Source organism: Sphingosinicella rhizophila (assembly GCF_032378825.1).
Classification (GTDB): Bacteria; Pseudomonadota; Alphaproteobacteria; order Sphingomonadales; family Sphingomonadaceae; genus Allosphingosinicella; species Allosphingosinicella rhizophila.
In genome coordinates this window covers 169,885-622,547 of sequence record NZ_JAVUPU010000001.1, presented here as the reverse complement: position 1 = coordinate 622,547, position 452,663 = coordinate 169,885, and the positions used below count along the sequence as shown (strand labels likewise).

At 62.7% G+C, this 452,663-nt stretch carries 423 protein-coding genes, 11 tRNA genes, 2 other RNA genes, 3 pseudogenes and 1 riboswitch (2 of these 440 only partly in view); of the genes and pseudogenes, 224 read left to right on the top strand and 215 right to left on the bottom strand.

Translation table 11 applies throughout. From position 1 onward, the window contains the following. Both RQX22_RS02960 and RQX22_RS02955 read left to right on the top strand, forming a co-directional pair. Positions 1 to 1,484 carry the 3' portion of a valine--tRNA ligase gene (locus tag RQX22_RS02960; protein WP_315723458.1) on the top strand. The gene continues 1,159 nt to the left of window position 1, outside the view, so only the last 1,484 of its 2,643 coding nucleotides appear in the window; its start codon lies beyond the left edge, outside the window; the stop codon is at positions 1,482 to 1,484. Then, a complete protein-coding gene (locus RQX22_RS02955; protein WP_410001588.1) occupies positions 1,481 to 2,953 on the top strand; it encodes an MATE family efflux transporter in 1,473 nt (490 codons plus the stop codon). The genes RQX22_RS02960 and RQX22_RS02955 overlap by 4 nt, the downstream gene beginning before the upstream one ends. Before the next feature lie 7 nt (positions 2,954 to 2,960). Here RQX22_RS02955 and RQX22_RS02950 read toward each other — a convergent pair whose 3' ends face one another. Further along, positions 2,961 to 3,854 carry a YegS/Rv2252/BmrU family lipid kinase gene (locus RQX22_RS02950; RefSeq protein ID WP_315723454.1) on the bottom strand — a complete coding sequence of 298 codons (894 nt, stop codon included), beginning with the start codon at positions 3,852 to 3,854 and terminating at the stop codon, positions 2,961 to 2,963. A 78-nt stretch (positions 3,855 to 3,932) separates the two neighbouring features. Between RQX22_RS02950 and hemB the strand changes: the two genes are divergently transcribed. The 4 genes from hemB to RQX22_RS02930 are packed head-to-tail and all read left to right on the top strand — an operon-like array spanning position 3,933 to position 8,240. Continuing rightward, the gene (gene hemB / locus RQX22_RS02945) at positions 3,933 to 4,928 is read left to right on the top strand and encodes a porphobilinogen synthase (protein WP_315723452.1); all 996 of its coding nucleotides are present in this window, start codon (positions 3,933 to 3,935) and stop codon (positions 4,926 to 4,928) included. Continuing rightward, complete coding sequence (locus tag RQX22_RS02940) at positions 4,925 to 7,153, top strand: spermidine synthase (protein WP_315723450.1); 2,229 nt, start codon at positions 4,925 to 4,927, stop codon at positions 7,151 to 7,153. The genes hemB and RQX22_RS02940 overlap by 4 nt, the downstream gene beginning before the upstream one ends. Further along, on the top strand, positions 7,150 to 7,689 hold the full coding sequence (locus RQX22_RS02935) for a GNAT family N-acetyltransferase (RefSeq protein ID WP_315723448.1): 540 nt from the start codon (positions 7,150 to 7,152) through the stop codon (positions 7,687 to 7,689). The genes RQX22_RS02940 and RQX22_RS02935 overlap by 4 nt, the downstream gene beginning before the upstream one ends. Beyond that, complete coding sequence (locus tag RQX22_RS02930) at positions 7,686 to 8,240, top strand: gamma carbonic anhydrase family protein (protein ID WP_315723446.1); 555 nt, start codon at positions 7,686 to 7,688, stop codon at positions 8,238 to 8,240. The genes RQX22_RS02935 and RQX22_RS02930 overlap by 4 nt, the downstream gene beginning before the upstream one ends. On the opposite strand, the gene RQX22_RS02925 is transcribed toward RQX22_RS02930, so the two are convergent. Beyond that, complete coding sequence (locus RQX22_RS02925; RefSeq protein ID WP_315723444.1) at positions 8,215 to 8,724, bottom strand: hypothetical protein; 510 nt, start codon at positions 8,722 to 8,724, stop codon at positions 8,215 to 8,217. The genes RQX22_RS02930 and RQX22_RS02925 overlap by 26 nt on opposite strands. A 79-nt stretch (positions 8,725 to 8,803) precedes the next feature. Here RQX22_RS02925 and RQX22_RS02920 point away from each other — a divergent pair. After that, positions 8,804 to 8,880, top strand: a tRNA-Arg gene (locus RQX22_RS02920). 129 nt (positions 8,881 to 9,009) lie between these two features. Beyond that, complete coding sequence (locus tag RQX22_RS02915) at positions 9,010 to 9,540, top strand: dihydrofolate reductase family protein (protein WP_315723443.1); 531 nt, start codon at positions 9,010 to 9,012, stop codon at positions 9,538 to 9,540. A gap of 74 nt (positions 9,541 to 9,614) precedes the next feature. On the opposite strand, the gene RQX22_RS02910 is transcribed toward RQX22_RS02915, so the two are convergent. Next, entirely contained in the window at positions 9,615 to 9,794 is a 180-nt protein-coding gene (locus tag RQX22_RS02910; protein WP_315723441.1) for a DUF3008 family protein, read from the bottom strand. Positions 9,795 to 9,878: 84 nt separating this feature from the next. Between RQX22_RS02910 and RQX22_RS02905 the strand changes: the two genes are divergently transcribed. Then, positions 9,879 to 10,592: a 6-phosphogluconolactonase gene (locus tag RQX22_RS02905; protein WP_315723439.1), complete on the top strand. Its 714-nt coding sequence runs from the start codon at positions 9,879 to 9,881 to the stop codon at positions 10,590 to 10,592. Between the two features lie 6 nt (positions 10,593 to 10,598). Here RQX22_RS02905 and RQX22_RS02900 read toward each other — a convergent pair whose 3' ends face one another. Genes RQX22_RS02900 through RQX22_RS02885 form a run of 4 tightly spaced genes read right to left on the bottom strand, consistent with a single transcriptional unit; the run spans position 10,599 to position 14,609 of the window. Beyond that, positions 10,599 to 11,858 (bottom strand): N-succinylarginine dihydrolase, encoded by a 1,260-nt coding sequence (locus RQX22_RS02900; protein WP_315723437.1) that lies wholly within the window; start codon positions 11,856 to 11,858, stop codon positions 10,599 to 10,601. Between the two features lies 1 nt (position 11,859). Then, positions 11,860 to 12,879 carry an arginine N-succinyltransferase gene (locus RQX22_RS02895; RefSeq protein WP_315723434.1) on the bottom strand — a complete coding sequence of 340 codons (1,020 nt, stop codon included), beginning with the start codon at positions 12,877 to 12,879 and terminating at the stop codon, positions 11,860 to 11,862. After that, positions 12,876 to 14,087: a hydrolase gene (locus tag RQX22_RS02890; RefSeq protein WP_315723432.1), complete on the bottom strand. Its 1,212-nt coding sequence runs from the start codon at positions 14,085 to 14,087 to the stop codon at positions 12,876 to 12,878. The genes RQX22_RS02895 and RQX22_RS02890 overlap by 4 nt, the downstream gene beginning before the upstream one ends. 45 nt (positions 14,088 to 14,132) lie before the next feature. Further along, a complete protein-coding gene (locus RQX22_RS02885) occupies positions 14,133 to 14,609 on the bottom strand; it encodes an RNA pyrophosphohydrolase (protein WP_315723430.1) in 477 nt (158 codons plus the stop codon). 191 nt (positions 14,610 to 14,800) lie between these two features. On the opposite strand from RQX22_RS02885, the gene RQX22_RS02880 reads away from it, so the two are divergent. From RQX22_RS02880 to RQX22_RS02870, 3 genes are all read left to right on the top strand, one after another. Next, positions 14,801 to 16,681 carry a 2-oxoacid:acceptor oxidoreductase subunit alpha gene (locus RQX22_RS02880; protein ID WP_315723428.1) on the top strand — a complete coding sequence of 627 codons (1,881 nt, stop codon included), beginning with the start codon at positions 14,801 to 14,803 and terminating at the stop codon, positions 16,679 to 16,681. Positions 16,682 to 16,761: 80 nt separating this feature from the next. Beyond that, complete coding sequence (locus RQX22_RS02875) at positions 16,762 to 17,787, top strand: 2-oxoacid:ferredoxin oxidoreductase subunit beta (RefSeq protein WP_315723426.1); 1,026 nt, start codon at positions 16,762 to 16,764, stop codon at positions 17,785 to 17,787. 30 nt (positions 17,788 to 17,817) lie between these two features. Further along, positions 17,818 to 19,086 (top strand): cyclopropane-fatty-acyl-phospholipid synthase family protein, encoded by a 1,269-nt coding sequence (locus tag RQX22_RS02870; protein ID WP_315723423.1) that lies wholly within the window; start codon positions 17,818 to 17,820, stop codon positions 19,084 to 19,086. A 54-nt stretch (positions 19,087 to 19,140) separates the two neighbouring features. Here RQX22_RS02870 and RQX22_RS02865 read toward each other — a convergent pair whose 3' ends face one another. Together RQX22_RS02865 and purF are read right to left on the bottom strand one after the other, a co-directional pair. Beyond that, on the bottom strand, positions 19,141 to 19,851 hold the full coding sequence (locus RQX22_RS02865; RefSeq protein WP_315723421.1) for an SDR family NAD(P)-dependent oxidoreductase: 711 nt from the start codon (positions 19,849 to 19,851) through the stop codon (positions 19,141 to 19,143). Further along, positions 19,851 to 21,308 (bottom strand): amidophosphoribosyltransferase, encoded by a 1,458-nt coding sequence (purF, locus tag RQX22_RS02860; protein ID WP_315723419.1) that lies wholly within the window; start codon positions 21,306 to 21,308, stop codon positions 19,851 to 19,853. The genes RQX22_RS02865 and purF overlap by 1 nt, the downstream gene beginning before the upstream one ends. Positions 21,309 to 21,476: 168 nt before the next feature. Between purF and RQX22_RS02855 the strand changes: the two genes are divergently transcribed. The 3 genes from RQX22_RS02855 to RQX22_RS02845 all read left to right on the top strand — a co-directional run bounded on the left by RQX22_RS02855 (position 21,477) and on the right by RQX22_RS02845 (position 24,334). Next, a complete protein-coding gene (locus RQX22_RS02855) occupies positions 21,477 to 21,989 on the top strand; it encodes a hypothetical protein (protein ID WP_315723417.1) in 513 nt (170 codons plus the stop codon). A 68-nt stretch (positions 21,990 to 22,057) separates the two neighbouring features. Then, on the top strand, positions 22,058 to 22,483 hold the full coding sequence (locus RQX22_RS02850) for a MerR family transcriptional regulator (protein WP_315723416.1): 426 nt from the start codon (positions 22,058 to 22,060) through the stop codon (positions 22,481 to 22,483). Between the two features lie 54 nt (positions 22,484 to 22,537). Continuing rightward, on the top strand, positions 22,538 to 24,334 hold the full coding sequence (locus RQX22_RS02845) for an acyl-CoA dehydrogenase C-terminal domain-containing protein (protein ID WP_315723414.1): 1,797 nt from the start codon (positions 22,538 to 22,540) through the stop codon (positions 24,332 to 24,334). 195 nt (positions 24,335 to 24,529) lie between these two features. On the opposite strand, the gene RQX22_RS02840 is transcribed toward RQX22_RS02845, so the two are convergent. The 9 genes from RQX22_RS02840 to RQX22_RS02800 form a co-directional block, all read right to left on the bottom strand. Further along, positions 24,530 to 24,835, bottom strand: a complete 306-nt coding sequence (locus tag RQX22_RS02840) for a hypothetical protein (protein ID WP_315723412.1) — start codon at positions 24,833 to 24,835, stop codon at positions 24,530 to 24,532. A 101-nt stretch (positions 24,836 to 24,936) separates the two neighbouring features. Then, the gene (locus RQX22_RS02835) at positions 24,937 to 25,134 is read right to left on the bottom strand and encodes a hypothetical protein (RefSeq protein WP_315723410.1); all 198 of its coding nucleotides are present in this window, start codon (positions 25,132 to 25,134) and stop codon (positions 24,937 to 24,939) included. Between the two features lie 140 nt (positions 25,135 to 25,274). Next, positions 25,275 to 26,195: a cysteine synthase A gene (gene cysK, locus RQX22_RS02830; RefSeq protein WP_315723408.1), complete on the bottom strand. Its 921-nt coding sequence runs from the start codon at positions 26,193 to 26,195 to the stop codon at positions 25,275 to 25,277. Positions 26,196 to 26,385: 190 nt separating this feature from the next. Next, on the bottom strand, positions 26,386 to 28,419 hold the full coding sequence (locus RQX22_RS02825; RefSeq protein WP_315723406.1) for a serine hydrolase domain-containing protein: 2,034 nt from the start codon (positions 28,417 to 28,419) through the stop codon (positions 26,386 to 26,388). Positions 28,420 to 28,491: 72 nt separating this feature from the next. Next, entirely contained in the window at positions 28,492 to 30,108 is a 1,617-nt protein-coding gene (locus RQX22_RS02820) for an N-acyl-D-amino-acid deacylase family protein (protein ID WP_315723404.1), read from the bottom strand. Positions 30,109 to 30,333: 225 nt separating this feature from the next. Continuing rightward, positions 30,334 to 31,605 carry an MFS transporter gene (locus RQX22_RS02815; RefSeq protein ID WP_315723403.1) on the bottom strand — a complete coding sequence of 424 codons (1,272 nt, stop codon included), beginning with the start codon at positions 31,603 to 31,605 and terminating at the stop codon, positions 30,334 to 30,336. 75 nt (positions 31,606 to 31,680) lie between these two features. Then, the gene (locus RQX22_RS02810; RefSeq protein WP_315723401.1) at positions 31,681 to 33,954 is read right to left on the bottom strand and encodes an ATP-dependent helicase; all 2,274 of its coding nucleotides are present in this window, start codon (positions 33,952 to 33,954) and stop codon (positions 31,681 to 31,683) included. Positions 33,955 to 33,992: 38 nt separating this feature from the next. Beyond that, the gene (rsmD, locus tag RQX22_RS02805; protein ID WP_315723399.1) at positions 33,993 to 34,535 is read right to left on the bottom strand and encodes a 16S rRNA (guanine(966)-N(2))-methyltransferase RsmD; all 543 of its coding nucleotides are present in this window, start codon (positions 34,533 to 34,535) and stop codon (positions 33,993 to 33,995) included. Continuing rightward, positions 34,532 to 35,272 (bottom strand): pseudouridine synthase, encoded by a 741-nt coding sequence (locus tag RQX22_RS02800; protein WP_315723397.1) that lies wholly within the window; start codon positions 35,270 to 35,272, stop codon positions 34,532 to 34,534. The genes rsmD and RQX22_RS02800 overlap by 4 nt, the downstream gene beginning before the upstream one ends. Before the next feature lie 172 nt (positions 35,273 to 35,444). Between RQX22_RS02800 and RQX22_RS02795 the strand changes: the two genes are divergently transcribed. Next, positions 35,445 to 35,834 (top strand): response regulator, encoded by a 390-nt coding sequence (locus tag RQX22_RS02795; protein ID WP_315723395.1) that lies wholly within the window; start codon positions 35,445 to 35,447, stop codon positions 35,832 to 35,834. On the opposite strand, the gene RQX22_RS02790 is transcribed toward RQX22_RS02795, so the two are convergent. Then, a complete protein-coding gene (locus tag RQX22_RS02790; RefSeq protein ID WP_315723394.1) occupies positions 35,819 to 36,967 on the bottom strand; it encodes an aromatic ring-hydroxylating oxygenase subunit alpha in 1,149 nt (382 codons plus the stop codon). The two genes, RQX22_RS02795 and RQX22_RS02790, sit on opposite strands and share 16 nt — an antisense overlap. A 114-nt stretch (positions 36,968 to 37,081) precedes the next feature. Between RQX22_RS02790 and RQX22_RS02785 the strand changes: the two genes are divergently transcribed. After that, positions 37,082 to 38,443 carry an AmpG family muropeptide MFS transporter gene (locus RQX22_RS02785; RefSeq protein ID WP_315723392.1) on the top strand — a complete coding sequence of 454 codons (1,362 nt, stop codon included), beginning with the start codon at positions 37,082 to 37,084 and terminating at the stop codon, positions 38,441 to 38,443. On the opposite strand, the gene RQX22_RS02780 is transcribed toward RQX22_RS02785, so the two are convergent. The 5 genes from RQX22_RS02780 to RQX22_RS02760 form a co-directional block, all read right to left on the bottom strand. Beyond that, a complete protein-coding gene (locus RQX22_RS02780; RefSeq protein WP_315723391.1) occupies positions 38,428 to 39,756 on the bottom strand; it encodes a bifunctional folylpolyglutamate synthase/dihydrofolate synthase in 1,329 nt (442 codons plus the stop codon). The two genes, RQX22_RS02785 and RQX22_RS02780, sit on opposite strands and share 16 nt — an antisense overlap. A 33-nt stretch (positions 39,757 to 39,789) precedes the next feature. After that, a complete protein-coding gene (gene accD, locus RQX22_RS02775) occupies positions 39,790 to 40,641 on the bottom strand; it encodes an acetyl-CoA carboxylase, carboxyltransferase subunit beta (protein WP_315723389.1) in 852 nt (283 codons plus the stop codon). Positions 40,642 to 40,721: 80 nt separating this feature from the next. Next, positions 40,722 to 41,396, bottom strand: coding sequence for an orotidine-5'-phosphate decarboxylase (pyrF, locus tag RQX22_RS02770; RefSeq protein WP_315723387.1), 675 nt, complete (start codon positions 41,394 to 41,396; stop codon positions 40,722 to 40,724). Then, positions 41,393 to 41,725, bottom strand: a complete 333-nt coding sequence (locus RQX22_RS02765) for a LapA family protein (protein ID WP_315723385.1) — start codon at positions 41,723 to 41,725, stop codon at positions 41,393 to 41,395. The genes pyrF and RQX22_RS02765 overlap by 4 nt, the downstream gene beginning before the upstream one ends. A gap of 69 nt (positions 41,726 to 41,794) precedes the next feature. Continuing rightward, positions 41,795 to 44,101, bottom strand: coding sequence for a patatin-like protein (locus RQX22_RS02760; protein WP_315723561.1), 2,307 nt, complete (start codon positions 44,099 to 44,101; stop codon positions 41,795 to 41,797). A 166-nt stretch (positions 44,102 to 44,267) separates the two neighbouring features. On the opposite strand from RQX22_RS02760, the gene RQX22_RS02755 reads away from it, so the two are divergent. Beyond that, the gene (locus RQX22_RS02755; RefSeq protein ID WP_315723384.1) at positions 44,268 to 44,783 is read left to right on the top strand and encodes a septal ring lytic transglycosylase RlpA family protein; all 516 of its coding nucleotides are present in this window, start codon (positions 44,268 to 44,270) and stop codon (positions 44,781 to 44,783) included. Positions 44,784 to 44,889: 106 nt separating this feature from the next. Next, positions 44,890 to 46,191, top strand: coding sequence for a serine hydrolase domain-containing protein (locus tag RQX22_RS02750; RefSeq protein ID WP_315723382.1), 1,302 nt, complete (start codon positions 44,890 to 44,892; stop codon positions 46,189 to 46,191). A gap of 65 nt (positions 46,192 to 46,256) precedes the next feature. On the opposite strand, the gene RQX22_RS02745 is transcribed toward RQX22_RS02750, so the two are convergent. Together RQX22_RS02745 and RQX22_RS02740 are read right to left on the bottom strand one after the other, a co-directional pair. Next, a complete protein-coding gene (locus tag RQX22_RS02745) occupies positions 46,257 to 46,952 on the bottom strand; it encodes an endonuclease/exonuclease/phosphatase family protein (protein WP_315723380.1) in 696 nt (231 codons plus the stop codon). A gap of 58 nt (positions 46,953 to 47,010) precedes the next feature. Next, positions 47,011 to 47,334 carry an HPF/RaiA family ribosome-associated protein gene (locus RQX22_RS02740; RefSeq protein WP_315723378.1) on the bottom strand — a complete coding sequence of 108 codons (324 nt, stop codon included), beginning with the start codon at positions 47,332 to 47,334 and terminating at the stop codon, positions 47,011 to 47,013. A 129-nt stretch (positions 47,335 to 47,463) separates the two neighbouring features. On the opposite strand from RQX22_RS02740, the gene radA reads away from it, so the two are divergent. Genes radA through RQX22_RS02715 form a run of 5 tightly spaced genes read left to right on the top strand, consistent with a single transcriptional unit; the run spans position 47,464 to position 52,962 of the window. Continuing rightward, the gene (gene radA, locus RQX22_RS02735) at positions 47,464 to 48,837 is read left to right on the top strand and encodes a DNA repair protein RadA (RefSeq protein WP_315723376.1); all 1,374 of its coding nucleotides are present in this window, start codon (positions 47,464 to 47,466) and stop codon (positions 48,835 to 48,837) included. A gap of 10 nt (positions 48,838 to 48,847) precedes the next feature. Next, a complete protein-coding gene (locus tag RQX22_RS02730) occupies positions 48,848 to 49,399 on the top strand; it encodes a CvpA family protein (RefSeq protein WP_315723374.1) in 552 nt (183 codons plus the stop codon). Then, a complete protein-coding gene (cysS, locus tag RQX22_RS02725) occupies positions 49,396 to 50,712 on the top strand; it encodes a cysteine--tRNA ligase (protein WP_315723372.1) in 1,317 nt (438 codons plus the stop codon). Before RQX22_RS02730 ends, cysS begins: the two co-directional genes overlap by 4 nt. Positions 50,713 to 50,758: 46 nt before the next feature. Beyond that, on the top strand, positions 50,759 to 51,184 hold the full coding sequence (locus RQX22_RS02720; RefSeq protein WP_315723559.1) for an iron-sulfur cluster assembly scaffold protein: 426 nt from the start codon (positions 50,759 to 50,761) through the stop codon (positions 51,182 to 51,184). Continuing rightward, positions 51,184 to 52,962 (top strand): monovalent cation:proton antiporter-2 (CPA2) family protein, encoded by a 1,779-nt coding sequence (locus RQX22_RS02715; protein WP_315723371.1) that lies wholly within the window; start codon positions 51,184 to 51,186, stop codon positions 52,960 to 52,962. The genes RQX22_RS02720 and RQX22_RS02715 overlap by 1 nt, the downstream gene beginning before the upstream one ends. Positions 52,963 to 52,987: 25 nt before the next feature. On the opposite strand, the gene RQX22_RS02710 is transcribed toward RQX22_RS02715, so the two are convergent. Continuing rightward, positions 52,988 to 53,530 (bottom strand): shikimate kinase, encoded by a 543-nt coding sequence (locus RQX22_RS02710; RefSeq protein WP_315723369.1) that lies wholly within the window; start codon positions 53,528 to 53,530, stop codon positions 52,988 to 52,990. A 47-nt stretch (positions 53,531 to 53,577) separates the two neighbouring features. Between RQX22_RS02710 and RQX22_RS02705 the strand changes: the two genes are divergently transcribed. Genes RQX22_RS02705 through RQX22_RS02690 form a run of 4 tightly spaced genes read left to right on the top strand, consistent with a single transcriptional unit; the run spans position 53,578 to position 57,404 of the window. After that, complete coding sequence (locus tag RQX22_RS02705) at positions 53,578 to 53,757, top strand: hypothetical protein (RefSeq protein ID WP_315723367.1); 180 nt, start codon at positions 53,578 to 53,580, stop codon at positions 53,755 to 53,757. Continuing rightward, positions 53,738 to 55,543, top strand: a complete 1,806-nt coding sequence (locus tag RQX22_RS02700; RefSeq protein ID WP_315723365.1) for a hypothetical protein — start codon at positions 53,738 to 53,740, stop codon at positions 55,541 to 55,543. Before RQX22_RS02705 ends, RQX22_RS02700 begins: the two co-directional genes overlap by 20 nt. Next, positions 55,540 to 56,451, top strand: coding sequence for a tyrosine recombinase (locus RQX22_RS02695; RefSeq protein WP_315723363.1), 912 nt, complete (start codon positions 55,540 to 55,542; stop codon positions 56,449 to 56,451). Before RQX22_RS02700 ends, RQX22_RS02695 begins: the two co-directional genes overlap by 4 nt. A gap of 11 nt (positions 56,452 to 56,462) precedes the next feature. After that, positions 56,463 to 57,404, top strand: coding sequence for an acetyl-CoA carboxylase carboxyltransferase subunit alpha (locus tag RQX22_RS02690; RefSeq protein ID WP_315723362.1), 942 nt, complete (start codon positions 56,463 to 56,465; stop codon positions 57,402 to 57,404). Positions 57,405 to 57,581: 177 nt separating this feature from the next. Here RQX22_RS02690 and RQX22_RS02685 read toward each other — a convergent pair whose 3' ends face one another. Together RQX22_RS02685 and RQX22_RS02680 are read right to left on the bottom strand one after the other, a co-directional pair. Then, the gene (locus RQX22_RS02685; RefSeq protein WP_315723361.1) at positions 57,582 to 57,746 is read right to left on the bottom strand and encodes a Flp family type IVb pilin; all 165 of its coding nucleotides are present in this window, start codon (positions 57,744 to 57,746) and stop codon (positions 57,582 to 57,584) included. A 137-nt stretch (positions 57,747 to 57,883) separates the two neighbouring features. Next, positions 57,884 to 58,051, bottom strand: a complete 168-nt coding sequence (locus RQX22_RS02680) for a Flp family type IVb pilin (RefSeq protein ID WP_315723359.1) — start codon at positions 58,049 to 58,051, stop codon at positions 57,884 to 57,886. A 111-nt stretch (positions 58,052 to 58,162) separates the two neighbouring features. Between RQX22_RS02680 and RQX22_RS02675 the strand changes: the two genes are divergently transcribed. Further along, positions 58,163 to 58,549, top strand: a complete 387-nt coding sequence (locus tag RQX22_RS02675; RefSeq protein ID WP_315723557.1) for a (deoxy)nucleoside triphosphate pyrophosphohydrolase — start codon at positions 58,163 to 58,165, stop codon at positions 58,547 to 58,549. On the opposite strand, the gene RQX22_RS02670 is transcribed toward RQX22_RS02675, so the two are convergent. Further along, complete coding sequence (locus tag RQX22_RS02670; protein WP_315723357.1) at positions 58,542 to 59,399, bottom strand: methyltransferase domain-containing protein; 858 nt, start codon at positions 59,397 to 59,399, stop codon at positions 58,542 to 58,544. The two genes, RQX22_RS02675 and RQX22_RS02670, sit on opposite strands and share 8 nt — an antisense overlap. A gap of 73 nt (positions 59,400 to 59,472) precedes the next feature. Between RQX22_RS02670 and RQX22_RS02665 the strand changes: the two genes are divergently transcribed. From RQX22_RS02665 to RQX22_RS02635, 7 genes are all read left to right on the top strand, one after another. Beyond that, positions 59,473 to 60,216, top strand: coding sequence for a ComF family protein (locus RQX22_RS02665; RefSeq protein WP_315723355.1), 744 nt, complete (start codon positions 59,473 to 59,475; stop codon positions 60,214 to 60,216). Between the two features lie 50 nt (positions 60,217 to 60,266). Further along, a complete protein-coding gene (gene grxC, locus RQX22_RS02660; protein ID WP_315723353.1) occupies positions 60,267 to 60,524 on the top strand; it encodes a glutaredoxin 3 in 258 nt (85 codons plus the stop codon). Beyond that, the gene (locus tag RQX22_RS02655) at positions 60,524 to 61,345 is read left to right on the top strand and encodes a carbon-nitrogen hydrolase family protein (protein ID WP_315723351.1); all 822 of its coding nucleotides are present in this window, start codon (positions 60,524 to 60,526) and stop codon (positions 61,343 to 61,345) included. Before grxC ends, RQX22_RS02655 begins: the two co-directional genes overlap by 1 nt. Then, positions 61,342 to 61,785 (top strand): DUF1178 family protein, encoded by a 444-nt coding sequence (locus RQX22_RS02650; RefSeq protein WP_315723350.1) that lies wholly within the window; start codon positions 61,342 to 61,344, stop codon positions 61,783 to 61,785. The genes RQX22_RS02655 and RQX22_RS02650 overlap by 4 nt, the downstream gene beginning before the upstream one ends. Positions 61,786 to 61,821: 36 nt before the next feature. Then, positions 61,822 to 61,898 (top strand) — tRNA-Arg (locus tag RQX22_RS02645). Between the two features lie 26 nt (positions 61,899 to 61,924). Then, positions 61,925 to 62,542, top strand: a complete 618-nt coding sequence (gene folE / locus RQX22_RS02640; protein ID WP_315723348.1) for a GTP cyclohydrolase I FolE — start codon at positions 61,925 to 61,927, stop codon at positions 62,540 to 62,542. 28 nt (positions 62,543 to 62,570) lie between these two features. Then, positions 62,571 to 63,740 carry a hypothetical protein gene (locus RQX22_RS02635; RefSeq protein ID WP_315723346.1) on the top strand — a complete coding sequence of 390 codons (1,170 nt, stop codon included), beginning with the start codon at positions 62,571 to 62,573 and terminating at the stop codon, positions 63,738 to 63,740. 214 nt (positions 63,741 to 63,954) lie between these two features. On the opposite strand, the gene rplI is transcribed toward RQX22_RS02635, so the two are convergent. Genes rplI through rpsF form a run of 3 tightly spaced genes read right to left on the bottom strand, consistent with a single transcriptional unit; the run spans position 63,955 to position 65,237 of the window. Further along, positions 63,955 to 64,572 carry a 50S ribosomal protein L9 gene (rplI, locus tag RQX22_RS02630; protein WP_315723344.1) on the bottom strand — a complete coding sequence of 206 codons (618 nt, stop codon included), beginning with the start codon at positions 64,570 to 64,572 and terminating at the stop codon, positions 63,955 to 63,957. Between the two features lie 12 nt (positions 64,573 to 64,584). After that, entirely contained in the window at positions 64,585 to 64,809 is a 225-nt protein-coding gene (gene rpsR / locus RQX22_RS02625) for a 30S ribosomal protein S18 (protein WP_315723342.1), read from the bottom strand. Between the two features lie 17 nt (positions 64,810 to 64,826). Then, positions 64,827 to 65,237 (bottom strand): 30S ribosomal protein S6, encoded by a 411-nt coding sequence (gene rpsF, locus RQX22_RS02620; protein ID WP_315723555.1) that lies wholly within the window; start codon positions 65,235 to 65,237, stop codon positions 64,827 to 64,829. Positions 65,238 to 65,460: 223 nt separating this feature from the next. Between rpsF and fabD the strand changes: the two genes are divergently transcribed. From fabD to mltG, 5 genes are all read left to right on the top strand, one after another. Beyond that, positions 65,461 to 66,396 (top strand): ACP S-malonyltransferase, encoded by a 936-nt coding sequence (gene fabD, locus RQX22_RS02615; protein WP_315723340.1) that lies wholly within the window; start codon positions 65,461 to 65,463, stop codon positions 66,394 to 66,396. A 2-nt stretch (positions 66,397 to 66,398) separates the two neighbouring features. Then, positions 66,399 to 67,136: a 3-oxoacyl-[acyl-carrier-protein] reductase gene (gene fabG / locus RQX22_RS02610; protein ID WP_315723338.1), complete on the top strand. Its 738-nt coding sequence runs from the start codon at positions 66,399 to 66,401 to the stop codon at positions 67,134 to 67,136. Positions 67,137 to 67,231: 95 nt separating this feature from the next. Next, positions 67,232 to 67,468 carry an acyl carrier protein gene (locus RQX22_RS02605; protein WP_315723336.1) on the top strand — a complete coding sequence of 79 codons (237 nt, stop codon included), beginning with the start codon at positions 67,232 to 67,234 and terminating at the stop codon, positions 67,466 to 67,468. Positions 67,469 to 67,568: 100 nt separating this feature from the next. After that, on the top strand, positions 67,569 to 68,828 hold the full coding sequence (fabF, locus tag RQX22_RS02600; protein WP_315723334.1) for a beta-ketoacyl-ACP synthase II: 1,260 nt from the start codon (positions 67,569 to 67,571) through the stop codon (positions 68,826 to 68,828). 11 nt (positions 68,829 to 68,839) lie between these two features. Continuing rightward, a complete protein-coding gene (gene mltG, locus RQX22_RS02595; protein ID WP_315723332.1) occupies positions 68,840 to 69,808 on the top strand; it encodes an endolytic transglycosylase MltG in 969 nt (322 codons plus the stop codon). 13 nt (positions 69,809 to 69,821) lie between these two features. Here mltG and RQX22_RS02590 read toward each other — a convergent pair whose 3' ends face one another. The 6 genes from RQX22_RS02590 to surE all read right to left on the bottom strand — a co-directional run bounded on the left by RQX22_RS02590 (position 69,822) and on the right by surE (position 75,839). Further along, the gene (locus RQX22_RS02590) at positions 69,822 to 70,655 is read right to left on the bottom strand and encodes a C40 family peptidase (protein WP_315723330.1); all 834 of its coding nucleotides are present in this window, start codon (positions 70,653 to 70,655) and stop codon (positions 69,822 to 69,824) included. Positions 70,656 to 70,665: 10 nt separating this feature from the next. Beyond that, positions 70,666 to 71,010 (bottom strand): MarR family transcriptional regulator, encoded by a 345-nt coding sequence (locus RQX22_RS02585; protein WP_315723328.1) that lies wholly within the window; start codon positions 71,008 to 71,010, stop codon positions 70,666 to 70,668. 126 nt (positions 71,011 to 71,136) lie between these two features. Then, a complete protein-coding gene (locus tag RQX22_RS02580; RefSeq protein WP_315723326.1) occupies positions 71,137 to 72,534 on the bottom strand; it encodes a leucyl aminopeptidase family protein in 1,398 nt (465 codons plus the stop codon). Beyond that, positions 72,531 to 73,859 (bottom strand): 30S ribosomal protein S12 methylthiotransferase RimO, encoded by a 1,329-nt coding sequence (gene rimO / locus RQX22_RS02575; protein ID WP_315723324.1) that lies wholly within the window; start codon positions 73,857 to 73,859, stop codon positions 72,531 to 72,533. Before rimO ends, RQX22_RS02580 begins: the two co-directional genes overlap by 4 nt. Positions 73,860 to 74,031: 172 nt before the next feature. Next, positions 74,032 to 75,075, bottom strand: coding sequence for a potassium channel family protein (locus RQX22_RS02570; RefSeq protein ID WP_315723322.1), 1,044 nt, complete (start codon positions 75,073 to 75,075; stop codon positions 74,032 to 74,034). Next, positions 75,072 to 75,839: a 5'/3'-nucleotidase SurE gene (surE, locus tag RQX22_RS02565; RefSeq protein ID WP_315723320.1), complete on the bottom strand. Its 768-nt coding sequence runs from the start codon at positions 75,837 to 75,839 to the stop codon at positions 75,072 to 75,074. The genes RQX22_RS02570 and surE overlap by 4 nt, the downstream gene beginning before the upstream one ends. Positions 75,840 to 75,940: 101 nt before the next feature. Here surE and RQX22_RS02560 point away from each other — a divergent pair, with 101 nt between their 5' ends. From RQX22_RS02560 to dksA, 4 genes are all read left to right on the top strand, one after another. After that, on the top strand, positions 75,941 to 76,381 hold the full coding sequence (locus RQX22_RS02560; RefSeq protein WP_315723553.1) for a host attachment family protein: 441 nt from the start codon (positions 75,941 to 75,943) through the stop codon (positions 76,379 to 76,381). Between the two features lie 234 nt (positions 76,382 to 76,615). Further along, complete coding sequence (locus RQX22_RS02555; protein WP_315723318.1) at positions 76,616 to 76,915, top strand: hypothetical protein; 300 nt, start codon at positions 76,616 to 76,618, stop codon at positions 76,913 to 76,915. Positions 76,916 to 76,984: 69 nt separating this feature from the next. Next, positions 76,985 to 77,386: a hypothetical protein gene (locus RQX22_RS02550; RefSeq protein ID WP_315723316.1), complete on the top strand. Its 402-nt coding sequence runs from the start codon at positions 76,985 to 76,987 to the stop codon at positions 77,384 to 77,386. A 735-nt stretch (positions 77,387 to 78,121) separates the two neighbouring features. Continuing rightward, positions 78,122 to 78,583 carry an RNA polymerase-binding protein DksA gene (dksA, locus tag RQX22_RS02545; RefSeq protein ID WP_410001584.1) on the top strand — a complete coding sequence of 154 codons (462 nt, stop codon included), beginning with the start codon at positions 78,122 to 78,124 and terminating at the stop codon, positions 78,581 to 78,583. Between the two features lie 59 nt (positions 78,584 to 78,642). Here dksA and RQX22_RS02540 read toward each other — a convergent pair whose 3' ends face one another. Then, positions 78,643 to 78,801: a DUF465 domain-containing protein gene (locus tag RQX22_RS02540; protein ID WP_315723315.1), complete on the bottom strand. Its 159-nt coding sequence runs from the start codon at positions 78,799 to 78,801 to the stop codon at positions 78,643 to 78,645. A gap of 158 nt (positions 78,802 to 78,959) precedes the next feature. Here RQX22_RS02540 and RQX22_RS02535 point away from each other — a divergent pair, with 158 nt between their 5' ends. The 4 genes from RQX22_RS02535 (at position 78,960) to RQX22_RS02520 (ending at position 81,322) form a co-directional block, all read left to right on the top strand. Then, positions 78,960 to 79,166, top strand: coding sequence for a YdcH family protein (locus RQX22_RS02535; RefSeq protein ID WP_315723313.1), 207 nt, complete (start codon positions 78,960 to 78,962; stop codon positions 79,164 to 79,166). Between the two features lie 61 nt (positions 79,167 to 79,227). Continuing rightward, complete coding sequence (locus tag RQX22_RS02530) at positions 79,228 to 79,683, top strand: DUF1465 family protein (protein ID WP_315723311.1); 456 nt, start codon at positions 79,228 to 79,230, stop codon at positions 79,681 to 79,683. A 50-nt stretch (positions 79,684 to 79,733) separates the two neighbouring features. Next, the gene (locus RQX22_RS02525) at positions 79,734 to 80,873 is read left to right on the top strand and encodes an iron-containing alcohol dehydrogenase (RefSeq protein WP_315723309.1); all 1,140 of its coding nucleotides are present in this window, start codon (positions 79,734 to 79,736) and stop codon (positions 80,871 to 80,873) included. Further along, entirely contained in the window at positions 80,870 to 81,322 is a 453-nt protein-coding gene (locus RQX22_RS02520) for an acyl-CoA thioesterase (protein WP_315723307.1), read from the top strand. The genes RQX22_RS02525 and RQX22_RS02520 overlap by 4 nt, the downstream gene beginning before the upstream one ends. On the opposite strand, the gene RQX22_RS02515 is transcribed toward RQX22_RS02520, so the two are convergent. Further along, entirely contained in the window at positions 81,306 to 82,277 is a 972-nt protein-coding gene (locus RQX22_RS02515; RefSeq protein WP_315723305.1) for an NAD(P)H-dependent flavin oxidoreductase, read from the bottom strand. The genes RQX22_RS02520 and RQX22_RS02515 overlap by 17 nt on opposite strands. Positions 82,278 to 82,487: 210 nt before the next feature. On the opposite strand from RQX22_RS02515, the gene RQX22_RS02510 reads away from it, so the two are divergent. Further along, the gene (locus RQX22_RS02510; RefSeq protein WP_315723303.1) at positions 82,488 to 83,450 is read left to right on the top strand and encodes a threonine ammonia-lyase; all 963 of its coding nucleotides are present in this window, start codon (positions 82,488 to 82,490) and stop codon (positions 83,448 to 83,450) included. 101 nt (positions 83,451 to 83,551) lie between these two features. On the opposite strand, the gene RQX22_RS02505 is transcribed toward RQX22_RS02510, so the two are convergent. Next, positions 83,552 to 83,627 (bottom strand) — tRNA-Lys (locus RQX22_RS02505). Positions 83,628 to 83,699: 72 nt separating this feature from the next. Next, the gene (locus RQX22_RS02500) at positions 83,700 to 85,352 is read right to left on the bottom strand and encodes a ShlB/FhaC/HecB family hemolysin secretion/activation protein (protein WP_315723301.1); all 1,653 of its coding nucleotides are present in this window, start codon (positions 85,350 to 85,352) and stop codon (positions 83,700 to 83,702) included. A 180-nt stretch (positions 85,353 to 85,532) separates the two neighbouring features. On the opposite strand from RQX22_RS02500, the gene RQX22_RS02495 reads away from it, so the two are divergent. Both RQX22_RS02495 and RQX22_RS02490 read left to right on the top strand, forming a co-directional pair. Continuing rightward, positions 85,533 to 87,419, top strand: coding sequence for a FecR family protein (locus RQX22_RS02495; protein ID WP_315723300.1), 1,887 nt, complete (start codon positions 85,533 to 85,535; stop codon positions 87,417 to 87,419). A 79-nt stretch (positions 87,420 to 87,498) separates the two neighbouring features. Beyond that, complete coding sequence (locus RQX22_RS02490) at positions 87,499 to 89,778, top strand: putative bifunctional diguanylate cyclase/phosphodiesterase (RefSeq protein ID WP_315723299.1); 2,280 nt, start codon at positions 87,499 to 87,501, stop codon at positions 89,776 to 89,778. Positions 89,779 to 89,820: 42 nt separating this feature from the next. On the opposite strand, the gene rodA is transcribed toward RQX22_RS02490, so the two are convergent. The 5 genes from rodA to RQX22_RS02465 are packed head-to-tail and all read right to left on the bottom strand — an operon-like array spanning position 89,821 to position 95,308. Next, positions 89,821 to 90,924 (bottom strand): rod shape-determining protein RodA, encoded by a 1,104-nt coding sequence (rodA, locus tag RQX22_RS02485; RefSeq protein WP_315723549.1) that lies wholly within the window; start codon positions 90,922 to 90,924, stop codon positions 89,821 to 89,823. A gap of 5 nt (positions 90,925 to 90,929) precedes the next feature. Beyond that, positions 90,930 to 92,843, bottom strand: coding sequence for a penicillin-binding protein 2 (gene mrdA, locus RQX22_RS02480; RefSeq protein WP_315723547.1), 1,914 nt, complete (start codon positions 92,841 to 92,843; stop codon positions 90,930 to 90,932). Beyond that, positions 92,843 to 93,358, bottom strand: coding sequence for a rod shape-determining protein MreD (gene mreD / locus RQX22_RS02475; RefSeq protein WP_315723298.1), 516 nt, complete (start codon positions 93,356 to 93,358; stop codon positions 92,843 to 92,845). Before mreD ends, mrdA begins: the two co-directional genes overlap by 1 nt. Continuing rightward, positions 93,355 to 94,251, bottom strand: coding sequence for a rod shape-determining protein MreC (gene mreC, locus RQX22_RS02470; RefSeq protein ID WP_315723296.1), 897 nt, complete (start codon positions 94,249 to 94,251; stop codon positions 93,355 to 93,357). The genes mreD and mreC overlap by 4 nt, the downstream gene beginning before the upstream one ends. 16 nt (positions 94,252 to 94,267) lie before the next feature. After that, a complete protein-coding gene (locus RQX22_RS02465) occupies positions 94,268 to 95,308 on the bottom strand; it encodes a rod shape-determining protein (RefSeq protein WP_315723294.1) in 1,041 nt (346 codons plus the stop codon). A 141-nt stretch (positions 95,309 to 95,449) separates the two neighbouring features. Here RQX22_RS02465 and mutL point away from each other — a divergent pair, with 141 nt between their 5' ends. Beyond that, a complete protein-coding gene (gene mutL, locus RQX22_RS02460; RefSeq protein ID WP_315723292.1) occupies positions 95,450 to 97,216 on the top strand; it encodes a DNA mismatch repair endonuclease MutL in 1,767 nt (588 codons plus the stop codon). Positions 97,217 to 97,237: 21 nt separating this feature from the next. Here mutL and ilvC read toward each other — a convergent pair whose 3' ends face one another. Together ilvC and miaA are read right to left on the bottom strand one after the other, a co-directional pair. After that, on the bottom strand, positions 97,238 to 98,221 hold the full coding sequence (gene ilvC / locus RQX22_RS02455) for a ketol-acid reductoisomerase (RefSeq protein ID WP_315723544.1): 984 nt from the start codon (positions 98,219 to 98,221) through the stop codon (positions 97,238 to 97,240). After that, complete coding sequence (gene miaA / locus RQX22_RS02450) at positions 98,221 to 99,177, bottom strand: tRNA (adenosine(37)-N6)-dimethylallyltransferase MiaA (RefSeq protein ID WP_315723291.1); 957 nt, start codon at positions 99,175 to 99,177, stop codon at positions 98,221 to 98,223. Before miaA ends, ilvC begins: the two co-directional genes overlap by 1 nt. Here miaA and serB point away from each other — a divergent pair. Further along, complete coding sequence (serB, locus tag RQX22_RS02445) at positions 99,170 to 100,051, top strand: phosphoserine phosphatase SerB (RefSeq protein ID WP_315723289.1); 882 nt, start codon at positions 99,170 to 99,172, stop codon at positions 100,049 to 100,051. The genes miaA and serB overlap by 8 nt on opposite strands. Before the next feature lie 79 nt (positions 100,052 to 100,130). Here serB and RQX22_RS02440 read toward each other — a convergent pair whose 3' ends face one another. Both RQX22_RS02440 and RQX22_RS02435 read right to left on the bottom strand, forming a co-directional pair. Further along, positions 100,131 to 100,451 (bottom strand): hypothetical protein, encoded by a 321-nt coding sequence (locus RQX22_RS02440; RefSeq protein ID WP_315723287.1) that lies wholly within the window; start codon positions 100,449 to 100,451, stop codon positions 100,131 to 100,133. An 84-nt stretch (positions 100,452 to 100,535) separates the two neighbouring features. Next, on the bottom strand, positions 100,536 to 101,435 hold the full coding sequence (locus RQX22_RS02435; protein WP_315723285.1) for an SPOR domain-containing protein: 900 nt from the start codon (positions 101,433 to 101,435) through the stop codon (positions 100,536 to 100,538). A 184-nt stretch (positions 101,436 to 101,619) separates the two neighbouring features. Between RQX22_RS02435 and RQX22_RS02430 the strand changes: the two genes are divergently transcribed. From RQX22_RS02430 to RQX22_RS02420, 3 genes are read left to right on the top strand one after another with little or no spacing between them, the layout of a single operon-like run. Beyond that, entirely contained in the window at positions 101,620 to 102,339 is a 720-nt protein-coding gene (locus tag RQX22_RS02430) for a ParA family protein (protein WP_315723283.1), read from the top strand. 14 nt (positions 102,340 to 102,353) lie between these two features. After that, positions 102,354 to 102,938 (top strand): hypothetical protein, encoded by a 585-nt coding sequence (locus RQX22_RS02425; protein WP_315723281.1) that lies wholly within the window; start codon positions 102,354 to 102,356, stop codon positions 102,936 to 102,938. A gap of 14 nt (positions 102,939 to 102,952) precedes the next feature. Beyond that, positions 102,953 to 104,311, top strand: a complete 1,359-nt coding sequence (locus RQX22_RS02420; RefSeq protein ID WP_315723279.1) for an SPOR domain-containing protein — start codon at positions 102,953 to 102,955, stop codon at positions 104,309 to 104,311. Between the two features lie 94 nt (positions 104,312 to 104,405). On the opposite strand, the gene RQX22_RS02415 is transcribed toward RQX22_RS02420, so the two are convergent. From RQX22_RS02415 to RQX22_RS02405, 3 genes are read right to left on the bottom strand one after another with little or no spacing between them, the layout of a single operon-like run. Further along, positions 104,406 to 105,344: an aspartate carbamoyltransferase catalytic subunit gene (locus RQX22_RS02415; protein WP_315723278.1), complete on the bottom strand. Its 939-nt coding sequence runs from the start codon at positions 105,342 to 105,344 to the stop codon at positions 104,406 to 104,408. A gap of 9 nt (positions 105,345 to 105,353) precedes the next feature. Further along, positions 105,354 to 105,827, bottom strand: coding sequence for a Holliday junction resolvase RuvX (gene ruvX, locus RQX22_RS02410; RefSeq protein ID WP_315723277.1), 474 nt, complete (start codon positions 105,825 to 105,827; stop codon positions 105,354 to 105,356). Continuing rightward, positions 105,824 to 106,939 (bottom strand): DUF3089 domain-containing protein, encoded by a 1,116-nt coding sequence (locus tag RQX22_RS02405; protein WP_315723542.1) that lies wholly within the window; start codon positions 106,937 to 106,939, stop codon positions 105,824 to 105,826. Before RQX22_RS02405 ends, ruvX begins: the two co-directional genes overlap by 4 nt. Positions 106,940 to 107,081: 142 nt before the next feature. Between RQX22_RS02405 and gatC the strand changes: the two genes are divergently transcribed. From gatC to clpX, 8 genes are all read left to right on the top strand, one after another. Then, a complete protein-coding gene (gene gatC, locus RQX22_RS02400; RefSeq protein WP_315723275.1) occupies positions 107,082 to 107,369 on the top strand; it encodes an Asp-tRNA(Asn)/Glu-tRNA(Gln) amidotransferase subunit GatC in 288 nt (95 codons plus the stop codon). Beyond that, positions 107,366 to 108,844: an Asp-tRNA(Asn)/Glu-tRNA(Gln) amidotransferase subunit GatA gene (gene gatA, locus RQX22_RS02395; RefSeq protein WP_315723273.1), complete on the top strand. Its 1,479-nt coding sequence runs from the start codon at positions 107,366 to 107,368 to the stop codon at positions 108,842 to 108,844. Before gatC ends, gatA begins: the two co-directional genes overlap by 4 nt. After that, on the top strand, positions 108,835 to 110,334 hold the full coding sequence (gatB, locus tag RQX22_RS02390) for an Asp-tRNA(Asn)/Glu-tRNA(Gln) amidotransferase subunit GatB (protein ID WP_315723540.1): 1,500 nt from the start codon (positions 108,835 to 108,837) through the stop codon (positions 110,332 to 110,334). Before gatA ends, gatB begins: the two co-directional genes overlap by 10 nt. Before the next feature lie 226 nt (positions 110,335 to 110,560). Then, positions 110,561 to 110,645: transfer RNA gene (locus RQX22_RS02385), tRNA-Leu, on the top strand. A gap of 66 nt (positions 110,646 to 110,711) precedes the next feature. Then, a complete protein-coding gene (gene tig, locus RQX22_RS02380; RefSeq protein ID WP_315723271.1) occupies positions 110,712 to 112,325 on the top strand; it encodes a trigger factor in 1,614 nt (537 codons plus the stop codon). Between the two features lie 89 nt (positions 112,326 to 112,414). Then, positions 112,415 to 113,371 (top strand): glycosyltransferase family 2 protein, encoded by a 957-nt coding sequence (locus RQX22_RS02375; RefSeq protein WP_315723270.1) that lies wholly within the window; start codon positions 112,415 to 112,417, stop codon positions 113,369 to 113,371. A 106-nt stretch (positions 113,372 to 113,477) separates the two neighbouring features. Then, positions 113,478 to 114,122: an ATP-dependent Clp endopeptidase proteolytic subunit ClpP gene (clpP, locus tag RQX22_RS02370; protein WP_315723268.1), complete on the top strand. Its 645-nt coding sequence runs from the start codon at positions 113,478 to 113,480 to the stop codon at positions 114,120 to 114,122. Between the two features lie 102 nt (positions 114,123 to 114,224). After that, positions 114,225 to 115,487 carry an ATP-dependent Clp protease ATP-binding subunit ClpX gene (gene clpX / locus RQX22_RS02365; protein WP_315723266.1) on the top strand — a complete coding sequence of 421 codons (1,263 nt, stop codon included), beginning with the start codon at positions 114,225 to 114,227 and terminating at the stop codon, positions 115,485 to 115,487. A 107-nt stretch (positions 115,488 to 115,594) separates the two neighbouring features. Here the strand turns inward: clpX and RQX22_RS02360 are convergent, their stop codons facing one another. Then, on the bottom strand, positions 115,595 to 116,305 hold the full coding sequence (locus RQX22_RS02360) for a COG3904 family protein (protein ID WP_315723264.1): 711 nt from the start codon (positions 116,303 to 116,305) through the stop codon (positions 115,595 to 115,597). Then, complete coding sequence (locus RQX22_RS02355) at positions 116,302 to 116,811, bottom strand: hypothetical protein (RefSeq protein ID WP_315723262.1); 510 nt, start codon at positions 116,809 to 116,811, stop codon at positions 116,302 to 116,304. Before RQX22_RS02355 ends, RQX22_RS02360 begins: the two co-directional genes overlap by 4 nt. A 330-nt stretch (positions 116,812 to 117,141) precedes the next feature. Between RQX22_RS02355 and lon the strand changes: the two genes are divergently transcribed. From lon to RQX22_RS02335, 4 genes are all read left to right on the top strand, one after another. Then, complete coding sequence (gene lon / locus RQX22_RS02350; protein ID WP_315723538.1) at positions 117,142 to 119,550, top strand: endopeptidase La; 2,409 nt, start codon at positions 117,142 to 117,144, stop codon at positions 119,548 to 119,550. Between the two features lie 142 nt (positions 119,551 to 119,692). Beyond that, complete coding sequence (locus RQX22_RS02345; RefSeq protein WP_315723261.1) at positions 119,693 to 119,968, top strand: HU family DNA-binding protein; 276 nt, start codon at positions 119,693 to 119,695, stop codon at positions 119,966 to 119,968. A gap of 91 nt (positions 119,969 to 120,059) precedes the next feature. Next, a tRNA-Val gene (locus RQX22_RS02340) sits at positions 120,060 to 120,134 on the top strand. Positions 120,135 to 120,152: 18 nt separating this feature from the next. Next, the gene (locus RQX22_RS02335; protein WP_315723260.1) at positions 120,153 to 120,500 is read left to right on the top strand and encodes a DUF167 domain-containing protein; all 348 of its coding nucleotides are present in this window, start codon (positions 120,153 to 120,155) and stop codon (positions 120,498 to 120,500) included. A gap of 87 nt (positions 120,501 to 120,587) precedes the next feature. On the opposite strand, the gene RQX22_RS02330 is transcribed toward RQX22_RS02335, so the two are convergent. Beyond that, positions 120,588 to 121,574, bottom strand: a complete 987-nt coding sequence (locus tag RQX22_RS02330; protein WP_315723536.1) for an LLM class flavin-dependent oxidoreductase — start codon at positions 121,572 to 121,574, stop codon at positions 120,588 to 120,590. Between the two features lie 94 nt (positions 121,575 to 121,668). On the opposite strand from RQX22_RS02330, the gene RQX22_RS02325 reads away from it, so the two are divergent. Then, positions 121,669 to 123,051 carry an MATE family efflux transporter gene (locus RQX22_RS02325; protein WP_315723258.1) on the top strand — a complete coding sequence of 461 codons (1,383 nt, stop codon included), beginning with the start codon at positions 121,669 to 121,671 and terminating at the stop codon, positions 123,049 to 123,051. 83 nt (positions 123,052 to 123,134) lie between these two features. Then, a tRNA-His gene (locus RQX22_RS02320) sits at positions 123,135 to 123,211 on the top strand. Between the two features lie 28 nt (positions 123,212 to 123,239). On the opposite strand, the gene RQX22_RS02315 is transcribed toward RQX22_RS02320, so the two are convergent. After that, positions 123,240 to 124,148, bottom strand: a complete 909-nt coding sequence (locus RQX22_RS02315; RefSeq protein ID WP_315723256.1) for a DMT family transporter — start codon at positions 124,146 to 124,148, stop codon at positions 123,240 to 123,242. 94 nt (positions 124,149 to 124,242) lie between these two features. Between RQX22_RS02315 and ccmC the strand changes: the two genes are divergently transcribed. Genes ccmC through RQX22_RS02280 form a run of 7 tightly spaced genes read left to right on the top strand, consistent with a single transcriptional unit; the run spans position 124,243 to position 129,000 of the window. Beyond that, positions 124,243 to 124,956, top strand: a complete 714-nt coding sequence (gene ccmC, locus RQX22_RS02310; protein ID WP_315723255.1) for a heme ABC transporter permease CcmC — start codon at positions 124,243 to 124,245, stop codon at positions 124,954 to 124,956. After that, positions 124,953 to 125,084 (top strand): hypothetical protein, encoded by a 132-nt coding sequence (locus RQX22_RS02305; RefSeq protein WP_315723253.1) that lies wholly within the window; start codon positions 124,953 to 124,955, stop codon positions 125,082 to 125,084. Before ccmC ends, RQX22_RS02305 begins: the two co-directional genes overlap by 4 nt. Beyond that, positions 125,081 to 125,515, top strand: a complete 435-nt coding sequence (gene ccmE, locus RQX22_RS02300; protein ID WP_315723251.1) for a cytochrome c maturation protein CcmE — start codon at positions 125,081 to 125,083, stop codon at positions 125,513 to 125,515. The genes RQX22_RS02305 and ccmE overlap by 4 nt, the downstream gene beginning before the upstream one ends. Next, complete coding sequence (locus RQX22_RS02295) at positions 125,512 to 127,434, top strand: heme lyase CcmF/NrfE family subunit (RefSeq protein WP_315723249.1); 1,923 nt, start codon at positions 125,512 to 125,514, stop codon at positions 127,432 to 127,434. Before ccmE ends, RQX22_RS02295 begins: the two co-directional genes overlap by 4 nt. Then, entirely contained in the window at positions 127,431 to 127,958 is a 528-nt protein-coding gene (locus RQX22_RS02290; RefSeq protein WP_315723247.1) for a DsbE family thiol:disulfide interchange protein, read from the top strand. The genes RQX22_RS02295 and RQX22_RS02290 overlap by 4 nt, the downstream gene beginning before the upstream one ends. Beyond that, on the top strand, positions 127,955 to 128,368 hold the full coding sequence (locus RQX22_RS02285) for a cytochrome c-type biogenesis protein (protein WP_315723245.1): 414 nt from the start codon (positions 127,955 to 127,957) through the stop codon (positions 128,366 to 128,368). The genes RQX22_RS02290 and RQX22_RS02285 overlap by 4 nt, the downstream gene beginning before the upstream one ends. After that, positions 128,368 to 129,000 carry a tetratricopeptide repeat protein gene (locus RQX22_RS02280; RefSeq protein ID WP_315723244.1) on the top strand — a complete coding sequence of 211 codons (633 nt, stop codon included), beginning with the start codon at positions 128,368 to 128,370 and terminating at the stop codon, positions 128,998 to 129,000. The genes RQX22_RS02285 and RQX22_RS02280 overlap by 1 nt, the downstream gene beginning before the upstream one ends. A 10-nt stretch (positions 129,001 to 129,010) precedes the next feature. Here RQX22_RS02280 and RQX22_RS02275 read toward each other — a convergent pair whose 3' ends face one another. Continuing rightward, positions 129,011 to 129,223: a DUF3072 domain-containing protein gene (locus tag RQX22_RS02275; protein WP_315723243.1), complete on the bottom strand. Its 213-nt coding sequence runs from the start codon at positions 129,221 to 129,223 to the stop codon at positions 129,011 to 129,013. 63 nt (positions 129,224 to 129,286) lie between these two features. Continuing rightward, on the bottom strand, positions 129,287 to 130,390 hold the full coding sequence (gene ald, locus RQX22_RS02270; RefSeq protein WP_315723241.1) for an alanine dehydrogenase: 1,104 nt from the start codon (positions 130,388 to 130,390) through the stop codon (positions 129,287 to 129,289). A 134-nt stretch (positions 130,391 to 130,524) separates the two neighbouring features. On the opposite strand from ald, the gene RQX22_RS02265 reads away from it, so the two are divergent. From RQX22_RS02265 to RQX22_RS02255, 3 genes are all read left to right on the top strand, one after another. Then, positions 130,525 to 130,965 carry an Lrp/AsnC family transcriptional regulator gene (locus tag RQX22_RS02265; RefSeq protein ID WP_315723240.1) on the top strand — a complete coding sequence of 147 codons (441 nt, stop codon included), beginning with the start codon at positions 130,525 to 130,527 and terminating at the stop codon, positions 130,963 to 130,965. A 119-nt stretch (positions 130,966 to 131,084) separates the two neighbouring features. Next, positions 131,085 to 133,031 (top strand): potassium transporter Kup, encoded by a 1,947-nt coding sequence (locus RQX22_RS02260; protein ID WP_315723238.1) that lies wholly within the window; start codon positions 131,085 to 131,087, stop codon positions 133,029 to 133,031. 14 nt (positions 133,032 to 133,045) lie between these two features. Continuing rightward, a complete protein-coding gene (locus RQX22_RS02255) occupies positions 133,046 to 133,552 on the top strand; it encodes a 2'-5' RNA ligase family protein (RefSeq protein WP_315723236.1) in 507 nt (168 codons plus the stop codon). A gap of 6 nt (positions 133,553 to 133,558) precedes the next feature. Here RQX22_RS02255 and RQX22_RS02250 read toward each other — a convergent pair whose 3' ends face one another. After that, a complete protein-coding gene (locus tag RQX22_RS02250) occupies positions 133,559 to 133,984 on the bottom strand; it encodes a DUF3775 domain-containing protein (protein WP_315723235.1) in 426 nt (141 codons plus the stop codon). A gap of 180 nt (positions 133,985 to 134,164) precedes the next feature. Between RQX22_RS02250 and RQX22_RS02245 the strand changes: the two genes are divergently transcribed. From RQX22_RS02245 to trxB, 4 genes are all read left to right on the top strand, one after another. Further along, a tRNA-Met gene (locus RQX22_RS02245) sits at positions 134,165 to 134,241 on the top strand. A gap of 234 nt (positions 134,242 to 134,475) precedes the next feature. Then, positions 134,476 to 135,027 carry a TIGR00645 family protein gene (locus RQX22_RS02240; protein WP_315723233.1) on the top strand — a complete coding sequence of 184 codons (552 nt, stop codon included), beginning with the start codon at positions 134,476 to 134,478 and terminating at the stop codon, positions 135,025 to 135,027. A 124-nt stretch (positions 135,028 to 135,151) separates the two neighbouring features. After that, positions 135,152 to 136,192 carry an alpha/beta fold hydrolase gene (locus RQX22_RS02235; protein WP_315723231.1) on the top strand — a complete coding sequence of 347 codons (1,041 nt, stop codon included), beginning with the start codon at positions 135,152 to 135,154 and terminating at the stop codon, positions 136,190 to 136,192. Between the two features lie 177 nt (positions 136,193 to 136,369). Further along, positions 136,370 to 137,335: a thioredoxin-disulfide reductase gene (gene trxB, locus RQX22_RS02230; protein ID WP_315723229.1), complete on the top strand. Its 966-nt coding sequence runs from the start codon at positions 136,370 to 136,372 to the stop codon at positions 137,333 to 137,335. Here trxB and RQX22_RS02225 read toward each other — a convergent pair. From RQX22_RS02225 to RQX22_RS02210, 4 genes are read right to left on the bottom strand one after another with little or no spacing between them, the layout of a single operon-like run. Next, positions 137,321 to 138,127 carry a hydrolase 1, exosortase A system-associated gene (locus tag RQX22_RS02225; protein WP_315723228.1) on the bottom strand — a complete coding sequence of 269 codons (807 nt, stop codon included), beginning with the start codon at positions 138,125 to 138,127 and terminating at the stop codon, positions 137,321 to 137,323. The two genes, trxB and RQX22_RS02225, sit on opposite strands and share 15 nt — an antisense overlap. After that, positions 138,127 to 138,789, bottom strand: coding sequence for an alpha/beta hydrolase family protein (locus RQX22_RS02220; RefSeq protein WP_315723226.1), 663 nt, complete (start codon positions 138,787 to 138,789; stop codon positions 138,127 to 138,129). Before RQX22_RS02220 ends, RQX22_RS02225 begins: the two co-directional genes overlap by 1 nt. Continuing rightward, on the bottom strand, positions 138,786 to 139,064 hold the full coding sequence (locus RQX22_RS02215; RefSeq protein WP_315723224.1) for an acyl carrier protein: 279 nt from the start codon (positions 139,062 to 139,064) through the stop codon (positions 138,786 to 138,788). Before RQX22_RS02215 ends, RQX22_RS02220 begins: the two co-directional genes overlap by 4 nt. Positions 139,065 to 139,091: 27 nt before the next feature. After that, entirely contained in the window at positions 139,092 to 140,090 is a 999-nt protein-coding gene (locus RQX22_RS02210; RefSeq protein ID WP_315723222.1) for a GNAT family N-acetyltransferase, read from the bottom strand. Positions 140,091 to 140,143: 53 nt separating this feature from the next. On the opposite strand from RQX22_RS02210, the gene RQX22_RS02205 reads away from it, so the two are divergent. The 12 genes from RQX22_RS02205 to RQX22_RS02150 all read left to right on the top strand — a co-directional run bounded on the left by RQX22_RS02205 (position 140,144) and on the right by RQX22_RS02150 (position 155,593). After that, a complete protein-coding gene (locus tag RQX22_RS02205; RefSeq protein WP_410001582.1) occupies positions 140,144 to 141,664 on the top strand; it encodes an acyl-CoA ligase (AMP-forming), exosortase A system-associated in 1,521 nt (506 codons plus the stop codon). Between the two features lie 8 nt (positions 141,665 to 141,672). Next, positions 141,673 to 142,899, top strand: coding sequence for a pyridoxal-dependent decarboxylase, exosortase A system-associated (locus RQX22_RS02200; RefSeq protein WP_315723532.1), 1,227 nt, complete (start codon positions 141,673 to 141,675; stop codon positions 142,897 to 142,899). Positions 142,900 to 143,049: 150 nt separating this feature from the next. Beyond that, positions 143,050 to 143,700 (top strand): XrtA/PEP-CTERM system exopolysaccharide export protein, encoded by a 651-nt coding sequence (locus RQX22_RS02195; RefSeq protein ID WP_315723220.1) that lies wholly within the window; start codon positions 143,050 to 143,052, stop codon positions 143,698 to 143,700. A gap of 44 nt (positions 143,701 to 143,744) precedes the next feature. Further along, complete coding sequence (locus RQX22_RS02190) at positions 143,745 to 145,292, top strand: XrtA system polysaccharide chain length determinant (RefSeq protein ID WP_315723218.1); 1,548 nt, start codon at positions 143,745 to 143,747, stop codon at positions 145,290 to 145,292. Positions 145,293 to 145,301: 9 nt separating this feature from the next. Next, positions 145,302 to 146,279 carry a P-loop NTPase family protein gene (locus RQX22_RS02185; RefSeq protein ID WP_315723216.1) on the top strand — a complete coding sequence of 326 codons (978 nt, stop codon included), beginning with the start codon at positions 145,302 to 145,304 and terminating at the stop codon, positions 146,277 to 146,279. Further along, positions 146,276 to 147,913: a porin family protein gene (locus RQX22_RS02180; protein WP_315723214.1), complete on the top strand. Its 1,638-nt coding sequence runs from the start codon at positions 146,276 to 146,278 to the stop codon at positions 147,911 to 147,913. Before RQX22_RS02185 ends, RQX22_RS02180 begins: the two co-directional genes overlap by 4 nt. A 20-nt stretch (positions 147,914 to 147,933) precedes the next feature. Continuing rightward, positions 147,934 to 148,995, top strand: coding sequence for an XrtA/PEP-CTERM system-associated ATPase (locus RQX22_RS02175; RefSeq protein WP_315723212.1), 1,062 nt, complete (start codon positions 147,934 to 147,936; stop codon positions 148,993 to 148,995). A 20-nt stretch (positions 148,996 to 149,015) separates the two neighbouring features. Then, complete coding sequence (locus RQX22_RS02170; RefSeq protein WP_315723211.1) at positions 149,016 to 149,861, top strand: XrtA system polysaccharide deacetylase; 846 nt, start codon at positions 149,016 to 149,018, stop codon at positions 149,859 to 149,861. Continuing rightward, positions 149,858 to 150,895, top strand: coding sequence for a FemAB family XrtA/PEP-CTERM system-associated protein (locus tag RQX22_RS02165; protein ID WP_315723209.1), 1,038 nt, complete (start codon positions 149,858 to 149,860; stop codon positions 150,893 to 150,895). The genes RQX22_RS02170 and RQX22_RS02165 overlap by 4 nt, the downstream gene beginning before the upstream one ends. Further along, a complete protein-coding gene (locus RQX22_RS02160) occupies positions 150,892 to 152,121 on the top strand; it encodes a TIGR03087 family PEP-CTERM/XrtA system glycosyltransferase (RefSeq protein ID WP_315723207.1) in 1,230 nt (409 codons plus the stop codon). Before RQX22_RS02165 ends, RQX22_RS02160 begins: the two co-directional genes overlap by 4 nt. Further along, entirely contained in the window at positions 152,118 to 153,668 is a 1,551-nt protein-coding gene (xrtA, locus tag RQX22_RS02155; protein WP_315723205.1) for an exosortase A, read from the top strand. Before RQX22_RS02160 ends, xrtA begins: the two co-directional genes overlap by 4 nt. Further along, entirely contained in the window at positions 153,668 to 155,593 is a 1,926-nt protein-coding gene (locus RQX22_RS02150) for an XrtA/PEP-CTERM system amidotransferase (RefSeq protein WP_315723203.1), read from the top strand. The genes xrtA and RQX22_RS02150 overlap by 1 nt, the downstream gene beginning before the upstream one ends. On the opposite strand, the gene truA is transcribed toward RQX22_RS02150, so the two are convergent. Together truA and fmt are read right to left on the bottom strand one after the other, a co-directional pair. Beyond that, entirely contained in the window at positions 155,539 to 156,306 is a 768-nt protein-coding gene (gene truA / locus RQX22_RS02145; protein ID WP_315723201.1) for a tRNA pseudouridine(38-40) synthase TruA, read from the bottom strand. The genes RQX22_RS02150 and truA overlap by 55 nt on opposite strands. After that, complete coding sequence (gene fmt, locus RQX22_RS02140) at positions 156,303 to 157,208, bottom strand: methionyl-tRNA formyltransferase (RefSeq protein ID WP_315723530.1); 906 nt, start codon at positions 157,206 to 157,208, stop codon at positions 156,303 to 156,305. The genes truA and fmt overlap by 4 nt, the downstream gene beginning before the upstream one ends. A 155-nt stretch (positions 157,209 to 157,363) precedes the next feature. Here fmt and recR point away from each other — a divergent pair, with 155 nt between their 5' ends. Both recR and def read left to right on the top strand, forming a co-directional pair. After that, the gene (gene recR / locus RQX22_RS02135; protein ID WP_315723199.1) at positions 157,364 to 157,960 is read left to right on the top strand and encodes a recombination mediator RecR; all 597 of its coding nucleotides are present in this window, start codon (positions 157,364 to 157,366) and stop codon (positions 157,958 to 157,960) included. A 37-nt stretch (positions 157,961 to 157,997) separates the two neighbouring features. Continuing rightward, a complete protein-coding gene (gene def, locus RQX22_RS02130) occupies positions 157,998 to 158,537 on the top strand; it encodes a peptide deformylase (RefSeq protein WP_315723197.1) in 540 nt (179 codons plus the stop codon). 84 nt (positions 158,538 to 158,621) lie between these two features. Here the strand turns inward: def and RQX22_RS02125 are convergent, their stop codons facing one another. Further along, a complete protein-coding gene (locus RQX22_RS02125) occupies positions 158,622 to 158,864 on the bottom strand; it encodes a four-helix bundle copper-binding protein (protein WP_315723528.1) in 243 nt (80 codons plus the stop codon). A 270-nt stretch (positions 158,865 to 159,134) separates the two neighbouring features. Between RQX22_RS02125 and rmuC the strand changes: the two genes are divergently transcribed. After that, entirely contained in the window at positions 159,135 to 160,481 is a 1,347-nt protein-coding gene (gene rmuC, locus RQX22_RS02120) for a DNA recombination protein RmuC (RefSeq protein ID WP_410001587.1), read from the top strand. 22 nt (positions 160,482 to 160,503) lie between these two features. On the opposite strand, the gene RQX22_RS02115 is transcribed toward rmuC, so the two are convergent. Genes RQX22_RS02115 through RQX22_RS02085 form a run of 7 tightly spaced genes read right to left on the bottom strand, consistent with a single transcriptional unit; the run spans position 160,504 to position 165,651 of the window. Further along, positions 160,504 to 161,301: a TrmH family RNA methyltransferase gene (locus tag RQX22_RS02115; RefSeq protein ID WP_315723527.1), complete on the bottom strand. Its 798-nt coding sequence runs from the start codon at positions 161,299 to 161,301 to the stop codon at positions 160,504 to 160,506. A gap of 40 nt (positions 161,302 to 161,341) precedes the next feature. Next, positions 161,342 to 161,626, bottom strand: a complete 285-nt coding sequence (locus RQX22_RS02110) for an HPr family phosphocarrier protein (protein ID WP_410001581.1) — start codon at positions 161,624 to 161,626, stop codon at positions 161,342 to 161,344. Then, positions 161,623 to 162,027, bottom strand: coding sequence for a PTS sugar transporter subunit IIA (locus tag RQX22_RS02105; protein ID WP_315723194.1), 405 nt, complete (start codon positions 162,025 to 162,027; stop codon positions 161,623 to 161,625). Before RQX22_RS02105 ends, RQX22_RS02110 begins: the two co-directional genes overlap by 4 nt. Before the next feature lie 4 nt (positions 162,028 to 162,031). Further along, the gene (rapZ, locus tag RQX22_RS02100) at positions 162,032 to 162,967 is read right to left on the bottom strand and encodes an RNase adapter RapZ (RefSeq protein WP_315723192.1); all 936 of its coding nucleotides are present in this window, start codon (positions 162,965 to 162,967) and stop codon (positions 162,032 to 162,034) included. Continuing rightward, on the bottom strand, positions 162,964 to 163,401 hold the full coding sequence (locus RQX22_RS02095; protein ID WP_315723190.1) for an HPr kinase/phosphorylase: 438 nt from the start codon (positions 163,399 to 163,401) through the stop codon (positions 162,964 to 162,966). Before RQX22_RS02095 ends, rapZ begins: the two co-directional genes overlap by 4 nt. Further along, positions 163,398 to 164,972, bottom strand: a complete 1,575-nt coding sequence (locus RQX22_RS02090; protein ID WP_315723188.1) for a sensor histidine kinase — start codon at positions 164,970 to 164,972, stop codon at positions 163,398 to 163,400. Before RQX22_RS02090 ends, RQX22_RS02095 begins: the two co-directional genes overlap by 4 nt. Then, positions 164,941 to 165,651, bottom strand: coding sequence for a response regulator transcription factor (locus RQX22_RS02085; protein ID WP_315723186.1), 711 nt, complete (start codon positions 165,649 to 165,651; stop codon positions 164,941 to 164,943). Before RQX22_RS02085 ends, RQX22_RS02090 begins: the two co-directional genes overlap by 32 nt. A gap of 197 nt (positions 165,652 to 165,848) precedes the next feature. Between RQX22_RS02085 and RQX22_RS02080 the strand changes: the two genes are divergently transcribed. Beyond that, positions 165,849 to 167,459, top strand: a complete 1,611-nt coding sequence (locus tag RQX22_RS02080) for a phosphoenolpyruvate carboxykinase (protein WP_410001580.1) — start codon at positions 165,849 to 165,851, stop codon at positions 167,457 to 167,459. Positions 167,460 to 167,547: 88 nt separating this feature from the next. Continuing rightward, entirely contained in the window at positions 167,548 to 168,006 is a 459-nt protein-coding gene (locus tag RQX22_RS02075) for a hypothetical protein (RefSeq protein ID WP_315723182.1), read from the top strand. Here RQX22_RS02075 and RQX22_RS02070 read toward each other — a convergent pair. From RQX22_RS02070 to RQX22_RS02060, 3 genes are read right to left on the bottom strand one after another with little or no spacing between them, the layout of a single operon-like run. Further along, a complete protein-coding gene (locus tag RQX22_RS02070) occupies positions 167,982 to 169,826 on the bottom strand; it encodes a DUF885 domain-containing protein (protein WP_315723181.1) in 1,845 nt (614 codons plus the stop codon). The two genes, RQX22_RS02075 and RQX22_RS02070, sit on opposite strands and share 25 nt — an antisense overlap. Before the next feature lie 10 nt (positions 169,827 to 169,836). Beyond that, the gene (locus RQX22_RS02065) at positions 169,837 to 170,313 is read right to left on the bottom strand and encodes an NfeD family protein (protein WP_315723179.1); all 477 of its coding nucleotides are present in this window, start codon (positions 170,311 to 170,313) and stop codon (positions 169,837 to 169,839) included. Next, positions 170,310 to 171,296, bottom strand: a complete 987-nt coding sequence (locus RQX22_RS02060) for an SPFH domain-containing protein (RefSeq protein WP_315723177.1) — start codon at positions 171,294 to 171,296, stop codon at positions 170,310 to 170,312. Before RQX22_RS02060 ends, RQX22_RS02065 begins: the two co-directional genes overlap by 4 nt. Positions 171,297 to 171,367: 71 nt before the next feature. Between RQX22_RS02060 and RQX22_RS02055 the strand changes: the two genes are divergently transcribed. The 4 genes from RQX22_RS02055 (at position 171,368) to RQX22_RS02040 (ending at position 175,421) form a co-directional block, all read left to right on the top strand. Further along, positions 171,368 to 172,174 carry an HpcH/HpaI aldolase/citrate lyase family protein gene (locus RQX22_RS02055; protein WP_315723175.1) on the top strand — a complete coding sequence of 269 codons (807 nt, stop codon included), beginning with the start codon at positions 171,368 to 171,370 and terminating at the stop codon, positions 172,172 to 172,174. Between the two features lie 66 nt (positions 172,175 to 172,240). Beyond that, positions 172,241 to 173,695: an IMP dehydrogenase gene (gene guaB / locus RQX22_RS02050; RefSeq protein WP_315723524.1), complete on the top strand. Its 1,455-nt coding sequence runs from the start codon at positions 172,241 to 172,243 to the stop codon at positions 173,693 to 173,695. A 3-nt stretch (positions 173,696 to 173,698) separates the two neighbouring features. Further along, positions 173,699 to 174,883, top strand: a complete 1,185-nt coding sequence (locus RQX22_RS02045; RefSeq protein WP_315723173.1) for an RsmB/NOP family class I SAM-dependent RNA methyltransferase — start codon at positions 173,699 to 173,701, stop codon at positions 174,881 to 174,883. Between the two features lie 28 nt (positions 174,884 to 174,911). Then, positions 174,912 to 175,421, top strand: coding sequence for a tetratricopeptide repeat protein (locus RQX22_RS02040; protein ID WP_315723171.1), 510 nt, complete (start codon positions 174,912 to 174,914; stop codon positions 175,419 to 175,421). 58 nt (positions 175,422 to 175,479) lie between these two features. Here RQX22_RS02040 and rsmA read toward each other — a convergent pair whose 3' ends face one another. The 4 genes from rsmA to RQX22_RS02020 are packed head-to-tail and all read right to left on the bottom strand — an operon-like array spanning position 175,480 to position 180,932. Then, positions 175,480 to 176,301 carry a 16S rRNA (adenine(1518)-N(6)/adenine(1519)-N(6))-dimethyltransferase RsmA gene (rsmA, locus tag RQX22_RS02035; RefSeq protein WP_315723169.1) on the bottom strand — a complete coding sequence of 274 codons (822 nt, stop codon included), beginning with the start codon at positions 176,299 to 176,301 and terminating at the stop codon, positions 175,480 to 175,482. Between the two features lie 23 nt (positions 176,302 to 176,324). Further along, the gene (pdxA, locus tag RQX22_RS02030; protein WP_315723167.1) at positions 176,325 to 177,314 is read right to left on the bottom strand and encodes a 4-hydroxythreonine-4-phosphate dehydrogenase PdxA; all 990 of its coding nucleotides are present in this window, start codon (positions 177,312 to 177,314) and stop codon (positions 176,325 to 176,327) included. A gap of 11 nt (positions 177,315 to 177,325) precedes the next feature. After that, positions 177,326 to 178,660, bottom strand: coding sequence for a peptidylprolyl isomerase (locus RQX22_RS02025; RefSeq protein ID WP_315723165.1), 1,335 nt, complete (start codon positions 178,658 to 178,660; stop codon positions 177,326 to 177,328). 52 nt (positions 178,661 to 178,712) lie between these two features. Continuing rightward, positions 178,713 to 180,932: an LPS-assembly protein LptD gene (locus tag RQX22_RS02020; RefSeq protein ID WP_315723163.1), complete on the bottom strand. Its 2,220-nt coding sequence runs from the start codon at positions 180,930 to 180,932 to the stop codon at positions 178,713 to 178,715. Positions 180,933 to 181,138: 206 nt separating this feature from the next. Between RQX22_RS02020 and RQX22_RS02015 the strand changes: the two genes are divergently transcribed. From RQX22_RS02015 to ndk, 3 genes are all read left to right on the top strand, one after another. Next, positions 181,139 to 182,617 carry a leucyl aminopeptidase gene (locus RQX22_RS02015; protein WP_315723161.1) on the top strand — a complete coding sequence of 493 codons (1,479 nt, stop codon included), beginning with the start codon at positions 181,139 to 181,141 and terminating at the stop codon, positions 182,615 to 182,617. Positions 182,618 to 182,626: 9 nt separating this feature from the next. Continuing rightward, the gene (locus tag RQX22_RS02010) at positions 182,627 to 183,058 is read left to right on the top strand and encodes a DNA polymerase III subunit chi (protein WP_315723159.1); all 432 of its coding nucleotides are present in this window, start codon (positions 182,627 to 182,629) and stop codon (positions 183,056 to 183,058) included. A gap of 182 nt (positions 183,059 to 183,240) precedes the next feature. Continuing rightward, complete coding sequence (gene ndk, locus RQX22_RS02005) at positions 183,241 to 183,663, top strand: nucleoside-diphosphate kinase (RefSeq protein ID WP_315723157.1); 423 nt, start codon at positions 183,241 to 183,243, stop codon at positions 183,661 to 183,663. Between the two features lie 42 nt (positions 183,664 to 183,705). Here ndk and RQX22_RS02000 read toward each other — a convergent pair whose 3' ends face one another. The 3 genes from RQX22_RS02000 to purM are packed head-to-tail and all read right to left on the bottom strand — an operon-like array spanning position 183,706 to position 186,075. Next, a complete protein-coding gene (locus tag RQX22_RS02000) occupies positions 183,706 to 184,368 on the bottom strand; it encodes a hypothetical protein (RefSeq protein WP_315723155.1) in 663 nt (220 codons plus the stop codon). Then, positions 184,365 to 184,988, bottom strand: coding sequence for a phosphoribosylglycinamide formyltransferase (gene purN / locus RQX22_RS01995; protein ID WP_315723153.1), 624 nt, complete (start codon positions 184,986 to 184,988; stop codon positions 184,365 to 184,367). The genes RQX22_RS02000 and purN overlap by 4 nt, the downstream gene beginning before the upstream one ends. Then, complete coding sequence (gene purM, locus RQX22_RS01990; protein ID WP_315723151.1) at positions 184,981 to 186,075, bottom strand: phosphoribosylformylglycinamidine cyclo-ligase; 1,095 nt, start codon at positions 186,073 to 186,075, stop codon at positions 184,981 to 184,983. The genes purN and purM overlap by 8 nt, the downstream gene beginning before the upstream one ends. 106 nt (positions 186,076 to 186,181) lie before the next feature. Between purM and RQX22_RS01985 the strand changes: the two genes are divergently transcribed. The 4 genes from RQX22_RS01985 to RQX22_RS01970 are packed head-to-tail and all read left to right on the top strand — an operon-like array spanning position 186,182 to position 191,682. Continuing rightward, positions 186,182 to 187,414 (top strand): heavy-metal-associated domain-containing protein, encoded by a 1,233-nt coding sequence (locus RQX22_RS01985; RefSeq protein ID WP_315723149.1) that lies wholly within the window; start codon positions 186,182 to 186,184, stop codon positions 187,412 to 187,414. Continuing rightward, entirely contained in the window at positions 187,414 to 188,028 is a 615-nt protein-coding gene (locus RQX22_RS01980) for an HdaA/DnaA family protein (protein WP_315723147.1), read from the top strand. The genes RQX22_RS01985 and RQX22_RS01980 overlap by 1 nt, the downstream gene beginning before the upstream one ends. Before the next feature lie 5 nt (positions 188,029 to 188,033). After that, entirely contained in the window at positions 188,034 to 190,199 is a 2,166-nt protein-coding gene (locus RQX22_RS01975) for an RNA degradosome polyphosphate kinase (RefSeq protein WP_315723145.1), read from the top strand. Positions 190,200 to 190,209: 10 nt separating this feature from the next. Further along, entirely contained in the window at positions 190,210 to 191,682 is a 1,473-nt protein-coding gene (locus RQX22_RS01970; RefSeq protein ID WP_315723143.1) for a Ppx/GppA family phosphatase, read from the top strand. Positions 191,683 to 191,741: 59 nt separating this feature from the next. Here the strand turns inward: RQX22_RS01970 and RQX22_RS01965 are convergent, their stop codons facing one another. Next, a complete protein-coding gene (locus RQX22_RS01965; protein ID WP_315723141.1) occupies positions 191,742 to 192,041 on the bottom strand; it encodes an I78 family peptidase inhibitor in 300 nt (99 codons plus the stop codon). Further along, positions 192,038 to 193,213 (bottom strand): ribonuclease D, encoded by a 1,176-nt coding sequence (gene rnd, locus RQX22_RS01960; protein WP_315723522.1) that lies wholly within the window; start codon positions 193,211 to 193,213, stop codon positions 192,038 to 192,040. Before rnd ends, RQX22_RS01965 begins: the two co-directional genes overlap by 4 nt. A 103-nt stretch (positions 193,214 to 193,316) precedes the next feature. On the opposite strand from rnd, the gene aspS reads away from it, so the two are divergent. The 3 genes from aspS to RQX22_RS01945 all read left to right on the top strand — a co-directional run bounded on the left by aspS (position 193,317) and on the right by RQX22_RS01945 (position 196,374). Further along, entirely contained in the window at positions 193,317 to 195,095 is a 1,779-nt protein-coding gene (aspS, locus tag RQX22_RS01955; protein WP_315723139.1) for an aspartate--tRNA ligase, read from the top strand. A gap of 14 nt (positions 195,096 to 195,109) precedes the next feature. Beyond that, positions 195,110 to 195,889, top strand: coding sequence for a polyphosphate kinase 2 family protein (locus RQX22_RS01950; protein WP_315723137.1), 780 nt, complete (start codon positions 195,110 to 195,112; stop codon positions 195,887 to 195,889). Between the two features lie 68 nt (positions 195,890 to 195,957). Then, on the top strand, positions 195,958 to 196,374 hold the full coding sequence (locus RQX22_RS01945) for a hypothetical protein (RefSeq protein ID WP_315723135.1): 417 nt from the start codon (positions 195,958 to 195,960) through the stop codon (positions 196,372 to 196,374). Positions 196,375 to 196,379: 5 nt separating this feature from the next. Here RQX22_RS01945 and greB read toward each other — a convergent pair whose 3' ends face one another. Beyond that, a complete protein-coding gene (gene greB, locus RQX22_RS01940) occupies positions 196,380 to 196,856 on the bottom strand; it encodes a transcription elongation factor GreB (RefSeq protein WP_315723133.1) in 477 nt (158 codons plus the stop codon). 9 nt (positions 196,857 to 196,865) lie between these two features. Further along, positions 196,866 to 198,896 carry a lytic transglycosylase domain-containing protein gene (locus tag RQX22_RS01935; RefSeq protein WP_315723131.1) on the bottom strand — a complete coding sequence of 677 codons (2,031 nt, stop codon included), beginning with the start codon at positions 198,894 to 198,896 and terminating at the stop codon, positions 196,866 to 196,868. A gap of 95 nt (positions 198,897 to 198,991) precedes the next feature. Here RQX22_RS01935 and dapA point away from each other — a divergent pair, with 95 nt between their 5' ends. The 6 genes from dapA to recA all read left to right on the top strand — a co-directional run bounded on the left by dapA (position 198,992) and on the right by recA (position 205,154). After that, positions 198,992 to 199,867 carry a 4-hydroxy-tetrahydrodipicolinate synthase gene (dapA, locus tag RQX22_RS01930; RefSeq protein WP_315723130.1) on the top strand — a complete coding sequence of 292 codons (876 nt, stop codon included), beginning with the start codon at positions 198,992 to 198,994 and terminating at the stop codon, positions 199,865 to 199,867. Then, positions 199,867 to 200,349 (top strand): SsrA-binding protein SmpB, encoded by a 483-nt coding sequence (gene smpB / locus RQX22_RS01925; RefSeq protein WP_315723128.1) that lies wholly within the window; start codon positions 199,867 to 199,869, stop codon positions 200,347 to 200,349. Before dapA ends, smpB begins: the two co-directional genes overlap by 1 nt. A 140-nt stretch (positions 200,350 to 200,489) precedes the next feature. After that, entirely contained in the window at positions 200,490 to 201,059 is a 570-nt protein-coding gene (locus RQX22_RS01920) for a DUF2062 domain-containing protein (protein WP_315723126.1), read from the top strand. A 124-nt stretch (positions 201,060 to 201,183) separates the two neighbouring features. After that, the gene (locus RQX22_RS01915) at positions 201,184 to 203,562 is read left to right on the top strand and encodes a hybrid sensor histidine kinase/response regulator (protein ID WP_315723124.1); all 2,379 of its coding nucleotides are present in this window, start codon (positions 201,184 to 201,186) and stop codon (positions 203,560 to 203,562) included. Positions 203,563 to 203,600: 38 nt separating this feature from the next. Next, on the top strand, positions 203,601 to 203,960 hold the full coding sequence (locus tag RQX22_RS01910) for a response regulator (RefSeq protein WP_315723123.1): 360 nt from the start codon (positions 203,601 to 203,603) through the stop codon (positions 203,958 to 203,960). Positions 203,961 to 204,128: 168 nt separating this feature from the next. Continuing rightward, on the top strand, positions 204,129 to 205,154 hold the full coding sequence (recA, locus tag RQX22_RS01905; protein ID WP_315723121.1) for a recombinase RecA: 1,026 nt from the start codon (positions 204,129 to 204,131) through the stop codon (positions 205,152 to 205,154). A 54-nt stretch (positions 205,155 to 205,208) separates the two neighbouring features. Here recA and RQX22_RS01900 read toward each other — a convergent pair whose 3' ends face one another. Continuing rightward, the gene (locus tag RQX22_RS01900) at positions 205,209 to 206,417 is read right to left on the bottom strand and encodes a multidrug effflux MFS transporter (protein ID WP_315723118.1); all 1,209 of its coding nucleotides are present in this window, start codon (positions 206,415 to 206,417) and stop codon (positions 205,209 to 205,211) included. A gap of 162 nt (positions 206,418 to 206,579) precedes the next feature. Between RQX22_RS01900 and RQX22_RS01895 the strand changes: the two genes are divergently transcribed. Then, positions 206,580 to 207,203, top strand: coding sequence for a glutathione S-transferase family protein (locus RQX22_RS01895; RefSeq protein ID WP_315723520.1), 624 nt, complete (start codon positions 206,580 to 206,582; stop codon positions 207,201 to 207,203). 123 nt (positions 207,204 to 207,326) lie between these two features. Beyond that, a complete protein-coding gene (locus RQX22_RS01890) occupies positions 207,327 to 208,601 on the top strand; it encodes a dicarboxylate/amino acid:cation symporter (protein WP_315723518.1) in 1,275 nt (424 codons plus the stop codon). Between the two features lie 3 nt (positions 208,602 to 208,604). Here RQX22_RS01890 and RQX22_RS01885 read toward each other — a convergent pair whose 3' ends face one another. Continuing rightward, positions 208,605 to 210,632 carry an elongation factor G gene (locus tag RQX22_RS01885; protein ID WP_315723117.1) on the bottom strand — a complete coding sequence of 676 codons (2,028 nt, stop codon included), beginning with the start codon at positions 210,630 to 210,632 and terminating at the stop codon, positions 208,605 to 208,607. 226 nt (positions 210,633 to 210,858) lie between these two features. On the opposite strand from RQX22_RS01885, the gene RQX22_RS01880 reads away from it, so the two are divergent. Both RQX22_RS01880 and alaS read left to right on the top strand, forming a co-directional pair. Beyond that, entirely contained in the window at positions 210,859 to 211,404 is a 546-nt protein-coding gene (locus tag RQX22_RS01880) for a hypothetical protein (RefSeq protein ID WP_315723115.1), read from the top strand. 65 nt (positions 211,405 to 211,469) lie between these two features. After that, positions 211,470 to 214,130, top strand: a complete 2,661-nt coding sequence (gene alaS / locus RQX22_RS01875) for an alanine--tRNA ligase (RefSeq protein ID WP_315723113.1) — start codon at positions 211,470 to 211,472, stop codon at positions 214,128 to 214,130. A 52-nt stretch (positions 214,131 to 214,182) separates the two neighbouring features. On the opposite strand, the gene RQX22_RS01870 is transcribed toward alaS, so the two are convergent. Together RQX22_RS01870 and RQX22_RS01865 are read right to left on the bottom strand one after the other, a co-directional pair. Next, the gene (locus RQX22_RS01870; protein WP_315723111.1) at positions 214,183 to 215,979 is read right to left on the bottom strand and encodes a cation:proton antiporter domain-containing protein; all 1,797 of its coding nucleotides are present in this window, start codon (positions 215,977 to 215,979) and stop codon (positions 214,183 to 214,185) included. Positions 215,980 to 216,053: 74 nt separating this feature from the next. After that, positions 216,054 to 217,271, bottom strand: coding sequence for an NADP-dependent isocitrate dehydrogenase (locus RQX22_RS01865; RefSeq protein WP_315723109.1), 1,218 nt, complete (start codon positions 217,269 to 217,271; stop codon positions 216,054 to 216,056). A 162-nt stretch (positions 217,272 to 217,433) separates the two neighbouring features. Here RQX22_RS01865 and RQX22_RS01860 point away from each other — a divergent pair, with 162 nt between their 5' ends. The 13 genes from RQX22_RS01860 to fabZ all read left to right on the top strand — a co-directional run bounded on the left by RQX22_RS01860 (position 217,434) and on the right by fabZ (position 230,322). Continuing rightward, positions 217,434 to 218,168, top strand: a complete 735-nt coding sequence (locus RQX22_RS01860) for a phosphatidylserine decarboxylase (RefSeq protein WP_315723108.1) — start codon at positions 217,434 to 217,436, stop codon at positions 218,166 to 218,168. Next, positions 218,165 to 218,971: a CDP-alcohol phosphatidyltransferase family protein gene (locus RQX22_RS01855; RefSeq protein WP_315723106.1), complete on the top strand. Its 807-nt coding sequence runs from the start codon at positions 218,165 to 218,167 to the stop codon at positions 218,969 to 218,971. Before RQX22_RS01860 ends, RQX22_RS01855 begins: the two co-directional genes overlap by 4 nt. Positions 218,972 to 219,342: 371 nt before the next feature. After that, complete coding sequence (gene rpsB / locus RQX22_RS01850; protein WP_315723104.1) at positions 219,343 to 220,101, top strand: 30S ribosomal protein S2; 759 nt, start codon at positions 219,343 to 219,345, stop codon at positions 220,099 to 220,101. Between the two features lie 84 nt (positions 220,102 to 220,185). Beyond that, entirely contained in the window at positions 220,186 to 221,112 is a 927-nt protein-coding gene (gene tsf, locus RQX22_RS01845) for a translation elongation factor Ts (RefSeq protein ID WP_315723103.1), read from the top strand. Between the two features lie 112 nt (positions 221,113 to 221,224). After that, on the top strand, positions 221,225 to 221,947 hold the full coding sequence (pyrH, locus tag RQX22_RS01840; RefSeq protein ID WP_315723101.1) for a UMP kinase: 723 nt from the start codon (positions 221,225 to 221,227) through the stop codon (positions 221,945 to 221,947). A 3-nt stretch (positions 221,948 to 221,950) separates the two neighbouring features. Continuing rightward, entirely contained in the window at positions 221,951 to 222,508 is a 558-nt protein-coding gene (frr, locus tag RQX22_RS01835) for a ribosome recycling factor (protein WP_315723099.1), read from the top strand. Further along, positions 222,505 to 223,260 (top strand): isoprenyl transferase, encoded by a 756-nt coding sequence (locus tag RQX22_RS01830; protein ID WP_315723097.1) that lies wholly within the window; start codon positions 222,505 to 222,507, stop codon positions 223,258 to 223,260. Before frr ends, RQX22_RS01830 begins: the two co-directional genes overlap by 4 nt. Next, positions 223,257 to 224,141, top strand: coding sequence for a phosphatidate cytidylyltransferase (locus RQX22_RS01825; protein WP_315723095.1), 885 nt, complete (start codon positions 223,257 to 223,259; stop codon positions 224,139 to 224,141). Before RQX22_RS01830 ends, RQX22_RS01825 begins: the two co-directional genes overlap by 4 nt. Beyond that, positions 224,138 to 225,307, top strand: a complete 1,170-nt coding sequence (locus tag RQX22_RS01820) for a 1-deoxy-D-xylulose-5-phosphate reductoisomerase (RefSeq protein WP_315723093.1) — start codon at positions 224,138 to 224,140, stop codon at positions 225,305 to 225,307. The genes RQX22_RS01825 and RQX22_RS01820 overlap by 4 nt, the downstream gene beginning before the upstream one ends. After that, positions 225,307 to 226,440 (top strand): RIP metalloprotease RseP, encoded by a 1,134-nt coding sequence (rseP, locus tag RQX22_RS01815; protein WP_315723516.1) that lies wholly within the window; start codon positions 225,307 to 225,309, stop codon positions 226,438 to 226,440. Before RQX22_RS01820 ends, rseP begins: the two co-directional genes overlap by 1 nt. A gap of 77 nt (positions 226,441 to 226,517) precedes the next feature. Beyond that, the gene (bamA, locus tag RQX22_RS01810; RefSeq protein ID WP_410001579.1) at positions 226,518 to 229,217 is read left to right on the top strand and encodes an outer membrane protein assembly factor BamA; all 2,700 of its coding nucleotides are present in this window, start codon (positions 226,518 to 226,520) and stop codon (positions 229,215 to 229,217) included. Then, the gene (locus RQX22_RS01805; RefSeq protein WP_315723092.1) at positions 229,217 to 229,834 is read left to right on the top strand and encodes an OmpH/Skp family outer membrane protein; all 618 of its coding nucleotides are present in this window, start codon (positions 229,217 to 229,219) and stop codon (positions 229,832 to 229,834) included. Before bamA ends, RQX22_RS01805 begins: the two co-directional genes overlap by 1 nt. Next, positions 229,831 to 230,322 (top strand): 3-hydroxyacyl-ACP dehydratase FabZ, encoded by a 492-nt coding sequence (fabZ, locus tag RQX22_RS01800; RefSeq protein WP_315723091.1) that lies wholly within the window; start codon positions 229,831 to 229,833, stop codon positions 230,320 to 230,322. Before RQX22_RS01805 ends, fabZ begins: the two co-directional genes overlap by 4 nt. 22 nt (positions 230,323 to 230,344) lie before the next feature. Here fabZ and RQX22_RS01795 read toward each other — a convergent pair whose 3' ends face one another. Genes RQX22_RS01795 through RQX22_RS01780 form a run of 4 tightly spaced genes read right to left on the bottom strand, consistent with a single transcriptional unit; the run spans position 230,345 to position 234,708 of the window. Beyond that, on the bottom strand, positions 230,345 to 231,109 hold the full coding sequence (locus RQX22_RS01795) for an ABC transporter ATP-binding protein (RefSeq protein ID WP_315723089.1): 765 nt from the start codon (positions 231,107 to 231,109) through the stop codon (positions 230,345 to 230,347). Next, on the bottom strand, positions 231,106 to 232,074 hold the full coding sequence (locus tag RQX22_RS01790; RefSeq protein WP_315723087.1) for a FecCD family ABC transporter permease: 969 nt from the start codon (positions 232,072 to 232,074) through the stop codon (positions 231,106 to 231,108). Before RQX22_RS01790 ends, RQX22_RS01795 begins: the two co-directional genes overlap by 4 nt. Further along, the gene (locus tag RQX22_RS01785) at positions 232,071 to 232,853 is read right to left on the bottom strand and encodes an ABC transporter substrate-binding protein (RefSeq protein WP_315723085.1); all 783 of its coding nucleotides are present in this window, start codon (positions 232,851 to 232,853) and stop codon (positions 232,071 to 232,073) included. The genes RQX22_RS01790 and RQX22_RS01785 overlap by 4 nt, the downstream gene beginning before the upstream one ends. Continuing rightward, complete coding sequence (locus tag RQX22_RS01780; RefSeq protein WP_315723083.1) at positions 232,822 to 234,708, bottom strand: TonB-dependent receptor plug domain-containing protein; 1,887 nt, start codon at positions 234,706 to 234,708, stop codon at positions 232,822 to 232,824. The genes RQX22_RS01785 and RQX22_RS01780 overlap by 32 nt, the downstream gene beginning before the upstream one ends. Positions 234,709 to 234,800: 92 nt before the next feature. Beyond that, a riboswitch (cobalamin riboswitch) is annotated at positions 234,801 to 234,968 on the bottom strand. A gap of 103 nt (positions 234,969 to 235,071) precedes the next feature. On the opposite strand from RQX22_RS01780, the gene rpmE reads away from it, so the two are divergent. Both rpmE and RQX22_RS01770 read left to right on the top strand, forming a co-directional pair. Further along, a complete protein-coding gene (gene rpmE, locus RQX22_RS01775; RefSeq protein WP_315723081.1) occupies positions 235,072 to 235,302 on the top strand; it encodes a 50S ribosomal protein L31 in 231 nt (76 codons plus the stop codon). Positions 235,303 to 235,314: 12 nt separating this feature from the next. Beyond that, a complete protein-coding gene (locus tag RQX22_RS01770; RefSeq protein WP_315723080.1) occupies positions 235,315 to 235,875 on the top strand; it encodes a GNAT family N-acetyltransferase in 561 nt (186 codons plus the stop codon). Here RQX22_RS01770 and RQX22_RS01765 read toward each other — a convergent pair. From RQX22_RS01765 to RQX22_RS01755, 3 genes are all read right to left on the bottom strand, one after another. Continuing rightward, entirely contained in the window at positions 235,834 to 237,750 is a 1,917-nt protein-coding gene (locus tag RQX22_RS01765; RefSeq protein ID WP_315723078.1) for a DUF2207 domain-containing protein, read from the bottom strand. The genes RQX22_RS01770 and RQX22_RS01765 overlap by 42 nt on opposite strands. A gap of 2 nt (positions 237,751 to 237,752) precedes the next feature. Beyond that, positions 237,753 to 238,316, bottom strand: a complete 564-nt coding sequence (locus tag RQX22_RS01760) for a LemA family protein (RefSeq protein ID WP_315723076.1) — start codon at positions 238,314 to 238,316, stop codon at positions 237,753 to 237,755. 168 nt (positions 238,317 to 238,484) lie between these two features. Continuing rightward, the gene (locus RQX22_RS01755; RefSeq protein ID WP_315723512.1) at positions 238,485 to 239,675 is read right to left on the bottom strand and encodes an acyl-CoA dehydrogenase; all 1,191 of its coding nucleotides are present in this window, start codon (positions 239,673 to 239,675) and stop codon (positions 238,485 to 238,487) included. Between the two features lie 148 nt (positions 239,676 to 239,823). On the opposite strand from RQX22_RS01755, the gene RQX22_RS01750 reads away from it, so the two are divergent. Continuing rightward, the gene (locus tag RQX22_RS01750) at positions 239,824 to 241,092 is read left to right on the top strand and encodes an O-antigen ligase family protein (RefSeq protein WP_315723074.1); all 1,269 of its coding nucleotides are present in this window, start codon (positions 239,824 to 239,826) and stop codon (positions 241,090 to 241,092) included. Here RQX22_RS01750 and RQX22_RS01745 read toward each other — a convergent pair whose 3' ends face one another. After that, positions 241,093 to 242,205, bottom strand: a complete 1,113-nt coding sequence (locus RQX22_RS01745; protein ID WP_315723072.1) for a phytase — start codon at positions 242,203 to 242,205, stop codon at positions 241,093 to 241,095. A 117-nt stretch (positions 242,206 to 242,322) separates the two neighbouring features. On the opposite strand from RQX22_RS01745, the gene RQX22_RS01740 reads away from it, so the two are divergent. Together RQX22_RS01740 and RQX22_RS01735 are read left to right on the top strand one after the other, a co-directional pair. Further along, positions 242,323 to 244,542 (top strand): TonB-dependent receptor plug domain-containing protein, encoded by a 2,220-nt coding sequence (locus RQX22_RS01740; RefSeq protein ID WP_315723070.1) that lies wholly within the window; start codon positions 242,323 to 242,325, stop codon positions 244,540 to 244,542. A 180-nt stretch (positions 244,543 to 244,722) separates the two neighbouring features. Next, positions 244,723 to 247,503: a M14 family metallopeptidase gene (locus RQX22_RS01735; RefSeq protein WP_315723068.1), complete on the top strand. Its 2,781-nt coding sequence runs from the start codon at positions 244,723 to 244,725 to the stop codon at positions 247,501 to 247,503. Positions 247,504 to 247,619: 116 nt separating this feature from the next. Here RQX22_RS01735 and RQX22_RS01730 read toward each other — a convergent pair whose 3' ends face one another. Together RQX22_RS01730 and RQX22_RS01725 are read right to left on the bottom strand one after the other, a co-directional pair. After that, positions 247,620 to 248,546, bottom strand: coding sequence for a DUF808 domain-containing protein (locus RQX22_RS01730; RefSeq protein ID WP_315723066.1), 927 nt, complete (start codon positions 248,544 to 248,546; stop codon positions 247,620 to 247,622). Positions 248,547 to 248,599: 53 nt separating this feature from the next. Next, a tRNA-Ser gene (locus RQX22_RS01725) sits at positions 248,600 to 248,689 on the bottom strand. A gap of 166 nt (positions 248,690 to 248,855) precedes the next feature. Between RQX22_RS01725 and RQX22_RS01720 the strand changes: the two genes are divergently transcribed. The 8 genes from RQX22_RS01720 (at position 248,856) to RQX22_RS01685 (ending at position 256,438) form a co-directional block, all read left to right on the top strand. Beyond that, a complete protein-coding gene (locus tag RQX22_RS01720; protein WP_315723064.1) occupies positions 248,856 to 249,914 on the top strand; it encodes a lytic murein transglycosylase in 1,059 nt (352 codons plus the stop codon). Between the two features lie 76 nt (positions 249,915 to 249,990). Beyond that, a complete protein-coding gene (locus RQX22_RS01715) occupies positions 249,991 to 251,160 on the top strand; it encodes a D-alanyl-D-alanine carboxypeptidase family protein (protein WP_315723062.1) in 1,170 nt (389 codons plus the stop codon). Positions 251,161 to 251,170: 10 nt separating this feature from the next. Continuing rightward, entirely contained in the window at positions 251,171 to 251,794 is a 624-nt protein-coding gene (gene tmk / locus RQX22_RS01710) for a dTMP kinase (RefSeq protein WP_315723061.1), read from the top strand. After that, on the top strand, positions 251,791 to 252,759 hold the full coding sequence (locus RQX22_RS01705; RefSeq protein ID WP_315723059.1) for an AAA family ATPase: 969 nt from the start codon (positions 251,791 to 251,793) through the stop codon (positions 252,757 to 252,759). The genes tmk and RQX22_RS01705 overlap by 4 nt, the downstream gene beginning before the upstream one ends. Further along, positions 252,752 to 254,305 carry a methionine--tRNA ligase gene (gene metG, locus RQX22_RS01700; protein ID WP_315723057.1) on the top strand — a complete coding sequence of 518 codons (1,554 nt, stop codon included), beginning with the start codon at positions 252,752 to 252,754 and terminating at the stop codon, positions 254,303 to 254,305. The genes RQX22_RS01705 and metG overlap by 8 nt, the downstream gene beginning before the upstream one ends. Next, entirely contained in the window at positions 254,305 to 255,078 is a 774-nt protein-coding gene (locus RQX22_RS01695; RefSeq protein WP_315723055.1) for a TatD family hydrolase, read from the top strand. The genes metG and RQX22_RS01695 overlap by 1 nt, the downstream gene beginning before the upstream one ends. Continuing rightward, a complete protein-coding gene (locus RQX22_RS01690) occupies positions 255,078 to 255,842 on the top strand; it encodes an MBL fold metallo-hydrolase (protein ID WP_315723053.1) in 765 nt (254 codons plus the stop codon). The genes RQX22_RS01695 and RQX22_RS01690 overlap by 1 nt, the downstream gene beginning before the upstream one ends. After that, complete coding sequence (locus RQX22_RS01685) at positions 255,839 to 256,438, top strand: retropepsin-like aspartic protease family protein (RefSeq protein ID WP_315723051.1); 600 nt, start codon at positions 255,839 to 255,841, stop codon at positions 256,436 to 256,438. The genes RQX22_RS01690 and RQX22_RS01685 overlap by 4 nt, the downstream gene beginning before the upstream one ends. Positions 256,439 to 256,799: 361 nt before the next feature. Here the strand turns inward: RQX22_RS01685 and RQX22_RS01680 are convergent, their stop codons facing one another. Together RQX22_RS01680 and RQX22_RS01675 are read right to left on the bottom strand one after the other, a co-directional pair. Beyond that, the gene (locus RQX22_RS01680) at positions 256,800 to 257,807 is read right to left on the bottom strand and encodes a hypothetical protein (RefSeq protein ID WP_315723050.1); all 1,008 of its coding nucleotides are present in this window, start codon (positions 257,805 to 257,807) and stop codon (positions 256,800 to 256,802) included. 22 nt (positions 257,808 to 257,829) lie between these two features. After that, positions 257,830 to 258,735 (bottom strand): rolling circle replication-associated protein, encoded by a 906-nt coding sequence (locus RQX22_RS01675; RefSeq protein ID WP_315723048.1) that lies wholly within the window; start codon positions 258,733 to 258,735, stop codon positions 257,830 to 257,832. A gap of 554 nt (positions 258,736 to 259,289) precedes the next feature. Between RQX22_RS01675 and RQX22_RS01670 the strand changes: the two genes are divergently transcribed. Continuing rightward, on the top strand, positions 259,290 to 259,697 hold the full coding sequence (locus RQX22_RS01670) for a D-Ala-D-Ala carboxypeptidase family metallohydrolase (RefSeq protein ID WP_315723046.1): 408 nt from the start codon (positions 259,290 to 259,292) through the stop codon (positions 259,695 to 259,697). Positions 259,698 to 259,741: 44 nt separating this feature from the next. On the opposite strand, the gene RQX22_RS01665 is transcribed toward RQX22_RS01670, so the two are convergent. Both RQX22_RS01665 and RQX22_RS01660 read right to left on the bottom strand, forming a co-directional pair. Beyond that, positions 259,742 to 259,921 carry a hypothetical protein gene (locus RQX22_RS01665; RefSeq protein WP_315723044.1) on the bottom strand — a complete coding sequence of 60 codons (180 nt, stop codon included), beginning with the start codon at positions 259,919 to 259,921 and terminating at the stop codon, positions 259,742 to 259,744. Then, the gene (locus tag RQX22_RS01660; RefSeq protein WP_315723043.1) at positions 259,918 to 261,045 is read right to left on the bottom strand and encodes a hypothetical protein; all 1,128 of its coding nucleotides are present in this window, start codon (positions 261,043 to 261,045) and stop codon (positions 259,918 to 259,920) included. The genes RQX22_RS01665 and RQX22_RS01660 overlap by 4 nt, the downstream gene beginning before the upstream one ends. 182 nt (positions 261,046 to 261,227) lie before the next feature. On the opposite strand from RQX22_RS01660, the gene mazG reads away from it, so the two are divergent. Beyond that, positions 261,228 to 262,052 carry a nucleoside triphosphate pyrophosphohydrolase gene (gene mazG / locus RQX22_RS01655; protein ID WP_315723041.1) on the top strand — a complete coding sequence of 275 codons (825 nt, stop codon included), beginning with the start codon at positions 261,228 to 261,230 and terminating at the stop codon, positions 262,050 to 262,052. 56 nt (positions 262,053 to 262,108) lie between these two features. Here the strand turns inward: mazG and hflX are convergent, their stop codons facing one another. From hflX to dusB, 5 genes are all read right to left on the bottom strand, one after another. Continuing rightward, entirely contained in the window at positions 262,109 to 263,419 is a 1,311-nt protein-coding gene (gene hflX, locus RQX22_RS01650) for a GTPase HflX (protein WP_315723510.1), read from the bottom strand. Beyond that, positions 263,416 to 263,907, bottom strand: a complete 492-nt coding sequence (hfq, locus tag RQX22_RS01645) for an RNA chaperone Hfq (protein ID WP_315723039.1) — start codon at positions 263,905 to 263,907, stop codon at positions 263,416 to 263,418. Before hfq ends, hflX begins: the two co-directional genes overlap by 4 nt. 175 nt (positions 263,908 to 264,082) lie before the next feature. Further along, positions 264,083 to 265,471 carry a nitrogen assimilation response regulator NtrX gene (gene ntrX, locus RQX22_RS01640; protein WP_315723038.1) on the bottom strand — a complete coding sequence of 463 codons (1,389 nt, stop codon included), beginning with the start codon at positions 265,469 to 265,471 and terminating at the stop codon, positions 264,083 to 264,085. A 2-nt stretch (positions 265,472 to 265,473) separates the two neighbouring features. Next, positions 265,474 to 267,723: a sensor histidine kinase gene (locus tag RQX22_RS01635; protein ID WP_315723036.1), complete on the bottom strand. Its 2,250-nt coding sequence runs from the start codon at positions 267,721 to 267,723 to the stop codon at positions 265,474 to 265,476. 91 nt (positions 267,724 to 267,814) lie between these two features. Further along, positions 267,815 to 268,813, bottom strand: a complete 999-nt coding sequence (dusB, locus tag RQX22_RS01630; protein WP_315723034.1) for a tRNA dihydrouridine synthase DusB — start codon at positions 268,811 to 268,813, stop codon at positions 267,815 to 267,817. Positions 268,814 to 268,930: 117 nt separating this feature from the next. Between dusB and RQX22_RS01625 the strand changes: the two genes are divergently transcribed. Together RQX22_RS01625 and RQX22_RS01620 are read left to right on the top strand one after the other, a co-directional pair. Next, on the top strand, positions 268,931 to 270,094 hold the full coding sequence (locus RQX22_RS01625; RefSeq protein ID WP_315723032.1) for a bifunctional 2-C-methyl-D-erythritol 4-phosphate cytidylyltransferase/2-C-methyl-D-erythritol 2,4-cyclodiphosphate synthase: 1,164 nt from the start codon (positions 268,931 to 268,933) through the stop codon (positions 270,092 to 270,094). Continuing rightward, positions 270,091 to 270,639: a CinA family protein gene (locus RQX22_RS01620; protein WP_315723030.1), complete on the top strand. Its 549-nt coding sequence runs from the start codon at positions 270,091 to 270,093 to the stop codon at positions 270,637 to 270,639. The genes RQX22_RS01625 and RQX22_RS01620 overlap by 4 nt, the downstream gene beginning before the upstream one ends. Here RQX22_RS01620 and RQX22_RS01615 read toward each other — a convergent pair. After that, the gene (locus RQX22_RS01615) at positions 270,564 to 271,061 is read right to left on the bottom strand and encodes a type II toxin-antitoxin system RatA family toxin (RefSeq protein ID WP_315723028.1); all 498 of its coding nucleotides are present in this window, start codon (positions 271,059 to 271,061) and stop codon (positions 270,564 to 270,566) included. The genes RQX22_RS01620 and RQX22_RS01615 overlap by 76 nt on opposite strands. An 8-nt stretch (positions 271,062 to 271,069) precedes the next feature. Then, positions 271,070 to 272,017 carry a lipoyl synthase gene (gene lipA / locus RQX22_RS01610; protein WP_315723508.1) on the bottom strand — a complete coding sequence of 316 codons (948 nt, stop codon included), beginning with the start codon at positions 272,015 to 272,017 and terminating at the stop codon, positions 271,070 to 271,072. A gap of 78 nt (positions 272,018 to 272,095) precedes the next feature. On the opposite strand from lipA, the gene RQX22_RS01605 reads away from it, so the two are divergent. Further along, a complete protein-coding gene (locus RQX22_RS01605) occupies positions 272,096 to 272,734 on the top strand; it encodes a carbonic anhydrase (protein WP_315723026.1) in 639 nt (212 codons plus the stop codon). A gap of 108 nt (positions 272,735 to 272,842) precedes the next feature. Here the strand turns inward: RQX22_RS01605 and RQX22_RS01600 are convergent, their stop codons facing one another. Both RQX22_RS01600 and ettA read right to left on the bottom strand, forming a co-directional pair. After that, a complete protein-coding gene (locus RQX22_RS01600; RefSeq protein WP_315723024.1) occupies positions 272,843 to 273,769 on the bottom strand; it encodes a cell wall hydrolase in 927 nt (308 codons plus the stop codon). A gap of 91 nt (positions 273,770 to 273,860) precedes the next feature. Then, positions 273,861 to 275,540 (bottom strand): energy-dependent translational throttle protein EttA, encoded by a 1,680-nt coding sequence (gene ettA, locus RQX22_RS01595; protein WP_315723022.1) that lies wholly within the window; start codon positions 275,538 to 275,540, stop codon positions 273,861 to 273,863. Positions 275,541 to 275,657: 117 nt separating this feature from the next. Between ettA and RQX22_RS01590 the strand changes: the two genes are divergently transcribed. Both RQX22_RS01590 and RQX22_RS01585 read left to right on the top strand, forming a co-directional pair. Then, positions 275,658 to 277,040, top strand: coding sequence for a M20/M25/M40 family metallo-hydrolase (locus tag RQX22_RS01590; RefSeq protein ID WP_315723020.1), 1,383 nt, complete (start codon positions 275,658 to 275,660; stop codon positions 277,038 to 277,040). Between the two features lie 145 nt (positions 277,041 to 277,185). Then, on the top strand, positions 277,186 to 278,415 hold the full coding sequence (locus RQX22_RS01585) for a dipeptidase (protein WP_315723018.1): 1,230 nt from the start codon (positions 277,186 to 277,188) through the stop codon (positions 278,413 to 278,415). 22 nt (positions 278,416 to 278,437) lie between these two features. On the opposite strand, the gene RQX22_RS01580 is transcribed toward RQX22_RS01585, so the two are convergent. From RQX22_RS01580 to RQX22_RS01565, 4 genes are all read right to left on the bottom strand, one after another. Then, positions 278,438 to 278,514, bottom strand: a tRNA-Pro gene (locus tag RQX22_RS01580). A gap of 62 nt (positions 278,515 to 278,576) precedes the next feature. Next, a tRNA-Ile gene (locus tag RQX22_RS01575) sits at positions 278,577 to 278,651 on the bottom strand. 69 nt (positions 278,652 to 278,720) lie between these two features. After that, a complete protein-coding gene (locus tag RQX22_RS01570; protein ID WP_315723017.1) occupies positions 278,721 to 280,403 on the bottom strand; it encodes a sensor histidine kinase in 1,683 nt (560 codons plus the stop codon). Between the two features lie 197 nt (positions 280,404 to 280,600). Then, on the bottom strand, positions 280,601 to 281,833 hold the full coding sequence (locus RQX22_RS01565) for a tetratricopeptide repeat protein (protein ID WP_315723016.1): 1,233 nt from the start codon (positions 281,831 to 281,833) through the stop codon (positions 280,601 to 280,603). Positions 281,834 to 282,031: 198 nt separating this feature from the next. On the opposite strand from RQX22_RS01565, the gene yaaA reads away from it, so the two are divergent. From yaaA to trmFO, 3 genes are all read left to right on the top strand, one after another. Then, a complete protein-coding gene (gene yaaA, locus RQX22_RS01560; protein ID WP_315723014.1) occupies positions 282,032 to 282,787 on the top strand; it encodes a peroxide stress protein YaaA in 756 nt (251 codons plus the stop codon). Positions 282,788 to 282,920: 133 nt separating this feature from the next. Continuing rightward, the gene (gyrA, locus tag RQX22_RS01555) at positions 282,921 to 285,725 is read left to right on the top strand and encodes a DNA gyrase subunit A (protein WP_315723010.1); all 2,805 of its coding nucleotides are present in this window, start codon (positions 282,921 to 282,923) and stop codon (positions 285,723 to 285,725) included. Between the two features lie 44 nt (positions 285,726 to 285,769). Further along, the gene (trmFO, locus tag RQX22_RS01550) at positions 285,770 to 287,128 is read left to right on the top strand and encodes a methylenetetrahydrofolate--tRNA-(uracil(54)-C(5))-methyltransferase (FADH(2)-oxidizing) TrmFO (protein WP_315723009.1); all 1,359 of its coding nucleotides are present in this window, start codon (positions 285,770 to 285,772) and stop codon (positions 287,126 to 287,128) included. A gap of 82 nt (positions 287,129 to 287,210) precedes the next feature. Here trmFO and RQX22_RS01545 read toward each other — a convergent pair whose 3' ends face one another. The 6 genes from RQX22_RS01545 to eno form a co-directional block, all read right to left on the bottom strand. Beyond that, positions 287,211 to 287,642 (bottom strand): EF-hand domain-containing protein, encoded by a 432-nt coding sequence (locus RQX22_RS01545; protein ID WP_315723008.1) that lies wholly within the window; start codon positions 287,640 to 287,642, stop codon positions 287,211 to 287,213. Positions 287,643 to 287,698: 56 nt separating this feature from the next. Then, on the bottom strand, positions 287,699 to 288,364 hold the full coding sequence (locus RQX22_RS01540) for a squalene/phytoene synthase family protein (protein WP_315723006.1): 666 nt from the start codon (positions 288,362 to 288,364) through the stop codon (positions 287,699 to 287,701). Positions 288,365 to 288,374: 10 nt separating this feature from the next. Continuing rightward, positions 288,375 to 289,784: a pyruvate dehydrogenase complex E1 component subunit beta gene (locus tag RQX22_RS01535; protein ID WP_315723004.1), complete on the bottom strand. Its 1,410-nt coding sequence runs from the start codon at positions 289,782 to 289,784 to the stop codon at positions 288,375 to 288,377. Further along, positions 289,784 to 290,857, bottom strand: a complete 1,074-nt coding sequence (pdhA, locus tag RQX22_RS01530) for a pyruvate dehydrogenase (acetyl-transferring) E1 component subunit alpha (protein WP_315723002.1) — start codon at positions 290,855 to 290,857, stop codon at positions 289,784 to 289,786. The genes RQX22_RS01535 and pdhA overlap by 1 nt, the downstream gene beginning before the upstream one ends. Before the next feature lie 105 nt (positions 290,858 to 290,962). Beyond that, positions 290,963 to 291,277: an FtsB family cell division protein gene (locus tag RQX22_RS01525; RefSeq protein WP_315723001.1), complete on the bottom strand. Its 315-nt coding sequence runs from the start codon at positions 291,275 to 291,277 to the stop codon at positions 290,963 to 290,965. A gap of 35 nt (positions 291,278 to 291,312) precedes the next feature. Beyond that, a complete protein-coding gene (gene eno / locus RQX22_RS01520) occupies positions 291,313 to 292,599 on the bottom strand; it encodes a phosphopyruvate hydratase (RefSeq protein WP_315722999.1) in 1,287 nt (428 codons plus the stop codon). Between eno and RQX22_RS01515 the strand changes: the two genes are divergently transcribed. From RQX22_RS01515 to RQX22_RS01495, 5 genes are read left to right on the top strand one after another with little or no spacing between them, the layout of a single operon-like run. After that, positions 292,576 to 293,328, top strand: coding sequence for a hypothetical protein (locus RQX22_RS01515; protein WP_315722998.1), 753 nt, complete (start codon positions 292,576 to 292,578; stop codon positions 293,326 to 293,328). The two genes, eno and RQX22_RS01515, sit on opposite strands and share 24 nt — an antisense overlap. A gap of 14 nt (positions 293,329 to 293,342) precedes the next feature. Beyond that, the gene (locus tag RQX22_RS01510) at positions 293,343 to 293,726 is read left to right on the top strand and encodes a phage holin family protein (RefSeq protein WP_315722996.1); all 384 of its coding nucleotides are present in this window, start codon (positions 293,343 to 293,345) and stop codon (positions 293,724 to 293,726) included. Beyond that, positions 293,723 to 294,097, top strand: a complete 375-nt coding sequence (locus RQX22_RS01505) for a hypothetical protein (protein ID WP_315722994.1) — start codon at positions 293,723 to 293,725, stop codon at positions 294,095 to 294,097. The genes RQX22_RS01510 and RQX22_RS01505 overlap by 4 nt, the downstream gene beginning before the upstream one ends. A 4-nt stretch (positions 294,098 to 294,101) precedes the next feature. Beyond that, positions 294,102 to 294,614, top strand: coding sequence for a hypothetical protein (locus tag RQX22_RS01500; protein WP_315722992.1), 513 nt, complete (start codon positions 294,102 to 294,104; stop codon positions 294,612 to 294,614). A gap of 59 nt (positions 294,615 to 294,673) precedes the next feature. Continuing rightward, the gene (locus RQX22_RS01495) at positions 294,674 to 294,898 is read left to right on the top strand and encodes a DUF4170 domain-containing protein (RefSeq protein ID WP_315722990.1); all 225 of its coding nucleotides are present in this window, start codon (positions 294,674 to 294,676) and stop codon (positions 294,896 to 294,898) included. On the opposite strand, the gene RQX22_RS01490 is transcribed toward RQX22_RS01495, so the two are convergent. From RQX22_RS01490 to carA, 4 genes are all read right to left on the bottom strand, one after another. Continuing rightward, positions 294,883 to 295,491 (bottom strand): rhomboid family intramembrane serine protease, encoded by a 609-nt coding sequence (locus tag RQX22_RS01490; RefSeq protein ID WP_315722988.1) that lies wholly within the window; start codon positions 295,489 to 295,491, stop codon positions 294,883 to 294,885. The two genes, RQX22_RS01495 and RQX22_RS01490, sit on opposite strands and share 16 nt — an antisense overlap. 140 nt (positions 295,492 to 295,631) lie before the next feature. Then, complete coding sequence (greA, locus tag RQX22_RS01485) at positions 295,632 to 296,111, bottom strand: transcription elongation factor GreA (RefSeq protein WP_315723506.1); 480 nt, start codon at positions 296,109 to 296,111, stop codon at positions 295,632 to 295,634. A 74-nt stretch (positions 296,112 to 296,185) separates the two neighbouring features. After that, positions 296,186 to 299,521, bottom strand: coding sequence for a carbamoyl-phosphate synthase large subunit (carB, locus tag RQX22_RS01480; RefSeq protein WP_315722986.1), 3,336 nt, complete (start codon positions 299,519 to 299,521; stop codon positions 296,186 to 296,188). 70 nt (positions 299,522 to 299,591) lie between these two features. Further along, positions 299,592 to 300,764, bottom strand: a complete 1,173-nt coding sequence (carA, locus tag RQX22_RS01475) for a glutamine-hydrolyzing carbamoyl-phosphate synthase small subunit (protein ID WP_315722984.1) — start codon at positions 300,762 to 300,764, stop codon at positions 299,592 to 299,594. 148 nt (positions 300,765 to 300,912) lie between these two features. On the opposite strand from carA, the gene RQX22_RS01470 reads away from it, so the two are divergent. From RQX22_RS01470 to RQX22_RS01445, 6 genes are all read left to right on the top strand, one after another. After that, positions 300,913 to 301,365: a GatB/YqeY domain-containing protein gene (locus RQX22_RS01470; protein ID WP_315722982.1), complete on the top strand. Its 453-nt coding sequence runs from the start codon at positions 300,913 to 300,915 to the stop codon at positions 301,363 to 301,365. Positions 301,366 to 301,403: 38 nt separating this feature from the next. Then, positions 301,404 to 301,790 carry a DUF559 domain-containing protein gene (locus RQX22_RS01465; RefSeq protein ID WP_315722980.1) on the top strand — a complete coding sequence of 129 codons (387 nt, stop codon included), beginning with the start codon at positions 301,404 to 301,406 and terminating at the stop codon, positions 301,788 to 301,790. Between the two features lie 3 nt (positions 301,791 to 301,793). Next, positions 301,794 to 303,653, top strand: coding sequence for a DNA primase (gene dnaG, locus RQX22_RS01460; RefSeq protein ID WP_315722978.1), 1,860 nt, complete (start codon positions 301,794 to 301,796; stop codon positions 303,651 to 303,653). A gap of 9 nt (positions 303,654 to 303,662) precedes the next feature. Beyond that, positions 303,663 to 305,690, top strand: coding sequence for an RNA polymerase sigma factor RpoD (gene rpoD / locus RQX22_RS01455; protein WP_315722976.1), 2,028 nt, complete (start codon positions 303,663 to 303,665; stop codon positions 305,688 to 305,690). Positions 305,691 to 305,856: 166 nt separating this feature from the next. Beyond that, positions 305,857 to 306,525, top strand: coding sequence for a DUF6975 family protein (locus RQX22_RS01450; protein WP_315722974.1), 669 nt, complete (start codon positions 305,857 to 305,859; stop codon positions 306,523 to 306,525). Positions 306,526 to 306,636: 111 nt separating this feature from the next. Continuing rightward, on the top strand, positions 306,637 to 307,479 hold the full coding sequence (locus tag RQX22_RS01445) for an AAA family ATPase (RefSeq protein ID WP_315722972.1): 843 nt from the start codon (positions 306,637 to 306,639) through the stop codon (positions 307,477 to 307,479). On the opposite strand, the gene RQX22_RS01440 is transcribed toward RQX22_RS01445, so the two are convergent. After that, positions 307,480 to 308,889, bottom strand: a complete 1,410-nt coding sequence (locus RQX22_RS01440; protein ID WP_315722970.1) for a methyl-accepting chemotaxis protein — start codon at positions 308,887 to 308,889, stop codon at positions 307,480 to 307,482. Between the two features lie 105 nt (positions 308,890 to 308,994). Here RQX22_RS01440 and RQX22_RS01435 point away from each other — a divergent pair, with 105 nt between their 5' ends. Then, complete coding sequence (locus tag RQX22_RS01435; protein WP_315722968.1) at positions 308,995 to 310,173, top strand: vWA domain-containing protein; 1,179 nt, start codon at positions 308,995 to 308,997, stop codon at positions 310,171 to 310,173. Positions 310,174 to 310,182: 9 nt separating this feature from the next. On the opposite strand, the gene RQX22_RS01430 is transcribed toward RQX22_RS01435, so the two are convergent. Together RQX22_RS01430 and RQX22_RS01425 are read right to left on the bottom strand one after the other, a co-directional pair. After that, positions 310,183 to 311,382 (bottom strand): exo-beta-N-acetylmuramidase NamZ family protein, encoded by a 1,200-nt coding sequence (locus RQX22_RS01430; protein WP_315722967.1) that lies wholly within the window; start codon positions 311,380 to 311,382, stop codon positions 310,183 to 310,185. Further along, a complete protein-coding gene (locus tag RQX22_RS01425) occupies positions 311,379 to 311,927 on the bottom strand; it encodes a DOMON-like domain-containing protein (protein ID WP_315722965.1) in 549 nt (182 codons plus the stop codon). The genes RQX22_RS01430 and RQX22_RS01425 overlap by 4 nt, the downstream gene beginning before the upstream one ends. 60 nt (positions 311,928 to 311,987) lie before the next feature. On the opposite strand from RQX22_RS01425, the gene tyrS reads away from it, so the two are divergent. Continuing rightward, positions 311,988 to 313,208: a tyrosine--tRNA ligase gene (tyrS, locus tag RQX22_RS01420; RefSeq protein ID WP_315722963.1), complete on the top strand. Its 1,221-nt coding sequence runs from the start codon at positions 311,988 to 311,990 to the stop codon at positions 313,206 to 313,208. On the opposite strand, the gene recG is transcribed toward tyrS, so the two are convergent. Next, complete coding sequence (recG, locus tag RQX22_RS01415; RefSeq protein WP_315722962.1) at positions 313,194 to 315,251, bottom strand: ATP-dependent DNA helicase RecG; 2,058 nt, start codon at positions 315,249 to 315,251, stop codon at positions 313,194 to 313,196. The two genes, tyrS and recG, sit on opposite strands and share 15 nt — an antisense overlap. Before the next feature lie 119 nt (positions 315,252 to 315,370). Here recG and RQX22_RS01410 point away from each other — a divergent pair, with 119 nt between their 5' ends. Together RQX22_RS01410 and mfd are read left to right on the top strand one after the other, a co-directional pair. Further along, positions 315,371 to 315,637 (top strand): FAD assembly factor SdhE, encoded by a 267-nt coding sequence (locus RQX22_RS01410; protein WP_315722960.1) that lies wholly within the window; start codon positions 315,371 to 315,373, stop codon positions 315,635 to 315,637. Next, a complete protein-coding gene (gene mfd / locus RQX22_RS01405; RefSeq protein WP_315722958.1) occupies positions 315,638 to 319,102 on the top strand; it encodes a transcription-repair coupling factor in 3,465 nt (1,154 codons plus the stop codon). Here mfd and RQX22_RS01400 read toward each other — a convergent pair. Next, the gene (locus RQX22_RS01400; RefSeq protein ID WP_315722957.1) at positions 319,099 to 321,132 is read right to left on the bottom strand and encodes a putative bifunctional diguanylate cyclase/phosphodiesterase; all 2,034 of its coding nucleotides are present in this window, start codon (positions 321,130 to 321,132) and stop codon (positions 319,099 to 319,101) included. The two genes, mfd and RQX22_RS01400, sit on opposite strands and share 4 nt — an antisense overlap. A gap of 193 nt (positions 321,133 to 321,325) precedes the next feature. Between RQX22_RS01400 and RQX22_RS01395 the strand changes: the two genes are divergently transcribed. From RQX22_RS01395 to RQX22_RS01385, 3 genes are all read left to right on the top strand, one after another. After that, positions 321,326 to 322,108 carry an NAD kinase gene (locus RQX22_RS01395; RefSeq protein ID WP_315722955.1) on the top strand — a complete coding sequence of 261 codons (783 nt, stop codon included), beginning with the start codon at positions 321,326 to 321,328 and terminating at the stop codon, positions 322,106 to 322,108. A 104-nt stretch (positions 322,109 to 322,212) separates the two neighbouring features. Further along, positions 322,213 to 322,287, top strand: a tRNA-Asn gene (locus RQX22_RS01390). A gap of 256 nt (positions 322,288 to 322,543) precedes the next feature. Next, a complete protein-coding gene (locus RQX22_RS01385; RefSeq protein WP_315722953.1) occupies positions 322,544 to 323,179 on the top strand; it encodes a hemerythrin domain-containing protein in 636 nt (211 codons plus the stop codon). A 68-nt stretch (positions 323,180 to 323,247) separates the two neighbouring features. Here RQX22_RS01385 and secA read toward each other — a convergent pair whose 3' ends face one another. Then, positions 323,248 to 325,989 (bottom strand): preprotein translocase subunit SecA, encoded by a 2,742-nt coding sequence (gene secA / locus RQX22_RS01380; protein WP_315722951.1) that lies wholly within the window; start codon positions 325,987 to 325,989, stop codon positions 323,248 to 323,250. Between the two features lie 178 nt (positions 325,990 to 326,167). Here secA and RQX22_RS19390 point away from each other — a divergent pair. Then, positions 326,168 to 326,278 (top strand): annotated as a pseudogene (locus tag RQX22_RS19390) (GFA family protein); the annotation flags it as partial. A gap of 62 nt (positions 326,279 to 326,340) precedes the next feature. On the opposite strand, the gene trxA reads toward RQX22_RS19390, so the two are convergent. The 6 genes from trxA to RQX22_RS01350 form a co-directional block, all read right to left on the bottom strand. Then, on the bottom strand, positions 326,341 to 326,691 hold the full coding sequence (gene trxA / locus RQX22_RS01375; RefSeq protein ID WP_315722950.1) for a thioredoxin TrxA: 351 nt from the start codon (positions 326,689 to 326,691) through the stop codon (positions 326,341 to 326,343). Positions 326,692 to 326,742: 51 nt separating this feature from the next. Then, complete coding sequence (addA, locus tag RQX22_RS01370) at positions 326,743 to 330,135, bottom strand: double-strand break repair helicase AddA (protein WP_315722949.1); 3,393 nt, start codon at positions 330,133 to 330,135, stop codon at positions 326,743 to 326,745. Between the two features lie 159 nt (positions 330,136 to 330,294). Further along, complete coding sequence (locus RQX22_RS01365) at positions 330,295 to 332,301, bottom strand: hybrid sensor histidine kinase/response regulator (protein ID WP_315722947.1); 2,007 nt, start codon at positions 332,299 to 332,301, stop codon at positions 330,295 to 330,297. Beyond that, a complete protein-coding gene (locus RQX22_RS01360; RefSeq protein WP_315722946.1) occupies positions 332,298 to 333,794 on the bottom strand; it encodes an ATPase domain-containing protein in 1,497 nt (498 codons plus the stop codon). The genes RQX22_RS01365 and RQX22_RS01360 overlap by 4 nt, the downstream gene beginning before the upstream one ends. Positions 333,795 to 333,855: 61 nt before the next feature. After that, entirely contained in the window at positions 333,856 to 334,860 is a 1,005-nt protein-coding gene (locus RQX22_RS01355) for an inorganic phosphate transporter (RefSeq protein ID WP_315722945.1), read from the bottom strand. Between the two features lie 4 nt (positions 334,861 to 334,864). Then, positions 334,865 to 336,028: a DUF47 family protein gene (locus tag RQX22_RS01350; RefSeq protein WP_410001586.1), complete on the bottom strand. Its 1,164-nt coding sequence runs from the start codon at positions 336,026 to 336,028 to the stop codon at positions 334,865 to 334,867. Between the two features lie 128 nt (positions 336,029 to 336,156). Here RQX22_RS01350 and RQX22_RS01345 point away from each other — a divergent pair, with 128 nt between their 5' ends. Beyond that, positions 336,157 to 336,399, top strand: coding sequence for a hypothetical protein (locus RQX22_RS01345; RefSeq protein WP_315722943.1), 243 nt, complete (start codon positions 336,157 to 336,159; stop codon positions 336,397 to 336,399). Positions 336,400 to 336,461: 62 nt separating this feature from the next. Here the strand turns inward: RQX22_RS01345 and addB are convergent, their stop codons facing one another. The 8 genes from addB to RQX22_RS01305 all read right to left on the bottom strand — a co-directional run bounded on the left by addB (position 336,462) and on the right by RQX22_RS01305 (position 349,691). After that, positions 336,462 to 339,410 carry a double-strand break repair protein AddB gene (addB, locus tag RQX22_RS01340; RefSeq protein ID WP_315722942.1) on the bottom strand — a complete coding sequence of 983 codons (2,949 nt, stop codon included), beginning with the start codon at positions 339,408 to 339,410 and terminating at the stop codon, positions 336,462 to 336,464. A gap of 16 nt (positions 339,411 to 339,426) precedes the next feature. Beyond that, positions 339,427 to 340,191 carry a nucleotidyltransferase family protein gene (locus RQX22_RS01335; protein ID WP_315722941.1) on the bottom strand — a complete coding sequence of 255 codons (765 nt, stop codon included), beginning with the start codon at positions 340,189 to 340,191 and terminating at the stop codon, positions 339,427 to 339,429. Next, positions 340,188 to 341,192 (bottom strand): aminoglycoside phosphotransferase family protein, encoded by a 1,005-nt coding sequence (locus tag RQX22_RS01330; RefSeq protein ID WP_315722939.1) that lies wholly within the window; start codon positions 341,190 to 341,192, stop codon positions 340,188 to 340,190. Before RQX22_RS01330 ends, RQX22_RS01335 begins: the two co-directional genes overlap by 4 nt. Then, complete coding sequence (gene tsaE, locus RQX22_RS01325) at positions 341,177 to 341,614, bottom strand: tRNA (adenosine(37)-N6)-threonylcarbamoyltransferase complex ATPase subunit type 1 TsaE (protein ID WP_315722938.1); 438 nt, start codon at positions 341,612 to 341,614, stop codon at positions 341,177 to 341,179. Before tsaE ends, RQX22_RS01330 begins: the two co-directional genes overlap by 16 nt. After that, positions 341,614 to 343,944: a sensor histidine kinase gene (locus RQX22_RS01320; protein WP_315722936.1), complete on the bottom strand. Its 2,331-nt coding sequence runs from the start codon at positions 343,942 to 343,944 to the stop codon at positions 341,614 to 341,616. Before RQX22_RS01320 ends, tsaE begins: the two co-directional genes overlap by 1 nt. Positions 343,945 to 344,143: 199 nt before the next feature. Next, positions 344,144 to 347,317: a TonB-dependent receptor domain-containing protein gene (locus RQX22_RS01315; RefSeq protein WP_315722934.1), complete on the bottom strand. Its 3,174-nt coding sequence runs from the start codon at positions 347,315 to 347,317 to the stop codon at positions 344,144 to 344,146. Positions 347,318 to 347,523: 206 nt separating this feature from the next. Next, on the bottom strand, positions 347,524 to 348,942 hold the full coding sequence (gene ahcY / locus RQX22_RS01310; RefSeq protein WP_315722932.1) for an adenosylhomocysteinase: 1,419 nt from the start codon (positions 348,940 to 348,942) through the stop codon (positions 347,524 to 347,526). A 188-nt stretch (positions 348,943 to 349,130) separates the two neighbouring features. Then, positions 349,131 to 349,691 (bottom strand): YqgE/AlgH family protein, encoded by a 561-nt coding sequence (locus RQX22_RS01305; protein WP_315722931.1) that lies wholly within the window; start codon positions 349,689 to 349,691, stop codon positions 349,131 to 349,133. 131 nt (positions 349,692 to 349,822) lie between these two features. On the opposite strand from RQX22_RS01305, the gene RQX22_RS01300 reads away from it, so the two are divergent. Continuing rightward, positions 349,823 to 350,305: a peroxiredoxin gene (locus tag RQX22_RS01300; protein ID WP_315722929.1), complete on the top strand. Its 483-nt coding sequence runs from the start codon at positions 349,823 to 349,825 to the stop codon at positions 350,303 to 350,305. Between the two features lie 100 nt (positions 350,306 to 350,405). Beyond that, entirely contained in the window at positions 350,406 to 350,663 is a 258-nt protein-coding gene (locus tag RQX22_RS01295) for a hypothetical protein (protein ID WP_315722927.1), read from the top strand. A gap of 161 nt (positions 350,664 to 350,824) precedes the next feature. Here RQX22_RS01295 and RQX22_RS01290 read toward each other — a convergent pair whose 3' ends face one another. The 8 genes from RQX22_RS01290 to trmD all read right to left on the bottom strand — a co-directional run bounded on the left by RQX22_RS01290 (position 350,825) and on the right by trmD (position 359,029). Continuing rightward, the gene (locus RQX22_RS01290) at positions 350,825 to 351,337 is read right to left on the bottom strand and encodes a YbjN domain-containing protein (RefSeq protein WP_315722925.1); all 513 of its coding nucleotides are present in this window, start codon (positions 351,335 to 351,337) and stop codon (positions 350,825 to 350,827) included. 56 nt (positions 351,338 to 351,393) lie between these two features. Next, positions 351,394 to 353,223 (bottom strand): M2 family metallopeptidase, encoded by a 1,830-nt coding sequence (locus tag RQX22_RS01285; protein ID WP_315722923.1) that lies wholly within the window; start codon positions 353,221 to 353,223, stop codon positions 351,394 to 351,396. 59 nt (positions 353,224 to 353,282) lie between these two features. Then, positions 353,283 to 354,041, bottom strand: coding sequence for an alpha/beta fold hydrolase (locus RQX22_RS01280; protein WP_315722921.1), 759 nt, complete (start codon positions 354,039 to 354,041; stop codon positions 353,283 to 353,285). Further along, positions 354,022 to 354,465 (bottom strand): GFA family protein, encoded by a 444-nt coding sequence (locus RQX22_RS01275; protein ID WP_315722919.1) that lies wholly within the window; start codon positions 354,463 to 354,465, stop codon positions 354,022 to 354,024. The genes RQX22_RS01280 and RQX22_RS01275 overlap by 20 nt, the downstream gene beginning before the upstream one ends. Next, positions 354,465 to 355,493, bottom strand: coding sequence for an aspartate-semialdehyde dehydrogenase (locus RQX22_RS01270; protein WP_315722917.1), 1,029 nt, complete (start codon positions 355,491 to 355,493; stop codon positions 354,465 to 354,467). The genes RQX22_RS01275 and RQX22_RS01270 overlap by 1 nt, the downstream gene beginning before the upstream one ends. An 86-nt stretch (positions 355,494 to 355,579) precedes the next feature. Further along, positions 355,580 to 357,781, bottom strand: a complete 2,202-nt coding sequence (locus RQX22_RS01265) for a S9 family peptidase (protein ID WP_315722915.1) — start codon at positions 357,779 to 357,781, stop codon at positions 355,580 to 355,582. An 85-nt stretch (positions 357,782 to 357,866) separates the two neighbouring features. Further along, the gene (gene rplS / locus RQX22_RS01260) at positions 357,867 to 358,286 is read right to left on the bottom strand and encodes a 50S ribosomal protein L19 (RefSeq protein ID WP_315722913.1); all 420 of its coding nucleotides are present in this window, start codon (positions 358,284 to 358,286) and stop codon (positions 357,867 to 357,869) included. Next, entirely contained in the window at positions 358,283 to 359,029 is a 747-nt protein-coding gene (gene trmD, locus RQX22_RS01255; protein WP_315722911.1) for a tRNA (guanosine(37)-N1)-methyltransferase TrmD, read from the bottom strand. The genes rplS and trmD overlap by 4 nt, the downstream gene beginning before the upstream one ends. A gap of 35 nt (positions 359,030 to 359,064) precedes the next feature. Here trmD and RQX22_RS01250 point away from each other — a divergent pair, with 35 nt between their 5' ends. Then, positions 359,065 to 360,006, top strand: a complete 942-nt coding sequence (locus RQX22_RS01250; RefSeq protein ID WP_315722910.1) for an NAD(P)/FAD-dependent oxidoreductase — start codon at positions 359,065 to 359,067, stop codon at positions 360,004 to 360,006. An 11-nt stretch (positions 360,007 to 360,017) separates the two neighbouring features. On the opposite strand, the gene rimM is transcribed toward RQX22_RS01250, so the two are convergent. The 4 genes and pseudogenes from rimM to RQX22_RS01230 all read right to left on the bottom strand — a co-directional run bounded on the left by rimM (position 360,018) and on the right by RQX22_RS01230 (position 364,093). Then, positions 360,018 to 360,503 carry a ribosome maturation factor RimM gene (gene rimM, locus RQX22_RS01245; RefSeq protein WP_315722908.1) on the bottom strand — a complete coding sequence of 162 codons (486 nt, stop codon included), beginning with the start codon at positions 360,501 to 360,503 and terminating at the stop codon, positions 360,018 to 360,020. 188 nt (positions 360,504 to 360,691) lie between these two features. Beyond that, positions 360,692 to 361,159 (bottom strand): annotated as a pseudogene (gene rpsP / locus RQX22_RS01240) (30S ribosomal protein S16); the annotation flags it as partial. A gap of 26 nt (positions 361,160 to 361,185) precedes the next feature. After that, a complete protein-coding gene (gene ffh / locus RQX22_RS01235; RefSeq protein ID WP_315722904.1) occupies positions 361,186 to 362,652 on the bottom strand; it encodes a signal recognition particle protein in 1,467 nt (488 codons plus the stop codon). Positions 362,653 to 362,866: 214 nt separating this feature from the next. Continuing rightward, positions 362,867 to 364,093: a hypothetical protein gene (locus tag RQX22_RS01230; RefSeq protein WP_315722902.1), complete on the bottom strand. Its 1,227-nt coding sequence runs from the start codon at positions 364,091 to 364,093 to the stop codon at positions 362,867 to 362,869. A 211-nt stretch (positions 364,094 to 364,304) separates the two neighbouring features. Here RQX22_RS01230 and dapF point away from each other — a divergent pair, with 211 nt between their 5' ends. Genes dapF through RQX22_RS01200 form a run of 6 tightly spaced genes read left to right on the top strand, consistent with a single transcriptional unit; the run spans position 364,305 to position 369,588 of the window. Then, a complete protein-coding gene (gene dapF, locus RQX22_RS01225) occupies positions 364,305 to 365,108 on the top strand; it encodes a diaminopimelate epimerase (RefSeq protein WP_315722900.1) in 804 nt (267 codons plus the stop codon). Further along, entirely contained in the window at positions 365,105 to 366,340 is a 1,236-nt protein-coding gene (mtaB, locus tag RQX22_RS01220) for a tRNA (N(6)-L-threonylcarbamoyladenosine(37)-C(2))-methylthiotransferase MtaB (protein ID WP_315722897.1), read from the top strand. The genes dapF and mtaB overlap by 4 nt, the downstream gene beginning before the upstream one ends. Continuing rightward, complete coding sequence (gene ftsY / locus RQX22_RS01215) at positions 366,337 to 367,263, top strand: signal recognition particle-docking protein FtsY (protein WP_315722895.1); 927 nt, start codon at positions 366,337 to 366,339, stop codon at positions 367,261 to 367,263. The genes mtaB and ftsY overlap by 4 nt, the downstream gene beginning before the upstream one ends. 8 nt (positions 367,264 to 367,271) lie before the next feature. Then, complete coding sequence (locus RQX22_RS01210; protein WP_315722894.1) at positions 367,272 to 367,874, top strand: septation protein A; 603 nt, start codon at positions 367,272 to 367,274, stop codon at positions 367,872 to 367,874. 8 nt (positions 367,875 to 367,882) lie between these two features. Then, positions 367,883 to 368,815, top strand: coding sequence for an ABC transporter ATP-binding protein (locus tag RQX22_RS01205; RefSeq protein ID WP_315722892.1), 933 nt, complete (start codon positions 367,883 to 367,885; stop codon positions 368,813 to 368,815). Beyond that, positions 368,812 to 369,588: an ABC transporter permease gene (locus tag RQX22_RS01200; RefSeq protein WP_315722890.1), complete on the top strand. Its 777-nt coding sequence runs from the start codon at positions 368,812 to 368,814 to the stop codon at positions 369,586 to 369,588. The genes RQX22_RS01205 and RQX22_RS01200 overlap by 4 nt, the downstream gene beginning before the upstream one ends. A 61-nt stretch (positions 369,589 to 369,649) precedes the next feature. Here the strand turns inward: RQX22_RS01200 and RQX22_RS01195 are convergent, their stop codons facing one another. Next, a complete protein-coding gene (locus RQX22_RS01195) occupies positions 369,650 to 370,276 on the bottom strand; it encodes a superoxide dismutase (protein WP_315722888.1) in 627 nt (208 codons plus the stop codon). Between the two features lie 83 nt (positions 370,277 to 370,359). Next, entirely contained in the window at positions 370,360 to 371,382 is a 1,023-nt protein-coding gene (gene pspF, locus RQX22_RS01190) for a phage shock protein operon transcriptional activator (protein ID WP_315722886.1), read from the bottom strand. 147 nt (positions 371,383 to 371,529) lie between these two features. On the opposite strand from pspF, the gene RQX22_RS01185 reads away from it, so the two are divergent. From RQX22_RS01185 to RQX22_RS01140, 10 genes are all read left to right on the top strand, one after another. Continuing rightward, positions 371,530 to 371,712 (top strand): hypothetical protein, encoded by a 183-nt coding sequence (locus tag RQX22_RS01185; protein WP_315722884.1) that lies wholly within the window; start codon positions 371,530 to 371,532, stop codon positions 371,710 to 371,712. Positions 371,713 to 371,782: 70 nt separating this feature from the next. Beyond that, complete coding sequence (gene pspA / locus RQX22_RS01180) at positions 371,783 to 372,457, top strand: phage shock protein PspA (RefSeq protein ID WP_315722883.1); 675 nt, start codon at positions 371,783 to 371,785, stop codon at positions 372,455 to 372,457. Between the two features lie 4 nt (positions 372,458 to 372,461). Next, entirely contained in the window at positions 372,462 to 372,773 is a 312-nt protein-coding gene (gene pspB / locus RQX22_RS01175) for an envelope stress response membrane protein PspB (RefSeq protein WP_315722882.1), read from the top strand. Further along, on the top strand, positions 372,770 to 373,150 hold the full coding sequence (gene pspC, locus RQX22_RS01170; RefSeq protein ID WP_315722880.1) for an envelope stress response membrane protein PspC: 381 nt from the start codon (positions 372,770 to 372,772) through the stop codon (positions 373,148 to 373,150). Before pspB ends, pspC begins: the two co-directional genes overlap by 4 nt. Positions 373,151 to 373,192: 42 nt before the next feature. Next, positions 373,193 to 373,501: a hypothetical protein gene (locus RQX22_RS01165; protein WP_315722878.1), complete on the top strand. Its 309-nt coding sequence runs from the start codon at positions 373,193 to 373,195 to the stop codon at positions 373,499 to 373,501. A 153-nt stretch (positions 373,502 to 373,654) separates the two neighbouring features. Further along, a complete protein-coding gene (locus tag RQX22_RS01160) occupies positions 373,655 to 373,954 on the top strand; it encodes a hypothetical protein (protein ID WP_315723504.1) in 300 nt (99 codons plus the stop codon). 45 nt (positions 373,955 to 373,999) lie between these two features. Then, a complete protein-coding gene (locus RQX22_RS01155) occupies positions 374,000 to 374,233 on the top strand; it encodes a hypothetical protein (protein ID WP_315722876.1) in 234 nt (77 codons plus the stop codon). Positions 374,234 to 374,244: 11 nt separating this feature from the next. Continuing rightward, positions 374,245 to 374,469: a hypothetical protein gene (locus tag RQX22_RS01150; protein WP_315722874.1), complete on the top strand. Its 225-nt coding sequence runs from the start codon at positions 374,245 to 374,247 to the stop codon at positions 374,467 to 374,469. A 113-nt stretch (positions 374,470 to 374,582) separates the two neighbouring features. Further along, a complete protein-coding gene (locus RQX22_RS01145) occupies positions 374,583 to 374,996 on the top strand; it encodes a SufE family protein (RefSeq protein WP_315722872.1) in 414 nt (137 codons plus the stop codon). Beyond that, positions 374,993 to 375,442, top strand: a complete 450-nt coding sequence (locus tag RQX22_RS01140) for a PaaI family thioesterase (protein WP_315722871.1) — start codon at positions 374,993 to 374,995, stop codon at positions 375,440 to 375,442. The genes RQX22_RS01145 and RQX22_RS01140 overlap by 4 nt, the downstream gene beginning before the upstream one ends. Before the next feature lie 42 nt (positions 375,443 to 375,484). Here RQX22_RS01140 and RQX22_RS01135 read toward each other — a convergent pair whose 3' ends face one another. The 9 genes from RQX22_RS01135 to RQX22_RS01095 form a co-directional block, all read right to left on the bottom strand. Continuing rightward, on the bottom strand, positions 375,485 to 376,021 hold the full coding sequence (locus RQX22_RS01135; protein WP_315722869.1) for a J domain-containing protein: 537 nt from the start codon (positions 376,019 to 376,021) through the stop codon (positions 375,485 to 375,487). 44 nt (positions 376,022 to 376,065) lie between these two features. Next, an RNA gene (gene rnpB, locus RQX22_RS01130) (RNase P RNA component class A) lies at positions 376,066 to 376,460 on the bottom strand. A gap of 10 nt (positions 376,461 to 376,470) precedes the next feature. Further along, entirely contained in the window at positions 376,471 to 377,160 is a 690-nt protein-coding gene (locus RQX22_RS01125; RefSeq protein WP_315722867.1) for an N-acetylmuramoyl-L-alanine amidase, read from the bottom strand. A gap of 176 nt (positions 377,161 to 377,336) precedes the next feature. Then, entirely contained in the window at positions 377,337 to 378,185 is an 849-nt protein-coding gene (locus tag RQX22_RS01120) for a CheR family methyltransferase (protein ID WP_315722866.1), read from the bottom strand. After that, on the bottom strand, positions 378,176 to 379,300 hold the full coding sequence (cheB, locus tag RQX22_RS01115; RefSeq protein WP_315722864.1) for a chemotaxis-specific protein-glutamate methyltransferase CheB: 1,125 nt from the start codon (positions 379,298 to 379,300) through the stop codon (positions 378,176 to 378,178). The genes RQX22_RS01120 and cheB overlap by 10 nt, the downstream gene beginning before the upstream one ends. Continuing rightward, on the bottom strand, positions 379,300 to 379,665 hold the full coding sequence (locus tag RQX22_RS01110) for a response regulator (protein WP_315722862.1): 366 nt from the start codon (positions 379,663 to 379,665) through the stop codon (positions 379,300 to 379,302). The genes cheB and RQX22_RS01110 overlap by 1 nt, the downstream gene beginning before the upstream one ends. 86 nt (positions 379,666 to 379,751) lie before the next feature. Next, the gene (locus RQX22_RS01105; protein WP_315722861.1) at positions 379,752 to 380,192 is read right to left on the bottom strand and encodes a chemotaxis protein CheW; all 441 of its coding nucleotides are present in this window, start codon (positions 380,190 to 380,192) and stop codon (positions 379,752 to 379,754) included. Then, entirely contained in the window at positions 380,189 to 382,537 is a 2,349-nt protein-coding gene (locus RQX22_RS01100) for a chemotaxis protein CheA (RefSeq protein ID WP_315722860.1), read from the bottom strand. The genes RQX22_RS01105 and RQX22_RS01100 overlap by 4 nt, the downstream gene beginning before the upstream one ends. Before the next feature lie 59 nt (positions 382,538 to 382,596). After that, the gene (locus tag RQX22_RS01095) at positions 382,597 to 383,232 is read right to left on the bottom strand and encodes a histidine phosphotransferase family protein (protein WP_315722859.1); all 636 of its coding nucleotides are present in this window, start codon (positions 383,230 to 383,232) and stop codon (positions 382,597 to 382,599) included. A 167-nt stretch (positions 383,233 to 383,399) separates the two neighbouring features. On the opposite strand from RQX22_RS01095, the gene RQX22_RS01090 reads away from it, so the two are divergent. The 3 genes and pseudogenes from RQX22_RS01090 to mtgA all read left to right on the top strand — a co-directional run. After that, the gene (locus RQX22_RS01090; protein ID WP_315722857.1) at positions 383,400 to 384,353 is read left to right on the top strand and encodes an RluA family pseudouridine synthase; all 954 of its coding nucleotides are present in this window, start codon (positions 383,400 to 383,402) and stop codon (positions 384,351 to 384,353) included. Positions 384,354 to 384,413: 60 nt separating this feature from the next. Continuing rightward, positions 384,414 to 385,319: an RNA polymerase sigma factor RpoH gene (gene rpoH, locus RQX22_RS01085; protein WP_315722855.1), complete on the top strand. Its 906-nt coding sequence runs from the start codon at positions 384,414 to 384,416 to the stop codon at positions 385,317 to 385,319. A 43-nt stretch (positions 385,320 to 385,362) separates the two neighbouring features. Then, positions 385,363 to 386,079: pseudogene (gene mtgA / locus RQX22_RS01080) on the top strand (monofunctional biosynthetic peptidoglycan transglycosylase); the annotation flags it as partial. A 239-nt stretch (positions 386,080 to 386,318) separates the two neighbouring features. Here mtgA and RQX22_RS01075 read toward each other — a convergent pair. The 6 genes from RQX22_RS01075 to RQX22_RS01050 all read right to left on the bottom strand — a co-directional run bounded on the left by RQX22_RS01075 (position 386,319) and on the right by RQX22_RS01050 (position 391,048). After that, positions 386,319 to 386,642 carry a YbaB/EbfC family nucleoid-associated protein gene (locus RQX22_RS01075; RefSeq protein ID WP_315722854.1) on the bottom strand — a complete coding sequence of 108 codons (324 nt, stop codon included), beginning with the start codon at positions 386,640 to 386,642 and terminating at the stop codon, positions 386,319 to 386,321. A 2-nt stretch (positions 386,643 to 386,644) separates the two neighbouring features. Next, complete coding sequence (locus RQX22_RS01070; protein ID WP_315722853.1) at positions 386,645 to 388,240, bottom strand: DNA polymerase III subunit gamma/tau; 1,596 nt, start codon at positions 388,238 to 388,240, stop codon at positions 386,645 to 386,647. 127 nt (positions 388,241 to 388,367) lie between these two features. Continuing rightward, positions 388,368 to 388,467: signal recognition particle sRNA small type (gene ffs, locus RQX22_RS01065), an RNA gene on the bottom strand. A gap of 51 nt (positions 388,468 to 388,518) precedes the next feature. Continuing rightward, on the bottom strand, positions 388,519 to 388,854 hold the full coding sequence (locus tag RQX22_RS01060; protein WP_315722851.1) for a 2Fe-2S iron-sulfur cluster-binding protein: 336 nt from the start codon (positions 388,852 to 388,854) through the stop codon (positions 388,519 to 388,521). After that, positions 388,851 to 389,987: a cysteine desulfurase family protein gene (locus RQX22_RS01055; RefSeq protein WP_315722850.1), complete on the bottom strand. Its 1,137-nt coding sequence runs from the start codon at positions 389,985 to 389,987 to the stop codon at positions 388,851 to 388,853. Before RQX22_RS01055 ends, RQX22_RS01060 begins: the two co-directional genes overlap by 4 nt. Then, entirely contained in the window at positions 389,984 to 391,048 is a 1,065-nt protein-coding gene (locus tag RQX22_RS01050) for a cysteine desulfurase family protein (protein ID WP_315722848.1), read from the bottom strand. The genes RQX22_RS01055 and RQX22_RS01050 overlap by 4 nt, the downstream gene beginning before the upstream one ends. A gap of 105 nt (positions 391,049 to 391,153) precedes the next feature. Here RQX22_RS01050 and RQX22_RS01045 point away from each other — a divergent pair, with 105 nt between their 5' ends. Then, the gene (locus RQX22_RS01045) at positions 391,154 to 391,810 is read left to right on the top strand and encodes an alpha/beta hydrolase (protein ID WP_315722846.1); all 657 of its coding nucleotides are present in this window, start codon (positions 391,154 to 391,156) and stop codon (positions 391,808 to 391,810) included. 97 nt (positions 391,811 to 391,907) lie between these two features. Here the strand turns inward: RQX22_RS01045 and RQX22_RS01040 are convergent, their stop codons facing one another. After that, a complete protein-coding gene (locus tag RQX22_RS01040; protein ID WP_315722844.1) occupies positions 391,908 to 392,093 on the bottom strand; it encodes a hypothetical protein in 186 nt (61 codons plus the stop codon). 572 nt (positions 392,094 to 392,665) lie between these two features. Between RQX22_RS01040 and RQX22_RS01035 the strand changes: the two genes are divergently transcribed. From RQX22_RS01035 to RQX22_RS01025, 3 genes are all read left to right on the top strand, one after another. Next, a complete protein-coding gene (locus tag RQX22_RS01035; RefSeq protein ID WP_315722842.1) occupies positions 392,666 to 393,850 on the top strand; it encodes a type III PLP-dependent enzyme in 1,185 nt (394 codons plus the stop codon). Positions 393,851 to 393,976: 126 nt separating this feature from the next. Continuing rightward, complete coding sequence (locus tag RQX22_RS01030) at positions 393,977 to 395,029, top strand: 1,9-bis(guanidino)-5-aza-nonane synthase (RefSeq protein ID WP_315722840.1); 1,053 nt, start codon at positions 393,977 to 393,979, stop codon at positions 395,027 to 395,029. Positions 395,030 to 395,152: 123 nt separating this feature from the next. Beyond that, positions 395,153 to 395,590 carry an MAPEG family protein gene (locus RQX22_RS01025; protein ID WP_315722838.1) on the top strand — a complete coding sequence of 146 codons (438 nt, stop codon included), beginning with the start codon at positions 395,153 to 395,155 and terminating at the stop codon, positions 395,588 to 395,590. An 11-nt stretch (positions 395,591 to 395,601) separates the two neighbouring features. Here the strand turns inward: RQX22_RS01025 and RQX22_RS01020 are convergent, their stop codons facing one another. From RQX22_RS01020 to RQX22_RS00990, 7 genes are all read right to left on the bottom strand, one after another. Beyond that, on the bottom strand, positions 395,602 to 396,804 hold the full coding sequence (locus RQX22_RS01020; protein WP_315722836.1) for a class I SAM-dependent RNA methyltransferase: 1,203 nt from the start codon (positions 396,802 to 396,804) through the stop codon (positions 395,602 to 395,604). Then, entirely contained in the window at positions 396,795 to 398,183 is a 1,389-nt protein-coding gene (locus tag RQX22_RS01015; RefSeq protein ID WP_315722835.1) for an NAD(P)H-hydrate dehydratase, read from the bottom strand. Before RQX22_RS01015 ends, RQX22_RS01020 begins: the two co-directional genes overlap by 10 nt. Next, positions 398,180 to 398,548, bottom strand: a complete 369-nt coding sequence (locus tag RQX22_RS01010; RefSeq protein WP_315722833.1) for a hypothetical protein — start codon at positions 398,546 to 398,548, stop codon at positions 398,180 to 398,182. The genes RQX22_RS01015 and RQX22_RS01010 overlap by 4 nt, the downstream gene beginning before the upstream one ends. A 45-nt stretch (positions 398,549 to 398,593) precedes the next feature. Then, complete coding sequence (locus tag RQX22_RS01005) at positions 398,594 to 399,343, bottom strand: enoyl-CoA hydratase/isomerase family protein (RefSeq protein ID WP_315722831.1); 750 nt, start codon at positions 399,341 to 399,343, stop codon at positions 398,594 to 398,596. A gap of 255 nt (positions 399,344 to 399,598) precedes the next feature. Next, positions 399,599 to 400,423, bottom strand: a complete 825-nt coding sequence (locus RQX22_RS01000) for a 4-(cytidine 5'-diphospho)-2-C-methyl-D-erythritol kinase (RefSeq protein WP_315723502.1) — start codon at positions 400,421 to 400,423, stop codon at positions 399,599 to 399,601. After that, complete coding sequence (locus RQX22_RS00995) at positions 400,423 to 402,078, bottom strand: tetratricopeptide repeat protein (RefSeq protein ID WP_315722829.1); 1,656 nt, start codon at positions 402,076 to 402,078, stop codon at positions 400,423 to 400,425. Before RQX22_RS00995 ends, RQX22_RS01000 begins: the two co-directional genes overlap by 1 nt. 13 nt (positions 402,079 to 402,091) lie before the next feature. Next, on the bottom strand, positions 402,092 to 403,741 hold the full coding sequence (locus tag RQX22_RS00990; RefSeq protein ID WP_315722827.1) for an electron transfer flavoprotein-ubiquinone oxidoreductase: 1,650 nt from the start codon (positions 403,739 to 403,741) through the stop codon (positions 402,092 to 402,094). Between the two features lie 128 nt (positions 403,742 to 403,869). On the opposite strand from RQX22_RS00990, the gene RQX22_RS00985 reads away from it, so the two are divergent. Genes RQX22_RS00985 through RQX22_RS00975 form a run of 3 tightly spaced genes read left to right on the top strand, consistent with a single transcriptional unit; the run spans position 403,870 to position 407,496 of the window. After that, entirely contained in the window at positions 403,870 to 404,619 is a 750-nt protein-coding gene (locus RQX22_RS00985; RefSeq protein WP_315722825.1) for a uracil-DNA glycosylase, read from the top strand. Continuing rightward, positions 404,616 to 406,364, top strand: a complete 1,749-nt coding sequence (locus RQX22_RS00980) for a lytic transglycosylase domain-containing protein (protein ID WP_315722824.1) — start codon at positions 404,616 to 404,618, stop codon at positions 406,362 to 406,364. The genes RQX22_RS00985 and RQX22_RS00980 overlap by 4 nt, the downstream gene beginning before the upstream one ends. A gap of 58 nt (positions 406,365 to 406,422) precedes the next feature. Beyond that, positions 406,423 to 407,496 (top strand): PA0069 family radical SAM protein, encoded by a 1,074-nt coding sequence (locus tag RQX22_RS00975; RefSeq protein ID WP_315722822.1) that lies wholly within the window; start codon positions 406,423 to 406,425, stop codon positions 407,494 to 407,496. A gap of 69 nt (positions 407,497 to 407,565) precedes the next feature. Here RQX22_RS00975 and RQX22_RS00970 read toward each other — a convergent pair whose 3' ends face one another. From RQX22_RS00970 to proS, 6 genes are all read right to left on the bottom strand, one after another. Continuing rightward, on the bottom strand, positions 407,566 to 409,170 hold the full coding sequence (locus RQX22_RS00970) for a long-chain fatty acid--CoA ligase (RefSeq protein WP_315722820.1): 1,605 nt from the start codon (positions 409,168 to 409,170) through the stop codon (positions 407,566 to 407,568). 24 nt (positions 409,171 to 409,194) lie between these two features. Beyond that, complete coding sequence (dnaE, locus tag RQX22_RS00965; RefSeq protein WP_315722818.1) at positions 409,195 to 412,668, bottom strand: DNA polymerase III subunit alpha; 3,474 nt, start codon at positions 412,666 to 412,668, stop codon at positions 409,195 to 409,197. 103 nt (positions 412,669 to 412,771) lie between these two features. Next, positions 412,772 to 413,698, bottom strand: a complete 927-nt coding sequence (locus RQX22_RS00960; RefSeq protein ID WP_315722816.1) for a lysozyme inhibitor LprI family protein — start codon at positions 413,696 to 413,698, stop codon at positions 412,772 to 412,774. Positions 413,699 to 413,726: 28 nt separating this feature from the next. Then, positions 413,727 to 414,398: an ABC transporter ATP-binding protein gene (locus RQX22_RS00955; protein WP_315722814.1), complete on the bottom strand. Its 672-nt coding sequence runs from the start codon at positions 414,396 to 414,398 to the stop codon at positions 413,727 to 413,729. Next, complete coding sequence (locus RQX22_RS00950) at positions 414,391 to 415,635, bottom strand: lipoprotein-releasing ABC transporter permease subunit (protein WP_315722812.1); 1,245 nt, start codon at positions 415,633 to 415,635, stop codon at positions 414,391 to 414,393. Before RQX22_RS00950 ends, RQX22_RS00955 begins: the two co-directional genes overlap by 8 nt. Further along, complete coding sequence (proS, locus tag RQX22_RS00945; protein WP_315722810.1) at positions 415,632 to 416,939, bottom strand: proline--tRNA ligase; 1,308 nt, start codon at positions 416,937 to 416,939, stop codon at positions 415,632 to 415,634. The genes RQX22_RS00950 and proS overlap by 4 nt, the downstream gene beginning before the upstream one ends. 683 nt (positions 416,940 to 417,622) lie before the next feature. On the opposite strand from proS, the gene RQX22_RS00940 reads away from it, so the two are divergent. From RQX22_RS00940 to RQX22_RS00910, 7 genes are all read left to right on the top strand, one after another. Further along, on the top strand, positions 417,623 to 417,829 hold the full coding sequence (locus RQX22_RS00940; protein ID WP_315722808.1) for a cold-shock protein: 207 nt from the start codon (positions 417,623 to 417,625) through the stop codon (positions 417,827 to 417,829). 2 nt (positions 417,830 to 417,831) lie between these two features. After that, a complete protein-coding gene (gene infA, locus RQX22_RS00935; protein ID WP_315722806.1) occupies positions 417,832 to 418,095 on the top strand; it encodes a translation initiation factor IF-1 in 264 nt (87 codons plus the stop codon). A 255-nt stretch (positions 418,096 to 418,350) separates the two neighbouring features. Further along, positions 418,351 to 418,560 (top strand): hypothetical protein, encoded by a 210-nt coding sequence (locus tag RQX22_RS00930; protein ID WP_315722804.1) that lies wholly within the window; start codon positions 418,351 to 418,353, stop codon positions 418,558 to 418,560. A 100-nt stretch (positions 418,561 to 418,660) separates the two neighbouring features. Then, positions 418,661 to 419,764 carry an NADH:flavin oxidoreductase/NADH oxidase gene (locus RQX22_RS00925; RefSeq protein ID WP_315722802.1) on the top strand — a complete coding sequence of 368 codons (1,104 nt, stop codon included), beginning with the start codon at positions 418,661 to 418,663 and terminating at the stop codon, positions 419,762 to 419,764. A gap of 58 nt (positions 419,765 to 419,822) precedes the next feature. After that, entirely contained in the window at positions 419,823 to 420,242 is a 420-nt protein-coding gene (locus RQX22_RS00920; RefSeq protein ID WP_315722800.1) for a secondary thiamine-phosphate synthase enzyme YjbQ, read from the top strand. A 7-nt stretch (positions 420,243 to 420,249) separates the two neighbouring features. Next, positions 420,250 to 420,717, top strand: a complete 468-nt coding sequence (locus RQX22_RS00915) for a YbaK/EbsC family protein (protein ID WP_315722798.1) — start codon at positions 420,250 to 420,252, stop codon at positions 420,715 to 420,717. A 277-nt stretch (positions 420,718 to 420,994) separates the two neighbouring features. Further along, positions 420,995 to 421,444: a hypothetical protein gene (locus RQX22_RS00910; protein WP_315722796.1), complete on the top strand. Its 450-nt coding sequence runs from the start codon at positions 420,995 to 420,997 to the stop codon at positions 421,442 to 421,444. A 59-nt stretch (positions 421,445 to 421,503) separates the two neighbouring features. Here the strand turns inward: RQX22_RS00910 and RQX22_RS00905 are convergent, their stop codons facing one another. The 3 genes from RQX22_RS00905 to tpiA form a co-directional block, all read right to left on the bottom strand. Beyond that, positions 421,504 to 423,135: a CTP synthase gene (locus tag RQX22_RS00905; RefSeq protein ID WP_315722794.1), complete on the bottom strand. Its 1,632-nt coding sequence runs from the start codon at positions 423,133 to 423,135 to the stop codon at positions 421,504 to 421,506. Between the two features lie 79 nt (positions 423,136 to 423,214). After that, on the bottom strand, positions 423,215 to 423,649 hold the full coding sequence (gene secG / locus RQX22_RS00900; RefSeq protein WP_315723500.1) for a preprotein translocase subunit SecG: 435 nt from the start codon (positions 423,647 to 423,649) through the stop codon (positions 423,215 to 423,217). Between the two features lie 83 nt (positions 423,650 to 423,732). After that, positions 423,733 to 424,482 (bottom strand): triose-phosphate isomerase, encoded by a 750-nt coding sequence (gene tpiA, locus RQX22_RS00895; RefSeq protein ID WP_315722792.1) that lies wholly within the window; start codon positions 424,480 to 424,482, stop codon positions 423,733 to 423,735. Between the two features lie 143 nt (positions 424,483 to 424,625). On the opposite strand from tpiA, the gene RQX22_RS00890 reads away from it, so the two are divergent. After that, the gene (locus RQX22_RS00890; RefSeq protein ID WP_315722791.1) at positions 424,626 to 426,572 is read left to right on the top strand and encodes a peptidylprolyl isomerase; all 1,947 of its coding nucleotides are present in this window, start codon (positions 424,626 to 424,628) and stop codon (positions 426,570 to 426,572) included. Positions 426,573 to 426,579: 7 nt separating this feature from the next. Then, positions 426,580 to 427,188 carry an anthranilate synthase component II gene (locus RQX22_RS00885; RefSeq protein ID WP_315722790.1) on the top strand — a complete coding sequence of 203 codons (609 nt, stop codon included), beginning with the start codon at positions 426,580 to 426,582 and terminating at the stop codon, positions 427,186 to 427,188. On the opposite strand, the gene RQX22_RS00880 is transcribed toward RQX22_RS00885, so the two are convergent. Then, positions 427,164 to 428,828 (bottom strand): MFS transporter, encoded by a 1,665-nt coding sequence (locus RQX22_RS00880; RefSeq protein WP_315722789.1) that lies wholly within the window; start codon positions 428,826 to 428,828, stop codon positions 427,164 to 427,166. The two genes, RQX22_RS00885 and RQX22_RS00880, sit on opposite strands and share 25 nt — an antisense overlap. Positions 428,829 to 428,991: 163 nt before the next feature. Between RQX22_RS00880 and lexA the strand changes: the two genes are divergently transcribed. After that, entirely contained in the window at positions 428,992 to 429,657 is a 666-nt protein-coding gene (gene lexA, locus RQX22_RS00875) for a transcriptional repressor LexA (protein ID WP_315722788.1), read from the top strand. Here the strand turns inward: lexA and bla are convergent. Then, positions 429,651 to 430,517: a subclass B3 metallo-beta-lactamase gene (gene bla / locus RQX22_RS00870; protein WP_315722786.1), complete on the bottom strand. Its 867-nt coding sequence runs from the start codon at positions 430,515 to 430,517 to the stop codon at positions 429,651 to 429,653. The genes lexA and bla overlap by 7 nt on opposite strands. Before the next feature lie 109 nt (positions 430,518 to 430,626). Next, on the bottom strand, positions 430,627 to 432,858 hold the full coding sequence (locus RQX22_RS00865) for a ComEC/Rec2 family competence protein (protein WP_315722784.1): 2,232 nt from the start codon (positions 432,856 to 432,858) through the stop codon (positions 430,627 to 430,629). A 26-nt stretch (positions 432,859 to 432,884) separates the two neighbouring features. Between RQX22_RS00865 and gltX the strand changes: the two genes are divergently transcribed. Together gltX and RQX22_RS00855 are read left to right on the top strand one after the other, a co-directional pair. Beyond that, positions 432,885 to 434,318 (top strand): glutamate--tRNA ligase, encoded by a 1,434-nt coding sequence (gltX, locus tag RQX22_RS00860; RefSeq protein ID WP_315722782.1) that lies wholly within the window; start codon positions 432,885 to 432,887, stop codon positions 434,316 to 434,318. Beyond that, positions 434,318 to 435,604 (top strand): citrate synthase, encoded by a 1,287-nt coding sequence (locus tag RQX22_RS00855; RefSeq protein WP_315722780.1) that lies wholly within the window; start codon positions 434,318 to 434,320, stop codon positions 435,602 to 435,604. Before gltX ends, RQX22_RS00855 begins: the two co-directional genes overlap by 1 nt. Positions 435,605 to 435,667: 63 nt before the next feature. Here the strand turns inward: RQX22_RS00855 and RQX22_RS00850 are convergent, their stop codons facing one another. The 4 genes from RQX22_RS00850 to RQX22_RS00835 all read right to left on the bottom strand — a co-directional run bounded on the left by RQX22_RS00850 (position 435,668) and on the right by RQX22_RS00835 (position 439,725). Further along, positions 435,668 to 437,065, bottom strand: a complete 1,398-nt coding sequence (locus RQX22_RS00850) for a sensor histidine kinase (protein WP_315722778.1) — start codon at positions 437,063 to 437,065, stop codon at positions 435,668 to 435,670. Then, positions 437,062 to 438,033, bottom strand: a complete 972-nt coding sequence (locus RQX22_RS00845) for a DUF2336 domain-containing protein (RefSeq protein ID WP_315722776.1) — start codon at positions 438,031 to 438,033, stop codon at positions 437,062 to 437,064. The genes RQX22_RS00850 and RQX22_RS00845 overlap by 4 nt, the downstream gene beginning before the upstream one ends. Before the next feature lie 108 nt (positions 438,034 to 438,141). Continuing rightward, positions 438,142 to 439,368, bottom strand: a complete 1,227-nt coding sequence (locus RQX22_RS00840) for a hypothetical protein (protein ID WP_315722774.1) — start codon at positions 439,366 to 439,368, stop codon at positions 438,142 to 438,144. A 54-nt stretch (positions 439,369 to 439,422) separates the two neighbouring features. Next, positions 439,423 to 439,725: an Hpt domain-containing protein gene (locus tag RQX22_RS00835; RefSeq protein ID WP_315722773.1), complete on the bottom strand. Its 303-nt coding sequence runs from the start codon at positions 439,723 to 439,725 to the stop codon at positions 439,423 to 439,425. 79 nt (positions 439,726 to 439,804) lie between these two features. Here RQX22_RS00835 and RQX22_RS00830 point away from each other — a divergent pair, with 79 nt between their 5' ends. After that, positions 439,805 to 442,090 (top strand): coiled-coil domain-containing protein, encoded by a 2,286-nt coding sequence (locus tag RQX22_RS00830; protein ID WP_315722771.1) that lies wholly within the window; start codon positions 439,805 to 439,807, stop codon positions 442,088 to 442,090. A gap of 113 nt (positions 442,091 to 442,203) precedes the next feature. On the opposite strand, the gene RQX22_RS00825 is transcribed toward RQX22_RS00830, so the two are convergent. The 11 genes from RQX22_RS00825 to nuoH form a co-directional block, all read right to left on the bottom strand. Then, positions 442,204 to 442,476, bottom strand: a complete 273-nt coding sequence (locus RQX22_RS00825) for a DUF1467 family protein (RefSeq protein WP_315722768.1) — start codon at positions 442,474 to 442,476, stop codon at positions 442,204 to 442,206. A 1-nt stretch (position 442,477) separates the two neighbouring features. Beyond that, positions 442,478 to 444,121 (bottom strand): ribonuclease J, encoded by a 1,644-nt coding sequence (locus RQX22_RS00820; protein ID WP_315722766.1) that lies wholly within the window; start codon positions 444,119 to 444,121, stop codon positions 442,478 to 442,480. A 13-nt stretch (positions 444,122 to 444,134) separates the two neighbouring features. Beyond that, positions 444,135 to 444,917, bottom strand: coding sequence for a type III pantothenate kinase (locus RQX22_RS00815; RefSeq protein WP_315722764.1), 783 nt, complete (start codon positions 444,915 to 444,917; stop codon positions 444,135 to 444,137). A gap of 11 nt (positions 444,918 to 444,928) precedes the next feature. Beyond that, entirely contained in the window at positions 444,929 to 445,633 is a 705-nt protein-coding gene (locus RQX22_RS00810) for a biotin--[acetyl-CoA-carboxylase] ligase (protein ID WP_315723498.1), read from the bottom strand. Continuing rightward, positions 445,630 to 447,066 carry an NADH-quinone oxidoreductase subunit NuoN gene (nuoN, locus tag RQX22_RS00805; RefSeq protein ID WP_315722763.1) on the bottom strand — a complete coding sequence of 479 codons (1,437 nt, stop codon included), beginning with the start codon at positions 447,064 to 447,066 and terminating at the stop codon, positions 445,630 to 445,632. The genes RQX22_RS00810 and nuoN overlap by 4 nt, the downstream gene beginning before the upstream one ends. Continuing rightward, positions 447,066 to 448,613 carry an NADH-quinone oxidoreductase subunit M gene (locus RQX22_RS00800; protein ID WP_315722761.1) on the bottom strand — a complete coding sequence of 516 codons (1,548 nt, stop codon included), beginning with the start codon at positions 448,611 to 448,613 and terminating at the stop codon, positions 447,066 to 447,068. The genes nuoN and RQX22_RS00800 overlap by 1 nt, the downstream gene beginning before the upstream one ends. Beyond that, entirely contained in the window at positions 448,610 to 450,676 is a 2,067-nt protein-coding gene (gene nuoL, locus RQX22_RS00795; RefSeq protein WP_315722759.1) for an NADH-quinone oxidoreductase subunit L, read from the bottom strand. Before nuoL ends, RQX22_RS00800 begins: the two co-directional genes overlap by 4 nt. A gap of 16 nt (positions 450,677 to 450,692) precedes the next feature. Further along, positions 450,693 to 450,998: an NADH-quinone oxidoreductase subunit NuoK gene (gene nuoK, locus RQX22_RS00790; protein WP_315722757.1), complete on the bottom strand. Its 306-nt coding sequence runs from the start codon at positions 450,996 to 450,998 to the stop codon at positions 450,693 to 450,695. A gap of 136 nt (positions 450,999 to 451,134) precedes the next feature. Beyond that, positions 451,135 to 451,746, bottom strand: a complete 612-nt coding sequence (locus RQX22_RS00785; RefSeq protein WP_315722755.1) for an NADH-quinone oxidoreductase subunit J — start codon at positions 451,744 to 451,746, stop codon at positions 451,135 to 451,137. Positions 451,747 to 451,779: 33 nt separating this feature from the next. Further along, positions 451,780 to 452,262, bottom strand: a complete 483-nt coding sequence (gene nuoI, locus RQX22_RS00780) for an NADH-quinone oxidoreductase subunit NuoI (RefSeq protein ID WP_315722753.1) — start codon at positions 452,260 to 452,262, stop codon at positions 451,780 to 451,782. Beyond that, positions 452,259 to 452,663 carry the end of an NADH-quinone oxidoreductase subunit NuoH gene (nuoH, locus tag RQX22_RS00775; RefSeq protein ID WP_315722751.1) on the bottom strand. 642 nt of this gene lie beyond the right edge of the window, so 405 of the gene's 1,047 nt are visible here — the last part of the coding sequence; the start codon falls outside the window, past its right edge; the stop codon is at positions 452,259 to 452,261. The genes nuoI and nuoH overlap by 4 nt, the downstream gene beginning before the upstream one ends.

The following is a 452,663-nucleotide window of genomic DNA, read 5'->3' as shown; positions in this document are numbered from 1 at the left end:
TCAAGGTGGTCCCCAAGACCTGGGAGAAGACCTGGTTCAACTGGCTCGAGAATATCCAGCCCTGGTGCGTGTCGCGTCAGCTCTGGTGGGGCCATCAGATCCCGGCCTGGTATGACGACAAGGGCAATGTCTTCGTCGCCGAAACCGAGCGGGAAGCCCAGGCGGAAGCGGGGGAGGGCGTCGTCCTGCGTCGGGATCCGGACGTGCTCGACACCTGGTTCTCCTCCGCCTTGTGGCCGTTCGCGACGCTGGGCTGGCCGGAGCCGACCGAAAAATTGCGGCGCCATTACCCCAATGACGTGGTCATTTCCGGATTCGACATCATCTTCTTCTGGGATGCGAGGATGGCGATGCAGGGCATTCATTTCATGGGGGAAGTCCCGTGGAAGACGCTCTACCTCCACGGCCTGGTGCGCGACGCCAAGGGCCAGAAGATGTCGAAATCGAAGGGGAATACGGTCGATCCGCTCGGGCTGATCGACCGCTACGGTGCGGATGCCCTGCGCTTCACCCTGGCGGCGATGGAAAGCCAGGGTCGCGACATCAAGCTCGATGAGAAGAGGATCGAGGGCTATCGCAATTTCGCGACGAAGCTCTGGAACGCTGCCCGTTTCTGCCAGGCCAACGGAATCGGCGGTTCGAACCGGCTCGAACCGCCCGAGGCGAAGCTTCCGGTCAATCGCTGGATCATCGGCGAGACGGTGGCGCTGGTGCAGGCGCTCGATCTTGCCATGGCCGACTATCGCTTCGACGAAAGCGCCAATCTTCTCTATCACTTCACCTGGGACCGGTTCTGCGACTGGTATCTCGAGCTGATCAAGCCGCTCCTGGCCGGGGAAGGAGCCGATGAGGTCCGAAGCGTCGCGTCCTGGGTGCTCGACCAGATCCTGGTCATGCTCCACCCGTTCATGCCCTTCATCACCGAGGAATTGTGGCATGCGATGGGCGATCGGCCGACGGAAATCATCCTCGCCAGATGGCCGATGCCGGACGCCCGCGCGCTCGATCCTGCAGCCGGCGAGGAGATCGACTGGCTGATCCGCGTGGTCAACGGCATCCGTACGGCCCGCGTCGAACTCAACATCAATCCGGCGGCCAAGCTGGATCTCGTCGTCCGCGATGCCGATCCGCGAACCGGGGAGCGCCTGCGACGCAACGACGCCGCGCTGAAAAGACTGGCGCGGATCGACGCGATCACCAGCGATTCCGGACAAGCGGTCGGCGGCGCCGCCCAGATCATCGTCGACGAGGCGACCTTCATCCTGCCGCTGGAGGGGGTGATCGATCTTGCCGCGGAACGCGCGCGGCTCGCCAAGGCGCTGGAGGCCGCCGAGAAGGAAAGGGATATGCTGGCCAAACGGCTCGGCAATCCCAGCTTTGTCGAGCGGGCCAAGCCGGAGGCGGTCGCCAAGGCGCGCGCCGACCATGAGGAAAAGGCTTCGGACGCGGAGAAATACCGGAGCGCGCTTGCCCGGCTGGGCTGATACGAGTGGCTGAGGCCGCATTGCACCGTCGCGGCCAACGGGACTTCCTTACCGGCCCGATCGGCAGCACCTTGCTGCTGTTCGCGTTGCCGACTTTGGGCTCCGGCATACTCCAGTCGCTGAACGGTTCGGTGAACGCCATATGGGTGGGCCGTTTCCTCGGCGAGGATGCGCTTGCGGCGACCTCGAACGGCAATCTCGTCATGTTCCTGTTGCTGGCTTTCGTGTTCGGCTTCGGCATGGCCGCCACCATCCTCGTCGGCCAGGCATTCGGCCGCCGCGACGTGGACGGCGCCCGCCGGGTGGTCGGTACCGCCCTTTCTTCCTTTGTCCTGGCCGCAGTGGCGGTCGCCCTGCTCGGCTGGATCCTGGCGCCCGCGATCCTGGAGATGTTGGCGACGCCGGCCGACGTGGTCCCGCTGGCTCTGGCCTATTTGCGCATCATCTTCCTGTCCATGCCGGGTTTGCTCATGATGAGCATGATCATGATGGCGTTGCGCGGGAGCGGCGATGCAATGACGCCCTTGTGGTTCATGTTGCTGGCGGTCCTGCTGGACGGAGGTCTCAATCCGGTCTTCATCCTCGGCCTCGGTCCGGTGCCGCGCTTCGGGATCGCCGGATCGGCAATCGCCAGCGCCATAGCCAATTATGTCAGCCTGGCCGCGCTCCTGATCTACATCTATGCACGCGATCTGCCGCTGCGGCTGCGTGGCCGCGAATATGCCTATCTGCGCCCCGATCCGGCGATATTGCGGACCCTGCTCGCCAAGGGTCTGCCGATGGGACTGCAGATGATCGTCATTTCCTCGTCGGCACTTGCCATGCTCGGCCTCGTCAACCGGGAAGGCGTGGTGACCACCGCCGCTTACGGCGTGACCCAGCAGCTCTGGACCTATGTGCAGATGCCGGCGATGGCGCTCGGGGCTGCGGTGAGCGCCATGGTCGCCCAGAATATCGGCGCCGGCAATTGGGATCGGGTGTCGCGGATCACGCGGTCCGGAATCATCTACAATATCCTCCTTACCGGCGGTCTCGTTATCCTGCTCACGATGGTCGATCGGCCAGCGCTCGCTCTTTTCCTCGGCCCCGATAGCCCGGCCTTGCCGGTGGCGCGGCATATCCAGCTGGTGGCGACCTGGGGATTCGTCGCCTTCGGTGTCTGCCTGGTGCTGTTCGGCACCGTGCGGGCGAACGGCCAGGTGATCTGGCCGCTCATCATCCTGTTCATCTCCATGTATCCGGTGCGGCTCGGCATCGCCTTGGGCGCCTATGACTGGATGGGCGCCGATGCTCTCTGGCTGAGCTTCCCGATGGGCATGGTCGCCACGATGGTCATGGCGATCGCATATTATCTGCACGGAGGATGGAGGCAGAGCCGGATGACGGCCGGCCCGATCGACGAGAATGAGTGCGTCGAGCAGGCGGAGGCCAACCGCGAGCCGGGCGGGTCCTTCAACCCGACGGGTTAGCGCCCGATCAAGGTCTGGGCGCGACGACGTCGATGGCCCGCTTCGCCACCTCGACCACGGCGGGCGTCCGCGCGGTCACTTCGCCGTCGATCGAGATGCGCTGCCGCGGGCGGGTGTCGATCAGCAGCCGCGGCCCACGAAATTCGACGGTCATCGCCTCGCGAGAGGGCAGTTTGAGATATCGCGAGAACCAGTCCCAGAACAAGGCGAAGAGGCTGCGGCCGATCACTGCCTGGACGACCATCACGCCGTTATCCACCGAGGCATTTTCGATCAGTTCGACCCCGCCATGATAAGTGCCGTTGGCGATGCGGGCTTCGCTTGCCCAGATCGTGCGCTTCTCCCGGCCATCATCGACGCTGAGCCTGAACGGCCGGAAACGGAACAGGCACCAAATGGCCCACAGCAGATAGCCGAAGCGTCCGAAATAGCGCTTCAGGTTATGCGGCACGCTGGACCCGATCAGCGGCGAAAGGCCCATGGCCGCGCAATTCGCGAAATAATCGCCGTTGACGACGCCAAGATCGATGCGGCGCCGGCGCCCGGTGACAATGGTGTCGATCGCGCCGTCGAGGTCGAGCGGTATTCCCAAGGTGCGGGCGAAGCTGTTGGCGGTCCCCAACGGCAGCAGGGCGAAGACGCAGTCCTTGCCGACCAGATCGTCTACCGCCCCTGACAGCGAGCCGTCCCCTCCGCCCACGATCACCATCGGCGCACCGTCGGCGATCGCCTTGCGGACGGTTTGGGTGAGCTTCGAAGGATCGCGGATAGCGTGGGCGGCGATCAAGGTGATCCCTGCCGCCTCCAATTTCTGTCTTGCCTCCCGGAAAAGGTCCTGTCCCTTGCGCGAATGGGCATTGACCACAAGGACGGCTTGGCGAGGGACGGGAAGAGATTCCACGGCGGACCAACTCACGAAAGATGCGCCAGGGTCCAAGTGGCTTTGCGCGGGGACGCGGCCACGCTAGGAGGAAAGTGCATGTCAGCGCCATCCTTTCCTTCGAGCCGCCTTCGCCGCACCCGCATTTCGGCCTGGAGCCGGGCGCTCGTCGCCGAGACGAACCTGGCGCCCACCGATCTCATCTGGCCGATCTTCGTCACCAGCGGAAAGGACGTGGAAGAGCCCATCGCGAGCTTGCCCGGCGTGTCACGCTGGTCGGTCGACAGGCTGGCCGCGAAGGCCCGTGAAGCGCGGGACCTCGGAATACCCTGCATCGCCTTGTTTCCCAACACACCATCCGACCTTCGCAGCGCGGACGGGAGGGAGGCTCTCAACCCCGACAATCTCATCTGTCGTGCGATACGGACGTTGAAGGATGCGGTGCCTGAGGTCGGCATCCTCACCGACGTCGCCCTCGATCCTTATACGGCCGATGGCCATGACGGGATCACCGATGCCGATGGCTATGTCCTCAATGACGAGACGAGCAGCATTCTTGTCGAACAGGCTCTCGTGCAGGCGGGCGCGGGAGCGGATATCGTCGCACCGTCAGACATGATGGACGGGCGGGTCGGCGCGATCCGTCGGGCGTTGGAGACCGGGGGGCACGTAAACGTCCAGATCATGGCCTATGCGGCTAAATATGCGAGCGCCTTTTATGGTCCGTTTCGAGATGCGGTGGGATCGCGGGGACTGCTCAAAGGGGACAAGAAGAGCTATCAGATGGATCCGGCCAATAGCGTCGAGGCGCTTCGCGAGGTCGCACTCGACATTGCCGAAGGCGCGGATCACGTGATGGTGAAGCCAGGGCTTCCCTATCTCGACATCATCCGGCGCGTGAAGGAGAGGTTCGACATCCCCGTCTTCGCTTATCAGGTGTCGGGCGAATATGCGATGATCGAGGCAGCCGCAGCCATCGGCGCAGGGGAGCGGGATCCGCTGATCCTGGAAACATTGATGGCCTTAAAGCGCGCCGGTTGCGCCGGCATCCTCACCTATCATGCGCCTGTCGCCGCGCGCCTCCTCACGCGGTGACGATCGCGCAACCCGGATCCCCAGCGTCGGGAAGACGCGAGCTTCACGTCAAGCCCCTGTTTCTCGCGACCATCCTGACAGGCTCCTTCCTGCTCTTCCTCACCCAGCCGATGATTGCGCGCATGGCGCTGCCGCGGCTGGGCGGTGCGCCGGCGGTCTGGAACAGCGCCATGCTGGTCTATCAGGCGCTGTTGCTGGCCGGCTACGCTTATGCCCATTTCCTCTCGCGGCTGCGGCCGCGACGCCAGGCCGGGCTTCACCTGGCGATGTTCGCATTGGCGGCCCTGTGGCTTCCCATCGGCCTCGGCACCGCCTTGCCGCCACGGGACGTTGCGCCGGCCATTTGGGCGCCATGGTTCCTGCTGAGCTCGATCGGGCCGCTCTTCTTCATCATCTCGGCCCAGGCGCCGTTGATGCAGCGCTGGTACGCGCTGGAGAGCAGGCGCGGCGAGCCTTACGCCCTCTATGCGGCGTCCAATCTGGGCAGCTTTGCCGGACTGGTCTCCTACCCATTGCTGGTGGAGCCGCTGCTGACGCTCGAGCAACAGGCCATGGCATGGACCATGGGATTTGGCCTCCTGGTCCTGCTGGTGGCGGGTTGCGCCTTCACCATGCCGCGCGAATCGGCGGAGGAGGCTCCTCCCGAGGTCAGCCCGGCCCCCCGGGCAAAGACGATAATATACTGGATGGCCCTGGCCGCGATTCCTTCGGGCCTGATGCTCTCGACCACCACCCATCTTACGACGGATATCGTGGCCGTGCCCTTGTTGTGGGTGGTGCCATTGGGCCTCTATCTGCTCAGTTTCGTGATCGCTTTCGCCGTCCGCAGGGGTGCGGCCGATCTGGTCACGGCGATCGCTCCGGTGGTGCTGCTGATCGCCGGCGGCTTTGCCTTCAGCGACGGCACGTCGCGGCCGCTTCTTTCGGCCGCGATGGGCCTGTCCTTGCTGTTCGTGGTCGCCATTGCCCTCCATGCCGAAATGTACAGGCTGCGGCCCCCGCCGGATCATCTCACCGGTTTCTACCTCGCCATGGCGGCCGGCGGCGTCGCAGGCGGTCTCTTTTGCGCGCTGATCGCGCCCAGTCTTTTCGATTGGGCCTATGAGCATCCCCTGCTGGTGATCGCCGCGGCGATGCTGGTGCCTCAGACGGGGTTGCTGAACTGGGTGTCACGGATAAGCCCGCCGTTGCGCTGGGCGCTTCCGGTCCTCGCCCTGCTAGCCTCGCTGGCGGCGGACAAGCGCATCTGGCCCGGACTTTCCGAAACGGGCACCATCCTGATCAGCATCGGCATCGCCCTTCTCGGCATTCTCTATATCGGGCATCGCTATCTGTTCGCGCTCTGTCTGGCGGCCTTGATGATGGGTTATGGCGGCTGGCGCATCACGGAGCTCTCCTTCGGAGACGCGCGCACCCGGAGCTATTTCGGCATCTATACGGTAAGCGATCGTAGTGACGGCAGCGCACGCGTGCTGACCCATGGCACCACGCTGCACGGCATCCAGAATCTGGTTCCGGGCGAAGAAGCCAATCCCACCACTTATTATTCGCCCGGCTCCGGGGTCGGGCTGGCCATGCGCGCGGCCGAAAATCTGTTCGGCCCGCGTGCCCATATCGGGGTCATCGGGCTCGGCACCGGAACCCTGGCCTGTTATGCACTGCCCGGGCAGGACTGGCGTTTCTTCGAGATCGATCCCGGTATCGAGCGGATCGCCCGGTCCGAGGGCCGCTTCACCTTCCTTTCCCGTTGCGCCCCACAGGCCAGGGTCATCATCGGCGATGCCAGGCTGAGCCTTGCTCGGGAACCGCCGGGCAAGCTCCACATCCTCGCGGTCGACGCATTTTCGTCCGACTCGGTGCCGATCCACCTGCTGACGCGCGAGGCCTTCGGCGTCTATGGACGGGCGATGCGGCCGGATGGCCTGCTGCTCGTCCATATCTCCAATCGCTATCTCGATCTCAGGCCGGTCGTCGCGGCGGCCGCGGCCGCGGAGGGATGGACGGCGCTTCTGGTGGAACATCATCCGAGCGGCCTGGCGGACGAGCGCAACGCCAGCGTCTCGGTCTGGGTGGCTCTTTCCAGGAATCGGCAGACCCTTGATGCCCTGGTCGACGCGAGCGATCGCACCACCATGTGGCAGGGTCTGCGGGCGCGCCGCGGCTTTGCCGGCTGGAGCGACGATTATGCGAGCATCCTGCCGCTCCTCAAGTTTTGGCCGCGATGAACGACATCGTCATCGAGACCGAGCGGCTGCGGCTCCGCAACTGGAGGTCGGGCGATGACCTCCTGTTGGACCGCCATTGCAATACCGAGGGAGTGATGCGCTGGCTCGGCGGCGTGGCGAGCCGAGAGGCGATCGCAGAGGCCGTGGCACGCTGCATCGATTGGCAAACGCGCCTGGGTTATACCTATTGGGTCGTCGAACGGACGTCGGATCGTGAATTTCTCGGCTTTTGCGGCTTGAGGCCGCCTGACTGCCAGATCGCCGGCGGCGACGACCTGGAAATAGGATGGCGCCTGCGCGAAGATAGCTGGGGCATGGGCTATGCGCGGGAAGCCGCCGCCGCTTGCCTCCGATTCGCTTTCGATCGGATCGGGACCAAGCGGGTCATTGCGCTCACCTGCGAGGCGAATGTCGCGAGCTGGCGCCTCATGGAAGGATTGGGGATGCGGCGGCGGGCGGACCTCGATTATTGGGACGAAGGCTCGCCGGCGGAAATGAATCCGTTCATCGTTTATGAATTAGAGGAGCAGAGGTGACTATCTTCAGTTTTGGCGGGCAAAGTCCGCGGATCGATCCAACGGCCTTCATCGCGCCCGGGGCGAGGCTGATCGGCAATATCGAGGTCGGCCCCGAGGCAAGCATCTGGTACAATTGCGTCATCCGGGGCGACGTCAACAGCATTCGCATCGGTGCCCGTTCCAACGTCCAGGACGGCAGCGTCGTGCATTGCGAGTCGGTTCGCCCCGGAAGCGATTCGGGCCATGCCACGATCATTGGAGACGATGTTCTGATCGGCCACCTGGCAGTCGTGCACGGCTGCGTCCTGCGCGACGGCGCGCTTGTCGGCATGGGGGCGATCGTCATGAACGGATGCGAGATGGAGGAGAATGCCATGCTCGCGGCCGGGGCGATGCTGACGCCCGGACGGCGCATCCCGGCGGGGCAATTATGGGCCGGGCGTCCAGCCAAATTTGTCCGCGACCTCGGCGAGTCGGAGCTCGCCGACATGCGTTACGGAGTCTCCCATTATGTCGCTCTGGCCAAGGCGCACCGCGAGATGATCAGCCAGGCGCAAGCGACGACCTGAACGCCGAGATCCGCTCCTGCTGACTGGCGACGATCTCCTGGACCGCGGCGATCGCCGCCTGGATGCGACCGAGATCGGTGGCGCTCACAGGTGCCGCCGCCTGGACGCGTTGGAGTGCGAACGCGTCCAGATCCCCCAACGCCTTGACGGTCCGGGCGCGGGCGGATTCCAGGCGCGACAGGGACTGTTGTGCTTCCACCCAGGAATCACTTCCTGCAGGGCCGGCCGACCGGATCGTCCGGCCGGCGGCATTCGACGCTGCCTCGAAGTTCCTCTGACCCTCGCGCGCCTCCGCCAGCAGCGTGTCCACCCTGGCAGCGACGGCGGGATCGTCGGGCACGACGATCGCAGCCTGCTCCGCTTCGTCCAGAGCCGCCAATTCCTTCTCCACCGCGCGTGGCGCAAGTGAAGGGAAGGGGCCGCGCGCGGCGCAGCCGGCAAGGGGAACGAGCAGCATCAGGGCTGCGAATGAGGGCGGGCGCATCCCTGTCTCCTATGCCCGCCAGCCTTTGTCCGCAACGGGCTTGCACGACCTGCGCCTTCCTCCTATGTCGCACCGTCTCGCGCCCGTAGCTCAGCTGGATAGAGCACCAGACTACGAATCTGGGGGCCGGAGGTTCGAATCCTTCCGGGCGCGCCAAATACCGCCGGGTCCATAATGGACAGATCGATTGCGGTTTGTTTCCGAAAGACACTCCTCCTGCCTGCAGGTGATTGCGCAAGGCACTCAGGGCGACGCATTATGCCGCGCGGGTGCAGGGAGGTGGGTATGGCAAAGCTCGTGTTTGGAATGAATCAGTCACTGGATGGCTATGTCGATCACATGGCGTTTGGGCCGGGGCCCACGCTTTTCCGCCACTTCATCGAGGAGGTTCGGGGGCAGGCGGGCTGTGTATATGGCCGCGAAATGTACGAGATCATGCGCTACTGGGACGACGATAATCCTGAATGGAATGCGGACGAGCAAGCCTTCGCGGCAGCGTGGCGGGGGCAGCCGAAATGGGTCGTCTCGCGCTCGTTGAAGACGGTCGGTCCCAACGCCCGACTCGTCGGGCAGGATATCGAAAGCGAAATCCGCGCGCTGAAAGCCGAGCGCGAGGGCGAGATCGAAGTTGCCGGGCCGGACCTGGCGCGAAGCCTGACCGAACTCGGCCTGATCGATGAATATCGAATCTATCTGCACCCTGTCGTGCTCGGTCACGGCAAGCCCTATTTTGCCGGAGCGCGCCCGCCGCTCCGCCTCAAGGCGCACGACCGGATCGATGAGGACGTGATCAGATTGTCCTACATTCCTGTTTGATCTCGCGACTTGCCTCTCTGGGGTCGGCGTGGCGCGCCTTCGATCGCGGTCAATCCGCCGTGACCGCCGATGGGTCAGGCATGCTCCGGTTTGCCTTTTCTCTTGGTTGCGGCGAATTCCTCGAGCTGCTTTTCGCTCATGGATTCGGCCATGGATTTCGACGCTCCCTTAAGCTTGCTTTTGGGCGTTTCGCCGCGCTTGGCCGACAAAGCGGCCCCAGCCGCCTTTTGCTGCGCCTTTGATTTTGCAGGCATGGCTTGTCTCCTCTACAGGCTGCGCGAATGGAACCGACCACGGAGGGCGCGGTTCCGCAGACACCAATCAGGGAGACAAGCGGCATGGACGAAATCGAATGGTGGGAGTTCGATTCCCCGGCCGAGATGGCGGAGCAGGTGGCCGGCGATATCGGCTTCGTGATCGAAAGCGCGATCGAAGCGCATGACGGCGCCAGGATCGCCTTGCCGGGCGCTACCATACCGGACGAAGTCTATGCTGCCTTGGCGAAGCGTTCCGACCTCGATTGGTCGAAGGTCACCATCCTTCCCGTTGCCGACCGGCTGGTGGCGCTGGACGATGCGGCCAGCACCTTCAGCAAGCTCGACGGAATTTTCGGATCCAAGGGCGCCAAGCTGGTCTCCCTAGTCGACGAATCGGCGCTGGGCGACTATCGCGAGGCCGGTCGCCTCGCCGACGCACGGCTGGCGCTGATCGATTGGCCGCTCGATCTGGTCTGTCTGGGCGTGGACGACGACGGTCATACTGCCGGCCTGCTGCCCGGACCCGATTTCGACCGTGCCGTGGCCGGTCCCCGCGAGCGCCGCGCGGTCGGCGTCCGCCCGGACCCTATGCCGAATGACAATCCCGGCGAACGCATCACCTTGACTGCCGCCGCCATCTCGTCGGCCCGCGCAGTGATGATCGTACTGGCCGGCACTCAGAGGCGGGAGCGGTTGGAGCAGGCGATCAAGGAAGGACCGCTTTCATCGCTCGCGATCGGCCGCGTGATCGGCGAGCTGGACGCCGCGATCGACATATTCTGGAGCGCCGAATAAACGGTCCTATTCGACGGTCAGCTCTTCCAGGTCGAGCATGTGGAGCAGGGCCGTTCGCGCCTCCTCCATGTGCACCCAATGTTCGGGCTTGAGGAGGTCGTCCGGTGCGATCTCCTCGGGCCAATGGTCTGCGATCAAGGCTTCGATCCGGTCGAGCTTTACCGCGTCGACCAGGAAGCGGGGATCGATCGTCTCCGCCGCGGCGACGACGCGAAGCCTGAGGCAGGCTGGTCCGCCGCCATTGGCCATGGATTCACGGACGTCGACGAAGAATATCTCCCGGATCGGCCCATTTCCCGCCACCATTTGCAGAAGCCAGGCGTGGACGGAGGGCAGCTCGCGTGCTTCTTCCGGCAGGATGAGCGCCATTGCGCCCGTCGGCAGTGTCACGAGCTGGCCGTTGAACAAATAGCTGCTGATCGCCTCGCCCAGGCTGACAGCGGCTGCCGGCACCTCGACGATTTCCAGGTCCGGTACCCGGCGGCGGAGCTCTTCGAAGAGGGCGGCCCGGCCGGCAAAGGCCTGTTCGTGGGCGAAGAGGACATTTTCGTTCGCGACCGCGACCACGTCGTTGTGAAAGGCCCCGGCCGCGATCGCCTCCTCGGCCTGGCAGACGAACATGGTACGATCGGGGTCGAGACAATGGAGACGGGCGATGGCCTGCGATGCTTCCTCATGCTGGCGCACCGGATAGGCCCCCCCGCGTTCGCCATAGACGAACAATTCGACAGCAGCCGCGCCATGGCTCGATCCGATCCGCATATGATTGGCGGCGCCTTCGTCGCCGAAGGTGCCGGGGACGGGCGGATGCACCACGAAATGGCGGTCGTCCGCAAAGGCGAGGCGAAGCTGGGCCAGGGTTGCCGGCCATTCATGGCTGCGATGCGGCATCGTGCGAAGATTGGCCACGGTGAGGTGGCAGCGACCGTCCCCGCAATCCGGCGCGGGCGAGACCGTCGCCGCGTTGGCGGCCCACATAGCCGAAGCGGAAAAGGCGGCCGGGCGCAAAGAGGCGGGTACAGTCTCGACATCGGTGCCAAGCTCGACGAGCCATTTCCGATCGGGGCGGGGGTGGGGCAGGAGCACGCCTTGCGGCAGACCGAGGCGGATATTGTGCCGCATCTTCGCTACACCCTGCAACGCGGCAGCCCGAGGACGGGAAATAATGCCCCTGCTGTTCGACGAAGCGATGTTGCCGTGGCTCAAGCCCGCATAATTGTGACTGGGCCCGATGATCCCGTCGAAATTGATCTCCGTCGCTTCCATGTCAGCGGCTCATCGCCAGGAAGGTCGCGCCGGGTTCGATGCCGAGCAGGCCGGCTGCGTCGCGGTTAAGCTTCGCAGAGCCGTCACCGAGATCCTCGATCTGGCCGTAACAAGCGGCGAAGCTCGTCCGTTCGCCCGATGCGACCATCATCTTGGGACCTGCGAGATCCTCGACGACATCCGCCAGCTGGAACTTCCGTGATTCCCGGATCGTCCGAATCTGGTCGATCGCTGCCGTCATGGTGGGCCCGCCGTCGAAGATGTCGATATAGCATTCGAAGCGGAAGCCCTCGCTTTCCAGCATCTTCATCGCAGCGCGGCCCGACGGATGGGGAACGCCCATCACGGTCTTGGCGCTTTCGGGAAGCAGCGAGGTGTAGATCGGAGTCTTGGGCATCAGATCGGCAATGAACTGGGTACCGTGCGTGGCATTGAATTGGTCGGCCTCCTGGAAGCTCATTCCGAAAAAGCGCCCGGCGATCGCTTCCCAGAAGGGCGCATTGCCGCCTTCGTCGATCACGCCGCGAAGTTCCGCCAGGATCCTGTCGGGAAAGCGTTCCCGGTGAAGGCCCATGAAGAGATAGCGGCTGCGCGCCAGCAGCATGCCGAGACCGCCGGCGCGTTCCCCCGGATGGAGGAAGAGACCGCCTACTTCCGCGCAGCCTTCAAGGTCGGTCACGAGCGTCAGCGCTTCGTTGCGGAACGTCTTTCCCAGCGCCTTCGAGGTCTGGGTCAGCGTGCTCATCCGATAGGAGTAGAAGGGATGTTCGATGCCGACCATGCCGAATACCTGGCAGGTGCCGCGAATCTGCCGGGTTTCGATATTCTCGAGCACGAACAGGAACATTTCGTCGCTCGGCTTGTCCGCTGCCCGCGCCAGCGCCGTCTCCGACCTGGTCAGCTTGGCCAGCAAGGTGGTCCTGTCCGGCGGCAGATTCGTGAAGCCGCCTCCGGTCAGCTTGGCCATTTCGTAAATAGCCTGAAGATCGTCGCTGGAGGCCGGGCGGACACGGAAGCTCACAAATAGTCTCCCTGGACGAGGCGGAGGATGGTCAAGGCCGACAATTGGGCGCGCTCGACCAGGCTTTCGACGATCAAATATTCCTCCTCCGAATGAATGCCTCCGCCGCGGACGCCCATCGTATCGACGACGGGAACCCCGCAGGCGGCGATGTTATTGCCGTCACAGACGCCGCCAGTAGCTTGCCAATCTATATGCTGCCCAAGCGCCGCGCCGCATTTCTTGACGAGAGCGAACAGCCTCTCGGCCGCGGCGTCCATGGGCTTGGGCGGGCGTCCGAATCCCCCATGGACGTGCATTTGGACTTCGTGTGCGCCCGCGACCATGGCCACGGCCGCATCCAGTTCGGCCTGGGCGCGCCGCTGGTCGGCAGGGCCGGCGGGCCGCATGTTGACGCGGAGCACGGCGCGGTCCGGCACCACATTGTTGGGGCCGCCGCCCTCGATCCGCGCGGGATTGACGGACAGTCCCGGACCCTCAATGCGGGCCAGTCGAAGGGCGAGATCCGCGGCCGCGAGTATGGCGTTGCGGCCATCGTCAGGGTTGCGCCCGGCATGGGCGCTGCGGCCCGACACGAAGATCGAGAAATTGCCGCTGCCCGGGCGGGCGCCGGCGAGGGTCCCGTCGGGCAGGGCGGCGGGCTCGTAGGTCAGGGCAGCCAGCTTGCCCTGGGCCGCGGAGGCGATCAGGCCGGCGGAGCCCGGAGAGCCGATCTCCTCATCGCTATTGATCACCACTTCATAGCCGAACCGGTCGGCGATGGGACTGCCTTCCACAGCCTTTAGCGCCGCAAGCATCACGGCGATTCCGCCCTTCATGTCGGCGACGCCTGGGCCGCCGAGCACCCCCTCCTTGCGCCAGAATACGGACTGGAAGGGGTGGTCGAGACCGAACACCGTGTCCATGTGGCCGGTGAAGAGCAGTTGCACCGGTGCTTTCGGCCGCACCCGCAGGTGGAGATTCTGACCGTGTCGAGTCTCCCGCAGCGACCCGTCTGCGGCCATCACGTCGCTGGGATCGGGTTCGAGCAGGTTTGGGGTGCCTGGCAGAGCGGCAAAGGCGTCGCGATAGACCATCGCCATCTTCGCCAGCCCGTCCAGGTTGGCGGAGCCGCTATTGATTTCGGCCCATTGCCGGACCTGATCGAGCAGCGGCTCGTCGACGCATCGTTCGACGACGTTTCTCTCATAATCTTCGAGGCCCCGCATCCGAAATCCTTAGTGTTCCCGCACAGCCCCGGCAACACCGCCGGTTCAAAGCCAGTCGGCAAATGCTTTCAGGATATTCGCGTAGAGGTCGCGCTTGAAGGGAACGATCATCGCCGGCAGATCGGAGGGATCCGCCCACTTCCAGGCGCGGAACTCCGGCTCGGCGGTCTCCAGGTTCACATCTTCATCGCTGCCGGTAAAGCGCATCAGGAACCAGGTCTGACGCTGTCCGCGCCACCGGCCCTTCCACATCTTGCCGACCAGATCATCGGGCAGGTCATAATAGAGATCGATCGGGCAGCGCTGAATCAGATCGACCTTGTCCGGGGCGATTCCGGTCTCCTCCTCAAGCTCGCGCAACGCTCCGGCATGAGCATCCTCTCCTTCGTCGAGGCCGCCTTGCGGCATCTGCCATGCCTCCAGCGTGCTATCGAGACGTTGCGCGACGAACACCTTGCCATGGGGATTGAGCAGCATCACGCCTGCGGCCGGGCGATAAGGAAGACTATTCTTGTCGATCATGCGAAGCGATCCCGGCTGCGAGAAAAAAATTTAAACCTAAAACACTCTGGCGAATGGTCTTTGCGAAGCGATTCGGACACACCATTTAGGGTGCGGACCGGCATTTCATAATGAATGCTGGCGATGCTGCCACTGGTTGTGACAGGGGTGTTGCAGGGCTAATCAGCCCTTGGATAGCGAAGGAAACTCACTTGGCCACGGCCAGTCATTATCTCACTCCCGAAGAGGCCGGAGCGGATATCGCGCCGGAAGCGATCGTCGTCCGCTTCGCGGGCGACAGCGGCGACGGCATGCAGCTTACCGGGGGGCAATTCACCTTATCGACGGCACTGGCCGGAAACGACCTCGCCACCTTCCCGGATTTCCCCGCCGAGATTCGCGCGCCGCAGGGTACGACTTTCGGGGTTTCAGCCTTCCAGATCAATTTCGGCTCGGCCGCGATCGAGACGGCAGGCGACGCCCCGGACGTGCTGATCGCGATGAATCCGGCGGCGCTCAAGGTCAATGTGGCCGACCTGAAGGCTGGCGGCCTCATCATTGCCGACGAAGGCGAATTCGGGGCAAGGAACCTCGCCAAGGCCGGCTACGAGGTCAATCCGCTGGAGGATGACTCGCTCGCCCGATGGCAATTGATCCGGTTCAACATCAGCCAGCTGACGCTCGATGCCGTCAAGCCGTTCGGGCTCGGGAACAAGGAAGCCCTGCGCTGCAAGAATATGTGGACCCTGGGTCTGGCCCTTTGGATGTTCGATCGCGACCGCGGTCCGATCGAGCAATGGCTTAGAACCAAATTCGCCAAGGCGCCCGAGCTTGCGGAAGCCAATATCGCGGCCTTGAATGCCGGGCATGCTTATGGCGAGACGGCCGAGATCGGCGGGCAGATCCGCCAGCATCATATCGATCCCGCCCCGGCCGAGCCCGGCCTCTACCGAACGGTCACCGGCGCCGAGGCGATCTCGATCGGTCTGGTGGCCGGCGCCAGGCTCGCCGGTCTGCCGATGTTCTTCGGCGGCTATCCGATCACGCCGGCATCGGCGATCCTCCATCATTTATCGCGGCTTAAGGAATATGGCGTCACCACCTTCCAGGCGGAAGATGAGATCGCCGCGATCGGCAGCGCGATCGGCGCCAGCTATGCAGGATCGCTCGGCGTCACCTCCTCGTCGGGACCGGGCATCGCCCTGAAGGGGGAGGCGATGGGTCTCGCCATCATGACCGAGCTGCCCCTGGTCATCATCAACTCGCAGCGCGGCGGGCCTTCGACGGGCCTTCCGACCAAGACCGAGCAATCCGACCTCTACCAGGCTGTCTACGGCCGCAACGGCGACGCGCCGATGCCGGTGATCGCCGCCCGCTCGCCCGCCGACGCATTCGACTGCGCGATCGAGGCGTGCCGCATCGCCACCCAATATATGACGCCGGTGATGCTGCTTACGGACGGCTATATCGCGAATGCCGCCGAGCCCTGGAAAGTGCCGGACATGGCAGAATATATGCCCTTTCCCGTCCGGTTTCATGATCAGGCCCCGTCCGAGGGAGAGGCCGTAAACCCCTATGTGAGAGACGAGAAGCTGGCGCGTGTCTGGATCAAGCCGGGGACGCCGGGTTTGACGCACCGGATCGGCGGCATCGAGAAGAATTTCGGCAGCGGCCACATCGATTATGCGCCGGCCAACCACCAGCTGATGACCGACACACGCTTCGCGAAGGTCGATGGCGTGGCCGATTCCATCCCCGATCAGGATGTCTGCCTCGGTTCGGAAGGTGCACGGCTTGCAGTGGTCGGATGGGGTTCCACCTTCGGTCCGATCCACCAGGCGGTGCGGCGGGTGCGATCGAGGGGACTCGATGTCGCCCATATCCATCTGCGCCATATCTGGCCGAATCCGCGAAACCTGGGTGACCTGCTCCGATCCTTCGACAAGGTCATCGTGCCGGAAATGAACAAGGGCCAGCTCAAGACCTTGCTGCGCGATCAATATCTGATCGATGCGCGACCGGTGAACAAGGTTTCCGGCCAACCCTTCAAGATTGCCGAGATCGAAGCTGCGATCGAGGAGGCCCTGGCATGACCCAGCGGCCGCTGCCGTTGCTCATGATGTTGATATTCGTCGTGCTTCTGATCGTCTATCTGACCCGTGGATTTTAGCTGATGAACGAACTCGTCAAACTCACGCCCAAGGATTTCGCTACCGACCAGGAGGTGCGCTGGTGTCCGGGCTGCGGCGATTACGCCGTGTTGAAGGCCGTGCAGAGGACGATGCCGGAACTGGGCGTGCGCCCGGAAAATATCGTCTTCGTCTCCGGGATCGGCTGTTCGTCCCGTTTCCCTTATTATATGGAGACTTACGGGTTCCACACCATTCACGGACGGGCGCCGGCCATCGCCACAGGGGTCAAGCTCGCCAATCCGGAACTCGATGTCTGGATCATCACGGGCGACGGTGATGCGCTGTCGATCGGCGGCAACCACACGATGCATGTGCTGCGCCGGAACCTGGACTGCCAGATCCTCCTGTTCAACAACGAGATTTACGGCCTGACCAAAGGGCAATATTCGCCGACCAGCCGGGTCGGCACCCGCTCGCCCTCGACGCCGTTCGGGTCGGTCGACCGGCCGGTCAGTCCCTCTGCCTTCGCCTTGGGTTCCGGTGCGCGCTTCGTTGCGCGCGGGATCGACGTGAACAAAAATCTTCCCGATGTCCTCAAGGCCGCGCACAGCCACAAGGGCGCTTCCTTCGTGGAGATCTTCCAGAATTGCATCGTCTATAATGACGACGTTTTCGCGCCCTTTACCGCCAAGGAATTCGCAGCCGACAAGCAGCTTTGGCTGAAGGCGGGCGAACCGATGCTGTTCGCCAACGGCGCGAAGGGCCTGACCCTTGATCGAGAATCGCTCCGTGTGAAGGTCGTCGACGTCGTGGACGGGGAGTGGCAGAGCGCCGGCGTGATCGTGCACGAGCCCGCTAACAAGATGATCGCCCATATGCTGGTCGATATGCCGTTCGGAGCCTTCCCGATGGCGCTCGGCGTGATCTACGAGCATCCCGCGCCCAGCTTCGAAGACGCTGTCGTCGAGCAGAATGCGCAGGCCAGCACGGGGAAGGTCCCGGACCTCCAGGCCTTGGTCTCCCGCGGCCAGAGCTGGGAAGTCACCAAGGAGCCTCACGTCATCTAAGGACCCCAGGGCGCGCTCGGAGGGGCAAGAATGAACCAGCGGCCGAGAGGCAATCATCTCGTTTCCGCCGATCGCGGTTTCGCGACCGGCGGCGGAATGCTCGCACGTCTGTTCGGCGGCGGCTTCAATCCCATCCTGGACCGGGTGGACAGGGGACTTTCCCAGGGCGCGATCGAAGCCATTCTGCCTGACGGCAGCCGTCGCACGCTCGGCGGCCGCGCGGCCGGCCCGATCGCCATCGTCCATCTTCGCAGCTGGCGGCCGCTGGTGCGCCTCGCCACATCCGGGTCGGTCGGTTGGTACAAGGCCTGGGAGCAGGGTGAATGGACGAGTCCCGACCCGGTGCCGCTGTTCGGTCTCTTCATGCGCAATGGCGAGCGGCTTGGGGACACGGGCCGGGCCAAAGGCCTGTTCCGCCTGGTGAACAGGCTATCCCATCGTTTCCGCGACAATGACAAGGAAGGCGCCCGGCGGAACATCTCGCACCATTATGACCTCGGCAATGATTTCTACGCCGCCTGGCTGGACGAAAGCCTGACCTATTCGAGCGCGATCTTCGCCGAGCCCATCACGAGCAGTGAATCCCTGGAGGATGCGCAGGCCCGCAAATTACGCCTGCTGCTGGATCGTTTGGCTTTGAAGCCAGGTCAGCGGCTGCTGGAAATCGGATGCGGCTGGGGCTCCCTCGCCGAGGCGGCTGTGCGGGATCATCAGGTGGATGTCGTCGGGCTGACGCTTTCGAAGGAGCAGAAGGACCTTGCCGACCAGCGGCTCGCCGAAGCGCGCTGCGGTGATCGGGTTTCGATTGAACTCAAGGATTATCGCGATGCCGACGGCGTTTTCGATGCCGTGGCAAGCGTCGAGATGGTGGAGGCCGTGGGCCAGGATTATTGGCCTTCCTACCTGCGAAGCATTGCTCGGGTCCTGAAGCCGGGCGGGCGGGCCGCGCTCCAGCTGATAGCGATCAAGGAGAGCCTGTTCGAAGGTTATGCGTCCAATGCGGACTTCATCCAGACCTATATCTTCCCGGGCGGGATGCTGATCAGCGAGGAGAGATTCCGTGCGATCGCACAAGATTGCCGCCTCGAATGGCGGGATCGTCGCGGCTACGGTCTTCACTATGCCGAGACGTTGAAACGCTGGCGCGAGCGTTATGATCGAGCGGTGGCCGAGCGCCGCCTGCCACCGGAGTTCGACGAGCAATTCCACAAATTGTGGCGCTATTATCTGATGTATTGCGAAGGCGGGTTTCGCGGCGGCGGCATCGATGTCGCGCAGGTGACCTTGGTCAAGCGGTGAAGGGCCGACTTTCCGCCTGCTCCCGCCATGCGCCGGTGGGAGGATATGAAAGGATCAGCCCGGTATCTTGAGACTTCGGCCGGTCTCAAAGTCCTGGCCCAGCAGTTCGACGATCGCCGCGGCGACGGCGGCTGGCGGCTTCAGGGTCGAGGAATCTTCCCCGGGAAAGGCACGTGCACGCATCGCCGTCGCGGTGGCGCCGGGATCGACGATCGCCACCTTGATCGGCGAGAGGTTGCGCACCTCCTCGGCATAGCTCAGCGCCAGATTCTCCAGCGCCGCCTTCGATGCCCCATAAGCCCCCCAATAAGCGCGGGGCGTCTGTCCGACGCTCGAAGTGATGGCGATGAGTCGGCCGGCCGCGCTCTTGCGGAGCAACGGGTCGAAGGCGGCGATCATCGCCTGCTGCGCGAGCAGGTTGAGAGTCAGGACCCTGGAAAATTCCTTGGCGTCTATCTGCGATACCGGTGAGAGCGAGCCGAGCATGGCGGCATTGAGAATGAGGATGTCGAGCGACTTCCAGCGTTCGCCCACGGCGGCGGCCAGGCGCGCGATGCTCTCATTTTCGGTGAGATCGAGCGGAGCGATGGTGGCGTTGCCGCCATCGGCATGAATCTTTTCCTCGACCTCTTCGAGCTCCGCGGTCGTCCGCGCCGTCAGGATGACGTGGGCCCCTTCGGCGGCAAGCGCGATGGCTGTCGCCGCGCCAATGCCCCGGCTTGCGCCCGTGACCAGGGCGAGCCTTGCCTCCAGCGATCCGCTCATCAGGCGTAGCGTTCGGCCAGCAGCGCCAACTGATCCGTCGGCTCATGCTCTTCCTGGTCGGTAAGACGGGTCGGATAATCGCCCGTGAAACAGGCGTCGCAATATTGCGGCTGCCCTTCGTCACGCATGTCCTCGCTCAACGCGCGGTAGAGCCCGTCGATCGAGACGAAAGCGAGGCTGTCCGCATTGATATAATCGGCCATCTCGACGACATTCATCTGGGCCGCCAGCAGTTTGGCCCTTTCGGGCGTGTCGACGCCGTAAAAGCAGCTATGGCGGGTCGGCGGGCTGGCGATCCGCATATGCACCTCGCGCGCGCCGGCGTCGCGAAGCATCTGGACGATCTTCAGGCTGGTCGTGCCGCGGACGATCGAATCGTCGATGAGGACGATACTCTTGCCCTGAATGAGTGCGCTGTTGGCATTGTGCTTCAGCTTGACGCCGAGGTGCCGGACCTGATCGCCCGGCTGGATGAAGGTCCGGCCGACATAATGCGAGCGGATGATGCCAAGCTCGAACGGGATTCCAGATTGCTGGGCATAGCCGATCGCCGCCGGCACGCCGCTGTCAGGCACCGGTACGACATAATCGGCCGCCACCGGATTCTCGATCGCCAGCTCCGCGCCGATCCGCTTCCGGACCGAATAGACCGAAGACCCGTCGACGATGCTGTCGGGACGCGAGAAATAGACGTGCTCGAATATGCACGGGCGGGGCCGGACCGGCGCGAACGGGCGGATCGACTTCAGTCCGCGTTCGGAAACGATGATGAGCTCGCCCGGCTCCACCGACCGGATATAGGTCGCGCCGACCACGTCCAGCGCGACCGTCTCGGATGCAAAAATATAAGCGTCGCCAAGCCTGCCCATCACCAGCGGCCGGATGCCCAGCGGATCGCGGCAGGCGATAATTCCTTCATTGGTCAGGCAGACGAGAGAATAAGCGCCCTCGACCTGCTTCAGCGCGTCGATGAAACGATCGAGCAGGGTTCGATAATTCGATGTCGCCACCAGATGGATGATGACTTCGGTGTCGGAGGTAGACTGGAAGATCGAACCGCGCCTGTTCAGTTCCTTCCTGAGCTTTGCCGCGTTGGAGAGGTTGCCGTTATGGGCGATGGCAAAGCCGCCGCCGCTCAATTCCGCGAACAAGGGCTGGACGTTGCGAAGGGCGGTCTCGCCGGTTGTGGAATAGCGGACATGCCCGATCGCGGCTTCGCCGGCGAGGCTGCGGATGATATCGTCGCGGTCGAAATTGCCGGCTACGTGACCCTGGGCGCGGTGCGCATGGAAGGCGCGGCCGTCCCAGCTGGTGATCCCCGCAGCTTCCTGCCCGCGATGCTGCAGCGCGTGGAGACCCAATGCGACGATGGCGGACGCAGTTTCGGCGCCCCATATACCGAAGACGCCGCATTCCTCACGCAGCTTGTCGTCATCGAATGGATGAGTGGTCAGCATCGCTTTAGGTTCCGACCCTTGTGCGTGATTGCCCGTTGCCGGCCATATAGGAAGTGCGGACGGCTTTGTCGCCCCTCCTCGGTCATAGAATTGCAATGATCGGTCTACTCGCCCTGCGAGCTTGTCCGAATCCCGCCCTGCTGCCAGGGTTTGCCGAGGAGTAAGGCCATGAAAAAGTCCCTGATCGCTCTGATAATGCTGGCGGGTTGCGGATCGTCCGAGCAGCCGTCGAACAACTTCTCCGCCGCTGCAGGCGGCGTTGGCGCGGAAAATCGAATCGTTGCCGACCTCGGTCTGACCGGCCTCTACGAAAGCGGCTCGGTCAAGCAGCCCAACCAGCTTTGCATCGTCGACACGGACAAAGGTCCCGCCCAGTTCGGCCTCGTCGTCTGGGGAGGCAATCTCCACAATTGTTCCGGCGCCGGTGAAGCTGTCCGAGACGGGCAAAGATTACGCCTGACCATGGCCGGAGACCAGGCCTGCGAGATCGAGGCGACGATGAAGCACGGTGCCATCACTTTGTCGGATACCATCCCGGACGGCTGTTCTTATTATTGCGGCGCGCGTGCCCGGATGGACGGCGCGACTTTCATGAAGAAGGGCGGAACGGTCGAGGATGCGATGAAGGCGAAGGATCTGGTCGGCGAGCCGCTCTGCGCGGGGCTCTCGGAGAACGGGTGAAGAGGTCCGCAAGCCGGCTGTGCCCGCTTTTTCTTGACGTTGACGTGAACGTAAAGTAACGGACCGACATGCTCGATACCGCTCTCCATTCCGACTTTCGCGGGCCGGAAGGCCATGCGAAAATTTATTCGATCACCGATCTGTGCGACGAATTCGGCGTCACGGCCCGCGCGCTTCGATTTTACGAGGACGAAGGGCTGATCGCGCCCCATCGCCATGGTCTGGCGCGAATCTATTCCTGGCGGGATCGGGCACGTCTCGCCTGGATTCTTCGTGGCAAGAGGGTCGGGTTCAGCCTGGCCGACATCCGCGAGATGATCGATCTTTACGACATCGGCGACAATCGCGAGTCGCAGCGTCGGGTGACGATCCGCAAGTGTCTCGAGAGGGTCGACCTCCTGAAGAAGCAGCGGGTCGACATCGATGCGACGATCGCGGAACTTGAACAATTCGTTGCCACGATCGAGGTGCTCGACCTTTCGGGATCGTCCTGAAGCCATCCGACAATCCCGGTCCCAGGCGGGCCGTCTATCGAGGAGTCCTTTCGAATGCCGAGCTATTCCGCCCCCGTCCGCGAAACACGCTATATTTTCGATCATGTGCTCGGCCTCGAACGCTATTCCAACATGCCGGGCTTCGAAAATGCGACGCCCGATCTGATCGAAGCGATCCTGACGGAAGGCGCACGCTTTTCGGAAGAAGTGCTCGCGCCGTTGAATCGCGTCGGTGACGAGCACGGCTGCGTCCGTCACGACGATGGATCGGTCACGACGCCCCCGGGCTTCAAGGAAGCTTATGATCAGTTCGTTGCGGGCGGCTGGACCACGCTCTCGGCGCCGGAGGAGTTTGGCGGGCAGGGGCTTCCCCAGATTCTGGCGACCGCAATCAGCGAATATCTGCTCTCGGCCAACCAGGCTTTCGAAATGTATCACGGCCTGACCCAGGGCGCGATCGCTTCGATCCTGGTCAAGGGCAGCGACGAGCAGAAGCTCAAATATCTGCCGAACATGGTGTCCGGCCGCTGGACCGGAACGATGAATCTGACCGAGCCGCATTGCGGCACGGACCTCGGCCTGCTTCGCACCAAGGCGGAACCGCAGCCTGACGGCAGTTACAAGATCTCGGGAACCAAGATCTTCATTTCCTCGGGCGAGCATGATCTGGCCGAAAACATCATCCACCTGGTCCTGGCGAAGATCAGCGGCGCCCCGGATACCGTCAAAGGCATTTCTCTTTTCATCGTCCCCAAATTTCTGGTGAACGAGGATGGCTCGCTGGGCGAGCGCAATGGCGTCCTTTGCGGCTCCATCGAGGAAAAGATGGGGATCCACGGCAACTCGACCTGCCTGCTCAATTATGACGGGGCCACAGGCTATCTGGTCGGAGAGCCGGAAAAGGGCCTCGCGGCGATGTTCATCATGATGAATGCGGCGCGGCTGGGCGTAGGTCTTCAGGGGCTGGCACAAGGCGAGGTCGCGTATCAGAACGCGGTACAATATGCGAAGGACCGCCGGCAAGGCAGGGCGCTTGTCGCGGAGCAGCGCGAGGAAGGTGCAAAGGCCGATCCGATCATCGTCCATCCGGACGTCCGCCGCCTGCTGATGGAGGCCAAGGCCTTCAACGAAGCGGCCCGGGCGCTCATCCTCTGGGGCGCGCTGCAGGTCGACATCAGCCGCAAGGCCCAGACCGAGGAAGAACGAGAATCGGCGATGGACCTGATCTCGCTGCTCACGCCGGTCATCAAGGGCTATCTGACCGACAAAGGCTTCGACGCCGCGGTCAATGCCCAGCAAGTCTATGGCGGGCACGGCTATATCCGCGAATGGGGAATGGAGCAGTTCGTGCGCGATGCCCGCATCGCCCAGATCTACGAAGGAACGAACGGCATCCAGGCGCTCGATCTGGTCGGCCGCAAACTTGGCCAGAATGGCGGCCGCGCGGTGCAGGCCTTCTTTCGTCTGGTGATGGAGGAGGTGGCCGAAGCCAAAGGCGACGACAGGAACGCCGCGCTTGCAGCCGGTCTGGAACGCGCCGCGGGCGATCTGCAGACCGCGACGATGTGGCTGATGCAGAACGGCCCTGCCAATCCCAACAATGCGGGTGCGGCGGCCTACCCCTATATGACCATGATGGGGATCGTCTCGCTTGGCCTGATGTGGCTGCGCATGGCCAAGGCGAGCGCCAAATTGCTGACCGAGGGCACGGAAGACAAGGATTTCCACGAGGCCAAGCTGATGACGGCGCGCTTCTTCGCCGATCGTATCCTTCCGGAAACCAATGCGCTTCGCCGGAAGATCGAGTCGGGGTCCGAGAGCCTGATGGCGCTCCCGGCGGAAGCCTTTTGATCGACGGTCCAGCCAAGCTTTGCTGAGGAAGCCGGAATGGTAGAGGCCGGCGCTCATGGAGCGCCGGCCCCTCCCTCGTTACGCAACCCGAGGGGCCGGCCTCAGCCGACAAGCTGGCTTATGCTTTGATTCGCTTGATGAATTGCTGAATGAATCCGTCAGCCGCCGTTCACCGATAAGATCTGGAACCGGGCTTCAGCCTTTGTTCTCCGACGGCTCGTTATTCACATCTATGTCGACGTCCGGAACTTTCAGGTCGACGTCGGGCAGTTTCAGTTCGGGTGCTTCGACATTGACGTTGATGTCTCCCTTGTCGGCACCGCCCGTCAGATCGCCGCCGAACAGGAAGAAGAGCAGGGCGAGGACGGCGATCAGGAGGATGATGGCGATCATGATACCGCCGCCGCCGCGACCGCGGTCCGTCTGGATCACTGTGGTTCGCTCGGTTTCACGAATCGGCTCCGGCCTTACCGGTTCCCGGTCTCGGTCTTGGTCGCTCATCACTCACTCCACGCTGTGATAGTTACAGAGGCGAAACGCTGAGTGGATAAACAGGGTTCCCTACAGCGGTCGTGCCGGCTCCTCGCAAGCAATCAAATCGCCTATTGAGTGGGTGTCGCCGGAGTCTCCACCTTCACGTTCACGTCGCTTGCATCGCCGCCGCCCAGAAGCTGACCGCCGAAGAGATAGAAAAGCAGCGCCAGCACGGCGAGAAGCAGAATGACCGCGATCAGGACACCGCCCCCTCCACGTTCGCGGGTCTCGATAATGGTCGTTTCACGTTCCCTATTATCGCTCATGGCCAATCCTCCCTTTTTGTTTCGGGAGCTTAACGCAAGGCGTGTCAGCGCGGTTCCTCACCTTGGCAGGGACAGACCAGGCCGGCCGGTCCTTCCGCAAAGGGGAGGACCTGGCCTTGCGACAGGTTTAATGTTCGCCGTCACTCTTCCGGAAGGAAATCCGGTACCGACAGATAACGCTCGCCAGTATCGTAGTTGAAGCTCAGCACCCGGCTGCCCTGGGGCAATTCCTTCAGCTTCTGCGATACGGCGGCAAGGCTTGCGCCCGAACTGATGCCCACCAGGACACCCTCCTCGCGGGCGGCGCGGCGCGCCCATTCCTTGGCATCGGCAGGATCGACCTGGATCGTGCCGTCGAGAAGGTCGGTGTGCAGGTTCTTCGGCACGAAACCGGCACCAATGCCCTGGATCGGGTGGGGGCCGGGCTGGCCGCCGGAAATGACCGGCGACAGTGTCGGCTCCACCGCGAACACCTTGAGGCTGGGCCATTCCTTCTTCAACAGCTGCGCGCAACCGGTGATATGACCGCCCGTGCCGACACCCGTGATCAGCACGTCGATCGGATTGTCGCGGAAATCGTTCAATATTTCCTGTGCGGTCGTGCGGACATGGACATCGATATTCGCCTGGTTTTCGAATTGTTGCGGGATCCAGCCGCCCTCGGTCGTTGAGAGCAGTTCCTGAGCGCGCTCGATGGCGCCCTTCATGCCCTTCTCCCGGGGCGTGAGATCGAAGCTCGCGCCATAGGCAAGCATCAGCCTGCGCCTTTCCAGACTCATGCTCTCCGGCATGACCAGGACCAACCGATAGCCCTTGACCGCGGCCACCATGGCAAGTCCGATTCCGGTATTGCCGGATGTCGGTTCGATGATCGTACCACCGGGCTTCAGGGCACCCGACCGTTCGGCATCTTCGATCATCGCCAGCGCGATCCTGTCCTTGATCGAACCCCCGGGGTTGGACCGTTCGGACTTGATCCAGACTTCCGCCGATCCGAACAGACGATTCACCCGAATATGGGGGGTGTTGCCGATCGTCTCCAGGATGCTTGCCGCTCTCATATCGATTTCTCCTGTGCTCTGTGTCTGGCCCTGTTTCGAGCCGTTCGAAGCCGTGCGGTCGTCCGCTTGGGCCAAGCGCTAGATCAAGGGTTCTCGCAGCGCAAGCGGACGAGAGCCGCTGCGCAGCCACCTCGGTGCGGCTTTTGCATTCGAACAGGCCCCGCTGGTCAGTTGACGACGAAGAGGGAGGTCAAGCCCAGGGGCTGAGGCCACCCCGCATTCCGACGATCAAGGCGAGAAACAGAAACAGGAGGATCGCGAGGGTCTGACGAACATAGGCGCTGACCGTCCAGCCGGCTTCCGCACGGCCCGTACCGCGTCTGGGCAGAACCATCATTATGAACGCGACGATCGTGGCCAGGGTCGCCGCAAGCGCCAGGATCGAACCCAATAGCAATGGCGTGGCCGGCCAATTGTACATCGAACGGCCCGGACCGCCGAACATCGGGAACCAGGAACAGGCCGAGATGATCGACGCGATCCACAAGGCGGCCGCGCCAAGCAAGGAGTAATGCGAGAGCCTCTGGTTGCGGATCGGCGAGGTAGCGGCCCGACGAGCGAGGAATGCCACCCACAGGCCGAAGCCCGTCAGCAACACCAGCAGAGCGGCCAGGTTGAGCATGTTCGTGCCCATCAGCGGCGTGGACCGCTCATAGGCATTGGTGCCGGAGGATTGATACATGGTTGTCGGCCGGCCGTTCTTGTCCAGGACGAAGTTCAGAAGATCCTCTCCGTCGGCGGCCACGAATTGCCCCGGCGTTCCTGAAGGCACCCAGCTCTGTGGCGAGCCTGCGCCGGCGGTTACGAGATAGCCGCTCGGGGTGACCGAAACGTCCATCACCCCACTGGTGAGGCCAACGAATTTCTCGAGACCTGAATAAGCGCGCCGCGTCAGCACCCAGGTCCCCGCATAATCATCACCCTGCTCGGCGAAGGCCGGATCGCCCGCCCGCTGCACGGGCGGCGTCCCGGCATAGAAACGGTCGACGATGGCCGCAGCGAAGGGCCCGCTGACCGCATTTGCGCCGATCGTGTTGGTGCTGATGAAGATGCCGAGATCAAGTTCAGGCACCAGGACCATGGAGGTGAAGAAGGCCGTGGTGCCGCCACCATGGCCATAGCCGGTGAAGCCGCCGGGCAGCCGCGACGTGACGAGGCCATGCGCCCATCCGTTGACACCCTCCGGCACCTTCATGATCGGCGTGCGGAATAAACGCGCCGATTCCGGTCCGAAGATCCTGGTCCCTTCGAGTGTGCCGTTGCGCAGATGCAGGCGCATATAGCGGGTCATGTCTTCGGCCGTCGTCGAGATGGAGCCGGCAGAGGCCACGGACGTGATGAAATCGAATCCGACCGGCTGGAAGCGCCCGCCCGACCAGCGGAAGCCGCTTGAAACGTCCGGCTGCAGAGCTGCGGACATGGGCTGCGGAAGTCCGGCACGTGGCTCATAAGGCTCCCGGAAGGTCGACCGGCGCATCTGCAATGGGCCGAATATCTCGCGATCGGCGACCGTGACGAAATCGGTGCCATTCAGCCGGGCGACTATCTCGCCGGCCAAGGCCACGCCGTAATTGGAGTAAGTGGAAAGCGCTCCGGCTTCCCGAACCCGATCCGGGCGATATTTCTCCAGATAATCGGCGGGAGGCACGAGCCGCTCCGACGTGTCGAAGAACAAATGACCGAGAGCGCGGTCTTCCATGCCTGGCGCATGGGCCATCAGGTCGACCACCCTGATCGGGCGCTTGAAACCCTGGTCGGGGATCTGAAGCTCGGGCGGAAGATATTTGTTCGCGGGATCGTCGAGCTTGACCCGACCCTTTTCCACTTCGCGGAGCAAGGCGATCCAGGTCATCGTCTTGGACACCGATCCGATGCGGAACAGGCTCTTGCGCGGGTCCACCGGACGCACCGGATCCACGCCGGCAATACCATAGCCCTTGAGGAGGATCGGCCGATCGTTTTGGACGATACCCACGGTGACCCCGGCGACATGACTGGCCGCCATGCCTTGCCGGACATAACCGTCGACGAAGGCCTCCAGCTGGTCGGCGGGGATCGGCGTGCCCCGCGCGAGCGGTTTGGTCGTGTCCAGCGAGGGCGCAAGCGCTGTGCCGGCCGCTTCCGGCGTAGCCTGAGGCGCATTTGGCAGAGATACCTGGGCACCGATGGCAGCGGCGGCCGTCAACAGGATGAGACCCAGCATGGGCTTGGCACCGATCATCATCACCTCCCTTTGTCCTTATTCAGCGCGTGTCCGTCTCATCCGTTCTTTGAGCAGGGCTGCCAGCCGCGAAACTCAACCCGGGCAGGAATGGCGCAGAACCTGGCCCGCCAGAGCGCCGGTGTGCTTCTTGCCATCGAAGGTCAGCTTTCCGTTGACCAGGACCGCTTCGATTCCGGTCGGGCTTGAGACGGGCTTTTCCCAGGAGGCGACATCGTCCAGTTTGTCATAATCGAACACGACCACGTCGGCACGCATTCCTTCGCGGACGAGCCCGCGGTCGGAAAGCCCCATGCGCTGCGCGGGCCAGCTCGTCATCTTCCGGACCGCTTCCGGGAGGCTGAGCACGGGCCTGCGTTTGACATATTCGGCGATCACGCGCGGTGCGGTGCCGTAGGAGCGCGGATGAGGCAGACCGAGCATGTCGATTTCGCCGAACTTGACCGAAGCGCCTGCATCGCTGCCGATGCTGGTCCAATCCTGACGGAGCGCGGTTTCTATATCCTGCTCGCTCATCATGAAGAACAGGGCCATCGGTCGCTTCGGGGCCTCGAGCAATATGTCCCAGGAGACATCGGCCGGGTCCTTGCCGAGCGCTTCGCCGATTTCCTGGAAATTCTTGCCGTGGAAGCGGGCATATTTTTCCAGATGGCTGTTGGCCAGGACGATATTCTTCCAACCGCCAGAGGCCTCGACCAGATTGGACCAACCGGGCTGCGATCCTTCCGCGAGTTCGCGCTTCATGCGGGCGCGCATCGCCGGATCGCGAAGTCGCTCTATGCCCTTGGCGCGGCCTTCGGACCACACCCAGCTTGGTACCGTGATGTCGAGTCCGGTACCGCCGGCGGTATAGGGGTAGAGATCTGCGGCAATGTCGACGCCGCGAGCCCGTGCGGCCGTGATAGCCGCCACGGCTTGAGGCATCAGCTTGCCCCAGAGTGGGGCGAAAGCCGCCTTCAAATGGAAGATCTCCACCTTCACGCCGCCTTTCTCGCCAATCTCGATCGCCTCGTTGATCGCTTTCAGAAGGTCGGCGCTTTCGTCGCGCATATGGGTGGCGTAGAAACCGTTGCACCGGCCGGCAACCTTGGCAAGGGCGATCAGATCGGCTGTCGTCTGGAAGCTGTTGGGCGCATAGATCAAGGCGCTGCTGATACCGAAGACACCCGCGCGCATCGCCGTGTCGACTTCCTCTTGCATCGCCTTCATCTGGGCGGGCGTGGGCCTGCCTTCGCCATCGCCGATGATTTTACCGCGCGCCTGCGCGGACGAATAATAAGTCCCGAAATTGACGGAAATGCCCTGTTGCTCGAGCTGGCGGAAATAATCGGTGATCTTCGCGGCCTCGACCGGTGTGCCGCCTTCGCCGGCGATGACAGTGGTGACGCCCTGCCGGATCTTGTTCTCGGCGAGGCCGCTTTGCAGCAAAGCTCGGCCGGACTGATCCATCATGTCGATGAAGCCCGGCGCGACATATCGGCCCTTCGCGTCGATTTCCTGTGCACCTTTACCGGTGACCGTGCCGACTTGAACGATGCGGCCGTCCTTGATGGCCACATCGGCCCTCACCCAGGGATTGCCGCCGCCGTCGAGGACGCGCCCCCCGCGAATGACGATGTCATAAGGGTCAGCAGGAGGATTGGCCGCGCCCATCAAGAGGATTGCAGCCAGAGTCGCCAGGGCCCGCTTCATTCAAACTCCTTTTCCGGGATCACCGAGACAAAGCAGCCGCCGAGGCACGGTCCACGCCAATTCACGTAGCCGGCCATGTCCGGTAACCACTTCGACGGCGTCCCCCTTTATGATCTTGTTGGCAGCGCGCGCTGCCTCATCAGGTCATTCTTTTGCAGAATGGACAACAATGTTCCAATCGCGCCAAGTGATGTCAAGGCCCGATCCAAAAGAGGGCCGATTCAATCATCTTTCAGGAGCGGATGCCTGGCTGCCTTCCGCGGGTGGATCGAAGCTTCGTGCGAGGCGGAGTTCCGGAAACCATCTGGCCCAGAGCAATGTCACGGCGATCGCCCCGAATCCGCCTGCCACAACGGCCGTGACCGGGCCGATCAGGGCGGCGAGGAAGCCCGACTCGGCCTCGCCGAGTTCGTTCGAGGCGGAAATGAAAAGGGATGAAACGGCAGAGACACGGCCGCGCATCGGATCCGGCGTGTAGAGCTGGATGAGCGACTGGCGCACATATGCGGACAACATGTCGGCCGAACCCAGCAGCGCCAGGCAGAACAGGGACAATGGCATGGAGCGGGAAAGGCCGAAGAGGATCGTCGCCGCTCCGAACACGCCCACTGCGCCGAGCATCTTGGCGCCAACATTATTCTTCAGCGGGTAGAAGGAAAACCAGAGCGCCGTCAGCGTCGCACCCACGGCGGGGGCGGCTCGCAAATGACCGAGGCCGGTCGGGCCCGCCTGCAGGATATCCCGCGCGAAGATCGGCAGCATGGCGGTGGCGCCGCCAAGCAGCACGGCAAAAAGATCGAGGGAGATCGCGCCCAGGACGAGACGGTGGTGGCGGACATAATGGAGCCCGTCGACCATCTGCCGCCAGGGATTGCGAGATCCTTCGATGGCCCGTCGCGTTACGGGCCGGACCAGAAACATGCACAACAGGGACAATGCGAACAGTCCGGCACTGACGGCATAGGGCATGACCGGAGCCCAGGCGTAAAGATAGCCGCCCAAAGCAGGCCCCGCGACGGCGCCCGATTGCCAGGCGATGGAACTCATCGCGATCGCCTTGGGCAGGATTGCGCGCGGAACCAAATTGGGGGCAAGCGCGCCGAGAGCCGGCCCGGCAAATGCGCGGGCGACGCCCAGGAAACCGGCTATGACGAACAGGTCGGTAAGCGTGGTCGTACCGGTATAAGCCAGCCAGCCGAGCGCGGCGGCGCATGCCAGTTCGAGCGCGATCGATCCCCGGGCGACGATCCGCCGGTCGACGCGGTCGGCAAGCCAGCCGGTCACCAGGGTCAGCGCGAACAGGGGTATGAACTGGACCAGGCCTACCAGGCCCAGCTGCAGCGCCGCCTCGCGCGTGTCCATGGTCAGGCGGGCAATGTCGTAAACCTGCCACCCGATCACGATCACCATGCACATCTGCGCGATCGTGGAGCCGAGCCTGGCGATCCAGTAGAAGCGGAAATCGCGATAGGCGAAGGGGGTGGCGGAGCCTGCCATCGGCGCGGCTCTACGGTCGATGACAGGAGGCCGCAATGGCCCGATCATTGCCTCCGGCAGACATCGGACCGAGCGTCAGGCGGGATTGACGAAACTGTCCAGGACACGCTTGCGCCCGGCATGTTCGAAGTCGATCTCCAACTTGTTGCCCTCGATTTCCGCCACCTTTCCGTAACCGAACTTGCTGTGAAAGACGCGGACACCGATTTCGATGTCGGACCGGCCCGGATTCCCCAGGCTGACGGCACTCGCCTTGGCCTCGATCACGCGCGGGGGAACCCGCTCGAAACCTCCGCTCACCGCGCGTCGCCAGCCGGGACCCCGACCTGTGCCGCGAGCGACATCGGCGAAGGGATCGGCATATTCAGACCAATTGGCCCGCCAAAGGCTTTCGCCGCCGCTCATGCTGTTTTCCTGCGTGACATGGGCGTCCGGAAGCTCGGTTACGAAGCGGGACGGGATGGACGAGGTCCACTGACCGTAGATGCGGCGATTGGCCGCATGCATGATGAAGCATTTTCGCCGCGCCCGGGTGATGGCGACATAAGCGAGCCGCCGCTCTTCTTCCAGGCTGGCATTGCCGCCTTCGTCCAGCGCCCGCTGCGATGGGAAGACGCCTTCCTCCCAGCCGGCGAGGAAGACGGTATCGAATTCGAGTCCCTTGGCGGCATGGATGGTCATGATGGTGACCTTCTCCGCGTCGCGGTCCGCATCATTGTCCATCACCAGGCTGACATGCTCGAGGAAGGCACCGAGCGTTTCATATTCCTCCATCGCCCGGGTCAGTTCGGTGAGATTCTCCAGCCGTCCGGCGCTGTCGGCCGACCGGTCCGCCTGGAGCATGGCCGTGTAGCCGGATTCGTCGAGCACCAGCCGCGCGAGCTCGGGATGGGGCAGTTCGTCGAGACGGGCGCGCCAGCGGGCAAAATCGCCGACCAGATTGGCGAGCGCGCGGCGCGCCTGCGGGGTCAATTCGTCACTGTCGAGGATTTGCGCCGCCGCCGCCAGAAGCGGCAGCCCCGCGGCCCGTCCCAGCGCATGGATCTTGGCGACCGCCTTGTCCCCCAGACCACGCTTCGGCGTGTTGACGATCCGTTCGAAGGCAAGATCGTCCGAGGGCTGCGCGATCACCCGCAGATAGGCAAGCGCATCCCTGATCTCCGCGCGTTCGTAAAAGCGGAAGCCGCCGACGATCCGATAGGGGAGGCCGATGGCGATGAACCGATCCTCGAACTCGCGGGTCTGGAACTGGGCGCGGACCAGGATCGCGACATCGTCGAGGCGGGTTCCACGGCGCTGGGCCGCCTCGATTTCCTCGCCGACCCTCCGGGCTTCTTCCGGACCATCCCATATGCCGACGACCTGCACTTTTTCGCCTTCGCCATGCTCGGTCCACAAAGTCTTGCCCAGACGGCCGCCATTATGAGCGATCAGGCCCGAAGCAGTGGCGAGGATATGGGGGGTCGACCGGTAATTCTGCTCCAGCCGGATGATCGTGGCCCCCGGGAAATCCTTCTCGAACCGAAGGATGTTCGCCACCTCGGCGCCACGCCAGCTATAGATGGACTGATCGTCATCACCGACGCAGCAGATATTCTTCCGCTCCTGCGCCAGCAGCCGCAGCCACAGATATTGGGACTGGTTGGTATCCTGATATTCGTCGACGAGGATGTATTTGAACCGCTGCTGGTAATGTTCCAGCACGTCGCGGTGGGTGCGCAATATCGTCAACATGTGCAGCAGCAGGTCGCCGAAGTCGCAAGCGTTGAGGGTCTTCAACCGTTCCTGGTAGCGGGCGTAGAGCTCGGCACCCTTGCCGTTGGCATATCCCTCGCTCTCCGCCGCGTCGACTTGCGCCGGGGTCCATCCTCTGTTCTTCCAGCGATCGATCAGGCCCGCCAGAAGGCGGGCGGGCCATCTCTTTTCGTCGAGATCGGCGGCGAGGATGAGCTGTTTGAGCAGACGCAGTTGATCGTCCGTGTCGAGAATGGTGAAGTTCGACTGCAGTCCGACCAGCTCGGCATGGCGCCTTAGCATGCGCGCGCCGATCGCATGGAAGGTTCCGAGCCACGGCATGCCTTCCACGGCTTCGCCGATGATGCGGCCGACCCGTTCCTTCATTTCCCGCGCCGCTTTGTTGGTGAAAGTGACGGCGAGGATTTCCGACGGCCAGGCGCGGCGGGTCGCGACCAGGTGCGCCAGCCGCGCCGTCAAGGCCGCCGTCTTGCCTGTACCTGCCCCGGCGAGCACAAGAACGGGACCTTCCGTGGTCAGCACGGCCTGGCGCTGCGGCGCATTGAGCCCCCGCAAATAGGGCGGTTCGGGCGAGGCGGAAACGGGCTGGGTCACGTCGAACAGTTAGTGAACAGAAGCGATCGGCACAACAGTCAGGAATGACGGCGAAGCAAATGGACACGGGCCTTGCCGAAGCGCCGCTCGGTCGCCACGTCGAAAAAAGAGGGCACGATCAGGGATCCGTCACTCTCCACGCTGATGAGGCCGGACGGGGCCATCCAGGCCGGATCGCGAAGCCGTTCCAGCGCCATTTCCGCCAAGCCTGTGGCGTAAGGCGGGTCGAGGAAGACGAGATCGCACGGGCGGGAAGGGGGTGCAACATGCTCGACGCTTTGGCTCATGACGTCCGCCTGTTCGGCTGCGCCCAATCGATCGACGTTCCGACGGATCGCATCCACCGCATTCCGATCATTCTCCACGAACCTGCAATGGGCTGCGCCGCGCGACAGGGCTTCCAGGCCCAGGGCGCCGGTGCCGGCGAACAGATCCGCGACATGCAGTCCTTCGAAGGTGCCGATGCGGCTGGTCAATATCGAGAACAAGCCTTCGCGTGCCCGGTCGCTGGTCGGACGCGTGGCTCCGCCCTCCGGGGCGGCCAGCGGCCGTCCGCGCCATGCGCCCGCGATGATCCTCACCGCAACGTCTTTCGAAACGCGGCCAAGTCATGCTGGTGGATCTCATCCACCGCTCCGGCCGGAAGATCGCCCAGCACGAATGGCCCGTAGGACGTGCGGATCAGACGGGAGACCTTGAGGCCGAGATGTTCCAGGACCCGTCGGACTTCGCGATTCTTGCCTTCCTTGAGCTTCATCTCCACCCAGCCGTTCCTGCCGGTCCGCCGCTCCAGATTGGCGTCGATCGAGCCATAACGCACGCCTTCTATCTCGACGCCCCCGATCAGTTCCTCCAACTGCGCCTGGCTGACGTCGCCGAACACACGGGCGCGATAGCTTCGCTCGACACCGCTCGACGGCAGCTCCAATTCTCGCTTCAGGCCCCCGTCGGTGGTGAGAAGAAGGAGGCCTTCGGTGTTGAGGTCGAGCCGTCCGACAGGCATCAGGCGGGGCAGGCCGCTTGGCAGACGATCATAGATCGTCGGGCGCCCTTTCGGATCGTGCGCGGTGGTGATGAAACCGGTGGGCTTGTGGAACCGGAACAATCGGGCCGCGAATGGCGCCTTGACAGGCTTGCCGTCGACGGTGACGCCCTGCAGCGACGTCAACAGGGTTGCGGGCTTTTCGACAGCAACACCGTTTATGGCGACCCGACGATCCTCGATCATTCGTTCGACCTCGCGACGCGAAGCGATGCCGGCGCGTGCCAGGAGTTTTGCGATGCGCTGCGGTTCGTTGGACAGGCGGGGCGGCGGCAAGGCGATCCTCCAAAGGGCTTGAGTCGGACGGCCGGAAATCGATTTGCGTCAGGCGACCGGTGACGGCTGGCACCGATGTCGTCGTCGCTCGTTACGCAAACAGATCGACCACCGGAGGGCAAGCGCGCTTATAATGTTGTTCGGCAAACGGGAAAGGACAATCCGACGGATCGTGATCGTCGAGGATGAGGTGCTGGTGGCGTTCGACAACGAGCATCTCCTTCAGGAGGACGGTTATGAGGTCGTCGCAACTGTCGACAGTCTGGCGGATGCCCTGCGAGTGCTGGAAGAGGAAGAAATCCACCTCGTCCTGAGCGACATCAAGCTTAGCGGCGATGGCGACGGCCTGGACGTTGCCCGGGCGGCGAGAGCCAGAAACGTTCCTGTGCTCTTCGTGAGCGGCAATTGCCCCGTCGAGGCGCGAAGCCTTGCGCTGGGTTGTCTCACCAAGCCCTACACCGACAAGATATTGAAGGCCGCGCTGGACGCTCTCGACGCTCGGCTTCGCGGCAGGCCGGTCAAGAAGCTCCCGCCCGGACTTAGTCTCTACGACGACGTTTGAAGCAAGGCCTGTTCCACCGCCCGGTGGAAATGATGAATGCCGGTTTCCAGCGTGCCCAGCGTCAGTTGACGGACCGCGCCCGAAGACAGTCCTTCCTGGCCGAGTGCCGCGGCGCGGAAATCCTCCGCCGCGAACGTCCCTTCATCGAGCAGGATCCAGCTCTTTTCCCAATGCCTTTCTTCCTCGGGCGATGAAGGCGGCTTGGGGATCAGCATGAAATCCTCGACCAAGGTACGGTCCGGTGCCTGCGGCATCAGCACCATCAGGTTCACATAGTCGGGGCTTACGACCAGGATCGTCGCCGGAAAAAGCTGATAGGCGAAGGTGATCGCTCCCCTCAAGGCGGTCCAGTCGCTATGATCGACGCGGGCGAGATAGTCGGCGCGGCCCACTGCCGATCGCTGGTGAACGCCGATCCGGTCGGCGGCGGTAATCCCGTCAGCGAAGAACTTGCCGATGCTCGACGCGTGCAGTCGCTGGACGTGGTAGCTTTCGAGGAATGCGTCCATGATCAGTTTCCAGTTCGACGCGACATCGTGGACCCGCCGACGGTACAGATGATGGACGGCAAGGCCGAAGGCGTCGAACTCCGGCGCGAGGGCGTCCGCATCGGAAAAGTCCGCGTCTTCCCTGGCGAACCAGATCAGGCCGCCGGCTTCCCGGCACGGCAATTCGGCGAGACCAAAATCCTTCCGGTCGAGGCCCGGGAAGCAATCGGATCTGGGCAGAGCGGCAAGCGTGCCGTCGAGACCATAGGACCAGGCATGATAGGGGCAGACCAGCCTGGATGCGCTGACCGGCGCCGAACCTTCCACCAGCCGGGTTCCGCGATGGCGGCAGACATTGAAGAAGACATGGGCCACACCCTCTCTGTCCCGACTGAGCAGCAAGGGCGGGCCGAACCCGTCATGCGGAACGGCCATATTCGCGCGGGCCAGGAGCGCCGACGGTGCGATCACCTGCGGCAGCCGGGCGAACAGCGTTCCCATCTCCGCGTCGAAGCGTGCAGGAGAGGTGTAGACCGAGGCGTCGACCGAAGTGATGCCCTCGCCACGCGTGCTTTCGCCGCGGGCAATGCTTTCGGCGAGCGCAAGCTGCCCGCCCGTGGGACGATTGCCGGTCGACACATTCATTTGTGAGACTGCTTTTGGGGCATTTGTGGAGACTGCTTTTGTGGCGGTGAGAAGGCAAGCAAGAAGACTGGCGAAGAGGGCTGGCCGAACGTTGGCAGTTCGTTACAAAGACGCATGAGCGAAGCCAGTCAAAGCGCCCCGCAAGGCTGGCGCAGCCGCCTTCCCGAAGGCATCCGCCCCTATACCGAAGCAGGCCCGATCGCCGCCTTCTTCCTTGGCGTGTCCTCGGGCTTTCCCTACGCGATGATAGGCGCGACGCTGACCACCCGCCTTGCCCAGGATGGACTCGACAAGAAGAGCATCACCGCCTTCAGCCTCGCTTTCTTGGTCTACAATCTGAAATTCCTATGGGCGTGGGTCGTCGACGGCGTTCGGATTCCAATTCTCGGGCGTCTGGGCCAGCGCGTGTCGTGGCTGATCCTTGCCGGCGTTTTTGCCATGGCCGCCGTCGTCAATCTCGCTTTGGTCGATCCGTCGGCGAGCTTGCTCTACACCGCTTATGCGGCCGTGCTCGTCGGCGTCGCCGGAGCCACGTTCGACATCGTCATCGACGCCTATCGGATCGAGACGCTGCAGCCGCAGCAACTCGGCGTGGGTTCCGGCATGAGCCAATATGGATGGCGGATCGGATCGGTCGGCGCAGCCTCGCTGGCTCTCGTGGTCGCGGCCCGTTTCGGTTGGGAAATGGCCTATCTGGCCTGTGCGGGCTTCGCGCTACCCGCGATGCTGACGGGCCTGATACTCGGCGAACCCGCCCGTCACCGCGAGCCCAAGGAGCGACGTGGCATGATCGCCGCTGCAAGGGCGGTCTATGGCCCGTTCACGGAATTCTTTCAGCGGAGCGGAGCTTTGCTCGTCCTCCTGTTCATCCTGCTGCACAAGATCGGCGATACGCTCGGCCAACTCACGCTTCGGCTGCTTCTCGATGATTCCGGGTTCACGAATGACGAAATCGCCATCTACGACGTCGGCGTCGGTTTCTGGGCCTATCTGATAGGCATCTTCATCGGCGGGATCATGTATTCGAAGATCGGGATGAAGCGTTCGGTGCTGATCAGCCTCATCCTCATGGGCGTGTCGAATTTCACCTTCGCTTTGCTTGCCCAGGCGGGGCACAGCAATATCGGACTGGCGGGTGCGATCCTGTTCGAAAATATCGCGAGCGGGATTGGTGGCGTCACCGTCGTCGCTTATTTCTCGGCGCTCACCGATCTGCGATTCACAGCGTCACAATATGCGCTGATCTCGGCCGCGGCGAGCGTGGTGGGACGGTTTCTAACCGGAACCACTGCCGGCGCCTTGGTCGAATCCATGGGTTATGTGAATTTCTACCTTCTCACCACCGCCGCCGCCTTGCCGGGAATTCTGCTCTTCTGGCTGATGATGAGATCCGGTCTCATCGATGCCTCGATCGGTAGCGCAGGTGTGGAAGGTGAAGGAGACGCGAGGAAAGACGCCGCTCAAACCGGCGGTTGATCGTTCTTCCGCAGGACTTCGCCGGCAAGGTAGAGCGACCCCAGGATCAGCACGATCGGCGGGTGCGCGCGATCGCTGTGGCGGGCGATCCATCCGAGCGCAGCTTCGACATTGTCGGCGACCAAGGCGCCGTGGCCCGCAGCTTTCGCGGCGGCGGCGAGGTCCGATGGCGGATGATGGGGGTGCGATGCCACCGGCACCGCGTGGAGTGTGATCGAACGGTTGGCGAAGGGCTTCAGTACGCCGGCAGCGTCCTTGTTGGCGAGCAGGCCGAAGACGATGTGGAACGGCCGTTCGGCCGGGACATGAGCCCGGAAGAAATCGGCCACCGCCCGGGCGGCGGCGGGATTATGAGCGCCGTCGAGCCAGAGCTCCGAACCGTGGGGCAGCAGGTTGGCGAGCGGCCCTGCTTCCAGACGCTGGAGTCGCGCCGGCCAGTCGGCCCATCCCATCGCTGCGCGCAAGGCGGACTCGCGCACGGGCAAGCGATCCTGGTGGCGCAGCATCGCGATCGCCAGCGCCGCGTTCGTCGCCTGATGCGCGCCCCGCAGGCGGGGCAGGGGAAGATCGAGCTTTCCCCGCTCGTCGCGATAATGAAGCCGCTGCCGATAGACGGTGGCATCCCATTCGCCGCCGCGTGGCAGCCAGATCGCGCCGGCCGCGACAGCCGTCTCGCCGATCCGGGCGGCGAGGCTGTCGGGATAATATTGGGTGACGAGGCGAACCCCAGGCTTGGCGATGCCCGCTTTTTCTGCCGCAATATCTTCCAAGCGGCTGCCGAGAAAGGCCTGGTGGTCGATGCCCAGCTGGGCGATGCCGCAAATGAGCGGTGCCGGGATGATGTTGGTGGCGTCGAGCCTGCCGCCGAGACCGACCTCGACGATACAGGCGTCGGCGGGCGTACGAGCGAAGGCGAGGAAGGCGGCGGCCGTGGTGATTTCGAAGAAGCTCGCGCCGATCCCGTCGGCGGCATCCAGGACTTCCGCGAGCAAGGCGGCCAGCAAATCATCTTCGATCAGCTGTCCCGCAATCCTGACCCGCTCGTTGAACCGCACCAGATGGGGACTGGTGTAGACATGGGCCTTGAGGCCCGACGCCTCGATCCCGGCCCGCAAAAAGGCGCAGGTGGATCCCTTGCCGTTGGTTCCCGCAACATGGAGGACGGGTGGCAGGCGCCGCTCGGGATGGTCCAGCCGATCCATCAGCGCACCGATCCGCTCCAGGCCCAATATATCGGCGCCCGGCGACAGTGCGGCCAGCCGCTCGAGCTGGTGGCGAACTCCGGGATGGTCGGAAACGGCGTGGTCGGCCATTTTGATTTTCTCCCTTCCGCAGGAGAAGGAAGATCAGGCGGCCGCCCGGTCGGGCGTCAGATAGGCGATCAGCCGGCCGAGAGTCGGGCGAAGATCCTCGCGATGCACGACCATGTCGACCATGCCATGTTCAAGCAGATATTCGGCGCGCTGGAATCCTTCCGGCAATTTCTCCCGGATCGTCGATTCGATGACGCGCTGCCCTGCAAAGCCGATCAGCGCACCCGGTTCGGCGATCTGGACGTCGCCCAGCATCGCATAGGAGGCCGTGACCCCGCCCGTCGTCGGATCGGTCAGCACCACGATGTACGGAAGCCCGGCTTCCTTGAGTTCGGCGATAGCCACCGTGGTGCGCGGCATCTGCATCAGCGACAATATGCCCTCCTGCATCCGGGCGCCCCCAGCGGCGGTGAAGATGATATAGGGGCAGCGTTCGGCGATCGCCGTCCGCGCGCCGGCGATGAAGGCGGCACCGACGCCAAGCCCCATCGATCCGCCCATGAAGGCGAAATCCTGAACGCCGACCACCGCGCGGCGCCCCTCCACGGTCCCGGAGGCGTTGACCAGGGCATCGCTTTCGGCCGTCTGCGCTCGCGCGCCCTTCAATCGATCGGCATAGCGCTTGCTGTCGCGAAACTTTAGCGGGTCTTCGCGGACGGACGGTTGCGGCAGGATCGCATAGCCGGGATCGAACAGACAGTCGAAACGGGCCTTGGGGCCGATCCGGTCGTGATGATCACAGCGGGGGCAGACGAAATCATTCTCCGCCCACTCCTTGGTGAAGATCATCGCGTCGCAATGGCGGCATTTGTGCCAGAGATTATCGGGCGTTTCCCGCTTGGGCAGGAACGGAATGCTCTGGCGAACGCGGTTGAGCCAGCTCATGCGGCTTCTCCTTCCGCGCGTCCGATAGGCCGCTGGGCAAGCCTTTGTCTACGGGGATGGAAAGAGACTTCCTTCGGGGCCTAAAGCGTCGCCTCGATCGACCGCGCGGCCAAATCGGGATCTTCGGCCTGGGTGATCGGGCGACCGATGACGAGGATCGACGCGCCGCTGTCCAGCGCTTTCCTTGGTGTCATCACGCGCTTCTGGTCGCCGGAATTGCTGTCGGCGGGACGAACACCGGGCACGACAAAGAAGCCGCCTGCCCATAATTTCTTGGCGGCGGCGACTTCGTTGCCCGAGCAGACGACGCCGTCCAACCCCGCTTCCCTGGCGAGAGCCGTCAGCCGCTCGACTTGCCCGTGCGGATTCGGCTCCAGTCCGATCGAGGATAAGTCGCTACTGTCCAGGCTGGTCAGGACGGTGACCGCGACAACCTTGGTGCCGGTGGGCGCGGCCGCCTTTGCATCTTCCATCATTGCCCGCCCTCCGGCGGCGTGAACGGTGAGAATGGCCGGTTCGAGCGGCCGCAATGCCTGGATCGCCTTGCCGACGGTGTTGGGAATGTCGTGGAACTTGAGGTCGAGAAATATCGGAAGGCCGAGCTCGGCCATTTCCTTTATGCCGTGGCGGCCATTGGCGGAAAAGAATTCGAGCCCGAGCTTGATGCCGCCGACATGGTTGCGAACACGCGCAGCAATCGCCCTGGCCCGATCGAGATCCGGCGTGTCGATTGCGACGAAGATCGGACTGGTCATGTCGTGGGCCATGCCTTGCTGTCGGTCGCCACCCGTTCCGCCTTGATGCCGGCGCTTTCGTTCGACGTCGCCATCGGCTGGGGCGGCGCCACCGAGACGTGGCGCTCCGCCGGTTCCATCCGCCGCTTGAGTGACCAGAGCCTGGCGCGATGAATGATGAGCATCGGAAGGAAACCGAGCAGAAAGGCGGCGAACACGAGCACCGGCAATTTCACGTCGGCCTGCATCCCGCCCCACAGATTGATCGTCACCGCATTCCAGTTGCGGGTGGCGAACAGCACCAGCATCACCGCCAGCACCACCCAGAATAGGGTTTTCAAAAACTGCATGTCCGTCGCCTCCCAGGCATCATGCTTGCTTATGTGCGCGCAACCGGCGTGGCAAGCGATCGTCCGCCTTCAACCAATCTCCTTATCCAGCACCTCGAACAAGGCGGCAATATTGGTCAGTCTCGGTCTTTCTTCGTCGACTATCAGGCGGAAGGCATCGCGCTTCAGAGTCGCCACCGTTCCTGCGGGCAGATGACTGCCTTCGGGCAAGGTGGATACGACGATGTCGATCAGCCGGTCAGCGCCGTGAAGCCGCCCCCAAAGATAGTCATTCTCCCGATAGGCACGGCTGAAGAAAGCCCCGAAACTGTTCAGCTGAATTCCCTTGAGCGTGGCCGCGGCGCCGCCTTGCCGGATGGCGACGGCATCGTCGGGCGAAATGCGATCGACCTTGATCGGATCATATTCGTCCAGACCCTCACCCTGAAGAAGCGGCAGCGTCGCGATGTCGTAGAAGGGGAAGCCGAGATAGGTGAGCATCATCGCGCGCCGCTCCACCTTCGGAAAGGAGGCGAGTGCTTCGCTGAGCCTCTCATCGGCCTGCTCGTCGAGGGGTCTAAGACCCCACATCTCGGCGAGCGCCGTCATCGCCGGGGCGGCATCGTCGCCGGCGGACCGAAAGGTTTCGGGCGACGACGATTTGCCCGCCGTCGCCGCGAGGGCCGCGCCATAATGGCCGACCAGGTCGTAAATGGTCCCGCGCGCACGATCGATCGCGTCGCGCGGCGCCCCACTGCGCTCCTCGATCTCGCCCATGCGGCGGGCCAGGAATCGCAGGCGCCGCACCCGGTAGCTGAGGTCGAACTTGCGCAGGAAGAGTACCAGCTCCGGACATGCTCCTGCCGCCGTAATGGCATCGTCTGCGTTGAGCCTTTGCTGGCGGATGACCGCCCACACTGCCTGGCGCACCCGTTCATGCTTCTGCTTCCCGCCGCCGCCGCCGAGGTCGAATATCCGGTCCGCAATTTCTTCGACCACTTCGGAAAGCTTCAGATGCACATAAGCCGCGAAGGTATAGCCGGCATCCCGGGCTGCGACCTTCTGGGCACGAATCCGCCAGCCGGCCAGCCTTTTCGGGGTTGGACGACCGAGCAGCAGGACCGATCCGAAACTATTCTCGATAGCGGCTTCCACCTGCGGGCGCATCGCGCTGACGATCCGCTGCATGCGCCTGATCTGCGACGAGCGATTATCGATCGCCTCCAGATTGTCTCGAATCGGCTGCTCTCTCGGGATATCGGAAAGGGCGCCGAAGATGGTCGCGAAGAAGCCGGGAGGCTCGCTGGCGCCGGATCCGGTCAGCCGAACGGAGCGGATCCCTGGCTTTGGATCGATATAGACGAAGCGGCGATCCACTTCGCGGCGGGTCGGGCGGTTCTGCAAAGCGTGTATTGCTGGATGGAAGGGGGCGTTCGCCAGCACCGATCCGTCGATGAGCACGACATTGTCGATGTCGCCGATGGCGGCGTGGCGGGGCAGGGTATGTTCCAGGAAGGCGTCGCGCCCAGCCCAGACCTGTCCCCGCTTTGCCAGCGCGGCATCCAGTTCGCCCACCTGAAAGGGCGGAAAGGCGCCAGGGAAACTCGCTGTCGCCCTTGCCGCGAAAACGAGTTCTGCGGGTTCGGCAAGTTGCCGGTCCGGCCCGCCCGGGTCGCGGAACGACAGGGTCAGGCGATGCTCGCGCTCCGGGACCTCCGCAGGACTATTGAGTCGGAGCCGCTCCGGATGGCCATGAAAATCGGTAACGGTGACAAAAAGGTCGAGCGGCTGGTAGTAAGGAAGCAGGGCTGGACCAGCCGCTTCCTTGGTCATCGCGTCAAAGGCCGACAGCAGCAAATTGGTGAAGCCAGACCCGCTAAAGGGCGGCGCAAACCATCGCGCCCGGACAAAGTTGGCGAGCTTGGTGCGGATTTCCTCGCGATGCTCGGGCTCGACGGTCTGCTCGACTCCGCCACGGCTGCGGGAAAGCGCCCAGGCGAAGGGCACCGCGGCCGTTTTCGCCATGCGGGAAAGGGGGTTCACTTCGGGGTCGATAAGCCGATCGACATCGGCCGTTTCCAGCCATAATTCCGTCAGTGGATCGAGCGATCGTCCGGCGGAGATCGCCTCCGCAAGGAAGATGGCGTTGATACCTCCGGCGCTGGCGCCGGTGAGGATGTCGACAAGCACGCGCAGGTCGATTCCGCATTCGGCGGCGATGCTTTCGAGCAGGCGGCGATAGACCTGCTCGCTGCCCTGCGAATCCGGCCCCCCGCCATGATGGGCCTGGCTTGCGCGAACGAGATGCCAGATCTCCTTGCTGATGCCGTGCATGTAAACAGCAAGGCTGATTCCGCCGTAGCAGATCAGCGCCAGCCGCAATTCCTTCTCCCGCATCGGAAGACCGATGACAGGCCCGGCTGCCATTGTCGAGTATCGCGCGGGTTCCCCCCGTTTCGGGTCCGTTCGCCGCACTTTTGGGACACACCGCCGTAACGATGGCGACTCGATCAAGCGCCACGGCTAAGCCCATTTTAGTGGAAGAGCTGAGGGGCTTTGCAAAATGGTGGAGCAATTGCGCCGGAGCGGCATGCGTTGCGTGGTGGCATTGGCGGCCGCCGGCCTGATGACGTCGGGGCCTGTCCAAGCGGTGCAGATCGACCAGGCCAAGGCCGCCGAGGTCCTGCTCCAATCGGAAGCGCTGCCTCAGGCCGAAGAACCGCTCGTGGATGTGGCCGAGATCGTTGCCGACCTCGTCGATCCGCCGGAGGCTGAGCCGAGCTATCTTCATCTCGCCGACGGCGAAGCCAGTTATTATGGCCGCGAGCTTGCCGGCAACCGGACGGCGAGCGGGGAGCGGTTCGACCCGCATGCGCTGACGGCAGCGCATCGGACGCTCCCGATGGGTACCAAGTTGCGCGTCACGAACAAGTCCAATGGCAAGAGCGTCATCGTCCGCATCAATGATCGCGGCCCGTTCACCCGCGGCCGCATCATCGATGTTTCCCTGGCGGCAGCGCGCGAAATTCAAATGATCAGGTCCGGCAAGGCGATGGTAAGGCTCGAGCAGCTGATGTAAGGCATGATCAATTACCGAGCCGAAACAGCTGTAAAGTAAGAGAGAATCCGTTGAACCTAAGCCGAGTCGGCGGCGCCGGCTTCCCAAATTGCGATCCGGGACAAAAATGCTGAGCCGCCGAATCCTTCAATTCGCAGCCGCCGCGATGCTCCTCACGCTGGGCGTCTGGGCGGCCACCAGTATCGGCTTCAGCTCGGACGAGCCCTCCGGGAACCGGCACCAATTGACGGCCATCGGCAAAGGCAAAGACCCGCCGCCGAGTCTGATCGACTATTCGCGCCTAGATCGCCGGCTCCAGTCCCTGATGGAGGAAAATTCCATGATCGGACTTGGCGTCGCGATCGTGGAGAATGGTGAAATCCGATTCCTCAAGGGTTATGGGGAGACGGTTGCGGGCAGCGGTCAGCCGGTCACCCCCAACACCGTCTTTCGCTGGGCTTCCCTGTCCAAGGGCGTGGCGGCTGACATGATCGCCTTGCTGGCCGCTCAGGACAGGCTGTCGCTTTACGAGCCGGTGGCCAAATATTCCGCGACCTTGAGGTTGCCGGGTGGCAACGAACATAAGGCCACGATCTCCGACCTGCTGTCCCATCGCCTGGGCCTCTTTTCGCATGCCAATGATTCGAAGCTCGAGGACGATATGGATCCGCGCATGCTGCGAATGTCGCTGGCAGAGCTCAATGCCATCTGTCCGCCCGGCACCTGCCATTCCTATCAGAATGTCGCCTATGACGCGGCCTCCGAGATCGTCGAGAAAGTTACGGGCGAGCGTTACGAGGATGCCGTGCGCCGACGCCTGTTCAGGCCGTTGGGCATGACGTCGGCATCGATCAGCAGGGACGGGCTGGTCACCGCTCCAAGCTGGGCGCGGCCCCATGTGGGCGGCAAGAATTCAAAGCCGGTGGAGGTCGTGGAATCCTATTATCGCGTTCCCGCTGCCGGCGGGGTCAACAGCTCGATCAAGGATCTGGCGCTGTGGATGAAGGCGCAGATGGGCGAGAATTCCAGCGTGCTACCGGCACAAGCGCTTCAGGCGGTGCAGTCGGCGCGGGCCACCACGCCTGGAGAGATGGGCCGGATGCGCAAGTTCAGGGAGCGGATCGCCAAAGCAAGTTACGGCCTTGGCTGGCGCATCTATGATTATGCAGGCCACCGCGTCATCGGCCATCGCGGCGGCGTCCGCGGCTACCGATCGCTCGTCATGTTCGACCCCGAACGCAAGAGTGGAGTCGTGGCGCTCTGGAACTCGTCGACCAATCAGCCCGGCGGTCTGGAGTTCGAAGTGATGGATATGCTTTACAGACTGCCCCAGCGCGACTGGCTTGGGGTCGACGATCGTCCGACTCCGGACCAGCCCACACCTGAGGAAGCGGGCAATGTCATCATCGGCGGAGGCGGGAGCCGCTGAACTATCCGCACCGCGTGCCGGTCTTTTCTAGACAATAGAATCAGGCCCGCGGTCTTCCAGTGCAGTTATTCCCGTCTGAGCTGCGCCCAGATCGGCAGATGATCGGATGCGCGGCGTGCGGTGGCGCTTTCATGGGACCCGCTGGCCATGATCTCCAGTCCGGGCGTCACCATGATCCGGTCGAGACGGGCGATCGGCCGGCGGGCATGGAAGCTTCGCCCGCAATCGGCGAATCGGCAATGATGGGCAAAGTCTCGTAGGCAGCCCCCGCGCGCGCTCCATTCGTTGAGATCGCCCATCAGCACGGTCGGCGGATCGCCATCGCGCGCATGAAGGTGCGCCAATATGGCGTGGGCCTGTCGCCGCCGCCAAAGGCCCGACAAATCGAGATGCATGCCGACCACGCGCAACAAGGTGTCGTCGATGCGCAGGTCGGCCAGAACCGCGCCGCGCGGCTCCAGCGACGGGAGATGGATCAGCTCCCGGTCGACCAGCTCGATCCCCTTTTTTACCAATATGGCATTGCCGTGCCAGCCGAGACTGCCGCTTCGCGCATCGAACGGCACCGGCTTATAATCGCTATGCTCCTCGATCATGTGAAGCGGGAGCGCGCTGGCACGCGCCCCGAAGCGGCGGTCCGCCTCCTGCAGGGCGATCACATCGGCGCCCAGCTCGTTCAGGACCTCGATCGTGCGCTCCGGCCGCCTTCGCCGGTCGGTGCCGATGGCCTTGCGCATATTGTAGCTGGCAACGAGGATCATCTCATCCCGTCATGAAGACGAAGGTGGCGGCGCGCAAGCCGGCAGCGACCTGGAATGATCAGCCGGTCCGTCGCCCCTCGAGCTTGCCCAATTGATGATCGAGCGCACGCGCCGCTTTCTTGGCGGCGCCCAGCACAGCGCGGTCCACACTTGTGCCTTCCTCATGCACGGCAACCGGATGAAGGCCGGTCATCCGTGCCTCGAGCGTGCAGCGCAGCTCGCCATTACCCCCCTCCCTGCCCTGGGGGTCCGACACATGAACCTCGACGTCGGTGATCCTCTCCTCGAACCGCGCCAGCCGCTGCCGGATTTGCTCCTCGAGCCTGGCGTCGCGGATGTTGTCGCTATCGACCTGATTGTCGGTACTGATTTGGATGAACACGGAAAACTCTCCTGTACTGTGCTGGCTGAATGCGGGGGAGGCCAAGCTGTTCCCGAATCACGAGGCGGATTGTCGATCCGACCGCCCAAACCATTGCGAGGAGGAGCCGCCGGCCCTAGCTTCGAGAAGATGGCGAAACCCAAAAAGCGATATGTGTGCCAATCCTGCGGCTCGGTCAGCAGTCGCTGGCAGGGCCAATGTCCCGATTGTTCGGAATGGAACAGCCTGGTCGAGGATGCGGGTGCGGTGGTGACGCCCTTTTCAGCCCGGCACAATCTGCGCTCGGGCGGGCGGCCGTTCGAGCTGGTCGGTCTCGATTCCGAACTGGCGCTGCCCGAACGGATGAGCACCGGCATCCAGGAACTGGATCGTGCGCTCGGCGGCGGCCTGGTGGCGGGCTCGGCCACGTTGATCGGCGGCGATCCGGGCATTGGCAAATCGACCCTGTTGCTCCAGGCGGCGGCGCGGATCGCAGCACGAGGATTGGCTGTCGCCTATATCTCCGGCGAAGAGGCGACCGACCAGGTGAGGCTTCGCGCGCGCCGGCTCGGATTGGGCCGTGCGCCCGTGCAGCTTGCCGCAGCCACCTCCGTCCGCGACATTCTAACCACCTTGAGCGATGCCGGGGCGCCCGCCCTCGTTGTGATCGATTCGATCCAGACGATGCACAGCGACCTCATTGAAGGGGCGCCAGGCACGGTCAGCCAGGTCCGTGCCTCGGCGGGGGAGTTGATCCGTTTTGCCAAGGAGACCGGCAGCGCGATCGTCCTTGTCGGCCACGTGACGAAAGACGGTACGATCGCCGGCCCGCGCGTGCTCGAGCACATGGTCGACACCGTGCTCAGCTTCGAAGGCGAGCGGAGCCACCAGTATCGAATACTCCGCGCGATCAAGAACCGATTCGGCGGTACCGACGAGATAGGCGTCTTCGCCATGGCGGAGGAGGGTTTGAGCGAAGTCGGCAATCCGTCGGCATTGTTCCTTACCCACCGGGGCGAGGCAGTTTCCGGGGCAGTCGTCTTTCCCGCGCTGGAGGGGACGCGGCCTGTGCTGGTCGAAATCCAGGCGCTCACCGTCCGGCTTGCCAGTGGCGCCACGCCCCGGCGCGCCGTCGTCGGCTGGGATTCGGGCCGTCTGGCGATGATCCTTGCCGTGCTGGAGGCACGTTGCGGACTGAGCTTCTCCACCGCCGAAGTCTATCTCAACGTTGCCGGCGGCTATCGTCTGAGCGACCCGGCCGCCGACCTTGCCGTGGCCGCGGCGCTGGTCTCGGCACTGTCGGAGCGAGCCATTCCCGCCGAAACGATTGCGTTCGGGGAGGTTGCCTTGTCCGGTGAATTGCGGCCGGTTGCCCACGGCGCCTTGAGGCTCAAGGAGGCGGCCAAACTGGGTTTCGAGCGGGCATTGGTGCCGGCATCACTGGCGGCGGGTAAGGACGGCGTTCAACTCGTGGGTTTCAAGACCCTCGGCGAACTCGTTGACCATCTGCTGGAGCGCCGGTAGCCAGTCTTACATGACCGCGCTCGACATCATCGTTCTGCTGTTGCTGGGCGGCGGTCTGATCCGCGGTTCGATGCGCGGTTTCGTCGGAGAGGTTCTGTCGCTCCTCGCCTGGGTGGCGGCGGTGATCGCGCTCAAACTGATGCACGAGCCGGTGACCCAGGCGCTGGCGGGGACGGTGGGAACCTATGCCGGCGCGGCTGTCCTTGCCTTCGCCCTCGTCTTCGGCCTGGTTTTCCTGTGCGGCCGGCTGCTTGCCCGCCGGATCGGCCAGGCGACGCGAACGTCGGTGGTGGGGCCGATCGACCGTATCCTTGGCGCGGGTTTCGGCGTCTTGAAGGGATTGCTTGTCGCGACCTTGCTCTATCTAGCAGCCAATCTTTTTTACGATACCTTCTACGGCCGTGCGGCCGAGCGGCCCGACTGGATGGCACGATCGCGCACTTATCCTTTGCTTCATGCCAGCGGCCGCGCCATCGTCGATTTCGTCGAGACGAGAAGAGCCCAAATGCCTGAGCCTCCGCCATCCGATGAGGCGGACAACAAGCTTCAGAACCAATTATGAACAGCCTCAGACTCTATGACACGATGGCGCGGGAGAAGCGCGTCTTCACCCCTGCCGATCCCGCACGCATCACCATGTATGTCTGCGGCCCCACCGTCTATAATCGGGCCCATATCGGCAATGCGCGGCCCGCCGTCATTTTCGACGTCCTGGCCCGGTTTCTCCGTCACCTTCATGGCGAAGACAGCCTGGTATATGCGCGGAACGTCACCGACGTGGACGACAAAATCATCGAGGCTGCTCGTGCCGCGGGTATCGATCCATCCGCGATCGCTTTGCGTTTCGAGCAATATTATCTGGACGATATGGGTGCCCTGGGGGTCCAACCGCCAACCCTGGCGCCGCGGGCCACCGAGAATATCGAAGCCATGATCGCGATGATCGGCCGGCTCCTCGTCCGCGGCAACGCCTATGAGGCGGACGGTCATGTGCTGTTCCATGTGCCGTCCGATCCGGATTATGGCGCGCTAGGCCGCCGCGACCGGGAGGCGATGATCGCCGGCGCGAGGGTCGAAACCGCCTCCTATAAAAAGGACCCGGCCGACTTCGTGCTCTGGAAACCATCGCCGTCCGGCATGATCGGCTGGGACAGTCCATGGGGACGAGGACGGCCAGGCTGGCATATCGAATGTTCGGCGATGATCGAGGCCCATCTCGGCGAGACGATCGACCTGCATGGTGGCGGCCTCGACCTTATTTTCCCGCATCACGAGAATGAGATTGCCCAGAGCCGCTGCGCTCATCGGGGCGCCCCGCTCGCCCGCTACTGGCTCCACAATGGCTTCCTGGCGATGGCCGGCACCGAGAAGATGTCGAAGTCGCTCGGCAATGTCGTCACCGTGGCCGATCTGCTCGACGCAGGCCATAAGGGGGAGACGCTCCGTTTCGCCTTGCTCTCCGCACATTATCGCCAGCCGCTCGAATGGTCGTCCCAGCTCATCGCCCAGAGCAAGGCCACGCTAGACCGCCTCTATCGCGTCACGGGCGATGCAGAAGCGGGCGAAATCGATGCCGGCGTGGCCGAGGCCCTTGCCGACGATCTCAACACGCCGCTCGCTCTTTCCCGCCTTTCCGCCATCGAAGATGCCCATTGCCTGCGGGCCTCCGCCGCATTGCTTGGGTTGCTCCAGGCCGGGACTGCGGGTTGGTTCCAGGGGCAAGGGGATGCGCGCATCGACGCGCTTGTGGCCGCGCGCATCGAGGCCAAGAAGCGTAGGGACTTCGATACCGCCGACCGCATCCGAGACGCGCTCGCGGCTGAGGGGGTCGTGCTCGAGGATGGTGCCGCCGGCACCAGCTGGCGACGTGCCTGATCAACCAGCGGTGGGAATCGGACCCGATCGGCCCTAAGTGGAAGCCGTGACCCTGCCTCTCTACAATCGCGATATCCTTCGCCTTGCCGCGTCGATCCCGCACCATCGTCGCATCGCCCGGCCGCAGGCGAGCGTGGAGAAAAGATCGCCGGTTTGCGGTAGCCGGGTCGTTGTCGATGTGGTGCTCGATGACGGAGGCAAAGTCGTTGAGCTTGGTCAGGAGGTGCACGCCTGTGCGCTAGGCCAGGCGTCCGCCGCGTTGATGGGCCAGCATGTCCTGGGCCGCGGCGAAGCCGAACTGGCCGATGCCCGCGATACCCTCGCGGCCTTTCTGGCGGGGACTCGCGAAGATCCGGGCGATTGGCCCGGACTCGACATTTTCCGCACGGCACGCCCCTATGTCGCCCGCCACAGATCGATACTTCTCGCCTTCGAGGCGGTCGCCGAGGCGGCTGCGCAGGCGAAAAGCTGATGGAAGCGGAGACCACGGCGGCCGCATCGCTCATGCTTCGCGATGTCGTCGTCATGCTTGGCGCGGCCCTGCTCTTCGTGATGCTGTTCCGGAGGCTCGGTCTCGGTGCCGTGCTCGGCTATCTCGTCGCAGGAGCCTTGGTCGGACCCGATGGCCTCGGTCTCGTCAAGGCGCCGGAAGAAATGCTTCACGTCGCCGATTTCGGCATCGTCCTGCTGCTCTTCCTGGTCGGGCTGGAACTTCATCCCGAGCGTCTGCTCAGGCTCAAGAGCGACATATTCGGACTCGGCCTGCTGCAGGTCGCGCTCAGCGGGGTCGCTATCACGGTCCTGATCCATTTCGCTGTCGGCTTCAGCTGGCCGGCCTCGCTTGCGATCGGGCTTCCGCTGGCACTTTCATCGACTGCACAGGTGCTTCCGAGCCTTCGTGCTTCCGGGGATATCAACACCAAGCCCGGCGAACGCGCTTTCTCGATCCTGCTGTTCCAGGATCTGTCGATCGTCCCCCTGATCACGATCATTGCCGCCCTTTCACGCGCGCCGGCGGATCCGACCGCACCGCCGGGATGGCAGCTCGCACTTTATACGGTGGCGGCCATTATCGGCCTCGTGCTGGCCGGACGCTTCCTTATCAATCCGCTGTTCCGGCTGGTCGGCCGGATCAGCGAGCGCGAATTGTTTATCGTAGCCGGCCTTTTCGTCGTGCTGGCCAGCGCCGGAATCATGGAGGCGCTGCACCTGTCGACGGCGCTGGGCGCATTCATCGCCGGCGTGATGCTCGCCGATTCGCCGTACCGGCACGAGCTGGAAGCCGACATCGACCCGTTCCGGTCGATCCTCCTCGGCCTGTTCTTCGTCGCCATCGGCATGATGCTCGATCTCGACACGATCAAGGATCGGCCCATGTTCGTGATCGGCATGGCAGCGGCTCTTATCGTCGTGAAGGTCTTCATATTATCCGGGCTGGCGCGGCTGTTCGGGATGAACGGCCGCAAGGCGCTGAAGCTGGGTCTGCTGCTCAGCCAGGGGGGCGAGTTCGGCTTCGTTCTATTCGCAGCCGCGCAGAATGCGCTGCTGATCGAACCCGAGGCAGCGAGCCTGTTCGGCGCCATCGTCACCTTGTCCATGGCGACGACGCCTTTCCTGATGATGCTCAACGACTGGCTGGACCGGCGCAGTTCCCGTCGCGACGCGGACGGTCTGGAGGGACCCGAAAGCTCCGGGGCCGCCAAGGCGATCGTGGTCGGCTATGGCCGGTTCGGACAGACGGTCGCACAGATGCTGATGGCCAAGGAGATCAGCGTCACCCTGATCGATTCGAAGCCGAGCCAGATCGAGATCAGCGGCAGTTTCGGATCCAAGGTCTATTATGGCGACGGCACCCGCATGGACCTGCTGCGACTTGCCGGCGCCGCCGAGGCCCAGGCGATCCTCTTCTGCATAGACGAGGGTGCTCCGACCGCACGCAAGCTTGAACCCATTCTCGAGGCTTTCCCCCAGGCGGCCGTGTTCGTGCGCGCCTTCGATCGCCTCCATCTGATGGACCTCCAAGCGGTCGATCTGGCCGGCAGGTTTCGTGAAGTGTTCGAGTCGGCGGTGTGCATGGGTCGCGAGGCGTTGGGCGCCTTCGGCATCGATGCGGACGAAGCGGCGCGGGTGGAAGAGGATTATCGCCGGCGCGACATCGAACGATTGGAACGTCAAAGCCAATCAGGCGATCTGCACGCACTTCAGGAGCGAATGTTCGGGCCTAACAGTCAAATGTCCCGACCCGACTGATCGGTCGGCGCGCGCGCGTGGTCCGTCAGGAGGTTCCCCTCCAGCCGGCGAGCGCCTCGACGATGCGATCGACGGTCTGCTCCTGGGGGAGGGAATGACTTTTTATATGAAGGTGCGCCTCGGCATAATAAGGGTTTCGTGCGATCGCCAGTTCGCGAAGGACGGCCGCCGCATCCTTGCCGCGCAGGAGCGGCCGGTGGTCGCTGCGCGCGACGCGCCGGGCGAGGGTCTCGACGTCCGCATCGAGCCAGATGACGATGCAATGCTCCAGGAGCAGGGCTCGCGTCTGCTCGTTCAGAAAGGCGCCGCCGCCCGTGGCGACGACCCTTGGAGCGCCTCCCACAAGCCGCGCGATCACCCTTCGTTCGCCGTCGCGAAAGCCCGCTTCGCCGAAACGATCGAATATTTCCGAAATCTTGTGCCGAGCCGCCACTTCAATCTCGTCGTCGGAATCGACGAAATCCATGCCGAGACGCCGTGCCAGCCTTTTGCCCATGGTCGATTTTCCCGCACCCATCAACCCGACGAGCACGATCGATCGGTCGAGGCGGGGCAGCTTGTTCGTCATGCGGCGGGGGCTATACATGGGGCAGGGTCGTGGGGCAAAAGGCCGCCATGCGTAGAAACTATACTTCCCTGAGCCCCGTCCGGCGCAAGAAGTCGCCCTTGCCGTTGATCTTCCTGCTTCTGCTGCTGGTGCTGATCGGATTCCTCATCTGGCTCGGCACCGTTGACACCGAAGTGCCGACCCAGCGCATCGAGCAGGATGTCACCAATGAAGCCCTGGCGCGTTAAGCTCCTCCTGCTGGCCGGCGTGGCGGCGGTCGCGGGGTCGATCCCGGCGATCAGCCAGGAAGCGCCCGAATCGCTGCTCCCTCCGGGATTCGACGATCCGGCTACCCTGCCGGCGCCGGCCGAGACCCCGCAACAGCCAAAGGCGGCGCCTCAGGCTGTGGACACACCATCGGTTGCGCCGTCGCCGGGATCGATCGTGACGATCGAAAATGCAGCCCAGGATGACATGGAGACTCTCGGCCTGGTGGCGCGCGTCCAGGCCGAATTACCGGCTTCGTCGCGCCGGCGGACCGATTTCGTGGGTCCGCTTGGCCCCTCCAATTGGGGACTTGGTGAAAATGCGTTCGGCGGCGCGAACGGCCGTTTTCTGAGCATGTTGATGCGGCGGCTCGACGCGCCATTACCCTCCCGTTGGACGTCAATTCTGCTCCGCCGCGCGTTGCTGTCGCAAGTGCGTACGCCCTCTCAGGTCTCGGATGTCGACTGGATCGCCGAGCGTGCATGGCTGTTGCTGCGCATGGGAGAGGCGGATGGCGCCCGCATGCTGGTCCAGTCGGTCGACGTCGAAAATTTCACCCCCCGCATGTTCACGGTCGCCGTTCAGACAGCGCTGGCAACCGCTGATCCGGCGGCTTTGTGTCCGTTGGTCGGGCCCGGCCGGAAGAACTCCGACGAACCGGTCTGGCCGCTGGCCGATGCCATGTGCGCCGCTTTGGAGGGGGAACCTTCGCGGGCCGGCGCCCTGATCGATCAGGCGCGGCGGCGAAGCGGCGCCGGCGGCATCGACATATTGCTTGCCGAGAAGGTCATCGGGGCCGGCACTGATACGCGCCGGGCCGTCACCATCCAATGGGATGGCGTGGACACGCTCAATGCGTGGCGTTTCGGCCTGGCCAGCGCCACGGGCCTGGAAATTCCCGACGCCTTGATGAGCGGGGCCGGCGCCCATGTCCGCGCCTGGCAGGCACGGGCGCCGATGGTTCCGCTGGATCAGCGCATCTCGGCGGCCCAGACGGCTGCTTCCCTCGGTGTCTTCTCGAACGCGGCGCTGGTGGACACGTTCAGCCTGATCGCCGATGCGACCGATCCTTCCGAGATCCAGGACAGTATCGGAGGGCGTCTGCGACGAGCCTTCGTCGGAGGAGATATGGACCGGCGGATGTCGGCCATTAAAGGCCTCTGGGACGACGCCAAGACGCCGCAGGATCGCCATGCCCGCCTTATCCTGACCGCCACCGCAGCAGCTTTGATACCGCCGTCGGATGATCGTCAGGCGGATGCGGCCGACCTGATTGCATCGATGCTTTCCGCGGGGCTCGATCGCCAGGCTGCCCGTTGGTCACCGATCATCGGGTCCATGGGCGAAGATGGCGACCGTGCATGGGCATTGCTCGCCATCGCGTCGCCCCGGCCGGCGGTGGATACCAGTGGGGGACGGGTGTCCGCTTTCATCGACCGTGACGAAAGCCTTCGGGGACAGCGCGGCCGGATGCTGTTTGCCGCCCTTGCCGGCCTTGGCCGGCTCGACAGTGGCACTGCCCAGGATCTGGCAGGCGATCTCGGCATCAGTTTGCAGCCCGACGACAGGTGGAGCCGCATGCTCGCCGCCGCCGCGCGCGCACGGCAGCCCGGGACCGTCGCCCTGCTCGCCGGGGTTGGCATGCAGACCGGGGACTGGCGCGGCGTGCCACCCCAACATCTCTTCCAGATCGTCGATGCCCTTCGGCAGGTCGGGCTCGAATATGAGGCGAGGATGATCGCCGCCGAGGCACTGGCCCGACTGTGACGTCCGGCGCGGGCGAGGACCGGCGCCTGATCGCGGCCTTTCTCGAAATGATGGCGGCCGAAGCGGGCGCGGCCCACAACACCTTGTTGGCCTATGAAAGGGATTTGCGGGGCGCGTCGGAATTGCTGGATGGCGGTCTTGGAGCGGCGTCGCCCGAGACCCTTAAGGGCCTTGCCGACGCCTGGATGCCCCTCAAACGGGCGACCGTCGCGCGCAAGGCAGCGGCGCTCCGCCGGTTTTTTCAGTTTCTGCACGAAGAGAAGCTGCGCCTGGACGATCCGTCGGCGGCGCTGCCGCGTCCCGCGGGCGAGCGGCCGCTGCCCAAGATTCTCGACCATGGTTCCGTCGATGCATTGTTCGCGGAGCTCGAGCGGCGAACGGGCGAGGCGCACGGCAAGCCAAAGGCGCTGAGAATGGCGGCACTGGTGGAGCTTCTCTATGGTTCGGGTTTGAGGGCGACCGAATTGGTATCTCTGCCAAGGAACGCCGTTTCGCCCGACAAGCCCTTCCTGATCCTCCGTGGCAAGGGCGGGCGCGAACGCCTGGTGCCAATCTCCGACCGCGCCCGCGCGGCCGTCGCGTCATGGTCGTTGCTGGTGCCCAGGGATTCGCTTTGGCTGTTTCCGTCGGGACGAAATCACCTCAGCCGCGTCAGGCTTTACCAGCTTCTCAAGGAACTGGCGGCCGCTTCCGGAATCCCGCCCCAAAGAGTCAGTCCACACGTGCTTCGCCATGCCTTCGCGACCCATCTCCTGGAGGGTGGCGCCGACCTGCGCGCGCTCCAATTGCTATTGGGTCATGCGGACATTGCCACGACCCAAATCTACACCCATGTCGATAGCCGCCGCCTCATCGAACTGGTCAATAGCCGGCACCCGCTCGTTGACGCGAAGCCGAAGCAGGCTTAACCGCCGCGCCAATGCCGACCTTTCTCGATTTCGAAAAGCCGATCGCGGAACTTGAGGCGCGGGTCCAAGACCTGCGCGAGACCGCGCAAGCGGGCGCGCTCAACATCGATGCCGAAATCGAGAAGCTCGAAGCGAAATCGCAAAAGATGCTTCGAGACATTTATGGCAAGCTGACACCCTGGCAGAAGACTCAGGTCGCGCGCCATCCGGAGCGTCCGCATTTCAAGGATTATGTCACTGCCCTGATCGAGGATTTCATACCGCTCGCGGGGGACCGGTCCTTTGGCGAAGACCAAGCGATCGTCGGGGGGCTCGGCCGCCTTGGCGGACGCAAGATCATGCTGATCGGCCATGAAAAAGGCGACGATACGGCGAGCCGCCTGCGTCACAATTTTGGAATGGCCAAGCCCGAAGGCTATCGCAAGGCCATTCGGCTGATGGCCCTTGCCGATCGCTTCGGCCTGCCGGTGGTGACCCTGGTCGACACGCCCGGCGCCTTTCCCGGCGTGCAGGCGGAAGAAAGGGGACAGGCGGAAGCGATCGCACGCTCCACGGAGCAATGCTTATCCTTGTCGGTGCCTCTCGTGACGGTGATCGTGGGCGAGGGGGGATCCGGCGGCGCGATCGCCTTGGCCGCTGCAAGCCGCGTGCTGATGCTCGAACATGCGGTCTATGCCGTGATCTCGCCGGAAGGCTGCGCCTCGATCCTGTGGCGCACGGCCGACAAGGCGGCCGAAGCGGCCGAAGCGATGCGGATCACGGCCGGCGATCTCCAGCAGCTTGGTGTCGTCGACGGTATCATTCCAGAGCCGGTCGGCGGCGCGCAGCGCGACCCGGCTGGTGCCATTGCAGCCGTGGGCGGAGCGATCCAAGCCGAGCTGGACACCCTTTCCGGCTTTTCACCGGATCAGATTCGCGCGGGCCGTCGCGCCAAATTCCTGTCCATAGGATAGAAGCGGACGCCGGCAGAAACTGAAGACGGGAAAGCGCAAGGCTCGCCGCGCCGAAAAGATCCCGGCCGTGCCGATCTTCCCGCGAAACGCAGGCGATTATTTCTATCGCCTTTCACAGATACGAAAAGGGCGGCGGAACCGAAGTTCCGCCGCCCCAATCTTTAGCCAGAGGACTTATTAGCCCTGCATGGCCGTCGAAACGTTGGTGAAGGTCTGGTTCAGGCTCGAACCCAGGCCCTGCATCGCGGCGATAGCAGCGACGGCGATAAGAGCGGCGATCAGGCCATATTCGATGGCCGTGGCACCCTTTTCGTTCTTAAGAAATTTGCGAATGATCTTCATTTCCGGTCTCCTGTTCCAAAGCTTTGGAAGTCCACACTTCCTGCCACCCCCCACACTATATTTCCGGGTTGGCTGATCTCGCATTTAGGTCGACTAGGTTTCCAAATATTTAATGCCGACAGCGATTTTTTTCGGCTTCAAACCGTCGAAACGGCTTCGGCGACGTTGTTCCACATGCCGATCGTCGTATCGGCGAATAGGGTCAGGCCGGCCATCATGGCGAGCACGATCATCGCGATGATGAGGCCGTATTCCACCGCGGTGGCGGCCCGTTCGTCACGGATGAACTTTGCAATTCGCTTCATCGCCCCTATCCCCGAACGGAACCAACACGCCTAGTCTCGACGGTCCATATCCAAGGCGTCGTTAACGAATTCCTAGCAAGGGCCTCTTCTTTGGAAAAAAATCCGACAGTCATGGTGGTGGCGGCGGCATTGGTGGACGATCAGGGACGGATCCTCCTCCAGCAGCGGCCGCCCGGCCGTCCCATGGCCGGACTTTGGGAGTTTCCCGGCGGGAAGATCGAACCGGGGGAGCGGCCGGAGGCCGCGCTGATCCGGGAATTGGAGGAGGAGCTGGACATAAGCGCCGACACGGCCTGTCTTTCACCCGCAACCTTTGCGAGCGCCGACCTGGAGGAGCGCCATCTCCTTCTCCTCCTTTATGTCTGCCGCCGCTGGAGAGGCGAGCCCAGGCCACTCCATGCCACCGGCTTGCAATGGGTGCGTCCGGATCAGATGCACGATTTGCCAATGCCGCCTGCCGACCGGCCGCTGATCGGCCTGCTGGACGCCCTTATTTAGGCCGAAGCGCTTCGGCCAGGGACGCCGAGCCGCTGCCGCGCCGGGCGGGCTGCGGCTGGTTGGGAGCGGGGCCCCAGCCAATCAGTGAGACGATCTCGATATATTCGGTGGTCCGGCCGTCTTCTTCCACTTGGGCGGCGAAATCGGCGGTAGCCGCGGCAAAACCCAGCCGGCCCAATGCTCGGCCCGAGCGCAGCGACAGGATATTGGTACCCCCGATGGCGCGAAGGTCCCCGATCAGCTGAGAAAGGCTTTCGAAGCGGATCGCCAATCGGTGCGAGTCCGCCACCGGCAAGGCGAATCCGGCGCGCGCGAGCAGGTCTCCGGCGGTCCGGACATCGATCTGCGGGTGGAGGCGAGGGGAGGTGCCTTTGCCGTCGGCCGCGTCTGCGGCCAGCATCGCGCTGCGCAAGGCCGGAAGACTGCCCGCCCCGGCGAAGGAGGCGAGAAACAGGCCGTCGGGCTTTAGCACGCGGCGGATCAAAGCGAGCGCTCCCGGCAGATCATTGACTCCGTCCAGCGCCCCCGCGGAGACGATCAGATCGAAGGTCGCGTCCGCGAACGGGAGCCTGTCTTCATCGCACTGTACTCCGCCTGCCATGCGGGCGAAGGAAAAGCCGGAATCGGCGGCAACCACGTCTATCCCGCGCGCGCGGAGCCGGCCGGACAGATAGCCGGCGCCGCAGCCAAGATCGAGTGCCTGGCGGAAGTCCCTGGTGACGAGGTCGAGCCGGTCGAGCAGCTCGTCTCCCATCAGTTTCGACAGATAATCGCCATCCCCGACGCTCGCAGCGCTGCGGTCCCGGCGCTGCCGCCGCAACCGTCGATCGAAAGGCAGGTCCGTGCTCATGGGAGGGCTTGTGCAATGCCGGAGGCTTGGCGACAAGGTGGCGCCATGGCCTGGGCAGCATCGGGGTACGAACATGTTAGGTTTTGCCCCTAGAAAGGCGCTCAGCCAGATTGTCGATTTCGCGCTGCCGCCGCGCTGCCCCGGCTGCGGCACGATCACGGCCCAGGATCATCTCTTCTGCCTGTGCTGCTGGCAATCGCTCCATTTCCTCGGAGACCCTTGCTGCGCGCGTTGCGGGCTTCCGTTCGAATATGAGTCCGGCGAGGGTGCCGAATGCGGCGCTTGCCTCGCAGATCCTCCTTTTTTCAACAGACTCCGGGCAGCGGTGGCTTATGGCGACATTGCCCGGCACGTTGCCTTGAAGCTCAAATATGGGGGAAGGCCGGGGGTCGCACGAACCTTGGCCCACTTCATGGCGCGCCACCTTGCGGAAAATGACCCGGACGCCATCCTCGCACCGGTACCCCTCCACCGATGGAGGATCTGGACGCGCGGCTACAATCAGTCCGCGCTGATCGCTTCCGCTCTTGGCGATCGCACCGGCCTGAAAGCGGATCTCGGGTTGCTGAAGCGGGTGAAGGCAACGCCGCCGCTCAGGAATATGAGCCGCCGGGAACGGGCGCTCGCGGTTCGGGGCGCGTTCGCCGTCGGCGCGGGCCGCAAGCCCGGCATCGCAGGCCGGACGATCGTGCTGGTCGACGATGTCTTTACCAGCGGCGCGACCGCCAATGCCTGCGCACGAACGCTGAAGCAGGCGGGAGCGGCAGCCGTGAACATTATCTGCTGGGCGCGGGTTGTCACCACGCAGGAAAATTGACAGGCGGAAGCGGAAGACCCACTTCCCCTCCAAGCAGGAGTGATATCGAAATGGCGCGCGTGGAAATCTATACCAAATTTGGCTGTCCCTATTGCTCGCGCGCCAAATATATCCTGAATTCAAAGGACGTGGACTATGAGGAATATGACCTCAATTCCCAGGTCGGCAAGCGCGAGGAAATGATGCAGCGGTCCAATGGCCGTCATACCGTGCCGCAGGTCTTCATCGACGGTCGCCATATCGGCGGGTGCGACGACCTTATCGAGGCGGATCGCTCCGGCAGGCTCGATCCGCTGTTGGCGCGCTGATGCGCATTGCGCTTTACCAGGCACGGACCGGGATCGATCCGGGACGCAATGCCGGGCACCTCCAGGAGGCTGTGCGGGAGGCTTCGCGCCTGGGCGCCGAGATGCTGTTCACACCGGAGATGAGTGGCCTTCTCGACCGGGACCGCGAGCGGGGTGGAGAGAATCTGAAGCTGGAAGCGGACGATCCGGTGCTGGCCGCGGTGCGTGAGGAGGCCGAACGGACGGGCCTTTGGGTGCATCTTGGTTCGCTGGCATTGAAGCGAGACGACGGCATGCTTGCCAATCGCGGCTTCGTCATCGACGACCAGGGCCGGATTCGGGCGCGCTACGACAAGATCCATCTGTTCGATGTCGATCTGCCTACCGGAGAAAGCTGGCGAGAATCCTCCACTTATGCGCCGGGCGAGACTTCCGTCCTGGTATCGACGCCGATCGGACTGCTCGGTCTCTCGATCTGCTACGACCTGCGATTCCCCGACCTTTATCGGAGCCTAACCGATGCCGGTGCCGCCGCGCTGGCCATCCCCGCAGCCTTTACGGTCCCGACCGGCCAGGCGCATTGGCATATCCTGATGCGCGCCCGGGCGATCGAAGCCGGGGTGTTCGTGATCGCCGCGGCGCAAGAAGGACGGCATGAGGACGGCCGGGAGACCTATGGACATTCGCTGGTCGTGAATCCCTGGGGCGAGGTCCTGCTGGATATGGGCGAGGGAACGGGCGTGGCCGCAGTGGATCTGGATCTTGGCCAGGTCGAAGAAGTCCGCCACCGGATTCCGGCCATCCGGCATCGCCGCCCTGTCCCGGCGCCAATTTCCGCATGATCGTCTTCGATCTCAAATGTCCCAGCGAGCATGTCTTCGAGTCGTGGTTCGGATCGACCGAGGATTATGAGCAGCAGCGGCAGCGCGGGCTGGTGGAATGTCCGCTCTGCGGCGCCCGGGACCTGGTGAAGGCGGCTATGGCACCTCATCTTCCGGCCAAGGCGAACAGCCGGGCGAGCTCGGACATGGCATCCGCACATCCGGAGGCCGTCAAGGCGATGCTGGCAGCCATGGCGAAAGCCCAGAAGAAGATGCTCGAATCCTCCCATTTCGTCGGCGATCGCTTCGCCGACGAAGCGCGCGCCATCCATATCGGCGACGCCGAAGCACGCGCCATTCACGGCAAGGCGACACGCGACGAGGCCGATAGCCTGATCCAGGAGGGCATTCCCGTTGCTCCGCTGCCATTTCCGGTCGTCGAGCCGAGCGAGGAGAATTGACCGGGGCGGGCCGCGCGCCTAACCCGGCCCTGGAATGGCCCCGTAGCTCAGCAGGATAGAGCATCTGATTCCTAATCAGAGGGTCACAGGTTCGAATCCTGTCGGGGTCACCAGGAAATCCGGGTCAGCGGGGAGCTAGATGGACGAGTTCGATAGCGCGGAGGACGGCGATCTGGTCGCCCAGCCCCCCAAGATCGACGTGCCCGAAGACGTGCAGGCGGCGGTTCGGACGCTGATCCGGTGGGCAGGGGACGATCCCTGCCGCGAAGGGCTGCTCGATACGCCGCTTCGCGTGGCGCGCGCGTGGAAGGAATATGCGAAGGGCTATGAGGAAGATCCTTCTCATCACCTCAGCCGGACCTTCGAAGAAGTGGGCGGCTATGACGAGATCGTGCTGTTGAAGGACATTCCCTTTCAATCCCATTGCGAGCATCATCTCGCTCCGATCATCGGCAAGGCCTCGATCGCTTATCTTCCCGGCGAGCGGGTTGTCGGCATTTCCAAGCTCGCGCGCGTTCTTCATGGTTTCGCGCGCCGGCTGCAGGTGCAGGAAAGGCTTACCGCCCAGGTCGCCGATTGCGTCTGGGAGAATCTCAATCCGGAAGGGGTCGCGGTGGTGGTAGAGGCGAGCCATGCCTGCATGACGGCGCGAGGGGTCAACACCCCGGGCGTTTTGATGACCACGAGCCGGATGATGGGCGTATTTCGCACCGACGAACGAAGCCGGCGTGAAGTCCTTGCGCTCATGGGATATTAAGGTCCAAACAAGCAGGCCAAGGATTCAGATGTCACGATCGCGCCTTCTTTCCATTGCAGCCTTGCTGGGGTTGGTTCTCCCGGCTGCTGGCGCTTGGGCGCAGGACGCCGACACGGTGGGACCGCCCGCTCTTCGGAATTTCAGCATCAGCGGCGAGCAGACCAATGCGCCGGCGCCGGCCGAAGAACCGGCGGCCGTAACGCCTCCACCCGTCGTGGAGATTCCGCCGGTGAGGATCGCACCGGAACCGACGCAGCCTGCAGCGTCGGCGGAAACGAATGCCTCGTCGCCGGCGGCCTCGCCTGCCGACGAAAGAAGTGCCGGCACGCGTGACAATGCACCTGCCGATCGGGCAGCGGCCGCGCCAGTGCCCGAACCGACCATGCCCGTCGAGGAAACGCGCTCGTTCGGTCCGAGCGAAGTGCCGGTCATCGTGTCGCCAGAGCTGAGAGAGCCAGCCCAGGCCCCATCGGCTGCGGAAGGGCGCTTCCCCTGGCTCTACGCCGTGGCCGCGGGGATCGCGGGATTGGCGCTCCTCGCTTTCCTCCTCTTGCGAAGGCGCGAGGATCAGGGCGAAGAGGAGCTGGAGCTGGCAAATGTGCTCATGCCCGAGGCCGAGCCTCTCCCAGCGCCGCTGGCGCGAGAGCCGGAGCCGGAGCCACGGGCAGCGGCCGTGACACCGCCGGCGCAACCGCGGAGGCCCCGGCTGGAGCTGGAATTCAAGCCAGGCAAAGCAGCGGCGACCGATGCGCAGGCTTCGGTCGAATATGAGCTGAAGATAGCCAATGTGGGCGATGCCGAGGCGAGAAGGGTGCGGATCGAGGCACGCCTTTTCAACGCGCAGCAGGATGCCGAGATCGGCGCCTTCTTCTCCGCCCCCGATCCCGCGCTGGCCACTTTGGCGCCGCGCGCCATTCCTCCGCAAAGCGGCGCATTGTTCAAGAGCGTCGTCGCCTTGCCGAAGGAACAGGTCCGCGAAGTCGTAATCCAGGGCCGTCGCCTGTTCATTCCGATGATCGCCTTCAATGTCCTCTATGAATGGGGCGAGGGCGAGGCGGGCCAGACATCCATGTCGTATCTCGTCGGCCGCGAAACGGAGCCGCCCGCAGAGAAGATGGCACCGTTCAGGCTCGATCTGGGGCCGCGCATCTATCGTTCGGTCGGCTTCCGCCCGAGCAAGTTGGCGCTGACCGTCTAAAGTTGTTTCACGGCAGATAAATCATCTGGCCATTCGGAAATAACGGAAATCGAAGAGAAAAAGGCGCTTGAACGGAGCCTGATCCATGTCGTCGGCGGAAGCGCGAAGCGATTCCACTTCAAACGATCAGGCTCCAAAGGAAGTTGATCGTCAAAAAGAAGAGGCCGCCCGCTCGGTGGAGCGGACGGCCTCGATTGTTCGCGCGTGTCGAAGCTCAGGCTTCGCCCTGCTCCTCGCTTGCCGGTTCGGCAGCTCTCGCCTGCTCCACGGGAGCGGCGATCTCGCCTGGTTCGGCATTGGGATCATAATCCTCCGTGAAGCCGGCGCTGTCCTTTTCGAACATCTCCGCCATCACGTCGACACCCTTCGCCTGCAGCTCGGCTTCCTCGGGCGAACGGGCGACGTTGACGTGGATGAGGACCGAAACTTCGGGGTGAAGCGCGACCTTGACGTCCTGCAGACCAATGGCCTTGATCGGACGATCGAGCACGATCTGGTTCTTGGCGACTTTATGGCCCTCGGCCTCGAGGGCCTCGGCAATATCGCGCGCTGAGACTGAACCGTAGAGCTGGCCTGTATTGGAGGCCTGCCGGATGAGCTGGATCTTGACGCCGTCGATCGTCTTCGAGTCCTTTTCGGCCTCGCTGCGACGTTCGGCATTGCTCGCCTCGATCTTCTCCCGGTTGGCTTCGAACACCTTGCGGTTGGATTCGTTGGCGCGAAGTGCCTTGCCGTTGGGGAGAAGGAAGTTGCGGGCATAGCCGTTCTTCACTTTCACCACGTCGCCGATGGCACCGAGCTTCTCGATTCGTTCGAGCAGAATGACATCCATGTTCGCTGCTCCTTATTTCACGACATAGGGAAGAAGGCCGAGATGCCGGGCGCGCTTGATCGCCTTGGCCAGCTCGCGTTGCTTCTTCGCGGAGACCGCGGTGATGCGGCTCGGGACGATCTTGCCCCGTTCGGACACGAAGCCCTGAAGGAGACGGATGTCCTTATAATCGATGGTGGGAGCATCCTTGCCCGAAAAGGGGCAGCTCTTGCGGCGGCGGAAAAATGGACGTGCCATGTCTGAGCTCCTGCTCCTTAAGCTTCGAACTGGTCGCGGCGCGGGCCACGATCGCTGCGGCTCATGCGATCACGATCGCCACCGCGCTCGCCCCGCTCACTCCGCTCGTTGCGACGCATCATCGCCGACGGACCCTGTTCGTGGGCGTCCACGCGTATGGTCATATAGCGGATGACGTCTTCGTTGATCTGCGTCTGCCGCTCCAGTTCCGCCACGACGGGCGCGGGAGCATCGACGTCCAGCAACACGTAATGAGCCTTGCGGTTCTTCTGGATCCGATAGGCGAGGCTGCGGAGACCCCAGGTCTCGGTCTTGACGACCTTGCCGCCATTATCCTCGATGATCTTGGTGGCGTTTTCCGCCAGCGCATCGACCTGGGCCTGGGCCAGGTCCTGACGCGCGAGAAAGACATGCTCGTAAAGCGGCATGTTGCGCATTCCTTGTCTTTGGCCGATCGCTGACGCCGCCCAATGCGGACGCCCCTCCGGCTGTCGTCTGAAATTAAACCGGGGCGGGAAGGCGCTCGCCCTCCGCCCCGGACGTGCGCCTGATGACGGAAATGCTGCCGAAAAGCAACCCCGCTGGCCCAGATCGAGTATGGACCCGGTTGGCGGGCTCGCTTACCAGCCGCGCCAACAGGAGGAAATGGCGATGCGTGCATTCATTTTTCCCGGCCAGGGAAGCCAGTCAGTAGGGATGGGAAAGGCTTTGTCCGAAGCGAGCGCGACCGCTCGCGCCTTGTTCGAGGAAGTGGACGACGCGCTCGGACAGTCGCTCGCTCGGCTGATGGCCGAAGGGCCGCAGGATGAACTCACCCTCACCGAAAACGCCCAACCGGCAATCATGGCCAATGCTCTTGCAACGCTGCGCGTGCTGGAGCGCGAAGGCGGGCTCAACCTTTCGGACAAGGCTGCTTTTGTCGCCGGGCATAGCCTGGGCGAATATAGCGCTTTGGCAGCGGCCGAAGCGCTGGACGTGGCGACGACCGCCCGCCTGCTCAAGCTGCGCGGCCAGGCCATGCAGGCAGCGGTCCCGGTCGGCGAAGGCGCCATGGCAGCATTGCTGGGCATCGACCTTGCGACGGCCGAGGCGGTCGCTGCGGAAGCCGCGCAGGGCGAGATTTGCGCTGTCGCCAATGACAATGATCCGGGGCAGATCGTCATCTCGGGGCACAGGCAGGCGGTCGAGCGCGGACTGGAAATCGCCAAGGCGAAGGGTGCCAAGCGCGCATTATTGCTGCCGGTCTCCGCGCCCTTTCATTCGCCGCTGATGGAACCGGCCGCAAAGCGTATGGAAGCGGCTTTGGCCGCGGCCGCCCTCCGGCCGCCGTCGGTACCTCTCTACGCCAATATAAGTGCGTCCCCAGTGGGTGATCCGGCGGAGATCCGGCGCCTGCTCGTCGATCAGGTGACTGGAATGGTGCGGTGGCGGGAAAGCGTGGCTGCCATGGCCGAGGCCGGAGTCACGCATTTCGTAGAATTCGGGGGCAAGGTGTTGGCTTCGATGGTTCGCCGCATCGTACCCGACGCGCAAGCGACAAGCGTGGTTTCGATGGCCGATATCGAAGCCCTGGCCAAGGAGATTTGATCATGTTCGACCTCAGCGGAATGACGGCGCTGGTAACCGGCGCATCGGGCGGGATCGGATCCGCGATCGCCGGGGCGCTGGCGGCGCAGGGCGCGCGAGTCGCCCTGTCGGGGACACGGCAAGAGGCCTTGAACGAAGTCGCGGCCGGCCTGGGCGGGGATCCCGTGATCCTGCCTGCCAATCTCGGCGATCCCAACGAGGTGGATGGCTTGGTTCCCCGGGCCATCGAGGCGCTGGGGCAACTCGACATCCTGATCAACAATGCCGGCGTGACCCGCGACAATCTGGCGATGCGGATGAAGGACGAGGAATGGTCCGAGGTGCTCCGGATCAATCTGGAAGCCGCCTTTCGCCTGGCCCGCGCTGCGCTGAAGCCGATGATGCGCGCCCGCCACGGCCGGATCATCTCGATCACCTCCGTGGTCGGGGTCACCGGCAATCCGGGCCAAGCCAATTATGCTGCTTCGAAGGCCGGCCTGATCGGTATGTCCAAGGCTTTGGCCCAGGAAGTCGCCAGCCGCGGCATCACCGTCAATTGCATCGCGCCGGGCTTCATCGCCTCGGCAATGACCGATGCCCTGCCGGATGGGCAGAAAGAGGCGCTGCTGGGCCGTATCCCGGTCGGCAAGCTGGGCGAAGGGAATGACGTTGCTGCCGCGGCGGTCTATCTGGCCAGCCGCGAGGCGGCCTATGTCACCGGCCAGACGCTGCATGTTAACGGCGGCATGGCAATGATGTGAAGCATGGCCGGCTTCCGATTCGGCGCCGGCCACTTGCCAGCCCCGGCCGCGACGGGCTAGGGCTGGCGCAAAGCAAAGCTAGGGAAGGCTAGAATATGAGCGAGACCTCCGATCGGGTTAAGAAAATCGTCGTTGAGCATCTCGGGGTCGAATCCGAGAAGGTCACCGAGGAAGCGAGCTTTATCGATGATCTGGGCGCGGACAGCCTCGACATCGTCGAGCTCGTAATGGCGTTCGAGGAAGAATTCGGGGTGGAGATCCCTGACGATGCCGCCGAGAAGATCGGAACGGTCAAGGACGCGATCGACTATATCGAGGCCAACAAGGCCTGAGGTTCGGCTCGAGCCCCAGCGATTTGAGTCGCTTGTTCAAAACGGCTTCCCGTCCTAGGTCGGGGGGCCGTTTTGCTTATCTGCTGCAAGGAGTTTGCGCATGCGCCGCGTAGTCGTGACCGGTCTCGGGATGGTTTCCCCCCTGGGTGCCGATGTGGAGACCAGCTGGAAGAATATTCTGGCTTCGAAGAGCGGCGCAGCGCGCATTACCCGCTTCGACCCCACCGACTATGCCTGCCAGATCGCCTGTGAGGTGAAGGCGCCCGAGCATGAATATGGCTTCGATCCCAACAAAAGGGTCGATCACAAGATCCAGCGTCAGGTCGATCCGTTCATCATCTATGGTCTCGATGCCGCCGGACAGGCGCTCGAAGATGCGGGCCTCACCGACATGAGCGAGGAGGATCGCTACCGGGCCGGCGTGTCGATCGGGTCGGGCATCGGCGGTCTCCCCGGTATCGAAAAGGAGTCGCTTGTCCTTCATGAAAAGGGTCCCCGGCGCGTCTCTCCGCATTTCGTCCATGGGCGGCTTATCAACCTCATCTCCGGCCAGGTTTCGATCAAATATGGCCTGATGGGTCCCAATCATGCGGTGGTGACGGCCTGCTCGACTGGCGCCCATTCGATCGGCGATGCCGCCCGGATGATCCAGATGGAGGATGCCGACGTGATGCTGGCGGGCGGCGCGGAAAGCGCGCTTTGCCCGCTCGGTATCGCCGGTTTCGCCCAGGCGCGGGCTTTATCCACGCAGTTCAACGAGCAGCCCGAAAAGGCCAGCCGCCCCTATGACAAGGATCGCGACGGCTTCGTGATGGGCGAGGGCGCCGGAGTCGTCGTTCTCGAAGAATATGAGCGGGCCAAGGCGCGCGGTGCCAAAATCTATGCCGAGATCATCGGCTATGGCATGTCCGGCGATGCCTATCACGTCACCGCGCCGCACCCGGAAGGGGCCGGCGGCTATCGCGCAATGGAAGTGGCGATGCGGCGCTCCGGCCTCGATCTCGACGACATCGATTATATCAATGCGCATGGCACATCGACCCCGCTCGGCGACGAGTTGGAGCTTGGTGCGGTGCGCAAGCTGTTCGGCAATGCCGTCGGCAAGCTTTCGATGAGCTCGACGAAATCCGCGATCGGCCACCTGCTGGGTGGCGCGGGTGCCGTCGAAGCGATTTTCTGCATCCTCGCGATCCGGGATCAAATCGTGCCGCCGACCCTCAATCTCGACAATCCGAGCGAAGGGACGGCCGGCGTGGATCTTGTTCCCCACGTGGCGAAGGAGCGGAAGGTGAAGGCGGCGCTCAACAACAGCTTCGGCTTCGGCGGGACCAACGCCAGCCTGGTGATGCGCGCGGTCTAGGGCCGAGACCGATGAAGAAGCTGGCCGCCTTCGTCCTCCTGCTGGCGCTTGCGGCCTTCATCGCCGGCGGCCTGGTGATCGGCAGCTGGAAGGCGGCGGGACCGGCGAACAAGGCGATCCCGGTCGTCGTTGCGCAGGGCTCCAGCCTCAGGAAGGCCGCGGAGACGCTCGAGGTAGCTGGCGCGCTGGAATCGGCCGACAATTTTCTTCTCCTGGCGAGGATTTTCGGCGGCGATGGTACGATCCATGCCGGCGAATATGAGATACCGGCTCGCGCAAGCCCTGCGGACATTCTTGCTCTTCTTCAAAGCGGCAAGACGCTGCAGCGTTTCATCACGGTCCCGGAAGGCCTGCCTTCGATCATGGTCCACGAGCGGCTGATGGCGGCGCCGACGCTTGCCGGCACTGTTCCGGTGCCGGAGGAGGGGTCGGTCCTTCCCGACAGCTATTCATACCAGCGCGGGGAAAGCCGGGCGGCGGTTCTCAAGCGCATGCAGGACGCGATGACGAAGGAGCTCGACGCCTTATGGGCGAAGCGGCAGCCGCAGAGCGTCGCCAAGAGCAAGCGTGAGGCGATCATTCTTGCCTCGGTGGTCGAAAAGGAGACCGGCAAGCCTTCGGAGCGCCGAATGGTGGCGGGGGTCTATAGCAATCGTGTCCGACTGGGCATGAAGCTGGATGCCGATCCGACCGTCATCTATCCGATTACCAAGGGCAAGCCGCTGGGCCGCCGCATTCGCCGTTCCGAACTGAACGACGACAATGGGTACAACACTTATGCGCGGCCGGGCTTGCCGGCCGGACCGATCGCGAATCCCGGCCGGGAGTCGATCGCCGCAGTCTTGAACCCAGCCGACACGCAGGCGCTTTACTTCGTCGCCGACGGCACTGGCGGACATGTGTTCGCCAACAGCCTGTCCGAACATAATGCCAATGTTGCCAAATGGTATGCCATCCGCCGCGCGCGGGGGGAGATGTAGGACAGAAGGCCGTTCAGGTGCGGATCCGCCGGCGGTCGAGCTTGTGCGGACAATGGGCCTGCGCATCCCGCAGCGGCTCCACCGCCACTTTTCCGCTGACCGGGCTGACATGGATCACCATCCGATCGTCGATCATCATGCCGACATGCTGCTCGCAGAAAACCAGGTCGCCACGCACGAGCGAGACGCCGTCGGGAAGCGGATCGCCCAGCGTTCGCTGCTGGTCGACGTCACGGGGGGCCGGAACCCCGCACAGCGCCAGCGCGAGCTGGACCAGGCCGGAGCAGTCAATGCCGTGGAGGGTGCGGCCACCGTCGGCATAGGGTGCGCCGAGCAGTCTTTGGCATATGGCGGCGGGATCATCCTCATGTTCGTCGATGCGGCGCAGATGGGAGAGGGGCACAAAGCCTCCCTCGATGGCCAGCATCGCGCCCTTTTCCGTTCCGCGAAGGCGCGAACCCATCGGCAAGGCTGCAATGGTAGGGGAAAGCAGATCGATCGAGGCTTCGACGGGCGCGGTCGCTTCCACCACGATGTGGGTGGGGACGAAGGGGTCGGCCAATGCGATCGCCTCGACATAGCCGACCTTATGGTCGGCCCGACAATAGCCCCAGGCCCAATGACCGGTAACGTCCACCACGGCGAATTCCTCGCCCGGCAGAAGCTCGGAAATCGTCTCTGCGGTGTCAGAGGGTGACGCCCGAAGCGGCGCCGGCAGCAGGCCGCAGCTCCGTGTCATCGGCCTGGCATAATGGGGCGCGAAAAGCTGTCCTGCCAGGGCGATGTCGGCAATGTCCTTGCGATAGGCATGGATGCGCGGGTCCAGGATCAGGGAGGGGCCGCTCAACTGAAATCGCTCAGCCGTGCTGGAACAGCATGCTTCGTTCCCTGCTCGGCCGCTCACCTGCCCCTTCCTGTTGTTCGATATTATGTTCGAAGCGTTCAAGGAACTCTTGCCCTATATTGGTCTTAGCAACGAACACATTGCGGCGATCCGCTTCGTCGCGGACGCGCCGGAGATAGCCGAGCGTACCCAAAGTATTCAAGGCGCGCGTGATCACCGGCTTCGACACTCCGAGCAGATGCGCGAGGCCACGGACGGTGTGCGGCCCCGGGGTGAGATAGACCAGAAGGAGAAGGGCCATTTGGCGGTTGGTGAGATCGGGCTGCCCGGATCTCACATAGCTCACAAGCGTCTGCATCCAGCTCTTCAACGAGCGCTCTGACACTGTTTTTACTCCGAATTCGGATGAATGACGTTACGGAGCTACAACCAGTCAAAGCGGTTTTCGTTTCGTTATCTATCGAGAATAGGACAGAAAAGGCCTTTAATCGGACAAAGCGTAACGGTCGCTCAGCAGGCGCCAGGCGGCGCGAAGACCCAGGGCGTCGCCCCCTTTGGGACGGCCGGGGCGGGCGGAGGCACGCCAGGCGAATGTATCGAAATGCGCCCAAAGAATGTTCTCGGGAACGAATTTCTGAAGAAACAGGGCCGCCGTGATCGAACCGGCCATGCCGCCTTCGGCAGCATTGCCGATGTCGGCGATGTCCGACGCAAGCATGTCCGCATAATCCGTCCACAGGGGCATGGGCCAAAGCGGATCGGAAAGCGCCTTCCCGGCTTCGGCCAAAGCTTCGGCCAGCCCGTCCTCATTGGCGAACAAAGCAGGGAGATCCGGTCCCAGGGCAATTCGCGCCGCACCGGTGAGGGTCGCGAAATCCAGGATGAGCTCGGCCTTGTCCTCAACCGCCTTGGCCAAGGCATCGGCTAAAACCAGCCGTCCTTCGGCGTCGGTATTGCCGATTTCGACGGTAATCCCTTTCCGGCTCTTCACGACATCGCCAGGTCGCAGTGCCGCCCCCGAAACAGCATTTTCGACGGCCGGAACGAGGAGGTGGAGTCTGACGGGAAGACGGGTCTTCATGACCAGCCTGGCAAGGCCGAGCACATGTGCGGCACCGCCCATATCCTTCTTCATCAACCGCATCCCGGCCGAATTCTTGATATCGAGACCGCCGGAATCGAAACAGACCCCCTTGCCGACCAAGGCGATACGCGGATGGGCCGGATTGCCCCATTCGAGCTCGATCAGCCTCGGGCTTCGATCCGTTGTGGCGGCAGCGCCGACAGCAGCGATCAGGGGGAAGGCCTTTTCTAGATCTCGGCCGGACGTGACCGTGACGGCGGCTCCGCAATCGGCTGCAAGGCTGCGGGCGACGGCCTCCAGATCGGCGGGTCCCATATGGTTGGCAGGCAGGTTGACGAGGTCGCGCACCAGCGTGATCGCTTCGGCGAGCAGGAGCGTCTCGTCGATCTGCGCGGGCTCTGGGGTCAGCAGCGTCCGCGGCCCTTTCGGGGCCGGATTCGCCTTGAAGCGATCGAAGCCATATTGGGCAAGCAGCCAGCCGAGGGCGGCGGGGCCGGGGCCTCGGCCCTCGACCCGGTAAAGACCTTCCGGCAGGACCTCGGCAGCTTTGGCAAGGCACCAGGGGCTGAGCGCGTCGACATTGGCGACCCCGAGCACCGCCGACCAATCGGCTTTCTCGCCTGGCAATATGGCCATCTGATAGCCATCGCCCCTGAAGCTCTGGGCGTTCACAGCCTCCCGGATCCGCTCCGGCTGGGCAGCCAGCCAGCCGTCAAAGCCGTTCTTGTCGACGAGTTGCAATAAGGTGGCCGGCTGTTCCTTGTCAGGCTGGAGGAGGGTCTTGAGATCGGCCTTCACTGTACCGGCACGCCGTAAAGATCGTGGTCGTCGGCCTCCTCGATCAGCACGGTGACGATGTCGCCCGGCTGGACCATGGCGTCGCGAAGATGAACTTCCCCATCGATTTCAGGCGCATCAGCCTTGGACCGTCCGGTCGCACCGCCGGCACCGTCGGCAAGGTCGACGATGACGTCGAGCGTCTTTCCGACCTTCGCCTGGAGCTTTGCGGCTGAAATGGCCGCGGTCCTTTCCATCAATCGGGCGTAGCGCTCTTCCTTCAGTTCCTCGGGCACCGCGCCCGGCAGGTCATTTGCGGCGGCTCCCTGGACGGGTTCGAATCGAAAGGCGCCAACACGGTCGAGGCGGGCCTCATCGAGCCATTGGAGCAGATAATCGAAATCGGCCTCCGTTTCGCCGGGAAACCCGACTACGAACGTGGAACGGATGGCGATATCTGGACAGATTTCACGCCAGCCGCGGATCCGTTCGAGGACCTTCGCTTCGTTGGCAGGCCGCTTCATCGCCTTCAGGACCGATGGCGCGGCATGTTGAAATGGAATGTCCAGATAGGGGAGGACGAGACCCTCCGCCATGAGCGGAATGACCCGATCCACGTGCGGATAGGGATAGACATAATGGAGCCGCACCCAGGCGCCGAGCTTCCCGAGCTCGCGGGCCAGGTCGGTCATATGTGCCCGGACTTCAGCCCCCTTCCAGGGCCATGCGGCGTGGCGAAGGTCCACCCCGTAGGCGGACGTGTCCTGGCTGATGACCAGCAACTCCCGGGTGCCGGCCGCGACCAGTTTTTCGGCCTCGCGGAGGATCGCGTCGGGGCGGCGGCTGACGAGATCGCCGCGGATCGACGGTATGATGCAGAAGCTGCAGCGATGGTTGCAGCCTTCCGAGATCTTCAGATACGAATAATGACGCGGCGTCAGCTTCAGGCCGCTTTCGGGCACCAGGTTGAGATAGGCCGATGGCGGGATCGGGGCAGCGACATGGACCGCGCCGACCACCTCTTCATATTGGTGCGGGCCGGAAATGGCGAGTACGTCCGGAAAGCGCTCGCGGATCAGCTCGGCTTCGCGTCCCATGCAGCCGGTGACGATGACCCGGCCATTTTCCGCAATCGCTTCGCCGATGGCGGCCAGGCTCTCCTCCTTGGCGCTGTCGAGGAAGCCGCAGGTGTTGACCAGGACGACGTCTGCCTCATCGTAATCGGCGCTCAGCTGATAGCCGTCCGAGCGCAGCTTGGTCAGGATCCGTTCGGAATCGACGAGCGCCTTCGGGCAGCCGAGCGAAACCATGCCGACCTTGGGCGGGGAGGGGAGTATGGTTGCCATGAGAGGCGCCCACATAGTGGCAAAGTGCGGATTTTCCTAGGGTCCGGACCGCGGAAACTGAAATCGAGCGGGCGCACGATACCGGGTGCCTGGCGGTGGTGCCGGAGGCCTGACATGCCGTGAGCAATTGCGACCTTTCCGAACGATGCTCATGACCGGCCAGGGCCGCTATTCAATCGAGCTCCCGTTCGGACGCGGCGGTTGGAAGGATTTCGACGATGATATCGCCGGGCTTCAGTGCGGCGGCCTCCGGCTCCCAGAATCCATAGGGCCGCCCGTCCCGATAGAAACGTACGCCCAGGCCCTTGGCTATCGCCGAAAGCGGGGAGCCGCATTCTTCCGGATCGACCTCGCGCTCGGCCAGCTGGACCCGTCCGTGGCTGGAGGCGAGATCGGCCATATAGTCGGAGATGTGCGCGCCGTGGGTAGAACCCGCCAGCAGCAGCCCGGCGAAACTGACCGGGTTTATTACCGTGGTGGCGCCCGCCTGCCGGGCGAGCAGCTCATTATCTGCGTTACGGACGGCGATGCTGATCGAAATATCGGGCGAGAGATGGCGGGCCGTGAGCGTGATCAGAATCGAGGTGTCGTCGCGGCCTGCGGAGACGATGATGGCCTTGGCCGCCTTGATCCTGACCGCCTCCAGCGTCTTGTCACGCGTCGCATCCGCTTCCATGACGGCGCACCCCAGCGAATGGGCCCGATCCAGGGCCTCGGCGCTGGGATCGATCACGACGATCCGCTCGGGGGGTGCACCCCGTGTGATCAATTCGTCGACGGCTTCGGATCCGCTGGTCCCGAAGCCGGCAACGATGATGTGATCGCATAGATTTCGCTGAATAGTCTGCATGCGCCATTTTTCCCATGTGCGGCGGAAAACGAATGTATAGGCCGTGCCGATGAAGATCAGCACGAAGAAGATCCTGATCGGCGTGACGACGAGCGCGTCGAACAGACGTGCCTCGGTGCTGATCGGCACGATGTCGCCATAGCCGGTGGTAGTGATGCTGATCATCGTGAAATAAATGACGTCCAGGAAGCTGACATGGCCGTCATACGAATCCCGGAGGCCATCGCGCTCGAACCAGTGGACGAGGATGGCAAGCGCGAGCAATCCGATCACCAGGCCACCGCGCCAGGCGATCTGCAGCCAGACCGGGACGGGGCTCTCTCGGCGCAGCGTGACGTAATCCGGTCCGCGGTGGCGCGGAGTCATCGGTTGTACAGATCCTGCAATCGCGGCAGAGACGGCCCGTGGGTCAAGTCCAGATGCAGCGGAGTGACCGCCACATATCCATCTGCCACCGCTTCGAGGTCCGTAGAATGGCCCGGCGTTTCGATCATCGGACCGAGTCCGAACCAGAAATAATCATAGCCGCGTGTGTCGGTGCGCTGAACGATCCGAAGCCTCCCATAATCGCGTAGCCCCTGCTGGACTACGCGAATGCCCTTGACCTGGTCCGGCGCCAGCGCAGGGAAGTTGATATTGACCAATGTTCGCCTTTCCATCGGCGCCGCCAGCAACGGGCCGAGGACCTCGCCGGCCCATGCTTCCGCGGCGGCGAAGGGGACGCTGTCTCCCATACCCTCCCGTGCATAGCTTTGGCTCAGTGCGATCGACGGGATCCCCGCAAGCGCACCCTCCATCGCGGCCGAGACGGTTCCCGAATAGGTGACGTCCTCGCCCAGATTGGCCCCGCGGTTGACACCGGAAAGGACGAGCTCGGGCGGATCATCCTTCATGATGTGAGCGATCGCCATCATCACCGCGTCGGTCGGTGTACCGGTGACGCAGAAGCGCCGCTCGCCAAGCTGGCGAAGGCGTACCGGCTGGGCGAGGGTGAGCGAATGGCCGGCCCCTGACTGTTCCTCAGTCGGGGCGACGATCCAGATATCGTCGGAAAACGAACGCGCGATCTTCTCGAGCACCTTGAGCCCGGTTGCGTTCACGCCGTCGTCGTTGGTGAGCAGGATCCGCATCGGCGCAAGCTATGGCGGGGCCATCGGTGGGAGGCAAGTGGATCGCCCCGCAACTATCGCCCGGATTGCGGCGTTGGTCGGGAAGGCAGAAGGAGAAAATGATGCACATCCCAAACAAAGCTTTCGTGGTCGTGGCCGACGGCGAGAAGATGCTGTTCTTCCGCAACGAAGGAGATGGCGAATATCCAAGGCTGGCGGTCGAGCGGAAGCGGGAACAGGACAATCCGGCAGATCGAAACCAGAAAACCGATGCTCCCGGCAGGGCATTCGATTCGTCCAGCAGCGGACGAAGCGCCTATGAGGAAACGGATTTCCATCAACTGGAGGAGGATCGCTTCGCGGCGGAAACGGCCGATCTGCTCAAGCAAAGGGCCCTCAGAAACGATTATGACCGCCTGATCGTGGTCGCACCGCCGCGAACGCTCGGGGAACTGCGCAAACATTATCACAAGGAAGTCGAGAAGAGGCTGGCGGGAGAGATCGCCAAGGACCTGACCGGCCACCCAGTGGAGGAAATCGAACGAATCCTGATGGCCCAGTAGCGAAAGGGATCTGGCACAAAAAGGCCGCGCCAAGGAGGAAGCGCGGCCTTTGGCTGTCCGTGGCGGACAGCCTGGACATCGCATAGAGCCAGGATCACGTCATCGGTGGAAGCGTAAAGCGCTTCCACGTCAATCGTTCAGACTCTGCTTTCCGATCTGCCGATCCGGCGACGCGCCACCAGGGCAGCAGCCGCCGCTCCGAAGAGGAGGATCATCGGAGGCGCCGGAACCTTCGTGCCGCCGGTGGAGCTGCTCGAACCACCGCTTGAAGTCGACGAACTGGTACTGGAGCTGGTGCTCGCGCTCGTGCTCGCACTTGTGCTCGTGCTGCCGCCGAAGCTGCTGGAGCCGCCTGTCGAGCTGCTGGTCGAACCGGAGCTGGCCGACGAGCTGGAGCTTGCCGAGGAACTTGAGCTCGCCGAGGAGCCGGAGCTGCCCGAAGAACCGCTGCTGCCCGAGCTTCCCGAGGATCCGCTGCTTCCGGAGCTTCCCGAGGAGCCATGGCTGCTCGAGCCGTGGCTGCTGGAGCCGTAACTGCTCGACCCGTGACTGCTGGATCCATGGCTGCTGGACCCGTAGCTGCTCGATCCGCCATGGGGTGGCTTGGGTGGCTTGCCGCCGGTCGAACCGCCGGAGGAACTGCTCGAGCTGGAACTGCTGGATGCGCTGCTGGCGCTGCTCGACGAGGAGGATGAACTGCTCGATCCACCGCTCGAAGTCGATGTGGAGCCACCGCTGGTGCTCGTGGAACCGCCGCTCGTGCTCGACGAGCTGCCGCCCGTACTCGTGGAGCTGCCGCCGCTGCCGCCGGACGATGTCGACGTCGAGGCAGTGAAGATCGTGTTGCCGCTGCTGCCGCCGAAAAAGGCGCCGCTGAAGAATCCGCCCCCGAATCCGAAGCCCCCGCTGCCACCGACCGCGACGAGGCCGCCGCTGCCGCCGCTGCTACCGACGAAGCCCGTTTCCGCGGGTGGTAGAGGCGGGAGCGGTAGGGGAGCCGGATAGGCATAGGTCCGAGTGGTCACCGTGGTGCCCGCTTCCTTCACCACGCAATCGTTGCGGGCGATGCGCCGGACCTTGGCCCGCGGCCGATGGGTCTTGGCGGGCCTGACCTTCGCCTTGGCCTGCTTGACGATGGCAGGTCGCGCGGGCGGGTTCTCGGAGACATGGACGGCCCCGCCGCCAATGATGGCGCCGCCGCAAGTGCAAGCGCACAATTTTGCCAAGGCCATTCTTACCGACATAATAGCACCCTGTTCCAAGCTCTTTAAGCGGGACGGAGAAGGACCGTATCAATAGTCCACAACCGAAATCAGCTGAGCCGACAGATGACGAAGATAAGCGCAAGTGCAAGCGCGTTAACTATATTGTGCCCCTTCAGAGGCCCTAATCGGGGTCCTGGCAAAGCTTCCGTCCCATTTCTAGACAAAGTGCGGGGAGGGGTGAACGAGGCTTTTCCCGTTGCGCGCAGGAACATGGTTAATCAAAGGACCGGCGATTCGACAGGATCGAGATCTGGATCGCCGCCGATCCAATCGGTCTGGCGAATGCCCGGTTTCCCCGATCTGACGGGGGCTGAAAAGGCGGGAGGTTTTGAACGCTTTTAGAGTGACTTGTGCTCCTACTCCACCATGCGTATAGGGCGCCCTGGGGCAGGCACCGACAATTCCGGAACGAATCGGAAGCGGTGGCGATAGTCGGCGGACCGGCAGTTTCCGTTCCGCCAAAAGTGGAGGGGTTATGGCGACGGCTCTCAACGAAATTTACAATCCAGGGTTTCAAGCGACCATGGGGGCGATACCGGACGCTTATCGTCCAACCGCGAACGAGGAGTTCATGAACCCCGTTCAGCTCGCATATTTCCGGCAGAAACTACTCAGCTGGAAGGATGAGATCGTCCGGGAATCACGCGACACGATGGTCCAGCTCAAGAGCGGCCCGATCCGCGAAGCGGATGTCACGGATCGCGCCTCGAGCGAGACCGACTGGTCGATCGAGCTTCGGACCCGCGACCGGCAGCGCAAGCTGATTGCCAAGATCGATGCCGCGCTGCGACGCATCGAGGAAGGTGAATATGGCTTTTGCGAAGTGACCGGCGAGCCGATCTCGCTGGCACGTCTGGAAGCCCGGCCGATCGCAACCATGACCGTGGAGGCGCAGGAGCGTCACGAGCGTCAGGAACGGATTTCCCGGGACGATTGAGAGGGCGATCCGGCCGCCCCGGCAGGCGCGGCCGAATTGCAGTCCGGTAATTCGGCCGGTTAATGCAGGCCGGCGATTGCTTCCTTGACCTTCAGCTTTTCCTTTTTGAGGCGGGAGATGGTGGTCATATCCGGCAGCGGCCGCTGATTTTCTTCCGTGATGCGGGCTTCGATGTCAGCGTGCCTGGTTTCCAGTGCCGAAAGATGCGCTTGTTGCATTCCCGTCTCCTTTGTTGGTTGCTGATGGATAATCCGCGAATCGCGACATTGTCTCCTCGGATCGGACGGCCGCCCGGAAATTCAGGACGGTCCGTTGTTCAGGGACATCCGCTTGTATATCCGAGATCGTCGCGGTTGAGTAGCGGCCCTGGAGTCAAATGACGGCAAGCGAGGACATGCTGGACGTTTCGCGGTTGTCGATGCTGCGCATGCTGCACCGCGACCTCGATGCGGCGATCGATGCCCTTCGCCTCGCGCCATCGTCCGACCAACTGCAACTCGCCCGGCTCAAGAAGCGCAAATTGCTTCTCAAGGACGAGATCGCGCAGCTGGAAGACCAGATGATCCCCGACATCATCGCCTGACCAAAATGGATTCACTCTCTTTCCCGTTTGCCCGCGCCGCACTCTGTGGCAGACGGTTTCGATGGAAAGGGACGACAGTCTTCGTTTGACGTCCAAACTGGTGGATTCGCTCTATACGGAGGCGATGCTGCTCGCTGACGAGGCGCGCGCCTATTTCGACCGACACGGGCGGGAGGACAGGGAGGGGCTGGATCCGATAGTTCGAGTCGGCTTTTCCTGCGAATCGCTGAAGGTCACTACGCGGCTGATGCACATCATTGCCTGGCTATTGACCCAGCGGGCCGTTCATGCCGGGGAACTGACGCCGGTTCAGGCGCGTACTCCGGCGCGCCGGCTGGGTGATGCCCAGGAAAGCGATCCGGCCCTGCTTGGGCAATTGCCGAAGGCCGCGCTTGCCATCGTAACCGCGAGCCAGGAGCTATATGCGCGGGTGCAGCGCCTTGAGGAGAGCAGCGATGCGACGCCGCATCCGAGCCCTGCCCGTGGCCTGCTGAGCCGCCTCGAACGCTCCTTCTGAAATTTCCGCCGCCGGTTCATCGCCGGAACTGAGCGAAATGGAGTGGTCCGATGACGTCGTATCGATTTTCTTATGGTCCGAGGCTGATCGCGGGAGCCGGGTCCAGTCGGGACCTAGCCGAACTTCTGCCGCCGGGACCCTGCCTGTTCGTCACCGATGTCCAGATACGCGATCTGGGTCTGGCCGACACGGCGCTTGCTTCGCTCCAGGCCGCGGGGATCGCACCGGCCGTTTTCGATGCCGTGGAATCCGACCCGTCCCGAGATACGCTCATGAAGGCGGTGCAGATGGGCAAGGGCTGCGCGTCGGTGGTCGGCTTCGGCGGCGGCAGCCCGATGGATGTGGCGAAGCTCGCCGCCTATCTGGTCGGCAGCGGCGACGATCTCGACGCCCTCTGGGGCGTCGGCAAGGCGGTCGGCGTCCGTTTGCCGCTGGTATTGATCCCGACGACGGCCGGTACAGGATCGGAAGCGACGCCGGTGACGATCATCACGGTCGGAAAGCATGAGAAACGAGGCGTGAGCAGTATTGCCCTCATCGCCGATTGGGCCATTCTGGATCCCGCGCTTACGACCGGACTGCCGCGCGCCGTCACGGCGGCGACGGCGATCGACGCCATGGTCCACGCCATCGAAGCCTATACTTCGGCGCGACTCAAGAATCCGATGTCGGACCTGCTTGCAAGGCAGGCGCTTGGTTTGCTGGCGGAGAATCTCGGTTCGGTCCTGGACGAACCCGGTGATCTGGAGCGGCGGGGCAGGATGCTGCTTGGCGCGCACCTTGCCGGTGTCGCGTTCGCCAACGCTCCGGTGGCCGGCGTCCATGCACTTGCCTATCCGCTCGGCGGCCATTTCCACGTGCCGCACGGCCTTGCCAATGCGATGATGCTTGCGCCGGTGCTCGGCCATAACATGCCGGTGTCGATGCCCCATTATGCCGAGCTTGGACGGTTGCTGGATCCGTCCCTGGAGGCGCTGGGGGCTCAGGCCCAGGCGCAGGCATTCGTCGAGCGCATGTCGGCTCTCTGCCGTTCGACCGGGCTGCCTTCGAGGCTGGCGGAACTCGGAATCGGGGCCGGCGACGTCGCTTTGCTGGCCGGCGAAGCGATGAAGCAGGAGCGGTTGCTGATCAACAATCCCCGTCCGATCACCGAAGCGGATGCCCGCCGGCTCTATGAGGCGGTGCTGTGAGCGGAGGAGCCGACCGGGAAATGTTCAAGGGGCGCGAGATCTATCGGGTGTGGCGTGACGTCACCACGCGCTGGGCGGACAATGACGCTTATGGTCATGTGAACAACGTGGTTCACTACGGCTGGTTCGACACGGCCGTGAACGGCTGGCTGATCGATGAGGGCCTGCTCGATGTGGCGGCCGGCGATCCGATCGGCCTGGTGGTCGAGACAGGCTGCCGCTACGCTCGGCCGCTCTCCTATCCGGAGCCGGTCGAGATTGGTCTCGCCGTGGAGCATATTGGCACGTCCAGCGTCCGGTATCGGATAGGCATATTCGCCAAAGGGAGCGAACAAGCGGCCGCCGAAGGGCATTTCGTCCATGTCTATGTTGGACGCGAAGGGCGGCGGCCGGTTGCGCTACCGTCTGTCTGGCGCGAGCGTTTCGAATCGATCAAAAGCCCGCTTTGACGCGCAGTTCGGCCTTGGCTTCTTCATATTGCGCGCTGAGCCGGGCGATATAATCCGCCGCGGGCAGCACCTTCTCTATCTCACCGATGCCCTGGCCACAGCCCCAGATGTCCCGCCAAACCTTGGCATCGCTCCCGCCGCCCGACGCGAAGTTCATGCTACTGATATCGCCTTCCGGCAGATTGTCGGGATCATAGCCGGCGGCCTCTATCGACTGGCGCAGATAATTGCCGTGGACGCCCGTGAACAGGTTCGAATAGATGATGTCCGCGGCACGTCCTTCGATGATTCCCTTTTTATATTCACTGCTTGCATGTGCTTCTTCAGTCGCAATGAAAGCGGATCCGATATAGGCCAGATCGGCGCCCACGGCCTGCGCCCCCAGGATCGACCGGCCATTGGCGATGGCGCCGGACAGGATCAATGGTCCGTCGAACCATTGCCTGATCTCATGGATCAAGGCGAACGGAGACAGGCGTCCGGCATGGCCGCCGGCACCGGCCGCGACCGCAATCAGGCCGTCCGCGCCCTTTTCGATGGCCTTATGTGCGAAGCGATCGTTGATGATGTCGTGGAGGGTGATCCCGCCCCAGCCATGAACCGCCTCGTTCACCTCCACCAGCGCGCCGAGCGAGGTGATGACGATCGGAACCTTCCACTTGGCGCAGGTCGCCATATCCTCCTGCATGCGGTTGTTGGAGCGGTGGACGATCTGATTGACTGCGAAGGGCGCGGAAGGCCGATCGGGATTGGCCCTGTCCCAGGCAGCAAGCTCCTCCGTGATCCGGTGCAGCCATTCGTCGAGCAGCGATTGCGGCCGGGCGTTGAGGGCCGGGAAGGAGCCGACGATTCCCGCCTTGCACTGCGCGATCACAAGATCCGGATTGGAGATGATGAAGAGGGGGGCGCCGATCACCGGAAGGCGGAGGCGGTCGAACAGGGGCGGAAGGCTCATTACACGTCCTTAACGGCAATCCGGGCGGCGAGAAATCGGGATTATGGCTGCATCGAGCGGGCGACCGCATTCCTTTCTCTCCGCATAGCTGCCCGAAGACATAATAGGTGAATCCTGCGCCGAAGCGGCTATCAGAGGGCAGGGCAGTGGCGGGCTGACACCGGCATCAAGCCGCGCGGGACATTTCCGACCAGAAAGAGCGAGGACGACATGGCGTTTCTTACACTTCGGGATTTCCAAGCGGCGAGAAAGCATATCGAGCCGCATGTCCACCGCACGCCGACGATCGGCTCGGAAACGCTGAGCCGGATGACCGGCTTCGATGTCGTGCTGAAGGCGGAGCTTTTACAGAAGGCCGGCTCCTACAAGGTGCGCGGCCCTCTCAACGTACTGGCCAACATGTCGGAGGAAGCGAAGGCGCGCGGACTGATAACATCGTCGGCGGGCAACCATGCCCAGGGGGTAGCCAGGGCCGCGCGGATCCATGGGGTGCCGGCCGTGGTGGTGATGTCCAAGGCCGCCAAGCCCGCCAAGATCGAAGCGACGCGCGATTACGGCGCCGAGGTCGTCATCCACGGCGAGGTCTGGGACGATGCCTATGCCCGCTCGCTCGAGATCATGAAGGAAAGGAACCTCACTTATGTCCATCCTTTCGACGATCCCCAGCTGATCGCCGGCCAGGGTCTGGTCGGCCTGGAAATGATCGAGGACGTTCCGGATCTGGACGTGGTGGTCGTGCCGATCGGCGGTGGCGGCCTGATCGCCGGCTGCGCCATGGCGATCAAGGCCATCAAGCCCGATGTTCGCATCATCGGGGTGGAAGCCAAGCAGTCGCCGGCCATGCGCCGGAGCCTGGACGCCGGCCAGGTGACGCCCCTCGACAGCTTCGGCCCGATGATCGACGGCCTCGTCGTCAAACGGGTCGGCGATTATACGTTCGACGTCGTGAGGGAATTCGTCGACGACGTCGTGCTGGTGGACGAAGAGCGCATCTTCGAAACCGTCATCCTGATCATGGAACGCCTGAAACTGGTTCCTGAGGCGGCCGCCGCGGCCCCTGTCGCCGCGATCCTGGACGGGCTGATCGAAGCGGCTCCCGGCACCAAGGTGGGTTGCATATTGAGCGGCGGAAATCTCGACCTGAGCGCGCTCAAGGGAATGGCCTGGAACTGAGGGAGGAATCGTTGCGCCCGGAATTATGCCTGGCGTCCCTGTAGAAAGCCTGAGCGGGACGCGCCCCGGCTCTGTTGAGCCTGCCTGGGTTTTTGAAAATATGGTGGACGCACCAGGGCTCGAACCTGGGACCCGCTGATTAAGAGTCAGCTGCTCTACCAACTGAGCTATGCGTCCATGCCGGTGGGCAAGGCAGGCCCTCTAGTGGGACCGTGCGCCGAATGCAATGCCGGTGGCGACGCCTCGGCGTCAGAAATATTTGCCCAGGGTGAAGGAAAGACGTGGCCCGCGCCTTTTGGCGGGATCGTAGCGGACCTTGAGCGGCAGGCCGACTTCCAGGCCGACATCGACGCCGGCGACACGACCTCTGACTCCGGCTCCCAGCGAAGCCAGCGAGCCGCCGCCGAAGCCGCGGCGGGAATTGCGCACCGTGCCGCCGTCCATAAAGGCATAGAATTGGGTCATGGAGAGCGGCTCAGGGAGATTGGCGAGATCGTAGCGCAGCTCGATCGAACCGGCGCCGCCCTGATCGCCGGACCGCTCGCGATAATCGTAGCCGCGCAGGAAATAGCGCCCGCCAAGACCCATCTCCTCGCTCGACAATAGTGGCCCGGATGCGATCTGGCCCTGGATCTGCGCCTGTATGCTGAATTGGCGACCGAGGTAGTGCTGATATTCGGCCCAATATTCCAGCTTCGTGAAGGTGCCGTCCGCGTCCGGTCGCGAGGCGAGCAAATCCCCGGCCTCGTTGGCGCCGAACAGGTCGAGCCCTTGGATCAAGGTAAGCCGGGTGCGCAACCGCCCGTTCGGCCACCGGGCGACACCATAAGCGCCCAAGGTCAAGGCGGTGATGCGATCGTCGCGCAACGGAAGATCGCGGCGATCCTGCTCCGAATCCCTGACGCGCAGGAATGCATTGCCCCAGAGGCTGGTGGCGCGCGTGCGCAGGAAAGGGTGGGAGAGGCCGATCTGCGCCTCCATGCTGCGGCCGCCCAGTTCCAGACGGGAGAGTTCCGCTCCCGGATTGGATTCGGCAAAATAGCCGTTCAGATGGACCATTGCGCCATTGGTGCCGATCGCCTTCGAATAGCCGGCCTGGAACAGATAGAATTCCTTCGGCTGCAGTGGCGTCACGACGCCTCCAAGGGTGAGGCGATCGTCGTCGGCGACGAGCCCATTGAAATCGACGGCGAGCCGGGCGCGGATCGGCCCGACCGCATCCGTGCCCCAATTGTCCGCTGCCGCCTCCGCTTGGACATTCTCGCGTCCAGCCACGATGCTCAGGACGTTGCGACCATTGCGTCGATCAAGGCGCGCCTTGCCCAGCCGCACGCCGGATATGTCACCGGCCAGCAGCAGCCGCCGCTCAAGCTCTGCTGTGCGTACCGGACGGCCATTCACCAGCGGTGCAAGCATGCGCCCCACGATGTCGGCCGCGGTGCCGCGCGCCTCGATCGAATGAATTCGGCCTTCGTCGATCTCCACCCGCAGCAGGCCGTTTCCCGAACTTTGGCCGGGTATCCAGGCAGTGGCGAGGCCATAACCTCGACCGCGTGCGACGTTCGCGATGTCCGACGCCAGCCGGCGCAGGTCGGCCGGTGCGAGCGAACGGCCCATATAAGCTTCGATAATTGGAGCGAACAGCGACTGGGGGATCAGGGTCGCCCCCTCGATGCGTATGGCACCGACGACGATCGTGTTTCCACGATCAGCTTGGTCCTTCTGATCCAGGTTCAGGACCAAGTCGGTCGCGGGCTCATCCTCGCGGGGATCGTCCAAGTCCAAGGATTCGATGACCACGGAAGCATCGCCCTCGTCCACTTGGCCGAGCGCGATGGAGGCAGGGAGACCGACCAGACATAATGCCGCCAAGGCGGCGATGAATTCCCTCGTCCATTTCATCTGTAGCTGCTGCCCCAAGTGCTCCGGAGCAGCACTTAGCCAGCATCTTTGAATATTTGGTTATTCGACAAGACTTTAGCGTCCCATTAACCTTGAACCTAAAGATGGCGGCAAGACGCACCGGCTAATGGGCAGGCGGGGATTCCTGTAATTTGGCTATGTCCATCGAATGGAACCATCATGCACAAGATCGTTCTTGCCTTCGCTCCATCTCTCCTCGCACTGGGCGCCGTCGCTGAAGCTGCAGAACCTGCCTGGAGGGTGAGCGAGGTTAGCGGAACCGTCAGGCTTTCGGAGAATGGCAAAAGCCGCGCGGCATTGCGCGGTGCCTTCCTCAGCTCCGGCGCAACCATCGCGACCGGCGCCAATTCCCGCGCTGTCATCGTCCGCGGACACGAGTTCGTCGTGATCTCTCCGCAGACCCAGTTACGCGTACCGCCAGCCGAATCTCCAAATAAGATTATACAAATAATCGAAGACTTTGGTACGGTACTCTTCAAAATAAATAAGAAGAGCACGCCCCATTTTGGGGTCCAAACACCTTATCTTGCCGCCGTGGTCAAAGGCACGACCTTCACCGTGACCGTGGGTCCCGAAGGTGGAACCGTCCAGGTCACGGAAGGCGCAGTAGAGGTGTCGACGCTGGACGGGGGCGCCTCTGATCTGATCACCGCGGGCGCCATCGCCATGGTCGGCGCCAATGATCTTCATCAGCTGAATGTGGACGGCGATTCGGACAAGATCATTCGCTCGCCCAACGTACCCCCGGCCGGCGGCTCGGAATCCTCTGCGGCGCCACACGCGCCTTATTCAGGGCCAACCACCTCGACCTTGCAAGTCGCAATTCCCTTGGCGGAAACTTCGCAATCCCTGGCCGCGGTGACTGGCGGGCTCATCGACGGGGATGCGGGAGTGCAGCTCGCGACGGCTGAGCTGATCGACCAGGCACGGCCTGTGCAAGCCAGCGGAGGCGGGGGTGGTACGCCGCAGCCGAATCCCAATGCCCCCATCAATCCTGGATCATCGCCTGACAATGGCAGTGGCAATGGCGGCGGCAACCCCAATCCGGGCAATGGAGGCTCGGGCAGTGGTGGTGGCAATCCCGATCCGGGCAATGGCGGTTCGGGCAACGGCGGCGGCAACCCGCCTCCGGGCAATGGCGGCTCGGGCAATGGTGGAGGCAATCCCGATCCGGGCAATGGCGGTGCGGGCAACGGCGGCGGCAACCCGCCTCCGGGCAATGGCGGCTCGGGCAATGGTGGAGGCAATCCCGATCCGGGCAATGGCGGTTCGGGCAACGGCGGCGGCAACCCGAATCCGGGCAATGGCGGCTCGGGCAATGGTGGTGGCAATCCCGATCCGGGCAATGGCGGTTCGGGCAATGGCGGCGGCAACCCCAATCCGGGCAATGGAGGCTCGGGCAGTGGTGGTGGCAATCCCGATCCGGGCAATGGCGGCTCGGGCAATGGTGGAGGCAATCCCGATCCGGGCAATGGCGGTTCGGGCAATGGTGGCGGCAACCCCAATCCGGGCAATGGTGGCTCGGGCAACGGTGGCGGCAACCCAAATCCGGGCAATGGCGGTCCGGGCAACGGTGGCGGAAATCCCGATCCGGGCAATGGCGGCTCGGGCAACGGTGGCAATTCCAATCCTGGCAATGGCGGTTCGGGCAACGGTGGCGGCAACCCCGATCCGGGCAATGGCGGCGCGGGCAACGGTGGTGGCAATCCCAATCCAGGTAATGGCGGCGGCAACGGCGGGGGAAATCCCGATCCGGGCAGTGGCGGCTCAGGTAATGGCGGCGGCAATCCCAATCCGGGCAGTGGCGGCTCCGGCAATGGCGGCGGCAATCCCGATCCGGGCAATAGTGGTCCAGACAATGGCGGCGGTGACCCTGGATCCAATGGCGCAGATGGTGGCTTGGACGCCGGTAATCCGGGCGCCGGCGGCGTCAATGGCGGTCCAGGCAGTGACAATAGCGGTGCGGGAGGTCCGGGCGGATCGCCCGGTTCCAATGGCGGGTTGGCGGGTGGCGTTGTCGACTTGGTCGATGGAGTCCTACCCTGAGCGCGTCCGCTCCGCTTAGACACTCTCGGCGTGCAGTTGCACTTACGCGCAGGGATTCGCGGAACCCGGAGGGAGAATCTTGCTAGCGGGTTGGCGACGCGGCCTCTTCGTGGCGCTGCCGACGCTGTGCGGCGCGCTGCTGCTGCTGAGCGGGCAGGGGACGAGTATCGAAGGACTGCTTCGGACGATGCGGGATACGATCCGTTCGCACCCGGCAAGCGGCGACGTCCAGATCCTCGAGATCGATGCGCGCAGCCTGCAGGCGATCGCCAAATGGCCTTGGCCTCGGGGAATTCATGCGGAAATAGTCCGGCGCCTCCGAGGGGCGGACGCGCGTGCGATCGCCTTCGACGTGGACTTTTCAGCGGAATCATCGACAGCTGAAGATGAAAAATTCGCCAGCGCGCTTCGGCGGGCGGGGGGCGGTGTCATCCTTCCGACCTTCAGCCAGCCGGCAGGATCGGGCAAGACCGACGCAATCGACAGTCTTCCGGCGCGGCCATTCAGGGAAGATGCATTGCTTGCCGCCGTAAACATCCTTCCGGATAGCGACGGATATGTTCGAAAGATGCTGCTGGGCGTGGCAACGGGCGGCACCGCACGGCCTTCGCTCGCGACCATGCTAGCCGAGCAGAGCGGGAGTATCGGCCGCGACTATCGCATCGACTATTCGATCGATCCCGCGACGATTCCACGACACAGCGTCATCGACCTGATCCAGGGGAGGATCCCAGGTCACGCGCTTGCCGGAAAGGCCGTGATCGTCGGCGCCACTGCGATCGAGATGGGGGATCGCTACGCGGCTCCCGGCCACGGCATCGTCCCAGGGGTGGTAATCCAGGCCCTGGCCGCGGAAACCCTGATCCAGGAAGGCTTGCCCAAGGACTATAGCGGTCTATGGCCGCTCATCCTGGCGATCGGGATGATCCTGCTTGCAACCCGACGACACACGGCGGCGATCCTCGCGGCGGCGAGTGGCCTCGTCCTGGCCCTGCCGCTGATCGGCGAGACTTTTTTCGCGGCGTCGGTGCCCGTTGCGCCAGCGCTGGCGGCATTGCTGGCCGCAGCCGCTTTCGCGAGCGCATCCTTTTTCGTCGAACGCTATCGCGAGCGCGCTCTTATCGACCAGGATAGCGGGCTTCCCAACCTGGCGGCACTGGAAGTGGCTCCGAATGATTTCGAGGATCGATCGCTGGTGGTCGCCCGCCTCGATCGCTTCGCCGTGATTGCCGCCGGCCTTGGTCCCAGGCTCACGGCCAATCTTGTTCTTCGCGTGGCGGACAGGATCAGTTTCACGTCAGGCCAGAGGATCTATCGCATCGATGACGCGGCCCTGGCCTGGCTGCATGACGTGCAAGGGCCTGTGTCGATCGAGGCTATTCTCGAATCCTTGGTCGCGCTGATGAAATCCCCGGTCGATTGCGGCCGGCTCGTCGACGTGAGTCTGAATTTCGGTATTGCCGCTGACGATGGCACCGAAATCAAGCAATTGGTCGCCAATGCCGCGCTTGCGGCGCTTCATGCCGCCGACAAGGCCACGCCATGGGATCATTATTCGGGCGCGGACAGTGACGAGACCAACTGGCATTTGTCGTTGCTGGGCGAATTGAGTGCCGCCATGACCCATTTACAGGTCTGGAACGCCTATCAGCCCAAGCTCGACCTTGCCACCGGCCGGATCATCGGCGCGGAAGCATTGGTCCGATGGGAACATCCCGAGCGGGGGCCGATCGGGCCGGACGATTTCATTCCCCTGGTCGAAGCGCACGGACGGGCTCGCGATCTCACAGCCCATGTCCTCGGCCAGGCACTGGACGATGCGTTGCGCTGGCAGGAACTGGCCGTGGCGGGCGTGGCGGTCAATGTATCGGCGACCTTGCTGGCCGATCATGAGTTTATCGAGATGGTCGGTCAGCGGCTGCGCGCAAGCGACCTGCCCGCCCACCTCGTGACGATCGAAGTCACGGAATCGGCCGCGATGGACAAGCCGGAGCAGGCTATCGCTGCGCTGGAAAGCTGGCGAAGGTTGGGCGTCAATATCTCGATCGACGATTACGGGACAGGCCAATCGTCCCTGACATATCTGCAGAAGCTACCGGCGACCGAGCTGAAGATCGATAAGAGCTTCGTTCGGAACATCGAAGCGGACCAGCGCAACGCCATCATGGTCCGTTCCACAATCGGGCTGGCCCACGAGCTCGGCATGAAGGTGGTCGCGGAAGGGGTGGAGGATGCACGCTGCCTCGCCATGCTTGGCGACATGGGTTGCGATACTGCTCAAGGCTATTTCATCTCCAAGCCGATCAATGCCGAAGCCTTCGCCGCTCTGTTGCGGGAATCGGCCAAGGCTGCAGCCTAATTCCCCTCCGATCCGATCGACCGGCTCAGATTCCCCGCCGCTTCAGCCATAGCGACGGTCGCGGCGATTGTGGCGATCGATCGACATCAGGACACCCAGGCAGAGCATGATCGTGAGCATCGCCGACCCGCCATAGGAGACCAGGGGAAGCGGAATGCCGACCACCGGCGCCAGGCCCATTACCATCATCAGATTGATCGCCACATAGAAGAATATCGTGGTGGTGAGACCGGCGGCCGTCAGACGGGAGAAGCGGTCCTTGCTATCCAGCGCGACGCCGATGCCCCATTTGATGACCAGCATGAAGGCAAGGATCAACAACAGGCCGCCCGCAAGCCCCCACTCTTCGGCCATGGTCGCGAAGATGAAATCGGTATGGCCCTCCGGCAGATAATCGAGATGGCTCTGGGTACCGTTTAGAAATCCCTTGCCGAACAGGCCGCCCGACCCGATCGCGATCTTCGATTGGCTGATATGATAGCCGGCGCCGAGAGGATCGGATTCCGGGGAGAGGAAGATCAGCACCCGCTTCTGCTGATAATCATGGAGAAAACTGTAGCCGACCGGCACCACCACCGCGAGCAAGGCGAGGCCGCCGAAGAAGAGCCGCAGCGGCAGGCCGGCCAGGAACATAACCGTGATTCCCCCCAGAGCAATCATGCTCGCCGTGCCGAGATCCGGCTGCACCAGCACGAGGGCGGCGGGGAAGACGATCAGCAAAGCCGCGGGCCAGATGGCGCTCCAGCGGCGGGTCTCGGCGGCAGGGAGCGCCGCGTAGAAGCGCGCGGTCGCGAGGACTATGACGGGCTTCATCCACTCGGATGGCTGGATGCGGATGAAGCCCAGATCCAGCCATCGTTGCGCGCCGCCCCCGACGAAGCCGAGCATTTCCACCAGCACCAGCAGCAGCAGAATGATCGCATAGAGCGGAATCGTCGCCTGCTTGATCCATTCAGGGTCGAAGCGCGAAATGACGATCGCCATCCCGAGGAAAGCTACGAAGCGGATTCCCTGGGGCAGCGCCCAGGGTGTGAGCGAGCCGCCGGCCGCCGAATAGAGGATGAGCATGCCGAATCCGGCGATCGCGCAGATCAGCAGCAGCATCTTCCATGGCAGCTCGGCGATCGGCGCCGGAACGAAGGACATGTTGCTCATGCCGGATCCGCCGGTTCGCCGGCGGCCTTGGCCGCCAGCCAGCGTTGCGCCTCGGCTTCCATCCGCTCGGAGATCGTCCCGCCCCACTGCGTCTCCATCGCGAGCAGGGCGTCCATGGCTTTCGGCTTGTCGAACAGATAGGTGAGCACATCCTTGGCGACGGGCGCGGCCGCGCGCGATCCGCCCATGCCATGTTCGATGACGACGGAGGCCGCATAGCGCGGGTTGGAAGTCGGCGCGAAACAGACGAACAGGCCGTGGTCGCGATATTTCCAGGGCGTTCCCCCCTGGCCGCGCTGGCTGCCCGTGATGCGGCGAACCTGGGCCGTGCCGGTTTTACCACCCATCTCGATCCCGTCGAGCTGCAGTCGGCTGCGCCCGGCCGTTCCGGCACCGTTCACGACTTCCCACATGCCGCTCCGGACGATGTCGAAATGTTCCTTTGGCATGGGCAAGGGACGGGGAGGGGGCCGGTTACGCCTGATAAGCCTCGGCTCGATCATCAGCCCGGACGCCACGCGGCCCGCCATGACCGCCAGCTGCAGCGGGTTGACCAGAACATAACCTTGGCCGATCGCCGCGTTGAGCGTGTCGGAACTGGTCCAGGCCTGCTTGTATTTTTTCATCTTCCAGGCCGTGTCGGGCACCGTGCCATAGCTTTGCGACACCACCGGCAAGTCGTAACGTGCGCCCAGGCCGAGCTGCTTCTCCATCGCCGCGAGCGGATCGATGCCGACCCGGTTTCCCATGCTGTAGAAATAGGTGTTGCAGCTCTTGGCGATGGCCCTGTGCATGTCCATCGGACCATGGCGGCCGAGGCACCGGAAGAAACGGTTGCCCAGCCGATAGCCTCCGGGGCAGCTGACGATCTGTTTTGGATCCACCCCGGCACCGAGCAGAGCCATCGCAACGGCCGGCTTGATGGTGGAGCCTGGGGGATAAAGGGCGTTCAGGGTCTTGTTGATGAGCGGGCGCCGCTCGTCATCGGCAAGCATGTCCCATTCATTGTGGCTGATGCCGTCGGTGAAACTGTTGGGATCGTAAGCCGGCATGGAGGCCATCGCCAGGATATCGCCGGTGAGGCAATCCAGCACGACCACCGATCCGGATTCAGGCCCCAGCCGCCGAGCCGCGAAGGCTTGCAGGCCGGCGTCGACGGTCAACGGCAACATTCCGCCGCTGCGATCGGGAAGGGTGGAAAGTTCGCGGATCAGCTTGCCGCGCGCCGTGACCTCCACGCGCTGCGCGCCGGGTGTACCGCGAAGGCGGCTTTCCATAGTTTTCTCAAGCCCTTCCTTGCCAATCTTGTAGCCAGGCGTGATCAGCAACGGACTCTTGTCTTCGGCCTCGTATTCTTCCTTGTTGGGCGTGCCGACATAGCCGACGAGGTGCGCCACGGCCGCGCCCTCGGGATAGAAACGGGAGAAAGACCGCAGAGGAGCGACGCCGGGTAATTCCGTGAGGCGCACAGTGACTGCGGCATATTTTTCAAAGGGCAGGTTTTCCGCGACGGGGACGGGCTGGTAGCCGGCGGCCCGGTCGAGCTCTTCCTTGATACGCTCCACTTCCTCCGCCGGAAGCGCGAGCAATCCAGTGAGTTCGGCGAGGACCTTCTCCTGATCGACCATACGATCCGGAATGACGTCGACCCGGAAATCGCTTCGGTTGATCGCGATCGGCTGGCCATGACGATCGACAATCCAGCCGCGTCGCGGCGGGATCAGCCGCATCTGGACCCGATTGCTTTCCGACAGGAGCTTGTAATGCTCGTTTTCGGCCACCGAGATCCAGATCATCCGGCTGCCGAGCAGGGCGGCGAGGGCGCCTTGGGCGGCGCCAAGGACCATCGCCCGCCGGGTGAACGTATAGGCCTGGGTATTTTCCGTGATGATGGGGCGGCCTCGCCGCATCATCGGGAAAGCCGCCATCGATCGAGTGACAGCACGATCCGTGCCACGAGCGGAAAGGCGAGAAGGGACAGGAGAATTTGGGGTACCATCACGATCATTCTTGTTTCGCTGCCCATCAGACGCGCGATGTACCAGCCGCCGAACGTATAGAATGGAATGGCAATCGAGGCGAACAGCCAGTCCATCCAATAATCGCGCCATCCCACCCGGCTGTCGATCAGGTCGAACAGCAAAAAGGCGATGGCCCACAGCGCCATCGACTGACCGATCGGATGGCCGGCCACGAGATCGTTGAACAGGCCCAGCAGCAACGCGGTCTGGGCCGTCCAGATTTCCGGCCTCAGCAGGCGCCAGGCGATCAGGACCAGGAAGGCGAAGTCCGGGACCAGCGGCGTGCTGACGACGATCGGCAGGAGGACGAAGAGACTGGCGGCAATGGTGGAGAGGATCGGGACGTAACGTCGGCGGAGGTCGCCGAGTGCGACATCGGTGGAGGAGCCGGCAATCCTGCTCACGGCGCCTGCTCCCGGGAGGCGGGGGGTTCCGGGCCCAGCGGCTCGGTCGCCGCCGGCTGATAGATCGATTCGACGATCGCGAAGTCGATCCTCGCCGGATCGGCGAGCGGCCTGGCCACGGCCGTTTCGCCTTTTACCGCGGCGATGATCGCCACGGGTATGCCGGGCGCATAGATGCCGCCGACCCCGGAGGTGATCAGGATATCGCCGCGGCGAAACGGATTCCGGCCCACCTCGAGAGTCTTCAAATCAATCGTGCCGTCGCCCCGGCCGGTGGCGATCGCCGGCGTGCCGTCGCGTACGAGTTGGACCGGCACGTTGCTCGAGCCGTCGGTGATTAGCAGGACGCGGGAAGCGAAGCGGCCGGTTTCGAGGACGCGGCCGATCAGTCCTTCAGGCGCGCGCACCGGTTGTCCGACCCCGACCCCGTTCGACGTGCCGACATTCATCGTTGCCAGCTGCCGGCTGGAATCGAAGCTTGATCCGACGATGCGGGCCATTGCAACTCTGTCGGGCGCACTTTCGGTGAGTCTCAGGAGGCTCTTCAGGCGGCGATTCTCGAGCAGGGCGGCTTCTGCGGCGATCAGTTTCCTCCGGTTGGCCTTGAGCCGCTCCTTCAGTTCGGCATTTTGCGATCCGGCCGCGAAATAATTGCCAAAATCGTCGCCAATGCCGCCGACGAAACGGACGATGCTTCGGCCGCCCGAGGTGATCGGGGTGGTGATGTCCAGGGCGACGCCCTTCAGCCCAGCGAATCCGCGCGGATCGAATATGGCGACGACGAGCAGCAGAAGCGCGAACAAGATGCCCGCCACCGCCACCACATAGCCCAGGAACAAACCATAATGCGCTTTACGGGAAAATCCGAGGCGCCGAGTTGATGGCGGCGCCATGCCGTACGGCTCCGCTTCAGGCCGTGGTCAGGACGCCGCGGAAGATTTCCTCTTCCAGTGCCCTGCCCGTGCCGATGGCAACGCAGGTGAGGGGATCGTCCGCGACCGTCACGGGCAGGCCGGTCTCGTCGCGGAGAACCTCGTCCAATCCCTGCAGCAAGGCGCCGCCGCCGGTCAGGACGATGCCCTGGTCGACGATGTCCGCTGCGAGTTCCGGAGCCGTATTCTCGAGCGCGATGCGGACGCCCTCGACGATGGTCCCGACCGGCTCCGACAGAGCTTCGGCGATCTGCCGCTGGTTGATCGTGATTTCCTTCGGGACGCCGTTGACGAGGTCGCGGCCCTTGATGTGAACGGTGAGGCCGTCACCATCCGCCGGCGGCTTGGCAATGCCGACCTGTTGTTTGATGCGTTCGGCCGTCGCTTCGCCGATCAGCAGATTATGGTTGCGCCGGACGTAAGAGGAGATGGCCTCATCCATCTTGTCGCCGCCGACCCGGACGGAGGTGGTGTAGGCGAGACCGCGGAGCGACAGCACAGCCACCTCGGTCGTGCCGCCGCCGATATCGACGACCATCGACCCGATCGGCTCGGTCACGGGCATGTCGGCACCGATCGCAGCCGCCATCGGCTCTTCGATCAGCCAGACCTGGGACGCGCCGGCATTCGATGCCGCGTCGCGGATCGCGCGCCGCTCGACCGAGGTCGACCCGGAAGGGACGCAGATGACGATCTCAGGCCAGCGCGGAAAGCGGCGCTTGCCGTGGACCTTCTGGATGAAATGCTTGATCATCTGCTCGGCGACGTCGATGTCGGCGATGACTCCGTCGCGCAAAGGGCGGATCGCTTCAATCTGGTCGGGGGTCTTGCCCATCATCAATTTGGCGTCGTCGCCGACTGCCTTGACGCGCTTGACGCCGTTGATCGTCTCGATCGCAACCACCGAGGGCTCATTGAGCACGACGCCGCGACCACGGACATAGACCACGGTGTTGGCGGTCCCGAGATCGATCGCCATGTCGTGGGACGGAAATTTGAAAAAACGCATGAATGACATTTGGTGGATCCCGCTCCTCAACCGCCGCCCGCAAGGAAGTCGGGCACAGCCTTGCACTTCTATAGGATAGCCCAGAAGCTTGTACCACCAATCAGTTAACAAGCCTCGCGGGACGGCTCGGCTTGGGCTAGACGCGATTCCATGTCAATACGCCGCCTGCCCGAGCATCTGGTAAACCGCATCGCCGCCGGTGAAGTGGTCGAAAGGCCGGCCAGTGCGCTCAAGGAACTGGTGGAAAATGCCGTCGATGCCGGCGCCTCCAGGATCGCCATTGCCCTCAGCGGCGGCGGCATCGGCCGGATCGAAGTGATCGACGATGGCTGCGGCATGAGCCCGGCGGACATGGCGTTGGCGCTGGAGCGGCATGCGACTTCAAAGCTTCCCGACGACGCCATCGAGCAGGTCGCGACGCTGGGGTTCCGGGGGGAAGCCCTGCCGTCGATCGCAAGCGTCGCCCGGTTGACGTTGGAAAGCCGCGTGCGCGGGACAGACGGCTGGTCTCGCATCGTCGACAATGGCCGGCTGGAGTGGGAGGGGCCAGGAGCGCTGCCGCCGGGCACGCGTATCCTGGTCGAGCACTTGTTCAGCCGGGTGCCGGCGCGGCGCAAGTTCCTGCGGTCGGAACGATCCGAATATGCCGCCTGCATCGACGTCGTGAAGCGGCTGGCCATGGCCAGACCGGACATCGGCTTCACGGTCGAGCATGACGGGCGGCGCACGCTCAACGTCCAGCCGGACGAGGATCGGCCGGCACGGGTAGCGGGGCTCACCGACCGTGGTCTCGTCGACAACAGCGTGGCCGTGGATTATGCGCGCAGGCCGGCACGCCTGGGCGGCGTCGCCGGCCTACCGACATTCAATCGCGGCGTTGCCGACCACCAATTCCTCTTCGTCAACGGCCGGCCGGTGAAAGACCGGCTGCTCATCGGCGCGGTTCGCGCCGCCTATCAGGATCTGCTCGCGCGCGATCGCCATCCGGTCCTGGCTTTGTTCATCGATCTGCCTGGCGAGGAGGTGGATGTGAACGTCCATCCCGCCAAGACGGAAGTGCGGTTTCGCGATCCGGCCAATATCCGGGGCCTGATCGTCGGTGGCCTCCGCCACGCGCTCGACAGTGCCGGCCATCGCAGCGCCCAACGGCCATCTGCGGCTGCGCTCGGCAATTGGCAGCCCGGGCAAGCCGGTGCGTCCTTCGCGGGAACGGCGCCCTTCGCCTCCATGCTGCCTCCGCAGTCGCGACAGTCCAGCGTGTGGGAAGAGCGCGCGGCGTTCGCGCCGCCTATGGCGCGTGCTGAAGCCGCGGACGAAACTCCACCCCCAGCTTCCTCATTCCCCTTGGGCGTCGCCCGGGGACAAGTGGCGGCGACTTACATCGTCGCGGAGGCTGAGGATGGGCTGGTGCTGATCGACCAGCATGCAGCGCATGAGCGCCTCGTCCTGGAACGGATGCGCAAGGCCATGGCCAATGGCGGCGTCGCTTGCCAGGCATTGCTGCTCCCGGAAGTGGTCGAGTTGGAGGAGGTCGGCTGCGACCGGCTCGAGGGACGTATCCCTGAACTTGCCGAAATGGGGCTGGAACTCGAACGGTTTGGCCCGCGGGCCGTCCTGGTGCGCGCGATGCCTGCGGTGCTCGGCAATGGCGATGTGAGGGGATTGGTTGCCGATCTTGCCGACGAACTCGGCGCTTTCGACGAGGCCTTGTCGCTGAAGGAAAGAATCGATCATGTCGCCGCGACCATGGCCTGCCACGGCTCGGTCAGGGCCGGCCGGATTCTTTCGGTGGCGGAGATGAGCGCCCTGTTGCGGGAAATGGAAGTCACGCCGCACAGCGGCCAGTGCAACCATGGCCGCCCGACCTGGGTAAAGATGTCGCATTCGGATATCGAAAAGCTGTTCGGTCGGAAATGACCCGATGTCACCTGGCGCGCTCTAGTCGTCCGGCTTGAGCGCGCGGAGCCCCCGACCGACCTGCTCGATCGGATGCGCTGCGGCTTTCGCACGTGACGCCTTCAGGCGGGGATAGCCGGACTTGGCATCGTCCATCAGTTCGCGGACGAGGCTCCCGCTTCGGACTTCGCGCAGGATACGGCGCATCTCGGTGCGGGTATCCTGGCCGATGATCCTGCTGCCGCCCTTCAGCGCTGCAAATTCGGCGGTATTGGAAATGGCTTCCCGCATTCCAGCTATCCCTCGCTCATAGATGAGATCCGCTATAAGCTTCACTTCTGTAAGGCATTCGAAATAAGCGATTTCAGGGGAGAATCCGGCTTCCACCAAAGTCTCATAGCCGGCATGAATCAGTTCCGGTATCGTGCCCCACAGGACAGCCTGTTCGTTGAACAGATCGGCTTCGCATTCCTCTGCGAAACTTGTCTTGAGCATGCCGGCGCGACCGCTTCCCAGCGCAGCCCCGTAAGACAGGGCCAGGGCTTCGGCCTGCCCGGATGCGTCCTGTGCGACCGCAAACAGCGCGATCAGGCCGCCGCCTTTTTCATATTGAGTACGAAGGGCGGTCCCGGGACCCTTGGGCGCGACCAGCACTACGTCGAGATCCGGGCGGGGCAGGATCAGGTTGAAATGGATGTTGAGGCCGTGGGCAAAGAGGAGGACGCCACCTTCGGCGAGATGGGGCGCGATGTCCTCGCCATAGATGCGAGCCTGGTCTTCATCCGCGGCCAGCATCACGACCACTGCGGACCGGGCGGCCGCTTCGGATGATGTCATGACGTCAAAACCGTCTTCCAGCGCACGTGGACGGCTCTTCGAGTCGGCCGGCAAGGCGACGACCACGCTGGCACCGCTGTCGCGAAGGTTCAGCGCCTGGGCGCGGCCCTGATTGCCATAGCCGATGATTGCGACCGGCTTTTCCAGCAGCAGGGCGGAATCGCTGTCGGCCTCGAAATAGACGCGCATCATGTCTCCCCGAATGCGAAGGCCGCTAGGGCATCGTTCAGCGGTTCGCAATCGACCGGCTTTTCCCGGCGCGGCCAATCCGCCGGTGGCTGGCGGGAGAACCAGGTATATTGACGCTTGGCGTAGCGGCGGGTCGCGGTCCGCCCCGCCTCCAGCGCCTGTTCGCGGCTGAGTTTGCCCGCCAGATAGCCCGCAATTTCCGGGACTCCGATCGCGCGCATGACCGGAACGAGCGGATGTAACTCTCTCTTCAGGAGCGAGCTTACTTCTTCAATCCCTTGTTCCTGAAACATATTCTCAAATCGTCTGTCACAACGTTCGTAAAGCCAATCGCGGGGCGGCAACAGGATGAGCGGTGCCAGGTCGATATTTTCGCTTATCCCCCCCGTCCTCTCTTCATGCCACACGGCGATGGGACGGCCGGTGGCGCGGACGACCTCCAGCGCTCGGGCGATGCGGACCGCGTCGTTGGGACGGATCCTCTCTGCTGCGGCGGGATCCTCGGAGGCGAGTGCCGCGAAGCTTTGAGCGACGGGAAGGGCGCGCACCCTGGCTCGAACCTCCGGATCGATCTCCGGTATCGGCGCGATCCCGTCCAGGAGCGTACGAAGATAGAGGCCGGTGCCTCCCGCAAGGATCGGCAGCTTCCCCGAATCATGCGCCGCGCCGATCTCCGCCTTCGCATCCTCGGCCCAGGCGGCTGCGGAACAAGGCTCGGCCCCATCGCGATAGCCATAGAGACGATGGGGCGCGCGGGATTCGTCCTCGCGCCCGGGCCGTGCCGACAGGGTATTGAGGTCACGATAGACCTGAGCACTGTCTGCATTGATGATGACGCCGTCCGCCCGCTCCGCCAATGCGAGTGCAAGCGCGGACTTGCCGCTGGCCGTCGGCCCCGCAATAAGCGCCACCCTCGGTCTTTCAGGCCCACCCCGTGGAGACGTGTTGATGTTCATCGCCACCCTGATAGCAGCGGATCGGCTGTCGAGCGGCGATATTTCGCTTGCCCAGGATGCCATGGCGGCCGCCGGCGCCGCCCCCTCATCCTATCAGTGGGTCGAGCCCGACAAGGCCCATGATTTCTTCTTTGCCGAACGGCCGGAGGAGGTGCGCGGGACCCTCGAGGGTTTGATCGAAGGGGTAGACCTTGTCCTTCAACCCGAGGCTGGACGCCGCAAGAAGCTGCTCATTGCCGACATGGATTCGACGATGATCACCGTCGAATGTATCGATGAACTCGCCGATTATGCCGGACTGAAGGCCGAAGTTGCGGCCGTCACCGAACGGGCGATGCGCGGCGAACTGGCTTTCGAAGAGGCGCTGACGGAGCGAGTCGCGCTCCTGCGGGGACTCGACGACGCGATTCTCGACCGTTGCCATGCCGAGCGCGTCCGGATCATGTCCGGTGCGATTCCCCTTGTAAGGACGATGAAGAGGAACGGGGCCTATTGCCTGCTCGTGTCTGGCGGCTTTACCCGCTTTGCCGACAAGGTGGCGACGGAGATCGGCTTCGACCGGGCGATCTCCAACCGGCTGGGGATCGAAGACGGAAAATTGCAGGGCATCGTTGCGCTGCCGATCGTCGGTGCGCAAGCCAAGCGCCAGGCACTGGTGGACACGGCCGAACAGCGAGGACTCTCGCTCGATCAATGCCTTGCTGTCGGGGACGGCGCCAACGACATACCGATGCTGGAGGCTGCCGGACTCGGGATCGCCTATCATGCCAAGCCGGCCGCCGCCGCCGCCGCCGACGCCAGAATCGAGCATTCGGACCTTGGCGCCCTGCTTTATGCGCAGGGTTACCCGAAGCGTGAGTGGCAAATCGATTAGCATCGGCACTGAGCGGACCCATCACCCGTTCCGTCGCGGTCGCGACGGCACGGCGTCCGAAACCTCGGTATCGCGGCGGTCAGGCGGCTGGGCTGCTCATGTCGGCGGCGATCGCCGCCAGCGCGAATGCAACGGACTGTTCGGAGCAGGGGAAGGTGATGCCGATCCCGTCATGGGCGAAGGCATGGACCATGCCGTTGATGGCGCCCGCTTCCGGATGATGAAGTTCGACAGCGCTCCCTAGCGCCGGGCGGCTATTGGTTTCCAGGAAGGCACCGGTCGCCGAAATCTCGCGCAAGGCAGCCGGCGACGGTTGACCTGCGATCAGGACGCACATGCGCCTCCGGCGCCAGCGTGACGCCATGGCCGATGCCTGTTTGAACTTTCCGACAACCCCCATCTGTCCGGCCCCTTATTTTCGATGTCCGTGGATAGCGGAAGGCCGGCAAAAAAAGCGTTAAAGCCTCTGCTTTGCCGGCCCAGCTCAGGGCGCGACCGGGAAACAGGCCGACCCTGCCGACTTGGCGACAGCGCAGATGCGGTCGGCCGCAGCCCGGTTGGCGATCGGCCCGGCCTGCAGGCGGGTCATCGCGCCCGCTTTGGTCATGATCGGCTGGAGCCCGGCAAAGCCTGCCTTGCGGCTGATCGCCTCCCAGTGGCGCCGGGCATTGTCGATATTTCCGAAGGCGCCGAGCTGGACCTTCCAGCCGCCGCGCGCGCCAGCAGCTGGCACGGCAGCGGCAGGAGACGGGGCTGTACGCTGTGAGGGCGGCGCCACACGCGGCGCGGGCGGCACCGGCGCAGTCGGCGCGCCTTGTTCGAGCCGCCGAGCCAAAGCGATACCCTGGCGGCGTTCCTGTAGCGGGATGTATTTGTCCATTTCAGCGAGCTGTGAGGCTGCCTGGGGAAGCCCCTGCGCCGCCGCGCGCTGCATCATCGCATAAGCGCGGGGCCAATCCTTGGCGATCAGGTCGCCGTTGAACAGAGCGGTGCCGTAAACATATTGCGCGCGAGGATCGTCGCTTTCGGCGGCTTTCTTGAGCCATGGCATGGCGCCGGCCCGATTGCCGTTCTGGAAGAGGATCAGACCGAGATTGGCCTGGGCCTGCTCATGACCCTGCTGCGCCGCTTTCTGGTACCAGTTCTGCGCGATCTTGATATCCGCATTCACGCCGCGACCGAGCTTGTAGGCCTGACCGAGGTTGAATTGGGCATCGGCGTCACCACGTTCCGCGAGCGGACGCCATTGGGCGATGGCCGCGCCATAATTGCCGGCCTGCCATGCATCGACGCCGGCTTTCACGTCTGCGGCCGATGCGCTTGCACTCATCAGCAGCGACGCCGCGCCTGCCGCGATCAGCAGCTTGCGACCGAAATTATGCATTTGCGAACTCTCCACGGGCGATCCTCGATAGGCCTTTCGCCTAGCCGATAAGGGTTAACGGCCACTTAGCATAAGTTCAGCGGACCCAGACATGTCGCGGCCCACTACCATCGATGGCGTTAACCGGATTTTAGCCAACGCAGGTGCACATCGTCGCAAACGACCCGGGACCCGAGGGGAAATCATGCGAGTATTGGCACTATCGTCGCAAAAAGGTGGTTCGGGCAAGACAACCTTGTCCGGCCATCTGGCCGTGCAGGCGCAGCTTGCCGGCGCTGGCCCAGTCTGCCTGATCGACATCGATCCGCAAGGATCGCTCGCCGATTGGTGGAACGAGCGCCAGACCGAAATGCCGGCCTTTGCCCAGACCACCGTCGCGCGGCTTTCCGCGGACCTAGAGGTCCTTCGCCAGCAGGGCTTCCGCCTGGCCGTGATCGATACGCCGCCGGCCATCACGATGGCGATCCAAAGCGTGATCCAGGTCGCGGAGCTGGTGGTCATTCCGACCCGGCCGAGCCCGCACGATCTGCGCGCCGTCGGCGCAACCGTCGACCTTTGCGAGCGTGCCGGCAAGCCGCTCCTCTTCGTCGTCAACGGTGCGACGCCCAAGGCCAAGATCACCTATGAGGCCGCCGTCGCGCTTTCCCAGCACGGTACCGTGGCCCCCGTCACCCTCCACCACCGCACCGATTTCGCGGCCTCGATGATCGACGGTCGCACGGTCATGGAGGTCGATCCTAAGGGTCGCTCCGCCAAGGAAGTGGCGGAGCTCTGGGAATATGTATCGGATCGCCTCGAGAAGAATTTCCGCCGCACGGTGTTCGCCGCTCCGACCGGATTCACGTCGCCAGCAGCTATGCAACGCCAGCCCGGTGGCTTCGGTCGCCGAGTCATCGGCCAGTGAGGGGAGCGCAGGTTATGAGCGAACCCAAACCTTTCGCATCCCTGTCTTCCGGTCTGCTTGCCCGCAAGGGCATGGCCAAGCCGGCCATGCGGCCGCAGGGTTTTGCCCATGTCGCGACCGACATCGACGATTTGGGCTGGAACGACATGGGCCATCTTGGCGGACATGACTTGGGGCCCCGGCCAGGGGCCCCGGCCGAGCATGTGCCCAGTTCGATCGCTGCACTGACTCCGGCGCCGCGCGCGCCAGCAGAAGAGCCTGCCGTGCTCGAACAACAGCGAAAGCTCGAAGCCAGCTTCGCGGAAGAAGCGAAAGTCGATCACGAGCCTGCTGCCATCGTGCCCGAGCCGCAAGTCGTGGCGCTTCCCAAGCGCAAGCGTCAGCCGCGCACGGATGGCATTCGGGCCAAGGACAAGGCGGCCTTCACGCTTCGCCTCGATGCCGAACGGCATCTGAAACTGAGGCTGGCATGTGCGGTCATGGGACGATCCGCGCAACAGATCGTCACCGACGCGCTGGACGACCTTTTGGAAAAACTTCCTGAAATCAATACGCTGGCTCAGCATGTGCCGGCCAAGGCGCGAAACAAGGGCGCCTGAGCGGAGTGAACAGGATGATGAACAAAGCCACTATGAAATTCGCGGCTTCAAGCCTGATCATCGGCGTTACGATGGTCGGCTGTTCTGCCACGCCGGAACGGCCGGGGGCGCTTGCCGCCAGCACTGCCAAAGCGGAACAGCAGGCCGGCCAGTATCACAGCCGAGCCAGGCTCGCAGCCCAGCGAGGCCTGATGGGGCAGGCGCTCGTCCTTGCCGAACATGCGGTCGAATTGTCTCCGCGCGATGTCGCCTATCGGATGCTGCTCGGCGATCTCTATCTCAAGAACGGCCGCTTCCAATCGGCGGCGACCAGCTTTGCCGATGTGCTTGCGCTCGATCCCGGAAACGACAGGGCCGGCCTGAGCCGCGCGCTGGCGCTGGTCGGACGTGGCGATCGCGATGGCGCTCTCGCGCAGCTCGAGACTGTCTCCTCGAGCATCGGAGCCGGCGATCTCGGCTTGGCCTATGCACTTGCCGGCCAGCCGCAGCGCGCAGTGGCGATGTTGGAAGCTGCCGCCCGCGCGCCCGGGGCCGACGGTCGCACGCGCCAGAATCTCGCGCTCGCTTACGCCTTTGCGGGCGATTGGCAGAAGGCGCGCGTAACTGCGGCCCAGGACGTTTCTCCCGCAATGCTCGATGAGCGCCTCCTGCAATGGGCCGCGCTCGCCAGTCCAACATCGAGTGCGAACCAGATGGCGATTCTGCTTGGCATCACGCCATCGGCGGATCCCGGCCAGCCGGTGCGCCTGGCACTGGCGCCGACGCGGCAGGAATCCAATGCCCTCGCCGCACTTGAAGCATCGGCCGCTGCCGAGGCCGATGCGGCACCCTTGGAGATGTCCGCGCCCGAGCCCGTCCAGATCGCGGCGGTGGAGACGGTGGAACCGGTCTCATTGCCGGAAACCATAGGTGCAGAGCCGAAGGTCGAAACGGTCGATTACGTGGCCGCCGTCGAAGCGCTCGTCGCTCCGGAACCCGCGCTCCTCCGCACGGCCTCGGCCGATATCGCCACGACGGTGCCGACCTTCTCTTCACCGAGATTGCAGCCGGTCAGGCAGAAGCCCGTCCGCACGAGCAGCGGAGGTTTCGTGGTCCAGATCGGTGCCTATAGCTCGGCGGAAAATGTCGAACGGGCATGGGCGCAGGCTTATCGCCGCTACGGGTTCAGTGACTATCAGCCGCTGAGCACCAAGATCGGGATCCCCGGCAAGGGCACCTTCCACCGCCTCTCAGTGGCCGGGTTCGAGACACGTGCGGACGCCGCGCGAATCTGCAGCACGATCAAGGCGAAAGGCGGGGCCTGCTTCGTCCGCACTGTGGCCGGCGATGCGCCGGTCCGCTGGGCATCGCGATACAGCTCGCCGAGAGCCTGACCGTTCCACTGGCTATTCCATCCCGTTCCCTCGGGAGGGCGGTCGGCCGGCCAGCCGACCGCCCGCTTCTTGCGATTAGGTTCCCATCTGAATTCTATGGTGCAAGGTCCCTGCTGGCCCGGGTCAGCAAATCGAGGCAAGCCATACGCGTCGCGACGCCCGCTTCGACCTGGTCGAGGATCGCCGAACGATCGGGATCGTCCGCAATCTCGCCATCTATTTCGACACCGCGATTGATCGGACCGGGATGCATGACGATCGCGTCGGGCGCGGCGCGTGCCAGACGTTCCCTACTAAGGCCGTAGAGGCGATAGAAATCGCCCAACGATTCGGGCGCAATGTCGGGCATCCTTTCGCGCTGGATCCGCAGCATCATGACGATATCGGCGCCTTCGATACCTTCGTCCATGTCGGTGAAGCTGGCTATCCCGCCCAATTCGTCGGGAAGCAGGGAATCTGGCCCGACCACCCTGACTTCCGCTCCAAGCCTGGGCAGGCAGAGGAGGTTCGAACGGGCAACCCTGCTGTGACGAATATCGCCGCAGATCGCGATCTTGAGACCATCGATGCGGCCCTTGCGACGGCGGATCGTCAGCGCGTCAAGCAGGGCCTGGGTCGGATGTTCGCCGGTGCCGTCGCCCGCATTGATGACGGAACAACCCACCAGACCGGCAATTTCCTGCGGCACGCCTGCCGTCGCATGCCGGATCACCAGCACGTCGGGCCGCATCGCTCCGAGCGTCAACGCCGTGTCGACCAGGCTTTCGCCCTTGTTGAGGCTTGATTGTGCGGTACGCATATTGACCACTTGAGCACCGAGCCTTTTGCCGGCGATCTCGAACGACAGGAGCGTGCGGGTCGAATTTTCGAAGAAGATATTTATGATGGTAAGCCCGGCGAGACGCTCATCCCGCTTGCGCGGCTGGCGATTGAAGGCCAGCCATTGCTCCGCCTCGTCGAGCAGATACAGGATCTCGCCAGCCTGGAGCTGATTGATCCCGAGCAGGTTGCGGTGCGGGAAACTGGACATCAAAATGCTGCCCTAAAGAGCCGCATGCCCCCCCGCAAGCGCGTCGATGGCGCCCTGCAGAATGTAAGCGGCGGCCATCTTGTCGATCAGTTCAGCACGCCGCGCGCGGCTGGCATCCGCATCGATGAGAGTTCGCGTCACCGCCTGGGTCGACCAGCGTTCATCCCAGAGCAGGACGGGCAAGCCGAGCGGCTCCAGGTTTCGCGCAAAGGCTCGGATGGACTGGGTGCGGGGGCTTTCGCTCCCGTCCAGGTTGAGCGGCAGGCCCAGGACGATGCCGACCGCCTGCTGGGCCTGCGCCAGCGCCTTCAATCGCATCAGATCGGCGGCGAATTTGGTGCGTCGAATCAATTCTGCCGCGGTAGCGATAGTCCAACCGGAATCGCAAAGGGCGACGCCGATCGTCTTGGTGCCGACATCGAGCCCGACAAGCCGGCCGGCACTGGGCAGAGCCGCGCGAAACTCCGAGGCTGTTGTCGTAATCATCTGGTGAGGAAGCGTGCCAGGCGCAGCTCGGCATCCGCCCTGATATTCGCCCAGAAAAGAGCGTAATCATAAACGTGGTAATTGTTGCCCGGCAGCACATAGGGTCCAAGCTTAGGAGAGTCGTCGCCAATGAGGAGGAAGCCGTGCGGATCGCAGCGGGCAGGGACTCCCGGGGTCCGGAGCCTGCCGTCGGTCAGCTTCGCATTCGGAACAAGCGTGCCGCGATTGGCGGAGGCGGGCGCATCGCCGCCGAGACGCCCGGTAAGCGGATTGACGCAAAGCATAGGGGTGCCCGCGCGGCGAATACCGCTGGCGCTGGTGGAGGCATTATAAACGTTGGTGATCATCTTGGGGTCGGCTGGCTCCGAGAAGGCTTGCCAGGAAAGGATACAGCCAGACTGTTGCGGCGTCTCGCAGGGTGGAAGTCCGAGCGCCGGCAAATCGGCCGTGACCGAGATCGGCCAGCCGACGACATAGGCGGCAGCGATCCGATCGGCCTCCGCCGATCCGGCGACGCGTTCGCCGAGCAGCCGCGCCAGGTGAAGGCTTCCCTGGCTGTGGGCGGCAAGGATGATCGGGCTGTTGCTCGGCGCTTCTCGCAGGAATTCCTCATAGGCGTCGACAATGTCGCGATAGGCGAAGTCGAGCGCCTTTCGCGCATCTTCCTGGGTGGTGAGAAAGGCACCGAATGTCGCTTGACGATATTTGGGCGCCCAGATCGCCCCGATGCCGTTGAAGGCACTTGCCTGGCTGCGCACGAACAATCGCGCGCGAACCTGCGAGTCCGTGTCGTCGAGCGGCGCATTCCATTGCGACCTTTCAAGGAATGACGTGGGATGAATGAAGAAGACCGACGCGACCGGCAGCGCCGCCGGCCGATAACCTGCCGGCGTCCAGAGGGCCGGATTGTTCGCAATGTCCGGGCGCGCGATCCACATGCCGGCATCCGCATAGCCCTTCGGACCGGAAGGAGGACTCTTGGCGCTTTCAAAGGATATCGTAGGAACAAGCGCCGTGCGCATCAGCCTTTGTTCGAACAGGCGATAGCCGAAGGCAGCGACCACCACGAGGACGACCAGTCCTGCGACAATCATCAGAAAACGCCTCGCCAGCATGCTGCACTCCAATTGGTCCGTCCGGCCCCAACAGCAAGGCGGAGCCGGTTGCAAGCGCTATAGGTTGCTTGAAGAGCGTGGGAGCCAATGCTAGCGGGCCGTGGGTCGTATCCGCGACGCTCCATTCCCAAGGCCATGCATGTCCGTCGATACCGCCACCGTACGTCATATCGCCAAGCTCGCCCGCATCGCCGTGACGGATGCCGAGGCCGAGGCCCTGGCGCCTGAGCTCAACAATATCCTTCATTGGGTCGAACAATTGCAGGAGGTGGACGTGGAAGGCGTCGAGCCGATGACGGCCGTCATCGCCAATCGCCTCCGCCTGCGCGACGATGTGGTCGACGATGGCGACCAGCGGGAGGCGGTGCTCGCCAATGCGCCGGTCGCCGAACATGGCTTTTTTGCTGTCCCGAAGGTGATCGAATGAGCCTCACCGATCTCGGGGTCGCAGCGATACGCGACGGCTTCCGCAACGGAGATTTTTCGGCGCGCGAAGTGGCTGAAGCCTATAATGAGGCGGTCACCAGCGCGAAGAGCCTCAACGCGTTCATTCTGGAAACACCCGATCATGCGCTCGCCGCGGCGGCCCAGGCGGATGCCGATCGCGTCTCGGGCGATCTCAAGCCGTTGTCCGGCGTCCCACTCGGCATCAAGGACCTGTTCGCGACCAAGGGCGTGCAGACGACCGCAGCGAGCGGCATCCTCAAGGGCTTCGAACCCGTTTATGAATCCACCGTCAGCGCCAGATTGTTCGCGGCCGGCGCCGGGATGCTCGGCAAGCTCAACCTCGATCAGTTCGCGATGGGTTCGTCCAATGAAACCAGCGCCTTCGGCAATGTCATATCGCCCTGGCGCCGCAGCGACGGCGGCAATGCCGCGATAACCCCAGGAGGGTCGTCCGGCGGTTCGGCTGCGGCTGTGGCCGCGAGGATCGCGCCGGGTGTGACGGGAACCGATACGGGCGGCTCGATCCGCCAGCCGGCGGCCTTTACCGGCATCACAGGCATCAAGCCGACTTACGGCCGCTGCTCGCGCTGGGGCATCGTCGCCTTCGCCTCCTCGCTCGACCAGGCCGGACCGATGGCGCGCGACGTCCGCGATTGCGCCATCATGCTGGAAGCGATGAGCGGATTCGATGCCAAGGATTCGACCTCGCTTCAGCTTGATGTCCCGAAATGGGAAGCCAGTCTGTCGAGCGACATACGCGGCAAGAAGATCGGTATTCCACGGGAATATCGCATCGAAGGCATTCCCGAGGAGATCGGCAAGGTCTGGGATCAGGGGATCGACTGGCTGCGCGATGCGGGCGCGGAGATCGTCGACGTGTCCTTGCCGCACACCCGTCATGCGCTTCCCACTTATTATATCATCGCTCCGGCCGAAGCCTCGTCCAATCTCGCCCGCTACGACGGCGTGCGCTATGGGAACAGGGTGGCGCCGGACGGCGGCAGCCTCGCCGATATGTATGAGGCCACCCGGGCTGCCGGGTTCGGCGCCGAAGTACGGCGGCGGATCATGATCGGCACCTATGTGCTGTCCGCCGGCTTCTACGATGCCTATTTCAACCGCGCGCAAAAGGTGAGGGCGCTGATCGCCCGCGATTTCGAACATGTCTGGAACGATTGCGATCTGCTGCTGACGCCGACCACGCCTTCGGCGGCGTTCGCGCTGGGGGAAAAATCGGACGATCCGATCGCGATGTATCTGAATGACGTCTTCGCCGTGCCGGCAAGTCTGGCCGGTCTCCCCGCCATTGCGGTGCCGGCAGGCCTCAATTCGGAGGGGCTGCCGCTCGGCCTGCAGATCATCGGCAGGCCACTCGACGAGCAGAACGTGCTCAATGCCGGCCTTGCCTTCGAGGAGCGCGCCGGTTTCGTCGCCCGCCCGGAGGCCTGGTGGTGAGCAATTATCGGATCCAGGGCGCCACCGGGGAATGGGAGGTCGTGATCGGCCTCGAGGTCCATGCTCAGGTGACTTCGAAGGCCAAGCTCTTTTCCGGCGCGTCCACGCAATTCGGCGCCGAGCCGAACAGCCAGGTGAGCCTGGTGGACGCGGCGATGCCCGGCATGCTGCCGGTGTTGAATGGCGAATGCGTGCGCCAGGCAGTCCGAACCGGTCTGGCGCTGGAAGCGGCGATCAACAAATTCTCCCGCTTCGACCGGAAGAATTATTTCTACGCCGATTTGCCGCAGGGCTATCAGATTTCCCAGCTTTACCATCCGATCGTGGGGGAGGGCGAGATCGAGATCCTGCTCGGCGAAGGCGATCGACAAGTCACCAAGAGGATCGGCATCGAACGGATCCATCTGGAGCAGGATGCGGGCAAGCTGATGCATGACCAGCATCCCAGTTTCTCTTATGTCGACCTCAATCGGTCGGGCGTTGCCTTGATGGAGATCGTGTCGAAGCCCGACATGAGAAGCCCTGAAGAGGCAGGAGCTTACATCCGTAAGCTCAGGTCGGTCCTGAGATATGTCGGCAGCTGCGACGGCAATATGGAGCAAGGCTCGATGCGCGCCGACGTCAATGTTTCTGTGCGCCGGCCCGGTGAATCCTTCGGCACTAGGACCGAGACCAAGAATGTCAATTCGGTGCGCTTCATCATGGCCACCATCGAATATGAAGCAAACCGCCAGGTCGACGTGCTCGAAAGCGGGGGTGCTATCGTCCAGGAAACCCGGCTCTGGGATCCCGACAAAGGCGAGACGAGGAGCTTGCGCAGCAAGGAAGACGCGCATGATTATCGTTACTTTCCGGACCCGGACCTGCTCCCATTGGAACTGACGGACGATGTCCTGGAAGAATGCCGTGCATCGCTGCCGGAATTGCCGGATGCGAAGCGCCATCGCTACGAGCAGGAGCTGGGTCTTTCCGCCTATAATGCGAGCGTGCTGACGGCCGACGTGGAATCGGCGCGCTGGTTCGAGGCGCTGCTCGAGGCACTGACCGCCAGGGCCGGCAAATCGCCGCAGGAGGTAGGCAAGAGTGCCTCCAATTGGGTGATCAGCGACCTGTTCGGCGCGTTGAACCGCACCGGTGCCACGATCGAGACAAGCCCGGTCACCCCCGCACAGGGCGCTGAATTGCTCGCCCTCATCGCCGACGGCACGCTTTCGGCCACGCTCGGCAAGCAGGTGTTCGAGATCATGATCGAAACGGGCCGGGATGCCGGTCTGATCGTGGAGGAGCGCGGCCTCAGGCAGACCAGTGACACCGGCGCCATCGAGGCTGTCATCGCCGAGGTGATGGCCGCGAACGAGGACAAGGTCGCCGAATATCGCGGCGGCAAGGATAAATTGTTCGGCTTCTTCGTCGGCCAGACGATGAAGGCGATGGCCGGCAAGGCCAATCCGGCAGTGGTGAACGAACTGCTGAAGAAGAAACTGGGCTGAGCAGCGGCGGCTATCCAGTCGGGAAGGCGGCCGCGAACGTGATTGCTGAAGTCTCCGACGGCTCGCTCTGCCGAGATCCGAACCTGCGGCCAGACAGGCAAAAGGCCGGTCTGAACCCGGATTGCGGAGGAAGCGGAACGAAGGCGACACATCACTGGCCGTACATGGGTAACTCGACCTTGCCCTTGCGGTGCACCCTGCTATATCCCCGCCAACCGGCGGCCCGGCGGGCGTGGCGGAACTGGTAGACGCGCTGGATTTAGGTTCCAGTATCGCAAGATGTGGGGGTTCGAGTCCCTTCGCCCGCACCAGCTTCGCCCGGATCGCAATGTAAAGGCGTCGCAGACGAAATCCTGAAACGAAGGTTTGGCTTCAAAATGCAGACTGTCGAGACGTTGAACGAGGGCCTGAAGCGGGCCTATAAGATCACCATCCCCGCGAAGGATATCGACGCGCTCGTCGACAAGGAGCTGCAGACAGTCGCGCCGCGCATCCGCATGCCGGGCTTCCGCCCGGGCAAGGTGCCCGCCAACCTCGTTCGGAAGATGCATGGTCCTGCCCTGGAGCAGGAGGCGCTCCAGACCGCGGTTCGCGACAGTGTCCAGAAGCTGATGGCGGAGCAGAATCTGCGTCCGGCGACCCAGCCTTCGGTCGAGCTGGAAGAAGGCGGGCCCGGCAAGGACACAATTGTAAACGTCCAGCTGGAGACGTTGCCGGACGTCGCGGAGCCAAATATCGGAAACCTCAAGCTGGAGCGGCTGACCGTCGAGCCGACCGACGCGGAAGTCGATCAGGCGCTGGAACGGCTGGTGTCGGGACAGAAGAGCTTCGAACCCGCGCCGGCCAAATATGCCGCGCAGAGCGGCGATCTCGTCGTCATGGATTATGAAGGCACGGTCGATGGCGAGGCGTTCGAGGGCGGCAAGGGCGAAGGCATGTCGGTGGAGCTTGGCTCCGGACGCCTGATCCCCGGCTTCGAAGACCAATTGGTTGGCGTCAAGGCGAATGACCAACGCAAGCTCAAAGTGAAATTTCCCGACGATTATGGGGTGGACTATCTGAAGGGCCGGGACGCTGTCTTCGAAGTGACGGTCAATGAGGTCCAGAAGCCGCGACAGACCAAGGCCGACGATGATTTCGCGAAGTCGATGGGACTGGAGGGCATCGACCAGCTCCGCAAGCTCATTACGGGCCAGGTAGAGCAGGAGCTGAACGGCCTGACCCGCACCCATATGAAGCGCAAGTTGCTCGACCAGCTCGCGGCCGCGCATGATTTCGACGTGCCGCCGTCGATGGTCGAAGCCGAATTCGAACAGATCTGGAAGCAGCTCGAACATGAAGCGAGTCACGAGCCGGATCCCGCCAAGGCTTTGGCCGAAATCGAGGCGGAACGCGGCGAATATCGCGCGATCGCCGAGCGGCGCGTCCGGCTGGGCCTGCTCCTTTCGGAAATCGGCACCCGGAATGGGATCGAGATCAGCCAGAACGAGATGAACCAGCTGATCATGCAGGCGGCCCAGCAATATCGTCCCGAGGACCGCCAGCGATTCGTCGAATATGTTCGCAAGGAGCCGATGGCGGCAGCCCAACTTCGCGCGCCTTTGTTCGAAGACAAGGTCGTCGATTATCTTTTCGGCCAGGCGGAGATCAGCGAGCGTAGCGTGAACCGGACCGAGCTCGAGGCCGAAATCGAATCCGAGGACACCCACGTGCACGGGCCGGGCTGTGGCCATGATCATGACAATGACCATGCCCCGAAGGCGAAAAAGGCCACGCCCAAAAAGCCCAAGGCGGCGGATGCAGCGCCTGCGAAGAGCGTGGAGAAAGACAGCAAGTCTGCGAAGCAGAAAGCAGAGCCCAAGGCCGCAGCCAAGCCCGCCGCGAAAGCCAAGACAGAAGCTGCCGCCAAGCCGAAGGCCACCAAGGTTGAAGCTGCCAAAGTGGAAGCTGCCAAGACATCCGCGAAAAAGCCGGCGGCGAAGAAGGGCTGAATTCAGCTCAAGCCGCGCGCTTGCCGAAACAGCTCTCTTCTTCCAGAACGAACGGAACCGGCGACTTGCCCGGGCAGACGGGGTGGGACGTGGAAGGCAGTCAAGCAAAGCTTCGCATCGCCGTCCTGCTTCCTTGTTACGATGAGGAGGCTGCGATCGGCCAGACGGTGGCGGGGTTCCGCGCCGCGCTGCCGCAGGCGACGATCTACGTCTATGACAATAATAGTTCGGACGGTACGCGGGAGATCGCGGCGGCCGCAGGCGCGGTCGTCCGCGCGGAACGGATGCAGGGGAAGGGGCATGTCGTCCGGCGCATGTTCGCGGATGTCGAGGCAGATATCTATATCATGGCGGATGGCGACGCGACCTACGATGCCGCAGCGGCGCCGGAACTGGTCGCCAAGCTTCTCGACGAGCAGCTGGACATGGTGGTGGGCGCGCGCCGTTCGGAAGTCGAGGACGCTTATCGCCGCGGGCACCGGCTTGGAAACCATATTCTGACCGGGCTTCTCGCCAACCTGTTCGGACGGACGTTCAGCGATATATTGTCCGGCTATCGTGTATTTTCGCGCCGCTTCGTCAAGTCGTTCCCGGCTTTGTCGCGAGGCTTCGAGATCGAGACCGAGATCAGCGTTCACGCACTCGAGCTGGCGATGCCCGTCGCTGAAGTGGTGACGGCTTATGCATCGCGGCCGGAAGGGTCGCATTCCAAACTTTCCACTTATCGCGACGGATGGCGCATCGTGCGGACGATCGGCCATCTTTTCAGGATCGAGCGGCCGGTGCTTTTCTATGGCGGCTTTGGAATCTTCCTGGCCTTGCTCGCTTTCATTCTTGCCATTCCGCTTGTCATCACCTTTGCAGAAACGGGGGAAGTGCCACGTTTGCCGACGGCGATCCTCGTCACCGGTATGATGGTCGTCGCCTTCATGAGCTTCATGTGCGGGCTGATCCTCGACACGGTCGTGCGCGGCCGACGCGAGGTCAGGCGTCTTGCCTATCTCGCCTTCCCCGCGCCGGATCCCGCTCGATTCGAAGGCATCTGAACCGCGAATCAGGGTGTCGGCCACGAAGCGAGCAGACAGGGCTTGAACCTGCGCCCCATTGCCCCGATGTTCGCATGACCGAACAGAGACAGGATTCCAGGACAATATGAACGATCCCATCCGCGCCGGCCTCGTGCCCATCGTCATCGAACAATCGAATCGCGGCGAGCGCAGCTTCGACATCTATTCGCGGCTGCTGCGGGAACGAATCGTGTTCGTCACGGGTCAGGTCGAAGACCATATGGCGAGTCTGATCACGGCCCAATTGCTCTTTCTGGAGAGCGAGAATCCGAAGAAAGACATCTTCATGTATATCAATTCACCGGGCGGGGTGGTGACGGCCGGCATGGCGATCCACGATACGATGCAATATATTCGGCCGCGGGTCGGAACCCTTTGCGTGGGTCAGGCCGCTTCGATGGGCGCCTTCCTGCTGGCCGCAGGCGAGCCGGGGATGCGCGTAGCACTGACCAATGCCAGGATCATGGTCCATCAGCCGTCCGGCGGCGCCCAGGGGCAGGCGACCGACATCGAGATCCAGGCGAAGGAGATCCTGCGGATCAGGCATCGTATGAACGAGTTGATGGCCCAATATACGGGCCAGACGCTCGAAGCCATCGAGAGCGCTGTCGAGCGCGACAAATTCTTCGGCGCCGACGAGGCGAAGGCTTTCGGGTTGGTCGACGAAGTGTTCGACAAGAGACCGACGGTTGCCGAAGATGACGGCACGCATCAGGCCAGTGCCGCCTGATGCCTTTTTTCGCCGTTAATCATTAGGCCATTGTGATCGTGCGATAGTGCGGTCTAACATGGCAGACCAATGGGTGCCGGTGTGGCGCTCGCAAGGACGATTATGACGAAGCTTAGCGGCAGCGATTCAAAGAGCACCCTTTATTGTTCATTCTGCGGGAAATCGCAGCATGAGGTCAGGAAGCTCATCGCCGGCCCGACCGTGTTCATCTGCGACGAATGCGTCGAATTGTGCAACGACATCATCCGCGAGGAGACCAAATCCTCGCTGGTGAAGACCAGGGACGGTGTTCCGACGCCGCTCGAAATCTGCAAGCATCTCGACGATTATGTGATCGGCCAGAGCCACGCCAAGCGCGTTCTCTCGGTTGCCGTCCATAACCATTACAAGAGGCTCGCCCACGGCGCCAAGAGTGGAGAGGTCGAGCTTTCAAAATCGAACATCCTGCTCGTTGGTCCGACCGGGTGCGGCAAGACCTTGCTAGCCCAGACGCTGGCGCGGCTTCTCGACGTGCCCTTCACCATGGCCGACGCGACTACTCTTACCGAAGCCGGCTATGTCGGCGAGGACGTCGAGAATATCATTCTGAAGTTGCTGCAGGCGTCCGATTACAATGTCGAGCGGGCTCAGCGCGGCATCGTCTATATCGACGAGATCGACAAGATCAGCCGCAAGTCGGACAATCCCTCGATCACGCGCGACGTGTCGGGTGAGGGCGTTCAGCAGGCGCTGCTCAAGCTGATGGAAGGCACGACGGCCTCAGTTCCGCCGCAGGGCGGCCGGAAGCATCCGCAGCAGGAATTTCTGCAGGTGGACACGACCAACATCCTGTTCATCTGCGGCGGCGCCTTTGCCGGCCTGGAGAAGATTATCGCCGACCGCTTGCAGGGCAAGTCGATCGGCTTCGGCGCCTATGTGGCGGCGCCCGAGGAACGGCGCACCGGCGAGGTGCTTCGCCAGGGCGAACCGGACGATCTTCTGAAATTCGGCCTCATCCCCGAATTCGTCGGCCGCCTGCCGGTGATCGCGACGCTCGAGGATCTGGACGAGGTCGCCCTGGTGAAGATCCTGCGCGAACCGAAGAATGCACTCGTCAAGCAATATGCCAAATTGTTCGACATGGAGGATGTGAAGCTGAGCTTCACCGACGACGCGCTGGTGGCCGTCGCCAAGAAGGCGATCGAGCGCAAGACGGGCGCCCGCGGCCTCCGCTCGATCCTGGAGAATATCCTGCTCGACACGATGTTCGACCTGCCGTCGATGGACGGAGTCGATGAAGTGATGATCGACAAGGATGTGGTCGAAGGCCGAAAGGAACCGATCCGCGTCTATGCGGAGAAAGAAAAGACCGGCGACGCTGCCTGAACATGGTAGCGGTGATCGCGACTGCCGTTGCAAAGGTTTGAATGGAGCCGGATTCACATCATCGGTGGAAGCGCGAAGCGCTTCCACTTCAAACGATCAGGTTCTGATCAATAAACTTTCGTCACCACGTTGTAGCGGCGCACCTCATCCTGGGTGAGGCAACGGCGTGTCGACGCGTCACTGCCTGATTCGGCGACTGCTTTTTGCTGATACATGACATCTGTCAGTAGCTTGCGAGAGATGCCCATGCGGATCAGGAAATCATTGTCTTCGCTGGCAAGAAGGGCTGATTCTTGCTCGATTTCGCCAATCAATCCGACGGTATTGTCGGTGCCCTGCATGACCTCGGCTTCGATGGCGCTCCGATTGCCGGTGTGGGTGAACATATGCACGACGAACAGACCGCCCGGATCCACGCTTCGCGCAAACCCGCCCATGAAGAGGAAATTGCAGGCGGAGAAGCAGGCCCAGCCGGAGGGAATACGCGTCGGAATGCCTAGCTTGCGGATGAGCATCCCGACCTGATTGCCAATGCGAGCATTTCCCCCCGGGGAGCGAAACCAGATCTCGTCGACCGGACCCTCTTTCTCCAACGTATCCGTAAAGCGCTGCAGCAAACCATCGTCGACCATGCCCTCCGCGAGCAGCACCTTCTTGTCATCGCGCTGCTGCACGGTGAGGCGCATCGGCTTCGCATCGCCCCAATTCAAAGGCTGCGGACACGTCGGGTTCTTCGGATCGTTGGCGGCGCTGACGCCTGTCGACCATAAAAGCGCGACCGCAGACAGGAAGGCGAGGCTCCGCTGCCGCATGATCATGCAGCCAATGTGTAGCCAGAAGCGCCGGGAGCCTTGCACATAGTCTTGGGTACGGTCGTTTCCTCGCCATTGACGATGATCACGTCGCTCACGGTCATACATGTCGTACCATCCGGCCGGTCATTTTTTGCTGTGACGGTGGATGATCCGGAGACGTCCGCGCGGGTCTCACTCTTCCAAGTCGAGCTTGTCCCCACACCACCCCGAACGGCTTCGTTCGTGGCGGTCGCCGCCTGGACCTGCTCCTTGCAGTCGAGCTGGCTGATGATCGCTTCCGAAAGAAGCGATCCGACAGGGATGTATACGCCTGCGATCCCGGAAGGGACCCCAGCCTGCCCCAGTGCCGTGCCGGCGACGCTGCCCAGTACGGAGCCCAGCAGGGAATTGCGCTTCTTGCGCTTCTGAGGCTCGCATTTCTCGCCGACGCCGGGGCGATTCTCGGCCAATGCAGGCGCCTCCACCGTGAGGATCAGCAAAGGCACGGTGGCCAGGAGAGCGAGATACAATGAAGGACGGGACCTTGCCTTTCGGCTGGCATGGCCGCTTGCGCCCCGCTGCGTCGACCGATGCCTGCGGGGCATCGCTACGCCTCCGTCCGTTTCACTTGCGGATACGTCGCGCTCTGATGCCATCACGGCCCCATTGTCTGTGGGGCTGGACGCTGATTGGCGGAACATAGGGTCCATACCCCTTTGGCTACTGCTGAATATTAGGAGCCTTGCGGGTTAGGGTCAATCTTCAGTCAGGGTGCTGGAATGGCACCGGCAATGATTGATGCGGCGGCCATTCACCCCATATAAGGTGCTAGATAGGCCGTTCGGCCGTGTGGAGTCATGATGACCTTATCCTTTCCTGTTCTTCCCCTGCGCGACATTGTCGTTTTCCCGCAGATGATCGTCCCTCTGTTTGTCGGCCGCGACAAATCGGTCGCAGCGCTTGAAAGCGCAATGGCTGCGGACAAATCCATCTTCCTGCTCTCGCAGCTCGACCCGGCGGAGGACGATCCCGATCAGGACGCGCTTTACGACCTCGGCGTGGTCGCCACCGTACTTCAGCTTCTTAAACTGCCCGACGGTACCGTCCGGGTGCTGGTGGAAGGGCAAAGGCGCGCGTCGCTCAAGGCTCTGCGTTCGGAAGGAGATCATTTGGTCGCTGATGTGGAGCCGATCGAGATCGAGGAGCCGGAAGGCGCCGAAGTCGGCGCCTTGATGCGGTCGGTGGTCGAGCAGTTCGAAAATTATTCCAAGCTCAACAAGAAGCTCCCGGCGGAAACGGCCGTGCAGCTGGGCCAGATCGAAGAACCTTCGAAGCTGGCCGATGCCGTCGCCGCCAATATCAATATCAAGGTGTCCGACAAGCAGGCCCTGCTGGCGGAGCTGAACCCGGTGCGCCGGCTGGAGATGACCTTCGCCTTCATGGAAGGCGAGCTCGGCGTGTTGCAGGTGGAAAAGAAGATCCGCAGCCGCGTCAAGCGCCAGATGGAGAAGACGCAGCGCGAATATTATCTCAACGAACAGCTGAAGGCGATCCAGCGCGAGCTTGGCAATGAAGGCGAAGACGGCGAGGGCGACGAGCTGGCAGAGCTCGCCCGCAAGATCGCCAAGACCAAATTGTCGAAGGAAGCCAGGAGCAAGGCGACCTCGGAGCTGAAGAAGCTCAAGGCGATGGCGCCGATGTCGGCGGAAGCGACGGTGTCGCGCAACTATCTCGACGTCCTGCTCGGTCTGCCCTGGGGCAAGAAGACCAAGGTCAAGAAGGATATCGCGGAGGCGGAGAAGATCCTGGACGAGGATCATTACGGTCTGGAGAAGGTCAAGGACCGGATCATCGAATATCTTGCGGTTCAGGCGCGCACGAACAAGCTGAAAGGGCCGATTCTCTGCCTGGTCGGGCCTCCCGGCGTCGGCAAGACTTCGCTCGGCCGCTCGATCGCGCGGGCGACGGGCCGAGAATTCGTGCGTCAATCGCTTGGCGGCGTCCGCGACGAGGCCGAGATACGCGGCCATCGCCGGACTTATATCGGATCGCTTCCCGGCAAGATCGTTTCCAATCTCCGCAAGGCAGGCGCATCGAACCCCCTGTTCCTGCTCGACGAGATCGACAAGCTCGGCCAGGATTTCCGCGGAGATCCGGCCTCCGCGCTCCTGGAGGTGCTCGATCCGGAACAGAATAACAAGTTTCAGGATCATTATCTGGAGATCGATTACGACCTCAGCGACGTCATGTTCGTCACCACCGCGAACACGATGGACATGCCCCAGCCCTTGCTGGACCGAATGGAGATCATCCGGCTGGAGGGCTATACCGAGGACGAGAAGGTCGAGATCGCACGCCGCCACCTCATACCCAAGCAGATCGAATCGCATGGGCTGAAGGAGGGCGAGCTGGTTTTCACCGAGGACGGCCTGCGCGCGCTGATCCGCCATTATACCCGCGAGGCCGGAGTCCGCACGCTGGAACGGGAGATCGCCAAGGTCGCCCGCAAGGCCTTGCGCCGAATCCTGGAAGGCAAGGCCGACGCAGTCGAGCTGACACCCGACAATATCGCCGAATATTCGGGCGTCCGACGCTTCCGTCACGGCATGAGCGAGGAAGAGGATCAGATCGGCGCGGTCACGGGTCTTGCCTGGACCGAGGTCGGTGGCGAGTTGCTCACCATCGAGGCGGTCACTGTGCCCGGCAAGGGTCAGATCAAGACGACCGGCAAACTTGGCGACGTCATGCAGGAGTCGATCCAGGCGGCAATGTCGTTCGTCAAGGCCCGCAGCCCGAGCTACGGGGTGAAGCCGAGCATATTCGCCCGCAAAGATATTCACGTCCACCTTCCAGAAGGCGCAGTCCCGAAGGATGGTCCCTCGGCCGGCATCGGCATGGTTACGGCGATCATCTCGACACTGACCGGCATCCCGGTGCGTCGTGATGTCGCCATGACCGGGGAGGTGACCCTGCGCGGCCGGGTCCTGCCGATCGGCGGGTTGAAGGAAAAGCTGCTCGCGGCCCTGCGCGGCGGGATCAAGAAGGTGCTGATCCCGGCGGAAAATGAGAAAGATCTCGCGGAGATTCCTCTGGCCATCAAGGACGGCTTGGAGATCATCGCGGTCAGCCATGTCGACGAAGTGCTGACACAGGCCCTGACGACTCCGGTGATTCCGATCGACTGGACCGACGCGGACGAACTGGCGGCGGTGCCGGTTCCGGATCTTGCTGCGGCACCCGATGAGGGAGGGGCATCGATCCGTCATTGAGGCGGATGGATGTACTGCAGCAGCCCGAATCGCGATGTTCCGATCAGGGCAGAAGGCGCTTTCCTTTTGACTCGGGCTGCTGTCCTGCCTTTAGATGGGCACGGCATTAGCCCGATTCCATCGTAACAGGGGTTCGAGGAGCATGAACAAGCAGGAGCTTATCAGCACGGTCGCCGAAACGACGGGGCTTAGCAGGAGTGACGCCAACAAGGCGGTCGAGAGCGTTTTCGACGCCATCACCAGCACGTTGAAGCGCGGAGACGAAGTCCGCCTCGTCGGTTTCGGCACATTTTCCTGCTCGAAGCGCAAGGCGTCGACCGGCCGCAATCCGAGGACCGGCGAGCCGATGCAGATCAAGGAATCGATCCAGCCCAAATTCAAGGCCGGCAAGGGTCTGAAGGATTCGGTCGCCCGATAGAAAGTGCCGGAGCGATGGCGGCTCCGGATGCCATATCCACCTCTGGACAGGCCAAAGACCGCGCTCTAAGGACGCGGCCCTTACGAGGCGTGGGCGCGTAGCTCAGTGGTAGAGCACACCCTTCACACGGGTGGGGTCGCAAGTTCAATCCTTGCCGCGCCCACCACGCCCGTCGAGCCCTTACATGGATAAACCATATCGCAGGGTGGGATCCCGTGTCCGCCTTGCTGTACGCGTCACTCCAAGGGCCGGGCGAAACGCCGTGTCGGGCGTGTCCGTGGATGCTGGAGGAAAGTCCGCACTTGCGATCAGGCTTGCTGCCGCCCCGAGGGAGGGCGCCGCCAATGATGGGCTGGTCGACTTCATCGCGAAGGCGCTTCGCCTTCCGCGCTCGGCGATCAAGATCGAGTCGGGTGCAAAGAGCCGTCACAAGTCTCTATATCTGGCCGGCGACCCGGACATGATCCTGGATCGTCTCGCCAATTGGACAAGCCCGGTGCTTCGGAACGAAGATGATGAGCGGAAGGCGTGATTCCATCCCGCCTGCATTGCGTGCTTTAGGTGGAGCTATCCTGGTGCCCATAGCAAATCGCCTTGGCCTGGCCCTGGGCTCGTCCGGTCAGCCGGTCATGCAGCCGGCCACGATTTCGTAGGATCGCAGGCGTGCATCATGGTCGTAAATCTGGGAGGTGATCATCAGCTCGTCGGCGCCGGTGCGATCCACAAATGCCCGGATGGCGGCGGCAACGTTCGTCGGCGATCCGACCGCGGTGCACGAGAGCGCCTGGTCGATCGACGTCCTTATGGGCGGCGGGAGCGAGTCCGCATAGCCCTGTTGGGGCGGCTGCAGCTGCGTCGGCTGACCGGTTCGCAGGTTGACGAAGGCTTGCTGGACCGAGCTCATCAGATGCCGGCCTTCCTCGTCGCTGTCGGCGGCGAAGGCATTGAAGCCGAGCATCACATAAGGCCGATCGAGCTGTGCAGACGGTTTGAAATTCTCGCGATAGAGACGAACCGCCTCCAGCATCTGCGCGGGGGCGAAGTGGGAGGCGAAGGCATAAGGCAGGCCGAGGACTGCTGCGAGTTGCGCACCGAACAGGCTGGAACCCAGAATCCAGATCGGGATATCCAGACCTTCGCCGGGTATCGCCCTGACTCGCCGACCGGGTTCCGAAGGATGCAGGTAATCGATCAACTCCATGACGTCGCGGGGAAATCGATTGGGATCTGAATCGAGATCGCGGCGAAGGGCGAAAGCAGCGGCCTGATCGGTGCCCGGTGCCCGGCCAAGTCCGAGATCGACGCGTCCGGGATATAGGGATTCCAGCGTTCCGAATTGCTCGGCGATCACCAGCGGGGAATGGTTGGGGAGCATGATTCCGCCGGCTCCGATCCTGATATGGCTCGTCCCGGCCCCGATATGGGCAAGCGCCACGGCCGTGGCAGCACTGGCGATTCCGGGCATGGAATGATGTTCGGCCATCCAGAAGCGGCCATAGCCCCAGCTTTCGCCGTGCCGGGCCAGATCGAGTGCATTGCGGAAGGCCGAAGCGGCATCCCCGCCTGCGACGATGGGGGCGAGATCGAGGATCGAGAAAGGCACCATGACAGGGAGATGGGGTTCCGGCTCACCGATGCAATCGGCTTTTCCTTCGATCAGGAACGTTGCCGCCGTCATTGATGGGCCTTAGGCGAATTCGATGCAGCAGAAGCGCCCGGATCGAGCCCATTGGCGGGTGGAAGCCCGAGCGACGCTGGCGCTCGCCTGGCCACTTATCCTGACCAACATCGCCCAGGCCCTGATCCATGCCACAGACGTGGTCCTGCTGGGATGGGTGGGCCCGCGAACGCTTGCCGCCGGGACGTTGGGCATCAACCTTTATTTTCCGTTCCTGATCTTCGGGATGGGAATGGTGACGGCTGCCGCTCCCCTTGTCGCGCGAGAGCTGGGCGCGCGCTGGAACAGCGTCCGCGACGTCAGGCGGTCGGTGCGTCAGGCGATGTGGGCGGCGACGGCGATCACCGTGCCGGTCTGGCTGATCCTGTGGCAAGCGGAGGATCTGCTGGTGTTCCTCGGTCAGGATCCAGAGCTCGCCGCCGAGGCGCAGAAACTTGTTAGGGCGCTGCAATGGGGCATGCTGCCCTATCTTTTCTATCTCGTCCTTCGTTCGTTCATCTCGGCGCTGGAAAAGCCACTATGGTCGTTACTGGTGGGACTGGGGGCTGTCCTGTTCAACGCCATCGTCAATTATGGTCTGATCTTCGGGAGATTGGGCCTGCCGGAACTCGGGATACAAGGCGCCGGCATCGGCAGCACGCTCGCCAATTGCCTGATGTTCCTGGGGATGGCGTTGGTGGTGACGCGCCATAGAAGCTTTCGACGCTATCGGCTCTTCGGTCGTTTCTGGCGGCCTGATTGGCCCCGTTTCGTGCAGATTTGGCGCCTGGGCCTTCCGATCGCGGTCACATTGGGGCTCGAAGTGACGGTGTTCAACGCGGCGGTGTTCCTCATGGGCCTCATCGGGACCATCGCCATCGCCGCGCATGCCATCGCCATACAGGTGGCCATGATGTCCTTCATGGTTCCGATGGGACTTGCCCAGGCGGTGACCGTGCGGGTCGGACTTGCTTACGGCCGTCGCGACAAGGAGGCCATCACCCGGGCAGGATGGACCTCGCTCGCAATGGCCGTGGCCTTCATGGCGATGACGGGCCTGATCATGATCGCGGTCCCGAATCTGCTCGTATCGCTGTTCCTCGACTCCGCCGACCCGGCCAACCAACCGGTGATCTCCCTTGCGGTCGCCTTTCTTTTTGTCGCCGCCTTGTTCCAGGTCTTCGACGGCGCGCAGGTGGTCGGTGCGGGCATGTTGCGCGGGCTCCACGACACCCGAGTGCCGATGATCTATGCCGCCCTGGGCTATTGGGTGGTCGGCGTTGGCACCAGCATCGGGCTGGGCTTCGGCCTCGGCTGGGGGGGCGTCGGCATCTGGATCGGCCTCGCTTTCGGCCTTGCCGTCGTGGCGGTGCTGATGATCGGCCGCTGGATCCGGCGGGAGCGCCTCGGCCTCGTCAATTGGTGAGGGGCGCGCCGCGGATTCGCAAGGCGATCCTTGACGCTGGGGCAAGGCCGCCCTTATGTGCGCGCCGCAATCCCTTGCGCATGGCGATCGTAGCTCAGCTGGTTAGAGCACTGGTTTGTGGTACCAGGGGTCGCGGGTTCAAGCCCCGTCGATCGCCCCATTTCTTACCCATTCTCCGACCAGGGGAATCAGAGCGGTGGAACAGCCCGCGGCTTTTCGCGGCCCAGCCGGTGTTCGCGATAGATGGTGTAGAGGCCGCTCAAGACGATCACCCCGGCGCCGATCCAGGTGCTGAGCGCCGGGCGCGTCTCCCAGATCGCCCAGCCTAGCAGCACGCTCCATAGCAACTGGCTGTAATCGAAGGGAATGATCACCGGGACCGGCGCATAGCGGAGCGAGGCTGTAAGTAATAGCTGGCTCAAGCCGCCGAAGCCGCCGAGCGCGAGCAGAATGAGCCACGTCTGACCGTCATGGACCTTGCCGTAGATCGGCATCAGCATTCCGGCCGCGAGCATGCCGCTGAGGGTGAACCAGAAAACAATCGTCTGCGTGTCGTCGGTCGCACCGATCTGCCTTATGGTGATCGTGACGATTCCGACCCCGAAGGCTGCCGCGATCGCCATTGCCAACCCCAGGGCCGGCAAATGGCTCCCCTCCGGCCGCATCACGATCAGTACGCCCAGGAAGCCGACGGCGACAGCGCTCCAGCGATGTCGCCCCACCTTTTCCTTGAGCAGGACCGCGGACAGGATGACGGCGAATAGCGGCGCAGCGAAGCCGATCGTGGCGGCCTCGGCGAGCGGAAGATAGCGCAAGGCGGCGAAAGCGAGCGTCATCGCGCTGAGGCCGGCAGCGGCCCGCCACAAATGTGCCAATGGCCGTTGGGTGCGCCAGACGGTGAAGTTTCGGCTCCAGGCGATCCAGATCAGCAAAGGCGGCAGGCCGAATGCGAAACGGTAAAAGACCGCTTCAGGCATCGACACACCAGCTTCGTAGCCGAGCTTGATCATTGCAGCCATGAAGGCAAAGCCGGTAGCGGCACCGATACGCAGTGCGATTCCAAGCAACTGGTTCTGCAGAGGGCGGGCGGATGGCATCGCCGATCGATTGGCCCGTACGGATATGAAAAGGCAAGGGGCCCATGCAAAAGCTTTGAGGAACGCGCGCTCTTCGCTAAAGAGCGCCGCGCCAATGCATATTTTCGCTAATCCGGCACGTTTCCTCAAGATCGCCCGTCCCTTGACCGCCTTGCTCGGCTGGGGTGGGGGCATCCTGGCCGTCATCGCAATGGCTGCCGGGCTCTTTCTGACGCCTCCCGATTATCTGCAGCGAGACAGCGTCCGCATTCTCTATATCCATGTTCCGTCAGCTTGGCTGGGCATGGGCGGCTGGCTCGGCATTGCGATCGCGAGCCTGATGCAGATCGTCTGGCGGCACCCGCTCGCCGCCGTGGCCGCGCGGGCGATTGCTGTGCCGGGCGCCGTATTCACGTCTCTCTGCCTTGTCACCGGGTCGCTGTGGGGCCGGCCCGCCTGGGGGACCTATTGGCAGTGGGACGGCCGGATGACGTCGATGCTGGTCCTGTTGTTCCTATACATTGCCTATGTAGCGCTCGCCGAAGCCGACCGGGAGCGCGGCGGGGAAGGGCGGATTACGGCCATTTTCGGACTGGTCGGCGCCATCAACCTGCCGATCATCCATTATTCGGTTCTCTGGTGGCGGACCTTGCATCAGGGCCAGAGCATTGGCCTGACGAGCTCGAGCATCCATTCGTCGATGCTTTGGCCCCTGCTCGTCGGGGCACTGGGATTTTTCATGCTATTCGGATCCATCGTGTTGATGCGGATGCGCGCCATGCTGGCCCGCGCCAAGGTCGAGGCGCGATTGCGGCGGATGGCGGCATGAATCCTTGGCCGTTCATCATCGTCGCTTATGCGCTGACTTTCGTTGGCACCGGCGGTCTGGTCTGGCAGAGCCTGGTGGCCATGCGGCGGGCCGAGGCGGAGGCGGAAGCGTTGCGGGGGGACAAGTGAAGGCCAAGAACCAGCGGTTGGCCTTGCTTCTGCTTGCCATCGTCGCCGTCCTGATCGCGGTCTTGCTCGCCATGTCGGCCCTGAAGGACCAGGCGGCTTATTTCTATGCGCCCGGAGATGTCGCAAAGGCGGCGCCCGCGCTCGACCGCGCCGTCAGGATCGGGGGCATGGTGAAGCCGGGTTCGCTGCGGCGCGCCCCGGACGGGGTTACAATCCACTTCACGGTGATGGATGAAACGCCACACATTATCGCGGTCCGCTTCACCGGCATCCCCCCGGATCTGTTCAGAGAAGGAAGCGGAGTGGTCGCCGAAGGCCGGTTTCAGCGGGACGGCTTGTTCGTCGCCGACGAGATCCTGGCCAAGCATGACGAAAATTACATGCCGCCGCAGCTGGCGGGAGCGAAGCATGAAAGCGGTTCGCTGAAATGATCGCCGAGGCGGGCCTCGGCGCCCTCTGGCTCGCAGCCTCGCTGTCGCTGCTGCAGCTGTTCTTCGGCGCAGCGGCGTTGCGACCGGACGGCGCGATTCTGCTCCGCGCGGTGCGGCCGGTAGCGGTCGCCCAGGCGGCGCTGGTGGGCATCGCCTTTCTCGCGCTGATCCAATTGTTCCTGAGGACGGACCTGTCCGTTGCTCTCGTCGCCGCCAACAGCCATTCCATGAAGCCCTGGCTGTACAAGTTCGCCGGCGCCTGGGGAAATCACGAAGGGTCGATGCTTCTCTGGGTGACGGTGCTTGGCATTGCCGGCGCCGCCGTCGCGCTGTTCGAACGGCGGCTGCCGGAACGGACGCTGATTGCGACCTTGGCCGCGCAAGCGGCGATCGGTCTCGGCTTCTATGCCTTTCTTCTCTTTGCCTCCAATCCGTTCGAGCGCCTCGACCCCGCACCACCGCGGGGGCAGGGCCTCAATCCGCTGCTCCAGGATCCCGGCCTCGCTTTCCATCCGCCTACTCTCTACCTCGGCTATGTCGGCATATCCGTGGCTTTCTCCTTCGCAGTCGGCGCCCTGGTGACGCGAGACGTCGGTCCCGCATTCGCCAAGGCGATGCGACCTTGGGTACTGGCGGCCTGGATTTTCCTGACTTTGGGGATCACCGCCGGCAGCTATTGGGCCTATTATGAACTCGGCTGGGGCGGCTGGTGGTTCTGGGACCCGGTCGAGAATGCCTCGCTGATGCCTTGGCTGGCCGCCACCGCCTTGCTTCATTCGGTCACGGTGCTGGCGACCCGGGACGGGCTTCGCGCCTGGACAGTGATGTTGGCCGTGGTCGCCTTCTCGATGTCCATGGTGGGCACTTTCCTCGTGCGCTCCGGTATCCTCACCAGCGTCCATGCCTTTGCGGTCGATCCCGCACGCGGGAGCTTCATCCTGATGCTGCTGTCGCTCTATATCGGCGGTGCGCTCGCCTTGTTCGGTTTTCGCGTAGGTACGGTACGGGAAGGGTCGACCTTCGAGCCGGTCAGCCGCGAAGGCGCGCTCGTCGCCAACAATCTCCTTCTCTCGGCGATTCTCGGCATTGTCCTGGTCGGCACCCTTTATCCGTTGGTCGTCGAAGCGGTCTCGGCTGAAAAATTGTCGGTTGGCCCCCCTTATTTCAACAAGGCCGCCGGGCCGCTCGCTTTGGTCCTCGTGATGGTAATGGCGGTCGGGCCGCTTTTGCGCTGGCGCCGGGACCGGTTGAAGGAAGTGGTGAGGCGAATGGCGCTGCCCATCGGGCTGACGGCCTGCGCTTTGCTTGCCTTGTTGCTGGCGGCACCTGGAATCGGCGTGCTGCCCCTGCTCGGCCTCACCCTTGCCGGCGGCACCGCGGCCGCCAGTCTGGCGCCTCTATGGAAACGCAACCTCAGGCGCACGCCGCTCTTCGTCTGGGGGATGGTGATCGCCCATCTCGGCATTGCCGTCAGCTTGGCGGGCATGGCCTCCGAAAGCGCGTTCAGTCGCGAGACCCTCGTTGCCGCGCGGCCGGGCGATATCGCCCATGTCGGGCCCTACCAGGTCCGGTTCGAAGGCGTGAACCCGATTGCAGGACCCAATTGGACGGCCAATGAGGCGGTGCTCAGCGCCAGCCGCGGTCACAGCGGGGCCTTTCGCCTCCGGCCCCAGGCGCGGACGTTCAGCGCGCCGTCTATGGAGACCAACGAGGCGGCGATCGCAACTCGTCTCGACGGGCAGCTCTACACGGTGCTGGGGAAGGCGGACGGGCAAGGGCGTTGGCAATTGCGCTTATGGTGGAAACCGGCCGTGACCTTGATCTGGCTGGGTGGTGCGCTTGTGGCGCTCGGCGGCCTGTTCGCTCTGATCGGGCGGGTGCGGCGCGAGCGCAGGCATTTGGAGGAGCTCGAAGCATGAAACGCTTCATCCTGTGGCTGCCGCTCGCCATCTTCGTCATCTTCGCGGTAACGGTGGCGATCAGCCTCCGCACGCCGGCGGACACGCGCATTCATTCCAGGATGATCGGCAAGACTCTGCCCGACTTCGCGCTCCAGCCGGCCACTTCTTCCCATCCGGGACTGAGCTCGGCGGATCTGAAATCGGGCGAACCGCGGTTGCTCAACGTCTTCGCCAGCTGGTGTCTTCCCTGTGCCGTCGAATCGCCGCAGCTGATCGCGTTGAAGCAGCGGGGAATTCCGATCGATGCCATTGCCATTCGCGATCGGCCGGAAGATGTGGCTGCATTCCTCGCCAAATATGGCGATCCCTTCGCGCGGATCGGAAGCGATCCCGAAACCGAGGTCCAATTCGCCCTGGGTTCGTCCGGCGTGCCCGAGACGTTCGTCGTCGATGGCCAAGGCGTGATACGCTACCAGCATATCGGCGATATCAGGCCGGAAAATCTTCCCGAGCTCGTTGCCGCCTATGAGGATGCGCGGTGAAATATCTGCCGGCCCTTCTCGTCATGATGACCTCGTCGGCAGCTCCTGCTTTGGCGCAATCTTCCCTGCCGCCGGCCCGCTATGCCGACCGCCAATTGCAAGATCCCGCTCAGGAGGCCGAAGCCAAAAAGCTGATGGAGACTTTGCGCTGCCTGGTCTGCCAGGGCCAGTCGATCGCCGACAGCGATGCCGACATGGCGGGAGATATGCGCGCCCTGGTCCGGCAACGGATCGCAGCCGGGGAGGAGCCTGAGGCGATCAGGCAATGGCTGGTCGAGCGTTACGGGGCTTGGGTAAGCTATGATCCGCCGGTGGAACCTGTGACATGGCCGCTCTGGGCGGCGCCGTTGATCCTGCTTGCCGGTGGCCTGTGGCTCGCGCGTGGGCGCTTTCGACGGAAGACACGCTGATGGGGTGGCCGATCGTCCTTTTCATGGTGTTCGCTATTCTGGGCGGATTGTGGCGCATTGGCGGGCTGGACCGTCCGAGCCTTCAGTTCGTCGGCGCGGCCTTGTTGCTCGGAATGGCCGGCTATGCGTGGCAGGGCCGTCCAATCCTGGCCGGCAAGCCGACGCCGCCGGTCGTCGAGCGGGAGGTGCCCGACAGCGAATTCGCCAAGATGCGCGCCGGTCTACTTGGCCGCTTCGACAATGCGGCCCATTGGCTCACGATTTCCGAAGTCTTCCAGCGGCGCGGCGACAGTGAAAGCGCGGCCAAGGTGATTCAGGCCGGGCTGCGCGAGCATCCCCGCGATCCCGATCTCTGGGTCGGGCTGGGTAATGCTCTGGTCATCCATGGGGGAGGACTGATGAATCCGGCCGCGGAACTGGCCTTTCAGCGCGCGGCCCGGTTGGCGCCGGACCATCCGGGACCGAAGTTCTTCTATGGTCTTGCGCTTGCCCAAGCCGGCAGGTTCGATGAGGCTGAGCGCATCTGGCGCGCCATGCTAGCGGCCGGGGCGCCCGGCGCCGAATGGCGGCCAATGGTCGAGGAGCGCGTGAGGGCGATAGAACGAGCCAGGGCTGCGGGACAAATTCGCTGATCGCGAGCGATCAGTGGTCCATGCCGCGACCGGTTTTCAGCTGCAGCGCCTCGATTCTCTTCGACGCTTCGGCCTTGGTCAGCGACTCGTCGAAATCCTCGCCGGCTTCCTGGCTCAACGTCCTGAGATAGGAAGCCTGGGGACCTGTCATTCGTTCCTCGCCCGTCACCCAATCTGCCGGGTCTTTCTCCGCTGCGGGCTCGGTCTTCAGTTGATCGGACATCGTTGATTTCCCTGAAAAAGATCCAGGTTCTTCAACGAGGTCGTTCCAGATTTGTTCCGAATATCAGGCTGCGGCTTCGAACGGAAGGTCGAGCGCTTCGGCCACCGCCTGGTGGCGGATCCTGCCGCCGGAAACGTTCAGGCCGTTGGCGAGATGGGGATCGGACCTCATAGCCTCTTCCGCGCCTTGATCGGCGAGGCGCAGGACAAAGGGAAGGGTGGCATTGTTCAGGGCGAATGCGGACGTCCGCGCGACCGCGCCAGGCATGTTGGCGACGCAATAGTGAATGACCCCATCCACTTCATAGACCGGATCCTGGTGGGTGGTCGGACGGGAGGTTTCGAAACACCCGCCCTGATCGATGGCGATGTCGACCAGCACTGATCCGCGCTTCATGGTCTTGAGCATATCCCGGGTCACGAGTCGGGGCGCCGCCGCGCCCGGCACAAGCACGGCGCCGATCACCAGCTCTGCCTTGGTGACCGCGTTCGCGATCGCCGCCTTGGAGGCGTAGGCCGTCTTGATCTGGCTGCCGAAGAACATGTCCAGTTCCGCCAGCCGGGCGTTCGAGATGTCGTAGATTGTGACGTCGGCGCGCATGCCCACCGCCATTTGCGCGGCGTTCACACCCGAGACCCCGCCGCCGAAGATCGCCACCCGCGCCGGCGCGACGCCTGGTACACCGCCGAGCAGCACGCCGCGCCCGCCTTGTTCCTTTTCGAGATAATGGGCGCCGACCTGGACCGACATTCGTCCAGCCACTTCCGACATCGGCTTCAGCAGAGGAAGGGATCGATCATTGGCTGTCACTGTTTCATAAGCGATGCACGTGGCGCCCGACTTCATCAGTCCCTCCGCCTGCGGTTTGTCGGCCGCGAGATGGAGATAGGTGAAGAGCAGATGGCGCGGCTCAAGCAGGGCGATTTCCTGCGGCTGCGGCTCCTTCACCTTCACGATCATGTCGGCGGCAGCAAAGGTCTCGGCAGCCGATGCGGCGATGCGTGCACCGGCGGACTGATAATCGCCATCACTGAAATCGATGCCGCCACCGGCCTTGGTCTCGACAATCACCTCGTGACCAGCGGCTACCAACTCGGCCACCGAAGCGGGGGTGAGGCCGACGCGATATTCGTGATTCTTGATCTCCTTCGGCACACCGACGCGCATGACCATTCCTCCAGCAGTTCGAAACGCAATCTTACCGCATTCCCTGCGGGAATTGTGTGCGAACTTTTCCATGGCACTGGCCAATTGCAGGAATTCATTGCATATCGTGACCTACTAGTGCACTTTCCTCCCGCATGGATAGCATAGACCGCAAGATCGTTGAGCATCTAGCTTTGGATTCGGCCGTAACGAGCGAGCAGCTCGGAGCGGTCGTCGGCCTGTCTCCCTCGGCCGCGCATCGGCGGGTGAAGGCGCTTGAGGATTCGGGTGCCATCATTGGCTATCGTGCGCGACTCTCGCACGAAGCGCTCGGCAAACCATCGACGGTGTTCGTATCGGTCACGCTGGTCGACCAGCGCCAGGCGACGATGGCGACCTTCGAACAGGCGCTCGCCCGTACCCGGCATGTCCGCGAGGCCCATCTGGTGGGCGGCGCCTCCGATTATCTGATCAAGGTGCTCGTCCCGGCGGAGGACAGCTACGAGCGGGTCCATCGGGAGGTGCTTTCGGCGCTTCCTGGCGTCCATCGGCTGGTGACGCAGTTCACGATCAGGACGTTGCAGCGGGACGATTAGATCGATGGCCTTGCCGCCGCCGTTGCGGCGGAGGGGATGGGCGTGCTAAGCGCGGCGCGCCTGGCGGGGCCAGTGCCTTTTGCGCGAGAGGTTCCAGGGGCGTCTGCCCTCTTTGACCGATGAACGATACCGCCGACGTTCCTGAAACATCTTCCGCGCCAGAAGCGGAGGGGCCGGCTTCCCATCAGGGGGGGCTGGCGAAGCTTGCCGTCGGCGCGGTCGGCGTCGTTTTCGGCGACATCGGCACCAGCCCCATTTACGCCTTTCGCGAAACATTTGCCGGTCATCACCAGCTCATACCCGATCCGCTTCACATCTACGGCGTGCTCAGCCTCATCTTCTGGTCGATGATGATCGTGGTGACGTTCAAATATGTCGCCGTCATCATGCGCGCCGACAATAAGGGCGAGGGCGGCAGCCTGGCGCTTCTCGCCTTGATCAACCGCAAGGGCGAAGGCAGCAAGAAAAGATGGACGGCCGGCATCGTGCTCCTCGGCGTCTTCGCAACGGCGCTTTTCTATGGCGATAGCATGATTACGCCGGCCATTTCGGTGCTGTCGGCGGTCGAGGGGCTGACCACCGTCCAAAGCGGATTTGAACCCTTCGTCGTTCCGATCGCGATCGCGATCCTGATCGGGCTGTTCACGATCCAGGCGCGTGGAACGGCGATGGTCGGCGCCATGTTCGGTCCGATCATGCTGGTCTATTTCCTGACCATCTCGGTGTTGGGCGTGGTCTATGTCGCCGGCTCGCCGGGGGTGATCCTGCAAACGCTCAATCCGTGGAATGCGGTGCAATTCTTCCTCGAGGATGGATGGCGCGCATTTCTCGCGCTGGGCTCCGTCGTCCTTGCCGTGACCGGGGCCGAGGCCCTCTATGCCGATATGGGGCATTTCGGACGCAAGCCGATCGGCGTGTCGTGGCTCTTCTTCGTGATGCCGGCGCTGATGCTCAATTATATGGGGCAGGGTGCCATGATCCTGTCGATGGATCTGGCGGCGGCCCAGGAGGTCGTGCGCAACCCATTCTTTTTCCTGGCGCCTGAGATAATGCGTCTTCCCCTGGTCATTCTTGCCACCCTGGCCACCGTCATCGCCAGCCAGGCGGTGATTTCGGGCGCGTTTTCCGTGACCCAGCAAGCGATCCAGCTCGGTTTCATGCCGCGGTTGCGCATCAGCCATACCAGCGCCCATGCCGCCGGTCAGATCTACATTCCGGTGATCAACTGGTTGCTGATGGTGATGGTCATCCTGCTCGTCCTCTTCTTCCAGAATTCGAGCAACCTCGCGGCGGCCTATGGCATCGCGGTGACCGGTGCGATGTTCATCGACACCTGCCTGCTTTCGGTCGTGCTCTTCTCGCTATGGCGGTGGAAGACCTGGATCGCCGTCCCGGTGCTCGCCATCTTCTTCGCCGTCGACCTTGGCTATTTCTCCGCCAACTTGACGAAGGTGCCCGACGGCGGCTGGTTCCCCCTGCTGGTGGGACTTGTCGCGTTCACCCTCCTGACGACCTGGGCCCGGGGCCGGCAGCTGATGATCAGCCGCATGCGCGAAGCCTCGATGCCGGTCGAGATCTTCATCAAATCCGCCGCCAAGAGCGCCACTCGCGTACCCGGAACAGCGGTGTTCATGACGACCTCTCCGGACGGCGTCCCGCACGCCCTTCTCCACAATCTCAAGCACAACAAGGTCCTGCACGAGCGGGTGATGCTGTTGACGGTCAGCATCGAAGATGTGCCGTTCGTCGAGGAGGATCGCCGCTTCGATCTGCTTGACCTGGGGGCCGGCTTCTATCGCCTCATCATCCGTTTCGGGTTCATGCAGGAATCGAATGTCCCCGCGGCACTGGCGCGTGTCGAAAGCTGTGGTCCGCAATTCAAGATGATGGATACAAGCTTCTTCCTCGCCCGCCAGACACTGCTCGCATCGGGCGCGCGGCCTGGCATGGCGCTGTGGCGCGAGAAGCTCTTCTCCTGGATGCTTCGCAACGCCGAAAGTGCGATGGAGTTCTTCAAGCTGCCGCCGAACCGCGTGGTCGAGCTCGGCAGCCAGGTGGAAATCTGACCGCCGACGAGGAAGTGCGAAGCGCGCCGATCATCGTCACCGCTTTGTTCGGCGATGGCGACAATGGCTGGTTGCAGGAAATGCGCCGGGCCCATTATCCAGCCGAACGGAACCGGGTTCCGGCCCACCTGACGCTGTTTCACCATCTTCCGCCGGCCATCGAATCGGAACTGGCCCGAAGGCTCGCCGCAGCTGCCGGCTCCCGGGCGCCCCAGGCAAGAATCTGCGGCGTCATGGATCTGGGGGCGGGGACGGCGCTGAGGGTGGAAAGCGAGGCACTCGAACGGCTGCGGGCCGAGCTGGCCGATTCGTTTCACGGCCTGCTGATGCCGCAGGACATCGCACCGTGGCAGCCGCATATCACTATTCAGAACAAGGTGAGGCCTGGCGAGGCGCGGCGCCTTCAGGCGCAGCTGAAGGCGATGTTCCAGGCTCGGCCGCTCCAGATCAAGGCATTGGCGTCATGGCGCTATCGGGATGGTCCCTGGGAGCCGATCAGGACCCACGCGTTCAGAAGATAACCGGAATTAGTCGATCTGGCCGACGCCGTCGCAGCTATAATCGAAGGCGGCGAGCCCGGACTCGAGATTGGAAGCAAGAAGGGGCATGTCCATCAGCTCGTCGACCGCGCTTTCAGGGTCGGTATCGTTCGCCTCGGCACAGGCATCTTCCCATTCGCTGACGTCATATGTTCCAAGCCCGACCCAGGCCAGCGCCAGCGTCTCGGCGAGCTGGTCGTCGGCTAGGTCGTCCAGGATCGCGCGCAATTCCTCCTCGACGCCGGTGTTGATCTCGTCTTCCAGCACCGACAGGGCCTGATCGCCTTCGTCGTCCAGATCGTCGACGTCGTCGGCATCTTCATCCGGATCGAGCGCTGGCACCTGCGCTTCGTTTTCACGCGCCCGGACGATGATTCTGCACAGCGTTTCCAGGGGGGTCAAAAGTTCCATCATCGCGCTCCGTGGCGAATCTCGTTCAGTCCGGAAACGACAGGAAGGCGGGGGAGTTCCAAGCATTGACGGCTTGTCCCCTGCGCTTTGGCGGCGGCCCCCTCCGGCTCGGTTGACCGCCGCAGCGGCGCTGCCTATAGCCCCGCCTCGCCGACCGCCGACAGGCGGCGGTGCTGCCCATGGGGCGGAGTAGCTCAGCTGGTTAGAGCAGCGGAATCATAATCCGCGTGTCGGGGGTTCAAGTCCCTCCTCCGCTACCATTTTCCAAAATCTGATTTGGCCGGAGCATGAAGAACGCGCCCGAGTTTCGACCTGCGACCCGGAGGACCGGATCGCGAACGTGCAGCAGGTGAGCGTCTGCCCGACGTCGCCATTATGCGCGAGGATTGCGGTCCGCGACATCCGTCGGAGCAGCGATAGAGCGCCTGCACCGCGAGGCAGCGGGGCCGATGTTTCCATTTGCTCATGGCAGCTGCGCTTCATATGGCGCCGTCATGGCCATCGAACCTTCCTATCCGTCAGCTCCCGTTAGACTGAAACCGCTCCCGCTCCTGATCTTCAGCTCGCGATGGCTGCAGCTGCCGCTTTATGTCGGGTTGATCGTGGCGCAGGGCGTTTATGTCTTCCTGTTTCTCAAGGAATTGAAGCATCTGGTCTTGCACGGATGGGAATTCACCGAGCAGCAGATCATGCTGCTCGTGCTCGGGCTTATCGATGTCGTCATGATCTCCAACCTGCTCGTGATGGTGATCGTCGGAGGCTATGAAACGTTCGTGTCGCGCCTGGGGCTGAAGGGACATCCCGACCAGCCCGAATGGCTTAGCCACGTCAACGCCGGGGTGCTGAAGGTCAAGCTGGCCATGGCCATTATCGGCATTTCCTCCATCCACCTTCTTCGTACCTTCATCGAAGCGGGCGCGATCGGCCAGCCGACGGGGCGCATCACCGAAACCGCGATCATGTGGCAAACGATCATCCACATGGCCTTCATCCTGTCTGCGATCGGCATCGCCTGGGTGGACCGGATGACGCATCAGAAGAATTGAGACGCGGGGCGCGTTTCCCACTTCTTCCTGCGCATGCATATTCCCCTTGCCGGGGCTTCTCTTAATCCATCAGACGCAGCATAGTCGTGACGTCGCGTGCGCGTGACGGGGGAGGGGAAAGCATATGCTGAAATGGCTGAAGAGGATCCTGCTGGGTATCGTCGCCCTGGCCGTGTTCGCCGTCGCAGGCGGAACGATCTACGAGCAGATCGCCCGGAGCAATGCGAGGGCAACATACAAGCCCGCCGGCAAGCTCGTGGATATTGGCGGGCGCAAGATGCATCTCGATTGCCGTGGCGGCGGCACCCCGACGGTGGTGCTGGAAGCGGGTCTCGATTCCAACGGATCGCTCGCCTGGAGTTCGGTGCACGACGAACTGGCGGCGATCAGCCGCACCTGCGCCTATGACCGGGCCGGCATCATGTGGAGCGAGCCGAAATCGACGCCGCAGGACGGCGAGGCCGTCGCCACCGACCTCCACAAGCTGCTGGCCGCTTCGGGCGAGAAGGGGCCGTTCGTCATGGCCGGACATTCGCTCGGCGGACCCTATCTCATGAATTATACCCGCCTCTATGGCGATGAGGTCGCCGGGCTCGTCTTCGTGGACGCTTCGCACGCCGATCAGTTTCAGCGATTCAAGGCGGCTGGCCTGCCCATGCCGGAGATGAGCAGCGGCTTGCCCCAATTACTGGCGGCAACCAGCTGGTCCGGCGTGTTGAGGCTCCTAATGCCGTCAAGCGCCCAGCCAGGCTTTCCCGCCGAGGCGGCCGCGGCCTCCCGTGCCTATATCGGCACGTCCTTCGGTTCCGCGATGAAGGAAGCGGAAGCTTTGGACAGGATCATGGCCCAGGGCGGGAAGTTGAGGGCGCTTGGCGATCGACCGCTGGTTGTGCTGACCGCAGCGAAGCCCATGCCGAAAGAGATTCGGGAGCAGATCGGCTTCACGGAGGCCAATGCAGCCACCCAGGCCAGGCTGTGGAAGCAGCTTCATGAGGAAGAGGCTTCCTGGTCCACCCGCAGCCGCCACGAAATCGTTCCCGACGCCGGCCATTATATCCAGTTCGACCGCCCCGACGTGGTGATCCGGGCCGTCCGCGACGTCGTGGGCCAGGTTCGCGCCGGCAGGCCGGATGTTGCGATTCCGGGGCAGAGGGCGGCTGCCTGATTCTCCCCATCGATTGGAGGTTGCGCGCGGGGTGGGGTAATCCCTATCTCGCGGGCTCCACCAGACTCGTTCCCGGTAAATTCAACCGAAAGCGAGTCTAGCTTTCTTTGTTTTTCGTATTTCCGAGCCGTCAGATTCCATCTGCCTTGAAATCACCCTAGCCGGATCAGGACGCCAATGGCCGCTACCCACTCTACCCGTATGCTCATTCTGGGTTCCGGACCCGCCGGCCTTTCGGCCGCCATTTATGGCGCCCGCGCGGGACTTTCGCCGATCGTCGTGCAGGGAATCCAGCCGGGCGGGCAGCTGACCATAACGACCGATGTCGAAAATTATCCAGGCTTCCGCGACGTCATCCAGGGTCCCTGGCTCATGGAGGAGATGCAAGCCCAGGCCGAACATGTCGGCGCGCAGATGATGTGGGACACGATCGTCGAGGTGGATTTCTCGCGCCGGCCCTTTCGTCTGATCGGCGACGGCGGCACCGTCTATACGGGCGATACGGTCGTCATCGCGACGGGCGCGCAGGCGCGTTGGCTGAATCTTCCCAGCGAGGAGAGACTCAAGGGCAAGGGTGTCTCCGCTTGCGCCACTTGCGACGGCTTTTTCTATCGCGGCAAGAAAGTGGCGGTGATCGGCGGAGGCAACACCGCGGTCGAGGAAGCCATTTACATGACCAACCACAGTCATGACGTCACCTTGATCCATCGGCGTGACAGCCTGCGCGCCGAAAAGATCCTCCAGGACCGGCTGTTCGCCCACCCCAATATCAAGGTGCTTTGGAACAAGGAGGTGGCGGAGTTCGTCGGCGGCGGCACGCCCGAGGGGCTGGTTGCGCTGGATCTCAAGGACACGAAGACGGGGGAGCTGTCGCGCCTGGACGTGGAAGGCGGCTTCGTCGCGATCGGGCACTCGCCCGCGACCGAATTGTTCAAGGGCCATCTCGCCCTCGACAAGGACAATTACATCAAAGTCGAGACCGGCAGCACCCGCACCAATGTCCCGGGCGTGTTCGCCTGTGGCGACGTCATGGACAAGATCTATCGTCAGGCAGTGACAGCGGCGGGCACGGGCTGCATGGCGGCGCTCGACGCAGAGAAGTTCCTCGCCGAGGCCGAGTTCGAAGCCTCAGTCGCCGCCTGAGAGGGTCTCGATGGATGCGAGGCAAGCCTGAAGCAACGCCTCCAGATCGCCGCCGCGGGCAAATGTGTGGGAATCACTGTCGATCCGGAGCGGCGGGGCCGCCGCGTCCCGAACCTTTCGGAAGGCATGTGCGTTCCATTCCGCTTCGGCCGCGATGGCCGTCGCATCGCCTCGAGCCAGGATCAGTCGCACAGGCAGCCTTGCTGTGCCCAAGGCGTCTGCCGCCTCACTGGCCAGGCTCGATGGCGGCGGCGCCAAGATCTTCACAATTCCTTTCAGAAGCTTTCCATAAGACATTGAACCGGTGAGCGCTCTTTTCCAGCCGTCGAGACTGGTCAGGCGTTGCCGATAATGTTTCCGGATCGCGGCCGGCGGCGGCACGCCGGCTTCGGCCTCGACGAACCAGGGATTGACCAGGATGAGTCCATCGAGATTGGCCGCGGCACCGAACAGCGCCAATGCCGTCGCTCCGTCGCACAAGCCGAAGCCGATCACCTTTTCGAGGCCTTTGCCTTCCTGGCGAAAGGCATGTGCCGCTGCGGCCAGATCGGGACCGCAGGCGCGGAAGCCCGGATCATTGCCCTCGCTGTCTCCGACGCCGCGCCGATCGAAGCGAAAACAAGGATGACCATGATCGGCGAGGCGCGCAGCGAGCCGCTCGTACATTCGGTGGGAGCCGATTCGGGTCTGGCCGCCGCCGGTCACCATCAGGACGCCGAGCGGGCCGGCAGCTTCGTCGACGCTCGCGCCCAGGGTCTCGCCCGCGCACTGAAAGGATAGCAGTCGGCGCATCACCCGATCCATTTCAGTATATCGTCGGCAAGCGCCGTTGCGAGCGCTTCGGACGTGGCGGGCTCAGAACGTCGCCACAGGGCCGATCCGGCCACCTTGTGATCGGCGTCATTACGGTCGCTCGCAAGGCGGAGCGTCCTGATATCGCCAGCCAAAGTGGGCTGGGCGGTTTCCAGCGCGGCCAGCAGCCCCGGAGGAGGGGAATAGCCCGCCGATCCGCCACCGCCCATCAATCCTGCACGGGAGAGATCGCGGACGAGCGAGGTGCCGTCCACTGGTGCGAATCGCCATCGCTTCGGCGCTGGAACATGGCCATCGAGCAGGGCGCCCCCCCTTATGCTGGCGACCGCGCATAGCTTGTTGATGCCGGAAACGTGCCTCGCCGCCGCGGCGATCGCGGACTGCCAATCCTCCCAGGCGCAGTTTTCCAGGGCGGCATGGCTTTCGCCGGTCCCCGGAAGGTCGGGAAGCCAGCAGGCCAAGCCTCTGGCGGCCACCAGGCGCATCGTCGCGGCTGTCAGCGCACGGGTCCGGTTCATTTCCTCGAAGAGGGCAGGAAGGAACAGGATCGAGGGCGCGTCGCGGGGCCCGATCCGCATCAGCCATTCCTTCGTGTGGCCAGCCTCGAAAATCTCGTAATCGAGCCCTGCCGGCTCTTTCACCGTAGCGCCTTCGCCTTGGAGAAGGTCAGCAAAGACCCATAAGTTTCAAGCATATCGGCATCGACATCGTCATCCTCTATGAGAATTCCGAGCCGCTCTTCGAGCTCTGTTAGCAGCCCGGCTACCGCCATCGAATCGAATTCGGGAAGGGCGCCGAAAAGAGGTGTCGATTCGTCGAACTGGGCCACCCGTGCCTCGGAAAGGCCGAGCACGTCGACCAGAACAGCACGAAGGGTCGCATCGACCTCTTCGGCATCGTCATTGGCTGCAACCATGTCCGTGCCTCCCTATCCGAGCCGCGCCTAACCGCTTCGTATCCGCCGGACAAGCGCGGAAAATGCTGCCCGGGCCGCTCCGGCGAGACCCGAAAGGGTGCGCGGGTTGAAGACGGTCAGGCGCCAGAGAATGTGCCGCTCCTCCATCCAGTCCCTTTTGTAGCCGTCGTCTCCCGTCCCGTAATCGATCCGCTTGACGCGATCGCGGTCGATAACGTGGCGAAACATCGCCATGCCGAGCACGGTTCCCGGTGAAAGCGGCTTGGCCCACTCCGCATAAGCGAGCTTGTGGATGGTGGCATGCCCCTTTTCGACGAGCCAGAATTGCGCAGCCACAGGTTCGCCGTCCTTCCGGGCGATGCCGAGGCGTAGTGTCCCTGCGGCGCCCTCCTGCTCCGCCAAGGCGCGCAGAAAGGCGGGCGAGCCCTCGTGGGGCTTCCAGCTGGCCCGGTAGATCGCTTCATAATCGGACCAGGCGTCCTCATCGAAACGATCATATATAACGATCTCCAGGTTTGCCGATTTCGCCTTGCGTGCCGCGGTGCTGCGCAACTTGCCCGGACGGGCGGCCCAATAAGCTGCGAAATCCCTGTCTTCCGTCGAGACCTGCCATGAGACGGTGGCGGGTGTGAGAAAAGCCATCCAGCCGGCGCCGTTGAACGCGTCTTTCAGGGGCAAGGCACGGTCCAGCGGGGCAAGGTCGATTCTCGCAAGGCCCTCGCGCTTCAGTGCGTCGGCAAGGCGAGGCACAAGCGCAGCGTCTCCGATGGCGCCGAAGCGCAGACTGTACCACGCCGAATAAGCCCTGGCAGTGCGGCCTTCACGCGCAAGGAACAGCCAGGCCCTGCTGTTCCCATCCGTGGCACGCACCCCCAGGAACTTGCCAGCGGGCGGACAATGTCGAGCGAGCAGGCGGAACCAGCTCAGTCGGTCGAACAGGCTGAGCTGGGCCCTACGGTCGAGCGCGCCTGCTGCGTCCCGTTCCACCGCGTCCAGATCATCCAGCAATTCCACCTTAACCGTCACCGCGCTATGCCCCTTCGCGCCAGCCTGCCCGACATGCTGTGGAGCCAATAGGAGTGAAGGTGCAAGTCCCCGATCCCAATCCCCGTCCGCTCGACCATCTGACCTTGCAGGGCGCGCCCGACGCACCTGCCTTGGTCACGCGGGATGGCATCCTGGACTATGCCGGACTCGAGGCGGCGATCGGCACGCTGGCGGCCGCGCTGAAGGCAAAAGGCCTGGAAGCAGGCGACAGAGTGGCGAGCTGGCTCCCCAAAGGTCGGATGACGAGCCTGATGCCGCTTGCCTGCGCTCGCGCGGGCTTGGTCCATGTGCCCGTCAACCCGCTGCTCAAGCGGGCGCAGGTGGCGCATATTCTGGCCGACAGCGGCGCCCGCTTTCTGGTCAGCGGCAAGGCGCGGCTCGATACGCTCGATGCGAGCGACGCACCACAGGATTGCACCGTCGCCGACGAAGAAGGTAGTGAAGCGCTTTTCCTGCATACCGAGCGATTGCCGCCATCCTTGGTCGATCCCGGCGACCTTGCCGCCTTGCTGTACACGTCCGGCTCCACCGGGCGTCCCAAGGGGGTGATGTTGAGCCACGCCAATATGTGGCTCGGCGCTGTCAGCGTAGCGCATTATCTGGGCCTGTCTCCGGCCGACCGCACCCTGGCGGTGCTCCCGTTCAGTTTCGATTATGGCCAAAACCAGCTGCTCTCCTCCTGGGCCGCCGGCGCAAGCGTCGTGCCGCTCGAATATCTTTCGGCGCGAGACGTGATCCGCGCGGTGGAGCGGCACGAAATCACGACTCTGGCTGGCGTGCCGCCGCTTTGGGTCCAGCTGATCGAGGCCGAATGGCCGCCGAAAGCGTCACTTTCGCTCAGAAGACTCACCAATTCGGGGGGACGTCTGCCGGCCTCGGTGGTGCGCCGAATGCGGGAAGTCTTCCCCGCCGCCGAGATCTTCCTGATGTACGGGCTCACCGAAGCTTTTCGCTCGACTTATCTGGATCCGTCGCTGACCGACACCCATCCGGACTCGATCGGCCGGGCGATTCCCTTCGCTGAAGTCATGACGTCACATCCCGACGGTACCTTGTGCGCGCCCGGGGAGGATGGCGAATTGGTTCATGCGGGCCCGCTGGTGGCGCAGGGCTATTGGCAGGACCCGGAACGGACCGCAGAACGCTTCAAGCCGGCGCCGAAAGGGTCCCGATATGGCGGCATCGCGGTCTGGTCCGGCGATCGCGTGCGGCAGGACGAGGAGGGTCTATTCTATTTCGTCGCCCGCGACGATGCGATGATCAAGACCAGCGGCAACAGAGTCAGCCCGACCGAGGTGGAGGAGGCGGCGATTTCCAGCGGCTTTGTCCAGGAAGCGGTCGTCCTGGGCGTTCCCGACGATCGACTCGGTGAGGCGATCGCCTTGGTGGCGAGAGGCGCCGGCCGGGGCGCCGACGCCGAGCTGAGGAACTTTCTGCGTCGGGAGTTACCCAATTTTATGCAGCCGTCGATTATCGTCTGGCGCGACGAGATGCCGAAGAGTCCGAACGGCAAGCTCGATCGTGAGAGGCTGAAGAGTGAGCTGATGGCGTGAGCAAACCGATGGGAACGATACCGGCGGATTTCTGCGTCGACGAAAAGATGTTGCGAATCGGCGGCCGGCCGGCCGACGCGCTCGTGGCCGAAGCGGGGGACACGCCCTTGTTCGTTTACGATTTCGACATTGTCGCCAGCCGCATTCGGCGCTTCCGCAACGCCTTTGGCGACGTTCAGCTACATTATGCCATAAAAGCAAACACTTATCCGCCATTGCTCACGCAGATCACGAAGCTGGTCGATGGCCTCGATGTGGCCTCGGGCGGTGAGATGGTCTCGGCCATGGAGGCAGGTGCCGGCGCGGACCATATCTCGTTCGCCGGCCCGGGAAAGCGCGACGACGAGCTGGAGGCCGCCATTTCCGCTGGCGTGACGCTGAATTGCGAGTCTCAGGGAGAGGTGGAGCGGGCGATATCGATCGGCCGGCGGCTGGGCCGGACGCCGCGCCTGGCCGTCCGGGTCAATCCGGATTTCGAGATCAAAGGCTCGGGAATGCGCATGGGCGGCGGCGCCAAGCCCTTCGGGGTCGACGCGGAGCGCGTGCCGGCGCTCGTGCGCACGATCCTCGACCAAGATGCCGAATGGCGCGGCTTTCATATCTTTGCCGGGTCTCAGGCGCTGGATGCGGACGCGCTGATCGAAGCCCAGCGAGCGACGCTCTTGCTCGCGGCCAAACTATCCGAGGAGGTTGGCGCGGCACCGCCGCTCGTCAATCTCGGCGGCGGTTTCGGCATACCCTATTTCGGCGGCGAACAGCCTCTGGACGTCGAGAAAGTGGCTGCGGCCCTGAACGAGGGCCTGGAGCGACGTCACGACAGGCTTCGCGGCACCAGATTCGCGATCGAATTGGGCCGCTGGCTGGTGGGCGAGGCCGGTGTCTATCTGACCCGGATCGTCGATCGCAAGACCAGCCATGGGAAGATCTTTCTCGTGACGGACGGCGGCATGCATCATCAGCTCGCCGCGTCCGGCAATTTCGGCCAGGTCGTCCGCCGCAACTACGCCTCTGCCATCGCCACGCAGCTCAATGCGCCTGCGGAAGAAGAAACCAGTATCGTCGGATGCCTCTGCACACCGCTGGATCGGCTCGCCGATGACGTCATGCTGCCCAAAGCCGGTCCGGGCGATCTCGTCGCTCTGTTCAGGGCCGGCGCATATGGGCTTTCCGCGAGCCCGCAGGCCTTCCTGGGCCACCCGCCGGCCCGCGAGATGCTGGTGGGCAAGGGGCTTTAACCTTTTTTGCAGGTCGATCCCATATCGGGACGGCCCGCCAAAGCCCCTTGTTCCTAACGGTAATTTTACCTCTTGAGCCCATAGGAGGCCCGATTTCGCGCCCGTTCCCTACGGGCGGGATGCGGGCTCGGCTGGCAAGAGGAACGTTCCATGCGTGTATCGAACAAGACCATTTTGGCACTGGCATTTGGCGTCAGCGCCACCATGCTTGGCGGCTGCGCTTCCAGCGGTGGATCGGGCAATTCACTTCCGGCGGCCTCTTTCGTCGGCAATGACGACAACGAGAATGCCGAGAAATACATTATCGGTGCGCTCGACGAACTCACCGTCTTCGTATGGCGCAATCCGGAACTTGGCGCCAAGGTGCAGGTGCGTCCCGACGGCCGGATCACGACGCCACTGATCAGCGACATGGTCGCGGTCGGTAAGACGCCGGGCCAGCTCGCCGATGAAATCAAGGCCGTGCTCACCCAATATATCGAGGATCCGCGCGTCTCGGTGATGGTGGACAAGTTTCAGGGCACGTTTTCGCAGCAGATCCGCGTCGTCGGAGCGACCGAGAAACCGGCCTCGCTTCCCTATCGAGCCAATATGACCCTGCTCGATGCCATGATCGAGGTCGGCGGCCTTTCCGAATATGCTGCCGGGAACCGCGCCCGCCTGGTCCGCCAGGATCGTGCCACCGGCAAGCAGGTCGAATACGACCTCAAGATTTCGAGTCTGCTGAAGCGCGGAGATACGCGTGCCAACGTCCGGCTAGAGCCCGGTGACGTCATCATCATTCCCGAGACCATGTTCTGAAGCCGGACCGCAGACCAGCCCATCTTTGAAGGACGTGAACGTCGATGGACGGATTATATGATCAGATGCGATTGGCCATCCACCAGGTCTGGAAGCGCAGATGGCTTGCGCTCGCCGTGGCCTGGGGCCTTTGCCTGATCGGATGGCTGGTCATCGCGCTCATCCCGAACAGCTATGAATCGAAGGCGAAGGTATTCGTGCAGATGCAATCCGCCCTGCCGAGCCAGGCCGGAATCACGCCGATGGATCGCGCCAACGACCTGATGCGGATGCGGCAGACTTTGACCTCGACTGCCAGTCTGGAAAAGGTGGTGCGCAGGACCGACCTCAACAACCTGGTTGCCAGCCCGCAGGATCTCGCCGTGCAGGTCGGCAAGTTGCGCGAATCGATCAAGGTCACGGCGCAACAGGACAATTTGTTCGAAATCGCCGCCACGACCAGCGTATCCGGCTTTTCGAACCGACAGAATGCCAAGACCGCGGCTGCCATCGTGCAGAATCTCCTGGACGTTTTCGGCGAGACCGGCGGTACCGGTGACGGTGCGGACACGGTCCAGACGCTTGCCTTCCTGGACGAGGAGTTGAAGCGCCGCGAAGTCGGGTTGCAGGAAGCCGAGCAGCGCCGCGTCGAATTCGAGCAGCGTTTTCTGGGCCTGTTGCCCGGGGAAGGATCGATCGCCCAGCGGATGAGCATCGCCCGCGCCGAGCTGGCCAATGTCGATCAGCAGCTGATCCAGGCGCAAAGCGCGCTCGCCTCGCTGCGGGGCCAGCTCAACAGTACGGCGCCGACCATCGCCGGCAGCTATGAAGCGGGCGGTGGTTACGGGCCGGCCAGCCAGCAGATAGCGCAGCTGGAAGCGCAGATCAGTCAAGGCGCAGCCCGGGGTTGGACCGACCAGCATCCCGATCTCGTCGCCACACGCGCCCAGATCGCCCGACTGAAGCCGCAGGCGGCCCAGGAACGCGCGGCCGCGGGCGGTCGCCCTCCGGGCGCCTCCAATCCCGCCTATGTCTCCCTCCGCGCCATGGTCGCGGAAAAGGAGGCGCAGGCCGCTGCCGCGTCCGCGCGCAAGAACCAGCTCCAATCGGACATGGCGCAATTGTCGTCGCGGCAATCGTCGGAACCCGGCGTCGCCGCCGAACAGGCACGACTCAATCGCGACTATGAGGTGCTGAAGCGGCAATATGACAAGTTGCTGGAAGATCGAGAGCAGCTCCGGCTGCGCAGCGACGTCGAGACGAAGACGGTTCCGATCAAGTTCCGAATCATCGATCCGCCCAATCAGCCGTTGGTGCCGTCGACGCCGAACCGGCCGCTCTTCCTGAGCCTGATCCTGGTGTTCGGTCTGGGCGCTGGCGTGGCCGCGGCCTTCGCCAAGGCGCAGCTTGTCACCACCTTCCCGACGCGGAATCGGCTTCAGGAAGCGACCGGCCTGCCGGTGCTGGGCGCGATCAGCGAGTTCATCACGCCCGACAGGAAGGTGCGCGACCGTCAGCGCCTGATCTGGCTGGGCGGGGCAGGGGGCGCCTTGTTCGCCAGCTATGCGATCCTGATGCTCGTCGAATTCTGGCAGCGCAGCACGGTGGCCTGAGGAAACGACATGACCAAGCACAGTCCCCTCAAGGCCGAATCCCTGCTCGAACGCGCGGCGGAAATCTATGATTTCGGCGCCGCCCTGCGTCGCAGCCCGGACCCAGCGCCGCCGAGCGAAGTGAAAGCCGATCCGGCGCTCCAGTCCGGGATCGAGCCGGCCATTCATGAAGTTTCGACACCCGCCACCACGCATTCGACCGGGCCGGTCCATGAGCCCGCACCCCGACTTGCGGTGCGCCGGCCGATCACTGGCGGCGGCATCGTCGGAGTGGATCGCGAGAGGCTGCGTGAGGGAGGATTCATTGTTCCGGAGGCGCCCGTCGGAAGCCTTGCCGAGGAATTCCGGATCGTGAAGCGCCAGCTGCTGGCCTCGATCAAGGCCCAGTCGCACCTTCCCGAGGAAAAGAAGCGGTCCATTCTCGTTTGTTCGGCCCAGACCGGCGAGGGCAAGACCTTCTGTGCGATCAATCTGGCTTTGTCGCTCGCCGCCGAGCCCGACCTGGACGTGCTGCTGGTCGATGGCGACTTCAACAAGCCGGAAATCTTCCCGACGCTCGGTCTGGAGCCGGGGCCCGGCCTGATCGATGCTATCGGCAGCGAAACTGCCGATGTCGAGCGCTTCGTCGTGCGCACCGACATCGAGGGCTTGTCCCTGTTGCCGGCCGGGCGCGCCGCCAACAATGTCACCGAACTGCTCGGATCGGATCGCACGAGGCAGGTTCTGGGCGATCTGGTCCGCGACCATCCGCGCCGCCTGGTCCTGTTCGATTCGCCGCCCGCTTTGATGGCATCGCCGGCATCGGTTCTAGCTGCCCATGTCGGCCAACTGCTGATCGTGGTGCGGGCCGACCAGACGACCGATTCCGATCTTCGCGAGGCCCTGGGGATTCTTTCCGCCTGCGACACGGTCAGCCTGATGCTGAACGCGGAAGCCTTTGCCGCCGGCGGACGCCGGTACGGCAACTATTACGGATATGGCCAATGACCGATATGTTCAGGAAACGGGGCCTCCGGGCGCTGGCCGCCGCGGCTCTTGCCGCTGGGCTCGCGCTCGCGTCCGCCGCGACCCTCAAAGGCGAGCCCCGAAGCAGGATCACGCCTTATCTGGAAGTCCAGCAGGTGCTAAGTGCCGACCTGAATGGCGGCGACGTCCTTACCTATACCTCGGTCGGCGCGGGTGTTGACGCCTTTGTCAGCAGTCAGCGGGTGAAGGCGACGATCAGCTACAATTATCAGCGCCGGATCGCGTGGAATGACAATCTTTCCGACAATGATATCCATACCGGTCTCGCCGCTGCGCAACTCACGGTCGTCCCCAACCTACTGACCTTCGACGCCGGCGCGCTGGCGGCGCGGTCGCATGGCGACCTCAGCGTGCCGGTGCCCGGGTTCCAAACGGCGGACGATCCCAATCTGGTCGAAATCTACAGCGTCTATGCGGGACCCACCTTGTCGACCAAGGTCGGCGCCGTCGACGTTGGTGCCAGCTATCGGCTCGGTTATGTTCATGTCGACGATCATGGCCTTGCCGGTGTCTCGCAAGTGCCCGGTCAGCCCAGATTCGACCGCTACGACGGCAGCGTCATCCACAGCGCCGCCGCCAGCGTCGGCATGGGCCCCGGCGAATTGCCCGTCGGCTGGACCGTAGGCGCGGGCTATTCGCGCGAAGACAATGACATACTCGACGCCACGAATGAGGCCGTGTTCGTGCGCGGCGACATCGTCGTCCCCGTGACCTACAGTCTCGCTTTGACCGGGGGTGCCGGTTACGAGAAGTTGAAGGCGAGCCAGCAGGACATTTTGCGTGACACCAACGGATTCCCGATCGTGGGGCCGAACGGAGAGCTGGTAGCGGACCCAAGCAGGCCTCGACTCCTGGCTTATGACCAGAGCGGCCTCATCTGGGACGTGGGCGTCATCTGGCGGCCCAGTCGCCGCACCGAGCTGCAGGCCCGTGTCGGCCGGCGCTATGGCGGCACGACCTTCGTCGGATCGCTGGAGCATCGGATCAACGAATCCTACGCCATCACTGCCTCGGTCTATGATCAGGTGACAAGCTTCGGCAGGCTTCTTATCAGCGATCTCAACGGTTTGCCGGTCGACTTCAAGATTGGACGAAACCGTCTGAGCGGCGGCGGCGGGTGCGTCTTCGGCAATGATCCGGGCAGCGGCACTTGCTTCGACGATGCGCTCCAGTCGATCAATAATTCGAGTTTTCGCTACCGCGGCGCAGCCATTCTCTTTTCGGGCGGCCGCGGGCCGTGGAGCTTCGGCGCAGGGCTCGGCTACGCCCGCCGAAATTATTTCGGCGCCGGCGACAACGCCATTCCGTTCAACCTCGCCAATGTCACGGATGAGAGCGTGACCTTCCAGGCGAATGCGGAACGCCAGCTGAGCCGCAATTCGAGCGTGGCGCTCGATTCCTATCTGGGCTGGTTCGACAGCGGCGCCGCAGGCGTCCGCAGCAGCCGCAGTGCGGGTTTGACCGGCAGCTATTACCACACGTTGATGGACGGCCATCTCGAAGCGACCGCCCAGGCAGGCATCTATACGGTTGATGCCGGCCAATATGACAGCAGCGTGGCTTCCATCCTGTTCGGCCTGAGATACGCCTTCTGAGGCGTGCACGGAGACGTTTGATGTATACGGAACATTACGGCCTTACCGATCGCCCTTTCCAGCTGACCCCGGATGCGCGCTTCTATTTCGAAAGCCGCACCCACAAGAAGGCGATGGCCTATCTGGGCTATGGCCTGGCCCAGGGGGAAGGCTTCATCGTCATTACGGGCGAGGTCGGCGCCGGCAAATCGACGCTCGTAGCCCATCTGATGGCGACGATCGACACGGAAAGGCTCAACCTTGTCAGCATCGTTTCCTCGCAGGTCGAGGGAGACGACATGCTGCGACTGGCCGCGCAGGGCATGGGCATCGTCACGAACGGGCTGCACAAGGCGCAGCTACTGGAACGGATCGAACAATTCTTGGCCGAGGAAGGACGACGCGGGAAGCGAACGCTTCTGATCGTCGACGAAGCGCAGAACCTATCCCGTTCTGCCCTCGAAGAGTTACGCATGTTGTCAAACTTCCAGTCGCATGGCCGGGCCTATCTGCAGATCTTCCTGCTCGGGCAGCCGGAATTCCGCGACAGGATCGCCTTCGAAGAGGGGCTGGAGCAATTGCGCCAGCGCGTCATCGCCACCCATCATCTGGGACCGATCGAACCGGGCGAGATGGAATCCTATATCCTTCATCGGCTGACAGTCGCCGGCTGGGAGGGCCGTCCCGAATTCGACGAGGAGGCATTTGCCGCATTGTTCCGTCACACCGGCGGTCTGCCTAGGAGGATCAACAAGCTCGCCAACCGCGTGCTCCTCTATGCTTCAATGGAAGGAATGGAAGAGATTGGCGCCGAGGCCGTGGATATTGTCGCCGCCGACATGATCGCGGATCGCCCCGGGCCCAGCGAGGACAAGGTGCTCCCGCTTCGCACGTCGCAGGCGGCTGGCATCGATCATGTTGCTCCCGCGCCGTCCGACGCGCCCGTCCATATGATCCAGGACGAGGCACTGGCGCGGCGTGTTGCTTCGCTGGAGGCCCGGCTCGAGGAGCAGGATGTCGCTCTTCGCCGCGTTTTGACCCTTCTGGTCGACTGGGTGGAAGGTGGCCAGGCTGCGCCAAGCTATCACACCAACGCCGCCTGACCTTTCGGGAAGGGCATGCCATGCTGAACGCCCTCTCGGTCGATATCGAGGACTGGTTCCAGGTCGGCGCCTTCGAGAAGGTGATCGCGCGCGAGACATGGGACGGGCTCGAGCAGCGTGTCGAGCATAATGGCGACACCGTGCTGCAATTGTTCGACGATGCCAAGGTCAAGGGCACGTTCTTCATTCTCGGCTGGATCGCGGAGCGTTATCCGGACCTCGTTCGACGCATCGCCGACGAAGGTCATGAAATCGCCAGTCATGGCTGGGACCATAAGCGCGTGTTTGAAATGGACAGGGCGGCTTTCGGTGCCGATCTCGAGCGCGCGCGACGGACCATCGAGGATGCCTGCGGTCAATCGCCAAGCGGCTATCGTGCACCCAGCTTCTCGATCGACGCCCGCACCCCCTGGGCACATCATGTCCTGGCCGAGCAGGGCTATAGCTATTCGTCCAGCGTGGCGCCGTTGCGGCACGACCATTATGGTTGGCCGAGCGCACCGCGCTTCGCCTATCGGCCGCTTTCGGATGCTGGTCTGATCGAGCTTCCTGTGACCACAGTGGAATTGGCCGGCCGCCGTCTCGCAGCCGGTGGGGGCGGCTTTTTCCGCCTGCTTCCCTATCGATTCTCCGACTGGGCGATCGGCCGCGTCAATCGCAGGGAGGGCCGGCCGGCCGTCTTCTATTTTCATCCTTGGGAGGTCGATCCGGACCAGCCACGGGTGGCACGTGCGCCGCTAAGGTCGCGCCTGCGCCATTATAGCCGGCTGAAGGCGATGCGCCCCAAGCTGGAGAAGCTGTTGCGCGCGCATCGCTGGGGCCGCACTGACGAGGTGGTGGCAATCGAGCGGACCCGGCTGCAATGAACGCCTTTCGAACGGTTGCGGGGCTTCGGACCCGCTCTGCGGAAGGGATTGACGATACGGCAATCCGGGCGTTCGTCGAAACCTGCCCTGACGCGCAGCTTTTCCACCTGCCGGAATGGAGCCGGGCGGTGGAGGCCGGCTGCGGCCAGCGCGGCCATTATCTGATCGCCGAGAGCGAATCTGGGGCGATTGCCGGGCTCCTGCCGCTCAGTGAGATCCGGTCGCGGCTATTTGGTTCTGCCTTGGTCTCGGCGGGCTTTGGGGTGGGCGGCGGCGCCATCGGCAGCCGGGAGGCTGTTGACGCGCTCGCTGATGCTGCGGTCGAACTTGCGGCAACCCTCGATTGTCCGACGGTCGAATTGAGAGGGGGCGCCATTCCCGCCGGATGGCGACGGATAGAGAGCGTCTATGCGGGGTTCGCGCGGGATTTGCCGACGGATGACGAGGCGATCCTCGCCGCCATTCCGCGCAAGCAGCGCGCCGAAGTGCGGCGAGCGCTCGGCTATGATCTCCAGACCCGGATCGATCGCGATATCGAACTTCACTACCGCGTCTATGCCGAAAGCGTGCGCAATCTCGGCACGCCAGTCTTCCCGCGCGCCTTGTTCCGATCGATGTTGGAAGCCTTTGGCGACAAGGCCGACATAGTCACCGTCAGCCGGGACGGCCGGCCGGTTGCGAGCGTGCTCAGTTTCTATTTCAAGGGAAGCGTCCTGCCATATTGGGGCGGGGGCACGATGGAGGCACGCAGCTGGCGCGCGAACGAACTGCTTTATTTCGAGCTGATGCGCCACGCGGTCAGGCGCGGCTGCACATGCTTCGATTTCGGCCGATCCAAATATGGAACCGGGGCCTTCGCCTTTAAGAAGAATTGGGGGTTCACGCCCGAGCCGCTTTCCTACTCCGTCCACGGTCACGGGCGGGAGACGAACCCACTCAATCCTAAATATCGGCTGCAGGTTGCCTTGTGGCGGAATGTGCCGCTTTGGCTCGCCAACCGGATCGGCCCCATGATCGCGCGGGGCTTGGGATGATGGACGACATCCTGTTCCTCGCCCACCGCATTCCCTTTCCCCCTGACCGCGGCGACCGTATCCGTTCCTGGAATATCATCAGACACCTCGCGACGCTGACGCGCGTGCATCTCGCCTGCTTTGCCGACGAGGAAGCGGATCTCGGCCATCTCGGCGCGTTGAGGCAGGCCCTGGGAGCCACGCTGGGAGAAGTGCATGTCGAAATACGCCGCCGCTCTCGCGTCTCTGCAGGTCTAGCAGCTCTGGTCTCGGGCAGGCCGATATCATTGACCTCTTTCGACAATGCCAGCTTGCGCGCTTTCGTGGCGAAGCTGATCGAACGCGAGCCCGTCGGCACGATATTCGCCTTCTCGGGACAGATGGCGCAATTCGTGCCCGAGGCGGGAGCGCAACGGTTCATCATGGACTTCGTCGACATGGATTCTGCGAAGTTTGCCGCCTTTGCCGAGGGGGCGTCCACGCCGATGCGTTGGGTGTACCGGCGCGAGGCGGAGCGCCTGTTCGCTTTCGAACGGAAGACCGCCGCACGTGCCGATACGAGCCTGTTCGTCAGCGAGGCGGAGGTGATGCTGTTCCGCGATCGTGCCGGTTTGGCGCATGCGGATATTCGAGCGCTCGAGAATGGCGTCGACCTTCAATTCTATGACCCTGCCTCGGTTTTTGAGGGTTTGGCGAACCAGAGCCAGGGACCTCTCATCGTGTTCACCGGGCAGATGAACTATCGCCCCAATATCGAGGCGGTTACATTGTTCGCGCGGGACATCTTCCCTCGAATCCGGCAAAATGTGCCGGGAGCGCGCTTCGCGATCGTCGGCCGTCAGCCCTCTGATGCGGTCAAGCGGCTGGCCGATGGCGACGCGGTGGTGGTCACCGGCGCGGTCGAGGATGTTCGACCCTGGCTCCTCGCCGCCAATGTGGTCGTTGCGCCGCTGCAAGTGGCGAGAGGCATTCAGAACAAGGTGCTGGAAGCCATGGCCATGGGCCGGCCCGTCGTGGCCTCACCAGCCGCTTTCGAAGGGATCGATGCCGTGCCGGGTCGCGACCTGATCGTCGCCGCGCCGGACAGCCAGGCGGACGCCGTCATATCCCTGCTGGAAGATGCCAGGCAAGCGCAAGCCATGGGCAAAGCAGCGCGCCGCCATATGCAGATGGCGTATCCCTGGGCGGCCAAGCTTGCGGCACTGACCGACATGCTCTCGGCCCCGCCGCGGCGGCAGGCCGCATGACGGCCCAGGTCGGGATCGACCAAACGGTCTCCCTGGGGAGGACAGATATATGGCAGCATCCGTTACTGGCGCTGGTGGGCCTCGTCGTGTCGATCCTGCTTCTCTTCAGCCGCGACGCAGTGCAGATGGTGGAAATCTGGCTCACCAGCTCGACATTCAACCATTGCCTCCTGATCCTGCCGATCATCGCCTGGCTGGTCTGGCAGCGCCTGCCCGAGCTTCGCGGGCTCGTCCCCACCATCTGGACGCCGGGACTTCTGGTCGTCGCGGCGGGCGCGGCGGGATGGTTGTTGGGGGATGCCGGCGGCGTCGCTTTGGCGCGACATGCCGGGCTGGTGCTCATGCTGCAGGGCACCGTCGTCGTCTGTCTTGGCAAGGCGGTCGCGCGCGGCCTCGCATTCCCGCTCTTCTACGCCGTCTTCCTGATCCCGATAGGCGAGGAGATCGTGCCGCTGATGCAAAATGTGACGGCGGAGATCTGCATGGCGCTGCTCGCCCTCGTCGGAATTCCGGCCCATATCGAAGGTATCTTCATCTCCATTCCATCGGGCTATTTCGAGGTCGCGGAGGCCTGTTCCGGGGTTAAGTTCCTGGTTGCCATGGTGGCTTATGGGGCTCTCGTGGCGAATGTGTGCTTCAGATCCTGGCCGCGGCGAATTTCGTTCATGGCGGCCGCCATCCTCATTCCGATCCTGGCGAACGGGCTCCGGGCCTGGGGAACAATCTATGTTGCGCACCTGACCAGCATCGAATTCGCAGTCGGATTCGACCATGTCCTTTACGGCTGGATCTTCTTCGCGATCGTCATTGTGCTCATCATGGCGGCAGGCTGGCCCTTCTTCGATCGGGGTCCGGGTGATCGCTGGTTCGATCCGGAATCGCTCCAGCCTGAAGTGCCTGCGGCAACTTCGTCCAGGCGATTGCTGCAGGTGACGATGGCCGTCCTGGCCATCGGCTCGATCCCGATCCTGTGGTCGATGGCTATCGCCGCGACCTCCACCCCGGTGGCGGCGGGCGACGTCATTCTGCCTTCCGTCAGGGGCTGGGAAAGGGTGCGGGCGGACCGCGGCCGTCCCTGGCAGCCCCATTTCGCTGGCGCCGACGCACTCCGTCTCGGTCGCTACCGCAATCAAAAGGGTCAGGAGGTCGATCTGGCCATCGCCGTCTTCGCCCGGCAGGAGGAGGGCCGCGAACTTGTCGGTTTCGGCCAGGGCGCAGTCGCTCCGGGAGGAGCATGGGCGTGGACGGCGGCTGGCAAGGCTCTGCCGGACGCTCGTGCGGAGCGCATTGCCTCATTTGGCACTATCCGCGAAGTCGTCACTCATTATCGTGTCGGCACGATCCTGACGGGCAGCCCGCTCGCCGTGAAGCTGGAGACAATGAAGATGCGCCTTTTGGGCGGACCGCAGCGGGCGGTAGCGATTCTCATATCGTCCGAGGCGCCGGCCGAAGGGGCGGATCCACGTCCTGCGATCGATGCGTTCCTGCGCGACCTGGGGCCGATCAGCAGGCTTGCCGACCGGGCTGCCGGCATGAAGGCGCGCTGATGTGCGGCATTGCCGGGATCTTCCATCCCGACATCCCCAAACCGGTCAGCCCGTCCCGCGTGAAGGCGATGGCGGATATGCTTGCCCATCGGGGTCCCGACGGCGCTGGTGTCTGGACGGCGCCCGGAGTCGGGCTGGGCCATAGACGGCTGTCCATCATCGATCTGGCCGGCGGCGCGCAGCCGATGCTAACGGCCGACAGGAAGCTGGCCGTCACCTACAATGGCGAGATCTACAATTTCCGCGAGCTGCGATCGGAACTGAGCGCGCTCGGCCATGCTTTCCGAAGCGACAGCGACACTGAAGTCATCCTCGCCGGCTGGCGGCAGTGGGGGCCGGATTGCCTCCGGCGTTTCAATGGCATGTTCGCCTTTGCATTGTACGATGCCGATGCCGACCTGATCTTCCTGGCCCGCGACAGGCTCGGGGTTAAGCCGCTCTTTCTCGCGGAAGTCTCGGACGGCGCTCTGATCTTCGCTTCCGAGCTCAAGGCGTTGCTGGCCCATCCATTGCTCCGCCGCAGTCCCGATCCGCAGGCGATCGAGGATTATCTTGCTTTCGGCTACGTCCCGGACACGCGTTCTATCCTCGCCGGCGTCGGCAAACTTGCGGCCGGTCATTATTTGATGGTGCGGCGGGGCCGACCGGTTCCCACCCCGGTCAAATATTGGGACGTGGACTTTACCAATCCATCGCGCGCCGGCGCGCGGCAGCTGGAAGAAGAGCTTGTCGAGCATCTGCGCGAGGGCGTGCGGTCGCGGATGGTGGCCGACGTTCCGCTGGGCGCATTCCTGTCGGGCGGCGTCGACAGTTCCGGCGTCGTGGCGCTGATGGCCGAAGCCAGCCGTTCCGCTGTCGAGACATGTTCGATAGGCTTCCAGGAAGGGGATCATGACGAGACTGCCTTCGCGCGTATCGTCGCAGAGCGCTTCGCCACCAATCATCGGACGCGCATCGTCGCGGCGGACGACTTCGAACTTATCGATACGCTCGTCGATGCTTTCGACGAGCCATTTGCCGACGCTTCCGCTTTGGCTACCTATCGTGTTGCCGAACTTGCGCGGGAAAAGGTGAAAGTCGCGCTTTCGGGCGACGGTGCTGACGAATGTTTCGCCGGCTATCGCCGCCATCGCCTGTTCAGCGCAGAGGAAAGAATCCGGTCCTTGCTGCCGGGCCCCGCGCGGCGGGCTGTCGGTGCGTTGGGGGATGTTTATCCGAAGCTCGACTGGGCGCCGCAATATCTACGCGCCAGAACGACTTTGCAGGCGATCGGGCGGTCGAGCGAGGAGGCTTATGCCGATGCCGTCAGCGCGACCCGGCGGGACGTCCGCGCCGAGATCTATACCCCCCATTTCGAGCGCGCGCTGCAAGGCCATCGTGCCGAGGACATTTACGTTGCCGCCATGCGCGAAGCGCCAGCGCAAGATGCCCTGTCTCGGGCGCAATATGCCGATCTCAAGATCTGGTTGCCTGGCGACATTCTGACCAAGGTCGATCGGACCAGCATGGCCGTTGGTCTGGAGGCGCGCGAGCCGTTGCTCGACCACCGGCTGGTGGAGTTTGCCGCCAAGGTGCCGGCCAGGATGCGGCTCAGGGGGGGCAGCGGCAAATGGTTGATGAAGCGGGCGCTGGGGCGCTACCTGCCGGATGAGATCCTCCATCGTCGCAAAATGGGTTTTGTGACCCCGATCAGCGCCTGGTTTCGAGGTGCACTCGCTGCCGAAGGCGAAGCGGTTGCGCGCGGATCGGCACTCGCCGAACTGGGCTGGTTCGACCGCTCCGCAATAGCCCGGCTGGCCGCCGAACATCGTTCGGGCAAGGGGGAACATGGCCGGTTGCTGTGGCAGCTGCTGATGCTGGAGCGTTCGCTTCAGCGCCTCTTCGGCTTCGGCGCCTCTTCGGCATATCGTGCCTCGGCGAAATAGAGGCCGTCCGGCGGCGCGTTGAAGCCCAGCGCGGTGCGGTCGCGCGCTTCGAGTGCCTCCTGCAAGTCGGCAACGGACCATTTGCCACGGCCCACCAGTTGCAGGCATCCCACCATCGATCGGACCTGATGGTGGAGAAAGGAGCGTGCCGCCGCTTCTATTTCGATGCGGTCCCCCGTCCTTCGTACGCTCAGACGATCGAGCGTCCGCATCGGACTGTCGGCCTGGCAATGGGCAGAGCGGAAGGTCGTGAAATCGTGGCGACCGACCAGGAGTTGGGCCGCGCCGTCCATCGCTTGCGCGTCGAGGGGCACCGGGACGCGCCAGGCCCTTCCGGCCTCAAGCGCAAGCGGCGCCCGACGGTTGACGATGATATAGATGTAGCGCCGGCCGAGGCAGCTGAATCGGGCATGCCAATCCTCCGCCACCTGCTCCGCCGCGATTATGGCGACCGGATCGGGACGGAGTTTGGCGTTGAGGGCATCGGCGAACCGGAAGGCGGTGATCGGCTTGGCGATGTCGACATGAGCCGCCATCGCCAGTGCATGAACACCGGCGTCGGTTCGCCCGGCAGCATGAAGAGACGCCTCCTCGCCAGTAATCGCCTGCACTGCCGTCTCGATCGTCTGCTGGACCGATGGGCCATGGGCCTGGCGCTGCCAGCCCATGAAAGGTTGACCGTCAAATTCGATCGTGAGGCGGAAACGCGTCATGCCAATTTCGCGCCTGTCGGAATGGCGAAGCCGCGCAACAGGGCCTCGGCCGACATGGCACCGCGTCCCGAACGTTGGACGAGGGTAGGGAGGATCGCACCCTCGCCGCAGGCGATGGCTAGGTCGTCGCCAAGCACGGTTCCGGCCGGCCCACTGCGGTCGGCTGGTTCTGCGGCCAGGACCTTGATGCGTTCGCCGCCATATTCGAAAAAGGCGCCCGGCGCAGGATTGAAGGCGCGGACCTGCCGTTCGACGCATATGGCGGTCTGGCTGAAATCGAGCCGTGCCTCATCCTTGCGGATTTTCGCCGCATAGGTGATGCCTTGTTCCGGCTGGGGTTGGGCCCGGAGCTCTGGCAGGTGCTCCAGCACTTCGGCCATCAGGACTCCGCCGAGATCGGCCAGTTCCGCCGTAAGACTGCCTGCCGTCTTGCGATCTACATCTGTCTCGCGAGCGGCCAGCATCGGCCCCGTATCGAGACCGGATTCCATCTGCATGATGGTGACACCGGTCCGCACGTCGCCCGCCAATATCGCGCGCTGGATCGGCGCGGCACCGCGCCAGCGCGGCAGCAGGGAGGCGTGGATGTTGAGACAGCCCAAAGCCGGCGCGTCGAGGATGGGCTGAGGCAGAATAAGGCCGTAGGCCGCCACGACCGCCGCGTCGGGGTGAAGCTCGGCAAAGGCGGCCTGCGCTTCGGCATCGCGAAGGCTGTGCGGCGTTCGGACATCGAGGCCGGCGGCTTCGGCCCGCTGATGAACGGGGGAGTGCTTCAGCTCCTTGCCGCGCCCGGCCGGACGCGGAGGCTGCGAATAGACGGCCGCAATCTCATGTCCGGCCGCGAGCAAGCTGTCGAGCGCCGGCACGGCAAAATCCGGCGTTCCCATGAAGACCAGTCGCATCATGCCTGCTTAAGGTCAGTATCCATGAAATGCACGTTCGTGATGGGTCGAAGCGGGTTCCTCGATTTGATCCACCCTTTCGAGACAATTGCTGCTGACCCTCGGCGAAGGAAGGCGCTTGGCAAGCTGCGTCTTCACACCATATGCCCTGTCGCATGGCCTCTTCCGAAATTGACGCGCTGACCCAGGCGCTTGCCCGCTTGCCAGGTCTCGGCCCGCGTTCGGCGCGACGGGCTGTACTTCATCTCCTGAAGCGGCGGGAAACCAGCCTGGCGCCCTTGCTTAGAGCTCTGGAGCGAGTCAACGAGGCGCTTTCGATCTGTTCCACCTGCGGCAATGTCGACACGATCGATCCCTGCACCGTGTGCGCGGACCCCCGCCGCGACGATCGCCTGCTTTGCGTCGTGGAGGAGGTTTCCGACCTGTGGGCGCTGGACCGGTCCCGCCTCTTCCCAGGGCGGTTCCATGTCCTGGGCGGACGTCTTTCGGCCCTTGAGGGCGTCAGGCCCGAGGATCTGAGCATCGACATGCTGATTGGCCGTATCGCGCGCGGCGGCGTCGACGAAGTCGTGCTGGCCATGAATGCGACCCTGGAAGGACAGACCACCGCCCATTATCTGGCCGAGCGGCTCGAAACCTTCCCGGTCCGGATCACTCAGTTGGCCCACGGCCTCCCGGTCGGTGGCGAACTCGATTATCTGGACGAGGGTACGCTCGCACAAGCGTTGCGCGCCCGGCGACCGGTCTCCTGAACTTGACGGAAAGCCCCATATTTCCTACATTTTTCCCATGGCCATACTTCCGATCCTAGAGACTCCCGACCCGCTGTTGCGGCAGGTTTCGTCGCCCGTCGAAGAGGTGACGGACCAACTTCGCGCGCTGATCGACGATATGTTCGAGACGATGTACGCGGCCCCTGGCATTGGCCTTGCGGCGATCCAGGTGGGCGTGCCGAAGCGCCTGCTGGTGATTGACCTGCAGGAACCCGAGGAGGAAGATGGAGAGCCCGTCCGCGATCCCCGGGTCTTCATAAATCCTGAGATTCTCGATGCCTCCGAGACTTTGCAGCTCTATAATGAAGGCTGTCTTTCCGTTCCCGACATGTATGCCGAGGTCGAACGGCCGGATCGGATCCGCGCCCGCTGGCTCGACCGTGATGGCAGACCGCATGAGGAGGAATTGGAGGGACTGCTCGCCATCTGTCTCCAGCACGAGATGGACCACCTCGAAGGCATACTCTTCATCGATCACCTCTCCCGCCTGAAACGGGAAATGCTGCTGAAGAAGCTGGCAAAGGCACGCAAGGAGCGGTCCAAGCTCGCTGCCTAGGCGTTCCAGGACCAGATGGAATTGCATCCACTGACTGTCCCCGGCTGATTCATCGGGAAGGACTCAGCGGCCAGCGCTCCCGGATTAAGAGGTCTCAATCGCGGCCCGGCAGTCGCGGGCCGTTTCCCGGCACATTTCCGCGCAGCGCCGACAATGATCGTGATCGTGCCGTTCGCATTCCTCGGCGCAGATATCGCAAGCCGTAATGCAGAGCTGGAGCATTTCACGGAGCAAGATCCCGTTGCTGCCGGTGCGCCTGGTGGCGAGCCGATCGGTCGCCGCGCATATATCGGCGCAATCGAGGCAGGTACGGATGCATTGACGCATCTTTTCGACATGCTCCTCGGCGAGGCAAGCATCGGCGCAGGCTGTGCAGATGACGGAGCAGAACATGGCATGACGCACGGCCAGCGCCAGCGGTTCGTTGAGATTTCCATCGGCGTCGGGGTGGGACGCCATCATCTTGGCGATCGACATAGGCTTTTCCTCCAGGACCAAGGCGGAACGGGAAAAGTGGAGAAGTGGTTCCGTAAAGCCGCTTGAGACGAAGCGGCGTCTGCTTTAGGTTCGCGGTTCGTTCCGGTTCTTGGAAAGATGATGGATCCTTTCTTTCTGCTCCTCTCGGCCCTGCTTGCGGGCGCTTGTGTCCTTCTTGGTTGGTATCTCGGCAGCCGCCGGGGAATCGCCGGTCTCGCTGTCGCCGAGGAACGGGCAAAACAGGTGCCCGATCTGCAGGCCAAGCTGGACGAGGTTCGCCGCGAATGCGGCGAAGCGCGCGCCGAATGCGCGCGGCTGTCGACGAGCCAGGAAGAACGGGAAAAGGCGTTCGAGCTCCGTCTTGCCGAATTGAGGGAAGCGCGCGAAGCGCTATCCGCGCAATTCAGCGAGATTGGCGGAAAGCTTCTCGGCGAGGCACAGAAGCATTTCCTCGAACGCGCCGATGCGCGCTTCAACCAGGCCGGCGAGAAGAGCGAGGAAAAATTGAAGGCCTTGCTCCAGCCGGTGGAAGCGACGCTCAAGCGCTATGAGGATGGGCTCAGCAAAGTGGAGAAAGAGCGCGTGGACCAATATGCGGGTCTACGCGAAGCGGTCGAACTGGTGCGATCAGGCCAGACCCAAGTCCGGGACGAAACCGCCAAGCTTGTCAACGCGCTGCGGTCGAGTCCCAAGGCGAGGGGGCGTTGGGGCGAGCAGAGCCTGCGCAACGTCCTCGAGCAGGCGGGCCTGTCGCCTTTTGCCGATTTCCAGTCCGAGGTCTCAGTGAATACCGATGACGGACGCCTCCGGCCCGACGTCATCGTCCGGCTGCCGGGCGGCCGCCAATTGATCATCGACGCGAAATGTTCGCTCAATGCTTTCCTCGACGCCCACCATGAGGTGGACGAGACGGTGCGAACTGCCCATCTCAAGGCCCATGCCCAGTCCATCCGAAATCATGCCATGCAGCTTGGCAGCAAGAATTATTGGCAGCAATTCGGCGAGGCGGCCGATTATGTCGTCATGTATATTCCGGGAGAACATTTCCTGACTGCAGCGCTGGAGCAGGATGACGGATTGTGGGAATGGGCGTTCGAGCGGCGTGTGCTACTTGCGACTCCTACCAATCTCGTTGCCATTGCCCGCACGGTGGCCAGCGTGTGGCGGCAGGAAAAGCTGGCTGAGGAAGCTGCCGAGATCGCCCGGCTCGGCAAGGAATTGCACGCTCGACTGGCGACTATGGGAAGCCATGTCATCAAGCTGGGGCGCAACCTGGAGCTCGCGACAGGAGCCTATAATGCCTTTGTCGGCAGCCTTGAAAGCCAGGTCATGACCCAGGCCAAGAGGTTCGAAACCCTGGAAGTCTCGGGCGGTGCCAGGGAAATTGATCCGTTGCCGGTCATCGACGTGACGCCGCGGGCCCTGACCAAGCTCGGCAAGGGCGATACCGCCGAGGCTGCGGAATAGCCAGGCTCGCAGACTTGTCGGTTCAGCGGCGCCACTGATTGATGACCTCATAGGCCATCACGGCGGTCGCGACGGCGGCATTGAGACTGTCGGCTTTGCCGAGCATGGGGATCTTCACCAGGATATCGCATTCGGCCTCGTAGGCGGCCGGCAGACCTTGCGCCTCATTCCCCACGAGGACGAAGGCTGGCGCGGTGTAGCGCGGCTGCTGATAATCTTGCGTCGCGTCGAGGCTCGTGCCGATCAGGCTGCCGTCGCCGGCGCGCAACCAGCCCAGGAAAGCGTCCCAGGCGCAGGTCGCGATCCGTTGCGTGAAAAGCGCGCCCATAGATGCACGCACGGCTTCGACTGAAAAGGGATCCACGCAATCGTCGACCAGGATCAGTCCGCCGGCTCCGACTGCGTCACCGGTCCTTAGGATGGTGCCGAGATTGCCCGGATCGCGGAGCGCCTGGGCAACTATCCAGAGGGGTGCCTGACTGCGGTCGATCCGATCGAGAGAAGTGTCGAATGCCGGATAGACACCCAGCAATGTCTGCGGGTTGTCCTTGCCGGACAGTTTGTGGAGTATGTCGGCATTGGTCTCGATCACGTCGCCTCCCGCCGCTTCCGTCTCGGCGACGAGCTCGTCCAGCAGCGGATGGGAGACATCGGCGCTGAAGAAGAGGATCTCGGGAATATATCCTTGCTGGCGTGCCTCGGTCAGGATGCGCAGGCCTTCGGCGATGAACAGGCCCTCGCGGCGGCGATGCTTCTTTTCCCGCAGCTTTCCGACTTGCTTGACGATCGGATTGGAGAAAGCGGTGATCAGGCGGGGCAGGGCACAACTCCCATCATGGCGTGATCGGACACGGGCCGGCTCATTCCTCGCCGAAGCGGCCCTCGACGAGCTCGACCAACAGGGCCACCGCTTCTTCCGCGCCGTCGCCTTTGGCGCTGATGGTGATGCTATCGCCCATCGCGGCGCCCAGCATCATCAGGCCCATGATCGAGGTCCCGCAGACCTTGCTGCCGTCCTTCTCCACTTCGACCGTTGCGGGGAGTCCGGCGGCAATGGTGACGAACTTCGCGCTCGCCCGGGCATGCAGGCCGCGCTTATTGAAGACCTCGACGGTGCGGCTCGCGATTTTCGGCTCCAGGCTCAAACGGTCTCGCCCAGTATTTCGGAGGCGACCGAAATGTATTTCCTGCCGGCTTCGCGGGCTGCCGCCACCGCAGACTTCACGTCCATCGTCTTGCGCGCGCCCTCCAGGCGGATCAGCATCGGCAGATTGACGCCGGCGATGACCTCGATTCCTTCCGCTTTCATGAGAGATATTGCCAGGTTGGACGGCGTCCCTCCGAACAGATCGGTGAGGATGATGACACCCGCGCCATCGTCGGCGCGTGCAATCGCGTCGGAAATATCGTTGCGACGTACCTCCATGTCATCTTCCGGACCGATACAGATAGCTTCGATCTGCTGCTGCGGTCCGACCACATGCTCCATTGCCGTCACAAATTCGGCCGCAAGCCGGCCGTGGGTTACCAACACCAAACCGATCATCGATTCACCTTGAATTAACGCCCTCGTCGCCCCGTCGATCCTCGATACCGTCGCGAGGGCGCGAACGGAGATCCCTGTGCTCGACGGTGAGCGGGAATCCCGCCTCACGCAACCGTGCGGCGACCCGCTCGGCGACATGGACCGAGCGGTGCCGCCCGCCTGTACAGCCGAATGCGACCGAGACATAGGATTTTCCTTCCGCCTGATAGCGGGGCAGGAGGAAGAGCAGCAGATCCTCGATCTTGCCGAGTGCCTCCTCATAGGTCGCATCCTCAGCGATATAGTCACCGACCTCCTCGTCGAGGCCGGTCAGTGGCCGCAGCACCTGATTCCAGTGCGGATTGCGGAGGAAACGGAGATCGAACACCGTGTCGGCATTGCGCGGCAATCCGCGTGCGAATCCGAATGAGATGAAGGTGAGGATCGGCGCCTGATCCAGGCTTTCGAACCGTTTGCGGATCTGGTGCTGGAGCGAATTGGAGTCGGTGTCGGTCGTGTCGAGGACATGGTCCGCCCATTGCCGAAGCGGCTCCATCAGCTCGCGCTCGGCAGCGATGCCGTCGGTGGCCGGTCGGTCGGGTGCCAGCGGATGCCGTCGTCTCGTCTCCGAATAACGCCGCAACAATTCGGAACCTGCGCATTCGAGGTAAAGCGTTTCCACCGGGACGTCTTCGGCACTGGCAAGCGCCTGAATCTGGCCGACGATCCGCTTCGCGTCGAAATCGCGGGTACGGCTGTCGATGCCGATGGCCAGCGGGCGCTGGCGCTGCGCGCTTCCCTTGGCGAGCGGCGTCGAAAGGAGATGCTCGAGGAGAGACAGCGGCAAATTGTCCACGACCTCCCAGCCAAGATCCTCGAGCGTCCTGAGCACGGTCGACTTGCCGGCGCCGGAGAGGCCCGTGACCAGAAGGATGCGTTGGGGGGCGGGACCCGCTTTCAAAGGATCTTCAGTCCAAATTCGATGAGCGCCATCTCTAGCTTGATCGGTGCCGACGCCTCAAGCGCGCGGATCGACACGACAGGCAAGGACAGCCCCGCGACGATGGTGCATTCGCCTGGCTCCGGCAGCCGTTCGATCGGCCGCTCCAGGTCCGCCAGCAGGCAGACCGGGACATCGTCCAATGCGGGAAAGTGGATCAGGCCCAAGCCGCGTATCTCGATTTTCCCCGCGATCCTTTCCGGTGCGCTGGCCACGAGCCGGCCGCCCTTTGCGTGGACGAGCACATAATCGTCGCTGACGAGGGTGGCCCCGCGGTCGATGAGCCGAAGAGCGAGATCCGATTTGCCGCTGCCCGATGGGCCAGAGATCAGCACGCCGCGGCCGCCGATCGCGATGCAGGAGGCGTGCAGCAGGATTGATTCTCCGGGCGTCATGCTGGATGTCCGCCGAAGCGCATTTCGAAGCGCGCGCCGGTCCGTCCATCATGACGATCGTCGGCCAGGATCCTGCCGCCATGTCCTTCTACGGTCGCTTTGGCGATGGCAAGGCCGAGACCGGAATGGCGGCCAAATGCTTCCTCGTCCGGGCGGACGCTATGGAAGCGGTTGAATATCGCTTCACGGGCTTGGCGCGGTACGCCCGGTCCTTCATCCTCCACGCTCAGAAATACCTCTTGGTCCACACGCGCCGCGGCGATCTCGACGAGGCCACCCGGCGGAGAGAAGGAAATGGCATTGTCGATGAGATTGTCGACCGCGCGGGACAGGCGCGACCAATCGCCCATCACGACGGCGCTGCCGATCCGTGGCCGGGCGAAGGCGATACTCACATTGCGATCCGCTGCCCGGTTACGCCAAGATTCCAGCATTGATTCGACGAGATGGCCGAGATCGACCGGCTCGAACCGGGTTCGCGACAATTCGGCATCGAGGCGCGATACTTCCGCAATGTCGACAATCAACCGGTCGAGTCGCGCCACGTCGCTACGGACGACCTCCAGCAACTGGTGGCGAAGCTCGGAGTCTTCGACACGGTCGAGACTGTCCACTGCGGAGCGGAGCGAGGCGAGGGGGTTCTTCAGCTCGTGCGTGACATCGGCGGCAAAGGCCTCGGTCGCGTCGATCCGATCGCGCAGGGACTGGGTCATGTCGTGCAGAGCGCGTGCGAGCAGTCCGATCTCATCGCGCCGCGCCGGCAGGAGTGGAACGGCGACTTCCCGGTCGCGTCCCAGCCGGACGCGGTGCGCAGCCCGCGCCAGCCGCCGCAGGGGGGTCGCGATGGTCCTCGCGAGGAACAAAGAAAGCAGAATGGAAACGATGATGGTGACAAGCAGGATCACGCCCAAGGTCGATCGTTCGTCCCGGACCACAGTCCTTATTTCTCGTGCATTGCTGGTCAGCAGCAGCACCTCATCGCCTCGGCCAACAGGTGCGGCCGCCGAGATGAAAGGCGTTCCCTCCGGCGCCCGGCGAATCATCGTCGCCGGTTCGCGCTTGCGAAGCGCGGCCTGGGCTTCTGGCCAGGCATCGAGGCGGTCCAGTGCCGGCTCCGCCAATGGAGGCGGGTCAGGCGCGCCGACGATCCAGTCGAAGCCCTGGTCGAGGAGACGAGCGACATCCTTGCGAAATGGTTCGGCCTTGGGATCCCTGAGCTCGTAGGTCGGGGTAGTTCCCTCCCAGCTGTCCATTCTCTTCGCACCGTCGGGGCCGTAGACCCGCAAGCGGACCATCGAGTCCTGCCCGAGGCGCCACATCAGATATTGGCGCTCCTGCGGTTCGGCGACGGCAAGCGAATCGGCGATGATACGGACCTCGGTGCCCGCCTGTGCGACCTCGCTGGCGGTCAACCGGCCGCGGAAACCGTCCAGATAGAATATGCTTCCCGCAAGGATGGCGAGGGCGAAGATGTTGATTGCCAGGATGCGGTGGAGAAGCATCCACCGACCGGACCAGCGAAGTGCCAGGCGGCTTTCGTCACTCTTCTCCAAATCGATAGCCCACACCATAAAGCGTCTCGATCGCCTTGAAATCGGCATCGACGACCCGGAACTTGCGCCGAAGACGCTTAATGTGGCTGTCGATGGTCCGGTCATCGACATAGATGTCGTCGTGGTACGCGACGTCCATCAGCTGGTTGCGCGACTTGACCACGCCAGGGCGCTGCGCCAGCGCTTCGAGAATCATGAATTCGGTAACGGTCAAAGTGACATCGTGGCCGTCCCAAGCCACCCGATGGCGTGCCGGATCCATGGCAAGTCGTCCGCGAACGATCTGGGGCGCTTCCTCCTCTTCGGAATCTGCGACAGAGGGCAGGCCGCGAAGCTCCGTGCGGCGAAGGATCGCACGAATACGGGCGATCAGCAGTCTTTGGGAGAAAGGTTTGGCGATATAGTCGTCTGCCCCCATGGCGAGGCCGAGAGCCTCGTCCAATTCCTCGTCCTTGGACGTCAGGAAGATGACGGGAAGGGCGCTCTTCTCGCGCAGGCGCCGCAGCAATTCCATGCCGTCCATGCGCGGCATCTTAACGTCGAGCACGGCGAGATCCGGGGGGTTGTCGATGAGAGCCCTCAATGCCGTCTCGCCGTCCGAATAGACGCGCGTGACGAATCCTTCCGCCTGGAGCGCGATCGACACGGAGGTAAGGATGTTGCGATCATCGTCTACCAGCGCGATCACTGCCGCCATTCGTTCGCCTTCCGCTGCCCAGGACGAGCCTTATCCCTGACAAGCTTGGGACGCTAGGTTCAAACGCGGGATGTGATGATCCAATGGCGCCAATGCCAATCCTGTCGGATTGGCAAGCCTTTGACGCGGACGGGGCTTCCAGATATGCGGACCGGACATGGAAGCAGCGATTTCCCGCTGCCTTCTCAGTCATTGATATGGGAGTGAGAAACGTGGCCAATCGCGTGCCGGCACGCGGACTTTCCGATCAGGGAATCGGAACATCCGCACAGATTCACTGGAACCTCCAGACGCCGGCCCTGGTCGAACAATCGGTCCGCCGCGGCGAGGGACTGCTGGCGAAGGACGGGCCTCTCGTCGTGGAGACCGGGAAGCATACGGGCCGATCGGCGCAGGACAAGTATATCGTTCGCGACGCCGAAACCGAAGACACGATCTGGTGGGACAATAACAAGTCGATGACGCCCGCGCATTTCGCGGCGCTCAAGGAGGATTTCCTGGCCGAGGTCGCCCGGCGGGAGACCTTGTTCGTGGCCGATCTTTATGGCGGCTCCCAGCCGGAGTATCGCGTGCGGGTCCGGGTGATCAATGAGCTTGCCTGGCACAATCTCTTCATTCGTACCTTGCTGGTGCGGCCCGAATCCGCCGAACTGGCCGATTTCGACCCGGAATATACGATTATCGACCTGCCGAGCTTCGCCGCCGATCCGGCGCGGCATGGCACCCGTTCGGGAACGGTCGTCGCAGTCAATCTCAGTGAGAAGATGATCCTGATCGGCGGCACTGCCTATGCCGGCGAGATGAAGAAATCGGTGTTCGGTCTCCTGAATTACAAGCTTCCGCCCGCGGGCGTGATGCCGATGCATTGTTCGGCAAATATCGGGCCGGACGGCGACACCGCCGTTTTCTTCGGCTTGTCCGGGACCGGCAAGACGACATTGTCGGCAGATGCGAGCCGCACCCTGATCGGCGATGACGAACATGGCTGGTCGGACACGGCGGTCTTCAATTTCGAGGGCGGCTGTTATGCCAAGATGATCCGCTTGTCCGAGGAGGCTGAGCCGGAAATCTACGCGACCACCCGCCGGTTCGGCACGGTGCTGGAAAATGTCGTGATCGATCCCGACACGCGCGCGCTCGACCTGGACGATAGCAGCCTCGCCGAGAATACGCGCGGGGCCTATCCGATCGAGTTCATTCCGAACAGTTCGGCCGAGAATATGGGGCCGGTGCCAAAGAATATCGTCATGCTGACCGCCGATGCGTTCGGGGTCCTGCCGCCGATCGCGAAGCTGACGCCGGATCAGGCCATGTACCATTTCCTATCCGGATATACTGCGAAAGTGGCTGGAACGGAGATTGGCGTGACCGAACCCGAAGCCACATTCTCGACCTGTTTCGGGGCGCCCTTCATGCCCCGCCACCCGTCGGTCTACGGCAATCTACTCAAGGAACGGATCGCCAAGGGCAATGTCGACTGCTGGCTCGTCAACACAGGTTGGACCGGAGGCAAATATGGCGTCGGCAAGCGAATGCCGATCAAGGCGACTCGCGCCTTGCTCAATGCAGCGTTGGACGGCAGCCTTAACGATGCGGAGTTCCGCAAGGATCCTTATTTCGGCTTCGACGTGCCTGTCAGCGTTGAGGGGGTCGATCCGGCGATCCTCAACCCGCGCGACACATGGGCGGACAAGGATGAATATGATGCGGCCGCGAGAAAGTTGGTCGGCCTGTTCATCGACAATTTCGCGAAGTTTGCCGATCATGTCGATCAAGGCGTGAAGGAAGCGGCACCGACGGCAGCCTGACGCTCAACCCAAACTCTTCGTGAGGAGCGCGTCGGCGGCGGCCGATGCGCTCCTTTTTCTTTGGCCTCCAGTCCGGGAGACGGAAAATATGGAAAAAGGGCACGAACCGCGGCTGTTTCCCGATGATGCTTCCATCCGCCATGTCGGCGAAGGGCTGTTGGCCTGCACTTTCAGCCGGGCGGAATGGACACACGAAGCGCATCTCGCCGCTTGCGTCTGGATCCTCGTGGAGCGGCCGGACCTGGTCCCGGAGCGGGACCTGCCGGACGTGATCCGACGCTTCAACGAGAGCGTCGGCGGTGTGAATGACGATTATCAGGGCTATCATGACACGGTGACGGCCTGCTTCATCGCCGGTGTGCGGCTCCATCTGGCACGTTGCGATGCCCGTCGGACGCTGGCTGGCAAGGTGAACGGGCTGCTGCTGGCGCCCCAGGGCCGACGCGACTGGCCGCTACGCTTCTACAGTCCGGACCGCCTCGTTTCGATCGAAGCGAGGCGTTCCCGCGTGGAGCCCGATCTTCAGCCTCTTCCCGATGCGATATAGGCGTCGATCACGCCTTCAAGCAGCGTCATGGGCACTGCGCCACCGCCCACGACGGCATCGTCGAAGCTTCGCAGGTCGTAGCGGCCGCCCATCGCGTCGATCGCCTTGCGACGCAGACGGTTGATCTCATTGTGGCCGACCTTGTAACCGCAGGCCTGTCCCGGCCAGGCGCAATAGCGATCGACCTCGCTCGACACCTCTTCAAGGCTTGAGCCGTTGGTCTCCGCAAACCATTTGATGGCCTGATCACGGGTCCATCTCTTGGCATGAAGCCCTGTGTCCACCACGAGCCGACAGGCACGAAACGACATGGACTGGAGATAGCCGAGGCGTCCGATCGGATCCGCCTCATAGACGCCAAGCTCGTCCGCCAGTTGTTCGGCATATAGCGCCCAGCCTTCGGAATAAGCGTTGAACGCCAGAAGGGAACGGATCAGCGGCAGCTTGTAGGTATATTCACCCTGCCAGATATGACCCGGAAGGCCCTCATGATAGGTGAGGGTCGGCAGGGCATATTTCGGCCAGATCGACGTGTCCCGAAGGTTGATATAATAATTGCCGGGCGTGGACCCGTCGATCGCGCCGGCCGCCGCATAGCCGCCCGGTGCGCCCGCTTCTATCTCCGGCGGCACGCGCTTCACCACCAGGCGCCCCGGCACGAGCGTTGCAAAGGCGCGTGGAAGGCGCTTGCGGATGTCGTCCACCCGATCGTTCACATAAGCCAGGATCTGCGCCCGTCCGGTATCATCGTTGGGAAAAAGGAAGCGCGGATCCTTGCCGAGAGCGGCCATCCGTTGGCCGACCGTCCCCTTGGTCAGGCCCTCGGCACGCAGCAGCGGATCCATTTCGGCGGCAAGAGACTTTACCTGTTCCAGGCCGACCTGGTGAACCTCCTCGGGCGTGCGGTTGGACGTCGTCGCCGCGCGCAGCGCCCAGGCATAATAAGCCTCGCCGTCCGGCAGCTTCCAGGCACCGGCATCCTGGGTCGCGACCGCCCGGTGACGTTCCAGCTCGGCAATCTGCCGGTCCATGGCGGGCGCGATCTTCTCTGCCGTCAATGTTTCGGCGGGGCGTCGGAAGTCCTTCCCGATCGCACTGGTGCGCCGTGTGAGCGACGTAACGACGCTCCATTCGGCGACCGGACCGGCGCGCGCGGCCTTCATCTGCCTCAGCGTCTTGTCCAGCAGGAAGGCAGGAGCGACGACGCCCAGGCCACGATCATGCTCCAGTCGCGCGGTCTCCCCGTCCAGCGCTGCAGCATAAGCTTGCATGCGCTGAAGATAGGCTTCGGCGTCGGCAGGCGCGGCGATAGAGTGGGCGCTGTCGAGAAGGTCGGGTATTTCCACGAACGCCCCAAAATTCTGGGCCATGGCGTAAGGCGCGTTGCGGTAGGACAATTGCGGGTTGAGCATGACCATGTCGCCGAAGGGGAATCGGTATCCGTCCGCCGCAAGCTCATGGGCCGTCTGAGCTACTCCCAGGTCGATCCTTGTCTCGGCACTGAGGCCGTTCCGGTCGACTTTCTTCAATTCTTCGAGGCGACGCGCGGCCGAAGCAGCGCGCCTGCGATTCCCGGCCAGCGATCGGTCGCTCAACATGGACTTGAGCTTGGTCCTTGCGTCCTTGTCGAGACCGAGGGCGCTGGCCGATTCGGGATATTCGACCAGCAATTCCTCGGCCATGCCGGCAAGCATTTTCTCGACCGCCGCGTCGCCAGTGACAGTGGCGGGGGGCTCCGTCTTCCTGCAACCTTGCAGTATCGGCAGGGCGGCAAGGGACGCCGTCCCGGTGAGAAAATGTCGCCGGTCCACTTCGGTCATCCCGTCTTCCCTATTCAACGGGCTGCTGGGGAGGCGGTATTACGGTCGACTCGACGATGAGACAGCTCCCCTCGGCCCCCGTGACCCGAACTTTCGCCCCTTCCTCGCAATCGGGACCGCTGGCATTCCAGACGCTGTCGCCCACTTTCACCCGGCCGCGGCCGTTTTCGAAGGCTGCCACTACCACCACGGTCTGTCCGATCAGCCGCGCCGCGCGGTCGTTCAGCAATGGATCGCTGCTCGCAACCGGGTGTCGGATATACCAGCGACGGCCCACATAGACCGATGCCAGCGAAAAGAGCGCGAAGAGGATCAGCTGGAATGGCAAATCCAGGTCGAACAGCAGCGACACCATGCCGGTGATACCGGCGGCGGCAGCCAACCAGACCAGAAAGACGCCAGGCAGGACCAATTCTGAAAATGCCAGCAGCGCGGCGGCAATCAGCCACCACCAATGCGGCTCCATGATCCAGTCGGATGGGTTCATCCGTCATTCCCTTCCGCAGCCCCTTCAAATGGCCCACGCCGGCGTGCCGGCGGGGCCGGAGGCGTCCCGACCGGGCTGCGCGCGCTCAAGGCGTCGCGCGCAATTTCCCCGATGCCGCCCAACGTGCCGATCAACTGGGTCGCCTCGACCGGAAACAGGATCGTTTTGGCATTGGGCGATGTCGCGAACTGGCCCACCGCCTCCACATATTTCTGAGCGATGAAATAATTGATTGCCTGGGCGTTGCCGGAGGCGATCGCATCGGAAACCACCTGGGTCGCCTTGGCTTCCGCTTCGGCCTCGCGTTCGCGCGCCTCGGCGTCGCGAAAGGCTGCTTCGCGCCGCCCTTCCGCCTGCAGGATCTGGCCTTGCTTCTGGCCTTCCGCCTTCAGGATCTCGGAGGCGCGGAGGCCTTCCGATTCCAGGATCAACGCGCGCTTTTCGCGCTCCGCCTTCATTTGCCGTCCCATTGCATTGACGATGTCGGCGGGCGGGCGGATGTCCTTCACTTCGACACGGGTGATCTTGACGCCCCAGGCTTCCGTCGCCTGGTCGACGACCGTCAGCAGCCGGGCATTGATCTCGTCGCGTTTTGACAATGTCTCGTCCAGATCCATCGAGCCCATCACGGTGCGCAGGTTCGTCGTAGTGAGCTGCATGATCGCGAGGTAGAGGTCGGAAACCTCATAGGCGCCCTTGGCCGCGTCCAGCACCTGGAAGAAGACCACGCCGTCGACGGCGATCATCGCATTGTCCTTGGTGATGATCTCCTGACCGGGAATATCGAGCACCTGCTCCATCATGTTCACCTTGCGGCCGACGCGATAGAAAAATGCGGGATAGAAATTCAGGCCTGGGCGGGCGACCGCTGTGAATCGCCCGAAATGCTCGATCGTGTAGTGATATCCTTGACGGACCACCTTCACGCTCGAGAAAAGGTAAAGCACCACCACCGCGACTACGAGCAATATTGGTAACGTCATCCCGCCCTCCCTCGACCAATTCGGCTATAATGTAGACAAGTTGACCCCCTTCCAAGCAGAATCGGAAAACCATGACGCACGACGACCTAAGCCTCTGCCGTTCGCTTCTCTTTCTGCCGGCCTCCAACCCACGGGCGATCGAAAAGGCGCGGACGCTCGGAGCCGATATGGTGGTTCTGGACCTTGAGGATGCCGTGAAACCCGTGGACAAGGAGATGGCCCGTACCGCTGCGGTGGAGGCTGCGGCCCGCGGTTTCGGCTCTTCAGTCACCGCGATTCGCGTGAACTCGCCGGGTGCTTGGCAGGATCGGGACCTGGAAGCGGTAAAAGGGAGCGCCGCGGTTTTCGCCGTCGTGCCGCGCACCGCCGGACGGGACGATGTCGATCGGGTGGCCGCCGGAACCGGCAAGCCGGTTTTGGCGATGATCGAAACGGCGCCGGGAGTGCTGGCGGCGGCCGGCATCGCCCCCGCGACCAGCGGGCTCATCGTTGGGACCAACGATCTTGGTGCCAGCTTGGGGCTTCGGCGCGGCAGCAGCAGGCAGGCCCTGACGACAGCGCTCCAGATGGCGGTGATCGCGGCGCGCGCCGCCGGTGTGGCGGTCTTCGACGGCGTCTATAACAAGCTGGACGATCCCGACGGCTTCGCCACCGAATGCGAGGAAGGGCGGCTGTTCGGCTTCGACGGAAAATCTCTCATCCATCCGAACCAGATCGAAGCCGCAAACCGGATCTTCAGCGCCGATTCCGAGGAAATCGAGGCTGCCCGCCGACTGATTGAGGCTGCCACCGGAGGGGCCGAGCGTTTCGAAGGTGAGATGATCGAAGCCATGCATGTCGCCCAGGCCCAAAAGCTGCTTGCGAAGGCGCGCGCCTGAGGGCGCTGGCGCAGCAGCGCAACGCTTCCTATAGAGCGGGACCGAATCCCCCATTCAGAGGACATGATGGACATAGCGCTGGGACTCACATTCGACGACGTGCTGCTGAAGCCTGCGGAATCGAGCGTGCTCCCAAGCCAGGCCGATACCCGCACACGACTGACCCAGGCGATCGGTCTCAACATCCCGATCATATCGTCCGCCATGGACACCGTAACAGAAGCGGATATGGCGATCGTCATGGCCCAATTGGGCGGGATCGGTGTCCTGCACCGTAACCTGACCATCGAGGAGCAGGCTGCCGCAGTCCGGGCAGTCAAGCGTTTCGAAAGCGGCATGGTGGTCAATCCGATCACGATGACGGCGGACCAGACGCTCGCCGACGCGCTGGAACTGATGTCCAGGCATCGCATCTCCGGGATCCCGATCACGCAAAGGGATGGCAGGCTGCTGGGCATCCTCACCAACCGCGACGTCCGGTTCGCGGAAAATCCGAAACAGCCTGTGTCCGAATTGATGACGCGTGAGAATCTGGTCACGGTTGGTCCCGGCGTCAGCCAGGATGAGGCGAAGCGACAACTTCATCAGCGCCGCATCGAGAAATTGCTGGTGGTAGACGATCAGAATCGCTGCATCGGCCTGATCACCGTCAAGGATATCGAGAAAGCGGTGACCTATCCGGACGCGACCAAGGATGCGACCGGTCGCCTCCGCGTCGCGGCCGCCACCACCGTGGGAGATGCCGGTTTCGAGCGGAGCGAAGCCCTGATCGATGCGGAATGCGACCTGATCGTCATCGACACCGCGCACGGCCACAACAGCAATGTTGCAGCGGCGGTGGAGCGGATCAAGAAGAGCTCCAACGCGATCCAGATCGTCGCCGGCAACGTGGCGACTGCCGAAGCGGCAAAGGCCCTGATCGGTGCCGGCGCCGATGCGGTGAAGGTCGGCATAGGACCTGGCTCCATCTGTACTACGCGGGTGATCGCCGGAGTCGGCGTGCCGCAGCTCACTGCGGTTCTGGATGCAGCTGGCGAAGCCGCCAAGAGCAATATACCGGTGATCGCCGACGGCGGTTTGAGGACGAGCGGAGACGTGGCCAAGGCGCTCGCCGCCGGCGCCTCCACCGTCATGATCGGGTCTTTGCTGGCCGGAACCGAAGAGGCGCCCGGCGAGACGTTCCTGTATCAGGGCCGGTCCTATAAATCCTATCGCGGCATGGGATCAGTGGGCGCAATGGCCCGCGGATCGGCGGACCGCTATTTCCAGCAGGACATCAAGGACCAGCTCAAGCTGGTTCCGGAAGGCATTGAGGGGCAGGTGCCCTATAAGGGGCATGCACGCGACGTCATCCACCAGTTGGTCGGAGGCGTCAAAGCCGCGATGGGTTATACCGGCGCCGCCACCATAAAGGATCTCCAGCGCGCCGAATTCATCCGCATCACCAATGCCGGCCTTCGCGAAAGTCATGTCCACGACGTGTCGATCACGCGCGAGGCGCCCAATTATCCGACCCGCTAGATCATGAGGCCGGCCGCGCGGACACAGGCGGCGATCGAATTGCTGGACGAAATCATCGCCGCCGCGCGGGACGCCGGTCCGGCCGCCGACAAGATCATCGCCCGCTATTTCAAGGATCGGCGCTATGCCGGCTCCAAGGACCGCCGTTTCATACGCGACCTCGTCTACCGCGCGATCCGCCGATCCGGCGACCGGCCGGAATCCGGTCGGCAGGCTTTGCTTGGATTGGCCGAGGAGCATGATGACATCCTCACCCTGTTCGACGCCTCTCCGCATGGACCGGCCACCATAACAGTGGGAGAGAAGGGGGCCGAACAGTCGGCCGCACCCGGCTGGCTGGCCGGACGGTTCGACCCTTTGGTGGATGATGCCGAACTGGCGGCCTTGCTCGCCCGGGCGCCGCTGGATCTGCGCGTCAACCGGCTGAAAGGGGGGAGACCGGAAGCGCTTGCGGCCTTTCCGGAGGCCGTGACGACAAGCCTTTCACCGCTGGGACTGCGGCTACCGGAAGGAAGCCCGATCGAAGACAGCGAGGCTTGGCGATCGGGGCTGGTGGAAGTCCAGGATGAAGGCAGCCAATTGCTGTCGCTGGCGTGCGGAGCGGCGCCCGGCAACCTTGTCGTCGATCTCTGTGCGGGCGCAGGCGGAAAGACCCTGGCCCTGGCGGCGGAAATGGAAAATCAGGGGCGGATCCTGGCCTCGGACGTCGACCGGAGCCGACTGTCGCGGCTGCCGGTCCGGCTCGAGCGGGCCGGCGTGAAGATCGTCGAAGCCAGGCTTTTCGATCCGGGCCGGGAGCGCGAAGCGTCGGCGGACCTGGTGGGCCAAGCCGATCTGGTGCTGATCGACGCGCCTTGTTCGGGAACTGGCACCTGGCGACGAAACCCGGAAACCCGCTGGCGGCTCACACCGGACCGGCTGCAACGCCTTGTCGCGCTTCAGGCACGGCTTCTCGACCTGGCCACGGATCTCGTTCGCCCTGGGGGTTATCTCGTCTATGCGGTTTGCTCCGTGCTCGACGAAGAAGGTCGGGGCCAGGCTGAGGCTTTTTCGTGCCGCCGTTCATCCTGGGTTTCTGGGCCTGTTCCTATTGCGGGGGGGCGTGGCGCGGGTCCGGGCCGACTATTGACGCCGGGCCATGACGGCACGGACGGCTTTTTCGTCGCACGGTGGCAAGCGCCATGCTAAGCCATTGCCGATACATATGGAGATATTGATGCGCCTCATGCCCATAGCCCTTTCTGCCGCCATCGCATTGGCAACGATGGCGAGCGCCGGCCATGGTCAGCGCCCAGATGATCAGATCGATCCGCGATCGCTGGCGCTCACGCAGCAGGCTCAGGCGCTGACCGCTGCAGGGCGCTATTCCGATGCCATCGATTCGCTCGAAAGCGCGCTGGCGATCGATCCCAAGAATCGTGGCGCCTATGTCGGCCTTGCGCGTGTCGCCCAAGCACAGGAACTTCCCGGCAAGGCGATAAAATTCTATTTCGAGGCGCTGAAGCTTGAACCTAACGACGCAAGCGTGCTTGCTGGTCAGGGCGAGGCAATGGTGCAGCGCGGCGCCGTCGAGCGGGCCAAGCGCAATCTCGAGAAGCTCAAGACGGTTTGCAGCAATCCCTGTCCGCAGGCCGCTACTCTCTCCGCGGCGATCGCCAAGGGCCCGCCGCCCGAGGTGATCACCGCTCGTGCGCCCGAACCGCCGAAGCCCGCCAAGAACAATTAAAGATTGGCCCTGGGCCGGTCACGCCGATCGAACTCCAACGCCGTCTGCTCTGGAGCCATCAAGACTCGGTATCCTGATTTGAATTCGACCCGTCCAGCATGCGGGCGAGGGCGACATATTCCTCGACCGTGAGCGTTTCGGCACGGCGTTCCGCATCGATCCCGAGGCGTTCCAAGGCGGAAAGCGCGCCCGGCACTGACTGCAGGCTTCGACGAAGCATCTTGCGCCGCTGGCCGAATGCGGATGCCGTGACGCGTGCCATAGTCGCCGGGGAAACTCCTGATGGCGCGGGCTTCGGCTGGATATGGACGACGGCCGACATCACCTTGGGCGGCGGCACGAAGGCGGAGCGGTGCACCTTCATGGCCAGCCGCGGCAGGCTGCGCCACTGTGCGAGAACGGCGAGACGACCATAAGCTGCGCTGTCCGGGCTGGCGACGATCCGTTGCGCCACCTCCTGCTGAAACATCAGGGTAAGCGATTTCCACCAGGGCGGCCAAGCCTCGCCGCTCAGCCAGCGGACGAGAAGGGCAGTTCCGACATTATAAGGCAGATTGGCCACGATATGCGCGCCGACCCCTGCTTCCGCCGCCTCGTCGACGTTCATCGCGTCGCCTTCGATCAGGCGAAGCCGTCCGTCCGAGACAGCTGCCAATTCGTGGAGAGGTGGATAGCAGCGGCGGTCTCGCTCGACCGCCACGACCTTGGCGCCTGCTTCCAGCAGAGCACGCGTGAGGCCACCCGGGCCTGGGCCGACCTCGTACACCCTTTCTCCGTTGAGGTCGCCCGGAACGCGCGCGATCCGTGCCAGGAGCTGGCCGTCGAGCAGGAAATTCTGGCCGAGGGCTTTCGACGCGCTGAGCCCGTGTTGCGCAATCACCTTGCGCAACGGTGGCAGTGGCTTCACGCCTGACCGAGGCGACGGGCGCAGGCGGCTGCCATCGTCAGTGCCGCCATCATCGCGCCAGGATGCGCCTCGTTTTGGCCGGCGAGGGCGAAGGCGGTGCCGTGGTCGGGCGAGGTGCGGATGATGGGCAGGCCCAGCGTCGTGTTGACGCCGTCGTCGAAGTGAAGCGCCTTGAGAGGAACCAGGGCCTGATCGTGGTAGAGGCAAAGCGCCACATCATAGGCGCTGCGGGCGCGTGGATGGAACATCGTGTCGGCGGGATGAGGGCCGGTCACATCCGCTTGCTCCTCACGAAGCCGTTCGATGGCCGGGACCACGATGTCGATTTCCTCCCGTCCCAGCGCGCCGCTTTCGCCCGCATGCGGGTTGAGTCCGGCGACTGCGATACGCGGCCGATCGATGCCGAACAGACGGCGCAGACCTCTGATGGTCGCGCGTCCCTTGGCAATGATCAACTCCGTGGTCAGATATTCAGGCACGTCCCGGTAAGGGATGTGGCCAGTGACGGGGACCGTGCGCAGTGTCGGCCCGGCAAGCATCATCGCCACCATGTCGCTGGCCACGCCGCAACGTTCGGCTACGAATTCAGTCTGGCCCGGATGCGCGAATCCGATCGCATAGAGCTGAGCCTTGGAGACGGGCCCCGTCACCAATCCCGACGCTGCGCCCGACCGGGTCAGGCCGACTGCGAGCTCCAGTGCGTCCAGCGAGTTGCGGGCACCCTCCAGCGTCGGCTTGCCGGGAACCACCTCATCGCCGCTGTCGATCTGGATCAGTGGGAGAGCATGAGCGAAGCGAGAGGAGGCTTCCGCCGGATCGGCGATGACCTGGATCGGGCCTCGCCAAACCGCTTCGATACCGGCTTTGTCGCCAACAGCGAAGAAGGGAGCCAGATTGTCTGACTGCCGGCTTTCCCAAGCCTTGGCGACGATCTCGGGCCCGATCCCGGCCGGATCGCCCAGCGCCACGGCCAGAGAAGTCGACAATTCATCTGCTCCTAACGATAATCCACCACGGCATCCCGGCGCAAATCGCGAAGATAGCGCATTGCGCGACGGTTGACCCTTTCCTCGGTCATCCGGGCATATTCCTTTTCGAACGATGCGCCAGCCATCTGCTGAGGATCATCGCGGCCGCACAGGACGAGAATGCGTACGCCGTCTTCGACCGATCCGAACGGTGGGGTGGACTGGCCGATGCTGAGCTTCAGCAGCACCTCCTGCAAGGGCGGCGGCAGGTCACGCACGCGCATCTGATCGTTGGACAAGACTTCGGCCCCGATCGTGGCAGCCGCAGCTTCGGCGCGACCGCAGCCACCCATTTCCTGGCCAAGCTTGCTGAGCGCCTGCAACTTTTCCTCCGCCGCATTGCGCGGCGTGCCTGGCGGGAAGCTTATCGACACCTGTTTCAGGCTAAGGATCGCGTCGCGCGGATCCGCCGTAAGCACCTGCCGCGTGTCCTGGAGCGCCACGATCGAATAGCCGCCCGGAATCGCAACCGGATCGCTCACCTGCCCAACCGAGAGGGCCTGGGCGGTCGCGGCGAGCTGTTCGGGCAATTGCGCCGCGCGAACCCAGCCGAGATCTCCGCCGACGGCAGCTGTGGAAGCTTCCGAAAATTGCCGCGCATAAGCGAAGAAGGAAGCGCCGTTTCGGATCTGTTGGACGATGCGGTCGGCATTAGCCCTCGTCTCGGCGGCTGTTTCCGGCGTGGCGGAGAGGAAGATTTCACCGATCTTATATTCCTGCGTGCCCTTGGCAGCGTTCAAGCGGTCGATCACCGCACGCACTTCCTCCTCGGCGACATTGACGAAGGGCTCGATCCGCCGTCCCTGGAGGCGGTTCCATGCGATCTGCGCATGGATCTGCCGTTTGAAAGATCGCTCGGAGGACCCGACCGACTTCAAATATGCGACGAAATCCTGAGGCGTACGGTTGAAGCTCTGTGCGTATCGGCCGAAAAGCGTATCGATTTCGCGCGGTTCGATCTTGATGTCCTCGGCCGCGGCCGCCTGGATCTGCAATGTCTCATCGACCAGGTTCCTTAGCACCTGGGCCCGCAGTCGCTGCATTTCCTCGGCAGGGATGCGGCCTTCATTGGCGAGCACGATGAGAGCGACGCGCTGGTCGACATCAGTGCCCGTGATGACGTCGCCGTTGACGATCGCGGTCGCCTTGCGGACGCCGGCATTGTCGGGAGCCAGGAACTCGACATTGTCGGGAATCGAAAGCTGGGGCTGCGCACCCTCGTCCGCGGTCTGAGCGACGGCGACGGCGGCAATCGAGCCGGCGAGCACAAGCGCCGCCCTAGAAAAAGTGCCGAGCTTCATCATTCCTCCAGTAAAAGCAGGCTGCTAGCATGCACTATCGTTGCTGAACCACAGCTTAGCGGCCGAGATTCTTGAGCGCCACCCGGAACAGGAAGATGTTGCCCCGCCGAAAGTCGCCGTTGGTCTCATAGTCGCGCCGCCAGGTTAGGCCAAGCTCGATACAATCGTCATCATAGCCGATGCCGAGCCGATGTCGAACCGGCTCATATCCGTCCTCCAGCGAAAATGGATCTTCCCGGCCGCTGGTGAGATCGATCACGGTCGATCCGAAGATCGACCAGTAATTGGCGAATTTCACGCGGCCGCCAAGCCTGATTTCCTCTCGATCGCGAAGATCCTCGTTCGAAAGGTCGATATCGCGGTTCAGGCGGAGGTAGCCGATAGTGGCATATGTCTGACGGCCGCCGACGACGATGTCGGCTTCATTGCGCCTGACTGCAAAACTATCCTGGTCCAGCCGGAAACGATGGACGAGACTGAATTTCCGGCCGAACTTCACGGTCGTGCGGCCGACGAAGTCCGACAGGCGATCGGACAGTCCGGTTCCCTGCGGCAAGATGCTCGGCTTGCGGGTCAGCCGGTAGCTCTGGCCGACGGTGGTGCGTATCGACACGCCCGGCAGATCGGCGCTCCAATCCAGGCCATATGTTATGCGATTGCCATCCTCCCACCGGTCATAGCCGGGGAAGCGGTTCAGCGCGAAAAGGTTCGAATCCTCGAGGTCTACCGACCGTGCGTCCTCGTTGGGGATATCGAGATTTTCGGTCGGTGGGGAAGCGACGATCTGGACGCGGGGGGTTAGTCTCTGCGTACCTCCCAAAAAGGCCCCGACCAGCGGCCACCGCATTTCCGCCGCGAGCGCAGCGATGCCCCGGCTATGCCAGCCTTCCTCCCCACGATAGGCGGGTATGTCGGTAAGCTCGACATCGCTGGTGTGGTAGAGATCGCCGCGGGCGTAAGCCGTGAGGATCAATTCCTGGCCGAGCCGTGTAATACCCCTCCGTTCCCATCGTGCCGCCGCGAATGCGCGCTGCGAGTCCTGCCCTTCCGTGCGCAGGATGGCGAGGCTGTTGGCCTGGAGCTCGATCCTGCCGTCCCAGAACGGGTCATCGAGGCGCCAGCGGGCATCGATCGCGGGCAGGGCGATCGGCTGCTGACCGGCTATGTCGGTGGCCCTGAGACCCTGAAATCCCCAGCCGGCGATCGAAATATAGCTGTCCCGGTCTATACGCTCAGCTTCGACGACGGAACGCAGCCGCGTGTCTCGGGAGATATCGTAGCGCCTGAGGAATGTCTTGTCGGTGACATATCGTCCAGAGGCGGTGATGCTCCAGGCCGGGCTGAGCTGGAAACGGCCGCTGCCTTCGAGGTAGGCGCGAACGCCGCGCTCCGGAACGGCAGTGGACGACGCGAGCGGTATGTGCTCGCCATGGGTGACGAAGGCACCGATCTGATAGGCGCCCTTGCCGGTCAAGTGACGGAATCGCGCCTCCACGGCCGGCAGCACGTCCGAATAAATGTGGGGCGCGACCGTCGCATCCATGTTCGGCGCCAGCTTGAAATAATAGGGTACCGTCAGTTCGACGCCGTTGCTCTGGCTTATTCTGATCTCCGGAACGAGAAGGCCGGTACCTCCACCGCCGGATCCGTCGGGATGTGAGAGCCAGGGAAGCGACATGATCGGCATGCCGAACAGATTGAGGCTGGCGCCTTCGTAGCGGATGCGGTTGCGGTTTGGATCGTGCACCACCTTTACCGCCGTGATCTGCCAAGTCGGGTTCTTTGGGCAGCCATCCTCGTTGACGACCGCGCATGGCGAATAGGCTGCCCTGTACAATGTCGTATAGCCATCCTTGCGCTCCGCCTGCTCGGCAGCGAGCCGCCCGCCATCCTCGAGCACGAGCAGGAGGTTCCGGATCGCGCCATCGCGCAGCGTGTCGGTAAGCGTCATAACATCGCCGTAGGCCTTGTCGCCCTGCGGCGTCACGATCCTTACGCGGCCTTCGGCGCGGACCTCGCCGCTGATCCGATTCCAGACCAGGCGATCCGCACGAAGATTATTGCCCTCGGTAGCCATACGGACGTCGCCGGTCGCGGTTACGACCTCGGCCTCGCTGTCGTAGCTGAGCTGATCGGTGCTGAACGCGATCTCGCGGCCTTCTATGGCTTGCTCCGCAGCGGGTGCCTGTCCTTGTCCTTCCTGCGCCCATCCCGCCGAGGAAAGGCACAGAAAAAGAGGCAGGGCCGTCAGACAGATGGTTTGAAGCTTCTTCACAATCCCCGCCGCCAAGCAAGCGCGACCGCCGAGCCTATCGCACCGGAAAGCCTGCGCCGCAATGCCGGAAGCCACGGCTGGCCCCTCGGCCGGAACCGTTGGGAGTGAGAAGGAGGCGTGAATGCTCTGTGCAAAGTCGCCCGAGACCGTTGCGGGCAGGGCTCACGAACCCTAGAGGACTAGCAAGTCTTGTCAGGAGCTTTCCCTTGAAAATCAGCTTTGCCGATAAACGACCGAGCGGTGCCTATGCGCTGGCCATTCCCGTCTGGGGTGAGGACATGCTTGCTGACCGCCTCGGGGAACTGGACGAATCCAGCCGGACACTGGCCGCGCGCGCCGCCGAGGCGCAGCGCTTTGAACGCGAACTCGCTACCATCGCCGAGACTTTCGTCGCCGAGGGCAACATTGCCCGCCGTCTTCTGCTGATCGGCCTGGGTGGCAAGCGCGACGACGAGGCCTTGTTCGAACGGGTCGGTGGGGCCTTATCGGCCCGCTTGCTGACCTCTGGCGAAGTCAAGCTGGTCGTGGACGTGAGCGGTCTGGGGCTCGACGGCGAAGCCGCGGCCCGGATTGCCTTCGGGGCGGCCGCGCGGAGCTGGCGTTACGACATTTATCGTACCAAGCTCGGTGCCAAGGCGAAGCCAACCCTCGATGAGGTGGTGATCGTCGGCGGCGGGAGGGGAGCGGACGACGCATGGAGGGACAAAGCGGCCCTTCTCGCGGGCATTTCCCTCTGCCGCACATTGGTGACGGAGCCAGCCAACGTCATCTACCCGACCAGCTTCGTCGAGCGATGCCAGGCGGCGATGAAGGGTGTCGGCATCGAATTCGAGATACTCGACGAGGCGGCCATGCGTGATCTCGGCATGCACGCCTTGCTTGGCGTCTCGCTCGGCTCTGCCCAGCCGCCTCGACTGCTCGCCATGCGCTGGAATGGCGGCGATCCGAAGCGGAAGCCAGTGGCGTTCGTCGGCAAGGGCGTCACTTTCGACACGGGCGGTATTTCCATCAAGCCGGCGGCAGGTATGGAATCCATGAAGTGGGACATGGGCGGCGCGGCAGCTGTCGCCGGCGCGATGCTCGCTCTGGCCGGCCGCAAGGCGAAGGCGAACGTGGTTGGGATTTGCGGCCTCGTCGAAAATATGCCCGATGGCAAGGCGCAACGGCCGGGCGATGTGGTCACATCGATGTCCGGTCAGACGATCGAGGTCATAAATACGGATGCTGAAGGGCGCCTCGTCTTGTGCGATGCAATCACCTGGGCGCAGCGCCACTATAATCCCGAGATCGTGATCGACCTGGCCACACTCACCGGAGCGATGGTGATTTCGCTCGGGTCCGAATATGCTGGCATGTTCTCGAACGATGATATGCTGGCGGCAGGCCTGGCCGAGGCCGGCAGGACGACCGGGGACCGGCTCTGGCGGATGCCGATGGGCGATGTCTATGACAAGATGATCGAGTCGCCGATCGCCGACATGAAGAATATCGGCGGTCGCGAAGCCGGATCGATCACGGCAGCCTGCTTTCTGGGTCGTTTCGTCGAGACCGGCGTGAAATGGGCGCATCTCGATATTGCCGGCATGGCTTGGGCGAACAAGGCGAGCCATCTCTTCGACAAGGGCGCAACCGGCTACGGCGTGGCGCTTCTCGACCGTTTCATCGCCGACAATCACGAAGGATAGGGCCGGCGAGTGACGCTCGTCGATTTCTACCATCTTGTCTCTTCGCCGCTTGAGCGCATCCTGCCGGTCATCTGCGAAAAGGTGCTGACAGGCGGGGACCGCCTCCTTGTCGTCGCCGAACCCGGCCTCCTCGGGCGGCTGGACGAACAATTGTGGAATTTTTCGCGTGACGCATTTCTGCCGCATGGGCGGCAGAATGGGGAAAATCAGCCCATTCTGCTCAGCGAGACGCCGGAGGCCGTCAATGGGGCGACGAATATAGCCATCGCCGACGGGCAGTGGCGGGATGAGGCTTTATCCTTTGCCCGGGCATTCTATTTCTTCGATGCCGGCGATGTCGATCGGGCGCGTTCCTTGTGGCGACGTCTCAAGGATATCCCCGAGGTCGAAAGCCGCTATTGGAAGCAGGACGATCGGGGAAAATGGGTGCAGGGTCCGTAAGGATTTTCCGCATGCTTGCGGTTTTCCGCGACGCCGCCGAGGACCCATCCACGCCTCCGCAAGGGGTGTAGCCGATACGATTGCCGCTTCGCAGTCGTGAGCATGATCACGACCGTTGCGAAGATCGGGTTTGGGCCCTAGAGAGCCGCCGAATTACCCGCATCAATGGAGCATTGCCGGACATGGCGACCGAACGCACTTTCTCGATCATCAAACCCGACGCTACGCGGCGCAACCTCACCGGTGCGGTCACCAAGATGCTGGAAGAGGCGGGGCTCCGTGTCGTTGCATCAAAGCGCATCCACATGAGCCGCGAGCAGGCGGAAGGCTTCTACGGCGTCCATAGGGAACGTCCGTTCTTCAGCGATCTCGTCCAGTTCATGACCTCCGGCCCGGTGGTCGTGCAAGTGCTGGAGGGCGAGAATGCAGTGGCTCGCAACCGCGAAGTGATGGGCGCAACCAATCCGGCCCAGGCGGACGAAGGGACGATCCGCAAGAGCTTCGCCGAATCGATCGAAGCGAACAGCGTCCACGGTTCCGACAGCGCCGACAATGCCAAGATCGAAATCGACTTTTTCTTCAAACCCGAGGAAATCGTAGGTTAAGCTCCGGTTCCTCTATTCTCGAAGCCATCTTTGCTTCGCGGATCAGGATTTGGGATCCTGTTCTCCGGCTGCCGCAAGCGGCTGTCGCCCTTTCCACACCGAGTCGAGACGGGTCTTGGCGCGATCGCCCTTGATCCGTTCGATGAGGGACAGTCCGCGCAGCTCGACTTCCGAACCGCCGAGCAGTCCGCCTTCTTCGAATTTATAGCCGACATCGTAGATCGCGATGTCGGTGATCGTCTCGCCGCCACTGACGAAGCGGGTGGTGATTGCGACCGGAAGTCTTGAATCGCCGGAAGATTTGGGCTGCTTCGGGGAGGCTTCCCGTGCATTTCGCGCTGCTGGCCTGATCCATTCGGCTTCGATGCGTGGTTCGATCAGAGTGTCGATCGCCGAGATATCCAAAGCGCTCGGAAAGAGGATCGTCTGGCTCTGAATGACCTGATTTGGGTCGTGCGGAGAAAGCTGGAGGCTTTTGCCGTTGGTCTTCGCCTGGAGGAGCAAGGTCCGGGAAACCTTTGCCTGCTCCTGTTTCTCTTCAGCACGCGCTGCTTCGCTGGCGCTACGTTCGCTGTAGCTGTTCCAGAGCGTCAGCCCGGAAATCAGCACTGCGACGACCGCCAGCAATTCTCCCAGCGTGATCCAGCGGCGCCGTATCGCGGCGGCTTCACGAGCCTGTTCGGACTTTTCCTTGGCTTCGTTCATGCCTGCCCGCCCTCCCGATTCCGATCGCCCGCTTGTCGTTTGTCGAGCAGCTTTCCGGCAAATTCGTCCAGTGCAGCAGGATAGAGCTTATGTTCCTCTTCCAGCACGCGTTCCGCCAGCGTTTCGGCATCGTCCCGGGGCCTGATCCTGATCTTGGTCTGGGCAAGCACCGGTCCGGCATCCAGTTCCTCCGTCACCAGATGGACCGAACAGCCGGCATAGAGGTCCCCGGATGCCAGTGCGCGCTTGTGGGTGTCGAGACCCTTGTAGAGCGGCAGGAGGGAAGGGTGGATATTGAGGATCCTGTCCGCCCATGAGCGGATGAATTCGGCTGATAGCAACCGCATATATCCGGCAAGCGCAATCAGTTCGACTTGGTGGCGGCGAAGTTCTGCGTCCACCAGGCGATCGAAAGCCGCACGCTCCATGCCGCGATGGCTTTGTGCCCAATTCGGGATGCCAAGTCGCCTTGCGACGACCAATCCTCTCGCCTCCGGAACGTTCGAACCGACGAAGACGATATCGTAATTGCGCTCTTCCCGTCTCTTATATTCGGAAAGGGCGATCATGTTCGTGCCCCGCCCGGAAAGGAGGACGCCGACCTTGATGCGTTCAGCCATTGTGGGTCACGGTCCAGTCGGTCCTGGCGCTCCAACTGCTCCTGGAACCGGAGACAGTGCAACCTCTGGTTCCCCTTTCGACGCGCCCGATGAGGAAGGAATCCTCTCCGGATTCACGCAACTCGCCAATGAGCTGAGGCGCATTCGCTTCGTCGACGAAAAGCGCCATGCCGATACCACAGTTGAAAGTCCGCGCCATTTCTTCGGGTTCGATATTTCCCTGTGCTTGCAGGAACGCCATCAACTGAGGTTGTTGCCAGCTATCGACATCGACAAAGGCGTGAAGCCCTTCGGGAACGACGCGCGGAATATTCTCGAGAAGGCCGCCGCCAGTGATATGGGCCAAGGCGTGAATCTTGCCGCTTCGAACCAAGGGCAGGAGGGCCTTAACATAGATGCGGGTTGGCTCGAGCAATAGGTCGATCAGCAAACGCTCTCGATCGACCAGGGCCGGGCGGTCGAGCTTCCACCCTTTGTCGGCCGCGAGACGCCGCACCAGCGAAAAGCCGTTGGAATGGACTCCCGACGAAGCGAGGCCGAGGATGACGTCTCCCTCCTTGACCTTCGACCCCGTCAGCGCCTCGGCTCGCTCCACAGCGCCAACGCAAAAGCCGGCAAGATCATAATCACCAGGGGCATACATTCCAGGCATTTCTGCGGTTTCGCCGCCGATCAGGGCGCAGCCTGCAATCTTGCAGCCTTCGGCGATGCCCGCGATGACTCGCTCCGCCACTCCGCTTTCCAGCCGGCCGGTCGCAAAATAATCGAGGAAGAAGAGCGGCTCGGCGCCCTGGACGATGAGATCGTTGACGCACATTGCCACCAGATCGACGCCGACCCCGTCATGACGATCCGATTCGATCGCCAGTTTGAGCTTGGTGCCGACCCCGTCATTTGCCGCAACGAGCAACGGATCAAGGTAGCCGGCCGCCTTGAGATCGAAGAAACCGCCAAACCCCCCCAGGGAAGCATCTGCGCCGGGACGCGCTGTCGCCTTCGCGAGCGGCGCAATCGCCTTCACCAGCGCATTGCCGGCCTCGATCGACACGCCTGCCTTGGCGTAGGTATAGCTTTCACCTTCGTTCATCCGGTCGCGACTAGGGTCCAAACCACTTTCCTGCAACGGTAACCGAGTTTTGCATGGTGACCACATGGCGCTTGGATTTCCACGTTCAACTCGCCAAAAGGCGGTCGTGAAGTCTTTTCGTCGTCTTCCTGCCCTCGCTGCGCTCCTCCTCCTTATGCTGGCGGCGGGTGGCGTCGTCTATGCCCAGCTGGAGGGGGCGGATCGCGGCGTGCCTCCGATCGACAGCGCCAATACGCTGGAAGTGACCGGGATTCGGGTCGATGTCGCGGCCGACACTTCAGAGAAGGCACGATATGAGGGATGGCGGCAGGCGCAGTTGAAAGGGTGGAAGGCGCTCTGGGCCAAAACCAATGGCAGGCCGCAGAGCGAGGCGCCCAGTCTTTCCGAATCCGCTTTGAACGCCATGATCTCGGGAATCATCATCGAGGACGAGCAGATCGGGCCCAAGCGCTACGTCGCCACTCTGGGTCTCCTGTTCGATCGTGCGAGGACGGGCCAATTGCTGGGAATCAGCGGTCCGGTCCGTCGGTCCGCGCCGATGCTTGTGATTCCCATCATGATCACCGGCGCGACGCCCTACAGCTTCGAATATCGCAACGAATGGCAAAAGGCCTGGGCCCGGTTCCGGACTGGCAACAGTCCGATCGATTATGTCCGTCCGGCCGGGTCCGGCATCGACCCGCTGCTGCTCAATCCCAGCCAGACCCGACGACCCGGGCGCGGATGGTGGAGGCTGCTGGTGGATCAATATGGAGCCGCTGACATTGTCGTTCCGGAAGTGCATTTGCGACGGCTCTACCCCGGCGGGCCGGCAATCGGTATCTTCACCGCGCGCCACGGCGCCGACAATGTCATGCTCGACAGGTTCACCTTGCGAGCTGGAAATAGCAGCGCGATTCCGCGCATGTTGGATGAAGGGGTAAGAAGGCTCGACATCATCTACGCCCGCGCGCTCGGCGCCGGACTGCTCAAGCCCGATCCTTCGCTCATTACCCAAGAACCGGAAATCGTGGAGGAGTTGGAGGAGGCCGACGATGATGCCGTGACTCCAATCTCTACCCCCATACAGCCCGTGCCGATCGGAACAGCCAGCAGTTTTACGATCCAGGTGGAAACACCCGATGCGGCCTCCGTCGGCCAGGCCGAGCTTTCGGTCAGCCGGATCGGGGGGATTACCTCCGCGATCACCACAAGCCTGGCGCTTGGCGGCACCTCCGTCATGAAGGTGACCTATATGGGCGACGCGGACGCGCTCCGGAGCGCCCTTCAGGCGCAGGGCTGGAACGTGCAGGGTTCCGGCAGCTCGATCCGGATCTCGCGGGGCGGCGGAGGACAATAGTGAGCCAGATCGCCCTTCCGCTCAACTGGCCGATGGCGGATGGCGAAGAGGATTTCCTCGTCTCCGAGGCGAATCGAGCTGCCTTCGAACATCTGAAACGCTGGTCGACTTGGCCCGTCATGGCGACATTGCTGACGGGGCCGCGCAAATCGGGCCGCAGCCTGCTCGGCCGTATCTTCGTCCGCAAGACAGGGGGACGCCTGTTCGACGAGGCGGAGGCGCATGAAGAGGAGGGCCTGTTCCATGCGTGGAACGAGGCCCAGATCAGCCGCAAACCGCTGCTGATCGTCGCTGACGCCGCCCCCCCGCTTTGGCAAGTAGTGCTGCCGGATCTCCGCTCCCGCCTTGCCGCGACTCCGCACCTCGCCATCGCGGATCCTGACGACGCCCTGCTGGGCGACCTCATCGTCAAATTGCTCGGCGACAGGGGCATTGCCACGCCGCCTGATCTTGCCGAGTATCTGGTACCGCGGATCGAGCGGAGTTACCTTGCCGTTCAGCAGGTGGTGGACCTGCTCGATAAGGCCCTGTTGTCACATCATCGTCGCATGACCGTTGCTATGGCGCGCAAAGCCCTTGCCGACGCCGGCATGATCAAGCGAGCGAGACAATAGTTCCGATGAAAAATTCTGCACCCTCTCCGGCGAACGATCCGGTCCGGTCTGAAGCCAATCTTCAGTCGCAGCCTCTTTATTTCAACCGGGAATTGAGTTGGCTCGCCTTCAATCGGCGGGTCCTCGAAGAAGCCTGCAATCCCGCCCACCCGCTGTTGGAGCGGCTGCGCTTTCTCTCGATTTCAGGTAATAATCTCGACGAATTCTTCATGGTCCGCGTGGCCGGCCTCAAGGGGCAGCAATTGCTCGGCGTGGAGGAGCCATCGGTAGACGGACTCACGCCGGCCCAACAGTTGAGCGCGATCGCCAACGAGGCCGATCAGCTCACCGGTCGCCAGCAGGAGGTCTGGGCGGTGCTGAAGGAAGCGCTTGCCGCTGCGGGCGTCGAAGTGATGGGTCAGCACGAAACCGACGAGGCAGCCGAGGCCTGGCTGGACCGGCATTTCAGGGAACAGATCCTCCCGGTGCTGACACCGCAGGCGATCGATCCGGCGCATCCTTTTCCGTTCATCCCGAACAAGGGCTTCTCTCTCATTTTCGATCTGAAGCGATTGTCCGACGGCAAGCCCATTCGCGAATTGCTGATGGTGCCGGCAACATTGCCGCGCTTCATCCGGCTGCCGGGGGATGCCGCCCGCTTCATCGCCATAGAAACCTTGATCCGCCAACGCATTGCCATGCTGTTTCCCGGTTACGAGCTGCTCGGTGGCGGTGCCTTCCGGATCATTCGCGACAGCGATATCGAAGTGGAGGAGGAAGCAGAGGATCTGGTCCGCTATTTTCGAAGCGCGATCAAGCGCCGCCGCCGCGGCCGCGTCATCCGCTTGAAGTTCGAAGCCGGAATGCCGGAGCAACTCGAGGTGATGATCCGGGAAGGATTGGACGCATCCGAAGCTTTGGTTTCGGCATCCACTTCCTTTCTCGGTATCTCCGATCTCGACGCCTTGGCGGACGAAAATCGGCCCGACCTAAAATTCACCCCGTTCGATCCTCGGTTTCCAGAGCGAATTCGGGAACATGGCGGGGATTGCTTCGCAGCCATCAGAAGCAAGGACATCGTTGTCCATCACCCGTATGAGACGTTCGAGGTGGTGGTGGAATTCCTCAAACAGGCCGCCGCCGATCCCGACGTGGTCGCAATCAAGCAGACGCTCTACCGTGCGGGCAAGCAATCCGCCGTGATCCGGGCCCTGATCGATGCGGCCGAAGCCGGCAAGTCCGTGACGGCTGTCGTGGAATTGAAGGCGCGCTTCGACGAAGAGCAGAATTTGCTCTGGGCGAGTGCGTTGGAACGCGCCGGCGTGCAGGTCGTCTATGGCTTCATCGACTGGAAGACCCATGCCAAGACGAGCATGGTCGTGCGGCGGGAGGAGAAAGGCTACCGGACCTACTGCCATCTGGGCACTGGCAATTATCATCCCGTGACGGCGCGGATCTACACCGATCTCAGCTTTTTCACCGCTGATCCGCGCGTCGGCCGGGATGTCGCTCAACTGTTCAATTATATCACTGGCTATGTCGATCCGCGCGACCTCGAGCTGCTGGTTCTGTCGCCGCACGGCCTTCGTGACGGTCTGTGCGACCTTATCGATGGGGAGATCGAGCAGGCGCGGCGGAACAAGCCGGGCGTGATATGGGCTAAGATGAATTCGCTGGTGGATCCGGCGATCATCAACAAGCTCTATGCGGCTAGCGCTGCCGGCGTGGATATCGATCTGGTGGTGCGCGGCATCTGCTGCCTGCGACCCGGCGTGCCGGGTCTTTCCGAGAATATCCATGTGAAATCTATCGTGGGCCGCTTCCTCGAACACAGCCGGATCTGGTGCTTTGGGAACGGCGACGAGCTTCCTAACCGGAATGCGCGGGTCTATATCAGCTCGGCCGACTGGATGCCGCGAAACTTCGATCGCAGAGTCGAATATATGCTTCCGATCGAAAACTCGACCGTCCATGCCCAGATCCTGGACCAGGTCATGGTAGCCAATCTGATTGACAATGAGCAAAGCTGGAGGCTGCTTCCGGACGGGCGATACGAAAGATTGCACGCCGGCGACGAGAAACCGTTCAACCTCCATCATTATTTCATGACCAATCCGTCATTGTCGGGGCGTGGTGCAGCGTTGAGGAAGAGCGGCTCCGTGCCCAAACTTCGTATTCGGCGCGAAGGCTGAGGATTTTCAATTGTTGGATCGTGAACCGGTAGCCATCGTCGATATCGGTTCCAATTCCGTACGCTTGGTCGTCTATGCGGGGGCACCTCGCATTCCTTCCATCATCTTCAATGAAAAGGTGATGGCAGGGCTTGGGGAGGGCATAGCCGAAACCGGCGCCCTGTCGGTACAATCGCAGGAGAAAGCCCTTTCGGCGCTGCGGCGGTTCTGGCTCCTGATCGGGCAAATGGGCGTTGCCCGCACGAGAGTGGTGGCGACGGCGGCCGTTCGCGACGCATCCAATGGCGCCGACTTCCTGGGACAGGTGCGAGCGATAGGCTTCAAACCGCAGATTCTGTCAGGTGAGCGTGAGGGGAAGATGGCCGGCCTCGGCGTTATTTCCGGGGCGCCGGACGCAGACGGGATTGCGGGAGATCTTGGCGGCGGAAGCCTGGAACTCGTGGATATCAAGAACGGCGCGGTGCGGAAAAGCATCTCGCTTCCGATCGGTGTCCTTCGTCCATTGCCGAGCGAGAGCGATCTCCGGATGCTTTTTCGGCAGGCGCTGAAGGAGACGGGAATGGCGTCGCGCGGAAAGGGGAGGCCCTTCTACCTGGTCGGCGGCTCCTGGCGCACGATCGGCCGACTGGACATGATAGCCACCGATTACCCCCTTCCCATCACCCATCATTACCGAATGGAACCCGCCCGGACCGCAGCGATCGCCAAGTTCCTGGGTGCACTGCACAAGGCGGATCCTAAGAGCCTGGCCACGGTCACCGCGACGCGCATCCCTACCTTGCCCGTCGCGCGGCAGATATTGGACGCCTTGGTCCGCGAGCTTCGACCGAGCGAATTGATCGTTTCCAGCTTCGGGATCCGCGAAGGCTTGCTTTATTCCGAGCTCGACGCGCGAATCCGGAAGCTCGACCCGTTGCTCGAAGCGGCACGCGAGGCTGGGCGGGGACTGAGCCGGTTCGGCGAGCATGGTGACCTTCTCGACCGGTGGATCCGGCCGATTTTCGACGATGACCAGCGTCATGCCCGCATTCGCCTCGCCGCCTGCCTGTTGGCCGATGTCGCTTGGCAGGCTCATCCCGATTTTCGCGCAGAGCGGGGCCTGGAAATGGCGCTGCACGGCAATTGGGTGGGGGTCGACGCCTCGGAACGGGTCATGATGGCTCAGGCCCTCTTTTCCAATTTCGGCGGGGGACGCCGCTTGCCGGATGCCGCCATTGCCGACTTGTGCACGGCTGAGGAATTGGAACGCGCTTCCCTGTGGGGACTTGCCATGCGGCTGGGCCAGCGACTCAGCGGCGGTCTTGCCGCCAGTCTGGAACGAAGCATCCTGAGCCGCGACCGAGACATATTGCGCCTTACGCTTCAACGGGGCGAGGAAGCGCTTTATGGTGAGACCGTCGAGCGCCGCCTCAAGAAGCTAGCGACTGCACTGGGCTGTCGCGCCGAGGTTGCGACGGCGCACGGGCGCATACGTGGAAAATGAAGCCGTCTTACTGAGTCCTCTGCTCCCGACCCGTCAGATTGCCCGCCGCAGGAATGGCTTCAGCCGCAATAGATCTTGACCACCTTGTTCTGCCGATCCAGCTGAATGTTGAGACGCGTTTCGCGATAATCCATCGTGACGGCAGCGCCTTCCGGTATCCAGCGCAACCGTTCCGCCTGCGACAAGCGCATCGCCTCCGCACCGAGCGCCGTGGATGCATCCCGCCCCAGCAATGGCTGCGCTTCCTGCGCGTGGCATTTACGGCCATTTCCGCCAGGTGCCGTTTCCTTATGACCTTCCGCAACGCTCGAAGCGCAGGCGGAGGTTGCGAGCATGGCCAAGCCGACCAGGGCCTTCATTGCGCCGTCTCCGTTCTCGTCATCACCAGCTTGCCGCCGCGGACGCCGAAGGCGAGGCGGCCTTCGACGAGGTCGAGCGCATCCCGACCGAATTCGTCGAACCGCCATCCTTCAAGGATCGCAAGGCCATCCCGGCGGCCAGCGGCGAGAAGCTCCAGATCCTCCGATCGGGCGACCAACCGCGCCGCGACATTGCTTTCCCGCGAGCGGATCTTGAGCAGCAGCTTCAGCAGGTCCGCGACCAAAGCGCCTTCCTTGCCGAGGCCGGGGCTTCGTTCGTCGCGGGCGGGAAGCTCGTCGGCGCCGAGCGGTTCCGCGGCCGCCAGCGCCGTCATCATCCGGGCCCCGATCTCATTGGCCTTCCAGGCTGGAGAGAGCCCCCGGACGCGGGCGAGCGCTTCCTGATCCGCGGGCGGATGCGAAGCGACGTCTGCCAGCGTCTCGTCCTTCATGATTCGGCCACGTGGCAGGTTCTTGCCGCGGGCTTCCTGCTCGCGCCAGGCGGCAAGCGCCTTCAAGCGGCCGAGCACTTCTGGCCGACGGCTGGCGATCCTCACCCTCTTCCATGCCCGATCGGGATCATTTTCATAATTGGAGGGATCGCCGAGCCGCTCCATCTCCTGGTCGAGCCATGCGCCGCGCCCGGTACGGCGAAGTTTCTCCAGCATCTTGGGAAACAGGGTGGCGAGGTGGGTGACGTCGCCGATCGCATAATCGATCTGCCTCTTGTCCAGCGGCCGTCTTGCCCAGTCGGTGAAGCGGGCCCCCTTGTCGAGGCTTTTGCCGATCAGGCTTTCCACCAGGTTCGAATAGCCCACCTGCTCCCCGAGCCCCAATGCCATTGCGGCGATCTGGGTGTCGAAGAGAGGATGAGGCGTCTTCCCCGTGAGATTGTAGATGATCTCGAGGTCCTGGCCACCGGCGTGGAACACCTTGAGCACATTTTCATTCTCGACGAGCAAGTCGAGAAGGGGGGTGAGATCGATCCCGTCCGCCTTCGGATCGATGGCCGCGGCTTCCTCGCTATTGCCGATCTGCACCAAGCACAGATCCGGCCAAAACGTGTTTTCGCGCATGAACTCGGTGTCCACAGCGACGAAATGGGAGCGGGATAGCCTTTGGCACAAAGACTTGAGCGAATCGCTGTCACTTATCAGGGGGTGGATATGCATCGCGCGGCTCATAGCGATGGCATGATCCCTTGACAAAGCAAGGCTGCACCGCGAAGCGCCGCGCCAGCAAAATCACTTAAAAGCTGGATTTACGGGGCGGCCTATGCACGCATATCGAACTCATAATTGCGCCGAGCTGCGCTTGGCGGACACGGGCAGCGAAGTGAAGCTTTCGGGCTGGATTCATCGCAAGCGCGACCATGGCGGCGTCCTGTTCGTAGACCTGCGTGACCATTATGGCCTTACCCAGATCGTGGCGCGGGCAGACAGCGAGCCGCTGCGTGTCCTTGACGGCCTCCGCGCAGAATCCGTGGTTACGATCATAGGCAAGGTGGTTTCGCGCGGCGCCGAGGCCACCAATCCAAATCTCGCGACCGGCGAGATCGAGGTTCATGCCGATGAAGTGATCGTCCAATCGTCAGCCCAGGAACTCCCGTTGCCGGTCGCGGGCGAAGCGGATTATCCCGAGGATATCCGACTTCGCTACCGCTATCTCGACTTGCGTCGCGAGCGACTGCACAGGAATATCGTTCTCCGAAGTCAGGTGATCAGCTCGATCCGCCGCCGGATGATCGACCAGGGGTTCACCGAGTTTCAGACTCCGATCCTGACGGCTTCCAGCCCGGAGGGCGCGCGCGACTATCTGGTGCCGAGCCGGGTGCATCCCGGCAAATTCTATGCGCTTCCCCAGGCGCCGCAGATGTTCAAGCAATTGATCATGGTGGCGGGCTTCGACCGCTACTTCCAGATCGCCCCCTGCTTCCGCGACGAAGATGCGCGTGCGGACCGGTCGCCCGGCGAATTCTATCAGCTCGACCTGGAAATGAGCTTCGTCACCCAGGACGACGTGTTCGCTGCCCTGGAGCCTGTTCTTGCGGGCGTTTTCGAAGAGTTTGCCGAAGGTCGAAAGGTGACGCAGGCGCCGTTCCCGCGCATCCCGTTCCGGGATTCCATGCTCAAATATGGTTCGGACAAGCCAGACCTTCGCAACCCGATCGAGATTGCGGACGTGACCGATCATTTCAAGGGCTCGGGCTTTGGCCTGTTCGCGCGGATCGTCGAAAGCGGTGGCGTGGTTCGTGCGATTCCGGCGCCGGCCACGGCCGAGAAGAGTCGCAAATTCTTCGATGACATGAACGACTGGGCACGCTCGGAGGGTCATGCGGGCCTTGGCTATATCACCCAGAAGAATGGTGAGCTCGGCGGTCCCATCGCCAAGAATCATGGTGAAGACGCGACCCGGAAACTGATCGCCGAGCTCGGTCTCGGCCCGGACGACGGCATCTTCTTCGCCGCCGGCAAGGAGGCCCAGGCGGCCAAGCTGGCCGGCGCTGCCCGAACGCGCACCGGCGAGCAACTCGGCCTCGTCGACGAGAATGAGTTCCGCTTCTGCTGGATCGTCGATTTTCCGATGTTCGAATATGACGAGGAAGCAAAGAAGGTCGACTTCAGCCACAACCCTTTCTCCATGCCGCAGGGCGAGCTTGAGGCGCTGGAAACGAAGGATCCCCTCGATATCCTTGCCTATCAATATGACATCGTCTGCAACGGCGTGGAGCTTTCGTCCGGCGCAATCCGCAATCATCGGCCTGACATCATGTACAAGGCCTTCGAGATCGCCGGTTATAGCAAGGAACAGGTCGACACCGATTTCGCCGGGATGATCAACGCCTTCAAATATGGCGCCCCCCCACATGGCGGATCCGCACCGGGCATCGACCGTATCGTCATGCTGCTCGCTGGCGAGCCCAATATTCGCGAGGTTGTCCTGTTCCCAATGAATCAGAAGGCCGAGGACCTGATGATGAATGCGCCTTCGGAAGTGACGCCGAAGCAGTTGCGGGAACTCAACATCCGGATTGTCGAGCCGCAGAAAAGCTAGCAGAGAGGAGAAGGATGACCCTTCGCCTCTCCGACCATGAAACCGGCGCCAAGTTCGATGGCGACTATGAAGCAGTGCTGGCGGCGTTGCAGGAGCGCCTGGCACGCATCCTGGTCGCCCACATACTTCACAAGAAACGCAGTGTCATCCTGTTCGAAGGCTGGGACGCCGCGGGCAAGGGCGGGTCAATCCAGCGCCTGACCGCAAAGCTGGACCCGCGCGCCTTTCACGTCTGGCCTATCAAGGCGCCCACCGCAGAGGAGAAGGCCCGCCATTTCCTGTGGCGATTTTGGAAGAAGCTGCCGGGGGCAGGCGAAATCGCGATCTTCGACCGAAGCTGGTACGGCCGCGTTCTGGTCGAGCGGGTCGAGGGCTTCGCGTCCGAGGCGGAATGGCGTCGAGGCTATGACGAAATCAACGAGTTCGAAGCCCAGCAGAATTTCGATGGCACCCACATCGTCAAGCTCTTCTTCCACGTAACGCAGAAGGAGCAGGACGATCGGCTGAAGGACCGCCTCAAAGATCCCTGGAAGCGCTGGAAGGTGACAGCCGAGGATTTCCGCAACCGTCTGCGCCGTCCGGACTATCTGGCCGCGATCGAGGACATGCTCGCTCTCACCGATACGCGTTGGGGGCCATGGTGCGTGATTGACGGCAATGACAAGAAATCAGCGCGGATCGCCGCACTTACCATCATCGCCGATCAGCTCGAGCAGCATGTGCCGTTGAACCCGCCCCAAACACCCCCCGAACTTGAAGAATTGGCGCGCAACGCGTTTGGGAAAGATGGTTGACGATCCGAAACGGGAGACCTCTTCGTCCGTTTCATGATAGTATGACGTCGACCATAAGGAGAGAGGCGATGCGAAGGGCTGCCCTGGTGGGATTGTGTCTGGCGGCGGCGGGGATGGCCGGTTGCGAGACCTATGAAGGACGAGACGCATACGATTCCGGCCCTTATGCGACGGCCGGCCTCTATGGCGGCTACGATTATCAGGGGCAGGACTATGACCGGCTCGGGAATGACTGCGCCTATTTCGATGGCAGTGGAGCCGGCCTTCTAGACCCGTGGCTTGCCTGCACGGACGAGGGCAGGGAGGTCGTCCGCCACGGGTTCGACCGAGATGAGGATCGGGTCATCAGCGACGAACTGGCGGATCAGGCCAATATCTGGTTCCGCCGTCATGCCGATACCGATCGCGACATGCGGCTCACCGATCCGGAAATCAGAGCGGCGCTGGTGAATGCTGCACGCCATCATGATGTCATGGGCGATTGATCCCGTCAGGGATAGTGGATCGTCACTATTTCGATCTCGCGCTCTCCGGCCGGCAGCAGGATCCGGCGGACATCGCCTACGGATGCGCCGCGCACGGCCCGTGCGATCGGGGAGTTCCAGCTGATCCGCCCGCTGCCGGGATCCGTTTCATCCTCGCCGACCAGCGTGACGATCCGTTCTTCGCCCTCCTCGTCGGCCAGGGTGATCGTGGCGCCGAAATAGACACGGTTTCGATCGGTCTGGGCGGAAGGATCGACAACCTTCGCGCTCTTCAACCGCTTTGACAGCCAGTTGATCCGCCGATCGATTTCCCGCAGCCGCTTGCGGCCGTAGATGTAATCGCCATTTTCGGAGCGATCGCCATTGCCGGCAGCCCAGCTGATGGTTTCCACCAGCTGGGGCCGCTCTTCGGCGAAGAGCCTCTCATATTCCTCCCTGAGGATCCGATAGCCTTCGGCTGTGATGTGATTGGGCTTGTCCATGCCGGGGCCTTATCCCGGATTCCGCTTTCCCAGATAATAAGACAGACGATTCTCTCCACTGCCGATGCGCCGCTGCGGGTGAATGGCGTCGTAGACCACCGCGTTTTCGAGAACGCGCTGCACGTAATTGCGCGTTTCGAGATAGGGTATCTCCTCGATCCAGCGCACGACGTCGCTTCCCGGGAGCCGGGGATCGCCATTTTCGCGAATCCATTTGCGAACATTGCCCGGGCCCGCATTGTAGCTGGCCACTGCAAGTGGGAAACTGCCGTTCCAGCTGTCGACCAGATTCGCGAAATAGCTGCTCCCAAGCATGATATTGTAGGACGGATCGCTGGTCAGACGGCCAAGATCGTAGCCGAGACCGATCTTGCGCGAAACTTCGCGCGCGGTGCCGGGCATCAACTGCATCATGCCTCTTGCGCCCGCGTGGCTGACGGCAGCCCGGTCGAACGAGCTTTCCTGGCGCATGATGGCATGGCCCAGGGTCCAATAGCGCGCATAGGCTGGCGGCACCTGGACTTCAGGAAAACCGGCCCGGACATAGAAATTCGATCCTTTGTTGCGTGCCTCGCGTGCGATCCAGACGCCAAGGTCCGCACGCCCGATCTGGCGCCCGAATTCGGCGGCCAAAGCGCGATCCTGATCGGTTTCGAGCTGCTGCGCCAAGGCGCGTATGAACAATGTCTGGTCTGTCCATTGCCCCATCTGGCCGAGCAACCTCGTCGCTTCGACCAGAGGTCGGGCGGCGAAGGCGGCGCGTTCGGATGCGGTCGGCGCCGCGACCTGGGCCGGTGGCGCCATGGTTCGGCCGAGACGTTCCAGGGCGAGCTGGCCGTAAAATTGGTCAGGGCTTGCCGCAGCCTCTTCCAGGAAAGCCGCCGCCTGCTGGGTCTGGCCCGCCGCGTTGGCGGCGCGGGCAGCCCAGTAAAACCCTTTTGAGCGAGTCTGCGGTGAGCGGGCGGCACGGGCATATCGCTCGAACATGCGCGAAGCGTCGTCGGGACGTCTCAGCTGATTGAGCGCCGTGGTCCCCGCCAGCCAGGCAAGGCTCGTATAATGGTCGCGTTCGCCAAAAGGACGCGTGCTGACGTCGGTATCCGCCGGATAGGCATCGTCGAGCTGCGATGCGATCTGATAAGCCGTGGTCCATTGGCTGTCATTGGCCGCGGCCCGTGCCATGGTGAGCAAGGTTTCGAACCAGCTTTCCGGATTGATGGGGCGCATCGTCGTCAACGGCCGCCGCTGGGCGAGCAACTGCCTGGCGGAAATGCTCTGACCGGTGTTGCGGAGCCAATTCGCCCTGTCCATCAGCAGACCGGGGTCGCCATCCACCGTCCCGATCGCGGCAAGGCGGCTGGCGGCATCCGAAGCGCGGGTCTGCAAGGCGAGCCTTGCTTCAAACAAGGCGCGCCGTGTTGGGGACACGAGCGAGATCAGCCGTCCCGCGCTTTGCGTCTGGCCATCAGCGAGGAGCTTCTCCATCCTCAGATCATGGTCGCCGGCACTGAAGACGGCACCAAACAAGCCGAGCAGACGGTCCTCGTCGGGTTGCGGCATGGTGCCTTCATGCCACGCCGTGCGGGCGGCGGCGCGCGCCTCCTCCGGGCGGCCGGAAGCCAGCAGGGCGAAGGCATGCCGAGCATGGCCGAGGGCGGTGAGCGGCGGATGGATTCCAAAATAGGCGGTCACTTCCGATGGCGACACATTGTTCGGGTCGATCGCCTTTTCCGCGGTGCGACGCATGGCAGATTCCCCGGGCCAGTCGCGATAGCTCGTCAGGAAGGACGCATAAGCCGAAAATGGAAGACTGTCGGTCTGGCGCAGACTGTTCCATCGCGACACTGCGCTGCTCACCGCCGGCGAGACCGAAAACGCCTGCGCTGGCGCGGGCGTGGGCCGCTGGACGGGATTGGGCGTTGTGGAAGCTTGCGCCAGCCGAACGGGCGGGGCGGTCGTAACGGGGCGATCAACCACCGCAGCGGCGAGGGAGGCGGCGGATATTCCGCCGAGGCTCAGAAGAATAGCTTTCTTGTGCATGCTGGACAGACTAGCGACCCCCTTCTTATCAGGCCCTGAACGAGCCGGTCGAGGGATTATGGCCCCACCCGAGGCTAAGGTGAAGGAGATAAAGAATGTTTCGCGGGTCGATCCCGGCTCTGGTGACCCCATTTCGCGGTGAAGCGTTTGACGAGGCCGGCTTTCGAACCTTTGTCGAATGGCAGATAGCCGAAGGAAGCCACGGCCTTGTCGCATGCGGGACAACCGGTGAGTCTGCCACGTTGAGCGCCGATGAACATCGCCGCGTGATCGAGATCTGCGTAGAGGTCGCCGGCGGCCGCGTACCGGTCATCGCCGGTTGCAGTTCCAACGACACCGCGTCGGCCAGGCGACTCATGCTTGCCGCGGCAGCCGCAGGGGCGAATGCCGCCCTGTTCGTACCGCCTTATTACAATCGTCCGAACCAGGACGGGATTTATGCCCATTTCGCTGCCCTGGCCGCGTCATCGGACCTGCCGATCATTCTCTACAATGTGCCCACCCGCACCGTCACGGACATTCATGTCGAGACCATGGCGCGCCTGGCGCGCATCCCAACTATCATCGGGGTGAAGGACGCGACCGGAAATCTCGGTCGGGTCACGGCGCAGCGGCTGGCCTGCGGTGAGGATTTCATGCAATTGTCCGGCAATGACGAGATGGCGCTCGGTCTTTTTGCCATGGGGGGCATCGGCTGTATTTCCGTCACCGCCAATGTTGCCCCTCAGCTATGCTCGCGCTTTCAGAATGCCTGCGCCGCCGGCGACTGGCCGCTCGCTTTGACCCTTCAGGATCGACTCTATCCCCTTCACGTCGCCTTGTTCTCCGATGCCTCGCCGGGTCCGACGAAATATGCCTTGGCGCGCCTGCGTCCCGAGATTTCGGCTGAATTGAGGCTGCCCATGACGCCCCCTTCGGGGGCCAGCCGCGAAGCGGTGGATGCTGCCCTCGCTCATGCAGGGCTCGTCTGATGGTACGCCCGCGCCCCGCATCCTTCGACAAGCAGAAGATCGTCGCCGAAAACCGTCGTGCGCGCTACGATTATGCCGTCCAGGACGTATTCGAGGCAGGGATCGCCCTGACTGGCACCGAAGTGAAGTCATTGCGCTTTGGCGAAGGATCGATCGCCGAGAGTTATGCGGAGGTCAAGGACGGTGAAGTCTGGCTGATCAACGCGAATATTCCGGAATTCAGCCATGGCAATCGCTTCAATCACGAGCCCAAGCGGCCGCGGAAGCTGTTGTTGCACGAACGCGAGATCGGCAAGTTGTTCGGAGGTGTGGCGCGGCAGGGCATGACCTTGGTGCCGCTGTCGATCTATTTCAACGCACGCGGCCGTGCCAAGGTCGAACTCGCGCTCGCCAAGGGACGCAAGGCGCCGGACAAGCGCGAGCACGAGAAGGAAAAGGACTGGAAAAGGGAGCAGGGCAGGTTGCTGCGTCAGCATGGATGATGTTCAGGTCGGCAAGACCATGATCAAGAGCATTCGTTCCGGCCCTGCGGCATCGCGATCGCTGACCATCTATTGACATTGCGCCCTTCCCCCTTCCTTGCGAGACGACGCATGAGAATTTTTCAAGACCATTGCCCTACATGAGCGCAGGCGGACGAAAGGACTGGCTCGCTCGCTGGATCGGGAAGAATATGCCCAAGCGGGAGGATCTGGCGGAGAGCCGGTGGATCCGTCCATTGGGGCATCGTGTCCTGCATAGCGAGTTCTGGCGCTTCACGCGGCGATCGGTTCCGCGTGGCGTCGGGGTAGGTCTTATCGTCGGCATCTTCCTGATGATCCCCGGCATTCAGATCGTTGGCGCGGCCTTCCTGTCGATCCCTTTCCGCGCGAACATACCTGTCGCGGCGCTCATGACCTTTCTCAGCAATCCCGTCACCACGCCCTTCATTCTTCTCGCATCCCTGCAGGTTGGGGTGGTGCTCGGCTTTCGGGCCGACCTTGCCGCCTTCCACGAGATGCGCGCGAGCGGCGCCACGGCCGCGAACTGGCTGGCCTGGCTTTTCTCGGATGCTGCGCCTGCCCTTGTTTCGGGTCTTTTCATCATCGCGGTCGTGACAGGGGCGCTCGGCTATTTCATATCCATCTGGGTCTGGCGTTGGTGGATTGCACGCAAATGGCGTCGCCGCCGCGCCCGCAGAAGCGAGATTTGAAAGGCTCCTTCACCCTGCTAGGGTTGCCACCCCTTATCAAAGCCCATTCGAGAACGGGAAAATTGCCGATGCGCCGGTCGCTCGCCCGCTTTGCCGATTCCGCATCTTCCGTGGCAGGCTGAACATGGCGAGTATCGCTTCTGGCGGTCCAGCGCGCTCGGGGGTCGGCTCCGGACTGTTCGTCATATTCGGGGCGGCAGCGGTCTCGGCCGGCTTGCTCTTGTGGGTGATGAAAGATCTGGCTTTCGCCGCGGCCTTCCTGGCCGTCGTCATCGGTTTCGGCGTCCCTCTGATGCTATTGCGCGCTCGAACGGCTGCGGCGGCGGATGAGCCGGAGCCCGCTCGCCTGAATCTTGCCCTGCTTCGTTCCGGTCTCGACACAGGAGAAGCGGCCATCGCCATCATAGACGATGAGAACAGGCTGCTTTGCGCCAACGGCCTGTACGAACAATGGTTCGGTGGGCTTTGCTCGCCACTCGACTTGCCAAGCCCGGAGCCTGAGCGGGGGCGGCTGGCCGAAGCTGCAGTGGCGGCGAGGCGCGACGGATCGGCAATGTTGCAGAATATCTTCGCCGAGAACGGTCCGATGACCGTCGAACTCCGTACCGCTGGACTGGCCGAGCGATACCTCCTCTGGAAATTCACTCGGGCAGGCGAAAGCGACGTCGGCACGGAAGCGCGGCAGTTCGTTTCCGGCGAGGGCGGCGCGCGGCTCAGTCAGGCAGGCGTGATGGCGGTGCTGGCCAATGGAGCCGGGCATCTTGTTGCCGCCAACCGCGCATTTTCCCATCGCGCCCTTGGCGAGGGCGTAGAGGAGATTGCCGGAATCTCCTTCGTCGATCTTCTCGTGGTAGGCGATGAGGGACAGTTCCATTTCGCTCGGGAAGGAAAGGCGGCCAACCCGCTTCGAATCATCCAGGTGCCGATGGGAAAGGGTGAGGAGGGGCCTGTCCTTTTCCTGCTCCTCGACGATCTGGCCTCCAGCTTCTCGCACGGCGCCAATGCCAATGTGAACGCCTTGCTCGAAATTTTGCCTCTGGGCCTCGCCGTCGCAGATCGGGACGGCCGCTTCGTCTATTTGAACAGCGCCTTCCGCCGCGCTGCCGGGCTCAGCAAGAATGCCAAGCCTACCTATCCCGGGGACCTGGTGGTGGATGAAGACAAGGCGGCGGTGTCCGATTCCGTCCGCAGGTTCGCCCGGGGCCCGTCCATGTCCGGCGATCTGGCGGTGAGGCTCAAGGCCAAGCCGGACGAACCGATCGCGCTCACCGTGGCTGGCGCGCGGGGACTTGGCGAAGCCGCCGTGCTTCTTTCGCTCAAGGACAATAGCGAAGAGGACAAATTGAAGCGCCAGGTGGCCCAGGCCACCAAGATGCAGGCAGTGGGTCAGCTCGCGGGCGGTGTCGCGCACGATTTCAACAATATCCTCACAGCCATTATCGGCCACTGCGATCTTATGCTGATGCGTCACACGCCTGGCGACAGCGACTATGACGACATTCAGCAGATCCGGAGCAATTCCAACCGGGCCGCGGGCCTCACCAGGCAATTGCTCGCCTTTTCGCGCCAACAGACGCTGCGGCCGCAGGTTCTCCAGCTGCCCGACATCATTTCGGAAGTCTCGACGCTCCTGAAGCGCCTGCTCGGCGAAACCGTGAAGCTCCAGGTGAAGCATGGCCGCAACCTGGGCCCAGTGCGCGCCGATCCTGGACAGCTCGAACAGGTGATCGTCAATCTTGCCGTCAATGCCCGGGATGCCATGGAAGCCAAAGGTGAAGGCCAGGGGATACTGACGATCCAGACCTATGGTGTTTCCATCGAAGACGTCCGCCGAATGGGGACTGAAATCCTTCCGGTGGCCGATTATACCGCATTGCGCGTGTCGGACACCGGCACCGGCATTCCGAGGCATCTTCTTGCCAAGATCTTCGAGCCGTTCTTCACGACCAAGGAGGTTGGAAAAGGGACCGGTCTCGGCCTCTCGACCGTCTACGGCATCGTCAAGCAATCGGGCGGCTTCATCTTCGCTGAATCGCTCGAGGGGGAAGGGACGAGTTTCGTCATCTATCTGCCGGTCCATCGCGCGGAGATCGCCAAGTCTCCTCGCAAGGCGCGGGAGACAGCCGGCGAGCTTTGGGGCACCGGCACGATCCTGCTGGTCGAGGATGAAGCCACTGTACGCGCCGTTGCCGAGCGTGCGCTCAGCCGTCACGGCTATACGGTCCTGGTCGCTGAAAATGGTGAAGCCGCACTGGAAATCCTGGCGCGAGAATCGAATATTGACCTGATGATCTCGGACGTCGTGATGCCAACCATGGACGGGCCAACGACGGCTCGAGAGGCGCGCAAGACCCATCCGGATCTGCCGATCCTGTTCATTTCGGGTTATGCCGAAGAGCAACTTCGCCAATCGATCGATCTGGATCGCGTCGGCTTCCTCGCCAAGCCGTTTTCGGTCCAGAAATTGGCCGAAGTCACGCGCGACACCTTGCTGGCGAAATAATGGTTTCGAAACCGATCCTAAGGCCTTAAGCAAACGGCGTGACCGCGTTTCGTTCCGTCCTGATCGTCGAAGACGAACCGCTGATCGCAATGATGCTCGAGGATTTTCTCGAATCGTTCGGTCATGTCGTTGCCGGCACCTGCGACAGCGTGGCCGATGCGCTTATGCGAATCGAAAGCGGGGGTTTCGATATCGCCATCGTCGATGTCCATCTGAAGGGTGGGGAACATGCCTGGCCGATCTGCGACCGGCTTGCAGAAATGGGCATTCCCTTCGTTCTCGCGACGGGTGGTCATATCGAGCCGCCGCCCCATCAGCATGCGAATGCCCCGGTATTGACCAAGCCTTTCACGATCGATGCCATCGAACCCGTGCTGACGGAGGCTTGCCGGGTTTGAGCTTGGATGGATGTCTGCCGCCGCGGCGCCGATGTTTCCCTCTTGTTCCACAAGAACAGATCGTGTACACGATCATTCTCGCGTTGAATGGGCGGCGCGCAGCGAATAAGTGGAGCCTCGGCCATGGTGGCATCTCTGAAAGTCGTATCCGACAGGGTTTCTGACAATATGGACAAGCAAAAAGCGCTCGATGCCGCCCTGGCGCAGATCGACCGTGCATTCGGCAAAGGCTCGGCGATGAAGCTGGGCTCGCGTGAAGCGGTGGAAATCGAGACCATTTCGACTGGCTCGCTCGGCCTCGATATCGCATTGGGGGTCGGGGGTCTGCCGCGCGGCCGCATCATCGAAATCTACGGTCCGGAAAGCTCGGGCAAGACCACGCTGGCGCTGCACGCCGTGGCGGAAGCGCAGAAGGTCGGCGGCACGGCCGCCTTCGTCGATGCCGAGCATGCGCTCGACCCTGTCTATGCCAAGAAGCTGGGCGTCAACATTGACGAACTGATCGTCTCCCAGCCCGATACCGGCGAACAGGCCTTGGAGATCACGGATACGCTGGTCCGTTCCAACGCCGTCGATATATTGGTTATCGATTCGGTTGCCGCGTTGGTACCCCGCGCGGAGATTGAAGGGGAGATGGGCGACAGTCATGTGGGGCTGCAGGCCCGGTTGATGAGCCAGGCGCTCAGAAAGCTCACCGGATCCATCTCCAAGTCTCGCTGCACCGTGATCTTCATCAATCAGGTGCGCATGAAGATCGGAGTGATGTACGGCAATCCCGAGACCACGACCGGTGGCAACGCCCTTAAATTCTACGCCTCCGTTCGTCTCGATATCCGCCGTACCGGACAGATCAAGGACCGTGACGAAATCGTCGGGAACGCGACCCGGGTGAAGGTCGTCAAGAACAAGGTGGCGCCGCCGTTCAAGCAGGTCGAGTTCGACATCATGTATGGCGAAGGCGTGTCCAAGATGGGCGAAGTCCTCGATCTGGGCGTGAAGGCCGGGATCGTCGAGAAATCGGGCGCATGGTTCAGCTATGATTCCGTGCGGATCGGGCAGGGGCGCGAGAATGCAAAAGTCTATCTCAAGGAGAATCCTGAGATGGCGGACAGGATCGAACGCGCCATTCGCGGCAAGACCGAGGAAGTAGCCGAAGCTTTGATGACCGGCGCCGGGGCGGAAGACGATATCTGATCGACGATCGGGCGGAAGGCCGCGGCACCTGGCGCCGTCGATCTTCCACCTTTCTCATTCGGTCTTGATATGGCTGGGCCCCTGGCCTGGCGGCTTGATCATGGCGGGATTTGCCCAATAGGCGATCAGCAGCGCCAATATGGCGCATGAGGAGAAGCCGATCAGGAACGGCAATGTCGTGCCGTTGAAATTCTGCCCGATCGCATAACCGATCAGCGCGCCGCCCACGGTCGTGATCACGCCCTGCAGTGAGGATGCGGTACCGGCAATATGTCCCAGCGGCTCCATGGCAAGCGCGCCCGCATTCGATCCGATCAGGCCGAATGAACTCATCGTCAGCGCTTGCATGAGGACGAAAGCCCAGATCGTCTCACCCATCGTCTCGGTGACGACGAGATGTATCAGTGCCGCGACCGAGAAGCCCGCCAACGCCGTGAGCAGGAGGCGGCGCGGCCCGAACCGGTGGACCAAGCGGGAATTGGCATATGAACTGAGTGCCATCGGTCCCGCGATGCAGGCGAAAACGAGGCCGATCAGGTCAGGCCGCCCGAACACGTCGAACACGATCTGCTGGATGGAAGTGATGAAGGAAAAGAGACCGCCCATTACGAGGGTGACCGTGATCGTGTTGCCGATCGAGGCACGATTCCCGAGCGTTTCCTTGGTGGCTTGACCGATACTGGCGAACGAAAGAGCGCGCCGCGCCGCAGGTGCCAGGGTTTCCGGCAATCGCAGTATCACCCACAATGTTAGGATCAGGCCATAGACGGCCAGGCCGATGAAGATGTGGCGCCAGCTGGAAATGGCGAGCACACCCTGGCCGAAGGAGGGTGCCAGGATCGGGACGATCATGAAGACGATCATCGCCAGCGACATGATCCGGGCCATTGCCGAACCCTGGTAGCGATCCCTGACGATCGCCATCACCAGAACCCGCGTGCTGGCAGCGGCGACACCTTGCATGGTCCGGGCCGCCAGCAGGAGAGGAAAGCTTGCCGCCAGTCCTGCCACGGTGGCAAAGACGACATAGAGGCCCAGACCCACGACCAGCAGACCCTTGCGCCCAAATCGGTCCGACAGCGGCCCATAGATCAGCTGGGCGATGCCGAACCCGATCAAATAGACTGTGATGACGAGTTGCCGATGATTGGCCTGCGCAACATGCAGCGAATCGCCGATGGCCGGCAATGCCGGCAGCATCGCGTCGATGGCCAATGCATTGGACGCCATCAAGGCGGCCACCAGGGCGACGAACTCCCGCATTCCCGGTCCTTTCCGCGCTTGTACCGAAGCTGCGGGCGCCATTTTCGTCAGGGGCCGTATCATGAGAATCCTTCGAAGTGAGGGTCCTCCCTTCCATCGGACCGGCACGGCAGGCAAGTTCCTACTGGGCGCTGCGCGGCGCCTCCGCTATTCGTGCGGGTCATGATCCTGGTCCATCATCTTGAAAACAGCCGTTCGCAGCGTGTCCTGTGGCTCCTCGAGGAGCTTGAGCTCCCCTATGAAGTGCGCCGTTATCAGCGCGATTCCAAGACCATGCGCGCACCGGACACTCTCAAACGCGCGCACCCGCTAGGGCGTGCGCCGGTGATCGAGGACGAAGGACGCACGGTCGCGGAGACGGGAGCCATCGTGGAATATCTGGTGGAAAAGAGTGGCGGCAGGCTCGGCCCTCCTGCCAGACGCGATGCCGTTCTGCGTTATCGGCACTTCCTTCATTATGCGGAAGGCTCGATGATGCCGCCCTTGCTTGCCTTGCTGGTGGTGAATCGACTGGGCCTGCTCGGCAAGCCGGCCAAGACCGCGGTGCAGCAGATGATGGACGACCATCTCGACTGGCTCGAGGAGGAATTGTCGTCGCGCGATTGGTTCGCCGGAGATGAATTCACTGCCGCCGACGTCATGATGAGCTTTCCGCTCGAAGCATCGCGGCATCGGGCCGGGCTGGATGAAACCCGGCCGAACCTCATCGACTGGCTGGAACGGATCCATGCCCGGCCGGCTTATAGCGCCGCGCTGCAAAAGGGCGGTCCTTACGCTTATGCGTGAGTTGGGGATGGGGCGATTGATAGGGCACGTCGAATCCGGCGGTGGCGGCTGCCTCTGCTGAAGCAGAGGCTGAAAAGGGGAAATATGATCGAAAAACGCAGTGGCTTGCCGCTTCAAATGAAGATGTTGATCGGCTTCGTCGTCGGATTGTCCGCCGGGCTGTTCGTGCACATGGTGTTCCCCGACGCGCGCTGGGTCGACAATATCATTACATACGTCACGGGCCCTGTCGGGCAGATATTCCTTCGTCTTCTCTTCATGCTCGTAATCCCGCTTCTCTTCTCGGCATTGGTGGTGGGGATCGCGGAGATGGGAGACATCCGATCGCTGAGGCGGGTGGGTGTGAAGACGTTGGTTTATACGATCGCCATTTCCTCGGTCGCCGTGATCATTGCGCTCGCCAGCGTGAATCTCCTCCAGCCGGGTGCGGGTGTCGACCCTGCGTTAGCCCAGACATTGCTCGCCGATGCACGCGAGGGGGCGGGCGCGATAGTGTCGAGCGCAGAGGGAAAACCTGCGGGAATTTCCAGTTTTCTCAACATCATCCCGAGCAACGTGGTCGCAGCTGCAGCCGACAATGACATCCTGGCAGTGATGTTCTTCGCCCTGGTCTTTGGTGTCGGCCTGCTCCTCGTCAACACGCCTTCCGCCCAAAGGCTGCAGGAGACGATCGAGGGCATATTCCAGGTAACGATGCGGCTGATCGGCTTGGTCATACGTCTCGCGCCGTTCGCGATCGCAGCCTTCATGTTCAATCTCGCATCCGTCTTCGGATGGGAGTTGCTCGTGCGCCTGGGCGCCTATGTGGGCGTCGTCCTTCTCGCCCTCGGCCTTCATATGATCGTTGCCTACTCAATCGTCTTGCGGTTCCTGGGCGGCGTGTCGCCTTTGTGGTTCTTCCGCAACAGCCAGGAAGCCATGGTCATGGCTTTCGCGACCGCTTCCTCCAACGCCACTCTGCCCACCGCGCTTCGCGTGGCGGAAGAAAAGCTTCTGCTTCCATCCCGCATTTCCCGCTTCGTGCTGACTATCGGCGCCACTGCCAACCAGAACGGGACGGCAATCTTCGAAGGAGTGACGGTCCTTTTTCTGGCGCAATTCTTCGGGGTCGAATTGACGCTCGGCCAGCAGGTCATTGTGTTGCTGATGTGTATCCTCGGCGGTATCGGCACTGCAGGGGTGCCCGCGGGCTCGTTGCCGGTCGTTGCCCTGATCCTCGGCATGGTGGGGGTCCCGCCCGAGGGAATCGGACTCGTCCTGGGCGTGGACCGTTTGCTGGACATGTGCCGGACCACGCTCAATGTCACAGGCGATCTGACCGCGGCAGTGGTTGTCTCCCGTGGCGAGCAGGAGTCGGTCCCTGAGGATGTTGACGCGGGAGAAGTCCGCAGGGTCTGATTGTCAGGCGGGCTCCAGCACCTGATGCACGACTTCATCCGCCAGCTTGCCGTTGAGTTCGGCGAGATGGTCGAACTCGGCGCGATAGGTCGCAAGGCCTTGGCTCAGCGACCGAAGCTCCGCGTCCAGTCCCTGTAGCTCCGATTCCGGAAGGATGGCCTCGACCTGGTCCCAGCGGGACCATCCCTGGCGTGGTTCCATGCCGAGCATTTGGCCTCGCCGGCTCGCCACAGCCGACGTGATTCGCGACGTCGCATAAGCCGGCGAAAGGATCGTCACCTTTTGAACTGGCTCCAACAAGTGCGGGGCGGCGGCGGCCAAGGCTTCGGCCATGGCAATGCGTCCGGCGGTCCGGAAGGCGAGTTCGGAACTGTCGACGCTGTGATAGGAGCCATCGGTCAGCGTGACGGCCACGTCGACCACAGGAAATCCGAGTGGTCCCTTGACCATGGCGTCGCGGACCCCTTGCTCGACGGCGGGTATCCACTGCTTAGGCACCGCGCCGCCTGTAATCCTGTCGTTGAACTTGAAGCCTTCCCCGCGTGGAAGAGGCTGGGCCTCGATCACGACATCTCCAAACTGGCCATGACCTCCGGATTGCTTCTTGTGCCGACCCCGTTGGACAACGGATTTTCGGATCGATTCCTTGTAGCCGATGGTCGGCGGATTCGAATCGACGGCGACACCATAGCGCCGCTTCAGTCGTGCCAGGGTCACGCCCAGATGCTCGTCGTTGATGCCCCTGATCCTCGTCTCGTGCAGCGCTTCGTCCTGCTCCCATTCAAGGCATGCATCCTCCTCCACCAATTTGTGAAGCGCGGTGGACAGGCGGACGTCGTCCTTTCGGTCGCGCGTCGCGATCGCCAGCATGAAATTGGAAGCCGGCAGAGCGATGTCCGGAGCGTCGCGCGGCGCGGAGGATCGCGCTAGCCACTGACCGGCAGAGACTTCTTCGGCCTTGGCGATGGCGACGACATCACCCGTCTCCGCCCGCGCAAGCTTGGTCACTTTCTCCCCCTGGAGCATGAAGAGGGTGCCGACGCGAACCGAGTCGCCGGCAGCTGTCTTCAGTTCGCTCCCTTCGCTGAGGCCATCGCCGAAAATACGGGCAAATGCCAAACGCCCCATGGATCCACTATGGGATACCTTGAACACGAAGGCACAATCACCCTCTGATCCGAGGCGCGTCGCGGCGCTGGACGGCGGCGGCGCGTCGTGGCGGAGTGCCTTCATCAGGCGGCGAACTCCAAACCCGCTCGTCGCGGAGCCGAACAGAACCGGTACCACAAGGTTTTCACCGGTTTCCCGGCTGAGATCGGCGAAGATGGTGGAAGGGTCCGGCACCTCGTCCATCAGCAATTGTTCGAGCAGGACATCGTCATGATCGGCCAACTGTTCCAGCATGTGAAACCGATCGCGGGATTCCCGCTCCGCCAGATCGGCAGGCAGCTCGACCGGTTCTGAGGCCTGACCGGGACGGTAGTGAAAGGCGCGTTCAAGCGCGAGATCGACGAAGCCGGTGATCCGTTCGCCCTCCCGGATCGGTATCTGACGAGCGACCAGAGGTGAGGCGCTCATCGGCTGGAGCGCTTCCAGGAGCCCGCGAATGCTGCCGCGCGCCTGATCGATCTTGTTCACGAAGATCAGATGCGGGATGCGCAGCGATTCCAGCTGTCGTAGCGCTGGCTCTGCAAGCAAGGCCCGCTCCGGCTCCGGATCGACGATCAGGACAGCGAGGTCGGCGGCTGCCAAGGCAAGGGCGCCATCCGCGGCGAAACCGACCGATCCCGGCGAGTCGATCACGGCGAACTTGTCCCCGAGAAAGGTGAAATGCATCAGGTTGAGCTCGGTCGAACCTCCGCGCGCACGCGCCTCCGGGCTGGAATCGCCAATCGTCGTGCCCGCATCGACCGATCCCTGCCGATCCGTGGCGCCGGCCGCGAACAGCAACGCCTCTGCGAGACTCGTCTTGCCCGCGCCGCCGGGGCCGATCAGGGCCACCGCTCTTGTGCCAAAGGATCTTTCCGGCATGAGTCTCTCCTTCGTCCGCAATGCGCGAGCCGCAGGGAGCGCCTCGGCGCCATGCTGCCAGACTTCACCCAAGCGGCGCGAAGTTCAAGAGGAAGAAGTCGATGGCGGGCTCAAACGGCGCTTCTGCGGTATGAAGGGCACGGGCGGGGGCAGGGAACGCAGCGCTGTCTCCAGAGGTTTAGCCAAGTGATATGTTCCCGCCGCCCATGCGGCAACGGAGTGCCCGATGGTCCGGCCTTTGACGATTTCGATGATGATCGCGATGCCGCTGGCAAGCGCGTTGCTTGGCCTGCAACTGGGGCGTGCCACGATTGCGGAAATAGACCCAGTTCATTTTCGCGAAGCGGAGACGCGCTTCCATTCGGATCTTGTCGCCAATCGTCCCGCCATTTGGGCCGGCGGCTCACCGGTTCGTCTGAGCGACGCATCGCTTACCCAAGGCCTGGGCAGCGGCTGTATCAAGTGCATCGACTATCCCGAGGAATATCAGCCGATCCACGATCGATCATCCGACGTCTTTGATCCGGTTGTCGCCGAGCCGGAGGTTTGGACCGAAACTGCGGCTCACACCCCGACCGAAGCGGCTGGACCGCTGGTTGCGGAAGACCTGGCTGAGGAAACCGAGACATCCCGGTCCGATGTCGCGCGCTATGCTTATTATGTGATCACGGAAGACGGAGAACAGCGGGCGCGGACAGACGGGAGACTGGAATCTCCGCGATCGATTGAAGCGGTACCGGCAAGCGCCGACGCCAACCGAGGGGTCAGGTGAAGGCCAGTCTCTTCGGCGCTTGAGCTTGTCTTGCTCCACCTGCTCGCCTCGCTTACATCGCGCGGATGAACTCGACCAACGACATCCGCCGTTCGTTCCTCGAACATTTCGGGGCTGCGGGCCATGCCATAGTGCCTTCCGCGCCCCTGGTTCCCCACAACGATCCGACCCTGATGTTCGTCAATGCGGGGATGGTGCCCTTCAAGAACGTCTTCACAGGATTGGAGACCCGGCCCTATGTCACCGCCGTATCGAGCCAGAAATGCGTTCGCGCCGGCGGGAAGCATAACGATCTCGACAATGTCGGCTATACGGCCCGCCACCACACTTTCTTCGAGATGCTCGGCAATTTCTCGTTCGGCGATTATTTCAAGGATCAGGCGATCCTCCATGCGTGGACGCTGCTGACGAAGACCTGGGGTCTCGATCCTGACCGGCTTACCGCCACCGTTTATCATACGGACGACGAAGCCTTCGACCTTTGGCGCAAGATTTCCGGCTTGCCGGAGAGCCGGATCATCCGGATTGCGACTGCCGATAATTTCTGGGCGATGGGGGATACGGGTCCTTGCGGCCCTTGCTCCGAAATCTTCTTTGACCATGGCGATCATATTCCAGGCGGGCCTCCAGGCTCCCCGGACGAGGATGGCGATCGCTTCGTGGAGATCTGGAATCTTGTCTTCATGCAATATGAGCAAGAGAATAATGAGATCGTCCGCGACCTGCCCAAGCCTTCGATCGACACGGGCCTGGGCCTCGAGCGGACCGCCGCCGTGCTGCAGGGCGTCCATGACAATTATGATACGGATACGTTCAGGGCCCTGATCGCCGCCAGCAGCGACCTGACCAGGACGCCGGCTACGGGAGAGCGTCAGGCCAGCCACCGGGTCATTGCCGATCATCTTCGCGCATCGGGCTTCCTGGTGGCCGATGGTGTGCTTCCGGCGAATGAGGGCAGGGGCTATGTGCTCCGCCGCATCATGCGCCGGGCCATGCGCCATGCCCATATGCTGGGCGCGGCGGAGCCGCTGATGCACCGGTTGGTGCCTGCGCTTGTCGCCGAAATGGGTGCGGCCTTCCCCGAATTGGTACGGGCGCAGCCGCTCATCGAGGAAACCCTGAAGCTGGAAGAGACCCGCTTCCGTCAGACTTTGGAGAACGGCCTTCGCCTGCTCGAAGAGGCGACCGCCTCGATGAAGGCCGGCGAAACGCTTCCAGGTGAAGTGGCGTTCAAGCTCTACGACACGTACGGCTTCCCCTATGACCTGACCGAGGACGCCCTCCGCGCGAACGGCATCGGCGTCGACCGGCAGGGCTTCGACGCCGCCATGGCCGAACAGAAGGCCGCCGCCCGCGCTGCTTGGAAAGGGTCCGGCGAGAAGGCTTCGGACGATGTCTGGTTCGACATTGCCGAGGAGTATGGCTCGACGGAATTTACGGGTTATTCCGGCCATGAGGGCGAGGGGCAATTGATCGCCATCGTCAAGGACGGTGTCCGGGTAAACGAAGCGTCGGCGGACGACAAAGTGATCCTGGTCGCCAATCAAACGCCCTTCTACGGCGAAAGCGGGGGCCAGATGGGCGATGCCGGATGGATCCGTAACGATTCCGGCCTGGTCGCGAAGGTCGGCGATACGTCGAAACCACTCGGCCGGCTCCATGCCCATCATGTCGAGATCAGCTCCGGAACCGTCCGAGTCGGCGATGCCGTCCGTCTCGAGGTGGATGCGGACCGTCGGTCGCGCATTCGCGCGAATCATTCGGCCACCCATTTGCTCCACGCAGCGCTTCGCCACCGTCTTGGCGGCCATGTCACCCAGAAAGGCAGCCTGGTTGCCGCCGATCGCTTCCGTTTCGATTTCTCGCATAACAAGCCGATGAGCGTCGAGGATATCGAGGCCGTGGAAGCCGAGGTAAACCGTCACATTCGCGAGAATGACGCCGTCATGACGCGGCTGATGACCCCTGAAGAGGCCATTGCCGCGGGCGCGATGGCATTGTTCGGCGAGAAATATGGCGATGAAGTGCGGGTTCTCTCCATGGGCCGTGGAACCGACGCCAGCTACTCGGTCGAGCTTTGCGGCGGGACCCATGTCAGCGCACTTGGCGATATCGGCTTGTTCAAGGTCATATCGGAAAGCGCGGTCGCGTCGGGGATAAGGCGGATCGAAGCCCTGACCGGCGAAGCCGCCCGCAAGTGGCTGACGGGACGTGAGGAACGGCTGAAAGAGGCTGCGAGCGCGCTCAAGGCGACGCCCGACGAAGTGCCGGGGCGCGTCGTCGCCCTGCTCGATGAACGGCGGCGGCTGGAGCGCGAGCTTGCGGAGGCGAAGAAGGCCCTGGCAACGGGCGGGGGCCGGGCGGCCCACGCCGAGGACGTCGAGAAGGTCGGGACCTATGACTTCATCGGCGATGTGCTCGAAGGGCTGGATCCCAAAGCAGTGAAAGGCCTCGTCGACGAAGCCAAACAGCGCCTCGGCTCAGGCGTCGTGGCGTTGATCGCGGTCAACGAGGGGCGGGCGACGGTGGCCGTCGGTGTCACCGACGATCTCAGCTCAAGCCTGAGTGCCGTCGATCTGGTCCGCCGTGCCGTGGCGGAGCTGGGAGGGCAAGGCGGCGGCGGCCGTCCCGACATGGCTCAGGGCGGCGGTCCGGACGGATCCAAGGCAGCCGTCGCGCTGGAGGCAGTGAAGTCGGCCTTGTCCGAACAGGAAATTGCGGCCTGATCCATTGCTCGAGTTGCGGCTCCGGCAAAGATCACCGCAGTATGCGCCAGATTCAGGCGCCGTCCGCGCCTCCAATCCGATCGCGAAGTCGGCGCCGGGAATGGAAACCCGGCTGTTCCTCGATGCTGCCCAATGCCACGATCTCGGCGCGCAGTTGCGCGCGCTTCTCATGGATCGAGGCGATGACCGGCCCCATCGCCATGCCGAGATCGACGAGCACGGCCTCCGATAGCTGCAATGAGGATTCGAGCGTCTCCGGGACTGCATCGGTCGCGCCAGCGCGATAAAGTTCGGCGGCGTGGGCGGCGTCGCGTGCGCGGGCGACGATGGTCAAATCCGGGCACCAGGCCCTGACCTTCTTGGTCAGGCGTACCGTCAATACCGGATCATCCATGGTCAGGATCAGCGCGCTGGCATGGCCGAGATTGAGCCGGTCCATCATTTCGGGACGGGCGACGTCGCCGAATATGATCGGAAAACCCTCGCGCCGACACGCAGCGACCGTGTCGATATTCGAATCGACGGCAAGATAGGTCCGCCCGTGAGTCGCGAGCATTTCCGCGACCAATCGACCGACACGGCCGAAACCGATGATCACTGCGGCTGGCGCGGGCTCGCCCGGTCCGATCACCGGCAGCTCGACGTCGGCGAGCCGATCGACTCGCCGTGCCACCAGTCGCCCGAGCTGGGCGAGGAGGGGTGTGATGATGAGGCCGACGGCCGTTACGATCTGCCAGAAGGCCGCGGTCTCTGGTCTGATGAGCTGAGCGGCGGCGGCGGCAGCGAGGACGATCAGGGTCGTTTCCGACGGTGACGCCATCAGAACGCCGGCTTCCGCGGCGACCGCGTTTCGCGCGCCACCGAGTCTAAGCAGGCCGGCGGTTACCAGCGCCTTGACGGTCAGCACGCCCAGCACTGCAAGGAGAATCGCGCTCCAATTCTCCCCGACGACACGAAAATCGACGCTCATGCCGACGGTGATCAGGAAAATACCGAGAGCGAGGCCACGGAACGGAGCAGTGATCACCTCAACTTCATTGTGATAATCGGTCTCGGCGATGAGGATGCCCGCCAGCAGTGCGCCCATGATCGGCGACAGACCGACAGCAGTGGTGACAAGGCTGGCGACGATCACGACCAGCAGGCTTGCGGCGAGGAACAGCTCCGGATTCTTCGCCCTGGCTGCCTGGGCGAAGAGGCGCGGCAACAGGATTCGACCGAGAACGAGCATGGCGACGATAGTCACGGCGCCGAGCAACAAGGTGTTCAGCAGGCCGCCAAATCCTGCCTCCTGCCCATAGGGAGCGAGTGCGCCGAGCAGGAAGATGATCGGCACGATCGCCAGATCTTCGAAAAGCAGCATCGCAAGCGCCGAGCGACCGACCGCGCTGACGGTGCCGACCAGCGGAAGGACCAGGGCGGTGGAGGACAAAGCCAAAGCGAGCCCCAGGCCGATCGCGCCACCCCAGCTTTGCCCCATGATGTGAAGGGTGGTGCCGATGATCATCGCCGCACCGATCAGCTGAGCGGCGCCGACGCCGAAAACCAGACTGCGCATCGCCCAAAGCCTTCGGAACGACAGTTCAAGGCCGATCGAGAATAGCAGGAGGACGATGCCGAATTCGGCGAATGGCTCAATCGCGTGCGGATTGGAGATGGTGATATAATTGAGCCAGGGCAGCTCGCGCGTCAGGGATCCCAATCCGGCCGGCCCCACCAGGAGACCGACCAGGATGAATCCTATCACCGGACTGATGCGGAATCGGGCGAAAGTCGGTATGACGATGCCGGCCGCCCCCAGGATGACAAGCGCATCGCTGAAGCTGCTGGTCGGGAAACTGGGGGCCATGTCGCCCTTATGCCGGATTTTGAGCGATTGTCAGCCGGGCCGAGCCCCTTCGTTCACCTTTTTCGCAAGGGGCTTCAGCCGGCAGACATCGCCGCTTCCAGATTGGCGCGGATCGCCTCGAAGAATTGCTCGGTCGTCATCCAGCTCTGATCGGGTCCGATCAGGATAGCGAGATCCTTGGTCATCTGGCCTTGTTCGACCGTTTCGACGCAGACCCGCTCCAGCGTTTCGGCGAATCTCGTCACTTCGGGTGTGTCGTCGAACCTGCCGCGATATTTGAGACCTCCCGTCCAGGCGAAGATGGATGCGATCGGGTTGGTCGATGTCGCCTTGCCCTGCTGGTGCATTCGGTAGTGACGGGTGACGGTACCATGTGCCGCTTCCGCTTCGATGGTCTTTCCGTCCGGTGTCATCAGCACCGACGTCATCAGGCCCAGCGACCCGAAGCCCTGCGCAACCTGGTCGGACTGGACGTCGCCGTCATAATTCTTGCAGGCCCAGACGAACTTGCCGCTCCATTTGAGAGCGCTCGCAACCATGTCATCGATCAGGCGGTGCTGATATTCGATCCCAGCTTCGTCGAACTGGCTCTTGAATTCGCTTTCGAAAATTTCCTGGAAAATATCCTTGAAGCGGCCGTCATAGGCTTTCAGGATCGTATTCTTCGTCGACAGATAGACCGGCCATTTGCGTGCCAGGCCATAATTCAGACTGGCGCGTGCGAAATCCCGGATGGATTCGTCGAGATTGTACATGCCCATGGCGACGCCGGCGCCGGGGAAGTCGAACACTTCCTCATCGATCCGCTCTCCATTTTCGCCTTCCCAGACCAGCCGCAGCTTGCCCGGACCGGGAACACGGAAGTCCGTCGCCTTATACTGGTCCCCGAAGGCATGGCGGCCGACGACGATCGGATCGGTCCAACCGGGAATCAGCCGGGGCACGTTTTCGATCACGATCGGCTCCCGGAAGACGACGCCGCCCAGGATGTTGCGGATAGTGCCGTTCGGCGACCGCCACATCTTCTTGAGGCCGAATTCCTCGACCCTTGCCTCGTCCGGAGTGATGGTGGCGCATTTGACGCCAACGCCATATTTCCGGATCGCCTCGGCGGCCTCCACCGTGATGCGGTCTTCCGTCTCATCGCGTTTCTCGATGCCGAGATCGAAGTAGATCAGGTCGATATCGAGATAGGGCTGGATCAGGCGTTCGCGAATCCACTGCCAGATGATCCGGGTCATTTCATCGCCGTCCATCTCGACGACGGGGGTTTTCACTTTGATCTTGGCCATTCGCGCTGTGACTTTCCTGCCTGAGCTGTCTGTTGGCCGGTCGTGTAAGCGGAGGAGCCGCCCTGATCAACCGCGCGCGCGGTTCGACGGGGTCGGCCCGGACAAGCGGAGACTCCCGTCTCGCCCGTTGCGGTAATGGACGGCTGATCCTAAGACACGGCCATGACATCGCTCGAAAAGCCGGACTTGGTCACCACCAATGTCCGCTGGCGCTGGCCTTCGGTTCATCCGGAAGGGCGCAAGTTCGTGGTCATTGCCGCGGCCGTGGCGCTGGCCTTCCTGTTGTTCATCTCGGATGAAATTGGGTGGCCCTTGATCGGCATCACGATCTGGGTCGCCGCCTTTTTCCGTGATCCCGTCCGCACCACGCCCAAGGGAGACGATCTGGTGATCGCCCCAGCCGATGGACTGGTGACGATGATCGCGAGCGTGATGCCGCCGCCCGAGTTGGCCGGGGAGGAGGGCCTGGGCGACGCTCCGGTGACGCGCGTCTCGATCTTCATGAGCGTCTTCGATGTCCATATCAATCGATCCCCGATCACGGGCAGAGTGGCGCGGGTTGCTTATATCGCCGGAAAATTCCTCAATGCGGATCTCGACAAGGCCAGCGAGGATAATGAACGGCAGCATTTCCTCGTCCAGGGGGCTGGCAACGTCCGGATCGGCTTCACCCAGATCGCCGGTTTGGTCGCGCGGCGCATCGTACCTTGGGTCAAGGCGGGGGACATGGTCGCGGCCGGCCAGCGGGTCGGCCTGATTCGCTTCGGTAGCCGGGTCGATGTCTATCTGCCCGAGGGTACTTCGTCACAGGTGCTGCTGGGGCAGCGCACCATTGCTGGCGAGACGATCATCGCGAGGATCGGCCAGTCGCAGGCGATCGAGGGCGTCGCCCAGTGATCGCACCGCGCAACCACTCCCGTCGCGGCATCCCATTGAGGGCTGTCATTCCCAATGCCGTGACAGCCCTGGCTCTGTGCGTCGGCCTGACCGGCGTTCGTTTCGCCATTGCCGGCGAATGGGAAAAAGCGGTGGCGGCGATCGTATTCGCTGGCGTTCTCGACGGCATGGACGGCCGCATTGCCCGGATGCTGAAGGGGCAAAGCCGATTTGGCGCCGAACTCGATTCCCTGTCTGACGTAATCGCCTTCGGTGTCTCGCCGGCGATCATCCTTCATCTCTGGGTGCTGCAATATTGGCCGAGATTTGGGTGGATTTTCGCCTTGGCCTATGCGGTTTGCATGGCCCTTCGCTTGGCGCGCTTCAACGCCAATATCGACGTCGAGGACCAGCCGCACAAGTCGGCGGGCTTCCTGACCGGGGTCCCTGCGCCGGTGGGTGCCGGTCTTTTGCTCCTTCCGGTCTACCTTTGGATGGCGAGCGATCGGCAATGGGATTGGCTGCACAATTATTATGTCGTGGCACCCTGGGCAGCCTTGGTGGCCTTCCTGGCGATTTCAAACGTTGCGACTTTTTCCTGGACCTCGTTGCGGCTCCGGCGGAATGTCCGGCTCGAGGCGATCGTCGTGATTGCACTCATGGGTGGCGCCCTGGTGTCTGCGCCATGGCATACCCTGACGGTGATGTCTTCGCTCTATCTCGCTTTGATCCCGTTCAGCGTCCTGAGTTATGCCCGCGTCAAACGGCTACGCGCCGTTGCAGCGGGCGCCCCGCCAGTGGACGGGGTCGACGCCCAGCGCTGAATTCAAGTCCCAACTCTCCTCGCAAAGCGAGCAGGATTTCCGCCCAATAGCGCCGTACGGTGAGGTGGATGGCAACCAGAGCGCCAAGCAAGGCAATGGCGAAGAAACCAGTCACGATGATATGAGTCACAGCTTTTCCCCTGATTTATCCACAGGCGCAGAACGACCTGACCGCGGATTTTGATCCTGTACCTGTCTCGATGGACAATATGTTCACGTTATGTTCCATATGTCAATGCTTGATTTTCGGCGGGGTGGCGTCTAAGCGGCCGCTCATTCCACATGCGTGGCCATCATAACCGGTGGCTGGCCGGCCCTTCGGGGTCCCAGCTTCTCGGTCGCGCAGAGGTATAACCGGAAGGAGAAAGACCATGGCGTCCACGGACGTTTCCATGCAGCAATTGCTTGAGGCCGGAGCGCATTTCGGCCACCAGACCCATCGCTGGAATCCGAAGATGAAGCCTTATCTGTTCGGCGAACGGAACGGCGTCCATATCATCGATCTCAGCCAGACGGTTCCGCTTTTCGCCCGCGCGCTCGATTTCGTCCGCCAGGCGGCCGCTTCGGGCGGCAAGGTATTGTTCGTCGGCACCAAGCGCCAGGCGCAGGATCCGATCGCGGAAGCCGCACGCCGCTCGGGCCAGCATTTCGTCAATCATCGCTGGCTGGGCGGCATGCTCACCAACTGGAAGACGATCTCGAATTCGATCAAGCGTTTCAAGTCGCTTGAGGAGCAATTGTCGGGCGACACGGCCGGCCTCACCAAGAAGGAAGTGCTGCAGCTCACCCGCGAGCGTGACAAGCTGGAGCTTTCGCTGGGTGGTATTCGCGACATGGGCGGGCTCCCCGACATCATCTTCGTCGTGGACGCCAACAAGGAAGAATTGGCCATCAAGGAAGCCAATGTACTTGGCATCCCTGTCGTCGCGATCCTCGATTCGAACAGCAGCCCGCAGGGTATCGCTTTCCCGGTGCCGGGCAATGACGATGCGAGCCGCGCTATCCGTCTTTATTGCGATGCGATCGCCGATGCCGCGCTTGCCGGCAAGCAGGGCGGTGCAGCCGCCCGGGGCGAGGATATCGGATCGATGGCTGAGCCGCCGGCGGAAGCGGCGCTGGCCGACGCCTGATTTTCGGCCCTGATGCCGGCTTTGTCCTGCGACGAAGCCGGCATCAGCCGGCAGGACTTTTAAGTTTACAGAAGGAAGAGAAGCATGGCGGAGATCACGGCCGCGAATGTGAAGGAATTGCGCGAGCGCACCGGCGCCGGCATGATGGATTGCAAGAAGGCGCTGGGCGAAGTGGGCGGCGACATGGAAGCCGCGATCGATTGGCTTCGGACCAAGGGCCTTGCGGCAGCGGCGAAGAAGGCCGGGCGCACGGCCGCCGAGGGCCTGGTCGGCGTCGCCGTCGAGGGCAATCGCGGCGCTGTCGTCGAGGTCAATTCCGAAACCGATTTCGTCGCCAAGAACGAGCAGTTCCAGGAATTCGTCCGCACCGTGGCCGAACTGGCTCTGAGCGCCAGCGATACGGTGGAAGGCCTTTTGGCAGCGAACTGGCCGGCCGGAGGCACGGTGGAGGAGAAGCTCACTTCCAACATCGCGACGATCGGCGAGAATCAGTCGCTTCGCCGTGCGTCTGTGCTTGAAGTCGATAACGGCGTTGTCGTCTCCTACGTCCACAATGCCGCGGCGCCCGGCCTGGGCAAGATCGGCGTGCTGGTCGCGCTGGAGAGCCAGGGAGACAAGGCCGTACTCGAGACGCTCGGCAAACAGCTCGCCATGCACATCGCCGCTGCCAATCCGCTGGCCCTGAGTGGCGATGGGCTGGATCCGGCCCTGGTCGAGCGCGAACGCGCCATTGCGTCGGAGAAGGCCAGCGAATCAGGCAAGCCCGCCGATATCGTCGCCAAGATGGTCGACGGCGCTATCACCAAGTTCCGCAAGGAGAATGCGCTCCTGTCGCAGCTCTTCGTCATGGACAACAAGACCAAGGTCGAGGACGTGGTCGGCGCGGAGGCCAAGAAGGCCGGCGCGGCGATCGCGCTGAAATCCTATGTCCGTTTCCAGCTCGGCGAAGGGATCGAGAAGAAGGAAAGCGATTTCGCGGCCGAAGTCGCAGCCGCGGCAGGGCAAGCCTAGTCCGCTCTCGCCTCTGAACGAGAAGTGCGATTTCTGACGGCTTGGCAGGGTGGTGCGTCCTGATTAAGGTGCGCCACCCTCCAGCCCCCAAAGATCGGATTCCAAGGATATAATGCCGCGTCCGCGCTTCAACCGCATTCTCCTGAAGCTGTCCGGCGAAGCCCTGATGGGCGAGGAAGCCTTCGGCATCGATCCCGAGACGACGGCACGGCTCGCCCGCGAGATCGCCGAGGCCAAGGAGGCAGGGCATGAGCTTTGCCTGGTGGTCGGGGGCGGCAACATCTTTCGCGGCCTGGCAGCCGCGGCGAAGGGCTTCGATCGCACCAGCGCAGATTATATGGGCATGCTCGCGACGGTGATGAACGCGCTGGCGATGCAGAATGCGCTCGAGAATATCGGCATCGACACGCGCGTTCTCTCCGCGATACCCATGGCGACCGTTTCGGAACCTTATATCCGCCGGCGCGCGATGCGGCACATGGAGAAGGGCAGGGTAGTGATCTTTGCTGCCGGCACCGGCAATCCGTTCTTTACCACCGATACGGCGGCTGCGCTGCGGGCCGCTGAGATGGGCTGCGACGCCTTGTTCAAGGGAACCAGCGTCGATGGCGTCTATGATGCAGATCCCAAGAAGGTGAAAAACGCGAGACGTTATGAAAGCCTTCCCTTCAGCCGCGTGCTGGCCGATGATTTGAAGGTGATGGACGCAAGCGCCGTGGCCTTGTGCCGCGACAACAACATACCGATCGTCGTGTTCAACATCCGGGAACAGGGAAATCTCGCCCGGGTGCTGAAGGGTGAAGGCACCGCGACGATCGTCCAGACAGAGGAGTGAGCGATGCCAGCCTATGACAAGGCCGATCTGCAACGCAGGATGAACGGGGCCGTGGAATCTTTGAAGCACGATCTGGGCGGCCTGCGAACGGGACGTGCGTCGACCAGTCTGCTCGATCCGGTGACCGTCGAGGTCTATGGCGCGAACATGCCGCTCAATCAGGTGGCGACGGTTTCAGCGCCTGAACCAAGAATGCTGTCGGTTCAGGTGTGGGACCGGTCGAACATCGGTCCGGTCGAAAAGGCGATCAGATCCGCGGGCCTCGGGCTCAATCCTGTGACGGACGGCCAGCATGTCCGTTTGCCCATTCCCGACCTGACCGAGGAGCGGCGCAAGGAACTGGCCAAGCTTGCCGGCCAATATGCCGAAAAGGCGCGCATCGCCGTCCGTAACGTCCGCCGTGACGGCATGGACGCGCTCAAGCTGGACGAAAAGAAGCATGAGATCAGTGAGGATGAGCATAAGAAGCTCTCGCAAGAAGTGCAGAAGCTTACCGACGATATTATCGCCGAGATCGACGCCGCTGCAGGGGCAAAGGAAAAGGAAATCCTTCAGCAATGAATTCGGTGCCGGCCAGCGCGGCGCCGCGGCCGGAAAACGGTGGCGCGGAAGGGGGCAATATTCCCCGCCACGTCGCGATCATCATGGACGGCAACGGCCGCTGGGCGAAAGCGCGCGGTCTGCCGCGTGTGGCGGGCCACAAGCAAGGGGCAGAGGCAGCGCGCAAGGTGCTGCGCGCCGCTGGCACTGCCGGCGTCGAATGCCTGACTCTCTACGCCTTCTCATCGGAAAATTGGCGGCGACCGCAAGACGAGATCAACGATCTCATGGGCCTTCTCAGCCTCTATATAAGCCGGGAATTGGATGCGCTCCACGCCGAAGGCGTCCGGATCAAGATCATCGGCGATCATAGCGCCTTCAAATCCGACGTCGCCCGGCTGATCGATAAAGCGGTCGATAAGACCGCTTCCAACCAGCGCATGACCCTGGCCGTCGCCCTCAACTATGGCGCGCAGCGGGAAATCGTCCATGCCGTTCGGAGCCTGGCCCGCAAGGTCGAGGCTGGTCAGCTTTCGCCGGACACCATCGGCGAAGCGGAGATCGAGGCCGAGCTCGATACCAGGGACCTGCCGCCGCTCGACCTGCTGATCCGGACCTCTGGCGAACACAGGCTCTCCAATTTCCTCCTGTGGCAATCGGCTTATTCCGAGTTGCTGTTCACGGACACGCTTTGGCCGGATTTCGACGGCGACGCCTTTCGTGCGGCGCTTGCCGCCTACGGCGCGCGCGAACGCAGGTTCGGCGGGCGATGAGCGAAGCCGAGCAACCCATTCCGAAATCGGATCTGCCAACGCGCTTCGCGATGGGTGTGGCGATGATCGCGGTCGCCAGCGCCGCCATCTACGCGCCGGCGATCTGGAGCGATGGTGTCCTGGGAGTATGGCCGTTCCGCTTGCTGGTCTTCCTTGCAGCCGCCGTGATGCTGGTGGAATGGGCAGACATGCACCGCGTGGCGCGGTCCTGGGCTTATGGCGGATGTACGCTCCTGTTCGTGCTGCTGCTTGGCATCACCGAGCTATTTTATCCCGGTGCCCAGATGGATGTCGGCAATGTCGGCGGAACATGGGTTCCAGTGGTCGACGTCGCCGCTTTCGGTGCCGCCTGGATCGGCGCCGCGATCATCGTCGGCGCGGCCCTGATTCTCGGCCTTGCCGCGCGCCGTACCACCATGGCGGGCGGCTTTCTTTACGTTGCCCTGCCGTCCTTCGCCTTGCTCGTCCTTCACTGGACCTGGTTCGGCATCGTTTTCTGGGTGATGATCGTCACCTGGGCGACGGACATATGCGCCTATTTCGCCGGACGATCGATCGGCGGGCCCAAGCTGGCACCCCGGCTCAGCCCTAACAAAACCTGGGCTGGATTGGCAGGTGGGATGCTGGGCGCCGGCCTGTGCGGATATGCTGCTTCGTCCTTCCTCCAGTTGGGCGCACCCTTTTCCTATCTGGGAGCGGCGATGGGTGCGGCGGCCCAAGGCGGTGATCTTTACGAAAGCTGGCTCAAGCGTCGTGCCGGCGTGAAGGATAGCGGCACCATCTTGCCCGGCCATGGCGGTGCGCTCGACCGGCTCGACGGGCTGCTGCCTGTCATCCTTCTCACGTTCCTGTTGCTCGCGGCGGGCTTGTGGACCGGATGAGCAAAGGCGCTCGCAGCGTCTCCATACTCGGCGCGACAGGTTCCGTCGGTAAGTCGACCCTGGATCTGGTGGAGCGGGAGAGAGACAGATTCGATGTCGTGGCCCTGACAGCCTGGCGAGACGCTGCCGGGCTTGCCGAGGCCGCGAAACGGGTCGGCGCACGGCACGCCGTCGTCGCCGATCTGGCGGCCTATGCCGATCTTCGCTCCGCATTGTCCGGCAGCGGCATCGAAGCCGCCGCTGGCGAGGCCGCGATCCTGGATGCGGCGGGCGCGGGCGCGGACTGGACGATGGCTGCGATCGTGGGGACGGCGGGCCTGGCGCCGACCATGGCTGCGCTGCGCAAGGGGGGCACGGTGGCGCTCGCCAACAAGGAAGCACTCGTTTCGGCGGGCGGGATCATGACAAAAGTCGCGAAGGATAATGGCGCGACGCTGCTTCCCGTCGATTCCGAGCATAATGCGATCTTCCAATGCTTCGACCATGCCAATCCCGGCGCTGTGCGGCGGATCATCCTGACGGCGAGCGGCGGTCCGTTCCGCAACCGCAGTATCGAGGAAATGCGCGTGGCCACTCCAGCGGAGGCCGTGGCCCACCCTAACTGGTCGATGGGCGCAAAAATCTCAGTCGACAGCGCAACTTTGATGAACAAGGGCCTGGAACTGATCGAGGCCTTTCACCTGTTCCCACTTGCCCACGACGCCTTCGAAATCGTCGTACATCCCCAATCCGTGATCCACAGTCTGGTCGAATATCGGGACGGATCCGTCCTGGCCCAGCTCGGCGCGCCCGACATGCGCATACCGATCGCTTATGCCCTGGCCTGGCCGGAGCGCATGGCCACGCCGTGCGAGCGGCTCGATCTCGCGAAAATAGGGTCGCTGGATTTCGAGCCGCCGGACCTCGATCGGTTTCCTGCGCTCGGCCTGGCGAAGGAAGCGTTGCGCGAAGGTGGCGCCAAGCCGGCAATTCTCAATGCTGCCAATGAGGTAGCGGTTGCCTCTTTTCTGGACGGACGCATCGGATTCCTCGATATTGCTTCAATCGCGGGCGAAACCCTGCAATGCTATGACGCTGTGGCACCCGCGACGATCGAAGAGGTCCTGGACGTGGACCGTGACGCTCGCGCGGTGGCAGCCCGCATGGTTGAGAGGTTGAAACATTGATCGAGGAAAATCCCGGCTTTTTCTGGACGGTCCTGAGCTTCCTGGTCGTGATCGGACCGCTGGTCTTCGTCCACGAGCTCGGTCACTATTTCGTGGGCCGGTGGTTCGGCGTGAAGGCGGATGCCTTCTCGATCGGCTTCGGGCGCGAAATCACCGGCTGGACGGATCGCCGGGGCACCCGATGGAAGATCGGCTGGCTGCCATTGGGCGGCTATGTCAAATTCGCGGGCGACATGGGACCCGCCAGCCAGCCCAGCAAGGAATGGTTGTCCATGCCGGCCGAGGAGCGGGCACGGATGTTCCAGGGGAAGCCTGTCTGGCAACGCTTTCTGATCGTCGCCGCTGGCCCTGTCACCAATTTCCTTTTTGCGATCATTATTTTTTCAGGCTTTCTTCTGACCTACGGGCAGCAGCAGACGCCGCCAGTGATCGCTGGGGTCGTCTCCGCTTCCGCCGCCGCGCAAGCCGGTTTGCGAGCCGGCGACAGGATTCTCAGCATTTCCGGCAAGACGGTGGACAGGTTCGAGGACATTGCCATGATCGTCAGCCTGCGGCCGGAGCAGCCGCTGCGGATCGAGGCGGAACGCGAGGGGCGTCGGATCGAAGTGGTTGCGGTTCCCCAGACAAGGGTGGAGCGCGACCGGTTCGGCAACGAATTCCGCAAGGGGCTGCTCGGTGTGACGCCTGCCGGGTCGGTGATCGAGCCGGTTCCGGCGACCGCAGTGGTAGGGCTGGCTGTACGCCAGACGGTCGACATCGTCACGATGAGCATCGAGGGGATCGGTCAGATCATCACCGGCCGCCGATCGGTGAAGGAACTGGGCGGGCCTTTGAAGATCGCCCAATATTCCGGACAGCAGGCGAGCCTCGGCCTGGAAGCCCTCATCTGGTTCATGGCCATCATCTCGATTAATCTGGGATTCATCAACCTCTTGCCAATCCCGCTTCTCGATGGCGGCCATTTGTTCTTCTACATGATCGAGGCGGTGCGCCGTAAACCACTCGCGCCCGAGGCACAGGAATGGGCGTTTCGGACCGGCATCGCCGCTCTCCTCACCTTGATGATTTTCGTGACTCTGAACGACTTGGCGTCTTTTGGTCTGTGGTCAAAGCTTGGCGGCTTGATCGGTTGACCATGTTCGGGCAGGGCTGCACTTGCAGGGAACCCGGCCGGCAGCGTGCGCCGGTCGCAGCTTAAAGGGCGGGACGCGTGACAGCGATCAAAGCATTTTCCAAACGTCGTCGGCTATGCGCAGTGTTGCTGACCGGAACGGTTCTGGGCGGTTATGCCGTCCCGGCCGTGGCGCAGGACCAGCCTGCCCAGGAGGCGCCGGCCGCGCCTTCGCCAGTGCCGGTCGAGACGCCGGCGCCACCGGTCCAGCAACCCTGGAGCGGCACCGTTCTTTCGCTGAACGTCGCCGGCAACCAGCGGCTCGAGCCGGAAACCGTCATCTCCTATATGAAGCTTCGCGTCGGCGAGCCCTATACGAAGGAGCAGCTCGACGAGGCGCTGAGGGATCTCTACGCCACCGAATTGTTCGCCGACGTCCAGATTCTGGGCGGGGATACCGGCAATCTCATCATCCAGGTCCGCGAGAATCCGGTCATCAACCGGATCGTCCTGGAGGGTAACAAGCGTATCAAGGACGACAAGATCAATCCGGAGATCAGGCTCGCGCCGCGGCAGATCTTCACCCGCACCAAGGCGCGCGCCGACGTCGCCCGTATCATCGAGCTCTATCGCCGTCAGGGCCGGTTCGCTGCGTCGGTGGAACCCAAGATCGTCCAACTCGATCAAAATCGCGTCGATGTGGTCTTCGAGATAAGCGAAGGCCCCAAATCCAAGATCCGTCAGATCAACATCATCGGCAACGAGGAATTCTCCGACGGCGAGCTTCGCGGAGAGATGGTGACCAAGCGGACGGGCCTGTTGAGTTTCCTCGGATCGGGCAACATCTATGATCCGGATCGGCTTGCCTTCGACCAGCAGAAGCTCCGGCAATTCTATCTCACCGAGGGTTATGCCGATTTCCGGGTCGTCTCCGCCGTCGCGGAACTGACGCCCGATCGCCGGGACTTCATCATCACTTATGTGGTGGAGGAAGGCGATCGCTACAAATTCGCCGATGTGAAAGTGGAAAGCGCCATTCGCGATTTTCGCAGCGAAGACCTCAATCGGCTCCTGCCGATGAAATCCGGCGACTGGTACAATGCCAAGCAGATCGAAGATACGGTCACGCTCCTGAACGAGAGCGCGGGCCTGTTCGGCTATGCCTTCGCCGACGTCCAGCCGAACTTCGACCGCGACAAGGAAAACAAGACCATGTCGGTCACCTTCCAGGTGGCCGAAACTCCGCGCGTCTATGTCGAAAGGATCGACATCAACGGCAATACGTCGACGCGCGACAAGGTCATTCGGCGAGAATTCCGTCTGGCCGAAGGCGATCCGTTCAACAGCGTCCGGGTCAAACGCTCGCGCGACCGTATCCAGTCGCTGGGCTTCTTCCAGGACAATCTCGAGATCGAGCAGACGCAGGGATCTGCCGCCGACCGGGTCATTCTGGCCGTAGATGTCGAGGAAAAGGCGACCGGTGAGCTTCAGCTTTCGGCCGGTTTCTCGAGCCTTGAGCGATTCCTGATCAACCTGTCGATTGCCCAGCGCAACTTCATGGGGAAGGGCCAGACGCTCCGTGCTGGCGTCAATTATTCCAGCTATTCCAAATCGATCGAATTGGGCTTTACCGACCCTTATGTCTTCGACCGCAACATTGCGGTGGGGGCTGACATTTATCGGCGCGATTACAACAGCTTCAACTATATCAACGGAGATGAGCGCAACACCACCTACCAGCAGGTGACGACCGGCGGCCAAATCCGGATGGGCGTGCCGCTGACCGAATATCTGTCGCTCCAAGGCCGCTACAGCCTCAATCTCGAGGAAGTGTCCCTCAATCGGAACACCTTCTTCTCCGATCCCGAAGGTGACGGAATTTTCACCTGCGATCCGCTGCTGGCGGGGCGCTATCTTTGCGACGCGCTCGGTGAACGGCTGAATTCCTCGATCGGCTATTCGCTCGCCTTCAGCACGCTGAACAATTCCTTGCGTCCTACCGCGGGCGAAAGGTTGACCCTCAGTCAGGACTTTGCCGGCCTGGGCGGGGATGTCCATTATCTCCGAACCCGCATCAACGGCGCCAAATATTGGGGCCTTGGCGGCGGGTTCGTCTTTTCGGCATCCGCCGAGGCGGGCTATATTCACAGCTTCGACGATTCCACGGGGCCAGGCGTCGATCCGGTCCGGCTGATCGATCGCTTCTTCCTGGGTGAACCGCAGATGCGCGGCTTCGACATTCGCGGCGTCGGGCCCCGGATTCAGCGCATTCCGTACAATGACGACGGCACCTTGGTGACGGACCGGAAGAACATCACGGACGATGCCTTGGGCGGGCGGGCTTATTATCTGGGCAGGATCGAGCTTGAAATTCCACTCAGTGCCGGGATCAGGGAATTCGGCCTCCGGCCGTCGGCCTTCATAGATGTCGGCGCGGTATTCGGGGTGAAGAATCCCGTCCTGCAGGATTTGAAGCCAGGCGATCCAGGTCTGTTCCGCCCGGCGCTCAACAGCGACGGTCTGCGCCTGTGCACCACTGGGGGCGAGACGCCCGTCAACACGCCCATCCCCGCAGGCGCGTCCTGCCCGGCGGGCCAATCGATCCTCACGCAGGCGATCACCGGGCCGTTCAAGGAAGTCTTCCTGGGCGATACGCCGAAGCCGCGCGTCTCCATCGGTTTCGGCATAAACTGGAATTCACCCTTCGGTCCGTTCAGGATCGATATAGCCAAGGCGCTTATCAAGGCAGAGGGTGACGATACCAAACTTCTCACATTCAACGTAGGGACTGCTTTCTGATGAACAAATATGCAATTGGCGCGGCCGTGGCCGCGCTTTCCGTCGGCCTTCCCGCCGCGGCTTCGGCCCAGCAGGCGGATCCGGCCAAGGTCGTGGTGGTCGATACCCAGCGCATCTATGGCGAATGCACCGTCTGCAAGACGGCGCAGGCACAGCTGCAGACGCAGGTGACGCAGTTGCAGCAGCGGGCCCAGCAGCTCGGCCAGCCGATCCAGACCGAGATGCAGTCGATCCAGCAGGCGGCGCAGGCCGCCCAGGCGCAGCAGGGGCAGGCCCGCACCACGGCCGAGACCGCGCTGCAACAGCGTATGGCTGCACTGCAGACCCGCCAGAATACGGCCAATCAGGAATTGCAGGGTCGTGAGCAGGCGCTTCGGCGTAACCAGGCATTCGTTCTGCAACAGATCAACGAGAAGCTGAATCCGGTCATCGTCCAGGTCATGCAGAGGCGCGGCGCCAATCTCGCAATCGATCGCGGGGATACGCTTGCCATCGCTCCCGCCATCGACGTCACCAACGATGTGCTTGCGGCGCTCAATCAGCAGCTGACCACGATCAACGTCAATGCGCCTGCCCCGGCTGCGGCGGCACCGCAGCAGCAACCTCCGGGTCGGTGAGCTCCGAAACCGGCAGCGGCGCCGATTCCGGCACGAAGCGGGGTCCACTGGACGTCAAGAAGGTGATGGCGGCGCTTCCGCATCGCTATCCCATGCTCCTTGTCGACCGTGTCGAGGAGCTTGTCGTCGATGAATCGATCGTCGCCATCAAGGCGGTCTCGATCAACGAGGATTATTTCAACGGCCATTTCCCCGGCCGGCCGATCATGCCGGGCGTGCTGATCGTCGAGGCGCTTGCCCAGGCGGCGGGGATATTGGCGGTGGAGTCGCTCGGCCTTTCCGGGTCCGGTAAGCTCGTTTACTTCATGGCGATCGAGGGTGCGAAGTTCCGCGCCCCGGTCGAGCCAGGAGTCCTGCTTCGCCTGGAGGTATCGTTCGTCCAGAAGCGGTCGAGTGTCTGCAAGTTCGCGGGACGGGCGATGGTGGACGGAAAACTCGCCGCCGAAGCGAACTTCACAGCAATGATCGCCGATCCGCCGCCGGTCTGAACCCGCGTCGAACCGGACCGTCTCATCCGGCTTGAAATCGACCTGAACGGCCGATCGACGGCGTTGGCGCTTCCCCCGCGAAGGGACGCCAGCTTCCATCCTTTCTCTCTATGCCGAAGATCGCAGGCATATGCGATCCCGCCAGCAACGTGGCGGGATCGCCGTCGGCGGCGATCTGCCGGTTGTTCATGATGATCAGGCGATCGGCATAAAGTCCGGCAAGGTCGAGATCGTGGACTGCGAGCAGGATCGCCCGCTTTTCCTCGTGCGCAAGCCGCCGGAGATGGTCCATCAGCCGAAGTTGCCACAAGGGATCGAGATTGGCGACAGGCTCGTCGAGCAGGAGTAGCTTCGGATTTGCGACCAGGGCGCGGGCGATAAGGACCCGGCTCCGTTCTCCGGTGGACAAATGGTCGATCCGGCGCGTGGCCAGGTCCGCAAGGCCAAGCTGGTCCAGTACCTTGTCCACTGCGTCCGGGGCTGCGCCGGACGGCAGACCCAGGGCCGCGACATGTGCAACCGACAATGGCCAGTTCGCATCGCGTGACGCCGGAAGGAAGGCGAAGAGGCGCCGCCGTTCGTCGGGATGGAGCCTGTTCAGGACCTCGCCCTCGATCGTGACGCTTCCGGTAGGCTGGCCTATACCGGCCAGCGCATGAAGCAGGCTGGTCTTGCCGCTGCCATTGGGACCGATCAGGCAGACCAGCGCGCCGGATTCCAAGGCGAGGTCGGTCGGCATCAGCCGATTTGGAAGCGCGACGGCTTCGGCGATAAGGGAATATGTCATCGCGCCAGCCGCCACCGCATATGGCCGACCAGCCAGAGGAAGAAAGGTGCGCCCAGCAATGCGGTGACGACGCCGATCGGCAAGGTTCGGCCCAAGGGCGCGGCCCGGACGATCAGGTCGGCCGCGAGCAGGAGCAAACCGCCGATCAGGCTGGCGGGCAGGATCGCGCGTCCCGGATGGCCGCCTGTCAGGCGCCGTGCGAAGATAGGTGCGACCAAGCCGATGAATCCGATTGCCCCGCAGATCGCTACGCAGCAGCCGACGCCGATCGCTGTCAGACACACGGTCCAAAGCCTGATTCGACCGATATCGTGACCAAAGGACTGGGCGACCTCCTCTCCGAGGGCCAAGGCATCATAGGCACCGCTCAGCCGGAGCAGCAGGAAGATGGTGATCAGGGCCGGTATGGCTGCAAAAGCAGCCTGGGTGAGGCTGCGATCGAGCAATGACCCCATCAGCCAGTCATAGGCGTCGTAAAAGGCGAAGGGGGAAGGGGCCAAAGCAAGGGCCAGGGTGGTCAATGCGCCGGCGAGCGCGCTGATCGCCAGACCCGAGAGGAGCAAGGTCGCCGTTTCCGCGCGCGGCCCGGCCAGCGCCAACAGAAGCAGGAGGGTTCCCAGCGCCCCCGCCACCGCGCCGAGGGACAGGGCGATCGGCGCCGCGAAGCCGAAAATATAGGCGGTGACCACCGCGCCCAGGGCCGCACCGCTGGTGGTCCCAGTGAGATCGGGCGATGCCAGCGGATTGGCGAACAAGGCCTGGATGGCCGCGCCCGAAGCGCCGAGCATGGCGCCATAGACCAGTGCCAGCACGGCACGGGGCAGACGAAGTTCGGCCAGAACGGAAAGCGCCAGCGGTCGATCCTGTCCCGCCAGGTCCAGCAGCGCCTGCCACGGCGCCAGGAGCGACAGGAGGAACATCGCCGTCGTCAGTCCGGCAAGGGCTAGGAAATGGCTCTTGTTCATCGGCTGGCCCGCAACCTTCGAACCTCGTCGATCATGAGCGGGCCCATGCAGGTCCACGCCCGGCCGTCGGTCCGGATTGTCCGGGAGCGTCGGGTTCCGCTCGCGAGCGGGTGTGACAGCCATCTTTGTTCACCGGAATATTGTCCGCTGCGATAGTCGCTGCGCAGGAGAATAGCTGGTGGCTTTACCAGCAGCTGCTCCAGCGACACCCGATCGCCGCTGAGCGGCCGTTGGTGAAAGCCGGCCAGTTCCATCCATTGCGCGGCGAGGCCGGATGGGGCGACGCTGCGCCCGCCGCCGCCCAGCCAGATCGTGTCGGCGGTCTGGAGGGGCGCGGAGCGTCTCAGGGCGTCCATGCGAGCGACGATCCTTTCTCCCCTGGTTTCCCGGCCGAGTGCACGGGCGACTTTCATGACACTGTCCCTCACATCTCCGATCGTCTGGGGGAAGGGGAGGTCGAGCGTCGGGATGCCGAGCCGCTTCGCTATGCCCATCCGGTCGCGCGCACCGCCGCCCATGGTCAGCACCAGGTCTGGCCGCAGGGCCGCGACTGAGACCAGGCTGCCGTCATTCTTTCGATAGCGCCGGCCCTGCTTCCACAGGGGCGTCTCCGCGGGCTTATGGGCGAGATGCGTGACGGATGCGATTTGGCCAGGCGCGCCGAGCATGATCAAAAGCTCGTCCGTGCACAGGTTAAGCGAGGCGACGCGTTTCGGCGTCGCCCCGGCTGTCGTCGCGAAAAGAAAGCTACTCGCCAAAGCGAAAACGAAGGCCCGCATAGATAGTCCGTCCTGCCGTGCTATATCCGACCACATCCCGATATTTGTCGTCGAAGGCATTTTCGACACGGGCATAAGCTTCTATCTCCCGCGTCAGTTTGTAGCCCAGCTTCAGCGAAGCCAGCACATAATCGTCCAGGATTATTCTTCGAGCCGGGAAGAGATCGAAATCCGTATCGGCGCGCTTGCCGACATATGCGAGGCTCGCGCCCCAATCGAAGGCCCCCCAGGAGCCGGTGAGCGCCACATTCCCGCTATGCCTGGGCCTGCGCACCTCGCGCAGTTGGACACCTCCGACCGCCTGGCGATCGTCGGCGTCGAGATATGTGTAATTGACGGCGAGGTCGCCGATCCCTGCCAGCCGATATTGCGCGTCGAACTCGATTCCGCGGCGGCGGCTCTTGCCGTCCACATTGGCCGTGCTGGACAGGAAGGTCGTGGAGTCGAATGTGTCCACGATTTCGTTCCTGAGATGATTGGTGAAGGCGCTTACGCCCAGGGAAGCTTGGCTGCCCCGCCATCTGACGCCCGCTTCCCAACCGCGCGCGCTTTCCGAGACCAGATCGGGGTTGCCGATGAACGAGCCCGGGAAGAAGCCGTAGAGATCGTAGAATGTGGGCTGCGCCACGCCTTCGCCATATGCCACGTGGACCGTCCACTGGCTGGTTGGGCGGACGAGAAGTGCGGCGCGCAGGGTCGTGGCACCCGGCGAGGCGCTGAAATCATCATGACGAACGGTGACGTCGGTGCTGATCGCCTTTGCCCAATCCGCGCGCCAGGCAGCGATGAAGGCTGTAAGGTGCCGTGAACGATCCTGGTCGGTGGCGCCGCCATAAGTCTGGTCGCGGCCCCGGAAATCCTCGCGTTCATGTTCGACAGCGGCGGTGAAACGATGCGCGCCGAGCTGGCGCGATACCTGACCGCCTGCGGTGAAACGCTGGCCGAACGTGCTGTTGAGCGGCGTTTCGCCGAGCCGGTTGCGGTTGACGCTGTCCAGATAGTCGGCATCCAGCAACAGCGACCAGCCGTTCCAATCGAACGATCCCCAGCCCCGCATGGCGAAGATGCGATTCTCGGTTGCGTCCAGCGTATCGGCACGCTGGAAGGTGACCGGATCGAAGCCGTCATATTGGCTCTTTCCTTCGACCCAATGGCCGACGACGCCGATCTCGCCGGACAGGGATGGGTGGAAGACCGCCTTCAAGCTGGCTTGCCGATTGTCGAAGCCGTCGCGCTCGCCGCCATTTCCGAAGCTGTCGATGCCATCGCTCCGCACCAACCCGGCCGAGCCCGACAGTTCGAAACGTTCCGCACGATGGGCAAATTGGGCCGACGCGCGGACGCTGTCGTGACTGCCATATTCGCCTAGTCCGCTGAAGCGGGTGCCGGCATCGGCGCGTGCCGTTTCCACCGCAATCACGCCGCCCAGTGCGTCAGAACCCCACAAGGCCGATTGCGGTCCTCGCACAATCTCGACCCGGGACAATGAGTCGGTGGTCAATAGCTCGAACCGCGGTTCGCCTCCGGCCGCCGGATCGTTGAAGCGGATGCCGTCCACGAACAGCAGGCTGTGATTGGCCTCCGCGCCGCGGATGCGGATCTGGGTCTGGGTGCCCTTGGGCCCGGTCGAGGATACCGACACGCCCGGCGAGAGACGCAGGACATCGCTGGCGACGGGCGAGGACAGGGATTCGAGCTGCCGCCGATCGAATATGGTGGCCGAAACGGGCGCCTGGTCGACCAGGACGGGTTCGCGCGCGCCCGTCACCACGATCACGGCATCGGCATCGTCCGATGCAGGCAAATGCTGTTGGGCGGCCGCTGCGGCGACGCCCACGAAAATCAATGGATTCATTCAAAAACCTCCTTAGCGACATGGCTGTCGTCTCGGAGGAACCGGAGGCCGAATGGCCTTCTATCCCACGCATTGCAGGCTGCTCTCGGCCTGATGCGGACGACACGAAGGCAGGTCTCCTGGCTTGCGGGTCACGGCCTTGTCTCCCCACTTGGAGGGGAGGGGCTCGCCGCTTACAGTTGCGGGCACAGCGCCGGTTTCGAACCGGCTTCCCTTTTCACCGCCTTTTGAGGGGCGGCACCTTCGCTGAGCGCGTGGCTATCGCGGCGCAGCATGGCTTGTCAATGACCGGTTCAATGGCTAAGGGCGCGGCTCGTTTCTCCTCAGGCTGGTCGGAACCAGCCAATATCAGGAAATCAAGACATGAAGACCGATACCCATCCCGATTATCACATGATCAAGGTGCAGATGACCGACGGCACCGTATTCGAGACGCGCTCCACCTGGGGCAAGGAAGGCGATACGCTGCAGCTCGACATCGATCCGAAGGCTCACCCGGCCTGGACGGGCGGTCAGGGCAAGATGCTCGATACGGGCGGTCAGGTTGCGCGCTTCAACAAGCGCTTCGGCGGACTGACGCTCGGCAAGAAATAGTCGGATTGCCGGATGGTCCCCATCCTGGAGACCGAACGGCTGCGCCTTCGCTGCTTTCGCGAAGAGGATCTGGCCGCCCAGGCAAGCATGCTGGGCGACGAAGCGATCATGCAATTTCTCGGCGGCGTCAGGCAAAGCCGGGAAGAGACATGGCGGCGAATGCTCGCCATGATCGGTTGCTGGCCGACCTTCGGCTTTGGCTATTGGGCGATTGAGCGATTGTCGGACGGCGCCGTTCTCGGTCAGGTGGGCTTTGCCGACTATAAGCGCGATATAAACCCCTCGATCGACACTCTGCCTGAAATGGGCTGGGTCGTTGCGCGGCATGCGCATGGTCACGGTTATGCGGGGGAGGCCGTGGAGGCAGGCCTTCGCTGGGCGGATGCGCATCTGGCGGGGCGGGACATTGTCGCCATCATCGACCCCGGCAATGAAGCCTCCCTCGCTTTGGCCAAGAGGAGCGGCTTCAGCCAGTATGAGGAAGCGATGTACAAGGGCGCACCGATCCTGATTTTCCGCCGTTTCGCCCGGTCACCAGCCGCCGCCGCCACCACCGCCACCCCCGCCCCCTGACGATCCGCCGCCCCCCGATCCGCTGCTGGATCCCGGCGCGGTCGAGGAGGAAGATATGGTGCTGGTCAGCGACGACCCCACTCGATCGACGAAGCTGTCCGTGTCCGACCATGGGTTGCTATGGCCGGAATACCAGCCGAACGTAGATGCCGTTCCCGCAGCGGCGGCGGCGGCGAGAATGCGGGTGAAGCGGGAAGCCCATTCGTTCTCCACCTCCAGCGCGATGGCGTAAGGCAGGAATCTTTCGAATAGTTCCGGCGTTTTTTCCGGGGGGTGCAGCGTCTCGAGCCGCTCTTCCTCGGTGATGGCCAGATAGTGACGGAAACCTTCGATGCGATCCAGGACGCCGCGTCCCTCGCGTGTGTGCGCGGCCATCCACGAATAAGCGGAGATCACAACGGGCAAGGCGGCGAGCGGTATCAGGAGCGGCAGCACGCGTCCGGTCGCCAATGCCATGCCGATGGTGGCAAATCCGAGGCCGAACGCGATCAGGCCGATGAAGGCCAGGCCGATCTGACCCGGCAGGCCCAGCTTCGAGTCGGGCTTGCGCGAGCACCGATAGAGGAATGTGGCCAGGGCGAGTGCGGCCAGCCCCGCCAGCGGGAGCCTGATCGCCATCAGCGAGTCGATTCCAAGGGATGCCGTCAACAACACGGCCGCCGCCGTCAGCCAGATCGCGACGAACAAAGCCAATGTTCCCCAGACCGCCCACATCCAGTTTCGGACGAACAGGCTGCCTTCGAACTGCCTTTTGAGACTGGCCCGAAGCGCATTTTGCGCCCCGCTGAACGTCGCATGATTCTTGTCGTCCATGAGCACCGAATTGCCGCCTTCGAACAATTTGGTCATCATGTCGGCTTCGGCGGATGGGACGACCTGATCGCTATCCTTTCTTTCGATCGTCGTCCTTGCTCCTGTGAAGAAGCCCTTTTCGCCTTCAACGAGGCGTAGTTTGCCGAGGACGCCGAGTTGCACGAGTGCTGCCGCGAAAGCGCGATTGTCCGAACCCATTTTCCTGATGTAGCGGACGGCCGCCGCCGACAAGCCTTCCGGTGGTGAGAAGATGGGAACGATCGTCCCGGGCCTGGGATTGCGGCCGGCGCGGCGCCATGCGTGAAAGTAGAAGCCGAATACGCCGAGCAATCCCACCAGCGCAACGGCAGGCGGCCCGTTGTCCTGCAGCCACCAGCCGAACCGGGTCGATGGGCCGGGCGGTGAAACGACTCCCTTCGGCCATGCGACTGCGACGGTCAGACCTTCATAAATACCGAGCGGTGCGGTGGTACGGAACCAGATGTCGCCAGGCCGCTCAGCGACGATTCTCGCATTGTCGCCGGAAGCGCCTTGCGGTCCGGTATAGAAAGCGCGTTGGCCGAAAGGGGCAGGCTGAGGCAGCCTGATCCGTGCCTCGGCCACGTCGATGGGAAATATCCAGCCATTGCCGGTCGCGTTCCAATAGAGCTCGTCATAATCCCGGAAGAAGCCGAGTTGTCGCGTAGTTCGGTAGCGAATCACATATTCATGCTCGCCGATGGGCAGGAATATATCCTCGTCGCCAATGAGGATGCGCACGCCATTTCCTTCAGGCGATGCCTTCCATGGCTCGGGCTGGCCATTTCGCCGCACTTCGGAAACGTCGAACCCCACCCGCATCCGGCGTCCGGCGGGACCCCGATAATCGGTCGGAAAGTCGCGATAAATCCCGCGCTTTATGGCGACGCCTTCGACACGCACGCGGATGGTTTCGGTGACGGAAAGCGCACCATCCGCTTCGACCTGCACATCGCTCAAGAAGTGAAGGATTCGTTCCTCGGCATTGGCAGGGCCGGGCGCGATGAACACCAGCGCCGCCAGGAGCGCCAGCAGCCAACGCACGATCAGGCCCCGTTCCCAAACCGGACCACCGGTGCGGTCTGGATGGAAATATCGTCATCCGCATAGAAGGGCTCTTCGGAAAAGCCCATGGGCCTGGCCATCAGCACGTCCGGAAAGGATTGAATGCGCGTGTTGAGGTCGCGAACCGTGGCGTTGTAATAGCGCCGCGCTCCCTGCAATTCGCTCTCGATCTCTGACAGCTCATCCTGGAGCTGGCGGAAATTATCGTCAGCCTTGAGGTCGGGATAAGCTTCGGCGACCGCCATCAGGCGCCCAAGCATCGCCGTGAAGGCATTATCGGCGATCGCCGTCTCCTCGACACCGCGTGCCTTGGTCGGATCGGTGCGATGGGCAGTGACCTCGTTGAGCGTCTCGCGCTCGTGGGTCGCATAGCCTTCGACGCTGCTGACCAGATTGGGAATCAGGTCCGCCCGCCGCCGCAATTGAACGGTGATGCCGCTCCAGCCCTCCCTGACCAAAGCGCGCAGGCGAACCAGGCGATTATATACTATGATGGCGTAGAGCCCGACCAGAACCAGGACACCGATTGCGATCCAACCAGCCATAGATCTCCCCTCCCGTTGCAAGCGATCATAGGGCCACGCCCGCGGCGAGTCGATCAAATGCGCCGGGTGCTCGTCGACCGAAAGGCCCGGGGAGGGGAGACTTGATGCTTGCCGTCACCGGCGCCAGCGCGCCGACACCGAAGCCGTCCGGTTGAAGCTAAGCCCGGATCAGAAGGCGGGAATGCCCGTGATGGCCCGGCCCAGGATCAGGCCGTGGACGTCATGCGTGCCTTCGTAGGTGTTCACGGTCTCGAGATTGGCGGCATGGCGCATGACATGGAACTCGGCGCTGATGCCGTTGCCGCCGTGCATGTCGCGGGCAATCCGGGCGATATCCAGGGCCTTGCCGCAATTGTTGCGCTTGATGAGACTGATCGTTTCCGGGATCATCTCGCCCTCGTCCAGGCGGCGGCCGACGCGCAGCGCTGCCTGGAGGCCGAGCGTGATCTCGGTGATCATGTTGGCGAGCTTCATCTGGACGAGTTGAGTGGCGGCAAGCGGGCGGCCGAACTGCTGGCGCTCGAGCGTGTAGCGACGGGCAGCGTCGTAACACGCTTCCGCAGCACCCATCGAACCCCAGGCGATGCCGTAGCGCGCCCGGTTTAGACAGCCGAACGGCCCCTTCAGCCCGCTGACATCGGGAAGGAGATTTTCCTCTGGAACCTCGACATTGTCCATGACGATCTCGCCGGTAATCGAGGCGCGAAGGCTTAACTTCTCCTTGATTTTCGGTGCGCTCAGACCGGTCATTCCCTTTTCGAGGATGAAACCCTTGATCTTGCCGTCATGAGAGTCCGATTTGGCCCAGACGACGAATATGTCGGCCATCGGCGAATTGGTGATCCACATCTTGGCGCCGGAGAGTCGATAACCGCCATCGATCTTCTGCGCCCTAGTCCGCATCGACCCGGGATCGGATCCGGCGTCGGGCTCGGTGAGGCCGAAGCAGCCGAGCCACTCGCCGGCGGCCAGTTTGGGGAGGTACTTGTTTCGCTGCTCCTCGGTGCCATAGGCATGGATCGGATGCATCACCAATGACGATTGTACCGACATGGCGGACCGGTAGCCGGAATCGACTCGCTCGACCTCGCGGGCGACGAGGCCATAACTGACATAGTTGAGGCCCGCGCCGCCATATTGGGTTGGGATGGTCGCGCCGAGCAAGCCGAGCGCGCCCATTTCGTGGATGATGTCCCGGTCGAAATCCTCTTGAAGATAGGCTTTCGTCACGCGGGGCTGCAGTTTCTCCTGCGCATAGGCCGCCGCTGTATCGCGGACCATGCGCTCTTCGTCGGAAAGCTGGGCGGAAAGGTCGAACGGATCGGCCCAGTCGAACTGCAACATCTTCGCTTCGCTCATCATCTTCCTCTTGGTCGGTGCCCTGACTGCACGGCAAGCTTCGCCTAGCGGAGTGTCGGCCCAGTGGGAAGACGGGGGAAACAGGCCTTGCCGGCCGCAGGCGCTCCGTTACGGTGCCGGCGGGGCTTGGCTGATAAGGGGCGACAGGATGGCGATGCGAGCCCGTGCCATGGCGGCGGCGCAGACCGGCCTCGCACTCTTCACCTTCTCACTTATCTTCATGCAGCCGCAAATCCAGTTTCATGGGTTCAAGATCATTGCTGCCGATGGCTTGTTCCTGATCACGTTCGCAATCTGGCTCCTTGCCTTGGCCCTTGGAGGAGCGCGGCTGCGCTGGCATCCCTTCTTCTGGCTCCTGCTTCTCTATTTTGCAGCAATGGCCAATTCGGCGATATTCTCCCCCGATGTCCGGACGAGCATGATCAAGCTCCTCGGCACGCTCTATCTCCTGAGTTTACCGGTGATGGTCCTAAGCCTGGTCGAGAATGAGGATGATTTGCGTCGTCTCATGCGGACCTGGCTCGGCGCCACCGCCCTACTGGCGCTCATGGCACTGGCTTCACTGGTCCTGTTCGCCTGGCGGCCGGATCACCCGCTGTTGGACATCGCCCTGTTCGGTTTTGGGTCCTTGCCCGAGGGCCCCTATCCGCGGCTCCGTCTGAGCTTTGAAAATGCCAATATGCTATGTCATTATCTCAGTATCGGTCTGTTGCTTGCATTGGCGTCTCGGCAGGCCGGCTGGCTCCCCGCCGCTTCATTCCGCATCTTGCTGCTGGCTATCCTGGTAACGGCCCTCTTCACTTTATCGCCGGGGCTTGGCGGGCTGATTTTCTGCGGAGGCCTTTGGGCGGCGTTGCTACTGCGGCAGAGCGGGTCGCGGTGGACAAAAGGACCGGCCGCTGTCGGGATCGCTGGCGGACTGGCATTCCTGTTGGCGGCGATGATCGCGCCGCAAGTCCATGACACCGCGCCGTTCCTGATCCACGTGCCTTTTGCCGATGTCGGCATCGCACCGTCGGGGCGGATCATGACCTGGCTGGGCGCGCTGGACACTTTGCGTGCCGATCCGTTGCACGGTGGTGGGCTTGGTCTGGGGGCGACGTCCACGCTTTATCATGCGCCGACGCGCATGCAGGTTCTGACCGACGCCCATAATATTTTTCTCAATGTCGGCGCCGAAACGGGATTGCCGGGGCTGGTCGCGATCCTGTTGATGGCAGCGTGGCTGGCGAAGGTGGCGATGCCGTCCAGTCTCGAAGCTTTCGGTCCGGTACGGGCGGGCTTGGGAATCGCCGTTCTGGGCGCATTCATCTATCAGGGCCTGACTGGCTCGTTCGAAGATGCCCGCCATCTCTGGGTGCTGATCGGCCTTTTCCTTGCTGCGGACGCTATCGTCCGAAACAAACGCGCGAGATAGTTAAAGTCCCAGAGCCCTCCTGATCTCGCGCCAGTCGACAAGTTTGAAATTCTGCGCCTGTCCGTCATTTTCATCGTCCTGAACGACGATGATGCCTTCAGGAAATGTTCCCACCATTCCTCCCCTGGCGTCGATGCCGTCGGTCCCACTCACCGCATCCGCATCGACGCCCGCGCCGACCTTAAAGCGTCCGCGATAGATCGGAGCCTTGCCGTTCACTTGCCAGACCGCGAAGGCGCTGTCGCCCTGGCTCGACACCAGCACGAAGGTCCGGTCGGCGTCGCGCATGAGTGCGACGCCTTCCACATCGGCAACGAGGCGGCCACTGCCGTCGACGCCTTGAACAAGTTTCCGCTGGTCGCCTCCGTCAGGCGCGAACGAATAGGACCACAGACCCTTCGCTTCCTCCCCGATGTAGAGCCGGGCCGAACCATCATCCACGACGCAGCCTTCCGATTGCGATCCAATGGCGAAGCGGCGAACCTCGATTCCCCTCGGTTCGCCGCCCGTGCTGTCGATCCGGTATTGCCGGGCCTGTCCGTCCTTGCCGATCAATATGGCATGGAGTTCGGCTCCACTTTTGCCGAGGCAGAATCCATAAGGCTCGTCCAGATCCGAACGAATGAACCCCCACCGCCGAACCTGGTTGGCCGGGTCCGTAGAAGACGGATCGTAGAGATAGAGCGCAACGCCCATGCGTCCGCGGTCGCTCGCGCCTATGACAACCTGCTTGCGGCCGGCCACGGATACGTCCTCCCTCAGGTCGACATTGTTGAGCAGGCCTTCCGGAAGGAACTGAAGCTCGCGGCCGTCCAGGCCATAGAAATAGAGGCCGGCCTTCTTGTCGGTGCCGGCAATGAAACCCTGAACGGTTTCCCCGCCCAGGATTGCCGTCGTGCCGGCGGCGGCGGCCCAGATCGCCGGATCGTCCGCTGCGTCGGCATTGGCCGTCGCGACTGCCTTGGTTTCAAGCGCGGCGGGTACGGCCACCGTGCCGGCCGGGGGCGCATCGGCCGTCGATGATTCGGGAGCTTCCGAGGCGCAGGCATTGACCGCCATCAACAGGAGGCAGGCTGTCATCAGGCCGAAACGATAGTGCAAAGTTAGAGTCATGCTGTCCCCCTAAGGCCGGTCGGCAGGCGAATAGGACGCCTTTTGGTCTTTTCCATTACATTGGCTTTGGGGGCTCAATTGCAGATAAGATTTCTCTCGCTCGCGGGCTGTGCCGTCGTGGCTCTTTCCTCCCCGGCAGCATCCGAGGTTCCGGCCGACGCAGCCATCGAGGTGGCGGGGGGTGCCGCGAGCGATGACGATCAGGCCAATGCAGCGGACATCATCGTCACCGGCCGGATCGCCTTTCGGAACCGGACGGAAGACCCCAATCCGGTGCTTTCCTACGACCTTGAATATTTCCAGCGTTTCGAGCCTGTTTCCGTCGGCGAGATGCTGAAGCGGGTGCCCGGCGTGACGTTCACTTCGGACGTGCTGGAATATGACGGCGTACAGATGCGCGGCCTTCCGCCGGGTTTCACCCAAGTCCTGATCAACGGCCGCCGTGCCCCCGGCGGCGAGGCCGATCGCAGCTTCTTCGTGGATCGAATTCCCGCCGAGCTGGTCGAGCGGATCGAGATCGTTCGCGCCCCGCGCGCCGACCAGCCGAGCGAAGGGATGGCTGGAACGCTCAACATCGTGACGAAGGAGAGCGCATCGTTCGAAGGCGGCTTCGCCAAGGCCGGCGCTCTGATCAATCAGGATGGCGGCGTTCGCCCATCGGGCGCTATCGCTTATGCAACCACGATCGGCGAAACATCCATATGGGGAGCGCTTAATTATCAGGGGCGTCGCAATCCGAAGAAGAAGGTCAGCGATCGCTTTGGCGATGCTGTCGGCCGCGATGCCGACGAGACGGATCCCGAGTTCGACAATCGCGAGCTTCAAGCAGACACGCGCGACGGCACCGACATTTCAGGCAATGCCGAAATTTCCACGCGGATCGGCGCTGGACGCCTGCGCATCGCCGGATTGTTCGTGGACACAGACCGTGACGAGGACGAAACCTCACTCGAATATGAAGGCGAGGATCTCGAGCTCGATGGTGTCGAGATCCAGCGCGAGCGGATCAGCCAGCAAACCTACGCGCTTACGGCCGACGCGGCGATCCCGGTCGGAGGGGGAGAGCTTGGTCTCGCGGCCGGCTGGTCCGCCTTCAGGGACCAGACACTCACCGAGGTCGATGAAGGCGACACGCTGGAGGAAGCCGAGCTCGATGAACGCGAATTTCTCGACATCAAGGATGACGAATATTCCGCAACCGTTTCCTATACGCTGAAGCGGGATCGCTTTTCGGCCAAGGCGGGCATCGATTTTCTCGACAAGCAGCGTGACGGTTCCAACATCATCGATGGCGAGGACCCGGCCGCCGGCGCCATCTTCGAAATCAGCGAGAAGAGGTACGATCCTTATCTAAGGCTGACATTCGAGCCCTCCGAGCGGCTGAGCGTGGATCTCGGCGTCCGCTACGAAGTCACTCGCCGCGACGTCGTCAGCAACAGCGAGGAGGGCACTGGGACGTTCGGCGAAGCATCCTATGACGACGAAACCCTCAATCCATCATTCCATGCGCGTTTCGCGCCGACCAAAGCAGACCAGTTCCGCCTGTCGGTAGCCCGCACCGTCCGGCGACCGAATTACGACCTCATCTCGCCCTATCGTCAGGAGGAATCGCCGGCGGACGAGGACGAGACTGTCGGCAATCCGCTGCTGAAGAACGAACGCGCCTGGGGTGTGGACGTGGGTTATGAAAGGCGGCTTGGCGGAAAAGGGATCGTCGGCATCAATTTCTTCTATCGCGACATCAAGGACCTCATCGAATTGGTGACAACCGGTGAGGATCCGCTGAATGGCGAGCCGGGAAACGTCTACCAGCCGCGCAATATCGGTGATGGCCAGACCTGGGGTTTCGAAATCGACCTTTCGGCGCCCCTCACCAGCCTGGGGATGCCCGATACCGGCGTCTTCGCAAATTACACTTATCTGGACAGCAAGACGCGCGATCCGTTCACCGGCGAGAATCGCCGGTTCAACAACCAGCCGCACCATGTCTACAATATCGGCTTCATTCAGACCGTGCGTAGCATGGATGCAAGCTTTGGTGCGTCGCTGTCCGGGCGAAGCCGGGCGCTTGAATCGAATTTCGACGAGACCGTCGACCTTCGTTACGGCCAGGATCTGGAAGCCTTTGTCGAAAAGAGGTTCGGGCGTCACATCGTGCTTCGTCTGTCGGCGCAAAATTTGCTAAACCGGTCCAAGCGCGAGATATTCCGAAAGTTCGATGGCGATTCCCTCGAAGAGGTGCTCGACGCCCGCGCCAATGGCGATATCGACGAATATGAGCGCGAACGGGAAAGGTCGGGCCGTTTGTTCCAGGTGACGCTCCGCGCCGCTTTCTGAAGAAGGAGGCGGAGGGCGCGTCGACAGGAGGCTATGCAAGCAGCCGGCTGAACGGGCTCGTTTTCCTGAGTGTCAGAACGAACCGGGCGCGCGGTTGCATCACGGAGATTTTCCACAATCGCCCGGTTGATGCCTTTGCCATATGTCCTACGATGATCCTTTTTCAGGAAGATGGGGACGATGATGAGACGGACCTGGCTGCGCGGCGTGGCGGCTCTCGCGCTTGCCTTTTCAGCTCCGGCTTCGATTGGCGCCCCGCAAATCTCTCCCCCCAACGATATCGGAGTGACTGCCCCTGCCTCGGCGTTCAGGCAGGAGCCAGGCAGCGACTATTTTCTCGCCAATTATACGGAATATGAGACCTATCTGAAAAGGCTGGCCGGAGAATCCGATCGGATAAAGCTCGTCGACATCGGCAAGAGTTCGGAAGGACGGACGCAATGGATGGCGATCGTCTCATCGCCCGCCAATCTCGCCCGGCTCGACACCTATCGGGACATTGCCCGGCGTCTCGCCAAGGCGGAGGGACTGGACGACGAACAGGCGCACGCGCTGGCGCAGCAAGGCAAGGCGGTGGTCTGGATCGATGCCGGCATGCACGCCACCGAGACGGTCACCACCCAAAGTCAGATCCACGTCCTCTACCGGCTTCTGACCGGAAACGATGCGGAGACACTGCGGATCCTGGATGACGTCATCATTCTCTTCGGCCATGCCAATCCGGACGGGCTGCAGCTGGTCGCCGACTGGTATATGCGCAAGACCGATCCCGAGAAGCGCGAGTTTGGATCGATCCCGCGACTTTACCAGAAATATGTGGGGCACGATAATAATCGCGATTATTTCACGTCGCACATGGCGGAAACGACCAACATCAACCGGGTCCTGTTCCGGCAATGGTTTCCGCAGATCGTCTTCAACCAGCACCAGACCGGTCCGGCAGGGACGGTGGTCTTCGCGCCGCCGTTCCGCGATCCGTTTAATTTCAATTACGATCCGTTGGTGATGAGCCAATTGAGCGAGGTCGGGGCTGCCATGCACAGCCGGCTCATTGCCGAAGGCAAGCCCGGGTCCACGATGCGTAGCGGCGCCCCTTATTCGACCTGGCACAATGGGATGGAACGCTCGATTGCCTATTTCCATAATTCGATCGGATTGCTGACGGAGATAATCGGCGGGCCGACCCCCGAACGCATCCCGCTCGTTCCGGACACCCAACTGCCGCGGAACGACGAGCCGATGCCGGTCGCACCCGGCCCTTGGCATTTGCGCGACAGCCTGGAATATCAATGGTCGCTGAACCGCGCCGTGCTGGATTATGCGTCCCGGAACCGCGAGCGGCTCTTGTTCAATATCTACCGGATGGGATCGAACAATATCGCGCGCGGCAGCCGCGACCATTGGACGGTCACGCCCAGGCGGATCGATGCGTTGAAGGAAGCTGCGGGCGACGCCCCCCCGCCGGCAGAGGATGGGATCGGCGCCCGTGCCGAAAACCGGGTGGCTACCGGCCTTTACGACAAAGTGCTGCGCGATCCGGCCTTGCGCGATCCGAGAGGTTATGTCGTCCCGGCCGGGCAGGCCGACATGCCCACCGTGACGGCGTTTCTCAACAGCTTGATCAAGAACGGCATCGACGTCGAGAAAGCCGATGAGGCCTTTTCTCTCGGCGGAGCGAAATATCCGGTCGGCAGCTTCGTCGTGAAGGCGGCCCAGGCCTATCGATCGCATGTGATCGATATGTTCGAACCGCAGGACCATCCTCACGACCTCGAATATCCGGGCGGTCCTCCCACGCCTCCTTACGACATCGCTGGTTACACCCTAGCCTATCAGATGGGCATCGCGTTCGACCGGATCATGGAAGCCATGGACGGCCCCTTCGTGCGCGTGCCCGATCTGCTTTCCCCCGAGCCCGGCAGAATCATAGGGGAGGGAAGGGCCGGTTGGCTGATCCCCCATGACGCCAATCAAAGCTTCACATTGACCAACAGGCTGCTGGCGGCAGGAATAGGGGTGTCCTGGCTGAAGACCTCCTCCAGGGCAGGAGGGCGTCGTCTCAAGCCCGGTGCGATCTGGGTGCCGCGATCGGCCCGCGCGCTGGAGATATTGGAAGAAGGTACGGCCGGACTGGGCATCAATGCTTATGGTCTTCCGACTACACCCCTGGGAGAGCTTCTGGCCTTGATGCCGCCGCGGATCGGCCTGGTCGATCAATATGGCGGCGTGATGCAGGCAGATTGGACGCAATGGCTGCTCGAGCAGCACGAATTCCCATTCCGGAGGGTCTTTCCGCAGGAACTGGATGCGGGCGGCCTCGGCGAGAAGTACGATGTGCTCGTCTTCGCGGACGATACGATCCCCTTCGACAAGGACAGCCTCTATCACCCAGGGCGGTCAAGCCCGCAGCCCGAGGCGAGGGACATACCGGCCGACCTTCGTTCCAGGCTCGGTCTTATCACGACGGAAAGGACCGTGCCGCAGATCGCAGCCTTCGCGCGGGCCGGCGGAACCGTCATAACCATTGGAAGCGCCAATCGATTGGCCGAACTGATCGGCGCGCCGGCCAAGGCGGCGTTGGCGAAAGAAGGCAAGCCGCTGCCTCGCACGTCTTTCTTCATCCCGGGCTCGCTGGTTTCGGCGCGCGTCGATAATGGCCAGCCGCTCGCTTACGGCATGCCGGAGCGGGTCGACATGTTTTTCGCGAACAGCCAGTCATTCCAGGCCACGGGCAGCGGCGCCGTGCCGATATCCTGGTATGACCAGGAAAATCCGCTGCGTAGCGGCTGGGCGCTGGGCCAGGACAAGCTGAAGGGAACGATAGCAATCGTCGATGCCGATATCGGCAAGGGCAAGGTCTTCATGATGGGCCCGGAAGTCACTCAGCGCGCGCAGCCTTATGCGACGTTCAAATTCCTGTTCAACGGGCTTTTATACGGGCCTGCGGTGACAGCCGAATGATAGATAGGGACCTGGCGCAAAGCCATGTGTGCGGCCGTTTTTCAGAGAAATTCGGGAGTCCGGCGATCGAAATATGATGCACCGGGCCCGCATGGAAACGGGCTGGAGCGGATGCGTCATTTCTTTAACCGATGGATGAGAGCGACGATCGGCGCACCAACGAGCATTCCGACGATCGCCGATCCCGCCGCGGTCACGATCCAGCCGAAAACAGAGGGGAGAAACGGTACCGCATGTTCCGCTGCCAGGGCCAAATCATGGATCCAATCGCCGATCTTGCTCCACCCGAACTCTTCCAGGCCGTGGACGATGATCCCGCCGCCGACCCATATCATTGCCGCGGTCCCGATCGTGGACAGGCCGCTGAGCAGCGTCGGCATTGCCCTCACCAGCAGCCGGCCCAAAGCTTGCACGCCGGTTTGGCTGCGTTGGGCGAGATGGAGGCCGATATCGTCCATCTTCACGATCAGTGCGACGACGCCATATACTCCGATCGTGATTGCAATACCGACCGCCGCCAGCACCACCGCCTGCATGGGAAGTGAGCGTTCCGAGAGGTCCGCCAGCGCGATCGCCATGATTTCGGCCGACAGGATGAAATCGGTGCGTATAGCCCCGCTGACCTGGCGTTTTTCTAACTCTCCGGGATCTTTTATCTCGGTAACGTCCTCTTCGTGATGGATGCCCCCGAAAAGGCTTTCGGCGATCTTTTCGGTGGCTTCGAAACTGAGATACGCGCCACCCAGCATCAGAATGGGCGTGATCGCCCACGGCGCAAGCGCGGCCAGGAACATCGCCGCCGGAAGCAGGAACAGCAATTTGTTCTTCAGCGAACCGCGAGCGATCTTGGCGATTATGGGCAATTCCCGGTCGGGCGATAGCCCGACCACGTAACGCGGGGTCACCGCCGTATCGTCGATCACCACCCCGGCGGCCTTTGCCCCCGTCTTTCCTGCGGCGCCGGCAACATCGTCGAGGGATGCGGCGGCGAGCTTCGTGAGGGCTGCGACATCGTCCAGCAGCGCGACCAATCCAGACGGCATCAATTCCTCAGGGCTGTTTGTTGGAATACGCTTCGGCTGGAAGTAAGTGCCGTTGGCGGATGGGGTGGGATTCGAACCCACGGTGAGCGTGAACCCACGGCGGTTTTCAAGACCGCTGCCTTAAACCACTCGGCCACCCATCCGGCGCCGACGCCTTAAGGCGTTCGAGACCTTTCGCGCAAGCGCCGCAGCCCTAGAACCATCCCGGCGAGAAGGACAGGGGAGCGGTCTTTCGTGCATCGGGAGCGACGGGAAGAGTATCGGCGCGCCGGCGCTTGTGGCAGAAGGCTTGTGAAAAAGGGGAGAAATATGCGCATTTTCAACCGCGTGGCAGTCATCGCCCTCGCCGCCTCGCTGCCGTGGACCGGCTTGGCCCTCAGCGGGGCCGCGAGTGCACAATCCCAAACATATACCGATGAGGGGTTCCGGGCCTATCTTCCCCAGCTCAGGGCCCAGGCGCTCGCGGCCGGCGTCGACCGCCAAACGGTGGACAGCATCTTTGCCAGCCTGAGTTTCAGCGCCCGGACGGTGGAACTGGACCGGGCCCAGCCGGGCGGGAGCGCGGGCAGCAGCGCGATCCCGCCCTTTGCTCCGTATCGGGAGCGCCATGTCAACGCCGCGCTCATCAGCCGGGGGCGGGATCGCTATGCCTCGAACACAGGCCAGCTTAACGCCATTGCGCGCCGTTATGGCGTCACGCCGTCCGTTTTGGTTGCGATCTGGGGGCATGAAACCAGCTATGGTGCCGTGACCGGCGATTTCGATCTCCTGAACTCGCTAGCGTCACTCGCTTATGAGGGCAGGCGGCGCGACTTGTTCGCAGGCGAATTCATAGCCACGCTGAAGCTGATTGATCGCGGCATTCCGCGGAGCCGGCTGGTCGGTAGCTGGGCGGGAGCGACCGGTTATCCCCAATTCCTGCCAAGCGTATATCTCCGGCTCGCCGTCGACGGCGATGGAGACGGCCGTTCGGACATCTGGCGGAGCCAGCCGGATGCGCTCGCATCGATTGCGAATTATCTCAGCAATGCGGGCTGGAAGCCCAATGTGCCCTGGGGGGTCGCGGTGCGGGTACCCGACGGATATGATCGGTCAGGCATGGCCAACCGGCTTTCTTCGCCGCGCTGCCCCAGGGTGCACGAGCGGCACAGCCGTTGGTTGTCGATCGGGGAATGGCGTCGGCTGGGCATCGTGCCGCTCGGCGCGCGGGTGCCGGCCGATAGCGAGATGGCATCGCTGCTGGAACCGGACGGCCCCGGGAAAACGGCCTATCTGCTGACCACCAACTACCGCACGATTCTCGATTACAATTGTTCGAACTTCTACGCATTGTCGGTAGGGCTGCTTGCGGACGCCGTCTCGCGCTGAGCTCTGGCATGCGGGCAGGGGAGTGGCTAAAGCATCTCAATGCGTGGTGTAAAATATTTTAGGATCGGCTTGAACAATGAAGCGTAAGGCGCTGTTTTCAATAATCTCTTCTGTTTCAATTGCCTTGCCAGCTGCGGCCGCCGCGCCTCCGTTCGATACCCCGGCGCGGGTCGCCTATCTCATTGATCTATCCTCCGGCGCGGTTCTCTACGCCAAGGATGCCGGGGTTCGCATCCCGCCCGCATCGATGGCGAAGATGATGACCGCCCATATCGCCTTTCACCGCATCAAAGCGGGCAAGCTCAAGCTGAGCCAGATGTGTCAGGTGCGTCCGGAAACGTGGCAGCAATGGCATGGTCCGGCCGCCGGCTCCACCATGTTCCTGTCGCCAGGCGAGCAGGTCAGCGTCGAGAATCTGCTCCACGGCATCGTCACCTTGTCCGGCAATGATGCCAGCGTCGTGCTCGCCGAATGTATTGCAGGGACGGAGCCTGCTTTCGCCGCGTTGATGAACGAAGAGGCGAAGCGGATCGGCATGACCAATTCCAACTTCGGGAATTCCAATGGGTGGCCCGACGAGGGCGTGACATTCACGACGGCGCACGATCTCGCCAGACTGGCCGAGGCGACGATCCTTGAAACCCCCGATCTCTACAAGAAATTCTACACCCAGGAGAGCTTCACCTGGGGCCGAACCATGGGGGGAAACCAGCCCATTACACAGGGCAACCGCAACCCGCTGCTCGGCAAGGTTGCCGGCGCCGACGGCCTCAAGACCGGTCATACGCAGGAAGCTGGCTATGGATTTACGGGCTCGGCCGAGCAGAATGGCCGGCGGCTGATCATGGTGGTCGCAGGGCTGGGCAGCTACAATCAGCGGATCGACGAGAGCGTAAAATTCATGAACTGGGGGTTTCGTGCCTGGAACGCCCAGCCTTTGTTTGCCAAGGGAGAGAAAGTCGGCCGCGCCAAGGTGCAAATGGGCGGTGAGACCGAGGTACAGCTCGTAGCGCCGCGCGATCTTGCTGTCACCGTACCGGCCGGTTCGGTGGGCACTATCCGGGCCAAGATCGTCTATCAGGGGCCGGTCAAGGCGCCAATCAAGGCCGGCCAGCATATCGCCGACCTCGTCGTCACGACCGGCGACACGCCACCTCAGACCATGCCTCTCATTGCCGCATCGGCGGTCGAGGAGGCGGGTTTCTTCGGGCGCATCTGGGCAGCCCTTGCCTCGCTCTTCTCCTGATGGATTTCGGGTGCGGGGCCGCTTCATCAGCTTGGAAGGTGGCGAGGGAGCCGGCAAGTCGACCCAGCTGAAGCAGCTGGCGCAGAGCTTGCGGGCGCGGGGACTCGATGTCGTCGAGACTCGCGAGCCCGGCGGCAGTCGAGGCGCCGAGGCGATCCGGACCTTGCTCCTGCAGGGGGAGCAAGAGCGCTGGTCGCCCCGAGCGGAAGCCTTGCTGTTCGCCGCCGCCCGCGCCGACCATGTCGAACGGCTCATCAGTCCGGCCCTGGAGCGGGGGCAGTGGGTGCTGTGCGACCGTTTTCTCGACAGCTCCATTGCCTATCAGGGTGGGGCGGGGGGAATCGGCAAGGATGCGATCATGGAGCTCCATAGAATCGGCAGCTGCGGCCTGCTGCCCGATCGCACCTTGCTGCTGGAGCTACCACCCGAGGCCGCTGCCGCCCGTGCAAGGCAGCGTGACGGCGGCGAAGCCGACCGGATCGGCGCTCGCAATGCCCGCTATCATGCCAAGGTCGCCGCCGCTTTCGCTGCACTGGCCCAGGCCGAAGCCGATCGTTTTCGGCGGATCGATGCCACCGGAGATGCCGACCAGGTGACGGAAAGGCTGATCGCGGCCATTGCGGACTTCCTGTGAAGCCATTGTTCGGCCACGATGCGGCGGTGGCTGCGTTCCGCGAGGGCCTGGACGGAGGGCGCCTGCATCATGCTTGGCTGATCAGCGGTCCGGCAGGCGTCGGGAAGGCATTGTTCGCGCAGAAGGCTGCGTTGCGGGTGCTGGCCGGCGAAGGAACCGGTGCTGGGCTCGACGTTGCCGAGGACCATCCGACAGCGAAACTCATGGAGGCGGGAAGCCATCCCGATCTGATGCGGCTCGAACGTCTGCCCAAGGATAGCGGTGAGCTTGCGCGCAGCATCAACGTTGAACAGGTACGCGGCCTGCAGCGTCTTTTCGGCACGACGACCTCGATCTCGCCTTGGCGGGCGGTGATCATCGACGCGATCGACGATCTGGAGAGGGCAGCCGCCAACGCTCTGCTCAAGAATCTGGAGGAGCCGCCGGCGCAAAGTCTGTTTCTGCTGGTCAGTCACGCACCCGAGCGGCTGCTGCCCACCATCCGGTCACGATGCCGGCACCTTCGGCTGCACCTGCTTGAGGACGACGCCATGACGTCATCCTTGCGGACCGCTCTTCCTGACGCCGATGAAGCGGAGATCGAGGAATTGCGAGCGGCGGGGCAGGGCTCGCCCGGGCGTGCGCTCGCTTTTCGAGGCCTAGACATCGCCGCGCTCGACGACGCGATGGGCGTGTTGGCCACTGAGGGAGACCGGGCCAATGTGCGGCGGAGCCAGCTGGCGCAGAGCCTGTCGCTCAAATCGGCGCAGCCGCGCTATGAAGCCTTTCTGGCGCGGGCCCCGTCCCTGATCGCGGCACATGCCAGGGAGAGGAGGGGTACGGCGCTTGCCGAGGCGCTCCGCTTGTGGGAAAGGGCCAGCACCCTGGCCAAAAGCGCGACCCACCTTTCGCTCGATCCGCAGAGCGTTGTGTTCGAGCTGGCGGGGATGCTCGCAACCCTTGCTCCAAAGAAGGCAGATGGCTGACCCATTCTACATAACCACCGCCATCAGCTATCCCAACGGACCGCCTCATATCGGTCATGCTTATGAAGCTATCGCGACCGACGCCATCGCCCGCTTTCAGCGGTCATCCGGGCGCGATGTCTTCTTCCTGACAGGCACCGACGAACATGGTCTGAAAATGGCCCAGGCAGCGCGTGACCGCAATGTGGCGCCGGCGAGCCTTGCCGAAGAAATGTCATCTCTTTTCAAGGAAATGGATGACAGGTTGAATATATCCTATGATCGATTCATCCGAACCAGCGAGCCCGCCCACCATCGGGCTAGCCAGGCGATCTGGGCAGCCATGGCGGAGCGCGGCGACATTTATCTTGGCCGATATGAAGGCTGGTACTCGGTCCGCGACGAAGCTTATTATGACGAGAAGGAACTCGTCGTCGCCGACAGCGGCGAGAAATTGTCGCCGCAGGGCACGCTCGTCGAATGGACGGTCGAGGAGAGCTGGTTCTTTCGCTTGTCCGCCTATCAGCAGCCCCTGCTCGATCATTATGCCCGGTTTCCGGATTTCATCCGGCCCGAGAGCCGCCGCAATGAAGTCATGCGTTTCGTGGAAGGCGGGCTTTCGGATCTTTCTATCTCCCGCACCAGCTTCGACTGGGGCATCAAGGTGCCGGACAGCGAGACGCATGTCATGTATGTCTGGCTGGACGCACTCACCAACTATCTGACTGGCGTAGGATATCCCGAAGAAACAGAGACTTATAAAAAGTTCTGGCCAGCAAATATTCATATTATCGGCAAGGATGTGGTGCGTTTCCACGCCGTCTACTGGCCGGCCTTCCTGATGTCGGCTGGTCTGTCCTTGCCAAGTCAGATATTCGGCCATGGGTTCCTTCTCCATCGCGGTGAGAAGATGTCCAAATCAGTCGGCAATGTGGTCGATCCCAACGCGCTCGTGGACGCCTTCGGGGTCGATGCGCTGCGCTATTTCCTGCTACGCGACGTCACCTTCGGGCAGGATGGGAGTTATAGCGCCGAAGCGATCGTGACCCGGGTGAATGCAGATCTTGCCAACAGCTTCGGTAATCTCGCCCAGCGAAGTTTGTCTTTCATCGCCCGCAATTGCGAACGCCTGCCGCTGACGGGGAGGGGCGACACTGCCGATCGGGAGCTTCTCGACCTGGTTGGGAAGACCGTGCGGAAAGACGTGCCTGCACTTTTCGGCGAACTTGCATTGAGCCAAGGCATAGAGGTCTGGCTGAAGGCCGTTTTCGCGTGCAACCAATATATCGATGCGCAGGCACCATGGGCCCTCCGCAAAACCGACCCGGAGCGGATGAACGCAGTCCTGGCGACGCTCTATGCGGCAATCATCGATCTGGCGATCGCCATTTCGCCAGTGATACCGGCGTCGGCCGCGAAGCTGCTCGACCAGATGGGCGTCCCGGAGAACGAGCGCGATTTCCAGGCGCTTGCGGATGATGACCGTTACAGCCGGCTCGCGGACTCGGGTTTCATGCTCGAGACCCCGCAGCCGATTTTCCCGAGGCTGGAAATGATTGCGGACTGATGTTCATCGATAGCCATTGCCATCTGAACTATGAAGGATTGGTCGAACAACTCCCCGGCGTACTGGAACGGGCCCGTGCCGCTGGCGTGGAAACGATGCTCAACATCTCCACTCGCGCGGCCGAATGGGACGCTGTAATCGGCATTGCCGAACGTGAACCGGATATATGGGCGTCGGTCGGCATCCATCCGCACGACGCCGATACGCATGAGGAGATAGACACACGGACTCTCGTCGCCAAGGCGCAGCACCCGCGAGTCGTCGGGATCGGCGAGAGCGGTCTCGATTTCTACTATGACCGCTCCGATCGGGAGCGGCAACGGACCAGCTTCAGATCCCATATCGCCGCAGCACGCGAAACCGGCCTTCCGCTCATTGTCCACACGCGCGAGGCCGAGGCGGATACGGCGGAGATTCTCGGTGAAGAGATGGGGAAGGGTGGCTTTACCGGCGTTATTCACTGCTTCACTGCCAGCGCCGATTTCGCGCGCAAGGCCTTGGATCTGGGCTTCTACATTTCCATTTCGGGCATCGTGACCTTCAAGAATGCCCGCGACCTTCAGGAAACGGCGAAGCATATTCCCGCCGACCGGCTGCTGATCGAAACGGATTCGCCTTTCCTGGCGCCGGTGCCGCATCGCGGCCGGCCTTGCGAGCCGGCCTTCGTGGCCGACACGGCGCGCTTCCTCGCCATGTTGCGGCAGGAGGCGGTGGAATCGCTTGCCGAGCGGACCAGCACCAACTTTCGAACATTGTTCGGCAAGGTCGGCTGATGGACGTCCAAATCCTCGGTTGCGGAACCTCTTCGGGCGTGCCTCGCGTTGGCAACGACTGGGGAGAGTGCGATGCCGATAATCCCAAAAACCGGCGCAGGCGCGTCTCCATTCTGGTCAGCCACGGCAATGCGCGGATTCTGGTCGACACCGGCCCCGATCTGCGGGAGCAGTTGCTCGATGCGCGGGTCAGCGATGTCGAAGGCGTGATCTGGACCCATGATCATGCCGATCATTGTCACGGGATCGACGATCTTCGGCAGCTCTATCACGCGCGGGGACGGCCCGTCGCTGGCTATGCCCGCCAGGACACGCTGGAGGTCTTGCAGCAACGCTTCGCCTACGCCTTCGACGGGAAGGGCGGGTATCCGGCGGTCGTGCGGGGAAAATGCCTGCCCGATCATATGAATCTGGGCGGCATTTCGGTGCGCACCGTGGATCAGCCGCACGGCACCATCACCAGCGCCGGGCTGCGCTTCGACGCAGGTGGCGCTTCGATCGTCTATTCCACTGATTTCAATGAGCTGACGCCTGATATGGCGAACATGTTCGAAGGCATAGATCTTTGGGTAGTCGATGCTTTGCGCCGTCGGCCTCATCCGACCCATCCACATCTGAGCCAAGTTTTGGAATGGATCCGGGCGATTCGACCGAAGCGCGCGATCCTGACGCATATGGACAATAGCATGGACTATGACACGCTGGTGGCGGAGCTGCCGGACGGAGTCGAGCCGGCCTATGACGGGCAGGTCATCCAATTGTGAGCGACGGCGATCAGGCGATCCACTTCATCTACCTGATCGGAGTCATGGTACTGGTGGCGAGCGCGCTCGCGGTCCGGCGTATTCCAATGGCCGCCGGTCTGAAGATGGCTGCAATGTGGCTGTTGATCTTCGCGGCGCTGTTCGCGGTTTTCGCGCTCAAGGACGATTTCGCGGCACTCGGCGACCGTATAGTGGCCGAAGGCCGGGGCGACGGGGCCGTGGTACAGGCGGGCGAGAATCTGCGTATCAGGCAGGCCGAGGACGGCCATTTCTGGGCCGATGCCGAGATTAACGGCGAACAGGTCCGGTTCCTGATCGACAGCGGTGCCACGACCACCAGCATTTCGACCGAAACGGCCAGACGGGCGGGCATCGACATCCGCGGCGGCCTGTCGGCTATGGTTCAGACGGCAAATGGCATGGTCACGGTCCGGCGGGGCCGTGCGGACAGGATCAGTTTGGGTTCGATCGAGCGCAGAGACATGGCCGTGCACGTGTCCGATGCCTTTGGCGAGATGAATGTGCTCGGGATGAACTTCCTGTCGTCACTGTCCGGGTGGGGTGTCGAGGGGCGATGGCTGATCCTGCGTCCATGAGGACATATTTTACATAATGTATATTATCGCACTTTGCGGAACAGAAGGGAAACGGCCCGGTTTCAGAACTTCCGGCTCTTGGGCTTCACCTGGGCGCCCTCGCCAGCCGGACGCGCAATCGGGTTCGCGCCGACCTGTACGATCTCTAACCGCACAGTTTGCGCACGGCTGCGAGTAGCGCCGGATCGCCGACGACTTGCAGGAGCGCGACGAGCGCGAGAATAGCTGCGGCGAGCGCTCGTGCGAGTTCCCGTCCGACGCGTTCTGCTGCGCGTCGCTTTCCTTCGGTAGGCCATAACATTTTCCTTCCTTTCATCCGCACCATGCGGAGCCGCCAAAGAATCACACTACATATCGTGGGTCAATATGCTTCGTCATACCAGTCCTCATCTTTTTGGGTGGATTGGTGCGACCAGTCTCCGGGCGCGGAGTCCCAAGGCCCGAGCTGCCATCCACCGGCGTTGCGGCCTACCGTACCCCAGGCGACATCTTTCACGTTCTCGGCGACTGCGTTCGCGAGCCCCTGTGCAAGGTCCACCTTGTCCCAGTGTTGAAAGACCGCCTTGGCGCGCTGCCATTGAGACGCATTCCAGCGTTTCTTCCAGTACGTCTTGATTTCGCCCGTTTTTTTGTCCCGATAGTGGAGCTCATAATAGCCGGGGCGGTACTGGTTAGGCAGCGCATCATAGAACGAGTTGATGACGTCGAGCGACTCGGTGAACCCGCCGACGATCTTCAAGGCCGTTCCCCCGGCCGACAATGCGCCCTTGCGCTCCTTCACGCCCGGTCCGGGCCGCTTCGGGTATTGTCGGTAGGGGCTCCACGACCGCGCGCGCGGCGCCGGGCCGCGCTGGCGTTGTTCCTTCGGAGAGCGCCGGGGGTTCGGCCCTGCCCTCGGTATCATGCTGTAGGGGATTGGCTCCGGTGTGGGCATGAACCGTCCTGGCGGCACGATGTGTGGGTCGTAGGTGGGCAGCCAGTCGGGCATGTTCGCGGGTAGCCTTGGCGCTACGTAGACCGGATATGGCCGCGCCGCGCTGCCCGGAGTCGCGTAGGGCTCGGTTGCGACACCGGGCGGGCGAACGAGCGTGTAAACCGCCCGCTTTTTCGGCGCGAGCGGCCCCGGTGGGTCGTACTTCTCCCACAGCACCGCGTGATTGGCAGAACCGGGGATGCTGCCCTGCCCCGGTTTGGAGCAGTTAAGGGGCGACGTGGCCTGCCCAGTAAGGCAGCCAGTCGCGGAGCTGCCGCCCGTCGAATAGTAAGTGTAGCCATCGGACCAACACGCGGGCGAGCCGTAGACGCAGGGGCCGTTTTTTATCGTCCAGCCGTTGAGGTTCCAATGGGCTGGACTCTTGGAGCGCGCCATCTGTGGGATCGCGTCGATAGCATCAATCAGATCGATCCACGGCAGGACCCGGCCGAACGCTTTCCAGACGTTCCGGCCATAGCCCCTCGGCAAGTTCAGCGAGATTTCGGGGCGTGTGGCGCGCACATCGCTCCGGCGGATAATGACGGCGTTTCCAAACGGCCCAGCGCGCCTGGGTATACGTCTCGTACGATAGTTCTCGTTCGCCGGGCTCGGAGCCCGGTCGTTGTTCGCTATCGCGTTGGCTAGCCTGCGGCCCGGATGGTCTGGCCTCGGCAGCGATTCTTTCACACTCCGTCTCGAAGATCCGGCGTATGCATTCGGCATGATCAGTCCCCAAACGCTTACAACTTTCGTTATCGTATTGGGGGGTCAGGGAGGGTTTCTTTTCACGTTCCTCGGTTTTTTTCAACGCCGAAAAAAATCCTTCCTTCGTCTCTATGTCCTTAGGACGTATTTCACCGCTTCCGGTGCCATAACCCCGCGATGCGCGTACCCTCGCAGTAGCGGATTTGGTGAGGTATTTCGCCACATAGCCAGCCGCCCGGTTGGTGCTACTCTGGTCGACCAGAGAGCCTTGCCACCAACCTAATTGCCATTGGTATTTCATGGCCCTTGCGGCGACGGGCTTCGCAGAACTCACTTCATGCAGAAGCATATGGAAGTGAGGGAGCCCTGACTTATGCGGCTCTACTACAAGGATGTAGCGGAGCTTCGCTCCGGTCTGTTTTCTCACGCGTTTGAGCCATAGCGTGATTTCCGGCCCGATCTCCGCAACGCGTTCCGCGAATTGCTCGTCGGTTGATAGCCGGTCAAAGTCGATGCCGTCGCGGGACAGTCGCAGGCACGCGCGGGCATAGGCTTTGAAATGTTCCTCGGGCCTCAAGGTCAGGGTGACGAACCAAGTTCGCCCGAGCGTTGCTTTCATTTCGGCTTCCGCTCGAAATCGCCAGTGGCGGCTCCGGGCCTTCAGGCACTCCGCGCACTTGCGGCATCGCACGTCCATTTCGAGGACGTGGGGCGCACCCCTGTTGTACGTGTCGGCGCCACGTTGGTGCACCTTAAGACGGCTCCCGTTTCTGCGAGTCGCCGCCGCTCCTACATACTCGCGGTAAACAGGCCGTTGACAGCGGCCTGCTACGTTCCACCTTAACCGGGTGAGACCGTGCCCCTGCCCTCCGGGGCAGGCGACCTCCGCGCCCGATTGGTATGCGCGCGCGGCCGTTCGCTTCCAGATGTCGAGATGCTGGAAGGTCATGGACGCCACCGTTCACAGCCGGTGTCATTTGTGCGTTGTAAGACAAGAGCACGGCCTTCGGCCGTGCATAAAAACGCACAAGGAATGGGGGCTCTGCCCCCCTGCCCTGTCAAGGGACCGGGTCCTCGCTTCGCTGCGGGCCGCACCACTCCCTTGACAGGCCACCCCCCGCTTTCGCCAAGGGGCAACCTCCGGTTGCAGTCGCAACCGGAGGGAAATGGAGAATGAGGAAGAAACTGTCTGAGCACTTTGCGCTCTCAGAGTTCATCGCGGAGAGCGAGCGCGAGCTTTTCAAAAGCCACAACCTTTACCCGCTGTGGGAGGCCCGTCTCCGGGTCCTGGCACACGAGCTTGAGGTAATCCGGACCCACATCGGTGGGCCGATCATCGTAACGAGCGGATGGCGATCGCCCGTCCGTAATAAGGCGGTCGGCGGAAGCCGCACGAGCGGCCATATGACCGGGTGGGCCGCCGACTTCCAGCGCCCCGGATGGGACGCCCGACGCCTCTTTGATCTGGTCAAGTCGCTCGGAAAGAGAGGGCTGGTCACTTACGACCAGCTCATCGGGTATCCTGCCCATGTTCACTTATCCGTAGATGCGCGGTCCCGCATGGAAGCGTGGACCGTCTAGGGATCATGGGCGGCAGCGACCCCCCGGTCCTGCCGCCCATGCCTTCACATGCCGTTGACCTCACCGGAGCATGTGAAATGCCCATCCGGCAACCGCTCGCAGAGCACCATGCCGTCAACAGTCGTGCATCCCGTCAGCATGAAGCCAACGGCGATCACGAGCCCAACATAGGGCAGCATTTGTTTCAGCACGGTCTTACCGTGCTTGGTCAGGATCGGTTTCATAGCGAAGTGTCCTCCGCGATCCGGGACAGGATGCGGAGATCCACCCTGCCATCCTGTTTGATCTTGTTCGCGGCACCGACGAACAGGGCGTCTGCGTCCGTCGAGGTCGCGTAGTTCCTCGACATCCCGGCAGTCGGCAGCGCGACCGAGCTATCATCGGTCGCGGTCATCGCGAAGTTCACATACTGGTCGCCATGGACGAACAAGTCGCGGATATCGATCCAGTAGGCACCCGTCGCGGTCGCCGCGAGCGGCCCCTCTGTATCCGTGAACTTTCGCAGCGACGTGTAGGGGTCGCTATGAAGGACGGCTGGCAGCCAGGCATAGGGCGTGTCGAGGTAGTGGGAGCCAGCCGCCTCGACGTTACCGAAGTACACCTTCGGCCGGGCCACCGTCACGCCAAACACGAAGCCCGGTTCGGCGAAGAACCGGTCTTTGTCCGCGCGCTCGGCAACAGACCAAGAGACAGCCGAGGACGGCGCACCGTCAGCGGGGTTGATCGTGTTGGACGGGTAGGACCACTCCCGAACGTAGCGGATCAGTTCGGGCTTGTGGTTCTCCTCCCGGACCTCCCGAGGAGCTGCCACACCGAACGCCTTGAGCCAGTCCTCAAAGGTCGCAGCCGTTAGCTGCATGTCCCGCATCGCTTCCCAATGGGCATAGTGATCGGAGAAGGCCGACATATGGGCGGGCAAGGTCGGGTTCTCCCCCGGCAACTCGTCGTCAGACGAGGCCGTCGCCGTGTCGAGGATGGCACTGTCGGTGAAGTCGTGGACATCGACGGCCGCCAGGGGTAGCCCGTCGATTGCGCCCTCTAGAAAGGCTTCGCCATCATCGCGGAAATATTCGTCAACGACCCTTTCGAGGCATTTCAACGAAAAATTAATGCCGTCTCCGCGATGGTTCGTCGGCACGTCCGCGGCGGTCGCCAGACCGGCGACACTTGCGTTAGTCACAAGCATATCCGTCAGGGTGTCGCGATCATCGAGATCGCGCAGCTTGACGTAGAAGAAGTAATATTCCGTCCACCAGCCGACGAGCGGGCTTTTGATCGGGTCCGTCACGACGCGGGCTTGGAGCAACAAGTTCTGCATGGTTTCGCCCGGCAGAACCGGAGCGATCAAGAACGGCTGCAGTTGCCAAGGCCGTGTCCTAAGTTGAAACCGATGAGACGGGCGACGCAACTTGCGTCCCGTCTTGGGAAGGTCACGGACAGTGACCAAAGGAGTTGCTACTGTGTTCACGAATAATTCCCTTTTCTTTCGAAAAGGGCCGTTTCACTTTCTGTATATTATCGCACTTTGAGATGGACCAGGAATTTCCCCCCTCCGAGTCCCCTCACGCTGTAAAGTCGGCTGAATCCGAAGCCCGCGGCGCAAAGCTCGCCGAACTGGTCGAGATCATGAGGCGGCTGCGTGATCCCGTGCAGGGATGCGCTTGGGATCGTGTCCAGGATTTCCGGTCCATCTCGCCTTATACGATTGAGGAAGCCTATGAGGTCGCCGATGCGATCGATCGCATGGACATGGATGATCTGAAAGATGAACTTGGCGACCTTCAGCTTCAGGTCGTCTATCATGCGCGCATGGCCGAGGAACTCGGCGCATTCACGATCGATGACGTCATGACGTCGATTTGCGCAAAGATGGTCCGTCGGCATCCGCATATCTTCGGCGATCGCGAGGAAAGTCCTGGCTGGGAAGCCTTGAAGGCCGAGGAACGGGCGCAGGATCGGAACGGCAGTGGCGACACGAGCGCACTGGCGGGAGTCGCACACGCCCTCCCCGCCTTGAAACGGGCGGAGAAGCTCCAGCGTCGGGCGGCCCGGGTCGGTTTCGACTGGCCGGATGCGTCCGGACCAAAAGCGAAGATCGACGAGGAATTGGCCGAACTGAATGAGGCGAAGAATGCATCCGAGCGCCAGTCTGAGCTTGGCGATTTGCTTTTCTCGGTCGTCAATCTCGCCCGGCATCTGGAGATCGATCCTGAGACGGCCCTGCGAGAAGCTTCGAACCGCTTCGAGAAGCGTTTCAGATTGGTTGAAGATATTGCCGACAAGTCATTGAAAGATCTGAATATAGAAGAGCTTGAGGCGCTTTGGAAACAGGCCAAGAAAGGCATTTCGGGTTAAGCGCTTCCGGGCCGGACAGGATCATCGGGCAGCTTGGAAGAGCACGACAAATGGGCCTAAACCGTGTGATGAAAGCGGCTTTCGAAACGAGCCCAATCGACCTCGGAGAGGCGGACGGAGACGATCGTCTCCATATCTTCGCTGGACTGGCTCACGATCTCTCCATTGGCATGAAGCCACGCGAGCGCTTCGCCGGCAGCGGCCGGGAGGGTCAATGTCCGCAATTGTGCGCCCTTGCGCAGATTCTCGGCCGCGCAGGCAAGAAGGTCATCCATCCCTTGCCCGGACAGTGCCGAGATCGGAACAACGTCTTCCCTTCTGATCGCCTCGGCATGGATACGCTCGACATCCTCCTCGGTCAGAGCATCAATCTTGTTCCATGCTTCGATCACGGGCGATCCGCCTTCGCCGCCGGCACCGATTTCGGCGAGCACCTGCTCGACATCGGCACGTTGCGCGTCGCTGTCGGGATGGGAAATGTCGCGCACATGGATAATGAGATCGGCCGAGATCACTTCTTCGAGGGTCGCCCGGAAAGCGGCGATCAATTGGGTTGGGAGATCGGATATGAAGCCGACCGTATCACTGAGGATCGCCTTGTCGAACCCCGGCAGTTCGATCTCTCGCATTGTCGGGTCGAGCGTGGCGAACAGCAGATTCTCCGCCATCACATCCGCGCGGGCGAGGCGATTGAACAAAGTCGATTTGCCGGCATTGGTATAACCTACCAAGGCGATGACGGGCCAAGGCGCGCGCTGGCGGCGGGCGCGATGGAGCGCCCGGGTGCGGGTCACTTGGTCCAGTTCCTTGCGGAGCTTGGCCATGCGGTCGCGGATCAGCCGCCTGTCCGCCTCGATTTGGGTCTCGCCAGGGCCGCCTAGGAAACCGAAACCGCCGCGTTGGCGCTCCAGGTGGGTCCAGCTACGTACCAGGCGGCCGGCCTGATAATCGAGATGCGCCAGCTCGACCTGGAGGCGCCCCTCGGCGGTCGCCGCACGTTCGCCGAAGATTTCGAGGATCAGTCCGGTGCGGTCGATGACCTTCGCCTTGGTCGCAGTTTCCAGATTCTTCTGCTGGATGGGCGTGATCGGCGCATCGACAATGATCAGCTCCGCTTCCGCCTGGGCAGCCGCCTGACCGATCGATTCCACCTGACCGGATCCGAACAGCGTCGCAGGCCGGGCCGACCGGACTTTGAAATGAAGCTTTTCCGCCACGTTGATGCCGATCGCCTCGGCAAGGCCCGCAGCCTCATCAAGGCGCGCGTCGACGTCGCGGCGTACCTCCCCGCCCAGTTCCGGCAGGACGATGAGGGCGCGGGCGCCGCGGCTGACGTCGCTTTCGGACGATCGATCAAAGACGCTCAGTCGACTTGCTCCTCATCCTCGATCAAATTGATCGGATGCTCGGGCTGTACGGTCGATACGGCGTGCTTGTAGACCAATTGGCAAAGACCGTCGCGCTCAAGCAGCATGCAGAACAGATCGAAGGCGACGATCTCGCCCTGCAGCATGACGCCATTCACCAGAAACATGGTGACAGGGCCACCGGAGCGGCGGACGGCGCCGAGGAAGACCTCCTGGAGCAAGGTCGGCTTCTTCTTTTCGATCTGTTCGGCGAAGCTTTTCTCGATGTCCGCCAGGTCGACCGGTTGCGCTGGCATGATGGTCGAGATGGCGTGCTTGTAGATAAGTTGCGCCTGACCGTCGCGCCGAAGCAGGACGGAGAAATTGTCGAACCAGGTGATGATTCCCTGAAGCTTCACGCCCTTGACCAGGAACATGGTAACCGGAGTCTTGGAACGACGCAGGTTGTTGAGGAACATGTCCTGGAGGTTGTTGACCTTGTCGGCCATGGCCGCTCTCCTTCAATGGCGGATCGTTTCCGCCGAAGCCCAGATAGGGAATCTTGCGCGCGTTGGTTAGAGGCGTGTCGGTAGTGGCTCAATAGCCGGTATCATGGTCCTGCCCCGACCGTCCAGCATCGGGATGGCCAGGAAGCTGGCGCCGGACGTCGACGTCGGACCGGCCCTATTCACCGTCGTCACCCCGATTGTCGGCGATGCCCAGGGCTTTCAGCTTCCGGTGCAAGGCCGAACGTTCCATGCCGATGAAGGTCGCGGTACGCGAGATGTTCCCGGAAAATCGGCGGATCTGAACCCGCAGATATTCGCGTTCGAACGTTTCGCGCGCTTCGCGCAGCGGAGTACCCATGATCGCCTTGACCGCCTCGCCGGGGCTGAGCTGCGCCTGTTCGCTCAGCAACTCCGGCGGCAGCATGTCGATCTCGATGCAGCCGACGCGTGCGCCTGGCGCGAGGATGATGGTCCGCTCGATGACATTGCGGAGCTGGCGGACATTGCCGGGCCAGTCATAAGCCTGCAGGGCCGCTATGGCGTCGTCCGAGAAATTGGGCGTGGGCAGCCTTTGATCGGCCGCGTAGCGTGCGGCGAAGTGGGCCACCAGTTCCGGAATGTCTTCGCGCCGCTCGGCAAGCGCCGGCAGATGAACCGGCACCACGTTCAGGCGGTAGAACAGGTCCTCCCGGAAGCGGCTCGCGGCGATCTCCTCGGAAAGCAGGCGCGATGTCGACGAAATGACCCGCATGTCGACCTTGACCATGCGCTGGCCACCGACCCGTGTGAAGCTTTGATCCGTGAGGACGCGCAGGATCTTGGCCTGGGCCGGCATTGGCATGTCGGCGATCTCGTCGAGAAACAATGTGCCGCCATGGGCCTGTTCCAGGAGGCCGGGGCGGGAAAGCTCTCCCCCCTCCTCCACGCCGAACAGTTCCTCTTCGACCCGCTCTGGCGTCATGCGGGCTGCGCTGACGACCATGAACGGCGCATTGGTCCGCTGGCTCCAATTGTGCAGCAATCGGGCGGCGACTTCCTTGCCGACCCCGGCCGGACCTGTGATGAGCACGCGACTCCCGGTGCTCGCGACCCGCTTGAGGGTCGCCCGAACCGCGTTGATCCCCACGCTGGAACCGGTGAGTTCCGTTTCCTGACCGATCTGCGCGCGCAAGGTGGCATTTTCGCGTCGCAGACGGTCGGTCTCCGTCGCGCGGGCGACGAGGTGGAGAAGATGTCCCGCCTCGAATGGCTTTTCGATGAAGTCGACCGCACCCTGCCGGATTGCGGCGACGGCGGTGTCGAGATTGCCATGGCCTGAAATCATCAGCACCGGCAGCGTCGGATCGCGGCGCTTGAGCTCGTCCAGGAGCTGGAGTCCGTCCAGCTTCGATCCCTGGAGCCAAACATCGAGCAGGACCAGTGACGGGCGCCGGTCGGCGATCGCGGCCAGGGCCTCGCTGCTATTGGCCGCGGTCCGGGCCGAATAGCCTTCGTCCTCGAGCACGCCTGAAACGAGATCGCGAATATCCTGTTCGTCGTCGACGATGAGTATGTCGAGGGCCATAGCTAACCAGTTGCCGCCTTTTCGTCGGAGTATCGGACGCCTCCGCCGAGCCGCGCGAGCGTTTCGGCGTCGAAGACGAGGCGTACCAGGGTCCCACCTGCTGGATTGTCTTCAAATTCGATGCTGCCGAAATGTTCTTCGACGATCTTCTTGACGATGGCGAGGCCGAGGCCGGTGCCTTTTGCGCGCGTCGTCATGTAAGGTTCGGTGAGCCGTCCGCGTTCGACCGGCAATCCAGGGCCGGTGTCGGTGACTTCCACGACCAGCTGGCCGTCTCGCTCCTGAATGACCAGGGCGACCTCGTCCTTTGTCTCCGCCCCGTCGCCGCTCTCCCGCTTGTGCTGGATGGCCTCGACCCCGTTCTTGACGATGTTGGTCAGCGCCTGGCCGAGTTGCCGGCGGTCGCAGACCAATGTGGGCGACGGCTCCGGCGCGTCGAGACGGAACCCGATCTCGGGATGGGCGACCTCGTGGAGGAACAGTGCCTGACGTGCGATCTCGGCCATATCCTCTTCGCGGAAGACGGGTTTCGGCATGCGCGCGAAGGATGAGAATTCATCGACCATCCTTCGCAGATCGCCGACCTGGCGAATGATCGTATCCGTGAGGCGTTCGAAGGTCGCGGGGTCCGACGTGATCTCGCGGCTGTAGCGGCGTTGCAGGCGTTCCGCCGCCAATTGGATCGGCGTCAGTGGATTCTTGATCTCGTGCGCGATCCGCCGGGCCACGTCGGACCAGGCGGCGCGGCGCTGATCGAGAAGCTGCTCGGTGATGTCGTCGAAGGTCAGCACATGTCCACCTTCCACCTTCACCCTCTTCACCGCCAGCGTGCGTGGCTCGCCGGCCGAGGCGAACTGGATGATGTCCTCGCGTTCCTCGCTGTCGAGCTGCCTGTCGAGTTCGGGCGCGAGCGCTGCCAGCTTCTGACCGATCGCCTGGTCCTTGCTCGTCTTGAGCAGGCCTTCGGCGGAACTGTTGATGAGCCGCACCGTACGGTCCCAGTCCAGCGAGATGATGCCCGCCGTGACGCCCGAAAGCACTGCCTCGATGAAGGCGCGGCGATTGTCGAGCTGCGCATTGGCGGAAACCAGGGCGCCGGTCTGTTCCTCGAGACGACCGGTCATCCGGTTGAAGGCATTGGCCAAGGTCGCGACCTCGTCATTTTCCCGTGACCGGGGCACACGCGCCGACAGATCGCCGGCGGTGACTCGTCGGGCCGCATTCACCAACTGGCCCACCGGCCGGACCAATTTGTCGGCGAGGGCCAGTGCGATCCAGATCGAGGTCGCCACGATCAGCAAAGACACCAGCAATAAGAGAGCGTTGAAACGAAGCTGCAGGGTCCGGGAGCGCGTCAGTGTCCGTTGATAATCGCTTGCAGCGCTTCGGCCTTCCGCAATCTGCTTCAGCGCGGCAGGGTTCACCGTTCGCGAAGCATAGAGATAGACTTCGGCCTGCGGATCGAGGCGCACTACGGCTTCCACCCGATCGCCGGCATCGGTGACGACGCGCGGCTCCCCGCCGCGCAGCGACCGCAAGACCGCCGTCGGTACGCGCTTGTCTAGCGGGCGGTCGTCGAAATTCACTTGAGCGAGAAGCTGGCGTTCGCCGGAGTTGTTCACGGAAATGAGAGCCGCTTCCGTAAGATCGCGAACCACCACCTGCTTGAACAAAGCCTCGGCGAAGCGTGGACTGTCGATCCCGAATTCGTTGACGTCCGCCACGACGTCGCCGCTCATCGCGATCGTATCGCGGGTGATTCGCTCCTTTTGCTCCGCCGCATAGACTTGGGCGACATTATCGGCATTTTCCAGCACGATACGGGCGCGATCCGAGAACCAGAACTGAACGCCGCTCTGGAACAGTAAGGAAGCGAAGATAACCACCAGGAGCGTCGGAACGCTGGCGATGACCGAAAAGAGAGCGACCAGACGCAGATGAAGCCGACCCCTTCCCCCAATCGGCGAACGGGCAGCGCGCGCCATCGCGACGCGGCGCGCGAACAGCACCATCAGCCCCATCGCCGGCACCAGATTGGCGACCAGCAACAATGCTACCATCGGCGGGCTCAGCAGCGCACCCGGCTGCCCCGGCCGAGTGACGATGAAATAGCTGATGCCTGCCATCCCGAGAAATGCGACGAGCGAGACGATCTCGACAAACGGCATGATCCGGCTGCGGCGGATCGCGACCGAAATACGTCGTTGCCAGCGGGGCCTGGTCTCTGCAGCAATCGGCGCTTCGGCGTTCACGTTGCCGTCCTACCACAAGAATGTGGCATAAAGAACACAGCAGATGAGGTGATAATCCTCGCTTCGACGCTGGCAAAGTGTCGCTGGCCGCTCAGGCCGCCGCTCGCTTCAGCCAGGGAGCATAAAATTCATAGAGCATGGCCTGCGCGCGGATGGGATCGCCTTCCTTATTGAAGGCGTTGCGAAACTCCGCCGAGCCATGCAATCCCTTCGTGTACCAGCCGATATGCTTGCGTGCACAATTGGCGCCGATCTCGGGGCCGTAATGATCCAGCATCGACCGATATTGCTCGATGATGAGGCTATATTGCTCATCGAGGCTTGGGTCGGATCGGCGCTCACCCGTCTTCAGCCAGTGCATGACCTGGCCCAGCAACCACGGACGGCCATAGGCCCCGCGGCCAATCATCACCCCATCGGCGCCGCTCTGGTCGAGGGCGGCCTCGACATCCTCGATCGAGCAGATGTCGCCGTTGACGATCACCGGCAAGGACACGGCATTCTTCACCTTGCGGACGAAGCGCCAGTCCGCCTCGCCCTTGTACAGCTGGCAGCGGGTGCGGCCATGGACAGTGATCAATTGAACGCCCAGATCTTCGGCGATGCGGGCGAGTTCCGGCGCGTTGAGGCTGCCATGGTCCCACCCCATCCGCATCTTCAGCGTGACGGGCACCTTGACCGCCTTGACGGTCGCATCGATGATCGAAGCTGCAAGCGGCAGGTCGCGCATGAGCGCAGAACCGGCGTCGCCATTCACGACCTTCTTGACCGGGCAGCCCATATTGATGTCGATGATTGCGGCGCCGCGATCCTCGTTCAGCCTGGCAGCCTCCGCCATCTCGGCGGGCGCGCACCCGGCCAATTGCATCGACACAGGCTCTTCGACCGGATCCCACGCCGCCTTCTGAAGCGACTGACGGGTCTCGCGGATCATCGCCTGGCTGGCGATCATTTCCGTCACGGTCAGTCCGGCGCCATAAGCTTTGACGGCCTTGCGGAAGGGCAGATCGGTGACGCCCGTCATCGGCGCCAGGATCACCGGCATTTCGACGCGGACGGGGCCGATGGAGATGGGCTTCAGGCGGGTCATAAAAGCCGGCGCGGCTTAGCGCCAAAGCCTGGTTTGGGCAAGGTTGCCTGGGCTCCACGTGCCGGCCGGGCGATCACGACCGTTGCCGGAACCGGGATTGGACCCTAGGGGGCGGCGATGGACCGCTCGGCACAGACGATCGCACTGGTGGTGGCGGCGGGAAGCGGCAGCCGGATGGGCGGCGATCTTCCCAAACAATATCGGCAGCTTGCCGGCAAGTCGGTGCTGGCCCATGCGATCGACCATCTCGCGGCGGCGGGGGTCGGGCATATCCAGGTCGTGATCGGACCGGATCAGGAGGCGCTCTACCATGCGGCGGTGGGCGATCATGATCTTCCGTCACCGATCCTCGGCGGAGCGCTGCGCCAGCATTCCGTCCGGCGCGGCCTCGACATGCTGGCGTCGCAAGGCGGTGCCGGAAATGTGCTTATTCATGATGCGGCGAGGCCCTTTTTGCCGAAAGAGGTCGTTGCCAGGCTGCTGACGGCGCTGACGACCAGCCAGGCGGCGGCGCCGGTGCTCGCTATCGCGGATACGCTTGCGCGTGCGGGAGCGGCGCTGGGGGATGCCGTCCCGAGGGACGGACTGGTGCGGGTACAGACGCCACAGGCCTTCCATTTCGAAGCCATTCTCGATGCCCATCGCCGCTGGCAGAGCGGAGAGGCGACCGACGATGCCCAAGTTGCCCGAGCGGCAGGCCTGGAGGTTGCGGCCGTCCCCGGCGATGCGATTCTGGAAAAGCTGACCTACGAGGAGGATTTCGTGCGCGCCGAGGCGAGGCTTGCTACACATTTGACGACCCGCACCGGCACCGGCTTCGACGTCCATGCCTTTTGCGCCGGCGACGAAATCCGCCTGGGCGGCATCCGCATCCCCCACGGGCGGGGCCTCAGCGGTCACAGCGATGCCGACGTCCTGCTCCACGCGGTCACGGATGCTCTGCTGGGCGCCGTTGCCGAAGGCGATATCGGCGATCATTTTCCCCCATCCGACCCGCAATGGCGTGGCGCGGCTTCGGCCTTGTTCGTCGAACATGCCAGATCCTTGGTGGAGGCACGCCTCGGCCGGATCGATCACGTCGATGTCACGATCATCTGCGAGGAGCCGAAGATCGGGCCGCACCGTCTCGCTATGCGACAATCGCTGGCAGCCTTGTTGCGGGTCCCGGTGGGAAGGGTTAGCATCAAGGCCACGACGACGGAGCGGCTTGGCTTCACAGGCCGCGGCGAGGGCGTAGCGGTCCAGGCCGTGGCGACCGTGCGGCTTCCGGAGACGATATGATCGACAAAATCGATACTTGCCTGCCCGCCGAGCTTGTCAAAGAGGCCCGCGAGGTGATCCTCGCCAATCGCGCCGCCGGTCTTCGTGTCGCCGTCGCCGAAAGCTGCACCGGCGGTCTGGTGTCTGCGGCTCTTACCGAAATTGCCGGGTCCTCTGACGTTTTCGAAGCAGGTTTCGTAACCTATTCAAACGAAGCGAAAATGCACCTCCTGCAAGTGAGCGGCGATGTGATCGACACATTCGGCGCCGTTTCGGTGGCGGTGGCCTGGGCGATGGCGCAGGGAGCGCTCGAACGCACGGGCGCGGACACGGCAGTGGCCATCACGGGCATCGCCGGGCCCGATGGGGGTACTGCCAACAAGCCGGTCGGGACGGTGGTGTTCGCCCGGGCACGCCGCGGCGCGGATCCGAAGGAGATCGTCGCCGACCTCAAGGAATTTGGAGACCTTGGCCGTGGCGGCGTCCGTCTTCAGGCCGCCTTGTGCGCGCTCGAACTGCTGATGCCGGTTTCTGCGGAGCCAGATTCGCCCTCGTCCGTCCCGTAAAGCTGATGGGCGCGCTCCTCGAAGGCGCCTATCATCCGTCTCAGCGCGCGATCGAACATCTGGCCGGCCAGACTTTCGAAAATTCGCGAGCGGAAGGCGAAATCCACGCAGAAGTCGATCTCGGTCCCGCCCTTGCCGTCGGGGCGGAAATTCCAGCTGTTGTGCAGGTATTTGAGCGGTCCTTCGACATAGTCGACGACGATACGGCCGGGCCGCTCCTTGGTAACCCTGGAGGTGAAGGTTTCCTTCAGCGAGCGGAAGCCGACGACGAGGTCTGCCACCATCAGGGTTTCGCTGTCGGAACGAACGCGCGTCGCTGCGACCCAGGGCAGAAATTCCTGGTAGCGCTTCACGTCCGCAACCAGATCGAACATCTGTTCGGGCGTATATCTGATGCTGCGCGTTTCGGTATGTCGGGGCATGCTGCTCTCTACCGCGCAATCGCCAGTTTCGCCTCGCGCGCTGTCTTCATCTTCGCGAAATCGTCTCCGGCATGGTAGCTGGAGCGGGTGAGCGGGCTTGCCGCGACCAGCAGGAAGCCCTTGGCGCGGGCGATGGCGGCATAGGCGCCGAAGGCCTGCGGCGTCACGAACTCCTCTACGCTGGCGTGTCTCGGTGTGGGCTGCAGATACTGGCCCATGGTCAGGAAGTCGACGTCGGCCGAGCGCATGTCGTCCATCACCTGGTGGACTTCCAGCCTTTGCTCGCCAAGGCCGACCATGACGCCCGATTTGGTGAAGATGGTCGGATCCTGGCGCTTGACGCTTTCGAGCAGACGGAGCGACGCATAATAGCGCGCGCCGGGACGGATGGTCGGATAGAGTCTCGGAACCGTTTCCAGATTGTGGTTGTAGACGTCTGGGCGCGCGGCAACGATGGCTTCCACTGCAGCCTGCGATTTGTTGCGGAAATCAGGGGTCAGGATTTCGATGGTGGTCGACGGGGTATTCCGACGAAGCGCTTCGATCACCTTGACGAACTGGCTGGCGCCTCCATCCGGCAGATCATCCCTGTCGACGGACGTGACGACGATATGCTCCAGCCCGAGCTCGGCCGCCGCGACCGCAACATGCTCTGGCTCCAGAGGGTCGACGGCGCGCGGCATCCCGGTCTTGACGTTACAGAAGGCGCAGGCACGTGTGCAGGTATCGCCAAGGATCATCACCGTGGCATGTTTCTTGGTCCAGCATTCGCCAATATTCGGGCATGCAGCCTCTTCGCAAACGGTGGCGAGGTTCAGCCGCCGCATCAACGCCTTGGTCTCCGAAAAAGCCGAGCCGAGCGGGGCCTTCACCCGGATCCAGTCCGGCTTGCGCTGCTTACCCTCGCCAAGACCGTTGGGCGAGGCGGACACGATCGGGGCGACGGCTTCGTTCATGGGTGTCAGATAGCGATGCATGGCGAGACTTGCCACCCCTCCCCTTGCCTCGCTAACGGCGGGCAGGAAGGAGCAAATATGGCCGACTTCAAGGCGCTGATCGACGGTTATCGCCGTTTTCGCCAAACCGGATGGAGCCGCGAGCGCGAACGCTGGTCCGAGCTCGCAGAGCGGCAGAATCCCAAAGTCATGGTGATCGCCTGTTCGGATAGCAGGGTCGATCCCACGCAGATCTTCGACGCCAACCCCGGGGAAATGTTCGTCGTCCGCAATGTCGCCAACCTCGTCCCCCCTTTCGAACGCGGCGGCGGCCGGCACGGCGTTTCCGCCGCGCTCGAATTCGCGGTGACGCAATTGGAAGTCGAAGAGGTGATAGTGCTCGGTCACGGCCTGTGTGGAGGCTGTGCCGCGGCCCTCACCGGTCAATTCGAGGGCGCCAGCCATGGCGAAGGGCGTTTCATTGCCCATTGGATCGACCTCCTTGACGATGCCCGCGACAAGGTCCGCAGAGAATATCCCGACCCGCTTGGCAGCGAAGCCTTCCGGGCGATGGAGATGGAAAGCGTTTTGGTGAGCCTCCGCAACCTGCGGACTTTTCCCTGGGTTCGGGAGCGCGAAGAGGCGGGACGGCTCAAGCTTCATGGCGCGATATTCGCCATCAGCGACGGCATCCTCCATCTGTTGGACGAGCAGCAAGGAAGATTCGCACCCGCCTGATCAAAAGGTTCCTTTTCGCGTGCTGCCGCGGAGCGCAACGAGCAGGATAGCCACCGAACAGCGGGAGAGGTCGGCAATTTCGGATTTGCCTACGCCGCTTGATGGGGTTTAGCTTGTCGGGGCCGGTCCCGATGAGATGGCGGCGACCTCGGCGACCGGGACTTCCTGGTCAAATTGGGGCGGGACGCCGGCGCGGATGCGGACGCCATGGACCGTTTCGGAGCGGTGGATTCTTACTGGCGCGTCGGAGATGATTTCCGGGGCCCGCCCGCCGTGATGGATCCTGACCCCGAAGACGGTTTCCACCAACTTGCTTTCGGGGCGATTCGAGGCTGCGGCCAAAGTGGAATCGCTTCCTTGCTCTTCGCCGGAATAAGGCTGACGGAATGATTTCGGGTCTCCCCATTCACCGCGCCAGCGATAGAAGATGTGGGAGCCTACCGTGACCGCCCGCGTCAGGCTCGAGGCCCACCAAGGGCGGATCGCCGTGGTATGATAATGGGTGGCAAGGCCAACGGGTGTGTAGACTTCGCCGCCAAGGGCCTCCTCGGCCACCCCGCGTGCACGTGACCAGGCGCCGGATTCTATCCGTCGGCGGAGCGAGCCATCGCAGGTGAAGCTGAACTGGCAGCCGGTACGCCGCCACGAGCCCTGATAGACGACGCCGCATATGTTGTTCGGGAAAGCTGGATGGCGGACCCGGTTAAGCACGACTTGGGCAACCGCGCGCTGGCCGCCCTCCGTTTCCGATCGCGCTTCATGATAGACTGCTTCGGTCAGACACTGAAGCGAGCGGCGGATATTCTCCCCCGATTGAGCGCCAGGATCGAAGGGTTGGGCGGCATGTCCAGGAGCGATGGCGGCAGCGATGACCTCCGACGGTGGCAATTTGATCGGCGCCTGGGCGGGTGCGGTCAGCGCCGACCCACGGCCCGTGGCGGCCCGCGGCACGCCTGAATCATGGCCGATGGCCGGCGGCACGCAAGACGCGCCGGTCAGCAACAGACCCAGGCACAATAAGGACCGAACGAACATATGGCGGATCATCCCTCTCGAGAGGGGCGCTATACCGCCGACTGGTTGTCAGCCGGTTAACCGCCTTGCCGGCAACCCGCGATTCGCGCGATCAGCGCGTTAGCTTCTTGTACGTCATCCGGTGGGGGCGGTCGGCCTCATCGCCCAGTCTCCGCCTCTTATCCTCCTCATAGGCCTCGAAATTTCCTTCGAACCATTCGACATGACTGTCGCCTTCGAAGGCGAGGATGTGGGTAGCCAGACGATCGAGAAAGAAGCGATCGTGGCTGATGACGACGGCGCAGCCGGCGAAATTCTCGAGGGCATCTTCGAGCGCGCGCAAGGTCTCGACGTCGAGATCGTTGGTCGGCTCGTCGAGCAGCAGGACGTTGCCGCCCTGCTTCAGCATCTTTGCCATATGGACGCGGTTGCGTTCGCCGCCCGACAATTGGCCGACTTTCTTCTGCTGGTCCTGGCCCTTGAAATTGAAGGCGCCGACGTAGGCGCGGGTCGCGACCTCATGCTTGCCGAAGCGGAAGACATCGCTTCCACCGGAAACCTCCTCCCAGACATTCTTCTTGGGGTCGAGCGCGTCGCGCGACTGATCGACATAGCCCATGCGCACGGTCTCACCGATCTTGATAGAACCGCCGTCGGGTTCCTCCTCGCCGCGGATCAACTTGAAGAGGGTCGTCTTGCCGGCGCCGTTGGGCCCGATCACGCCGACTATGCCGCCTGGCGGCAAGCTGAAGGACAGATCCTCGAACAGCAATTTATCGCCATAGGCTTTGGTCAGTCCCTTGGCCTCGATCACGGAGCCGCCGAGCCGCTCCGGAACCTGGATCAGAATCTGGGCCTTGCCTGGCGTGCGGTTTTCCTGAGCTTCGACAAGCTCGTCGAAGGCACGGATACGCGCCTTCGACTTGGTCTGGCGCGCCTTGGGAGAGCGACGGATCCAGTCCAACTCTTCCTGAATGGCCTTCTGCTTACCCTCATCCTCACGCTCCTCCTGCTGGAGACGCTTGGCCTTGGTTTCCAGATAGCCGGAATAATTGCTCTGATAGATATAATAACGGCCGCGATCGAGCTCGAGCACCCAATTGACCACATTGTCGAGGAAGTAGCGGTCGTGGGTGACCAGGATCACGTTACCAGGATAATCGACCAGGTGCTTTTCGAGCCACTGGACGCTTTCGGCGTCGAGATGGTTGGTCGGCTCGTCGAGCAGCAGGATGTCGGGCTTCTCCAGCAATAGTCTGGTGAGGGCAATCCTGCGCTTTTCGCCACCCGACAGATTGTCGACGGGGCTATCGCCCGGCGGACAGCGCAACGCGTCCATTGCGATTTCGAGCTGGTTGTCGAGCGTCCAGCCGTCGACTGCGTCGATCTTTTCCTGCAGCTCGCCCATTTCCGCCATGAGCGCGTCGAAATCGGCATCCTCGGGCGGATCGGCCATGAGCGTGCTGATCGCGTTGAACCTGTCCATCATGTCGGCGACCGGCCGAACGCCGTCCATGACGTTTTCCTTGACCGTCTTGTTCGGATCGAGATGCGGTTCCTGCGCGAGATAGCCGACGCGGATATTCTCACCGGGCCACGCCTCGCCGGTAAACTCCTTATCCTGGCCGGCCATGATCTTCATCAAGGTGGATTTACCCGATCCGTTCGGACCGATGATCGCGATCTTGGCGTCGGGATAGAATTGAAGGTTGATATTGTTGAGGATCGGCTTGGCCGCTCCCGGGAAGGTCTTGGTCATGTCTTTCATGACAAAGCTATATTGTGCAGCCATGGCGGCGCCGGTCTCCGGATATGGTTGGATTTGGCGGCTTACCTAGTGGTCCAGCCGGCGATTGTCATCCCGTGATTGCCGCTTTCGCCCCTGCCGCCGAGCGGATAATCAGTCTTGATGAAACGGATTCTCGCAGCCCTTCCCTTGCTCCTTCTCGCAGCCCCCCTCCCCGCCGCGGCCCAAAGTGCCTCCGCGCAAGCGGAAAGGCTGCGCGATGCGGCTACAAGCGATGAGATCGCCTACGATATCGTCGAGGGCCTGACGACCGAAGTGGGCGCAAGGCCGGCAGGCAGCGAGGCGGAAGCACGGGCGCGCTCATGGGCCGTGCGCAAGCTGAAGGCATTGGGCTTCAGCAACGTCCACATCGAGACGTACGACATGCCCGTGTGGGTACGGGGTCACGAGCAGGCGGAAATCGTCGCTCCCTTTCCGCAGAAATTGGTGGTGACCGCACTCGGCAATAGCGGCGCGACACCGCCGGAAGGACTGGTCGGCGAAGTGGTCGGGTTCGATAGCCTCGCCGACCTGGAAGCGGCCGACGAAGCCGCCGTACGCGGCAAGATCGTCTTCGTCTCTCACGACATGACCGCCACCCAGGACGGTTCGCAATATGGCTATTTCGGTCGTGTGCGGCGCCAGGGACCTTCGGTCGCGAGCCGCAAGGGGGCGAGCGCCATCGTCATCCGATCGATCGGCACGGACAGCCACAGGCTTGCCCATACGGGTCATCAGGCGTGGGACGCTGGTGTAACGCCCATTCCCGCGGGCGCGCTCACCATTCCGGATGCGGAGCAACTGCAGCGCATCCTGAGGCGCGGAAGGGCGGTCACGATGCGCCTCGTGCTGACGCCCAGAAACGTAGGCATACGGCAAAGCGGCAATGTCGTGGCGGAGGTCAAAGGCAGCGACGCCGACGCCGGAATCGTGCTGATCGGCGGCCATATCGACAGCTGGGATCAGGGCACGGGCGCGATCGACGACGCGGCCGGCCTTGGTATCACTGCAGCGGCGGCGAAACGGATCATGGATGCGGCTCGGCCGCGGCGAACGATCCGCGTCGTCTGGTTCGGCGCGGAAGAAGTCGGTGGTGACGGCAGCCGTGCCTATTTCGCCGCCCATCGCCACGAAAAGGTGGTGTTTGTCGCCGAGTCCGATTCGGGGGGAGACCGGATCTGGAAGATGGATGCCGGCTTCGCGCCGGCCAATGTGGATATCGCCGATCGGGTTGCCGCCCTGCTCTCCCCTCTCGGCATCAGCCGCGGGAACGGCCGTCCCTCGGCCGGCGCCGATCTCGGCGTCTGGGCGCGAGCCGGCGTCGCCGCCATCGACCTTCAGCAGGACAGCAGCCGCTATTTCGATTATCACCACACGCCCGACGACACGCTCGACAAGGTAGATCCGAAGCAGCTCAGCCAGAATGTCGCTGCGTGGACGGCCATGCTTTCGATCGTCGCAAATGCACGCGAAGAGATTGACAAGGTCCCCTCGGCAAATCCCTGATCGGGCTTGGGCATGCATCCGGTGGTCCGGATCAGCGTGCCTGCCAAACTCTTGATTGCCGACTGGAAAAATGGAAATCAGGTTCGTTTGGTGCCGCCAGCCTGTATCGGCTGGATTGGCGGGGCAATGAGGCGGGAGGGTTTCGATGAACGTATCAAGATTCTGGATTTCGGATCGCCGTACTTTCATGAGCTATGCGGTAGCCGCCGCCTCGACGATGCTCATGGCGAGGCCGGGGCTGGCGGGCTCGGTGCAGCCGCACGCCGATCCGCGGGGAGCGCCGCCGCCAGGAAAGACGCCTGAACAACTAGAGGCATTGGCCGGTCCGCTCGAGCCCGGCGCGAAGGAACTCTATGAACGGGCTATTGTCATCGATAGCCTTGGCGGCATAGGCGGCCCCAGTTTTTCCGACGACCGCGACACGTCAAAGGGGCTGCTGATCCCGGAGGAACTCGCGGCCGTGCGGGCCTCGGGCGTCACGGCGGTGAATCTCACACTGTCACGGCCGACGTTCGACGCCACCATGAGGAATCTCGACGCGTGGCGTGCCGAAATCGCCAAGCATCCGGATTATCTGACCCAGGCACTCAGGCCTGAGGATATTCTGGCGGCGAAGCAGGCCGGCAAGCTGGCGGTGATCATAGGCTATCAAGGCCTCGACATGATCGAGAATGATATGGCGCGGATCGACGCTTCTTATGATGCGGGTGTACGGATCATGCAGCTGAGCTACAACAAGCACAATCTGCTCGCAGCAGGAAGCTTGGATCCCATCTCCAAAGGCTTGACACCTTTTGGGCGTGACGTCGTGGCGAGGATCAATCAATTGGGAGCGACCGTGGACGTTTCCCACGGCAACATGCGGGTGGCCATCGATACCGCCGCCGCTTCGAAAAAGCCGATCGCGATCACCCATACCGGAGCGCGGGCAATCTACGATCACCCCCGTAACCTTCCCGACGAGGCGTTGACGGCTGTCACGAGACGTGGCGGGGTCGTCGGCATCTATCTCGTGCCGTTCCTGGGTCTCGACCCGATCGATGCCACGCGCAGGATTCTCGTTCGTCACCTGGATCATGCGCTGAAAATTTGTGGAGAGGATCATGTCGGCATCGGCACCGACGTCGATACCATGCCGATCGACTATACGCCTGAATATCTGAAAGCCTTGGAAAAGTTTGGCGTCCAGCGCCGGAAGGAGGGCATCGCGACCCCGCTTGAAACCGGCCGCCTGATGGGCGTTCCGGAGCTCAACTTCCCCCGCAAGCTTCAATATATCGCGAGCGATCTCCTGAAGGCCGGCTATTCATCGAGAGTGGTGGAGAAAGTCTTGGGCGGCAATTTCCTTCGCCTGTTCCAGGAAACCTGGACCTAGGATCCGGTCCGATCGGCGAAAATGGTCGGGGAGACAGGATTCGAACCTGCGACCCTCTGCTCCCAAAGCAGATGCGCTACCAGGCTGCGCTACTCCCCGACGGCCGTGCTGGTACTTCGAACCGGCGGATTAGGCCATATCGAAAAGAAATTTCCGCGCTTTGGTGGGCCCGGAGGGACTCGAACCCCCAACCAAGCCGTTATGAGCGGCCGGCTCTACCATTGAGCTACAGGCCCATCCCAGCGCTCGGCCGCTGCGGATAGCGGAGCCATGGCGGCCTTGGCAAGCTGGCGCGGGACGAGGCGTTAACTGCCGTTTCCCAAAACGCGTTCCTGGGCTTCCAGTGGAGGCAGATAGAGGAAGAACCGGCGTTCACCAACGTCGAGCGCGCCGCCAACCGCTTCGGCAAGGTTGCGGACCAGCCGCAGGGCGAAGCCAAGGCCCAAAGCGGGTGCGCCCGGCCAATCCCCTTCCGGGCTGTAGCCGGGATCGAGCAAAGCTTTCTCCTCCAGCCCAGCGATCGCGGACGGGCGATCGATGGCGAGACAGATCATCTCGCTTTGGCCGACGCGCTCCATCCCCATCGAGGCGGCCAGCGTTTCCCCTTCGCAAGCGAGACCCGTCGTCGCCGCGAGCAGACGTGCCATCATGCGTTCTGCGACATTGAGTTCGACCCGCGCGTGCGGAAGGTGCGGCGCGATCTCCAGCGCGATATGCGCATTGCGCTGGATCGCGATTCGCTCGAACGCTTCGTGCAGACGGTGGAGCAAGGCGCTGGCATCTACCGGACTTTGCTCCACGGTCAGCCGGCTCGTTTCGATCCTGGCGGCCGTATCAAGGTCGTCGACGGCGGACAGCAAGCGGTTGGCCTGTTCCATGATCTCTGCCGCGCGGGCGCGGTAGCTGCCTGCCGCCGGACCCATATATTGGCCGTCGATCATCTCCGCGAAACCGACAATGGCGTTGAGCGGAGTGCGCAGTTCGTGGATCAGCTGGCGCAGCGCGTCCGCAGGGAATTCCGTCCCGAACACGCCTCCCTCGCCTCCGCCCTCCGGCCGCGCCACTTCATCCAGTCTCGGTCGGCGTGCGCTGCCGCGATAGCCAAGGAAGCTGCCCTGGAGGGGATCGAAGAAGGGCACGCCCGAAATCCGCCAGTCTCCGGAGGCCGCGCCGCTGCCGGCGATGGAGAGGCGCGCGTCGCGGAAAGGCGCCCGCTTCTCATAGGCACCGGCCGCCTGGCCATCGACGCCATATTGGCTGCGCTCCGCCGGTGTCGCGATGGTCTGGCCGATCAAGGGACCCCTCGGCGCATCCTCGACCCATAGGACTATCCCGTCCGGTCCGGTTTCCCAGCGGAATTCCTGTACTTGCTCCTGCTCCGGCGGTTTCGGTCTCGGCGCCGCTTCGCGATCCCGGCGAAACGCCTCGATCCTGTCGACCAGCTCTTGAATCTGGGCTTCGTGGCGTTGCCCGCCATTCGTTCGGCCGGCGTCCGGCTCCTGTGGCGCAGCGCGGACTTTCATCGCCTCCGGGTCCGCCCCCGCCACTGTGCCAGGCAGTGCGAAGTCGGATGCTCCGAAGCTACCTAGCGCATTGATGATTTCCGGCGCGAGATCCCGCCGGTGGCGCAGCAATGCGCGACCGACCGGGCCGATCCTGGGCAGCAGGTCCAGCCATTCCTCCGCCTCAAGCCGGGCACTGGCGAAAAGAGGCGACGCCACGCTGGGATGGTCTTCGCCGAACAAGGCGATGATGACGGGCGCCACGCGACGTCCCCCCAGCGCTCGGGCGGCGTCGATCCGGATCATGAGCGGGATGGAAGGTCGGTGCGCGCGCAGCCAGGCCAGTGCCTCTTCGAGCGATGCCGTAGTTTCCGGTCCGCGCCTCTGCGCGACGAGATCGACAAGCTGGCGCCATTTGGCGATCGCGGCCAAAGCGGATTGTTCATCCTGCTCCAGAACAGTCGCGATCATATCATTGAAACGCACACCTTTTCCTCGTCCGTCCAGGCGGTCACTCCGCTGCACTTTCGACGATCGTTAAGTGGACGGTAATCAATGCGGAAGAGCCCGAAATGGGACGTCGCATTCTGGGACGAACCGGCCCTCGAAAGCGAATTCGAGGCGCGCTAGAAAAAAGGGCGCCGACTTTCGTCGGCGCCCCTCGTAAAGCGTACTGGCGAGGGTCAGCTACGCGCCAGCCAAGCCATCCAATAGGAAGCGAGCGTTGCGCGCGGACCGGTCACTGCCTTGAATGCCGTTTCAGCCTCAGCCTTGTTGCCGGCCAGCGCAAGCGCCATGCCGAGACGGCTATTGGCGAGATTGGTGTCGATTGAACCCTTGCCGATGGCCGCCTTGTAGAGCGCCACCGCCTCCGCATAGTCGCCATAAGCGAAATAGGCATTGGCCGTGCTCAGCGCCAGTGCGCCGGTCGGTGCCGCCATCGCCTTCGTCTTCAGGCCCGCCAAAGTAGGACGATCCTCGGCGATACCGCGGGTCGCCTTGGCGTGGAGGTCTTTGAAAACGGATTTGTTGAGATCGATCATCTTGAGGGCCGCACCCTCGTCAAGGACGGCTTTCGCCTCACCGGGAAGGCCGCCCATCTGCAAGGTCTCGGCCAGGCTGAACCAGTCGCGTTCGCCGCTCAAGGCCTTGGACGCGCGCATCAGCCGCAGCAGGTCGAGATTGGTGTCTTTGTCCAGGCTCGAAACCTCGCGGTAGATGAGCAGGCTGTCACGCCAATTCTCCGTGCTCGGATAGGCAGCGACCAGATCGCGGCTGAGCTTCAGGCTCTGCGGAGCCAACTTGTTGTCGAACGCCTGTTTGAGCGCATATTTGTACCAGCTTTCGGGTACGGTCTGGCCGGCGCCGCGCTGGGCCTCGATGGCGCGGTCGATGAGGGCGATGGCTTCCTGCGGTTTTTTGAGGTTGGTCTTGACCTTCGCGAGTTCGATCATCCCGTCGGTATTGGTCGGCTGCAGTTCGATCAGCTTCGCATAGGCGGCCTCCGCCTTCTGATTGTTGCCGGCCTGGACCGCGAGCGCACCCTGATTCTGATAGAGGGCCGGCAAGCCGGTGGCCTGCACGGCGCCACTGGCGATCAAGCCATCGATCGCCTGCGACTGGACCTGAACATTATTGGTGGCGATTCCCATGTCGAGTTGCCAGCGAGCGATGGCGAATTTGGCATTTGCACTGGTCGTGGCCGACTGGGCGGCGGGGAGAGCGGCGGTGAAGGCTGCCCAATCCTTGGCATTAACGGCCGCCTGCAGCGGCGCGAGCGCATTCCGCTCCTCTTTGCTGAACTGCATTTGCGGCTGCTGCTCATCCTTTTTCGCCGCAGCCGCCGGCTGGGTTGTCGCAAGCGAGGCGCCGAGCACGAGCGCTACGCCCAACGCCAAACTGGAAACCGATCTCATATGAAACTCCTGTTGACGGCCGCGCCGGAGGCAGCCTTGTTCGGGACGAGGGTGGCGGGTTCTCTACCGCCAAACAGAAATGGTTTCTAGCGGTTGCGCGGTGAACGGTGCTTGAACCGCAACCGTCCGCAACGACTGGGAAAAACCGTCCTCGCTCGACGGTTTGACCTGGCCCGTCCCGCTGGCTAACGCCCACCGGTGCTGGCCGTCATTTCCCCCGCAAAGACTCTCGATTTCGAACGTCCCCTCCCCGCGCTCGATCCGACGCGGCCGCGCTTCGAAGCCGACGCCCACAACATCGCTTCGGCAGCCTCGAAACTGTCGCAGAAGAAACTTGCCGGGCTCATGCATATTTCGGATCGCCTGGCCGCCCTCAACGTGGAACGGTTCCGGGATTTTGGCGACCAACCCAGCCGGTCCGCCATCTATGCCTTTGCCGGTGACGTCTATGTGGGCTTCGAGGTACGCAGCCTCGATCCGGAGGCGCTTCCCTTCCTGCAGGATCATGTGCGGATTCTTTCCGGTCTGTACGGACTGCTGCGCCCCTTGGATGCGATCCGCCCCTATCGCCTGGAGATGGGAACGAAATGGGCACCGCGGCGCGGCGATCTCTACACCTATTGGGGAGACCGGGTGGCTGGCCTCCTGGCGGAGGATCTGGAAGAATCAGGGGGCCGGGCCATCATCAATCTCGCCAGCCGGGAATATTGGCGTGCGGTAGAGGGGAGCCTGCCCCCCAACGTGCGGGTGATCGAGATCGACTTTCGGGAGGAAGGCCCCGAGGGCCTCCGTTTCAACAGTTTCGCCGCGAAGCGGGCACGGGGAATGATGGCGCGCTTCTTGTGCGAACATAGGCTCGACGACCCGGAAGCGCTGAAGACGTTCGACTGTGACGGTTATGCCTATGACGCGGAAGGATCGGAGGAGAATCGGTGGCGGTTCCGGCGGGTCTAAGGTCAGGACCCTAGCTGCTTCTCGCGCGCGTGCGCGCATGTGCGCGGGGTGGCGTTCCCGGCCGTAATCGTCTAAGCTTCCGTCCATTCAAGGCGCCGATCGGCGCTCCACCCAAACCTAGCAGGAACAATCATTGGCCAGCGCACCGCCGACCATCGAAAACAAGGACATTTCTCCCATCTCCATCGTCGAGGAGATGAAGACCTCCTATCTCGATTATGCCATGTCGGTGATCGTCAGCCGCGCGCTGCCTGACGTCCGGGACGGCCTGAAACCCGTTCACCGCCGAATCCTCTTCGCCTGCCAGGAAGGCGGATTCGTTCCGGGCCGGGCCTATAAGAAATCGGCGAAGATCGTCGGCGACGTGATGGGTAATTATCATCCCCACGGCGATTCCGCGATCTATGATGCGCTGGCAAGGCTCGCCCAGGACTGGGCGATGCGCGTTACCCTGATCGATGGCCAGGGCAATTTCGGGTCGATGGACCCCGATCCTCCGGCCTCGATGCGTTACACGGAAGCACGGCTGGCCAAGGTCGCCATGACCATGCTGGAGGATCTCGACAAGGATACGGTCGATTTCACTCCCAATTATGACGGCTCCCGCAAGGAGCCGCAGGTGTTGCCGGCGCGGTTTCCGAACCTGCTGGTCAATGGCGCGGGCGGCATCGCGGTCGGCATGGCGACCAATATCCCGCCGCACAATCTGGGTGAAGTGATCCGGGCCTGCAAAGCCTATATGGACAATCCCGGGATCACGATCGACGAGCTTATCGAGATCATTCCCGGTCCTGATTTTCCGACCGCACCCTTGATCCTCGGCCAGGCCGGAGCTCGCAGCGCCTACCATACCGGACGCGGCTCGATCATCATGCGTGCCCGCCATATGGTCGAAGAAGGCCGTGGCGATCGTCGCTCGATCGTGCTGACCTCGATTCCCTATCAGGTCGGCAAGAACGGCCTTGTCGAAAAGATAGCCGAGGCAGCCAAGGACAAGCGCATCGAGGGCGTGTCCGATATTCGCGACGAATCGAACCGGCACGGGGTCCGCATCGTCATCGATCTGAAGCGCGACGCGACCCCCGAGGTGGTATTGAACCAGCTTTGGCGGCACACGCCTGCCCAAGCCAGCTTTCCCGCCAACATGCTGGCCATTCGAGGCGGCCGTCCGGAGACGTTGAACCTTCGCGACATCATCGAGGCATTCATCAAATTCCGCGAAGATGTGATCACGCGCCGGACCAAGTTCGAGCTGAACAAGGCGCGCGAACGAGCCCATATCCTGCTCGGCCTCGTGATCGCCGTGACCAATCTCGACGAAGTGGTCCGGATGATCCGCGCATCGGCTTCTCCCGCCGAGGCACGCGCTTCTTTGTTGTCGCGTGACTGGCCGATCGCTGAGATCGCGCCTTACATCGCTCTTGTCGAAGCGGTCGAGCATGAGATCGAAGGCGACAGCTATCGGCTCTCCGAGATGCAGGTCCGGGCCATCCTCGAACTTCGCCTGCACCGCTTGACTGCGCTGGGCCGGGACGAGATTGCCGGCGAGCTACAGGAGCTGGCAACCTCGATCGGAGAGCTTCTCGAAATCCTGGGCGATAGAGTGAAGCTCTATGCCGTCATGCGGGACGAACTCGACGCCATCGCCGAGCAATTCGCGACGCCCCGGCTCACCGAAATCGCGCCCGCGTGGGATGGTATCGAGGACGAGGACCTGATCGAGCGCGAGGACATGGTCGTGACGGTCACCCATGCCGGCTATATCAAGCGAACAATGCTGGAGGCGTTCCGCACGCAGAATCGCGGCGGCAAGGGCCGCGCCGGCATGGCGACCAAGGACGAGGATGCAGTGACGAACCTGTTCGTCACGTCCACCCATACGCCGGTCCTGTTCTTCTCCACCCTCGGCAAGGTCTACCGCCTGAAGGTCTGGCGCCTGCCGGAAGGCGGGCCGCAGACGCGCGGCCGGCCGATGGTGAACCTGCTCCCACTAGCCGAAGGCGAAACCATCTCCACCGTCCTACCGCTCCCGGAGGACGAGCAGGTGTGGAAGGATCTGCACATCATGTTCGCAACGGCGCACGGCACCGTGCGGCGCAACAGCATGGACGCCTTCACCAATGTGCCTACTGCCGGCAAGATCGCGATGCGCTTCGGCACCGATGAGGAGGGGGATGCCAGCGACCGGTTGATCGGCGTATCCCTGCTGACGGAGGATGACGACGTGCTCTTGGCCACGCGCGAAGGCCGGGCCGTCCGCTTCGCCGCCACCGATGTCCGCGAATTCCAGTCGCGTACCTCCGCAGGCGTGCGCGGCATAAGGCTGCGCGAAGGCGACGAAGTCATCTCCATGTCTATCCTGAAAGGCTTTGCTGCCACCGTCGAGGAACGCGAAGCCTATCTTCGCGCCGCGCCGTGGAAGGACAATGAGAATGAGCCGACACTGTCGACCGAACGCATGGCCGAATTCGCCGAGGCGGAGGAGTTTATCTTGACCGTCACGGTCAATGGTTACGGCAAGAGGACGTCCGCCTATGAATATCGGCGCTCCAATCGCGGCGGCCAGGGCATCACGAATATCGAGACATCGGAGCGCAATGGGCGCGTCGTGGCAAGTTTCCCCGCCCATAACGGCCAGCAGCTCATGCTGGTGACCGACCAGGCGAAGCTGATTCGTACGACTGTCGGCGACATTCGCATTGCGGGCCGAAACACGCAGGGCGTGACCATCTTCCGCGTCGCGGAGAACGAGCATGTGGTCTCCGCGGCCCGGATCGAGGAAAGCGAGGATGAGGCCGAGGCATTGGTCGATGTCGCTGATCCGGCCTTGCTGGCGAGCGCCGCGATTTCCGCGGACAGAGGCGATGATGCCGGCAGCGGCGACCCCGCTGCCGGGGCTGATGCCGCTGATGGCGCCGGCGAGCCGGAACCCTCCTGACCCCCCTCCGTTCGGCTCGTTCGAATGACTGACAAGGCAGCGGCATGAGCCATAAGGTCCATATCGTCGGCGGCGGTCTTGCCGGTTCGGAAGCGGCCTGGCAGCTCGCCGAGGCCGGCATTAAGGTGCGGCTGTCGGAAATGCGCGGGTCGGGCGATACGACGCCCGCGCATCACACGGACGGCCTGTCCGAGCTCGTCTGCTCGAACAGCTTCCGTTCCGATGATGCCGAACGCAACGCGGTAGGTTTGCTCCATGCGGAGATGCGCGCGCTCGATTCGCTGATCATGGCCATGGCGGATGCACACAAGGTCCCGGCGGGGTCGGCGCTCGCGGTGGATCGCGACGGCTTTTCCCAAAGCATCACCGCCAAGATCAATGCTCATCCCAATATCGAGCTGGTCCGTGAACGGGTCGACGCCCTCCCCTCCTCCGGGCTGACGATCATTGCGACGGGCCCACTGACGGCCGCCACACTGGCCGGATCCATTCTGGAGACGACCGGCTCGAATGCGCTCGCCTTCTTCGATGCGATCGCGCCGATCGTCCATCGTGACAGCATCGATATGGAAATTTGCTGGATGGCTTCTCGCTGGGACAAGGGGACGATCGATCCCGACGATCCCCAGTCCGATGGCCGGGACTATATCAATTGCCCGATGACGAAGGAGCAATATCTCCGCTTTCACCAAGGCCTGATCGAAGGCGAGAAGACAGAATTCCGCGATTGGGAAAAGGACACTCCCTATTTTGAAGGGTGCATGCCGATCGAGGTCATGGCCGAACGCGGCGTGGATACATTGCGCTACGGACCAATGAAGCCTGTTGGTCTCGACGATCCGAAAACAGGCCGCTGGCCTTATGCGGTCGTGCAGTTGAGGCAGGACAATGCGCTCGGGACATTGTGGAACATGGTCGGTTTCCAAACCAAGCTCAAACATGCCGAGCAGGTGCGGTTGTTCAGGACCATACCGGGTCTCGAGAATGCGGAATTCGCGCGGCTGGGCGGCCTCCATCGCAACACGTTCATCAATTCGCCGCAGCTCCTCGATCCGACCCTGCGTCTGGCCAGGGCACCGCATATTCGCTTTGCCGGGCAGATCACCGGGTGTGAGGGCTATGTCGAATCGGCGGCGATCGGCCTCTTGTCCGGCCGCTTCGCGGCCGCCGAAATCTCCGGGATGCCGCTCGCCCCACCTCCTCCCGAGACCGCGCTGGGGGCACTGCTTGGTCATATTACCGGTGGTGCCGAGGCCGATTCCTATCAGCCGATGAACGTCAATTTCGGACTGTTTCCGCCGATCGAGGGCAAGACCAAGAAGGCGGATCGGAAACTGATCTACACGTCCAGGGCGCGTGCGGCCCTCAGCGGGTGGCAGGAGAATATCCGAACCAAACCATGACAACTTCAGATTGAATCAATCTGAAGCATGAATCATAAGCATTTGAAAAGAGACTGATTCACGTCAGATAGCCGACCAGTCTCTAGCAGGCGCACTTCTTCGGCTTTGGTGGCTTCGGCCGCGTCGTTTCATATTCCTTTGGCGTCAGCCAGCCCGAGCGGTCGGCGTCGGCGCCAGCGAACTTTTCGGTCGTCGTGACGGCCCATTCCTCGAATGCTAGGCGGCCGTCGCCATTCTTGTCGAGCTTGGCGAAGGCCTTGCGGCGAGGCTCCAGCAGTTCATCGCGTGTGATGCGGCCATCATCATCCTTGTCGGCACGTGCGAACCGCTTTTCCTCCTTGCTCTTCTCCGTGGCTGCGGGCGGCGTCACCAGCGGCTGTTGCTGCTGCGGCATGACAAGCGGGGGCGGCACTGGCGGTATCGGATCTTCCGCTTCGGCGTGACTGCGCCACAAGAAGATCCCGGCGGCGACCAGCAGCAATGTCGATCCTACGCCTGCCAGAAAACGCAGCATTTGCCCCATCCCCCCTACCACCTTTTTTGCGCGCTCAACCTTCCATGTCAGGATCGTCAGCGGCCGGTCAACCTATGACGCAGCATTCGCAGCATGCGTCCAGGAGCGCCCTGGACCTCCCATCGCGGCCGCCCCGCCTCACTGTCCCGCTCCGACAAGATGGCGAGCATTCCCAGCGGCCGCAGTCGTGACGGCCACCGTTGCGGGCGGGATCGGCGCCGGGCAAACGTTGCGGCCCGTTCTACCTCCGCCGCCTCAGTGCTGTGACGTGCGAGATCGACAAGCGCCCAGGCCTCTCCCGCCTGCCGCACTTCTTCGCTTGGTGCGACGCCGAGCAACTCGGCCGAATAAGCGAACAGATGCCCGCCTCGCCCCGCGGCATAGGCATCGAGTTCCTCGTCCTCGAGAGGTTCTGATGTCAGCAATTGGCTCCAGCCTGATTCCATGAGCGCCAGTTCGCCACCTGAAATGCCCGCCGGAAGCAACTGTTCGGCAATAATTTGCAGCAACGGTTCGGCGGGCGGTTTTGATTGATCGAGTCCGGCAAGCGCGTCACGCCACCAGGCGAGCTTTATCCGGCTGATCATCGGCTCCCGGCCGCCCGTCAACACGGCGCCCAGCGCAGCGTCCACGTGCCAAAGCGCCTGGAGCGCCGAACGGCGAGGCGCGGCAACATAGCTGAGCGCCAGCAAACGGTCGGGATCGAGGCCTTGCGGCGTCATGGCGTCACATTCAGCGGTAGCAGACCTTCTTCGCGGCCTCCACAACGTCCTCTACCTTGATCAGGGCCAGTTTCTCGAGATTGGCGGCATAAGGAAGAGGCACGTCCTTGTTGGTAACGCGCAAGACTGGAGCATCAAGGCTGTCGAAGCCCTCTTCCATCGCGATCGCGATGATCTCGGATGCGATCGAGCAGACCGGCCATGCCTCTTCCACCACCACCATGCGATTGGTCTTGGCTAGGCTCTCCAGGATCGCCTGCCGGTCGAGCGGCCGCAAGGTTCGAAGGTCGATGACCTCGGCCTCGATACCTTGCCCAGCCAGCTGCGCTGCCGCGTCGAGAGCAATGCCAACGCCGATCGAATAGCTGACGAGGGTGACATCGACGCCTTCGCGAACGACACGCGCCTTGCCGATCGGCAGGACATAATCATCGAGCTTCGGAACGTCGAAACTTTGTCCATAAAGCAGCTCGTTTTCAAGGAATACAACCGGATCTTCAGATCTGATCGCAGCCTTCAAAAGACCCTTCGCATCGGCTGCCGAATAAGGCGAGATGACAATCAGTCCAGGGACACTGGCATACCAGGGTGCGTAATTCTGGCTGTGCTGGGCAGCGACGCGGGAGGCCGCCCCGTTGGGGCCTCGGAAGACGATCGGGCAGCGCATCTGGCCTCCCGACATGTAATTGGTCTTCGCAGCCGAATTCACGATATGATCAATGGCCTGCATGGCGAAATTGAATGTCATGAACTCGACGATAGGCTTCAACCCGCCCATCGCCGCGCCGGTGCCGACGCCGGCAAAGCCATATTCGGTAATCGGCGTGTCGATCACCCGTTCGGCTCCGAATTCTTCCAAAAGACCCTGAGTTACCTTGTAGGCACCCTGATATTCCGCCACTTCCTCGCCCATCACGAAGACGCGGTCGTCGGCGCGCATTTCCTCGGCCATCGCGTCGCGGAGTGCCTCGCGGACGGTGATCCGGATCATCTCAGTGCCTTCGGGCACCTCCGGCTCTACGCGCAGGCTCGCTGGAGCCTCGTCTTTTGGGGAGACCGCCGTCGTCGCCTGCTTTTCGGAGGCTTCTTCGGCCGGCGCTTCGCCGGCTTCCTCTTCCTCAGCTTCTCCTTCGGCAGTTTCGGCTGGCGCGTTCGGCGCGGACGTCTCGACACTTTCGCCTTGCTGGACGATCAGGGCGATGACCGTGCCGACCTTCACTGCGTCCGAACCTTCGGGGACCAGTATCTTGGCGATCACCCCTTCGTCGACCGCCTCGAACTCCATCGTCGCCTTGTCTGTCTCTATCTCGGCGAGAATGTCTCCAGAGGCGACTTGGTCGCCCTCCTTGACCAGCCATTTGGCAAGCATCCCTTCCTCCATGGTCGGGGACAGCGCGGGCATTTTCAACTCAACCGGCATCAATATTTTTCCACCAGCACATCGGTATAAAGCTCGTCCGGATCGGGTTCGGGCGACTGTTCGGCAAAATCTGCCGCCTCGCTGACGATCTGGCGGATCTCCTTGTCGATCCCCTTCAATTCTTCCTCGGTGCAGCCCGCGTTCTCGAGCTCGTGCTTGATAGCCTCGATTGGATCGGATTTGTCGCGGACGGCCTGCACTTCATCGCGCGAGCGGTATTTCGCCGGGTCCGACATGGAATGGCCGCGATAGCGATAGGTCTTGAGCTCCAGAAGAATCGGGCCCTTGCCGGCGCGGACCCATTCGAGCGCCGTGGAGGCGGCCCCGCGGACGGCGAGGACGTCCATACCGTCGATCTGCAGGCCCGGGATGCGGAAGCTTTCGCCGCGCTTGTAGAGCTGATCCTCGGCCGACGAGCGATTGACGCTGGTGCCCATCGCATATTGGTTGTTCTCGATCACGAAGATGATCGGTAGCTTCCACAGCTCGGCCATGTTGAAGCTTTCATAGACCTGGCCCTGGTTGGTCGCTCCGTCGCCGAAATAAGCGAGGCAGACGCCGCCATCCTTCTTGTATTTGTGCTTGAACGCGAGGCCGGTGCCGAGGCTGACCTGGGCACCGACGATGCCGTGGCCCCCATAGAAACGATGGTCGACCGAGAACATGTGCATCGAGCCGCCCTTGCCCTTGGATATCCCGGCCTGGCGGCCGGTCAGCTCGGCCATGATGACTTTGGGATCGATGCCGTAGGCGAGCATATGGCCATGGTCGCGATAGCCGGTGATGACGCTGTCCTTGTCCTGATCGAGCGCGGACTGGAGGCCTACCGCCACCGCTTCCTGGCCGATATAGAGGTGGCAGAAGCCGCCGATCAGGCCGAGGCCGTAAAGCTGGCCGGCCCGTTCCTCGAACCGACGGATGAGCAGCATCTGCCGGTAATATTCAAGCATCTCGTCCCGGTCCGCCTCGTGCCGTTTCGGCTCGGGCGGGCGTTCGCGATTGGGTTTTGCCGGCGGCGCGGACGATTCCGCTTTGCCGTTACGGGCGCGCTTTGGCGAGGAGGCCTTGGCCACGATATCTCCCTGCGGATGGATGCGGCGTCTATGACGGCAAACGTCCCGTGGCGCAACTTGTGCCGGACGTGCCTTCGCGCTTATCGACGGCCCTTGAACCGTCCCTCAATCGTCAAGCTGGATGATCACTTCGTCTGGACGGACGAGACCAAGCTCGCTTCGGATCATCTCGTCGGCGAGATCGGGATCGGCGCGCTTGGGATCGAGCAGGTCGGCACGGTGGGCGAGCCGTGCCTTTTCAGCTTCCAGATGCGCGAGCTCGATGCTTCGCTCCTCCTTCAAGCGGCGGTAATCGCCCCAGCTCATGATGCCGTTGGTGCCGACAATGGCGTAGCCGACGAAGTTCGCAATGATGAGGATGGCGAGCGCCGGGAGCGCCGCCTTCTTTATCAATTGACCCGTATTTCGTCCGATTGCCATGTCATGGTTAGCAGAATCAGTAAAATGCCTCCGAATCAAGCCTTTTGAGCTCGAAGGACCGAATTGCCCGCATATTTTGCGGCGGAACCCAGTTCCTCTTCGATCCGGATCAGCTGATTATATTTGGCGAGACGGTCCGATCGGGCCAGGCTTCCGGTTTTGATCTGGCCGCAATTGGTGGCCACGGCGAGGTCGGCTATGGTCGTATCCTCGGTTTCGCCGGAGCGATGGGACATGACGGCGGTATAGCCGGCGCGCTGAGCGGTCCCGACCGCTTCCAGCGTCTCGCTGAGGGTCCCGATCTGGTTGACCTTGACCAGCAGCGAATTGGCGAGGCCCTGCTCTATGCCGGCCGACAAACGCTTGGGATTGGTGACGAAGAGATCGTCGCCCACCAGCTGCACTTTTTTTCCGATGAGATCGGTCAGTATCTTCCATCCCTCGAAATCGTCCTCAGCCATGCCGTCTTCGATCGAGACGATCGGATAGGCGGTGGCAAGTTCGGCCAGATAATCGGCCATTTGCGCAGGCGAGAACGTCTGCCCCTCCCCCTCCATATGATAGGCGCCGTCGCGGAAGAATTCGGTAGCCGCACAGTCGAGCGCGAGCATCACATCCGTTCCCGGCTCATAGCCGGCCTGCTCGATCGAATTCATGATGAAGTCGATCGCGTCCCGGGTCGACGCCAAGGCTGGCGCGAAACCGCCTTCGTCGCCGACGGCAGTGGCGAGGCCGGCCTCCGAAAGGCCTTTCTTCAATGTGTGGAAAATCTCGGCACCGCAACGGATCGCTTCCGTCATCGAAGCGGCGCCAACCGGCATCACCATGAATTCCTGAAAGTCGATCGGATTGTCGGCATGCTCCCCACCATTGATGATGTTCATCATCGGTACCGGCAGCAACTGGGCCGAAACCCCACCGACATAACGGTAAAGCGGCAGTCCCCGAGCATCGGCCGCGGCCTTCGCGGCGGCCAGGCTCACTCCCAGGACTGCATTCGCGCCCAGCCGAGACTTGTTTTCGGTGCCGTCCAGCTCGATCAGCATTGCGTCGAGCTCGGACTGGTCTTCCGCGTCCAAGCCGGTGACGGCCTCGGCAATCTCTCCGCGCACCGCGGCAACCGCCTGCTCGACGCCTTTACCGAGATATCTGGACGTGTCGCCATCCCGCTTTTCGACAGCTTCATGGGCGCCGGTCGAGGCGCCCGATGGAACGGCGGCGCGGCCCATGCTGCCATCTTCCAACAAGATTTCCACCTCCACCGTTGGATTGCCGCGGCTGTCGAGTATCTGGCGAGCATGGACGTCGATGATGGCAGTCATTGTTACGGCCTCGTTATGAGCTATGATGGGGTGGCACCGGCGGCTTATCGGCGCGGCGCGGGCGACGCAACTTTCGTCGCACGAGCCGGAACGGAGGGACGGCTTCGCCAGTTCTGGTCCTACGACCGCAACCGCCTTAACCCTGGAGATTGTCACATGGCCGCACGCAATTCCGAACTGCCCGAAGGCACCGACCACATCATCAATGGCGCCATGGAGACAAGCGCAGGCGGAGGTGGAGGCAGCGCGGGGGCCACGGGCTTTGTCGGTAGCAATTCGGCGGATGATACGGGAGGAACCAGGGTGAAGGACGAAAACGGGACGGAAGATGGCGGCGTGCTCGACCAATTGAGGAGCCAGGCCTCCTCGCTTCGCGGCCAGGCGGGCGGCAGGGTCCGCGAATTTGCCGAGAGCGGGAAGAACAGGGCGACGGAGGCGCTGGATGAGGTCTCCAGGGTTGTCAGCGATGCCGCCGAATCCATCGATGAAAGGCTTGGCTCGGAATATGGCGAATATGCGCGGCGTGCCGCAGATGCCGTTTCCGGCTTCGCCGACACTCTGCGCAACAAGGATGTCGAGGAAATCTATGACGACGCCAGCGCTGTGGTCCGCAAGAGTCCGGGCGTGGCGTTGGCTGCGGCGGCTATCGTCGGATTCGCACTGGTTCGGCTCGTTAAAGCGGGCTTGCCGGAAGATCGGGACGGCGGTCCCGAAGATATGAAGGCCTGACCTTGGACGCGAGGGTGGGCAGGCAACCGGCTGAAGGCAACGAGCCTTCCTTCACCGATCTGATCGGCGAATTGATAGGCGACGGCAAGAAGCTGATTCACACCGAAGCGAGACTCTACCAGGAAATCGCGAAACATCGCGTCGAAAAGGCGAGCGGTGGAGCGATGATGCTCCTGTCCGGCGCTCTGCTGATAAACGCCGCGGTGATCGTCCTGCTGGGGGGAGCGGCCTTGGCGCTGGCGCTTTACGTCGGGCCGTTGCTCGCAGCGCTCATCGTGTCGGTCGTGACCACCCTCGCCGGCCTTTTGCTCGTCCGCTTCGGCCTCAAGAAGATGAAAGCCCTCGCCGGCGACGCAGAGGAGAAGGCCGCGTTGGATGCCGGTAAGGGGCTGGCATGAGTATCAGGGCTTTGAAGCGGGCGAAGTTTGAATCCGAACAGGCGCGTCGGAGGTTCGAAGCGAGCTTGGCCGAAGTCCAGAACAGGCTGCAGCCTGCGGCCCTGACCAGCAATGCGTGGCAAGGCGTCAAGGAAAAGGGAAGCGAGATCGCAGTCGATGCGGTTCAGGCTGTGAAGGAGCGACCCGTCGCCGTTTCGGCAGTATTGACAGCCTTCACCCTGTTCCTCGCGCGAGGACCGATAAGATCCGGCATCTCGCGCCTTTTTTCCGGGCCCGGCGAGGATGAGGTTCCGCCCGTCTCCGGCCGGTACCGAACGAACGAGACGAACGATCCGGCGGCTCCCGCCGCTATTGGAAGCATGAAGGAGTGAAAGCATGACGACGACGAGCCAGGACCAAGACGGCAGCACTCAGAATGCCGGCAGAACCGCTGGGGCGTCTTCGGGGCGCGGCAAGGCGGCCGAGGCCTATCAGGCCGCCCGTGAGCGGACGTCGGCCGTTTATACCGTGGCCCGTGAACGCGCCGGAACGGCCCTCGACACTGCCCGAGACGGGGCGGCCCGTGCCCGTCGCCGCACCGCCGATCAGGTCGACGCAAATCCCATGATCGCCATCGGCGGAGGCCTGGCATTGGGCGCTTTGTTAGCCACCCTCCTGCCGAGAACGCGTCGTGAGGACCAATTGCTCGGGAAGACCGGGCGGCGCATAACCGATACGGCACGCGAGGCCACCCGTGCGGCCCGCGAAGCGGGGCGCGAACAATTGGACGCGCTGGGGATCAGCAAGGCAGCAGCCCGGCGCAAGCTGGAGGAGTTTACGGATCATGCCGTGGCCGCAGTGGAAAGCTCGGCCAGCGCGGCAGCGAAGAAGGCCAGGAAAAAGAAATAGGCTCGTTCCGCGTCGGGGACAGCTTGTCTTCCCCGGCGCGGCCGCTATCGGCTTCAGACATGAGCAAGTTGCATCTCGTTTTCGGCGGTCGGGTCAAGGACCCGCAGGGTCTGGATTTCGATCTCGACACCACCCACGTCGTCGGTCTTTTTCCTGATTATGCAAGCGCGCTCGAAGCGTGGCGGGCCAATGCCCAGCGGACGGTCGACGATGCCGAAATGAAATATGTCGTCGTCCACCTCCATCGGATGCTGGAGCCGGAATTGGGTCAAGCGCCCCGGTAGCGTAACAGCAGCAACGGCTTGGCCAAGACCAGGCCTGCGAGGAAGCCGCCGATATGGGCGGCTATGGCCAAAGGCGCGCCGGCCGTTTCGAAGGTGAAGCCCACCAGGATCTGCAGCCCGATCCAGGCGGCCGCGAGCCAGAGCGCGTTCAGCCAACGGGCCAAAGCCAGATTCGCGACATTGACCCTGTTGCGGCCGAAAAGGATCGCATAGGTGCCCAGAACTGCGGAAATGGCGCCGCTCGCGCCGACCATCGGCCTCATATCTTCGGGATTGGCGAAAAATTGAGCGGCGGCGGCGGCATAGGCGCCGACGATATAGAGGATCAGCAAACCCCGGCCGCCGATGATGGTTTCCGTGGCGCGGCCGCAGAAGAGGTGGATCAGGAGGTTAAAGCCCAGATGGATGATCCCGGCATGGACCACCGTAGCGGTCAGCGGCGTCAGGAAAACAGGCGCCAGCATCTCGTCGCCGACCACGCCGCCCACGCGCGCGGGAATGAATCCGCCCCAGATGACGGCGAGATCCTGTAGCCCGAGCGCGGAGGCGATCAGCCAGGCAGCTGCGGTGACAATCGCGATCGCAAGCGTCACTCGCGCGGACTTCCAGCTTTCAGGTGCTCTCATCGCTGGCGCTTCGATCCTGTCCGGCCATGGTCTCCGCCGTCGCTCGGGCGCAGAAAGAGAATGAGCTCGGGGCCACGGCACAGCCCCGACGTTCGAGCGGCCGCTTCCTAGATGAATTCGACCTTCTCGATCACATAATATTTATCGCCGGAAGGAGCCGAAACTTCGACTTCGTCGCCCACCGAGCGGCCGATCAGTGCCCGGCCAAGCGGCGAGGAATAGCTGATTCTCCCGATCTTGGCATCAGCCTCGGTCTGGCCAACGACCTGATAGACGATGGCCTTTTCATTCTCGTCCGTGAGATGCACGGTTGCTCCGAACACCACCTTGTCGCCTGACAATGTCTTTGGGTCGATCACCAGCGCACGGCTCAAACGGTCGTCAATGTCTGCGATCTGCGCCTCGACATGACCCTGCCGCTCCTTGGCGGCATGATATTCGGCATTTTCGGAAAGGTCGCCATGGCCGCGGGCGACCTCGATCGCCTCGATGATTTCGGGGCGCTCGACCGTCTTCAAGTGCCGGACTTCGCTTTGCAGCCTTTCATAGCCCTCGGCCAGCATCGGTACCTTGTCTACCGTCGCCATCATCGTGCCTTTCGTAAAAACCTGTTTGGCCGCCCTTTGGGGGAGCGGCCTGATCGCGTCTCAATTGTGAAGGATCATGGTCTGGAAGAAGAATAATAGTCCTGCAGCGACCGAACTTCAAGGCTATGGTCTCGCTGGGCGGCGATTGCCCGGACAACGGCCACGCTGGAAGCCGCGGTCGTGAAATAGGGAACCTTGGCCATCAGCGCCGAAGCGCGGATCGAAGCCGAATCCTTGTGGCTGAGCCAGCCTTCTGTGGTGTTGAAGATAAGATCCACCTCACCATCCTTGATTCGATCTACGATGTGCGGTCGTCCCTGCGCCACTTTGTTCACCCGTTGGGCCGCGATGCCCTGGCTTTCCAGATAATCGGCGGTGCCACCTGTGGCGAGTACGGTGAAGCCCATCTCGGCTAGCGCGCGCACCGGCGGAGCGATCAGTGCCTTGTCCGTATCCTTGACCGAAACGAACAAGGTTCCTTCGGTCGGGAGCGGATCGCCGCTGCCGATCACCGCCTTCAGATAGGCGCTCGCAAAATCATTTGAGATTCCCATCACTTCGCCGGTCGATTTCATTTCAGGTGAGAGGACAGGATCGACGCCGGGGAAGCGCGCGAAGGGGAAGACCGCCTCCTTCACCGCGACATGCTTGATGTCACGGTGGATGGGCAGGAACGGCAACAGCCGCTCGCCAGCCATCACGCGCGCGGCAATCTTGGCGATCGGCGTACCGATCGCCTTGGCCACGAAGGGGACGGTCCGGCTGGCGCGCGGGTTGACCTCGATCAGATAGACTTCGCCATCCTTGACCGCGAACTGGACGTTCATCAGGCCCTTTACATTCAGCGCGAGCGCGAGTTCCCTCGCCTGCCGCTCGATCTCGGCGACGATCTCGCTGGGCAGGCTGTAGGGCGGTATGGAGCAGGCGCTGTCGCCGGAGTGGATGCCGGCTTCCTCGATATGCTGGAGCACGCCGGCGATGACCACGTCTTCGCCATCCGATATGGCGTCGACATCGACCTCGATAGCATCGCGGAGGTAACGATCGATCAGCACCGGGCTGTCGCCCGATACCTGGACCGCCGTGACAATATAGTCGTTCAATTGCTCGGGACCGTCGACCACTTCCATGGCGCGGCCGCCCAGTACGTAACTCGGTCGGGTGAGCACGGGATAGCCGATCCGCTCCGCCACTGCGATCGCTTCCTCGCGGCTGCGGGCGATGCCGTTTTCGGGCTGCTTCAGGCCGAGTTTTGCGACCAGCGCCGCGAAACGTTCGCGATCCTCGGCCAGGTCGATCGCGTCGGGTGACGTGCCCAGGATCGGAATTCCCTCTTTCGCAAGCGCGGCCGCCAGTTTGAGCGGCGTCTGGCCACCGAACTGGACGATGACACCGTGCAACTCGCCTCGCGATTGTTCGACATGCAGGATCTCAAGCACATCCTCAACCGTAAGAGGCTCGAAATAGAGGCGGTCCGACGTGTCATAGTCCGTCGAGACCGTTTCCGGATTGCAATTGATCATGATCGTTTCATAGCCCGCTTCGCCCAAGGCGTAGCAGGCGTGGCAGCAACAATAGTCGAACTCGATGCCCTGCCCGATCCGATTGGGCCCACCGCCGAGAATGACAACCTTCTTCCGGTCGCTCGGCTGGCTTTCATCCTCTGGCTCGCCGAAGCTGGGGGCCTCGTAGGTCGAATACATGTAAGGCGTCTTCGCCTCGAATTCGGCGGCGCAGGTGTCGATCCGCTTGAAGACGGGACGTACGCCCAGTTTGTGGCGGAGTGCTCGCACTTCCTCTTCGGTCGTGCCCCCGATCATCGCCTTGACAGCGTCGTGAATGAGGCCATGGCTTCGTGCCCGGGTCTTGATCCCGTTCCCCCTGATATTGGCGGATTTGAGTGCCAATTCGGCGAGCCGCCGGTCGGAAAAGCCCATCGCCTTCACTTGGCGCATGCCTGCCGCATCGTTGGGCAGGCCGTTGGCGCAAATCTCCTCCTCGGCTTCGACAATCTCCTTCAGCCGTTCGAGGAACCAGGGATCATATTTGGAGATGGCGTGGATCTCGGCAACGGTGAAGCCTTCACGCAGGGCTTGCGCCGCCACCAGCAGGCGGTCCGGCGTGGGCAGCGCCAAGGCCGCCTCGATCTCGACGCGCGGGGCGCCGTAGAGCGCCTTGACCCCATCGAGTCCGATCAGGCCGGTTTCCAGGCCGCGCAGGGCCTTTTGAAGGCTTTCATGGAAGCTGCGGCCGATTGCCATCACCTCTCCGACCGATTTCATCGCTGTCGACAGCAGCGGCTCGGAACCCTTGAATTTCTCGAAGGTGAAGCGGGGGATCTTGGTGACGATATAATCGATGGTCGGTTCGAAGCTGGCGGGCGTTGCGCCGGTAATGTCGTTGTCGATCTCGTCGAGCGTGTAGCCGACAGCGAGTTTAGCCGCGACCTTGGCGATCGGAAAGCCGGTCGCCTTCGAAGCGAGCGCCGAGGAACGCGACACGCGCGGGTTCATCTCGATCACCACCAGCCGGCCGTCCTTGGGATTGACTGCGAACTGGACGTTGGAGCCGCCCGTTTCGACGCCGATCTCGCGCAGGCAGGCGATGCTCGCATTGCGCATGATCTGATATTCCTTGTCGGTCAGCGTCAGCGCGGGCGCGACGGTGATGGAATCCCCGGTATGAATGCCCATCGGATCGACATTCTCGATCGAACAGATAATGATGGCATTGTCGTTCCGGTCCCGGACGACCTCCATCTCATATTCTTTCCAGCCGAGTACCGATTCCTCGATCAGCACTTCGGTGGTAGGCGAGGCTTCGAGGCCGCCGCGGACGATCTCGACGAACTCGTCGCGATTATAGGCAATGCCGCCGCCGGTGCCGCCCAGGGTGAAGCTCGGACGAATGATCGCCGGCAGCCCGACTTGGTCCAGCGCCGCCACGGCATCGTCAAGGCTGTGGGCGATCTGGGAGCGCGGACTCTCAAGTCCGATCTTGCTCATCGCCTCGCGGAACTGCAGCCGATCTTCCGCCTTCTCGATCGCCGCCGCATCGGCGCCGATCATCTGGACCCCATATTTTTCGAGCGTGCCGTCCTTGAACAGGGCCAAAGCGGTGTTGAGCGCCGTTTGACCGCCCATGGTCGGAAGTACCGCGTCCGGCCGCTCCTTCTCGATAATCTTGGCGACGAATTCGGGCGTAATCGGTTCGACATAGGTGGCGTCGGCGAGCTCCGGATCGGTCATGATCGTCGCCGGGTTCGAATTGACGAGGACGATCCTGTAGCCCTCCTCCTTCAACGCCTTGGCGGCCTGGGTCCCCGAATAATCGAACTCCGCCGCCTGGCCGATGACGATCGGGCCGGCGCCGATGATGAGGATGGATGAGATGTCGGTGCGTTTGGGCATTATCTTTTGCGTGCCTTTTTGTCGGCGAAGGCGAACTTCACGGTGTCGCGAGATGGAAGGAGCGGAGGATTCACGTCTCGCTCCGCAACGCGCCGACGAATTTCTCGAACAAATAGGTGCTGTCCTGGGGTCCCGGGCTCGCTTCCGGATGATATTGGACGCTGAACGCGGGCTTATCGGTCAATTCGAGGCCGGCCAGACTGCCGTCGAACAGTGAAATATGCGTGGCGCGGGCATTTTTCGGCAAGGTCTCGGCCTCGACCGCAAAGCCGTGGTTCATGCTGGTGATCTCGACCCGGCCGTCGGAAAGGCGCTTGACCGGGTGGTTGGCACCGCGGTGGCCCTGGTGCATCTTGCTGGTCCGGGCGCCGACGGCAAGGCCTAGCAATTGGTGACCGAGGCAGATGCCGAACAGGGGCTTGCCTGTTTCCAGCAGCTTTTGAATCACCGGGACCGCATATTTGCCGGTTGCGGCCGGATCGCCCGGACCGTTGGAGAGGAATAGTCCGTCCGGCTCATGCGCCATGACCTCTTCATAAGTGGCGGTCGCAGGAAGGACGGTGATCCTTGCGCCGGCATCGGCCAGATTGCGGAAGATGTTGCGCTTGGAGCCGTAGTCGATGGCGACGACGTGCGGCAGGCTTTCATCCTCCTCGCGTTCGCCGTAACCGCTGCCGATCTTCCAGCGGCCACCGGACCAGCGGAACATTTGCCGGCACGACACTTCCTTGGCCAGGTCCATGCCCTCGAGCCCAGGCCAGTCACGCGCTTTCTGGACCAGAGCTTCGGTGTCGAACTTGCCATCTTCGCGATAGGCGATGACGCCGTTCGGAGCGCCCTGGAGCCTGATCCGACGGGTGAGCGCCCGCGTATCCACACCGGCAAGCCCGATCCTGCCATTGACCTTCATCCATTGGTCGAAGGTCTGGACGGCACGGAAGTTGCTGGGTGCCGTCACATCGTCGCGGACGATGCAGCCCAGAGCGTGCGGATTATCCGCCTCCAAGTCTTCGTAATTGGCCCCCACATTGCCGATATGGGGGAAAGTGAAGTTGATGATCTGGGCCGCATAGGACGGATCGGTCATCACTTCCTGATAGCCTGTCATCGCCGTGTTGAAGCAAACCTCGCCGATCGCTTCGCCCTCGGCACCGAATCCCCTTCCCCAGACGAGAGTCCCGTCAGCCAGAGCCAATACGCCCGTCGCTCCCTTTGGCGCAGGCGAATGTTTGGCGTCGGCCATGTGGCGGGCACTCCTTCGTAAAATTTTCGATGTCGCTAAGGCTCGACGGCTAGTCGGAGGCCGCGGCAGCGTCAATCTATTAAAAGCCGAAACGCCCCGCTATGGCGGTCCTTTCCCGTGAAGCGCAAACAGCCGCCAGGAATGTTCCATGATTCGTGACGATATCAAAGCCGCGCAGGTCTCCGCCATGAAGGCGGGTGACAAGCTGCGCACCGCCGCAATCCGCCTGATCCTCTCCTCGATCAAGAATCGGGACATTGAACTTCGGGGTCAGGACAAGGTGCCGGACGACGATGGTCTCGTCGTCGAGGTTCTGCAGAAGATGATCAAGCAGCGCCGCGAATCGATCGCCATGTACGAACAAGGCGGGCGCGCCGAGCTTGCTGCGGCCGAGGCCGCCGAGGTCGCCGTGATCGAAGGCTTCCTGCCCCGTCAGATGAGCGAGCAAGAAACCAAGGCCGCGATAGACATTATCGTCGCCGAAACCGGTGCGACCTCGGTCAAGGACATGGGCCGGGTCATGGCCGTTCTGAAAGAGCGCCATGCCAGCATGCTCGACATGAGCAAGGCCAGCGGGTTGGTAAAGGCGCGCTTGGCATAATTCCCCTCCCGCGCTCGCGTGAGGAATTGGGGGTGGAAATGGCGCCATTCAAGCCGCGCCCGACAAAGAGACCACAAACACTCCGGCGCGGTGCCACCGAGGCCGAGCGGCGTTTGTGGCCACATCTTAGCTGTCGACAAGTCGACGGTTACAGATCCAATAGCCAAATGCCCGTCGGACCGTTCATTTGTGAATTCATGTGCAGGCAGGCAAAGCTCGTTGTCGAAGGTGAAGGCGGGCAGCATGGTTGGAATGCGTCAGCCGATGCGAGTCGAACTCTGTGCATCGAACCGGTGGGATATTGCGTGCACCGCTTCCGGAACAACAAGGTGCCTTTCAACGTCGAGGGAGTATTGAGTCGCATTCTTGTAGCGCTGACTCCCGGCCCACTCCGCAAGCTCACTCGCAATGCGGGTGGGGCGTAAAAAATGAGTCTCAGCCCGCAGTTCCTCGACGAGCTTCGCGCTCGGACCAGCTTGTCCGTGTTGATCGGGCGTCATGTGAAACTGCTGCGGGCGGGACGGGAATGGAAGGCATGTTGCCCGTTCCACCAGGAAAAGACCCCCAGCTTCACCGTGAATGACGAGAAAGGCTTTTATCATTGTTTCGGCTGCGGTGCGCACGGCGATGCAATTCGCTTTCTGACGGATTCGCGGGGCCTTCCCTTCATAGATGCGGTCAAGGAACTCGCCGATGCGGCCGGCCTGGCGGTGCCCGCGCCCGATCCCGCGGCCCAGCAAAAGGCCGAACGGGCCGCGAGTCTTTATGATGTCATGGAAGCGGCGGCAGCCTGGTTCCAGGAGCAGTTAGCCGGAGTCGAAGGGGGCGCCGCGCGTGACTATCTCAAGCAGCGCGGGCTCGATGAACGAGCCCTCGGCCGCTTTCGGTTCGGTTTTGCACCGGATTCGCGCGGCAAGCTCAAAGCTGGGCTGAAGCATCATGGCATCGAGAAGCTGGTCGATTCAGGTCTGCTGATCGCTCCCGAGGGCGAGGAGCGGGAACCCTATGACCGTTTTCGCGGGAGGCTGATGATCCCGATCCGGGACCAGCGCGGCCGCGTCATCGCCTTCGGCGGCCGCATCCTCGGTGCTGGCGAACCCAAATATCTGAACTCTCCAGATACGCCGCTCTTCGACAAAGGCCGCACCTTGTACAATCTCGACCGGGCCGGGCCCGCTAGTCGCGATTCGCGGCGCGTGATCGTGGTCGAAGGTTATATGGACGTGATCGCGCTCGACCAGGCGGGCATCGGGGAAGCGGTCGCCCCGCTCGGCACCGCCTTGACCGAGGGGCAGCTCGAGCGCTTGTGGCGGCTCGGCGAAAATCCGATCCTGTGTTTCGACGGCGACGCGGCCGGCCAGAAGGCGGCGCTCCGCGCGGCGCTTCGGGCCCTTCCCCATATCGGCCCGGCACGGTCGCTCGGGTTCATTACCCTTCCCGCCGGGCAGGATCCCGACGATCTCGTCCGCGCCGGCGGGCGGGCCGCGCTGGAGGCCTTGTTAGAACATCCTGAGCCGCTAGTGGACCGGCTTTGGCGCCACGAAGTCACGGCCGTTCCCCTGACGACCCCCGAAAGCAAGGCGGGGCTCAAGAAAAGGCTGCTCGATCATGTCGCAACCATCGGCAATGGCGACGTGCGAGAGCAATATCGTCACGAACTCATGGAGAGGTTCGGTGCGCTTACGCGGCCGCGACGGGCCGTCTGGACGCCGCGCCAGGATTGGCAGAAAGGGAAAGGCAGCAACCGCTTCCAGCCTCGTCAGCCGACGTCCGAAGGGGCAAGAACCGTGGGACAGAGCGGGCTGTGGGCACAAACCGGCCGTGCGGTGCTCCAGGGATTGCTGAGATTTCCTGCGGTGATTCCGGCCCATGCAGAGGCGATCGCGGCACTTCCGCTGAGCGAGCGGTCGGCCGCCCGCCTTCGTGATTCCCTGCTCGATGCGGCCATGATCCACGGCGCGCTTGATCAGGAGCGGTTAAATACCATATTGGCCCACAGTGGCGCGGCGTCTCTTGCGGAGAAGCTGCGTCTCGAACGAGGATTGGCTTTTTCCTTCACCCGCCGCGATACTGATTCGGAACGTGCATGTCGCGATCTCGTTCTGGTGATCGACACTTTGGCGGCTGGGCCGGGACTGGATGCGGCACTGGCGGCCGCGACCGCGAGGTTGAAGGAACAAGGCGATGAGGCGGCCTTCCAGGAGCAGCAAAGGCTCCGGACGGCCCGGGACGAGGCGGACAGGCAGCTGGCAGCGCTGATCGAAAGCGATGCGGCTGCAAGAGAATAGGTTTTTTGAATGGCGAAAACGAACATGGCCGAAAGCAACGAGAAGCAGGACAACAGCGACGCTCCGCTGATCGATCTCAACGAGGCCACCCTCAAGAAGCTGATCGCCCGCGCCAAGAAGCGTGGCTATATCACTGTCGACGAGCTGAACGATGCCCTGCCCCAGGACCAGATGTCGACCGATCAGATCGAGGACGTCATGTCCTCGCTGAGTGAGATGGGTGTCAACATCGTCGAGAATGAAGAGGCCGACGAGGACGATTCCGAAGCCGAAGCCGAGCCCGGCGCTGAAGAGATGGACGGTACCGAGAACGAGCGCTTTGTCGTCGAGAAGAAGAAGGAAACGATCGACCGGACCGATGATCCGGTGCGTATGTATCTGCGCGAGATGGGCGCGGTGGAATTGCTCAGCCGCGAAGGCGAAATCGCGATTGCAAAGAGGATCGAGGCCGGTCGCGACATCATGATCTGGGGCCTTTGCGAAAGCCCGATCACCTTCAACGCCATTATCCAATGGTCGGACGCGCTCAACAATGGCGAGATGCAGCTGCGCGAGATCATGGATCTCGACGCCATGCTGTCGAAGGGACCGACACCCGAACAAGTCGAAGGCGACGAAGCCGGCGCCGACGGCGATATTTCCGAGAAGACCGCCGGCCCTTCCTACAAGGAAGAAGAAGAGGTCGAGGATGAACCAGAGGCCGAGGACGATGAGGATAATCTGGTCGAGCGCCGGACGCCCCGCCCTACGGAAGACGATGACGAAGACAATACTCTCTCGCTCGCCGCGATGGAGGAATTGCTGAAGCCTCAGGCGCTTGAGAAATTCTCCACGATCACCGCCTTGTTCAAGAAATTCTCGAAGCTGCAATCGTCTCGAATGGATGCGCTCGGAGCGGGTCAGGATTTCCCCCTGTCCGAAGAGAACAAATATCAGAAGCTGCGCGAGGATCTGACCTCCGAGGTCGAAAGCGTCCAGTTCCACGGCGCCAAGATCGAATATCTGGTCGACCAGCTCTACAGCTACAATCGGCGCCTGACCGCACTTGGCGGCCAGATGCTGAGGCTGGCCGAGCGGCACCGGGTTCCGCGCCGTGCCTTTCTTGACGCCTATATGGGGCATGAGCTGGACGAAGGCTGGTCCGAGCGCGTCTGCAATCTCGACAAGAAATGGAATGCTTTCTGCACCCAGGAATCGGGCGCGATCGAGCGTATCCGCACCGAGATCTCCGAAATCGCCCAGGCAACCGGCATGTCGCTTCCGGAATTTCGCCGCATCGTCAACCAGGTCCAAAAAGGCGAGCGTGAGGCGCGGATCGCGAAGAAGGAGATGGTCGAGGCGAACCTTCGGCTCGTTATCTCCATCGCCAAGAAATATACCAATCGCGGGCTTCAATTCCTGGACCTGATCCAGGAGGGCAATATCGGCCTGATGAAGGCCGTCGACAAATTCGAATATCGTCGCGGTTACAAATTCAGCACTTACGCCACTTGGTGGATTCGGCAGGCGATCACCCGATCGATTGCGGATCAGGCACGGACGATCCGTATTCCCGTCCATATGATCGAGACGATCAATAAACTGGTCCGCACGAGCCGGCAGATTCTTCACGAAATCGGTCGCGAGCCGACGCCGGAAGAGCTTGCAGAACGGCTTTCGATGCCGCTGGAGAAGGTCCGCAAGGTGATGAAGATCGCCAAGGAGCCGATCAGCCTCGAGACGCCGATCGGTGACGAGGAGGATTCGCATCTCGGCGATTTCATCGAGGACAAGAATGCCATCATCCCGGTCGACGCGGCGATCCAGGCCAATCTCAAGGAAACGGTCACCAGGGTGCTCGCCTCGCTGACGCCTCGTGAGGAGCGCGTGCTCCGCATGCGCTTCGGTATCGGCATGAATACGGACCACACCCTCGAGGAGGTCGGTCAGCAGTTCAGCGTCACCCGGGAGCGCATCCGGCAGATCGAAGCCAAGGCGCTTCGCAAGCTCAAACATCCATCGCGGTCGCGCAAGATGCGGAGCTTCCTGGATCAATAATGAAGGGGCCGGCCCAGCGTCTCCCACTCACGCGGGGTGGGAGCAACGGTGGCGCGGGCAATCAGCCTTTCGATAGGACTAACGGCGCGTAAACCTCGTTTTTACGCCAATTGATATAAGTCGGCACGTAAGGCTGCTGCATCGCAGCCCTTTCAGGAGTGCCCAAATGGCTTCAGCATCGGTCCAGATTGCAGGTAGCGCCCGTACCGGGCAGCTGTTGCTCGCCTGCGTGACCGAACATGGAAGTGCCGCCCACTCCTATGCGACCAGCCAAAAGCTGCTCAGCGGGCCCGATGCAAGCCGCAACCTAGCCGACCTCATTCATTTCCTGAGCACGCTTCACGGCCTTCATCCGGGCGTGGTCGACCATGCCGCCGCGCGGGTCGTCGATCCGGATGCCCGCGACTGGATCGAGGATGCTGCGACTGCTTTCGCTGCCGAGCGCTTCTATCTGACCCGGCTTGCCGTGGCCGCTGGACCCGTTCCCAGCACACCCGGCGCCGCCGACAGCGACAATGCTGTGCGGGGGCAGGCCCATGCGCTCGAAATGCTTGCCCAATCGGAACGCAACGGTTGCGCTCTCGGCGCCGCCATCGCCGTCGCACTTGACTGGCAATATGTCCGCAGCGCGCTCGATGCCGCTGCTATCCGCTTCGGCGTGGAGGTCCAACCCTATGATGCGGCCCAGCCGGAACGTCTTCGTCGCCTTGCAGACAGCTTCGCGGACAGTCCCTCGACCCAACGCGCCTTGTTGTTCGGGGCACAGCAGATTCTGATCCAGCATTACGGCCTTTGGGATTTGCTCGAAGCGCGTCAGCAGGCCCGCGAAGGCTGAAGCGGGTGTATTCGTGCGCTCGCCTTCTTTCATAAGAGTGGCGTGCTTGCGCCGCGTACACCCCTCACCTATGCCCGCCCAAACCTGACGTTTGCGGAAAGGCAAAGCCTCATGCGGTTCGAAGGCACGGACGATTATGTCGCCACCGAAGATTTGAAGGTGGCCGTCAACGCCGCCGTGGCGCTTCGTCGTCCTCTGCTGGTCAAGGGCGAGCCGGGCACTGGAAAGACCGTTCTGGCGCATGAGATTGCCGGCGCGATCGGCGCCCCATTGATCGAATGGCATGTGAAGTCCACGACCAAGGCTCATCAGGGGTTATACGAATATGATGCAGTGGCGCGGCTTCGCGACGGTCAGTTAGGCGATCCTCGGGTCCATGACATCTCCAACTACATTCGGCGCGGCAAGCTCTGGGAAGCTTTTACCAGCGCCGTCCTTCCCGTCCTCCTGATCGACGAGATCGACAAGGCCGATATCGAGTTTCCGAACGATCTTCTCCAGGAACTCGATCGGATGGAATTCCATGTCTATGAGACCGGGGAAACCGTCCGGGCGGAGGAACGGCCGATCGTCGTCATCACCTCCAACAACGAAAAGGAGCTACCCGACGCTTTCCTGCGCCGTTGCTTCTTCCACTACATTAAATTCCCCGATCGCGAAACGATGCAGGCGATCGTCGATGTCCATTTTCCCGGCATCCAGAAGCTGCTCGTCGCGAAGGCGTTGGACATGTTCTATCAGATTCGCGAGGTGCCGGGCCTGAAGAAGAAGCCGTCTACAAGCGAACTGATCGATTGGCTGAAACTCCTCCTTCATGAAGATATGCCGCTGGAGGTGCTTCAATCCAAGGACCCGGCGAAGGCGATCCCGCCGCTCCATGGCGCCCTGCTCAAGAACGAGCAGGATGTCATGCTGTTCGAACGCCTGGCATTCATGAGCCGGCGCGGCGCCTGATCAGTCTTTGGCTTCCTCGCGATAGGCGATCTCGAGATTGCCCCAGCGCTTGCCGTGGATATGGACGGGGACGAACACGGTCTTGACGGGCAGGTAGCGATTATCCCCGAGATCGATTCGATAGGCGAAGAGCGTGAAGTCCTTCTCGTACCGGATCGCCCGTTCCATCACGGCACCTCCGAAGATGCGGCGGTTCCGGCAATGTTCGTAATTCCATGTGACGTCGGCGCTTTGAGGTTGCGACCGAGCGCTATGATGGGTCGGGAGGTAGCCGTTCATATCAGCGATCACGCAATCATAGATGCGGCTATTTTCGGCCACCACCCTGTCCAGCACGGGCTGGACATGAATGTCGGCAAAGTCGCAGAAGCCGTTGCGATATTGCTGTGGATTGGTCCCCGGGATCGGCACGAAGTCGTTGTCGAACACCGCATCCAGGCGGATCTGTCCCGCGGCGACCGCCTTTTCGATCATAGCGCTCAGCTCGCTGCTCACCCGCTTGGCCTGTTCGATGAACTGGGTATCGTCGATTGGGACGCCGCAACTGGCAAGCCGGTCGAGCATGTCGTTGGAGAGACTTTCGAGTTTACCCAAGCGCTCCTGGGTTTGCATCAATTCGCCGCCATTTTCGCGTGCGTCGGCGGCAAAGGCGCTGAGCCCGCCCTTCACGCTGTCGACGCTCTTCTGGATCATCGCGGTCGACTGGGCGATACCATCGGTCTGGCGATCCACCATGGCGACGATGTCGGCGACGGCGCGCACGGTATCGGTGATGGTCGCAAAGTTGCTTTGGGCAAGGCGGCTGCGGCCGACGCCGCTTTCGATTTCCGAAGTCACCATCTCCGCTTCCCGCGTCAATGAGGCGATCGTCGCCCCGATCTCGCTGGTTGCCGTACGGGTATCCTGGGCGAGCTTCTTCACTTCGGCGGCGACGACGGCGAAGGATCGGCCCGCCTCCCCTGCCCGCGCTGCCTCGATCGTCGCGTTGAGCGCCAGCATATTGGTCTTCGCGGCGATATTTTCGATGCTGCTGGATACGTTCTGGACCTGGCTCATTGCTGCAGCAAAGCCGGCCATGCGTTCGCCGAGTTGGACGACCAGGTCGGTGAGGCCGCTGAAGATCGCGACCGTATCCTCGACGGCAGCCCGCCCGTCCCCCAATCGTTCCCGCGCCTGTTCGGCCAGCAGGCGCGCCTCGTCGGTCGATTCCGCGACGCGTGCCTGGTCGGCCAGCAACCTGCTGGTCACCTCCTCAAGCGTATCCAGTGTCTTGAGATTGGCTGAAATCCGATCGGAAACACCGGCAATATAGCCGGATACGTCGCTGCATTCGATCGCAAGCGAACCGCAATTGCGCGCGACGACGGCGATCGCATTGCTCCCCGGCCCTTCGGTCGTTGAACTGGCCACCTGAACCCTCCGCTTTACGAAGTCGGATGTCTAGGCGGGAAATGTTGAGAGGGCCTTAACCAGTCGCCGCTGGTCCGGCCGCGGCAGTCGCGCTAGAACCGCGCCATGTTCTTCTCCTTCGTCGACGAACTGCGCAGCGCGGGGATCAATGCCTCGATGAAGGAGCATCTGATCCTGCTGGAGGCGCTCGATGCCGAGGTGATCGCCAGCCGCCCCGAAGACTTCTATTATCTCGCCCGCGCAACCTTCGTGAAGGATGAAGGCCTGCTCGATCGGTTCGACCAGGTGTTCGGCAAGGTCTTCAATGGGCTGGAAGCCGCTCATGGGATGGAGGCCGTTCCGGTGCCGGAGGAATGGCTGCGGAAGGTTGCGGAGCTTTATCTGACACCGGAGCAGATGGAGGAGATCAAGGCACTCGGCTCCTGGGACGAGATCATGGAGACGCTCAAGAAGCGGCTGGAAGAGCAACAGGGACGGCACCAGGGCGGCAGCAAGTGGATCGGTACCGGCGGCACCTCTCCCTACGGCAATGGCGGCTACAATCCCGAAGGGGTTCGCATCGGCGGCGAAGGCGGCCGCGGCCGGGCAATCAAGGTCTGGGACAAGAGGGAGTTCCGCAACCTCGACAGCGCGCGGGAGCTCGGAACGCGCAATATAAAGGTCGCCTTGCGCCGCCTCCGCCGTTTCGCGCGCGAAGGCGCGGCCGAGGAGCTCGATATGGATTCCACCATCGACGGCACCGCCCGGCGGGGCTGGCTCGATATCCAGATGCGTCCGGAACGACACAACGCCGTGAAACTGCTGCTTTTCCTGGACGTCGGCGGTTCCATGGATCCCCACATCCGGGTCTGCGAGGAATTATTTTCCGCTGCCACCAGCGAGTTCAAGAATCTAGAATTCTTCTATTTCCACAATTGTCTTTACGAGGGCGTGTGGAAGGATAATCGCCGCCGCTTCACCCAGCGGACACCGACCTGGGACGTGCTCCACAAATATGGCCATGACTATAAGTTGGTGTTCGTTGGAGACGCCTCGATGAGCCCCTATGAGATCAGCCATCCGGGCGGTTCCGTCGAACATTTCAACGAGGAATCCGGTGCCGTGTGGATGCAGCGCATCACCAACACCTACCCATCAGCCGTCTGGCTCAATCCGATGGACGAGAAATATTGGGGCTATTCCCAGTCCGTCCGGCTGATTCAGGAGTTGATGCAGGGGCGAATGTTCCCTCTCACCCTGCATGGGCTGGACGAGGCGATGCGAAGCCTGCGCCGGAAGAATTAGAGCCAGGTCCTAATAGCGAAGATAAGGTCGGCGCTCGTCTTCCCAGGCGCGCTCGTCGTGGCGAGCCAGCCGCTCCAGATCTTCGGGCCTGGCCCCCCGATCATCGACCCACTCTCTCAGCAACGGACTGCCGTTGATGACGTCGATGGCCAATTTGTCGTGAACATATTCGTAGGGGAAGTCGCGCCACAGTTCATAATCGGGATTGAGGTTCCGGACCGCCTTGAAGGCGAGGCTTTGAAGCCGCCAGGGCTTGAAGGCCGAATGATCGTAATGCGGGCCTTCGGGATGGATGTGAACGCCGTGACAGAGCCGGCCGACATGTTTGTGGAAGGTCGGCTCGAACGTGCACTCGCGCATGAGGCAACCATCGAGCCATTGCGGCGCGAGCCGGCGCATCTCCTGGGCCAACGCTCTCGCATCGAGATCGGGTGCCCCCAACAACTCGAGCGGCCGGGTGGTGCCGCGTCCTTCGGAAAGCGTCGTGCCTTCGAGCATGACGGTGCCGGCATAAGCACGGGCCATCCAGAGATTGGGGGCGTTGGGGCTTGGGTTGATCCAGATCCGATCGTTCAGGGGCCAGCCGAAACCAGGCGCGGCTTCGGGGTCATAGCCCTCCATCTCGACGACCCGATAATCGACGTCCAACCGCATCTTGTCGACGAACCATTGGCCCAGTTCCCCGAGCGTGAGACCATGGCGCATGGGCAAGGGCCCGGCGCCGACGAAGCTTTCCCAGCCCGGGCGAAGCGTGAGGCCCTCAACGGGCCGTCCGGCCGGGTTTGGCCGATCGAGCACCCAGACCTGCTTGCCATGCTCGGCAGCCGCCTCGAGGACATAAAGCAGGGTCGTGATGAAGGTGTAGATCCGGCAACCCAGATCCTGGAGATCGACCAGCATTATGTCGAAAGTGTCCATCATCTGGCCGGTAGGCCTTCGCACCTCCCCATAGAGGCTGAACACGGGGATGCCGTGGACCGGATCATCATAATCCGGCGATTCCATCATATTGTCCTGTTTGTCGCCGCGTAGCCCGTGCTGCGGGCCGAAGGCGGCGGAAATATTGACCCCGGCGTCGATCAAGGCATCCAGCGAATGGGTGAGGTCTTTGGTGACCGACGCGGGGTGCGCGAGCAGGGCAACGCGTTTGCCCTGGAGCGGCGTCCGCAATTCCGGTTCGGCAAGGAGTCGGTCGAGGCCAAATTTCATAAAGGCTCCGCTGCTGGGAGTTGGCGGGCAAAGCAATCCTCATGATGAAAATCGGCCTGTCCCCGCGGGTGGGCCAGGGCCCAAAAAGATTTGCGTCCATCCCTCTGCTCGATCACTGCCGATAGGCCAAGCCGCCAAGGTGCTTCGGTGGGAAGGTCGAGCGCCGTCAGATCCAGCCCGGCGCGCATCTCATATCGCCCTCCGTTCGTGCTGGCCGCGATGGCAATAGCCGGGATGTCGGCGATTCTCATGCCGTCGCGATAGCTGTCGAAGTGATAGGCAGCCCATTGGCTGGATGGCGCCAAGTTCAATTCATAATAAGCGTCGCTCTGGGGCGCCCGCAGGAATGCTTCGAAGCAGGTGTGGCGCCAAAGCCCGTCGGTGCGGACCGATTGGGTGAAGGGCGGCATCAGCAGTTCGTCGACGGCGCCGGTGACGGAATAGCACAGCTCCAATTCGCCGCGCGCCGTGCGCAAGGCTTCAGCCTCGATGCCGGTGACAGCATCGCCCGGCCAATCCGGGTGCGGTTGCAACGTCAGGCGCAAAGCTTGCCCCCTCGGTGACACGCCTGTTCAACATTCGCCCCTCGTGATAATCGCGCGCCCATGACCGATTTTCGTTCCGACCTCCTTCGCCTGCTCGGCAGCCGCGGCTATATCCACCAGATCACCGATCCGGAAGGTCTGGACGCGCTTGCCGCGCGGCAGATCGTCCCGGCCTATATCGGTTTCGACGCAACCGCGCCTTCCCTTCATGTCGGCAGTCTCGTCCAGATCATGATGCTACGCCGCCTGCAACAGGCGGGGCACAAGCCCATCGTATTGATGGGCGGCGGCACTACGAAGGTCGGCGATCCATCCGGCAAGGACGAAAGCCGGCAGATGCTGACCAACGAGTTGATCGAGACCAATATTGCCTCGATCCGACGGAATTTCGAGCCGTTCCTGAAATTCGGCGAAGGGCCGACCGATGCCATTCTCGTCAACAATGACGATTGGCTCAGCAAATTGGGGTATATCGACCTTCTCCGCGACGTCGGTCCGCACTTCACCATCAATCGCATGCTGACATTCGACAGCGTCCGTCTGCGACTGGAGCGTGAGCAACCGCTCACGTTTCTCGAATTCAACTACATGATTCTTCAGGCCTATGACTTCCTGGAGCTTTCGCGGCGAAGATCGTGCCTGCTCCAGCTCGGCGGATCCGATCAATGGGGCAATATCGTCAACGGAGTCGAGCTTGGCCGGCGGATCGACAGCAGGCAGTTATACGGTTTGACGACTCCTCTGATCACGACCGCGGACGGTGCCAAGATGGGCAAGACCGCGGCCGGCGCGATCTGGCTTAATCCCGAACAGCTGAATGCCTATGATTATTGGCAATTCTGGCGAAACACGCAGGACGCCGATGTCGGGCGCTTCCTGCGCCTGTTCACCGATCTTCCGCTGGACGAGATCGGTCGGCTGGATGCGCTTCAAGGGAGCGAGATCAACGAGGCGAAGAAAGTGCTGGCCGACGCTGCAACTGCGATGCTGCACGGAACCGGCGCCGCTGCCGAAGCCGCGGCCACAGCCCGCCAGACATTCGAGGAAGGATCGGCCGGCCATGGCTTGCCCACGTTAACGGTGGACGGCACCATTTCCCTGGTGGACGCCCTTGTCGGCCTCGGCTTGGTAGCCTCCAAGGGCGAGGCACGCCGGCTCATTGCCGGTGGCGGTGCTCGCGTCGATGGCGCGCGCGCGGATGAGGACACGCTGATTGCCGTCGCCGACGACGTCCGCATCTCGGCAGGCAAGAAAAAGCACGGCCTGCTAACCCGAATGTAGCAGCCCTACCGCCGCGTCGCGCTCCATCAGATAGAGCAGGACGCGCGCTGCCTGCCCACGAGACCCATTCAGGCCCCCGTCCCGATCCACCAACAGTCGAGCGTCGTCGCTCGCGGGCTGGATCAAGTTCTGGATCTGCTCTGGAGAAGCAAGTCGGAATTGGGCATCGCCGGACTGGCGAGTGCCGAGAATCTCGCCGGCGCCGCGAAGGCGCAGATCCTCCTCGGCGATACGGAAGCCGTCATTGGTCTCGCGCATCAGCGCCAGCCGGGCGCGCGCCGTTTCGCTGAGGCCGTTATTCCTGAGCAGCAGGCAGACCGACCGCGCCTCGCCGCGCCCTACCCTGCCCCGCAGCTGATGCAGCTGGGCGAGGCCGAAGCGGTCGGCACCCTCGACGATCATCAGGCTGGAATTGGGCACGTCGACCCCGACCTCGATCACCGTCGTCGCAACAAGCACGGCCAATCGCCCGACCTGGAAATCGGCCATGACCTGATCCTTTTCCGGCCCGCGCAAGCGGCCGTGAACAAGGCCGATACGATCACCGAATCGATGCCGAAGCATTTCGGCCCGCGCCTCGGCAGCGGCCTGGTCCGATGCTTCGCTTTCCTCGACCAGCGGGCAGACCCAATAGGCTTGCCCGCCATGCGAGATATGGCGGCCGAGTGCCTCCACCACCTCGGCAAGCCGATCGCAGCTCATCACCCGGGTCTCGATCGGTTGACGTCCGGGCGGCATCTCGTCGAGCCGGCTTATGTCCATTTCGCCATAGTGGGTCAGCGTAAGCGTCCTCGGAATCGGCGTGGCGGTCATGACCAGGAGATGCGGGGGATGTTCCGCCTTCTGCGCCAGCATCATGCGCTGTGCGACGCCGAAACGATGTTGCTCGTCTATGACGGCAAGACCGAGCTTCCTGTACGAGACGGCCTGCTGGAAAATGGCATGGGTGCCGATCAGAATATGGACCGATCCGTCGGCAAGCCCCATCAGGACGGTTTCGCGGAGCTTGCCTTTCTCGCGGCCGGTCAGAATCGCGACGTTGACAGGCAGGCCCGCCAACTGCCGCGACAGCGTGTCAAAGTGCTGGCGGGCCAGTATTTCGGTCGGAGCCATCAAAGCGCCTTGCGCGCCCGCCTCGACGGCCGTCAGCAGTGCCATGAGCGCTACCAATGTCTTGCCCGACCCGACATCCCCCTGCAGCAACCGGAGCATCGGCACCTGCTGCTGCAGGTCGCCTTCGATTTCCGCGACGGCGCGGAGCTGGGCCCCTGTCGGTCTGTAGGGCAGGTTCAGCGCGTCGCGCAGCCTGCCGTCGCCCTTCAGTGGAACCCCGCGCCGCTTGCGCGACGAGGCGCGGACCAGCATCAGGGCCAGCTGGTTGGCGAATATCTCGTCATAGGCGAGACGCTCGCGCGCCACGGCGTCCGCGGGATTCCGATGCGCCGTGACCAGCGCCTCCTTCCATCCCGGCCAGGACCGGCTGGCCAGCAGGCTCGGCTCGGTCCATTCGTCCAGTTCCGGGATCCGTGCCATTGCCTGTACCGCGATTTGGCCGAGGCGATAATTGGTCAGGCCTTCCGAAAGAGCATAAACGGGTTCGCGCTCTGGAATGGTGGACGCTCCTTCCGGAGGCAGAACATGGTCCGGGTGCACGATCTGCAATTCCTGGCCGTAGCTTTCGAGCTTGCCCGAGACGATCCGCGCCGAGCCCAAGGGAAGCTGCTTTTTCGCCCAGCCCGGATTGTTGAAATAGGTCAGTGTGAGATACTGGCCGGCACGATCTGTCGCCTGGACACGGAACGGGCTTCTCGGCCCGCCTTGGCGATAGTCGACCGGAGTCACTTCGACGCAGATCATTTGTCCGACATCGGCGGCATCGAGCCTATCGACGCGCTTCCGATCGATCCATCCAAGCGGAAGGTGGAAGAGGATGTCGATCACGCGATTCAGCGCGAGCCGCTTCAAAGGCTTGGCAAGCTGCGGTCCGATACCTTTGAGAACCTCGACTTCGGCGAACAGCGGATTGAGAATGTCGGGACGCATCGCTACATGGGTTAGCATGATGCCGGGCAGTGGGAACGGATTTTCCCACCTTCAGCATCGTCACTTTTTCTGACGAGCTGCACGGCAAGGCCGGAGCAGCTCTTTTTCTATGGAGTAGCATGGACCGCACGTCCTTCCTCAAGCGCCTGCGCTTCCGCGCCTGGCATCGCGGTACGCGGGAAGCCGATCTTATGATCGGCGGCTATTTCGATCGCTATGCCGACAGCTGGAGCGATCAGGAAGCGCTCTGGTTCGAAACCTTCCTGGAGGAACAGGATGTCGACATCATGGCCTGGGCGATCGGAACCGCACCGCCGCCCGAGCGCTACCAGGGCGAAATGATGCGACGCCTCCAGATCCTCGATTACATCCAATATCCCGAATAGATGACCGAACTCGCCAAGATCATTTCGGCCTCACGGCCGATCACGCTCGCTCGAACGCCCTCGGGATTCGTCCCGTGGCTGGCCGCCGACCTTGCCCGGGCGGCCGTTCGGTCGAATGCGCGTGCTGTCTTCATCGCGCCTGATGAAGCGGCGATGCGGCATATCGTCGATGCCGCGCATTATTTCGCACCGGAGCTGGAGACACTGAGCTTTCCGGCCTGGGACTGCCTTCCCTATGACCGTAGCTCGCCGTCGCTTCGTTCTTCATCCGAAAGGCTGGCGACGCTCCATGCGCTCCAGCGCAAGTTCGACAAGCCGCAGTTGGTCGTTACCACCGTCAATGCTGCCACCCAACGCACGTTGACCCCCTTCCGCATCCGCCAATTGGTGGCCAGTCTGAAGCCGGGAGAACGGATCGATCGCGACCGGCTGGCCTTACTGCTCCAGGCCAATGGCTATGTCCGCAGCGATACGGTTGCCGATGCCGGCGAATATGCGGTGCGGGGTGGCCTCGTCGATCTGTTCCCGTCGGGTGAAAGCCAGGCGCTGCGGCTCGATTTCTTCGGGGACGAGATCGAAAGCGTTCGCCGCTTCGATCCGGCGACCCAGCGGACGACCGGCACGGTGGATGGATTCACTCTCCTCCCCGCTTCCGAGACCTTGCTGGATGAAGAGAGCATCAGGAGATTTCGCTCGCGCTACCGCGAGAAGTTCGGCGCCACCGCCACCGGCGACCCTCTCTATCAGGCAGTGTCGGAGGGCCGTCGCCTAGCGGGCATCGATCATTGGTTGCCCTTGTTCGAGGAACGGATGGCCAGCTTCTTCGACCATCTCGGCGATTCCGACATCATCGTTCGCGATGCCGGCGATGCCGGGGCAGCGGACGCGCGATTCGAGGCGGTTGCCGATTATTACCAGAATCGCGCCCGTGCTTTGTCCGCAGATCCGGGCAGCTATCGGCCCCTGGAGCCTGGAACGCTTTATCTGACCCGAGAAGAATGGGAGCAGCTGATCGTCGCGCGTCCATTGCACCTAGCAACCCCTTTCCCTCAGCCGGAAGGCGAAACGGTCGTTGATTTCCGGATAGAGGCGCCTCGTGATTTCGCGCCCGAACGATCGCAAAACGCCAATATCTACGAAGCCGTTGTTGATCATGTCGCCGCGCTGAAGCGCGCCAAGCGGAAGATCGTCCTGGCCAGTTATTCGAATGGCGCCCGCGATCGTTTGAAGGGGCTGCTGCATGACCATGGTCTCACTTCCCTCCAGGAAGCGGATAGCTGGCAACAGGCGCTCGGCGCGGCCGGCAAGGGCATGGTCGCCCTCACCGTCATCCAGCTCGATCACGGCTTCACGACGCGTGATGTCGCGCTCCTCACCGAACAGGACATGCTCGGTGACCGGCTGGTGCATCGGCGCAAGCGCCGCAAGAGCGCCGATGCCTTCCTGAGCGAGCTTGCGACGCTCAGCCCGGGCGATCTGGTGGTCCATGCCGATCACGGCATCGGCCGCTATGAAGGACTGACTCAGATCCCGGTCGGCACCAGCCCTCACGATTGCGTCGCGCTCGAATATGCGGGCGGCGACAAGCTCTACGTTCCGGTCGAAAATATCGACGTCCTGTCGCGCTACGGCAACGAGAGCGAGAACGTGACCCTCGACCGGCTGGGCGGGGAGGCCTGGCAGCGGCGCAAATCGCGGATGAAGGAGCGGATCCGCGAGATTGCGGGCGAGCTCATCAAGACCGCGGCCGAGCGTGCCTTGCGTCCCGGCACCGTGGCGCAGCCGGATACGGGCTTCGCCGCCTTCGTCGATCGCTTTCCTTATGAAGAGACGGATGACCAGGATCGGGCGATCGCCGACGTCGTCGAGGATCTGGGAGCCGGCCGACCGATGGACCGGCTGGTCTGTGGCGATGTCGGCTTCGGCAAGACGGAAGTGGCGCTGCGGGCGGCTTTCATCGCGGCCATGGCCGGGCTGCAGGTCGCCCTCATCTGTCCGACCACTTTGCTGGCTCGACAGCATTATGCCAATTTCAAGGAACGCTATCAGGGCTTTCCGATCGAGATCGGGCGCCTTTCCCGCCTGGTTCCCGCCAAGGAAGCCAAGGAGACGCGGGACGGCCTGGCGGCCGGCAAGATCGACATCGTCATCGGCACCCACGCCCTTCTCGCCAAGTCGATCGAGTTCAAGAAGCTCGGGCTCGTCATCATCGACGAGGAGCAGCATTTCGGCGTGACCCACAAGGAAAGGCTGAAGGGCCTGAAGGCGGATGTCCACGTCCTGACTCTCACGGCAACGCCGATCCCGCGTACGCTGCAGATGGCGATGTCGGGGCTTCGCGAACTGAGCGTCATCCAGACACCCCCTGTCGACCGGCTGGCCGTGCGCACCTATGTCATGCCCTGGGATCCTGTCGTGGTGCGCGAGGCGCTGCTGCGCGAACATTATCGCGGCGGCCAGAGCTTCTTCGTGGCGCCGCGCATCGCCGATCTGCCGGACATCGAGCGCTTCCTCCGCGAACAAGTGCCGGAGGTTCGTTACGTAATGGCGCATGGTCAAATGGCGCCGACCGAGGTCGAGGAACGGATGTCGGCCTTTTACGACCGCAAATATGACGTGCTGTTATCTACGACCATCATCGAAAGCGGTCTCGACATCCCGAGCGCCAACACCCTGATCATCCACCGTGCCGACCGTTTCGGCCTCGCCCAGCTCTACCAGCTCCGGGGACGGGTCGGCCGTGCCAAGACCCGTGCTTATGCCTATTTTACGACACCGGCCAATCGTGTGTTGACCGAGACGGCAGACAAGAGGCTTCAGGTGCTCGCCAATCTGGATTCGCTTGGCGCCGGTTTTCAGCTCGCCAGCCACGACCTCGACATACGTGGTGCCGGCAATCTGCTGGGGGACGAGCAATCCGGCCACATCAAGGAGGTCGGCTTCGAACTTTACCAATCCATGCTCGAAGATGCGATCCTGGAGGCCAAGGCTGGCGGACTGGAACCACGGCGCGAGCAGTTTTCGCCGCAGATCAATGTCGATGCGCCGATCCTCATCTCCGAAGATTATGTACCCGATCTCGATTTGCGCATGGGTCTCTATCGCCGACTGAGCGAGGTCGAATCGCGCCAGGACATCGAGGCGTTCGCAGCCGAGCTCATCGATCGTTTCGGCAAGCTGCCCCCGGAGACGTCCAATCTGCTGAGGATCATCGAGATCAAGCTCAACTGCCGCATCGCCAGCATAGCCAAGTTGGATGTCGGGGCAAAAGGCGCGCTGGTCACATTCCACAATGACAGCTTCCCGGACCTTGCCGGGCTGATTGCCTACGTGCAGCGCCTTCAGGGGACGGCCAAGCTGCGTCCCGACAGCAAATTGGTCATCACCCGCAGCTGGAACGATCCGCAGGCACGGCTCAACGGTGCGCTACAGCTTTCCAAGGGGCTGGCGAAAATCCTCTCCTAATGGTCGATCAGGGCGGTCAGCGCCTTGGCATCGATCGGCGGCGAACAGAGGAAACCCTGGTACAAGGCGCAACCTTCGCGGGCGAGGAGCGCGAGCTGCGCCTCGGATTCCACGCCTTCGGCGATCACTTCCAATCCTAGGGATCTCGCCATGTCGATAACGCTTCTGACCACGATCTGATCGCGCGGCGAACCGGTAATGTCTTCGCACAGCCGCTTGTCGATCTTCAGATAGTCGAGTGGCAGAGCCTTCAGATAGGCAAGGCTGGAATAGCCGGTGCCGAAATCGTCGATCGCCACTCGCAACCCCCCCGCGCGGAGCTGAGCCAGAAGGTCGGCGGCTGCGCTCAAATCCTCGATGAGGCCGCTTTCGGTCATCTCGACGGTCAGGCGACTGCGGTCGAAACCGCTTGCATCGATCATGGCGAGGAAGAGATTGGCGAAATCGGGCTGGGCGATATCCGCTGCGGTGATGTTGACGGCGAGCCGGACCGAGGACAGCGTTTGCGGCCATGCGGCCGCTGCGGCCACCGCCTTGCGTTGAACATGATCGGACAGCTGGACCAGATAATCCGATCGCTCGGCGACGCTGAACAAGGTCGCGGCGCCCAATTCGCCAAAGTCTGCGTGCCGCCACCGGGCGAGCGCTTCGACGCCGACGATGCGGCCATCGGTGACGGAGACCTGCGGTTGGAACAATATCTCGATCTCATCCTTGTCGAGCGCTTTCCGCAGGTCGATTTCCAGCTGGTCGCCGAGCTTGCTGTCGATCGCGGAGTCCGCGTCCAGAACATGGATCGGACCGCTTTCCGCGCTCTTGGCTTCGGCGAGCGCCGCGCTTGCTCGCCTAAGCAGGCTTGCAGGATCGTCATCTGCCATCGAGCCGACGATGCCGACCCGGCTACCGAGCGTGATGACATGGTCGCCCGACATGAACGGCCGTCCGATCGCCTCGATCAACTGGCCGGCCAGAAATCGCCCTTCCTTGAGGCTGGTGGGCGCGGCGAGCAGGATTGCGAATTCCGCCCCGGCAAGTCTCGCCACCAGGCACCTCTGGCCGTCGGCATCGACAATGCGCTCGATGCGGCGGGCGGTGGCCTGCAGCACCGCATCGCCGGTCGGCCGGCCAAAGGCGGCATTGATCGTGTCGAACCGGCTGACGGCGAGCAGAAGGAGGACGAGCGCCGGTTGCGCCGCCGAGGCGGAACCGAGTTGTTCGCGCATCCAGTCCCGCGCCGCGCGTCCGCTACGGACGCCGGTCAGCGAATCGCGGGAGGCCGTATCGGAGCCGTCGCGATTGGAGATGGCTTCGGTCCGGCCGACAATCCCCTGTCCCTCCCGATCGACGCGGACATGATGGGCAAACCTCAATCCATCGATTTCGCTGTCGGTATGGGCGAACGCAGTCGACTGACCCGTGGCCAGCAGGCGTGCGACGGCGACGCGGGCGGCTTTGCGGCCATCGGCATCGAGTCTCCGGAAAAGATCCATCAGGCTGATCCTGCGGCCTTGATCTTCGCCAAGTCCCGCCTCTCGGGCCAATGCAGGGCTGAGCTCGACAGTCTTTGAGCCGGGCTGCCAGCGCCACGACGCACCCGCTTCGCGCTGTCCTCCATCGTCCCGTCGCAGCGGGCGTCGTCCGCCCACCCGCTCGGCGTGTCGGTGTGCATAATGGATGGCTTGAAGGCATTGGTGCTCGGTGAAAGGACTGACCAGGAAATGAGTGGCGCCGGCATCGTGGAACGCATCCAACGCATCGCTGTCGTTCCGCGACAACAGGACCAGCAGGGCGGACGCATTGGCTTCGACCGGATCGGCAAGCAAGCGGGCGGCGTCCCGGCCCTCTTCAAGGGCCCCGCGGGCGTCAATCACTGCAACGCTGGCTCCGCAGCTTATGAAGCGACTTTCGGCATTGTCCGTGCGCCTGGCGGCGATTGGCTGCCACCCTGCCCGCTCCACCATGGCAATGAGTTCGTCACGATGGCGGAAGGACAGAATGAAGAGCGGCGCCGCTCCGCCAGCAGCGGTCATTTCCGTCCTCCTCCCTGTTCGAATATCCGTCTATCCTGGCGAGGGCAGCGCAACAATCGGTTTAGATCTGCTGTGCCCGCACGGCACAACCAGCGCAAGACGCACCTCCGCGGCGGCGGCGCTTCGTCATTCTCCGAGCAACCGATTCCTACTTCCCGTTGCGGGAATTGACTATCGACCCTACCAAGCAGGGATGACGGCCAATGCGGACAAACCGACGGCGCTTCTCGCCTCACCAGCCGAAGCTGCGCAGGCAGCTGAGGTCCTGCTTCGCGACGCTTATGATTTCGTTCCGCTCGAAAATGCGGAACAGATCGTGGCGCTTGGCGGTGACGGTTTCCTGCTTCAGACCCTCCACGAAATGCTCCAGCGCGGCAAGCTTGCGCCCATCTTCGGAATGAACCGCGGCACGGTCGGCTTTCTGATGAACGACTGGAGAATTGAAGGCCTCAGGGACAGGCTCAATCGCGCCAAGGCCTTCTCGGTCGCGCCGCTCAGGATGGAAGCCGTCACGGTCGCCGGCGAACGGTTGGTCTATCCGGCGATCAACGAAGTCTCGCTGCTTCGTGAAACGCGTCAGACGGCATGGATCGAGGTGTCCGTGAACGGTCGGGTGGTGCTTCCCGAACTGGTCTGCGACGGCGTCCTGGTGGCAACTCCTGCCGGATCGACCGCCTATAATCTGTCCGCTCAGGGCCCGATCCTGCCTTTGGGGGCCAATCTCGTCGCCTTGACGCCGATAAGTCCTTTCAGGCCACGCCGCTGGCGCGGCGCCCTGATCCCGGACGATCTCAAAATATTGCTCAAGGTATTGGATCCTGCGAAGCGGCCGGTTTCGGCGGTGGCGGACCAGCTCGAGGTGCGCGAGGTTGCCAGCGTCGAGGTCTGTATCGATCGCAGTCAGGCGCTCACCCTCCTGTTCGATCCAGAACATGCGCTTGACGAACGGATTGCGATGGAGCAGTTCGCCGCCTGAGCACCGGCTTTTCGGGTGCCTGCGATCTTTCCCGTAATTTACCGGCTGCGGCGCTTGCGCCGGCGAAAAACATGCTGCTATAGGCCCCCTCGCCTGAAGGCTGCTCCCCGGTAGCTCAGCGGTAGAGCATCCGACTGTTAATCGGACGGCCGATGGTTCGAATCCGTCCCGGGGAGCCATTTCAGGCAATCGGCATCGATGACCTGATCTTCATGCGCCGTGGCAGCAATGTCTTCTGTGTTCGCGAGCGACGCGCTCCAAGCCGGTTGGCCGACGGCTTGAACGTCTTGACGCGTTTTGGTGCGACGCGCATGAATTCGTAGCAAAAGTTAAGCGCTTCCCGAGACTTAGTGGATGGGTGGTCGTTTCGCGCTGCCGGAACCTCGGACCTTCTCCAACGGTTGAAGCAGCAGGCTTTTTCCGAAGGAGGATTTTATGGCGACCAAGACCCAATCCCGACAAGGTGGCAAAGCCAGCTCAGGCAGCAAGCGAGGCGCGGCATCGGACAAGAGCGCCTTTTCCTTCGGCAACAGCAATACTGGCATTCTTGTCGGCGCAGCCGTGGCCGGAGCGGCAATGGGCATGGCTGCGAATGTCGGACGCAAATTGTTCGTGCAGTTCAGCAGCGGTGCATCCGGAGATTGGCTCGACGCGCTTAAGGCCGAGCATGAACTGGCTCTGGCCATTTTCGATAAGATCGAGGCCACCCAGGATGATCAGGTCCAAATCCGCACCCTCCTCCTCATGAAGCTCAAATACGCGCTCGACAAACATGCGGTCGAGGAAGAGAATGTGATCTACCCGGCCTTGCGCCAGGCCAACTCGGCTCATGATGCCGACGCTCTCACGTCAGAGCATGGCTATGTGAAGACCTATCTCTACGAACTGGAGGCGCTCGCCAAGGACAGTCCGGAATGGCTGACGCGCGTCCGCGATTTCCGTTCGATGATCGAGGAACATATGCGGATGGAGGAAGAGGAGATCTTTCCTGCCTTCCGTGCGAATTTATCGGAGGATCAGAACAGGAAGTTGACCGCCAGGATGAACAAGGAAGGCTTCAAGGTCGCGTGACGGGCGGAGCTTGAGCCACGATCATGAGAGGCGCCGGATGATACCCATCCCGGCGCCGGCTCATTCATTCATAGCGCCCCGTGACAATGCTTGTATTTGCGGCCCGATCCGCAGGGACAGGGGGCGTTGCGACTTACCTGGGTCGGGTCCACCGCAGAGGCCTCGGGCGGCATAAGGGGCCGCGCCGCCTGCAATGGCGGCAAGCGAGAGAGCACCGCGCCGGTCTCTGCGTCGATATCGGCGCTGTCGTCGTCTCCGGTCATCGGGTCGATATGATGAGTGATGAAGTCCGGCAGTTCCGGCAATTCCGGTAGCTCGGGGAAATCCGGCGGTGCCACATTGAACTGGGCAAATGCCAGAGTGCGGGTGACGTCTTCGCGGATTGCAGCGAGCATCCGCTCGAACTGGGCGAATGCCTCATGCTTATATTCATCGATCGGCTTGCGTTGCGCATAAGCCCGCAGGTGGATCACTTGACGCAGTGCGTCGAGCATCGCCAGATGCTCTTTCCAGTGATGGTCCAGCGACTGGAGAAGGACGCTTTTCTCGACCTGGATATAGGATTCGGGCGGAAGCTGTTCGACCTTCTCGGCGATTTGGGCGTCGGCCAGGGTCTGGACCCGCTCCACCAACATTTCCGGATCGACCGCTTCTTCCTGCAGCCAATCGTCGATTGGGGGCTGCAATCCGAACACCTCTTCGATGCGCGTCTTGAGAAGCGGCACGTTCCATTGTTCCGGATAGGTGTTGGGCGGACAGGCTTCGCCGACGATCGTGTTCACCGTCTCGGCGCGCATATCCTCGACCACGTCCCCGATCGTCTCGGCATCCATGATGTCGGAGCGCTGCTCGTAAATGACCTTGCGCTGGTCGTTCATCACGTCGTCATATTCGACGACCTGCTTGCGGATGTCGTAGTTGCGCGCCTCGACCTTCTTCTGCGCGGTCTCGATCGCCTTGGAGATCCAGGGGCTGATGATCGCCTCCCCATCCTCCAGATTCTTGTTCATCATTCGTGCGAACATGGTCTGCGGACCGAAGATGCGCAGCAAATCGTCATCGAGGCTGAGATAGAAACGGCTGAGGCCGGGATCGCCCTGACGGCCGGACCGGCCCCGCAACTGATTGTCTATGCGGCGGCTTTCGTGCCGCTCGGTGCCGAGCACGAACAGCCCGCCGGCGGCAAGCACCCGATTCTTCTCTTCCGATACTTCCTGCTTGATACGCTCGATCGCCTTGTCCCGCTCCGGCCCTTCCTCCATTTGGGAAAGTTCGTCCGCGATGCGGAAATCGACATTGCCGCCAAGCTGGATGTCGGTGCCGCGGCCCGCCATGTTGGTGGCGATGGTAACGGCGCCCAGCCGGCCCGCCTGGGCAACGATGTGCGCCTCCTGCTCGTGATTGCGGGCGTTCAGCACTTCATGGCCAACGCCTTGGCGGGTGAGGTATTCCGAAAGCAGCTCCGACTTTTCGATGGAAACCGTGCCGACCAAAACGGGTTGGCCGATGGCCTGCTTCTCACCGATCGACTTGGTGATGGCGGCGAACTTGTCATCCTGGTTCTTGTAGAATTCGTCATCCTCGTCGATCCGCTGCGCGGGGACGTTGGTGGGTATGGTCACGACATTCATCTTGTAGATGTCGTAGAATTCGGGCGCCTCCGTGGCGGCGGTCCCGGTCATGCCGCCCAGCTTCGGATATAGGCGGAAATAATTCTGGAAGGTGATGGAAGCCAGCGTCTGGTTCTCCGGCTCGATGTCCACTCCTTCCTTGGCTTCCACCGCCTGATGCAAGCCGTCGGACCAGCGTCGGCCCTCCATCATACGGCCGGTGAACTCGTCGATGATGACGACCTTGCCGTCCTTGACGATGTAATCCGTGTCGCGCTTGAAGATGACATTGGCGCGCAGCGCCTGATTGAGATGGTGGACCACCACCGTATTTTCGTAATCGTAGAGGTTGGATCCCACGAGCAGGCCGGCATCCTCGAGCAGACGCTCCATCTTTTCCGTACCGTCTTCGGTCAGGACTACCGATTTCTGCTTCTCGTCGACGTCATAGTCCTCGGGCGCAAGGCCCTTCACGATGGCGTCGACCGACATGTACAGTTCCGACTTGTCGTCGGTCGGGCCGGAAATGATCAGGGGGGTCCGGGCTTCGTCGATCAAGATCGAATCCACCTCGTCGATGATGGCGAAATTGAACGGGCGCTGCGTCATGTTCGCGCGCTCATATTTCATATTGTCGCGCAGATAATCGAAGCCGAACTCGTTGTTCGTGCCGTAAGTGATGTCAGACGCATAGGCTTCGCGGCGCTGATGATCGGTGAGATTGGGCACGATCACGCCGACGGTCATGCCCAGGAAGCGATAGATCTGTCCCATCCAGTCCGCGTCGCGGCGGGCCAGATAGTCGTTGACGGTGACGACATGGACGCCCTTGCCCTCGAGGGCATTCAGATAGGTCGCCAGTGTCGCCACGAGGGTCTTGCCTTCGCCCGTCCGCATTTCGGCGATTTCGCCCCTGTGAAGAACGATACCGCCGATCATCTGCACGTCGTAATGACGCTGACCCAACACGCGCGATGCCGCTTCCCGAACTGTGGCAAAAGCTTCGGGCAGAAGATCGTTGAGTTCTTCGCCCTGGGTCAGCCTTTCCCGGAACAGCATCGTCTGGTTTCTGAGCTCGTCGTCGGTCATGGCCGAGACGCTTGGTTCGAAGCCGTTTACGCGATCGACGATCTTGGAGAGGGAGCGGACGTAACGGTCGTTGGACGATCCGAAAATGGCCTTGGCAAATCCGCCAATCATGGGCGTTCCTGTCGTAAAAATATCATCTGCTTGTTCATGCGACCGGGAAGCCGCCCCCGCAGAAAAGGCTACCCCTTGAAACAAATCTTCGAAGGGAGTCCTTTGCAGCCGGCGATGTAGGGTTGAGGGTGATCCAAGTCAATTGACGCGGACGCCAGCTCGAATTGGCCCCAGCCGCATGATCAGGGCCATGGCAGGCGGGTGCGCGTGTGGCGCCATCCGCTATGAACTTCGGCGCCCTCCCTTCGATGCAGGCTATTGCCATTGCCGCATCTGCCAGTTCAATTCCGGCGCCATCCTCGATTTCGTCCCGATACACGTGGCTTGGAAGGAACCGAACCGCCGGTTTGATCAGCCGGTCGCCGCCTTCGGCTCCGAGCCGGCGAGTTGGCTTTCCAGCCAGCTCTGCAACGCACTTTTTGGCGCAGCGCCCACCTTCGTGGCCGCTGGTTCGCCATTCTTGAACAGGATCATGGTGGGAATGCCGCGGACACCGTAACGAGCGGGCGCGTCGGGATTGTCGTCGATGTTGAGCTTTGCCACGGTCACCTTGTCGCCCAGTTCATCGCTGATCTCTTCCAGGGCAGGAGCGATCATCCGGCATGGTCCGCACCATTCGGCCCAGAAATCCACGAGAACGGGTCCGGAAGCACCCAAGACATCATCTTGGAAAGAGGCGTCGGTGATGGATTTCGTGGCCATGACAATCTCCTGAACAGCTGAACCATGATGTAGGAAGCTTGCAGCCGTTGCTCAACCATCCATCTGCAGGGGCGTATATCGAGCGAGCAGATCGGCCGGAAGAGCGTAAAGAGCGGGCACTGCCGTGTAGAGCAAGGCCGCTTCGATCCTGCGGCCCGGGAATATGATCTTCAGCGCCTCGCTATAAGCGGCCATCTGGCGAAGATGGGCTGCAGGTATGTCCGTCAGGCCTTCCGGTGCCCTCCGGCCCGTCTTGAAGTCGGCGACAAGGATTCGTTCCGACGTCACCAGCAGACGATCGACAGTGCCCGAAATCACGATCCCCTCCCCTATCACAGCTGCGATCGGTGCCTCGGCGAGCGCGGTGGGACCGAACAGGTCTGCAAAGCGGGGATCGGCGATGATTCCGCAGGCGTCGCGTACCAGCGCGTGGCGCGCGGCGGCATCGGCGATGCCAGCGGACCGTTCCAGCCAGCGATCGGCCAGCGTGGCGCGATCCTGTTCCGGTGCGCCGGGGAGTCGTTCGAACAACTGGTGAAGCAATTTTCCCCGCAAGGCCGCTGCCCTGAGCGCCGGAGATGGCGGCGGATCCACGGTTTCATCCTCGCCCAACGAGGACGGCGCGAGCGGACGTGGCGGCCGGGATTCGACAGGCGCCGCCTGGCGCAGCCACTCAGGAATCGCGACTGGATCGGAGGCGGGCCGTGGAGCAGCCTGACCGGAGACCGCCGGGTCTCCCAGAATGCGGGCCTTGCCCCAAAAAGGATCCTCGCGCAGATCCGCGCCGAGGCCCGCGAGGGACAGGTCGAGCGCCATGTACCAGCTTGACGGCGGCGGTCCTCTCTTGTCGGCGGGGCCCAGCGATCCTCCGATATAGAGACGCTCTTCCGCGCGGGTGAGGCCGACATAGAGAAGACGCCAATGCTCCTCTCGATCAAGCCGGTCCTGCGCCTCGATCTGCGAGCGGAGCGGCTCGGCCAACTCGTCCTTGCGCGGGCGGAAGACGGGAATTTCGGGGCCATTGGCGTTCAGCCGAAAGCTGGCGGCGGTGCCACGCGTGCGTTCGGGATCGGCGCAGGCGTCGGCGAGGATCAGTACCGGCGACTGCAGCCCCTTGGAGCCGTGGACCGTCATGACGCGAACCGCGTCCAGCGGGGCCGAAGGATCGCGGACGATCTCGACATCGCCGCGCGCGAACCAGTCGAGGAAATGTTGGAGCGACGGCCCTGCCGCAGTGTCGAATTCGAGGGCGCTGGCCAATAATTCCTCGATCGGGTCACGCGCCTCCGGGCCTAATCGCTCGAGCAATTTACGACGCCCGTCAAGCGGGCCCGAAAGGATCGTCTCCAGGAATTGGTGAGGCGTCGCATAGTCCGCCATGGCCAGGAGTGCGTGGAGGCCCTCCAGCGTCTTAGGGGGAACGCCACCAGCACGGAGCCGCGGCCAGAGCCAGCCCTCGCGCTCGTGTGCGCATTCGAATAGATCGTCCTGGCTCCATCCGAACAGAGGGGAAACGAGCAAGGCGGCCAGGTTGAGATCGTCGAGCGGCTGAACGGCGAAGCGGGCCGCGGCAAGCAGGTCCTGAACGGCCAGAGGGGCTGCCAGAAGCAGTCGATCGACTCCTGCAACGGGGACGTTTTCCGCATGGAGGCGCGCGACGATCAGTGATGCGAGGGTCGAGCGCCGCCGGACAAGGATAAGGATATCCTCCGGTCGCACCTGCCTTTTCTTGCTCTCCAGCCAGAAGGGCTGGTCCAGCCAGTGGCGTATCTGCCGGGCGAGCTTGCCGGCATAGCGACGCACAGTATCGCTGATCCAGCCTTCCTCGCCAGGCTCGTCCTCGGCGGAAGCGGCATCGTCGGAATATGGCTGCCAGAGGGTTACGGACCCGGGCCGGCGGGTATGAAAGGTCAGATGGCGGTTGGCGGCGCGGGGAAGTCCCAGCGCTTCATGGCCGAGATCCTCGATCAGCCGGTCGACAAGCTGCAGGATCGGCGGCGATGATCGAAAGCTCCGGTCCATCGACAAATCCAGAAAATCATGGCCGACCGCCTCCGCTTCGCGGTTGAACCAGGCGCGCGCCACCTCGAATGAAGCGGGATTGGTGCCCTGGAAACCGAAAATCGCCTGTTTGAAGTCGCCCACCGTGAAGATTGTCCGCGGCCCATATGACGCACCCTCGCCGGCAAAATATTCGAGGGCCAGCGCCCGGACGATGTTCCACTGCCGTTCGTTGGTGTCCTGAGCCTCGTCGACGAGGATATGATCGGTCGCCTGATCGAGCTTGTAGCGCACCCAATCTCCCATGCCGGGCCTCAGCAGCAGTTCCTCGGCCCAACGGATCAGATCGTCGAAGTCGGCAACTCCGTTCGCCCGTTTCGCTTCGCCATAAGCCGCGGCAAAGGACATGCCGGCGCGCAGGCCTGCCGCCAATGCCGCGACGAGCGATGCTTTGGTCCGCATCCGAAGCAGGTGTCGGCAGCATGAAGCTAGCCGGGCGGCATGGTCTCCATAATCGGGCGATACCTTGGCGAGCCCAGCCGCGATGGCTCTTTGATCGCCATCTTTCCTCAGCACGATCGAAGCGAGCGTCTCGAGCTGGGCTGCGCGGCCGGCGGCCTCACCGGCCCGCCAGGTCGCGATGATCTCACAGCAATTGAGGCCCGTCGTCGTTCCCCACGCGCGATTAGCTTTGGCGATCGCATCCAAAGCATCGATCACGAAGACCTGGTCCTCGCACATTTCGGCGATCGCCTGCTCGATATCGCCCGCCGGCAGTTCGAATGCGCGACGCAGCCGGCCCTCGACCTCCTCTTGCGGTCCCAGTGCCGTCATCGCCGCCGGCGCCCGCGCACAGGTCATGATGAAGCGTTCCGCGCCGGATTCTCCGAGGCGGTGGCTCAGCGACTGAAAGTCGCCAATCAGTCTCTGGTCTGCTTCTGCCCGGACAAGAAGTTCGGCGAGGGTCTGGCGTGCCAATGTCCGTTCCTCCCGGCCATCGAGAGGGCGAAAGCCGGGAACGAGGTCTGCTTCCGCCGGAAAGGCGGCGAGCAGACCTTGGGCAAAGGCGTGAATGGTCTGAATGCGAAGACCGCCGCCTGCCGCATCGAGAACACGGGCAAAAAGGGTGCGTGCCCGTTCCCGGCTGGCCGGGCTGACATCTTCGCCGAGCGCAGCGAGGTCGGCCGCCAATTTCCCATCCTCCAGCCGCACCCAATGGGCCAGACGTGCATGGATACGGTCTGCCATTTCGGCCGCACCGGCTTTGGTGAAGGTGAGGCAGAGAATCGCCGAGGGATCGGTGCCGGAAAGGAGCAGGCGGAGAACCCTTGCCGTCAGCACATGGGTCTTGCCGGTTCCCGCCGATGCCGAAAGCGCAGCATGACTTTGCGGCGACGAAGCGCGGAGCTGATCCCCTTCCAGTCGGGGCAGAGGTTTCAGCATCCGGGACATTCAGCAGCATCCCCTCGATAAGTCCAGGCAGGGGGCCACAATCGAGGCCCATGACTGTCGGATAGGACGCACCGGGTGTCCCGTCACGTCATCAAAAGCGGAAAAAAATCGCGCTGTTCCAGACGTGCTGCCGCCGCGACCCCAATGACCTTATCGGGCCTTTTCGACAATAGCATTGAGGTGATGGGCAAGGTCGGCCTGGCGGAATGGCTTAGTGAGCCGGGGAGTCTTCGGATCGAGATTCGAATAATCGGCATAACCGGTGATGAGCAGGATTGGCATTCCAGGATCGAGCCCCTCGATTTGTCTGGTCAATTCCGCGCCGTTCATTCTGGGCATCATATAATCCGTGACGACTGCGTCGAAATCCGTGGTCCGGCCCAGCACCTCCAGCGCCTCGACACCGTTGCTCGCTTCGGTGACATGATGGCCGAGATCGCGCAGCATCTCCGCCGTCCCGGTTCGAACCAGCTCCTCGTCATCCACGAGCAGAATGCGAAGCGGCCTGCCTGCGGCCGCGACGGCGGCGGCAACCGGGGTCGGCGGGGCAGCCTGTGCACGTTCGGCGGCGGGCAGCCAGAGGTCGGCTCGCGTCCCCTCCCCCGGCGTGCTCGACAATTCCAGATCTCCACCAAGTTGCCCTGCCAAACCGTGGATCATCGACAAACCGAGGCCGGTTCCCTTGCCGATGCCCTTGGTTGAAAAAAAAGGCTCGATAGCGCGGCGCAGGATATCCTGATTCATCCCGATGCCTGTGTCGATGACCGACAAGCGTAGATAAGTCCCGGGATTGAGCTTCGGCGATTCATCCGGCCCGATCATCGCCCGGTCCAGTTCTATGGTGAGTGAGCCTCCATCCGGCATGGCATCGCGGGCATTGACGCAGAGGTTGAGAATGGCCAGCTCCAATTGGTTCGGGTCCACCATTGCCGACGGCAAGTCAGGACTTTGCGACACCTGCAATTCGATCGTGGGCCCGATGGAGCTGGCAATCAGTTCGCGCATGCCCTCGACAAGGGCGGCAACGTCAGACGCGCAGGTCTGCAAAGCCTGCCGGCGTGCGAATCCAAGCAGGCGCTGAACCAGGGTTTTGGCGCGATCCGCCGATTGCAGGGCGCCTGCAATCAGCCGGGCCTCGCGCTCGTCGCCATCGCCATATTTCCTTTGCAGCAGGTCCAGCACGCCAGTGATCGGGGTCAGCAGATTGTTGAAATCGTGGGCGACGCCCCCGGTCAGCTGCCCCAGCGTCTCCAGCTTTTGCGCTTCATGAAGCTGGGCCAGCGCCGCTTCGCGTTCGGCGGTGCGCTGTTCGACCCGTCGTTCGAGTTCGGAGGCGCGCTCTTCCAAGGCCGCCTCGGCGTCGCGCTGCGTCTGGATATCGGTCGCCGTGCCCAGCCACCGGACAATTTGACCGTCCGTGTCTCGCACGGCCTGACTCCGCGCTAAAAAAGGGCGATATTTTCCGTCCTTCCCCAACAGCGGAAACACCATTTCGAAAGGCTGTCCGGTTTCCAGCGAAACCGCCCATTTTTCCACAATCTCCGGAAGCAACTTCGGATCATGGATTCTTTGCCAGCCGCCATCGCGCATGTCTTCGGGAGCGGTGCCGGTATAATCGTACATCTGCTGGTTGTACCAGTAGACGTGACCGTCGGGTTGGGCGATCCAGCAGATGGCCGGGATCGAATTGGCCAGGGAGCGGAACTGGGCTTCGCTTTCATGAAGCGTCTCAAGTCTCGTTCTCGCTTCATATTGCCGCCGTCGTGCGCGCAGGGATGATCGGGCGATACTGACAAGGGTCGTCGGGTGGAATGGCCGTTCGAGAAAAGTGACGTTGCCCAGCAATTCCAGATAGCGCGCAGCGGTAGGGTTACGCTCCAGTCCGCCGCCGCGGCTGGTGAGGAGGATGAAGGGCATGTCGGACCATTCCGGCTGCCTGCCGAGCCAGGCGGACAGGCCTGTCACGTTCGCAGTGCGCAGCGCCTCTTCCGTTATCACAGCGAAGCCGGCCCCTCGTTCCAGCTCCGTGGTCAGTTCGTCGACGGAAGCGCAGACATGTGAAGCCACCCCGATTTCCGCGAGCATGGACGTCGCCACCGCGGCGTCTCTGCCGAGCGGCGTAAGGATCAGCGCCCGTTCCGATAGTTGCCATGTCACTCCGACGGATCACCACGTGCTGCTGTTTCTTCGTTTCTCAATATCGGCACGCCTCGCAGGACACCATGGAAATTGATCAGCGGTTCACCAAGGGAAATACCGCGATGGTCGATTCGATATTCCCGGATCGTATCTTCGTGATGTCCGGTACGTTTCTTGACGACCGAGATCGCGCGGCGGACGCGACCCGGGGATTCGAAGTAGCGTAGCAGGATGACGGTGTCGGCGAGATAGGTGACATCGACCGGGGTCTTCATATCGCCGACCAGTCCGTGCTGCGCCACAGTCAGGAAAGTCGATGCGCCCTGACGGTTCAGATATTGGAGCAGTTCGTGCATGTGAAGGACGAGCGCCGATTCTTCCGGCATGGCTGACTGGTAGCCATTGAGACTGTCGACGACGACCGTGCGCGCGCCGAATGCTTCGACGCAGTTTCTGACCGTTTCTGAAAATTCTCCGGGGGTCATTTCCGCGGCGTCGACCTGGTGGATCAGAAGGTTACCGTCATCGGACATGGCCTGAAGATCGAACCCGATAGCTCGGGCGCGATCCAACAACAATCCGAGCTCCTCGTCGAATATGAACAAGGCCGCTCTTTCTCCGCGCCCCACCGCTGTGGCAATGAAGGTGAGAAGGAGGAGCGATTTACCGGTACCCGCGGGGCCAAGAACGAGTGTACTGGAGCCACGCTGAATGCCACCGCCAAGCAATGCATCCAATTGGGAATTGCCGCTGTTCATCGTCTCACGGCGAAAGTCGATCCTGTGCTCCGCTGAAACAAGGCGCGGAAAGGCGCGGACCCCGCCCGTATCGATCACGAAATCGTGATAGCCGCCACGAAACCGATGGCCGCGATACTTCACGATCCGCAGCCGCCGCCGTTCCGCGCCATAGATGGGCGCAAGCTCCTCCAGCCTGACGACGCCATGCGCGATCGAATGGACGGTTTTGTCGCCACTTTCGGTCGTCATGTCGTCGAGCATCAGGATCGTCGCGCCCTGCCGCGTAAAATATTGCTTCATGGCCAATATCTGCCGGCGGTAGCGAAGCGAGCTTTGGGCGAGCAGCCGAATTTCCGACAAGCTGTCCAGGACGACCCGGTCGGGATTGACGCGCATGATCGTCTCGAAAATGCGCTTCGTCGTCTCTCCAAGTTCAAGATCCGAAGAGTAAAGGAGGCTTTGTTGCTGGTCTTCATCCAACAGGTTATCGGGCGGGGCAAGCTCATAGATCTCGACATTCTCATCGAGCCTCCACCCGTGTGACGATGCGGTATCGCGCAGCTCAAGCTCGTTTTCGGACAGGGTGATGTAGAGGCCCCGCTCGCCGCGGGCGGCACCCTCCATCAGGAACTGCATGCCGATCGTCGTCTTGCCGGTGCCCGGCGCGCCTTCCAGCAGGAACACGCGTTCCCGCGTCAGTCCTCCAGCCAGGATATCGTCCAGGCCGGCGACGCCGGTCGCCGCGAATTCCCTAGGTCTTGTTTCAATCACGCAGCGCCTCTCCTTCGCTCTTCGTCCAACCCATGGCCGCGGCCTCCAGCCCGCTGCTCGGTCAGGCGAACAGACTGGTCGCGCCATAAGCCAGCGCGGCGATCAACGCCGCAGCCGGAAGAGTAATGATCCATGCGATGACGATGTTCCCGGCGACCCCCCACCGCACGGCTGACGCGCGTCGCGCCGCGCCGACGCCGACGATGCAGCCGGTGATCGTGTGGGTAGTGGAGACCGGGATACCGAGCCATGTTGCCGAGAAGAGCATGATCGCGCCCCCGCTTTCGGCACAGAATCCTTGTGCGGGAGTCAGGCGCGTGATCTTCGATCCCATCGTGCGAACGATGCGCCAGCCGCCCATCAATGTGCCAAGTCCCATCGCAGCCTGACAGGTGATGATCACCCAGAAGGGCACGTAAAAGTCTCCACCCAGCATCCCCTGGGAGTATAACAGGACAGCAATGATCCCCATCGTCTTCTGGGCATCGTTGCCGCCATGGCCGAGCGAATAGAGGGCGGCCGATACCAATTGGAGGCGGCGGAACGTGCGGTCCGCCGTCTGGGCGGCGACGCGGGAGAACAGCCAGGAAATGAGGAACACCAGCAACAGCGCGAGCAGCATGCCCAAAGTAGGGGACAGGAAGATGGCAACGGCGGTTTTGATAACGCCGGACCAGACGACGGCGGTGAGGCCCGCCTTGGTGATACCGGCGCCCAGAAGACCGCCGATCAGGGCATGGCTGCTCGACGACGGTATGCCCAGGGCCCAGGTAATGACGTTCCAGCTGATCGCGCCCACCAATGCGGCGAAGATCACGGAGGCATTGACGATGTCTGCGTCGACGATGCCTTTGCCGATCGTTTCCGCAACATGGGTGCCGAAGAAGAGAAAGGCGATGAAGTTGAAGAAAGCGGCCCACACGACTGCATATTGCGGTCTAAGGACCCTCGTCGAAACCACCGTGGCGATGGAATTGGCCGCGTCGTGCAGGCCATTCAGGAAATCGAACAGCAAGGCCACGCCGATAAGGGCGACGAGCAACGGATAGGCGAGATTTGCGTCCACTGGGTCAGGCGTGGTCGATCACGATGCCCTGAATCTCGTTCGCGACGTCTTCGAAGCGATCGAGCAGCCGCTCGAGATGGCTGTAAATCTCACGGCGAACGATGAACTCCATGGCATCCGTGTTCCGCTTGGCGAGGAACAGTTCCTTGAGGCCCGCCTCATGAAGATGATCGGCGTCCTCCTCGAAATGGACGATGCGCTCGGTCAGACTGTCCAGCTGGCTGTGATTGCGGCCGACGGAACGCAGGAGCGGCACCGCTTCCATGACCAGCCGTGCTGCCTGCTCCGCAAGCCCGCTCATCTCGCGCATCTCCGGTTCGAAGGTCTGGACCTCGAACAGTGTGATGGCCTTGGCTGTCTTTTGCATTTCGTCGATCGCATCGTCCATCGAGGAAATAAGTCCGGTAATGGCGCTGCGGTCGAACGGCGTGATGAAGGTGCGGCGGACGGCGTGAAGCACGTCGCGGGTGATATCGTCGGCTTGCTGTTCCAGGTCGGCGATCTTCAGGCATGCGGCCTCTATGCTCTCCGTACCAGCCAACATCCGGCCCATCACTTCGGCCCCGGCCACCAGGATCTCCGCATGGCTCGAAAACATGTCGAAGAAGCGCGTCTCCTTCGGCATGATCGCATGAAAGAGCTTCAGCATCCGATTCCCCCGTTGCGGGGGCGAGCCATAACAAGGGGTTGGTGATCCGACCAGCCGCTTGCCGTCACTGACGAGTCCGAGGATGAGGCGACGAAGTGCAGGCTCATCGACAAGCTCTGCCGCCGCCTCCGGCGGGAACCAGTCGCGACTTCGCTCCTGCATTTCGGGCCAAATTTCTGCCTCGCTCGTCACGAGAAGCGGAAAGACATGGACGTCGGCATGATCGACCGAGCCGTCCTTCCGCCTTTTACGATAGTGGTAACGGCCAAGCATCGTCGCTTCCACGGATCCATGGACTCCCCCTTCTTCGAAGGCTTCACGGGCCGCTGCCTCATGCGGAAGGAGCCCTCGCATCGGGTTGCCTCTCGGAATGACCCATCGGCCCGTGTCACGGGAGGTAATCAGGAGGATTCGAAGCCTTTCCTCGGCAATCCGGTAGGCAATGGCTCCATATTGCGTGATCAAGCGTCTGTTTCCTGTCTCTCCACTTGGAACGGGCGATGGACGATGGAGTTGCACCGTCCGCGTCTCCGATGATTCGATCAAGCCGAACGTGAAGCTTTATCGAGGAGGCGATCCCCGGTGTCTTGCGCGACAGGGCTTCTCTCCCATATCGAGCGAATAGAGTCTCGTCCCGGAGAAAGCCTATGTCGCGTGAGCCTTCCTATCCTCAAGACGCCCCCATTGGCGTTGGCAAGAAAGCTGGCTCCGCCAAGAGCGGAACTCCGGAAGGCGCAAAGGCGGATCTTCCGCCCGATGCGGAAAAGGGCGACCCCAATCGCGCCAAACAGCTCATGACAGGAGCGGCGATCGGCATCGGTTCGGCGGCCATCGTCGCAGCCCTGCTCTACGCCAACCGGTCGAAGAGGAACGACAAGGGGAATTCCTAAGCTGTTCCTTGCCCAGTCGGGTGGATTTCCTTCAGTTCTGCTGTCCCTCAGTATCAGATCGCTCAACCATCGCGACCATACCATTCGTCCAGCCGCATCAGCTGATCATGCTCGCCATAAGGCGCATATTCCGGATGAAGCTTCGCTGTGAATGGCTCGTTTCCGGTCAGCCAGCGATTGGCCGCAGCGATGAAATTGCGTGCTGCCAAGCTCGTGAAATCGGCCGCGTCCAACCCATTCTTGCCGGTGGGGCTTGCGACATGACCGAGCCTGCCGGCTTTCTTGGCGAGCGACCAATATTCGAAACCGACGGGACTACCGTCGACACCTTCGAAGCCCCCGCGCTCGGCGATGAGGCCGAGCAGTCCAAGTTGCATTGAATAGCCTTCTGCAATTGCTTTCGGGCCCGGCGGCGTACCGGTCTTGTAGTCGAGGATGACGAGACCGCCATCGACGCGTCGGTCGATCCGGTCTGCCCGGCCGTGAAGCCGAATTCCGGCAACGTCGATGGCTCCTTTCACCTCGGCTTTCAAAGGCCGTCGTCCATCCTGCGCGTTCCGCTCGACCTCCGAAGCAATCCATTCGATCGCTTCCAGCAGCCTCGGCTGCCAAAGGGCTCGGAGCAGTGGGTGCGCCGCCGTCCGCGCCAGCAAAGCTTCCGCCCGGGGACGAAGCCTGGCCGGATCGCAATCATCCTCTTTCATCCAGGATTCCAGTATCGCATGCACTGCGGTGCCGCGCCATGCCGGGCTTGGATCGGCATCGATCGCCTCGAGCGCCGAGAGACGGAGCATTTGGCGGGCGTAGAATGCGTAAGGATCGGCCTTCAGCCTGTCGACGTCAGTGACTGAAATGGTCCCGGGACGAAGCGCCTTGGGCGGTGAAGGTTCAGGGCGCTTGGCAGGGTGGTGGCACGTCGGCCGATCCAGCGCCATCGCCCATTTCCTATGGTACAGGGAGCGGGTGAGTCCTCCGGTCATTGCCTCCAGACGCAGCCAGAAGCGCGAGGCGATTGCCGGGGCTCGGGCATCTCGCCGCGCGCGAGTGACGATCACTTGCCTTCCGCCAAGACCGGTCGCGAAGTCATGCGCGCTAAGTCCGATCCGGCGCTCGAGGGAGGGAAGACCAAGTTCATGACGGATACGTGGCGCAAGCCAGGGGTCTGGTGTAGGCAATTGGGGCCATGTACCTTCGTTGAGTCCAGCGAGGATCATCAGGTCGGCATGCTGGAGCCGCGCCTCCAGCAATCCCCAGATAAACAATCGCGGATGCTGCCCGTAAGGCGGACGTATTGCGACATTGGCCATTAGTTGGTCGAGCATTGGCGCGAGGCTGGCGCGCGCAAGTCGGTCCGGTCCATGTCGGGCAGCCGCCTCCATATCGGCGAAGAGCCTGGCGGCTTCGCGCCCGGCCTGACCGCCCCAGGCCTCCTCTCCGGTAAGCCTTGAGACCGCTTCGCGAAGCGCCGCCAGCAGGGTTGCCGGGTCTGCTCGATCGCTACGAAACGTTTCTTCGAACGGGCGCAGCAGGGGCACCACCTCCCGCCACCAGCTGGCGGCGCGCTCGCGAAGGTCGCGGTCGCGCCCGCTTCGGTCCGCAAGATGCTCCGTTATGCCCGCGAGACCGGCCGGCGGTCGAGGGCCACGGAGGGCGAGATCGAGCATCCTGGCTCCCTCCAGCCATTGGAGTCGATTGTCCCCTTTTCGCACCAAGGGGTGCTTGAGCACGGCGAGCAAGGATATCGGAGCGAATTGCTCGGCACCTGCCGATGCCAGCGCCAGGAGCAAGGTACCAGGCGGAGTCTGCGAAAGCGGACGCCCGGCACTGTCGTCGGCTTCGATCCCCCATCGGCGCAGATGGGCGGAGACGCGCCGCGCAAGCCCCCGGTCGGGCGTGACCAGGGCCGCGGTCCGGCCTTCCTCCTCAAGCGCTTCCCGAAGCGCGATGGCGATGGTTTGCGCCTCTTCCGCAGGGTCGGCCAACTCCATGGCCCGAACGCCGGTCAGCCGCCGCTCCGCAGGCGGCAGAACGGCCCATTTCGCGGTATCCGCCGCGGCCTTCATCGCATTGGCGATCGCACGGCTGCGCACCGCTGGTGCATCGCGGCCCCCGCCCCACCTCCAGCTTTCGACCTCCTTGCGACTGACGCCCATGCGATCCAGCAGCAGCTTGAGATTGAATTGGGGATGTGTTTCGATGGATCTCTCGCGACGGCCGGTTTCCGGATCTCGCTCGTGCGGCCCAAGTCTTTCCCACTCATCTTCCGGCATATCCAAGTCGAGTGCCGGAAGGACGACCATCCCATCGGGCAGCCGCGAGACGGTCCGGAGCAGCCGAGCCACGGCGGGCGCCGCGGCGGTGATGCCGGCTGCGGCGACGAAACCGGGTGGATGTTTCGTCCGCCAGGCTTGCGCCACGGATGCAAGGAGCCGATTCCGGCGATCGGCAAGGTCGATCGCCCCCCGCTTCCGGAGTATCCCCGGCCAGCGGTCCAGAATGACCGTCAGCCGTTCCAGCGATTTTTGCCAATGAAGCGAGAGGTCTGGAAGCTCGGCCGCAAAGTTGCGCAGCCGCAGTGGGTCGACCTCTTCGACAAGGAGCTGGTCGAGCGTGCGGGCAAGGTCTTGCGCGAGCCTAAGCGCTTCGGCCGCATCCATGTCGCCGCCTTGTTCCTGCACCAATCGAGCGAGCAGGAAGAGTCGCTCGACCGGTTCGATGGCAGGAGGAATATGGTCATCCTTCCCGATTCCGATCGGATCGAGCGCGCCGCCGATCCTTTCGTCCAGTTCGGGGTCGCCGACGGGAATCAGGCGCGGAAGCAGCAGTCCGGAACCGGAGCGCCGGACAAAGGCATCGGTAATGGCGCGGACGGCGCGATTGCTGGGAACCAGGAGCACGCCTTGGGCGAGCCCCATCTCCCCCTTGCCGTAGCGGGCGATCAGGCCTGCGGCGAGAGCGTCGGCGAAGGCGCGATGCGGATTGATCGTGTAGACTCGGGGCCTGACGGACATCTTTCCGTGTCCAGGGTCAGGACTGTCCAAGGATTTCCTCGGCCTTCTTTATGTTCGGCGGCGAACCCACGTCGAACCACAGACCCTGGTGGACGACCCCGAAGCAGCGGCCTTTTTCCATCGCCCGATCCCACAGGAGGTTGGTGGAAAAAGGGCCGGATGGGAGGTCGCCCTCCAAGAGTCGCTTCGAGACCATCTGAATGCCGGTGAACACATAAGGCGCGACCGTGCCCGGTTTCTTGCGGCGAAGGGCTCCGTCGGCGCCGAGATGGAAGTCGCCCTGTCCTGAATGGCAGTTGGCGCGCGCCAGTGGCACCAGCAGCAGGAGCGCATCCATGTGGCCGGCATCCCATTGCGCCGCCAGGAGCCGCAGGGAATCCATCGGGCCGTCGATCCAGAGATTGTCCGAATTCACCACGAGAAATGGATCGGCGTCAATGAGAGGCAGGGCCTTGACGAGACCGCCGCCCGTTTCGAGCAGTTGGTCTCGTTCGTCGGAGACGGTGATTTCGATGCCCTCGACTCGATTGGTGAGGTGGGCCTCAAGGGCGTCCGCAAGGTAATGGACATTGACCACGGCCTTTTTGACGCCGGCCGCACGCAACCTGTCCAGGGCATGGTCGAGCAGTGGCTTGCCGGCAACCTCGATCAGCGGTTTGGGCCTGGTCGCGGTAAGAGGCCGCATCCGCTTGCCCAGCCCCGCTGCGAGCACCATCGCCACGGCCGGCACCTGACCGCCCGGTTCCGGCCGAAGCGCTAGCGGAGTGCGGTAGCGGTTCATGTCGATATGTCTCCAGCCCAGGCGACCGCCCTGCTCTTCTCCGGTACGTTTGCTTCGAACCATGCCCGTACCGCCTGAAGTGCGGGGTGACGAAGATTGCGCTCCAGATATCCCCAGACGCGCGGCTGCAACGCCAGATAATGCGCCTTGCCGTCACGCTTCCACAACCGTGTGAAGATACCGAGAATCTTCGTGTTTCTCTGTGCACCCAATATTTCATAATGGGCCCGGAAACGCGTCAGATCGGTGACATTGGCACCGGCCGCGTAGTGGCCGATCATTTCCTCTTCCAGCGCGGGCGTCACGTCGCGTCGCGCGTCCTGAAGCAAGGAAACGAGGTCGTAAGCGGCATGGCCCGCAAGTGCGTCCTGATAGTCCAGCAGGCCGAGTTCGCGCCGGCCGGGAAGTACCATCAGATTGTCTGCATGATAATCGCGAAGGGCAAGGACTGGGTTTGCGTCGACCATGTCCAGGACGTCTGCCCAAGTTTGCTGCCAAGCGCGGACATAGGAACCCTGATCGACGTCCAGGGATAAAGCAGGCGCGTACCATTGGATGAAGAGGTCGACCTCGCGCGACATTGCCTCCTGATCGTAAGGCGGCAGATCGGCCGGCGCAGCCTGACTGGCCAGGCGGGTCAGGATGTCCACGGCCGACTGGTAGATTTCCCGTTCTCGCTGCGGTTCGCGCTGAAGCACTTTTCCCACTCGCTCGTCGCCGAAATCCTCCAGCAGGAGCAGGCCTGTGGCGCGATCGACGGCAAGAGGACGCGGCGGCGAAAAGCCGCGGTCGAGCAGATGATCGGTGACCTTCAGAAAAGGTCCAAGGTCCTCATGTTTGGGGGGCGCATCCATCAGCACTGCGGTCTCCCCGCCTTTATGCACCCGGAAATAGCGACGAAAGGAAGCATCCCCTGCCAACGGCCTTATGTCGGCGCCTGCCCAACCATGCGAAGCCAGGAATTCGGGGGCGGATTCGGGAGGAATCATCGGGGCGGCCATCTCGCTTCCCAAGCGGGCGGCACTCTGGCTGTCAAGAAGCGGCCTCCTTTCCCGTCTCGCCCGAGCGTCAGGCGCAGTGCGTCCGGCCATAGGTCGCGACCAAGCTGCTCCGGCCATTCGATCAGAAGCGCCGCCTCCGCTTTGGCTTCCTCGAGACCCAACTGGGCCAGTTCGGAAGGATCCTCGATCCGGTAGAGGTCGATGTGCCAGACCGGCACCTGCAGGTCGTCATAGGGCTGCACGATGGCAAAGGTCGGACTGGGCGCATCGCCATTGAGGCCAAGTCCCCGGAGGATGCCGCGGGCCAGCGTGGTCTTGCCGGCGCCGAGATCGCCATAGAGGGCCACCACATCGCCCTGGCGTAGCCGGTTTGCGATCATGCGGCCGAGCCGCTCCGTCGCCTGTTCGTCTTCGAGCAGCATCAGCGCTGACGGGGAAGCCGAAGCGTCACCGTCGTCCCTGCGCCAAGCTCCGATTGGAGGTCGATCCGCCCACCATGCGCCTCGACGAACTGCTTGGCGAGAGGCAATCCGAGGCCCAGCGCGGCTTCGTCCCGCTCGGTCTTGGCCGTACGATGGAAACGATCGAAAACCCGGGTCTGGTCGGCGGGAGCTATGCCCTGCCCATTGTCCGAAACCGTGATCTCGACCTCCTTTTCCGAGCCATCCGCATGGAGAAGGACGCGGCCGCCTTCCGGGGTGTAGACGCATGCGTTGTTCAGGACATTGCGGATCGCCTGACCAAGTCGGCGACGGTCGCCGATCATGCTTCCAACAGATGCTTTGATCTCGACCGCGAAATCGATTGATTTGCGGTCGGCATAGTCCCGTATCTCGCTGGCCGTTGCGGCACAGAGCTCGGCGAGATCGACTTCCTCCTCAGCCACGAGCAGCCCCCCCGTGTCGCTCTGGGTAAGGTCAAGGACATTGTCGATCAGGGCGCTTAGCCTGGAAACCGATTCCAGGATGGCGCTGACATAATCAGCCGCGGTCGGTGGGAGAGGCCCCGCATAGCCGCCCGACAGCATTTCGGCGAAGCCTGCGATGGAGGTGAGCGGCGTGCGCAACTCATAACTCATATTGGATACGAACGCCGTCTTCAGCCGGTCTGCATCCTCGAGCGCTTCGGTGCGCTCGCGCAAGGCGGCCTCGACGGTCCGGCTGGCGGTGATGTCCAGCATCGTGAAGAGTGCATTGCCGTCTGGCAGAGGTACGGCTGCAAATTCGAACTCGCGGCCATCGGTCAGGGAGACGCGGCCGCCACGCTGCTTCCGCTCCACCGTGGCGCTGCGGACCAGTTCGCGCACCAGGCTGGCATGATTGGGGTTCTTGAGCTTCTTTCCAATCAGGGGCGCCAATGCGTCGATGCGCGGATGGGCGGCGAGTTGCTCCTCGTCGAAATCCCACAAGAGCTGGAACCGGTTGTTCCATAGATTCAGCCGTCCGTCAGAAGCAAAGACGCCAACCGCTTCGAACAAATTGTCGAAGGTTGCGGTCCGGACGCGAAGTAACGTGTCGCGCGCGGAGGCAAGCTGGAGTTGCTCGGTCCGATCTTCGAATATGAGCAGAAGCCCCCCGTCCGGAAGCGGCTGCGCGACGACGCGGAGATGTTTTCCGCCTGGCAGCAGCCAATCTTCTTCCTCTGCAAGCAGCCTGCCCGTGAACCAGCGGTCGCGTTCGCGCTTCCAGTCCGGATAATCGCGCATCTCGGGCAAATTGCCCGCTTCGCGCATTGCATCGAGGAGGCGGTTGAATTCCGGACGGTCGGCCAGGAAATCGCTTCTCAGTGAAAAGGTCCGGGCAAAGGGCTGGTTGAAGAAGATAAGGCTGCGGTTGGGACCGAAATGGGCGACGCCGGCCGACAGTCTGTCGAGCATGTCGCGCTGCGCATCGATGAAGCGGGTCAGTTCGGCGCGGGCCTGCTCGCGATCTTCCACGTCGATCGCATAGCCGGCGACTCCGTTATCGCCGAGGGGAACCTCCACGACCCGCATCATGCGCCTTTCGCCGGCGATCGTGGCGGGAACGGTGCGTGCGGACGGCTCACCCTGTTCGCGGACGGCCGCCGCTTGGGCGATGGCGCTGCCTTCTCCCTCGTCGATAAGCTCGATCCCCGCCTGAATGACCGTAGCAGCATCGACGCTCTCGACGGCTTCGACATAAGCGCTGTTGACCATCGTCAGGCCGAGCTCGGGGCCACGGTGCCACATCGGAAACGGCGCAGCCTCGATGAGGCCCGACAACGCATCGAGAGCGACCGACAGACGCGCCGCCTTGCCCTTGAGGTTGGCAATATCCTCCTCTGTGTCGGTCGCGTCGAGCAGCCAGAGGAGGACTGTGCCCGCCCGATAAGGCGGTGGCGCAGGCGCGCCCCTGGCCTGAAGGATCCGGCTCGATCCCTGTGCACGTACGGCCAGAGTGAAGCTGCTTCCGGTGGCCGCGCTCGACGCGACGGCTTCCGTCAGGAGCATGAGATCGGATTGGGAGAGTCCGGATTCGTGCTGCGACAATTGCTCCAGTCGTTCCGGTATCTGTGTCAAACCCAGCAGATTTGCGGTGGCGAGAGACGTTTCGAACGTCCCGTCAGGCTGCACGAGGAGTGGCGTCACCGGCGCGGCTTCGAGCAAGGCCTCGGTGCGGGCAGCGCGGCTCGAATCCGTACGGCCCTTGCGCACTATGCCGTTGGCGCGGATCGTAAGCCAGACGGCAAGAACGAGCCACGCGCCGGCAAGCAGCCCGAGGATCATGGCCATGGCTGGAGCCTGTGAAATCAGCCCCCCTCCTTCCAGAATTGAGTTCTGGCTGTCGAATGGAGATGGGCAGCCGGACGCATCGGCGTCTGTCTAATAGCTGTGGTGAATGAGCGGAAGCCTCGACCCGGATTCTTCCCAACAAAAAAGAAGCGGCCCGCAAGCGGACCGCCTCTCGATTTGCATCCTTCGTCAATGGCCGTCAGAACCGAGCGACCACGCTGGCGAACACGCGCCGTCCCAGATAATCATATTGCGAGCCGAAAGCCGGAGCCTGGCCGATCGACTGGATGCGGCCATTGAATACCGTCGACGCGCGCGGCGGTCGCTGGTTGAAGAGGTTCGAGACGCCGATGGTGAAGTCGAACCGCTCGTTGATTTCCCGAGTGATCGAGGCCGAATGGTAGAAAGTGGGGGAAAGCCGGACGTCAGGGCAGAATTCTCCGCCGGGCCGGAAGATCGACGTGCGACACTCACTGCCCTCATCCTCGATCAGATTGCGGATGTTCGATGTGCCGCCGACCACGTCCATGCTGTAGAAGAACTTCCACGGGGCGGTTTCCCACAGCAAGGTGAAGTCGCCGGTCCATTTCGGTTCTCCATCCTCGCCGTTCAGATTGTCCTCGGTATTGGCGAAGAGGTAGAGTTTGTCCTTCAGCTGCCAGGTCATCTGCGCGATGAATGTGAGCGTGCCGTGACGGCCGAGATCCTGAACGAACTCCCCGGTGACGTCGATGCCGCGATTTCGCTGACGGTTGATGTTGATATAGGTGTCGCTGATATCGGTGATGTTGAACTCTTCTGACGAACCGGCGGGAGCGCGGACGATGTTCTGACACAATGGTTCGTCCGGGAAGAAATCGGAATCATAGCATCCGACCACGATAGCACTGGCGCCCAGGCGCGTGATTTCGTCCTTCACCTCGATATCGAAATAATCGACTGCCAGCCTTGCCCGCATGCCGCCCCACAACCAGGACTGGGGTGTCAGGACCACGCTGAAAGTCTTGGCTTCGGACCTCTCCGGCTCGAGATTGCCGATGCCGCCGCCTTCCACGACCGTGACCCCGCCGGTAGCACCCGTAAAGTCGCCCGGGATTCCCACCGCAGCGCAATTGTTGGCGACCTGCTGGGAAATGGTGCCGAGCTGAAGCGCACGGTCATATTCGATGCAGATGTCGACATCCTGCTGCGCCTGGAAGCCCGTCTGACGTTCGAGGAACAATTCGAACAGCGCGGGAGCGCGGAAGGAGGTGCCCCAGCTGCCACGGAATTTCAGCCAGTCGTTCACCTCCCAGTCAAAGCCGAGTTTCCAGGTGGCGCTGCTGAAATTGTCTTCGACGCCATCGCGCCGCGTGGCGTCCACCGCCGTATAGCGGGCGGCGCCCGAAAGCGTGAAGCGCTGGATCAATGGCGTGTTGTGGATCAGCGGGATCTGGACCTCGCCGAACAATTCCTTCGACAAGGTCTTGCCGGCCGTGATGCCGGCCGAGCTCAGATTATAGACGTTGCCCGCCTGGCTGAATTCGCCTGGCGCATCGTTGATGCTGTCGCGGCGAAGCGTGCCGCCCAATGCCACGTCCAGGCTGCCGGCGGGAAGGTTTACCACGGTGCCGGTGATCGATGCCTCACCCGCCCATTGCTCGTAGATCGTCTTGCCGACTTCGCGTCCGAACAGGAAGGCCCGCTCCTCCGAGGTGAAATCTCCGCGAAGAACCCGGGGATCTGTGAAGTCGATGTCGATGCAGGGGCGGCCTGCGACCGGGGTGACCAGGCCGACGCAGGATCGCGTGCGGAAATCCTGGGTAAAGATCGAATCCGCCAGCGTGACGTCCTGGAAATACTTCCCGCTGGACCGGCTATATTGGCCGTAGGCGTTCCATTCCCAATTCGAATTGCTGCTGCCGCCGAAACTGCCGCGCGCCCCCAGGACGCCGCGATAATAATCAATGTTGGTCCCGCTTTCGGTGGGCACCAGGATGAGCGGCCGCAGGAGGAAATTGCCCTCGAACTCGTTGTTGAAAGGATCGCCTGCGTCACCTGGGTCGCAATTGAAGTCCGTCGGTGCGCAGAAGAAGGCGGGGAGGAAGGAATTGCCGGTGAACTGAAAGGACGAGACCTGCGAATAGGAATCCGTCCGGGTCTTGCGCTTGTTGTAGAGGAACTCCGCGAAGAGTTCGATGCCGTCCGTCACTTCATAGGAGCCTTCGCCGTAAAGCGTGTAGCGCTCGACGTCCGAGAAAACGTCCGAAAAGCGTTCCGGAGACAGATATTGATTGACGGCTCCGGTGGAGGGGCCATCGAAATTCAGGCCGTAGAAATTCGCAGGCGCAACGATGCCCGGAATGGAATTGAAGGCAACGCCGACCTGGCTGAGATCGCTTCCCGGCTCCGAATATTGGCCGATGAACAGCTGTTCGCCATTGGGGGCGAAGAGGCCTGGCAGGCCGAAGGCTTCGGAGAAATCATTGTTGGTGAGGATGGTGTTGCCGATGACGCCGTTGCAGGCGGGTCGACCGGTACGGAAATCAGTGATGTCCGCGCGTCCGCCGCCGCGAAACGTAAGAAATTCTTCCTGGCAACCGAGGAATTTGCGGTCGTTGCGCCTCAGATCCTGCATCCGGAAATAGTCACCCGAAACGAGGAAGTGACCGCGGCCGAAATCCTTGCCGTAGGTGAGGCTCATCGAATATTGTTCACCGCCCGATTCCAGCGGGATGGAAGTGAAGCCGCGCCACTCGACACCGTCGGTGTCCCGCTTCGTCAAGATATTGACGACGCCGGCGACGGCGTCCGACCCGTAGATGGACGAAGCGCCGGTCTTCAGGATCTCGACGGACCGTACGATCGACAATGGCAGCACGTTGAGGTCGAAGGAGGCGACCCCTCCGCGAACGCCGGCGGGCCCCGCCCGGCGGCCGTTCAGGAGGACCAGGGTGCGTTCGGCGCCCAGACCGCGCAGCGAGATGGTCTGCGCATCGGCGCCACCGTTGGTGACATAATTGTTCGAGATCGCCGAGGTGATCTGCACGGAACCCGATGCGATTGGCGACGATTGAAGGATCTCGACTGTCTGCGTCTGCCCCTGAAGTCGCCCGAGTTCCGGATTGATGATCGTGATCGGGTCGGGGCTGTTATATTCGCTGCGGCGAATGCGCGATCCGGTCACGACGATCGTCTCGTTGTCGCTGGCGGCCGCTTCCTGCTGAACGAGAGTGGTAACGTCGCCGGCCTGATCGTCCGAACCTGGCTCGACGGCTTCGGCCTGCGGTTGCGCGCTCTCCTGCGCGACCACAGGTGCTGCGGCCAGGGCAACGACAAGGGCGATCACAGATCCGCCCGTCGGAAACCGCTTTGCAAGGGTCTGAAACGACATGGATTTTCCCCGAAATATGTGAATGACAACAATTTAACCAAATAGCGCCGATTGAGAAACGCTATTGGCATGCAACCGCTTAGAAGCTTCTAAGCTGTTACATTAATGCCACATTCATAAAGCTTAACTCGATCCAGCAATCGGTGCAGAATCAAGCGCTGCCGTAGGGGAAATTGCCGCCCGGCGGGAAATCCGGGCGGATCGTTTCAGTAACGATAATGGTCGGGCTTGAACGGTCCTTCGACTGGTACGCCGATATAGTCCGCTTGTTTTGTCGTGAGCTTGGTCAGCTTGACGCCCAGTTTGTCGAGATGCAGCGCGGCCACTTTCTCGTCGAGATGTTTGGGCAGGACATAGACGTCCTTCCCATATTTCTCGCTGCCTGTCCAAAGCTCGATCTGGGCGAGCACCTGGTTGGTGAAACTCGACGACATGACGAAGCTCGGGTGGCCGGTGGCGTTGCCGAGGTTCACCAGGCGGCCCTTGGACAGGACGATGATCTTCTTGCCATCCGGGAACTCGACCTCGTCGACCTGCGGCTTGATTTCGGTCCACTTCATGTTCTGAAGGCCGCCGATCTGGATCTCGCTGTCGAAATGGCCGATATTGCAGACGATCGCCATATTCTTCATCGCCCGCATATGATCGACGGTGATGACGTCGGCATTGCCCGTGGCGGTCACGAAGATGTCCGCCCGGGTGGCGGCTTCTTCCATGGTGACGACTTCATAGCCTTCCATGGCCGCCTGCAGCGCGCAGATCGGGTCGACCTCCGTGACAAGCACGCGTGCGCCGCCGTTGCGCAGACTCGCCGCCGATCCCTTGCCGACGTCTCCGAAACCGGCGACGGTGGCGACCTTGCCGGCCAGCATCACGTCGGTGGCGCGGCGGATCGCATCGACGAGGCTCTCCTTGCAGCCATAGAGATTGTCGAACTTCGATTTGGTGACGCTGTCATTGACATTGATCGCCGGGAACGGAAGCTTGCCCTGCTTGGAAAGCTCGTAGAGTCGATGCACGCCGGTCGTGGTCTCTTCCGAAACGCCCTTGATCGCATCCACGGTCCTGGTGAGGAAGCCGGGGGATTGCTCGATGCGCTTCAGCACGACGCGCTGGAACACTTCTTCTTCCTCGTTCCCCGGCGCGGGGAAGGTTTCGCCAGCCTCGATACGCGCGCCCCAAAGAGCGAACATGGTCGCGTCGCCGCCATCGTCCAGGATCATATTGGCCGTTTCCTGGCCGGAACCGCTCCAGTCGAAGATCCGGTCGACATAGTCCCAATATTCTTCCAGCGTTTCCCCCTTCACGGCGAAGACGGGTACCCCGGTCGCGGCGATCGCCGCCGCGGCATGATCCTGGGTCGAGAAGATATTGCAGGACGCCCATCGAACCTGGGAGCCGAGGGCCGTGAGAGTCTCGATGAGCACGGCGGTCTGGATCGTCATGTGCAACGACCCCGTGATGCGCGCGCCCTGGAGAGGCTTGGAGCCGCCGAATTCGTCGCGGAGCGCCATCAGGCCCGGCATTTCGGTTTCGGCGATCTCGATTTCCTTCCGGCCGAACGCGGCAAGTGCGATATCGTGAACGACATAATCCGTGAACGGGGCTTGTGCCTGGGTGGCCAAGATCACTCTCCTCGAAATAAGAAAAACCGCCATTTCACTGAAGGGCGGTCACCGCTTTCCTCTAGCGCCAAGCGCTCGGGGATGCAAATATAAACATATCTTTATATGTGCCTGGTCAGAAGGAGTGCGGGCGATCGGCTCTCGCGGGCGCGTATCAACACGTGGCCGCGTATTGCGGCTGCCACGGCTTATGCGGTTCCGAATCCCGCCGTTAACAAGCGAGCGTCGACCCCGGCACTCCTGAAGGCGGCCGACCAGCGGGACTGGACGTCGCAATCATATAGCAGCGCATCGCTGCCGGGCGTGGCGAACCATCCGTTGCCGCGCATTTCCTCTTCGAGCTGTCCGGCGCCCCAGCCCGCATATCCCAGGGCTGCGATCCAGCGGCTTGGTCCCCTGCCCTCCGCGATCGCCCGCAGGATGTCGAGTGTGGCGGTCAGGGCCCAACGGCTGCCGACCTGGATGCTGTCCTCGCCCCCCCAATCGAGCGAGTGAAGAAGGAAGCCCCGCTGGGGCTCCACGGGTCCACCAAGGTGGATGGGGACGTTCGGCGCTACACCTGGCTGGATCTCCATCTGCGCAAGCAGCTCATGAAATCCTATCCTGGGAACGATGCGTCCTAGGCCGATCCCGAGCGCCCCGGCATCGTCGTGAACGCACATGGCAATCACCGCCTTTTCGAAGCGCGGGTCGCCGATGCCGGGCATGGCCAGGAGCAATTGTCCGCTCAGGAATCTCGGATCGTCCATTCCATCCATCCTGTCGCTATAGGCGCTCGTCATGCCCGAACCAACGGCGAAGGGCGCCTGGTCCCCCTATCGCGCATCAACTTGCCTTGCTAACGCGGCATGGCATCCGGATCAGCGCAAAGGATAGAGACATGACCATCAAAGTCGGCGACCCCATTCCCCAGACAAATTTCGTCAAGGCGACTCCGGATGGGCCGCAGCCCATCGATTCGGAAAGCTTCTTCAAAGGGCGGAAAGTCGCTCTCTTTTCGGTCCCCGGCGCCTTCACCCCGACCTGTTCGGCCCGTCACCTGCCAGGTTTCGTGGACAAGGCCGACCAAATCAAAGCCAAGGGCGTGGATGAGATCGCCTGCACGGCCGTGAACGACGCCTTCGTCCTCAACGCATGGTCTGAAAGCGCCGGTGCCCAGGGCAAGGTGACGATGCTGGCCGACGGCAATGGTGACTTCGCCAAGGCTGTCGGGCTTAGAATGGACGCCTCGAAATATGGCATGGGTCAGCGCGGCCAGCGATTCTCGATGTTGGTCGATGACGGCATTGTCAAGGAGCTGAACGTCGAAGAACCCGGCGCCTTCGACGTGAGCAGCGCAGATCATATGATCGCCCAACTCTGATCCTCCGCATTCGGCGTCATTGCGCATCCTCTCGTCGAAAGACGGCAACGGACCTGACTTTCCTGCGTTGTCTGTTTTCCGGCGAGATGGGAGAAGCGGGATGGCTGGGGACCGGCAGAATATCGGATTTATGTCCGCTGCGGTGCGGCTCGCGGACGAGGTGCAGAAGCGGCCCTTCGCGGCGGCGGCCATTGTCGGCGGAGCGGCTGCCGCGACCGCCGGTGCCTTTATCGGTGCACGGGCGCTTGCCCGTCGCAACGGCGCCACCGATGGCCATCCCGTCAATTCCGTCCTCGGGACCGCGATCACGGCCTGCGAGGCGGCGGCAGCAGCGAGGGACGATGGCCGCGGCGACTGACGCCAGCCTGAGGCCCACTTTCCGGCTCCATTTGCCCGTATCTGGACCCGCCAGTCACCTGGCCTCGTTCCCGGTTATATTGAACCGGGAACGAGCCTTCTTTCTCTTTGTTTTCCGTGTTTTCCGAGGTGTCAGATGATTCCATCTGACCTGAAACCATTCTATTTCGCCGGGGTCTCCAGCCGCTTTACCACGTCATTGGCGAAACGGTCGGCCTGGCTGGCGAAGACCAGGAGATTGACCGCGAGATTACCGCGGATGAAGCCGTAGTCGGCGGTAAGATAACGCTGAAGAGCGAGTCGCCCCGATGTCGTCACATAGGCTTTCGCGAAGGAATAACGCCTGTTGAATTGCTCGGCCGCCTCGGCTGCGGCTTGGGGCGTAACGCCTGGTGGACGTTCCCAGCTCGATTGGATACCCAGCGCCTTGCAGGCCGTGCCGGTTGCGTTACAGGACAGCAATGTGACGACCGCGCGCCGGTCGTTGGAAAAGGTCACCAGAAGTTCCGGCCGGGCCGCGTTGGTGCTCGTTCGCTGATGTCGCGCGCCGATCGAGGTCAGGACCGCCTCCAGGGACCCGTAATTGAAGGCGGCGATGATCTGCCGATTATCAGGGGCCGCCGGATTGAATTGAGCAGCAGCGGCGGCCGCTACGAAGGACAGCAGGATCGGCATGGGCATGGCTCCGTTCGAATTTCACCGGCGGGCCCTGCCCCGCTCCCAATTCCATATCACCAACCGCAGCGACGGCCTTTGTTTTGCGACCGAAGCCACGTCATGAGCGGTCGAAAATAGTCGATCATCGCCTCGCCCGAAAGTTTGCGGGTGCCGGTAAAGGCTTCCAACGCATCCGGCCATGGCTTGGAAGCACCCATTTCCAGCATGGCGTTCAACCGTCGGCCAACCTCCTTGTTGCCATAGAAGGAGCACCGATGGAGCGGCCCCTTCCAGCCGGCCTGGTCGCAGGCCGCCTTATAGAATTGGAACTGCAGGATGCGGGCGAGGAAGTAGCGCGCATAGGGAGTATTGCCGGGGATGTGATATTTTGCGCCGGGATCGAATTGGGTCTCGTCGCGCTCGACCGGCGGCACGATCCCCTGATATTGAAGCCGCAGGTCGTTCCAGCCCTTATTGAAACCGGAGGCGGGAATAGCGCCGCTGAAGACCCCCCATCGCCATTTGTCCACCAGCAGGCCGAACGGAAGGAATGCCACCTTGTCCATCGCCTGCCGCAGCAGCAGCCCGATATCCTTATCTGCGGACGGGACTTGCGACGGTTGCAGCAGTCCGATCTGGGTCAGATATTCGGGGGTGATCGATAAGGCGACGAAATCGCCGATCGCTTCATGAAAGCCGTCATTGGCACCGTTCATGTAGAGGAAGGGCTGCCGGTTATAGGCGCGCTGATAATAATTGTGGCCGAGTTCGTGATGGATGACGACGAAATCATCGCCATTCACCTTCGTGCACATCTTGATCCGCAGATCGTCCTTATTGTCCAGGTTCCAGGCGGATGCGTGGCAGACGACCTCGCGGTCGCGCGGCGCGACGATTTGGGACCGCTGCCAGAAGGAGTCTGGGAGAGGCGCGAAGCCGAGCGAGGAATAGAAACCCTCCCCCGTTTTCACCATCCTGACCGCATCATAGTCCTTTGCGGCGAGCAGTGCGGTTACGTCATAGCCGATGTCGCCAGCCCCTGCCGGAGCGACGATATCGTAAATATTGCCCCATTCCTGCGCCCACATATTGCCGAGCAGGTCGGCGCGAATGGGGCCGGTGGCGGGTTGGATTGCATCCCCATATTTGTCGTTGAGCTTGGCCCGCGTATAGCAATGCAACTGGTCATATAGCGGCTTGACCTGATCCCACAGGGCGTCGGCGAGGGCCGCGAATTCATCTGCCGGCATGTCGTAACCGGAGCGCCAAAGGGCGCCGACATCCTCATAGCCGAGCTCGCGTGCGCCTTCATTGGCGATCTCGACCATGCGCGCATAATCGTCGCGCATCGGCGCGCCGACATTATTGTGCCAGCTCGTCCACATCTCCTTCAGCTGTTCAGGCTCCCGGACCGTGCCCATTTTTTCTTCGAGATCGTTGCCGGTCATCGGCTTGCCGTCCAGCGTTCCCCGCCCCTTGCCGTATGCCGAGTTCAGCTTGGTCGCGATCGCGTTCAGCTCGGCCGCGGCGCCGGGTCGGGTCGACGCCGGCAGGACCAGGCCTCCGCGCAGCATGTCGAGCTTTCGCTTCGTATCGAAGCTGAGGCCCTTAACATCTTTGAACCGCGCCGCGCCGTTGGCATATCGCACCGCCATTTCCGTTCCGATGGTGCCGAAATAAGCGGCGAGCGCGTCCGTGTCGTCGGTAATATAGGTGTTGTTTACCCATTGGGCTCTGCCGTTGATCACCGAATAATCTGCGAGCTCCTTTTCGGCGCGCGCGACAAAGGCATCCGCCTCGGCAGGGCTGGGCGCTGACGCCGAGGCCTCGGGAGGCGCCGCCAATGCCGTTGTTCCGGTAAAAAGGCCGATGAGGAGCGCGAGCGCTGAGACTGAGGCTTTCATGCAAGGATTCCCGATTTCTCGTTTGAATAGATGCTATTGAACACCCCGTCCCGGGTCGGTCAAGCGGAGAGGAAATCCGCGATGGCGTGGCCGAACTTCGGATTGGTCACCGCGCTCATATGGTTGCCCGGGACTTCGACGAGCCGCCCGTCGGGCAGCATGTCGGCCAGGGCCTGGGAAGAACCATTGTCATGGTCATCGACTCCCGTGAGTACGAGCGTCGGCATCGAAATCGACTTCAATTCCGCTTCGCTGGTGTCGACGAAGCTGTCCAGCAAAGGCAGCAGGGCTTTGGGATCCCCGCCACTCGTCTTCAGGAAAGCCTCTGCCATCCACTCGGGCGAACCCCGCTGGTGGGTCCCGAGGCCCTGCAGGATCGTCTTGAAATGTTCCGATCGGCCACCGGTTCGCAGCAATCCTTCAAGTCCCATCCCGCCGTTGACCAGGCGGCGGGGCTTTGCGCCCATGATCACCATCCGGACGCTGGTCCGCCCCCCGAGCGAATAGCCGCCGAGATCATAGTCGGTCAGGCCCAGTTGCGCGATCAGTGCGAGGCCGTCCCGAGCGAGGATGTCCGGAGGGTAGGCCGCGGGATCGTGCGGTGCGTCGCTTTGGCCATGTGCCCTGAGATCCGGCATGATCACGCGAAATCCCCGGTCGGCGACAAATTTGGCATGACCGAACTTGATCCAGTTGATCTCGGCACTGGAAAAGAGGCCATGGATGAGCAGCACTGGCCGCCCTTCGCCCAGCTCGTGCCAGGCAAGGGTCACTCCGTCGTCGGCCGTGAGGCGGTGGCTAATCGGGGAGCTTGCCAACGGCGTTCACCCAGCGATCGACCAGCGGCTTGTAATCTTCCGTTCGGTATTCCCGCAGGCCCTTCGTGTCGATCCAGGCGCGATGCATGCTCTCGGCGCCGAAATGATGGGCGGGCCTAAATCGGGAAGGATCGTCAAAGGAGCCGACCGTCAGGTCCAGGTTCTCGCTATCCGGATATTCGAACCCGAGCGGTGTACCGCATTCACGGCAAAAGGGGCGCCGCGCGATCGGCGAGGATGCGTAATAATCCGGCGCTTCTTCCCAGTGCACGTCGGCCTTTTTTAGATTCTTGAAGGCGATGGAGACCCCGCCTGTCGCGCGCTGGCACATCCGGCAATGACACAGATAGGCCTCGTCCGTCTCGACATTCGCCTCGTAGCGGATGCGTCCGCATGCACAGCCGCCTGTCATCATATCCGCCATCACGCCGCCTTTTTGAGGTGCTTGCGGCCGAGCAGTTCAGCGATCTGGACTGCGTTCAGGGCTGCGCCCTTTCGCAGATTGTCCGATACGCACCAAAGGCTGAGGCCGTTCTCAACGGTTGGATCCTCGCGCACCCGACTGATATAGGTCGCATATTCGCCGACACATTCCACCGGGGTGACGTAGCCGCCATCCTCGCGCTTATCGACCAGCATTACGCCCGGGGCTTCCCGCAAAATCCTCTGGGCGTCCGCCGCCGACAGCTCGTTCTCGAACTCGATGTTGATCGATTCCGAGTGGCCGACGAAGACGGGAACGCGAACGCAGGTTGCGGTGATCTTGATCTTGGGATCGAGGATCTTCTTGGTTTCCACCACCATCTTCCATTCTTCCTTGGTCGATCCGTCATCGAGGAAGACGTCGATATGGGGGATGACGTTGAAGGCGATCTGCTTGGTGAAATGATTGGGTTCGGCCGAATCGCCGACGAAGATATTGCGGCTCTGCTCGAACAGCTCGTCCATGCCCGATTTGCCCGCCCCCGAAACCGACTGGTAGGTTGAAACCACCACGCGCTTGATCCTGGCCGCGTCATGAAGCGGTTTCAGTGCGACCACCATCTGCGCCGTCGAACAATTGGGATTGGCGATGATGTTCTTGCGGGAATAGGATCCGATATCCTGGGCATTCACCTCAGGGACGATCAGCGGCACGTCGGGGTCCATGCGGTAGAATGAGCTGTTGTCGATCACCGTACACCCGGCGGCGGCCGATCTTGGCGCATGGATCTTGGAGACTTCGGATCCGGCCGCGAACAAGGCCATGTCCCAGCCGGCAAAATCAAAATGCTCGATATTGCGGATCTTCAGCACCTTTCCGCTGTCGCCGAAATCGATCTCGTCGCCCGTCGACCGCGGCGAGGCGACCGCTGCGATTTCCTCGATCGGAAACTGTCGTTCGGCGAGAATGTTGAGCATTTCTCGTCCGACATTGCCTGTCGCGCCGACCACGACCATTCGATAACCCATGACAATCTCCGCTCAACAACAAGGTTCCAGGCTCAAGATAAGGACGGGCCTGCCGCATGCAACGCCGGCCCGTGCCGTTCAGGCATTCAAGGCTTGGCTTTGACCGTCCTCTCGAGAAAATTTTCGATCGTTCGCCAGACATGGGTCTGCGGCCCTTCCCCCGCGATGGCGTGGGCAGCGCCGGGATAGACCATCATCTCGAACGGCTTCTTTTCCGTTTGCAGCTTGGCGATCAGCGCCGTCGTATTCTCGAAAACGACATTGTCGTCGGCCATGCCATGCATCACCAGCAGAGGATCCTCGATCTTGCCGGCATCGTCCAGTGCATTCGATCGTCGATAGGGCGCTGGATCGGTCGCGGGGTTGCCCAGATAGCGCTCGGTATAAGCGGTGTCATAATATTCCCACTTCGTGACAGGCGCGACAGCGGCGCCGGCTGCGAACACGCCCGGCGCGGCTTCCAGCAGCTTCAGGACCATATAGCCGCCATAGGACCAGCCCATGACGGCCAGTCTGGCGGGATCGACGAATTCCTGCCGTTTCAGCCATTCCACCCCGCTGAGCTGATCTTCCACCTCCACCCCGCCCATGGCGCGGTAGATCTGGCTTTCAAACTGAACGCCCCGGCGGTTGGTGCCGCGCCCATCGAGCGTCATCACGATCCAGCCGCGGTCAACCAGATATTGATGGCGGGCAAGGTCCTTGGACCAGCTTCGCGTCACTTTCTGTCCGTGGGGGCCTCCATAGACGTCGACGAATACGGGATATCGCCTGCCCGGTTCACGCGGCGGCGAGAAGAGCCGATAATATAGATCGCTGCCGTCCTTCGCCTTGATCGTGCCGAACACCGGCGCAACGTGGCTGTTCAGATACGGCGCATAGGGATGGGTGGGGTCGAGCTTGTTTTCCTCGATCCAGGTGAGCCGTTTTCCCGTCATGTCGGCGACAAATACCTGCTCCGGCTGCGCCGGACTTGAGCGGAAGATGATGGCCCGGGTTGCGTCCTTGTCGATGGTCGCATTGTTCCACCAGCCGCTTTCGGTGAGCCGGGCCGGGCTTCCCGGGCGATCGATCCCGACCCAATAGAGCTGTTGCTCAAGCGGCGTTTCCGCCGTTCCGGTGAAATAGACGCGCCGCGCTCTTTCATCGACGCCGACCACCTCTTCCACCGCCCAGTCGCCCCTGGTCAGCTGCGTCCACTCGCCCGCTTTCCATCGATAGAGGTGGGGAAAGCCGGATCGTTCCGACGACCAGAGAAAGCTTCCGTCTTTCAGCGGCTTGAGATTGTGGTTGAGATTGATCCACGCCCTGGAATTCTCACTGGCGAGGACGTTCGACCGGCCCGTCACTGGATCGACGTGCAGCAAATCGAGCTTTTTCTGGTCCCTGCTAAGGCGTTGAACGAGCAGAACCTTGCCATCCGCGCTCCAGTCCACACGGGCAAGGTAGAAGTCCGGATCTTTCCCCAGGTCGACCTTGACGCGGCCGCCGCCATCCGGCGTCATCACGTAGAGCTCTACGGTCGCATTGGGCGTTCCCGCAGCCGGGTAACGTTGTTCGAACGTCTTGGTCCCGTCCGCGCCGATGGCGGTGCGCGTCACCACCTTGACCTTGCTTTCGTCGACCCGGGCAACAGCCAGATGAAGATCATCGGGGGACCACCAATAGCCAGTGTCCCGGTTCAATTCCTCCTGGGCCACGAATTCGGCGGCGCCCCAGCTCAGAGCCCCTCCGCCATCCTTGGTCAGCTGACGCTCCGTGCCGTCCGCAATATCCAGGACGTAGAGATTCTGATCGCGCGTGAAGGACAGGAAGCGTCCGGTCGCCGAAACCTTGGCGTCTATTTCCGTTCCTGAAGTTTCCGTCATGCGCCGGACTGTTCCGGCGAGATCCGCCAGATAGAGATCGCCATCGATCGGCACCAGAATCGTCTTGCCGTCCGGCGCCCATTCATATGAGGTGATACCTTTGGTGCCGGCGATGCGCGCGCGCTCTCGGCGCATCTTTTCCTCTTCCGATACCTCGGCGCCGCTGCCGATCCTGGCACTGTCGACAAGCATCCGGGAGGCTCCGGTCGATGTATCGACCGCCCACAGATCGTAGCGATCCTTGTCGTCTGCGCGGTTGCGCAACAGGGTTGCAAGTCGTCCGTCAGGAGACAGTTTCGGCAGACGCGGCGTCGCTCCGTTCAGGGAGGGGCTTTCGAACAGACGCTCCAGATTCAGGTCGGCGCCTGCCGCGGGAGCGGCGGCAACCAAGGCTGCGGCGGTAATGATCAATGTTCGCATTCGGCTCGGCTGCTTGGAGTAATGAAAAAGGCGGGGACCGCTTATCAGCCGTCCCCGCCCCCTTGGAAAACAAAAAGACCTGATTTCAGCCTTCCGCACTCTCCGACGCCGGAGCCGGCGTGCTGCCTTGCTTGATGTCGCCGCGCGTGTCGCGACGTTCGGCAATACGGGCTGCTTTGCCGGTGCGGCCACGCAGATAGTAAAGCTTGGCACGACGGACGGCGCCGCGGCGGACGACCTCGATCGTCTCGATATTGGGCGAATAAAGCGGAAAGACGCGCTCGACCCCTTCGCCGAAGCTGATCTTGCGGACCGTGAAGGAGGAGCCCAGGCCGCGATTGGCGCGGGCGATGCAGACGCCTTCATAATTCTGGACGCGGGTGCGTTCGCCTTCGACGACGCGCACACCGACGCGAACGGTGTCGCCCGGGCGGAACTCGGGGATGGCCTTGGTCTGGTTGAACTGCTCGATGGCTTCAGCCTCGAGCTGCTGGATGAGATTCATGTCCGGTCGCTCTCTTCTTCGTGCCGCGCGCCAGAGGGCGGTTGCCTGGTCGCGTCCCCATGACGCTCCATCAGGTCCGGCCGCCTTGACCGTGTATCTGTCTCCGCCCTTTGCTTTCGCCAGGCGGCGATCTTCGCATGATCCCCCGATCGCAGCACTTCAGGGATCGTGCGCCCTTCCCACATTTGCGGTCGGGTATAATGCGGATATTCAAGAAGGCCGCTTTCGAAGCTTTCCTCCTCACCGCTCGTGGTCGCGCCCATTACGCCGGGGAGCAGCCGAATGCAAGCATCGAGGAGGACGAGCGCGGCGGTTTCCCCTCCCGAAAGCACGAAGTCCCCGATAGAGACCGGCAGGATCGGACGCGCCTCGAACAGCCTTTCATCCATGCCTTCGAAACGGCCGCAAAGGATCGAGACTCCCTGACCTGCTGCAAGATCGCGCACCATTGCCTGGGTGAGCGGCGCACCGCGCGGCGTCATGGCGAGCAACGGCAGTCCCGGTCGCCGCGCCAGCACATCGTCCACGCATGCCGCCAGCACATCGACCCGCATCACCATGCCGGCGCCGCCGCCAGCAGGCGTGTCATCGACGGACCGATGCTTGTCGGCCGCGAAATCGCGGATCTGGACCGCCTCCAGCGACCAGATATCCTGCGACAGGGCGCGTCCGGCAAGGCTGTGCCCCAGCGGTCCTGGGAACATGTCCGGATAGAGGGTCAAGACGGATGCGTGCCAGCTCATGGGAACTCGGGACACCTCCTAGACGCTTCGCCTCGATGAACGAAACCCATTTCGACCGATCCGAGCCGGATCATGACTGTCTTGTCGTCGGCGGCGGTCCCGCCGGCCTGACGGCTGCCATCTATCTGGCGCGCTTCCACCTTTCCTTGAAATTGGTCGACGCCGGAAAAAGCCGCGCAGGCCTCATTCCCCGCACCCTCAATCATGCGGGTTTCCCGGATGGCATTTCCGGCAAGGCATTGATCGAAAGAATGACACGCCAGGCACGGAAATTCGGAGCGTCGATTGTGACGGCCAAGGTCACACGGCTGGATCGCCTCGACCACGGCTTTCGCGTGGAGTGGGGTCAAGGCGCCGTCACCGCGCGAACCGTGCTTCTTGCCACCGGGGTGACCAACCGCCGACCCTCCATGGATCCCGAACTCCATGACGAGGCTCTTGCCCGCGGCCTCATTCGCTATTGCCCGATCTGCGACGGTTATGAAGTGACGGACCGGCATGTCGGCGTGATCGGGAGCGACGGGCATGGCGTGGCGGAGGCGGTCTTCCTGCGGGGTTACACACCGCATGTGACGTTGATCGCACCGGATGCGGCGCTGCGACTTGGCGCGGAGGATCAGGCGAAGCTCGATCGATGCGGCATCGAGACGATCGACGGACCTTGCCATGCGGTCGCGGTGGAAGGGGATTGCATCCTTGTCGAAACGGCGAGGGGGGTGCGCAGTTTCGACAGCCTCTACCCGGCGCTGGGATCCGATTCCCATACCGAGCTTGCCGAACAGGCCGGCGCCAAATTATCCTCGGAAAGTGGCTGCATCCTGGTTGATGCACATCAGCGTACCAGCATTCCTGGCCTCTATGCCGCCGGCGATGTCGTCATCGGCCTCGACCAGATCAGCCACGCAATGGGCGAAGGCGGCGTCGCCGCCACTACGATCCGCAACGATCTTGCCGAACGACGCCCGCTGTTGCGCTGATCCCGCCTGGATCAGGCCAGGAAAAGGGGGTCTACGACGATCCGGGCGTCGACAAGATCGGCCATGCCCGATCGGAAGGGGACCATGAACCTCTTTCCTCCTGACGCTTCGACCTCGATAATGTCCCCAGCGCCGAAATTCTCGACGGCGACGACGTTCCCGAGCGGCTCGCCATTCTTGCTCTCGCACGGCAGACCGATCAGGTCCGCATGATAATATTCGCCTTCCTCCAAGGGAGGGAGCGCGGATCTGGGCACGCTGAGCACGGTGCCGCGCAGCGCCTCGGCGGCGTCGCGGTCCCTGATCTCGCCGAAGCGGGCGATGGGAGCGCCGCCGCCGCCCTTGACCGAAGTCAAGGTCAGCTGGCGCTTCCCGGCCCACAAGAGCTTGTGGCGAGACAGGCTTTCGATACTGTCGGCAAAAAGCTTCAGCCGCACCTCGCCGCTTATGCCGTGGGCACCGGCGACGGCAGCGAGGGCGACTTGCTTTTCGGTCAAGCTTATTCCGCCTTCTCGGCACCCTCGGCGGGGGCCGCATCTTCGGCGCCTTCGGCGGGCGCGTCGGCAGAAGCGCCTTCGTTGGCGGCTTCGTCGGCAGGCGCTGCTTCACCCTCCTCGGCCGGCTCGGATTCCGGGGCGGCTTCCGTTGCTGCGGGCGTGTCCTGGGCGGGCGCTTCTTCACTGACGGCTTCGTCGGAAGGCGCTTCGTCCGCTACGGCCTCTTCAGCGACCGGGGTGGCTTCCTCAATAGCTTCTGCGGCGACGTCGATCGTTTCTTCCTCGGCGGCGGCCTCTTCGGCCTGAGGTGCAGCGGCCTCGGCTTCGCGGGTGGCGCGCTCTTCGGCACGTTCCTTCGCCTTTTCGCCCGGCTCGCCCTTCTTCGGGTTGGAACGCGCACTGCGCTCGAGAAGGCCTGCCTGGTCGAGGAAGCGATGGACTCGGTCCGACGGTTTCGCGCCGACCGACAGCCAATGACGTGCGCGATCGAGATCGAGCTTGACCCGCTCGTCGCTGTCCTTGGGCAGCAGCGGATTGTAGCTGCCGATCCGTTCGATGAATTTGCCGTCGCGCGAATTGCGCGCGTCGGTCACCACGATCTTGTAATAAGGGCGCTTCTTCGCGCCACCCCGAGAAAGCCTGATTGCAACGGCCATTTAATAGTCCTTTCTGAGTGATATGATTATTTCTTGATAAATTTGTCGAATCCGGGAGGCAGGTTGAATGGAGATCCCGCCCCATTTCCCGGTCCAGGCAATCCAGGCAGTCCCGCCGGAGGCGGAGCGCCGCCGCTAAGCTGGCCCATGCCGCCCAACCCGCCGCCGCCAAACAGGGCGCCCAGCTTGCCGAGCCCTCCCATTTTCCTGATCTTCTTCATGGCGCCGGCCATTTCCTGGTGCATCTTGAGGAGCTTGTTCACCTCCTGCACCGTAGTTCCCGAGCCCTTGGCCACGCGGATCTTTCGCTTTGCGTTCATCAGTTCCGGGCGGCTGCGCTCCTTGGGCGTCATCGACCCGATCACCGCGTCCATGTGGATCAGGATCTTGTTGTCCATGTCCTTTACGGCCCCCTGCACCTTCTTCATGCCGGGAAGCATCCCTGCGAGTGCGCCCAGGCCGCCCATGCGCTGCATCTGCATGAGCTGATTGCGCAGGTCGTTGAGATCGAACTGACCCTTGGCGAGTTTGCGGGCCATCGCCTCGGCTTCTTCGGCCTTGATCGTCTCGCCCGCCCGTTCGACCAGGCTAACGACGTCGCCCATGCCGAGGATGCGGCCGGCCACGCGGTCAGGGTGAAAGCCTTCGAGTGCGTCGATCCCCTCGCCCATGCCGGCAAATTTGATCGGCTTGCCGGTAATGGCGCGCATCGACAGGGCGGCGCCGCCGCGTGCATCGCCGTCCAGGCGGGTGAGGACCACGCCGGTCACCGCCACCTGCTCGGAGAAGCTCTTGGCGACGTTGACCGCGTCCTGTCCGGTCAATGCATCGACGACAAGCAGGATTTCTTCAGGATCGGCGACTTCGGCCACCGCTTTCATCTCGTCCATCAATCCCTGATCGACGTGGAGGCGTCCGGCCGTGTCCAGCAGCAGGATATCGAAACCTTGGAGCTTGGCCGATTGCAGCGCGCGACGCGCGATGTCGACCGGCTGCTGGCCCTGTACGACGGGAAGCGTCGCGACATCCGCCTGGCGGCCGAGGATGGCGAGCTGCTCCTGCGCCGCTGGCCGGTTCACGTCCAGCGACGCCATCATGACCTTTTTGCGGTCTTTTTCGGTGAGGCGCTTGGCGAGCTTGGCCGTGGTCGTCGTTTTGCCGGAGCCCTGGAGCCCCACCATCATGATCACCGCCGGGGGCGTGACCTCGATATTGAGTTCCGACGCGTCGGCGCCGAGCATCTCGACCAAGGCATCATGGACGATCTTGACGACCTGCTGGCCCGGGGTGACCGATTTCAGCACCTGCTGGCCTACTGCCTGCTCGGTCACTTTGTCGGTGAATTCGCGGACGACCGGCAGCGCTACGTCGGCTTCGAGCAAGGCGATGCGCACTTCGCGCATTGCCGCGCGAACCTCGGTCTCGTTGAGAGCGCCGCGGCCGCGCAAGCGGTCGAAGACACTGCCCAACCGGTCGCTCAGACTCTCGAACATCCTGTCGCTTCCTCTTCGTCGTCAAACGCAAAAGCGCCGGCGGGCGAATACTCGCCGGCCAGCGTGCGTCCTTGGACGCTGTCAGTTACCCGTCATCCGGATATGGGCCGCATAGCGGCGCGAATCAGCAATGGCAAGACGCACACCGCGCACCGCTTCGGGCCGTCGCGATCCTTGGCGGAGCCAATCCCGGCTCAGGCCGGGATGGACGCGATCAATCCTCGCCCAACAACTTTCCCAGGCCGCGGCGAAGGGGCGACGCCTTCTTGCGGCGCGGCTGCGCTTCCTCTGGACTATTGCTCTCCGACCGACGGTCGTCGCCGCGCATCATCGCTTCCATATCCATGCCGAGCATGCCCATATAGGTGGACTTGGTGCGCACCTTCACGGTCCAGTCCGGACGCCAGGAGGCAGGCGCCTTGGCTGGGCGAACCGGATGGCTGAAATCCGATATGTTGCCGAAGGCGATCACGCTCAGCATCGATTGCGGCGCGGCGGCGGCGACTTCGGCCGGGACCGTGCAGCGATCTGCGGTGGCGGGCAGAAGTACCTTCTGCTGGACGAGGCGTGCGATCTCGGCCTCAGGCAGGTAATCCATCATCATCGCCGCCATCTGTGCCTCGCTGGAGCTCCACATCACGAAGTCGCCATTCTGGCCCGAGCCCATGGTAGAGGCGAACCAGGCGCGCGCGCCGGTCACCGGGCTCCACGTTACGGGAACCGCGCCCGAGGCAGCGGCGCTATTGGACGTCAGCCTGACCGGGTCGAGATAGTCCTGCCCGGGCGCGATGGTGAATCGGATTTCCGGCGTGTAATTGCCGCGCACCACATGTTCCCCGACAAGCGAGCCGTTGGCCGGGACCCGGGTTTCGGACTTCTGGTTGGGCCATTCGCCATAGGTCGTGCTGGTCGACGAGGATGGCGGGCTCATCGTGCGGATATTCGCGTTCGCAAAGGCGGGTGGGACCTTGCCGGAGGTCAGGGCGGCGAAGTCGATGACTACCGGTTGGTTGGGTCGCGCCCGATCGCCACAGCCCCAATAGATCAGCATGCGCCCCTTGGGCTTTTCCATGTTGGCGGGCCAGGGGCCCTCATGAGTTCCACGTTCGACGCGGGGCGTCATCAACGGCAGACTCGGGCCGGCCCGTAGCCCGGCCGGCGGAAGGTGTTCGGCGTTCGCTTCGCCGGCGGGCTTCCTGGGGCTGCCGAGCTGGAGCTGGAGATTGTGAACATAGGATTCCTGGTTCCGTCCCGACAAGGCGGCAAGAACTCCCCCGGCACTGGCGGCGGAGGCCATCCCGGCCATGCCGGAGCTGGTATCGGCCGAAACCCAATAATTGGCTGTTCCGCCGGGGGCCTGTTGCGCCTGGGCAAGACCGAACAGACCGCCGCACAGTGCCATCGCAGCGGTCGCGCCCATCATCATTCGAAAGCTTTTCATCCGAACCCCCTGTCAATGACAGGAACTATACTGGACGGCCAAGGCTTCGCCAAGCGGACAGTGCAGGCAATGCGCAGGCACGCAGGCGGAATTGCGGCCTGCCTTGGCGGCGGCGAAGCCGGCCTGATCCGGGCATCTCCACTTGCCGACATCCCGCTCCGGAGATCAGGACCGTTGCGGATACCCGGCATGAACCCTAGATGACGCGGCGATGAAGGTTCCGTTCCAAAAGATGCATGGCCTTGGTAACGACTTCGTCATCCTGGATGGGCGGGATACGTTTCTCCGGATGGACGGAGGGAGGGCGCGTGCGCTGGCCGATCGGAAGACCGGGATCGGCTGCGATCAGCTCGTCGTGCTCGAGCGCTCCGAATTGGCCGACGTTCGGATGCGCATCTGGAATGCGGATGGCGGCGAGGTGGAATCCTGCGGCAACGTGTCGCGTTGCGTCGCCCTGCTGCTGGGCGGCAACCATCGGATCGAAACCAAAGGCGGGATCATCGTCGCATCCGTCGATGGCGACGACGCGATTGTCGACATGGGAGTTCCCAGCTTCGCCTGGCAGGATATTCCGCTAGCTTATGCCATGGATACCGCCGCCATGCCGGTCGGATGGGAGAGCCTGCAAAATCCATTCGCAGTCAATGTCGGCAATCCGCATATCATCTTCTTCGTGGATGATGTGGAAGCGGTGGAATTGGATCGCCTTGGTCCGCTGATCGAGCGGGATCCGCTCTTTCCAGATCGAATCAATGTCAATGTGGCGTCCATCGGCGATGGTTTCGTCCGGTTGCGGGTGTGGGAGCGCGGCGCCGGCCTCACCAGGGCCTGCGGAACCGGCGCCTGCGCGACGGCAGTCGCCGCCATCAGCCGCAAGCTGATGAACGGTCCGGTCGAGGTGCGCCTGCCCGGCGGCGCCCTGACGATAGAATGGGCCCAGGGGACTTCCATCCGGATGCGCGGTCCCGGCACATTCGTCTTCGAAGGCATGATCGATCTGGAGTCGCTGGTTTGAACGGTCCCGAGGTCATCACTTTGGGTTGCAGGCTCAACGCTGCGGAAAGCGAAGCAATGCGATTGCTCGCCGGACATCAGGACGATCTCGTCATCGTCAACAGCTGTGCCGTCACCAACGAAGCTGTCCGCCAGACCCGGCAGGCGATCCGCAAGGCCAAGCGTCGGCGACCCGATGCACGGATCATGGTCACGGGTTGCGCTGCCCAGATCGATCCGGACGCGTTCGCGGCCATGCCGGAAGTCGCCCGCGTCTTCGGCAATCTGGAGAAGTTCAGTCCCGCCAGTTTCCTCGCCGACCGGCCCGACGTCCAGGTTTCGGACATCATGGCGGTCCGCAAGACGGCCCCTCACCTTGTCACCGGCTTTTCCGAGCGTTCACGTGCTTTCGTGGAGGTCCAGAACGGTTGCGATCATCGATGTACTTTCTGCATCATCCCTTACGGGCGCGGCAATAGTCGCTCGGTGCCGGCCGGCCTGGTGGTGGACAAAGTCAAGGCACTGGTCGCCGAGGGGTTTCGCGAAATTGTTCTGACGGGCGTCGACGTTACGAGCTACGGCCCCGACCTGCCCGGAGCGCCTAATTTGGGTCAGCTCGTGGAGCGGATCCTCCACCATGTGCCCGATCTTCCCAGACTCCGCCTTTCCTCGCTCGACAGCGTAGAGGTGGACGAACGGCTCGAGGAAATCATCACGAGCGAGCCGCGTTTCATGCCGCACCTCCACATGAGCTTCCAGGCGGGCGACGACATGATCCTCAAGCGCATGAAACGTCGACACAGCCGCGCCCAGGCCATCGCCACGATCGCCCGTCTCAAGGCGAAGCGTCCGGAGATTGCGATCGGTGCCGATCTTATCGCCGGCTTCCCCACCGAAGACGAGGATATGGCGGCGCGCAGCCTCGCCCTCATCGACGAATGCGACATCGTGATGGGCCACATCTTTCCATTCTCTCCCAAGAAAGGCACGCCGGCAGCCCGGATGCCTCAGGTGCGGCCGGAAATCGTCAGGGAGCGCGCGCGGCGGCTTCGCGAGGCCACGGCATGCAGGCGAGCGGCCTGGCTGCAGTCTCTAATCGGGACTGGCCAGAGCGTCCTGGTGGAGCGGGAAGACGGCACAGGCCATGGTGAAAGCTTTGCTCCTGTCAGGGTCCCGGGCGGAACGGTTGGCGAAATTGTGGAGGCGCGTGTCACGCATTGCGTGGACGGCGTGCTGCTTGCGGTGATGCCGTGAATGATGCCCCTTGGCTCGACCGATTGCGCGCGGGATTCCGGAAGACCTCCGATCGGCTCGGGGACAATCTTACGGGGTTGTTCACCAAAGCGGCGCTCGACGGCGAAACGCTGGACGAGATAGAGGAAGCTCTGATCGCCTCCGATCTAGGCCCAGCCACGGCGGCCAAGGTTCGGACCCGGCTCGCAGCAGAGCGCTTCGAACGCGGCCTCACCGAAGAAGCTGCGCGCGAGATCGTGGCGCAAGAGCTGGAGAAGATCCTGGCACCGGTGGCGCAGCCGCTGGAGATAGACGCATTTCCTCGGCCGCAAGTGATCTTGGTGGTGGGAGTCAATGGATCGGGCAAGACGACGACCATCGCCAAGCTCGCCCATCTGCTGGTCGAGCAGGATTATGGCGTCCTGCTCGCCGCTGGCGATACGTTCCGCGCCGCCGCAATCGAACAGCTACGGATCTGGGCGGACCGCGTTGGCGTACAGGTCATTTCCGGACCGGAAGGCGGTGACAGCTCGGCCGTCGTCTTCGATGGCGTGAAGAAGGCGACGGCCGAAGGGATCGACGTTCTCATCGTCGACACGGCCGGCCGCCTTCAGAACAAGAAGGGTCTTATGGATGAGCTCGCCAAGATTCGGCGCGTCCTGGGACGTCTCAACCCGGCAGCGCCGCACAACGTCGTGCTGGTGCTCGACGCCACGACCGGCCAGAACGGCCTCAACCAGATCGAGGTTTTCCAGGAAGTCGCCGGCGTGACCGGCCTCGTCATGACCAAGCTGGATGGGACGGCGCGTGGCGGTGTGCTGGTCGCGGCCGCGGAACAATATGGTCTTCCTATCCATGCCGTCGGAGTCGGTGAGGGCATGGATGACTTGCGGCCGTTCGATGCGCGTGAGGCAGCGCGGGCCATAGCCGGAGCCAAGGAGTGAGTGTGGACGTGAAGGAAGAGGCAAACGAGCCGGGCGCTGGCGCCAAGCTGTTGATCGATCTCGGGCCGCTGGTCGTGTTCTTCGCGGTCAATGCCTGGCGTGGCATCTTTTCCGCGACCGCCGCCTTCATGATCGCGATCATAATCGCGATGGGCATTTCCCGGCTGAGATATCGCCACATTTCGCCGATGCTCTGGTTCTCTGCCGTGATGGTACTCGTGTTCGGTAGCATCACCCTCTATTTTCACAACGAAACGTTCATCAAGCTCAAGCCGACCATCTATTACGCCATGATCGCGGCGGTGCTGACCTTCGGCCTCTTCACGCGGCGCAATTTCCTCAAGATGCTGCTCGGAACGACCTATCCCGGCCTCAACGAAGAAGGATGGCGTCTGCTCGCCCGCAATTGGGCACTTTTCTTCGCCGTCATGGCCGCCGTCAACGAAGCCGTGTGGCGAACGACCAGCACCGATTTCTGGATCGGATTCAAATTGTGGGGATTCCTGCCCGCGACCTTCCTTTTCGCTATTGCCAATGTGCCGATGCTGGCTCGTCACGGCATGCAGATCGGCGAGAGCAAGGAAGAACCTCCCATTCCACCGTCGCAATAGAGGGTCTCATGTCACCAGTCATACAGATTGCCGGTCTCGGCAAGCGCTATGCGTCGGGTCATCGGGCCCTGAAGAATATCGATCTTGAGATACGCAAAGGGGAAATCTTCGCCCTGTTGGGCCCCAACGGCGCCGGCAAGACGACCCTGATCAGCATCGTCTGCGGGATCGTCACGCCAAGCGAGGGCACGGTTCAGGCCGACGGTCATGACATTCAGACCGATTATCGAGAGGCGCGCGCCAAGATCGGGCTCGTCCCGCAGGAACTGACGACGGATGCATTCGAAACGGTCCTGGCTACGGTGACGTTCAGCCGCGGCCTCTACGGAAAGCCGCCAAATCCCGCCTTCGTGGAAAAGGTGCTTCGCGACCTGTCGCTATGGGACAAGCGCAAATCGAAGATCATGGAGCTTTCCGGCGGCATGAAGCGGCGGATGATGATCGCCAAGGCGCTGAGCCACGAACCGGAAATCCTGTTTCTCGACGAACCGACCGCCGGTGTCGACGTCGAGCTGAGGCGCGACATGTGGCGCCTCGTCCGCAGCCTCAGGGACAATGGCGTCACCATCATCCTGACCACCCATTATATCGAGGAGGCCGAGGATATGGCCGATCGGATCGGGGTGATCATCCAGGGCGAGTTGATCCTGGTCGAGGAAAAAGCGAGTCTGATGAAGAAGCTCGGCAAGAAGCAGCTGACGCTCAACCTCGCCGAGCCGATGTCCGAGATTCCGTCCGTGCTCGGCGAGTGGTCTCTGGAGCTAAAGGACGAGGGCAACGAGCTCCTCTACGTTTTCGATGCCAATGCCGAACGTACCGGCATCCCTTCGCTGCTCCGGCAGATGAGCGATCTCGGCATCGCCTTCAAGGATTTGAATACCGAGCAAAGCTCGCTGGAGGACATCTTCGTCAGTCTTATCAGCGAGAGGAGGGAATCATGAGCGTTGCCGCCTTCAACCGCCACGGCGTCTGGGCGATCTACAGGTTCGAAATGGCGCGGGCGATGCGAACCTTGTGGCAGAGCGTGGTCACGCCGGTCATTACCACCTCGCTCTATTTCATCGTTTTCGGCGCCGCCATCGGCCAGCGCATGACGGAGGTGGATGGCGTACCCTACGGCGCGTTCATCGTACCCGGGTTGATCATGCTTTCCTTGTTCACGCAGAGCATCTTCAATGCGTCGTTCGGCATCTATTTTCCGAAGTTCACCGGCACCATCTACGAACTTCTCTCTGCCCCGGTCTCTTCGCTTGAGATCGTGCTGGCTTATGTCGGCGCAGCAGCCACCAAATCGATCATTCTCGGACTGATCATCCTCGCCACGGCCGCTTTGTTCGTTCCGCTCCAGATTCTTCATCCGGTCTGGATGATCGCCTTCCTGCTCTTGACCGCGACGACCTTCAGCTTGTTCGGGTTCATCATCGGCGTCTGGGCAAACGGGTTCGAGCAGCTTCAGATCATCCCGATGTTGATCATCACTCCCCTCACCTTCCTTGGCGGGGCTTTCTACTCGATCGACATGTTACCTGAGACCTGGCGAACGATCACCCTGTTCAATCCCGTCGTCTATCTGATCAGTGGCTTTCGATGGAGCTTTTACGGAAGCGCGGACGTCGGCGTCGCCGTCAGCCTGGGCATGACGCTGGCTTTCTTCTTCATCTGCCTCGGCGTCGTCGTCTGGATCTTCAAGACCGGCTATCGCCTGAAGAGTTGAGGCCGGAACGCTGTGGGCGACAGCACTCGCCGGCTGCCGCCCACCTTGCGACGACGCTCCGTTAGCCTTCCTGATCGGCGCGGGCGATGCCATTGCCATCGAGGTTGCCGGCGACGAACTCCCAATTGATGATGTTGCCGAGTACCGCTTCGGCAAAACCCGGGCGATCGTTGCGATAGTCGACGTAATAAGCATGTTCCCAGACGTCGAGTGTCAGGAGCGGTTTCATCCCCTCGTGGACGACCGGAGTGTCGGCGTCGTGAAGCGACGTGATCTTCAGTTGATCCCGATCGAGCACGAGCCAAGCCCAGCCGCTTGCGAAATGGCCGACCGCCTCCTCCTTCAGCTTGGCCAGCATCGCGTCTGTCGACCCGAAGCTGTCGTCGATCGCCTGGGCGAGCAGGCCGGATGGTTTCTGCCCCTGGGGCGGTGCGAGGCATTGCCAGAAGAAGCTGTGGTTCCAAATCTGGCCGCTATTGTTGAACAGTCCCTTGTCATCGCGCTCGCGCGCGCCTCGGATCACTTCGACCAGCGAGGCTCCCGCCAAGCCCTTTTCCTCCAACATCTTGTTGGTTTTTTCGACATAGGCGCGGTGGTGCTTGCCATGATGATAATCAAGCGTTTCGGCGGACATATGGTCGCCAAGCGCATCTTTCGGGAATGGCAGATCGGGCAGTGTGAAGGGCATTTCTTTCTCCTCTGAGGCGCAGCTAGGCTCTCGCGACGGGAGATGCAGCCTTTTCCGCCGATGGTTGCGACGAACCGAGTGGTTCAGCCCACCAATTGGTGTCGCTTCATGGCGTGACGCAACTGGTCGTAGCTGAGCTGGAGCGCGGCCGCGGCCGCCCGCTGGTTCCAGCGGCACCGTTCAAGGGCGGCCGAAAGAATTGCCTTCTCATATTCGGCCACGGCGAGACGGAAATCGGCGCAATCCGTCGGATCATAAGCCGAGACCACCGCATCGCCGGACTCTGGCTGAACGATTTCGAGGGCCTGCCCACCTTTCTTCTCGATAGGCAGCCATGGTGACTCGAATGGGTCGAATTGGACCGAATCGATCGGGTTTTGCGGATCCTCCCATCGATAGACGGCCCGTTCGATCACGTTTCGCAGCTCACGGACATTGCCGGGCCATGTGTAGGAGAGCAGCCGGTTCGCCGCATTGGCGCTGAAACCGGGCCAATCCGGCCAATCGAGCTCGAGCCCCATCCGCCGCCCGAAATGGTCGGCTAGGATCGGGATGTCGCTGCTGCGATGGCGTAGCGGGGGCAAGGTGATGACCTCGAACGAAAGGCGATCGAGGAGGTCGGCGCGAAACCGCTCTTGCTCGACCAGTTTGGGCAGATGTTCGTTGGTGGCCGCAACGATGCGAACATCGACCTGGACCGGCCGAGATGCGCCGATACGGGTCACCTCGCCATATTCCACAGCCCGCAACAGTCGATCCTGGGCCGGGCTCGACAGTGTCGCCAGCTCGTCGAGGAACAAGGTACCCCCATGGGCTTCCTCGAATCGCCCTGCCCGCGCCTTTGTCGCGCCTGTGAAAGCGCCCGCTTCATGACCGAAAAGCTCCGCCTCGATCAGTGTTTCGGGAAGCGCGGCGCAATTGAGAACCACGAAAGGCCCGTCCCAGCGCCCGGAGAGGTGGTGAAGCCGTTCGGCGATAAGCTCCTTGCCGGTCCCCCGCTCGCCGATCACAAGCACCGGGCGGTCGAGCGGTGCAGCGCGGCTGGCGCGCTCGACGGCATCCAGGAAGGAGGAGGACTGTCCGACAAGCTGGGTGTTGCGTTCCATTGCCATTTGTTGGGACTATTCGCCACCTTTTCGCAAGAGCAAAGTGCGTGAAGCCAATCGGACCGAGGGAAAAATGGTGATTTTCCGCCAGGAATGAGATTTGGCACGGCTCTTGTAATACATTTGGCATATGGTCCCGAAAGGGACATGTTGAAGGAATGGGAGTTGAATATGTCCGCTGTCGAGATGGTCAAACAGAAGGTGTTTGCGGGCCTTGGTGCTGTGGTTCTGAGTGCCGCGACGGTCTTGGCCGCGGCCGCGCCGGCAGGTGCGATCGAAACTGCGCCGCGATATGCAGCGAGCCAAGCCGCTGATCGGGCGCAAGCTTGATCCTGCGGCCCGCTTGGAGGAAGATCGGCCGCCTGGGCCGCCGCCCCCGGTGACTAATTAGGAGTTTGGAATGGGCATATTTTCACGCACGCGCGACATCATTGCGGCGAACATGGCGGATCTTTTGGACAAGGCCGAAGATCCCGCGAAGATGATCAGGATGATCATCCTGGAAATGGAGGAGACGCTCGTCGAGGTGCGTGCGTCCGCTGCACGAAGCATCGCGGATCAAAAGGAAATGCGCCGCCAGATCGGCAAGCTTGAGCGTTTGCAGGATAGCTGGACGGAAAAGGCGGAACTGGCCCTGTCGAAGGATCGCGAGGATCTGGCCAAGGCGGCCCTCGTCGAAAAGCAGAAAGCCGGCGACCTTGCCGATGGCTTGAAGGCGGAGATAGGGGTGCTGGACGATGCGCTTCGGGCATCCGAAGCGGACATCGCCAAGCTTCAGGGCAAGTTGCGGGAAGCGCGTTCGCGCCAGAATGCGATCCAGAACCGGCTGGAGAGCGCGCAGAACCGCGCCCGGATGCGGGAAATGTATGCGGGGCCAAAGGTCGACGAGGCGTTTTCGCGCTTCGACGTGCTGGAACGGCACGCGGACCTGGCCGAGGGCGCGGCCGATGCGCTGACATTGGGTGCCCCGCCAAAGTCGCTGGAAGAAGAAATCGCGGAGCTTCGCAATGCCGAAAAGGTGGAAGCCGAACTCGAAGCGCTGAAGGCGAAACGCAGCGCCGGACAGGAGGGCTGAGACGATGGAAGAGGCACTGATCGTAATCCCCATCATGGGGATCCTTTTCATCGGCTTGCCCTGGATGATTTTCCACTACATCACCAAATGGAAGAGCCAGGCGACGCTCACGACCGAAGACGAGAATCTCTTGGATGAGCTTCATGATCTCGCTCGTCGGCTCGACGATCGCATGTGCTCGATCGAGCGCATCATGACCGCCGAGAACCCGAACTGGCGGAGCCTTGCTTGCGACCCTGCCAGTACTGGCATCGAAGACAGCCCGATCGCCGGCGGTCGCATCAGCAACCAGCCGGTCGAGAGGATCGGCCGATGACCCCGCGCCATACCAAATTCTACCTCGACAAGAGGAACGGCAAGTGGATGGGCGTCTGCGCCGGGATCGCCGACTATACCGGTCTCGACGTCACCTTGATTCGCGTCGGGGTCGTGCTTCTTACCCTCCTTGGCCAGGGTTCGCCTGTCATCGCTTATCTGGTTGCGGGATTCATGGCGCCCAAAAAGCCCCGCGAGCTCATCGAGGAAAGCGCCGAGCAGACGAAATTCTGGCAAGGCGTCCGCGCCTCTCCTACTCGCACAGTTCGCGATGTCCGTTCACGCTTTCGCGATATCGACCGCCGTCTGGCCGACGTCGAAACCTATGTGACCAGCACCAACAGCCGACTGTCCCGCGAGATCGAGCAGCTGCGCTGAGCCTGTTCGGCGGTGCGGGGATTGAAAGTTTGGAGACCGACCGTGGAAATATTTCTTCAGATCATAATAGGGGTCGTCGTCATCGTCGCGGTGTCCGTCGGTGGCTGGGTCCTGAATACCTGGCTCAAGATGAAGCACGGCTATCCGCTCGAGACACATGGCCAGGCCATCTATCCGAAAGCCGGCGACGAGGCGATGGAACGGATCAAGCTGCTGACGACTGAAAACGGCCAGTTGCGCGCCGAGCTCGGCGCGATGAAGGACCGACTGGTGAATGTCGAGCGGATCGTGACGGACGATAGCCACCGGTTGACCCAGGAGATCGAGTCTCTCCGCATGCCGAAGAATTGACGGGCGAGGCGAGCGAACATGCTTTGCAGGGAGCGCCGCCCGTGTCGATTCGGATCGTGAGTTGGATTATGGCGGCGCCGGATCCAGAAATGCATTGCTGCTGAAGGAGGAAGCCGAATTATGGAGAAATTACCCGTGGGCATAGACCTTATCATGCAGCTTGGACCAATCATCGCAATCGTCGTCGCCGTCGGGGTAGTCGGCTGGATCTTCACGACCTGGCTAAGGGTCAAGCATGGCTATCCGCTCGATGGGGCATGGGGCCAGGCGATCTATCCGAAGACGAGTGACGAGGCGATGGAAAGGATCAAGCTGCTCACGACGGAAAACGGGCAATTGCGTGCAGAACTGGGCTCGATCAAGGACCGGCTCGCAAATGTGGAACGGATCGTGACGGATGACAGCCACCGCTTGACCCAGGAAATCGAGACCCTCCGGATGCCGAAAAACTGACGGTCGCGTCCGGTCAGGAGACGGCTTGAAGAACAGGAGCAGGGAATGAATCCGTTTGAAATGGTGGCGTTCATCGTGGTCGCGGTGATGGTCGCGAGTGTCTTCAGGGCGAAATATCACAACAAGGCGAGCAAGCGCAGCGCCGCCGACGACCCCGAGACCCAAAAGATGCGCGATGAGCTTCAGATATTGCGCGACAGGGTGGCCGTGCTTGAACGTATAGCGACCGACAAGGAGATTGGTCTCGAACGCGAAATCGAACGGCTTCGGGACAGCTGAAAGACCGGACGATGACCGACCCGAGCTTTTTCGCCATCCTTTCCGCTGGTTTCCTCGCCTTGGCCCTCGTCAGCGCTGCAGGGTTGAGAGCCTGGCGAGACTGGCTCTCTCTGAAACGCCTCGAAATCGCGAGCCATAGCCACCAGACGCCCTCATCGGCGTCAAGGATCGATCTTGCAGATCTCAAAGAACGAGTTGGTAAGCTGGAGGCAATCGCAAGCGGCGACGACGTTTAAGGTTCGCGCTCGATTATGACCATTTTCCCGCGCGCCGGACCGAAGTGCCACCCGACCAGGCCAAAAAAGTCCTAATGCTTTTCCGGCTGCCCTTGCTCTGGTAGCGCGCGGCAATGGCCTTTCAATCCCTCGCCGACGTCCAGTCCGATTTTGAGCTGCTCGAGGCGGACGATCGCTACCGTCTCCTGATAGATCTCGGGCGCTCGCTCGAACCAATGCCGGACGCTCTAAAGAGCGACGCCACTCTGGTGCGGGGCTGTTCCGCTTCGGTCTGGGTCTATCCAACGCCGGCGGTCGACGGCACACTCCATTTTCTCGCGGACAGCAATGCGGCGATAACCAAAGGGATTGTCGCGCTGGTGCTGCTGGCGGTTCAGGATCGGACGCCCGAAGCGATCTTGGCTGCCGACATCGAGGCAGCTCTGGCGCCCTTCGATCTCCGGAACCAGCTCAGTTCCAACCGCACTCAGGGCATTCCGAACATGATCGCCCTGATACGGGAGACCGCGGCACGGCTACGAAAATGAGTCCGATCGATCCGCGCACGTCGAAGAATTTCGATCCCCGGCTTTTTTTCTCTTATGCACGGGAGCTCGGTCACGGCGGTGCCTTGGGCATCGACTATGTCGCTCACGGCCCCGACTGGGTCGAACTTGGTCTCGACTATGATGAACGGCTGATAGGGGTCGTTGCCACTGGAATCATCGCGTCCGGCCCCATCATCAGCCTGATGGACATGGCTACCAGCATGGCGATCTGGGTGAAGATAAATCGGTTTCGCCCCCAGGCGACGCTCGATCTTCGGATAGACTATCTGCGCCCGGCGGTCCCGGGGAGGAAGATCGTCGGTCGCGGCGAATGTTATCGCATCACGACCCACGTCGGTTTCGTCCGCGGCCTTGCCCACGATGGCGACCGGAACGATCCCGTGGCCCATGTCTCAGGAACCTTCATGTTCACCGACGCCGGTTGATTTCCCTTCGCGCGAAGAGCTTCAGCCTCAAACGAACAGGCTTTAGGGCGAAAGCCCGTTTCGCCGTTCCTCGGCCTTGCAGAGAATTTCATAGGCGGCTTGGACCGCCTGGAAGCGTGTGGCGGCTTCGGCATCACCGGGAGCGGCATCCGGATGGTTGGCCTTGGCCAGCCGTCGATAGGCGCTCTTGATCTCTTCGAAATCGGGATCGCCTTCGATCTCGAGCACGTCCAAAGCCCGCATTTCGTCGCGGCTGCGATTGCCGTCCCCGGGGCCGCCCCAGCCATAATATTTGGACTGGTTGAAGCCGCCGGCGTCCCGTTGCTCGTCGGCTTCCCGGGCGGCGGCTTCCTCCGCCGACAGGCCGTCAAAATAATTCCACGTCCGATTATATTCCGCGGCATGGCGCTCGCAAAAATGCCAGCGTTCCGGTCGGTTCGGGGATTTGGGGGCGGGATGATTGCCCGGTTCTTCGCACCCGTGCCGGTCGCAGGTCCTGACCGGCGCGGCTTCGCGATTGCCGCCATAGCTGCGCCAGCGCGGGAAACCCCAATCATTGGAACGTGTCGATCGTGCCATAAGAGCCGCCAACTATCTCCCATGCCTCGTAGCGGGAAGGAAAAAATGCCAGAGGGTCTATAAGCCGGGTTCTGTCCGGCAGGGCGGCCTTGCGGTCGCTCCGCCTGTGCGGCCATTCCTCTAGGAGACGGATTGCTCCGTCCCTCAAGCAACCAACCCGGACGACCGGGGCGGAAATTCCCCATATGCCGTCCCTATTCGGTCTTGCTCCCGGTGGGGTTTACCATGCCGGCTGCCGTTGCCGGAGCCGCGGTGCGCTCTTACCGCACCCTTTCACTGTCACGCCTCCGAAGATTTTGGGCCGAAGCCCGGCGCGACCTGCTTTCTGTTGCACTGTCCCTGGGGTCGCCCCCGCCGGGCGTTACCCGGCACCGCTTTTCCGTGGAGCCCGGACTTTCCTCGTTCCGCCGAAGCGAAACGCGGCCGCCCGACCCTCTGGCCCTTCCGATCTAGTCATCCCCTTGTGGTTTGGGAAGGAGCAAAGCCAGTAAAATGGCGCGGCATTCGCCATCGATGGCGCCGTCGATAAGTTCCGGACGAAAGCGACGCTGAAAAGCGACGGTGGCGGCAAAGGGATCGCTTACGTCATAGCCGAACCGTTCGAGCGCCAGCAGGAAGCCGGCATCGGTCCAAAGGGGGTCGACCAGATTGCGGGTGGGCCGCGGCAGGGCGAGTCTCAGCCTGGCAAGCCTTGACCAGGGGAACAGCTCGCCGGGATCCTGCTTGCGCGCCGGGGCGATGTCGGAGTGGCCGACGATATTGCCCCGCTTGATGCCGTGGCGCTGGACGATCTGAGAGACAAGCGGAAGCAATGCGTCGACCTGCTCTTCCGGAAAAGGACGGTAGCCGAACTCATGGCCCGGATTGACGATCTCTATTCCGATGCTCGCGGAGTTGACGTCCCGGATTCCACGCCAGAATGATTTTCCGGCGTGCCAGGCCCTTTTCTCCTCCTCGACCATCCGCAATATCTGGCCATCCTCGGCAATGAGGTAATGGGCGGAGACATTGGCCTCCCCATCGGTGAGCCGCGCGATCGCGGAAGCGGCATCGACCATGCCGGTATAATGGAGGACCAGCATCGAAATGGGCAAGGCGCGCTCGTCGAAATTCGGCGATGGACAGTCGATGACGGTCATGGCCCTCTTTGCGCTCCAAAATGGCGGTCAGGTCAAGCTCATAGCTTCGGGCTGCAATAGAGCGCCATCCGATTCACCTGGTGCCGCCCTGGACCGGGACCGTTTCGGACTGGAATAAAGTCTGTTTCAGGTCATCGGTGAAAGGGCGAAGCGCTTCCACTTCAAACGACCAGATTCTAACCGACCGCGCGTGCGGGTTCGATCATTCTCCGGCGGATATAGAGGCCCCGGCATTCGGGGTCGGAAACGAATTGGTCGGTCTGGCCGATGACGGTCTCGCCTGCGCCGAGCAGCAACACGGTGTCCGGGCCACCGGCTTGGGCAAGCCGATCGAACACCTCCCGCCGCCACTCCGCCGTCAGATAGAGAAGCACGTTCCGGCACAGGATGATGTCGAAGCGACCCGGGGGCGGCGCCGGCGCGGTGAGATTATGCACCTCGAAACGGACCGCGGCTTTGAGGACAGGAGAGATACGCCAGTTGCCGCTCCCCGCTTCCTCGAACCACCGAACCATCTGGGTTACCGGCAGGCCGCGCTGAACCTCGAACTGTGAATAGAGTCCGCTCTTTGCCTGGGCGATGGCGGAGTGGGAAATGTCGGTGGCGAGTATCGATATGCGCCAGCCCTCCCAACGTGCCTTGGTCTCGGCAAAGCTCATGGCGAGCGAATATGCCTCCTGCCCTGTCGAACAGCCTGCGCACCAGATCGAAATGCTCCTGTCTCTTGCCCGGGCATGCCTCAATCGGTCCAAAGCGGGGCCGAGGAGCAGGTCGAAAGCGCCACGGTCGCGAAAGAAAAAGGTCTCGTTGTTGAGAAGCGCTTCGACAACCCGGTCCGCCAGCTCCGGCTTTCGGCTGCTGATGATGGCGGCCATCAGGTCGTCCACCGAATCCATTCCGCGTTCCCGCATCAGGCCACCAAGTGCCGTTTCGATCCGCCAGCGCCGGCTCACCGCCAATTGCTGGCCGGTCCTGGTTTCCAACAGGCCTGCGAGGAGTCGCCCCGAGGCATCGCTTATTTCCACGCGGCACCTGCGATTCGCGCCGCCAGGCGCTTGGCGAGATCCGCGGGCGGCAGGACTGCGGAAGCGAGACCCGCCTCGGCCACGGCGCGCGGCATCCCCCAGACTGCCGAACTGCCTTCATCCTGTGCCAGGACGGCGCCTCCGCTTTTGACCAGCTTCAGGCTCCCGTCCAATCCGTCACGGCCCATTCCGCTGAGAATGACCGCGACCGCGCCCTCGCCATAGATTTCTCTCACGCTCTCCAGCATCGGATCGACCGAGGGCTTGCATCCGCTCCGCGCCGGGCCGTCGCTCAATGCGATCCGAACTTGGTTGCCGTCTCGGCGGAGGCCGAGATGGGCGTCGCCCGGAGCGACAATGATCTCTTCGGGCTGAACGACCATTCCTTCCTCGCCAACCCGGGTAGCGCGGCCTGACGCCGTTTCGATCTGGCGCGCGAAGACGGGCATGAACACGACGGGAAGATGCTGGGTGATGAAAATAGGGGCGCCGATCCTGGACGGCAGCGCGCACAGGAATTCGTTCAAGGCGTGCAGACCGCCGGTGGACGCGCCAAGGGCGATGCAGCCGAGCGTTCGGTCCGGCATGGCGCGGAGCGTGACGATGCTGGCGGCTTCCTGACGGGCTATCGCCTCTTCACCCGTTCGTTCCACACCCGCCCGGCCGATCCGGCGCAGACGTTCTGCCAGGACATCGGAAAAGCGGCCTGCAAAGTTGCCTGCTCCGGGCTTGGGAAGCGTGTCCGCGGCCCCGAGGGCCAGCGCTTTCACATTGGCCTCGGCGCCTTCTTCGCAGAAGGAAGATACGACCAGCACACGGGCGCCGTCCCCCAACCGCACGATGTCCGGCAGCGCCTGCAGGCCGGTCGTGCCGGGCATTTCCACGTCCAGGAGGACGATGTCGACCTTGATCGCCTTGAGCGCGTCCAGGGCTTCTCCGGCGGTGCCGGCCAGGGCCACGACTTCGAGGTCCCGATGTGCCGAAATCATACGTGAAAGGACTGCGCGGGCTACCGGCGAATCATCGACGATCATGATCCTGATCAGCGGCGCCACTGGCAGAAACTGTACGACATTCTGTCCCTGTCTGGCCCTCGTCGCAGCGGAATGCGACATCAGGCAGCACCGACGATCTGCAACTTGGATGCGAGCGTTTCCCGATCGAACGGCTTCATAACATATTCGTCGGCGCCGGCTTCCAGCGCGGCCCGGATATGCGCCATGTCATTCTCGGTCGTGCAGAAAACAACCTTGGGCTGACTGGCGATATCCTGCTGGCGGAGGGTTCGGAGGAATTCCATCCCGCCCATAACGGGCATGTTCCAGTCCAGCAGGACCACATCGGGCATCTGGATGTCGCATCGACCAAGCGCCTCGCGGCCGTCCTCGGCTTCGTCGACCACAAAATCGAGCGTTTCCAATATGTGCCGGGCAACCTTTCGGATCACCTTGGAATCATCGACAACCAGACATGTCTTCATTCCGCTCTCGCTTCCTCTCGCCCTCTTGGGCGATGTCTAGCAATCATTCGTAAGGACATCCTTAAGCGACCTGGTCGACCGCGGCCTTAACAGAGGGCCTCCACTCCCGGCCCGGCCACCAGAATCTTGATATCGAGCAGCAGCATCAGCTTGTTGTCGGCTTCGATCATCCCCTGCGCTGCGCGGCTCCAGCCGCCCGCGAGATTCGACGCGATCGGAGCGATTTCGCCGGTCGCTTCGACGACGTCTTCGACAGCGTCGACCAGCAAAGCATAAGGATGGCCATCATGCGTGACGACGACCGCTTCCCCGCCGGTCCGGCTGCCGTCGACTTTGTCCAATTGCAGCGATTTCGCGCAATCCATCACTGTGAGTACTCTGCTTCTTAGTGCGCTCAGTCCGCTGATATGCGCCGGCGCCCGGGGCACGGGTGTCAGCGTGTCGATCTCGATCACGGATTCGACGTCAGCCGCGGCCAGGGCCACCCGCTCTCCTCCAAGCTGGACGATCAGGTACAAAATGCTCATGCCCTGCTTTTCCGCCCACTGGCCGTGTCGGCTAGAGCATCGAGGAGGGCCGATCGATCGTAACGATGAATGGCGTCCCCGGCCGTTTTTTCAGGATCTGAGCAGATTTTCACGACCCGTCCCGACTTGATGCACGGCTTGACGGAGATCTCATCGGAATTGACCAGATGAATGTCGGCCATTTCCGCACCGGGATCCCCGGCGCGCACGATTCGATAGCCAGCGCTTTCGATGACAGGACCCAGGATGGTCTCCATCCAGTGATCTTCGGCCGGGATGGCGCAGATGCGGCGAGCCCCCTCCGGTTCCGACGTCGCGCTGCCTTCGAACAAGTGGAAGAGATCGAGCACCTCGACCTGTTCGCCCCCGATCAGCGTCACGCCTCTCACCTCCCCTTCCGTCGCAGCAGGAAGGATGTCGGTGCCCAGCGGGACGATGTCGACCACGTCCCCGATGCCATAGGCGACCTGGTTGATGCCATCCGAAAGCCGCAGGATCCGGATCGCCCGCCCTGCCGCTTCGGCGCCACAACCCTGCAGCCGAAGAATCGAATCGCCCAGGGCGATATGGAGCCGGCCGGCACTTATCTGCACCGCTTCGGAGGGAACGTCTTCTATTCGCTCCACTGCGGAAAGCGGCACGATCCTTTTCACTCCACACAGGCTCATGAACAGCAAGGCAGGCTTCGCATCTGCTTCGGGCGCAGCGGTGGCGGTCGAAGCAAAGGAAGTGTCGAACGTGCCAGCCTCCAAGGCGATGCCGGCAGTTGCCGCGATTCCAGGCGGATCCAGCAACAGGATCGGCCGACCATCGTCGGCCAGGGTGGTCCCTCCATAGAGGCCGGTGGCCATGACCGCTGGAGCAGCGGGTTTGACGACCAATTCCTCATGGTCGCTCACCTTATCCACGGCCAAGGCGTAGATGCCGGTACCGGCAGGCCGCAACACGATCAGGCACTGGTCTTCAGTCGCCTCCTGATGGGTCACGCCAAGTGCCGCGCCGAGCGAAACGAGCGGCAATCGTCGGCCGCGTATGGTGGCAATCGACGATCCACCGAGGCTTTCGATCGCAACCGCGCCGCCTTTCACACGGACAATCTCCTCGATCGTCGAGCGTGGAACGGCATAGCTCTGTCCGTTCAGCTGGACCGTCAAGGCGGGAATGATGGTGAGGGTCAGTGGCACGCGTAGCGTCAGCCGCAGCCCGAGCCCCGGCCGATTGTCGATATCGATCAGTCCGCCGATCCGCTCGACATTGGCACGCACCACGTCCATGCCGACACCCCGGCCGGAAATTGCGGTAACCTGGCCTGCGGTGGAGAGCCCGGGCTCGAAGATCAGTGCGGTTCGCTGTGCGGCGGAAAGGCGGTCGGCCTGGTTCTGGCTGAGCAGTCCGCTCGCCATTGCCCGAGCGACCAGTTTGTCTCCGTCTATCCCTCGGCCGTCGTCAGCGATCTCGATGAGGATCTGGTTTCCGGCCTGCGATGCGGCGATGCGGATATTGCCGGTCGCGGGTTTTCCCGCCTCCCTCCGGACTGCTTCGTCTTCGATGCCATGGTCAATGGCATTGCGGATGATGTGGGTCAGCGGATCCCGGATCATCTCGATCATTTCCCGGTCGAGCTCGACGTCGCCACCTTCGATCTCGAGCGCGATCTTCTTGCCGAGTTCGTCGGCGACGTCGCGGGCCAGCCGGGGTAGTGTCGCGAAGAGATTGTCGATACGCTGCATGCGGGTATGCGTGATCGCGTCGCGAATCTCACCGATCGTTGCCGACACGCGATCGAAAGCAGCTTCGACACCGGCCCCGTATCCGCTTTCACGGAGACAGCGGGCGAGTTCGTTGCGCGCGAGGACGAGGTCCGAAACGCCGCTCATCACCCGGTCGAGCAGGTCGACGGGGAGTCGGATCGATCGAAGGTTCGATCGGATGGAAGGCATCGAGGTCGTGGCGGCGGTCTCGCCCTTCGTTTCTCCAGCCTCCTGGTCCAGGGCAGCTATCAATTGTTCGTCGTCGCCGCTCGCAAGGGTTTCCCCGCTTTCCAGCTCCTGGACGAGTTCTCCGATCCTATCGATGATGGCGAGTACCGCGCTGACGAGGGCGGGATCAGCCGCTCTTTTTCCGGATCTCAAGTCGGTCAGTACGTTTTCGGCTGCATGGCTGAGTCCGCGAATGCGCGGAAGATCGAAAAAGCCGCAATTGCCCTTCACCGTATGAACGAAGCGGAAAATCTCATCGAGCCGGCTGCGATCCGCAGGGGCGGCTTCCCAGGCAATGATTTCCCCGCCCAGAGCATCGAGCATGTCGCGCGTTTCCGCGATGAATTCCGTAATTAGATCGTCCATCGGCCCCATCGCTCGAACGCGCCTTGGAGCCTTATGGGAGGGATTAGGTAAAAAAGATGTTAGGCGGGAAGCGAGGTGCCGATCAGCAAGGTGCCTTCCTCTTCGTCCGAGAGCTGGATCTGACCGCCGCCTTCGTGGACCAGGCTGTGAACAAGCCAGGCAGCAGCACCGCGCGGCGCGATCGATTCCTCCTCGCTCTCGCCGAGGAGGACCTTTTTCAACTCGGGATCGATGACGATGCGCGGCCCCTCGGCCCGGATCACGATGTCGAGACCCTTGTCATGTTTCTCGGCCCCGACATCCAGCCTGCCGCCGCGCACGAGCGCGTCACCGGCTATCAGGATCAGGTTCAGCAAAATCTTGAGCGCTGCCTTGCTCATCGACGGCTCGTCGATCATCCAGCCGAGCTGGATACGGCCGTCGCCGCCAAACAAGCCGTCGGCTGCTACCCGGGCCTCCCTGGTGTCGACCTGGTCCCCGAAGCCGCCCGCGGCCCCAAAGGCAAGGCGAAAGAATTTCAGCTTGTTGGCCGAAGCGCGGGCGCTTTCACCGAGCAATTCCAGGCAGCGGGCGCGCATTTCGGGATCGTGCTCGTCGGCAAGCAGCTCGACGCCATTGTTGAGAGCGCCGACTGGGCTGAGCAGATCGTGACAGAGACGCGAACAAAGGAGACTCGCGAATTCGTGGGATTTCATTCGGTTTGGCGCCCCTGTTCGTGCCGGACCCTGATTTGCCAGCCTTATTGGGCCTTGCGCCCCAAGGATTCAAGGCGCGTTCGACGCGGCGCCCCCTTCCCTTGCCTCCCTCCACCTCTCTCGGCCCGCCTTGAAATTCGTGATTTCGTCACCACATCCCCTAAGGAATGACCCGGGGGGAGTCGATCATCGCGACCATCGCGCCCGATGCCGCCGGTTGGCGGCTCGATCGTGCTTTGGCTGCCGCTCTGCCGACATTGTCTCGCGAACGCCTGAAGGCTCTGATCAGTACCGGCCAAGTGCTCGGCCCCGGCGGTGTTCTGGTGCGCGACCCTGCAGCCAAGGTGGTGCCCGGCGCACCTTATCAGGTGCATGTGCCTGCCCCTGCAACCGCCCACAATGAACCGCAGGACATCCGGCTCGAAATCGTCTTCGAGGATGATCATCTGATCGTTGTCGACAAGCCGGCCGGCATGGTGGTCCATCCTGCAGCCGGAAATGCCGACGGTACGCTGGTCAACGCGCTGCTCCATCATTGCGCCGGCCGTCTTTCCGGTATCGGCGGTGTGGCGCGGCCGGGCATCGTTCATCGCATAGACAAAGGGACCTCGGGCCTGCTCGTCGCGGCGAAGACCGATGTCGCCCATGAGGGTCTTTCCGGTCAATTCGCGCGGCACAGTATCGACCGTCGTTATCATGCGATCGTAGCCGGCATTCCCAACCCGCCCAGCGGCAGCGTCGACGCTCCGCTCGCGCGATCTTCCGCCAACCGGCAGAAGATGGCGATTGTCGCGGAAGGGCGTGGGAAAAGAGCCGTGACCCATTATCGTTTGCTCACGCCGCTCCGCGATTCGGCTCTCGTCGAATGCAGGCTGGAAACGGGACGGACGCATCAGGTTCGCGTGCACATGACCTCGATCGGCCATCCTTTGCTTGGCGATCCCGCTTATGGCCGGCCGCGTCCAGCACATCGGGAGTTATTGAAAGGAATGAATTTTACCCGTCAGGCGCTGCATGCCGCCGAGCTCGGTTTCCTCCATCCAGTATCGAAAGAAAACTTATCCTTTAAAAGCGCCGTTCCATCGGATATGCAGGAACTGTTCAGGGCGCTTACCGTATAACAACCAAGTGCTGGCACGGATCATCGCGTGTGTGGCGCCCAAGGGAGCATGAGAAGAGATATGGCAAGCGGCAAAAATGTCCCGGCAACCATCCCCGCCACCGGCGGCGAGGCGGGGCTGAATCGCTATCTGACCGAGATCAAGAAATTCCCGATCCTCTCTCCGGAGGAGGAATATATGCTGGCCAAGCGCTGGACCGAGCATCAGGATACCGAAGCTGCGGCAAAGCTGGTCAACTCGCACCTGCGCCTGGTCGCCAAGATCGCGATGGGCTACCGGGGTTATGGCCTGCCGGTCTCTGAGCTGATTTCAGAAGGCAATATCGGCCTGATGCAGGGCGTGAAGAAGTTCGAGCCGGAACGCGGCTTTCGCCTGGCGACCTATGCCATGTGGTGGATTCGCGCCTCGATCCAGGAATTCATCCTGCGTAGCTGGTCGCTCGTGAAGATGGGCACCACCGCAGCGCAGAAGAAATTGTTCTTCAACCTCCGTCGGATGAAGAATCAGATCGAAGCCTTCGAAGACGGCGATCTGAAGCCTGAGGATGTGACCAAGATCGCGACCGATCTCGGCGTCTCCGAGGAGGATGTCGTCTCGATGAACCGGCGCATGGCTCTGGGCGGTGACACGTCGCTCAACGTGCCTTTGCGCGAGGAAGGCGAAGGCCAGTGGCAGGATTGGCTCGTCGACAGCGATCCGCTGCAGGACGAACGCGTCGCGGAGGCGGAGGAAACCAAGGTCCGTCACGAGTTGCTCGTCGAGGCGATGCAGGCGCTCAACGATCGTGAGAAGCATATTCTAACGGAACGACGTCTGTCGGAGGATCCCAAGACGCTCGAGGAATTGAGCCAGGTCTATGACGTCAGCCGCGAACGCATCCGCCAGATCGAGGTCCGCGCCTTTGAAAAGCTGCAAAAGGCGCTGATGAACCTCGCCGGCGAGCGGCGCCTGCTTCCGGCCAGTTGAACCCGACTGGACTAAGAATATGGCGCGGCGCTAGGCGGGCCTGATGGTACGCACCGCGCGACGAGGAAGTAAGAAAAGGTCCGGAGGATTCGGTCGTGTAATCGGCTGGATCATCCGGGCCTTTTTCCTGTTCCTGCTCGTCTCCGTCCTTTGGGTCCTGCTCTATCGCTTCGTGCCGCCGCCGATCACCTTCACCATGGTCGGTGACGTGCTCGGCGGGCGCAGCATCAGCAAGGACTGGATGGGCATCGACGAGATTGACCGCGACATGGTGCGCGCTGCGGTCGCGGCCGAGGACAGCAAATTTTGCAGTCATTACGGTTTCGACCAGGATGCGATCGCCGAGGCCATGCGCCGCAACGCGAAGGGGGGCAGCGTCATCCGCGGCGGCTCGACGATCAGTCAGCAGACCGCGAAGAATGCCTTTCTGTGGCAAGGCGGTGGCTTCTTCCGCAAAGGCCTGGAGGCTTGGTTCACGCTCCTGATCGAGACGATCTGGGGCAAGAGGCGGATCATGGAGGTCTATCTCAACGTCGCCGAGACGGGGATCGGCACCTATGGCGTCAATGCCGGCGCCCAGCGCTATTTCCAGCACGACGCATCCGGCATGAGCCGCACCGAAGCCGCTCGCATTGCCGCCATTCTGCCACTTCCAAAGAAACGAGGCGCCGTTGCGCCAAAGGGCTTTACCCGCCGCTATGGAAATTCCATCGCCGCAAGGATCGGGGTGGTTGCGCGGGACGGACTGGATGCCTGCGTGTATGACACCGGACCGATCAACGATTCCATCGCGCCGCCCGACGCCAGGGAAAAGCCGGCCCGCAGGGCGGCAAATCGGCCGCAGGCGCCAGCTGCGCCGTCACGGCAGGAAGAAGAACTTCCGGCAGAAAACTTGCCTGGCGATGAATATGAGCAGCAGTCTTCGACGGCCGAGATCGTGACAATCGACATCCCGCCTCCGGACGTGGCGGCCGAGGCGCCTCCGCCCCAGCTCTGACCTCAGAACGGCATCTTAAAGCCCGGCGGCAGTGGCAGGCCGCTGGTCATCTTCGACATTTCCTGTTGCGCGGCGGCATCGGCTTTGGCGCGGGCATCGCCCATTGCCGCCGCCACCAGATCCTCCACCATCTGTTTCTCTGACGGCTGGAGCAGGCTTTCGTCAATGTCGACGGAGATGATACGGCCTTTTGCGCTGGCGCGGATCTTGACGAGTCCGCCGCCGGAAACGCCTTCCACCTCGATCTGATCGAGTTCCGCCTGAGCCTTCATCAGCTCGGCCTGCGCGTTCTGCGCCATCTTCATGATTTCGTCGAAATTCGGCATATCTATGCGCTCCGTTGATCTTCGAGAGTGAATCCGGCCAATTCGGCATCGGGGAAGGCATCCAAAGCGGCGCGGACGATCGGTGTCTCGAGAACCGACTGTCTTAGCCGTTCCTTTTCCATCTGTTCCTGTTCCAGCAACGAAGGCTCGGCTGGACTATCCACGACACCAACGGTCCAGACCGTGCCGGTGGCCTGTTTCAGCAGCGCAGCGAGGTCGCGCGCGAATTCGCCCGCCAGGGGCTTTGATGGCCTGATCGCCAGATCGGGAGGCTGGTAACGGACCAGGCCGCAATAATCGTGCAGTTGCTGGGCCAGATGCGGCTTGCCATTGGCAGCGACCAGCTCGACCAGCGCGGCAAAATCAGCCGGCGCCCTCAGCAGCGGGGCCTGTTCGCCTTCGACAGGCGGCTTGGACTGGGGCGCGACCGCGATATTCTCTCCGTTGGCGAGCCTTTCGGCGAGTGCTCCCGGATCGGGAAGCTCCGACGCGTGGATGACACGAAGCAGCGCCATTTCCGCCGCCTCGAGCGGGAGCGGAGCGCCATGGACCTCGGACAACCCCTTCAGGAGCAATTGCCAGAGACGATGGATGGTTGCGTAGGATAGCGCGCTTGCCCAATCGGCATAGGCTTCGCGCTCTTCCACCGACTGCGCCGGATCCTCGACGCCGCCGACCTTTGCGCGGGTGATGCCGTGGACGCTTTCGAGCAGCCCGCGGATCAGCGCCGAAGGCTCGACGCCAAGCTCATATTGATCCTTCACCGCCGCCAGGGCCGCGCGGGCCTCCCCCGCGAGCAACAGGCCTAGCAGTCGCCGGACCGCTCCGCGGTCGGAAAGGCCAAGCATCGCGCGAACCTGATCGGCGGTGACGCCGCCCGCGCCGTGGGCGAAAGCCTGATCCAGGATAGAAAGACCGTCGCGGGCCGAACCCTCGGCCGCCCGAGCGATCAGGGCCAAAGCGGCGGGCTCGACCTCAATCCCTTCCGCTCCGGCCACTGCCTCGAAATGGGCGGCTAGCTGATCGGCGGAGATGCGCCGAAGGTCGAAGCGCTGGCAGCGGGACAGGACCGTTACCGGGACCTTGTTGACTTCGGTCGTGGCGAAAAGAAACTTAACATGGGCAGGCGGCTCTTCGAGAGTCTTGAGAAGCGCGTTGAACGCATTCTTCGACAGCATGTGAACTTCGTCGATGATATAGACCTTATAGCGGGCCGAGACCGCGGCGTAGCGCACCGCCTCGATGATCTCGCGGACATCGTCGACCCCGGTATGGCTCGCGGCGTCCATCTCGACCACGTCGATATGCCGGCCTTCGGCGATCGCCACGCAAGGGTCGCAGATGCCGCACGGCTCGATGGTGGGGCCGCCTTGGCCGTCCGGCCCGATGCAATTCAACGCCTTGGCGATCAGCCGCGCCGTCGAGGTCTTGCCGACGCCCCGGACCCCGGTCAGCAGGAAGGCATGGGCCAGTCGGTCGCGCTTGATGGCATTGCCGAGCGTCTGGACCATTGCATCCTGTCCGATGAGCTCGGCAAAACTCTGAGGCCGGTACTTGCGCGCCAGCACCCGATAAGGCTGGGGGGATTCGGAAGCCATGGCCCTATCCTAGAGACTGATGGTGAGGGGAGGAAGCGTTTCACACCTCCGTGGCAAGCAATAGGAAGCCAGTTGGTTGGCGGTTTGCGGCCAATGGGCAGATTCTTTGGCCCAGGTCTGGCTCTGGAGAGGTGGGAGCCGGAACGACCCGGAGCTTGAACTCGTTACGGCTGCTTCCTTCCGGACCTGACCGGGTTGGCGAGAGCGCCGTCCGCCCGACTCCCGCGGTGCATATGGCGCCTGCATGCTGGCGATGCAAGGCAGCCGCTTTTCAGGTTTCATCGACCTTGCATATTGTGGGAAGCGCCGGGCATGCGCACCGTCAGCCGGGCGAGGGCTTCGTCGAGCCAGATCTGACAGGAGAGGCGCGAATGGCGCGTGACGCTGGCGGCAAGGTCGAGCATGTCCTCCTCCTCCTCGCTGGCGGCGGGCAGATTGTCGAAATCCTCGCCCGCCACAATCACATGGCAGGTGGAGCAGGCCATTTGTCCTTCGCACGTCCCTTCCAGCGGCTGTCCGTTGGCTTGGGCCACGTCGAGCAAACGTTCCCCGGCTTTGGCCTCGACCTCGCTTATGGTGGAGCCGTCTGCAGAGATGAAGCGGACGAGAGTCATGCGGCGAAGCGCCGCTGACGCTCCGCCGCCTCCTCGATCATTGTGAGCGCCAGGTTCATCTCTTCCACGGTAGTGTAGCGGCCGAAGCCGATCCGCACACTGGATCGCGCATCCTTTTCGCTCAGGCCCAAAGCGGACAAGACATGGCTCGGCCGCCCGGATCCACTCGCGCACGCCGAGCCGGCAGAGAGTGCGACCATGCGGAGATCCGAGATAAGACGGGCGACATCGAGGCCGCTTCGGCGCATATTGAGATTGCCACGATAGCGATGCTCGGATGAACCGTTCAGGACCCAGCCCGATGTGACCAGCGACTCCGCCGCGTTCCACAATGGCTCGATATGGGCGGCATCCTCCTCTTTCCTTTCGGCCATCAGGCGGGCCGCAGCCCCGAAGCCCACGCAGAGAAGCGGCGACAAGGTACCTGATCTGATTCCACCTTCCTGGCCGCCGCCATGAAGCAGCGGCTCGATCGCGACACCGGAGCGCAACCAGAGGGCGCCGATGCCCTTGGGGCCGTATATTTTGTGGGCGGACATGGCGACCATGTCGCACTCTTCAAGGGGAAGGGCGACCCGGCCCAGACCCTGGACGGCATCGCAGAAGAAAAGCGCGCCGCGGCTTCGGGCGAGGCGGCCGATTTCGGCAATAGGCTGAATGACGCCGATCTCATTATTGACCAACATGGCGGCCACCAGACCCGTCCGGTCGGTTACCTGCCTTTCCAAAAGGTCGAGGTCGACTATCCCGTCCGCACCGACGGGCAGGATCTCGATCTCCATCCCCTGCTCCCGCAGCCATGCCAGGCTGTCGAGAACGCAGGCATGTTCGGTCGCGATGGTGACGATTCTATTCCGTCCGGACGGAAATCGGGCGGCAGCGCCTTTGAGCGCCCAATTCGCCGCCTCCGTGGCACCTGATGTGAAGTAGATTTTCCCGCTACCGGCCGCACCGCCTATCGCAGCCAGCACATGACCGCGCGCGACATCGACGGCCGCCGCTGCCTCGCGCCCCATTCGATGCGTGCTGTGAGGATTGCCGAAATTCTCCTCGAGCCATGGCCGCATCGCATCGGCCACCTCCGGCGCGAGCGGAGTCGTCGCCTGATAATCGAGATAGATGGGCTTGGTCACGCGGCTTGGCGCTTTCCAAACAAGGCGATCCACTCGGTCAGCAACGCGTCGATATCGGCCTCCCTCGTCTCCGGACCGAAGCTGACCCTGATGACCTCCCTTGCCTTCTCTTCCTCCCAGCCCATCGCCGCCAGCACGTGGCTCGCCTTGAGGCTGCCCGAAGCGCAGGCGCTGCCTGCAGAGACGGCTATGCCGGCCAGGTCGAATCGCATCATCTGGGACGCGCCAGGCACGCCCGGCATACGATAAGCGGAAATGGTGGCGATACGCGGCGCCGCCTCCGCGACGATTTCGCCGCCGGCAGCCTTGATACCTCTGTCCAACAGCCCGCGCAGGCGCTTGCTGTCTTCATACCAGCCATGATTCGCTTCAATCGCAGCCGCAAAGCCCATGATGGCGGGAAAGCCGGGTGTGCCGGGCCGCAAGCCGCCTTCCTGTCCGCCGATCGCATCGAGCGCCGACACGTCCCTGACGAGAAGTGCGCCGACGCCTGGCGGGCCCCCGAATTTATGGGCCGCGACGACTACGAAATCCGCATCGGGGATCGGCAGCTTGCCCGCACTCTGGGCGCAATCCGCCAGGACCAACGCACCGACCGCTTTCGCTTTGTCGGCAATCTCCTGGATCGGGTGAATGACGCCGGTCTCATTGTTGACGGACTGGATCGCGACGACCGCATTTCCGGCATCGGCGAGCGCCTGAGCGAGGTCGTCCATATCGAGCATGCCGTCAGTACGCGTCCGGATCAGGCGCGCAAGGGGGGCGCTGCGCAGAATCGCCGGATGTTCGATCGAAGAGACGATATGCCTGCTCGCCTTGGCGCGGCCCAAGGCAAGCGAAATGGCTTCCGTGGCTCCGGATGTGAAGACGATCGTACCGTCCCAGCCCAATGCCCGGCCGATCCGCCGCCGGGCGTCTTCCATGGCAGCGCGAACGGCGCGGCCTTCGGCATGTGGCGAAGACGGATTGGCCCAGAGGTCGCATGCCTGGCGCATGGCCGTCTTCGCCTCGTCCAGAATCGGAGTGGTCGAGGCATGGTCCAGATAGATGCGTTCGGCCAAGAAAATGCCTTTCAATTGCGCGATGGGCTTCGAACCCTATATAGGTCGCGCCCACACAGGGCTCATCCCCTGTATTCCTTTGAAGCCAAGCCACGCGCAGGTGCAATGCCCGAAGTCATTTTTCCCGGTCCGGAAGGCCGTCTCGAAGGTCGTTTCAGCCCCGGCCCCCGTCCGCGCGCGCCAGTCGCGATGATCCTTCATCCGCACCCTCAGGGCGGCGGAACCATGAACAATGCCATCGTGCAGCAGCTCTACAAGACTTTCGTCCGGAGGGGCTTTGCGACCCTCCGCTTCAATTTCCGCGGGGTCGGTAAGAGCCAGGGCGTGTTCGACAATGGCATCGGCGAGCTTTCCGATGCCGCGTCGGCGCTCGATTGGGTCCAGCAAATCCATCCTGAGGCCGAATCGACGTGGATCGCCGGCTTCAGTTTCGGTGCCTGGATCGGCATGCAATTGCTGATGAGGAGGCCGGAGGTTCGCGGGTTCATCTCGATCGCGCCGCCGGCGAACATGTATGATTTCACCTTCCTGGCCCCCTGCCCGTCTTCCGGCATCATCATCCAGGGTGAAGCGGATGAGGTGGTCACCCCGCTCGCCGTGCAGAAGCTGGTCGAGAAGCTGCGTACCCAGCGCCACATCACGATCCATCACGACACGATCCCGGGTGCCAACCATTTCTTCGTGAACGAAATGCCGCAACTCATGAAGTCTGTGGACGATTATCTGGATTTCCGTCTCGATCCGAGCTGCCTGATCAAATAATCGGCATGCGGAGCGGATTGCCATGTACGCCGACCGACGGGATGGCTTGAGAAGCGGTAAGGCCGGTAGCCGAGACGGCGCAATTCAAATGCCAGTCTCATTGTCCGGGGATCGGCGAGACCCAGATGAAGACGTTGGCGATCGTCACCGCGGCCGCGCCGAGCATCAGCAGGCCGCGCTTCCGGTCCTTCCCCTTGACGATCATCCACATCCCGCCTGCACCCAGCAGAAATGCTGCGATGACGGCGACCGAGAGCAAAGTGGCGACGAATCCCGAATCCATGGCGCCTTTTGCCAGCGCAGCCCGCTTTGGCAAAGCGATGCATTCGTTCGCGTCGGGGCGCCCGATGTCCAGGGAGATGCGCTGAGGCGTCTGCCACGCCGTCTGGGTTCACGAACATCCCGGGTCAGCCACAGTTCGCTCTATGGATGGCATGTCTATGACGCCATCGATGCCGATTCGCTGCGTTGCCGCGCCACGATTAACCCATGGCTGCCGGAGGAAAATCCGACGGCTCTGCGGCTTGGCTTGGTCTTGCGGAGGGGCGGCTTGGGCTGGTTGCGCCTGTCGATGATCCTGCAGGCTTTGCGTCTCCGTCACGACTCGCGGCCGTGCCAGCCGGGCGACAGCGGGCGAATTGGGGTGATGTGACCGGCCTCACGGACCACCGCAGTAGCGACCCCGTTCATCGATGGTCATCTCTTGGCCAAGCAAGCATTTCAAAAAAAGGGGAAAAACCTAGGTCTTTACAGGGGGGGCTGGGCCACATATATCGCGCTTCCGCTGCCCCAAGGGGACTTCCAACAACCGCAAGGCAGCCTTGTCGTCAACTACCCCTCTGGAGGTCCCTTGAATTGCACAGCCATCATAACGCGCTGGGGCTAGCGTCCGCCCTCCGACCGGTTCAGCCGGTCACGCTCATTCGACCGCATGCCGCCCGTCGCGCTGCCCGCTTCTTTGTCGAGAAGTTTTTGGGCCGGGCGCTCTATGCGGTTAAGGCAAATCCGTCGCCCGACTTGCTCCGGGTCCTGTGGGATAGCGGCATCACCCATTTCGACGTCGCCTCGATTGCCGAGGTGAGGCTTGTTGCGGAAACCCTTCCCGCTGCGGTGCAATGTTTCATGCATCCGGTGAAGGCCGAGGAAGCTATTCGCGAAGCCTATTTCGATCATGGCGTTCGTACCTTCTCGCTCGATACGATGGACGAATTGGACAAGATCGTCCGCGCTACCGGCAACGCGGACGACCTGAACCTGTGCGTCAGGATCCGAGTTTCCTCGGACCATTCCAAATTAAGCCTGGCTTCGAAGTTCGGCGCCGAGCCTGACGAGATGAAGGAATTGCTGTTCGCAGCCCGCCAGGCGGCGGATGCCCTGGGCGTCTGCTTTCATGTGGGCAGCCAGGCGATGACGCCGGCCGCTTATGCCGAGGCTATGGAACGGGTTCGCGCGGCCATCGTCCAGGCGGCCGTGACCGTCGATATCGTCGATGTCGGGGGCGGCTTCCCCTCGACCTATCCGGGCATGGAGCCGCCTCCGCTCGAGACCTATTTCGAGGTCATCCACAGGGCGTTCGAGAGCCTGCCGATCAGCTATTCGGCCGAATTGTGGTGCGAGCCCGGACGGGCATTGTGCGCCGAATATGCCAGCGTGCTCGTCCGTGTCGAAAAAAGGCGCGGTGACGAGTTGTACATCAATGACGGTGCTTATGGCGCTCTCTTCGATGCCGCGCATATCGGCTGGCGCTTTCCGGTGAACCTGGTCCGTGAAGAAGCTTCCGACGCGCGCGATCTTCCGTTCAGCTTCTACGGGCCGACCTGCGATGATCTGGACCGCATGGCCGGGCCGTTCATGCTCCCGGCCGATGTCGGGCCAGGCGATTATATCGAGATCGGGATGCTGGGCGCTTACGGGTGCGCGATGCGGACCGCCTTCAACGGCTTCGGCGCTGTCAGCACGATGGTCGTCGCAGACGAACCGATGGCGAGCCTGTATGAAACGGATCGGGAAGTCGCCTCTTCGAACGTGGTCCAGCTTTAGGGCGAAGCGACCGCAAAGGCGGGTTCGGGAGCTGAGCGAGTCTCGGTTCCGTCCCGCGTTTAGGCTATTTGTGTCTCGTGACCGGCTGTGACCGGCGACATTCTGCATATACGAAAAGGAAGTGTGATGAACGACGCGCCCCGCAACGATACCCGTAAGGCGGAACTGCTTTCCAGCGTGGTCGAGCATATCGATATCAAGAGCTTCGATGCCCGCCCGATCGTCGATGCCATGAAGAAGATGAGCTTCACCAGCCGCGATCTTGGCCGGGCCGCGGAAATCTATAACCAGATGCTCGCCGATCCCGACTGCGCGATCTTCCTGGTCGTTGCCGGTTCGACCTCGGCCGGCGGCTGCATGGACCTTTATGCGGAGCTGGTGCGCAACAACATGGTGGACGGCATCGTTGCCACGGGCGCGACCATCGTCGACATGGATTTCTTCGAAGCGCTTGGCCACAAACATTACCAGGCCCTGGAGATACCCGACGACGACACGCTCCGCTCGCTATACATCGACAGGATCTACGACACCTATATCGACGAAGAGAGCCTGCAGGAGACGGACCACACGATCGCCGAGATCGCCAACGGCCTTGAACCGCGCCCTTATTCGTCGCGGGCGTTCATTCGCGAAATGGGCAAGTGGCTGGTCGCCAACGGCAAGAAGGAGAACAGTCTGGTCAAGCTTGCCTACGAGCATGACGTTCCGATCTTCTGCCCAGCCTTCACCGACAGCTCGGCCGGCTTCGGTCTCGTCAAGCATCAGGTCGATCGCATGAAGGCGGGCCAGGCCTATATGACGATGGATTCGATCGCCGATTTCCGCGAACTGACCGACATCAAGATCGCGGCGGGAACGACCGGTCTGCTTATGATCGGCGGCGGCGTGCCGAAGAATTTCATTCAGGATACGGTCGTGTGCGCCGAGATCCTCGGTCATGAGGATGTCGAGGTCCACAAATATGCGGTCCAGATCACCGTTGCCGACGTCCGCGATGGTGCCTGCTCCTCGTCGACGCTCCAGGAAGCCGCGAGCTGGGGCAAGGTTTCCACTGCGATGGAACAGATGGTGTTCGCCGAAGCGACCAGCGTTTTGCCGCTTCTGGCCTCCGACGCTTATCATCGCGGTCATTGGCAGGGCCGCGCCAAGCGCGCCTTCGCGAAGATGTTCGATTAGATCATGATCGCTTCGGATTGAATCGATCTGAAGCATGAATCAGGTTCATGGTGTTGATGCGGGAGAGTTGAACCTGGCCTCATTCTGGCGCACTCTTTTCCTTTAAGAAGGGGGGCGCCAGCCATGAACAGCCATAGTCCGATACTCGCCCCGGTCGTTGCCCTGGCGGCCTGGTCGCTGGTCATGATGATCTGGATGTATTCCGTTCGCTTCCCGGCCATGAAGCGCAAGGGGATCGCGCTCAAAGGACGCGTCGGCGGCCGGGGCGGTGCGCTGGACGGCGTGATCGACGATCAGGCACAGTGGAAGGCACATAATTACAATCACTTGATGGAGCAGCCGACCTTATTCTATGCCGTCGCGCTGGCTCTTGCGCTGATGGACTTCGGCGGTGGCATCAACCTGATTCTGGCCTGGCTATATGTGGCTTTCCGCATCGCCCACAGCCTCGTGCAGGCGACGAGCAACATCGTCCGCACGCGCTTCATCCTTTTCACCGCCGCGTCGCTATGCCTGCTCAGCCTGACCATTCATGCGGGGATTTTTCTGCTTCGTCACTGACGGCCCGAGGCTCAGCGCCGGGCGAAGAAGCCGACCAGTTCGACATGGGTCGACCAGCGAAACTGGCCGATCGGCTTCACCCATTCCAACCGATAGCCGCCCTCTACAAGGATCTTGGCGTCCCGGGCGAATGTGGCCGGGTTGCACGATACGGAGGCGACCTTCGCGACGTTTGAGAGAGCAAGCTGAGCGGCTTGTTCCCGAGCGCCGGCTCGCGGCGGATCGATCACCACCGCTTCGAATCGGCTGAGTTCATCGGCTTCGAAGGGGCGACGGAACAGGTCGCGGTGGTCGACCACGATCTGTCGCTGCGCACGATTGGCAGCGCTCTTGAGCGAAAGCACGGCGTCGCGGGCACCTTCGGCCGCCAATATCCGCCCCGGGAGCGACAAGGCGAACGTGCCGAGGCCGGCGAAGAGATCGACGACGATCCGTGCATCTCCGATTGCCTCGCGGACTGCCGCCACCAGCGCTGCTTCTCCTTCCGCTGTCGCCTGGAGGAAAGCACCTTCCGGAAATGGCACCGGGACCCCATCGATAGCGACCGTGACCGGATCCGGCTCCCACCTGGGCTGGGCGCCATAGCCGTCGTCGATCGAAAGGCGGGCAAGCCGATGCCGGGCGGCGAAATCGCTCAGCCAGGTCGTCGCTTCGAGGCTATCGGCGCTCACACCTTCCAGCATTACGTCGACGCCCTGGTCGACAAGGGTCATGCGTACGCCGCCAGCACCGCGCTGCGGCAAGATCTTGCTCAGCAACGTGCGGAGCGGCGTCATCAGCGCGAACAATTCCGGGCGCAATATATGGCATTCTCGCATGTCGACGATGTCATGACTCGCCTCGGCATTGAAACCGAGGAACACGGCCTTCCCTTTGCGTGTCGCGCGCAGCGAGGCGCGCCTTCGGCTGTTGGGCGGGGACAGGTTGGGTGGGAGGATTGTTGGCAGCGGCACGGCCTGCGCAGATAGGGCCGAAACGATGCGATCGATGAGGAAGGCGCCATATGTTCCGTCATCGACGTGCTGGAGCTGGCAACCGCCACATAGCGGGAAATGCCGGCACGGCGGCACTTGCCGATGCGGCCCGGCGATGATCGTGCCGTCGGATGCGATCCGGTCTCCGGGGGCCGTCAACGGGGCGAAACGCCCCTTCGCGGTGACTCCGTCTCCTCGCGCGGCGAGACGGATGACTTCGTCGTCGTCGTTCACAGGCATTCGGCGATGGCGGCGGGGAGTTGGTCGATCAGATCGTCTGCGATCAACGCAGGGCCGGCGAGCTCCGCCGCCCGCCCATGCAGCCAGACGCCCGCACAAGCGGCTCCGAACGGGGAGGTAGTGGTGGAACGGAGCGCGGCGATGATGCCGGTCAGGACGTCACCGGTGCCTGCACTCGCCAACCAGGCCGGTGCCGCGTGGGCGATCGCCGCACGGCCATCCGGACAGGCGACCACCGTGTCGGCCCCCTTATAGACGATAACGCACCCGGTTTCCCGCGCTGCTCGCAGCGCCTGGTCCAGCTTACTGCCTTCATGGTCGGGGAATAGTTTCGCATATTCGCCGGCGTGCGGCGTGAGGATCGATCGATGCGTGGCTTTGCAAAGTCGGCTCAATTTGCCTTCGGCAAGGATCGAGAGGGCATCGGCGTCGAGCACTAGCGGCCGATTGCTCGCCAAAGCGGCGTCTAGGAGGTGCCGCGCCCTTTCTCCACGCCCCAGCCCGGGGCCCACAGCGACCGCGCCGATCCGCGGATCGGCGAGAACCTCGACCGGGTCGCCTGGTGTGCGGACGACCGCATTGGGCAGGAAAGCCCCCGCCGCCTCGCCGATCAGCCGGACATAGCCAGCGCCCGCGTGGAGCGCCGCAGCGGCACTGAGCGCGGCTGCCCCGGGCATGTCACCAGCCAGGATCGCGGCATATCCGCGCCTATATTTGTGTTCGAGTGGGGATGGGGAATCCATCGATGGCCGCCCGATTTCGTGAACGCTGCTTAGCGCCTCGACGCCGATATCGGCGACGACGAGCCGGCCCATCTGCTGCGCGGCGGGCATCAATAAATGAGAAGGCTTGAGACTGCCGAACGTGATTGTGAGGTGGAAAGAAGGCACCGTGGAAAGGATCTGTCCGGTATCGGTGGCGACGCCGCTGGGGAGATCGATGGCAATCCTGACCCTTGCCTCGCTTGCGAGCTTCAGGAACGGGCCCACGATCGTCTCGTCGAGAGGCCGGCGGAGCCCGGTGCCGAACAATGCGTCGATCCACAAAGGGGCATGTTTGGCATTCGAGATAGGGTCGACTGCGCCGGTCCAGGCCGCTTTCGCACTGGCAGCAGCGGCGCTTTGCGGTTCACCCACAGCAGCGACACGGACGTCCATGCCCCATTCCTGCAACTTGCGGGCGATGACATAGCCGTCGCCGCCATTGTTGCCGGGACCGCACAAAATGAGGCAGGGCATCGTCCCGGCATGCAGACGGATGGCCGTCGCGGCCGCGGCGCCGGCCCTTTCCATCAATGTCTCGACGGGCGTTCCTGCCGCGACTGCCTTGGCCTCCGCCGCACGCATTTGATCGGCGGTAAGGATCGGCCGCGGGATCATTTTTTTACGGTGGCAGGAAGCTGGTAGCGGTCGCCGGCGATCGCGACTTCGATCTGATTGTCGCCGCGGACGGATATTATAGCCGGATCGGCGCCGTCGGCGGCAATCACGCCGCGGCCGTCATCGGTTACCAAAAGACGGCGAAAACCACCGCTCGGCGCCCGCAAAGTCAGCGTAAGACCGTCGACGCCCTGGATCCGTTCGACGGTGCAGCGCCGCTCGAAAACGGCGGATCCCTCCACAGCGCACGCGATTCGGTCGGAATCCTCCGCAGCCGAGGCAAAGGCCTCTTCCCGGCCTGAATCGGGATTGCCGCAGGATGCAAGCAGGAGCGCGGTGGCGGTGGGGAAAAGCCAGCTTTTCATGGACCCGCTTCTGGTCGATTGGCTTGCCGCAGGCAAGCGTGCCGCTCAGCCTTGCTCGGAAGGCTTCTTTCGGCGGGACAGTCTTTCGGCGAGATCCTCCGAGGCGAATGCGGATTCGAAAAGCTGGTCCTGGATATCGTCCGCCGCCGCCCCGTCGGCGGCAAGCCGGATGCCGCGCTTCAGCGCTGCAAGGCTAATACTGCTATTGGCAAGAATGCGTGCGGCAAACGCCGCCGCCGTCTCGGCGAGGTTCGAACCTGTCAGTTGCTCGACAAGCCCGATCCTCTCCGCTTCCGCTCCGTCTATGGTCGCGCCTTCGAACAGCAATCGGGCCGCCTGTCCTGGCCCGACCAGTGAAACAAGGGCCCGAACATCCTCCTGCGGATAGGAAAGACCAAGTTTTGCCGGAGGCAGCCCAAAGGTCGCCGTCGTCGCCGCGATCCTGAAGTCGCAGGCCATGGCAAGTGCCACTCCCGCCCCGAAGCAAGCGCCGTCGATCACGGCGATGGTCGGGATCGGAATGCTGCGCAGCCGTGCCAAAGCCTCCCTCATTGCCAGGCGGAATCTTGTCCTCTCCTCGGCATCGTCGCGCAATAATTCGAAATCGGAGAGGTCCGCGCCTGCGCAGAAGGCGTTGTCATCGCCAGCGACGACGAGGATTCTTGCCCCGCTCCGCTCTGCCTTGTCCAGGGCGGTGGACAGCGAGGACCATTGGGAGATGGCGATGGCGTTGCGGGCTTCCGGGCGATTGAGGCGGAGGTGGGCGAGCCCGCTGTCGATGCTGAGATGGAACATGATCTGGCTCTTAGATGCCAATCCGGGCGACCTTTGTCCCGCGAAAAAGGGGCCGGCCGCCAACAGGCGGCCGACCCCACGAGGAATATGGCGCTCGTCCGAGCCAACGGAACGAGGACCATGAGCGAATGTCCGCATGCCAAACATGCTTCGACTCGTCCGCAGGAAATTGAGCAAGGATCATGCCACAACGATAGTCGGCGGCCTCCGATGGTTAATGTACTGAAAACACCGTCCCGTTGCGGGACCGGCGGTTCACCTGAGACGGGTGGCGAGCTGCCACCAGCCGGGCGATTGGACCTGAATAAGGTCACGGGCCCGATCACGTTCCTCCTCCCTTTCGAACAGAGCGAAACAGGTCGCACCGGATCCCGACATGCGGCTCAGGACGGCGCTCGTGCCGTGAAGCATGTCGAGGACCCGGCCGATCAGGGGGACGAGCCCGACTGCCGGGGCTTCGAGATCGTTGCGGCCGTCGAGGGCCGTCACGAGCGGCGCGGCGGCGGGCATCGGACCGCGATCTAAACCGTCCCAGGCTCGGAACACGTCGGAAGTGGCAAGAGCCACGCCCGGGTTGACCAGCAGCAACGGCATTCCCGAGAGGCCTGAGCCGTCCTGCGAGGAAAGGATATCTCCCCTTCCCTCGCCGCGAACCATATGGCTGTGCAGGCAGGCAGGAACGTCCGAACCCAATGCGCGCGCAATCTGCGTCATATCGTCCTGCGAAGCTTCCACCCCCCACAAACGCGGAAGCAACCGAAGCGCTGCGGCCGCATCGGCCGATCCGCCGCCAATGCCTGAGGCCACGGGGAGATTCTTTTCCAGCGTCAGGGCGGCGCCAGAGCCGATGTCATAGGCCCGCCGAACGGCATGGGCAGCGCGAAGGACCAGATTCTCTTCGCCAAGCTGGCCGGCAAAGGGACCGCAAAGCGCGAGCGTCAGGGTATCGGCTGGTTCCGCGTGCAGCCGGTCCCCCTCTTCGGCGAAGGCGAACAGTGTCTCGATGCGGTGATAGCCATCATCCTCACGACTCCGGACATGCAAAGCGAGGTTGATCTTGGCAAAAGCGGGCTCCTCGATCAGGGCGAAACAAGCTCCGGTTTGAGCCCCTTTTCGATCTTTGCGCGGAGCCGTACGGCCGCCTCTTCGTCGGCATAGACCAAAGCTGCGTTCCAGGCGTAGCGCGCGTCGATGCGGCGACCGGCGCTGTAATAAGCGTCGCCGAGATGCTCGTTGATGGTGACGTCGGCCGGCTGTCCCTGGACGGCTTTCTCCAACGTCTTGATCGCGTCGATCAGATTACCACGCAGATAATAAGCCCAGCCGAGCGAATCCGTGATCGCCGCGTCATTGGGCTGAAGCCGGCTTGCCTCGCGGATCAGCCTCTCGGCCTCTTCCATATTTTCGCGGCGCTCGAGCTGCGAATAGCCGAGATAATTCAGTACCTGGGCTTCCTGCGGGCCGAGCTTGTAAGCGGTTTGGAGCGCGGTCTTGGCTTCCGGCCAATGATCTGCCTCGATCAGAGCGCTGCCGCGCATCAGCCACAAGGCCCATTTCGGCGTCGAACCCGGGACGGCGGAATCGGCGCGGGCGATGGCCTCGCCATAAGCCTCGGCCCCATCCTCGGGACGCTCCATCCTGACATGCAGATCGCCGAGGCGCGCCCAATCATCGGCATCGGCGTCTGGTTGCGCCACCGCCGCCTCGGCCTGCGAGAGCGCTTCCTCCTGACGTCCGGCAGCGATGAGCAGTTTCAGCTTGGTATCCGCAGCGGTGCTGGCGAAGGGATCGTCGGCGGTGATGTTGGCGATGGCGGCAAGTCCCGCCTCATGCTGGTCCTGCGCGGCCAGCAACTCGCTCGTCACCAGCCAGGTCTCGCTGTTTTCCGGCGCCAGAAAGGTCGCCACCCGTGCGAAGCTGAGCGCCAGCTGGCCCGCATTTTGCGCGTTGAGATCGACTGCAAGCCGGACGAGGAGCTGGGCAACGCCGGCCTGGGCGGTGTCGATGGCCCCTTTCAGCTTCTTGCCGGCCACAAGCTGCTCACGGGCAATTGCGATCGGGGGTAAATCCCCTTCGAGCAATGTCAATGCGGCTTTGCGGTCGCCCTCGTCGGCGAGAATTGCGGCGCCGGCGATGCGAAGCCGTTGAGAATGTGCCCGGTCGTCGCTTGCCGCCTTGGCGAGCTCCGCCACGCCTTCTTTCTTGCCGCGGGCCAGCAGCAGAAGGGGCCGGTGCTCGGCGGCATAGGCATCAGCAAGAGCGTTGGTGGACGCCTGGTTCAGGAATGCGAGAGGATCGCCCTTGCGCGCGCCGAAGGCGAGCCAACCCCGGAGCAAGGGTGTGAGGAAGGAAAAGACTTCGTCCTCCTCGATGCCGTCGATTTGCAGCCCGGCTTCCTTCCATTGCTTCCTCCGTAGCGCCTCGGCCATGACCAGCATGCGGCCATCGGGGGCGAGCTCACCGGCTTTGTCCAGGATACGGGCGGCCTGGACGGCGAGCGGACGATCGCCCGCGGCGATAGCCTGGCGAAGGGTGCGTGCGGCGAGGATCTTGTTGTTGGGATCCAGAGCAAGCGCCGCTCCGTGAAGTCGCGCGCTTTGGCCAAGGGCACCAGAGGCGTCGGCGGCACGGGCCTGGACATATGCAGCGAGAACCTCGCTGTCTTCGACGGATGCATGCGCCGCCACGGCAGGCACGACCATGGCACCAGCGAAAATGCCTAATGCCCAGATCATTGGTGAAGGTCGCTCACATATTGGGATAATTCGGGCCTCCTCCGCCTTCTGGGACCACCCAGTTGATGTTCTGGGTGGGGTCCTTGATGTCGCACGTCTTGCAGTGGACGCAATTCTGGGCATTGATCTGCAGCCTCGGATCGCCATCCTCCGCCCCCACGATCTCGTAAACGCCCGCCGGGCAGTATCGCTGCTCGGGCGCGTCATAAAGCGCGAGATTGACCGTGATTGGTATATCGGCGTCCTTGAGCGTGAGATGAATGGGCTGATCTTCCTCATGGTTGGTGTTCGAGAGGTAGACCGAGGACAGACGATCGAAGCTGATGACGCCATCCGGTTTAGGATAGTCGATCGGGCGCACCATGTCCTTGCGCCACAAGGTTTCATTGTCGCGATGATGCTGCATCGTGAAGGGCAGTCCGATCTTCAGCGTCCGCATCCACATTTCCACCCCGGCCAATATCGTTCCGAGCGTCCCGCCGAACCGTGCGACCAGAGGCTCGACATTGCGAACCATCTTGAGCTCGTCCGCAATCCAGCTTTCGTGAAGCGCGCTGTCATAGCTATCCAGGGCGTCCCCGGAGCGGTCGGCTGAGATGGCCTCGAAAGCGGCCTCCGCCGCGAGCATTCCCGATTTCATCGCCGTGTGGCTGCCCTTGATGCGCGGCACGTTGACGAAGCCGGCCGAGCAACCGATCAGTGCCCCGCCCGGGAAAGCGAGCTTGGGTATGGCCTGGTAGCCTCCTTCGTTGATGGCGCGCGCGCCATAACTGACCCGCCGGCCGCCCTGCAGGATCGCCTTGATCTCCGGATGCTGCTTCCAGCGCTGGAACTCCTCGAAGGGCGAGAGGTGGGGGTTGCTGTAATTGAGCGCGACGACGAAGCCCAAGGCGACCTGCCCTGCATCCTGGTGGTATAGGAAACCTCCGCCCCAGGCATTGTCGTCCAGAGGCCAGCCTTGGGTATGGATGACCCGGCCCGGAACATGTCTTTCCGGGTCGATGTCCCACAATTCCTTCAGGCCGATGCCATAGACCTGAGGTTCGCTGTCGCGCTCCAGCGCGAAGATCCGCTTCAATTCCTTGGTCAGATGTCCCCTCGCCCCTTCGGCGAAGAAAGTGTAGCGGCCGTGCAGCTCCATGCCGGGCTGATAGTCCGGCTTATGGGAGCCGTCGCGGGCGACGCCCAGGTCGCCGGTGGCAACGCCTTTCACCGAACCATCCTCGTTGAACAGCACTTCCGCGGCCGCGAAGCCGGGAAAAATCTCGACTCCGAGCGCTTCGGCCTGACCCGCCAACCAGCGGCAGAGATTGCCGAGGCTCACCGTGTAGGTGCCCTTGTTGCTCATGAAGGACGGCATCATCAGATGCGGCATCGAATATTTCTTGCGGGCAGTGAGAACCCAGTGGTGATTTTCCCGCACAGGCACGGTGAGCGGGCTGTCCATATTCTTCCAGTCCGGGAGCAGCTCGTCGAGAGCACGCGGATCCACCACTGCGCCGGACAGGATATGAGCCCCGACTTCGCTTCCCTTCTCGAGAATGCAGACGGAAAGGTCGCGGCCTGCCTCCGCTGCAAGCTGCTTGAAACGGATGCTCGCCGCTAGGCCCGCCGGGCCCGCACCGACGATCACCACGTCATAAGCCATCGACTCCCTGTTCATTGATTTCACGCTCCATTCGGCGCTGCTTCGGACCCTTGAACTCCTATTGTCGCAAGCAGCAAACGCTTGGCAGATAAGCGGCAAGTTCGCGGTTGACCAGCCCGGGCTCGGGTGACTCAAGGGTATGAGTGGAGCGGGGAAGTGATACCTTGTCCCCTGCAGCGGCGCTAAGCGCCCTGCAATGGTGGGCCGAAGCAGGCGTCGATACTTTCGTCGATGAGACGCCGCGCGACTGGCTGCGCCCAAAAGCCGAACGTCCCGACCCAGCGCGCAAAGTCTCGAAAGCTGTGGCCGAGGAACCCGTTTCCGAGCCCGACGATCAGCTACCGGGTCAGCTCGATCTCTTTCATGCCTATCTGGCCAGCAGCGAACGGTTGAGCTTTGCCGCGCCCTCGGCGCCACGCATATGCCCGTCCGGTGATCCCGGATCCGGCCTCATGATCCTGACGGACATGCCAAGCAGCGAGGATTGCGCGGATGGAATATTGATCTCGGGGGAGGCCGGACGGCTGTTCGACCGCATGCTCGCGGCGATCGGTCGGACGCGTGAAACCATCTATCTTGCCGCATTGTCCTGCCTCCGTTCACCCGACGGGCGACTGACTTCGGCCTCCGCCCAGCAGTGCGCGGCGCTTGCCCGCCACCATCTCGGCTTGGTCGCGCCCAAGGCCGTCTTGCTCTTGGGCGATGCCTGCTCGCGGGCGCTGCTTGGGCTGGGCATGGCGGAGGCGCGCGGGCGCTGGCACGACATTCCCACTCATGCCGGCCCGGTTAAGACTTTGGTAACCATTGCGCCCAACTATTTGCTGAGCCAGCCCGCAGCGAAAGCCTATGCCTGGGCCGATCTGCAGTTGCTGATCCACGAGGTGACACGATGATCAGGTTCCGCACCCTTCTCCTCGCAGCCGCGCTCGCGCTGCCGTCGGCGCCCTTGCTGGCGGACGCAGGTGCGCCGCGTGACGGCCGGCCGTCGGAATTGAGCGCTTCCGAACGGAATTCCTATCGCGAAATCTTCGCGGCGATCCGGACCAGGGACTGGCCCGGCGCAGCCGCCAAGCTGGATGCGATGCGGGATGGACCGCTGCATGCGGTGGCCCGCGCCCAGCTTTACCTCGCGGCCGGTTCTCCGCGCGTGGAGTTGGATCCGCTGATGGCGCTGCTCGCCAAGGGGCCGGACCTGCCCGAAGCGGCGCAGCTCGCGCGCCTCGCTGCGACACGCGGTGCAGTCTCGCTTCCCGACCTTCCGACCGAACAGAAATTGGTCTGGCAAGGCGGCCAACCGCGTCGCGGACGTGCGGAGACGATCAAGGGCGATCGGCTCGCGGCAGAGGTCGAAGCCTTGGTGCAGCCGCTCATCGTCGACGATCGTCCTTCCGAGGCTGAAGCATTGTTCCTCGCCCGCGAAGTCGATCTTTCGAGCGAGGCGCGGACGCAGTTCCAGCAACGGATCGGCTGGTCTTATTATCTGATCGGCGACGATGTTTCGGCCCGGCGGTTGTCGGAACAGGCCAGAAGCGGAACCGGCGAATGGGCCGTGCACGGCGCATGGGTGGCAGGGCTCGCGTCCTGGCGGATGAGCGACTGCGAGGCCGCGTCGAATGCCTTTGCTACCGTCGCGTCGCGCGCCAGCGACGTCGAACTCGCGGCAGGTGCCAATTATTGGGCGGCACGCGCCGATATGATGTGCGGCCGGCCCGAACGGGTTCAGGCCAGGCTCCGGGCTGCGGCGCGCGCCAAGGAGACCTTTTACGGCCTGCTCGCAGCCAGCGCGCTCGGAATAAGAGCGCCGAACTTTACCGGTCTTCACGATTATCGGGACGCGGAATGGCGTTCGATCGCCAGCAAGCCCAATGTGAAGGCAGCGATCGCATTGGTGGAGATCGGAGAATCCGGGCTTGCCTCAGACTATATCAAGCATCAGGCACGGATCGGCGGCGCCGGCGATCATGACAAGCTGCTTCACCTCGCCTGTGATCTCAACCTCGCGTCTACCCAATTCTGGCTGGCTCACCATGCGCCGCGAGGGGCTGACGTGAATTTCGCCGCCCGTTATCCTCGCCCGGATTGGCGTCCGTTGCGAGGCTGGCGGGTGGATAACAGCCTGGTCTTCGCCCATGCCCTGCAGGAATCGAACTTTCGCACCGACGTGATCAGCCCCGCCGGCGCGCAGGGCCTGATGCAGGTTCTGCCGGGCACGGCTGGCGACATTGCTCGCAGTCGTGGTGAGCCGTTCGAACGGCGGCAGCTCAACGATCCGGCCGTCAATATGGAATTCGGTCAATCCTATCTCGAATATCTGCGCGACAATGGCGGCACGGGCGGCCTCCTGCCCAAGGTCATCGCCGCTTATAATGCAGGCCCAGCGCCGATCGCCGAATGGAACAGCAGGCGGATGGATCGGGGTGACCCACTGCTCTACATCGAGTCGATCCCTTATTGGGAAACGCGAGGCTATGTGCCGATCGTGCTGCGCAACTATTGGATCTATGAGGAGGAAGCCGGAAAGGGCTCTTCCAGCCGGATTGCCCTGGCGCAGGGTATGTGGCCCCGATTCCCGGGCCTACCTGGCGCGAGCGCGGTCCGCTTCCAACCCGATCGTTCGTTCGCCCTGGGCGTGGACTGACTACGGGGTTTTTCCAGAAGTTCTTGATTTGTTCTAAACGAGGGTTCACGCATACGGGGTGAGCCGCCCCGATTCCCGACCCGGCCGCGGCGCGCCGGACAACCGGACGCCGAACCGATTCAATCTCGCCGGACGTGAAGCCGACGGTGACTGGCTCGATGCGCGCGACGCGCATGATGGAGCCACGCATCTTCGTACGACGGTAGCCGTGGAGCGACCGCGGACGATCATTGCCAGGAATAGTTCTCCGGACATCGGCTTCGATCGGTCGATCAATCCCTATCGCGGCTGCGAGCATGGCTGTATCTATTGTTTCGCCCGCCCCACCCATGCCTTTCACGATCTGTCTCCGGGCCTCGACTTCGAATCGAAATTGTTCGCAAAGCCCGAAGCCGCTGCCCTTCTCAGGACGGAGCTCGGCAAAAGAAGCTATCGCGTCGCTCCTATAGCGATCGGGACCAATACGGATCCGTATCAGCCGATCGAAGGCAAATGGCGGATCATGCGGTCGATTGTCGAAGTCCTTGCGGAAACCCGCCATCCGTTGATGATCACCACGAAATCGGATCGGGTCGTGCGCGATATCGATCTGCTCGGTCCGATGGCGGAACAGGAACTGGTGGGCGTTGCCCTGTCGGTGACCTCGCTGACATCTCGAATTTCGCGGACGCTGGAGCCGAGGGCGCCGTCGCCGCGCAAGCGCCTTGCGGCGGTGGAAGCCCTGGTCGCTGCAGGCATACCAACCAGCGTCGCCATAGCCCCAGTCGTTCCGGGGATTACCGATTACGAACTTGAGCACATAGTCGAAGCTGCTGCGGAAGCCGGCGCGAGGAATGTCTTCTATCTCCCTGTCAGGCTTCCTTACGAAGTCGCGCCGCTCTTCCGCGCCTGGCTCGACGAGCATTTCCCCGATCGTGCGGACAAGGTGATGAACATCATTCGTTCCTTGCGCGGGGGCCGGGACAATGATCCCAATTTCTTTACGCGGATGCAGGGATTCGGACCTTGGGCGGACCTGCTTGCGACGCGGTTCCAGATTGCGGTGAAGAAGCATGGACTGAACATGGGACGAAACAGGCTCAGGACGGATCTGTTCAGGCCGCCGAGTGGACCGCAGATGCAGCTATTATAGACCTGATCGTCCGAGGTGGAGGCGCCTCTCGCTTCCCCCTATGACGAGGATCAGACCCGCTTAAAATATCTAGGAATCAAATCGATAATCCCGATATTGCTGGCGAAGCGCGGTCTTGAGGAGTTTGCCGGTTGCCGTGTGCGGCAGGCTGTCCACGAAAATTATCTCGTCCGGAAGCCACCATTTGGCGACGTGAGCTTCAAGATGGCGGCGAATTTCGTCGGCGGTCACTTCGCTGCCTCCTGCCTTTACGACCAGCAGCAGCGGCCTTTCGTCCCATTTCGGGTGATGAATGCCGATGGCGGCCGCCTCCGCCACGCCCTCGCAACCGACGGCCGCATTTTCGAGATCGATAGAACTAATCCATTCGCCGCCTGATTTGATCACATCCTTCGATCGGTCGGTGATCTGAAGCGTGCCGTCGGGATGAAGGATGGCGACGTCGCCCGTGTCGAACCATCCTTCCTCGTCCGTCGCCTTCTCATCTTCCTTGAAGTAGCGCTCGACGATCCACGGTCCCCGCGTCTGCAGCCGGCCGGACGCCTTGCCGTCGCGCGGTAGCAATTGGCCGTCATCATCGACGATGCGAAGTTCGACATCGAACGGAATCCGTCCCTGCCTGCAGATCAGGTCGAGCTGCTGTTCGTAATCGAGCTCGTCCCAGTCATGCGGCAAGGCACCGGTCGTGCCGATCGGCGACATTTCCGTCATGCCCCAAGCATGGCAGACGCGGATGCCGCGCTTCATGAAATAGTCGATCATCGCGCGCGGCGCCGCAGCGCCGCCGATGACGAGAAGCTGGAGTTTGCCGAAATCTCCCTTAATTTCGTCGACATGGCGCATCAATCCGAGCCAGACGGTGGGCACTGCCGCGGTATGGGTCACGCCCTCCTGGAGGAGCAGCTTGTGGATGACTTCTGGCGTGTAATCGGCGGTGAAAACGACCTTGCATCCGGCGATCGGTGCCGCGAACGGAAGCCCCCAGGCGGCTGCGTGGAACATCGGCACGATAGGGAGGACGATCGCTCGTCGCGAAAGGCCGAATACGTCCGTTTGGAGGCCGGCGAGCGCGTGCAGGATGGACGATCGATGCTCGTAGAGCACACCTTTGGGATTGCCGGTGGTGCCGCTGGTATAACATAGCATGCAGGGCTCGCGTTCGTCGCCATCGACCCAGTTATAGACATCCTCCTCGTCCGCGATCAGGGTTTCGAAACCCTCTCCCTCGGCGGGATCGAAGCAGATGAAATGTTCGATAGTTGGAAGCTTTGGTCTGAGCTTCTCCACGAGCGAGCGGAAAGAGGAATCGTAGAAGAGGACCCGGTCTTCGGCATGGTTCATGATATAAACGAGCTGCTCCTCGAACAGCCGTGGATTGACGGTGTGAACGATGCCGCCCATCCCGATGGTGCCGTACCAGCAAACCAGATGGCGGCTGTGGTTCATTGCCAAGGTGGCGACGCGGTCGCCCTTCTTCATCCCCAGCCGTTCGAGCGCCCGGGCCAGCTTGCGCGAATCACGCGCGATGCCCCCCCAGTCGGTTCGCGTCGTGGAACCATCCGCCCAGAATGAAACTATCTCGCGTTCGCCATGCTCGCGCTCGGCATAGTCGAGCAGCCGTGTCACCCTGAGCGGCCAATATTGCATCGCGCCAAGCATAAGCGTCCCCACCATTATTCGCCGAATTGACTATGGGGGCTAGGAGACAAGCGCAAGCCGGGGCGGGTCGGCGACCGAGAGGCTGACGGCGTTCACTCCGTTCAGATGCTCGATGCGGGCCGCCATTTCGGCGTCGAGCTGGAAATCGCGGCCGAGGATCAGATCGACAAACCCATTGGGCAATCTCGCCTTGAGGCGGAGCTGGCCATTGCCGCCGCGGTCACCGGCAACGGCTTCGGCGAGATGACGGATCGCCTGTTCATCCGCCACTTCCACCTCAAGTTGGAGCCGGGATCGGCGGGAGAGGCTGTCGAATGTCTGCAGGCTGCGAATGGTCACGCGCGGCGCTTCTTCGCCGGGGCGCCGGTCCAGTTCCACATTGAAGAGGGCGCAGGCGCCGGCTTTTGCCGCATCCTCGATTTGAGCGGCCACCGTATCGTCGAAGATGGTGGCCACGAACTGTCCGGAAGCGTCAGACATCGTGGCAAGCAGGTAGCGACGGCCGCGGGCAGAGGTTCGCCAGCGCACCTCCTCGACGAGGGCCGCCATTACCGAGGCGGAGCGCCCGCCTTCGGCGGGCGCCGGCAAGGCCCCGAGCGCGGCAAAGCTGCGCGCGCCATGAGCGTCGGCGAGATGGCGGTAACGGTCGACGGGGTGCGCCGAGAAATAGAAGCCGAACGCCTCCTTTTCCCCTGCCATGGCCTGGGCAAGCGACCAATTGCCGTCGGCCTGCAGCCGTATGGGAACGACATTGGAGGCCCCCTCGCCGAACAGCCCATGCTGGCCGCTTACCCGCGAGGCCGCAGCGCTCGACGCTACAGCGAGAATTGTCTCCGCCGCGCCATGGACGGCAGCCCGATTCGGTGAAATATCGTCGAAGGCGCCGCCGGCCGCGAGGCTTTCGATCTGGCGACGGTTCAGCAACTGCGGATCGACCCGTGACGCGAAATCGTCGAGAGTCGTGAACGGCCCATTTGCCTGCCTCTCCTCGACCAACCTCTCCATCGCTTTCTCGCCGACGCCCTTGAGCGCCCCGAGCGCGTAGCGTGCGGCAAGGCCGTCCTCCAGCGGTTCGACCGAGAATTCCGCCTCGCTCGCATTGATCGACGGCGGCAGGCAGGTGATGCCGAGCCGCCGCATGTCATCGACGAAGATGCCGAGCTTGTCGGTTTGCGCCATGTCGAAGCACATCGAGGCGGCATAGAATTCGACTGGGTGATGCGCCTTCAGCCAAGCCGTCTGATAGGCGACCAGAGCGTAGGCAGCGGCGTGGCTCTTGTTGAACCCATAGCCGGCGAATTTGTCGATCAAGTCGAACAACTCGTTTGCCTTGGGCCGATCGATGGCATTGACGGCGCAACCCGTGACGAAGCGTTCGCGTTGCGCGTCCATCTCCGATTTGATTTTCTTGCCCATCGCGCGGCGGAGCAGATCGGCCTCGCCGAGGCTGTAGCCCGCCAGGACTCTGGCTGCCTCCATGACCTGCTCCTGATAGACGAAGATGCCGTAAGTCTCCTTCAGCACATCCTCGAGCATCGGATGGGGATAGACGATCGGCTCCCGGCCATTCTTGCGGGCCCCGAACGTCGGAATATTGTCCATCGGGCCGGGTCGGTACAGCGACACGAGTGCGATAATGTCTTCGAAGCTGGTCGGCTTCACCGCCGCGAGCGTGCGCCGCATGCCTTCCGATTCGAGCTGGAACACACCGACCGTTTCGCCGCGCTGGAGCAGCTTATAGACCCGTTCGTCATCCCAGGCGAGCCGATCGAGATCGACGTGCACCTCACGCTTGGCGAGCATCTGGATCGCCTTTTGCAGCACCGAGAGCGTCTTGAGGCCCAGAAAGTCGAATTTCACCAATCCGGCTGCTTCGACATATTTCATGTCGAATTGCGTGACCGGCATGTCCGATCGCGGGTCGCGGTAGAGCGGCACCAACTTGTCGAGCCGCCGGTCGCCGATCACCACGCCGGCGGCGTGGGTGGAGGCGTGGCGGGGCAGACCTTCCAGCTTCATGGCAAGATCGAACAGCCGGCGGACGTCGGCATCATTCTTATATTCGGCTGCAAGCTCGCTGACGCCGTTCAGCGCCCGTTCGAGCGTCCACGGGTCGGTCGGATGATTGGGGATTGCCTTGGCGAGCCGATCGACCTGGCCATAAGGCATTTGCAGCACCCGTCCGGTATCCTTCAGGACGGCCCGCGCCTTCAGCTTTCCGAACGTGATGATCTGCGCGACCTTGTCCGAGCCATAGCGGTTCTGGACGTAGCGTATGACCTCGCCGCGCCGGGTTTCGCAAAAGTCGATGTCGAAGTCGGGCATCGACACGCGTTCGGGATTGAGGAAACGTTCGAACAGCAAACCGAGCTTGATGGGATCGAGGTCGGTGATGGTGAGCGCCCAGGCAACCACCGACCCTGCGCCGGAACCGCGGCCCGGTCCCACCGGGATTCCGTTCTCCTTTGCCCATTTGATGAAATCCGCGACGATCAGAAAATAAGCGGGAAAACCCATGCTGATGATGATCTCGATCTCATATTCCAGCCGAGCGACATAGATTTCGCGTTCGTGATCAGCGACGATTCCCGTGATTCTCGCCGCAAGGCCGGCGCGGGCGTCCGCGCGCAGCTGCTCGGCCTCCGCCTCGAAATCGCCGGCAATGCTGGGCAGGATCGGCTTGCGCTTGGGCGCGCCGAATGCACAGCGGCGAGCAACGACGGACGTGTTGTCGATCGCCTCGGGAATGTCATGGAAGATTTGACGCATGTCCGCTGCCGGCTTCATCCAAGCTTCGGGCGAGGATCGGGTGCGATCGTCGCGATCGATCTGGCTGGATTGGGCGATGCAGAGCAACGCATCGTGGGCCGGATGGAAATGCGCTTCGGCGAAGCTCGCCGGATTCGTGGCGACTAAGGGCAGGTCTCGCGCATAAGCAAGATCGATAAGCGCACTTTCGGCCTGCTGCTCGATCGTATCGCCACGTCGGCTGAGCTCGACATAGAGGCGGCCCGGGAACAGGTGCTGGAGCCGCCCCAGCACGTCCTTCGCTGCGTCATCTTGACCTTCGGCGAGCAAGCGGGCGACAGCCCCCTCCCCGGCCCCGGTGAGTGCGACCAGGCCGTCCGTACGTCCCTCGAGGGTGTCGAAGCCAACATGGGCAAGCTCTTCGACTGGGCGATCGAGATGGGCCGCGGAAACCAAAGCGCACAGATTGGCATAGCCGATGTCGTTCTGGGCGTAGAGCGCGAGCCAATCGAGCCGCGTCTTGGCATCGCCCGAAGCGGGACAAGGCCGCGCGACCGCCAGCAAAGTGCCGACGATCGGTTGAACGCCTTCGCCCTTGCAGGCATCGGTGAAGGGCATGGCCGCGTAAAGGCCGTTGCGGTCGGTAAGGGCGACTGCGGGGAAATCGAGTTTCCTGGCTTGTTTGGCGATGGCCTTGGGCTCCATCGCGCCCTCCAGCATCGTGTAGCAGGAGAAAAGACGCAGCGGGACATAAGGGGCAGTCATGGAGCCACTATGGGCAGTGGCAGGCCCAAAGGAAACATGCTGCTTATGGTTTTCCACAGCTTAGTCGGCTTCGCAGCTTTTTCCCGAAGCTGCACGGGAAGCGCTAATAAGCGCCGGTCATGATGTCCCTGATTTCACGCATCCGGCCTTGATAGGCCGACGCGACGCAGGCGGTGTCGCGGCAGCGGTCTCGATAATCCAGGAAGGCGTCACGGGTGCGAACCAACCGTCGGCGCGTGGCGTTGTCGGCATCGTCCATGGCCGATCCATAGAGTTCGGCCATCGTCCGATCGAGCGCCGCAAGCCTGTCGCTCCCGCAGACGAGCAGCTCGCCGCGGGTGCGTGCATAGCGGCAATCGAAGCTGGGATCGGCCAGGGTCGGCGGCGGTCGCGGCGAGTCGGTGTCCACGTCCGGCGGTGGGAATGTCGGCACCGGTTCCGGCGTGACCGGCGGCAAGGCTTCCGCGTCGATAAGAGGATCGTCGGCCGCCGAAGCAGCCGGCTCGTGCAGACGGTGGCCCTCCATGTCGAACGCGGCAAGGCGCGAAACGATATTTTCCGCACCGTTCATTCTGTAGACTGGGCCGCTCCCGTCGGCTGCGGCCTGGACCTCGTAGATCACGTCGGCAACGAGCCGGCGGTCGCCGTTGAAGGCGACTTCGGCGCCCGGCGGCAGTTCCAGGATGAAGCGGCCGCTGCAGCGGGTGAGATCGAGCGACGCATCGTGACCCCGCGCCACCGGATCCTCCATCCGGACAATTGCACCGGCGGCCAGGATGTCGAAATTGACCCGCTCCAGCGTCCGCAAATCCCCAGCTTGTGCGAAGACGAGCTGTTTCAGGCCCCGAAGGGTAGTGCTGGACGCGCAGGCATCCTTGATCGTCTGCTTGGGTTCGGATCGGCCGGTTTGGTCTGTCGTCCCCGCAATATCGTCGCGCATGCTGAGGCCGAAGCCGACCGCGAGGGCGATTGCCAGAACCGCCGCGAGGATCGCAGCGACCGTCCTGCGATCGAGAGCCTTGAGATTCATTCCGTCCCTTATCGGCAAAGGCGCCGGATCATTCCAATACGCCGTCATGCAAACGCACGACACGGTCCATCTTGGCCGCCAGGCGTTCATTATGGGTAGCGACTAGCGCCGCGCTCCCTTCCTCGCGCACGAGGCGGAGGAATTCGGCGAGGACAATGTCCGCAGTCGCTTCGTCCAGATTTCCGGTGGGTTCGTCGGCTAGTACCAGCAGGGGTCGGTTGGCGAGCGCCCGCGCCACCGCGACGCGCTGCTGCTCGCCCCCCGAAAGCTGGCTGGGGCGATGGGTAAGGCGCTGGGCAAGACCCAGCGAGCTGAGCAAGGCGTCGGCGCGTTCCTCGGCTGCCGCGCGAGTCGCTCCATGGATCAGCTGAGGAAGGACGACATTCTCCGCGGCGCTGAAATCCGGAAGCAGGTGATGAAATTGATAGACGAAGCCCAGGGCATTGCGGCGCAAGCGCGTGCGGCCGTCATTTTCCAGCGCCGCCGCCTCCTCGCCGTTGATCCGGATCGATCCTTCGAAGCCGCCTTCGAGCAGGCCGACGGCCTGCAAAAGGGTCGACTTGCCGGATCCAGAGGGGCCGAGCAGGGCAACGATCTCTCCCTGCCTCACGTCCAGATCGATGCCACGAAGGACCTGGATGATGGTTTCGCCCTGCTTGAAGGTCCGCTTCAGGCCGCGGACGCTGACCGTGTCATTCATAGCGCAGCACCTGCACCGGGTCAGTGCTCGCCGCCTTCCAGGCCGGGTAGAGGGTGGCGAGAAAGCTGAACGCGAGCGCCATGACGACGATCGCGAGCACCTCGAACGGATCGGTCTTGGAGGGAAGCTCGGTCAGGAATCGGATCGATGGATCCCAGAGATTCTGGCCGGTGACGAACTGGATGAAATTGACCACCGACTGGCGGAAGAACAGGAAGATCGCACCCAGGATCAGGCCGGCGATGATGCCGAGCGCGCCGATCGTGACGCCCACCGTCATGAATACCTTCATCAGGCTGGACCGGGGAGCGCCCATGGTCCGCAATATGGCGATGTCACGGGTCTTGGCGCGTACGAGCATGATCAGCGAGGAAAGGATATTGAACACCGCGACCAGGATGATGATGGAAAGGACAACGAACATCGCGATCCGTTCCACCTCAAGCGCCTCGAACAAGGCGGCGTTCATCGAACGCCAATCCTTGATCGCCCCCTGTCCTGCGACGAGTGCGGCGAGCGGCGCCAATATCTCGCCCACCCGGTCGGCGTCATTGGTCTGGATCTCGACCATGCCCACGGCGTCCCCCAGCATCAGCAATGTCTGGGCGTCCTCGATCGGCATGAGCACGAACGCCTTGTCATAATCGTAGACGCCGATTTCGAAGATGGCGGCGACATTGTAGGAAACGATGCGTGGTACGGTACCGAACGGCGTGGTCCTCCCCTGCGGACTGATCAGGCTGATCTGACCGCCGACCCTGGCGCCGAGGGCTTCCGCCAGGCGTGCACCGATCGCGACATTTTCGGCGCCCGGACGCAGCGAAGCGAGCGATCCCGACACCACCTCCACCGTCTTGTTGCCGACAATGTCACGACGCTGCATGCCGCGCACCAGCACGCCTTCCACCCGGCCGTCATAGCTTGCCATCAAGGGTTGTTCGATCAGCGGCACTGCCTCGGTCACGCCGGGGGTTCTTCGCGCCTGTTCCGCGATCTCGCGCCAGTCGGCCAGGCGTCCCCCATAGCCTTGCACCACGGCATGACCGTTGAGGCCGACGATCTTGTCGAACAATTCGGCCCTGAAGCCGTTCATCACGCTCATCACGATGATGAGCGCGGCCACGCCGAGCATCACCGCCACCAGGCTGATTGACGCCACCAGGAAGATGAAGCCTTCCCCCTTGCCCGGCAGCAAATAGCGCTTGGCGACCATCCGCTCGTAGCGGTTGAGGATCATCTGGCGGTCAGCCGGGCGAGCGCAGTTTCCAGCGACAGCTCTTCTCGTTCGCCGCTGGCGCGGCGCTTCAGCTCGACCACGCCTTTCTCGAGACCCTTCGGCCCTATGACGAGCTGCCATGGCAGGCCGATCACGTCCATCGTCGCGAACTTGGCGCCACCGCGCTCGTCGCGGTCGTCATACAGGGTTTCGACACCCGCCGTTTCCAGCTGCTTGTAAATATTGTCGGCAGCCGCCGAGCAGGCTGCGTCGTCGGCGCGCATGTTGATGAGGCCGACCTGGAACGGCGCGACGCTGTCGGGCCAGACGATGCCATTGTCGTCGTGGCTCGCTTCGATGATCGCGCCCATCAGGCGCGAGACGCCAATCCCGTAACTGCCCATCTGAGGGTGGACCTGCCCGCCATCGGCTGTCTGGATGCTGAACCCCATGCTCGCGCTATACTTCGTGCCGAACGCGAAAATATGGCCGACCTCGATCCCGCGACGGCTGCGCAGGCGTTCCGCCGGAACCGGGCATTCCGCCACCTTCTCATGCTCCTCCGCCTCCATCGCGTAGAGCCGGGTCAGCCGGGCGATGGTGGAGGCGTCGGCAGCGAGCAGTTCTTCACGGGTCACGTCGTCGATGGCTGCGTCGTAGAAGAGCTGGCTTTCGCCGGTCTCGGCAAGAATATGGAATTCATGGCTGAGATCGCCACCGATCGGGCCGGTCGGAGCGCGCACTGGCACCGCTTGCAGGCCCAGCCTGGCGAAGGTGCGGAGATAGGCAACGAACATCGCCTCATAGCTTTGCTTCAGCCCTTCCTCGTCGAGGTCGAAACTATAGGCGTCCTTCATCAGGAATTCGCGGCCCCGCATGACGCCGAACCGGGGACGCACCTCGTCGCGAAATTTCCACTGGATATGGTAGAGCGTGCGCGGAAGGTCGCGATAACTTTTCGTGGCGTCGCGGAAGATGGTGGTGATCATCTCCTCATTGGTTGGGCCATAGAGCATCTCGCGCTCGTGCCGGTCTACGAGACGGAGCATTTCCGGGCCGTAGGCGTCGTAGCGTCCCGATTGGCGCCAGAGATCGGCCGACTGGATCGTCGGCATCAGGAGTTCGACGGCACCCGCTTTGTCCTGCTCCTCCCGGACGATCTGTTCGATCTTCTTGAGAACGCGGAGGCCAAGGGGCAGCCACGCATATATGCCTGCGGCGGTCTGTCGGACGAGTCCGGCGCGCAGCATCAATTTGTGGCTGACGATCTGAGCATCGGCCGGCGTTTCCTTGGTCACCGGCAGGAAATATCGGGAAAGTCGCATCACGGCGCTCTAGAGTCTGATCGTTTGAGGTGGAAGCGCTTTCTCGCTTCCTGAGATCGACAGGTTCGGGCTGACTTCAACTGGTGGAACCTCGATCCCGGCCCAAGTCGATTCAGCCTCGGGCGGACAGACGTATGGGTCGAGAGCCGGGCCTGCGACAGGCGTAGCCGCTTGCGGAAATGAGAGCGCTGCACTGGGATAAGGCCCCGGTTCGAACCCCTGTTGCGCATTCGACACAGGGCTTGGAAAACCTGCAATGACCTGCAATCGAAGGGTGACAAGCCTCCCCCCCTTCCCTAGCGTCACACTCACGAAACGAAGGCGGCATAGCCTCGGTTCGGGGAGGCTTCGGCCCCGCTTCCCTCTTGCGAGGTGAGGGAGTGCGTGCGGGCTGAAGCGTTCTTATAAAGGGGGATGACGAGCAATCGTCACGGGTGCCCGGACAGCAATGTCCGGGCACTTGCTTTTCAGCCTGGCGCCGACACCTGATCCCTTGGTGATCCCTTGACCGGGCATAGCTCGCTGGGCCTCGGCTTGAATATTAACCGATTCCAACCTATATCAACCTTGCTAACGTCGCTTGCGACGGAATTTGACGCCTTTCGGCTATTCTTCCCTTTCTCGCTTCCTGGCTACGCGGTGCGCAATTCGCCCGTGTCACTCACGCATGAAAGGATCCGATCATGGCTATCGGTACCGTCAAATTCTTCAATTACGACCGCGGCTACGGCTTCATCTCGAACGATGCGGGCGGCGACGACTCCTTCGTTCACATCACTGCCGTCGAGGCGGCGGGCCTTCCCGGCCTCAACAAGGACGAGCGCGTCAGCTACGATATTGAAACCGGCGCCAACGGAAAGAGCTCCGCCGTCAACCTCCAGGCCGCTTAGGCTTGGCCAAGGAAGAGCTGCTCACCGTCGAAGGCCTGATCGACGAGATTTATCCCGACGGACGCTTTGGTGTGACGCTCGACAATGAGCATCGCATCATCGCTTATACCGCTGGAAAGATGCGGCGTTTCCGTATCCGTTCGGTCGTCGGCGATCGCGTCCATGTCGAGATGACGCCTTATGACCTCACCAAGGGTCGCATCATCTTCCGCGAAAAGACCCCCGGGCAAGGACCCGTCGGTCGACGGAGCGGATTCAGGCGTTAGCGGCAGGATGCCGACGCTCGGCATCCCATGAAAGACTGGCGGCAAGGACCGCCCCAAGGAATATATGAACGTACAGACTGCCGGGTCCAATCGACCCAAGATTTCACTTCCCTTCGGCAGACCGCGCGCGGCCGCCGAACGCAATTCACCGACATTATCGACGCAGGAACTGCGTCGGCTCATCTCCGAGATGCTCGGTTGACCTATCGCCCCCTTCCGCCTCGTGCGGAAGGGGCTTTCATTTGGAGTAAGACAATGTCGAGAACGCCGATCCGCCCTTTCCTGATCGCCAAGGACGACGAAGGCAATGTCCGGTTGACCGTCCGCGAGACGCGTTTCAACAGCCAGGGCTATCCGCTGGTCACTGCCACTTTGCTCGATGAGGTTTTCAAGACCGCCACCGCCGCCCGGACGCATGCCAAGGAAAAGTTTGGAGCGGAGCCGGGGCAGTTCGCGGTAAAATGATCGAAGCGCGAACGCCTTAAAGCCGCAGGCCTCGCCCGGGGCATTGACGCCCCGGTTCCGCGCACCCACCTGCCAGCCTTCCCACCGGCCGGAGTTGGAAATGACCGCGAAGCTCTTCACCCTGTTTCGTGTTGGTGAACTGGACCTCGACAACCGCATCGTCATCGCGCCGATGTGCCAATATTCGGCTGTTGCCGGCTGCATGACGGATTGGCACGTCATCCACCTGGGCCATCTCGCTTTGTCCGGAGCAGCCCTTCTTACCATCGAAGCGACTGCGGTCCTGCCCGAAGGTCGAATCAGCCACGGCGATGTGGGTCTTTATTCGGACGAGACCGAAGCGGCCATGGATCGGGTGTTGGCGAGCGTCCGTCGCTGGTCCGACATGCCGATCGCTATCCAACTCGGTCATGCCGGCCGCAAGGCATCCACCGAACTTCCCTGGCGCGGGGGACGCCAGGTCGATCCAGCTGACGAGCATGGGTGGCAGACTGTGTCGGCATCAACCTTACCTTTCATGGAGCGTGAGAACGCGCCATTGGCCCTGGACCGGGAGGGTCTTGACCGGGTCCGTTCGGCTTTTGCCGACAGCGCCATGCGGGCAGCCCGACTGGGGATCGACGCCGTCCAGATCCATGGCGCCCACGGCTATTTGCTGCACCAGTTCCTCTCGCCTCTGTCGAACCGGCGCGATGACGAATATGGCGGCAGTCTCGAGAATAGGATGCGCTTCCCTCTGGAAATATTCGACCTTGTGCGTGCCGCTTTTCCTGCCGAAAAGCCGGTGACGATGCGCGTCTCCGGCACGGATTGGGCGGAAGGGGGCTGGGACATCGAACAGACGATCGCTTTTGCCAATGCGCTTGAATCGCGCGGCTGCAGTGCGATCCATGTTTCCAGCGGTGGCCTTACGCCCGCGCAGAAGATTGCGGTCGGCCCCGGCTATCAGGTTCCGCTCGCCTCCGCCGTGAAGGCCGCGACCAAGATGCCGGTCGTCGCCGTCGGGCTGATTACCGAATTCGAACAGGCGGAGAATATCCTCCAGGCCGGCCAAGCCGACCTCATCGCGCTTGCCCGCGGGATTCTCTACGACCCCCGATGGCCATGGCATGCCGCGGCTCATTTCGGGGCAAGCATCAAGGCCCCGAGCCAATATCTGCGCTCGCAGCCGAGCCGGTATCGCGACTTGTTCATCGCCCATTAGGGGCCGGCCCCGTCATGCCGACTGGCGCTGCCTGGTAGATCGGGCTAGTCGCGGCCGAATGCGGCAGGTCACGAGCGAAATCCACATCCGGACCGAACGGCAGGGGCTGTTCGAGGTCACGCATGAGGTGCTCGGCTGGGTCGAAGGACACGGCATTAGCGAAGGACTTCTCACCATTTTCTGCCGCCACACTTCCGCCTCGCTCCTTGTCCAGGAGAATGCCGCACCTGAAGTCCGTGCGGACATCCAAGACTTTTTCGCCCGGATCGCGCCTGAGGATCCGACTGCTTATGCTCATGATGATGAAGGGCCGGACGACATGCCCGCCCATCTTCGCTCGGCCTTGACCCAGGTCCAGCTGTCCATCCCGCTGATCGGCGGAAGTCTCGCTCTGGGCACCTGGCAGGGCATCTATCTGTTCGAACACCGGCGCCGTCCGCAAGACCGCACCCTCGCTCTACATATCATGGGGCAATAGACCCGACATGAGCGTCGAATCCGTTCGGGAATGGCTGTCGAAACACGCGCCGGAACTGCCGATGATAGAAACCGAAGAAAGCACCGCCACCGTTCTCGAGGCCGCTCAGGCGCTGGGTGTCGAGCCGGGGAGAATCGCCAAGACACTTGCGATCCGTGTCAACGGCGATGTCCTGCTGCTCGTTGCGCGCGGCGATGCGCGTCTGGACAATGGCAAGTGCAAAGCCGCGTTCGGTGGCCGGCCGCGCATGCTCGGACCGGAGGAGACGTTCGACCTTACCGGCCACCGTGTCGGTGGCGTCTGTCCGTTCGGACTGGCGACCGCCTTGCCTGTCTTTCTCGATCTGTCGCTCCAGGATTTCGACGAGGTCTTTCCCGCGGCCGGATCGCTCAACTCTTCGGTGCGGGTAACGCCTGATCGGCTCGCCGAGATCGTACAGGCGCGCTGGGTCGATGCTTGTGTGAAGCCCCAGTGACGATCTCTCGATATAGGGCGCGCGGATAAGCCTGGCCCGGGCTTTGCGATCGAGGTTCAGGTCTAGCTGTATTACCGGGGGCTGCCTGGCAAGGCCAAGGACCGGACACTAAAAATTCCGCGAGATGCATCCTGTCCCGTAACCGGGGCAGCTTGCGGCATATCCGAGAACATCGTCAGGCGATCGTTCGTTTCTGCTTCCTCCCCCGCCCCAATCGCGACGGATGATGTACCCCCGCCCGACTGGGTTTCGGATTGAGGAATATAGGAGAGACGTCATGAAAAGTGCAGCTCTAGCGGTGACTTTGCTGTTGAGTAGCGCGGCGATCGCGCAAACTGTCCAGCCTGAGACCGCCCTCACCCCGGATACTTCGACGGCCATGATGCCGCACGATAGTGTCGACAGCGTCGAACACACCATGATGCCTACGACGGCGCCAGAAGCCGTTGCGCAGCAGCCCATGATGACGACACATGTCTCTTCGACCACTGCCCGCATCGTGCAGCCGAGCAATGCCGATCCGGAAACGGATGCCCGCGGCATCAAGGTGATTTCGGCGGAGGCGATGGTCCCCGCGGGATGGAACGGCCAAGCCGGAATTGCCGAAGGCGGACCGCTTCTGGATCCTGTCACCGGCGAAGCCATGGCACCCGATAATTATCCTGCCTGTTCCGCGACCGTGACGGACAATTGCCTGCAAAGCTACGAACGGGGTCTCAGTACATAGCGCGGCCCCATGCCTGTCTGGATTCTGCCCCGCGCTTTGTGCGCGGGGCGTCTTTGTGATCAAACCAGCCGGCTTTGCCTGACCGCTGCTTCGATGAAGCTGGCGAAAAGCGGATGGGGGTCGAACGGCTTGCTCTTCAGCTCCGGATGGAACTGCACGCCCACGAACCAGGGGTGGTCGGGACGCTCGACGATCTCCGGCAACTGGCCATCCGGACTGAGGCCGGAGAAGATCAGCCCCCCCCTTTCCAGCTTTTCCCGATAGGCAGTGTTGACTTCGTAGCGATGGCGATGGCGCTCGCTGATCGACCTGTCGTGGTAGATCGCGGCCACGTGGCTGTTGGGGCTCAGCACCGCTTCGTAGGCTCCTAGCCGCATGGTGCCGCCAAGGTCGCCGTTGGCGGCACGGCGTTCCAGACCTTCCTTGCCCATCCACTCGGTGATGAGGCCTACGATCGGCTCTCCGGTTGGACCGAACTCGGTCGTGCCGGCCGCTTCGATGCCGGCGAGATTGCGGGCGCCTTCGATGCAGGCCATCTGCATGCCGAGGCAGATGCCGAAGAAGGGGACGCCCCTTTCCCGCGCGAACTGGACCGAGGCGATCTTTCCCTCGCTGCCGCGCTCACCGAAGCCGCCGGGCACCAGGATGCCGTGGACGGGTTCCAGCATGGGCGCGACATTGCCATTTTCCGAAAAGAGTTCCGCATCGAGCCAGTTGATTCGCACTTTCACCCGATTGGCGAGGCCGCCGTGGATCAGGGCTTCCGTCAGGCTCTTATAGGCGTCCGGCAAGCCGACATATTTGCCGACGACCCCGATCGTCACTTCACCTTCGAGATGCTCCTGCCGGTCCATGATATCCTCCCAGCGGGAGAGATTCGGCGGCGGCGCGTCCTGGATGCCGAACGCGCGCAGCACTTCTGCATCCAATCCTTCGCGATGATATTGAAGCGGTACGGCATAGATGCTCTTCGCATCCAGCGCCGGAATGACAGCTTCTTTCCGGACATTGCAGAATTGGGCGATTTTCGACCGTTCGGATTCGGGTAGCGGCCGATCGACCCGGCATAGAAGCAAGTCGGGCTGGATGCCGAGACTGGTCAGATCGCGGACACTATGTTGGGTCGGCTTAGTCTTCAGCTCGCCGGCAGCGGCGATATACGGAATGAGCGTGGTGTGGATCGACACCGTATTTTCGCGTCCGAGATCGTTGCGCAGCTGCCTGATCGCCTCGATGAAGGGGAGGCTTTCGATGTCGCCGACCGTGCCGCCAATCTCGCAGATCAGGAAATCGAGATCCTCGAGTTCCGCCAAGGCGAAGGCTTTGATTTCGTTCGTGACGTGCGGAATGACCTGAACGGTCGCGCCGAGATAGTCGCCGCGCCGCTCCTTCGCGATGATGTCACGATAGATGCGGCCCGTCGTGATATTGTCGGACTGGCGGGCCGGAACGCCGGTAAACCGCTCATAATGGCCAAGGTCGAGGTCGGTCTCGGCTCCATCGTCGGTCACATAGACTTCGCCATGCTGGTAGGGCGACATCGTGCCGGGATCGACGTTCAGATAGGGATCGAACTTACGGATGCGGACCTTGAAGCCACGCGCCTGGAGAAGGGCGGCGAGGGAAGCCGCCATCAACCCTTTGCCAAGGCTGGAGACCACGCCGCCGGTGATAAAAATGAACCGCGCCATGGGAGGTCAGGCTTAAGCCGTCACCCCATCCGGGGGCAAGACAGCGAATCGAAAAAAGAAAATTAATCCGCGCTTCGGCTTATTTCGCCAGCGGGACCGACCCATTGGAAGGAGCCGGAACCGGATTTGCAGTCGGAGCGGCCGGTGCGGCGATATTGCCGGCCCGCTCGGCGACGCCCGAGAGCGGGTCGGCAATGGGAGCCCCGCTGGTCGTCGGCGCGAGTGGCGGCGCCAGAGGCGACGTCTGCGCCGGCTGTTTCGACAGGGACGGATCGATCTGCGTCGGTGCCCGGTCGATCGTGGCAATGCCGGCAAGGGCTATCGAGAGGATCACGAACAAGGTCGCGAGGATTGCGGTGGCACGCGTCAGGAAATCGGCCGCGCCGCGCGCTGACATAAGTCCCGACGAGTTGCCGCCCACGCCGAGGCCGCCCCCTTCCGAACGCTGCATCAGGATGACGGCGACCATTGCCGCCGCGACCAGGGTCTGGATGATGAGCAGGAAGGTGAACAGCATGAACGAAAAGCTTTCGCGACAGGGATCAGGCGCGCGATCTAATCGATCCCGCGCTCTGGTTCAACCTTGAGGGCCAGGACTTAGCAGCGCGCTGCCGCCTGGATGATAGGCACGAATTGCTCGGCCGTCAGGCTGGCGCCGCCGACGAGGGCACCATCGACATTGTCGACCGCGAACAGTTCCGCCGCATTCTCCGCCTTGACCGAACCTCCGTAAAGGATGCGGATGCGTCCACCGCGATCGCCGAAATTATCGATCAGGTGCGCCCGGATGAGGGCATGCATCTCGGCGACGTCGGCGGTCGTGGCGGATTTCCCCGTCCCAATTGCCCAGATCGGCTCATAAGCCACAACCATCTCCCCATCCCCCTCGGGATCGGGGAGTGAACCGGACAATTGGGCGGAAACCACCTTCCCTGCCCGTCCGGCGGCGCGGTCCGCCTCGCTCTCGCCGACGCAGACGATGGTCCGGAGACCGTGGCGGATCGCCGCCTGCGCCTTGGCGCTCACTAAGGCATCGCTTTCATGTTGGTCGGCGCGGCGCTCGCTGTGCCCGACGATGGTGAGCCGGGCCCCGGCCTCCTTGAGCATAGGCGCCGAAACGTTGCCGGTATGGGCGCCGCTGTCGCTCTGATGGCAATCCTGGGCGCCGATGGCGAGTCCGCCGGCGCGGGCCGCGGCCAGGCTGATCAAGGTGAATGGCGGACAGATGGCGACATCGACGCCTGCCGCCTCGCGGGCGGCCGCCGCGATCGCGCTCAGTTCCGCGAGCTGCGCGCGGCTGCCGTTCATCTTCCAGTTTCCAGCTATAAGCTTGCGGCGAACTGACATGATAGGATCACTTCCTGGGTACGAGGAGCCTTAAAGCGGCGAGGCCGGGCGCGTAGCAATTGCCGAAGGCGGTGCCAAGCTTGCGGGCATCCTTCCGCGCTTCTATGACCCCGGGCAATCCAGTTCATCGATCGGACCCTATCATGCTCTCCTACTTTCGCCGAGGCGTCACCGCCAAGATCATGCTGGGTCTGCTTTTTATCACCTTGATCGCCCTCGTGATCACGGGCTTTGGCACCGGAGGCAGTGGGCTGGGCGGCCTTGGCGGCCTCGGCAGCTCCAGCGTCGCCAGTGTCGAAGGCGAGACCATCACCACGGGCGATGTCACGGAGCAGGTGAACCGCCAGCTCGCTCGCGCTCGCCAGCGCTCACCGGAGTTGGACATCGCGACCTTTGTCCGCAGCGGCGCGATCGAACAGATCGTCGGGGACATGATCACCAGCACGGCATTGCTCGTGTTCGGACGAGACATTGGCATCGGCGCTTCGGTCGATATGGTGAATCGTGAGATTGCCGGCATTCCTGCCTTCCAGAACATGGCCGGCCAGTTCGACAATGACGTTTTCAGGCGGGCGCTCGCCCAAGAAAAGATCAGCGAAACAAAGCTTCGCGAGGAAATCGAGGCTTCGCTGATCCAGCGCCAGATGTTGCTTCCCGTCGGCGGATCGGCGCAGGCGCCGAGGGGCATCGCCCTTCAATATGCCTCGCTTCTCCTCGAAACACGTTCCGGATCGGTCGGGTTGGTGCCGGCCGAGGCCATGGGCGCGGGCACCGAACCGAGCGCGCAGGATATCACCACCTTCTACAACAGCAGCAAAGCGCGCTACACGATCCCGGAGCGTCGCGTGATCCGCTACGCGACTTTCGGCCGCGAGCAGGTCGCTGCCGGTTCCGTCCCGACCGATGCCGAGATCACCGCTTTCTACCAGCGCAATGCGGCATCTTACGGCCCGACCGAAACCAGGACTCTGAGCCAAGTGGTTCTGCCTGACGAGGCGGCGGCCCGGGCTTTCGCTGCGAAGCTCGCCGCCGGCACCAGCTTCGCCAGGGCGGCGGCTGATGCGGGCTTTAGCGCGGCCGACACGTCGGTTGGTCAGCAAAGCAAAGACGCCTTCGCCAAAGCGAGCACGGCCGCTGTCGCCAATGCTGCCTTCACCGTCGCCGAGGGCGCGGCCACTGCGCCGATCAAGTCGGAGCTTGGCTGGCATGTCGTCCGCGTCGACGCGATAAACCGAACGCCGGCACGACCTTTGGCGACCGTCCGTGGCGAAATTGCCGCTCAACTCGGCCAGCAGAAAATGGAGCAGGCGCTTGCCGACCTGGAGGCCAAGATCCAGGATTCTTTGGGCGAAGGGTCGAGCATCGAGGAAATCGCGCGCGCCAACAATCTGACGATCAGAGAAACGTCCCCGATCACCGCCACAGGCGCTGCTCCGGGCAATCCGGATGCCCAGACACCGCCAGAGGTGAGGCCGCTTTTGCAGACCGCCTTCGACATGGTGGAGGATGAGGATCCGGTGGTCGAGCCGGTCGTGCCCGGCCAGCTCTTCGCCATCGTGCAGATCGCCAAGATCGTTCCCGCAGCCGCGCCGCCGCTCGCCCAGATCCGGGAGCGCGTGAAGGCCGATCTGGTCGTCAAGCGCGCCAATGATCGGGCCCGCGCCGTGGCGGGTTCGATCCTTGCCAAGGTCAACGCAGGAACGCCGGTGGCCAAGGCCTTTGCCGAAGCCCAGATGCCGCTTCCCCCAGTATCTCCGATCATGGCCCGCCGCATGGATCTTGTTCAGCGCCAGGAGGGTATCCCACCTCCCCTCGCGATGCTGTTCAGCATGCCGCGCGGAAAGGCTCGGCTGATCGCTGCTCCAGGAGGACAGGGATGGTATGTCGTCCAGCTCGACAAGGTCGTTCCGGGCGATGCCAGCAAGGTGCCCGCGCTGGTGGAAACCACCCGCACGCAATTCGCCCAGGTGCTGGGCGACGAATATACGCGGCAATTCACCCGGGCCGTGCAGGCCGAAAAAGAGGTCAAGCGTAACGAGGATGCCGTTGCCGCATTGAAGAACCAACTGACCGGCGGTCCGGCGCGATAGAGTTTTTGTGGAGGTCTTCGTCCTCGACAATTATGACAGCTTCACTTGGAACATCGTCCATTATCTGAAGGAATTGGGCGCCAAGGTTCGGGTGGAGCGCAACGATGCGCTGAGCGCCGCTGAAGCGGTCGCGAGCGGATCGGCGGCCTTCTTGATTTCTCCCGGGCCGGGAACACCGGACGATGCCGGCATCTCGCTCGATCTGGTCCGGTCCTGTGCCGAACTGGGCCTGCCTCTGCTCGGAATATGTCTCGGCCACCAGGCCATAGGGGCCTGTTTCGGCGGCCGGGTGATCCGCTCGGCCCGCGTGATGCATGGCAAGAGCTCGGCAGTCGATCATGACGGCAGCGGGCTGTTCGGGGGTATCCCCTCCCCCTTCTCGGCCGCCCGTTATCACTCGCTCTCGGTCGCGGCCGAGGATCTGCCGGCCTGTCTGACCGTCAATGCCTGGGCCGACGACGCGCCAGTCATGGCCCTCCGCCACCGTTCGCTGCCGATACATGGCGTTCAATTCCATCCCGAGAGCATCGCCAGCCAGCACGGCCATGCTTTACTCGGCAATTTCCTCCGGCTCGCCAGCGAGCATCCCCGTCAGCCTTCGATCGGCCGGCGATAGGTTTCGGGCAGGAAAAACAATCCGATGACAAGTGTTAGCGCCGCCACGACGACCGGATACCAGAGGCCGTAATAGATATCCCCGGTGGCGGCGACCATCGCGAAGGCGGTCGTCGGCAGGAAGCCTCCGAACCAGCCATTGCCGATATGGTAAGGCAGCGACATCGACGTGTAGCGGATTCGGGTGGGGAACAATTCCACCAGCAGGGCGGCGATCGGGCCGTAGACCATCGTTACATAGAGAAGCAGGATGATGAGGATGAGAACCACCATCACTTCGTCGACCTGGGCCGGATCCGCCTTTTCAGGATAGCCGGCGGCTGCGAGCGCCGCCTTCGCCCGCGACTGGAATTCCGCAATTGCTTCGGTACGCGCCGGACCGGACAGGCCGTCCGGGTCGATCGAGGAAATGATTGTCTCACCGATCGACACGTGGGCCACAGCCCCGGCTGGCGCCGTCACGTTGCGATAGGAGATTCCGGACTTGGCCAGAAAGGATTTGGCGATGTCGCAGGATTTGCCGTCGAACCTGTTCCGGCCGATCGGGTCGAACTGCACGGAGCAATCCTCCGGATCTGCGGCCACCGTAACCGGGGCCTCGCGCTGTGCGGCATGGAGCGCAGGATTGGCATAACGGGAAAGGGATTCGAAGAGCGGAAAATAAGTGAGCGCGGCCAGCAGGCAGCCGGCAAGAATGATGGGCTTGCGGCCGATCCGGTCGGATAGCCACCCGAACAGGATGAAGGCGGGGGTGGCAATGGCGAGGGCGATCGCAACCAGGATGTTGGCCGTGGCGCCGTCCATCCTCAGCGTCTTTTCAAGAAAGAAGAGAGCGTAGAACTGACCAGTATACCAAACCACTGCCTGGCCGGCGACGGCGCCGACGAGAGCCAGGATGACGATCTTCAGGTTGGACCATCTTCCGAATGCCTCAGTCAGCGGCGCTTTCGATCCGCTGCCTTCTTCCTTCATCTTGCGGAAGACCGGGCTCTCGGCGAGCTGCATCCGGATCCACATCGAAATGCCGAGGAGCAGGATCGAGATCAGAAAGGGAATGCGCCAACCCCAGGCTGCGAAGGCCTCTTCCCCCAAAGCGAGGCGAACGCCGATCACGACCAGCAAGGCCGCGAAGAGGCCCAATGTCGCCGTCGTCTGGATGAAACTGGTGTAGAGGCCCCTTCTGCCGTCAGGCGCATGCTCCGCGACATAGGTGGCGGCGCCGCCATATTCGCCGCCGAGCGCCAGACCCTGGAGGAGACGCAGCAGTACGAGCAGGATGGGCGCCGCGACGCCGATCGACGCATAGCTGGGAAGCAGGCCGACCAGGAAGGTCGACAGGCCCATTATGCCCATCGTCACCAGGAAGGTGTTCTTGCGCCCAACCAGATCGCCGATCCGGCCGAAGAAGAGGGCGCCGAAAGGCCGCACCGCGAAGCCGGCCGCGAAGGCTGCGAGCGCGAATATGAACCCTGTCGTTTCGTTGACGCCGGAAAAGAACTGGATGGTTATGACGGTAGCAAGCAGGCCGTAAAGGTAGAAATCATACCATTCGAAGATGGTCCCGAGCGATGAGGCAAGTATTACCAGCTTGGCGCTCTGCCGCTCTTCCCGCTGCGGCGCTTCGCCCTCACTTGTCGGCATATTCTCTCTTTTCCTGTCATTGCCCCTGCCGGCGATCCTAGGCGAAGAGGAAGGATGCGCAAGCTTTGCCCAGTCGAGTCCTTGGGCGAGGAAGGTCTCCTGCTTGACAGGATCGAATCTGTTTCCTACACGTTCTCTATTCGTTCCTATAGGAGCCTGGAACATGCTGACGCGCAAGCAACACGAGCTTCTTTGCTACATCCATGACCATCTTGGCGAAACAGGTGTTTCCCCTTCTTTCGAGGAGATGAAGGAGGCGCTCGATCTCAAGTCGAAATCGGGCGTGCACCGGCTGATTTCGGCGCTGGAGGAACGAGGGTTCATCCGCAGGCTGCCGAACCGCGCCCGGGCCCTGGAAGTGACCCGTATGCCGGACATGAAGGGCGATGAGAAAGCTGGGATCTCGACGCGGCCGCAGGCTCCCGTCATCCCGCCCTCGGCAGCCAATGATGTCGTCGAGCTGCCGCTTCACGGCCGCATCGCCGCCGGCCTTCCGATCGAGGCGCTGGAGGGTCAGAGCACCCTGCCCGTTCCGGCCGCGCTGCTGGGTCCCGGTGAACATTACGCGTTGGAAGTGGCCGGCGATTCGATGGTCGAGGAAGGCATTCTCGATGGCGATTTCGCATTGATCCGCAAGACCGACACTGCTCGGGACGGCGAGATCGTCGTGGCGCTTATCGACAATAATGAGGCGACCTTGAAGACATTCCGTCGTGAAGGTTCGATGATCCGGCTCGATCCCGCGAACCGAAATTACGATGCCCAACGCTACCGGCCCGACCAGGTGGCCATACAGGGGCGGCTGTCCGGTCTACTGCGGCGCTATTGAGAAGCCTCTCGCTGCTGGCGGTGTAACTCTGCCTTGAATTCGGTCTCCGCGCGCTGGACTCTTCGTGCCAGTTCGCCGGAGTCGACGAAGGCGTCGGCATCGCCCTCGGCAAGGCGGCGCCGCTTCGCATCCATGTCGAAGAAAGCGGGGTGATAAGTCAGATAGACGTCAGCCTGCAGTCGTTTCAGTTTTGAATATGTGGCACGGAAATCGGCGGCCGCCTCGGGATAGAGGCTATCCCCAACCAGTTTTTGCCCGGCAACGGTGAGGCTGCAGGCGAAGACGAGGTCGAGCAGCTTGCCTTTCTCTTCGATGCGCATCGTCCAGCTGGTGCAGCCGCGCGTGTGGCCGGGCGTCAGATGGGTGACCAGACTGGTTCTGCCAACAGCAATCCTGCTTCCATCGGAAATGATTGCATCGACCTTGACCGGCGCGCTCGGACTCATATCCGGACGATAGCGCGGAACGCCGCTCTCGAGCGCAGGTTTGTCTGCGGCACTGGCGAGCAGCTTCGCGCCCGACAGACGCTTGAGCTCGGCGAGGCCTCCCGAATGATCCCAATGGGCATGGTTTATGAGTAATATGTCGACGTCCTCGATCCGAAAACCCAGGCGCCGAATATTCGCCGCGATCTGTGGCGCGCTTTCCTCAAGTGCGCCATCGATCAGGACATGACCTTCCGGGCCGGTAATCAAAAAGGCAGCCAGCCCTTCGGTTCCGACATAATAGACATTGCCAACGAGACGGAACGGTTCGGTCGATCGATTCCATTCCGCGCGTAATTTGCTCACGTCTTCAGGCTGCGCCGCTGCCGGTGCCGAAATCAGCGCGAGGAAGAAAGGCACGGAGAAACGCGACATGGCCTGCTCTTACGACCCGCCCGGATCTTGGGCCACGGTCTTTTCCCGAAGTAACCCCAGCCCGACGGATAGGCGAGACGATCATGGGAGAAAATGCACGGCCGCTCTTTCAGTCCCGGCCGCCCTTCGATCCACTTCGTCGATCCTGCCGGAAACGGGATGGTTTGGGTGAAGGCCGGCCGGTCATCGCCGGAGGAGCCCAGGGATGCTTGCCCACCTGCTCGGCGACCGTAGAGACTTTGGCCTCTCTTCCAAGCACGATGGCAAGGCCGCCGGTCTTTCGGAGCAGGGAGCGGTCTGCTTTCAGCCAGCGCGGCTTGCATGTGCGCGGAAGTCGGCGATCGGAAACGACGATGTCGGCTTTTGCGCAGGCCTGCGCCAGAGGACCGAAATCGACGAAACGGCTGCTGCGGGTCGCGAGAATGCGCCAATGCCGGCCGCTTCGCTCGATATCGGTCACGCACAGATCGTCGCTGCAGGATGCGCTGCGGAGATATGCGATTTCCGCCGCTTCTTGGTCTGTGCCGGAGGCCTCGCCCAGCATGTCGCGCACATAATCTCCGGCACGTCCGCGCAAGATGGCTAGACCTCCCTCGGCGGTGCGGAGCGCCATGTGTCGGCCGTCGCCCGTAATCAGCAGATCGGGAGCGGGCGTGGTGAGGGCCCATATCGCTCCGACCAGGATCGGCAACAGGCCCCAGCGGCGCCAGCTTGTGCGCCAAAGGAAGAGCCAGAGGCCCCCGAGGATCATCAGTGCGAATGCGGCCGCGGGCATGCTCGGCAGCATCGTCACCGCGCCCGGCGCTTGAGCGGTGCGATGGGCGAGCGTCAGCAACAGGCCGAGCGACTGTCCCGCTATCCACCAGAACGGTTCTCCCAGCCCGAAGAGGTCGAAAAGTAAGGCCAGCGCTTCGAACGGCATGATGACGAAAGTGGTGAGCGGAATGGCGATGATATTGGCCAAAGCGCCGTAAAGGCCGGAGCGATGGAAATGGTAGAGAGCGATCGGCGTCAGTGCCATTTCCACGGCAAGGCCTGTCAGAACCAAAGCGAGCAGAACGCGGCCCAACTTCGCACCCAGCCCCTCGTCCCGGCGCGTAAGCAAGGCGCGGATGCGGGGATGGTCGTGAAGGACTACGATGGCGGTAATTGCGGCGAAGCTGAGCTGAAAGCTCGCGCCGGCGAGTGAATCGGGCCATAGCAGAAGGACGATGATGGCACCCGTCGCGACCAGCCGGAGGGTCAAGGCGTCGCGGCCGAGTGCTATTCCGCCGAGGACGAGGATCGAGGCGATGCAGGCCCGAACCGTCGGCACTTCGGAACCGGTGAGGAGCGTGTAGACGATGCCGGCGAGCGCAGCCGCCCCGGCTGCGATCAAGACCAGCCGGAAGCGCAAGGCCAGGGATGGGCTGAGTGCCAGCAGCTTCAGCACCAGGAACATGACGGCGCCGACCACGGCCGTCAGGTGCAGGCCACTCACCGAAAGAAGGTGGGCAAGGCCGGAGCGCCGCAGGGCCTCGGCATCCTCTTCGGGTATTCCGCCTTGGTCCCCGGTTGCGAGAGCAGCGGCGATCCCGCCTTCGCCCCCGGGGAGTCGGGAGCGCACATGAGAGGCCAGCTTTTGCCGCCATGTCGCCAATCGCGCCTGCCACCCCTGGACGCCGGCGGGCGCGACGACCTCCACCTCATAAGCGCGGCCGGTCGCGCCGATCTGCTGAAACCAGGCCGCGCGCGAAAAATCATAGGCGCCTGGAACGGGCGCCGGGGCCGGCGGCATCAGCCAGGTCTTGAGCCGCACCATCGCACCGGCGGCGAGACCCTGAGGGGCCTTGGCGGCGTCAATGTTGACGCGCAGCTTGGGCGGGAGCTTCGGAGCATCATACGGGCGCACCAGCAGCCGGATCGCCTCCCGTGCGGGCAAAAGCTGCACCGCCTCGACCTTACCGGTAAATTCGACAGCCTGCGCATGGCCGAGCCTGGGCGCCGCAATACGATCGGCCTTCCACCAGATATTGAGGCAGCCGATCATCGCTGCCAGCGAGAAGATGGCGATGGCGCGTGCCCATCGTGTCCCCGGCGACAGTGCGAGCGGTGCGACAATGGCTGCCATGGCAATGAGCAGGAAAGCCGACCAGGCCCTGGCATCGGGAAGCGCGAACCAGGCCGCGACACCAAGCCCCACTCCCACTGGCAGCCAGATCGGGAGCTGGTCCCGCTCACGCTCGAACAAGCCCTCCAGGCCGGCGGCTATGCGCGAAAAGATAGCAACGGTGTTACCGTGGTGCCCGGTTTGTAGCCGCTCATCCGCTATGCTAGGGGCGCTCACGTCACCGGTCGTCATGGGCCGCATCCTTGGAGAAAGCGCGGGTGAGCGCAACCTTAGAAACCCCCGGGGTCGTAACCCGCTTTGCGCCCTCGCCTACCGGATTCCTTCATATCGGCAATGCCAGGACGGGCCTCTTCAACTGGCTTTACTCCCGCCATCACGGCGGCAAATTCCTGCTTCGCATCGAGGATACGGACAAGGCGCGCTCCACACAGCCGGCGATCGAAGCCATCCTGGACGGTCTGGAATGGCTCGGCATCGATTGGGACGGAGAAGAAGTCTATCAATCCCGGAGGGCGGCGCGCCACGCCGAGGTCGCCGAGGCCCTGCTGGCCAGCGGCAATGCCTATCGCTGCTATGCGACGGCTGAAGAACTGGAGCAAATGCGGGCCGAGCAGCGGGCAAATCGCCAGCCGCTCCGCTACGACGGCCGCTGGCGCGATCGTGCCCCCTCCGAAGCGCCGGAAGGACGGCCTTATAGCGTCAGGATCCGGGCGCCGCGGGATGGCGAGACGGTGATCCAGGATGAAGTCCAGGGCCGCGTTGCGGTACGAAACAGCGAACTGGATGACATGATCCTGCTCCGTTCGGATGGGACGCCCACCTATATGTTGGCGGTCGTGGTCGACGATCATGATATGGGCGTCACCCACGTCATCCGCGGCGACGACCATCTCAACAATGTTTTTCGCCAGCTGACGATCATCCGCGCCATGGGATGGCCGGAACCGGTCTACGCCCATATCCCGCTGATACACGGGCCGGACGGCGCGAAATTGTCCAAGCGCCATGGTGCGCTCGGCGTCAGCGACTATCGCGATGAACTGGGTATCCTGCCGGAGGCATTGTTCAATTATCTGCTGCGTCTGGGCTGGGGACATGGCGATGATGAATTCATCGGCAAGGAAGATGCAATCCGCTGGTTCGATCTCGGCGGCGTCGGCAAATCTCCGTCCCGCTTCGATATCAAGAAGCTCGAGCATCTGAACGGTCACTATATCCGTGAGGCAAGCGACGGCCGACTTGCCGGCCTGGTGGCGCCGCGGATCGAGACCATGATAGGGCGAAATCTCGACACGCAAGCTTTGGAATTGCTCACGAAAGCCATGGCTGGCCTGAAACCCCGCGCCAAGAATTTGAATGAAATGGCGGAAAGCGCAGCTTTTTTCTTCAAATCCCGACCGCTCGACCTCGACGAGCGAGCTTCCGAGCTTTTGGCAGGAGACGCGACGAAATTGCTGCAGTGCACCTATAATGGGCTATCGGCGCTTGACGAATGGAGTGAGGAAGCCACAGAGGCGGTCGTGCGCGCGGTCGCCGAACAGGCCGGGGTCAAACTCGGCGTGGTGGCACAGCCGCTGCGGGCCGCGCTGACCGGGCGGGCGACCTCGCCCGGGATTTTCGATGTGCTGATGCTGCTTGGGCGAGAGGAAAGCCTGGCGCGCATCGCCGACCGGACGAATGAGGATCTATAATGGCGGAAGAACAGGCCAGTCTTGCGATCGACGGCAAGAATCTCGACTATCCCATCCTGCACGGGTCCGTGGGGCCCAGCGTCGTGGATATACGCAAGCTCTATGGCAAGACCGGCTCCTTTACCTATGACCCCGGTTTCACCTCGACCGCCAGTTGCGAATCCCAGATCACCTATATTGACGGCGACAAGGGCATCCTCCTCCATCGCGGCTATCCGATTGATCAGCTTGCCGAGCAATCCAGCTTCATGGAGGTCGCCTATCTCCTTCTCTATGGAGAGCTTCCCGATCGGGCGACGCTCGACAACTTCTCCTATACGATCACCCGCCACACGATGCTGCATGAGCAGCTTGCCCAATTCTATCGGGGATTTCGGCGGGATGCCCATCCAATGGCCATCATGTGCGGCGTCGTCGGTGCCCTTTCCGCTTTCTACCATGATTCCACCGACATCACTGATCCCAAACAACGGATGATCGCCAGCCATCGGCTGATCGCCAAGATGCCGACCATCGCGGCGATGGCCTACAAATATTCGGTGGGACAGCCGTTCATCTATCCTCAGAACGATCTCAGCTACACCGGCAATTTCCTGCGCATGACGTTCGGTGTTCCGGCCGAGCCCTATGAGATCAATCCCGTGATCGAGCGGGCGATGCGGCGGATCTTCATTCTCCACGCCGATCATGAGCAGAATGCGTCCACGTCCACTGTCCGGCTCGCCGGATCGTCGGGCGCCAATCCCTTCGCCTGCATTGCCGCCGGCATCGCCTGCCTCTGGGGCCCCGCGCATGGCGGCGCCAACGAAGCTGCGCTCAACATGCTCCGCGAGATTGGCCGTCCGGAGCGGATTCCCGAATTCATCGCCCGCGCAAAGGACAAGGACGATCCGTTTCGCCTCATGGGTTTCGGCCATCGCGTCTACAAGAATTATGATCCCCGTGCGAAGGTCATGCAGCAGACCGCCGAGGAAGTGCTGAAGGAATTGGGAATATCCGACCCGGTGCTCGATACCGCCCGGGAACTCGAGCAGATCGCGCTCAACGATGAATATTTCATCGAGAAGAAGCTCTATCCCAACGTCGATTTCTATTCTGGCGTAATCCTGTCGGCGATCGGTTTTCCGACCTCGATGTTCACCGCCTTGTTCGCACTCGCACGGACGGTGGGTTGGGTCGCGCAATGGAATGAGATGATCTCCGATCCCGCCCAGAAGATCGGCCGTCCGCGTCAGCTCTATACCGGCCCGACGCAGCGCGATTACGTCCCCGTGGACAAGAGATAGGCCAGAACAGCGTCTTGGGTGTGGCCCGCCGGCGGATTCTGGACAGGCCCGTGAAGGCCCGCTTCATTTGTTCCGTTTGCTGCCCTGGAGCGTGCCAACCGGCAGAGTGAAGGTGAAGCGCGCGCCCTTGCCGGGTGCGCTGTCCACTTCGATGTCTCCGCCCATCGCGCGGGCCAGCCGGCGGGCGATATAGAGGCCGAGGCCGGTGCCGCCCGCTTCGGTCGGGTCGACCCGTTCGAACTTCTCGAAGATCCGTTGCTGATCTTCGGCGGAGACGCCCTTGCCCTGGTCCGCAACGATCAGCGCGGCAAGATCGCCCTCGCGGTCGGTGCGGACCCACACCATGCCGCCTTCGGGGGAATAACGTATGGCATTGGTAAGCAGGTTCATGACGATCTGCAGCGCCCGTTTGAATTCGCCGGTGGCCGGCAGGACATCGTCGGCTCCAGGGCTGTCGATGCGGACCTGCTTGGCGCCTGCCCTCACGGCCATCAGGCCAGCGGCCCTGCGGGCTACGTCGGCCAGATCTAGCTCCTCCGCTTCCGGCTTGAAATCCGGCCGCTCGATGGCCTGCAGGTCGACCAGATCGTCGACCAGGGCGAGCAGATGCCGGCCCGCCGACGCGATGTCGTTGGCATAACCCGCATAATCCTTTCGAAGAGGCCCTTCCGGTTGTGTTCCGATTGTCTCGGCATTGGCGATGATATGAGCCAATGGCGCCCGAAGGGCCTTGTCGAGCCTTTCGCCGAACGCGCTGGGATCGATCGCCGGACCTTGTTCTCGTGCGATCTCTATCGGGCTGACACTATGGCAGATCTCGGCAGCCGAGCCGCGAAAGCCGGCGAAGCGGCCATGGCCATCGATCAGCGGGATGCCGCTGAGACTGTAGGTGCCACCCCGGCCACTGGCGAGTTCGGCAAGCTGCCCATCGAAACGAGACTGCTCGGCCAAAGCGGTGAGAATGGGCAATCCGCCCTCGTCGCTCCACTCGAGACGGAAGAGGCTGGTGAGCAAGGTGCCGATCAGCTGGCCCGGAGCCTTGCCCGCGGCCACTGCGGCAGCCGGTGAAAGACTCGTGAAGCGCAGGCTGGCGTCGCTTTCCCAGGTCCAGTTGGCAGAAGCGCGAAGGAAATCGCTCTGTCGCTCCGACTCGGAAGATGGCGCCGGGCCCCGCACGGGCCGCTCGCTCCAGCGCGTGATATTCAGGTCGATACCGCCATCGACCGGCTCGGCGCGCACCCACAGATCCAGATCATGTTCGTCCTGGGCCGCAACGGCAGAACGGGATATCGTTATGCCCAGACGCCGGGCAAGCCGGGCCAAAGCGGCGATCTGCGGCACCGCGATCGGCCCGCCTTCCTCACCGCCCGCGCTGCGCTGAAGCGCGGCGAGCCGGGGGTCCGCCTCGACCAGCCGGCCTTCGGCGTCGAGCCGGCCGTGAATGGGTGCCTCCGCGATCATGCAGCCAACCTGGCAATGGCGGCGCGATAGGCCGGGTCGATACGCCACAGTCTGAGCTGTCTTCCCGCCTCTTGTTCATCGGTCAGGTCGAACAGATCGATTTTGCCGGCCAGCCGGACTTCATCTTCCTCGATCCGGAACAGGATCGTCCCGGCGGCGTCACGGGCGATGCCGGCGACGCGAAGCAGCAGGGCGATGCCCCGCCCGGATGGTTCGGACGCAATTTCCCATGTCGCCGCGACATCGAAGCCGCTGCGCATGGCCAATGCTGCAAGGAACAGGGGCAGGCTTCCATCGAGGAGCGTCCTCGCGACCATCTCGTCGTCGAGGCGACCGGTGTCGCGTAGGCGCCAGGCGAGGCGAACTGAAAGGGCTTCCACCGTTTCCCCTTCGTCATAATCCGTCAGAAGCTCCGCCGCGGCTCCCGCCAATGCTTCATCGGCAGTCGACGAATCCAGGCCGTGCTGCTCGATCATGTAGCGGCGGAGCGCGGCGGCGATGGTCCAAACGAGGAAATGGTGCGTGTGAGCCGAAAGCTCGGTGCGGGCCATTATCGGATCCTGAAACGGATCGAAACGACTGCTCTGGGCGATCAGCAGAGCCATTGCCCCGCTCGCCACCTCTTCGTCCGCATCGCCCGCCAGTTCCAGCAGGAAAGCATGGTCGCCGCCGCCCGCACGAAAAAGCCGATGTTCCTCCGCGCGGCGCAGGATTGCGCTGGTCAGCCCCGGATCCGACGGAGCGCCGCATTCATCCAATATCGGGCCGGCGATCACGACATGGGCGGAGGACAAGGCAGCGTGCAGCGCCTCATTGCCCGTGCCTTCCAGAGCCCCGGCGACACCCGACCGGAGCTCGTCCTCGATCTGGCGGACGAGCCTGGCACGAAGCGCAGTGACCACCGTCCTCTGCCATTCGCTCAGCCGAAGGTCCCGCGGTAGTCTGAGATCTTCGAAAGCGACGGACAAGCGCGCACGTGCGGACGCAAGCAGGGAAGCTGCGCCGCCGGATCTATCCGCTGATGGCCGACGATCGGACATTAGACGCCCCTTAGACCAGCCAAGGTTAAACTGTCGCTAATCAGGCTCTGGGCCCGATGACGGTTTCGCAGCGGCGGGAGTTTGGCGGACTTTGGACTGGACCCAGAAGAAGGAGCCGGCCGCATAGATTGCGAGAGCCGCAAGCCCGGCCCGCCAGCCCCCCGTCACTGCAAAGGGCAGAAGCATCCACACCATTCCCTTGGGCTCGGCCAGCCAGAGCCTGGGCTCGAAATCCCTCCCTTTGATTTCCAGTTTCAGTGCGACCAGAAAGGCGAGCGTCGTCGCCGCCAGAGCGAGACACCCCCACCCTTCCCGCCCCATCAGCGCGATCGAAAGCGTCAGCAGCGAGGCGGCCGCCAGCAATGGGGAAAGATAGCTCCACCAACTCGGGCCGTTGGCGATCCGCATGCGAAGCGCCGCCAGCCTGTCGGCGATGCCGCCAAGCGGGGTCGCGATCAGCAAAAGGGCCATGCCGGTTCCCAGCCATCCGCTTGCGAAGGCACCAGCCGCCAGTGCCATCAGCAGGATCGCGGCGCCATTCACCCAGTCCGACGTCACCGGTCCTGGCATCAGCAAATGGGTCGCGGCCCGCTCGACCGGCGCCAGCAGGAAACGGGATGCCCAATCGTCGCGGCTCCGATTGGCGCCGGCCACGATCCGGGCCTGCATTTCCGCCAGATCCGACGTCTGCTCGGCCACGGTCAGTTGATCGTCCGCCGACTCGCCGCGAAGCGCGATCTGACGGGCTCCGCTCTGCACGGCCCTTCGCAGCAGTGTCGACTGCAAGTCCCAATCGTTCAGCACGGCGGCTGTCTTCCGCAGCATGTCGCCGTCGAGCAAAGCGAGGCCGCCCCAGCGACTGTGCGCGTCGATCCGTTCGAAGCGATCATCGACGCGCATGTCCGGAACGGTGAGCAGTGCCGGTGCCCCGATGGAGAGCAATCGCTGAAGATGCGCCTCGGTCGCGACCAGCCCGTCGGCGATCAGCAGGAGGCGGTCGTCAGGATGAACCGCGTCGGCTGCTTCGGCGGCATTCCTCGCGACCACGAGCTTCATCCCCTCCCGGCGGAGACCGTCGAGCGCAGCCAGCAAATCGGCCGGGATCCGTTCGACAAGGATGATGATTGGATTGGCGCCTGCCGAGGCGGCAAGGCGGGCCTGTCGTTCCACGAGGGTCCGGCCGGCAAGTGGCAGCGTCGCCCGCAAGCGACCCGCTGTCTCCTCCGCCTCCTGGTAGGCGCAGATCAGCGCGGCCAGGCTCATTCGATTGGTCCCCATCGATCCTGCGATAAGCACAGGCCGTCCGGTTCGCAAAGCCTAACCGGCGGCAAAATCCTCGATTGCGATACGAAGCTTCCGGAGTACGACAGGATCACCGGGCGCACCGTCCAGCGCCTCTTCGGCGAGCGCGATCAACCCGACCGCGCCGAAGCTGGCCGCGAGACTCTTGAGCCGTGAGGCGGCAAGCTCCCAATTGGCGTCGCATCGAGAACGGCCCATCAGGTCGAGTTGCCGTGCGGCGCTTTCCACGAAGGCGTCGCGAAGTTCGGCCATCAGGTTGAAATCATTGCCAACGGCCGCGGCCAGCGAAGCGTTCAGAGCACCGGGATCATAGACCATGACGACCTTTTATGGGACGCATGTTAACGTCCCGTATCCAACCCTTCCCCAAGTCCAGAAATATGTTAAACAATGTCCTATGGTTATGGGGGCAGAACGGGCTGAATCGCTGCCGGAGCAGCATTCGGGGAATAATGCAGGGTCGGATTGGCTGGGTACGCCCGTCGAGGACATTCCTGCTACGCCAGACACGGTCGGCATCCGGCGGTCGGGCGGTGTGAGGCTGCTGGCTGTCTCGCTGGTGGTGTTGGCGCTCGTCTGGATCGGTGCGGCCGCCTTTGCCATCTGGCAAAGTCAGGTCGCGCCCACCGTTCCGAACATCATTTCATGGACCGGGACGATCGTTGGTCCGCTCGTCCTGATCGGCCTGGTCTGGCTGATTTTCGGTCGCATGTCGCAATTACGGGCCGACAGCTTCATGCAGTCCATCTCGGCTATGCGCTCCGAAGCCCAATCCCTGCAGACGGTACTGGAAATCGTCACGGCCCGAATAGAGGAAAATCACGCACGTCTGCGTGGGGAGGCCGAGAGGCTGATGACCCTGGGCGATGAGGCGGCGGACCGGCTGGGACGTGTGACCCATTATCTTTCCAAGGAAAGTGGCGGCCTCGATCGACAGGCCGCCGCCCTCGAAAGTGCCGCCGCCGCGGCGACGTTCGACGTCGGCGTGTTGCTTCACGATCTGCCGCGTGCGGAGGAACAGGCGCGCGCGGTCGCCGAAGCGATGAAGGAGGCTGGGATCACCGCACATAGTCATGCCAGCGCGCTCGAAGCCCAGCTGGCGGCAGTCGCGGCACGCGGCCGCGAGGCCGACGAGGTATTGGGCGGCACGGCCCAGCGCATGGCCGCGCATGTTGCCCAGATCGAAAGCGGCAGCGCCTCCGCCGCGGCCAGCATGGGTGAAGCGTCGGCCGGCATGACCGCTGCGGTCGACGGCGCGATGGCCCGTGCCGCGGAAGCGGTGGACGCGGCGCGCGCCGGGTTGGAAGCGCAGGCCGCCGCAATCCTGGCGACGATCGAGCAGAGTCGTGCCGCGCTCGATAGGGCGGGGGACGAGGCAGCGCGCAATCTTGGGCAGCGGCTCGACACGATTGGCGGCAAGATCGAAGCCCTCGCCGGGCATATCGCGGCACAGGATACCGCCAGCCACAATCTCGTCGCGGGACTCTCCAAGGAATTGACCGACCTTGATCAATGGTTCGCCCAGCTTGGTCGCACCGGCACCGAACAGAGCGATTTCCTGATCAGCTCGGTTACCGAGATCCGGAAGAATACGCGCGAGTTGGTCGAAGAGCTTGGCGGAAGCGGCGATCGAGTCGGCGAGTTGATCGAGCGGGCCCAACGGATGGGCGAGGCATTGACCGCCGTGGCTGGCCAGCTGAACGAAGAGCTTCCCGCCGGCCTCGGCCGGATCGAGGCGCAGACCGGCCGTGTACGGGAAGCGACCGAATCGCTCGCTCCGGCCATCCAAAGTGTCCAGGCTTCGGCGGAGACTGCGGCGGCCCGGATCAATGAGACCGAAGCGAGCATCGGCCGCCAGCGCGATTCCCTTTCCCAGGTCCTGGCGATGCTCAACGAAGGCGTCACCGGCGCCGAGGAGCAGTTGCGCTCGCTCGGACAGGCGGCGATGCAGGCCGAAGATGCAGCCGCCAAGATCGTGGTCGACACCGGCCCTGAGCTGATCGAAGCCCTGCTGCGTGTCCGCGAAACCGCCAACCAGGCCGCCGAAAAAGCCCGGGAGGCCATATCTTCCGTCATTCCCGAAAGCATGCTGGCGCTGAGCGAGGCTGGCCGCAAGGCGGTGACCGAAGCGGTCGGCGACACGGTCGAACAGCAGATGGAAGAATTGTCGGTGCTGGCGCGGCGGGCGCTCGACACTGCCCGCGACGCATCGGGCCGCTTGGCGCGGCAAATGCTGGTGCTCGGGGAAACGGCTGCCGCGGTCGAACAGCGGATCGAGGAAGGCCGTCAGGAGCGCGAGGAGAAGGAAAGCGAGAATTTCTCGCGCAGGGTCGCCTTGCTAATCGAATCACTGAACAGCACCGCGATCGACGTCACCAAGATTCTTTCCAATGAGGTCACGGACAGTGCCTGGGCAGCGTATCTGAAGGGCGATCGCGGGGTCTTCACGCGGCGCGCCGTGCGTCTGCTCGATTCGGGCGAAGCGCGCGAAATCGTTCAGCATTATGACGACGAGCCGGAATTTCGCGAGCAAGTGAACCGCTATATCCACGACTTCGAATCCATGCTTCGGCGGATCCTGGCCGACAAGGACGGTTCCCTGCTTGGCATAACCATCCTGTCCAGCGACATGGGCAAGCTCTATGTCGCCCTTGCACAGGCGATCGAGCGGCTGCGCACCTGATATAGGATCGTGGCCGACGCCGCGGGGGCGGCCGACTCCGTCACCAATCTGAACCTTCAGCTCTCGGAAATCGAATCCGAATCTGGCCCTTCCTCGGGAACGGCAGGAACGAATCAGCTACGCGGCGGCTTGGCCCAATCGAACAGGTCGATGCCGACCCAACCATGAACGTAATTGGCGTAGAATAGACCGAACAGGATCGCTGATACGATCGTCGCACGTAACGCCGCCCGGCCGAAGCTGAACGCATGCGGTGCGCTTTCGGCGTGACCAGGGACGTTCTCCATCCCCACTTCCTGATTGGTTCGTACCCCGAACGGCAGCACCAGGAAAAGGCTGATCGTCCAGAATAGGACATAGATGGCGAGAATGGACTGGAACTTCATCTCAGACCCGCACGATGAGGACGTCGACGACCGGCTTCTTGCCCGTCCACTCGGTCGCGCAGCGGCGGACGGCAAGCCGGATCGCTTCGCGCCTCTTCTCTTCGCGAGCATCGTGTTTTGGATCCGCGGCGGCGTCTGCGGCCGCCTGGCGGGCTTCCGCCAGGAACGCCTCGCGATCCTCTTCCACCGGAATGCCCTCCATAGCCATGGCGACTTGACCCCGCAGGCGATCATCTTCGTCCAGCGCCAGGGCCACCGAAATGACGCCGTTGCTGGCGATCTTCCGGCGCTCGTTCATGGTGGAACCGTCGGCGGCGAGGATGACGTCGCCATCCAGGATCAGGCGCCCGACCCGCGTCTCCCCCAGCTTCGCCGGACCGTCAGGGGCGAGGCGGACGATATCGCCATTTTTCTGCACGATCCCATGCGGAACGCCCCGCGATCTCGCAAATCGGGCATGTTCGGCCATGTGGCGCATTTCGCCATGAACCGGCACGATGATCTCGGGTCTTATCCATTCATACATGGCGGCGAGTTCGGGCCGTCCCGGATGGCCGGAGACATGAACTTCCGCCTGCCGGTCCGTGATCATGGCAATGCCCTTCCCCGCCAGTTCGTTCTGGATACGCCCGATGGCGATTTCGTTGCCGGGGATCTGTTTGGAAGAGAAGACGACGAGGTCGCCGGAATCGAGCTTGATCTTATGGCTGTCGAAGGCGATGCGCGCGAGGGCGGCGCGACTTTCACCCTGGCCGCCGGTGGCGATGATCATGACATCACGCCGCGGCAACCGCATGGCCGTTTCGAAATCGATCACGTCTGGAAAATCAGTAAGATAACCGACGCTCTTGGCGACGCGTAGAATGCGGTCGAGCGAACGGCCGGCAACGCAGACCTGCCGTCCGGTGTCGTCGGCGACATGACCCAGCGTCTTGAGGCGGGCGGCATTGGAGGCGAAAGTGGTGACAAGCACCCGCCCGTCCGCCTCGCTGATTACCTGGTCCAGGCCTTCGCGGACGCCGGCCTCGGAACCGGAGGCCCGATCCTGGAAGACGTTCGTGGAATCGCAGACGAGCGCAAGCACGCCTTGATCGCCGATCGCGCGTAATTCGGCTTCCGTGCTGGGATCCCCAAGCTGCGGCGAATCGTCCAGCTTCCAGTCGCCGGTATGGAATATCTTGCCGTAGGGCGTGTCGATCAGCAGGGCATTCCCCTCTGGAATCGAATGAGCGAGTGGAATGTAGCGCAGGCCGAAGGGCCCGAGCGCCACGCTGCCGCCGAGGTCGACGATGTTGAGCGGGATCTGCCCAAGCAGTCCCTCTTCCTCCAATTTGCCGGCGATCAGCCCCGCTGTGAAAGGGGTGGCGTAAAGCGGTACCCCGAGATCGAGGGCGAGATAGGGAATGGCGCCGATATGGTCTTCGTGGCCATGGGTGAGGACGATGCCGAGCAGGTCGGCCTTATTTTCCTCGATGAAGGCCAGATCTGGAAGGACCAGTTCGATGCCCGGATAAGCGGGATCGGAAAAGGTCATGCCGAGATCGACCATGATCCATTTGCCTTGGCAGCCATAGAGATTGACGTTCATGCCGATCTCGCCGGAGCCGCCGAGGGCCAGGAAGAGAAGTTCGTTACCGGGTTTCATATCGTTCCAATATTCAGGCCGTCAGGCTCCGCCGGTGGAGCATGGCTAGGCCCTGGATGGTCAGGTCCGGCTCGATCACGTCGAAGATCTCGACATGCTTGTCGAACAAGGTGGCAAGCCCGCCGGTCGCGACGACGGTCACCGGCCTTCCGATCTCCGCCTTCATTCGCCCTATGAGACCTTCGATCAGCGAGACATAGCCCCAATAGATGCCAATGTGCATCTGATCCTCGGTGGTGCGGCCGATCACCGACAGATTGCCGCTCGGAGCCTCGATTGCGATCCGCGGCAGCTTGGCGGCGGCCGTGAACAAGGCGTCCAGCGACAAATTGATGCCCGGCGCAATGATGCCGCCTTTATAGGCGCCCGTATAATCGACCATGTCGAAGGTCGTGGCGGTTCCGAAATCGATCACGATCAGGTCGCCTTCGTGGAAGGCGTGGGCGGCGATGGCATTGAGCGCCCGGTCGGCACCGACCGTTCGCGGGTCTTCCACGTCGAGGACGAATCCCCATTCCGCCCTGCCTTGTCCGGCAATGAGCGGCTCAACCCCGAAATATTTGCTGGCGAGCACTTCCAGATTGTGGAGCGCGCGCGGAACGACCGTGCCGATGATGACCGCGTCCACGGCGTCCCGGCCATAGCCTTCGAGCTCAAGCAATTGATGGAGCCAAACCGCATATTCGTCGGCGGTACGTCGGGCATCGGTGGCAATCCGCCATCGCGCGCGGATCACACCGTCCTCGACCAGAGCGAAGACGAGGTTCGTGTTCCCGGCATCGATTGCGAGCAGCATGTTCAAAGGCCTCAGAGAAGGAACACGTCGCCGGCGTGAATGACATGCATGGAGCCATCCGCCAAGCGCAGCCGCAATCCGCCATCTTCGTCGAGCCCGTCGAACAGGCCGTTCAAAATTCTCCCGTCAGCCGTTCCGGCGGCGAGCGCGGTACCGATCGGATGAGCGGCGGCAAGCCATTGCGACCGGACCGGTGCGATACCATCGCTCCGCCAGCGGCCGAGCCAGCGGGCCGTGGCCGCGGCAAGATCTTCAAGGAAGACAGCCGGTTCGGGCGCATGTCCCAGAAAGGCTGCAAAGCTGGTGGCAGGCCGCTCGATATCGGTTGGATGACTCGCCAGATTGACGCCGAAACCGATAATGACGGCCTCGTCGACCCGCTCGAGCAGGATCCCCGAAAGCTTTGCGCCATCGACAAGGAGGTCGTTGGGCCATTTGATCCTGATTGGCGCATCTTTCGCATAAGCGCAGGCGACCTCATGAAGCGCGACGGCGGCGACGAGCGCGAGCGATGGTGCGGGGGGATCTGTCGGGTGAAGGCGGACCAAGGTGCTCGCGTAGAGATTGCCAACCGGAGAGAGCCAGTCCCTGCCCTGCCGTCCGCGGCCTCCGGTCTGACGCTCGGCGCGGAGCCACAGGCCCTCCGCAATACCTTGGCGCGCAAGCCCTGCGACGTCGTCATTGGTCGAATGCGTCTCGGCGACGGTGCGGATCAGAACAGGGCACTCGCGGCGTTCAGCGTCATCGGATCGAGCAGCGGTATTGCAAGATAGCCCAGCGGCGAGACGAACAGAGCAGCCGCCGCGATCAGTACCGTCTGCGGCGTGTCGCGCGTTGCGCCGAATTCCGGTGCCGGCTCGTCGAAATACATCGTCTTGACGATCTTCAGATAATAGAACGCGCCGATCACCGAAGTGGCAATGCCGACGGCGGCGAGCCAGGTCAGGTTCGCCTCGACGGCGGCATTGAAGACCAGGAATTTCGGCCAGAACCCGAACAGTGGGGGGATACCTGCCAGGCTGAACATGAACATGGCCATCGCTGCGGCCAGCATTGGCCGCGTGCGGGACAGGCCCGAGAGAGATGCGATCGTCTCGACGGAGCGCCCTTCAAGGTCGCGCATGCGCAGTACGACGAGGAAGGAACCGATCGTCATCGCCACATAGACCGTCATGTAGAAGAGAACGGAGGCGATGCCTTCGCGTGTGCCGGCGGCAAGGCCGATCAGGGCGAAGCCGATATTGTTGATCGAGCTGTAGGCGAGCAGGCGCTTGATGTTGGGCTGGCCGATCGCCGCGACGCCGCCCAATATGGTCGAGGCCAGCGCCATGAAGATGACGATCTGACGCCATTCGAAGGTGGCGGGCCCCATCGCCTCGATCACCACCCGGGCCAGCAGGGCCATGGCCGCCACCTTGGGCGCCGAGGCGAAGAAGGCCGTGACCGGTGTCGGCGCGCCTTCATAGACGTCCGGAGTCCACATGTGGAATGGAACGGCGCTCACCTTGAAGGCGATGCCGGCCAGGACGAAGACGATTCCGAACAATTCTCCGGTCGAGATGCCGTCGCGGCCAAGGCCCAACGCAATGTCCCCGAACAGGGTTGAGCCTGTGAAACCGTAAAGGAGGGAGATGCCGTAGAGCAGGATTCCCGAGGCAAGAGCGCCGAGCACGAAATATTTGAGCCCCGCTTCGGCCGAGCGACTGTCCCGCCGCTGAAACGAGGCGAGCACATAGGCCGAAAGACTCTGGAGTTCGAGCCCGACATAAAGCGTCAGCAGGTCGCCCGCCGACGCCATCATGCCCATGCCGATCGACGACAGCAGGATCAGGACCGGATATTCGGCGCGATAATCGCCGTCCCGGCTGAACCAACCCGTTGCCGCGACCAGTGATGTACCGGCGGCGACATAGATGAGGATCTTGGCATAAGCGGCGAAGCTGTCGGCGATGAACAGACCATCGAAGCCGATGCCGCCGAGGGTCGCCACGCCAGGCATCGCAAAGGCGGCACCGCCGAGTGCGCCGATGGCGAGCCAGGTGGCAAGCCGGGCGGCGCGGTCGCCGCCATAAGCGGCAAGCATCAGCAAAGCGAGCGCAGCCACCGTCAGGATGATTTCGGGCAAGGTGAGGAGCAGCGACTGGCCCATCAATGCGCTCCTTCGGCGGATTCGTGCTGGGCATCGGCCTTGGCGGGGGCCGGAGCGCCTTTGACGATATGGGCGTCGCCCGGCGGATTGGCCCGTTCGACCCGCGCGAGCAGGATGCCGACATCATTCCGCATCGGGGCAATGAAGCTCTCCGGGTAAACACCCATCCAGAGTACCACCGCCGCGATTGGCACCAACAAGGCCAGCTCGCGCCGGGACAGATCCGGCATGGCGGCCGCATCGGCATTGCGGCTCGTGCCATAGGCGATGCGCCAGTAGAGATAGAGCATATAGCCGGCGCCGAGGATGATACCGGTCGTCGCCACTGCCGCGACCCAGCTATTCGCCTCATAGGCGCCGAGCAGGGCCAGGAATTCCCCGACGAAGCCGCCCGTTCCGGGCAGGCCGACCGAGGCCATGGTGAACAGCAGGAACAGCATCGCGTAAGCCGGCATATTGTTCGAAAGCCCGCCATATCGATCGATCTCGCGGGTATGGAGACGATCGTAGATCACGCCGACGCACAGGAAGAGCGCGCCCGAGACCAGGCCGTGGGAGAGCATCACCACCAACGCGCCTTCGATCCCCTGCCGGTTGAAAGCGAAGATGCCGATCGTCACGAAGGCCATATGGGCGACGGAGGAATAGGCGATCAGCTTCTTCATGTCCCGTTGCACCAGCGCCACCAGCGAGGTGTAGACCACCGCGACCATCGACAGGCCGAAGACGAGCCAGGCAAGCTGGGCCGAAGCCTCAGGGAACATCGGCAGCGAGAAGCGGACGAAGCCGTAGCCGCCAAGTTTCAGCAATACTCCGGCCAGGATGACCGAGCCCGCCGTCGGCGCCTGCACGTGGGCGTCGGGCAGCCAGGTATGGACCGGCCACATCGGCATCTTGACTGCGAAGCTGGCGAAGAAGGCGAGCCACAGCCAGGTCTGCGCCTCTGCAGGGAAATCGGTGGAAAGCAGCGCCGGGACGCTGGTGGTTCCGGCAAAATTCACCATCCACAGCATCGCCACCAGCATCAGCACCGATCCGAGCAACGTATAGAGGAAGAATTTATAGCTGGCGTAGATCCGCTCGGCGCCGCCCCAGATGCCGATGATCAGATACATCGGGATCAGGCCGGCTTCGAAGAAGATGTAGAAGAGGAAGATGTCCTGCGCCATGAAGACGCCGATCATCAGCGTCTCCATCAGCAGGAAGCTCGCCATATATTCGGGCACCCGCTTCTGGATCGAAGTCCAGCTGGCAGCGATGCAGATCGGCATCAGGAAAACCGAAAGCATGATCAGCATCAACGAAATGCCGTCGATGCCGAGTGCCCAGGCGAACCGCCCGAATATGGGCTCATATTCGACGAACTGCCACTGCGCCCCGCCTATGTCATAGGCGGCCCAGAGCAGGATGCCGAGCAGCAGGTCGGTCAGGGTCGCGCCGAGCGCCAGTTTGCGGGCGCCGTCGGCGGAGACGAACAGGCAGGCGATAGCGGCCAGCATGGGCACCGCCAACATGATCGACAGGATGGGCACGCCTTCGAAACTCATCGTGCCATCGCCCATGTCACGGCGGCTGCGAGGCCGAGCAGCATCACCAGCGCATAAGTGTAGAGATATCCCGACTGGAGACGTGAGGTCAGCCTGTTGCCGCCGACGATCAGAGCCGCGGCACCGTCCGGGCCGAAGCGGTCGATCGTGCCTTCGTCGCCCTTTTTCCAGAAGAAGCGGCCGAGCGCCATGGAAGGGCGGACGAACAGGACGTCGTAGAGTTCGTCAAAATACCATTTGTTGAGCAGGAAGCGATAGAGCAGGCCCCATTGTGTGACGAACCGCTCCGGGATGGTGGTGTTGCGGATATAGGCCTGGAGCGCGATCAGGAAGCCGATGAGCATTACCGCGCCGGGGGCGAGCTTCACCCACAAGGGCACTTCGTGGATCGCATGGGCGAGATGGGTGTCGAAGGCGATGCTTCCGGCCCAGAAATGCAGCCCTTCTTCCGCTTCGATGAACGGGCCGTGAAACAGGATGCCCGCAAAGATAGCGCCCAGGGACAGCACGCCCAGCGGCACCAGCATCGTCCAGGGGCTTTCGTGTGGATGATAGCCGCCGGTTCCGGTCGGCACGTCGTGCGCCCCGGCCTCGTGCGGCCGCGTGTCGTGGCCGGCATCCTCGTCGGCCGGATGTTCGTGATGATCGCCATGGACGGCATGCTGGATATGTTCGGACGCGGCCCAGCGGGGCTTGCCCCAAAAAGTGAGGAAGAGCAGCCGCCAGCTGTAGAAGCTGGTCAGCAATGCCGCGAGGATGCCGATCGCGAAGGCGAAGCCGCCTACCGCGCTGCCGCTCGCGAAAGCGCTCTCGATGATCGCATCCTTAGAATAGAAGCCGGCAAAGCCGAAGCCCGCAAAGCCGCCGATCTGGATGATGCCGACGCCTGTAATGGCCAGGGTGCCCGCGAGCATCGCCCAGAAGGTCAGCGGGATCTCCTTCCGCAGCGCCCCGTAATAGCGCATGTCCTGCTCGTGATGCATGGCGTGGATCACCGAGCCGGCACCGAGGAACAGCAAGGCCTTGAAGAAAGCATGGGTGAAGAGGTGGAACATCGCCGCGCCATAGGCGCCGACGCCTGCCGCGAAGAACATGTAGCCCAATTGCGAACAGGTCGAATAAGCGATCACCCGCTTGATGTCGTTCTGGACTGTGCCGACGGTGGCCGCGAAGATCGCCGTGGCAGCACCGACGAAGGTGACGACGTCCAATGCGGTCTGGCTGGTCTCGAACATCGGCGAGAGGCGGCAGACCATGAAAACGCCTGCCGTCACCATGGTGGCGGCATGGATGAGCGCCGAAACGGGGGTCGGACCTTCCATAGCGTCCGGCAGCCAGGTGTGGAGACCGAGCTGGGCCGATTTGCCCATCGCGCCGATGAAGAGAAGGATGCAAAGCGTCGTCATGACGTCCAGCCGCATGCCGAGGAAACCGAAAGTCGCCCCCGCCATGCCCGGTGCCGCCTCCAATATGGCCGGGATCGAGACGGTGTTGAACACGACGAACGTCGCGAAGATACCGAGCGAGAAGCCGAAATCGCCCACCCGGTTGACGACGAACGCCTTGAGCGCGGCCGCATTGGCGGATGGCTTGTGGTACCAGAATCCGATCAGCAGATAGGAAGCGAGTCCGACACCTTCCCAGCCGAAGAACATCTGGACGAGATTGTCGGCTGTCACCAGCATCAGCATGGCGAAGGTGAAGAGGCTCAGATAGGCGAAGAAGCGCGGCTGGCTGTCGTCCTCCGCCATATAGCCCCAGCTGTAGAGGTGGACGAGCGACGAAACCGTCGTCACCACTACCAGCATCACCGCGGTCAGCGCGTCGACCCGGAGCGCCCAATCCACCTGCAGATCGCCCGAATGGATCCAGTCGAGCACCGGATGAAGCTCGGAATGCTGTGCGCCTGTCAGGAAGCCGATGAAGATCGGCCAGCTGAGGGCGCAGGAGATGAACAAGGCGCCGGTCGTGATCAGTTTCGCCGGGAAATTGCCGATCATGCGATTGCCCAGGCCGGCGACGATCGCGGCCAGCAGCGGCAGGAAGACGATGAGCTGGATCATGTCAGATTCCGACCCCTTAGCCCTTCATCTGGTTGATGTCGTCGACGGCGATCGTGCCGCGACCACGGAAATAGATGACGAGGATGGCCAGTCCGATCGCCGCCTCGCCGGCGGCGACGGTCAGCACGAACATGGCGAAGATCTGGCCGACCATGTCGCCCAGGAAGGCGGAGAAGGCGACCAGGTTGATATTCACCGCAAGCAGGATCAGCTCGATCGCCATGAGGATGACGATGATGTTCTTGCGATTCAGGAAAATGCCGAACACGCCGAGCACGAACAATATGGCGCTGACGGCGAGATAATGACCGAGGCCAATCATGAAGCGCTCCCGGACAGGCCGTTCGCATCAAGGCTGTCATGCTGAACTTGATTCAGCATCCAGCGACGAGCGGTATGGAGGCGGGAACCCGCATCCTGGAGCCGGTTCAGGGTGACGGGAAGAAAAGTCATCTGGCTCACAGCTCGACCCCCTGCCCTACGTCCGGATTCATGTTCTTGACCGCGTCGCTCGGACGGCGGCGCACCTGTTCCGATACGTTCTGCGGGCGCTGATCGCTGCGCTTGCGGTGGGTAAGGACGATGGCGCCGATCATGGCGACCAGCAGGACGAGGCCTGCCGCTTCGAAAATGTAGAGATAGCGGGTGTAGAGCACGGTCCCCAGCGCCTCGATGTTTGGCACCGCATCGTCGATCGGCGCCGCGCGTGCGCCGGTGTCGATGCCGCCCGCATTCCAGGCCGCGACCGCGAAGACGATCTCTGCCAGCAGGACGATGGCGAGGATGGAGGCGAAGGGCCAGTAGCGGGCGAGGCCGGCGCGAAGCTCTGCGAAGTCGATGTTGAGCATCATGACGACGAACAGGAACAGGACCGCGACGGCGCCGACATAGACGATCACCAGCAGCATCGCGATGAACTCCGCGCCCAGAATCAGGAACAGGCCGGCCGCGTTGAAAAAGGCCAGGATCAGCCACAGCACGCTATGGACTGGATTGCGGGACGTGATCGTCAGCACTCCGCTGGCGATCAGCATGACCGCGAACAGATAGAAGGCGAAAGCTTGGATCACGATGTTTAAGGGCCCCTGGATTCGGCTGGCGGATTAGCGATAGGGTGCATCGGCGGCAAGGTTGGCGGCGAGCGCCCGTTCCCACTTGTCACCATTTTCGAGAAGCTTTGCCTTGTCGTAGATCAGCTCCTCGCGCGTCTCTACCGAGAATTCGAAATTCGGTCCCTCGACGATGGCGTCGACCGGACAGGCTTCCTGGCACAAACCGCAATAGATGCATTTGACCATGTCGATGTCGTAGCGCGTGGTGCGGCGGCTGCCGTCCTCGCGCGGCTCGGCCTCGATGGTGATGGCAAGCGCGGGACAGACTGCCTCGCACAATTTGCATGCGATGCAGCGTTCCTCGCCATTGGGGTAGCGGCGCAACGCATGCTCGCCCCGGAATCGCGGCGAAATCGGATTCTTCTCATAGGGATAATTGATCGTCGCCTTGGCCTTGAAGAAATATTTCAGGGTAAGCCAATGCGCTTTCACGAACTCCCACAGGAAGAAGCTCTTGATCCAATGGGCTATCATTGCAGCGCTCCGTATCGGAAGATCATCAGATAGCCGGACACCAGGAACACCCAGAAGAGCGAAAGCGGGAGGAAGATCTTCCAGCCCAGCCGCATCAGCTGATCGTAACGGAACCGCGGTACGGTCGCCTTCACCCAGCTGAAAATGAAGAAGAATATGAGGATCTTGAGGAAGAACCAGAAGATCCCGGGAATCACGTACAGTGGCGCCCAGTCGATCGGGGGCAGCCAGCCGCCCCAGAAAAGGATGGCATTGAGCCCGCACATCAGCAGCACATTGCCATATTCGCCGAGCCAGAAGAGCGCGAAACTCATCGAGCTATATTCGGTCTGGAATCCGGCGACGAGCTCCGACTCCGCCTCTGTAAGGTCGAACGGTGCACGAGCCGTCTCGGCGAGGGC

What these genes read in the sequence shown, in the direction of transcription:
- RQX22_RS01110 (WP_315722862.1), bottom strand. Translation starts at nt 379,665, where the DNA reads ATGAAGACATGTCTGGTTGTCGATGATTCCAAGGTGATCCGAAAGGTT.
- mltG (WP_315723332.1), top strand. Translation starts at nt 68,840, where the DNA reads ATGAAGAAGCTGGCCGCCTTCGTCCTCCTGCTGGCGCTTGCGGCCTTC.
- RQX22_RS02760 (WP_315723561.1), bottom strand. Translation starts at nt 44,101, where the DNA reads ATGCGGGAGAAGGAATTGCGGCTGGCGCTGATCTGCTACGGCGGAATC.
- gatC (WP_315723275.1), top strand. Translation starts at nt 107,082, where the DNA reads ATGTCCGTCGATACCGCCACCGTACGTCATATCGCCAAGCTCGCCCGC.
- RQX22_RS02090 (WP_315723188.1), bottom strand. Translation starts at nt 164,972, where the DNA reads ATGGTGTGGGCTATCGATTTGGAGAAGAGTGACGAAAGCCGCCTGGCA.
- purN (WP_315723153.1), bottom strand. Translation starts at nt 184,988, where the DNA reads ATGGCTGAACGCATCAAGGTCGGCGTCCTCCTTTCCGGGCGGGGCACG.
- rpoH (WP_315722855.1), top strand. Translation starts at nt 384,414, where the DNA reads ATGGCAAGCGGCAAAAATGTCCCGGCAACCATCCCCGCCACCGGCGGC.
- RQX22_RS02745 (WP_315723380.1), bottom strand. Translation starts at nt 46,952, where the DNA reads ATGATCCTCGTTGCCAGCTACAATATGCGCAAGGCCATCGGCACCGAC.
- RQX22_RS01290 (WP_315722925.1), bottom strand. Translation starts at nt 351,337, where the DNA reads ATGCCGATCCTGCTGTCCTTCGTAGCGGCCGCCGCTGCTGCTCAATTC.
- RQX22_RS00800 (WP_315722761.1), bottom strand. Translation starts at nt 448,613, where the DNA reads ATGAGTTTCGAAGGCGTGCCCATCCTGTCGATCATGTTGGCGGTGCCC.
- RQX22_RS02435 (WP_315723285.1), bottom strand. Translation starts at nt 101,435, where the DNA reads ATGCATAATTTCGGTCGCAAGCTGCTGATCGCGGCAGGCGCGGCGTCG.
- RQX22_RS00930 (WP_315722804.1), top strand. Translation starts at nt 418,351, where the DNA reads ATGTCGAGAACGCCGATCCGCCCTTTCCTGATCGCCAAGGACGACGAA.
- RQX22_RS01590 (WP_315723020.1), top strand. Translation starts at nt 275,658, where the DNA reads ATGAAACGGATTCTCGCAGCCCTTCCCTTGCTCCTTCTCGCAGCCCCC.
- RQX22_RS02910 (WP_315723441.1), bottom strand. Translation starts at nt 9,794, where the DNA reads ATGCCTGCAAAATCAAAGGCGCAGCAAAAGGCGGCTGGGGCCGCTTTG.
- RQX22_RS01450 (WP_315722974.1), top strand. Translation starts at nt 305,857, where the DNA reads ATGGCTTCAGCATCGGTCCAGATTGCAGGTAGCGCCCGTACCGGGCAG.
- RQX22_RS01805 (WP_315723092.1), top strand. Translation starts at nt 229,217, where the DNA reads ATGAACAAATATGCAATTGGCGCGGCCGTGGCCGCGCTTTCCGTCGGC.
- rpsR (WP_315723342.1), bottom strand. Translation starts at nt 64,809, where the DNA reads ATGGCACGTCCATTTTTCCGCCGCCGCAAGAGCTGCCCCTTTTCGGGC.
- RQX22_RS02240 (WP_315723233.1), top strand. Translation starts at nt 134,476, where the DNA reads ATGGCCATCGAACCTTCCTATCCGTCAGCTCCCGTTAGACTGAAACCG.
- RQX22_RS01720 (WP_315723064.1), top strand. Translation starts at nt 248,856, where the DNA reads ATGCGCATTTTCAACCGCGTGGCAGTCATCGCCCTCGCCGCCTCGCTG.
- RQX22_RS01505 (WP_315722994.1), top strand. Translation starts at nt 293,723, where the DNA reads ATGAGTATCAGGGCTTTGAAGCGGGCGAAGTTTGAATCCGAACAGGCG.
- RQX22_RS02605 (WP_315723336.1), top strand. Translation starts at nt 67,232, where the DNA reads ATGAGCGAGACCTCCGATCGGGTTAAGAAAATCGTCGTTGAGCATCTC.
- RQX22_RS01025 (WP_315722838.1), top strand. Translation starts at nt 395,153, where the DNA reads ATGAACAGCCATAGTCCGATACTCGCCCCGGTCGTTGCCCTGGCGGCC.
- purM (WP_315723151.1), bottom strand. Translation starts at nt 186,075, where the DNA reads ATGAACGAAGGTGAAAGCTATACCTACGCCAAGGCAGGCGTGTCGATC.
- RQX22_RS02710 (WP_315723369.1), bottom strand. Translation starts at nt 53,530, where the DNA reads ATGACGAACAAGCTGCCCCGCCTCGACCGATCGATCGTGCTCGTCGGG.
- gatA (WP_315723273.1), top strand. Translation starts at nt 107,366, where the DNA reads ATGAGCCTCACCGATCTCGGGGTCGCAGCGATACGCGACGGCTTCCGC.
- RQX22_RS02290 (WP_315723247.1), top strand. Translation starts at nt 127,431, where the DNA reads ATGAAACGCTTCATCCTGTGGCTGCCGCTCGCCATCTTCGTCATCTTC.
- RQX22_RS02225 (WP_315723228.1), bottom strand. Translation starts at nt 138,127, where the DNA reads ATGCGCCGACTGCTATCCTTTCAGTGCGCGGGCGAGACCCTGGGCGCG.
- RQX22_RS01320 (WP_315722936.1), bottom strand. Translation starts at nt 343,944, where the DNA reads ATGGCCATGATCCTCGGGCTGCTTGCCGGCGCGTGGCTCGTTCTTGCC.
- RQX22_RS01015 (WP_315722835.1), bottom strand. Translation starts at nt 398,183, where the DNA reads ATGATCCCGCGGCCGATCCTTACCGCCGATCAAATGCGTGCGGCGGAG.
- RQX22_RS01620 (WP_315723030.1), top strand. Translation starts at nt 270,091, where the DNA reads ATGATCGACAAAATCGATACTTGCCTGCCCGCCGAGCTTGTCAAAGAG.
- recA (WP_315723121.1), top strand. Translation starts at nt 204,129, where the DNA reads ATGGACAAGCAAAAAGCGCTCGATGCCGCCCTGGCGCAGATCGACCGT.
- RQX22_RS02060 (WP_315723177.1), bottom strand. Translation starts at nt 171,296, where the DNA reads ATGACGTTACCAATATTGCTCGTAGTCGCGGTGGTGGTGCTTTACCTT.
- RQX22_RS01345 (WP_315722943.1), top strand. Translation starts at nt 336,157, where the DNA reads ATGTCGCGTGAGCCTTCCTATCCTCAAGACGCCCCCATTGGCGTTGGC.
- RQX22_RS01140 (WP_315722871.1), top strand. Translation starts at nt 374,993, where the DNA reads ATGAGTCCGATCGATCCGCGCACGTCGAAGAATTTCGATCCCCGGCTT.
- RQX22_RS01195 (WP_315722888.1), bottom strand. Translation starts at nt 370,276, where the DNA reads ATGCCCTTCACACTGCCCGATCTGCCATTCCCGAAAGATGCGCTTGGC.
- ald (WP_315723241.1), bottom strand. Translation starts at nt 130,390, where the DNA reads ATGCGCGTCGGTGTGCCGAAGGAGATCAAGAATCACGAATATCGCGTC.
- RQX22_RS02925 (WP_315723444.1), bottom strand. Translation starts at nt 8,724, where the DNA reads ATGCGCCCGCCCTCATTCGCAGCCCTGATGCTGCTCGTTCCCCTTGCC.
- RQX22_RS02280 (WP_315723244.1), top strand. Translation starts at nt 128,368, where the DNA reads ATGGGGTGGCCGATCGTCCTTTTCATGGTGTTCGCTATTCTGGGCGGA.
- RQX22_RS01730 (WP_315723066.1), bottom strand. Translation starts at nt 248,546, where the DNA reads ATGCCGTCTGGATTGGTCGCGCTGCTGGACGATGTCGCAGCCCTCACG.
- RQX22_RS00830 (WP_315722771.1), top strand. Translation starts at nt 439,805, where the DNA reads ATGGTTATGGGGGCAGAACGGGCTGAATCGCTGCCGGAGCAGCATTCG.
- RQX22_RS00825 (WP_315722768.1), bottom strand. Translation starts at nt 442,476, where the DNA reads ATGAAGTTCCAGTCCATTCTCGCCATCTATGTCCTATTCTGGACGATC.
- RQX22_RS00880 (WP_315722789.1), bottom strand. Translation starts at nt 428,828, where the DNA reads ATGCCGACAAGTGAGGGCGAAGCGCCGCAGCGGGAAGAGCGGCAGAGC.
- fabG (WP_315723338.1), top strand. Translation starts at nt 66,399, where the DNA reads ATGTTCGACCTCAGCGGAATGACGGCGCTGGTAACCGGCGCATCGGGC.
- RQX22_RS02890 (WP_315723432.1), bottom strand. Translation starts at nt 14,087, where the DNA reads ATGCGGGGCCTCGAAGATTATGAGAGAAACGTCGTCGAACGATGCGTC.
- RQX22_RS01515 (WP_315722998.1), top strand. Translation starts at nt 292,576, where the DNA reads ATGGACGTCGATGATGGCAGTCATTGTTACGGCCTCGTTATGAGCTAT.
- RQX22_RS01090 (WP_315722857.1), top strand. Translation starts at nt 383,400, where the DNA reads ATGACCCGGGGGGAGTCGATCATCGCGACCATCGCGCCCGATGCCGCC.
- RQX22_RS01785 (WP_315723085.1), bottom strand. Translation starts at nt 232,853, where the DNA reads ATGCGGGCCTTCGTTTTCGCTTTGGCGAGTAGCTTTCTTTTCGCGACG.
- nuoL (WP_315722759.1), bottom strand. Translation starts at nt 450,676, where the DNA reads ATGATCCAGCTCATCGTCTTCCTGCCGCTGCTGGCCGCGATCGTCGCC.
- RQX22_RS01615 (WP_315723028.1), bottom strand. Translation starts at nt 271,061, where the DNA reads ATGCCCCGACATACCGAAACGCGCAGCATCAGATATACGCCCGAACAG.
- RQX22_RS01950 (WP_315723137.1), top strand. Translation starts at nt 195,110, where the DNA reads ATGACCCTTCGCCTCTCCGACCATGAAACCGGCGCCAAGTTCGATGGC.
- dnaE (WP_315722818.1), bottom strand. Translation starts at nt 412,668, where the DNA reads ATGACTGCCCCTTATGTCCCGCTGCGTCTTTTCTCCTGCTACACGATG.
- RQX22_RS02585 (WP_315723328.1), bottom strand. Translation starts at nt 71,010, where the DNA reads ATGCAGACGCTTGTGAGCTATGTGAGATCCGGGCAGCCCGATCTCACC.
- RQX22_RS02635 (WP_315723346.1), top strand. Translation starts at nt 62,571, where the DNA reads ATGTCACGATCGCGCCTTCTTTCCATTGCAGCCTTGCTGGGGTTGGTT.
- RQX22_RS01600 (WP_315723024.1), bottom strand. Translation starts at nt 273,769, where the DNA reads ATGTTCGTTCGGTCCTTATTGTGCCTGGGTCTGTTGCTGACCGGCGCG.
- fabD (WP_315723340.1), top strand. Translation starts at nt 65,461, where the DNA reads ATGCGTGCATTCATTTTTCCCGGCCAGGGAAGCCAGTCAGTAGGGATG.
- RQX22_RS02345 (WP_315723261.1), top strand. Translation starts at nt 119,693, where the DNA reads ATGAACAAGCAGGAGCTTATCAGCACGGTCGCCGAAACGACGGGGCTT.
- RQX22_RS02785 (WP_315723392.1), top strand. Translation starts at nt 37,082, where the DNA reads ATGAGCGAAGCCAGTCAAAGCGCCCCGCAAGGCTGGCGCAGCCGCCTT.
- RQX22_RS02195 (WP_315723220.1), top strand. Translation starts at nt 143,050, where the DNA reads ATGCGTGTATCGAACAAGACCATTTTGGCACTGGCATTTGGCGTCAGC.
- nuoK (WP_315722757.1), bottom strand. Translation starts at nt 450,998, where the DNA reads ATGATTGGCCTCGGTCATTATCTCGCCGTCAGCGCCATATTGTTCGTG.
- RQX22_RS01200 (WP_315722890.1), top strand. Translation starts at nt 368,812, where the DNA reads ATGAGCGTTGCCGCCTTCAACCGCCACGGCGTCTGGGCGATCTACAGG.
- RQX22_RS01010 (WP_315722833.1), bottom strand. Translation starts at nt 398,548, where the DNA reads ATGAAAAGCTGGCTTTTCCCCACCGCCACCGCGCTCCTGCTTGCATCC.
- RQX22_RS02040 (WP_315723171.1), top strand. Translation starts at nt 174,912, where the DNA reads ATGCGCCTCATGCCCATAGCCCTTTCTGCCGCCATCGCATTGGCAACG.
- RQX22_RS02870 (WP_315723423.1), top strand. Translation starts at nt 17,818, where the DNA reads ATGAACCAGCGGCCGAGAGGCAATCATCTCGTTTCCGCCGATCGCGGT.
- RQX22_RS02325 (WP_315723258.1), top strand. Translation starts at nt 121,669, where the DNA reads ATGCAGCAGAAGCGCCCGGATCGAGCCCATTGGCGGGTGGAAGCCCGA.
- RQX22_RS01095 (WP_315722859.1), bottom strand. Translation starts at nt 383,232, where the DNA reads ATGAAATCCCACGAATTCGCGAGTCTCCTTTGTTCGCGTCTCTGTCAC.
- lipA (WP_315723508.1), bottom strand. Translation starts at nt 272,017, where the DNA reads ATGAACGAAGCCGTCGCCCCGATCGTGTCCGCCTCGCCCAACGGTCTT.
- RQX22_RS01400 (WP_315722957.1), bottom strand. Translation starts at nt 321,132, where the DNA reads ATGACCGCTGCTGGCGGAGCGGCGCCGCTCTTCATTCTGTCCTTCCGC.
- RQX22_RS02765 (WP_315723385.1), bottom strand. Translation starts at nt 41,725, where the DNA reads ATGCAGTTTTTGAAAACCCTATTCTGGGTGGTGCTGGCGGTGATGCTG.
- RQX22_RS02070 (WP_315723181.1), bottom strand. Translation starts at nt 169,826, where the DNA reads ATGACCGAAGTGGACCGGCGACATTTTCTCACCGGGACGGCGTCCCTT.
- rplS (WP_315722913.1), bottom strand. Translation starts at nt 358,286, where the DNA reads ATGAATCTCATCCAGCAGCTCGAGGCTGAAGCCATCGAGCAGTTCAAC.
- RQX22_RS02650 (WP_315723350.1), top strand. Translation starts at nt 61,342, where the DNA reads ATGATCGTCTTCGATCTCAAATGTCCCAGCGAGCATGTCTTCGAGTCG.
- RQX22_RS02420 (WP_315723279.1), top strand. Translation starts at nt 102,953, where the DNA reads ATGATGAACAAAGCCACTATGAAATTCGCGGCTTCAAGCCTGATCATC.
- RQX22_RS02730 (WP_315723374.1), top strand. Translation starts at nt 48,848, where the DNA reads ATGACCGCGCTCGACATCATCGTTCTGCTGTTGCTGGGCGGCGGTCTG.
- RQX22_RS01770 (WP_315723080.1), top strand. Translation starts at nt 235,315, where the DNA reads ATGGTCCCCATCCTGGAGACCGAACGGCTGCGCCTTCGCTGCTTTCGC.
- RQX22_RS01900 (WP_315723118.1), bottom strand. Translation starts at nt 206,417, where the DNA reads ATGCGGGAGTTCGTCGCCCTGGTGGCCGCCTTGATGGCGTCCAATGCA.
- grxC (WP_315723353.1), top strand. Translation starts at nt 60,267, where the DNA reads ATGGCGCGCGTGGAAATCTATACCAAATTTGGCTGTCCCTATTGCTCG.
- pspF (WP_315722886.1), bottom strand. Translation starts at nt 371,382, where the DNA reads ATGGAACGCAACACCCAGCTTGTCGGACAGTCCTCCTCCTTCCTGGAT.
- RQX22_RS00920 (WP_315722800.1), top strand. Translation starts at nt 419,823, where the DNA reads ATGCGGCAGGTCACGAGCGAAATCCACATCCGGACCGAACGGCAGGGG.
- carA (WP_315722984.1), bottom strand. Translation starts at nt 300,764, where the DNA reads ATGGCCGACGCCAAACATTCGCCTGCGCCAAAGGGAGCGACGGGCGTA.
- clpX (WP_315723266.1), top strand. Translation starts at nt 114,225, where the DNA reads ATGACGAAGCTTAGCGGCAGCGATTCAAAGAGCACCCTTTATTGTTCA.
- RQX22_RS01675 (WP_315723048.1), bottom strand. Translation starts at nt 258,735, where the DNA reads ATGAAAGCAACGCTCGGGCGAACTTGGTTCGTCACCCTGACCTTGAGG.
- RQX22_RS01885 (WP_315723117.1), bottom strand. Translation starts at nt 210,632, where the DNA reads ATGCCGGAAAGATCCTTTGGCACAAGAGCGGTGGCCCTGATCGGCCCC.
- RQX22_RS01625 (WP_315723032.1), top strand. Translation starts at nt 268,931, where the DNA reads ATGGACCGCTCGGCACAGACGATCGCACTGGTGGTGGCGGCGGGAAGC.
- cysS (WP_315723372.1), top strand. Translation starts at nt 49,396, where the DNA reads ATGAACAGCCTCAGACTCTATGACACGATGGCGCGGGAGAAGCGCGTC.
- tig (WP_315723271.1), top strand. Translation starts at nt 110,712, where the DNA reads ATGCAGACTGTCGAGACGTTGAACGAGGGCCTGAAGCGGGCCTATAAG.
- RQX22_RS01735 (WP_315723068.1), top strand. Translation starts at nt 244,723, where the DNA reads ATGATGAGACGGACCTGGCTGCGCGGCGTGGCGGCTCTCGCGCTTGCC.
- radA (WP_315723376.1), top strand. Translation starts at nt 47,464, where the DNA reads ATGGCGAAACCCAAAAAGCGATATGTGTGCCAATCCTGCGGCTCGGTC.
- RQX22_RS00970 (WP_315722820.1), bottom strand. Translation starts at nt 409,170, where the DNA reads ATGGTGGGGACGCTTATGCTTGGCGCGATGCAATATTGGCCGCTCAGG.
- nuoI (WP_315722753.1), bottom strand. Translation starts at nt 452,262, where the DNA reads ATGATAGCCCATTGGATCAAGAGCTTCTTCCTGTGGGAGTTCGTGAAA.
- RQX22_RS01005 (WP_315722831.1), bottom strand. Translation starts at nt 399,343, where the DNA reads ATGTTCCATCTCAGCATCGACAGCGGGCTCGCCCACCTCCGCCTCAAT.
- purF (WP_315723419.1), bottom strand. Translation starts at nt 21,308, where the DNA reads ATGCTGACCACTCATCCATTCGATGACGACAAGCTGCGTGAGGAATGC.
- RQX22_RS02755 (WP_315723384.1), top strand. Translation starts at nt 44,268, where the DNA reads ATGGTGGAGCAATTGCGCCGGAGCGGCATGCGTTGCGTGGTGGCATTG.
- RQX22_RS01495 (WP_315722990.1), top strand. Translation starts at nt 294,674, where the DNA reads ATGAGCAAGTTGCATCTCGTTTTCGGCGGTCGGGTCAAGGACCCGCAG.
- proS (WP_315722810.1), bottom strand. Translation starts at nt 416,939, where the DNA reads ATGCGACTTTCCCGATATTTCCTGCCGGTGACCAAGGAAACGCCGGCC.
- RQX22_RS01160 (WP_315723504.1), top strand. Translation starts at nt 373,655, where the DNA reads ATGCAGCTTGGACCAATCATCGCAATCGTCGTCGCCGTCGGGGTAGTC.
- mutL (WP_315723292.1), top strand. Translation starts at nt 95,450, where the DNA reads ATGTCAATACGCCGCCTGCCCGAGCATCTGGTAAACCGCATCGCCGCC.
- RQX22_RS02025 (WP_315723165.1), bottom strand. Translation starts at nt 178,660, where the DNA reads ATGATGAAGCTCGGCACTTTTTCTAGGGCGGCGCTTGTGCTCGCCGGC.
- RQX22_RS01275 (WP_315722919.1), bottom strand. Translation starts at nt 354,465, where the DNA reads ATGGCGGATATGATGACAGGCGGCTGTGCATGCGGACGCATCCGCTAC.
- RQX22_RS00890 (WP_315722791.1), top strand. Translation starts at nt 424,626, where the DNA reads ATGCTCTCCTACTTTCGCCGAGGCGTCACCGCCAAGATCATGCTGGGT.
- RQX22_RS02675 (WP_315723557.1), top strand. Translation starts at nt 58,163, where the DNA reads ATGGTGGTGGCGGCGGCATTGGTGGACGATCAGGGACGGATCCTCCTC.
- RQX22_RS01870 (WP_315723111.1), bottom strand. Translation starts at nt 215,979, where the DNA reads ATGGCCCCCAGTTTCCCGACCAGCAGCTTCAGCGATGCGCTTGTCATC.
- addB (WP_315722942.1), bottom strand. Translation starts at nt 339,410, where the DNA reads ATGTCCGTCAGGCCCCGAGTCTACACGATCAATCCGCATCGCGCCTTC.
- RQX22_RS00995 (WP_315722829.1), bottom strand. Translation starts at nt 402,078, where the DNA reads ATGATCTGGGCATTAGGCATTTTCGCTGGTGCCATGGTCGTGCCTGCC.
- RQX22_RS02570 (WP_315723322.1), bottom strand. Translation starts at nt 75,075, where the DNA reads ATGACTCCGCGCCACCGCGGACCGGATTACGTCACGCTGCGCCGAGAG.
- RQX22_RS02180 (WP_315723214.1), top strand. Translation starts at nt 146,276, where the DNA reads ATGACCGATATGTTCAGGAAACGGGGCCTCCGGGCGCTGGCCGCCGCG.
- RQX22_RS02250 (WP_315723235.1), bottom strand. Translation starts at nt 133,984, where the DNA reads ATGATGGAACTTTTGACCCCCCTGGAAACGCTGTGCAGAATCATCGTC.
- RQX22_RS01795 (WP_315723089.1), bottom strand. Translation starts at nt 231,109, where the DNA reads ATGACATATTCCCTTATCGCCGAAGCCGTCGCGCTTCCAAATCGGCTG.
- RQX22_RS02530 (WP_315723311.1), top strand. Translation starts at nt 79,228, where the DNA reads ATGGAAAGGGACGACAGTCTTCGTTTGACGTCCAAACTGGTGGATTCG.
- mazG (WP_315723041.1), top strand. Translation starts at nt 261,228, where the DNA reads ATGGACCAGGAATTTCCCCCCTCCGAGTCCCCTCACGCTGTAAAGTCG.
- RQX22_RS02540 (WP_315723315.1), bottom strand. Translation starts at nt 78,801, where the DNA reads ATGCAACAAGCGCATCTTTCGGCACTGGAAACCAGGCACGCTGACATC.
- RQX22_RS01915 (WP_315723124.1), top strand. Translation starts at nt 201,184, where the DNA reads ATGGCGAGTATCGCTTCTGGCGGTCCAGCGCGCTCGGGGGTCGGCTCC.
- folE (WP_315723348.1), top strand. Translation starts at nt 61,925, where the DNA reads ATGGACGAGTTCGATAGCGCGGAGGACGGCGATCTGGTCGCCCAGCCC.
- ffh (WP_315722904.1), bottom strand. Translation starts at nt 362,652, where the DNA reads ATGTTCGAGAGTCTGAGCGACCGGTTGGGCAGTGTCTTCGACCGCTTG.
- RQX22_RS01285 (WP_315722923.1), bottom strand. Translation starts at nt 353,223, where the DNA reads ATGAAAGCCTCAGTCTCAGCGCTCGCGCTCCTCATCGGCCTTTTTACC.
- RQX22_RS02535 (WP_315723313.1), top strand. Translation starts at nt 78,960, where the DNA reads ATGACGGCAAGCGAGGACATGCTGGACGTTTCGCGGTTGTCGATGCTG.
- RQX22_RS01965 (WP_315723141.1), bottom strand. Translation starts at nt 192,041, where the DNA reads ATGAAGGCCCTGGTCGGCTTGGCCATGCTCGCAACCTCCGCCTGCGCT.
- RQX22_RS01860 (WP_315723108.1), top strand. Translation starts at nt 217,434, where the DNA reads ATGACATCGCTCGAAAAGCCGGACTTGGTCACCACCAATGTCCGCTGG.
- hemB (WP_315723452.1), top strand. Translation starts at nt 3,933, where the DNA reads ATGTCAGCGCCATCCTTTCCTTCGAGCCGCCTTCGCCGCACCCGCATT.
- RQX22_RS01030 (WP_315722840.1), top strand. Translation starts at nt 393,977, where the DNA reads ATGAACGACGCGCCCCGCAACGATACCCGTAAGGCGGAACTGCTTTCC.
- RQX22_RS02900 (WP_315723437.1), bottom strand. Translation starts at nt 11,858, where the DNA reads ATGGAAGCGACGGAGATCAATTTCGACGGGATCATCGGGCCCAGTCAC.
- RQX22_RS00835 (WP_315722773.1), bottom strand. Translation starts at nt 439,725, where the DNA reads ATGGTCTATGATCCCGGTGCTCTGAACGCTTCGCTGGCCGCGGCCGTT.
- RQX22_RS01305 (WP_315722931.1), bottom strand. Translation starts at nt 349,691, where the DNA reads ATGGACGATCCGAGATTCCTGAGCGGACAATTGCTCCTGGCCATGCCC.
- RQX22_RS02085 (WP_315723186.1), bottom strand. Translation starts at nt 165,651, where the DNA reads ATGGCGGCAGTGATCGCGCTGGTAGACGATGATCGCAACATCCTTACC.
- mrdA (WP_315723547.1), bottom strand. Translation starts at nt 92,843, where the DNA reads ATGCGGCGAGGCCGCCCCATCATCACGGAAAATACCCAGGCCTATACG.
- pyrH (WP_315723101.1), top strand. Translation starts at nt 221,225, where the DNA reads ATGCCGCGTCCGCGCTTCAACCGCATTCTCCTGAAGCTGTCCGGCGAA.
- RQX22_RS02430 (WP_315723283.1), top strand. Translation starts at nt 101,620, where the DNA reads ATGCGAGTATTGGCACTATCGTCGCAAAAAGGTGGTTCGGGCAAGACA.
- RQX22_RS02840 (WP_315723412.1), bottom strand. Translation starts at nt 24,835, where the DNA reads ATGAGCGACCAAGACCGAGACCGGGAACCGGTAAGGCCGGAGCCGATT.
- clpP (WP_315723268.1), top strand. Translation starts at nt 113,478, where the DNA reads ATGAACGATCCCATCCGCGCCGGCCTCGTGCCCATCGTCATCGAACAA.
- RQX22_RS02680 (WP_315723359.1), bottom strand. Translation starts at nt 58,051, where the DNA reads ATGAAGCGAATTGCAAAGTTCATCCGTGACGAACGGGCCGCCACCGCG.
- RQX22_RS01975 (WP_315723145.1), top strand. Translation starts at nt 188,034, where the DNA reads ATGAAAAATTCTGCACCCTCTCCGGCGAACGATCCGGTCCGGTCTGAA.
- RQX22_RS02665 (WP_315723355.1), top strand. Translation starts at nt 59,473, where the DNA reads ATGTTAGGTTTTGCCCCTAGAAAGGCGCTCAGCCAGATTGTCGATTTC.
- RQX22_RS02425 (WP_315723281.1), top strand. Translation starts at nt 102,354, where the DNA reads ATGAGCGAACCCAAACCTTTCGCATCCCTGTCTTCCGGTCTGCTTGCC.
- RQX22_RS02690 (WP_315723362.1), top strand. Translation starts at nt 56,463, where the DNA reads ATGCCGACCTTTCTCGATTTCGAAAAGCCGATCGCGGAACTTGAGGCG.
- RQX22_RS02150 (WP_315723203.1), top strand. Translation starts at nt 153,668, where the DNA reads ATGTGCGGCATTGCCGGGATCTTCCATCCCGACATCCCCAAACCGGTC.
- RQX22_RS02685 (WP_315723361.1), bottom strand. Translation starts at nt 57,746, where the DNA reads ATGAAGATCATTCGCAAATTTCTTAAGAACGAAAAGGGTGCCACGGCC.
- RQX22_RS02790 (WP_315723394.1), bottom strand. Translation starts at nt 36,967, where the DNA reads ATGAATGTGTCGACCGGCAATCGTCCCACGGGCGGGCAGCTTGCGCTC.
- RQX22_RS02905 (WP_315723439.1), top strand. Translation starts at nt 9,879, where the DNA reads ATGGACGAAATCGAATGGTGGGAGTTCGATTCCCCGGCCGAGATGGCG.
- RQX22_RS01465 (WP_315722980.1), top strand. Translation starts at nt 301,404, where the DNA reads ATGGCGCCATTCAAGCCGCGCCCGACAAAGAGACCACAAACACTCCGG.
- RQX22_RS02055 (WP_315723175.1), top strand. Translation starts at nt 171,368, where the DNA reads ATGACGCACGACGACCTAAGCCTCTGCCGTTCGCTTCTCTTTCTGCCG.
- RQX22_RS01525 (WP_315723001.1), bottom strand. Translation starts at nt 291,277, where the DNA reads ATGGCAATCGGACGAAATACGGGTCAATTGATAAAGAAGGCGGCGCTC.
- RQX22_RS02855 (WP_315723417.1), top strand. Translation starts at nt 21,477, where the DNA reads ATGAAAAAGTCCCTGATCGCTCTGATAATGCTGGCGGGTTGCGGATCG.
- RQX22_RS01020 (WP_315722836.1), bottom strand. Translation starts at nt 396,804, where the DNA reads ATGCCTGTGAACGACGACGACGAAGTCATCCGTCTCGCCGCGCGAGGA.
- miaA (WP_315723291.1), bottom strand. Translation starts at nt 99,177, where the DNA reads ATGAACATCAACACGTCTCCACGGGGTGGGCCTGAAAGACCGAGGGTG.
- serB (WP_315723289.1), top strand. Translation starts at nt 99,170, where the DNA reads ATGTTCATCGCCACCCTGATAGCAGCGGATCGGCTGTCGAGCGGCGAT.
- secA (WP_315722951.1), bottom strand. Translation starts at nt 325,989, where the DNA reads ATGATTGGCGGATTTGCCAAGGCCATTTTCGGATCGTCCAACGACCGT.
- RQX22_RS01145 (WP_315722872.1), top strand. Translation starts at nt 374,583, where the DNA reads ATGGCCTTTCAATCCCTCGCCGACGTCCAGTCCGATTTTGAGCTGCTC.
- mreC (WP_315723296.1), bottom strand. Translation starts at nt 94,251, where the DNA reads ATGGCGCCGCCATCAACTCGGCGCCTCGGATTTTCCCGTAAAGCGCAT.
- RQX22_RS02560 (WP_315723553.1), top strand. Translation starts at nt 75,941, where the DNA reads ATGCACATCCCAAACAAAGCTTTCGTGGTCGTGGCCGACGGCGAGAAG.
- RQX22_RS02465 (WP_315723294.1), bottom strand. Translation starts at nt 95,308, where the DNA reads ATGTCATTCATGCGTTTTTTCAAATTTCCGTCCCACGACATGGCGATC.
- RQX22_RS02275 (WP_315723243.1), bottom strand. Translation starts at nt 129,223, where the DNA reads ATGTCCGATCAACTGAAGACCGAGCCCGCAGCGGAGAAAGACCCGGCA.
- RQX22_RS01535 (WP_315723004.1), bottom strand. Translation starts at nt 289,784, where the DNA reads ATGCCGGTTGAGTTGAAAATGCCCGCGCTGTCCCCGACCATGGAGGAA.
- RQX22_RS02335 (WP_315723260.1), top strand. Translation starts at nt 120,153, where the DNA reads ATGGATAAACCATATCGCAGGGTGGGATCCCGTGTCCGCCTTGCTGTA.
- RQX22_RS01920 (WP_315723126.1), top strand. Translation starts at nt 200,490, where the DNA reads ATGAGCGCAGGCGGACGAAAGGACTGGCTCGCTCGCTGGATCGGGAAG.
- lexA (WP_315722788.1), top strand. Translation starts at nt 428,992, where the DNA reads ATGCTGACGCGCAAGCAACACGAGCTTCTTTGCTACATCCATGACCAT.
- RQX22_RS01865 (WP_315723109.1), bottom strand. Translation starts at nt 217,271, where the DNA reads ATGGCCAAGATCAAAGTGAAAACCCCCGTCGTCGAGATGGACGGCGAT.
- dusB (WP_315723034.1), bottom strand. Translation starts at nt 268,813, where the DNA reads ATGACCCGCCTGAAGCCCATCTCCATCGGCCCCGTCCGCGTCGAAATG.
- tsaE (WP_315722938.1), bottom strand. Translation starts at nt 341,614, where the DNA reads ATGCTGCTCGAAGACGAACAGGCGACGGAGCGGCTCGGCCGCATGATC.
- addA (WP_315722949.1), bottom strand. Translation starts at nt 330,135, where the DNA reads ATGCTGAAACCTCTGCCCCGACTGGAAGGGGATCAGCTCCGCGCTTCG.
- eno (WP_315722999.1), bottom strand. Translation starts at nt 292,599, where the DNA reads ATGACTGCCATCATCGACGTCCATGCTCGCCAGATACTCGACAGCCGC.
- RQX22_RS01070 (WP_315722853.1), bottom strand. Translation starts at nt 388,240, where the DNA reads ATGGCTTCCGAATCCCCCCAGCCTTATCGGGTGCTGGCGCGCAAGTAC.
- RQX22_RS01100 (WP_315722860.1), bottom strand. Translation starts at nt 382,537, where the DNA reads ATGGACGATCTAATTACGGAATTCATCGCGGAAACGCGCGACATGCTC.
- RQX22_RS01135 (WP_315722869.1), bottom strand. Translation starts at nt 376,021, where the DNA reads ATGGCACGATCGACACGTTCCAATGATTGGGGTTTCCCGCGCTGGCGC.
- xrtA (WP_315723205.1), top strand. Translation starts at nt 152,118, where the DNA reads ATGACGGCCCAGGTCGGGATCGACCAAACGGTCTCCCTGGGGAGGACA.
- RQX22_RS01695 (WP_315723055.1), top strand. Translation starts at nt 254,305, where the DNA reads ATGTTCATCGATAGCCATTGCCATCTGAACTATGAAGGATTGGTCGAA.
- ruvX (WP_315723277.1), bottom strand. Translation starts at nt 105,827, where the DNA reads ATGATTACGACAACAGCCTCGGAGTTTCGCGCGGCTCTGCCCAGTGCC.
- RQX22_RS01830 (WP_315723097.1), top strand. Translation starts at nt 222,505, where the DNA reads ATGAATTCGGTGCCGGCCAGCGCGGCGCCGCGGCCGGAAAACGGTGGC.
- RQX22_RS01430 (WP_315722967.1), bottom strand. Translation starts at nt 311,382, where the DNA reads ATGAAATTTGGCCTCGACCGACTCCTTGCCGAACCGGAATTGCGGACG.
- RQX22_RS02835 (WP_315723410.1), bottom strand. Translation starts at nt 25,134, where the DNA reads ATGAGCGATAATAGGGAACGTGAAACGACCATTATCGAGACCCGCGAA.
- RQX22_RS01945 (WP_315723135.1), top strand. Translation starts at nt 195,958, where the DNA reads ATGCGAAGGGCTGCCCTGGTGGGATTGTGTCTGGCGGCGGCGGGGATG.
- rmuC (WP_410001587.1), top strand. Translation starts at nt 159,135, where the DNA reads ATGGATCCTTTCTTTCTGCTCCTCTCGGCCCTGCTTGCGGGCGCTTGT.
- RQX22_RS02200 (WP_315723532.1), top strand. Translation starts at nt 141,673, where the DNA reads ATGGGAACGATACCGGCGGATTTCTGCGTCGACGAAAAGATGTTGCGA.
- dksA (WP_410001584.1), top strand. Translation starts at nt 78,122, where the DNA reads ATGGCGACGGCTCTCAACGAAATTTACAATCCAGGGTTTCAAGCGACC.
- RQX22_RS01755 (WP_315723512.1), bottom strand. Translation starts at nt 239,675, where the DNA reads ATGAGCGAAGCGAAGATGTTGCAGTTCGACTGGGCCGATCCGTTCGAC.
- RQX22_RS02820 (WP_315723404.1), bottom strand. Translation starts at nt 30,108, where the DNA reads ATGAAGCGGGCCCTGGCGACTCTGGCTGCAATCCTCTTGATGGGCGCG.
- fmt (WP_315723530.1), bottom strand. Translation starts at nt 157,208, where the DNA reads ATGCGACTGGTCTTCATGGGAACGCCGGATTTTGCCGTGCCGGCGCTC.
- RQX22_RS02715 (WP_315723371.1), top strand. Translation starts at nt 51,184, where the DNA reads ATGGAAGCGGAGACCACGGCGGCCGCATCGCTCATGCTTCGCGATGTC.
- frr (WP_315723099.1), top strand. Translation starts at nt 221,951, where the DNA reads ATGCCAGCCTATGACAAGGCCGATCTGCAACGCAGGATGAACGGGGCC.
- RQX22_RS01155 (WP_315722876.1), top strand. Translation starts at nt 374,000, where the DNA reads ATGAATCCGTTTGAAATGGTGGCGTTCATCGTGGTCGCGGTGATGGTC.
- tsf (WP_315723103.1), top strand. Translation starts at nt 220,186, where the DNA reads ATGGCGGAGATCACGGCCGCGAATGTGAAGGAATTGCGCGAGCGCACC.
- RQX22_RS02105 (WP_315723194.1), bottom strand. Translation starts at nt 162,027, where the DNA reads ATGATCGGTTTGGTGTTGGTAACCCACGGCCGGCTTGCGGCCGAATTT.
- rimO (WP_315723324.1), bottom strand. Translation starts at nt 73,859, where the DNA reads ATGGCAACCATACTCCCCTCCCCGCCCAAGGTCGGCATGGTTTCGCTC.
- carB (WP_315722986.1), bottom strand. Translation starts at nt 299,521, where the DNA reads ATGCCCAAACGCACCGACATCTCATCCATCCTCATCATCGGCGCCGGC.
- RQX22_RS02780 (WP_315723391.1), bottom strand. Translation starts at nt 39,756, where the DNA reads ATGGCCGACCACGCCGTTTCCGACCATCCCGGAGTTCGCCACCAGCTC.
- RQX22_RS02705 (WP_315723367.1), top strand. Translation starts at nt 53,578, where the DNA reads ATGCGTAGAAACTATACTTCCCTGAGCCCCGTCCGGCGCAAGAAGTCG.
- RQX22_RS01820 (WP_315723093.1), top strand. Translation starts at nt 224,138, where the DNA reads ATGAGCAAAGGCGCTCGCAGCGTCTCCATACTCGGCGCGACAGGTTCC.
- RQX22_RS01750 (WP_315723074.1), top strand. Translation starts at nt 239,824, where the DNA reads ATGGCGATGCGAGCCCGTGCCATGGCGGCGGCGCAGACCGGCCTCGCA.
- RQX22_RS02125 (WP_315723528.1), bottom strand. Translation starts at nt 158,864, where the DNA reads ATGCGTCAATGCATCCGTACCTGCCTCGATTGCGCCGATATATGCGCG.
- recR (WP_315723199.1), top strand. Translation starts at nt 157,364, where the DNA reads ATGGCCTCTTCCGAAATTGACGCGCTGACCCAGGCGCTTGCCCGCTTG.
- RQX22_RS02825 (WP_315723406.1), bottom strand. Translation starts at nt 28,419, where the DNA reads ATGATGATCGGTGCCAAGCCCATGCTGGGTCTCATCCTGTTGACGGCC.
- RQX22_RS00840 (WP_315722774.1), bottom strand. Translation starts at nt 439,368, where the DNA reads ATGAGCCTGGCCGCGCTGATCTGCGCCTACCAGGAGGCGGAGGAGACA.
- rpoD (WP_315722976.1), top strand. Translation starts at nt 303,663, where the DNA reads ATGGCGAAAACGAACATGGCCGAAAGCAACGAGAAGCAGGACAACAGC.
- ndk (WP_315723157.1), top strand. Translation starts at nt 183,241, where the DNA reads ATGGCGACCGAACGCACTTTCTCGATCATCAAACCCGACGCTACGCGG.
- RQX22_RS01565 (WP_315723016.1), bottom strand. Translation starts at nt 281,833, where the DNA reads ATGAGATCGGTTTCCAGTTTGGCGTTGGGCGTAGCGCTCGTGCTCGGC.
- RQX22_RS01185 (WP_315722884.1), top strand. Translation starts at nt 371,530, where the DNA reads ATGTTGAAGGAATGGGAGTTGAATATGTCCGCTGTCGAGATGGTCAAA.
- ilvC (WP_315723544.1), bottom strand. Translation starts at nt 98,221, where the DNA reads ATGCGCGTCTATTTCGAGGCCGACAGCGATTCCGCCCTGCTGCTGGAA.
- RQX22_RS02885 (WP_315723430.1), bottom strand. Translation starts at nt 14,609, where the DNA reads ATGATCGACAAGAATAGTCTTCCTTATCGCCCGGCCGCAGGCGTGATG.
- hfq (WP_315723039.1), bottom strand. Translation starts at nt 263,907, where the DNA reads ATGGCCGACAAGGTCAACAACCTCCAGGACATGTTCCTCAACAACCTG.
- RQX22_RS00990 (WP_315722827.1), bottom strand. Translation starts at nt 403,741, where the DNA reads ATGAACAGGGAGTCGATGGCTTATGACGTGGTGATCGTCGGTGCGGGC.
- RQX22_RS02095 (WP_315723190.1), bottom strand. Translation starts at nt 163,401, where the DNA reads ATGACGCCCGGAGAATCAATCCTGCTGCACGCCTCCTGCATCGCGATC.
- tpiA (WP_315722792.1), bottom strand. Translation starts at nt 424,482, where the DNA reads ATGTCAGTTCGCCGCAAGCTTATAGCTGGAAACTGGAAGATGAACGGC.
- fabF (WP_315723334.1), top strand. Translation starts at nt 67,569, where the DNA reads ATGCGCCGCGTAGTCGTGACCGGTCTCGGGATGGTTTCCCCCCTGGGT.
- RQX22_RS01670 (WP_315723046.1), top strand. Translation starts at nt 259,290, where the DNA reads ATGAGGAAGAAACTGTCTGAGCACTTTGCGCTCTCAGAGTTCATCGCG.
- RQX22_RS00940 (WP_315722808.1), top strand. Translation starts at nt 417,623, where the DNA reads ATGGCTATCGGTACCGTCAAATTCTTCAATTACGACCGCGGCTACGGC.
- RQX22_RS02000 (WP_315723155.1), bottom strand. Translation starts at nt 184,368, where the DNA reads ATGAACGAAGCCAAGGAAAAGTCCGAACAGGCTCGTGAAGCCGCCGCG.
- RQX22_RS02495 (WP_315723300.1), top strand. Translation starts at nt 85,533, where the DNA reads ATGCACAAGATCGTTCTTGCCTTCGCTCCATCTCTCCTCGCACTGGGC.
- RQX22_RS01690 (WP_315723053.1), top strand. Translation starts at nt 255,078, where the DNA reads ATGGACGTCCAAATCCTCGGTTGCGGAACCTCTTCGGGCGTGCCTCGC.
- RQX22_RS01780 (WP_315723083.1), bottom strand. Translation starts at nt 234,708, where the DNA reads ATGAATCCATTGATTTTCGTGGGCGTCGCCGCAGCGGCCGCCCAACAG.
- RQX22_RS01880 (WP_315723115.1), top strand. Translation starts at nt 210,859, where the DNA reads ATGGTCCGGCCTTTGACGATTTCGATGATGATCGCGATGCCGCTGGCA.
- RQX22_RS01205 (WP_315722892.1), top strand. Translation starts at nt 367,883, where the DNA reads ATGTCACCAGTCATACAGATTGCCGGTCTCGGCAAGCGCTATGCGTCG.
- RQX22_RS02045 (WP_315723173.1), top strand. Translation starts at nt 173,699, where the DNA reads ATGAGGCCGGCCGCGCGGACACAGGCGGCGATCGAATTGCTGGACGAA.
- RQX22_RS01715 (WP_315723062.1), top strand. Translation starts at nt 249,991, where the DNA reads ATGAAGCGTAAGGCGCTGTTTTCAATAATCTCTTCTGTTTCAATTGCC.
- trxA (WP_315722950.1), bottom strand. Translation starts at nt 326,691, where the DNA reads ATGGCCACGAAATCCATCACCGACGCCTCTTTCCAAGATGATGTCTTG.
- RQX22_RS01315 (WP_315722934.1), bottom strand. Translation starts at nt 347,317, where the DNA reads ATGTCGTTTCAGACCCTTGCAAAGCGGTTTCCGACGGGCGGATCTGTG.
- RQX22_RS01125 (WP_315722867.1), bottom strand. Translation starts at nt 377,160, where the DNA reads ATGACCGTCATCGACTGTCCATCGCCGAATTTCGACGAGCGCGCCTTG.
- RQX22_RS01395 (WP_315722955.1), top strand. Translation starts at nt 321,326, where the DNA reads ATGACGGCCAATGCGGACAAACCGACGGCGCTTCTCGCCTCACCAGCC.
- RQX22_RS02815 (WP_315723403.1), bottom strand. Translation starts at nt 31,605, where the DNA reads ATGGCAGGCTCCGCCACCCCCTTCGCCTATCGCGATTTCCGCTTCTAC.
- RQX22_RS02935 (WP_315723448.1), top strand. Translation starts at nt 7,150, where the DNA reads ATGAACGACATCGTCATCGAGACCGAGCGGCTGCGGCTCCGCAACTGG.
- lon (WP_315723538.1), top strand. Translation starts at nt 117,142, where the DNA reads ATGACCTTATCCTTTCCTGTTCTTCCCCTGCGCGACATTGTCGTTTTC.
- RQX22_RS01040 (WP_315722844.1), bottom strand. Translation starts at nt 392,093, where the DNA reads ATGGATTCGGGATTCGTCGCCACTTTGCTCTCGGTCGCCGTCATCGCA.
- pspC (WP_315722880.1), top strand. Translation starts at nt 372,770, where the DNA reads ATGACCCCGCGCCATACCAAATTCTACCTCGACAAGAGGAACGGCAAG.
- cysK (WP_315723408.1), bottom strand. Translation starts at nt 26,195, where the DNA reads ATGAGAGCGGCAAGCATCCTGGAGACGATCGGCAACACCCCCCATATT.
- RQX22_RS02500 (WP_315723301.1), bottom strand. Translation starts at nt 85,352, where the DNA reads ATGAAATGGACGAGGGAATTCATCGCCGCCTTGGCGGCATTATGTCTG.
- dnaG (WP_315722978.1), top strand. Translation starts at nt 301,794, where the DNA reads ATGAGTCTCAGCCCGCAGTTCCTCGACGAGCTTCGCGCTCGGACCAGC.
- RQX22_RS01895 (WP_315723520.1), top strand. Translation starts at nt 206,580, where the DNA reads ATGATCCTGGTCCATCATCTTGAAAACAGCCGTTCGCAGCGTGTCCTG.
- RQX22_RS02670 (WP_315723357.1), bottom strand. Translation starts at nt 59,399, where the DNA reads ATGAGCACGGACCTGCCTTTCGATCGACGGTTGCGGCGGCAGCGCCGG.
- greB (WP_315723133.1), bottom strand. Translation starts at nt 196,856, where the DNA reads ATGGACAAGCCCAATCACATCACAGCCGAAGGCTATCGGATCCTCAGG.
- RQX22_RS01295 (WP_315722927.1), top strand. Translation starts at nt 350,406, where the DNA reads ATGGCTGGGGACCGGCAGAATATCGGATTTATGTCCGCTGCGGTGCGG.
- rplI (WP_315723344.1), bottom strand. Translation starts at nt 64,572, where the DNA reads ATGGATGTCATTCTGCTCGAACGAATCGAGAAGCTCGGTGCCATCGGC.
- RQX22_RS02655 (WP_315723351.1), top strand. Translation starts at nt 60,524, where the DNA reads ATGCGCATTGCGCTTTACCAGGCACGGACCGGGATCGATCCGGGACGC.
- def (WP_315723197.1), top strand. Translation starts at nt 157,998, where the DNA reads ATGGCCATACTTCCGATCCTAGAGACTCCCGACCCGCTGTTGCGGCAG.
- RQX22_RS02845 (WP_315723414.1), top strand. Translation starts at nt 22,538, where the DNA reads ATGCCGAGCTATTCCGCCCCCGTCCGCGAAACACGCTATATTTTCGAT.
- RQX22_RS01760 (WP_315723076.1), bottom strand. Translation starts at nt 238,316, where the DNA reads ATGGCTGGTTGGATCGCAATCGGTGTCCTGGTTCTGGTCGGGCTCTAC.
- RQX22_RS01075 (WP_315722854.1), bottom strand. Translation starts at nt 386,642, where the DNA reads ATGCCGAATTTCGACGAAATCATGAAGATGGCGCAGAACGCGCAGGCC.
- RQX22_RS00850 (WP_315722778.1), bottom strand. Translation starts at nt 437,065, where the DNA reads ATGATCGCGGAGGCACCCATTCACGGCCGGCTCGACGCCGAAGGCCGG.
- RQX22_RS02075 (WP_315723182.1), top strand. Translation starts at nt 167,548, where the DNA reads ATGGAAAAAGGGCACGAACCGCGGCTGTTTCCCGATGATGCTTCCATC.
- bla (WP_315722786.1), bottom strand. Translation starts at nt 430,517, where the DNA reads ATGTCGCGTTTCTCCGTGCCTTTCTTCCTCGCGCTGATTTCGGCACCG.
- RQX22_RS01385 (WP_315722953.1), top strand. Translation starts at nt 322,544, where the DNA reads ATGGCGACCAAGACCCAATCCCGACAAGGTGGCAAAGCCAGCTCAGGC.
- RQX22_RS00960 (WP_315722816.1), bottom strand. Translation starts at nt 413,698, where the DNA reads ATGAATCTCAAGGCTCTCGATCGCAGGACGGTCGCTGCGATCCTCGCG.
- trxB (WP_315723229.1), top strand. Translation starts at nt 136,370, where the DNA reads ATGGCCGCTACCCACTCTACCCGTATGCTCATTCTGGGTTCCGGACCC.
- RQX22_RS02160 (WP_315723207.1), top strand. Translation starts at nt 150,892, where the DNA reads ATGATGGACGACATCCTGTTCCTCGCCCACCGCATTCCCTTTCCCCCT.
- alaS (WP_315723113.1), top strand. Translation starts at nt 211,470, where the DNA reads ATGAACTCGACCAACGACATCCGCCGTTCGTTCCTCGAACATTTCGGG.
- RQX22_RS02165 (WP_315723209.1), top strand. Translation starts at nt 149,858, where the DNA reads ATGAACGCCTTTCGAACGGTTGCGGGGCTTCGGACCCGCTCTGCGGAA.
- recG (WP_315722962.1), bottom strand. Translation starts at nt 315,251, where the DNA reads ATGCGTCCCGACATTCTCAATCCGCTGTTCGCCGAAGTCGAGGTTCTC.
- tyrS (WP_315722963.1), top strand. Translation starts at nt 311,988, where the DNA reads ATGACCGATTTTCGTTCCGACCTCCTTCGCCTGCTCGGCAGCCGCGGC.
- RQX22_RS01265 (WP_315722915.1), bottom strand. Translation starts at nt 357,781, where the DNA reads ATGCGAACATTGATCATTACCGCCGCAGCCTTGGTTGCCGCCGCTCCC.
- RQX22_RS02875 (WP_315723426.1), top strand. Translation starts at nt 16,762, where the DNA reads ATGAACGAACTCGTCAAACTCACGCCCAAGGATTTCGCTACCGACCAG.
- RQX22_RS01680 (WP_315723050.1), bottom strand. Translation starts at nt 257,807, where the DNA reads ATGGCGCGCTCCAAGAGTCCAGCCCATTGGAACCTCAACGGCTGGACG.
- mfd (WP_315722958.1), top strand. Translation starts at nt 315,638, where the DNA reads ATGACCGAACTCGCCAAGATCATTTCGGCCTCACGGCCGATCACGCTC.
- dapF (WP_315722900.1), top strand. Translation starts at nt 364,305, where the DNA reads ATGAAGGTTCCGTTCCAAAAGATGCATGGCCTTGGTAACGACTTCGTC.
- rpmE (WP_315723081.1), top strand. Translation starts at nt 235,072, where the DNA reads ATGAAGACCGATACCCATCCCGATTATCACATGATCAAGGTGCAGATG.
- RQX22_RS01270 (WP_315722917.1), bottom strand. Translation starts at nt 355,493, where the DNA reads ATGGGTTATCGAATGGTCGTGGTCGGCGCGACAGGCAATGTCGGACGA.
- truA (WP_315723201.1), bottom strand. Translation starts at nt 156,306, where the DNA reads ATGACGCGTTTCCGCCTCACGATCGAATTTGACGGTCAACCTTTCATG.
- RQX22_RS01105 (WP_315722861.1), bottom strand. Translation starts at nt 380,192, where the DNA reads ATGAGCATTTTGTACCTGATCGTCCAGCTTGGAGGAGAGCGGGTGGCC.
- rnd (WP_315723522.1), bottom strand. Translation starts at nt 193,213, where the DNA reads ATGCATATCCACCCCCTGATAAGTGACAGCGATTCGCTCAAGTCTTTG.
- RQX22_RS00865 (WP_315722784.1), bottom strand. Translation starts at nt 432,858, where the DNA reads ATGACGACCGGTGACGTGAGCGCCCCTAGCATAGCGGATGAGCGGCTA.
- RQX22_RS00815 (WP_315722764.1), bottom strand. Translation starts at nt 444,917, where the DNA reads ATGCTGCTCGCAATCGATGCCGGGAACACGAACCTCGTCTTCGCTCTG.
- pspB (WP_315722882.1), top strand. Translation starts at nt 372,462, where the DNA reads ATGGAAGAGGCACTGATCGTAATCCCCATCATGGGGATCCTTTTCATC.
- pyrF (WP_315723387.1), bottom strand. Translation starts at nt 41,396, where the DNA reads ATGACCAGTCCGATCTTCGTCGCAATCGACACGCCGGATCTCGATCGG.
- RQX22_RS02080 (WP_410001580.1), top strand. Translation starts at nt 165,849, where the DNA reads ATGGGAGTGAGAAACGTGGCCAATCGCGTGCCGGCACGCGGACTTTCC.
- RQX22_RS02515 (WP_315723305.1), bottom strand. Translation starts at nt 82,277, where the DNA reads ATGAGCCTTCCGCCCCTGTTCGACCGCCTCCGCCTTCCGGTGATCGGC.
- RQX22_RS01585 (WP_315723018.1), top strand. Translation starts at nt 277,186, where the DNA reads ATGAACGTATCAAGATTCTGGATTTCGGATCGCCGTACTTTCATGAGC.
- metG (WP_315723057.1), top strand. Translation starts at nt 252,752, where the DNA reads ATGGCTGACCCATTCTACATAACCACCGCCATCAGCTATCCCAACGGA.
- RQX22_RS00980 (WP_315722824.1), top strand. Translation starts at nt 404,616, where the DNA reads ATGATCAGGTTCCGCACCCTTCTCCTCGCAGCCGCGCTCGCGCTGCCG.
- RQX22_RS02190 (WP_315723218.1), top strand. Translation starts at nt 143,745, where the DNA reads ATGGACGGATTATATGATCAGATGCGATTGGCCATCCACCAGGTCTGG.
- RQX22_RS01470 (WP_315722982.1), top strand. Translation starts at nt 300,913, where the DNA reads ATGATTCGTGACGATATCAAAGCCGCGCAGGTCTCCGCCATGAAGGCG.
- accD (WP_315723389.1), bottom strand. Translation starts at nt 40,641, where the DNA reads ATGAGCTGGCTCAACCGCGTTCGCCAGAGCATTCCGTTCCTGCCCAAG.
- rpsF (WP_315723555.1), bottom strand. Translation starts at nt 65,237, where the DNA reads ATGCCGCTTTACGAGCATGTCTTTCTCGCGCGTCAGGACCTGGCCCAG.
- RQX22_RS00955 (WP_315722814.1), bottom strand. Translation starts at nt 414,398, where the DNA reads ATGAATGACACGGTCAGCGTCCGCGGCCTGAAGCGGACCTTCAAGCAG.
- RQX22_RS01335 (WP_315722941.1), bottom strand. Translation starts at nt 340,191, where the DNA reads ATGAACCGCTACCGCACTCCGCTAGCGCTTCGGCCGGAACCGGGCGGT.
- RQX22_RS01745 (WP_315723072.1), bottom strand. Translation starts at nt 242,205, where the DNA reads ATGACTCTAACTTTGCACTATCGTTTCGGCCTGATGACAGCCTGCCTC.
- RQX22_RS02750 (WP_315723382.1), top strand. Translation starts at nt 44,890, where the DNA reads ATGCTGAGCCGCCGAATCCTTCAATTCGCAGCCGCCGCGATGCTCCTC.
- RQX22_RS01790 (WP_315723087.1), bottom strand. Translation starts at nt 232,074, where the DNA reads ATGAACAAGAGCCATTTCCTAGCCCTTGCCGGACTGACGACGGCGATG.
- RQX22_RS01330 (WP_315722939.1), bottom strand. Translation starts at nt 341,192, where the DNA reads ATGGCCGCCCCGATGATTCCTCCCGAATCCGCCCCCGAATTCCTGGCT.
- ntrX (WP_315723038.1), bottom strand. Translation starts at nt 265,471, where the DNA reads ATGGCCCTCGACATACTCATCGTCGACGACGAACAGGATATTCGCGAT.
- aspS (WP_315723139.1), top strand. Translation starts at nt 193,317, where the DNA reads ATGCACGCATATCGAACTCATAATTGCGCCGAGCTGCGCTTGGCGGAC.
- RQX22_RS01825 (WP_315723095.1), top strand. Translation starts at nt 223,257, where the DNA reads ATGAGCGAAGCCGAGCAACCCATTCCGAAATCGGATCTGCCAACGCGC.
- RQX22_RS02700 (WP_315723365.1), top strand. Translation starts at nt 53,738, where the DNA reads ATGAAGCCCTGGCGCGTTAAGCTCCTCCTGCTGGCCGGCGTGGCGGCG.
- RQX22_RS02235 (WP_315723231.1), top strand. Translation starts at nt 135,152, where the DNA reads ATGCTGAAATGGCTGAAGAGGATCCTGCTGGGTATCGTCGCCCTGGCC.
- RQX22_RS02185 (WP_315723216.1), top strand. Translation starts at nt 145,302, where the DNA reads ATGACCAAGCACAGTCCCCTCAAGGCCGAATCCCTGCTCGAACGCGCG.
- RQX22_RS02865 (WP_315723421.1), bottom strand. Translation starts at nt 19,851, where the DNA reads ATGAGCGGATCGCTGGAGGCAAGGCTCGCCCTGGTCACGGGCGCAAGC.
- RQX22_RS02850 (WP_315723416.1), top strand. Translation starts at nt 22,058, where the DNA reads ATGCTCGATACCGCTCTCCATTCCGACTTTCGCGGGCCGGAAGGCCAT.
- RQX22_RS02170 (WP_315723211.1), top strand. Translation starts at nt 149,016, where the DNA reads ATGCTGAACGCCCTCTCGGTCGATATCGAGGACTGGTTCCAGGTCGGC.
- RQX22_RS01540 (WP_315723006.1), bottom strand. Translation starts at nt 288,364, where the DNA reads ATGACGCCGCAAGGCCTCGATCCCGACCGTTTGCTGGCGCTCAGCTAT.
- RQX22_RS02065 (WP_315723179.1), bottom strand. Translation starts at nt 170,313, where the DNA reads ATGAACCCATCCGACTGGATCATGGAGCCGCATTGGTGGTGGCTGATT.
- RQX22_RS02265 (WP_315723240.1), top strand. Translation starts at nt 130,525, where the DNA reads ATGGATAGCATAGACCGCAAGATCGTTGAGCATCTAGCTTTGGATTCG.
- RQX22_RS01890 (WP_315723518.1), top strand. Translation starts at nt 207,327, where the DNA reads ATGTTGATCGGCTTCGTCGTCGGATTGTCCGCCGGGCTGTTCGTGCAC.
- RQX22_RS01435 (WP_315722968.1), top strand. Translation starts at nt 308,995, where the DNA reads ATGTTCTTCTCCTTCGTCGACGAACTGCGCAGCGCGGGGATCAATGCC.
- RQX22_RS00915 (WP_315722798.1), top strand. Translation starts at nt 420,250, where the DNA reads ATGAGCGTCGAATCCGTTCGGGAATGGCTGTCGAAACACGCGCCGGAA.
- rodA (WP_315723549.1), bottom strand. Translation starts at nt 90,924, where the DNA reads ATGTCCTTCGTTCCGGCGCCGATCGCCGAGCTGCCATGGAAGATGCTG.
- RQX22_RS02360 (WP_315723264.1), bottom strand. Translation starts at nt 116,305, where the DNA reads ATGATCATGCGGCAGCGGAGCCTCGCCTTCCTGTCTGCGGTCGCGCTT.
- RQX22_RS01045 (WP_315722846.1), top strand. Translation starts at nt 391,154, where the DNA reads ATGCCCGAAGTCATTTTTCCCGGTCCGGAAGGCCGTCTCGAAGGTCGT.
- RQX22_RS02260 (WP_315723238.1), top strand. Translation starts at nt 131,085, where the DNA reads ATGAACGATACCGCCGACGTTCCTGAAACATCTTCCGCGCCAGAAGCG.
- RQX22_RS00855 (WP_315722780.1), top strand. Translation starts at nt 434,318, where the DNA reads ATGGCGGAAGAACAGGCCAGTCTTGCGATCGACGGCAAGAATCTCGAC.
- RQX22_RS00910 (WP_315722796.1), top strand. Translation starts at nt 420,995, where the DNA reads ATGAAAAGTGCAGCTCTAGCGGTGACTTTGCTGTTGAGTAGCGCGGCG.
- dapA (WP_315723130.1), top strand. Translation starts at nt 198,992, where the DNA reads ATGTTTCGCGGGTCGATCCCGGCTCTGGTGACCCCATTTCGCGGTGAA.
- RQX22_RS02315 (WP_315723256.1), bottom strand. Translation starts at nt 124,148, where the DNA reads ATGCCATCCGCCCGCCCTCTGCAGAACCAGTTGCTTGGAATCGCACTG.
- RQX22_RS02305 (WP_315723253.1), top strand. Translation starts at nt 124,953, where the DNA reads ATGAATCCTTGGCCGTTCATCATCGTCGCTTATGCGCTGACTTTCGTT.
- RQX22_RS02510 (WP_315723303.1), top strand. Translation starts at nt 82,488, where the DNA reads ATGGCGTTTCTTACACTTCGGGATTTCCAAGCGGCGAGAAAGCATATC.
- trmFO (WP_315723009.1), top strand. Translation starts at nt 285,770, where the DNA reads ATGAGCCATAAGGTCCATATCGTCGGCGGCGGTCTTGCCGGTTCGGAA.
- cheB (WP_315722864.1), bottom strand. Translation starts at nt 379,300, where the DNA reads ATGTCGCATTCCGCTGCGACGAGGGCCAGACAGGGACAGAATGTCGTA.
- ccmC (WP_315723255.1), top strand. Translation starts at nt 124,243, where the DNA reads ATGCATATTTTCGCTAATCCGGCACGTTTCCTCAAGATCGCCCGTCCC.
- RQX22_RS02330 (WP_315723536.1), bottom strand. Translation starts at nt 121,574, where the DNA reads ATGGTGCCTTTCTCGATCCTCGATCTCGCCCCCATCGTCGCAGGCGGG.
- RQX22_RS02295 (WP_315723249.1), top strand. Translation starts at nt 125,512, where the DNA reads ATGATCGCCGAGGCGGGCCTCGGCGCCCTCTGGCTCGCAGCCTCGCTG.
- smpB (WP_315723128.1), top strand. Translation starts at nt 199,867, where the DNA reads ATGGTACGCCCGCGCCCCGCATCCTTCGACAAGCAGAAGATCGTCGCC.
- RQX22_RS00925 (WP_315722802.1), top strand. Translation starts at nt 418,661, where the DNA reads ATGACCGCGAAGCTCTTCACCCTGTTTCGTGTTGGTGAACTGGACCTC.
- RQX22_RS01605 (WP_315723026.1), top strand. Translation starts at nt 272,096, where the DNA reads ATGGCCGACTTCAAGGCGCTGATCGACGGTTATCGCCGTTTTCGCCAA.
- RQX22_RS01060 (WP_315722851.1), bottom strand. Translation starts at nt 388,854, where the DNA reads ATGACTCTCGTCCGCTTCATCTCTGCAGACGGCTCCACCATAAGCGAG.
- RQX22_RS01150 (WP_315722874.1), top strand. Translation starts at nt 374,245, where the DNA reads ATGACCGACCCGAGCTTTTTCGCCATCCTTTCCGCTGGTTTCCTCGCC.
- RQX22_RS01545 (WP_315723008.1), bottom strand. Translation starts at nt 287,642, where the DNA reads ATGCTGCGTTTTCTGGCAGGCGTAGGATCGACATTGCTGCTGGTCGCC.
- nuoN (WP_315722763.1), bottom strand. Translation starts at nt 447,066, where the DNA reads ATGGGCCAGTCGCTGCTCCTCACCTTGCCCGAAATCATCCTGACGGTG.
- greA (WP_315723506.1), bottom strand. Translation starts at nt 296,111, where the DNA reads ATGGCGACGGTAGACAAGGTACCGATGCTGGCCGAGGGCTATGAAAGG.
- RQX22_RS02440 (WP_315723287.1), bottom strand. Translation starts at nt 100,451, where the DNA reads ATGGGGGTTGTCGGAAAGTTCAAACAGGCATCGGCCATGGCGTCACGC.
- RQX22_RS01445 (WP_315722972.1), top strand. Translation starts at nt 306,637, where the DNA reads ATGCGGTTCGAAGGCACGGACGATTATGTCGCCACCGAAGATTTGAAG.
- RQX22_RS00820 (WP_315722766.1), bottom strand. Translation starts at nt 444,121, where the DNA reads ATGAAACCCGGTAACGAACTTCTCTTCCTGGCCCTCGGCGGCTCCGGC.
- RQX22_RS01500 (WP_315722992.1), top strand. Translation starts at nt 294,102, where the DNA reads ATGACGACGACGAGCCAGGACCAAGACGGCAGCACTCAGAATGCCGGC.
- trmD (WP_315722911.1), bottom strand. Translation starts at nt 359,029, where the DNA reads ATGAGCTGGCACGCATCCGTCTTGACCCTCTATCCGGACATGTTCCCA.
- rpsB (WP_315723104.1), top strand. Translation starts at nt 219,343, where the DNA reads ATGGCGTCCACGGACGTTTCCATGCAGCAATTGCTTGAGGCCGGAGCG.
- RQX22_RS01230 (WP_315722902.1), bottom strand. Translation starts at nt 364,093, where the DNA reads ATGAAAAGCTTTCGAATGATGATGGGCGCGACCGCTGCGATGGCACTG.
- guaB (WP_315723524.1), top strand. Translation starts at nt 172,241, where the DNA reads ATGGACATAGCGCTGGGACTCACATTCGACGACGTGCTGCTGAAGCCT.
- RQX22_RS02525 (WP_315723309.1), top strand. Translation starts at nt 79,734, where the DNA reads ATGACGTCGTATCGATTTTCTTATGGTCCGAGGCTGATCGCGGGAGCC.
- RQX22_RS01250 (WP_315722910.1), top strand. Translation starts at nt 359,065, where the DNA reads ATGAACGAAACCCATTTCGACCGATCCGAGCCGGATCATGACTGTCTT.
- pspA (WP_315722883.1), top strand. Translation starts at nt 371,783, where the DNA reads ATGGGCATATTTTCACGCACGCGCGACATCATTGCGGCGAACATGGCG.
- RQX22_RS01300 (WP_315722929.1), top strand. Translation starts at nt 349,823, where the DNA reads ATGACCATCAAAGTCGGCGACCCCATTCCCCAGACAAATTTCGTCAAG.
- RQX22_RS02175 (WP_315723212.1), top strand. Translation starts at nt 147,934, where the DNA reads ATGTATACGGAACATTACGGCCTTACCGATCGCCCTTTCCAGCTGACC.
- RQX22_RS00950 (WP_315722812.1), bottom strand. Translation starts at nt 415,635, where the DNA reads ATGATCCTCAACCGCTACGAGCGGATGGTCGCCAAGCGCTATTTGCTG.
- RQX22_RS01410 (WP_315722960.1), top strand. Translation starts at nt 315,371, where the DNA reads ATGGACCGCACGTCCTTCCTCAAGCGCCTGCGCTTCCGCGCCTGGCAT.
- RQX22_RS02215 (WP_315723224.1), bottom strand. Translation starts at nt 139,064, where the DNA reads ATGGTTGCAGCCAATGACGATGCCGAAGAGGTCGATGCGACCCTTCGT.
- surE (WP_315723320.1), bottom strand. Translation starts at nt 75,839, where the DNA reads ATGCGGATCCTGCTCACCAACGACGACGGCGTGAACGCAACCGGGCTC.
- RQX22_RS01665 (WP_315723044.1), bottom strand. Translation starts at nt 259,921, where the DNA reads ATGAAACCGATCCTGACCAAGCACGGTAAGACCGTGCTGAAACAAATG.
- RQX22_RS01935 (WP_315723131.1), bottom strand. Translation starts at nt 198,896, where the DNA reads ATGCACAAGAAAGCTATTCTTCTGAGCCTCGGCGGAATATCCGCCGCC.
- RQX22_RS02915 (WP_315723443.1), top strand. Translation starts at nt 9,010, where the DNA reads ATGGCAAAGCTCGTGTTTGGAATGAATCAGTCACTGGATGGCTATGTC.
- ettA (WP_315723022.1), bottom strand. Translation starts at nt 275,540, where the DNA reads ATGGCTGCACAATATAGCTTTGTCATGAAAGACATGACCAAGACCTTC.
- RQX22_RS00905 (WP_315722794.1), bottom strand. Translation starts at nt 423,135, where the DNA reads ATGGCGCGGTTCATTTTTATCACCGGCGGCGTGGTCTCCAGCCTTGGC.